This window comes from Sulfurihydrogenibium sp. YO3AOP1 (assembly GCF_000020325.1).
Lineage (GTDB): Bacteria > Aquificota > Aquificia > Aquificales > Hydrogenothermaceae > Sulfurihydrogenibium.
This window is the reverse complement of the sequence record NC_010730.1, coordinates 827,501-1,288,873: the sequence shown is the minus strand read 5'-3', so window position 1 is coordinate 1,288,873 and position 461,373 is coordinate 827,501. Positions and strand designations below refer to the sequence as shown.

Annotated in this window: 462 protein-coding genes, 11 tRNA genes and 16 pseudogenes (2 of these 489 only partly in view); 224 read left to right on the top strand and 265 right to left on the bottom strand. The window is 31.7% G+C overall.

Annotation, left to right across the window (positions count from 1 at the left end):
* The 6 genes in view from SYO3AOP1_RS06400 to hisIE are tightly spaced (at most 40 nt apart) and all read right to left on the bottom strand, a layout consistent with a single transcriptional unit that may run on beyond the window.
* Window positions 1-242: the 5' end (the start) of a 6-carboxytetrahydropterin synthase gene (locus tag SYO3AOP1_RS06400; protein WP_012459915.1), read on the bottom strand. Its footprint begins 244 nt before the window's first position; only the first 242 of its 486 coding nucleotides appear in the window; the start codon lies at window positions 240-242; the stop codon falls past the left edge of the window.
* On the bottom strand, window positions 232-786 hold the full coding sequence (locus SYO3AOP1_RS06395; protein ID WP_281340592.1) for a viral A-type inclusion protein: 555 nt from the start codon (window positions 784-786) through the stop codon (window positions 232-234). The genes SYO3AOP1_RS06400 and SYO3AOP1_RS06395 overlap by 11 nt, the downstream gene beginning before the upstream one ends.
* A gap of 40 nt (window positions 787-826) precedes the next feature.
* Window positions 827-1,603 (bottom strand): dihydroorotate dehydrogenase electron transfer subunit, encoded by a 777-nt coding sequence (locus tag SYO3AOP1_RS06390; protein ID WP_012459913.1) that lies wholly within the window; start codon window positions 1,601-1,603, stop codon window positions 827-829.
* Window positions 1,600-2,067, bottom strand: coding sequence for a peroxiredoxin (locus SYO3AOP1_RS06385; protein WP_012459912.1), 468 nt, complete (start codon window positions 2,065-2,067; stop codon window positions 1,600-1,602). Before SYO3AOP1_RS06385 ends, SYO3AOP1_RS06390 begins: the two co-directional genes overlap by 4 nt.
* A 2-nt stretch (window positions 2,068-2,069) precedes the next feature.
* Window positions 2,070-2,588, bottom strand: a complete 519-nt coding sequence (locus SYO3AOP1_RS06380; protein ID WP_012459911.1) for a DUF29 domain-containing protein — start codon at window positions 2,586-2,588, stop codon at window positions 2,070-2,072.
* A gap of 12 nt (window positions 2,589-2,600) precedes the next feature.
* Window positions 2,601-3,221, bottom strand: coding sequence for a bifunctional phosphoribosyl-AMP cyclohydrolase/phosphoribosyl-ATP diphosphatase HisIE (hisIE, locus tag SYO3AOP1_RS06375; protein WP_012459910.1), 621 nt, complete (start codon window positions 3,219-3,221; stop codon window positions 2,601-2,603).
* 67 nt (window positions 3,222-3,288) lie between these two features.
* Between hisIE and SYO3AOP1_RS06370 the strand changes: the two genes are divergently transcribed.
* A complete protein-coding gene (locus SYO3AOP1_RS06370) occupies window positions 3,289-4,470 on the top strand; it encodes an anthranilate synthase component I family protein (protein ID WP_012459909.1) in 1,182 nt (393 codons plus the stop codon).
* Between the two features lie 493 nt (window positions 4,471-4,963).
* Here the strand turns inward: SYO3AOP1_RS06370 and SYO3AOP1_RS06365 are convergent, their stop codons facing one another.
* The 7 genes from SYO3AOP1_RS06365 to SYO3AOP1_RS06335 all read right to left on the bottom strand — a co-directional run bounded on the left by SYO3AOP1_RS06365 (window position 4,964) and on the right by SYO3AOP1_RS06335 (window position 11,540).
* Window positions 4,964-6,199 carry a peptidase U32 family protein gene (locus SYO3AOP1_RS06365; protein ID WP_012459908.1) on the bottom strand — a complete coding sequence of 412 codons (1,236 nt, stop codon included), beginning with the start codon at window positions 6,197-6,199 and terminating at the stop codon, window positions 4,964-4,966.
* A 76-nt stretch (window positions 6,200-6,275) separates the two neighbouring features.
* A complete protein-coding gene (locus SYO3AOP1_RS06360) occupies window positions 6,276-8,144 on the bottom strand; it encodes a copper-translocating P-type ATPase (protein WP_012459907.1) in 1,869 nt (622 codons plus the stop codon).
* 68 nt (window positions 8,145-8,212) lie between these two features.
* A complete protein-coding gene (locus tag SYO3AOP1_RS06355) occupies window positions 8,213-8,560 on the bottom strand; it encodes a heavy metal-associated domain-containing protein (protein ID WP_012459906.1) in 348 nt (115 codons plus the stop codon).
* Between the two features lie 3 nt (window positions 8,561-8,563).
* Window positions 8,564-9,115, bottom strand: coding sequence for a YqhA family protein (locus SYO3AOP1_RS06350; protein WP_012459905.1), 552 nt, complete (start codon window positions 9,113-9,115; stop codon window positions 8,564-8,566).
* A gap of 54 nt (window positions 9,116-9,169) precedes the next feature.
* Window positions 9,170-10,027: a hypothetical protein gene (locus tag SYO3AOP1_RS06345; RefSeq protein ID WP_012459904.1), complete on the bottom strand. Its 858-nt coding sequence runs from the start codon at window positions 10,025-10,027 to the stop codon at window positions 9,170-9,172.
* Window positions 10,024-10,635, bottom strand: coding sequence for a hypothetical protein (locus tag SYO3AOP1_RS06340; RefSeq protein WP_012459903.1), 612 nt, complete (start codon window positions 10,633-10,635; stop codon window positions 10,024-10,026). The genes SYO3AOP1_RS06345 and SYO3AOP1_RS06340 overlap by 4 nt, the downstream gene beginning before the upstream one ends.
* Complete coding sequence (locus SYO3AOP1_RS06335) at window positions 10,632-11,540, bottom strand: branched-chain amino acid transaminase (RefSeq protein WP_012459902.1); 909 nt, start codon at window positions 11,538-11,540, stop codon at window positions 10,632-10,634. Before SYO3AOP1_RS06335 ends, SYO3AOP1_RS06340 begins: the two co-directional genes overlap by 4 nt.
* Window positions 11,541-11,659: 119 nt before the next feature.
* On the opposite strand from SYO3AOP1_RS06335, the gene rpsU reads away from it, so the two are divergent.
* Genes rpsU through SYO3AOP1_RS06320 form a run of 3 tightly spaced genes read left to right on the top strand, consistent with a single transcriptional unit; the run spans window position 11,660 to window position 12,781 of the window.
* Window positions 11,660-11,854, top strand: a complete 195-nt coding sequence (gene rpsU, locus SYO3AOP1_RS06330; RefSeq protein WP_012459901.1) for a 30S ribosomal protein S21 — start codon at window positions 11,660-11,662, stop codon at window positions 11,852-11,854.
* A gap of 1 nt (window position 11,855) precedes the next feature.
* Complete coding sequence (locus tag SYO3AOP1_RS06325) at window positions 11,856-12,305, top strand: GatB/YqeY domain-containing protein (RefSeq protein WP_012459900.1); 450 nt, start codon at window positions 11,856-11,858, stop codon at window positions 12,303-12,305.
* Between the two features lie 26 nt (window positions 12,306-12,331).
* The gene (locus SYO3AOP1_RS06320) at window positions 12,332-12,781 is read left to right on the top strand and encodes a CvpA family protein (RefSeq protein WP_012459899.1); all 450 of its coding nucleotides are present in this window, start codon (window positions 12,332-12,334) and stop codon (window positions 12,779-12,781) included.
* 209 nt (window positions 12,782-12,990) lie between these two features.
* Here SYO3AOP1_RS06320 and SYO3AOP1_RS06315 read toward each other — a convergent pair whose 3' ends face one another.
* Window positions 12,991-13,977 carry an IS110 family transposase gene (locus SYO3AOP1_RS06315; protein ID WP_012459880.1) on the bottom strand — a complete coding sequence of 329 codons (987 nt, stop codon included), beginning with the start codon at window positions 13,975-13,977 and terminating at the stop codon, window positions 12,991-12,993.
* A gap of 426 nt (window positions 13,978-14,403) precedes the next feature.
* Here SYO3AOP1_RS06315 and SYO3AOP1_RS06310 point away from each other — a divergent pair, with 426 nt between their 5' ends.
* Complete coding sequence (locus SYO3AOP1_RS06310) at window positions 14,404-15,267, top strand: complex I NDUFA9 subunit family protein (RefSeq protein WP_012459898.1); 864 nt, start codon at window positions 14,404-14,406, stop codon at window positions 15,265-15,267.
* Here SYO3AOP1_RS06310 and SYO3AOP1_RS06305 read toward each other — a convergent pair.
* From SYO3AOP1_RS06305 to SYO3AOP1_RS06295, 4 genes are read right to left on the bottom strand one after another with little or no spacing between them, the layout of a single operon-like run.
* Window positions 15,264-16,352, bottom strand: coding sequence for a bifunctional diguanylate cyclase/phosphodiesterase (locus SYO3AOP1_RS06305; RefSeq protein WP_281340830.1), 1,089 nt, complete (start codon window positions 16,350-16,352; stop codon window positions 15,264-15,266). The genes SYO3AOP1_RS06310 and SYO3AOP1_RS06305 overlap by 4 nt on opposite strands.
* Window positions 16,353-16,387: 35 nt before the next feature.
* Complete coding sequence (locus tag SYO3AOP1_RS09155; RefSeq protein ID WP_012459896.1) at window positions 16,388-17,224, bottom strand: PAS domain-containing protein; 837 nt, start codon at window positions 17,222-17,224, stop codon at window positions 16,388-16,390.
* Window positions 17,224-17,427: a hypothetical protein gene (locus SYO3AOP1_RS06300; protein ID WP_012459895.1), complete on the bottom strand. Its 204-nt coding sequence runs from the start codon at window positions 17,425-17,427 to the stop codon at window positions 17,224-17,226. The genes SYO3AOP1_RS09155 and SYO3AOP1_RS06300 overlap by 1 nt, the downstream gene beginning before the upstream one ends.
* Window position 17,428: 1 nt before the next feature.
* Entirely contained in the window at window positions 17,429-17,656 is a 228-nt protein-coding gene (locus SYO3AOP1_RS06295) for a hypothetical protein (RefSeq protein ID WP_012459894.1), read from the bottom strand.
* 165 nt (window positions 17,657-17,821) lie between these two features.
* Between SYO3AOP1_RS06295 and SYO3AOP1_RS06290 the strand changes: the two genes are divergently transcribed.
* Window positions 17,822-18,922 (top strand): metallophosphoesterase, encoded by a 1,101-nt coding sequence (locus SYO3AOP1_RS06290; RefSeq protein WP_012459893.1) that lies wholly within the window; start codon window positions 17,822-17,824, stop codon window positions 18,920-18,922.
* A gap of 59 nt (window positions 18,923-18,981) precedes the next feature.
* On the opposite strand, the gene SYO3AOP1_RS06285 is transcribed toward SYO3AOP1_RS06290, so the two are convergent.
* Genes SYO3AOP1_RS06285 through SYO3AOP1_RS06260 form a run of 6 tightly spaced genes read right to left on the bottom strand, consistent with a single transcriptional unit; the run spans window position 18,982 to window position 25,715 of the window.
* Window positions 18,982-19,683 (bottom strand): metallophosphoesterase, encoded by a 702-nt coding sequence (locus tag SYO3AOP1_RS06285; RefSeq protein WP_281340829.1) that lies wholly within the window; start codon window positions 19,681-19,683, stop codon window positions 18,982-18,984.
* A 41-nt stretch (window positions 19,684-19,724) separates the two neighbouring features.
* A complete protein-coding gene (locus tag SYO3AOP1_RS06280) occupies window positions 19,725-20,561 on the bottom strand; it encodes a metal ABC transporter substrate-binding protein (RefSeq protein ID WP_012459891.1) in 837 nt (278 codons plus the stop codon).
* Window positions 20,558-21,913, bottom strand: a complete 1,356-nt coding sequence (locus SYO3AOP1_RS06275; RefSeq protein WP_012459890.1) for a nicotinate phosphoribosyltransferase — start codon at window positions 21,911-21,913, stop codon at window positions 20,558-20,560. The genes SYO3AOP1_RS06280 and SYO3AOP1_RS06275 overlap by 4 nt, the downstream gene beginning before the upstream one ends.
* Before the next feature lie 2 nt (window positions 21,914-21,915).
* Window positions 21,916-23,280, bottom strand: a complete 1,365-nt coding sequence (murC, locus tag SYO3AOP1_RS06270) for a UDP-N-acetylmuramate--L-alanine ligase (RefSeq protein ID WP_012459889.1) — start codon at window positions 23,278-23,280, stop codon at window positions 21,916-21,918.
* Window positions 23,273-24,766, bottom strand: coding sequence for a UDP-N-acetylmuramoyl-L-alanyl-D-glutamate--2,6-diaminopimelate ligase (locus tag SYO3AOP1_RS06265; RefSeq protein ID WP_012459888.1), 1,494 nt, complete (start codon window positions 24,764-24,766; stop codon window positions 23,273-23,275). The genes murC and SYO3AOP1_RS06265 overlap by 8 nt, the downstream gene beginning before the upstream one ends.
* Before the next feature lie 28 nt (window positions 24,767-24,794).
* The gene (locus tag SYO3AOP1_RS06260; protein WP_012459887.1) at window positions 24,795-25,715 is read right to left on the bottom strand and encodes a histone deacetylase; all 921 of its coding nucleotides are present in this window, start codon (window positions 25,713-25,715) and stop codon (window positions 24,795-24,797) included.
* A gap of 79 nt (window positions 25,716-25,794) precedes the next feature.
* Between SYO3AOP1_RS06260 and upp the strand changes: the two genes are divergently transcribed.
* Window positions 25,795-26,415, top strand: a complete 621-nt coding sequence (gene upp, locus SYO3AOP1_RS06255) for a uracil phosphoribosyltransferase (RefSeq protein ID WP_012459886.1) — start codon at window positions 25,795-25,797, stop codon at window positions 26,413-26,415.
* Window positions 26,416-26,816: 401 nt separating this feature from the next.
* Here upp and SYO3AOP1_RS06250 read toward each other — a convergent pair whose 3' ends face one another.
* The 6 genes from SYO3AOP1_RS06250 to SYO3AOP1_RS06225 all read right to left on the bottom strand — a co-directional run bounded on the left by SYO3AOP1_RS06250 (window position 26,817) and on the right by SYO3AOP1_RS06225 (window position 33,458).
* Window positions 26,817-28,988, bottom strand: coding sequence for a DNA polymerase domain-containing protein (locus SYO3AOP1_RS06250; protein ID WP_012459885.1), 2,172 nt, complete (start codon window positions 28,986-28,988; stop codon window positions 26,817-26,819).
* Window positions 28,966-29,232 carry a hypothetical protein gene (locus SYO3AOP1_RS06245; RefSeq protein WP_012459884.1) on the bottom strand — a complete coding sequence of 89 codons (267 nt, stop codon included), beginning with the start codon at window positions 29,230-29,232 and terminating at the stop codon, window positions 28,966-28,968. The genes SYO3AOP1_RS06250 and SYO3AOP1_RS06245 overlap by 23 nt, the downstream gene beginning before the upstream one ends.
* Entirely contained in the window at window positions 29,199-29,729 is a 531-nt protein-coding gene (locus SYO3AOP1_RS06240) for a hypothetical protein (protein WP_041674570.1), read from the bottom strand. The genes SYO3AOP1_RS06245 and SYO3AOP1_RS06240 overlap by 34 nt, the downstream gene beginning before the upstream one ends.
* Window positions 29,716-30,348, bottom strand: coding sequence for a transcriptional repressor LexA (gene lexA / locus SYO3AOP1_RS06235; protein WP_012459882.1), 633 nt, complete (start codon window positions 30,346-30,348; stop codon window positions 29,716-29,718). The genes SYO3AOP1_RS06240 and lexA overlap by 14 nt, the downstream gene beginning before the upstream one ends.
* A gap of 13 nt (window positions 30,349-30,361) precedes the next feature.
* Window positions 30,362-32,035, bottom strand: a complete 1,674-nt coding sequence (locus SYO3AOP1_RS06230; RefSeq protein WP_012459881.1) for an IS200/IS605 family accessory protein TnpB-related protein — start codon at window positions 32,033-32,035, stop codon at window positions 30,362-30,364.
* Between the two features lie 436 nt (window positions 32,036-32,471).
* Window positions 32,472-33,458, bottom strand: a complete 987-nt coding sequence (locus SYO3AOP1_RS06225; RefSeq protein WP_012459880.1) for an IS110 family transposase — start codon at window positions 33,456-33,458, stop codon at window positions 32,472-32,474.
* A gap of 375 nt (window positions 33,459-33,833) precedes the next feature.
* Here SYO3AOP1_RS06225 and SYO3AOP1_RS06220 point away from each other — a divergent pair, with 375 nt between their 5' ends.
* The 4 genes from SYO3AOP1_RS06220 to SYO3AOP1_RS06205 all read left to right on the top strand — a co-directional run bounded on the left by SYO3AOP1_RS06220 (window position 33,834) and on the right by SYO3AOP1_RS06205 (window position 37,519).
* Complete coding sequence (locus SYO3AOP1_RS06220) at window positions 33,834-34,412, top strand: carbohydrate porin (RefSeq protein WP_012459879.1); 579 nt, start codon at window positions 33,834-33,836, stop codon at window positions 34,410-34,412.
* Window positions 34,413-34,488: 76 nt separating this feature from the next.
* Complete coding sequence (locus tag SYO3AOP1_RS06215) at window positions 34,489-35,334, top strand: RNA polymerase sigma factor RpoD/SigA (RefSeq protein ID WP_012459878.1); 846 nt, start codon at window positions 34,489-34,491, stop codon at window positions 35,332-35,334.
* A 9-nt stretch (window positions 35,335-35,343) separates the two neighbouring features.
* Complete coding sequence (locus tag SYO3AOP1_RS06210) at window positions 35,344-36,471, top strand: citrate synthase (protein ID WP_012459877.1); 1,128 nt, start codon at window positions 35,344-35,346, stop codon at window positions 36,469-36,471.
* Window positions 36,455-37,519 carry a glycosyltransferase family 9 protein gene (locus SYO3AOP1_RS06205; RefSeq protein ID WP_012459876.1) on the top strand — a complete coding sequence of 355 codons (1,065 nt, stop codon included), beginning with the start codon at window positions 36,455-36,457 and terminating at the stop codon, window positions 37,517-37,519. Before SYO3AOP1_RS06210 ends, SYO3AOP1_RS06205 begins: the two co-directional genes overlap by 17 nt.
* 170 nt (window positions 37,520-37,689) lie before the next feature.
* On the opposite strand, the gene SYO3AOP1_RS06200 is transcribed toward SYO3AOP1_RS06205, so the two are convergent.
* The 6 genes from SYO3AOP1_RS06200 to serS form a co-directional block, all read right to left on the bottom strand.
* Window positions 37,690-38,649 carry a glycosyltransferase gene (locus tag SYO3AOP1_RS06200; protein ID WP_012459875.1) on the bottom strand — a complete coding sequence of 320 codons (960 nt, stop codon included), beginning with the start codon at window positions 38,647-38,649 and terminating at the stop codon, window positions 37,690-37,692.
* Window positions 38,642-39,712 (bottom strand): glycosyltransferase, encoded by a 1,071-nt coding sequence (locus SYO3AOP1_RS06195; RefSeq protein ID WP_012459874.1) that lies wholly within the window; start codon window positions 39,710-39,712, stop codon window positions 38,642-38,644. Before SYO3AOP1_RS06195 ends, SYO3AOP1_RS06200 begins: the two co-directional genes overlap by 8 nt.
* A complete protein-coding gene (locus SYO3AOP1_RS06190; protein ID WP_281340828.1) occupies window positions 39,687-41,339 on the bottom strand; it encodes an ABC transporter ATP-binding protein in 1,653 nt (550 codons plus the stop codon). Before SYO3AOP1_RS06190 ends, SYO3AOP1_RS06195 begins: the two co-directional genes overlap by 26 nt.
* A gap of 4 nt (window positions 41,340-41,343) precedes the next feature.
* On the bottom strand, window positions 41,344-42,447 hold the full coding sequence (locus SYO3AOP1_RS06185; protein ID WP_012459872.1) for a glycosyltransferase family 4 protein: 1,104 nt from the start codon (window positions 42,445-42,447) through the stop codon (window positions 41,344-41,346).
* On the bottom strand, window positions 42,429-43,103 hold the full coding sequence (locus SYO3AOP1_RS06180; RefSeq protein ID WP_012459871.1) for a polysaccharide deacetylase family protein: 675 nt from the start codon (window positions 43,101-43,103) through the stop codon (window positions 42,429-42,431). The genes SYO3AOP1_RS06185 and SYO3AOP1_RS06180 overlap by 19 nt, the downstream gene beginning before the upstream one ends.
* Window positions 43,104-43,345: 242 nt before the next feature.
* Entirely contained in the window at window positions 43,346-44,599 is a 1,254-nt protein-coding gene (gene serS / locus SYO3AOP1_RS06175; RefSeq protein WP_012459870.1) for a serine--tRNA ligase, read from the bottom strand.
* Between the two features lie 283 nt (window positions 44,600-44,882).
* Between serS and SYO3AOP1_RS06170 the strand changes: the two genes are divergently transcribed.
* Window positions 44,883-45,443, top strand: a complete 561-nt coding sequence (locus SYO3AOP1_RS06170) for a hypothetical protein (protein WP_012459869.1) — start codon at window positions 44,883-44,885, stop codon at window positions 45,441-45,443.
* Window positions 45,444-45,448: 5 nt separating this feature from the next.
* Window positions 45,449-46,096 carry a class I SAM-dependent methyltransferase gene (locus tag SYO3AOP1_RS06165; RefSeq protein ID WP_012459868.1) on the top strand — a complete coding sequence of 216 codons (648 nt, stop codon included), beginning with the start codon at window positions 45,449-45,451 and terminating at the stop codon, window positions 46,094-46,096.
* 104 nt (window positions 46,097-46,200) lie between these two features.
* On the opposite strand, the gene SYO3AOP1_RS06160 is transcribed toward SYO3AOP1_RS06165, so the two are convergent.
* Together SYO3AOP1_RS06160 and SYO3AOP1_RS06155 are read right to left on the bottom strand one after the other, a co-directional pair.
* Window positions 46,201-46,500, bottom strand: coding sequence for a LapA family protein (locus tag SYO3AOP1_RS06160; RefSeq protein WP_012459867.1), 300 nt, complete (start codon window positions 46,498-46,500; stop codon window positions 46,201-46,203).
* On the bottom strand, window positions 46,490-46,978 hold the full coding sequence (locus SYO3AOP1_RS06155) for an HIT domain-containing protein (RefSeq protein WP_012459866.1): 489 nt from the start codon (window positions 46,976-46,978) through the stop codon (window positions 46,490-46,492). Before SYO3AOP1_RS06155 ends, SYO3AOP1_RS06160 begins: the two co-directional genes overlap by 11 nt.
* 281 nt (window positions 46,979-47,259) lie before the next feature.
* Here SYO3AOP1_RS06155 and SYO3AOP1_RS06150 point away from each other — a divergent pair, with 281 nt between their 5' ends.
* From SYO3AOP1_RS06150 to folK, 4 genes are read left to right on the top strand one after another with little or no spacing between them, the layout of a single operon-like run.
* On the top strand, window positions 47,260-47,829 hold the full coding sequence (locus SYO3AOP1_RS06150) for a UbiX family flavin prenyltransferase (protein ID WP_012459865.1): 570 nt from the start codon (window positions 47,260-47,262) through the stop codon (window positions 47,827-47,829).
* The gene (locus tag SYO3AOP1_RS06145; protein WP_012459864.1) at window positions 47,826-48,719 is read left to right on the top strand and encodes a tyrosine-type recombinase/integrase; all 894 of its coding nucleotides are present in this window, start codon (window positions 47,826-47,828) and stop codon (window positions 48,717-48,719) included. Before SYO3AOP1_RS06150 ends, SYO3AOP1_RS06145 begins: the two co-directional genes overlap by 4 nt.
* Before the next feature lie 10 nt (window positions 48,720-48,729).
* On the top strand, window positions 48,730-48,969 hold the full coding sequence (locus tag SYO3AOP1_RS06140) for a hypothetical protein (protein WP_012459863.1): 240 nt from the start codon (window positions 48,730-48,732) through the stop codon (window positions 48,967-48,969).
* On the top strand, window positions 48,962-49,435 hold the full coding sequence (gene folK, locus SYO3AOP1_RS06135; protein ID WP_012459862.1) for a 2-amino-4-hydroxy-6-hydroxymethyldihydropteridine diphosphokinase: 474 nt from the start codon (window positions 48,962-48,964) through the stop codon (window positions 49,433-49,435). Before SYO3AOP1_RS06140 ends, folK begins: the two co-directional genes overlap by 8 nt.
* Before the next feature lie 5 nt (window positions 49,436-49,440).
* Here folK and SYO3AOP1_RS06130 read toward each other — a convergent pair.
* From SYO3AOP1_RS06130 to SYO3AOP1_RS06110, 5 genes are all read right to left on the bottom strand, one after another.
* Window positions 49,441-49,513 (bottom strand) — tRNA-Phe (locus tag SYO3AOP1_RS06130).
* Window positions 49,514-49,887: 374 nt separating this feature from the next.
* Window positions 49,888-50,682 (bottom strand): IclR family transcriptional regulator, encoded by a 795-nt coding sequence (locus SYO3AOP1_RS06125; RefSeq protein ID WP_012459861.1) that lies wholly within the window; start codon window positions 50,680-50,682, stop codon window positions 49,888-49,890.
* Between the two features lie 24 nt (window positions 50,683-50,706).
* A tRNA-Asp gene (locus tag SYO3AOP1_RS06120) sits at window positions 50,707-50,782 on the bottom strand.
* 13 nt (window positions 50,783-50,795) lie between these two features.
* A tRNA-Val gene (locus SYO3AOP1_RS06115) sits at window positions 50,796-50,869 on the bottom strand.
* A gap of 39 nt (window positions 50,870-50,908) precedes the next feature.
* The gene (locus SYO3AOP1_RS06110) at window positions 50,909-51,580 is read right to left on the bottom strand and encodes a DDE-type integrase/transposase/recombinase (protein ID WP_281340576.1); all 672 of its coding nucleotides are present in this window, start codon (window positions 51,578-51,580) and stop codon (window positions 50,909-50,911) included.
* A gap of 112 nt (window positions 51,581-51,692) precedes the next feature.
* On the opposite strand from SYO3AOP1_RS06110, the gene SYO3AOP1_RS06105 reads away from it, so the two are divergent.
* Window positions 51,693-52,931 (top strand): IS256 family transposase, encoded by a 1,239-nt coding sequence (locus SYO3AOP1_RS06105; RefSeq protein WP_012459860.1) that lies wholly within the window; start codon window positions 51,693-51,695, stop codon window positions 52,929-52,931.
* On the opposite strand, the gene SYO3AOP1_RS06100 is transcribed toward SYO3AOP1_RS06105, so the two are convergent.
* Window positions 52,925-53,338 carry a helix-turn-helix domain-containing protein gene (locus SYO3AOP1_RS06100; RefSeq protein WP_281340573.1) on the bottom strand — a complete coding sequence of 138 codons (414 nt, stop codon included), beginning with the start codon at window positions 53,336-53,338 and terminating at the stop codon, window positions 52,925-52,927. The genes SYO3AOP1_RS06105 and SYO3AOP1_RS06100 overlap by 7 nt on opposite strands.
* Before the next feature lie 20 nt (window positions 53,339-53,358).
* On the opposite strand from SYO3AOP1_RS06100, the pseudogene SYO3AOP1_RS09265 reads away from it, so the two are divergent.
* A pseudogene (locus tag SYO3AOP1_RS09265) lies at window positions 53,359-53,793 on the top strand (hypothetical protein); the annotation flags it as partial.
* A gap of 299 nt (window positions 53,794-54,092) precedes the next feature.
* Here the strand turns inward: SYO3AOP1_RS09265 and SYO3AOP1_RS06095 are convergent.
* The 13 genes from SYO3AOP1_RS06095 to SYO3AOP1_RS06040 form a co-directional block, all read right to left on the bottom strand.
* Window positions 54,093-55,184: a 4Fe-4S binding protein gene (locus tag SYO3AOP1_RS06095; RefSeq protein ID WP_012459859.1), complete on the bottom strand. Its 1,092-nt coding sequence runs from the start codon at window positions 55,182-55,184 to the stop codon at window positions 54,093-54,095.
* Window positions 55,171-55,815, bottom strand: a complete 645-nt coding sequence (locus tag SYO3AOP1_RS06090; protein ID WP_012459858.1) for a molecular chaperone TorD family protein — start codon at window positions 55,813-55,815, stop codon at window positions 55,171-55,173. The genes SYO3AOP1_RS06095 and SYO3AOP1_RS06090 overlap by 14 nt, the downstream gene beginning before the upstream one ends.
* Before the next feature lie 290 nt (window positions 55,816-56,105).
* The gene (locus tag SYO3AOP1_RS06085) at window positions 56,106-59,327 is read right to left on the bottom strand and encodes a molybdopterin-dependent oxidoreductase (protein WP_012459857.1); all 3,222 of its coding nucleotides are present in this window, start codon (window positions 59,325-59,327) and stop codon (window positions 56,106-56,108) included.
* A gap of 22 nt (window positions 59,328-59,349) precedes the next feature.
* Window positions 59,350-60,231, bottom strand: a complete 882-nt coding sequence (nrfD, locus tag SYO3AOP1_RS06080) for an NrfD/PsrC family molybdoenzyme membrane anchor subunit (RefSeq protein ID WP_012459856.1) — start codon at window positions 60,229-60,231, stop codon at window positions 59,350-59,352.
* A 2-nt stretch (window positions 60,232-60,233) separates the two neighbouring features.
* Window positions 60,234-60,869: a 4Fe-4S dicluster domain-containing protein gene (locus SYO3AOP1_RS06075; protein WP_012459855.1), complete on the bottom strand. Its 636-nt coding sequence runs from the start codon at window positions 60,867-60,869 to the stop codon at window positions 60,234-60,236.
* A 474-nt stretch (window positions 60,870-61,343) separates the two neighbouring features.
* On the bottom strand, window positions 61,344-61,745 hold the full coding sequence (locus SYO3AOP1_RS06070) for a hypothetical protein (protein ID WP_012459854.1): 402 nt from the start codon (window positions 61,743-61,745) through the stop codon (window positions 61,344-61,346).
* 16 nt (window positions 61,746-61,761) lie between these two features.
* Window positions 61,762-62,895, bottom strand: a complete 1,134-nt coding sequence (locus SYO3AOP1_RS06065; protein ID WP_012459853.1) for a c-type cytochrome — start codon at window positions 62,893-62,895, stop codon at window positions 61,762-61,764.
* A gap of 27 nt (window positions 62,896-62,922) precedes the next feature.
* Complete coding sequence (locus SYO3AOP1_RS06060) at window positions 62,923-64,071, bottom strand: 4Fe-4S dicluster domain-containing protein (RefSeq protein WP_012459852.1); 1,149 nt, start codon at window positions 64,069-64,071, stop codon at window positions 62,923-62,925.
* Between the two features lie 13 nt (window positions 64,072-64,084).
* Window positions 64,085-66,973, bottom strand: a complete 2,889-nt coding sequence (locus SYO3AOP1_RS06055; RefSeq protein WP_012459851.1) for a molybdopterin-dependent oxidoreductase — start codon at window positions 66,971-66,973, stop codon at window positions 64,085-64,087.
* A gap of 22 nt (window positions 66,974-66,995) precedes the next feature.
* On the bottom strand, window positions 66,996-67,487 hold the full coding sequence (locus SYO3AOP1_RS06050; protein WP_012459850.1) for a rhodanese-like domain-containing protein: 492 nt from the start codon (window positions 67,485-67,487) through the stop codon (window positions 66,996-66,998).
* Complete coding sequence (locus SYO3AOP1_RS09440) at window positions 67,484-67,633, bottom strand: hypothetical protein (RefSeq protein ID WP_007547309.1); 150 nt, start codon at window positions 67,631-67,633, stop codon at window positions 67,484-67,486. The genes SYO3AOP1_RS06050 and SYO3AOP1_RS09440 overlap by 4 nt, the downstream gene beginning before the upstream one ends.
* Window positions 67,634-67,645: 12 nt before the next feature.
* The gene (locus SYO3AOP1_RS06045) at window positions 67,646-68,767 is read right to left on the bottom strand and encodes a YeeE/YedE thiosulfate transporter family protein (protein ID WP_012459849.1); all 1,122 of its coding nucleotides are present in this window, start codon (window positions 68,765-68,767) and stop codon (window positions 67,646-67,648) included.
* 58 nt (window positions 68,768-68,825) lie between these two features.
* Entirely contained in the window at window positions 68,826-69,743 is a 918-nt protein-coding gene (locus SYO3AOP1_RS06040; protein WP_012459848.1) for a sulfurtransferase, read from the bottom strand.
* 698 nt (window positions 69,744-70,441) lie between these two features.
* On the opposite strand from SYO3AOP1_RS06040, the gene SYO3AOP1_RS06035 reads away from it, so the two are divergent.
* Window positions 70,442-72,823, top strand: coding sequence for a DNA topoisomerase (ATP-hydrolyzing) (locus SYO3AOP1_RS06035; RefSeq protein ID WP_012459847.1), 2,382 nt, complete (start codon window positions 70,442-70,444; stop codon window positions 72,821-72,823).
* On the top strand, window positions 72,820-73,047 hold the full coding sequence (locus SYO3AOP1_RS06030; protein ID WP_012459846.1) for a hypothetical protein: 228 nt from the start codon (window positions 72,820-72,822) through the stop codon (window positions 73,045-73,047). Before SYO3AOP1_RS06035 ends, SYO3AOP1_RS06030 begins: the two co-directional genes overlap by 4 nt.
* Window positions 73,048-73,251: 204 nt before the next feature.
* On the opposite strand, the gene SYO3AOP1_RS06025 is transcribed toward SYO3AOP1_RS06030, so the two are convergent.
* The 5 genes from SYO3AOP1_RS06025 to SYO3AOP1_RS06005 all read right to left on the bottom strand — a co-directional run bounded on the left by SYO3AOP1_RS06025 (window position 73,252) and on the right by SYO3AOP1_RS06005 (window position 77,368).
* Window positions 73,252-73,491 carry a KH domain-containing protein gene (locus SYO3AOP1_RS06025; protein WP_012459845.1) on the bottom strand — a complete coding sequence of 80 codons (240 nt, stop codon included), beginning with the start codon at window positions 73,489-73,491 and terminating at the stop codon, window positions 73,252-73,254.
* Window positions 73,492-73,502: 11 nt separating this feature from the next.
* On the bottom strand, window positions 73,503-73,745 hold the full coding sequence (gene rpsP, locus SYO3AOP1_RS06020; RefSeq protein ID WP_012459844.1) for a 30S ribosomal protein S16: 243 nt from the start codon (window positions 73,743-73,745) through the stop codon (window positions 73,503-73,505).
* Window positions 73,746-74,118: 373 nt separating this feature from the next.
* On the bottom strand, window positions 74,119-75,498 hold the full coding sequence (locus SYO3AOP1_RS06015; RefSeq protein ID WP_012459843.1) for a sigma-54 dependent transcriptional regulator: 1,380 nt from the start codon (window positions 75,496-75,498) through the stop codon (window positions 74,119-74,121).
* Between the two features lie 6 nt (window positions 75,499-75,504).
* Window positions 75,505-76,467, bottom strand: a complete 963-nt coding sequence (locus SYO3AOP1_RS06010; protein WP_012459842.1) for an ATP-binding protein — start codon at window positions 76,465-76,467, stop codon at window positions 75,505-75,507.
* Window positions 76,460-77,368 (bottom strand): folate-binding protein, encoded by a 909-nt coding sequence (locus SYO3AOP1_RS06005; RefSeq protein ID WP_012459841.1) that lies wholly within the window; start codon window positions 77,366-77,368, stop codon window positions 76,460-76,462. The genes SYO3AOP1_RS06010 and SYO3AOP1_RS06005 overlap by 8 nt, the downstream gene beginning before the upstream one ends.
* Before the next feature lie 170 nt (window positions 77,369-77,538).
* On the opposite strand from SYO3AOP1_RS06005, the gene SYO3AOP1_RS06000 reads away from it, so the two are divergent.
* Entirely contained in the window at window positions 77,539-78,960 is a 1,422-nt protein-coding gene (locus tag SYO3AOP1_RS06000) for an FAD-dependent oxidoreductase (RefSeq protein ID WP_012459840.1), read from the top strand.
* A gap of 26 nt (window positions 78,961-78,986) precedes the next feature.
* Window positions 78,987-79,130, top strand: a complete 144-nt coding sequence (locus tag SYO3AOP1_RS09435; protein WP_012459839.1) for a hypothetical protein — start codon at window positions 78,987-78,989, stop codon at window positions 79,128-79,130.
* A gap of 342 nt (window positions 79,131-79,472) precedes the next feature.
* Here SYO3AOP1_RS09435 and nadD read toward each other — a convergent pair whose 3' ends face one another.
* From nadD to SYO3AOP1_RS05985, 3 genes are all read right to left on the bottom strand, one after another.
* Complete coding sequence (gene nadD, locus SYO3AOP1_RS05995; RefSeq protein WP_012459838.1) at window positions 79,473-80,096, bottom strand: nicotinate (nicotinamide) nucleotide adenylyltransferase; 624 nt, start codon at window positions 80,094-80,096, stop codon at window positions 79,473-79,475.
* The gene (locus tag SYO3AOP1_RS05990) at window positions 80,093-81,559 is read right to left on the bottom strand and encodes a Do family serine endopeptidase (RefSeq protein ID WP_281340566.1); all 1,467 of its coding nucleotides are present in this window, start codon (window positions 81,557-81,559) and stop codon (window positions 80,093-80,095) included. Before SYO3AOP1_RS05990 ends, nadD begins: the two co-directional genes overlap by 4 nt.
* Before the next feature lie 307 nt (window positions 81,560-81,866).
* Entirely contained in the window at window positions 81,867-82,313 is a 447-nt protein-coding gene (locus SYO3AOP1_RS05985) for an Hsp20/alpha crystallin family protein (protein WP_012459836.1), read from the bottom strand.
* Window positions 82,314-82,505: 192 nt separating this feature from the next.
* On the opposite strand from SYO3AOP1_RS05985, the gene fabD reads away from it, so the two are divergent.
* Genes fabD through SYO3AOP1_RS05970 form a run of 3 tightly spaced genes read left to right on the top strand, consistent with a single transcriptional unit; the run spans window position 82,506 to window position 84,776 of the window.
* On the top strand, window positions 82,506-83,411 hold the full coding sequence (gene fabD / locus SYO3AOP1_RS05980; protein ID WP_012459835.1) for an ACP S-malonyltransferase: 906 nt from the start codon (window positions 82,506-82,508) through the stop codon (window positions 83,409-83,411).
* Complete coding sequence (gene bioD / locus SYO3AOP1_RS05975; RefSeq protein WP_012459834.1) at window positions 83,404-84,057, top strand: dethiobiotin synthase; 654 nt, start codon at window positions 83,404-83,406, stop codon at window positions 84,055-84,057. The genes fabD and bioD overlap by 8 nt, the downstream gene beginning before the upstream one ends.
* On the top strand, window positions 84,054-84,776 hold the full coding sequence (locus SYO3AOP1_RS05970) for a DUF72 domain-containing protein (RefSeq protein ID WP_012459833.1): 723 nt from the start codon (window positions 84,054-84,056) through the stop codon (window positions 84,774-84,776). Before bioD ends, SYO3AOP1_RS05970 begins: the two co-directional genes overlap by 4 nt.
* Here the strand turns inward: SYO3AOP1_RS05970 and SYO3AOP1_RS05965 are convergent.
* The 19 genes from SYO3AOP1_RS05965 to SYO3AOP1_RS05880 form a co-directional block, all read right to left on the bottom strand.
* On the bottom strand, window positions 84,756-86,000 hold the full coding sequence (locus SYO3AOP1_RS05965) for an MgtC/SapB family protein (protein WP_012459832.1): 1,245 nt from the start codon (window positions 85,998-86,000) through the stop codon (window positions 84,756-84,758). The two genes, SYO3AOP1_RS05970 and SYO3AOP1_RS05965, sit on opposite strands and share 21 nt — an antisense overlap.
* Window positions 86,000-86,293, bottom strand: a complete 294-nt coding sequence (gene secG / locus SYO3AOP1_RS05960) for a preprotein translocase subunit SecG (protein ID WP_012459831.1) — start codon at window positions 86,291-86,293, stop codon at window positions 86,000-86,002. Before secG ends, SYO3AOP1_RS05965 begins: the two co-directional genes overlap by 1 nt.
* A gap of 3 nt (window positions 86,294-86,296) precedes the next feature.
* Window positions 86,297-87,049 (bottom strand): triose-phosphate isomerase, encoded by a 753-nt coding sequence (tpiA, locus tag SYO3AOP1_RS05955; RefSeq protein ID WP_012459830.1) that lies wholly within the window; start codon window positions 87,047-87,049, stop codon window positions 86,297-86,299.
* Window positions 87,046-87,651, bottom strand: a complete 606-nt coding sequence (locus tag SYO3AOP1_RS05950; protein ID WP_012459829.1) for a 2,3-bisphosphoglycerate-dependent phosphoglycerate mutase — start codon at window positions 87,649-87,651, stop codon at window positions 87,046-87,048. The genes tpiA and SYO3AOP1_RS05950 overlap by 4 nt, the downstream gene beginning before the upstream one ends.
* A gap of 439 nt (window positions 87,652-88,090) precedes the next feature.
* Window positions 88,091-89,035, bottom strand: coding sequence for an acetyl-CoA carboxylase carboxyltransferase subunit alpha (locus SYO3AOP1_RS05945; RefSeq protein ID WP_012459828.1), 945 nt, complete (start codon window positions 89,033-89,035; stop codon window positions 88,091-88,093).
* Window position 89,036: 1 nt separating this feature from the next.
* Window positions 89,037-90,038 (bottom strand): sodium:calcium antiporter, encoded by a 1,002-nt coding sequence (locus SYO3AOP1_RS05940; RefSeq protein ID WP_012459827.1) that lies wholly within the window; start codon window positions 90,036-90,038, stop codon window positions 89,037-89,039.
* Entirely contained in the window at window positions 90,038-91,735 is a 1,698-nt protein-coding gene (locus SYO3AOP1_RS05935; RefSeq protein WP_012459826.1) for a S1 RNA-binding domain-containing protein, read from the bottom strand. The genes SYO3AOP1_RS05940 and SYO3AOP1_RS05935 overlap by 1 nt, the downstream gene beginning before the upstream one ends.
* Complete coding sequence (gene ispH, locus SYO3AOP1_RS05930) at window positions 91,728-92,594, bottom strand: 4-hydroxy-3-methylbut-2-enyl diphosphate reductase (protein WP_012459825.1); 867 nt, start codon at window positions 92,592-92,594, stop codon at window positions 91,728-91,730. Before ispH ends, SYO3AOP1_RS05935 begins: the two co-directional genes overlap by 8 nt.
* On the bottom strand, window positions 92,587-93,216 hold the full coding sequence (locus tag SYO3AOP1_RS05925; protein ID WP_012459824.1) for a lysophospholipid acyltransferase family protein: 630 nt from the start codon (window positions 93,214-93,216) through the stop codon (window positions 92,587-92,589). The genes ispH and SYO3AOP1_RS05925 overlap by 8 nt, the downstream gene beginning before the upstream one ends.
* Before the next feature lie 25 nt (window positions 93,217-93,241).
* Window positions 93,242-93,790, bottom strand: coding sequence for a DUF507 family protein (locus SYO3AOP1_RS05920; RefSeq protein WP_012459823.1), 549 nt, complete (start codon window positions 93,788-93,790; stop codon window positions 93,242-93,244).
* Window positions 93,791-93,913: 123 nt separating this feature from the next.
* Entirely contained in the window at window positions 93,914-95,035 is a 1,122-nt protein-coding gene (locus SYO3AOP1_RS05915) for a glycosyltransferase (RefSeq protein ID WP_012459822.1), read from the bottom strand.
* Window positions 95,032-95,268 carry a hypothetical protein gene (locus SYO3AOP1_RS05910; protein WP_007546269.1) on the bottom strand — a complete coding sequence of 79 codons (237 nt, stop codon included), beginning with the start codon at window positions 95,266-95,268 and terminating at the stop codon, window positions 95,032-95,034. The genes SYO3AOP1_RS05915 and SYO3AOP1_RS05910 overlap by 4 nt, the downstream gene beginning before the upstream one ends.
* Window positions 95,265-97,049 (bottom strand): glycosyltransferase, encoded by a 1,785-nt coding sequence (locus tag SYO3AOP1_RS05905; protein ID WP_281340559.1) that lies wholly within the window; start codon window positions 97,047-97,049, stop codon window positions 95,265-95,267. Before SYO3AOP1_RS05905 ends, SYO3AOP1_RS05910 begins: the two co-directional genes overlap by 4 nt.
* A complete protein-coding gene (locus SYO3AOP1_RS09745; RefSeq protein ID WP_281340558.1) occupies window positions 97,021-97,578 on the bottom strand; it encodes a hypothetical protein in 558 nt (185 codons plus the stop codon). The genes SYO3AOP1_RS05905 and SYO3AOP1_RS09745 overlap by 29 nt, the downstream gene beginning before the upstream one ends.
* 68 nt (window positions 97,579-97,646) lie before the next feature.
* The gene (locus SYO3AOP1_RS09430; RefSeq protein WP_012459821.1) at window positions 97,647-97,925 is read right to left on the bottom strand and encodes a HEAT repeat domain-containing protein; all 279 of its coding nucleotides are present in this window, start codon (window positions 97,923-97,925) and stop codon (window positions 97,647-97,649) included.
* A 129-nt stretch (window positions 97,926-98,054) separates the two neighbouring features.
* Window positions 98,055-98,744 (bottom strand): polysaccharide deacetylase family protein, encoded by a 690-nt coding sequence (locus SYO3AOP1_RS05895; RefSeq protein ID WP_012459820.1) that lies wholly within the window; start codon window positions 98,742-98,744, stop codon window positions 98,055-98,057.
* Window positions 98,729-99,505 (bottom strand): lysophospholipid acyltransferase family protein, encoded by a 777-nt coding sequence (locus SYO3AOP1_RS05890; RefSeq protein WP_012459819.1) that lies wholly within the window; start codon window positions 99,503-99,505, stop codon window positions 98,729-98,731. The genes SYO3AOP1_RS05895 and SYO3AOP1_RS05890 overlap by 16 nt, the downstream gene beginning before the upstream one ends.
* Window positions 99,502-100,344 (bottom strand): GNAT family N-acetyltransferase, encoded by an 843-nt coding sequence (locus SYO3AOP1_RS05885; RefSeq protein WP_012459818.1) that lies wholly within the window; start codon window positions 100,342-100,344, stop codon window positions 99,502-99,504. The genes SYO3AOP1_RS05890 and SYO3AOP1_RS05885 overlap by 4 nt, the downstream gene beginning before the upstream one ends.
* 513 nt (window positions 100,345-100,857) lie before the next feature.
* On the bottom strand, window positions 100,858-101,772 hold the full coding sequence (locus SYO3AOP1_RS05880; protein ID WP_012459817.1) for a lytic transglycosylase domain-containing protein: 915 nt from the start codon (window positions 101,770-101,772) through the stop codon (window positions 100,858-100,860).
* A gap of 94 nt (window positions 101,773-101,866) precedes the next feature.
* Between SYO3AOP1_RS05880 and SYO3AOP1_RS05875 the strand changes: the two genes are divergently transcribed.
* From SYO3AOP1_RS05875 to mtnP, 3 genes are all read left to right on the top strand, one after another.
* Window positions 101,867-101,940: transfer RNA gene (locus SYO3AOP1_RS05875), tRNA-Ile, on the top strand.
* A gap of 27 nt (window positions 101,941-101,967) precedes the next feature.
* Window positions 101,968-102,678 carry a C4-type zinc ribbon domain-containing protein gene (locus tag SYO3AOP1_RS05870; protein ID WP_012459816.1) on the top strand — a complete coding sequence of 237 codons (711 nt, stop codon included), beginning with the start codon at window positions 101,968-101,970 and terminating at the stop codon, window positions 102,676-102,678.
* Window positions 102,679-102,687: 9 nt separating this feature from the next.
* Window positions 102,688-103,527, top strand: a complete 840-nt coding sequence (mtnP, locus tag SYO3AOP1_RS05865) for an S-methyl-5'-thioadenosine phosphorylase (protein ID WP_012459815.1) — start codon at window positions 102,688-102,690, stop codon at window positions 103,525-103,527.
* Here mtnP and SYO3AOP1_RS05860 read toward each other — a convergent pair.
* Window positions 103,520-104,449 carry a ferritin-like domain-containing protein gene (locus SYO3AOP1_RS05860; RefSeq protein ID WP_012459814.1) on the bottom strand — a complete coding sequence of 310 codons (930 nt, stop codon included), beginning with the start codon at window positions 104,447-104,449 and terminating at the stop codon, window positions 103,520-103,522. The two genes, mtnP and SYO3AOP1_RS05860, sit on opposite strands and share 8 nt — an antisense overlap.
* Before the next feature lie 383 nt (window positions 104,450-104,832).
* Between SYO3AOP1_RS05860 and SYO3AOP1_RS05855 the strand changes: the two genes are divergently transcribed.
* The 3 genes from SYO3AOP1_RS05855 to SYO3AOP1_RS05845 are packed head-to-tail and all read left to right on the top strand — an operon-like array spanning window position 104,833 to window position 110,184.
* Window positions 104,833-106,008 (top strand): efflux RND transporter periplasmic adaptor subunit, encoded by a 1,176-nt coding sequence (locus SYO3AOP1_RS05855; RefSeq protein WP_012459813.1) that lies wholly within the window; start codon window positions 104,833-104,835, stop codon window positions 106,006-106,008.
* Window positions 106,008-109,112 carry an efflux RND transporter permease subunit gene (locus SYO3AOP1_RS05850; protein WP_012459812.1) on the top strand — a complete coding sequence of 1,035 codons (3,105 nt, stop codon included), beginning with the start codon at window positions 106,008-106,010 and terminating at the stop codon, window positions 109,110-109,112. Before SYO3AOP1_RS05855 ends, SYO3AOP1_RS05850 begins: the two co-directional genes overlap by 1 nt.
* Entirely contained in the window at window positions 109,090-110,184 is a 1,095-nt protein-coding gene (locus SYO3AOP1_RS05845) for a TolC family protein (RefSeq protein WP_012459811.1), read from the top strand. Before SYO3AOP1_RS05850 ends, SYO3AOP1_RS05845 begins: the two co-directional genes overlap by 23 nt.
* Here the strand turns inward: SYO3AOP1_RS05845 and SYO3AOP1_RS05840 are convergent.
* Window positions 110,161-111,400 (bottom strand): annotated as a pseudogene (locus tag SYO3AOP1_RS05840) (IS256 family transposase). The gene SYO3AOP1_RS05845 and the pseudogene SYO3AOP1_RS05840 overlap by 24 nt on opposite strands.
* A 64-nt stretch (window positions 111,401-111,464) precedes the next feature.
* Here SYO3AOP1_RS05840 and SYO3AOP1_RS09360 point away from each other — a divergent pair.
* The 7 genes and pseudogenes from SYO3AOP1_RS09360 to SYO3AOP1_RS05820 form a co-directional block, all read left to right on the top strand.
* Window positions 111,465-111,623, top strand: a pseudogene (locus SYO3AOP1_RS09360) (TolC family protein); the annotation flags it as partial.
* 36 nt (window positions 111,624-111,659) lie between these two features.
* The gene (locus SYO3AOP1_RS05835; protein ID WP_012459810.1) at window positions 111,660-112,031 is read left to right on the top strand and encodes a carboxymuconolactone decarboxylase family protein; all 372 of its coding nucleotides are present in this window, start codon (window positions 111,660-111,662) and stop codon (window positions 112,029-112,031) included.
* Between the two features lie 113 nt (window positions 112,032-112,144).
* Complete coding sequence (locus SYO3AOP1_RS09260) at window positions 112,145-112,315, top strand: DUF2934 domain-containing protein (protein WP_012459809.1); 171 nt, start codon at window positions 112,145-112,147, stop codon at window positions 112,313-112,315.
* A 258-nt stretch (window positions 112,316-112,573) separates the two neighbouring features.
* Window positions 112,574-113,035, top strand: coding sequence for a chromate transporter (locus SYO3AOP1_RS09150; protein ID WP_012459808.1), 462 nt, complete (start codon window positions 112,574-112,576; stop codon window positions 113,033-113,035).
* A gap of 125 nt (window positions 113,036-113,160) precedes the next feature.
* Complete coding sequence (locus SYO3AOP1_RS09145; protein ID WP_012459807.1) at window positions 113,161-113,712, top strand: chromate transporter; 552 nt, start codon at window positions 113,161-113,163, stop codon at window positions 113,710-113,712.
* A gap of 74 nt (window positions 113,713-113,786) precedes the next feature.
* Complete coding sequence (gene hisD, locus SYO3AOP1_RS05825) at window positions 113,787-115,073, top strand: histidinol dehydrogenase (RefSeq protein WP_012459806.1); 1,287 nt, start codon at window positions 113,787-113,789, stop codon at window positions 115,071-115,073.
* A complete protein-coding gene (locus tag SYO3AOP1_RS05820) occupies window positions 115,066-116,103 on the top strand; it encodes a mechanosensitive ion channel family protein (protein WP_012459805.1) in 1,038 nt (345 codons plus the stop codon). Before hisD ends, SYO3AOP1_RS05820 begins: the two co-directional genes overlap by 8 nt.
* A 42-nt stretch (window positions 116,104-116,145) precedes the next feature.
* Here SYO3AOP1_RS05820 and SYO3AOP1_RS05815 read toward each other — a convergent pair whose 3' ends face one another.
* The gene (locus tag SYO3AOP1_RS05815) at window positions 116,146-117,333 is read right to left on the bottom strand and encodes an RNA-guided endonuclease TnpB family protein (protein WP_012459804.1); all 1,188 of its coding nucleotides are present in this window, start codon (window positions 117,331-117,333) and stop codon (window positions 116,146-116,148) included.
* A 317-nt stretch (window positions 117,334-117,650) separates the two neighbouring features.
* On the opposite strand from SYO3AOP1_RS05815, the gene SYO3AOP1_RS05810 reads away from it, so the two are divergent.
* The 3 genes from SYO3AOP1_RS05810 (at window position 117,651) to SYO3AOP1_RS05800 (ending at window position 121,044) form a co-directional block, all read left to right on the top strand.
* Entirely contained in the window at window positions 117,651-118,886 is a 1,236-nt protein-coding gene (locus SYO3AOP1_RS05810) for an IS256 family transposase (RefSeq protein WP_012459803.1), read from the top strand.
* Between the two features lie 186 nt (window positions 118,887-119,072).
* A complete protein-coding gene (gene coaE / locus SYO3AOP1_RS05805) occupies window positions 119,073-119,669 on the top strand; it encodes a dephospho-CoA kinase (protein WP_012459802.1) in 597 nt (198 codons plus the stop codon).
* 388 nt (window positions 119,670-120,057) lie between these two features.
* A complete protein-coding gene (locus tag SYO3AOP1_RS05800) occupies window positions 120,058-121,044 on the top strand; it encodes an IS110 family transposase (RefSeq protein ID WP_012459801.1) in 987 nt (328 codons plus the stop codon).
* Window positions 121,045-121,312: 268 nt separating this feature from the next.
* Here the strand turns inward: SYO3AOP1_RS05800 and lepB are convergent, their stop codons facing one another.
* The 5 genes from lepB to SYO3AOP1_RS05775 form a co-directional block, all read right to left on the bottom strand.
* On the bottom strand, window positions 121,313-122,035 hold the full coding sequence (lepB, locus tag SYO3AOP1_RS05795; RefSeq protein ID WP_012459800.1) for a signal peptidase I: 723 nt from the start codon (window positions 122,033-122,035) through the stop codon (window positions 121,313-121,315).
* Window positions 122,036-122,038: 3 nt separating this feature from the next.
* Window positions 122,039-122,581 carry a thermonuclease family protein gene (locus tag SYO3AOP1_RS05790; RefSeq protein WP_012459799.1) on the bottom strand — a complete coding sequence of 181 codons (543 nt, stop codon included), beginning with the start codon at window positions 122,579-122,581 and terminating at the stop codon, window positions 122,039-122,041.
* 261 nt (window positions 122,582-122,842) lie between these two features.
* A complete protein-coding gene (gene gltB, locus SYO3AOP1_RS05785) occupies window positions 122,843-127,249 on the bottom strand; it encodes a glutamate synthase large subunit (RefSeq protein WP_012459798.1) in 4,407 nt (1,468 codons plus the stop codon).
* 473 nt (window positions 127,250-127,722) lie between these two features.
* Window positions 127,723-129,264 (bottom strand): apolipoprotein N-acyltransferase, encoded by a 1,542-nt coding sequence (gene lnt, locus SYO3AOP1_RS05780; protein WP_012459797.1) that lies wholly within the window; start codon window positions 129,262-129,264, stop codon window positions 127,723-127,725.
* Window positions 129,265-129,267: 3 nt separating this feature from the next.
* Entirely contained in the window at window positions 129,268-129,939 is a 672-nt protein-coding gene (locus SYO3AOP1_RS05775) for an IclR family transcriptional regulator (protein WP_012459796.1), read from the bottom strand.
* 73 nt (window positions 129,940-130,012) lie between these two features.
* On the opposite strand from SYO3AOP1_RS05775, the gene SYO3AOP1_RS05770 reads away from it, so the two are divergent.
* The 4 genes from SYO3AOP1_RS05770 to SYO3AOP1_RS05755 are packed head-to-tail and all read left to right on the top strand — an operon-like array spanning window position 130,013 to window position 133,011.
* Window positions 130,013-130,378 carry a hypothetical protein gene (locus SYO3AOP1_RS05770; protein ID WP_012459795.1) on the top strand — a complete coding sequence of 122 codons (366 nt, stop codon included), beginning with the start codon at window positions 130,013-130,015 and terminating at the stop codon, window positions 130,376-130,378.
* Between the two features lie 28 nt (window positions 130,379-130,406).
* Window positions 130,407-131,432: a zinc-binding dehydrogenase gene (locus SYO3AOP1_RS05765; RefSeq protein WP_012459794.1), complete on the top strand. Its 1,026-nt coding sequence runs from the start codon at window positions 130,407-130,409 to the stop codon at window positions 131,430-131,432.
* A complete protein-coding gene (locus SYO3AOP1_RS05760; protein WP_012459793.1) occupies window positions 131,429-132,208 on the top strand; it encodes a metal ABC transporter ATP-binding protein in 780 nt (259 codons plus the stop codon). Before SYO3AOP1_RS05765 ends, SYO3AOP1_RS05760 begins: the two co-directional genes overlap by 4 nt.
* Entirely contained in the window at window positions 132,205-133,011 is an 807-nt protein-coding gene (locus SYO3AOP1_RS05755; RefSeq protein ID WP_012459792.1) for a metal ABC transporter permease, read from the top strand. Before SYO3AOP1_RS05760 ends, SYO3AOP1_RS05755 begins: the two co-directional genes overlap by 4 nt.
* Before the next feature lie 358 nt (window positions 133,012-133,369).
* On the opposite strand, the gene SYO3AOP1_RS05750 is transcribed toward SYO3AOP1_RS05755, so the two are convergent.
* Window positions 133,370-133,807 (bottom strand): DUF2203 domain-containing protein, encoded by a 438-nt coding sequence (locus tag SYO3AOP1_RS05750; protein WP_083766934.1) that lies wholly within the window; start codon window positions 133,805-133,807, stop codon window positions 133,370-133,372.
* Between the two features lie 518 nt (window positions 133,808-134,325).
* On the opposite strand from SYO3AOP1_RS05750, the gene SYO3AOP1_RS09735 reads away from it, so the two are divergent.
* The 3 genes from SYO3AOP1_RS09735 to SYO3AOP1_RS09725 are packed head-to-tail and all read left to right on the top strand — an operon-like array spanning window position 134,326 to window position 135,132.
* Window positions 134,326-134,562: a hypothetical protein gene (locus SYO3AOP1_RS09735; protein WP_083766933.1), complete on the top strand. Its 237-nt coding sequence runs from the start codon at window positions 134,326-134,328 to the stop codon at window positions 134,560-134,562.
* Complete coding sequence (locus tag SYO3AOP1_RS09730; RefSeq protein WP_281340549.1) at window positions 134,559-134,933, top strand: transposase; 375 nt, start codon at window positions 134,559-134,561, stop codon at window positions 134,931-134,933. Before SYO3AOP1_RS09735 ends, SYO3AOP1_RS09730 begins: the two co-directional genes overlap by 4 nt.
* On the top strand, window positions 134,920-135,132 hold the full coding sequence (locus SYO3AOP1_RS09725; RefSeq protein ID WP_281340548.1) for a hypothetical protein: 213 nt from the start codon (window positions 134,920-134,922) through the stop codon (window positions 135,130-135,132). The genes SYO3AOP1_RS09730 and SYO3AOP1_RS09725 overlap by 14 nt, the downstream gene beginning before the upstream one ends.
* Before the next feature lie 6 nt (window positions 135,133-135,138).
* Here SYO3AOP1_RS09725 and SYO3AOP1_RS09720 read toward each other — a convergent pair whose 3' ends face one another.
* Window positions 135,139-135,312: a hypothetical protein gene (locus SYO3AOP1_RS09720; RefSeq protein WP_281340546.1), complete on the bottom strand. Its 174-nt coding sequence runs from the start codon at window positions 135,310-135,312 to the stop codon at window positions 135,139-135,141.
* Window positions 135,313-135,740: 428 nt separating this feature from the next.
* On the opposite strand from SYO3AOP1_RS09720, the gene SYO3AOP1_RS05735 reads away from it, so the two are divergent.
* The 11 genes from SYO3AOP1_RS05735 (at window position 135,741) to SYO3AOP1_RS05690 (ending at window position 145,652) form a co-directional block, all read left to right on the top strand.
* A complete protein-coding gene (locus tag SYO3AOP1_RS05735) occupies window positions 135,741-136,583 on the top strand; it encodes an NAD(+)/NADH kinase (protein ID WP_012459790.1) in 843 nt (280 codons plus the stop codon).
* On the top strand, window positions 136,574-137,059 hold the full coding sequence (gene ispF, locus SYO3AOP1_RS05730) for a 2-C-methyl-D-erythritol 2,4-cyclodiphosphate synthase (protein ID WP_012459789.1): 486 nt from the start codon (window positions 136,574-136,576) through the stop codon (window positions 137,057-137,059). The genes SYO3AOP1_RS05735 and ispF overlap by 10 nt, the downstream gene beginning before the upstream one ends.
* A 3-nt stretch (window positions 137,060-137,062) precedes the next feature.
* Window positions 137,063-137,287, top strand: coding sequence for a hypothetical protein (locus tag SYO3AOP1_RS05725; RefSeq protein WP_012459788.1), 225 nt, complete (start codon window positions 137,063-137,065; stop codon window positions 137,285-137,287).
* Window positions 137,262-139,661, top strand: a complete 2,400-nt coding sequence (gene recG / locus SYO3AOP1_RS05720) for an ATP-dependent DNA helicase RecG (RefSeq protein ID WP_012459787.1) — start codon at window positions 137,262-137,264, stop codon at window positions 139,659-139,661. The genes SYO3AOP1_RS05725 and recG overlap by 26 nt, the downstream gene beginning before the upstream one ends.
* A 379-nt stretch (window positions 139,662-140,040) precedes the next feature.
* Window positions 140,041-141,084, top strand: a complete 1,044-nt coding sequence (locus SYO3AOP1_RS05715; RefSeq protein WP_012459786.1) for a PHP domain-containing protein — start codon at window positions 140,041-140,043, stop codon at window positions 141,082-141,084.
* On the top strand, window positions 141,074-141,601 hold the full coding sequence (locus SYO3AOP1_RS05710; protein ID WP_012459785.1) for a phosphatase PAP2 family protein: 528 nt from the start codon (window positions 141,074-141,076) through the stop codon (window positions 141,599-141,601). Before SYO3AOP1_RS05715 ends, SYO3AOP1_RS05710 begins: the two co-directional genes overlap by 11 nt.
* 67 nt (window positions 141,602-141,668) lie before the next feature.
* Window positions 141,669-143,069: an amidophosphoribosyltransferase gene (purF, locus tag SYO3AOP1_RS05705; protein WP_012459784.1), complete on the top strand. Its 1,401-nt coding sequence runs from the start codon at window positions 141,669-141,671 to the stop codon at window positions 143,067-143,069.
* 17 nt (window positions 143,070-143,086) lie between these two features.
* Entirely contained in the window at window positions 143,087-143,635 is a 549-nt protein-coding gene (locus SYO3AOP1_RS05700) for a DJ-1 family glyoxalase III (protein WP_012459783.1), read from the top strand.
* Window position 143,636: 1 nt separating this feature from the next.
* Window positions 143,637-143,819, top strand: a complete 183-nt coding sequence (locus tag SYO3AOP1_RS09715; RefSeq protein WP_281340544.1) for an Rpn family recombination-promoting nuclease/putative transposase — start codon at window positions 143,637-143,639, stop codon at window positions 143,817-143,819.
* Window positions 143,812-144,534: an Rpn family recombination-promoting nuclease/putative transposase gene (locus SYO3AOP1_RS05695; RefSeq protein WP_281340543.1), complete on the top strand. Its 723-nt coding sequence runs from the start codon at window positions 143,812-143,814 to the stop codon at window positions 144,532-144,534. Before SYO3AOP1_RS09715 ends, SYO3AOP1_RS05695 begins: the two co-directional genes overlap by 8 nt.
* A 47-nt stretch (window positions 144,535-144,581) precedes the next feature.
* Window positions 144,582-145,652 (top strand): Xaa-Pro peptidase family protein, encoded by a 1,071-nt coding sequence (locus SYO3AOP1_RS05690; RefSeq protein WP_012459782.1) that lies wholly within the window; start codon window positions 144,582-144,584, stop codon window positions 145,650-145,652.
* 360 nt (window positions 145,653-146,012) lie between these two features.
* Here the strand turns inward: SYO3AOP1_RS05690 and trmFO are convergent, their stop codons facing one another.
* From trmFO to SYO3AOP1_RS05585, 21 genes are all read right to left on the bottom strand, one after another.
* Window positions 146,013-147,329: an FADH(2)-oxidizing methylenetetrahydrofolate--tRNA-(uracil(54)-C(5))-methyltransferase TrmFO gene (gene trmFO, locus SYO3AOP1_RS05685; RefSeq protein ID WP_012459781.1), complete on the bottom strand. Its 1,317-nt coding sequence runs from the start codon at window positions 147,327-147,329 to the stop codon at window positions 146,013-146,015.
* A gap of 4 nt (window positions 147,330-147,333) precedes the next feature.
* Complete coding sequence (locus SYO3AOP1_RS05680) at window positions 147,334-147,750, bottom strand: molybdenum cofactor biosynthesis protein MoaE (RefSeq protein WP_012459780.1); 417 nt, start codon at window positions 147,748-147,750, stop codon at window positions 147,334-147,336.
* Window positions 147,747-148,259 carry a thioredoxin fold domain-containing protein gene (locus SYO3AOP1_RS05675; RefSeq protein ID WP_012459779.1) on the bottom strand — a complete coding sequence of 171 codons (513 nt, stop codon included), beginning with the start codon at window positions 148,257-148,259 and terminating at the stop codon, window positions 147,747-147,749. The genes SYO3AOP1_RS05680 and SYO3AOP1_RS05675 overlap by 4 nt, the downstream gene beginning before the upstream one ends.
* Window positions 148,260-148,802: 543 nt before the next feature.
* The gene (gene rnr / locus SYO3AOP1_RS05670) at window positions 148,803-150,908 is read right to left on the bottom strand and encodes a ribonuclease R (RefSeq protein ID WP_012459778.1); all 2,106 of its coding nucleotides are present in this window, start codon (window positions 150,906-150,908) and stop codon (window positions 148,803-148,805) included.
* Window positions 150,909-152,072, bottom strand: a complete 1,164-nt coding sequence (locus SYO3AOP1_RS05665) for an aspartate aminotransferase family protein (protein WP_012459777.1) — start codon at window positions 152,070-152,072, stop codon at window positions 150,909-150,911.
* A gap of 29 nt (window positions 152,073-152,101) precedes the next feature.
* On the bottom strand, window positions 152,102-153,703 hold the full coding sequence (locus SYO3AOP1_RS05660) for a CTP synthase (protein WP_012459776.1): 1,602 nt from the start codon (window positions 153,701-153,703) through the stop codon (window positions 152,102-152,104).
* A 14-nt stretch (window positions 153,704-153,717) separates the two neighbouring features.
* Window positions 153,718-154,176 (bottom strand): SsrA-binding protein SmpB, encoded by a 459-nt coding sequence (smpB, locus tag SYO3AOP1_RS05655; RefSeq protein WP_012459775.1) that lies wholly within the window; start codon window positions 154,174-154,176, stop codon window positions 153,718-153,720.
* A gap of 96 nt (window positions 154,177-154,272) precedes the next feature.
* Window positions 154,273-154,479 (bottom strand): hypothetical protein, encoded by a 207-nt coding sequence (locus SYO3AOP1_RS09425; protein WP_012459774.1) that lies wholly within the window; start codon window positions 154,477-154,479, stop codon window positions 154,273-154,275.
* Window positions 154,476-155,270 carry a Dam family site-specific DNA-(adenine-N6)-methyltransferase gene (locus SYO3AOP1_RS05645; RefSeq protein WP_012459773.1) on the bottom strand — a complete coding sequence of 265 codons (795 nt, stop codon included), beginning with the start codon at window positions 155,268-155,270 and terminating at the stop codon, window positions 154,476-154,478. Before SYO3AOP1_RS05645 ends, SYO3AOP1_RS09425 begins: the two co-directional genes overlap by 4 nt.
* On the bottom strand, window positions 155,271-156,317 hold the full coding sequence (hemE, locus tag SYO3AOP1_RS05640; RefSeq protein WP_012459772.1) for a uroporphyrinogen decarboxylase: 1,047 nt from the start codon (window positions 156,315-156,317) through the stop codon (window positions 155,271-155,273). It abuts the gene before it with no gap.
* Entirely contained in the window at window positions 156,298-156,597 is a 300-nt protein-coding gene (locus SYO3AOP1_RS05635) for an HU family DNA-binding protein (RefSeq protein ID WP_007547480.1), read from the bottom strand. Before SYO3AOP1_RS05635 ends, hemE begins: the two co-directional genes overlap by 20 nt.
* Window positions 156,594-159,413, bottom strand: a complete 2,820-nt coding sequence (ileS, locus tag SYO3AOP1_RS05630; protein ID WP_012459771.1) for an isoleucine--tRNA ligase — start codon at window positions 159,411-159,413, stop codon at window positions 156,594-156,596. Before ileS ends, SYO3AOP1_RS05635 begins: the two co-directional genes overlap by 4 nt.
* 541 nt (window positions 159,414-159,954) lie before the next feature.
* A complete protein-coding gene (locus SYO3AOP1_RS05625) occupies window positions 159,955-161,121 on the bottom strand; it encodes a class I SAM-dependent rRNA methyltransferase (protein WP_012459770.1) in 1,167 nt (388 codons plus the stop codon).
* 1 nt (window position 161,122) lies between these two features.
* On the bottom strand, window positions 161,123-161,776 hold the full coding sequence (locus SYO3AOP1_RS05620; RefSeq protein WP_012459769.1) for a uracil-DNA glycosylase: 654 nt from the start codon (window positions 161,774-161,776) through the stop codon (window positions 161,123-161,125).
* Window positions 161,773-162,207, bottom strand: a complete 435-nt coding sequence (locus SYO3AOP1_RS05615; protein WP_012459768.1) for a transcriptional repressor — start codon at window positions 162,205-162,207, stop codon at window positions 161,773-161,775. The genes SYO3AOP1_RS05620 and SYO3AOP1_RS05615 overlap by 4 nt, the downstream gene beginning before the upstream one ends.
* Before the next feature lie 3 nt (window positions 162,208-162,210).
* On the bottom strand, window positions 162,211-162,825 hold the full coding sequence (locus SYO3AOP1_RS05610) for a flavin reductase family protein (protein ID WP_012459767.1): 615 nt from the start codon (window positions 162,823-162,825) through the stop codon (window positions 162,211-162,213).
* Window positions 162,825-163,502: a TIGR00730 family Rossman fold protein gene (locus tag SYO3AOP1_RS05605; RefSeq protein WP_012459766.1), complete on the bottom strand. Its 678-nt coding sequence runs from the start codon at window positions 163,500-163,502 to the stop codon at window positions 162,825-162,827. The genes SYO3AOP1_RS05610 and SYO3AOP1_RS05605 overlap by 1 nt, the downstream gene beginning before the upstream one ends.
* Before the next feature lie 297 nt (window positions 163,503-163,799).
* Window positions 163,800-165,608 carry a type II and III secretion system protein gene (locus SYO3AOP1_RS05600; protein WP_012459765.1) on the bottom strand — a complete coding sequence of 603 codons (1,809 nt, stop codon included), beginning with the start codon at window positions 165,606-165,608 and terminating at the stop codon, window positions 163,800-163,802.
* A 61-nt stretch (window positions 165,609-165,669) separates the two neighbouring features.
* Window positions 165,670-166,125 carry a hypothetical protein gene (locus SYO3AOP1_RS05595; RefSeq protein ID WP_012459764.1) on the bottom strand — a complete coding sequence of 152 codons (456 nt, stop codon included), beginning with the start codon at window positions 166,123-166,125 and terminating at the stop codon, window positions 165,670-165,672.
* Window positions 166,118-167,500 (bottom strand): peptidylprolyl isomerase, encoded by a 1,383-nt coding sequence (locus SYO3AOP1_RS05590; RefSeq protein ID WP_012459763.1) that lies wholly within the window; start codon window positions 167,498-167,500, stop codon window positions 166,118-166,120. The genes SYO3AOP1_RS05595 and SYO3AOP1_RS05590 overlap by 8 nt, the downstream gene beginning before the upstream one ends.
* A gap of 399 nt (window positions 167,501-167,899) precedes the next feature.
* Window positions 167,900-168,364, bottom strand: a complete 465-nt coding sequence (locus SYO3AOP1_RS05585) for a NifB/NifX family molybdenum-iron cluster-binding protein (RefSeq protein WP_012459762.1) — start codon at window positions 168,362-168,364, stop codon at window positions 167,900-167,902.
* A 418-nt stretch (window positions 168,365-168,782) separates the two neighbouring features.
* On the opposite strand from SYO3AOP1_RS05585, the gene SYO3AOP1_RS05580 reads away from it, so the two are divergent.
* The 6 genes and pseudogenes from SYO3AOP1_RS05580 to SYO3AOP1_RS09845 form a co-directional block, all read left to right on the top strand.
* On the top strand, window positions 168,783-170,318 hold the full coding sequence (locus tag SYO3AOP1_RS05580) for a cytochrome ubiquinol oxidase subunit I (RefSeq protein ID WP_012459761.1): 1,536 nt from the start codon (window positions 168,783-168,785) through the stop codon (window positions 170,316-170,318).
* A gap of 1 nt (window position 170,319) precedes the next feature.
* Window positions 170,320-171,357 (top strand): cytochrome d ubiquinol oxidase subunit II, encoded by a 1,038-nt coding sequence (gene cydB, locus SYO3AOP1_RS05575; RefSeq protein WP_012459760.1) that lies wholly within the window; start codon window positions 170,320-170,322, stop codon window positions 171,355-171,357.
* A gap of 378 nt (window positions 171,358-171,735) precedes the next feature.
* Window positions 171,736-173,163, top strand: a complete 1,428-nt coding sequence (locus SYO3AOP1_RS05570) for an aldehyde dehydrogenase family protein (RefSeq protein WP_012459759.1) — start codon at window positions 171,736-171,738, stop codon at window positions 173,161-173,163.
* A gap of 292 nt (window positions 173,164-173,455) precedes the next feature.
* A complete protein-coding gene (locus SYO3AOP1_RS05565; protein ID WP_007545779.1) occupies window positions 173,456-173,794 on the top strand; it encodes a P-II family nitrogen regulator in 339 nt (112 codons plus the stop codon).
* A gap of 40 nt (window positions 173,795-173,834) precedes the next feature.
* On the top strand, window positions 173,835-175,262 hold the full coding sequence (glnA, locus tag SYO3AOP1_RS05560; protein ID WP_012459758.1) for a type I glutamate--ammonia ligase: 1,428 nt from the start codon (window positions 173,835-173,837) through the stop codon (window positions 175,260-175,262).
* Window positions 175,263-175,909: 647 nt separating this feature from the next.
* Window positions 175,910-176,389, top strand: a pseudogene (locus tag SYO3AOP1_RS09845) (IS110 family transposase); the annotation flags it as partial.
* Between the two features lie 6 nt (window positions 176,390-176,395).
* Here SYO3AOP1_RS09845 and SYO3AOP1_RS05550 read toward each other — a convergent pair.
* A pseudogene (locus SYO3AOP1_RS05550) lies at window positions 176,396-177,524 on the bottom strand (IS256 family transposase).
* A 51-nt stretch (window positions 177,525-177,575) separates the two neighbouring features.
* Between SYO3AOP1_RS05550 and SYO3AOP1_RS05545 the strand changes: the two are divergent.
* Window positions 177,576-177,986, top strand: a pseudogene (locus SYO3AOP1_RS05545) (IS110 family transposase); the annotation flags it as partial.
* 305 nt (window positions 177,987-178,291) lie between these two features.
* Window positions 178,292-178,828, top strand: a complete 537-nt coding sequence (locus tag SYO3AOP1_RS05540; protein WP_012459755.1) for a hypothetical protein — start codon at window positions 178,292-178,294, stop codon at window positions 178,826-178,828.
* A 277-nt stretch (window positions 178,829-179,105) separates the two neighbouring features.
* Here SYO3AOP1_RS05540 and folD read toward each other — a convergent pair whose 3' ends face one another.
* From folD to efp, 7 genes are all read right to left on the bottom strand, one after another.
* Window positions 179,106-179,963, bottom strand: coding sequence for a bifunctional methylenetetrahydrofolate dehydrogenase/methenyltetrahydrofolate cyclohydrolase FolD (gene folD, locus SYO3AOP1_RS05535; RefSeq protein WP_012459754.1), 858 nt, complete (start codon window positions 179,961-179,963; stop codon window positions 179,106-179,108).
* 12 nt (window positions 179,964-179,975) lie between these two features.
* Window positions 179,976-181,514, bottom strand: coding sequence for a bifunctional phosphoribosylaminoimidazolecarboxamide formyltransferase/IMP cyclohydrolase (purH, locus tag SYO3AOP1_RS05530; protein ID WP_012459753.1), 1,539 nt, complete (start codon window positions 181,512-181,514; stop codon window positions 179,976-179,978).
* A complete protein-coding gene (locus SYO3AOP1_RS05525; protein WP_012459752.1) occupies window positions 181,515-182,753 on the bottom strand; it encodes a glycosyltransferase in 1,239 nt (412 codons plus the stop codon).
* Window positions 182,754-183,018: 265 nt separating this feature from the next.
* Complete coding sequence (gene thrB / locus SYO3AOP1_RS05520; protein ID WP_012459751.1) at window positions 183,019-183,930, bottom strand: homoserine kinase; 912 nt, start codon at window positions 183,928-183,930, stop codon at window positions 183,019-183,021.
* Entirely contained in the window at window positions 183,923-184,861 is a 939-nt protein-coding gene (gene rfaD / locus SYO3AOP1_RS05515) for an ADP-glyceromanno-heptose 6-epimerase (RefSeq protein ID WP_012459750.1), read from the bottom strand. Before rfaD ends, thrB begins: the two co-directional genes overlap by 8 nt.
* Before the next feature lie 4 nt (window positions 184,862-184,865).
* A complete protein-coding gene (accB, locus tag SYO3AOP1_RS05510) occupies window positions 184,866-185,333 on the bottom strand; it encodes an acetyl-CoA carboxylase biotin carboxyl carrier protein (protein WP_012459749.1) in 468 nt (155 codons plus the stop codon).
* 37 nt (window positions 185,334-185,370) lie between these two features.
* Window positions 185,371-185,943: an elongation factor P gene (gene efp, locus SYO3AOP1_RS05505; protein WP_012459748.1), complete on the bottom strand. Its 573-nt coding sequence runs from the start codon at window positions 185,941-185,943 to the stop codon at window positions 185,371-185,373.
* Window positions 185,944-186,211: 268 nt separating this feature from the next.
* On the opposite strand from efp, the gene SYO3AOP1_RS05500 reads away from it, so the two are divergent.
* From SYO3AOP1_RS05500 to SYO3AOP1_RS05475, 6 genes are all read left to right on the top strand, one after another.
* Window positions 186,212-186,583 carry a hypothetical protein gene (locus SYO3AOP1_RS05500; protein ID WP_012459747.1) on the top strand — a complete coding sequence of 124 codons (372 nt, stop codon included), beginning with the start codon at window positions 186,212-186,214 and terminating at the stop codon, window positions 186,581-186,583.
* A gap of 13 nt (window positions 186,584-186,596) precedes the next feature.
* A complete protein-coding gene (locus tag SYO3AOP1_RS05495; RefSeq protein WP_012459746.1) occupies window positions 186,597-187,241 on the top strand; it encodes a YkgJ family cysteine cluster protein in 645 nt (214 codons plus the stop codon).
* A gap of 42 nt (window positions 187,242-187,283) precedes the next feature.
* Entirely contained in the window at window positions 187,284-187,529 is a 246-nt protein-coding gene (locus SYO3AOP1_RS05490; protein ID WP_281340533.1) for a curli assembly protein CsgG, read from the top strand.
* Window positions 187,529-189,253 (top strand): single-stranded-DNA-specific exonuclease RecJ, encoded by a 1,725-nt coding sequence (gene recJ / locus SYO3AOP1_RS05485; RefSeq protein WP_012459744.1) that lies wholly within the window; start codon window positions 187,529-187,531, stop codon window positions 189,251-189,253. The genes SYO3AOP1_RS05490 and recJ overlap by 1 nt, the downstream gene beginning before the upstream one ends.
* A 593-nt stretch (window positions 189,254-189,846) precedes the next feature.
* A complete protein-coding gene (locus SYO3AOP1_RS05480; protein WP_012459743.1) occupies window positions 189,847-191,154 on the top strand; it encodes an ATP citrate lyase citrate-binding domain-containing protein in 1,308 nt (435 codons plus the stop codon).
* A gap of 17 nt (window positions 191,155-191,171) precedes the next feature.
* Window positions 191,172-193,022 (top strand): citrate/2-methylcitrate synthase, encoded by a 1,851-nt coding sequence (locus SYO3AOP1_RS05475; RefSeq protein WP_012459742.1) that lies wholly within the window; start codon window positions 191,172-191,174, stop codon window positions 193,020-193,022.
* Between the two features lie 470 nt (window positions 193,023-193,492).
* On the opposite strand, the gene ppsA is transcribed toward SYO3AOP1_RS05475, so the two are convergent.
* The 3 genes from ppsA to SYO3AOP1_RS05460 are packed head-to-tail and all read right to left on the bottom strand — an operon-like array spanning window position 193,493 to window position 198,838.
* Window positions 193,493-195,922, bottom strand: coding sequence for a phosphoenolpyruvate synthase (ppsA, locus tag SYO3AOP1_RS05470; protein WP_012459741.1), 2,430 nt, complete (start codon window positions 195,920-195,922; stop codon window positions 193,493-193,495).
* 5 nt (window positions 195,923-195,927) lie between these two features.
* Window positions 195,928-197,964 (bottom strand): glycine--tRNA ligase subunit beta, encoded by a 2,037-nt coding sequence (gene glyS, locus SYO3AOP1_RS05465; RefSeq protein ID WP_012459740.1) that lies wholly within the window; start codon window positions 197,962-197,964, stop codon window positions 195,928-195,930.
* Complete coding sequence (locus SYO3AOP1_RS05460) at window positions 197,945-198,838, bottom strand: glycine--tRNA ligase subunit alpha (protein WP_012459739.1); 894 nt, start codon at window positions 198,836-198,838, stop codon at window positions 197,945-197,947. The genes glyS and SYO3AOP1_RS05460 overlap by 20 nt, the downstream gene beginning before the upstream one ends.
* Before the next feature lie 560 nt (window positions 198,839-199,398).
* Here SYO3AOP1_RS05460 and SYO3AOP1_RS05455 point away from each other — a divergent pair.
* The 15 genes from SYO3AOP1_RS05455 to SYO3AOP1_RS05385 all read left to right on the top strand — a co-directional run bounded on the left by SYO3AOP1_RS05455 (window position 199,399) and on the right by SYO3AOP1_RS05385 (window position 215,938).
* Entirely contained in the window at window positions 199,399-200,034 is a 636-nt protein-coding gene (locus SYO3AOP1_RS05455) for a hypothetical protein (protein WP_156769252.1), read from the top strand.
* On the top strand, window positions 200,018-201,334 hold the full coding sequence (mtaB, locus tag SYO3AOP1_RS05450) for a tRNA (N(6)-L-threonylcarbamoyladenosine(37)-C(2))-methylthiotransferase MtaB (protein ID WP_012459737.1): 1,317 nt from the start codon (window positions 200,018-200,020) through the stop codon (window positions 201,332-201,334). Before SYO3AOP1_RS05455 ends, mtaB begins: the two co-directional genes overlap by 17 nt.
* Before the next feature lie 3 nt (window positions 201,335-201,337).
* The gene (locus SYO3AOP1_RS05445; RefSeq protein WP_012459736.1) at window positions 201,338-201,754 is read left to right on the top strand and encodes a CoA-binding protein; all 417 of its coding nucleotides are present in this window, start codon (window positions 201,338-201,340) and stop codon (window positions 201,752-201,754) included.
* 15 nt (window positions 201,755-201,769) lie between these two features.
* The gene (folE, locus tag SYO3AOP1_RS05440) at window positions 201,770-202,333 is read left to right on the top strand and encodes a GTP cyclohydrolase I FolE (RefSeq protein ID WP_012459735.1); all 564 of its coding nucleotides are present in this window, start codon (window positions 201,770-201,772) and stop codon (window positions 202,331-202,333) included.
* A 238-nt stretch (window positions 202,334-202,571) separates the two neighbouring features.
* Entirely contained in the window at window positions 202,572-203,078 is a 507-nt protein-coding gene (locus SYO3AOP1_RS05435; protein WP_012459734.1) for a peroxiredoxin, read from the top strand.
* A gap of 195 nt (window positions 203,079-203,273) precedes the next feature.
* Window positions 203,274-203,708, top strand: a complete 435-nt coding sequence (locus SYO3AOP1_RS05430; RefSeq protein WP_007546092.1) for a hypothetical protein — start codon at window positions 203,274-203,276, stop codon at window positions 203,706-203,708.
* A gap of 2 nt (window positions 203,709-203,710) precedes the next feature.
* Window positions 203,711-205,135: a CCA tRNA nucleotidyltransferase gene (locus SYO3AOP1_RS09690; protein WP_012459733.1), complete on the top strand. Its 1,425-nt coding sequence runs from the start codon at window positions 203,711-203,713 to the stop codon at window positions 205,133-205,135.
* 479 nt (window positions 205,136-205,614) lie between these two features.
* The gene (locus SYO3AOP1_RS05420) at window positions 205,615-206,850 is read left to right on the top strand and encodes an aspartate kinase (protein ID WP_012459732.1); all 1,236 of its coding nucleotides are present in this window, start codon (window positions 205,615-205,617) and stop codon (window positions 206,848-206,850) included.
* A gap of 52 nt (window positions 206,851-206,902) precedes the next feature.
* Window positions 206,903-208,342: an acetyl-CoA carboxylase biotin carboxylase subunit gene (accC, locus tag SYO3AOP1_RS05415; protein WP_156769287.1), complete on the top strand. Its 1,440-nt coding sequence runs from the start codon at window positions 206,903-206,905 to the stop codon at window positions 208,340-208,342.
* A 13-nt stretch (window positions 208,343-208,355) separates the two neighbouring features.
* Window positions 208,356-209,642 carry a phosphopyruvate hydratase gene (gene eno, locus SYO3AOP1_RS05410; protein ID WP_012459730.1) on the top strand — a complete coding sequence of 429 codons (1,287 nt, stop codon included), beginning with the start codon at window positions 208,356-208,358 and terminating at the stop codon, window positions 209,640-209,642.
* Between the two features lie 52 nt (window positions 209,643-209,694).
* Complete coding sequence (locus SYO3AOP1_RS05405) at window positions 209,695-210,024, top strand: septum formation initiator family protein (RefSeq protein WP_281340529.1); 330 nt, start codon at window positions 209,695-209,697, stop codon at window positions 210,022-210,024.
* Window positions 210,021-210,656, top strand: coding sequence for an HAD-IA family hydrolase (locus SYO3AOP1_RS05400; RefSeq protein ID WP_012459728.1), 636 nt, complete (start codon window positions 210,021-210,023; stop codon window positions 210,654-210,656). Before SYO3AOP1_RS05405 ends, SYO3AOP1_RS05400 begins: the two co-directional genes overlap by 4 nt.
* A gap of 226 nt (window positions 210,657-210,882) precedes the next feature.
* On the top strand, window positions 210,883-211,650 hold the full coding sequence (locus SYO3AOP1_RS05395; RefSeq protein ID WP_012459727.1) for a citryl-CoA lyase: 768 nt from the start codon (window positions 210,883-210,885) through the stop codon (window positions 211,648-211,650).
* Window positions 211,647-213,614, top strand: coding sequence for an ATP-binding protein (locus tag SYO3AOP1_RS05390; protein ID WP_012459726.1), 1,968 nt, complete (start codon window positions 211,647-211,649; stop codon window positions 213,612-213,614). The genes SYO3AOP1_RS05395 and SYO3AOP1_RS05390 overlap by 4 nt, the downstream gene beginning before the upstream one ends.
* Window positions 213,614-215,938 carry an ATP-binding protein gene (locus SYO3AOP1_RS05385; protein WP_012459725.1) on the top strand — a complete coding sequence of 775 codons (2,325 nt, stop codon included), beginning with the start codon at window positions 213,614-213,616 and terminating at the stop codon, window positions 215,936-215,938. Before SYO3AOP1_RS05390 ends, SYO3AOP1_RS05385 begins: the two co-directional genes overlap by 1 nt.
* A gap of 226 nt (window positions 215,939-216,164) precedes the next feature.
* On the opposite strand, the gene mraY is transcribed toward SYO3AOP1_RS05385, so the two are convergent.
* The 10 genes from mraY to SYO3AOP1_RS05335 all read right to left on the bottom strand — a co-directional run bounded on the left by mraY (window position 216,165) and on the right by SYO3AOP1_RS05335 (window position 226,251).
* The gene (gene mraY, locus SYO3AOP1_RS05380; RefSeq protein ID WP_012459724.1) at window positions 216,165-217,232 is read right to left on the bottom strand and encodes a phospho-N-acetylmuramoyl-pentapeptide-transferase; all 1,068 of its coding nucleotides are present in this window, start codon (window positions 217,230-217,232) and stop codon (window positions 216,165-216,167) included.
* A gap of 9 nt (window positions 217,233-217,241) precedes the next feature.
* On the bottom strand, window positions 217,242-217,814 hold the full coding sequence (locus SYO3AOP1_RS05375; protein WP_012459723.1) for an RNA methyltransferase: 573 nt from the start codon (window positions 217,812-217,814) through the stop codon (window positions 217,242-217,244).
* Window positions 217,815-217,876: 62 nt separating this feature from the next.
* Window positions 217,877-218,815: an Rpn family recombination-promoting nuclease/putative transposase gene (locus tag SYO3AOP1_RS05370; protein ID WP_012459722.1), complete on the bottom strand. Its 939-nt coding sequence runs from the start codon at window positions 218,813-218,815 to the stop codon at window positions 217,877-217,879.
* Between the two features lie 169 nt (window positions 218,816-218,984).
* Window positions 218,985-220,568, bottom strand: coding sequence for a citramalate synthase (gene cimA, locus SYO3AOP1_RS05365; protein WP_012459721.1), 1,584 nt, complete (start codon window positions 220,566-220,568; stop codon window positions 218,985-218,987).
* A 1-nt stretch (window position 220,569) separates the two neighbouring features.
* Entirely contained in the window at window positions 220,570-221,328 is a 759-nt protein-coding gene (hisF, locus tag SYO3AOP1_RS05360) for an imidazole glycerol phosphate synthase subunit HisF (protein ID WP_012459720.1), read from the bottom strand.
* 487 nt (window positions 221,329-221,815) lie between these two features.
* Window positions 221,816-222,160 (bottom strand): toprim domain-containing protein, encoded by a 345-nt coding sequence (locus tag SYO3AOP1_RS05355; RefSeq protein ID WP_012459719.1) that lies wholly within the window; start codon window positions 222,158-222,160, stop codon window positions 221,816-221,818.
* Between the two features lies 1 nt (window position 222,161).
* Complete coding sequence (locus tag SYO3AOP1_RS05350) at window positions 222,162-222,632, bottom strand: hypothetical protein (protein WP_012459718.1); 471 nt, start codon at window positions 222,630-222,632, stop codon at window positions 222,162-222,164.
* A 13-nt stretch (window positions 222,633-222,645) separates the two neighbouring features.
* Window positions 222,646-223,473 carry an MqnA/MqnD/SBP family protein gene (locus SYO3AOP1_RS05345; RefSeq protein WP_012459717.1) on the bottom strand — a complete coding sequence of 276 codons (828 nt, stop codon included), beginning with the start codon at window positions 223,471-223,473 and terminating at the stop codon, window positions 222,646-222,648.
* A gap of 15 nt (window positions 223,474-223,488) precedes the next feature.
* Window positions 223,489-224,853: an adenosylmethionine--8-amino-7-oxononanoate transaminase gene (bioA, locus tag SYO3AOP1_RS05340; RefSeq protein ID WP_012459716.1), complete on the bottom strand. Its 1,365-nt coding sequence runs from the start codon at window positions 224,851-224,853 to the stop codon at window positions 223,489-223,491.
* A gap of 3 nt (window positions 224,854-224,856) precedes the next feature.
* On the bottom strand, window positions 224,857-226,251 hold the full coding sequence (locus SYO3AOP1_RS05335; protein ID WP_012459715.1) for a L,D-transpeptidase: 1,395 nt from the start codon (window positions 226,249-226,251) through the stop codon (window positions 224,857-224,859).
* 473 nt (window positions 226,252-226,724) lie between these two features.
* On the opposite strand from SYO3AOP1_RS05335, the gene rpiB reads away from it, so the two are divergent.
* The 6 genes from rpiB (at window position 226,725) to SYO3AOP1_RS05305 (ending at window position 230,937) form a co-directional block, all read left to right on the top strand.
* Entirely contained in the window at window positions 226,725-227,171 is a 447-nt protein-coding gene (gene rpiB / locus SYO3AOP1_RS05330) for a ribose 5-phosphate isomerase B (protein ID WP_007547035.1), read from the top strand.
* 15 nt (window positions 227,172-227,186) lie between these two features.
* Window positions 227,187-228,455, top strand: a complete 1,269-nt coding sequence (gene glyA / locus SYO3AOP1_RS05325) for a serine hydroxymethyltransferase (RefSeq protein ID WP_012459714.1) — start codon at window positions 227,187-227,189, stop codon at window positions 228,453-228,455.
* Window positions 228,456-229,298, top strand: a complete 843-nt coding sequence (gene lipA / locus SYO3AOP1_RS05320) for a lipoyl synthase (protein WP_012459713.1) — start codon at window positions 228,456-228,458, stop codon at window positions 229,296-229,298.
* Window positions 229,299-229,611: 313 nt separating this feature from the next.
* Window positions 229,612-229,986: a fluoride efflux transporter CrcB gene (crcB, locus tag SYO3AOP1_RS05315; protein WP_012459712.1), complete on the top strand. Its 375-nt coding sequence runs from the start codon at window positions 229,612-229,614 to the stop codon at window positions 229,984-229,986.
* Between the two features lie 10 nt (window positions 229,987-229,996).
* Complete coding sequence (locus SYO3AOP1_RS05310; RefSeq protein WP_012459711.1) at window positions 229,997-230,335, top strand: DUF190 domain-containing protein; 339 nt, start codon at window positions 229,997-229,999, stop codon at window positions 230,333-230,335.
* Between the two features lie 50 nt (window positions 230,336-230,385).
* The gene (locus tag SYO3AOP1_RS05305) at window positions 230,386-230,937 is read left to right on the top strand and encodes a hypothetical protein (RefSeq protein ID WP_281340526.1); all 552 of its coding nucleotides are present in this window, start codon (window positions 230,386-230,388) and stop codon (window positions 230,935-230,937) included.
* Here the strand turns inward: SYO3AOP1_RS05305 and SYO3AOP1_RS05300 are convergent.
* The gene (locus tag SYO3AOP1_RS05300; protein WP_012459709.1) at window positions 230,917-231,645 is read right to left on the bottom strand and encodes a YdcF family protein; all 729 of its coding nucleotides are present in this window, start codon (window positions 231,643-231,645) and stop codon (window positions 230,917-230,919) included. The genes SYO3AOP1_RS05305 and SYO3AOP1_RS05300 overlap by 21 nt on opposite strands.
* Window positions 231,646-231,720: 75 nt before the next feature.
* On the opposite strand from SYO3AOP1_RS05300, the gene SYO3AOP1_RS09350 reads away from it, so the two are divergent.
* From SYO3AOP1_RS09350 to SYO3AOP1_RS05220, 17 genes are all read left to right on the top strand, one after another.
* On the top strand, window positions 231,721-232,026 hold the full coding sequence (locus SYO3AOP1_RS09350) for a hypothetical protein (RefSeq protein WP_156769249.1): 306 nt from the start codon (window positions 231,721-231,723) through the stop codon (window positions 232,024-232,026).
* A gap of 59 nt (window positions 232,027-232,085) precedes the next feature.
* A complete protein-coding gene (locus SYO3AOP1_RS05295) occupies window positions 232,086-233,027 on the top strand; it encodes a flagellar hook protein (RefSeq protein WP_012459708.1) in 942 nt (313 codons plus the stop codon).
* 270 nt (window positions 233,028-233,297) lie between these two features.
* The gene (locus SYO3AOP1_RS05290; protein WP_012459707.1) at window positions 233,298-233,594 is read left to right on the top strand and encodes a hypothetical protein; all 297 of its coding nucleotides are present in this window, start codon (window positions 233,298-233,300) and stop codon (window positions 233,592-233,594) included.
* Between the two features lie 2 nt (window positions 233,595-233,596).
* A complete protein-coding gene (locus SYO3AOP1_RS05285) occupies window positions 233,597-237,409 on the top strand; it encodes a PilC/PilY family type IV pilus protein (RefSeq protein WP_012459706.1) in 3,813 nt (1,270 codons plus the stop codon).
* A complete protein-coding gene (locus tag SYO3AOP1_RS05280; RefSeq protein ID WP_012459705.1) occupies window positions 237,394-237,885 on the top strand; it encodes a prepilin-type N-terminal cleavage/methylation domain-containing protein in 492 nt (163 codons plus the stop codon). The genes SYO3AOP1_RS05285 and SYO3AOP1_RS05280 overlap by 16 nt, the downstream gene beginning before the upstream one ends.
* Window positions 237,876-238,511, top strand: a complete 636-nt coding sequence (locus tag SYO3AOP1_RS05275; RefSeq protein ID WP_012459704.1) for a prepilin-type N-terminal cleavage/methylation domain-containing protein — start codon at window positions 237,876-237,878, stop codon at window positions 238,509-238,511. Before SYO3AOP1_RS05280 ends, SYO3AOP1_RS05275 begins: the two co-directional genes overlap by 10 nt.
* Window positions 238,508-239,437: a prepilin-type N-terminal cleavage/methylation domain-containing protein gene (locus SYO3AOP1_RS05270; protein WP_012459703.1), complete on the top strand. Its 930-nt coding sequence runs from the start codon at window positions 238,508-238,510 to the stop codon at window positions 239,435-239,437. Before SYO3AOP1_RS05275 ends, SYO3AOP1_RS05270 begins: the two co-directional genes overlap by 4 nt.
* Window positions 239,392-239,895, top strand: a complete 504-nt coding sequence (locus tag SYO3AOP1_RS05265; RefSeq protein ID WP_012459702.1) for a hypothetical protein — start codon at window positions 239,392-239,394, stop codon at window positions 239,893-239,895. The genes SYO3AOP1_RS05270 and SYO3AOP1_RS05265 overlap by 46 nt, the downstream gene beginning before the upstream one ends.
* 114 nt (window positions 239,896-240,009) lie before the next feature.
* Window positions 240,010-240,441 carry a prepilin-type N-terminal cleavage/methylation domain-containing protein gene (locus SYO3AOP1_RS05260; protein WP_041674737.1) on the top strand — a complete coding sequence of 144 codons (432 nt, stop codon included), beginning with the start codon at window positions 240,010-240,012 and terminating at the stop codon, window positions 240,439-240,441.
* 79 nt (window positions 240,442-240,520) lie between these two features.
* Window positions 240,521-240,931 (top strand): prepilin-type N-terminal cleavage/methylation domain-containing protein, encoded by a 411-nt coding sequence (locus SYO3AOP1_RS05255; RefSeq protein ID WP_012459700.1) that lies wholly within the window; start codon window positions 240,521-240,523, stop codon window positions 240,929-240,931.
* The gene (locus SYO3AOP1_RS05250; protein WP_012459699.1) at window positions 240,916-242,820 is read left to right on the top strand and encodes a DUF2723 domain-containing protein; all 1,905 of its coding nucleotides are present in this window, start codon (window positions 240,916-240,918) and stop codon (window positions 242,818-242,820) included. The genes SYO3AOP1_RS05255 and SYO3AOP1_RS05250 overlap by 16 nt, the downstream gene beginning before the upstream one ends.
* A gap of 8 nt (window positions 242,821-242,828) precedes the next feature.
* Window positions 242,829-243,431 carry an ion transporter gene (locus tag SYO3AOP1_RS05245; protein WP_012459698.1) on the top strand — a complete coding sequence of 201 codons (603 nt, stop codon included), beginning with the start codon at window positions 242,829-242,831 and terminating at the stop codon, window positions 243,429-243,431.
* Window positions 243,428-244,489: a glycosyltransferase family 4 protein gene (locus tag SYO3AOP1_RS05240; protein ID WP_012459697.1), complete on the top strand. Its 1,062-nt coding sequence runs from the start codon at window positions 243,428-243,430 to the stop codon at window positions 244,487-244,489. The genes SYO3AOP1_RS05245 and SYO3AOP1_RS05240 overlap by 4 nt, the downstream gene beginning before the upstream one ends.
* The gene (locus SYO3AOP1_RS05235) at window positions 244,486-245,202 is read left to right on the top strand and encodes a polyprenol monophosphomannose synthase (protein WP_012459696.1); all 717 of its coding nucleotides are present in this window, start codon (window positions 244,486-244,488) and stop codon (window positions 245,200-245,202) included. Before SYO3AOP1_RS05240 ends, SYO3AOP1_RS05235 begins: the two co-directional genes overlap by 4 nt.
* Window positions 245,189-245,917, top strand: coding sequence for a class I SAM-dependent methyltransferase (locus SYO3AOP1_RS05230; RefSeq protein ID WP_012459695.1), 729 nt, complete (start codon window positions 245,189-245,191; stop codon window positions 245,915-245,917). The genes SYO3AOP1_RS05235 and SYO3AOP1_RS05230 overlap by 14 nt, the downstream gene beginning before the upstream one ends.
* Complete coding sequence (locus tag SYO3AOP1_RS05225; protein WP_012459694.1) at window positions 245,914-246,987, top strand: glycosyltransferase family 4 protein; 1,074 nt, start codon at window positions 245,914-245,916, stop codon at window positions 246,985-246,987. Before SYO3AOP1_RS05230 ends, SYO3AOP1_RS05225 begins: the two co-directional genes overlap by 4 nt.
* Window positions 246,980-248,161 carry an oligosaccharide flippase family protein gene (locus tag SYO3AOP1_RS05220; protein WP_012459693.1) on the top strand — a complete coding sequence of 394 codons (1,182 nt, stop codon included), beginning with the start codon at window positions 246,980-246,982 and terminating at the stop codon, window positions 248,159-248,161. The genes SYO3AOP1_RS05225 and SYO3AOP1_RS05220 overlap by 8 nt, the downstream gene beginning before the upstream one ends.
* On the opposite strand, the gene SYO3AOP1_RS05215 is transcribed toward SYO3AOP1_RS05220, so the two are convergent.
* The gene (locus SYO3AOP1_RS05215) at window positions 248,112-248,801 is read right to left on the bottom strand and encodes a hypothetical protein (protein ID WP_012459692.1); all 690 of its coding nucleotides are present in this window, start codon (window positions 248,799-248,801) and stop codon (window positions 248,112-248,114) included. The two genes, SYO3AOP1_RS05220 and SYO3AOP1_RS05215, sit on opposite strands and share 50 nt — an antisense overlap.
* Window positions 248,802-248,803: 2 nt before the next feature.
* Window positions 248,804-249,964 (bottom strand): succinyldiaminopimelate transaminase, encoded by a 1,161-nt coding sequence (gene dapC / locus SYO3AOP1_RS05210; RefSeq protein ID WP_012459691.1) that lies wholly within the window; start codon window positions 249,962-249,964, stop codon window positions 248,804-248,806.
* A gap of 290 nt (window positions 249,965-250,254) precedes the next feature.
* On the opposite strand from dapC, the gene SYO3AOP1_RS05205 reads away from it, so the two are divergent.
* From SYO3AOP1_RS05205 to kdsB, 5 genes are read left to right on the top strand one after another with little or no spacing between them, the layout of a single operon-like run.
* Entirely contained in the window at window positions 250,255-252,741 is a 2,487-nt protein-coding gene (locus SYO3AOP1_RS05205) for a sugar phosphate nucleotidyltransferase (protein WP_012459690.1), read from the top strand.
* 3 nt (window positions 252,742-252,744) lie between these two features.
* A complete protein-coding gene (locus tag SYO3AOP1_RS05200; RefSeq protein WP_012459689.1) occupies window positions 252,745-253,668 on the top strand; it encodes an Rpn family recombination-promoting nuclease/putative transposase in 924 nt (307 codons plus the stop codon).
* The gene (locus SYO3AOP1_RS05195) at window positions 253,665-255,689 is read left to right on the top strand and encodes a glycoside hydrolase family 57 protein (RefSeq protein WP_012459688.1); all 2,025 of its coding nucleotides are present in this window, start codon (window positions 253,665-253,667) and stop codon (window positions 255,687-255,689) included. Before SYO3AOP1_RS05200 ends, SYO3AOP1_RS05195 begins: the two co-directional genes overlap by 4 nt.
* Before the next feature lies 1 nt (window position 255,690).
* Window positions 255,691-257,709, top strand: a complete 2,019-nt coding sequence (locus tag SYO3AOP1_RS05190) for an alpha-amylase/4-alpha-glucanotransferase domain-containing protein (protein ID WP_012459687.1) — start codon at window positions 255,691-255,693, stop codon at window positions 257,707-257,709.
* A gap of 1 nt (window position 257,710) precedes the next feature.
* Window positions 257,711-258,451 carry a 3-deoxy-manno-octulosonate cytidylyltransferase gene (gene kdsB / locus SYO3AOP1_RS05185; protein WP_012459686.1) on the top strand — a complete coding sequence of 247 codons (741 nt, stop codon included), beginning with the start codon at window positions 257,711-257,713 and terminating at the stop codon, window positions 258,449-258,451.
* 558 nt (window positions 258,452-259,009) lie between these two features.
* On the opposite strand, the gene SYO3AOP1_RS05180 is transcribed toward kdsB, so the two are convergent.
* The 6 genes from SYO3AOP1_RS05180 to SYO3AOP1_RS05155 all read right to left on the bottom strand — a co-directional run bounded on the left by SYO3AOP1_RS05180 (window position 259,010) and on the right by SYO3AOP1_RS05155 (window position 264,052).
* Window positions 259,010-259,327 carry a hypothetical protein gene (locus SYO3AOP1_RS05180; RefSeq protein ID WP_012459685.1) on the bottom strand — a complete coding sequence of 106 codons (318 nt, stop codon included), beginning with the start codon at window positions 259,325-259,327 and terminating at the stop codon, window positions 259,010-259,012.
* Window positions 259,300-259,665: a flagellar export chaperone FliS gene (gene fliS / locus SYO3AOP1_RS05175; protein WP_012459684.1), complete on the bottom strand. Its 366-nt coding sequence runs from the start codon at window positions 259,663-259,665 to the stop codon at window positions 259,300-259,302. The genes SYO3AOP1_RS05180 and fliS overlap by 28 nt, the downstream gene beginning before the upstream one ends.
* 15 nt (window positions 259,666-259,680) lie before the next feature.
* On the bottom strand, window positions 259,681-260,985 hold the full coding sequence (gene fliD / locus SYO3AOP1_RS05170) for a flagellar filament capping protein FliD (RefSeq protein ID WP_012459683.1): 1,305 nt from the start codon (window positions 260,983-260,985) through the stop codon (window positions 259,681-259,683).
* A 145-nt stretch (window positions 260,986-261,130) separates the two neighbouring features.
* Window positions 261,131-261,535, bottom strand: a complete 405-nt coding sequence (locus SYO3AOP1_RS05165; protein WP_012459682.1) for a flagellar protein FlaG — start codon at window positions 261,533-261,535, stop codon at window positions 261,131-261,133.
* 129 nt (window positions 261,536-261,664) lie between these two features.
* Window positions 261,665-262,522: a flagellin gene (locus SYO3AOP1_RS05160; protein WP_012459681.1), complete on the bottom strand. Its 858-nt coding sequence runs from the start codon at window positions 262,520-262,522 to the stop codon at window positions 261,665-261,667.
* A gap of 48 nt (window positions 262,523-262,570) precedes the next feature.
* Complete coding sequence (locus SYO3AOP1_RS05155; protein ID WP_012459680.1) at window positions 262,571-264,052, bottom strand: TPR domain-containing glycosyltransferase; 1,482 nt, start codon at window positions 264,050-264,052, stop codon at window positions 262,571-262,573.
* Between the two features lie 470 nt (window positions 264,053-264,522).
* Between SYO3AOP1_RS05155 and SYO3AOP1_RS05150 the strand changes: the two are divergent.
* Window positions 264,523-265,011: pseudogene (locus SYO3AOP1_RS05150) on the top strand (transposase); the annotation flags it as partial.
* A gap of 6 nt (window positions 265,012-265,017) precedes the next feature.
* Here SYO3AOP1_RS05150 and SYO3AOP1_RS05145 read toward each other — a convergent pair.
* Window positions 265,018-266,016 (bottom strand): annotated as a pseudogene (locus SYO3AOP1_RS05145) (IS256 family transposase).
* A 285-nt stretch (window positions 266,017-266,301) separates the two neighbouring features.
* Here SYO3AOP1_RS05145 and SYO3AOP1_RS09840 point away from each other — a divergent pair.
* Window positions 266,302-266,406 (top strand): annotated as a pseudogene (locus SYO3AOP1_RS09840) (IS110 family transposase); the annotation flags it as partial.
* Between the two features lie 211 nt (window positions 266,407-266,617).
* On the opposite strand, the gene SYO3AOP1_RS05140 reads toward SYO3AOP1_RS09840, so the two are convergent.
* From SYO3AOP1_RS05140 to SYO3AOP1_RS05040, 22 genes are all read right to left on the bottom strand, one after another.
* Window positions 266,618-267,430: an RluA family pseudouridine synthase gene (locus SYO3AOP1_RS05140; protein WP_012459679.1), complete on the bottom strand. Its 813-nt coding sequence runs from the start codon at window positions 267,428-267,430 to the stop codon at window positions 266,618-266,620.
* 15 nt (window positions 267,431-267,445) lie between these two features.
* Window positions 267,446-268,228 (bottom strand): glutamate racemase, encoded by a 783-nt coding sequence (gene murI / locus SYO3AOP1_RS05135; RefSeq protein ID WP_012459678.1) that lies wholly within the window; start codon window positions 268,226-268,228, stop codon window positions 267,446-267,448.
* Window positions 268,229-268,591, bottom strand: coding sequence for a ribosome silencing factor (gene rsfS, locus SYO3AOP1_RS05130; protein ID WP_012459677.1), 363 nt, complete (start codon window positions 268,589-268,591; stop codon window positions 268,229-268,231).
* Window positions 268,592-268,600: 9 nt separating this feature from the next.
* A complete protein-coding gene (bamD, locus tag SYO3AOP1_RS05125; protein ID WP_012459676.1) occupies window positions 268,601-269,536 on the bottom strand; it encodes an outer membrane protein assembly factor BamD in 936 nt (311 codons plus the stop codon).
* Window positions 269,533-270,945, bottom strand: coding sequence for an Rne/Rng family ribonuclease (locus SYO3AOP1_RS05120; RefSeq protein ID WP_012459675.1), 1,413 nt, complete (start codon window positions 270,943-270,945; stop codon window positions 269,533-269,535). Before SYO3AOP1_RS05120 ends, bamD begins: the two co-directional genes overlap by 4 nt.
* Before the next feature lie 275 nt (window positions 270,946-271,220).
* Window positions 271,221-272,003 carry an ABC transporter ATP-binding protein gene (locus SYO3AOP1_RS05115; RefSeq protein WP_012459674.1) on the bottom strand — a complete coding sequence of 261 codons (783 nt, stop codon included), beginning with the start codon at window positions 272,001-272,003 and terminating at the stop codon, window positions 271,221-271,223.
* Window positions 272,000-272,884, bottom strand: a complete 885-nt coding sequence (locus SYO3AOP1_RS05110; protein ID WP_012459673.1) for a DsbC family protein — start codon at window positions 272,882-272,884, stop codon at window positions 272,000-272,002. Before SYO3AOP1_RS05110 ends, SYO3AOP1_RS05115 begins: the two co-directional genes overlap by 4 nt.
* 273 nt (window positions 272,885-273,157) lie before the next feature.
* A complete protein-coding gene (locus tag SYO3AOP1_RS05105) occupies window positions 273,158-274,375 on the bottom strand; it encodes a DEAD/DEAH box helicase (RefSeq protein WP_012459672.1) in 1,218 nt (405 codons plus the stop codon).
* Window positions 274,376-274,901: 526 nt separating this feature from the next.
* Window positions 274,902-274,975, bottom strand: a tRNA-Arg gene (locus SYO3AOP1_RS05100).
* A 19-nt stretch (window positions 274,976-274,994) separates the two neighbouring features.
* Window positions 274,995-276,077: a peptide chain release factor 1 gene (prfA, locus tag SYO3AOP1_RS05095; protein ID WP_012459671.1), complete on the bottom strand. Its 1,083-nt coding sequence runs from the start codon at window positions 276,075-276,077 to the stop codon at window positions 274,995-274,997.
* A 3-nt stretch (window positions 276,078-276,080) separates the two neighbouring features.
* A complete protein-coding gene (rpmE, locus tag SYO3AOP1_RS05090; protein ID WP_041674561.1) occupies window positions 276,081-276,275 on the bottom strand; it encodes a 50S ribosomal protein L31 in 195 nt (64 codons plus the stop codon).
* A 350-nt stretch (window positions 276,276-276,625) separates the two neighbouring features.
* On the bottom strand, window positions 276,626-277,897 hold the full coding sequence (gene rho / locus SYO3AOP1_RS05085; protein ID WP_012459669.1) for a transcription termination factor Rho: 1,272 nt from the start codon (window positions 277,895-277,897) through the stop codon (window positions 276,626-276,628).
* 22 nt (window positions 277,898-277,919) lie between these two features.
* On the bottom strand, window positions 277,920-279,263 hold the full coding sequence (mnmE, locus tag SYO3AOP1_RS05080; protein ID WP_012459668.1) for a tRNA uridine-5-carboxymethylaminomethyl(34) synthesis GTPase MnmE: 1,344 nt from the start codon (window positions 279,261-279,263) through the stop codon (window positions 277,920-277,922).
* On the bottom strand, window positions 279,260-280,807 hold the full coding sequence (yidC, locus tag SYO3AOP1_RS05075) for a membrane protein insertase YidC (protein WP_012459667.1): 1,548 nt from the start codon (window positions 280,805-280,807) through the stop codon (window positions 279,260-279,262). The genes mnmE and yidC overlap by 4 nt, the downstream gene beginning before the upstream one ends.
* 18 nt (window positions 280,808-280,825) lie before the next feature.
* Window positions 280,826-281,035, bottom strand: coding sequence for a membrane protein insertion efficiency factor YidD (yidD, locus tag SYO3AOP1_RS05070; RefSeq protein ID WP_012459666.1), 210 nt, complete (start codon window positions 281,033-281,035; stop codon window positions 280,826-280,828).
* Window positions 281,028-281,333 (bottom strand): ribonuclease P protein component, encoded by a 306-nt coding sequence (gene rnpA, locus SYO3AOP1_RS05065; RefSeq protein WP_281340825.1) that lies wholly within the window; start codon window positions 281,331-281,333, stop codon window positions 281,028-281,030. The genes yidD and rnpA overlap by 8 nt, the downstream gene beginning before the upstream one ends.
* 23 nt (window positions 281,334-281,356) lie before the next feature.
* Window positions 281,357-281,494, bottom strand: coding sequence for a 50S ribosomal protein L34 (rpmH, locus tag SYO3AOP1_RS05060; protein WP_012459664.1), 138 nt, complete (start codon window positions 281,492-281,494; stop codon window positions 281,357-281,359).
* An 84-nt stretch (window positions 281,495-281,578) separates the two neighbouring features.
* On the bottom strand, window positions 281,579-281,923 hold the full coding sequence (gene atpE / locus SYO3AOP1_RS05055; RefSeq protein ID WP_012459663.1) for an ATP synthase F0 subunit C: 345 nt from the start codon (window positions 281,921-281,923) through the stop codon (window positions 281,579-281,581).
* Between the two features lie 25 nt (window positions 281,924-281,948).
* Window positions 281,949-282,350, bottom strand: coding sequence for a universal stress protein (locus tag SYO3AOP1_RS05050; RefSeq protein ID WP_012459662.1), 402 nt, complete (start codon window positions 282,348-282,350; stop codon window positions 281,949-281,951).
* A 12-nt stretch (window positions 282,351-282,362) separates the two neighbouring features.
* Window positions 282,363-282,986, bottom strand: coding sequence for a F0F1 ATP synthase subunit A (atpB, locus tag SYO3AOP1_RS05045; RefSeq protein ID WP_012459661.1), 624 nt, complete (start codon window positions 282,984-282,986; stop codon window positions 282,363-282,365).
* Between the two features lie 46 nt (window positions 282,987-283,032).
* Window positions 283,033-283,185 carry a hypothetical protein gene (locus SYO3AOP1_RS09685; protein WP_281340520.1) on the bottom strand — a complete coding sequence of 51 codons (153 nt, stop codon included), beginning with the start codon at window positions 283,183-283,185 and terminating at the stop codon, window positions 283,033-283,035.
* Complete coding sequence (locus tag SYO3AOP1_RS05040; RefSeq protein WP_281340519.1) at window positions 283,182-283,712, bottom strand: DDE-type integrase/transposase/recombinase; 531 nt, start codon at window positions 283,710-283,712, stop codon at window positions 283,182-283,184. Before SYO3AOP1_RS05040 ends, SYO3AOP1_RS09685 begins: the two co-directional genes overlap by 4 nt.
* 82 nt (window positions 283,713-283,794) lie before the next feature.
* Here SYO3AOP1_RS05040 and SYO3AOP1_RS09680 point away from each other — a divergent pair, with 82 nt between their 5' ends.
* From SYO3AOP1_RS09680 to SYO3AOP1_RS09670, 3 genes are read left to right on the top strand one after another with little or no spacing between them, the layout of a single operon-like run.
* Window positions 283,795-284,256: a transposase gene (locus SYO3AOP1_RS09680; protein ID WP_281340518.1), complete on the top strand. Its 462-nt coding sequence runs from the start codon at window positions 283,795-283,797 to the stop codon at window positions 284,254-284,256.
* On the top strand, window positions 284,243-284,824 hold the full coding sequence (locus SYO3AOP1_RS09675; protein WP_281340516.1) for a transposase: 582 nt from the start codon (window positions 284,243-284,245) through the stop codon (window positions 284,822-284,824). Before SYO3AOP1_RS09680 ends, SYO3AOP1_RS09675 begins: the two co-directional genes overlap by 14 nt.
* Before the next feature lie 13 nt (window positions 284,825-284,837).
* The gene (locus tag SYO3AOP1_RS09670; RefSeq protein WP_281340514.1) at window positions 284,838-285,032 is read left to right on the top strand and encodes a hypothetical protein; all 195 of its coding nucleotides are present in this window, start codon (window positions 284,838-284,840) and stop codon (window positions 285,030-285,032) included.
* On the opposite strand, the gene SYO3AOP1_RS05030 is transcribed toward SYO3AOP1_RS09670, so the two are convergent.
* The 6 genes from SYO3AOP1_RS05030 to dnaN all read right to left on the bottom strand — a co-directional run bounded on the left by SYO3AOP1_RS05030 (window position 284,995) and on the right by dnaN (window position 292,372).
* Window positions 284,995-285,699, bottom strand: coding sequence for a helix-turn-helix domain-containing protein (locus SYO3AOP1_RS05030; protein WP_281340512.1), 705 nt, complete (start codon window positions 285,697-285,699; stop codon window positions 284,995-284,997). The genes SYO3AOP1_RS09670 and SYO3AOP1_RS05030 overlap by 38 nt on opposite strands.
* 325 nt (window positions 285,700-286,024) lie before the next feature.
* Window positions 286,025-287,530, bottom strand: a complete 1,506-nt coding sequence (murJ, locus tag SYO3AOP1_RS05025; RefSeq protein ID WP_012459660.1) for a murein biosynthesis integral membrane protein MurJ — start codon at window positions 287,528-287,530, stop codon at window positions 286,025-286,027.
* Complete coding sequence (locus SYO3AOP1_RS05020; protein ID WP_012459659.1) at window positions 287,527-288,006, bottom strand: hypothetical protein; 480 nt, start codon at window positions 288,004-288,006, stop codon at window positions 287,527-287,529. The genes murJ and SYO3AOP1_RS05020 overlap by 4 nt, the downstream gene beginning before the upstream one ends.
* Window positions 288,007-288,052: 46 nt before the next feature.
* On the bottom strand, window positions 288,053-288,817 hold the full coding sequence (locus SYO3AOP1_RS05015) for a L,D-transpeptidase family protein (RefSeq protein ID WP_012459658.1): 765 nt from the start codon (window positions 288,815-288,817) through the stop codon (window positions 288,053-288,055).
* A gap of 10 nt (window positions 288,818-288,827) precedes the next feature.
* Window positions 288,828-291,266 carry a DNA topoisomerase (ATP-hydrolyzing) subunit B gene (gene gyrB / locus SYO3AOP1_RS05010; RefSeq protein ID WP_012459657.1) on the bottom strand — a complete coding sequence of 813 codons (2,439 nt, stop codon included), beginning with the start codon at window positions 291,264-291,266 and terminating at the stop codon, window positions 288,828-288,830.
* A 17-nt stretch (window positions 291,267-291,283) separates the two neighbouring features.
* Entirely contained in the window at window positions 291,284-292,372 is a 1,089-nt protein-coding gene (dnaN, locus tag SYO3AOP1_RS05005; protein WP_012459656.1) for a DNA polymerase III subunit beta, read from the bottom strand.
* 546 nt (window positions 292,373-292,918) lie between these two features.
* On the opposite strand from dnaN, the gene SYO3AOP1_RS05000 reads away from it, so the two are divergent.
* From SYO3AOP1_RS05000 to SYO3AOP1_RS04975, 6 genes are all read left to right on the top strand, one after another.
* A complete protein-coding gene (locus tag SYO3AOP1_RS05000) occupies window positions 292,919-293,233 on the top strand; it encodes an MTH1187 family thiamine-binding protein (protein WP_012459655.1) in 315 nt (104 codons plus the stop codon).
* A complete protein-coding gene (locus SYO3AOP1_RS04995; RefSeq protein ID WP_012459654.1) occupies window positions 293,230-295,905 on the top strand; it encodes an AAA family ATPase in 2,676 nt (891 codons plus the stop codon). Before SYO3AOP1_RS05000 ends, SYO3AOP1_RS04995 begins: the two co-directional genes overlap by 4 nt.
* Window positions 295,906-295,987: 82 nt before the next feature.
* Entirely contained in the window at window positions 295,988-296,695 is a 708-nt protein-coding gene (locus SYO3AOP1_RS04990) for a spherulation-specific family 4 protein (RefSeq protein WP_012459653.1), read from the top strand.
* A 331-nt stretch (window positions 296,696-297,026) separates the two neighbouring features.
* Window positions 297,027-297,425, top strand: a complete 399-nt coding sequence (locus tag SYO3AOP1_RS04985; protein WP_007548223.1) for a PA2779 family protein — start codon at window positions 297,027-297,029, stop codon at window positions 297,423-297,425.
* Window positions 297,426-297,433: 8 nt separating this feature from the next.
* Window positions 297,434-297,928, top strand: coding sequence for a C39 family peptidase (locus tag SYO3AOP1_RS04980; protein ID WP_012459652.1), 495 nt, complete (start codon window positions 297,434-297,436; stop codon window positions 297,926-297,928).
* Window positions 297,883-298,368, top strand: a complete 486-nt coding sequence (locus SYO3AOP1_RS04975) for a tetratricopeptide repeat protein (RefSeq protein WP_012459651.1) — start codon at window positions 297,883-297,885, stop codon at window positions 298,366-298,368. The genes SYO3AOP1_RS04980 and SYO3AOP1_RS04975 overlap by 46 nt, the downstream gene beginning before the upstream one ends.
* Window positions 298,369-298,423: 55 nt before the next feature.
* Here SYO3AOP1_RS04975 and SYO3AOP1_RS04970 read toward each other — a convergent pair whose 3' ends face one another.
* The 5 genes from SYO3AOP1_RS04970 to SYO3AOP1_RS04950 form a co-directional block, all read right to left on the bottom strand.
* Window positions 298,424-299,011 carry an L-threonylcarbamoyladenylate synthase gene (locus SYO3AOP1_RS04970; protein WP_012459650.1) on the bottom strand — a complete coding sequence of 196 codons (588 nt, stop codon included), beginning with the start codon at window positions 299,009-299,011 and terminating at the stop codon, window positions 298,424-298,426.
* Window positions 299,001-299,789 (bottom strand): 3-methyl-2-oxobutanoate hydroxymethyltransferase, encoded by a 789-nt coding sequence (gene panB, locus SYO3AOP1_RS04965; RefSeq protein ID WP_012459649.1) that lies wholly within the window; start codon window positions 299,787-299,789, stop codon window positions 299,001-299,003. The genes SYO3AOP1_RS04970 and panB overlap by 11 nt, the downstream gene beginning before the upstream one ends.
* A gap of 14 nt (window positions 299,790-299,803) precedes the next feature.
* Complete coding sequence (locus SYO3AOP1_RS04960; RefSeq protein WP_012459648.1) at window positions 299,804-300,256, bottom strand: hypothetical protein; 453 nt, start codon at window positions 300,254-300,256, stop codon at window positions 299,804-299,806.
* A gap of 67 nt (window positions 300,257-300,323) precedes the next feature.
* Window positions 300,324-301,664: a glutamate-5-semialdehyde dehydrogenase gene (locus SYO3AOP1_RS04955; RefSeq protein WP_012459647.1), complete on the bottom strand. Its 1,341-nt coding sequence runs from the start codon at window positions 301,662-301,664 to the stop codon at window positions 300,324-300,326.
* A gap of 14 nt (window positions 301,665-301,678) precedes the next feature.
* On the bottom strand, window positions 301,679-302,455 hold the full coding sequence (locus SYO3AOP1_RS04950; RefSeq protein ID WP_012459646.1) for a DUF4388 domain-containing protein: 777 nt from the start codon (window positions 302,453-302,455) through the stop codon (window positions 301,679-301,681).
* Window positions 302,456-302,540: 85 nt separating this feature from the next.
* Between SYO3AOP1_RS04950 and moeB the strand changes: the two genes are divergently transcribed.
* Genes moeB through pdxA form a run of 6 tightly spaced genes read left to right on the top strand, consistent with a single transcriptional unit; the run spans window position 302,541 to window position 305,462 of the window.
* Window positions 302,541-303,359: a molybdopterin-synthase adenylyltransferase MoeB gene (gene moeB / locus SYO3AOP1_RS04945; RefSeq protein ID WP_012459645.1), complete on the top strand. Its 819-nt coding sequence runs from the start codon at window positions 302,541-302,543 to the stop codon at window positions 303,357-303,359.
* A 9-nt stretch (window positions 303,360-303,368) separates the two neighbouring features.
* Window positions 303,369-303,602, top strand: a complete 234-nt coding sequence (locus SYO3AOP1_RS04940) for a sulfurtransferase TusA family protein (protein ID WP_012459644.1) — start codon at window positions 303,369-303,371, stop codon at window positions 303,600-303,602.
* The gene (locus SYO3AOP1_RS04935; RefSeq protein WP_012459643.1) at window positions 303,599-303,901 is read left to right on the top strand and encodes a DsrE family protein; all 303 of its coding nucleotides are present in this window, start codon (window positions 303,599-303,601) and stop codon (window positions 303,899-303,901) included. The genes SYO3AOP1_RS04940 and SYO3AOP1_RS04935 overlap by 4 nt, the downstream gene beginning before the upstream one ends.
* Before the next feature lie 9 nt (window positions 303,902-303,910).
* Window positions 303,911-304,264, top strand: a complete 354-nt coding sequence (locus SYO3AOP1_RS04930) for a DsrE family protein (protein WP_012459642.1) — start codon at window positions 303,911-303,913, stop codon at window positions 304,262-304,264.
* A complete protein-coding gene (locus SYO3AOP1_RS04925) occupies window positions 304,258-304,500 on the top strand; it encodes a DsrH/TusB family sulfur metabolism protein (RefSeq protein WP_012459641.1) in 243 nt (80 codons plus the stop codon). Before SYO3AOP1_RS04930 ends, SYO3AOP1_RS04925 begins: the two co-directional genes overlap by 7 nt.
* The gene (gene pdxA / locus SYO3AOP1_RS04920; RefSeq protein ID WP_012459640.1) at window positions 304,494-305,462 is read left to right on the top strand and encodes a 4-hydroxythreonine-4-phosphate dehydrogenase PdxA; all 969 of its coding nucleotides are present in this window, start codon (window positions 304,494-304,496) and stop codon (window positions 305,460-305,462) included. Before SYO3AOP1_RS04925 ends, pdxA begins: the two co-directional genes overlap by 7 nt.
* Before the next feature lie 198 nt (window positions 305,463-305,660).
* On the opposite strand, the gene ribD is transcribed toward pdxA, so the two are convergent.
* Window positions 305,661-306,776, bottom strand: coding sequence for a bifunctional diaminohydroxyphosphoribosylaminopyrimidine deaminase/5-amino-6-(5-phosphoribosylamino)uracil reductase RibD (gene ribD, locus SYO3AOP1_RS04915; protein WP_012459639.1), 1,116 nt, complete (start codon window positions 306,774-306,776; stop codon window positions 305,661-305,663).
* Window positions 306,777-306,837: 61 nt separating this feature from the next.
* Between ribD and SYO3AOP1_RS04910 the strand changes: the two genes are divergently transcribed.
* Both SYO3AOP1_RS04910 and nadA read left to right on the top strand, forming a co-directional pair.
* Window positions 306,838-307,761, top strand: coding sequence for a rhodanese-like domain-containing protein (locus SYO3AOP1_RS04910; protein WP_012459638.1), 924 nt, complete (start codon window positions 306,838-306,840; stop codon window positions 307,759-307,761).
* A 121-nt stretch (window positions 307,762-307,882) separates the two neighbouring features.
* The gene (gene nadA / locus SYO3AOP1_RS04905; RefSeq protein WP_012459637.1) at window positions 307,883-308,809 is read left to right on the top strand and encodes a quinolinate synthase NadA; all 927 of its coding nucleotides are present in this window, start codon (window positions 307,883-307,885) and stop codon (window positions 308,807-308,809) included.
* A gap of 168 nt (window positions 308,810-308,977) precedes the next feature.
* On the opposite strand, the pseudogene SYO3AOP1_RS04900 reads toward nadA, so the two are convergent.
* A pseudogene (locus tag SYO3AOP1_RS04900) lies at window positions 308,978-309,298 on the bottom strand (transposase); the annotation flags it as partial.
* 55 nt (window positions 309,299-309,353) lie between these two features.
* On the opposite strand from SYO3AOP1_RS04900, the gene SYO3AOP1_RS09665 reads away from it, so the two are divergent.
* The 3 genes from SYO3AOP1_RS09665 to SYO3AOP1_RS09655 are packed head-to-tail and all read left to right on the top strand — an operon-like array spanning window position 309,354 to window position 310,589.
* Window positions 309,354-309,566, top strand: coding sequence for a hypothetical protein (locus tag SYO3AOP1_RS09665; RefSeq protein WP_041674545.1), 213 nt, complete (start codon window positions 309,354-309,356; stop codon window positions 309,564-309,566).
* Window positions 309,473-309,814, top strand: a complete 342-nt coding sequence (locus tag SYO3AOP1_RS09660) for a transposase (protein ID WP_281340818.1) — start codon at window positions 309,473-309,475, stop codon at window positions 309,812-309,814. Before SYO3AOP1_RS09665 ends, SYO3AOP1_RS09660 begins: the two co-directional genes overlap by 94 nt.
* The gene (locus tag SYO3AOP1_RS09655) at window positions 309,801-310,589 is read left to right on the top strand and encodes a transposase (RefSeq protein WP_281340508.1); all 789 of its coding nucleotides are present in this window, start codon (window positions 309,801-309,803) and stop codon (window positions 310,587-310,589) included. Before SYO3AOP1_RS09660 ends, SYO3AOP1_RS09655 begins: the two co-directional genes overlap by 14 nt.
* Here SYO3AOP1_RS09655 and SYO3AOP1_RS04885 read toward each other — a convergent pair.
* Complete coding sequence (locus SYO3AOP1_RS04885; protein ID WP_012459636.1) at window positions 310,552-311,256, bottom strand: helix-turn-helix domain-containing protein; 705 nt, start codon at window positions 311,254-311,256, stop codon at window positions 310,552-310,554. The genes SYO3AOP1_RS09655 and SYO3AOP1_RS04885 overlap by 38 nt on opposite strands.
* Window positions 311,257-311,350: 94 nt before the next feature.
* On the opposite strand from SYO3AOP1_RS04885, the pseudogene SYO3AOP1_RS09240 reads away from it, so the two are divergent.
* Window positions 311,351-312,018: pseudogene (locus tag SYO3AOP1_RS09240) on the top strand (transposase); the annotation flags it as partial.
* 6 nt (window positions 312,019-312,024) lie between these two features.
* On the opposite strand, the gene SYO3AOP1_RS09645 reads toward SYO3AOP1_RS09240, so the two are convergent.
* The 3 genes and pseudogenes from SYO3AOP1_RS09645 to SYO3AOP1_RS09635 form a co-directional block, all read right to left on the bottom strand.
* Window positions 312,025-312,219 carry a hypothetical protein gene (locus SYO3AOP1_RS09645; RefSeq protein WP_049751907.1) on the bottom strand — a complete coding sequence of 65 codons (195 nt, stop codon included), beginning with the start codon at window positions 312,217-312,219 and terminating at the stop codon, window positions 312,025-312,027.
* Window positions 312,220-312,232: 13 nt separating this feature from the next.
* Window positions 312,233-313,024, bottom strand: a pseudogene (locus SYO3AOP1_RS09640) (transposase).
* 39 nt (window positions 313,025-313,063) lie between these two features.
* On the bottom strand, window positions 313,064-313,246 hold the full coding sequence (locus SYO3AOP1_RS09635) for a hypothetical protein (RefSeq protein WP_041674553.1): 183 nt from the start codon (window positions 313,244-313,246) through the stop codon (window positions 313,064-313,066).
* 69 nt (window positions 313,247-313,315) lie between these two features.
* Here SYO3AOP1_RS09635 and SYO3AOP1_RS09235 point away from each other — a divergent pair.
* The 7 genes and pseudogenes from SYO3AOP1_RS09235 to SYO3AOP1_RS04835 form a co-directional block, all read left to right on the top strand.
* Window positions 313,316-313,651 (top strand): annotated as a pseudogene (locus SYO3AOP1_RS09235) (transposase); the annotation flags it as partial.
* 417 nt (window positions 313,652-314,068) lie between these two features.
* Window positions 314,069-316,816 carry a DEAD/DEAH box helicase gene (locus tag SYO3AOP1_RS04860; protein WP_281340502.1) on the top strand — a complete coding sequence of 916 codons (2,748 nt, stop codon included), beginning with the start codon at window positions 314,069-314,071 and terminating at the stop codon, window positions 316,814-316,816.
* 295 nt (window positions 316,817-317,111) lie between these two features.
* A complete protein-coding gene (locus tag SYO3AOP1_RS04855; protein ID WP_041674550.1) occupies window positions 317,112-317,438 on the top strand; it encodes a metalloregulator ArsR/SmtB family transcription factor in 327 nt (108 codons plus the stop codon).
* On the top strand, window positions 317,435-317,680 hold the full coding sequence (locus SYO3AOP1_RS04850; protein ID WP_012459633.1) for a thioredoxin family protein: 246 nt from the start codon (window positions 317,435-317,437) through the stop codon (window positions 317,678-317,680). Before SYO3AOP1_RS04855 ends, SYO3AOP1_RS04850 begins: the two co-directional genes overlap by 4 nt.
* Before the next feature lies 1 nt (window position 317,681).
* Complete coding sequence (locus tag SYO3AOP1_RS04845) at window positions 317,682-318,641, top strand: permease (RefSeq protein WP_012459632.1); 960 nt, start codon at window positions 317,682-317,684, stop codon at window positions 318,639-318,641.
* Window positions 318,638-319,063, top strand: coding sequence for an arsenate reductase ArsC (locus SYO3AOP1_RS04840; protein WP_012459631.1), 426 nt, complete (start codon window positions 318,638-318,640; stop codon window positions 319,061-319,063). The genes SYO3AOP1_RS04845 and SYO3AOP1_RS04840 overlap by 4 nt, the downstream gene beginning before the upstream one ends.
* 5 nt (window positions 319,064-319,068) lie before the next feature.
* Window positions 319,069-320,367, top strand: coding sequence for an arsenic transporter (locus SYO3AOP1_RS04835; RefSeq protein WP_012459630.1), 1,299 nt, complete (start codon window positions 319,069-319,071; stop codon window positions 320,365-320,367).
* A 3-nt stretch (window positions 320,368-320,370) separates the two neighbouring features.
* Here SYO3AOP1_RS04835 and SYO3AOP1_RS04830 read toward each other — a convergent pair.
* Window positions 320,371-320,461 (bottom strand) — tRNA-Ser (locus tag SYO3AOP1_RS04830).
* Between the two features lie 941 nt (window positions 320,462-321,402).
* Here SYO3AOP1_RS04830 and SYO3AOP1_RS04825 point away from each other — a divergent pair.
* From SYO3AOP1_RS04825 to SYO3AOP1_RS04805, 5 genes are all read left to right on the top strand, one after another.
* A tRNA-Asn gene (locus tag SYO3AOP1_RS04825) sits at window positions 321,403-321,475 on the top strand.
* 39 nt (window positions 321,476-321,514) lie between these two features.
* Window positions 321,515-322,042, top strand: a complete 528-nt coding sequence (ppa, locus tag SYO3AOP1_RS04820; RefSeq protein WP_012459629.1) for an inorganic diphosphatase — start codon at window positions 321,515-321,517, stop codon at window positions 322,040-322,042.
* Between the two features lie 41 nt (window positions 322,043-322,083).
* A tRNA-Pro gene (locus tag SYO3AOP1_RS04815) sits at window positions 322,084-322,156 on the top strand.
* 27 nt (window positions 322,157-322,183) lie between these two features.
* Window positions 322,184-322,257 (top strand) — tRNA-Arg (locus SYO3AOP1_RS04810).
* 6 nt (window positions 322,258-322,263) lie between these two features.
* A tRNA-Met gene (locus tag SYO3AOP1_RS04805) sits at window positions 322,264-322,340 on the top strand.
* A gap of 673 nt (window positions 322,341-323,013) precedes the next feature.
* Here SYO3AOP1_RS04805 and SYO3AOP1_RS04800 read toward each other — a convergent pair.
* From SYO3AOP1_RS04800 to SYO3AOP1_RS04750, 12 genes and pseudogenes are all read right to left on the bottom strand, one after another.
* Window positions 323,014-323,406 carry a chemotaxis response regulator CheY gene (locus tag SYO3AOP1_RS04800; protein WP_012459628.1) on the bottom strand — a complete coding sequence of 131 codons (393 nt, stop codon included), beginning with the start codon at window positions 323,404-323,406 and terminating at the stop codon, window positions 323,014-323,016.
* 13 nt (window positions 323,407-323,419) lie between these two features.
* Window positions 323,420-323,980, bottom strand: a complete 561-nt coding sequence (locus SYO3AOP1_RS04795; RefSeq protein ID WP_012459627.1) for a protein phosphatase CheZ — start codon at window positions 323,978-323,980, stop codon at window positions 323,420-323,422.
* Window position 323,981: 1 nt separating this feature from the next.
* The gene (locus SYO3AOP1_RS09420) at window positions 323,982-324,452 is read right to left on the bottom strand and encodes a DnaJ domain-containing protein (RefSeq protein ID WP_198001827.1); all 471 of its coding nucleotides are present in this window, start codon (window positions 324,450-324,452) and stop codon (window positions 323,982-323,984) included.
* Window positions 324,453-324,460: 8 nt separating this feature from the next.
* Window positions 324,461-324,934 carry a chemotaxis protein CheW gene (locus tag SYO3AOP1_RS04785; protein WP_012459625.1) on the bottom strand — a complete coding sequence of 158 codons (474 nt, stop codon included), beginning with the start codon at window positions 324,932-324,934 and terminating at the stop codon, window positions 324,461-324,463.
* Between the two features lie 14 nt (window positions 324,935-324,948).
* Window positions 324,949-326,907, bottom strand: coding sequence for a chemotaxis protein CheA (locus SYO3AOP1_RS04780; RefSeq protein ID WP_012459624.1), 1,959 nt, complete (start codon window positions 326,905-326,907; stop codon window positions 324,949-324,951).
* A 152-nt stretch (window positions 326,908-327,059) separates the two neighbouring features.
* On the bottom strand, window positions 327,060-327,416 hold the full coding sequence (locus tag SYO3AOP1_RS04775; protein ID WP_012459623.1) for a four helix bundle protein: 357 nt from the start codon (window positions 327,414-327,416) through the stop codon (window positions 327,060-327,062).
* 112 nt (window positions 327,417-327,528) lie between these two features.
* On the bottom strand, window positions 327,529-328,464 hold the full coding sequence (locus SYO3AOP1_RS04770) for a chemotaxis protein (protein ID WP_012459622.1): 936 nt from the start codon (window positions 328,462-328,464) through the stop codon (window positions 327,529-327,531).
* A gap of 190 nt (window positions 328,465-328,654) precedes the next feature.
* Window positions 328,655-328,912 (bottom strand): methyl-accepting chemotaxis protein, encoded by a 258-nt coding sequence (locus SYO3AOP1_RS04765; RefSeq protein WP_007547964.1) that lies wholly within the window; start codon window positions 328,910-328,912, stop codon window positions 328,655-328,657.
* A gap of 41 nt (window positions 328,913-328,953) precedes the next feature.
* Window positions 328,954-330,441 (bottom strand): methyl-accepting chemotaxis protein, encoded by a 1,488-nt coding sequence (locus tag SYO3AOP1_RS04760; protein ID WP_012459621.1) that lies wholly within the window; start codon window positions 330,439-330,441, stop codon window positions 328,954-328,956.
* 137 nt (window positions 330,442-330,578) lie between these two features.
* Entirely contained in the window at window positions 330,579-330,962 is a 384-nt protein-coding gene (locus SYO3AOP1_RS09630; protein WP_281340820.1) for a CZB domain-containing protein, read from the bottom strand.
* Between the two features lie 3 nt (window positions 330,963-330,965).
* Window positions 330,966-331,541, bottom strand: a pseudogene (locus tag SYO3AOP1_RS09625) (methyl-accepting chemotaxis protein); the annotation flags it as partial.
* 616 nt (window positions 331,542-332,157) lie between these two features.
* A complete protein-coding gene (locus SYO3AOP1_RS04750) occupies window positions 332,158-332,670 on the bottom strand; it encodes a PAS domain-containing protein (protein ID WP_012459619.1) in 513 nt (170 codons plus the stop codon).
* A 296-nt stretch (window positions 332,671-332,966) separates the two neighbouring features.
* On the opposite strand from SYO3AOP1_RS04750, the gene thyX reads away from it, so the two are divergent.
* Genes thyX through mazG form a run of 3 tightly spaced genes read left to right on the top strand, consistent with a single transcriptional unit; the run spans window position 332,967 to window position 336,300 of the window.
* A complete protein-coding gene (gene thyX / locus SYO3AOP1_RS04745) occupies window positions 332,967-333,941 on the top strand; it encodes an FAD-dependent thymidylate synthase (protein WP_012459618.1) in 975 nt (324 codons plus the stop codon).
* 1 nt (window position 333,942) lies between these two features.
* Window positions 333,943-335,523: an AarF/UbiB family protein gene (locus SYO3AOP1_RS04740; RefSeq protein WP_012459617.1), complete on the top strand. Its 1,581-nt coding sequence runs from the start codon at window positions 333,943-333,945 to the stop codon at window positions 335,521-335,523.
* A gap of 12 nt (window positions 335,524-335,535) precedes the next feature.
* Window positions 335,536-336,300, top strand: a complete 765-nt coding sequence (gene mazG / locus SYO3AOP1_RS04735; RefSeq protein WP_012459616.1) for a nucleoside triphosphate pyrophosphohydrolase — start codon at window positions 335,536-335,538, stop codon at window positions 336,298-336,300.
* Between the two features lie 419 nt (window positions 336,301-336,719).
* Here mazG and SYO3AOP1_RS04730 read toward each other — a convergent pair whose 3' ends face one another.
* The 4 genes from SYO3AOP1_RS04730 to SYO3AOP1_RS04720 all read right to left on the bottom strand — a co-directional run bounded on the left by SYO3AOP1_RS04730 (window position 336,720) and on the right by SYO3AOP1_RS04720 (window position 339,498).
* Window positions 336,720-337,787 (bottom strand): AI-2E family transporter, encoded by a 1,068-nt coding sequence (locus SYO3AOP1_RS04730; protein ID WP_012459615.1) that lies wholly within the window; start codon window positions 337,785-337,787, stop codon window positions 336,720-336,722.
* A 177-nt stretch (window positions 337,788-337,964) separates the two neighbouring features.
* Window positions 337,965-338,768: a 2-amino-3,7-dideoxy-D-threo-hept-6-ulosonate synthase gene (locus SYO3AOP1_RS04725; RefSeq protein ID WP_012459613.1), complete on the bottom strand. Its 804-nt coding sequence runs from the start codon at window positions 338,766-338,768 to the stop codon at window positions 337,965-337,967.
* Between the two features lie 59 nt (window positions 338,769-338,827).
* Window positions 338,828-338,971 carry a hypothetical protein gene (locus tag SYO3AOP1_RS09620; protein ID WP_281340499.1) on the bottom strand — a complete coding sequence of 48 codons (144 nt, stop codon included), beginning with the start codon at window positions 338,969-338,971 and terminating at the stop codon, window positions 338,828-338,830.
* Complete coding sequence (locus tag SYO3AOP1_RS04720) at window positions 338,968-339,498, bottom strand: DDE-type integrase/transposase/recombinase (RefSeq protein ID WP_281340498.1); 531 nt, start codon at window positions 339,496-339,498, stop codon at window positions 338,968-338,970. The genes SYO3AOP1_RS09620 and SYO3AOP1_RS04720 overlap by 4 nt, the downstream gene beginning before the upstream one ends.
* Before the next feature lie 104 nt (window positions 339,499-339,602).
* Between SYO3AOP1_RS04720 and SYO3AOP1_RS04715 the strand changes: the two genes are divergently transcribed.
* Window positions 339,603-340,838, top strand: a complete 1,236-nt coding sequence (locus SYO3AOP1_RS04715) for an IS256 family transposase (protein WP_012459106.1) — start codon at window positions 339,603-339,605, stop codon at window positions 340,836-340,838.
* Here the strand turns inward: SYO3AOP1_RS04715 and SYO3AOP1_RS04710 are convergent.
* On the bottom strand, window positions 340,832-341,254 hold the full coding sequence (locus tag SYO3AOP1_RS04710) for a helix-turn-helix domain-containing protein (RefSeq protein ID WP_281340496.1): 423 nt from the start codon (window positions 341,252-341,254) through the stop codon (window positions 340,832-340,834). The two genes, SYO3AOP1_RS04715 and SYO3AOP1_RS04710, sit on opposite strands and share 7 nt — an antisense overlap.
* 147 nt (window positions 341,255-341,401) lie before the next feature.
* On the opposite strand from SYO3AOP1_RS04710, the pseudogene SYO3AOP1_RS09340 reads away from it, so the two are divergent.
* From SYO3AOP1_RS09340 to SYO3AOP1_RS04695, 4 genes and pseudogenes are all read left to right on the top strand, one after another.
* A pseudogene (locus tag SYO3AOP1_RS09340) lies at window positions 341,402-341,670 on the top strand (IS5/IS1182 family transposase); the annotation flags it as partial.
* Window positions 341,671-341,877: 207 nt separating this feature from the next.
* Entirely contained in the window at window positions 341,878-344,487 is a 2,610-nt protein-coding gene (glnD, locus tag SYO3AOP1_RS04705) for a [protein-PII] uridylyltransferase (protein WP_012459612.1), read from the top strand.
* 484 nt (window positions 344,488-344,971) lie between these two features.
* On the top strand, window positions 344,972-345,208 hold the full coding sequence (locus SYO3AOP1_RS04700; RefSeq protein ID WP_281340495.1) for a hypothetical protein: 237 nt from the start codon (window positions 344,972-344,974) through the stop codon (window positions 345,206-345,208).
* 266 nt (window positions 345,209-345,474) lie between these two features.
* On the top strand, window positions 345,475-346,356 hold the full coding sequence (locus SYO3AOP1_RS04695) for an FAD:protein FMN transferase (protein ID WP_012459610.1): 882 nt from the start codon (window positions 345,475-345,477) through the stop codon (window positions 346,354-346,356).
* On the opposite strand, the gene SYO3AOP1_RS04690 is transcribed toward SYO3AOP1_RS04695, so the two are convergent.
* From SYO3AOP1_RS04690 to SYO3AOP1_RS04675, 4 genes are all read right to left on the bottom strand, one after another.
* Complete coding sequence (locus SYO3AOP1_RS04690) at window positions 346,337-347,275, bottom strand: hypothetical protein (RefSeq protein ID WP_012459609.1); 939 nt, start codon at window positions 347,273-347,275, stop codon at window positions 346,337-346,339. The genes SYO3AOP1_RS04695 and SYO3AOP1_RS04690 overlap by 20 nt on opposite strands.
* Window positions 347,272-347,802 carry an FMN-binding protein gene (locus SYO3AOP1_RS04685; RefSeq protein WP_012459608.1) on the bottom strand — a complete coding sequence of 177 codons (531 nt, stop codon included), beginning with the start codon at window positions 347,800-347,802 and terminating at the stop codon, window positions 347,272-347,274. Before SYO3AOP1_RS04685 ends, SYO3AOP1_RS04690 begins: the two co-directional genes overlap by 4 nt.
* A 157-nt stretch (window positions 347,803-347,959) precedes the next feature.
* A complete protein-coding gene (locus SYO3AOP1_RS04680) occupies window positions 347,960-349,480 on the bottom strand; it encodes a hypothetical protein (protein ID WP_281340494.1) in 1,521 nt (506 codons plus the stop codon).
* A gap of 149 nt (window positions 349,481-349,629) precedes the next feature.
* Window positions 349,630-350,985 carry a cell division protein ZapB gene (locus SYO3AOP1_RS04675; RefSeq protein ID WP_012459606.1) on the bottom strand — a complete coding sequence of 452 codons (1,356 nt, stop codon included), beginning with the start codon at window positions 350,983-350,985 and terminating at the stop codon, window positions 349,630-349,632.
* Between the two features lie 171 nt (window positions 350,986-351,156).
* Here SYO3AOP1_RS04675 and SYO3AOP1_RS04670 point away from each other — a divergent pair, with 171 nt between their 5' ends.
* From SYO3AOP1_RS04670 to SYO3AOP1_RS04610, 14 genes are all read left to right on the top strand, one after another.
* Window positions 351,157-351,339 (top strand): hypothetical protein, encoded by a 183-nt coding sequence (locus tag SYO3AOP1_RS04670; RefSeq protein WP_012459605.1) that lies wholly within the window; start codon window positions 351,157-351,159, stop codon window positions 351,337-351,339.
* Window positions 351,336-352,049, top strand: coding sequence for a hypothetical protein (locus SYO3AOP1_RS04665; protein ID WP_012459604.1), 714 nt, complete (start codon window positions 351,336-351,338; stop codon window positions 352,047-352,049). Before SYO3AOP1_RS04670 ends, SYO3AOP1_RS04665 begins: the two co-directional genes overlap by 4 nt.
* 52 nt (window positions 352,050-352,101) lie before the next feature.
* Window positions 352,102-352,332, top strand: coding sequence for a FeoA family protein (locus SYO3AOP1_RS04660; protein WP_007545341.1), 231 nt, complete (start codon window positions 352,102-352,104; stop codon window positions 352,330-352,332).
* Window positions 352,326-354,452 (top strand): ferrous iron transport protein B, encoded by a 2,127-nt coding sequence (feoB, locus tag SYO3AOP1_RS04655; protein WP_012459603.1) that lies wholly within the window; start codon window positions 352,326-352,328, stop codon window positions 354,450-354,452. The genes SYO3AOP1_RS04660 and feoB overlap by 7 nt, the downstream gene beginning before the upstream one ends.
* A 44-nt stretch (window positions 354,453-354,496) precedes the next feature.
* A complete protein-coding gene (locus SYO3AOP1_RS04650; RefSeq protein ID WP_156769248.1) occupies window positions 354,497-355,021 on the top strand; it encodes a hypothetical protein in 525 nt (174 codons plus the stop codon).
* 202 nt (window positions 355,022-355,223) lie between these two features.
* Window positions 355,224-355,826 carry a hypothetical protein gene (locus tag SYO3AOP1_RS04645; protein WP_012459601.1) on the top strand — a complete coding sequence of 201 codons (603 nt, stop codon included), beginning with the start codon at window positions 355,224-355,226 and terminating at the stop codon, window positions 355,824-355,826.
* Window positions 355,827-356,124: 298 nt separating this feature from the next.
* Window positions 356,125-357,504, top strand: a complete 1,380-nt coding sequence (locus tag SYO3AOP1_RS04640) for an NAD(P)/FAD-dependent oxidoreductase (protein WP_012459600.1) — start codon at window positions 356,125-356,127, stop codon at window positions 357,502-357,504.
* A gap of 48 nt (window positions 357,505-357,552) precedes the next feature.
* Window positions 357,553-357,960, top strand: a complete 408-nt coding sequence (gene gcvH / locus SYO3AOP1_RS04635; RefSeq protein WP_012459599.1) for a glycine cleavage system protein GcvH — start codon at window positions 357,553-357,555, stop codon at window positions 357,958-357,960.
* A gap of 2 nt (window positions 357,961-357,962) precedes the next feature.
* The gene (locus SYO3AOP1_RS04630; RefSeq protein WP_012459598.1) at window positions 357,963-358,484 is read left to right on the top strand and encodes an ACT domain-containing protein; all 522 of its coding nucleotides are present in this window, start codon (window positions 357,963-357,965) and stop codon (window positions 358,482-358,484) included.
* Between the two features lies 1 nt (window position 358,485).
* On the top strand, window positions 358,486-358,995 hold the full coding sequence (def, locus tag SYO3AOP1_RS04625; RefSeq protein ID WP_012459597.1) for a peptide deformylase: 510 nt from the start codon (window positions 358,486-358,488) through the stop codon (window positions 358,993-358,995).
* A gap of 10 nt (window positions 358,996-359,005) precedes the next feature.
* Complete coding sequence (locus SYO3AOP1_RS09415; RefSeq protein WP_012459596.1) at window positions 359,006-359,167, top strand: hypothetical protein; 162 nt, start codon at window positions 359,006-359,008, stop codon at window positions 359,165-359,167.
* Window positions 359,168-359,170: 3 nt separating this feature from the next.
* On the top strand, window positions 359,171-359,977 hold the full coding sequence (locus tag SYO3AOP1_RS04620) for a TlyA family RNA methyltransferase (protein ID WP_012459595.1): 807 nt from the start codon (window positions 359,171-359,173) through the stop codon (window positions 359,975-359,977).
* Window positions 359,978-360,388: 411 nt separating this feature from the next.
* Window positions 360,389-361,708: an RIP metalloprotease RseP gene (rseP, locus tag SYO3AOP1_RS04615; protein ID WP_012459594.1), complete on the top strand. Its 1,320-nt coding sequence runs from the start codon at window positions 360,389-360,391 to the stop codon at window positions 361,706-361,708.
* 35 nt (window positions 361,709-361,743) lie between these two features.
* Window positions 361,744-362,223 (top strand): DsrE/DsrF/DrsH-like family protein, encoded by a 480-nt coding sequence (locus SYO3AOP1_RS04610; RefSeq protein WP_012459593.1) that lies wholly within the window; start codon window positions 361,744-361,746, stop codon window positions 362,221-362,223.
* Window positions 362,224-362,838: 615 nt separating this feature from the next.
* Here the strand turns inward: SYO3AOP1_RS04610 and htpX are convergent.
* A complete protein-coding gene (gene htpX / locus SYO3AOP1_RS04605) occupies window positions 362,839-363,729 on the bottom strand; it encodes a zinc metalloprotease HtpX (RefSeq protein ID WP_012459592.1) in 891 nt (296 codons plus the stop codon).
* 107 nt (window positions 363,730-363,836) lie between these two features.
* Window positions 363,837-365,690: a molecular chaperone DnaK gene (dnaK, locus tag SYO3AOP1_RS04600; protein WP_012459591.1), complete on the bottom strand. Its 1,854-nt coding sequence runs from the start codon at window positions 365,688-365,690 to the stop codon at window positions 363,837-363,839.
* A gap of 436 nt (window positions 365,691-366,126) precedes the next feature.
* On the opposite strand from dnaK, the gene SYO3AOP1_RS04595 reads away from it, so the two are divergent.
* From SYO3AOP1_RS04595 to rpoZ, 16 genes are all read left to right on the top strand, one after another.
* Complete coding sequence (locus tag SYO3AOP1_RS04595) at window positions 366,127-366,657, top strand: hypothetical protein (RefSeq protein ID WP_198001826.1); 531 nt, start codon at window positions 366,127-366,129, stop codon at window positions 366,655-366,657.
* Window positions 366,650-368,329 (top strand): DEAD/DEAH box helicase, encoded by a 1,680-nt coding sequence (locus SYO3AOP1_RS04590; RefSeq protein WP_012459589.1) that lies wholly within the window; start codon window positions 366,650-366,652, stop codon window positions 368,327-368,329. Before SYO3AOP1_RS04595 ends, SYO3AOP1_RS04590 begins: the two co-directional genes overlap by 8 nt.
* Window positions 368,330-368,361: 32 nt before the next feature.
* Complete coding sequence (locus SYO3AOP1_RS04585; RefSeq protein ID WP_012459588.1) at window positions 368,362-369,201, top strand: hypothetical protein; 840 nt, start codon at window positions 368,362-368,364, stop codon at window positions 369,199-369,201.
* A complete protein-coding gene (gene rsmI / locus SYO3AOP1_RS04580) occupies window positions 369,201-370,037 on the top strand; it encodes a 16S rRNA (cytidine(1402)-2'-O)-methyltransferase (protein ID WP_012459587.1) in 837 nt (278 codons plus the stop codon). Before SYO3AOP1_RS04585 ends, rsmI begins: the two co-directional genes overlap by 1 nt.
* A 521-nt stretch (window positions 370,038-370,558) precedes the next feature.
* A complete protein-coding gene (gene ndhC, locus SYO3AOP1_RS04575; RefSeq protein ID WP_012459586.1) occupies window positions 370,559-370,930 on the top strand; it encodes an NADH-quinone oxidoreductase subunit A in 372 nt (123 codons plus the stop codon).
* Window positions 370,921-371,436: an NADH-quinone oxidoreductase subunit B gene (locus SYO3AOP1_RS04570; RefSeq protein ID WP_012459585.1), complete on the top strand. Its 516-nt coding sequence runs from the start codon at window positions 370,921-370,923 to the stop codon at window positions 371,434-371,436. The genes ndhC and SYO3AOP1_RS04570 overlap by 10 nt, the downstream gene beginning before the upstream one ends.
* Before the next feature lie 12 nt (window positions 371,437-371,448).
* Complete coding sequence (gene nuoD / locus SYO3AOP1_RS04565; protein ID WP_012459584.1) at window positions 371,449-373,191, top strand: NADH dehydrogenase (quinone) subunit D; 1,743 nt, start codon at window positions 371,449-371,451, stop codon at window positions 373,189-373,191.
* 690 nt (window positions 373,192-373,881) lie between these two features.
* Window positions 373,882-374,892, top strand: a complete 1,011-nt coding sequence (gene nuoH, locus SYO3AOP1_RS04560) for an NADH-quinone oxidoreductase subunit NuoH (RefSeq protein ID WP_012459583.1) — start codon at window positions 373,882-373,884, stop codon at window positions 374,890-374,892.
* 1 nt (window position 374,893) lies between these two features.
* Entirely contained in the window at window positions 374,894-375,496 is a 603-nt protein-coding gene (locus SYO3AOP1_RS04555) for an NADH-quinone oxidoreductase subunit I (protein WP_012459582.1), read from the top strand.
* Window positions 375,487-376,017, top strand: coding sequence for an NADH-quinone oxidoreductase subunit J (locus SYO3AOP1_RS04550; protein WP_012459581.1), 531 nt, complete (start codon window positions 375,487-375,489; stop codon window positions 376,015-376,017). The genes SYO3AOP1_RS04555 and SYO3AOP1_RS04550 overlap by 10 nt, the downstream gene beginning before the upstream one ends.
* On the top strand, window positions 376,017-376,319 hold the full coding sequence (gene nuoK, locus SYO3AOP1_RS04545) for an NADH-quinone oxidoreductase subunit NuoK (RefSeq protein ID WP_012459580.1): 303 nt from the start codon (window positions 376,017-376,019) through the stop codon (window positions 376,317-376,319). The genes SYO3AOP1_RS04550 and nuoK overlap by 1 nt, the downstream gene beginning before the upstream one ends.
* Before the next feature lie 4 nt (window positions 376,320-376,323).
* Window positions 376,324-378,270 (top strand): NADH-quinone oxidoreductase subunit L, encoded by a 1,947-nt coding sequence (gene nuoL, locus SYO3AOP1_RS04540; RefSeq protein WP_012459579.1) that lies wholly within the window; start codon window positions 376,324-376,326, stop codon window positions 378,268-378,270.
* Window positions 378,271-378,283: 13 nt separating this feature from the next.
* Window positions 378,284-379,792 carry an NADH-quinone oxidoreductase subunit M gene (locus SYO3AOP1_RS04535; RefSeq protein ID WP_012459578.1) on the top strand — a complete coding sequence of 503 codons (1,509 nt, stop codon included), beginning with the start codon at window positions 378,284-378,286 and terminating at the stop codon, window positions 379,790-379,792.
* Between the two features lie 5 nt (window positions 379,793-379,797).
* Entirely contained in the window at window positions 379,798-381,267 is a 1,470-nt protein-coding gene (locus SYO3AOP1_RS04530; RefSeq protein WP_012459577.1) for an NADH-quinone oxidoreductase subunit N, read from the top strand.
* Window positions 381,264-381,881, top strand: a complete 618-nt coding sequence (gmk, locus tag SYO3AOP1_RS04525) for a guanylate kinase (protein ID WP_012459576.1) — start codon at window positions 381,264-381,266, stop codon at window positions 381,879-381,881. The genes SYO3AOP1_RS04530 and gmk overlap by 4 nt, the downstream gene beginning before the upstream one ends.
* Before the next feature lie 310 nt (window positions 381,882-382,191).
* Complete coding sequence (rpoZ, locus tag SYO3AOP1_RS04520; protein ID WP_012459575.1) at window positions 382,192-382,404, top strand: DNA-directed RNA polymerase subunit omega; 213 nt, start codon at window positions 382,192-382,194, stop codon at window positions 382,402-382,404.
* On the opposite strand, the gene SYO3AOP1_RS04515 is transcribed toward rpoZ, so the two are convergent.
* The 7 genes from SYO3AOP1_RS04515 to SYO3AOP1_RS04485 form a co-directional block, all read right to left on the bottom strand.
* The gene (locus SYO3AOP1_RS04515; RefSeq protein WP_281340804.1) at window positions 382,385-383,170 is read right to left on the bottom strand and encodes a sensor histidine kinase; all 786 of its coding nucleotides are present in this window, start codon (window positions 383,168-383,170) and stop codon (window positions 382,385-382,387) included. The genes rpoZ and SYO3AOP1_RS04515 overlap by 20 nt on opposite strands.
* Before the next feature lie 56 nt (window positions 383,171-383,226).
* Window positions 383,227-383,871, bottom strand: coding sequence for a response regulator transcription factor (locus tag SYO3AOP1_RS04510; RefSeq protein WP_012459573.1), 645 nt, complete (start codon window positions 383,869-383,871; stop codon window positions 383,227-383,229).
* Window positions 383,846-384,637, bottom strand: coding sequence for a restriction endonuclease (locus SYO3AOP1_RS04505; protein ID WP_012459572.1), 792 nt, complete (start codon window positions 384,635-384,637; stop codon window positions 383,846-383,848). The genes SYO3AOP1_RS04510 and SYO3AOP1_RS04505 overlap by 26 nt, the downstream gene beginning before the upstream one ends.
* A complete protein-coding gene (locus tag SYO3AOP1_RS04500) occupies window positions 384,630-385,202 on the bottom strand; it encodes a macro domain-containing protein (RefSeq protein ID WP_012459571.1) in 573 nt (190 codons plus the stop codon). The genes SYO3AOP1_RS04505 and SYO3AOP1_RS04500 overlap by 8 nt, the downstream gene beginning before the upstream one ends.
* Before the next feature lie 17 nt (window positions 385,203-385,219).
* Complete coding sequence (locus tag SYO3AOP1_RS04495) at window positions 385,220-385,912, bottom strand: bifunctional nuclease family protein (protein ID WP_281340803.1); 693 nt, start codon at window positions 385,910-385,912, stop codon at window positions 385,220-385,222.
* A 636-nt stretch (window positions 385,913-386,548) separates the two neighbouring features.
* A complete protein-coding gene (locus SYO3AOP1_RS04490) occupies window positions 386,549-386,827 on the bottom strand; it encodes an HU family DNA-binding protein (RefSeq protein WP_012459569.1) in 279 nt (92 codons plus the stop codon).
* Between the two features lie 81 nt (window positions 386,828-386,908).
* Window positions 386,909-387,478, bottom strand: coding sequence for a DUF429 domain-containing protein (locus SYO3AOP1_RS04485; RefSeq protein ID WP_012459568.1), 570 nt, complete (start codon window positions 387,476-387,478; stop codon window positions 386,909-386,911).
* A 75-nt stretch (window positions 387,479-387,553) separates the two neighbouring features.
* On the opposite strand from SYO3AOP1_RS04485, the gene SYO3AOP1_RS04480 reads away from it, so the two are divergent.
* Entirely contained in the window at window positions 387,554-388,213 is a 660-nt protein-coding gene (locus SYO3AOP1_RS04480; RefSeq protein ID WP_012459567.1) for a CDGSH iron-sulfur domain-containing protein, read from the top strand.
* A 204-nt stretch (window positions 388,214-388,417) separates the two neighbouring features.
* Here the strand turns inward: SYO3AOP1_RS04480 and fmt are convergent, their stop codons facing one another.
* The 10 genes from fmt to SYO3AOP1_RS04430 all read right to left on the bottom strand — a co-directional run bounded on the left by fmt (window position 388,418) and on the right by SYO3AOP1_RS04430 (window position 394,792).
* Window positions 388,418-389,353 carry a methionyl-tRNA formyltransferase gene (gene fmt / locus SYO3AOP1_RS04475; RefSeq protein WP_012459566.1) on the bottom strand — a complete coding sequence of 312 codons (936 nt, stop codon included), beginning with the start codon at window positions 389,351-389,353 and terminating at the stop codon, window positions 388,418-388,420.
* A complete protein-coding gene (gene obgE, locus SYO3AOP1_RS04470) occupies window positions 389,325-390,365 on the bottom strand; it encodes a GTPase ObgE (protein ID WP_012459565.1) in 1,041 nt (346 codons plus the stop codon). The genes fmt and obgE overlap by 29 nt, the downstream gene beginning before the upstream one ends.
* The gene (locus SYO3AOP1_RS04465) at window positions 390,346-390,603 is read right to left on the bottom strand and encodes a SemiSWEET transporter (protein ID WP_012459564.1); all 258 of its coding nucleotides are present in this window, start codon (window positions 390,601-390,603) and stop codon (window positions 390,346-390,348) included. The genes obgE and SYO3AOP1_RS04465 overlap by 20 nt, the downstream gene beginning before the upstream one ends.
* A 69-nt stretch (window positions 390,604-390,672) precedes the next feature.
* A complete protein-coding gene (rpmB, locus tag SYO3AOP1_RS04460; protein ID WP_012459563.1) occupies window positions 390,673-390,864 on the bottom strand; it encodes a 50S ribosomal protein L28 in 192 nt (63 codons plus the stop codon).
* Window positions 390,865-391,200: 336 nt separating this feature from the next.
* Window positions 391,201-391,488 carry a 30S ribosome-binding factor RbfA gene (gene rbfA / locus SYO3AOP1_RS04455; RefSeq protein WP_281340802.1) on the bottom strand — a complete coding sequence of 96 codons (288 nt, stop codon included), beginning with the start codon at window positions 391,486-391,488 and terminating at the stop codon, window positions 391,201-391,203.
* A 36-nt stretch (window positions 391,489-391,524) separates the two neighbouring features.
* Window positions 391,525-391,806 carry a DUF503 domain-containing protein gene (locus tag SYO3AOP1_RS04450; RefSeq protein ID WP_007546743.1) on the bottom strand — a complete coding sequence of 94 codons (282 nt, stop codon included), beginning with the start codon at window positions 391,804-391,806 and terminating at the stop codon, window positions 391,525-391,527.
* Entirely contained in the window at window positions 391,793-392,569 is a 777-nt protein-coding gene (gene rsmA, locus SYO3AOP1_RS04445; protein ID WP_012459560.1) for a 16S rRNA (adenine(1518)-N(6)/adenine(1519)-N(6))-dimethyltransferase RsmA, read from the bottom strand. The genes SYO3AOP1_RS04450 and rsmA overlap by 14 nt, the downstream gene beginning before the upstream one ends.
* The gene (gene galU, locus SYO3AOP1_RS04440) at window positions 392,556-393,455 is read right to left on the bottom strand and encodes a UTP--glucose-1-phosphate uridylyltransferase GalU (RefSeq protein ID WP_012459559.1); all 900 of its coding nucleotides are present in this window, start codon (window positions 393,453-393,455) and stop codon (window positions 392,556-392,558) included. The genes rsmA and galU overlap by 14 nt, the downstream gene beginning before the upstream one ends.
* A complete protein-coding gene (gene purC, locus SYO3AOP1_RS04435) occupies window positions 393,452-394,150 on the bottom strand; it encodes a phosphoribosylaminoimidazolesuccinocarboxamide synthase (RefSeq protein ID WP_012459558.1) in 699 nt (232 codons plus the stop codon). Before purC ends, galU begins: the two co-directional genes overlap by 4 nt.
* A gap of 9 nt (window positions 394,151-394,159) precedes the next feature.
* Window positions 394,160-394,792, bottom strand: a complete 633-nt coding sequence (locus SYO3AOP1_RS04430; RefSeq protein WP_012459557.1) for a tetratricopeptide repeat protein — start codon at window positions 394,790-394,792, stop codon at window positions 394,160-394,162.
* Window positions 394,793-394,876: 84 nt separating this feature from the next.
* On the opposite strand from SYO3AOP1_RS04430, the gene SYO3AOP1_RS09140 reads away from it, so the two are divergent.
* The 4 genes from SYO3AOP1_RS09140 to SYO3AOP1_RS09835 all read left to right on the top strand — a co-directional run bounded on the left by SYO3AOP1_RS09140 (window position 394,877) and on the right by SYO3AOP1_RS09835 (window position 396,034).
* Window positions 394,877-395,092: a hypothetical protein gene (locus tag SYO3AOP1_RS09140; RefSeq protein WP_049751899.1), complete on the top strand. Its 216-nt coding sequence runs from the start codon at window positions 394,877-394,879 to the stop codon at window positions 395,090-395,092.
* Window positions 395,093-395,157: 65 nt separating this feature from the next.
* Entirely contained in the window at window positions 395,158-395,292 is a 135-nt protein-coding gene (locus tag SYO3AOP1_RS09615) for a hypothetical protein (RefSeq protein WP_281340801.1), read from the top strand.
* A 98-nt stretch (window positions 395,293-395,390) separates the two neighbouring features.
* The gene (locus SYO3AOP1_RS09135) at window positions 395,391-395,693 is read left to right on the top strand and encodes a hypothetical protein (RefSeq protein WP_049751898.1); all 303 of its coding nucleotides are present in this window, start codon (window positions 395,391-395,393) and stop codon (window positions 395,691-395,693) included.
* The gene (locus SYO3AOP1_RS09835; RefSeq protein ID WP_049751897.1) at window positions 395,666-396,034 is read left to right on the top strand and encodes a hypothetical protein; all 369 of its coding nucleotides are present in this window, start codon (window positions 395,666-395,668) and stop codon (window positions 396,032-396,034) included. The genes SYO3AOP1_RS09135 and SYO3AOP1_RS09835 overlap by 28 nt, the downstream gene beginning before the upstream one ends.
* 33 nt (window positions 396,035-396,067) lie before the next feature.
* Here SYO3AOP1_RS09835 and SYO3AOP1_RS04415 read toward each other — a convergent pair whose 3' ends face one another.
* The 3 genes from SYO3AOP1_RS04415 to SYO3AOP1_RS04405 are packed head-to-tail and all read right to left on the bottom strand — an operon-like array spanning window position 396,068 to window position 398,934.
* Window positions 396,068-396,871, bottom strand: coding sequence for a thiazole synthase (locus SYO3AOP1_RS04415; protein ID WP_012459556.1), 804 nt, complete (start codon window positions 396,869-396,871; stop codon window positions 396,068-396,070).
* Window positions 396,872-396,893: 22 nt separating this feature from the next.
* Entirely contained in the window at window positions 396,894-398,288 is a 1,395-nt protein-coding gene (locus SYO3AOP1_RS04410) for an MBL fold metallo-hydrolase (protein WP_012459555.1), read from the bottom strand.
* A gap of 10 nt (window positions 398,289-398,298) precedes the next feature.
* Complete coding sequence (locus SYO3AOP1_RS04405) at window positions 398,299-398,934, bottom strand: sulfite exporter TauE/SafE family protein (protein ID WP_012459554.1); 636 nt, start codon at window positions 398,932-398,934, stop codon at window positions 398,299-398,301.
* A gap of 310 nt (window positions 398,935-399,244) precedes the next feature.
* On the opposite strand from SYO3AOP1_RS04405, the gene SYO3AOP1_RS04400 reads away from it, so the two are divergent.
* Together SYO3AOP1_RS04400 and SYO3AOP1_RS04395 are read left to right on the top strand one after the other, a co-directional pair.
* Window positions 399,245-401,956: a glutamine-synthetase adenylyltransferase gene (locus tag SYO3AOP1_RS04400; RefSeq protein ID WP_012459553.1), complete on the top strand. Its 2,712-nt coding sequence runs from the start codon at window positions 399,245-399,247 to the stop codon at window positions 401,954-401,956.
* Window positions 401,957-402,461: 505 nt separating this feature from the next.
* Window positions 402,462-402,830: pseudogene (locus SYO3AOP1_RS04395) on the top strand (IS110 family transposase); the annotation flags it as partial.
* Window positions 402,831-402,839: 9 nt separating this feature from the next.
* On the opposite strand, the gene SYO3AOP1_RS09605 reads toward SYO3AOP1_RS04395, so the two are convergent.
* The 4 genes from SYO3AOP1_RS09605 to SYO3AOP1_RS09590 are packed head-to-tail and all read right to left on the bottom strand — an operon-like array spanning window position 402,840 to window position 404,076.
* Window positions 402,840-403,034 carry a hypothetical protein gene (locus SYO3AOP1_RS09605; RefSeq protein ID WP_281340799.1) on the bottom strand — a complete coding sequence of 65 codons (195 nt, stop codon included), beginning with the start codon at window positions 403,032-403,034 and terminating at the stop codon, window positions 402,840-402,842.
* A 13-nt stretch (window positions 403,035-403,047) separates the two neighbouring features.
* Entirely contained in the window at window positions 403,048-403,629 is a 582-nt protein-coding gene (locus SYO3AOP1_RS09600) for a transposase (RefSeq protein WP_281340798.1), read from the bottom strand.
* Window positions 403,616-403,957, bottom strand: coding sequence for a transposase (locus tag SYO3AOP1_RS09595; RefSeq protein ID WP_281340818.1), 342 nt, complete (start codon window positions 403,955-403,957; stop codon window positions 403,616-403,618). Before SYO3AOP1_RS09595 ends, SYO3AOP1_RS09600 begins: the two co-directional genes overlap by 14 nt.
* On the bottom strand, window positions 403,864-404,076 hold the full coding sequence (locus SYO3AOP1_RS09590) for a hypothetical protein (RefSeq protein ID WP_041674545.1): 213 nt from the start codon (window positions 404,074-404,076) through the stop codon (window positions 403,864-403,866). Before SYO3AOP1_RS09590 ends, SYO3AOP1_RS09595 begins: the two co-directional genes overlap by 94 nt.
* Before the next feature lie 64 nt (window positions 404,077-404,140).
* Between SYO3AOP1_RS09590 and SYO3AOP1_RS04380 the strand changes: the two genes are divergently transcribed.
* A complete protein-coding gene (locus SYO3AOP1_RS04380; protein ID WP_281340817.1) occupies window positions 404,141-404,605 on the top strand; it encodes an integrase core domain-containing protein in 465 nt (154 codons plus the stop codon).
* Window positions 404,606-404,818: 213 nt separating this feature from the next.
* Here SYO3AOP1_RS04380 and hemH read toward each other — a convergent pair whose 3' ends face one another.
* Together hemH and speD are read right to left on the bottom strand one after the other, a co-directional pair.
* The gene (gene hemH, locus SYO3AOP1_RS04375) at window positions 404,819-405,826 is read right to left on the bottom strand and encodes a ferrochelatase (RefSeq protein ID WP_012459552.1); all 1,008 of its coding nucleotides are present in this window, start codon (window positions 405,824-405,826) and stop codon (window positions 404,819-404,821) included.
* Window positions 405,827-406,483: 657 nt separating this feature from the next.
* Window positions 406,484-406,909 carry an adenosylmethionine decarboxylase gene (gene speD, locus SYO3AOP1_RS04370; protein WP_012459551.1) on the bottom strand — a complete coding sequence of 142 codons (426 nt, stop codon included), beginning with the start codon at window positions 406,907-406,909 and terminating at the stop codon, window positions 406,484-406,486.
* Window positions 406,910-407,114: 205 nt separating this feature from the next.
* Between speD and SYO3AOP1_RS04365 the strand changes: the two genes are divergently transcribed.
* The 6 genes from SYO3AOP1_RS04365 (at window position 407,115) to SYO3AOP1_RS04340 (ending at window position 412,341) form a co-directional block, all read left to right on the top strand.
* Window positions 407,115-408,371, top strand: coding sequence for a (Fe-S)-binding protein (locus tag SYO3AOP1_RS04365; RefSeq protein WP_012459550.1), 1,257 nt, complete (start codon window positions 407,115-407,117; stop codon window positions 408,369-408,371).
* The gene (locus tag SYO3AOP1_RS04360; RefSeq protein WP_012459549.1) at window positions 408,355-408,546 is read left to right on the top strand and encodes a rubredoxin; all 192 of its coding nucleotides are present in this window, start codon (window positions 408,355-408,357) and stop codon (window positions 408,544-408,546) included. The genes SYO3AOP1_RS04365 and SYO3AOP1_RS04360 overlap by 17 nt, the downstream gene beginning before the upstream one ends.
* Before the next feature lie 540 nt (window positions 408,547-409,086).
* Complete coding sequence (locus SYO3AOP1_RS04355) at window positions 409,087-409,950, top strand: polyprenyl synthetase family protein (RefSeq protein ID WP_012459548.1); 864 nt, start codon at window positions 409,087-409,089, stop codon at window positions 409,948-409,950.
* A complete protein-coding gene (gene queF, locus SYO3AOP1_RS04350; protein WP_012459547.1) occupies window positions 409,951-410,322 on the top strand; it encodes a preQ(1) synthase in 372 nt (123 codons plus the stop codon).
* 473 nt (window positions 410,323-410,795) lie between these two features.
* On the top strand, window positions 410,796-411,746 hold the full coding sequence (cysM, locus tag SYO3AOP1_RS04345) for a cysteine synthase B (RefSeq protein ID WP_012459546.1): 951 nt from the start codon (window positions 410,796-410,798) through the stop codon (window positions 411,744-411,746).
* Window positions 411,733-412,341 (top strand): molybdenum cofactor guanylyltransferase, encoded by a 609-nt coding sequence (locus tag SYO3AOP1_RS04340; protein WP_012459545.1) that lies wholly within the window; start codon window positions 411,733-411,735, stop codon window positions 412,339-412,341. Before cysM ends, SYO3AOP1_RS04340 begins: the two co-directional genes overlap by 14 nt.
* A 508-nt stretch (window positions 412,342-412,849) precedes the next feature.
* On the opposite strand, the gene SYO3AOP1_RS04335 is transcribed toward SYO3AOP1_RS04340, so the two are convergent.
* The 11 genes from SYO3AOP1_RS04335 to dcd form a co-directional block, all read right to left on the bottom strand.
* A complete protein-coding gene (locus SYO3AOP1_RS04335) occupies window positions 412,850-413,287 on the bottom strand; it encodes a hypothetical protein (RefSeq protein ID WP_012459544.1) in 438 nt (145 codons plus the stop codon).
* Window positions 413,247-413,663: a hypothetical protein gene (locus SYO3AOP1_RS04330; RefSeq protein WP_012459543.1), complete on the bottom strand. Its 417-nt coding sequence runs from the start codon at window positions 413,661-413,663 to the stop codon at window positions 413,247-413,249. The genes SYO3AOP1_RS04335 and SYO3AOP1_RS04330 overlap by 41 nt, the downstream gene beginning before the upstream one ends.
* Window positions 413,626-414,420, bottom strand: a complete 795-nt coding sequence (locus SYO3AOP1_RS04325) for a flagellar motor protein MotB (protein ID WP_012459542.1) — start codon at window positions 414,418-414,420, stop codon at window positions 413,626-413,628. Before SYO3AOP1_RS04325 ends, SYO3AOP1_RS04330 begins: the two co-directional genes overlap by 38 nt.
* A gap of 3 nt (window positions 414,421-414,423) precedes the next feature.
* Window positions 414,424-415,185, bottom strand: coding sequence for a flagellar motor stator protein MotA (motA, locus tag SYO3AOP1_RS04320; protein WP_012459541.1), 762 nt, complete (start codon window positions 415,183-415,185; stop codon window positions 414,424-414,426).
* 38 nt (window positions 415,186-415,223) lie between these two features.
* A complete protein-coding gene (locus SYO3AOP1_RS04315) occupies window positions 415,224-415,895 on the bottom strand; it encodes an ABC transporter ATP-binding protein (RefSeq protein ID WP_083766929.1) in 672 nt (223 codons plus the stop codon).
* Window positions 415,895-417,148 carry an ABC transporter permease gene (locus tag SYO3AOP1_RS04310; protein WP_012459539.1) on the bottom strand — a complete coding sequence of 418 codons (1,254 nt, stop codon included), beginning with the start codon at window positions 417,146-417,148 and terminating at the stop codon, window positions 415,895-415,897. Before SYO3AOP1_RS04310 ends, SYO3AOP1_RS04315 begins: the two co-directional genes overlap by 1 nt.
* A gap of 1 nt (window position 417,149) precedes the next feature.
* Entirely contained in the window at window positions 417,150-418,268 is a 1,119-nt protein-coding gene (locus SYO3AOP1_RS04305; RefSeq protein WP_012459538.1) for an efflux RND transporter periplasmic adaptor subunit, read from the bottom strand.
* 233 nt (window positions 418,269-418,501) lie between these two features.
* Complete coding sequence (locus SYO3AOP1_RS04300) at window positions 418,502-420,487, bottom strand: primosomal protein N' (protein WP_012459537.1); 1,986 nt, start codon at window positions 420,485-420,487, stop codon at window positions 418,502-418,504.
* The gene (hslV, locus tag SYO3AOP1_RS04295; protein WP_012459536.1) at window positions 420,480-421,016 is read right to left on the bottom strand and encodes an ATP-dependent protease subunit HslV; all 537 of its coding nucleotides are present in this window, start codon (window positions 421,014-421,016) and stop codon (window positions 420,480-420,482) included. The genes SYO3AOP1_RS04300 and hslV overlap by 8 nt, the downstream gene beginning before the upstream one ends.
* A complete protein-coding gene (locus SYO3AOP1_RS04290) occupies window positions 421,003-421,725 on the bottom strand; it encodes a C40 family peptidase (RefSeq protein WP_012459535.1) in 723 nt (240 codons plus the stop codon). The genes hslV and SYO3AOP1_RS04290 overlap by 14 nt, the downstream gene beginning before the upstream one ends.
* 261 nt (window positions 421,726-421,986) lie before the next feature.
* Window positions 421,987-422,529, bottom strand: coding sequence for a dCTP deaminase (gene dcd / locus SYO3AOP1_RS04285; RefSeq protein WP_007547003.1), 543 nt, complete (start codon window positions 422,527-422,529; stop codon window positions 421,987-421,989).
* A 41-nt stretch (window positions 422,530-422,570) separates the two neighbouring features.
* Between dcd and SYO3AOP1_RS04280 the strand changes: the two genes are divergently transcribed.
* The 4 genes from SYO3AOP1_RS04280 to SYO3AOP1_RS04265 are packed head-to-tail and all read left to right on the top strand — an operon-like array spanning window position 422,571 to window position 425,308.
* Window positions 422,571-423,098, top strand: a complete 528-nt coding sequence (locus SYO3AOP1_RS04280) for a DUF177 domain-containing protein (protein ID WP_012459534.1) — start codon at window positions 422,571-422,573, stop codon at window positions 423,096-423,098.
* Window positions 423,099-423,147: 49 nt separating this feature from the next.
* Window positions 423,148-423,324 (top strand): 50S ribosomal protein L32, encoded by a 177-nt coding sequence (gene rpmF, locus SYO3AOP1_RS04275; RefSeq protein WP_012459533.1) that lies wholly within the window; start codon window positions 423,148-423,150, stop codon window positions 423,322-423,324.
* A complete protein-coding gene (plsX, locus tag SYO3AOP1_RS04270) occupies window positions 423,325-424,383 on the top strand; it encodes a phosphate acyltransferase PlsX (RefSeq protein ID WP_012459532.1) in 1,059 nt (352 codons plus the stop codon).
* Window positions 424,376-425,308 carry a beta-ketoacyl-ACP synthase III gene (locus tag SYO3AOP1_RS04265; RefSeq protein WP_012459531.1) on the top strand — a complete coding sequence of 311 codons (933 nt, stop codon included), beginning with the start codon at window positions 424,376-424,378 and terminating at the stop codon, window positions 425,306-425,308. The genes plsX and SYO3AOP1_RS04265 overlap by 8 nt, the downstream gene beginning before the upstream one ends.
* Here the strand turns inward: SYO3AOP1_RS04265 and SYO3AOP1_RS04260 are convergent.
* The 6 genes from SYO3AOP1_RS04260 to SYO3AOP1_RS04235 all read right to left on the bottom strand — a co-directional run bounded on the left by SYO3AOP1_RS04260 (window position 425,298) and on the right by SYO3AOP1_RS04235 (window position 432,458).
* On the bottom strand, window positions 425,298-427,070 hold the full coding sequence (locus SYO3AOP1_RS04260) for a DUF255 domain-containing protein (RefSeq protein WP_012459530.1): 1,773 nt from the start codon (window positions 427,068-427,070) through the stop codon (window positions 425,298-425,300). The genes SYO3AOP1_RS04265 and SYO3AOP1_RS04260 overlap by 11 nt on opposite strands.
* Window positions 427,071-427,150: 80 nt before the next feature.
* Complete coding sequence (locus SYO3AOP1_RS04255; protein ID WP_012459529.1) at window positions 427,151-427,633, bottom strand: bifunctional nuclease family protein; 483 nt, start codon at window positions 427,631-427,633, stop codon at window positions 427,151-427,153.
* A 2-nt stretch (window positions 427,634-427,635) separates the two neighbouring features.
* Window positions 427,636-428,949 carry a tRNA (N6-isopentenyl adenosine(37)-C2)-methylthiotransferase MiaB gene (gene miaB / locus SYO3AOP1_RS04250; protein ID WP_012459528.1) on the bottom strand — a complete coding sequence of 438 codons (1,314 nt, stop codon included), beginning with the start codon at window positions 428,947-428,949 and terminating at the stop codon, window positions 427,636-427,638.
* Between the two features lie 429 nt (window positions 428,950-429,378).
* On the bottom strand, window positions 429,379-430,695 hold the full coding sequence (purB, locus tag SYO3AOP1_RS04245; RefSeq protein WP_012459527.1) for an adenylosuccinate lyase: 1,317 nt from the start codon (window positions 430,693-430,695) through the stop codon (window positions 429,379-429,381).
* Window positions 430,692-432,140, bottom strand: coding sequence for an Asp-tRNA(Asn)/Glu-tRNA(Gln) amidotransferase subunit GatB (gene gatB / locus SYO3AOP1_RS04240; protein WP_012459526.1), 1,449 nt, complete (start codon window positions 432,138-432,140; stop codon window positions 430,692-430,694). The genes purB and gatB overlap by 4 nt, the downstream gene beginning before the upstream one ends.
* 18 nt (window positions 432,141-432,158) lie before the next feature.
* The gene (locus SYO3AOP1_RS04235; RefSeq protein WP_012459525.1) at window positions 432,159-432,458 is read right to left on the bottom strand and encodes a hypothetical protein; all 300 of its coding nucleotides are present in this window, start codon (window positions 432,456-432,458) and stop codon (window positions 432,159-432,161) included.
* An 875-nt stretch (window positions 432,459-433,333) separates the two neighbouring features.
* Between SYO3AOP1_RS04235 and SYO3AOP1_RS04230 the strand changes: the two genes are divergently transcribed.
* From SYO3AOP1_RS04230 to SYO3AOP1_RS04215, 5 genes are all read left to right on the top strand, one after another.
* Complete coding sequence (locus tag SYO3AOP1_RS04230) at window positions 433,334-434,026, top strand: YggS family pyridoxal phosphate-dependent enzyme (RefSeq protein WP_012459524.1); 693 nt, start codon at window positions 433,334-433,336, stop codon at window positions 434,024-434,026.
* Window positions 434,016-434,192: a Trm112 family protein gene (locus SYO3AOP1_RS09225; protein WP_012459523.1), complete on the top strand. Its 177-nt coding sequence runs from the start codon at window positions 434,016-434,018 to the stop codon at window positions 434,190-434,192. The genes SYO3AOP1_RS04230 and SYO3AOP1_RS09225 overlap by 11 nt, the downstream gene beginning before the upstream one ends.
* On the top strand, window positions 434,189-434,968 hold the full coding sequence (locus SYO3AOP1_RS04225; protein ID WP_012459522.1) for a phosphatidate cytidylyltransferase: 780 nt from the start codon (window positions 434,189-434,191) through the stop codon (window positions 434,966-434,968). The genes SYO3AOP1_RS09225 and SYO3AOP1_RS04225 overlap by 4 nt, the downstream gene beginning before the upstream one ends.
* A 63-nt stretch (window positions 434,969-435,031) precedes the next feature.
* On the top strand, window positions 435,032-435,739 hold the full coding sequence (locus tag SYO3AOP1_RS04220; protein WP_012459521.1) for a hypothetical protein: 708 nt from the start codon (window positions 435,032-435,034) through the stop codon (window positions 435,737-435,739).
* A gap of 12 nt (window positions 435,740-435,751) precedes the next feature.
* Complete coding sequence (locus SYO3AOP1_RS04215; protein ID WP_012459520.1) at window positions 435,752-436,027, top strand: cupin domain-containing protein; 276 nt, start codon at window positions 435,752-435,754, stop codon at window positions 436,025-436,027.
* Between the two features lie 332 nt (window positions 436,028-436,359).
* On the opposite strand, the gene uvrB is transcribed toward SYO3AOP1_RS04215, so the two are convergent.
* Genes uvrB through thrC form a run of 6 tightly spaced genes read right to left on the bottom strand, consistent with a single transcriptional unit; the run spans window position 436,360 to window position 441,317 of the window.
* On the bottom strand, window positions 436,360-438,351 hold the full coding sequence (gene uvrB, locus SYO3AOP1_RS04210) for an excinuclease ABC subunit UvrB (RefSeq protein ID WP_012459519.1): 1,992 nt from the start codon (window positions 438,349-438,351) through the stop codon (window positions 436,360-436,362).
* A 14-nt stretch (window positions 438,352-438,365) separates the two neighbouring features.
* Entirely contained in the window at window positions 438,366-439,283 is a 918-nt protein-coding gene (locus SYO3AOP1_RS04205; RefSeq protein WP_012459518.1) for a Ppx/GppA phosphatase family protein, read from the bottom strand.
* The gene (locus tag SYO3AOP1_RS04200) at window positions 439,283-439,525 is read right to left on the bottom strand and encodes an NIL domain-containing protein (protein WP_012459517.1); all 243 of its coding nucleotides are present in this window, start codon (window positions 439,523-439,525) and stop codon (window positions 439,283-439,285) included. The genes SYO3AOP1_RS04205 and SYO3AOP1_RS04200 overlap by 1 nt, the downstream gene beginning before the upstream one ends.
* On the bottom strand, window positions 439,525-439,803 hold the full coding sequence (locus SYO3AOP1_RS04195) for a MoaD/ThiS family protein (protein WP_007546504.1): 279 nt from the start codon (window positions 439,801-439,803) through the stop codon (window positions 439,525-439,527). Before SYO3AOP1_RS04195 ends, SYO3AOP1_RS04200 begins: the two co-directional genes overlap by 1 nt.
* Before the next feature lie 13 nt (window positions 439,804-439,816).
* A complete protein-coding gene (locus SYO3AOP1_RS04190; RefSeq protein WP_012459516.1) occupies window positions 439,817-440,089 on the bottom strand; it encodes a hypothetical protein in 273 nt (90 codons plus the stop codon).
* 1 nt (window position 440,090) lies between these two features.
* Window positions 440,091-441,317 carry a threonine synthase gene (gene thrC, locus SYO3AOP1_RS04185; RefSeq protein WP_012459515.1) on the bottom strand — a complete coding sequence of 409 codons (1,227 nt, stop codon included), beginning with the start codon at window positions 441,315-441,317 and terminating at the stop codon, window positions 440,091-440,093.
* 92 nt (window positions 441,318-441,409) lie between these two features.
* On the opposite strand from thrC, the gene guaB reads away from it, so the two are divergent.
* From guaB to pheA, 5 genes are all read left to right on the top strand, one after another.
* Window positions 441,410-442,876, top strand: coding sequence for an IMP dehydrogenase (gene guaB, locus SYO3AOP1_RS04180; RefSeq protein WP_012459514.1), 1,467 nt, complete (start codon window positions 441,410-441,412; stop codon window positions 442,874-442,876).
* A gap of 15 nt (window positions 442,877-442,891) precedes the next feature.
* Window positions 442,892-443,239: a hypothetical protein gene (locus SYO3AOP1_RS04175; RefSeq protein ID WP_012459513.1), complete on the top strand. Its 348-nt coding sequence runs from the start codon at window positions 442,892-442,894 to the stop codon at window positions 443,237-443,239.
* A gap of 14 nt (window positions 443,240-443,253) precedes the next feature.
* Window positions 443,254-444,450: a phosphoglycerate kinase gene (locus SYO3AOP1_RS04170; RefSeq protein WP_012459512.1), complete on the top strand. Its 1,197-nt coding sequence runs from the start codon at window positions 443,254-443,256 to the stop codon at window positions 444,448-444,450.
* Window positions 444,451-444,726: 276 nt separating this feature from the next.
* Window positions 444,727-445,500, top strand: coding sequence for an inositol monophosphatase family protein (locus SYO3AOP1_RS04165; RefSeq protein ID WP_012459511.1), 774 nt, complete (start codon window positions 444,727-444,729; stop codon window positions 445,498-445,500).
* Window positions 445,501-446,580: a prephenate dehydratase gene (gene pheA, locus SYO3AOP1_RS04160; RefSeq protein ID WP_007546517.1), complete on the top strand. Its 1,080-nt coding sequence runs from the start codon at window positions 445,501-445,503 to the stop codon at window positions 446,578-446,580.
* Window positions 446,581-447,039: 459 nt separating this feature from the next.
* On the opposite strand, the gene tsaD is transcribed toward pheA, so the two are convergent.
* From tsaD to SYO3AOP1_RS04140, 4 genes are all read right to left on the bottom strand, one after another.
* Window positions 447,040-448,053: a tRNA (adenosine(37)-N6)-threonylcarbamoyltransferase complex transferase subunit TsaD gene (gene tsaD, locus SYO3AOP1_RS04155; protein ID WP_012459510.1), complete on the bottom strand. Its 1,014-nt coding sequence runs from the start codon at window positions 448,051-448,053 to the stop codon at window positions 447,040-447,042.
* A gap of 1 nt (window position 448,054) precedes the next feature.
* A complete protein-coding gene (locus tag SYO3AOP1_RS04150; RefSeq protein WP_012459509.1) occupies window positions 448,055-449,287 on the bottom strand; it encodes a S41 family peptidase in 1,233 nt (410 codons plus the stop codon).
* Between the two features lie 309 nt (window positions 449,288-449,596).
* Entirely contained in the window at window positions 449,597-450,613 is a 1,017-nt protein-coding gene (locus SYO3AOP1_RS04145) for an aldo/keto reductase (RefSeq protein WP_012459508.1), read from the bottom strand.
* Window positions 450,614-450,643: 30 nt separating this feature from the next.
* Complete coding sequence (locus SYO3AOP1_RS04140) at window positions 450,644-451,429, bottom strand: TIGR00282 family metallophosphoesterase (RefSeq protein WP_012459507.1); 786 nt, start codon at window positions 451,427-451,429, stop codon at window positions 450,644-450,646.
* Between the two features lie 474 nt (window positions 451,430-451,903).
* Between SYO3AOP1_RS04140 and SYO3AOP1_RS04135 the strand changes: the two genes are divergently transcribed.
* The 3 genes from SYO3AOP1_RS04135 (at window position 451,904) to SYO3AOP1_RS04125 (ending at window position 456,525) form a co-directional block, all read left to right on the top strand.
* Window positions 451,904-453,028: a KamA family radical SAM protein gene (locus SYO3AOP1_RS04135; protein ID WP_012459506.1), complete on the top strand. Its 1,125-nt coding sequence runs from the start codon at window positions 451,904-451,906 to the stop codon at window positions 453,026-453,028.
* A 51-nt stretch (window positions 453,029-453,079) separates the two neighbouring features.
* Window positions 453,080-455,551, top strand: coding sequence for a magnesium-translocating P-type ATPase (gene mgtA / locus SYO3AOP1_RS04130; protein WP_343122256.1), 2,472 nt, complete (start codon window positions 453,080-453,082; stop codon window positions 455,549-455,551).
* Between the two features lie 158 nt (window positions 455,552-455,709).
* Window positions 455,710-456,525, top strand: coding sequence for a 2,3,4,5-tetrahydropyridine-2,6-dicarboxylate N-succinyltransferase (locus SYO3AOP1_RS04125; protein WP_012459504.1), 816 nt, complete (start codon window positions 455,710-455,712; stop codon window positions 456,523-456,525).
* Here SYO3AOP1_RS04125 and SYO3AOP1_RS04120 read toward each other — a convergent pair.
* Together SYO3AOP1_RS04120 and SYO3AOP1_RS04115 are read right to left on the bottom strand one after the other, a co-directional pair.
* Window positions 456,509-456,766: an EscU/YscU/HrcU family type III secretion system export apparatus switch protein gene (locus SYO3AOP1_RS04120; protein WP_281340796.1), complete on the bottom strand. Its 258-nt coding sequence runs from the start codon at window positions 456,764-456,766 to the stop codon at window positions 456,509-456,511. The genes SYO3AOP1_RS04125 and SYO3AOP1_RS04120 overlap by 17 nt on opposite strands.
* Complete coding sequence (locus SYO3AOP1_RS04115) at window positions 456,759-457,967, bottom strand: hypothetical protein (RefSeq protein WP_012459502.1); 1,209 nt, start codon at window positions 457,965-457,967, stop codon at window positions 456,759-456,761. The genes SYO3AOP1_RS04120 and SYO3AOP1_RS04115 overlap by 8 nt, the downstream gene beginning before the upstream one ends.
* A 72-nt stretch (window positions 457,968-458,039) precedes the next feature.
* Between SYO3AOP1_RS04115 and SYO3AOP1_RS04110 the strand changes: the two genes are divergently transcribed.
* From SYO3AOP1_RS04110 to SYO3AOP1_RS04100, 3 genes are all read left to right on the top strand, one after another.
* Window positions 458,040-458,126: transfer RNA gene (locus tag SYO3AOP1_RS04110), tRNA-Leu, on the top strand.
* Between the two features lie 115 nt (window positions 458,127-458,241).
* Window positions 458,242-458,529, top strand: coding sequence for a 30S ribosomal protein S15 (gene rpsO / locus SYO3AOP1_RS04105; protein WP_012459501.1), 288 nt, complete (start codon window positions 458,242-458,244; stop codon window positions 458,527-458,529).
* 11 nt (window positions 458,530-458,540) lie between these two features.
* The gene (locus SYO3AOP1_RS04100) at window positions 458,541-460,652 is read left to right on the top strand and encodes a polyribonucleotide nucleotidyltransferase (protein ID WP_012459500.1); all 2,112 of its coding nucleotides are present in this window, start codon (window positions 458,541-458,543) and stop codon (window positions 460,650-460,652) included.
* A 99-nt stretch (window positions 460,653-460,751) separates the two neighbouring features.
* Here the strand turns inward: SYO3AOP1_RS04100 and SYO3AOP1_RS04095 are convergent, their stop codons facing one another.
* On the bottom strand, window positions 460,752-461,373 hold the 3' portion of the coding sequence (locus tag SYO3AOP1_RS04095; RefSeq protein ID WP_012459499.1) for an IS5-like element ISSulsp1 family transposase. Its footprint extends 287 nt past the window's final position; only the last 622 of its 909 coding nucleotides appear in the window; the start codon falls outside the window, past its right edge — the gene reads right to left on this strand; the stop codon is at window positions 460,752-460,754.

The following is a 461,373-nucleotide window of genomic DNA, read 5'->3' as shown; positions in this document are numbered from 1 at the left end:
TTGTCTACTAAATCTTTCAAAGCATTCTTAATATGATAAAAATCCACCACAACATCCTGCTCGTTTAATGTATCAGAGCCAACGGTTACTTCAAGAATATAGCTGTGTCCGTGTAAATTTCTGCATTTGTTATCTATACAAGCGTATCCTGAAAGGACTGCGGTTTTACCTTCTGCAAGGTTTTGCTTCCAAACTCTATGCCCTGCTTCAAATCTAAAGATTTTTGTTATTTCATATTTCATCTACTTCACCTCTGCTTTTTAAGTATGTTTGTAATATTTCTGCTGCTTTTGGGTCGGTTTTAGCTTTTTCAATAAGAGATAGAACTACTTCAACATCTGACCTTTCTTGAATTTTATCAACTTTTTCGCTAACTTCTTTGATTTCTCTGCCGGTATCTTTCTTGTAGTTATAAAGTAAGATCATAAAAACAACGAATATTCCAAAGGTTACAAATTGAATTAAGTTTAACATAAAAAAAGATTTTTTTGTTTCTTTTTCAAAATTTGTTATTTGATTTTTTAGCTCTTCCTGATTCTTTTTTAGCTCTTCAATTTCTGTTAAAAAATACTCAATTAGTTTTTTATCTGTTTGTGATACATTCTTAAGTTTTTCGATTTGACTTATTTTTTCTTCTAACTGTTTTTGTTTTTGATATAAAGCATTAACTTGTTGATTTACCTTTTGCAAATCTTCGGCTTTTACACCTTTATACTCAATTATTTTTGGTTCAATAGTTGTCTCGGCAAATGAATTAAAAGAGGTGAGAAGTAATAAAAATATCATCCTAAAGCCTGTGAAGAATATTAAGCTTTTTTTGAAATTTTTATAATTCAATCTCATTAGCCTCAAAGACAGGACCTTCATAGCATACTCTTACATATGTATCATTTTTAACATCCTTGACTACACAGCCAACACAGATACCAATTCCGCAAGCCATTCTACTTTCAAGGGATAGATAGCATAATGCATTTTCTTCCTTGGCTATTTTTGCTACAGCTTTCATCATTCCTTTTGGACCGCAAACTATTAATGGTGCATTTGAATTTGATTTTATAATATCTTTTAAATCCTGCGTGACTAATCCTTTTCTTCCAAAGCTTCCATCTTCCGTGTAATATATTGGCTGGATTTGGTTTTCTTCATTCCATTTAATCATTGATAAATCTTCTTTTTTTCTTGCTCCGTAAATTGCTACAAATCTTTTGCTGTGCTTTTTTAACTGCTTTAAAAATAAGCTTAAGCCGGCATAACCAATGCCACCACCTACAACGATATAATTATCATAATCTTCCGGAAATAGTCTGTTTCCAAGTGGTCCAAGGACGTTTATCGTTTCTCCTTCTTTCTTTTGAGAAATTGCCTGGGTTCCTTTTCCATAAACGTCATAGTAAACAACTATAGTGCCATCTTCTACATCGGCTATGGCAAAGGCTCTTCTAAGTAATGGGTCGTAAAAATCTTGAGGTGTTGGCTTTATCATGACAAAATGAGCCGGCTTTACAAAACTTGCAATTTCTGGGGCTTTCAGCTTTAGCATGTAAGTTTTCCCGGAGATAAATCTGTTTTCTAATATTAAAGCTTCAATATCTTTTATCAAGACTTCACTCCAAGAAATTTTAATATTTGTTCAACATGACCTTTAGCTTTTACATTTTTCCAAGCTTTTTTAATACTGCCATCAGGTGAAATTATAAATGTAGACCTAATAACTCCTTCTGTCTCTTTGCCATACATTACTTTTTTGCCATAAGCTCCATACTGTTTCATGACTTCTTTGTTTTTATCAGACAAAAGAATAAAATTCAAACCATACTTTTCTTTAAATTTTTTATGACTTTCAATGCTGTCCGGACTAACTCCAACGACTATAGCGTAATTTTGTAATATATTTAAATTATCTCTAAAATCGCATGCTTCCGTTGTACAACCGGGCGTGTCGTCCTTTGGATAAAAGTAAAGAATAACGTCTTTATCTTTTCCAAGATAATCTTTAAGGCAAAAATTAATCTCATTTCCTTTTTCATCAATTCCTGGCAGGCAGAAATCTATAGCTTTTTCCATCTTTAATCCTCCTTAATCCATGGTTTATATTCAAAAATCTGCTTGTATGTATATGGACAATTTTCTGGAAAATCTTTTTCTGTTGGCAATCTTCCAAAAAACTTTTTAGCTAATTCTTCATTTTCCGGTCTTTGAAACCAATATACTAAATCTATTACTACTCGTTTCCAAGCTTTTTCAATACTTTCAACTGCTTTTTGTTTTAAAGATGGATGCTCTAAAAAAAGTTTTTCTAAGCTCTTTCTTGCATGCAGTACGCTATTAATCCAGCCCTTACCTGAATATTCGTAAATTTTAAAATTATCAATCTTGTAAAGATGTTGTAAGATTACTGCCATGTAGTTTATTGCACTCTCCAAATGCTTCCTTCCCAAATCTTCAATCTCCTCAAGAAGATTTTCCCAATCAACAGAGTCATATTCTCTTTCTTTTAAAAGCTGAAGATTCTCATTTACCCATCTATAATAATCTTTTTCATACAATTCCTTTAAAAAGTCTTTACTTATGCTTTTAGTAGCCATATTGTCAGACCTCTACTTATACCTTTTTAACAATTCTTCTTCTATATCTGATAATTTAACGCCGGCATCAACCAAAGCAATCAGCAGATGAAAAAGTAAATCGGATGTTTCATACACAATTTCATCTTTATTTTTATTTTTTAACGCTATAACCGTTTCTACGGCTTCTTCACCAACTTTTTGAATTATTTTATCGCTTCCTTTTTTAAATAAAGATGCAACGTAAGAGCCTTCTGGCATGGTCTCTTTTCTTTCTTGAATCTTTTCATAGAGTTTATGAAGTATCTCAAAAGGAACCGGCTTGGAATCTTTTTCAAGATTTAGATTTCTATAAAAACAGCTTTCTTCTCCTGTATGGCATGCCGGACCTTCTTCTACAACAAGGTATATAATACTGTCTTCATCACAATCAACTTTTATATCCATGATTTTTTGATAATTTCCAGAAGTTTCACCTTTTTTCCATAAAGCATTTCTTGAACGGGAAAAATAAGTTGCATATCCGGATTTTAATGTTTCTTCAATGGCTTCTTTGTTTGCATATGCTTGCATTAATATTTTTCCGGTATAATAGTTTTGAGTAATAACCGGAATCAATCCATCTTGATTAAACTTTAAATTATCAAGGTTCAAAATTTATCTCCTACTATTTAAGATGGTATAGTAATTATTATATCACTACAACTTTTGGAAGGAGTTAATGAAAGCAGGGCAAACAGTTTTATATACATCTGAAAATGGCTGGTTTGATAAAAAAGGGTTTTATGTATTTGAAAAACCAATATTCAAGGCCGTTTATGACAATGACATTCTTAGGATAAATAAAAATGAAATAAAAACAAAAAGACCTTTACTGATTTTAGAAAAGCTTATAAAAAGACATAATCTTTATGCATTGGGATTTATTGGTTATGACTTTAATAAGCATATTCTAAATTCTAAAAATTTAAAGAAGGATGATTTAGCTTTGCCAAAAATTTTTGTAAATCTATACAAAAAATTTGAGTTTAAAGAGCGTTTAGATTTACCACCCGAAAAATCAATAATCAAGCAGATAAAGTTTAACACAAGCAAATCTGAATTTATCCAAAAAGTAGAGAAAATAAAAGATTACATATCAAAAGGAGATATATATCAAGCCAATCTATCTCATAGAATTGATGTTTATGGAATATTCTATCCTTTTAGCGTCTTTTTAAATCTTGTGAAAACTCAGCCCACGCCTTACATGATGTTTATAAAAGATTTAAATTTTTCTCTTATTTCCGGCTCTATGGAGCTTTTTTTAGAAAAGAAAGGAAGAGAGATAATCACAAAGCCAATAAAAGGTACTATAAAAAGAGGTTTAAATGAGTTGGAAGATGAAGTATTAAAAAATCAGCTTATAAATTCTGAAAAAGAAAGAGCAGAAAATTTAATGATTACAGATTTAATGAGAAATGATTTATCAAAAATAGCCAATAATGTAAAAGTAGAAGAGCTTTTTAAAGTAGATAAGTATTCAACACTATTTCAGATGAGTTCTACTGTGAAAGGGATATTAAAAGAAAAACTATCTTTTGAAGAAGTTATTTTAAATACGTTCCCGCCCGGGTCTGTAACCGGAGCACCAAAAAAAAGATCTATGGAAATTATAGATGAGCTTGAAGACAAAAAAAGGTCTGTTTATTGTGGAGCAACGTTTTTGATAAAACCAAATTTAGACTTTGTTTTGAGCGTGGCTATAAGGCAAATGATTTTTACAAAAGATAGATGTTCAATCTATGTTGGAAGTGGTATTGTTTGGGATTCTGACCCGGTTAAGGAGTATGAAGAGACTTTGATTAAAGCGAAAGCTAATTTAAAGAGTTTGGATTTTGATATAGATTTGGTAAGTAATTAAGTTAGGTAATACTTCGGGATGAGGAGTTTGGTTAAAACAGATGGCTCTTTGTACGGCTATAGATGACTATAATTTACTTCCAAATTCTCATGCTCTTTATTGTCTTTTTAAGTAGTAGACCATTTGGATTTATGTCCTTAAGATGACATAGAAAGGTTGAATGATAAGCATTAGAAAAAATAATCTTTTTATTCATTCTGCAGCCGGCGAAGAATCTCATCTTTTTTCTATTCAAGTCAAAAAAATCAAAAAAGAGACCTTTTCGGACTTACGGACTCGGGATGATAAATAAAGCGGAAAAGTGGAAGAGCAGGGGCGATTCATGAATCGCCATTACAGAAGAGAATGGGAAGTTAATGTTGGAATATTGTCATTTTGCTGCCGGCTAAGAATCTCCACCTTTTACCTCTCATTTTCTCACCTTATCTAAAAGAGGAGATCCTTCGGACTTATGTCCTCAGGATGAGAGAAAAGGTAAACTCATTTTTTTAAATCAACCAACTTTTGCACCATCGCCTTTCTTAAGCAATTCTTCTACGTCTACCTCTTGCATTACATAAACTTTATCGCCCTCTCTAACTCTTTCAACTGTCTTTAAACCTACAACCATTCCTCTTTCTGCAACTTCAATATTTTTTCTATCAACCTGCATAGACTCAACTTTTTGTCTTACAACGCCGGTAGTTTTTCCGATTATATGGATAGTATCTCCTATTTTCATAGGATTGTTTATAATTCTTACTTCAGCAACACTTATTTTTGGATAGTACTTGATTACTTCACCAACGTATACTTTCTTCTCTTTTGCTATACTTTGATTTAAACCAAACAATCCTTGACCAAAGTAAAAACCACTGTCCCATTCTCTATGGTATGCCCTTTCTAATAGGTCCCAAAGGTCTTGGTAGCCTTTTGTCTGCCACTCTCCGTTTATTATTCTATCCCTTGCCTCTCTATAAGCATAGGTTACAAGGTATGCATAATCAGGATTTTTATTCCTTCCTTCAATCTTCCAACTATCAGCCCACATCAACCTATCAACAAAATTAATGGTAACCAAATCTCTTGCAGATAAAACATAATCTGAACCAAGAATAAAATCTGTTCCGGTGTTTTTTGAAGTTATTTTTACTTCAAATTCATGTCTGCAAACTTGATAACATTCTCCTCTGTTGCCGGATGTTTCAAATACATCATGGCTTAAAAAGCATCTTCCAGAAATAGCCATACACATTGCACCGTGGATAAATATTTCAATCTCAAGATTTGTTTTTTCTTTGAGCTGGATTAGCCCATCAAGCTTTACTTCCCTTGCAGGAACTATTCTTTTTACACCAAGTTCTTCATAAAACTTTGCAGCTTGTGAGTTAGAAACAGAAGCCATTGTTGATAAATGTGTAGTGATGCCTCTCTTTATGGCACCGGATAATACTGCCATATCCCAACCTATAACTGCATCAACACCTATCTCTTTCAACTGGTCTAATGTCTCATTTACCCAAGGCAAGTCATCTTCAAACACTATGGAGTTTAAGACTATATACTGCTTTATACTTTTGTCCTGAGTAATCTTTCTAATTTCTTTTACATCGTTTATGTCAAATTCAGACTTTAAAGCCCTTTGATTTAATTTTCCAACACCCATATAAATTGCGTCTGCGCCAGCTTTAATAACAGCTGCAAGTCCTTCATAATGCCCTACCGGAGCTAAAATTTCTGGTTTATTCATAAAATTTCACCTCTTACTTAATCAATATTTTGTTTTTTATAATAATATATGCAAATCAACCCTTATATGATAATTCTCATTCTAAAGAAATCCTTCTAAGTCTCAATGCGTTTAAAACTACTGTAATTGAGCTAAACGCCATAGCCATACCTGCATACATTGGATTCAATAAAATTCCAAAGATTGGATATAGAAAGCCGGCAGCAACAGGAATTCCAATCAAATTATATACATAAGCCCAAAATAGATTCTGCTTTATTATTTTTAGTCCTTTCTCTGCTAATACCACAGCTTTTATTACACCTTTAAGATTAGAATTTAGCAGTATTATATCTCCTGCATCTTTTGTAATATCAGAAGCTGATTCTACTGCTAGGCCAACATCACATTCAGCCATTGCGGGAGCATCATTTATTCCATCTCCTACAAAAACTATACTTTTTTCATAATCTGATTTTAAGTTTTTGATAAATTTATATTTATCTATTGGCGTCAACTGCCAATAAACCTCATCTATGCCAAGAGTTTTAGCTACATTTTTTGCTACCTTCTCGTTATCCCCTGTTAGCAGAACAGTTTTTACACCTTTATTTTTAAACCACTTTACAACTTCAAAAGCTTCTTTTTTTATACTATCTGAAACAGCCAAAGCTAGCACAATCCTATCATCAACAGCACCAAAGATTACAGTGTAGCCGTTTTCTTCATTTTTCTTTAAAAATTCTAAAAATTCATCTGATATGTTTATACCAATCTCTTCAAAAAGCTTTTTATTTCCAATGTACAAATTTTTGTTATCAAAAATGCCAGTTATTCCTCTTCCTGCTAAAATCTGCTTTTGAGAGATATTAACAAAATTAAAGCCGTTTTCTTTCATAAAATTTACGATTGATTGAGAAATAGGATGGTTAATATCTTTCTCCAAAGATAAAATCATTTCTAACTCTTCTTTACTTCCTTTGTACAATGTATCTACAACTTGAAATTTACCTTCTGTTAATGTCCCTGTTTTGTCAAAAATTACAATACCTATATCTTTTAGATTTTCAATTACTTCAGGATTTTTGATTAAAATTTCTTCTTTTGCAGCCCTACCAACGATATTAACTATTGCAATTGGAGTAGCAAGTCCCAAAGCACAAGGACAAGCTATAACAAGAACAGCTAAAGCTGTTGTAAATGCAAAATTTAGTGGATATCCAAGATAGTACCAAATGTTAAACACTATAATAGCAAAGATTAAAACAGATGGCACAAAAACCTGAGATATTCTATCTGCCAACTGACCAATTTTCGGCTTTTTTGATTGTGCATCAAGAAGTAGGTTTATAATCTGATTTAAAACACTATCTTTTGCGTTTTTTGTCGCTTTTATCTTGATTACACCAACTTTATTTATACTTCCCCCTAAAACTTCATCACCTTCCTTTTTATATACAAGGTTAGACTCCCCTGTTAAAAACGACTGTTCAACCTCTGTCTGACCTTCTATGATAATTCCATCAACAGGTATTTTGTCACCAGGTCTAACAATTACAATATCGCCTTTAACTATATTTTCCGCCTTTACATGATATTCTTTCCCATCAACTATGATGGTTGCATAAGTTGGCTTTAAAGATAGTAGATTTTTCATAAAGTCTGTTGCTTTTAATTTTGACTTTTGCTCTAAGTATCTACCAAGTAAAACAAATGTAATGATAGCAGATGACCCTTCAAAATATACATGTCTCATATTTTCTGGAAAAAAAGAAGGAAAAAGTAAGACTAATATAGAATAAAAATAAGCTGAAAAAGTTCCAAGAGAAACAAGCAGATTCATGTCTGCAAGTCTATTTTTTAAAGACATAAATGAAGATTTATAAAATTCATAACCACCATAAAACTGAATTATTGATGCAATGATAAACTGAAAGTATTCATTGTAGGAAAATTTTATAAACATTGATAAAACAAGAAGAGAAAAGAGGGAAAGAGAAACTATTAGCCTATGTCTTAGATTATTTAACTCTTCTAACTTTTTTTTTCAAAATTTTCTAAATCAAAGGAAGCATCGTATCCAAGTTCTTTTATTTTATCCACTATTTGCTGTTTGGTTATTTTAGTTGGGTCAAATGTGAAAACACCTTTTGAAGTAGCAAAGTTTACAGAAGCTTCTTTAACTCCATCAATCATTTTTAACGTTGCTTCTATTCCAGCTGCACAGCCTGCACAATGCATTCCTGAGATATTAAGTTGTATAGTTTCTAACTCATCGGATAAACTTTCATTTTTTTCTTGATTAGACTTCTTTCCAAAAAAGAACCAACTAATACCACCAATTAAAGCTAATGATATACTAAGCATCGTAAAATCTTTCATTTCTCACTCCTCCGAGCTATGTGCTTCTTCGTGATGAGATTTTGCTAAAAAGTAAATAGCCAATGCTATTAAAAGTATTCCTATTGAAAGATAAAGCAAGTTTAAAACTTCTTCATACTTAAAACTAACAGCGTGTTTAAAAAATGTAACAATTAAGACCATAACTATAACTTTAGCAAGCTTATCTTTTAATTGGTCAAGAGAGTGAACAACAAGGATTTTAGAAGATTTTGTTTCTTTTTCCGCATAGTCTATTTTACTTATAAACAATTCATAAAGTCCAATACCAAATATTAAAAGCACTGTTGATATCAAATAAGCATCAATTGCACTTATTATATGGGTAATAGCATCTTTATGAAAGTTTTCATAGGCTTGAGGGTCTGAAAAAGCATGAAACATTTCACTAAAAACAAGATAAATATCATATGATCCTATTATGGTTAAAGTTAAAGCAGCAAGGACTGATGCAACTACTGCAAGAATTACCATCAATCGTGATTCCCATAGCATCCTTTCAAATATCTGTTCAATCAAACCAAAAAACTTATCCACATTATTCCTCTTTTTGTAGAGTTTTTTGATTTTATTTTATCATAATAATAAACTTCACTTAATTATATCTAAGATTTCAGAATCATCTAAAATTGCAGATTTATAGAAGATTAAGATGAGATAATCATTAATCTGTCTAACAATTATAAATTCACAACCAGTTTTTAAATTCAAATCGTCGTTTACATAAGTTTTTGGAATTAAATTATAATCATCCAATATTTCTTCATTAAAATTTAACAATCCTTTTTTTAACTTCTCTTTTGTGTTTATGTTAAACAGGACTAAACCATTACAGTTTAAATTTTCATACAATTCTTTAATAAAGATCTCTTGGTCTAATTTACCGGATTTGAACATTTTTACTGCTGTGCTTAAGTCATAAAATTTCCTATAAAATTCAGATTTATCATTACATTTAAGATTTTCTATATACAGATTTTTTGCAAGACTATTAATCTCTTCCTTTTGTTTTTCAAGTAGGCTCTTATCTGAAAAGTATTTTAAAAGTACCAACCAAAATCCTAAAATTATAAATATATAAGTAAAATCAAAAAATCCAGATAGATATAGAGCTACTCCAAAAATAGATATTGTATAAATGCTCATAAATACAAGGTCTATTAAATTTTCAACAAAGAAAATAAAAGTTATGAAAAATAGAGAAAAATAAATATTTCCGGTTGTATACATGAAATAATTAATAAGCAAAACATCAAATAAAAATAAAAGATGTTTTAAAAATTTATGATTATGTAAAGGATAAAGAACTAACGTTCCAACAAAATAAGCAATGGACAGCAAAGTTAAAGGTGTTTTAAAGTCATAATTATAAAGTTGAACGTAAATTATTATTGATAAAGCTAAGATAAATCTTATTAAAATTTGAAGAAACGCGGCATTATTATTCATTCAAAAATCTTCTTTGAAATCAAATTTATTGTAAAAACTATTTTATTTTTAAAATCTTCAGAAAAAAATTTTTTGTCCAAAATTTTATAAAATTCATTTGGATAGGGTTTTAACCATAATGTGTTAATACCTTCAAATTCAAAATTAAAATCTTTATCTAAGATTAACGATGTATCCAATCCATTATTTTCTATCAATTTCTCCAATCTTTTAATTAAATTTTTATTTATATTATTAACTGCCAATTTTTCATTCCCTACGCCAGCATTGTTTAACAAAAAAAGCAGTAAAATATCATCTTTTTTTAGTTCTTTTAAATTTTTTCTCAAGCATTGAAAATCATTATTAAAATTTATAAAAAATCTGGTACGAAATCCTTTTGGGTAGCCGACTTTCATATATCTATCTAAAATTTCTTTAAAGACGATATATGTTGAAAAATCTGAAAGTTTTTCTAAATCTTTGATGCTTAAATAATATATAAAAAACTTATCACCGTAGCCTATATCAAAAAAGATGCAGCTGTTATCTTTTTCACCTACAACATTTAATTTTAAATCAGGATGCTTCTTTAAATCTTTTTGAATAATCTTTTCTATCTTTTTCAACCTATCTCAATAACCCAGTGTTTATATTTGTCGTTTTTACCTCTTACTGCATCAAAGTATATATCTTTAATCATCTTTGTTATTTTCCCAACTTTACCATCTGCTATCGGCTTACCATCTATCTCAATTACCGGAGAAATTTGCGCTCCTGTTCCACAGAAGAATACTTCATCAGCCACGTAAAGCTCTGTTCTTGAAATGCTTCTTTCTACAACAGGTATATTTAAATCTCTTGCTATTTCCATAACCGCATATCTTGTTATTCCCTCTAAAATATCATCGCTTACCGGCGGGGTTATAAGCTTTCCGTTTCTAACGATGAAAATATTTTCTGCACTACCTTCAGAGACATAACCGTTTTTGTTTAATACGATTGCTTCTTCTGCTCCGGCTAATAATGCTTCTGTTTTTGCCATTGCTGAGTTTACATAAGCACCTGTAACCTTTAATCTTGGTGGAATCATGTTATCATTTAATCTTGTCCAAGAAGAAACCTTAGCTTTAATTCCTTTATCAGTGTCTATGTAATCTCCAAGAGGTAATGTATAAATTGCAATTTTCGCAGTGTATCCGATTAATTTTGGTCCAATTGCTAAATCAGAGAAATACACAATCGGTCTTATATAAACATCTTCTTTATGATTGTTAACTTTAACCAACTGTGCTGTTATGTCTACAAGCTGGTCTATCGTTTCTTCAATACTCATGTTTAATATTTTCATATTTTTAAATAGTCTTTCATAATGTTCTTTAAAAAATAAGCCGTACATTTTATCATTTTCTTTGTTGTAATAAGCCCTGATTCCTTCAAATACTGCTGTTCCATAGTGGAAAGAGTTGGTTTTTATGCTGATTTTTGCTTCTTCTTCCGGGACAAATTTGTTTTCAAAATATACTATTGCCATACATTTCCTCCAATTTTTTATTTAAAAAATTTTATCACTTTATACACAAGCTTGCAATTTAAATAAAAAAAATGATAGAATATTAAAATTAATTTTTATTTTAGGAGGAGAAAAGGTTAATGGCAACGGTAATAGTAGAAGGTGATTTTGAGAAAGCATTAAAAAAATTCAAAAAAATAATCGAGAAAGAAGGTATTCTCACAGAATATAAAAGAAGAGAATTTTATGAAAAACCATCTGTAAAAAGAAAAAGAAAAGAAAGAGCTGCAAGAAAAAGATTAATTAAAGCATTAAAGAAAAAAGGATTATTATAATATGGCTGCAGAGCTTTTTAATAAGCTCCAAGAAGAGATGAAAGCCGCGATGAAAAGCGGCGATAAAGATAAGCTATCAACAATCAGAATGCTAATCTCTGAAATCAAAAAAGTTCAAATCGATTCAAAAAAAGAGCTTTCTGACGAAGAGATAATTTCTATACTGCAAAAATACATAAAGCAAAGAAAAGAAGCATATGCACAGTATGAACAAGCCGGCAGAAAAGATTTAGCAGAAAAAGAGTTAAAAGAAATAGAGATAGTTCAGCAATTTTTACCACCGCCATTATCAGAAGAAGAGCTAATAAAAATAGTTGAAGAGACAATTCAGGAAGTTGGCGCTTCTTCTATAAAAGATATGGGGAAAGTGGTTAAAGCGGTTATGGATAAAGTAAAGGGAAGAGCAGAAGGGTCTTTAATCAGTAAGATAGTTAAAGAAAAGTTAAGTTAAAAACTTCTTTTGACGAAATATTCATTATGGTTGATTTAATTTTATTGCTAACTTTTATTTATTTGACATTTAATGGTCTTTACAGAGGATTTTTTAATATTTTCTTGAAAATTCTTGGATTTGGTTTAGGAGTTTTTTTAGGATATTTGTTCTATAAACCGCTTAGTATCTTCTTTAGTAAAGTTTTCTCAGGAAATATTTTGATTATAGATTTCATGGCTTTTTCTTTCATAGTATTACTTACATTAGGACTGAGCATCATTGTTGATAGTTTACTAAAAAAAAGACTTTATACTATCAAATATGTAAAACTTACAGACAGAATACTTGGCGGATTACTTGCTATTGGTATCTTTAGTTTTTCTTTATTTATAATCTCAGAAGTGAAAAACAAAAATAAAATCTTAAACACTCTCCTTTCAAATTCAAAACTTGTCTCTACAATTGAAAGGTTCAAACAGTCAAATTCTAATTGATTCTATCTTCTTATTGACTTAGATTTATTTTAAAGTCTTTAAGGAGTAGGGATGTTCTAAAATTCTTGCAAGTTGTATAATGTATGCGTAAAATGAGCTTACTTTTGTTCGTTATCCTAAGGACATAAGTCCAAAGGATCTCCTCTTTTGATTTTTTGATTTAAAAAATGAGATTCTTCGCTGACGCTCAGGATGTTCTATGTTAAATGTCAAGTACAAAAATTTTCATCAAATGGTCTTTTATTCTTTAATACACCATATGCCTGCCTTAATAACTTATGTGCTACAGCTACTAATGCTAACTTTTTAGCCTTACCTTTACTTACTAATCTTTCGTATAATTCTCTGCAGTATTTGTTAAACCTTATTGCTGATAATGCTGCCATGTATAATATTTTCCTTGCATATGGATTTCCCATCTTTTTTATCCAGCCACTTTTCTTTACACATGCTGCACTTTCATATGGGCTTGGATTAATTCCTATAAAACTCGATATATCTTTTACACTCTTAAATCTTTCAAAATTTCCATATACTGATATTATCATTCCTATAGTCCTATCACTTATACCAGGTATGCTTTTTAAAAGTTTGTATTCCTCTTGATAATTCTTCTTAGACAATTCTTTTATCTCTTTCTCAAGTTCTTTTATGTTTTTTTCTATTTTTCTAATTAGCTCATCGTAATATTCTAAATTCTCTTTCAATTTTTTCATTGGTACATGACTTAATGATTCTCTTTTGTTTCTTAGCATTGTAAGCTGCTGTTGTAAGTCTTCCAATATCTTTAGTTTTACTTCTATTTCTTTTTCTACATCTGATTTTGGTTTATAAAGCTCTCCATCGAAAAACGTTCTTCCATACTCTGCTATAAAGAATGAATCAGCTTTATCTGTTTTAACTCTTGTCATTTTAGCTTCCATAAATTTCTTTATTGAAAATGGATTTACTACTGCTACTTTATAGTCATTTTCATACAGATAATTAGCAAGCTTTAAATGGTAAACTCCCGTATGCTCCATTATGATAAGCATATCTGACTTTTTAAACTTCTTAAGGTAAGGCTTTACTTTCATTTCAAACTCAACTGGGTCAGATTTAACTTCAAAAGTTTCTTTCTTGTTATCATACAAAACTGTAGCAGTGAATGAGTTTTTAGATACATCAACTCCTATAACAATTTTGTAGCTGTTCATAATAGTACCTCCTTTCATAAAATACTTGACATGAAAGAAACTTCCTGATAACCTATCATCGTAGTTAAATACAGGCTTAAAAGCCTAATGTTCTGATTCAGGTTTTAGGAAGTAGAGGAAGGACAGTCTAAAACATCCTGATCGGTCTTAAAAGACCAATGACAGAAACTTGATCTGTCCTTCTTTTTTTCTCCCATGTCTATAATTATTATAAAACTTATTCTCTTATAGTTTAAAAAATTTTTAGTATATTTAATATACGATGACATCATTAATGTTTTCGTCATCCTGAGGCCGAAGGCCGAAGGCCGAAGGATCTCCTCTTTTATTGTTATTTGAAAGTAAGAGGAGGTAAAAAAGAGATTCTTTGCCGGCTACAGAATGATAATGTTGATTTTGCAAGCAGTTTCTAAAAGGAGTATAGCTATGAATGTAATAATTTATGGATCTTATGGTTTTGTTGGTAGATATATAGTTAGAAATCTGTACAATAAAGTTAATCTTATTTTGCCTGCAAGAAATATAAAAAAAATTCAGGAAGTATTTAAAGATTTATCTTTAATAAATTATGTTCAAATAAACGAGGATAACATTCAAGAGCCTATTTATAAATTTAATCCGGACATGGTAATCAATCTAATCGGAATACTCACAGAAACAAGCAATCAAACATTTGAAAAGGTTCATTTTGAAATAACAAAGAGCTTAGTAGATGCAAGTAAAGCCGTCGGTGTTAAGAAATTTATTCAGATGTCTGCCCTTGGTGCTGATATTAATTCTAAAAGCAGATATCTAAAAACCAAGACAATGGCTGAAGAGTATATTATAAAATCTGGATTGAATTATGTCATTTTTAGACCTTCTATTATAATTGGGAGAGAGCAAAAACTGTTTGAAGATTTTAGATTCTACAGCAAGATAACTCCAATATTTATGGCCCCCTATGACGCAAAAGTGCAGCCTGTAAGCGTTTTAGATGTTGCAGATTGTTTTGAAAAGGCTGTTATTTCTGATATAAAAAATGAGATTTTTGAGCTATGCGGTAATGAAGTTATAAATTATGTTGAACTTTTTAAATTTGCCTTAGATTTTATAGGTGTCAAAAGAGTTGTTATGCCTGTGCCAAAGAAAACATTTAAACTACTTTTACCAATATTCTCTTTTATGCCTAAACCTATCATGACTTTAGATCAGTATTATATGCTTGATAAGGACAATGTTTGCAGTGGAAAATATAAAGGAGTTAAAGACCTATTGGGTTTTATAAGAGATTGGAAAAAGGATTTTTAAGATATATTTGGTTTTGGTTCAGATATATAATATCCTTGTGAATAATCTATTCCCATTTCTACAACTTTATCAAAAACTTCTTTTGAATGAACAAATTCAGCAATAGTTTTAATACCAAGTTTTTTTGCAAAACCAACGATCGTTTCAACAACTATTTGAGAGTTTTTATCTGTATCTAAATTTTTTATTAATGATGCGTCAATTTTTAGATAGTCAACATCTAAGTTTAAAATATGTGCAAAATTAGAATATCCTGAACCAAAGTCATCTATTGCTATTTTGCAACCATACTCTTTAACATTTTTTATAAATTGAGAAACTTCTGCATAGTTTTCTATTCCTTCAGATTCTAAAATTTCAAAAGTTATTTTTAAATTATTATTTTTTAATGTATTAAGTATATGCGAAACAATATCCTCATTTAAAATATCCATTACCGAAATGTTTATGGAAATTTCATGGTCTTTTGCATACTTAATAATTTCAGAAAAAACTTTTTTAGTTATTTCTGGATAAAGTTTAGATTTTTTTGCAACTTCCAAAAAGAAAAAAGGAGAAATGATTTTATCTTCTAATTTTAGTCTGATTAAACTTTCATATTTTTCGATTTTGTTTGTTTGGTTATTAAATATTCCTTGATAATATACTATTAAGTTATCTTGATTTATAGCATCTTTTAGTACATTCAACCAGTATCTATTTTCCTGATATTTCTTTTGAATATTTAAATCTTCTCTATAAAACATGTAAGGCTTTTTTTGTTGCTTTGCATATTTCAAAGCCATGTCTGCTTTTTCAAGAAGATTTTTATAATTTCCTTCTGTACTATCAGCAATTCCTAAGGTTATATCTATTTTTATTGAATAACCATTAATCTCTATTGGATTTGATTCTATATAATAGATTAATCCATTAATAAACATTTCAAAAGCGTTTTGCGGAAAATACCTGTCCACCAAGATTGCGAATTCATCACCAGAAAGTTTATATACCTGTAAGTTATGATTACTTACAAAAGACTTTAATCTTTCAGCCAAAGTTTTAAGTATCTTATCACCAACCTCATATCCATATACATCGTTAATCTCTTTAAATGAGTCTATGTTTATTAATATAAGCTTTACATTTTTTTATCTTTTAAATCTTCAATAAGTTTTAGTCTGTTATATAAACCTGTAAGTTTATCTGTTAAATGGATTTCTTTTTCTTTTGTTATATCTCTCTTAATTCCAACGTAATAAAGAATTTTTCCATTTTCATCTTTTATTGGAAATGCAAATAATTCAATATCCTTTACTTTTCCATCTATGGTTTTACTTTCAACTTCTCCAAAGAATGAGCCTTTATCTTCCATTGTTTTTAATATCTTTTTAAATTCTTCCTCTGACAAATGAATAGCCGGAGTTTTACCTTTTAGCTCTTCAATTGAATAACCTATTAGCTCTTGGTGTGATTTATTTTGTTCTATATAACGTCCTTCTGGATCCAAGATAGCAACAGCATCTTTAATATTTAAGAAAACTTGATATATGAGATTATACCTTTCTTCATATAATCTGCTTAGATTTTCTAACGATTTATTAAGGTGGTCTATGTGTGTTAAATCTCTTGCATTGATTATAAGATATCTTATATTTCCATTCTCATCATATACGGCATTAACGTTTTTTACTACATGAATTAAACTACCATCCTTTTTTCTAAAAACCGTCTCTTGGTCTAAACATTTGCCCATTTCTTTAACGCTAACCATACATGCGTTATATATTTCATCTTCAACAGAGACTATTCTAATACTTTTTCCAATTATTTCATCTCTATTATACCCCAGCAAGTTTACAAAAGCATCATTTACATATAAAACATTGCCATCTAAATCTATTGTAAAGATAATATCAGGAGATTTATCTATTACTTCACATAGAATATCTATATTTGCTTCTTCATTTAAAAACACTACTCTTTTCTCCTATAATAATCATATTTTAGATTTCTAAACCAAATTTTGGCTTCCTCTTCTGTATCAAATGGTTTAGATTTTAAAGGCATAGGATGGTTTGTATAAAATAGCCATATGTATTTACCATCTTCATAAATTAATTTTACTGCAGAAACATTTTCCATCATTACATAATAATTATCGTCAATTTCCTGAAACATTTTAGCCCTCATTTTTCATTACTTTTAGCTCTTTATGTTTTTTAATAAACCATCTTATTGATGATATAGCTATAATCGTTAATGTTATAGAACCTGAAATAAGCTTTGCAGTTGTGATATCCATATCAAAGATTCTAAACAAACTAAACCATATGAAAACATATGCTAAATAAGAACCATAGAGCAAAAGAGCTATAGATAAAGATTCCCAAATTATTTTTCCGACCATAAAAATCTCCTATCTTGAAATTTTATTCTTTATAGTATATTTTAACCTATTTGAAAATATGGAGGTAAGAGTGTTCCAAAATTTTCGTAAGCTTACCTTTCCGTGTCAGCCTACTGCAGAACGACGATGTTGATTTTTGCAAGCAGTCTTATATGGAGGTTTTGAATGTTTTTAGTAGTCTTTTTCAGTATATACGGATTTATGCATCTTTACTTTATTAAAAAGTTAAAATCGGCTTTTAATATCAGGTCTAAATTTTTATATTTAATTCTGATAATGACCTTATCTCCTGCGTTTTATAAGTATTACGATAAGCTTGGATATGATAATTACTATATGTCTCTTTTTATCCTACTTTGGATGGGCTTTATTATGCTTTTTTTCTTGTATTATCTTTTTATAGATATTTATCATTTTATTTTAAAAATTTCGGAAAGAATATTAAAACATAATCCACTGTCCCACATTAGCAGTTTTAAGGGTTTTATATTTATTACTGTTTTGACATTATCTTCAATGGCTTATGGATATTATGAAACTTTGAATTTAAAAGTTTACAAGTTTGAGATTTATTCAGATAAGATTAAAAGAGATGTTAAAATTCTTCATATTTCTGACCTGCATCTAAATCAAGTCATGAGAGAGAATAAAATAAATCTTGTTTTTGATGTTTATAACAAAGAAAAGCCGGATATTGTAATCTCAACCGGTGATTTGGTAGATGGTTATGTTCTTAATAAAGAAAGCTATATAAACCTGTTAAATCAGATGAATCCACCCCTTGGAAAGTATGCTATTCTTGGGAATCATGAATATTATAATGATGTAAACCAAGCGATAGAATTTACTAAAAAAGCCGGGTTTAAGGTTTTGAGAGATGAAATATTTTCTATTCAAGATTTAACTTTTGTTGGAGTTGATGACGAAGAGGCTGAAAGGTTTAAAGTAAGAAAATTAATACCGGAAAAAGAGTTATTTAAAAGCGTTGATGATTCTAAATTTATTATCTTTTTAAAACATCAACCAAAGCTTGACAATGATTTAATTGGTAAATTTGACCTGATGCTTGCGGGTCATACTCATGGAGGCGTTCTTTGGCCTGTAAAATTTATTTTGAGAAAGATTTTTATAACAGATGCAGGATTTTTAAAGATTAATAATAGTTATATCTTTGTAAGTAGAGGAATAGGAACAGGTGGACCACCAATTAGGATTGGATGTCCTCCGGATATGGCTATTTTTTACATTAAAAGCTCCTCCAGATGAAATTATCCACCCGGAGGAGAGGAGGTTAGTATCATGAGAAAAGTATTAAATATTATAAATCAGTCTTCAAATGTAAAGTAAACCTTTTCTGATTTAATAAAGATAAACTCATCTTTTTCCGGGTTGTATGCAGTTAGTTTGTTTCCAAGACATGCACCTGTGTCAATGCCATAACAAAGATTATTTATATAAGGTTCATCAAAAACTACATGACCGTAAACAATTTTAGGTGAGTTTTCCTCAATCTTTCTGTATTTTGTCCAATCTTTTCTCTCTGGAAATCCTTTTTCTGTGTATTTTCCTGTTGTTTCTCCGTATAAAACAAAGCTTTTAACTTGCTTGTCAGTCCTTCCTGTAAACTCATCTTTTATTCCTGCATGCGCAACTACTACGTTATTATTAACGATTATGTAAAGTGGTAATGCTTCGTAATATGAAATTATTTTTTCTCTAAGCTCTTCTTGAAGGTTTTTGTTTAAGGCTAAAAATTCCGATACTGTTTTTTGCATTCCGTAGGATATGTTTACATTGTTTCCTTTTAGCCATCTAACAAATTTATCAAGATGATTACTTTTTACTTCATAGTATTCTTTTTGATAATAAAGGTCTATTGTGTAAAGCAACGTTTTTAAATTGTAATCTCCTCTATCTATTGTATCTCCAACAGAGATAATAATTAAGTCTTTCCCGTACTTTTCTTTGGCCACGCTTATTAATCTTTTAAACTCGTTATAACAACCATGTATATCTCCGACTACTATATATGGTTTTTTAAGTTGTAAATTTAAATAATATTCAATACTTATAAATTAAGTCCTTCATAAACTTTGTCTATATTGTGTCTCATCATATTTAAGTAATCTCCTGTCTCACCCATAGAGTCAAGAAAAATTACTTTTGCTCCTGTTTGAGATATGACGATATTGGCAGTCTTTGGATTGAAAAACTGCTTTGATGTAAAAATTGCTTTTACATTATATTTTTTGATTTTTTGAATCACTTCTATCAAATGTTTTGGTGATGGCTCTCTTCCATGACCCATTTCTATCTCTGCAAGATAGATAAGATTAAATCTTTTTACAAAGTAAGGAAATTCATAGTGATAAGATACAAAGTATTTATTTTTAACTGATGAAAGTTTTGTTTTTCCATAGTTTAAAATTTCATTTACTTTTTTTTCAAATTCTAAATAGTTTGATTTATAAAATTGTGCATTTTGTTTATCTTTGGATATCAAAAAATCCATAACTGCTTTTGCTACTACTTTTACATTTTCCGGGTCTAACCATACTGCCGGATGGATTTCATCATGGTCTTCTTCTTTTAAAAGAAACATTCCTTTGAGGTTTGTTATCTGTATTAATTTTTCTTTTTTAAGATTTTTTGTAAGGCTTGATATGTTTGGCTCTCCATAGCCTATAAATATAAATAAATCGCTTTCATATACTTTTTTTATATCCATCGGCTTGTATTCGTAAGTATGAAAGTTTACGTTTGAAGGGATTATATAAGCCACATTTACTTTATCTTTCCCAACTTCTTTTACTATATCTGCTAAAGGTTTTATAGTGGTTGTGATTTTAACTTCTGCAAATGAAAAACCAAAAAGCAGTAAAACTGATAAAATTATCCTTTTCAATGCTTCAACCTCAACTTTTCTTTTAACTCTTCTGCCGATTTTAATAGCCTATGTGATATTTCCGGTGTAAGGGTCATGTATTGATTTAAAGATTTAAAAGTATTTGGAACTGTTTTAAAGTTAATCAATGCTTTTTCTCTGATTTCTTTTAAAGATGGAAGGTTTCTTGCCAGCTCACCATTTTCAATATAAAGTTTGAGCATTTTAACAGAGTCATCAAAATGTTCATCAAAATGTCCTACAATATCTTTAAAGATAGTGCCATTTTTGTAGATTCTAAAAAGCTGTTTTTTGAAAGGTAATGTCATTTTCTTTCTGCTTAACTTGATTTTTGGCTTTCTTTCATACTCTACCAATTTATAAGCACAATCTAAATATGGTAAATCTGCACTTGTTACAAGCTCTGTTCCAACACCGAAGCCATCAATCGGAGCTTTTTTATCCTGAATCAACTCCTTTATCTTATATTCGTTTATACCACCGCTGACAAAAATAATTGCATCTCTAAAACCGTTTGCATCAAGAAGCTTTCTTGCTTCTCTTGATAAAGTTGCTACATCTCCGCTGTCTAATCTGATGCCTTTTATTCTGATGCCAAGCCTTTTAGCTACTTTTATAGCGTTTTTTACACCTTCTAAGCTGTCGTATGTATCTACTAAAAAAATCGTGTTTTCCGGATAAATCGATGCAAAATCTTCAAAAGCCTTTTCTTCTGTATCGTGAGCCATTATGAAAGAGTGTGCCATTGTTCCATAGATTGGAATTCCGAAAGCCTTGCCTGCTAAAACATTTGATGTTCCCACAAAACCACCAATATAGCTACTTCTTGATGCTATCATTCCTGCGTCTGTGCCATGAGCTCTTCTCAGTCCAAAATCTACAAGTAGAGCTTTTTCAGCAACGCTGTAGCATCTTAAGGCTTTTGTTGCTACAAGGATTGAGATTTGAAGCGTGTTTATTAAAAATGTCTCAATAATTTGGGCTTCTATTAATGGGGCTTCTACTTGGACTATGGGTTCATTGGCAAAGACTATCTCTCCTTCATCTATGGCATATAAATTTCCTGTAAATTTAAAATTTCTAAGATATTCTAAAAACTCTTCTGAAAACCTGCCTGTTTGTCTTAAAAAATCTATATCTTCTTCTGTAAATTTTAAATTTAAGAGATAATCTATTAAAAGTTCAAGCCCTGCGTTTAAAAAATAGTTTCTTTTATTTGTCGGTCTGATAAAGAAATCAAAAACAGCAGTACCATTCATTCCTTTATTAAAATAGACCTGAGCCATTGTAAGCTCATACAGGTCTGTCAAAAGAGACATATTATCTTTATTTACAAATCTATCTACTGCCATTTTTACTCTTTTTCTGATAAATATTTAGCTAAAGTGTCGCTAAGCTGAGTAATGCTTCCTGCTCCGAGGGTTAGTATTACATCACCTTTTTGAATGATATTTTTTAACAGATTTTCTGCCTCTTCCAAATTTGATACATAATAAACATTATTTCCATACTCCCTGATTTTCTCTGCCAATTTTTCGCCTGAAACATTTTCAATTGGACTTTCGCCTGCTGAATAAACTTCCGTTACGATAGTAATATCCGGAATATCAAACGCTTTCGCAAATTCTTCAAATAAGGCATTTAATCTTGAATATCTATGAGGTTGAAATACTGCTATTATTCTTCTGTCTTTAAAATAATCTCTTGCTGCTGATAATGTTGCTTTTAGTTCTGTTGGATGGTGTGCGTAATCGTCAATGACAATGATATCGTTGGAGTATTTTATCTCAAACCTTCTTTTTGCATTTTTAAAGTTTTCTAAGCTTTCTTTTATGACACAAAAAGGAACGCTAAGCTCATTACATATTGCTATTGTAGCAAGGGCATTATAAACATTATGAATGCCTGGAACTGAAAGGTGTATCTCTCCAAAATCATTGACTTTAAATTTGTATCTACCATTTTCTAATCTCACATCATAAGCTCTAATATCTGCATCTTCTGAAAATCCAAATTTTATAACTTTTCTTTCAATGTAAGGCAAAATGCTTTTTACGTTTTCATCATCTATGTTAACAGCTGCTGCTCCATAAAATGGTACTTTATTTGCAAAGGCAACAAAAGCTTTTTTAATGTCTTCTAAGTCTTTATAAAATCCTATATGTTCTAAATCTATATTGTTTATAGAAACAATGGTCGGAGTTAATTTTAAAAAAGAACCATCGCTTTCATCTGATTCTGTGACTAAGAACTCTCCTCTTCCAAGCTTTGCATTACTGCCGTATGCTTCCAACTTACCGCCAATTACAACCGTTGGGTCAAATCCGGTTTTTCCAAGTACGGTTCCTACCATTGATGTTGTTGTTGTTTTTCCGTGACTTCCGGCAATGGCTATCCCATATTTGAATCTCATTAATTCAGCAAGCATCTCCCCTCTTGGTATTGTCGGAATTCCAAGCTGTTTTGCCTTTATCATTTCCGGGTTATCGGGTTTTACAGCTGATGAATACACTACAACATCCGCATCTTTAACATTTTCTTCACTATGCCCTATAAATATTTTTGCTCCAAGATTTCTCAATCTTTCAATCGTTGGAGACTCTTTTAAATCTGAACCTGTTATCGTGTATCCTTGGTTTAGCAATAATTCAGCTATGCCGTTCATTCCAGAACCGCCAATTCCAATAAAATGGATTTTTCTAACTTTACCTCTAAACACCTTTTCCTCCGTCTATAATTTCTTTTACTACTTCTGCATCGTCAAAATGCAATATTTTATCGCCAATTATCTGATAATTTTCATGTCCTTTCCCTGCTATTAAAATTATATCTTTTTCTTTTGCTAAACTGATAGCTTTTTCTATTGCCTGTTTTCTATCTACAATAGTTATTACTTTGTCTTTATCTTTTATTCCATCTAAGATATCTTCTATTATACTTAATGGGTCTTCATTTCTTGGATTATCAGATGTTAGAATTACAATATCAGATAGTTTTTCTGCCGTCTCTCCCATCAATGGTCTTTTTGTCTTGTCTCTGTTGCCACCTGCTCCAAACACTGCTATGATTCTATTTTCTTTGATTTCATTTAACGATTTTAAAATGTTTTCAAGTGCATCCGGTGTATGGGCATAATCTATAACAACTATAAAACCTTGCCCTTCTATTACTTCAAACCTTCCTTTAATCGGCTTTAGATGTAATGCTTTTTCTTCTAAGAATTTCAAATCAAAACCATCTTTTATAAGAAAAGAAACGGCAGCAGATAGATTATAAATATTAAAAACCCCTCTCAATTTTGTTTTGATTTTGCTTAATGTATCTTTATATTTATAGCTAAATTCAGTCTCAAAAAGTGAAAGTCTATAATCAAGAATCTTAAAATCTTCTGATGTTTTTCCGTATGTAATGATTTTGTCATCATTGACTTTTAAATGGTTTTTTAGATAATCTAAGATTCTTCTTCCATACTCATCATCTACATTTATGCTGTAAATTGCTTCTTTATTGAATTCATCAATCTGCTCAAAAATTCTTCTTTTTGCTAAGAAGTAATTTTCCATTGTTTGGTGATAATCAAGATGGTCTTGTGTTAGATTCGTAAAAATTCCACCATGAAACTTTGTTGAATAAACTCTATACTGGTCTGCTGCATGGGAAGAAACTTCTGCAACTACTACATCCGCCCCTTTATCTTTCATTACTTTAAGTGTTTTAAACCATTCTACTGGGTCTGGCGTTGTATGTCCTGAAGATAATATCTCATCTCCAACTCTGTAATTGATTGTCCCGATTACACCAACTTTATACCCGGCCATTTCATAATACTGGGCAAGTAAGTTTGATGTTGTAGTCTTTCCATTTGTTCCAGTAATTGCTATCACTTTTAACTTTTCAGATGGATTATCATAAAACCTGTTTGAAGCCAAAGCTAAAGACTTTCTGCCGTTATCTGTCAAAACAACAGTTATATTTTTTCCTTTTAAACTTTCAACATACTTTTCATCTTCTATAAAAATTACAGATGCACCATTTTTTATAGCTTCGTCAATAAAGTTATGACCATCTACCGATGTGCCTTTAATGGCAAAAAATGCGTAATTCTTCTCGACTTTTTTGCTGTTATTTGTAATTCCTTCTATAACTGTCTCTTGATTTCCATAAATTATTTTTTCATCTGTTAATATCTCTTTTAGTAATTTCATCAATGCTCCTTAAGGATAACAATTAAGGTTAGATGTAAAGCATTTTTTCAATTGTTAATCTTACACTTTCACCTAAAGCATTTAGATTATACCCACCTTCAAGCATGAAGACATAAGGAACATCTGCTGACTTTAAAATATTTTCTACTATCGTTCCAATTCCTTCTGTTGATACTTCTAAGTAAGTTAATGGGTCATCTTGATGTAAGTCATAACCGGCAGAAACAAGAATTATGTCTGGATTAAAAGACTTTACAAGCTCTGGCAGGGTTTGACTGTAAATTTCTGTATAGACTTCATCACCTGTACCGGCGGGCAGTGGAACATTATAAGTATATCCGTAGCCTTTTCCAACTCCTTTTTCATTTTTTGAACCGGTTCCCGGATAAAAGGGATATTCATGGGTTGAAAAGTAAAACACAGTGTCATCATCGTAGAAAGCTTTTTGTGTACCGTTTCCATGGTGGGCATCAAAATCTATTATAAAAACTTTATTAAAGCCTTTTTGCTGTACATATCTTGCTGTTATAGCAATATTATTAAAGATACAAAATCCCATTGCTTTATCTTTTTCTGCATGATGACCCGGTGGTCTTACAGCACAAAATGCCCTTTCTATCTTTCCATTAACGATATTATCGATTGCTTCAAGACCCGCACCTACTGCCATCACAGCAGCTTCATACGAATACTCTCCAACGTGTGTATCCGGGTCTAAATATCCACCACCGGCAGCACAAAAATCCATTATTTCTTGTGGATAGTAAATATCATGTATCAACGTTATTTCCTTAGCAGATGCTCTTCTTGGCTTTAGATGGATTAATTTATCCTTTATAGGTTCTAAATATTTATTTATGTAAATAAGTCTTTCCGGAGATTCTGGATGACCTATTCCTGTATCATGTTCTAAATATATATCATCATAAAAATAACCAACTTTCTTCACGATATTACCTCACAAATTGAATAATGATAAAATTATACAATACTTTAGGCATATTTTATTAACTCTTAAAGGAGAAAAAATGGAAAATATAAAAATAGTTGATAATATGGTGTTAAAAAATGCTTTAACAAAATTAAGAGATAAAAATTTAAAGTCTTCTCAAGTTAGAAAACAGATAGAGATAATAGCAAAGATTTTATTAATAGAAGCTTTAAAGAATGAAAATCCGATATACGCGGAAGTAGAAACACCCCTTGCTAAAGGTTCATTTGAAGCATTGGAAGAAGATAAATACGTTATTGTACCGATCTTAAGAGCCGGTTTGCCGATGTTGAATGGATGCTTAGAAGTTTTACCTGAGGCAAAAGCCGGATTTTTAGCAATAAAAAGAGATGAAGAAACATTAAAAAGTACATTATTTTATGAAAGACTTCCTGATTTAAACGGTAAAACTGTGATAATAGTCGACCCAATGGTTGCAACAGGTGGTTCTTTAGAGTATGCAATAAGTGTGATTAAAAAACATAATCCGGAGAAAATTATTTCATTAAATATAGTTGCATCTCCGGAAGGAATCAGAAATATAAGTAAATTTAAAGATGTTTTATTTTACATAGGTCAGATTGATAAAGAATTAAACGACAAAGGTTATATAATCCCAGGTATTGGCGATGCTGGAGATAGGGCTTTTAATACATAAAATGCAAGATGTTAAACATAAAATTGCAAAATGAAGTGTTGATAAGATATTAATGTACCGCATCTAATTACATATTGAAAGATAGTTCGTGATTTACTACAGGAAGGTCTATTCAGCCTAAATCGAGCTAAGCTGTATGAGTAATGAAAAGATGTAAATTTATAATGATACTATTTTTATAGTTGATGATAAAAGTTATTCAACTATGCCATTCTGCAATTACAGCGAGGAATTTCCACCTTTTGTCTCTCACTTATTCATTTTCTCACCATCTTTGAAAAAGAAGTTCCCTCGGCTTTGAAGTCTTAGAATGAAGGTTAATAGTATTAATACATCGTTCCAAAACCATACGAAAAATCTCAATAATTCTATTTGAAATCTATTATGCTTGTTCCCATTTTTTACCTTAATACATTACCAAAAAGCTTTTTTGGTAATAATCCAATTTTAGATTCTTCAAGCATTTTTAAGTATTTTTCTATGTTTATTGGCTTTGGATTTGTCAGATAGATTTCAAGCGGCATAGCTTTTATATATTTATCAAGAATATAAATGATATTAACACTTTCACCCGGATTTAGATTAAAGCCTTCTTTTAGCAAAGTTCCGGCTACTTCTGATAAATCTGTCCTTTTCTGATATGAACTTGAATCCTTGGAAACTTTCTTTTTTATTATTAAGTCCTTTAATGAAAAATCTCCTTCCATTAATTTTTGTTTGTGTTTGTCGAATATCTCATCTATATCTTTTATTAACTTTAAGAATTCTGTTTTGTTTTTTGCTTTGCCTAAATGCTCAAAAACTTCTAATTGAAAATTTTTAATAAATTCTGGAACATCTCTTCTTCTTAAATCTATTCCTCTAAATTTAAACTCACCATTGCTAAACTTTCCAAAATAACGGTTAGAAACACCAACGGAATTAGATTTTGAAGGTAAAAAAACTATCCAATCATAAACACCTTCCAGTAAAATCTTAAATGGTATTCCGTCAGGATTCACCGGAATAAATTTTTCGTTGATTCTTTTATTCAAATATTCTTCCATCTTTTTATAATCATCTATCGTATAATCATGTTTGTAAACCCAGATAGAATCGGTAAGAATATGAATTACTCTAAAGCCTTTTGCTTCTAAAATCTCTTTTACAAAAGTAATAAGCTGTCTTCCGATTGATGTTGTTGCTTCGTGTGATTCTATTCTTCCAAAAACTGCGTTTTTATATCCAAGATAACCAAAGCTAACTACTAAAAGCCATTTTAAAGCTTTTTGTCTATTATCATAAATCTGATTTTTTTCTTTTTTAAGTAATTGCTTATATTTAAGCCTTCTTTCAAGAAGCCATTTTAATGTTTGTGGAACAATGCCTATCTTTTTTGTACAGATTCTATAATTTGTATAAGGTAAGGTTTTTTTACATTCTGGATGCTTACAGTTAATAGTTTCATAAGAAAGATTATAATTTGTTATGATTGATGGATACATAGAGAAAAAATCGTATTCTGCCACATTTTCAAATAGTCCTACTAAAGGTTTTAATGTCAAACCACCTTTGTCTATCTTTATTAGCTGCTCAAGAGTTTTAAAATCTTCCGGCTGGTTTTTTTTGTACGGTATGAGAAAGTTATTTTCATAAGCATTTTTCATTTCCATATAAGTAATTGGCGTTCCGATGGTTGTTCTTGCTACCGCTTGCATTCCTAAGGAAGATATTCTTGATAATTCAATTATTCCATCTAAGCCTACTTCTTTATAAAAGAATGAGTTTCTTGAGTCTATATGTATTCTTCCAAGAAGTAAGCTCATGTCAGCAGTGTAAACAGTTTGACCATAAGATACAAAACTTTTACCTTCTTTTTTTATTACCGGTAAATTATTTCTGTTTAAAAATTTTAGTCCTTTTTCAAAAAGATTTGGTATTAATATATCATCTCCATAATTTGCTATGATTATATCCGGGTCTTTTTTTATTAAAAGTTCTTGTAGATATTCAAGATCATTATCTATCACAATTGATTTTTCATCTTCGTTAAATCTGATAGTTAATGTAGGGATGTGTCTTAAAAATCTTAAGTTTTCTTTTCCTATCCCGAGCTCAAAATCAATATACATTATCCGCAGTGGAAGGATTTCATAATCAAGTAAATCTAAATCATCTATTTTTTTAAAAGAACAGCGACCATTTTTTTCTGTTTTTTCTAATTTACAAAATGGATATATTTTTTTCTCAAACATAAAAAGCGTTTCTGGGCTTAGTTGTATGTTGTAAAAATCTGTCTCTGTGAAAATGTCTGAGTATTTTATAAAACTGATTATTTTATTATAAGTAAGTGGATTTTGTGTGATGACTTTATAAACTTCTATTTCTCCATCTATCAGGTCTATTTTTATATCTTTTACAATCTTGATATTTTTAAATTTTTTCTGCAGTAAACGTTTAACTGACTCATTCTTTCTAAAATAGAAAAAAGGTTGGTATGGCTTTTTTATATGAATTCTTTCTTTTTCATTGTAAAGCCATATGTTAATTCCATTTTGGTCAGAGTATACATCAAGGATTTGATATATTTTCATTTTTTTCTATCTGTGCTTTCAATCTATCAATCTCTTTTTGCATCTCTATCAACATGCTTAAGATTATGCTTTCCATTGGGAAAAACTGATTAGAACAGCCAATCGCTGGAGAATGAAATTTAGCATAAGCAAAAAGTTTATCCAAGACTTCTTTATCTTCTTTTCTCAATGCTTTTCTAAACTCTGAATACTCTTTTTGCTTTAAGCTCACTATCCCAGTTGCGGAAGGGATTGTTTTTCCCATAGCTCCATCTCCTTGCTAAGCTTATAGTATACTTTTTTATTAAAAGTGATAAACACAGATGCTTTAGTTTTTTTAATTTTTTTAAAGGCTGATTTTATTGTAGCTACTTTCTCCTGGTTTGAGATGCTTTCGTCAGACAAAATTTTATCAAGCTCTGTGATGAGGAAAATTTTAGGATTTTTACTTATAACTTTAGAAACTGCACTATCAAGCTGAAAAACAGTAAACACTCTTGATATCTTTATTTTGTTTAAAATCGTGAAAGGATCTCTGCTATCAAATTTTGCTAATAAAGATATTCCATACGGATTTAAAGAATTTCCACAGTCTATTACATAAACTTCATCAAACTTTTTTGCAAAGGTATAGCATAACTTATGATAAAAAAGTACAGTATCAGATATCGAAAGCTTTTTCCATTCTTTTTCTAAAGTCAAAGCTAAGTCCAAAATATGAATTTTGTCTAAATTGCTTTTCTTTAAATTACTCTTCATCATACAACGCCCCCTTTTTTAAACCTTTAAAGCTTCTTACAATGCCCTTCAAAACACCTTGTATTTCTACTCTATCAGCTTCATAAATCATAGGCTCATAGTCTGGATTTGCAGGAACAAGCTTAATATAGCCATTTCCTAAGTTATAAAATTTTTTCAAGGTCGTCTCCTCTCCATCAATAACCGCCACAACTATTTCACCGTTTAGTGCTTCTTTTCTGTTTTCAACGATGATGATATCATCATTTAAAATAAACTCACCTATCATGGAATTACCTTTTACTCTTAAAGCGTAGCAGTTTTCACATCTTAAAATGTCAGACAAATCTATATACTCAAAAGTTTGGTTTTCTATAGCTATAGGCTTACCTGCTGAGATTGTTCCATAGTATGGAAAAATAAACGAATTTTCATTTTTTGGAGACTTCTCAACTATCTCAATTTTTCCCTTACCGGATCTTTTTATATATCCCTCTTGCTCTAACTTTTGGAGATGTTCATGAATTGTGGATACAGCAGAAAGATTAAAATGTTTTGCAATTTCCATCAAAGTAGGATAATATCCATTTTTCTGATAATACTCAATGATAAAGTCTAAGATTTCTTTCTGTCTCTTTGTCATCTTTATCACCTGGTCAACCAAACTGTATAAAACTACAGCTTGGGTTGGGGTATTTGTATTCCGCCATTTCAGACACTTCCGACCCCAACAGGCGGTATTTGGGAAGTGTCATAGTCCCTGCACCAAGTACAGGAGCTAACCTATTAGCCACTACTGTCCAATCCTTTGAAACGATTACACGATTCAAAGGAGAAAGATCTCTATACGATCTTTCAAAACAGCAGAAGGCTAAGGCTATGGAAAGAACTTGCCAGCTTTTATGTCTACCTGTAGGCAGACCCCTCACCTGTTCCTTCCGTTGGTTGACAGGATGTTGGGTAGCTGTCTTGCTCTTTCCACTTTCTGAACGTGAAACGGGAGACGTGAAACGTGAGACGTGGTTTTGTAGTGTTTTTAGGTTTTTTCTTAGTTTTGCTAATTTGCTTTTAATTTTGCTTCTCTTATATTCATTTTTCTCTTCTTTTATCTTTTGTTTTAATTTTGTAATACTATCTTCAATTCTTGCGATGGTGTATGACAGAAAATCAATATCATTTAACAGTTCTTTATAATTTTTTGGTAATTTTTCTTTATATCCTAATCCTCTTCTTGCTATTACGTAAGCTCCTGCTATGTCTTTGTCTATGTTGTATTGTGGCGAGTATTTTAGCTTTCCAATTACTGATGTATATGCAGGATTGACTTTTCTTATTTCTATCCCGTTTCTTTTTGCTAATATTTCTATTTTGTCTAATAATCTTTTATAGCTCCATTTCTGTAATTTACTTCTTAGCTTTGCAAATCCATCTCCTCTTTTACCTTTTGGTAGTTTATTTAAATTTTCGATAGCGATAGCTTTATTCTCTTTTTTTGCTATCTTTATTATCTTATGTGCTATTAGCCATTCTAAGTACTGTCTTTTTTCTGAGTTTGCTTCTAATAATTCATTTAAATTAATGCTTTGATATTTCTCTAAATTTCCATCTTTACTTGTAAAAGATAGTGCAAGATGAAATGGATATGCGTTTACATCTATGCCTATAATACCATTGTCTCTTTTGATTGTAATAGGTGGTAGTTTTTCTTCTATGGATATAAAAGCGTATATTTTGCTGTTTTTTGTTTTTAATCTAACACTATACGCAAACCATTCATCTGTCTGATATGCATTTTCTAACATAAACACAAAATCTATCCATTTATTTTTTTCCCTTTTAACGCTTCTAATTACTCTTGCGTAGATATATTGTCTATCTCCTGTGTTTATTCTCAAGTAAAGCTCATTATTAATCCGATGAAATCTTAAATTTAGATTTCCTTGCTTAGATTTATCTCCTCTTGAATACAAATTCCCTTGTCTGCTTTCTTTCCATTTTGCTTTTAACTCTTTTCTTCTTTTTCCTGTTAAATGATTTTTCTTTAGTTGCTCAAATAATTTCCTTGAACCAAAGATAACTTTTTTTGGATTTTGCTGTCTTTCTTTGTATAACAAAATTATTGACTGTGCTAAGAATATAGCATCATCTGAATATCTTGTATTTATATTAAACAATCTTGATAACTGCTTTTTTAAATCTTTTCTTTTTTTGCCTTCTAATAATCTTTGATATGCGTATCTACTTGCTGATGAGAATCTACGCATTAAATCTAATATAATCTCTTTATCTTGCCTATTTTCAAACTCAAGTTGGCATTGCAAGGTTATCATATTTTTGCCTCTTTTCTACTTACAATTCTACATTTTCTTGTTTCCGTATCATCATGCACACTTTTTTACAGAAAATGGCAACTGTTATTAAACTCCTTTAGTATATAATTATACCGAAAAAAAACCGAAAATCAAGAGAAAAGAAAAACAGATTTATCAGCAGTTTTAACATGACATCTTTTAATAGTCTTATAGAACCTATGCGAAATGGTTAATGCGAGATGTAAAATAAATTGAACTGTTTTTAAAGTGTAAATCATGAGAATGCTTGCAAAAATCAACATCGTCATTCTGCAGCAGGCAAAGAATCTCCGTCTTCTTACCCTCTAATTTATTCACTGTATAGGCAATTCATGAATTGCCTCTATTCACTTTCTCACTTTTTGAAAGAGGAGATCCTTCGGACTTGCGTCCTCAGGATGTTCTATGTTAAATGTCAAGTACAAAAATTTTCATCAAATGGTCTTTTATTCTTTAATACACCATATGCCTGCCTTAATAACTTATGTGCTACAGCTACTAATGCTAACTTTTTAGCCTTACCTTTACTTACTAATCTTTCGTATAATTCTCTGCAGTATTTGTTAAACCTTATTGCTGATAATGCTGCCATGTATAATATCTTTCTTGCATATGGATTTCCCATCTTTTTTATCCAGCCACTTTTCTTTACACATGCTGCACTTTCATATGGGCTTGGATTAATTCCTATAAAACTCGATATATCTTTTACACTCTTAAATCTTTCAAAATTTCCATATACTGATATTATCATTCCTATAGTCCTATCACTTATACCAGGTATACTTTTTAAAAGTTTGTATTCCTCTTGATAATTCTTCTTAGACAATTCTTTTATCTCTTTCTCAAGTTCTTTTATGTTTTTTTCTATTTTTCTAATTAGCTCATCGTAATATTCTAAATTCTCTTTCAATTTTTTCATTGGTACATGACTTAATGATTCTCTTTTGTTTCTTAGCATTGTAAGCTGCTGTTGTAAGTCTTCCAATATCTTTAGTTTTACTTCTATTTCTTTTTCTACATCTGATTTTGGTTTATAAAGCTCTCCATCGAAAAACGTTCTTCCATACTCTGCTATAAAGAATGAATCAGCTTTATCTGTTTTAACTCTTGTCATTTTAGCTTCCATAAATTTCTTTATTGAAAATGGATTTACTACTGCTACTTTATAGTCATTTTCATACAGATAATTAGCAAGCTTTAAATGGTAAACTCCCGTATGCTCCATTATGATAAGCATATCTGACTTTTTAAACTTCTTAAGGTAAGGCTTTACTTTCATTTCAAACTCAACTGGGTCAGATTTAACTTCAAAAGTTTCTTTCTTGTTATCATACAAAACTGTAGCAGTGAATGAGTTTTTAGATACATCAACTCCTATAACAATTTTGTAGCTGTTCATAATAGTACCTCCTTTCATAAAATACTTGACATGAAAGAAACTTCCTGATAACCTATCATCGTAGTTAAATACAGGCTTAAAAGCCTAATGTTCTGATTCAGGTTTTAGGAAGTAGAGGAAGGACAGTCTAAAACATCCTGATCGGTCTTAAAAGACCAATGACAGAAACTTGATCTGTCCTTCTTTTTTTCTCCCATGTCTATAATTATTATAAAACTTATTCTCTTATAGTTTAAAAAATTTTTAGTATATTTAATATACGATGACAAAAAATGTAAGCTTACGAGAATTTTGGAACACTCTTTAACATATGAGATAAGATACTAAAATATGATATACTTATCTTTAAAACCTATTTCAAAACGGAGAAAGACAATGAAAAAAGCAACTGCCATCTTTTTAAGCGTCTTAACAGTAGCATATTTTTCAACAGCTAACAGCTTAGAAGATAGGGTAAATCAACTTGAACAAAAAGTTAAACAGCTCGAAGACAGACTTAACCAGTTGGAAGGCAGACCTATCATTCAAAATAAACAAAAAGAATCTATACTTCTAAATGAAAATAAGCCGGCAGTTGAATATGTTTTATTAGAAAAAAAATTCCATAAAGGCGAGAATAAACTTTATGATAGAGACGATAAGATACTGTTTGTTTTTAACATTACAAGCAATTTTAAAAAAGATGTAGATGTGATTTATGGAAACCTTATTGTTTATGATAAAAATGGAAACGAGCTGTTAGTTCAACCTATAAAAGTTTATAAACCATTAGATATACTAAAAACCAACAAAATTAGACCGGGAGAAACCTTTAGAAAGACATTAGAAATTATCTATGAAGATGATAAGCCAAATTTAAGATATGTTAAAGATGCAAGCTTAAACGAAATTAAAGTAGAGCTTAAGTTTAATAAAGTTGAATTTTCTGATGGTAGTATAGAATTTTTAAACTGAATTTGAGAAAAATCATTGATAAATTTTATTTTAAGGTGAATAATTAGGCAAACTGTAAACTTAGAGGTAAATACCTATGGCTGAACAAGATGAATTGACAACATTACAATTATATATGCAACAGATGGGAAAGCATCCTATGCTTTCTCCTGAAGAAGAAAAAGAGCTTGCCATAAGAGCTAAACAAGGGGATAAAGAAGCTTTAAAGAAACTTGTTGAAGGAAATTTAAGATTTGTTGTGAGCATAGCTAAAAACTTTATGGGTTGGGGTGTACCTTTAACTGACTTAATAGCTGCAGGCAACTTAGGATTGATTGAAGCTGCAAAAAGATTTGACCCGGATAAAAATGTTAAATTTATATCTTACGCTGTTTGGTGGATCAGGCAAGCAATAATGCAAACAATATTCCAACAAACAGGAGCAGTTAGAATACCGGTTAAAGAGTCATTATTTATAGCAAAAGTTAAAGAAACTTATGAAAAATTAAAAGAAGAGCTTGGAAGAGAACCTACGGAAGAAGAAATCGCAAAAAGATTAAATACGTCTGTTAAAAAAGTAAAAAATGCACTATCAATAGTTAGATTACCAATTTCGCTTGATATGCCACTTGGTGAAGGTGGTGAAGAAGATTTTACTTTATTAGATGTTTTGTCTAAAAAAGGAACAGAAGATATCGAGAAAGAGTTGATAGAAGAGACAATTCATAAAGAATTGGAAAGTATGTTAGATGTTTTAGATGAAAGGGAAAAAGAAATTATAAAAATGAGATACGGATTAGATGGGGAAGAGCCAAAGACTTTGGAAGAAGTAGGAGAAAAGCTCGGAATATCAAGAGAAAGAGTCAGACAGTTAGAACAAAGAGCATTAAAAAAGTTGAAAGCTGTCGCTTTAAAAAAGCATTTAAAAGATTTCTTATCATAAGGCTTAGTTATGGATATAATACCCGGATTGGCAGATGTACCTGTAGCTTATACAAAAATTTGCTTGCTTGATGGAAAAAATGGAAAGCTTATATACAGAGGATATGATGTAGAAGAATTATTCGAAAAATCAAAATATTTAGAAACTGTCTATCTTTTAATTTTTGGAGATTTACCATCTAAAGCCGAGTATGAAAATTTTAAAAAAGATATTAAACTTCACAGCAGATTAAAATTTCGGATTATTGATGTGATGAAAAACTTTCCAGAAAAGGCACATCCGATAGAAGTCTTGCAATCTGTCGTATCTTGTCTTGGAATGTTTTATAAAAAAGAAAATGTCTTAAATGAAGATTATCAATATCTATCCATCGTAAAGCTTTTAGCAAAAATCCCTTTGATAATAGCAAATTGGAATAGAATTAGAAACGGCGATAATCCATTAGAACCAAATCCGGATTTTGATTATGTAGAAAATTTTCTATACATGTATTTTGGACAAAAACCAACTAAGGAAAAGGTTGAAATTCTTGAAAAATGCTTAATTCTTCATGCAGAGCATAGCATGAACGCATCCACTTTTGCAGCCATTGTTGTTGGCTCTACCTTGGCTGACCCATTTACTGTTATATCTTCTGCTATCGGTGCTTTGTCAGGACCATTACACGGTGGAGCAAATGAAGACGTTATAAAAATGTTTAAAGAAATAGAAAGCTTACAAAACGTCAAAAAATATATAGATGAAAAACTTGAAAGCAAGAAAAAAATTCCCGGCTTTGGGCACAGAATTTATAAAACCTACGACCCAAGAGCAAAACTTCTTAAAAAAATATTAGAAAATTTAGAAATCAAAGATGAAGAGCTAAGAAATCTATACTCCATCGCCCAAGAAGTTGAAAAGTATGTTTTAGAAAAACTATCACATAAAGGTGTGTATCCAAACGTAGATTTTTATTCAGGCTTAGTATATAAATATCTTGGATTTGGCGAAGATATGTACACTTCATTGTTTGCATTAGCAAGAGTAAGCGGATGGCTTGCCCATTGGAAGGAATATATAACAGACAACAAACTTATAAGACCGACAGAGATATACATCGGAGAAATAGATAAAAAATACAATGATAGAAAAGTTTAAAAACATTCTACTTTTAAAGTCCCATAGCGCCGGAATAGGAGATATTTTAAGAAGTTCAGCAGCTTGGAAAGCTATAAAAAATAAAAGTCCTGATGCAAACCTTCATTTATTATTTATCACAAACCACCCAGGCTATCCTTCAGAAGAGCTTATAAAAAAACATCATTTATTATCAAGCTTTCACACTATAAACAAAGAGTACTTTAATAGTGTTAAATATTTTAAAAAGGCGATAAAATTAGCAGATGAAATTATAAGCGATGTTAAACCTGACTTTATCATAGACTTTGAACCTTATGGTTTAGAGACAACGATAGTTTCATTGATTGGAAGGTTAAAATACAAAATTCCTACCTTAGGAATAAATGAAGTTTTTCCAAGAGGTCTTTTATACACCTATCATGCAGACTCTGTAAAGAAATTTATGAAAAAGCATAACATGAGTGTTTTAAATTATACTAATAGAGATTTTGTTGTTTTGGATAGACTTGGTATAGAAAGAGGGGATATTCAAATAGAAATTAAAGAGACAGAAGAAGCTATAAAATTTAGAGAAAATTTGAGAAAAAGCTTAGGATTGTCTGAAAATCAAGAAATTTTGATTGTAAATATAGGTTGCGGTACTGAAGATGCTATCCCAAAAAGACCGGATTTTAGCATTTATGAATTTTTAATATTAAAAGCTTATGAAAAGTACGGTTTAATCCCTGTTTTAATCGGTGCAAAATTTGAGAAAGACATAAATCAAGATTTTATAAAAAAATTTAGTTTAAAACATAAAGAAATTACTATTTTTGATATAGCAGGAGAGACAACGATAACAGAGTCTGTCGGGGCAATAAATGCAGGAAGGATTGTTATATCAAGCGATAGCGGACCATATCATATAGCGGTAGCTTTAAAAAAACCAAACTTAGCTTTGTTTAACTTTGAAAATACTCCACACTATCATCATAACCCTTGGACCATTTGCAGATTAGTCAATCCACCAGACTTTAATCAGTTAGAAAAGGATTTAGATTATTTGTATAGTTTAAATATGGGATAATCTACGCCATCTTATAACTTGTAAAATCTTTTGTTAAGTGATACTGCTTGCAAAAATCCACATCGCCATTCTGCAGCCGGTGAAGAATCTCATTTTTCTTTTCAAATTAAAAAAATCAAAAGATGAGATCCTTCGGACTAAAGTCCTCAGGATGACACAGGAAGGTAAGCTTACGAGAATTTTGGAACACTCTTTCTTAAACGCCATTTTATAAAATCTTTCGATAAATTGTATTCTGTTAGAATTTTTACTTTTTCTTTAAGACTTATTTTTGCTCTTTTCAAGTATTTAAAAAGATTAATTTCTAAGTCTTTTATATAACCATTTTCTTTACAGTATTCATACTCATTTAGTATTAGATATAAAACTTCAATATTTGAATCTTTTGCTCTTGTTGTACTTGTATTTTTCTTATGAATTCTGAAATAAGCTAACTGATTATCTAAAAAATAAAATTTTGATACCTTTGATAATTTTAGCCACATAGGATAGTCTTCGTTAATGAACTTTAATTTTTTATCTTTGTAGTAAAGAAATTCACTCCACCCGTTTACTTTTTCAAGCCATCTTTTTCTAAAAAAATTTCCCATTGCAGGAATAAAATTTCCCCGTATTAAAAACCTATAGCGGCAAATATCTTTACTGTTTAACCAAGGATAGTGGTATCTCATCAATTTCATCCAAGTATCAAACTTTTTTCCTTCTGATATATAATAAGTTAGACTATCTTCCTCGTCTATAAAAAACACATCGGAAAATATAAAAGAGTAATCATCACTGAGCTTTTTAAACGTTTCTACGCTTAAATAAATTTTATCTTTATGCATAACATCGTCAGATTGAATATAAGTAAAATACTTTCCTTTTGCCAAGTATAAACCTTTGTTTAAAGAGTCTGTTAGTCCTAAATTAGTATCCTTAAAAATAAATTGATAGTTGTCAAACCTGTTTTTTATGTCAGATTCCAAGGATTTAATAATATCAATGGAATTATCAGAAGATTTATCATCTATAACTATAAGCTCAATATTTTCATATGTCTGATTCATTACGCTTTTGATAGTTTTATCTATATACTTTCCATGATTGAAAGATGGCACTACAATGCTTACCAATTCTTTTTCATACATTCTCCACTTTAAACCTCTCTATTAAATTTTTGTATTCTCTACACATGCTATCAATAGAAAGCTCTTTTGCTGTCTCATGGGCATTTTTAGATAAAAACTCTCTTAGCTTTTCATTAGATAAAAGTGTATCTATATGATTTGCAAGTGTAGTATAATCCTTTGGCTTAAAAACAAGGCTATTAAAATTATCCTTTACAAATGGAACAACATTTGTACTAATAACAGGCTTTCCTAAAGCCATTGCTTCTAAAGTTGACATAGAAAATGATTCTCTTATAGATGATGTGATATATATATCGCAATTTTTAATATAAGGAAATGGATTTTCTATAAAGCCAACTAAAAAAACTTTATCTTTTAATTTTAAGCTTTTGATTAGATTTTCTAAATCCTTTCTTTTACTTCCTTCTCCAAGTATATATAAAAAAGGTTTTGTATTTAAATGACATACACCTTTTATTAAAGTTTCAAAATCTTTATCTATGCTTAACCTTCCAGCTGATACTATACAAGGCTTGTCTAATGTAGTTTGAAATGCATTAGATAATTTGACAACTGATTCTATATCAACGCCGTTATAAATCACTTGGATTTTGTTTGGCTCTAAATTAAAGTATTCTATCAAATCATCTCTAACCTTATCTGAAACTGCTACTATTAAATCAGCGTATTTATAATACTTTTTTATAATCCTTTTCTCTTTTTCTGAATATAATTCCGCAGGAACATGCTCAACAATTATCAATTTAGGTTTTAATAAATTTTTTGATTTTAGATAAGACAATCTTGTGTTCATATCTCTTAGATGTGAAATTACCACATCAAAATCTTTTAAGACTTCTTTTAGCTTGTATAACAATAGCTTTTCATATAGAAATGATGGAAGTAGTGGCTTTTTGTTGAAAATTATCGTTGGTTTAAAATTTACGTTTAATTTAACTATGTTTTTAGCTATGATAAATTCATTTTTATATTTCTCTTTTAGACAGTTATAAACGCTAACTGCTACCCTTTCTGCTCCCCCGCCGGATAAAGTGTTAACTACATGTGCTATCCTTAGCATTTAAACTATCCCTTATCTCCTTCACTTTTCCATTTTCAAACACTATAAACACATCACATTTTTCTAAAGTCTTTAATCTATGTGCTATTATCAAGATTGTTTTATCATGAAAATGAGAGTAAATCTCTTCCATTACATACTTCTCTGTCTCCTCATCTAATGCGGAAGTGCCTTCGTCTATGATAATAATATCAGGATTTTTTAGAAAGATTCTTGCTATTGCAAGCCTTTGTCTTTCTCCCCCTGATAGACTGCTTCCTCTTTCGCCTATTACCGTCTTTACTGTATCTTTTAATCTAAAAACAAAATCTGCTTTAGCTTTCTTCAGAGCGTTTATTATTTCTTCTTCTGTTGCATCAGGTTTTGTAATTTTTAAATTGTTCTCTATCGTGTCATTAAAAATAAACACATCTTGGGTAATGACCGCAATTTTATCTCTTACTGTTTTAATGTTATACTCTTTCAAATCTGTATCATCTAAAAGTATCTTTCCTTCGTAATTTCTAAAAACTCCGTATAAAAGCTTTACAAAACTACTTTTTCCAGAACCTGTTTGACCAATAATCCCAACTTTTTGACCTTTCCTTATCAATACATTTACATCTTCAAGTATTTTATTTTCGTTTATTTTTAAGCTAACATTTTTATACTCTATCTTTTCTTTTAAACCTTTAAATTCTATACCATCTTCTTTTTCCTGTGGCATATCAAGTAAAAATTTTATTCTTTCTATAACAGGATTCACCGCTTTTATCTGTATCAATCCTCTTTGTAGAATTTGAGAAGAGTTTACCAAAATCAGCAAAGCAGATAAAAATGAGAAAAGGCCTCCTGTTGTTAGCTCTCCGTTTATTATTCTTACTCCACCGTAGAATATAATCCCGCCAGCTGCTAAGTATGAAGCTATCTCTATAGATGATAAGAAAAATACATCATAGAGTGCGTTTTTTCTTTGATTTTTAAAAAATCTTTCATTTATAGATTCAAAAACTGATAATATTTTCTCTTTGCTAAAAAGTTTTATTGTCTCAAGACCATACAAAAGCTGATTTATAAACTGTGTGTACTCTCCTGCTGATTCTTGAACTCTTTGAGAGTATTTTTTTCTTTTTTCTCCAAAGTAGTTAAATGAAATTGCAAAAAGTGGTGTTGCAAATAAAAAGATTAAAAATAGCTTCCAATCTCTATAAATCAAAACTCCAACCATTGCAATCACTGTAAATAGTTGAGTGAAAAAATCTACGCCGATTAAAATCATTGCAGATTTAAAAGCTTCTATATCATTTGTGGTCCTACTTAGTATTTCTCCATACTGCTTTCCAAAGAAAAAAGACATATCTGCATTTAAGATTTTTTTAAAGATATTTTCCCGAAGATTTTTCATCACTTTATAAAGTGCCAGTGGATACATGTACTCTTTAAAGATAAATCCAATCTGTTTGATGATTACTAGCAGTAAAAGTACAAGAATGATTAGTTTAAGTTTGTTTAAATCTTTTTCTATAAAGACTTTATCTATAACATCTTTGACTATGAAGGTTAAGCCCGCTAAAGCTCCAGCTTCTACAATACTTCCGATGAGTGCTAAAAAAAGAAGTAGCTTATACTTTTTAAAGTTTTCATATATAAACTTAACTGCTAAAATTTTGTAACTCCTTTAAAAATTTTTCTAAAATTATCTTTTTTGTGTATTTGTTTTTAAACTCGTTATAACCATTTTCAACAATTGTTTTATACAAATTCTCATCTGATAAAACTTTGTCTAATTTATCAAATACTTGTTTATAATTTCCTATTTCTGCTACCAAACCAGTTTTAAAATCTTCCACTAAATATTTTAAATTTTCTACATCATAAACGACGACCAAGCTCTTGACTGCAAAGCCTTCTACAACAGTCCTTCCAAAGCTTTCTTCTCCTTTTGATAATACAAGTACAAAATCAGAAGCTTTTAAAAAATACTCAGGTTTGTTTGTATATCCTGTTATTATGTATTTATCGGACAGTCCATACTCTTTTATCATCTCTTTTGCTATTGGAAGCTCTTTTCCATCTCCAATTATCAAAAATTTTAAATTATCATACTTTTTGGCAAGAAGCTTAGACACTTCTATAAAGTCAAAAATACCTTTACCCTCAGCGACCTTTCCAATAAATGTTATAACTTTTTCATTTGGACTTATCATTAGCTGCTGTCTAACTTGCTGTTTTTCAAATTCCGAGTAGTAAAACTTTTCTTCGTCAATAAAGTTGTATAAAACCGTGATTTTATTTTCTGCTATTCCATCTTTCATAAGTCTTAATTTACTTGCATGACTGACTGCAAAAATCTTATCTACCTTTGGAAGTATAAACTTTTTTATGAAAAACGGCTGATAGTTTAGCATATGTCTAAAAAGGATAATTTTACTTCCGGAGAGTTTTCCGGCTAAAAAAGTGTTTATATATTCATTGCCGTTGTTTCCAATCACAAAGTCAGGCTTTAATTTTTTTGCTAATCTTATTAGTTTTATCGTGTTTATTGGTGAAAATTCAGACTTTAAAGTTATGTAGAATTTATTTTTATCTGATGTATTTTTGTCTACAAAGCTTCCTTTTGCAACCGCTTTATAGATTGTAAGATTGTCTATCTTTTCTAATGCATTAATAAAGTCAATAGAATGCTGCTCTGTTCCACCGGGATTTGGATTTGGATTTGCATTAATCCATAGAATTTTTATATTATTGTTTTCCATAGAACCTTTGGCAATGAGTAAAATCCTGAAATCATTATTCGTTTTATCTCATAAAAATTATCGCTTTGTTCTAAACTTCCTTCTTTTGTTGTAAAAGCATATTTATAACCTGCTTCTATAACTAAATCTCTAATAGTCTCGTTATAGTCTCCGTATGGATAGCAAAAACATGTTATCTCTGTTGATAGCATATCTTCTAACATTTTCTTTGAGTCTTGAATCTCTATTTTTGCCATTTCTTTTGGTATTTTTGTCAAAAATGGATGCGTCAATGTGTGAGAGCCTATTTCAATGCCTTCTTTATGAATTATTTTTATCTCTTCCCAGTTCATTAATTTTTTTCTTACGTTTAACTTTTCGTAATCCCATTGGTTAAAAGTGTCTACCAATCCAGCAGGGACAAAAACAATAGCATTAGCGTTGTATTTTTTAATTATTGGAAAAGCATTATCGTAAAAATCCTTAAAACCATCATCAAATGTTAGTAAAATAGATTTTTTTGGATAGTTTTCAAGGTCTTCTGTTTTCACAAAGTTGTATCCAAATTTTTTTAAGACTTTTAACTGTGTTTCAAATTTGTTTGGTTTAACATATAATGATTTTAATTTAGCCTCTTTTGGTGGTATGTCTATGTTGTGATACATAAAGATTTTCATAAAAATTACTCCGATACTAAATCAATTGTAATAAGACCTTCAAAAAATTCAAGAAAGTAAGAGATTCTTTGCTTAGAGTAGTGAATTATTACCTTATCTGTCGTCCTGAAGCTGTAAAACCGAAGGATTTCCTGTTTTAAAAAGTGAAAAAAGAGATTCTTCGCCGGCTGCAGAATGAAACCACTTATAAATTTTTTATCATCATGAGAACAAAGTGTAAAATTTAACACCTGACACATAGTTTATAAGTAATCCTTCAAAACTTTCGGAATTTCAAAGGTTCCGTCAGGTTTTTGGTAGTTTTCCATTATGGCTATTAACGTTCTTCCGACTGCTAAACCTGAACCGTTTAATGTATGTACATAGTGATTTTTTCCGTCTTTATCTTTGTACCTAATCTTAGCCCTTCTTGCTTGAAAATCTTCTGTGTTGGAACAGGAAGATATCTCTCTGTATCTATTTTGAGATGGTATCCAAACTTCAATATCATAGGTCTTTGCAGCAGAAAAACCCATGTCTCCCGTGCATAATAAAACAACCCTGTAAGGTATTTCTAACAGTTGGAGAATTTTTTCTGCTTCATTTACAAGTTTTTCAAGCTCATTATAAGAGTCCTCGGGCTTAACGATTTTCACAAGCTCAACTTTATCAAACTGATGCTGTCTGAGAATTCCTTTTACATCTTTTCCATGAGAACCTGCTTCTTTTCTAAAACATGGAGTATATGCTGTGTAATACTTTGGTAAATCTTCTTCGTTTAGTATTTCATCTGCATGAAGATTTGTCAATGTAACCTCTGCTGTTGGTATTAGATATAAATCTTCATCTTCTATTTTGTATAAATCATCTTTAAATTTTGGAAGTTGTCCTGTTCCAAATAAGATTTCCGGTTTTACCAATGCAGGAGTCCATACTTCTGTATATCCATGCTGTTTTGTGTGAACATCAAGCATAAAGTTTATTAAAGCTCTTTCTAATCTTGCAGCTTCTTTAAACATTACTGTAAATCTTGAACCTGAAAGCTTAGCTCCCCTTTCAAAATCTAAAATACCAAGCCTTTCTCCAATCTCATAATGAGATAACGGCTCAAAATCAAACTTTCTTGGCTTTCCCCATCTTCTTATTTCAACATTATCATTTTCGTCTTTTCCAATAGGAACATCAGGTGCAGGTAAGTTTGGAATGTAGTAAAGGATATTATTAAACTCATTTTCAATTTCTTGAAGTTTATCTTCTAAATTCTTTATTATCTCTCCAATCTGTTTTACTCTTTGCTGTATTTCTGTTGTGTCTTTACCTTCCTTCTTTAAGATCGGAAAAAGCTTAGATTTTTCATTTCTTTCAGCTCTTAAACTTTCTATTTCTTTTATTATTTTTCTCCTTTCTTCATCTATTTCTAAAAGTCTATCTATAAGTTTTAGATAACTTTCATCTCTTGTTTTTAATCTTTCTTTTACAAAATCAGGATTTTCTCTAAGAAGTTTTATATCAATCATTACTTCCTCCGGCTTTACTTTGTGATTTAAAAGTATATATTATAACTCTAAATCTCGGTGAGAAATTGGGAATTTCATAGAATTTAAAGAGGAGATCCTTCGGACTTACGTCCTCAGGATGAAAAATAAAGTGGAAAAGTGGAAGAGTAGGGGCGATTCATGAATCGCCCTTACGAAAGTAAAGTTGTCATTCTGAGCGAAGCGAAGAATCTCCTACTTTTATTGAATTTCTCACCGACGTGTTTGTATTAAAATAGTTTACAAGTTTTTTAAGGAGTATTGCATGAGTAAATATCAAATTTTAGAAGATATGCTAAAAAGATCAGTTGTAGAAGACATTATTAATCAATTAAAAACAAAAGACTCTATTTATTTTGACCAAGTAGATATAGAATATAAAGTATTTATAAACGATGATTATAATTTGGATATAGAAATCGCTGAAGTAAAAACTCCAAAAGAATATTTACTAATAGATTTAATTGCAAATGAAGTGAAAAATAAGATGAAGAAGGAACTTGAACATTTAACAGCATTAATGAACGAATCTTACTGTTTAAATGAATTTTTTATTAAGTTAGAAATATATTCTTATGAAATCCAATCTTTTGGAGATAGTTTTTACAGAGATAGCTACATAAAAGTAAAAGTTCAAGACTGTGAAGCAGAGAAAGAGGAAGTTAATGTGTTAAGGAACGCCATAGATAGATTAAGTAAGAAGATGTACCATATAATCAATCAAAGCACCGGAATAGTTTTATCTGATGCTTTTAATTTTGTAGACAACGACGATATAGATTTTGAGTCTCTTGATGATATTGATGATGAAGATATTTCTTTTTAATAAATATGGAAAATTATTCACAAATACAAGAAGTTTTTAATAAGCATATTAAAAATTATGATAAATGGTATGAAAAAAACAAATATGTCTATCTTTCTGAAATAGAAGCTCTTAAGAAAGCTATTCCTCAAGGTAAGAAAGGACTTGAAATAGGAGTAGGATCGGGCAGATTTGCTGCGGTTTTAGGCATTGAGTATGGAATAGACCCATCGGAAGAAATGTTAAAAATTGCTCAAAAAAGAGGAATTAAAACATTTTTAGGTTATGGTGAAAAATTACCGTTTAATGATGAGGAATTTGATTTTGTAGCCATTATCATAACAATTTGCTTTGTAAGAAATCCTGAAAAAGTTATAAAAGAAGCTAAAAGAGTATTAAAAATTGGCGGAAAACTAATTATTGGAATCATAGATAAAAATAGCCGTTTAGGTCAGTTTTATCTTGAAAAGAAAAAGCAAGGACATTTATTTTATAAATACGCTAATTTTTATTCTGTTGATGAAATTGTCAAAATGTTAGAAAAATATGGTTTTGGAAATTTTAAATTTTATCAAACGATTTTTAAGCCAAAAGAAGAATTTAAAGAAGTAGAAATGCCAAAAGAAGGATATGGCGAAGGAAGTTTTGTTGTTATATCTGCTGAGAGGTTATAACTTATCACTTTCTCACCTTCTGAAGCCGACGAAGAATCTCTTTTTTTCTTAAATTCCTTACCCACAGCTTATACACTTCCCTGTACTTCTTTTGACTTATACAATTACTCAGACTCTTTTGAAGAATTCATTTTTAAGCTTTCTTTTTCTTTTTCACAAATTTCAAGCTGTTTTTTTAATCTTGAAATTTCAATCTTAAATCTAATCCAATCTCCAAATGCTATTAAAATAGCAAGTATAGCTCCAACAATAATACTCATAAGAATAATTATAGACAAAGGAAGTGGTACTGTTTGATAACCTGGAAGTAAATTAACAGTAACAGAGATATTATTCATTGCTACAAAGTATCCTGTTAATAACAGAATAAATAACCATAAAATGAGTCTAATTTTACTTAACATCTTTTAATCCTTCTTTTAATTTATAATATTTTTCTTTTAAATCTTGAGAGATAACTCTTACCTCTCCCAAAACAGGCATAAAATTTGTGTCTCCAACCCATCTTGGAACTATATGATTATGAATATGAGTTTCAAGACCTGCTCCTGCTGCCCTTCCAAGATTGTAGCCAATATTAAATCCATCTGGTTTTAAAACTTTTTTCAAAAGTTTAACCATATCCTTTGTTAATAAAGAAATTTCATACAGAGTTTTATCATCTAAAACAGTAAAATCTCCAATATGTTCATTAGGACATACCATTAAATGACCTGCATTGTATGGAAATAGATTTAATATAACAAAAGCCCTTTCACCTCTATACAGTAAAAGATTTTTCTCGTCATTATTTTCTTGATAGGCTTTACACAAAAAACAACCTTCTGACTTTTCAAGACCCTCTATATATTGAGACCTCCAAGGTGAGTATAACCTTTCCATTTTAATCCTCCTTTGTACCTTAAAATATTATATATAAGTCATGTTAGTTTAGGTAATGTGTGATATATAACGGTGATTCACTAATCGCTTCTAGTTACTCTTCACTTATTATGTCCGTGCAATTCATGAATTGCTCAAGAATCCATTATCTTCTCGTCAACTATTATTTCTAACATTTTAGCTGAGCAAAGAATCTTAATTTATATTTCTAAATCTATCATCTATTTTTCAATACTTTTTGACCTATACATATTTTACATCAGTTATGATAAAATCAGATTATGAAAAAATTCATAGTTGGAATAACTGGAGCAAGTGGCTTTATATACGGGAAAAGATTAGTGGAAGAACTGGCTAAAGAAAATTATGTTTACTTGATAGTTTCTGAATCTGCTTTTATAGTCATGGAAAAGGAAGAAGGAATAACTAAATCAGAGTTTGTAGAGAAGCTTCCAAAAAATGTTGAAATTTTTGATAATAAAAATATTGCAGCACCAATATCAAGCGGCTCTCAACTTGTAAAAACAGAAGGTGTTATAATAGCTCCATGTTCTATGGATACGTTGGCAGCAGTTGCAAATGGCATTAGTACAAATCTTATTCAAAGGGTCTGTGATGTTGCTCTAAAAGAAAGAAAAAGGCTTTATTTACTTGTAAGAGAAATGCCATTTTCTTTAATTCATGTTGAAAATATGAAAAAAGTAATGTTAGCCGGCGGGATTGTTGCTTCAGCGTCTCCGGGATTTTATCATAAGCCAAAAACCTTGGATGACATGATTAACTTTGTGGTTGGTAAAATATTAGATAGTTTTGATATAAGGCATAATCTTTTTAAAAGGTGGACTGAATGAAAGTCTCTGAATGTTGTAATTTATTTTTATCTTACATGGCAGACAAATCGCCAAATACTGTAAAAAATTACAGAGTTGATTTTAATCAATTTATTAAAATAGTTGGAGATAAAAATATAAATGAAATCACAAAAGCAGATATTGCTAAATTTAGAATGACTTTACAGATGCAAAATAGAAAATCTTCAACCATAGCAAGAAAACTTGCTTCTATTAATTCATTATTTCAATATTTAATGGATCTAGAATTGGTTAGCTCTTCGCCTATAACCAAATCCCACAGACCAAAAGTTTCTCAAAAAATTCCGTCTGCTTTGTCAAACGAAGAAGTAAAAAAATTAATAGATGCTTTAGACAGTATCCAAGATAAGGCTATCGTAGTTTTATTTTTGACCACAGGTTTAAGGTCTTCTGAACTTTTAAGCATTAAAAAATCTAATATTATCGTTGAAAGAAACGGTCAAACATTTTCTATTGACAGACTAATAGAAGGTGAAGTCAAAGAGGGAGATATTGCATACATAAGAGTGGTCGGTAAAGGAGATAAGGAAAGGGAAGTTCCTATAACCGGCAAACCTTTAGAAATTTTAGTCCAATATTTAAAAAGTATCAATGAGTTTTTAGATGATAATGAATATATTTTCCCGATTTCTTACCATCTTCTTTGGAGAAAGATTAAAAATATAGGTAAAAAATTGGCTATTACATTACATCCACACAAGCTAAGGCATACAGCTGCAACAATGGCATTATCTTCCGGAGCAGAACTTAGAGTTATACAAGAACTTTTAGGTCATGCTTCACCTGTAACAACTGCAAGATACGCAAAAGTTGGTCAAAAGCAGCTTTTAAAAGCAACTAAAGCCTTATCAGAAAATATAGATTTGTGAGGTCTATAAAATGGAAAAATTCTTTTTAAAATTTTTAGCTGAAGAAAAAAATCCGTTAGATATCTCAGATTTAAAACAGTGCGACCCGTACTCATCTTTTGGTGTATTTTGTAATACCAACTCAATCGTTGAAGGATTAATAGTTATTGTAGGTGTTATTCTTATGACTGCTGGAGCTCTATGGTTTGTTAAGAAAAATCAAGAACAAGTTCAAAGAGAAAAAGAAGGCTTTAAAGAGAATAATGAATGAAGTTTATTTAGGACTTGGAAGTAATGTAGGAGATAGACTCTTAAATCTAAACAAAGCTATAGAATTATTATCTGAAAAAATTCAAATCTTAAAAAAATCTAAAATTTACATATCAAAAGCTGTAGGTTATACTGACCAACCTGATTTTTATAATATGGTTTTATATGGAAAAACCGATTTAAGCCCGGAAGAATTATTTAATTTTATAAAAGATGTTGAGAAAAACGCAGGAAGAGTATACAGATTCCATTGGGGTCCAAGAGAAATTGATATAGATATACTTTTTTATAACGATTTAGTCTTTAAAAGTGATAAGTTAAACATACCCCATCCAAGACTTCATGAAAGAGATTTTGTTTTATTACCATTGATAGAATTAAATCCAAAACTTTTTCATCCTGTTTTAAATAAGAGAGTTTCTGATTTAAAAGAGTTTATGGAAAATTCTGTAATTGGAGTTTTATAAAGAAGTGGCCAAGGGCGGAATCGAACCGCCGACACTGCGGTTTTCAGCCGCATGCTCTACCGACTGAGCTACCTGGCCAACTCAGAGATAAAAATTATATATCAATTTTAAATTTTTTGCAAGAGGGTTGTATAGGTTACATTAATTCGGGGAAGTTTAAAAATTATAAATTATTAGATCCTTATCTTAGATACAGGATGACAGAATAAGGTTAGGCTATTCTAAAAATCCACACTGTCGTTCTGCAGCCGGTGAAGAATCACCTCTTTTTCTTTTCAAGTCAAAAAATCAAAAAAGAGATCCTTCGGACTTACATCCTCAGGATGACGAGGAAAGGCGAACTTACAAAAATATTGAAACATCCTTGAATAAGGTTGACAGAAATCCTTCAGATTAAAGTCCTGGGGCTAACAATAAAAAAGAACATCATTTCGAGCAATTAGATAAAGTTTCTAAAGTTGAATTTCTTTTGAATATCCAAGCTTTTCCGATAGCTCTTGAGAAGCCTGTTTAAAACTATCCTTCATTTTTCCATGAACTAAATTAAAAGGCATTCTAAACGCAGGAGCAGATAACGTTATTGCTGCCACAACATCACCAGTATAATCCCTGACTGGAACAGAGATGCATCTAACTTCTTTTTCCCACTCTTCATTATCTATGGCATACCCATTTCTTCTAACTTCTTCTAATTCTTTTAATAGAAGGTTTTTATCTGTTATTGTATTTTCAGTAAATTTCTCTAATTTTACTTCTCTAAAAAATTCTTCTATATCTTCTTTATCCATAAATGCAAGATGTACTTTTCCAGAAGCTGATGCGTACATTGGGAGCAATCTTCCAACCCTTGATTTAACTACTACACTTCTTGGAATTTCGTAAGAATCTATATATACAATTTCATATCCGCTACGTGTTGCAAGATATACGTTTTCTTGAAACTCTTCAGACAATTTTTGTAAAAAAGGTCTTGCTTGTTTTCTAATTTCAGTGTGAGAAATATATGAATGACCGAGTTCAAAGTTTTTTATTCCTAAAGAATATATTTTCTTTCTTTTATTGTAATCTAAATAACCACGGATTATAAGGACTTCTAAGATTTTTTCAAGATTTGTGTAATTTGTTTGAAATTTTTCCTCTAAATCTTTAAGTTTTGTATATTGCCTTCTGGCTATGTAAAATAAAATATCAAAGGCTAAATCTACGTTTTGAACTATATAGTCTGATTTTTCCCTCTTGCGATGCATTTTATACCTTCTTTTGTATTAAAGCGGAGCCGATGGGATTCGAACCCACGACCTCCTGCGTGACAGGCAGGCGTTCTAGGCCAGGCTGAACTACGGCTCCGTTCACTTTTTAATGGGCGGTAGAGGAGTCGAACCTCTGACCCCCTCCTTGTAAGGGAGGTGCTCTGGCCATCTGAGCTAACCGCCCAACATTGAGATAATATTATATATAATTTTTTTATTCTTGTCAACTGCTTGTATAGGTCATACCAGTTTGGGAAAATTCCGATTTTCTTGAATTTATAATATCACAAAAGTATGCAATAGGTGATTTTTTGTTTAAACTATGATGAGGTCTTTCTATGTTATACCATAGCATATACTCCATCATTTTTTTATTAAACTCATAAACATCTTTTAATTCATAATCTTCGTAGTACATGATAAATTCATCCTGTAATGTCCTATTCATTCTCTCTACATATGCTTGTCCTTTTGGATATCTTGGATAGTTAAAATAATGTTTTATATCTTTTTTCTTTAATGCTTTTGTAAACTCGCCTAAGAATTCACTGCCATTATCTGTTTGTATACCTTTTATCTCAAATGGTATTGCTTTTATTAATTTCTCTAAAAAGTCCTTTGCGTTTTTACTGTTTAGCCTGTCATATGCAAAAGTAAAAGAGATTCTTGTTTTTACATCCTTGGCTACAAATATATAAACTTTTCTACCATTTATATATTCATGCTTTGTATCTATTTGTACCAATTCTCCTGGTTTTGTTGGTTTTTTGTCTTTATATCTATCTTTCTTTGTTTTCTTTTTATCTTCTTTCACTATTAGCTTTCCAGTTCTTCCGTTGATTGAGATTCTTTGCCTGGCGTACTCATGATTTAACTTCCTTTCCTCTTTAAGCATTTTTATTATATTTCCAATTGAACTTGCAGATATCGTAGGAATATTGTGCTGCTTACAGAGTTGGGAGTTAAAATAATGTTGTGTCTAAATAAAATTATAAGGAGGAGTAGTAATGGATAAGAAAGAATACTTTGAAAAAATATTAGACAGATCTACCGAAGAATTAGTAAAAGAACTTTTTCCAAACGGTATAACAACTCAAGAAGAAAAGATAGGTATAAGAAAGCTTTTAGAATCTGTTGTGGAACTAATTATGAATCAGGAAAGAAATTTCTTCCTTGAAAATGATGAAGACAACAAAGCAAACGGATATTATGAAAGAAGCCTAAATACTGGTTCTTTCAAGCTTAACATAAATGTCCCAAGAGATAGAAAGGGTAGATTTAGACCACAAATATTACCTGACCCTTACAAAAGAGTTAATGAAGATTACATAAACCTTCTTATGAGTTTAGTATCCAATGGATACTCAGAAAGCAAGATAGATTCTACATTAAAAAGCTTGGGCTTAAACTACTCAAAACAACATATGGATAAAATCAAAAAAGAGCTTATAGAAAGACTTAATGATTTTAAAACAAGAGAGCTTCCATCGGATGCATTTGTACTGTATATAGACGCATATCACTGTGATATAAAAGAGAAAAACAAAATCAGAAAGGCTTCTGTCTATGTAGTTCTTGGAATAGATTTACAAGGAAATAAAGATATATTTGGATTTTACACATTTTTCAGTAGTGAAAACAAAGCAGACTGGATAAAAGTATTCAATGATTTAATAGATAGAGGACTAAAAAGGGTAATGCTTATAGTAAGTGATGATTTTCCTGGGATAACAAAAGCCATAGAAACACTGTTTCCTTTTACAGACCATCAGCTATGTTTAGTCCATTTACAAAGAAACGTTAGAAATCAGATGGATAAAGAAGATTCACAAGTATTTAACAAAGAACTGAAAAACATAAAAGAAAACAGCTTAGATTATGAAGATGGATTAGAAAAATTAGATGATTTATGCGGTAGATTTAAGTCTAAATATCCAAGCTTTATAAAACATATTCAATCTAACAAAGAGAGATACTTATGTTTTTTAAAATATCCAGAAAATCTAAGAAAGCACATATACACAACAAATCCAGTTGAAAGTGTTAATAGCATGATAGAAAAGGTAAGAATAAATTTAGGTGGATATTTTCAATCTGTGGACATTCTTGAGATAAATCTGCTTATACAAAGAGACAATTTAAAGAATGGAAAATGGAAAAAGCCTATACCTGCTTTTAAAGGAGTCTCTTATGAAATTTTACAATTGTTTAATAAAAAGTTTTCAATCCAGACACAAAATTATTGACAAGTCTCACAGAGTTTATCAAGTAAAACCTTTATTTTTTCTTTCCCAAGCTTAGGATGTTTCTTTCTTATTTCTAAAACTAATTGTTTATGTTTTTCTGTTATTTTTTGTAATTTTTCTAATTTCATTCCTTTTTTTGATATATAACGATTTTTAAGAGATACAGGATTGTTATTACTGCTTTCATACTCTTTAATCCATCTGTATATGGTAGATTTTGATACACCAAAAGCTTCAACTGCAACCTTCACTGAATGTTTTAAAGCAAATTCTACTACTTGCAATCTAAAGATTATTTCTGGATGTTTTTCCATAACATCATCTAATTCTTTTACTTGTTTTAAAAGCTTTCTTTCAAGTGTATTAATTCTCTGAATGTAGGTAGATGTTCCTATTCTCTTTTTCATCTTTATCCCCCGATTTTCATAAGGTTATTATAGCAGTAGATAATAAGGTAAAGCGTTAACTTTAGGGTGTGAAACAGGTAAAGCCTATGCAAGTGAAATAAAGATGTTAAATCAGATATTAAACAAAGTAGATTTTATCAAAGGATTATCTTTTATAGCTGATAAGGGTTTAGACTTTAATAAGCATAATACAAAAAATCTTAGACATTGGACTTATTCCTGCTATAAAGATAAAGGAAACATTTAGAATGAAAATAAAGCATTCATTGAGACAGTTATCAAAGGATATGGCTAAGAAGTTAGCTATTGCTTGGACTATTCTTTGGAATTTCTACACGATTTTAACTTATGTATTTTTGTTTATTTTATCAGAATTCTTAATTTTGAGAAGAAGTTTTTTTGATTTTTGGAACAGTCTCTATAAAATATTTGACATGAGAGAAAACTTCCTGTAACTTATCATCGTGTTTTAATACAAGCTTTAAAAGCCTAATGTTCTTATTTAGGTTGTAGGAAGTAGAGGAAGGGCAGTTAAAACATCCTACAGCGGTCTTAAAAGACCAATGACAATAACTTGATCTGTCCTTCCTTTTTTTCTCCCATGCCTGTAGTTATTATAAAATCTTATTCTCTTATAGTTAAAAAAAATTTTTGGTATATTTAATATACGATGACGAGAAAAAGTAAAGTTATATTTACATATACATTCTATAATTCACAAAAATTTCAGAACACTCTCACTTTATCACTTTACCTAATCTCCAATTTTTAGTAAATCTCTAAGTTCATCTTCAAGCTGTCTGCATCTTGGACAGACTGTTGTATCACCTTTATATGAGAAAGGGACTAAACATTCACTGCACGGAATCATCACATGCTCTGCTAACACTTTATATTTTCCTGAAATAAAGTCTTCTAAGTATAGTTTTTCTTCTAAATGGATACATTTTTCCGGGCATACATCGTGACAAATTCTGCATTTAATACATAAAGTAGGACTAAACAAAACTTTTAATTTGCTATCATCAGGTGTTAAAGCTCCTGTTGGACAAACGTTATAACAAATTGAACAGTTTGTACATTTAGAGTTATCAATCCATTTATCTGATGAAAATTCAATTTTTTCTACTTCAAAGCATTTGTCTGTTGGGCCTATCTTTGATAGAGTTGTGTATAAAATCTTTCTTTTTTCTGGGATGACTTTCTCGCTTACAATGTTTTTGTAAGGTTTTTCTTCCTCTTCTTCTGTATTTTCAACTATCTGCTCTAATTTATCTTCAACAGCCCAGAAAGCTAAGGCTGCCGTCTGTTTTGCAAACATCTTTAAAAAAGACCTTCTTTTATTTTCTTGCTTTTCTTCTTTCTCAAATTTTATATCTTCTAATTTTACTCTATAATCTAAACCTGCTTGCTCTAATATATAGTTTGCTTTTTCTGTATTGTGTTTAATTATATCTAACTGTTTTCCTATCTGACATTGACCGCAATGTCCGATATCAAGAATTAAATCTGAATTTTTATCTATACAAATAGAGAATAGATAGTTTTCGTCAAGTGCTGACAAGCATGGTAAATCTACTTTACATGATATGAATTTTTTATCTGAATCTGTAAACTTAACATAAAAATCTACTAAGTCAAAGCCATTTAGTTTATAACTTTCGGTTGGACAGTTTCCAACGCAGGCTCCACATTCAACACAGTTTTCAAAATTTACTTTAACTTTGTCATTTTCAATATTTACAGCCTGAGTTGGACATACATTGACACATTTATTACAGTCTGCGTATCTGTAATAAACTCTAACGCAGGAATATATATCAAAGTTTAATCTACTTGCCGACATTTTCAGCCTCTAATTGTTCTAAGATGTATTCATAGTCTGTCATGATAAAATCTAAAGCCATTTGACAAACATCATAATAAAAAGGAGTTTCGCTCATATCTCTTGCAGCCATAAGATATATTGGTGCCCATTGAAGTATATGATTTTCCATAAACTCTTTTTGAAGATTAAGCGCCTTTTTTTCTCCTTCTTGGTCGTTCATTGAATATGCTTTTAGTTGCTCTTGGATTAAAGTTATCATAAATTCAAGCTCAACTGCTATATGGTCTGGAGATAGTACTCTGGTTTTGTTTAAATCTATCTCATACCCATGTTCAAGGTAAAATTGTAATGTTGGATTTGTTGGCGTTGGGTTGATATGTCCTTCGTCATTCATGAATACAGATTCATAAGGATAGGCATTTAGTATGAAAACCGTCGTATAATCAACGCTTAAATCTTCATCTATTAATTCTTTTGTAGATTTTGTTTTAAAACCTTCCCATTCTTTTGTGTTTGGAAAAAGTTCTAACAAATCAGGATTGTTTTTTATTTTTTCAAGAAGGTTTTCGTCAACTTCTTCTATTAAAAGTCTTGATATAAAAGCGTACATATTTATTCTGCCTTGATTTTCTTGAATTTTATCGTCCATACTTACCTCACAGGATTTTTTGATATTAAATTATAGTATTAAATTATAGAGAGTGTTTCAAAAATCAATTAACCTTTTGATCGTCATTCTGCAGCCGGCGAAGAATCTCCTCTCTTTCTTGCCTCTCACTTATTCATTTACTCACTTTCTACTTTTAAAAAAGAGATCCTTCGGACTAACGTCCTCAGGATGACAAAAAGGTAAACTTACAAAAATTTTGGAGTATCCTATTAAATTATAACAAGATAAGGACAGCCTCTTTAAGACTGTCCCTGTGTATGGTTAGTATATTAAGATTCAGACCCTGGCATTTTCCAAGCTTCATCTGCTATTGGGAACCATGGTCTTGGCATCCATTTTGGTCTTCTAAGTCCGCCCGGTCCTGGTGCTGGTCTTGTTAATTGATCTCTCCAAGCTTTGTAAACTTCAAATGTTTTTTGAATATCCACAAATACATCACCTATTCTATCCTCTGGACCTGCTTTTTCTATTAATACCTTTTTGTGCCAGCAGTGCATACCGCTTATTGGGTCTGGATTCGCAGGGAATACAGCGTTTTGGAATACTCCCGTTGTTCCTTTCCACCAGATTAATTCTGTATCTTTGTTAAATTCTGGAAACTGCCATGATTCAAATGGTTTTACACCCTCTTTTGTTCTTACAAAATATTTAGAGCCTTCATTTTTAATATCAACAAGCACAGAACCTAATCTCATTACACCGAGCGGATGTTTAAATCCATCTATTTTTACTTCGTTTACGAGTCTCCATCTTCCGTTGTGGTGAGAACATGCAACAACACCAGGTCTTGTTGCTTGAGTTAGTGTTGCCATTGCTACAAAGTATCCTGTTTTAATGCCTGTTAATGTATCCACAACCCAAACTTTTACAGCATCTCCTCTGTTGATTCCAAGTCTTTTAGCATCTTTTTCATAAATCCATAATGGGTTATGGTTTTGTCCTATTTCCATCAACCACTTTGCGTTAATACTTCTTGTGTGGATTAAGTATGGAAGTCTGTAAATTGGGTTTAATACAAATGCATTCTCTTCTGTAATGTAGTCATGGTGCACGTGGGTAACGATATGAATCATCTTTTGTCTTTGTTCTTTATTTTTTGGATAGTATAAAACTGCATACTCTGGCCATTTCCAATCTTTTAGCGTTGGTGAGTAAAATTCTATGTGTCCGGAAGGAGTATGGAATCCTTGGAGAATTTTTCCATCCTTGTATACGCCGATTGTATGCTTCTTACCTTCTTCCTCTGCATAAACAATACCAAGCTCTTCATCTATCTTAATAGCAGATTTTGGAATTTCTTTCCCTGCATATTTGTAAACACCTTTTTCTTGGTCATAAGGCAACGGTCTTTCCATCACATAGTAGATGTTTGTCTCTTCCGTCCAAGCTCCTCTATCTCTCATATATTCATATGGAGTTATGCCAAGCTGTTTGCAAACTTCAGAAAGCTTAGGAAGTTTTGAGAACGCTGCATTGTAATACTCTTCAATTGTAACCGGCTTTCCTGGATTTTGTTTTGATTCCCAGTATTTTCTTATTCCAAGGCTTCCGTCTGGGTCTATTGCAAAGGCAAGATTGATGAAAAATTCATTTTCTTCCCAAATTTCACCAAGTCCTACTTTTTTGTGTGCTTCTAATGTAGCTTTCGCCGGGTCGTTTGGCTTCCATCCCATTTTCATTAGCGCAACTCTTAAAACCGGCTGTCTAAATCCTGTCCATCTTTCAGGTTTTGTTTCTGAGGAATGCTGGTCATGTCTTTCTCCGGCTAATCCCATTGGAAGTATATAATCACAGTAGAATGCTGTTTCAGCCCAGGTTGGAGACATATAAACTGTTAAACCAAATTTATTTTCATCTTTTAATGCTTCTACCCATCTAAACCCATCTGGGTTAATCCATACAGCGTTATAGATTCTTCCAAACCATACTTCTACCTTATCTGGTATCTTTAATCCTTTTTCTTGCCATTTCTTTCTCCACTCATCATCCATCAAAAGATGTGGATATATAAAGCTAAGCTCATAAGCAGACAACGGCCATTCTGGCGGCCAGTGTAATTCATTCCAAGCTTTAACTGGGTCTGGTTTGTCTGCCATGCATGCATCACCGCCTTTATCACCGACATCTATAAGATGCCAGTGGTGCCATCCTGTACCACCAACAGACCCAATAGAACCGGTAAACGTTAAAAGCATATTCATAGCTCTACCTACAACCCAACCACCTCTGTTTCCAGCCGCAGGACCTCTCCATTGGTAATTTGTAATAGCATTTCCAGCGTAAACTACCATTTCATAGAGTTTATCAATCATTTCAACAGGTATTCTACATTCTTGTGAAGCCCATTCAAACGTGTAATCTTTATACATATCTTTTAAAAGCTCTATAAAATCATCGAAGGTTTCGCCTTTTGGAAGTTCGGAAATGTATCCATTTTCTTTAAGATAATTTAGATACTCTTTATCTTTCATTAACTGTTTCCAGTTTGTCCATCTTTCTACAAATTTTCTATCGAATTTATCTTCCTGGATTAGTCTGTTTAAAATTGCTAAGTATAATGCTGCTTCTGTACCAGGCCATGCAGGAATCCAAAGGTCAGCCATTCCGGCAGAGTTAGAAAGCCTTGGGTCAACAACTACCAACTTAGCTCCTTTAGCTCTTGCATCTGCTATGTATCCGGCATGCTGTTGGTAATAGTGTCCCGCATCTGCTGCGTGAGATGAGTTTAATAGAACTAATTTAGAATTAGCAAAATCTGGCGATGTTCTGTCATCACCTACGCAAATAATACCACCAAATCTTCCGTTAGCAGAGCATACATTTGTGTGGGAATTTCTGCCATCAACACCCCAAGACCAAACAACCCTTTTGACGTTAAAACTCACTTCGTTAGGTCTTCCAACCTGATAGTTGATCTGCTTTTTAGAAATCTCATCACCTTTTAGTAAGACTTCTCTCATCTTTTTGCCGATTGTTTCAAGAGCTTCTTCCCAAGTTGTTCTTACCCATTTGTTTTCTCCTCTTTTACTACCAGGAGCTCTTTTTAACGGGAATGGTATTCTGTCTGGGTCGTACATCTGAGCTAATGCAGCATAACCTTTTGCACAGTTTCTACCTCTTGAACCTGAATGGAATGGATTACCCATAAATTTTCTTACTACCATGGATTCTTTATCTATCCAGGCTGTTAAACCACAAGCAGCTTCACAGTTATTACAAACAGTAGGAACTATCATATAATCAATAAGCTTAACACCATCTCTTAACGCACCGCCTTCTTTTTTCCAGTAATCACCTGCTGGCTCTTTCCAGCTGTTCCATTTTTCAAACGGTGGGTAGTAATCTAAATGCATAGGCTCAAATGTTAGTGCTTCATTGTTTGCAACTTTATTATCTGCATCTACTTTTTGAAAGATACCTTTTGTTAAAGCTACTCCACCAACTGCTGCCGCTGTTCCTTTTATAAAATTTCTTCTTGATAATTTCATCATTTCTTAATCCCTCCGTAATTTATTAGCTTAAAGGAAGCATTTGAGGAGCTAAAAGCCAGCTATGCTTTATAAGCCAAAGTCCTATCAAAGCTAAAATTGAGCCTAAGGTTAGGTACTCATACTTTCTCTTTTCTGTAGCTACTCCTACTAATATTATTGGAATGATAAACGTAAGGAACATTCCAAGCCAGAACATAGGAGCAAGTTCACCAAAAGCTAAAATCTCAACCGCTCTATGAGAAAATTCTGAGTGCATTCTTGCAAATAAAAGCTCTCCAATATATCCTGCCGAAGATAAAAACGCTGAGCCTATAAAAATAAAGCTTAATTCTCTCTTAATATCTTCCATTTGGACGTTGAATATTTGCATAAGGAGTAGATAAGCTGCAGAGCCGGCTAAAACAGCAGATAATAGCATTTGGAACAACTCTACAGGAAATACCCAAAGCTCTCTTGCTGTTGCTTCTCCCATAATTCCGGCTGTGTAAATAGTTGAGAAAAAGGCAAGGATAAATCCCGGTATTGCGATTTTATCAAACAATTTTCTGTTTCCTGTAATCCATGACCAGAAAGATAAAAGTAAAACTATAACAAACGCAGAAACCACCCAAGCACCAAGTGTAACTGCTGATGTAAAATGGGCAAATACAAAGATTTTCCAGAATCTAAACATGTGGTGTAAGTCTAAAACCGTTACTAAAAGTGTTATCGCTATGAATATTAATCCAAGAATTGGTAGCCATTTTCTAAAAAATGCATCTTTTTCTGGATATTTTCTAATGAAGTATAATCCTACTAAAAAAGAGCCTGTTGCTATACTTTTAGCCCACATATTGGTTGAAACAAGCCATCCCCAAACAACCTTTGGTAATGCAACATCAAAAGTTACTTCTGCTCCCAACATGATTAATGCCCTCCTATATGGTCTAAGAATTTAACTTCTGTAAATAAAGTGTACCCTTCAGGTCTTTCAGAAGCTAATGGGTCAAGTGCAACAGTTGAACCTCTAACGTAGAAATGTTTTGGTTTTGTGTTTAACTCCGGCTTTCTTACCATTACATCTCTGTGTTCTTTTAGGTACTTAGAGATTTCACTTTCTGGGTCGTCAAGGTCTCCAAAGATATTTGCATGAGTTGGACATGCAACTACGCAAGCAGGCATCATGCCAACTTCTATTCTATGGGCGCAGTATGTACATTTATCAGCTGAGTTTGTTATTGGATCTATATATATAGCGTTGTAAGGACATGCCATCATACAAGAAGCACAACCGATACATCTGTTATGGTCTACGTTAACTATACCGTTTGGTAAATAGTGTAAAGCACTAACAGGGCAGATTCTTTCACATGGAGCGTTTTCGCAGTGATTACATCTTAGAGGTACGAAATGTCTTTTTACATAAGGAAATTCGCCTTGGTCAATGTATTTAACTCTTAGTCTCCAGCTGTGAAGTGGAACATCATTTTCAGCTTTACAAGAGACCGCACACGCCATGCATCCCATACATCTGCTTAAATCAACTAAAAATCCAAGTCTCATAACAGACCTCCATTTTGATTTGCTTTTATTTTATTACCCTTACTTATTATTTTGCAAATACATATTAAAATTTGAATATTCTAATATTATAAGTCTGGTGAGAAATTTAATAAAAGCAGGAGATTCTTCGCTATTACTCAGAATGACACTGCCGGATGTTTACTTGTCATCCTGAAGCCGAAGGCTGAAGGATCTCCTCCTTAAATGTTTTTTTAAAAGAAAAAACAGGAGATTCTTCGCTTACGCTCAGAATGACATCTTAGGTTATCTTTCCTTTAACGTTTATCAATCACCCTTTCGCTGTCATCCTGAGGACTTTAGTCCGAAGGATCTCCTTTTTAAATTCTATAAAAACCGCTAGTTTCTCACCAAAAGTATTAAATTCTCTTATATCTGCAAATTTATTCCCTTAATTATCCATCCTCTCACTTATTCACTTTAAAAAACCCCGGGAGTATCCCGGGATTGAAAACTTTATAAACAACCTTTAAAGAATCCAGGTTTTGGTTTAGGAGAGATTTTATACTCTTGAACTTCTAAGACTGGCAAATCACCTTCTTTAGAAACAATTTTTCCCTTTGCGTCAATGTTTCCACCAAAACCTTCGTCCAATTCAAAGTAGTAAACGTTCTTTGGAGCAATTGCATAAAACGTGTTTTCTGTTACGTCATAAATAACATATCCAGATTGAGCAGCCTCTGCTGGTGGACAGCTTGATAAAAGCTCAAAGCTGCCTGTTTGTTTTGCTTTTTCTGCACAAGATTTTGCAGTAATAACAGCACTTGAAAGGTCTACATCTTCGCCTACTTCTTCCGCATTAACAATTCCAAAAGACAATATGCCAGCTGATAATATTGATAAAATCATCTTTTTCATAATACAACCTCCTAAATCACTTTAAAGTCTTTAAATAAGCAACGATGTCGGCAACATCTTTCTCAGACAGATGTGCAAATGGAGGCATTTTAGACTGTAATTTTCCTTTATCGCCCTTGATATACCATGTGTACATGTCGTTGTTAGGATATGCTCCATTTTTATCTCTTTCAGCTGATTTGTTGTAATGTCTGTTTATGTTTAGATTTTTAATCACAACATCATTAGGGTTTATTATTGATTCTTTCAAGTATGCAGGGTTTGAATATCCGCCAATCTTAGATAAGTTTGGTGCTAAGCCTTCCGGTGCTGTTTTTTGGTCTGCATATCTATGACAACCATTACAGCCATTTTGAGCCATCAACTCTTTTCCTCTTGCTGGGTCTCCAATTTCTCCATATCCCCATGAAATGTATTTTACATAACTTGGGTCAGCTTTAAACTTATCAATCTTTATAAACTTCCAAGAAGAAATTTTCTTATTTCCATCCCTGTTTAAACTGTTTCCATCATAAACTGCAAAAGCAGCAGGAACCATGCCGGATGCAAGGTTTAAATCTGGAGTTTTTAATGGTTTTACGATTACAGCAGTCCATTCTTTTTTAGAATCATCATACTGCATTGTAAAGTTGTAGCCTTTTTCTTCGATTTCCGTCATTGTTCCAAAACCTTCTGAGATGAAGGACTTTTTATATTCCTTTCCTTCAACAGCTTTCTTTAAATAAACCATTACAGGGTGGTTAGCATCTCCCATACCTACATAAGCCAAAGTTTTACCTTTACCATAAACGGTTGGAAATTCAACAGCCACACCGTCGCCGTATTTGTTAGTAGCTAAAGCAGGTTGAACAGATTTAGTCTCATCCTTCCATCTAATTAATATTCCTATTTCGTTTTGATTATAACCTACTGCAACTTCCGCTTCTACAGGTTGCTCTTTTTCAACTATTCCATTAGCATTTTTATCATTTAAGCGAACTGAGTACTGTGGATATAAAATAACTCTCTTTGCTGGAGCAGAAGATAAAGTCTGAACGTCTAATTTTGATAGCTGCTTAGCCTCTAAAACATCATCATTAAAGTTGTCCGTCCCAGCGTTTGAAGATAGAACAAGTGCTGATATAGCAAACAATGTTAGCTTCTTTTTCATCAGTTTCCTCCTTCTTTATTTTAAGCGTTAATGTCCATGACCACCTTCTCTTGGAGGTAAAGGCAATACTTTTTCATGGAAAGTGTAATCTTTTATCTCAACTTTCTTAGTATTAGCACCTTGTAAGTATCTTTGGTCAATGACTTTAAAGAACTCTGTAGCTTTTAACTTTTTGTCAGCTGTTTGTTGATAGTAATTATTATCAAGTCTGAACATATCTCTATGTGAGTATGCGATAAGAATATCCATAAGCTCTGACTCTTCTCCTCTTGCTCTCTTTTCCATTTCTTTTCTTAGTGTTTCAAGAGCTTGATGAACTTCTTTTCCAAATAGTAATTCTAAGTATTCAATTGGTACTCTTCTTGAATTATCTATTGGAGCCATGTTGTCATCAAGTTTTGGAGGGTCAAACAATGGCGGAACGTAGTAAACGTTTGGCTGTGTTCCAAAGTCTGGTCTAAGAGGTAAAGCAACTTTATACTTATGAACAAGTTTATAAACTTGTCCTTCTTCGTCATCCAAAAAGCCTACAAATCTTATTCTACCTACGCATTGATGTGCACATGCTGGAGGTAAGCCTTTTTCAACCCTCGGGAAGCAGAATATACATTTTTCAGATTTAGATATCTTAGGGTTAAAATAAATCTTTTTATAAGGACAGCCTGCAATACAGTATCTGTATCCTTGACATCTTTCTAAGTCTACTAAAACAATACCGTCTTGCTCTCTTTTAAAAATTGCCTCTCTTGGACATGCAGCTAAACAGCCTGGATTAGAGCAGTGGTTACAAATTCTTGGAATGTAGAAGAAGTAAGAGTTGGGATACTCTCCACCGCCAACGTCTTCATCCCAGTTTGGTCCCCATTCTGGAGCTGTGTTAGGTTTTAGTAAATCACCATTGAAAAGTTCGTCGTGGTTGTAATCCCATGGTACGCCATAATCTAATACCATATCCGGGATAATTCCATCTCTTAAATTTCCTTCCTCGTCAAAACCACCGCCAGCTTCCATCCAGTTTCTTGGGTAGCCTGTACCAGGGTGTGTTTCAACGTTGTTCCAGTACATGTATTCTCTTCCATTTCTGTTTGTCCACTGTGTCTTACATGCTACTGTACAAGTTTGGCAACCAATACATTTATTTAAATCCATTACCATTGCAAGTTGTCTTTTTGACATCTATTTTACCTCCTTAAGCTTTTTCAACATCTACTGAAGTCTCATACGCATGTTGGTTTCCATCCCAGTTTCCACCAAACTTCAAGTGTCCCCAACCATCAGAAAGTTCAAGTAAGTTAAGCGGAGATGCTACTGTTTCGTTGTGCCCTTTTCTTCCTTTGTAGAAGAATGGTTCCCAACCATGCTCCAATATAATTGCATCTTTTGGACATGATGGATATACTTTTGCCATAGCATAAAACTCACCAAGGGAGTTAAACACTCTAACTTCATCACCATCTTTGATGCCTTTCTTCTTAGCAATCTCAGGATTTATCATTACATAAGGCTTTCCTCTTTGTAATCTAAGCAGTAAAGTAGATGTCTTATAAGTTGAGTGGATTGACCATCTTGCGTGTGGTGTCATGAGAACAAATGGGAATCTTCTTGGTCTGATAGGTTCTTTAGCGGTTGGAACGTTTGCTCCTTGCTGTATCCATAAATCATCATCTACGTAGTATGTAATTCTTCCGGACAATGTTTCAAATCTTTCATATAAGAAAAGGTTGTTTTCAAATACGTTGTATGGCTTATCTGGATAGAGTGGTGAAGATTTTCCAGCTTTTTCATTTAATACTAAATAACCGCCTCTTTTGAACATAGATTCAATAGTATTAGGCTTAAACTGGTCAGTATTTTCTAATGCTAACTCTACAGCATCTCTGTCGTTTCTTAACTGACCACCGATTGTGTATTCTTCAACTAATGTGTCAAGGTCTCTGTATCCTGTTTTAGAAAGTTGTGGGTCTGGAATTTTAATATATTTTTGGTCGCCTGTTTCTTTGTATTTTTTAGTCGCTATTTCTTGAATTTTCTCAACAATCATAGTACAAATTTCCCATTCAGACTTAGCTTCGCCAACTGGTTTTAAGTTTGCTGGAGGATGGGCAAGGTTTGCAAATCTATGATAACCTGGGTTTGTTCTTAGGTCCCAAACTTCATAGTGAGACTTTGCAGGAAGTAAAATGTCTGCATAGTTTGCAAAATCAGACATTCTAAAATCTACATAAGCAATAAATTTAGCCTTTTCAAAGAATGCCTTTTTATAAGAAGAACCTTTATTTCTTCTAAATCTGGCATCTGCAAAAAGTAAGAACGTTTCTACATCATTCCAGTAAGATTTACCATGTCCGATTCCTTTGTCGCCTTCAGACTTAGAAAGCATTTCATTCACTTGCTTTTTATACTCTTCCTTAGACATTCCCATAGATTCTTTGAATGTATCCTCTTCATAGAGCTTATCAAAGTCCTGCATCATATTTCCAAGAACAAATTCGCTTACAAAACCGGATGCGAATCTTTCTTTATACTTTCCTGCAAAACCAGAGATCTTAGCTAAACCAGATATAGACCACTCATTTTCCGAGTTAAATCCACCATAAGGTCCAAGCCTTCCACATAAAGGAGTAATAGAAGCAATAGCCCTTTGGGTTAACATACCATTAAAGTATTTACCGATTGTAAATCCCATAGATATAAACGCTACTTTTGGAAGAGCTATATCTCTTGCAAGCTGTTGAACGATTTTTGGATGAACGTTTGTTAATTTAAATGTTTTCTCAGCCGGGAATTTAGCTGCTTCTGCTTTAACCAATTCAAATACAGGTGTAACTTTTACCTTTGAACCGTCTTTTAACTTAACTTCATATACACCTTCTAACGCTGGGTCAATATCCCAACCTAAATCTTTTAGTCTCAATGTTTTAACTGGGTTTCCTTCAGAACCCGGCATGATTGTAAATTTACCGTTTTTAAGGTTATAAGCTAAGAAAACAGCATCTGCTTCAAATTCTTTTCCATGTGCTTTTTCTTCCATAACATGGAAGACTTCTTTATCAAACATTGGGTCGTTTGTGTCAATATCAGAAAGTCTTAATAGTTTTTTGTTATCTAATCTTACTAAGAATGGTAGATCTGTGAACACTTTTATAAAGTTTGGTTTGTAAAGCTTTTGTTGAATAATTTCGTTGATGATAGACATTGCTAAGAAACCATCGTATCCGGCTCTAACCGGCACCCATAAATCAGCTCCTTTTGCAGTAGCGTTAAAGTCTGGAGTGATAACGATTACTTTTCCACCGTTGTATTTTCCTTCCCATACCCAGTGAGCATCCGGAATTCTTGTTTTGTTAGGGTCCATACCCCACCAGATTTGAACGTTTGCAGTGTATACAAAATCGTAAGAAAATCCAATGTTTCCTTCGCCGTATACTAAGGAAACGCCAGGGAACATATCACCAACGTAAGAAGCTATGTAAGGTCTAACAGCACCAAGAAGTGTTCCAAGTCTTTTACCAGAAGCTGCTCTTGCCTCTGTAAGCATACCAGCACCAACGTGGATGTAGTTTCCAGCTGGTCCTTTTGTAAGCATAGTTTCATAAATTCTTGTTGCAACTTCTGTTATTGCTTCATCCCAAGATATTCTTTTCCACTTACCTTCTCCTCTCGCTCCGACTCTTTTCATTGGATAGAGAATTCTGTCTTTTTCATACATTACTTGAGAGTGTTGAACGCCTTTGTTACATCCCCTTGGGTTAGCATCAGGAATTTTTGGGTTGATTTGTGGATAGTTAGCAGCTTGGTTTTCTCTTGTAACTATACCGTTTTGAACCCATACATCCCAAGCACAGTTTCCTTGACAGTTTACGCAGTGATAAGCAGTACCATGCTCTTCTTTCTTTCCATAAGTATATGCAAACTCTCTTCTGTACATATTTTCAACAAAAGAGCCGTTTGGATAAGATGCTCTTGGGTCATCTACTACAACAGCTTTAGCTTTAGCAAAAGCCTCGCTTGACCCAAGACCTAAAGCTCCACCTGTTGCTGACATTACTTTTAAAAAGTCCCTTCTTGAGATCGCCATCTAAAAACCTCCTATGGTATTTTTATAAACAACCGCCACCGCCACCTGCTTTTGGTGGAGTGTATTCGCCAGATTCATCCGGTAATCCAGCATCCTGCCATGCCTTCATACCGCCGGCAAGATTTTGAACGTTTGTAAATTTAGATGCACATTTTTTAAATATCTCCTGATTTCCATCTGTAGAAACGATCACAGTGTAAACATACGGATTAATTCTTTTTAATGCTTCTTTTAGGTTTTCAGTTGTCATTTTAGATTCATCACAGTTTGGAAATGGTAATGCACCTGGTATTCTTGAGTCTTCATAGCCACCAACTTCATCGCTTGAAGTTAACTCTCTCACGTCTATAATTTGTACCTTAATTTTTGGATTTGAAAGTTTTTTATAAAGCTCTTCTGCGGTTATAGGTATTTGCTTTTTAAGTTCAACTTCTTTCTTACCAAGTGTAAAAAGAACGAATGCTAAAACTAAGATGACTACTATATATACGCTTCTTTCAATTTTAGGGTTCATTGCTGGTTGCCTCCGTTAGCAGGTTGTTGCTGACTTACTTGAGAAAGCTGTTTTTCTAAGTTATCAACTTTTCCTTTAACTCCAAAGGTTGCAACTATTAAAACTATAATTGCAATCCAAAATAAAAGTCTTTCTGTCATACTCATCTTTCTCACCTCTTAGTCGTATACTTCTTCTGATGCTTTTTTAGCTTCAATAAATCTTGACCATCTTCCCATGTAAATAAGGTTTGCTGTTAAGACTCCAACTATAAAGTAGGTTCCAGACATAACCATACTACCGATAGATAATGTAGGATATGCTGCTAAGAATGCTCCCGTTGTACATCCACCGCCGATTAACGCACCAATCGCCAAGAACATTCCAGCAAAGAAAACAAGGATCATTCTTACCCATGGCATAGGGGCAACTTGAGCAAAAGCTGGTGGAACCGGGTCAAACTTAAATTTACCGGAGATGATTGCAGCTAAAAATGCTCCTGGTAATACACCAATGATTAAACCTGCGTGCCAAATAATACCTTCTGTTACCTTAGGAACAACGTTTGATAATGGATGTCCAAGGGAATCTGCAACCCATCCAACTAAAGCAAGTAAAGCACCAGAAAATCCAAGATATTCGCCCTGAGCTGTAGCCCATGCAATTATAGAACCAGCCGCAACTCCACCTAATGCCCAATGCCACTCATCTTTTATAAGATTTAGACTAAATTTTTCTTGATAAAACTTTTTAGCCGGGTCTACATAATCAGCTATTAATGCAAAAATTAAGAATAACACACCCCATACAACAGCTAAAGGTCCATAAGATACACCTGAAACACCATATAATGTAAGGTCTTGTTTGTTTCCGAGAATACCAGCTTCAACCAATGATGGTTGTATTGCGTTGTAGATTAAAACGCCGATAATCAACCCGATGACACCCGCCGCAGATATAAACTTACCAGCTCCTACCCTCGCAACACAAGTTCCAGGACAAAAACCAGCAGAAGCCATAGCTATTCCAAACATAATACCACCGATAATATGAGCAACACCCATATATGGCATTATTCTTGGAATTAAATTTGTACTTTCTGCAAATCCAAGAATATCAGCTAATCCGTAAATGATAGAAGCGGTCGCTATCCCTGTAAAGGCAAACTTCATTATTTTTAAATCTCTAAGTAAAAGCATACCTTCAACTCTTGAATATCTAACCGCTCCTACTTTGAATAAAACGATACCAAAAAGCATTCCTGTTATTATTCCCATGATTAAATGATTTGAATGTTCCATGATACTAACCTCCTTGAAAAATATGTGAAGCCGGCGTAAAGCCGGCTTGATTGACTAATTATTGTTCGATTGGTAAAAATTTATCGTTACCCCATTCGTCCCAAGAACCAACGTAAACCTTAGCTTTTGGATATCCAGCTAATTTTAAAGCGGCATACACGAACGAACCTCTACCTAAACCTACGTGACAGTAAGAAATAACAGTTTTATCTGGAGTAATTCCAGCTCTTTCAAGTTGTTTTTTAATTTGGTCAACTGGCTTGAATAATGGTTTGTCAGGTTCACCGTTAGGGTTTCCTGCAACTTTTTTCCATTCGAAGAACTTAGCTCCAGGTATATGACCACCTCTTTCAACTTGTTTATGTTTTCCAGGGGCTTCTAATGCCTCTAACAATGTTTTTCCAGTGTATTCTTCAAATCTTCTTGCATCTAAAATAACGTAATTTGGGTCTTTTGAAGCTTTTAAAACTTCATCTTTTGTAGCAAGAATTTCTTTTCTTACTTTAACAGTAAACTTTCCAGGAGCTGGTTTTTTAGCTGGCCCTGTTTCTACTGGTAAGCCTTTTGCTTTCCAAGTAGCAAATCCACCATCTAACATTTGAACGTTGTCTACGCCGTATAAGTATAAGAAAAACCATACACCAGAAGCGTTTGGACCTTTACCATCGTCATAAGCTATAACGTGAGAGCTATTGCTGATACCAAGTTCGCTGATAACCTTTTGTGCATTTTTCTCGCACATTGGAAGACCACCACACTTTTTAATATCATCCAAGTAGTGAAGGTCGTGAGCAAATGCGTTAACAGACCCAGGAATATGACCCTGTGCGAATACTTTTGGGTCATCTCCGTTTACAAATACTGCCTTTCCAACCAAGTCTTTTGCTTGGTCTACAGAGATAAGTAAGTCAGCCGCTTTTGATGATGCTGACACTGCAAGTAAACCTGCTGCTGCGAGTGTTAAAACTTTTTTCATCTGAAAACCTCCTATAAAAATTAATAGTATTCAAATATTAATATCTCATTATTAGTGCTTGGTTGTCAAATACTAACCAAAACCTATTCTTTTGAAGTCTTGTTTATTATATAATCAAAAATCGTGCCAATTGTTAAGAAATTTTAATATTTAAATGCATAATCTTTCGTTTAATTAGTAAGTATTAACTTATTCAATTATTTGAATATAAGCATATTTAAAAATGAAAAATAACATTTCAAAATGAAATACACTCTTTTCTTTTATTAATACAAAATAAAACATTGTTTGAAAAATTTAGCTATAAGTTATGTAAGTTCGGTGAGTAAGTGAGAAAGTGAAAAAGTGAGAGTTGAGATTTTGACAAATTAATTAATATTCTTCGTTAAGATATCTAATAGGTCGGAGTGAGAAATTCAATAAAAAGGAGATTCTTCGCATAGCTTCAGATTGACGTTAATTTTTTCTCTGTCATCCAACAGCGAAGTGAAGGATCTCATGTTTTAAAAAAGTGAGGAAATGAGATTCTTCGCTATCGCTCAGAATGACAAATAAGGCTATCTTTTCTCTGATACTTATCATTCAACCTTTCGCTGTTATCCTGAGGACATAAGTCTTAAATTTCTCACCCAAGGTATTGTGAAAATGTTATAATAAATAAATTATTAGAGATTTAAAACAAAGGAGTTTTTACAGGAATGGAAGATATTAAAAAAGTTCCGATAGAAGAGGAAGTTAAAAGTGCTTATATAGATTATGCAATGTCGGTTATTGCTGGTAGGGCCATTCCGGATGTTAGAGATGGCTTAAAACCAGTTCAAAGAAGAATTTTATACTCTATGTATGAGCTGGGTTTACTTCCAAACAAACCATATAAAAAGTCTGCAAGAGTTGTAGGGGAAACACTTGGTAAATTCCATCCACATGGTGATGCGTCTGTTTATGATGCACTTGTAAGAATGGCACAAGATTTTACAATGAGATATCCGTTAATAGAAGGTCAAGGGAACTTTGGTTCAATAGACGGCGACCCGCCTGCTGCAATGCGTTATACAGAAGCAAGGTTAACAAAATTGGCTGTTGAAATGCTTGAAGATATAGATAAAAACACCGTTGATATGATGCCTAACTTTGATGCTTCATTAGAAGAGCCTACGGTATTACCTTCAAAATTTCCAAATTTAATATGTAATGGAACAACAGGTATTGCAGTAGGGCTTGCTACAAGCATTCCACCCCATAACTTTACAGAAGTGGCAGAAGCTTTAAAATACTTGGCAGAATTTCCGGATGCTACCATAGAAGAGCTGTTTAACTTTATAAAAGGACCGGATTTTCCAACAGGTGGAGTAATCACAAACACCAAAGAAGAGCTAATTGATATATACAAATCATCAAGAGGTTCAATAACAATAAAAGGTAAAGCAAGAATAGAAAAGCTGCCGGGGAACAGACAAAGGATAGTTATCTATGAAATTCCATACCAAGTTAACAAAGTTGAACTTATCAAAAAAATAGCGGAGCTTGTTAGAACAGGAAAAGAAAAAGGAATATCAGACCTAAGAGATGAATCAGACAGAACAGGAATTAGAATTGTAATAGAGTTAAAAAGAGATGCAGACGCTGAAAAAGTCTTGAAGAAACTATACAAAAGCACGCCTCTTGAAAAGAACTTTCCTGTAAATTTAACAGTGTTAGTAGATAAACAGCCAAGAGTATTGAATTTAAAAGAATTGCTTCAAGAATTTATAAAACACAGAATAGAAATTATAACAAGAAGGACGTTATTTGAATTAGAAAAAGCAGAAAACAGACTACATATTGTAGAAGGGCTGATTACAGCCTTAGAAAATGCAGATAAAGTTATTGAAATAGTTCGTTCATCCAAGGATACAGCACAAGCAAGACAGCTGCTTACATCACAATTTAACCTATCTGAAACACAGGCAAACGCTATTCTTGACATGAGATTATCAAGATTTACATCCTTAGAAACTCAAAAATTAAAAGATGAAAGCATAGAGTTAAAACAAAAAATAGAAAGATATAAACAAATTCTTTCAAGCGATAATGAGAAAATCAAAGTATTCATCGAAGAGACTGATGAGTTAGTTAGAAAATATGGAGACCAAAGAAAAACAACCATCGCAACAGAAAAAGAGCTTACATTTAAAGAACATTTCATGTTTGCCATTTTAAATACAGGAAGAATTGTTAATTATAAAGTAGAAGATGAAACTTCAAAAGCTGACATTTTACAAAGAATTATCAATAGCCTGTCAATATCTTTAACGGAAGGAGAAAAGATAGTCTCTATTCAAGAAGTAGAAGGGTCTAAACCGATTGCTTTCTTTACAAAAGATGGAAAAGCTTATTGGAGCTTAGTTATAGACCTTCCAAAGGGCGAAGATAAGCTAAATATTGAAGGTGAAATCGTTGGAACAGCTTATCAAGGAGAGGGTGAAGAAAACAGAGTATTTTTAATAACAAAGAAAGGTATTATCAAAAGAATGTCTGATGAAGATATATTCTATAAGTCACAAGGACACACGGTAATGCCGTTAAACGAAGGTGATGAGCTTGTAGTGGCAGTTGCAGATAGACATCCTTCCTACATTGGAATTTACACAAAAAATGCAGATTTACTCTTATTTGAAAGAAATGAAGTAAGAATTACAGGAGATAAGGCAAAAGGCGTAGAAGCTATTGATTTAGATGAAAATGATGAAGTAGCCGGAGCATTTTTCTTAAATGGTCATGAATATCTACTCATATCTACTTCTTTTGGTTATATGAAGCTTGTAGAAAAAACAGAGTTTCCAATCAAGAAAAGAGCACAAAAAGGTCTTTTGGCAGTAAAATTAAACAAAGACGATTATGTAGTCTCAATATTACCTGTTAATAAATCTGATGAAGTGTTGATTAATACAAAACATGGCAAACTCTTAAAGTTAAAAATTGATAAAGAAACAATACCTGTTGAAAAGAGAACATCCTTGGGTAAAAATTTATTTAAATTTGAAGCCGATAGAATTGTGAATGTGTTAAAACTTCCACTTTTTGAAGAAAGCAAAGAATGATAAGAGTTTTATATATACTTGGCATAATAATAGGACTTTATGCAATTTTTAACAATTTGCCATACATTTTTAACGTTAATTTTTCGGATCCGGGACTGGCTATTGCAAAAATTTTAGTTTCTCTATTTCCTGTAATAGCTGGCGGTGTTATTGTTTACGTTTCCGGATATAATCTGTATTTGAGTTTTAATAAGAAAGATGAAAGTGAAAAGGATGTGAAGTAAGAAGTTGATAAAATTTCTCATCGGTCACTAATCACTTTTCTCGTCATCGCGAACAAGGTATATTTTATAGGAAACTAATAGATAATAATACTTCTCGGTCCTTTTGGAATGGCATAATTTGAATCTTGCATTATTTAAGGATATTAGGAATATTACAAAGATATCTAAAACTATAGAGGGTCCTTTTAGACCCTCAAACTTTTTTTATTCTAAAATTTCAAGGACAGCTTTTTTATTTTCTTTTCTTGCAACTGAGGCTAAGATTACTCTCATCGCTCTTGCTGTTCTACCTTGTTTTCCGATAACTTTTCCAAGGTCTTCCGGAGCAACTTTTAATTCAATAACTGTTACTTTTTCCCCTTCAATTTCTTTTACTTCAACTTTTTCTGGATGGTCAACGATAGCTTTTGCCATCTGCTCAACGATTTCCGTAAGTTTGCTCATCTACATCCTCCTTATGCATTAGTATTTAATCCAAAAGCTTTGAGAATTTTTAGCGCTCTTTCAGAAGGCTGTGCACCTTTATTTATCCATTCCATAGCCTTTTTTACATTAATATTTCCAGTTTTTAATATTGGATCATAGGTCCCAATATACTCGATTGCTTTAGTTTCTCTTGGTTTTTTACTATCTACCACAATCATTCTGTAAACTGGATGCTTTTTTCTACCTGCTCTTGATAATCTTATTCTAACCAAAAAATAAACCTCCTTTTATAAGAATTTTAGTTAAAAATTATATCATATATTTCTACTTTAAATGAAAATTTCATTTTAAAGTAAACAAGGGCTGTAAAAATAAACTACTATTTGACATTTAACATGAACATTTTGCAGCTAAAGTAAAGAATCTCAGTATTTTCGGAACTTTTCAGTCGACATATAATCTGAGAGTGCTGCGAAAATTTTTGCAAGTTTACCTTTTCTTGTCCATCCTGAGGCTGTAAAGCCGAAGGATCTCCTCTTATGAAAAGGTGAAAAAGTGAGTAAGTGAATAAGTGAGAGAAAAAAGAAGAGATTCTTCGCTCAGAATGACGATTTTAATTTTTGCAAGCATTCCCATATAATCTTATTACTCTTCGTAAATATCTATTTCTAAATCTTTAATCTTCTTGGAGATTGTGTTTCTGTGAAGCCCCAAATATTTAGATGCTAAAGATATATTCCCCTCTGTAAACTTTAATGTTTCTTTTATCAATATATACTCTGCTTCTTCTATTAGTTTTATATAAATGTTTTTTCTTTTTCTTGTGAGTAGTTTTCTTACTTCAGTTAAAAATCCGCTTCTCCAATCTCCTGTTTGCTCTTCTTCTCCTTTTATGTTTGCCGGCAGTAGGTCTGGTGTGATTGGTCTTTCTCTGTACATTGCAATAAGCTTAAATACAAGATTTTTTAATTCCCTAACATTACCAGGCCAAGAGTAGTTTACTAAAAATTTGATTGATTCTTGCGTAAATCCACCAGATTTTAGGTTATATCTTTCTAATGCTTGTTTGGTAAAAAGCTCAACGAGTTCTGGTATATCTTCCTTCCTTTCTCTAAGTGGTGGAAGTTTAATCTCAATTACAGAAAGTCTATAAAATAAGTCTTCTCTAAATTTTCCTTCTGCTACAAGTTTAATTAAATCTTTGTTGGTTGCCGCAATTACTCTGACATCAATTTTATAAGATTTTTTACTTCCTATTGGCGTAATTTCCATCTCTTGTAATACTCTTAAAAGCTTAGCTTGTGCTTCTAATGGCATCTCTCCGATTTCATCTAAAAAGATTGTTCCGCCGTTTGCCTGCAGGAATTTTCCTTCTTTGCTTTTATCAGCTCCTGTGAAAGCTCCTTTTTCGTAGCCAAACAGTTCACTTTCTATAAGTCCTATTGGAATAGATGCCATGTTTAAAGCTATAAAAGATTTGTCAGCTCTGTTTGAATGTTTATGAATAAGATTTGCTATTACTTCTTTACCTGTTCCACTTTCTCCGCTTATTATTACCGGGTCGTTAGAAACAGCAGCTCTACCAACAAGCTTAAAAATTTCTCTCATTGCAGGACTTTTTCCGACAATCTCTTGTGATGGAACTTCTGAAACTACTTTTGCTTTTAAACACTCTTTTATCTCATTTATTACCTGCTTTATCCTTTCTATATCAAACGGTTTTGTGATGTAGTCATAGGCTCCATGCTTCATTGCTTCAATTAAATATTTATACTCGGAATGACCGGAGATGATTACAACGTACGGATGGTCTTCTAACGTGCTTATTTTTTTCAGCAGCTCAAGTCCATTAGAACCTTTTAAACCAATATCTAAAAATATAAAATCTGGTTTATACTGTGATATTACGTTTAAATCTTTTGGTGCTTCTTCAAATTCGTATGCTTCGACGTTTTCTTTATGTAAGATTCTTTTTAGTACATTTCTTGTGGTTTTTTCATCTTCAAAGATTAAAGCTTTTAGCATTTTTCCTCACTCAATGGGTAAGATTATTTCAAAGGTTGAATTGCCTATATATCTTAATATACCTTTATGCTGTTTTACAATTTTGTATGACCTTGCAAGTCCAACACCTGTTCCAAACTCTTTGGTTGTATAAAATGGAATAAAAAGTTTATCTAACATATCTTCAGGAATTCCTTGACCTGAGTCTTTTATCTTTATAAATATTTTATTCCTTTTTGGTGAGTAAATCTCATCAAAAGAAATTCCAGTCTCTACTTCTACCTTTCCTTCAAAATTGATAGCTTCAATAGCATTTTTTATAAGATTTTCTATAACATTTAACATTTGATTTTTATCTATTTTTATATCTGGCAAACTTGGGTCGTATGTTCTCACAAACTCAACTCGTGGATAAATTTTGCTAAATTTTGCTATTACATTATCTATCAGCTTATGTATGTTTTCTTTTGAGAGGTTTAGCTTTTCTGGTTTGTTTAAGTATGCTATTTGATTTATAAACTCTTCAATTCTTTTTATTTCATACAATATATCATCTAATAACTCCGTTTCTCCCGGATTGTCTTTTAGGTATTGGGTTGCTGCTTTTATTCCGGTGACAGGTCCTTTCATATCATGAAAAAGTTCTGAAAGCATTTTAGAAAAAGCGTATAAAGTTCCTTCTCTTTTTGATTCTTCTTCAAGCTTGTAAAATCTTGTAATATCTCTTAATAATAGTATGACTTTATCATTTTCATATGGAAAGATGTCAATCAAAAATTTGTACTCATCTATCTCTTTATATAGATTTTTAACCGGAATGCCTTCTTTTACATATTTTAAGTTGATAATATCTGATAAAAGCTTATTTAGCCTTCTGCCAAGAATAGACCGATAGTTTTCAAACTCTTGATTTGAGTATAAAATCTTTCCGCTAAAATCCAAAACTGTTATTGGCTCTAAGATGCTTTCTAAAATTTCCTTTTCAAACATTTAGCTCCTGGCATATATTTAAAATTTTAAGCACTGACTGACTGCTTTTTAACTCTTTGCCAGATTCTGCTATATTTCTTAATATAAAACCGATTGCTGTTTTATCTTTAATATTAACAGAAGTTATAAATCCAACCGGTTTGTCGTTTAGAAGTACTTTTTCATTTTCATTTAATATATTATCAAAGCTAAATTTTACCATAACTCTTGGTGGCTTACCTCTAAAATATACTCTCGCTATAGCTTCCTGTCCTACATAACATCCTTTGTTTAAGCTTATGGCATATTTCCAAATGTTAGTTTCAAGGGTAAGAACTTTTTCTATTAACTCTTTTCCAATTTTTGGAATACAGTTGTTTATTCTCAAATTTTCAAACTCTTCTTCATCTATTTTTAAATCTGTTGGTAGATTTGATTTAATAGATTCAAGATTTCCGAATATATCAAAGCCTTTTTGTCCTAATCTTAAAGGATTATTTGCTATGTAGATATCTCCTGATTTTAGATATTTAAATTTCTCTGGTGCTTCTTTAAATGTTTGTTGTATAAACTTTTCACTATCTTCTCCAAATATGTAGATATGTTCAAACTCTAAAACTTCAAAAAAGACTTGATAAGAAAGTTTTAGCTGTTTTAACTTGTTTAATACTTCATCTCTATCAAACTCAAAGTCAAGAATGTAGTTTTCGTTATCTTTAAAAACATAAAAATCCCAAATAGGAGAACCTTTATGGTCTAACATGAGGTTGTAATTGAATTCTTTGTCATTAAGCTGGGCTACATTGTTTGTTAAAATACCCTGTAAAAAAGCTGTATGCTCTTCTTTAATACCTTTAAGATTTAGTTTTGACTGTTTACCTTTAACCAAAATTTTGTTTCTTTTTAGCTTTATCCAATTCATATTTTTTCTCCTTTTTTGATATTATTCATTTAATATTGATGATAATCAATGATTTTTCTTATTATTTGTTTTTAAACTTACTTATGATTTATCTCGGTTAGTTGTTGCTAACCAATGTTTATAGGTGTATGATAAAATTATTAAATTTTTTAAAAAATTTGGAGGTTGTCATGGCAAAAATTGTAATTGCAGGAAGTGGATTTGCAGGACACTATGCAGCACTGATTTTAGCAGACAGACTAAAGGGTAATCACGAAATAACAGTGGTTACACCTAACGAAACATTCAATTACATTCCATCTCTAATTTGGGTTGGTGTTGGCCAAATGCCAGTTGAGAAAACACAATTTCCATTAAAGCCAGTTTACGACAAATTTGGAATTAAGTATGAAAGAGCATTTCTAACAGAAGTTCATCCAGATGATAACTATGTTATGATAAAGCCAGTTGGCTCTGAGCAAGAAAAAAAATTAAATTACGATTATCTTCTTGTTGCAACAGGTCCTAAGCTAAACTTTGATGCTACTCCAGGACTTGGTCCAGAAAAAGGCTATACATATTCTGTTTGTACACCTCCTCACGCTGTAGAAACTGCTAAAGCTTATTTAGAACTTGTAAAAAGATTAGAAAAAGGTGATAAAGCTAAAATCGTTATCGGAACAGGGCATGGCGGTTGTACTTGTCAGGGTGCAGGATTTGAGTTTATCACTAACGTTCATAATGACCTTGTTGATAGAGGATTAAGAGATAAAGTTGAACTAACATGGCTTTCTAATGAACCAAAGCTTGGAGACTTTGGAATTGACGGACTTGAAGCTAAAAAGGGTTCATTGATCTTTACTTCAGAAATGATGGCAGAAGGTATATTCTACGATTATGGAATCAAATACGAAATCAGAAGTCACGTTCATAAAGTTGATGAAAAGAAAATATACATTGAAAACTTAGACGGAGAGTTTAAAGAATTAGAATATGACTTTGCAATGCTCCTTCCACCATTTGCAGGACAGCCAATTAAATGGATAGATAAAGATGGTAATGATATAAAAGATAAGATGTGTAACCCGGCAGGATTTGTAAAAGTTGATGCTGTGTACGGAAAACCTTACGAAGAATTAGATGGTCCGGATTGGCCTAAAACATATCAAAATCCTATCTATAAAAACATTTTTGCAGCCGGTATTGCTTTCGCACCACCTGGACCTTTATCAAAACCAGGTAAATCCCCAAATGGAACAATAATAGCACCGGCTCCACCAAGAACAGGTTATACTGCGGAGTTATCCGGAAAAGCAGCAGCGTTAAACATTGTTGATATGATTGAAGGAAGAGAACCTCAAAATACAGCTTCAATGGCAGAAACACCGGGATTATGCGTTGCCTCTATGAAAAATGGAATCTTTGATGGCATGGCAGGAACGATTGCAATCTTTCCAGTTGCAAGAAATAGAGCTAAATACGGCGAATACGGTAGAGATTTAGATTTATGTGTTGCAGAACCAGGAAAAGCTGGAGCATGGTTTAAACTTGGCTTACATTATGCATTTTTATGGAAATTGCAAGGTAAGGCTTTCTGGAAATTAATACCTTAAAAAATCTTAAAAGGAGGAATTAAAAAATGGCTCAAGCAAAATTTAGATTTTCAGATTCAGATAGAAGAAAAATGCACTCTTTAATATCTCAGTTTTTTAGAGCTATAAGCTTAGCATTTCATTTTTTAAAGTTAGTTAAAGAAGCAGAGAAAGGATATAAAACTCACTAATAAATTTTGCCCCCATTTCAAATGGGGGCTTTTATATACTTACATCTAATCACTTATAAGACTTACATAATGTAAAAGTCCATCTTAAAATCTTTTGCAAATTGTGTATAGTCAATTCTTGAATTGTATATGTATGGTCGGTCTATAAACCGCTACAATACTCAACGCTTTTATTTACCTTACATACTTTTTTCTTATTACATAACTTCATAATGTTATTCACTAACTTTCTCACATATTCACTTTCTTTCTGAGAGTGTTCCAAATTTTAACAAAGTTGTGTATACATATACATTCTGCAACTTGCAAAAATTTTAGAACAGCCTACTTTCTAAATAACTTCTATCTATACAATCCTTTTGCATAAATATACTCTTCAACTTCTGGCAATACTAAGTATTTAATAGATTGACCAGTTTTTACTCTATTTCTGATTTCTGTTGATGAAATTTCTAATTGTCTTGATTTAAAAAAATAAATTTTTGTTTCACTTGAATTTAAGTTATTATCTACACACAATCTGTTATACGAAAATTTTACAAGTAAAAATTCTTTTATTTTTTCAAAATCTGTATTATCTCTGCTTACAACAATAAAGTTTGTGTTTTCTAATAAGTTAACAGGTTCTTTCCATTTATCTAAAGTCAAAAAAGCATCAGAACCTACTATAAAAAATGGATTATATCCAAGCTTTTCTTTAAAGAATTTAATAGTATCAATAGTATAAGATTTTTCTTTTTTGTTTATTTCAAAATCCGAGATTTCAAAAAAAGGATTATTTTTTATGGATAAATCTAACATCCTAAGCCTATCTTCTGGGTTTGAAAAATGAGATTCTTTTAATGGAGAATGATAGGCTGGGATGAAAATAATTTTAGAAAAATTGTAATATTCCCTTATATCTTCAGCAATACGAAGATGACCCAGGTGAACTGGGTCAAAACTTCCTCCAAATAGTGCGATCATCTTAAAGGTAATGTTAGATATATTCTATTATCTCCTTTTTGTAAATAAAGAAGAACATTATCTTTTCCTTCTTTTTTAGCTTTTGATATTATAGACCAAAATTCGGAAGCAGATTTTACAGGAATATTATTCACAGAAAGGATAATATCTCCAGCTTGTAAACCTGCATCTTCTGCAGCACTGCCTTCTTTAACGCCATATACCAAAACTCCATTAGACACCTTAGGCAATCCATATTTTTGTATCAATCCTGGTGTTAAATCTTTTACTATTAATCCTATGCTGTTTTCTATTGAAGACAAACTTTCATCAGTAGTTTGCTCTTGTGTATCACTACCTTCTAATGGAACGGTAATTACTGTAAATGTCAGCTCTTTACCATTTCTTATAACTTTTAGATTAATTTTTGTTCCCGGCGGGTTTTTCATTATCTGATTTTGTAAATCTTGAACTTCAGAAATTTTTTTGCCATTTACTTCTACTATAATATCTCCTGCTCTAATACCAGCTTTGTCTGCCGGTCCTCCTGGTTGCACATTAGAAACAAGTACTCCTTCGTTTACTCCAAAGTGTTCTGCAAGCTCCGGAGTTAAAGGTTGAACGATTACACCAATTTTACTTCTTTTTACTTTTCCATATTTTAATATTTGATCCATAACCCATTTTGCTTGATTTATTGGAATTGCAAAACCAAGACCTTGTGCTCCGGCAATTATAGCAGTATTGATTCCTACAACTTCACCTTTGATGTTGATCAGTGGGCCGCCGGAGTTTCCTGGATTAATTGCTGCGTCTGTTTGAATAAATCCTTCTCCCGGTCTATCTTCTATCTGTCTGTTTTTGGCTGATACAATTCCTATTGTAACTGTATCTGAAAGTCCAAGGGGGCTTCCGATTGCAATAACTGTTGCACCTACTTTTAGCTGGTCAGAATCTCCAAGTTTTAAAACATGCTTAGATGCAAAATCTTCTATTCCTTTTTTAAATGGAACTTCTATTAATGCAACATCGCTTAATTTATCGCCACCAACAACTCTTCCTTTTAGTACAACTTTGTTTTTAAAAGCAACTTGAATATCTTTTGCATTTTCTATTACGTGATTGTTTGTTAGAAGAAACACAACTTTTTTATTATAATCTACATCTACAATAAAAGCAGAACCAAGACCTTGTCTTTTTTGTTTAAATTCTGGTGTGTTTGGAATGCCAAAAAAATCACCAAAAGGAATATCACTAAAAGGATTAGGAATTTTAACTTCTTGAGTGGTAAATACGGTTGCAACACCTGGAGAAACCATTTCAATAAGCTTTATCCTTTCATTTTCTATAGCTTCGAGATTTGGAAGTGATAAAGTTTGACCTTTTATACTTTGATTATAACTTTCTTGCTGTTTTCCAAGCTGAGCAAAAACAACATATGCAACTGCTAAAATTAAAGCAATTGGTAAAACTACCTTTTTCATAATTTTTATAACCTCCGCTTTTATATTCATGAGATCCTCTCAATCATCGTTATTAATTATTATAAATCTAAAACCTCTAATCAATGTTAACAATATTTAAATGTTTTGTAAACTATTTTTGAATTTAGTTCATGAAAGTTTTATATTTGATTTTGAAAGTAGATTTTACATTATGATTCTGTCGGTGGAAAAATTAGACATTGATACAAGACTGAGACTTAAAATCCCCCAACTATTATAGAAAAACAAAAAAAGTCCCCGTTAAGGGGACTTCAATGTTATTTATATATTCTTAATTTTAATTTTTTTACTTAATTTCTATCTTGACTTCTTTTTCTTGAACAGATTTTGGTATTATTAATTTTAAAATACCATCTTGATACTCTGCTTTCGCTTCTTCAATTTTTACGTCTGCTGGTAATGGGATTACTCTTTCAAACTTTCCATAGAATCTTTCTCTTCTGTAATAATTTTCTTCTTTTTTCTCTTCTTCTTTTTTAACTTCTCCTCTAACAACAACTGCATTGTCTTTTACTTTTACTTCAATATCTTCTTTTTTAGCACCAGGTATTTCTGCTTCAATTACAACGTTGTTGTCCTTTTCATACACATCAACTCTTGGGGACCAAACTACCACTTCTGCTGTTTGTTCAGCCGGAACCAATTCTTTAAAAATTCTGTTAATCTCATTTTCTAATCTTGCCAACTCTCTTAAAGGTGAAATTGCAAATGCTGGAATTAATCTTCTGTCCATTTTCATTACCTCCTTGCTTTATTATTACTATTAATATATAACCTAATATTAATTTTGTCAATAGATTTTATAATTGTTAACTAAATTTGATAAAATGCTTTTTATATTATAAATTTAAACTTTAAAATTTAATAATGCAAAAAATTAATAAGTTATAATAATTACAAACAGAAAAAGGAGGTTAATAGAGTAATGATAGCTTTTGTTTTTCCAGGACAAGGTTCTCAGTATGTTGGTATGGGAAAAGATATTTATGATAGCTTTGAAGAAGTTAGAGAGATTCACAATAAAGTTAATGAAAAACTTGGATTTAATTTGACAGAAATTATATTCAACGATGAAGAAAAACTTAATCTTACACAGTACACACAACCGGCTATTTTACTTACTTCTTATTTGATTTACAAAATTTTTAACGATAAAAAGAATATAACTCCCTCGTTTTTGGCTGGGCATTCCTTAGGAGAGTTTACAGCTTTAACCGTTGCAGGAAGTTTATCCATAGAAGATGCTGTTTATCTCACTTATATAAGGGGAAGCTTGATGCAAAGCGCAGTTCCGGAAGGAAAAGGCTTAATGGCTGCAATAATTGGCTTAGATGCAAATAAAATAGAAGAGGTCTTAAAAACGATCGATGGTGTTGTTGAGATTGCAAACTACAATTCTTATGAACAAACCGTTATTTCCGGTGAAACAGAAGCGGTAAAAAAAGCGATGGAAGTTTTAAAATCGCAAGGTGCTAAAAAGGTTGTACCATTAGCTGTATCAGTTCCTGCTCATTCATCACTTTTAAAAGAAAAAGCAAAGGAATTTGCCAAGTATATTGAAGATACACCTTTTAACGATGCAAAAATTCCTGTTATATCAAACATCACTGCAACCCCAATAACAAAGGTTCAAGAGATAAAAGAAGAGTTAAAAGCTCATTTTTATTCACCGGTTAGATGGGTTCAAACTGTAGAGTTTTTAGCAAATAACGGCGTTAAAACAGTTTATGAGATTGGTCCAAAGAAAGTTTTAACTGGTCTCATGAAAAGAATCAACGGCAATTTAGAGCTTAAAAATATAGAAACTTTACAAGACATAGAGAATGCTTAAATCTTTATTTATCACAGCAACAGATACAGGTGTAGGAAAAACAACCATTTCCTATGCCTTAGCTAAAACACTGATAGAAAAAGGATTAAAAGTAGCATACTTTAAGCCTATTGAAACCGGTGCAAACCCAATTCCGGAAGATGCTACTTTATTATCAAAACTGACATGTCAGCCGATTGACGAAGTAGTTTTATATACTTTCAAAAATCCTGTAGCTCCATACGTAGCAACTTTAATGGAAGGTGGAGATATAGATTTGGATAAAATAATAAAACATTATGAATATCTTGTTCAAAAATATGATTTTGTAATAGTGGAAGGAGCCGGCGGTGTTTTGGTTCCGATTAAAGAAAATTACACATACAGAGAACTAATTAGAGACTTAAATATACCCATTCTTTTAGTATCAAGAGCAAGTCTTGGAACGATAAATCACACACTGCTTACTTTGGAAGCTTTGAAAGATGCTAATATCTTAGGTATTATCATGAATGGTTTTACTGGCAATGATATATCAGAAGAAAAAAATCCTGAAGTAATAGAAAAGTTTTCTAAAGTAAAAGTAATAGCAAAATGTAATAAATCTGAAAATCCAATCAGCGAATGTTGTGAAAAATTGAAAAATGCGGCAGGATTAATCTTTTGAAAGATTACATAGGATGCTCCGGATTTTTCTATTATGGATGGAAAGGAAGATTTTATCCCCCTGATTTAAAGCCAAATCAATGGTTTACTTACTATGCTACAAAATTTAAAACTGTGGAAATAAATTCTACTTTTTATAACTTTCCAAAAAAGAGCTCCATAAAAAGATTTTATAAAATATCTCCAGAAGATTTTAAATTTTCTGTTAAAGTCAATAAAGCAATCACACATATAAAAAGGTTTAAAGACGTACAAAAAGACTTGAACGAATTTTATGAAATAGTTTCTCAAAATCTTGAAGAAAAATTAGGAGTATTTCTATTTCAACTGCCACCATCATTTAAGTATTCAGAGGATAATTTAGAAAGAATTTTAGGTCAAATTGATAAAAGATATAAAAATGCTATTGAATTTAGACATAAAAGTTGGTGGAATCAAGAAGTTTATGATGCTTTTAGAAAGGAAAATTTAATCTTTTGTAGTATTTCTGGTCCAAACCTTCCTGAAGAGTTAATCCAGACTTCAACAGATTTATACATAAGATTTCATGGAAAAGTATGGTACAACTATCAATATTCTAAGGATGAACTGATTAGTTGGGCAGAAAAAATTAAAAATTTAGAATACGAAAATTCTTTTATTTACTTTAATAATGATTATAATGCTTATGCTCCAAAAAATGCTTTAGAATTGATTGAGTTATTGAATAAAACTAAATAGGATAAAAAATATGATTGGAACAACAGTGAATAAAGTCATTTTAAACATCTCTCTTTTTAAGTAATTATCTGCAAAGATAAAAACATAAATATATTTGAATATAGTGTTAGAAAGTACAGCTAAAAGAATCATTACTGCTCCAAAAATTAGTTCAACACTTCCCGATTTTGTTAGGTTTGATGCAGAAATTGTTATAGCATCAACGTCAATCACACCCGAGATAAAACTTATAAAGTACATACCAATTAAGCCATAATAATATTTCAATGCTTTTATAAGAAATACAACAGCAGCATAAATAAAAGCAAATTGAAGTATATTAAGGATGCTAAAAGCCTCTTGAAACTGATTAGCATTTTCTTCTTCAATTTGGGAATTTAAATATTTGTAGTACTTTTTAGCAAAAGCTAACTGAACCGCTATAATTATTAGAAAACCGGGCAAAATTAGAGTCAGAAGATCTATATTAAAAATTCCAACCAAAATCATTATTCTTAAATTCATAATTATCCAAGCAATTATGGTGCCAAGAACTAGTATTTCCTTTTTTTCTAATTTTTTAGAAAGAATTGAGAAATTGTAAGTAACTGCGGTACTTGAAACCAAACCACCAAAAAATCCAACTAAAACCAAGGATTTAGTACCTTTCCATCTTAGTAGAAAATATCCAATAAAATCTATTACAGAAATAATAATTACAACTTTCCATATTTCTTTTGGGTTAAAAGCATCAAAAGGGCCATAACTTTTATCCGGTAAAATTGGATAAATGACAGCTGTTAAAAAAGCAAATTTTAAAATTGTCATTACATCTTGAAAGTAAAGACTTTTAGCGAAATTTTCTAAAGGCTTTTTCAATGCAAGGATTAATGTAGTTAATAAGGCAATAAATAAAGCTGTGTAATATTGATTATGGTATGTTAATACTCCAATTAAGAAAGTAATCAATACAGAAATCTCTGTCGTAACGCCTTTATCCTTAGTGTATTCTAAGAAAAAATTGACTAAGCTAAATCCTATGATTGCAAGAAATGAGATTAAAAGTGCTTCATTCCAAAATTTATCACTTATAAATGCAGATAATAAACCAAGAAGAGATATAAGGGGAAATGTTCTGACACCTGCAAATACTTCTTCTTTAACCTTGTATTCTCTTTCAAGACCAATTAAAAATCCAAGAACAAGAGAAAATAGGATTTTATAGAGAATATCATAATTTTCCATTATTTCTTTTGTGTTTGCTCTGCCGGTATGCTTTCAATAACAGATTTTGATTTTGCAATATGGATGCTTAAATATGATAGTATTAGAACTAATGTTAAGAATATTGCTCCAAGCCAGTAGGTTATTTTTGTTAAAATCGTTGCTGCAGAAGCTCCAAGGACAGCCTTTGCCGCACCAGACCCAAAAACAGCTCCAATCTCTGCACCTTTTGTTTTTTGCATTAAAACAAGAATTATTAAAAGAACAGAAACAATTATTAAAACTACAGATAAAACTCCAAACAAAAATTCCACTTTCTACACCTCCAAAGAATGGGTAATGATTTTATAAAATTTTACAGGGTCTAAGCTTGCTGTACCAACCAAAAATCCATCAACATTTTTTTGACTTATCAAATCTTTTGCGTTATTTTCGTTAACACTACCACCGTATAAAATCCTTGTAGTCTCATCATTTCCTTTAGACAGTTCATTTATAAGAGTTCTAATAAAATGATGAACTTCTTGGGCTTGCTCTTTTGTTGCATTCTTCCCTGTTCCAATAGCCCAGACGGGTTCATAAGCTATATCACAAAGACCAATCTCAGGATAAACACCAGCAAAAGCCATTTTTATCTGTCTTTCTACAACGTTTAATGTTATTCCAAGCTCTCTTTCTTCCAATGTCTCTCCAACGCAAACTATCGGTCTTATTCCATATTCTAATGCAGATATAACTTTTTTATTTATAAGCTCGTCCTTTTCTCCAAAAATATATCTTCTTTCAGAATGTCCAAGGATTACATACTCAACGTTTAACTCTTTCAACATTATTGGCGATATCTCACCAGTAAAAGCCCCTCTATCTACATGATACATATTTTGAGCACCAAGTTTTATATTTGTCTTGCTAAGCTCTAAAGAAGCTGAAGATAAAGCTGTAAAAGATGGGGCTATCATAATATCAACTTGATGGATATCTTCAACCATAGGTTTGAATTTTTCTATGTACTCTACGGATTCTGCAACTGTTTTGTTCATCTTCCAGTTTGCAGCTATAAGATATCTCATTTTCTAACCTCTTTGCTTATGATATTTCCTTCTTGGTCTAACTCGTAGACAACTGCAGCACCTGTATCAAGCTCAACTTTTATAATCTCTTCCGGTGTTAGTTTTTCAAGATACATGATGATAGACCTTAAAGAGTTTCCATGGGCAACAACTAACACATCATTTCCTTCATAGATATCGCCAAGAATTGCTCTTTCTAAGAATGGAATTGTTCTTGCAGCAGTGTCCTTTAAAGATTCTCCTTCCGGTGGTGCAATATCATAGCTTCTTCTCCAAAGATGAACTATTTCAGCTCCATATTTTTGTCTTGCCCTGTCTTTGTTTAAACCTTGCAATCCTCCATAGTGTCTTTCGTTTAATGCTTGGTCTTTTATAATTGGGATTTGTAGACCAATAACTTCAAGAATGATTTTTAATGTTTCTTGAGCTCTTGTTAATGCAGATGTGTATGCAACTTTGAACCTAATATCTTTCAAAAGCTCCCCTGCTTTAAATGCTTCCTCTTTTCCTTTTTCTGTGAGTGGAACATCTACCCATCCGGTAAATCTATTTTGTAAGTTCCAAAAAGATTGTCCATGTCTTACTAAGACTAATTTAGGCATAGAAACCTCCAAAGTTTTTAAAAATTATTATATCATTAAGTAAGTAATGGTGATTGGTATTAGTTTGTGAAAGTTTAAAGATTTAATAATTATGAGATACATTTGGGTGGGAAATCCAATAAAAATATGAGATTCTTCGCTTCGCTCAGAATGACACCATTGGCGGTTTTTGTCATCCAGCAGCGAAGTGAAGGATCTCCTCTTTTAATATCTTTTAAAATGAAGAGAAACAAAAGGAGATTCTTCGTCGGCTGCAGAATGAAAATCAAATTAATTTTTAGACTTAGTTAAAATTTTAAAGCACTCCTCTTAATATTAGTTTATGAAAATTTAAAGATTTAATAATTATAAAATTCTTCAATTTGCTTCTTCAGACAAAGAAAAAACATCATGCTGAAGCCGACAGAAATTTTCATATTCTTTTAAATTTCTTACCTCACTACTTCTCAGTAAACCTTCCCATTGAATAAAATTTTCTATGCCTTAACTCAACCAGTTCATCTAAGTCAATATTTATTATTTCTTTTAAAGAGTTTCTCAAAGCTCTTCTTAATAATCTATACATTTTCTTTGGCTGTAAATGAGCTCCGCCGAGTGGTTCTCTTACTATACAGTCAATGATACCAAGTTCTTTTAAATCTTGTGCTGTAATTTTTAAACTTTCTGCTGCGATAGGGGCTGATTCTGCTGATTTAAAAAGTATGGCAGCACAACCTTCAGGTGATATGACAGAATATATAGCATTTTCAAGCATAAGTATTTTGTCTGCAACGCCAAGAGCTAATGCTCCACCACTACCACCTTCACCTATAACTGTCGCAATAATAGGAGTTTTTAAGCTACCCATTACCATTAGACTTTCTGCTATAGCTTGAGATTGACCTCTTTCTTCTGCACCGATGCCCGGATAAGCTCCCGGAGTATCTATAAATGTAAAAATTGGTCTTTTAAATTTTTCTGCTAATTTCATTACTCTGATGGCTTTTCTGTATCCCTCCGGGTGCGGCATTCCAAAGTTTCTTTCTATCTTTTCTTTTGTATCCCTTCCTTTTTCATGACCGATTACGCAAACAGGCTTTCCTTCAAAGTTTGCAAATCCTGCTATTATTGCTTTATCATCTGCAAACCTTCTATCTCCGTGAAGTTCTATGAAATCAGTGAATAAATTATTTATATAGTCTATTGTGTGTGGTCTTTTTGGGTGTCTGGCAAGCTGAACCCTGTCCCATGCTGTCAAGCTTGCCATCTTTTCCTTAGATAGTTTTTTAAATTTTCTTCTTAATTTTGCAAGCTCATTAATTAAATGATGCTCACCTTTTTTTACTCTTTCTCTTAATATCTCAATCTGGTCTTGTAAAGATTGCAATTCTTGATTTATATCCATCTTATCCTGCTCCATTTGTTAAAACTAAGTATATATAGGCTATGAAAAATAATATACCGGATGTAAATCCATAAGCAAAATATTTTCTATTGATGTAAGAGAATGTTAAAGCTATAAAAGCTGAAATTATTGCAAATATTCCGGACACTAATGCAAGTCCTGTGATGTTCCATTCTGTAAATAAGACACCAATGCTAACAGGAATTGTGCTTTGAAACACCATTGCGCCGGCAACGTTTCCAACTGCTAACGTATCTTTCTTTTCTAAAATCCATTTTACGCTGTTAATTTTTTCAGGTAATTCTGTAGCTATTGGAGCGATAATAAGAGAAAAAATCAATGGGTCTAATCCAAAAGCTAAACTTATTTTTTCTATTCCATGAACGAAGAAATGTGCTCCACCAACCATTATTATAAGAGAGATGATTACTTGAGTAATTATTAAAAATATATGCGGATGTGGATTTTTAGGAGCAAAAAACAGGTGTTCAGGTGTTTCCATATCTTCACTTTCGCCTTTTAATGTTTGAAATACATACAGAACATAAAGACTAAGTAGAAAGATAGCAGTCATAACTCTCAGTGTATAACCTTCAAAAGGGACGATAAATAAAGCTACGGAATAGGCAAATAAAAAGAATGTTAAATCTCTTCTAAGTCCTGTGGTTTCTGCATGTAATGTAATCCCGCGTTTTTTCAATAAATGACCAATGATCACTGTTAATCCAATAAGTGGAAATGCTACAGTTGAAAGCATAAAAGGAGCACCAAGGATTGCTCCAACGCCAATATCATGACCTTTATTCCCTGCAAAAAAAACTATTGCAATTATTGGTATTAAAGTTTCTGGTAAAGCAGTTCCTACGGCAGCCAGTACACTACCTGTAAAATTTTTAGATACGTTTAATCTATGTCCAAGAGCTTCTATACCGTTTGTAAACAGCTCGGCTGCTGCTAAAACAAAAAGTATACCAACTACTAATAAAACAAAATCAAGAACCATTAACCTTTCTCCAGTAGCTTTTTCTTAAGAATATCTCCCAGGGTACCTAAGCTTTCCCCTTCTGGTTGTTTTGTTTCTTCTTTTTTACTCTCTAATTTTTCTAAAAGCTTTCTTTTTGCCTCTTCTTCAGCTTTTCTTTTCTCTTCTTCTTTTTTTCTTTTCTCTTCATCTAATAAAATTTGTTTAATGCTTAATGTTATTTTCTTGTTTTCTGGGTCTATTTTTATTATTTTAGCCTCGACTTCTTGATGAAGCTCTAACTTATCGCTTGGAATGTTTATTCTTTCTAATGCTATTTCAGAAACTGGTATAAAGCCTTCTATATTTTCTCCCAAATCAACAATTGCACCTTTTTCTATAAGTTTCTTGACCTTTCCTTTAACAACATCGCCAACTTTGTATTTAGAGATAAACTCATTCCAATCTTCTTCTAAGAGCTGTTTTATTCCAAGTAAGATTTTGTCTTTTTCCACACCAAGGACTTTAAATTTATAAACTTTATCTTCCTTTAGTACTGATGAGATAGACTTAATATTTTTATTATCTGTAGCATCTTCAAGTTTTACGATTCCCTCTATTTCACCAAGGTCTATAAATGCAACTTTTTGCTTAGCATCTTTAACTTTTGCCTCAATTACACTACCAACAGGATTTTCTTTTAAGAATTTTTCTACTGGATTTTCTTGTAATGCTTTTATGCTTAATTTTAATTTTCTGTTTTCTTTATCAAGCTCTATAATTTTTGCCTTAACTTTATTACCAACTTTTAAATTTTTCTTAGCTTTCATATAATCAAAATGTGAAATTTCTCTGTTATGGATAAAACCATCAACTCCATCTACATCAACAATTACACCAAATTTATTGATTTCTTTAACAGTAGCTTCTACAACATCCTCAACATCTTTATCAAACTTATCCCATGGATTTGGCTCTAAAGCTTTTAAAGAAAATATGGGCTTTTTATCTTTAATTTCTTTTATTACTAATTCTATGCTATCTCCTACTTTTAAAACATCTTCAAACTTTTTGTTTTTATCCCAAGAAAGTTCACTCTTTGGCAGGATTCCATAAACTACATTATCAATAGAGATTACAGCAACTTTATCGGTGATTTTTTCTACCTTGCCGATAACTTTTTGACCTTGCTGTAAAACTGATAAGTATTTTTCTTTTTCTGCGTTTACTTCTTCTTTTAATGCTTCTTTTCTTGATATTACAACGTTAGGACTGCCTTTTCTTTCTTCAAACTTAACAATGTATCCTTCAAACGTATAACCTTCAGGCAAAGTTTCATCTCTTTTGGTGCCGGACTCTGAAAATGGCATAAATCCTTTAATGCCTTCTATATCAACAATATATCCTTTTTCTCCTTTACTAACTACCATAACTTTTACTTTTTGTTTATTTTCAAAAGCCTCTTTAAGCTTCTTTACCTTATCTTTCATGACAAAGCCTTTTCTTGACAGGATAAAGTATCCGTCTTTATCTCTTTTGCCAATAAATACTGCCTCTATCTCATCACCTTCTTTGTAGCCTTCTGCTTCTTGTTTTCTTAAAACAGCTTCTACTTTTTGTCCAATATCTACATAGACTTTATCATCTGTTATTTTTACGATTTTTCCTTTTACTTTTTGATTTTTTGAGTAACGAGATGCTTCTACAGCTTGCTCCATCATTTTTTCAAACTCATTCATGGCTAACTCCTTTTATTTCTTTGATTTTATTTACAACTTCTTGAATTATCCAGTCAGGTGTGGATGCACCGGCTGATATACCTATATTTTCTTTATTTTCAAACCACTGATTTTGTAGCTCGTCTGCTGTTTCTATATGATAAGTATTTGGATTTAATGCTTTTGAAATCTGATAAAGTCTTTGTGTGTTTCCGCTGTGTTTTCCACCGATGATTATCATCACATCAACTTCTGGTGCTATTTTTTTAACCTCTTCTTGTCTTACAGAAGTAGCATCGCAAATTGTATTAAAAACTTTTAACTCTTCTGTATTTTCTGCCAAATATCCTACCGCTTCTCTGAAGAAGTCTTCACTTTGGGTTGTTTGTGCTACTACTCCGATTCTATTTCTTTTTGGAACTTTTTTGACTAAATCTTCAAAATTTTCAACAACAACGCCTTTTCCGCCAACTTCTTCAAGGTGTCCAAGCGTTCCTATCACTTCCGGATGCCCTTCTTCACCTATTATTACTACAAAGTACCCTTCTTCAACAAGTTGCTTGACTTTATCATGAACTTTTTTTACAAACGGACATGTAGCATCAAGAACGTTTATATTCAACTCTTTTAACATTCTTTCTGTTTTGGGTGGTACACCATGTGACCTTATAATTACAGTATCGCCGGGTTTTAGTTGTGAATAGTCCTGCATCTCTTCAACACCAATAGATTTGAGATAATTAACAACTTGCTTGTTATGGATTATTGGACCATTTGTATATGCATGTCCGAGTTTTTCTCCGGCTTGCTTTGCCATATCTACAGCTATTCTTACACCAAAACAAAATCCTGCTGTTTGTGCAACTATTATATTAGCCATCTCTTTTTACCTCTTTTAACTTTTTGATTTCATGCATTACTTTTTCTGCCACATGCTCGTAAGATGATATTCCTTCAAAATTTATAGGTTTTCCAATAATTACATCAATATTATACTTGAATAATTTAGGAAATTTTGATTTTACTGGTAGTATTTTATCTGTACCTTCAATAAGAATTGGTATCACTGGAACTTTTGCTTTTTCTATAAGATAGCCAACTCCTGGTTGTGGTTTTCTAAACTCTCCCGGTCTTGCTCTTGTTCCTTCCGGAAAAATTCCTATTACATAACCTTCCTTAAGTAAAGAGATGGCTTTTTTTATTGTGCTTAAATCTCTATTGTCTCTTTTTACAGGAATAGCCCCAGCCTTTCTAATTATCCAACCAAGGATTGGCACTTCAAAAAGCTCTTTTTTTGCTAAGAAGATTATTGGTCTTGGAGATATGATGTTTAAAACTGGTGGGTCTAAATGGCTTCTGTGATTGGCAGCTAAGATACAGCCACCGGTCAATGGTATATTTTCAAGCCCTACGACATTTATTTTTAATAGCTTTTTTAACGCCGGTCTGACTTTATAAAAAACTTTATAACCAAATTCTGAGTATGGGGCTTTTTTCTCCAAAAATTATCTCCAAAAGAGAGATTTTTTATAGCCAACCTCTCCTTTTTAAAGCATCTTCATATATTCTATTGTAGAGAATTCTCCATTCAGGAGTCCCTTCAACGATTTTTCTTGAGTAAGACCTGATTCTTTGTCTAACTTCTTTATCTATCTCTCTTTGTTCTCTTACCAATCTTTTTAAAAGTTCTAAGACTATTCTTCTTATTTTGTTTGGATGTTCAAATATTTCTACCGAATCTTCTGTTTCAATGTATCTTTTTATTCTGTTTGCAATTTGATTTAATCTCTCTTCTGGGTCAAGATGAATGTTTCGTTCCTCGGCTAATTTTTCCATTACTTTTAAAACAGCTGTTCTAAATCTTATATCTTCATGCTCAAACTGTTTTATATGTTGTTCAACAAGCTTTTCTGCTTCTTCTTCAAGTTCTTTCTCTTCTTCTACAGCTTTTTTGATTATTTCAAGAATGTCATGTCTAAATTTTTGTTCATCATCTGCTTCAACAATATGCTCATTTATAAGCTTATCTGCAATGCTTTGAGATACTATCTCCACCAGCTTTGCTGGTAGTTTCATAAATATCCTCCAATTTTAAGATAGTAAAACATTATAACATTATGATTTTTTGTTTGCAAATTGATGTAAGAACTGTAAAAAGATAGCAGCGCGAATTAATACAAACTTTTTATGATACTAACCCTATAGCTCTCTATAAATCCTAAAAAGCTTGTCGAAATTCTTATTTAAATCAAACTCATTTCTTATAAAATTTTTCATTAAATTTCTATCAAGATTGTTTAAGCTATTGCTTAACTTTAAAGCCTTAGATGCAAAGTCCAAAACATCCGTCGCGAGATACTTTTTATAAAATACTATCTCCGGAAAGGAAGTCTTGTTGTAAGCTAAAACCGGAAGTCCGCAGGCTTGGGCTTCAACCAAAGATAGTCCAAAAGTATCAGTTTTAGATGCTGTAATAAAAATATCTGACATTTTAAGCATTTTAACTAAATATTCCCTATCGCTGATATAATCAAGAATTAAAGAATTACTATTTAAACTGCTTAAAGCATAATCTTTTAACGGTCCGGCTCCTATGAGTAAAAAGAAAAATCTATTTGGTTGGATTTGTAAAAGCAATTTTATAATTTTTATCAGCTCATCAAAATTTTTGTCTTCCGAAAACCTTCCAACATAAATAAAAACTATTTTGTTAACAGGAATATTGAATTTTTGTCTAAGGTCTTCCTCTGGCTGAATTTTATCAAAAAAATCAACATCTATACCATGATAGATAACTTCAACATTTTGCACACCAATATCTAAAAGATAGTTTTTAACGTAGTAAGATGGAGCAATAACAAGGTCTAAATTTGAGTAAGTTTTATATGTGTAGGACCTTGCAATTTTTTTAACTATAATTTTTCCTTTAATTTTGTTTATATTTTCAACGACACTTTCTAAGTTTGAATGAAAAAAACCTACGGTTTTATATTTTAGACTTTCTTTTTTTGAATTTACAACTGTTGGAATTAAAAAAGGAGAGCCTATTTCTACTACATCCGGTTTTTCTTGCTTTAATATGTTTGAAAGTTTAACAGGATTAATCAAAAGTCTATAGTGGTTATTAAATGGAAAGTAGGGAGATTTGATTTTAATTATTTTGGTTCTTTTTAAAAAAAGTTCCCCATCCTCTTCCCCTGGAATTATTAATGTGTGCTGAATATCTTCTTTATCTTTTAGGTATTCTATCTTGTTTTGAATGTATGTTTTAATCCCTCCCCCTTTTTCAGAGTAGAAATGTGTTATATCTAATAGTCTCATAATTCATTAATAATTAAATCAACAAGTTTTTTGTGATACAGTTTAAATCCAAAGCTTGTTTTTTTGCTAAGATTATACTTATTGGCTGTTCTTCCAATGTATACAAGGCTTACATATTTATTTTTTCTCTTTATAATCTCACTTTGGATATCTTTAGCTATCCACCAGTCATTGTCTCTCATTTTGACTGTTGGAGTTATGTCTATTGGGTAGTAGGATTTTCTTGACCTCATACATAAACCTCCTCAAGCTGTTTTTTTGAAAGATAATCTAAGCTAAATTTTTCAACCATCTCAAGCAATAGATTTCTTTCACCAAGATTTGAGACTAATTTTAAAATGTTATTTCTTATTTTTTGTGATAAAACTGGATTTTCTATCAATCTTTCAAGGATTAATTTGTATTCTTTTGGGTCGTTATTGGAAATAACAAACCCTGTGATGTCTTCAACAATATTTTCCTTGGATGCTCCTTTGTGTGACACAAGAGGAATTAAACCGCTTGCCATAGCTTCAAGCACTACATTTCCAAATGTTTCTGTTGTGCTTGGAAATAGGAAAAAGTCAGCAGATGCAAAGGCTTTAGATAACTCTTCTCCTTCAAGAAATCCTGTGAATATTATCTTTCCTTCGTAAGTTTGTTTTAACTCTTTTAAATACGGACCATCTCCTACGATCGCAAACTTAACCTTTGGATTGTTTTTCATCAGTTCATAAACTTCTATAAAAACATCTAAATCCTTCTCTTTTGCAACTCTTCCAACGTATAATACAACTTGTTCAAAATTGTACTTAGGGTCGTATTTTTTCCAAAAGTTTTTATCCCTAAACGATGGATTGAATTTTTCTTGATTTACTCCTCTTTTGAAAACTTCCATCTTTTCTGGTTCAACACCCATTTCAGCAAGCTTTTGAAAGTAATATCTTGATGGAACTAACACTTTCTCACTATTGTTGTAGACAAATTTCAATCCTTGGGCTACAAATTCTTTTAATGCTGGCTCGCTTGTGTATCTGTAAACATACTCTGGAAAATCTGTATGGAATGTAGTAACAAATGGTATGCCAAGGATTTTGGATATAGCAAATCCCATCAAGCCAACAGGTCCCGGAGTTGGAGCGTAGATTACGTCAAAGTTATTTTGCTCTATGTAATCTAAAAGTTCTAAAAAGTTTGGAATGTTTATCGGAATTTCTTCATACTCAGGAAGGTTGAACGTAAACATCGGCTTAAAGTTTATTAGATGTTCATCTTCTTCTATACTTTTGTCGTATGAAATGATAAATTTAATGTCTAAATTTTCTTCTTTTGCTAAGTTTAGTAGTTTTTGGGTTGTTCTTGATACTCCGTTAATCTCAAAAAATGTATCTGTAAGATATGCTATTTTTCCTTTCACATGACCATTATCGAAAAATTCTTTATAGATTTTTTTAGAAAAATTCTTTTCATCTGCCCTTTGTTTGTAAACTGAAACGTAAAATAAGTAAGAAGACGAGAATATAAAAATTTTTCCTAAGTACATGCTTAATTTGTCAAAATCTAAATTTTTTTGATTTCTTATGTTTGAGATGTAGTAGGGTATTAGATTTATAAAAAATCTGTGTATATTCTCATGATTGTCTTGTGAAACTTCTCCTTTGTGCTTGATTACTGTTTCAATAAAGTTTAAAATGCTATTTCTACCAAGGATTTGGTCTAAAATGTAGGTTGATTGTTGCCTTGGTTCAAAAAGATAATCTAAAAGCACTCCAAAATTTCCAAGGTTGTACTGTCTTTTTAAGCCTTCTTTTGCGATGTTCATAACCATATGGGTCAATCTTTTTGGATTTCCGTATATCCCATCGTAACGAGTTTTTCCTTCATTGATTGCATTTTTTAAGTCCTCAACTGTCTCTCCCTCTGCAATTGTGTAACCTGTGCCTAAATCAAGTCCTCCATGGTCGTCAGAACCACCTGTAAAGGATATAAAGCCTCTTCTTCTTTTGTTAAAAATACTTATTTGACAATCTTTCAATTACATCTTTTTGACTAAAATAATTTGCAATTTTTTCTGTAATCTGAGAAGAAGTCTTAGACCTTGTGCCGTTTAAAATTTCCCAGTTGTCAAATAAAAGTCCTAACTTTTCAATGTGCGATTTTGTAAGCTTTCCGTCCATGTTATACAGGGGATGGGCAAGTATATGAGTGATATTATTTTTTTGTAAGTAATCAACAAGCTCGTATATATTTCCTCTAACTTTTTGAATATCTTGGTGAATTTTTTCGTTTATATCTATGACAATTACGTGGATTTTTGCTCTATCTTCTGGAAAGTAAGTTGTGATCTCTTCTGATATAAATACATTTGGCAAGTGTGCGATTTCTAAGCAGCCATCTATTGTGTCGTGGTCTGTAATTGTAAATAAGCTCATTCCTCTTTCTTTTAATTTTTCATAAACTTTTTTCGGCTTAACATAGCTTTCACTTATTTTAAGTTTATTAGAAAGATAACCACCGGGCTTATTTGAAGCTTCTGAGTGTAAATGTAGGTCAACTTTAATCATTTTTTGCCCCCTTATCAGAGATTGATTAAAGGATACATTAAAAGTGTTAGAGAATTATTAAGGTTTTGTTAAATTTTGATAATTTGATCTAAGAACTTTTCTAAGATTATATTATCTTGAATTTTCTTTCTTTCCTTTAAACATTCTAAAACTTCATCTGTTCCAATGTTCTGCAAGGCTTTGGCTATCTCTATAAGCTCATAAGTATCTCTCTTATCAAAAAGCATTTTACAAAGCTTAGAAACAGCTTTCTTGGTTTTTCTTTTGCCAAGGATTTCTATAACAACCATTCTGTTTTGTGTTATTGGATTATTAAGTGCAAGAATAAGTTTATCATCGTAGTCCAATTGAGTAAAAAAAGCTTACATCTGCTTTACAATAAGGACAGATTTTGTCGTTTTCTTGAATTTCTTTCCAGCAGTAAGGACAAAACCAATGTATCATTTTAGAACGTAAGTTATGAGATGTTTTTTCTTTTATTTTATCAAATCTTGAAGATGCATATATTTAAAATCTTTGCCTTTCAATGTCTTGACGATTAATTTTATTTTGTCTTCATCTATGGCATCTACCGGGTGTAGAGCAATTCTTATGACGTTTATTTTGGAAAGTCTTAATGCATAAAAATAAGCTTTAAAAGATAATTTAGATACAACCTCAACTATTCCCCTACTGCCAAAGCTTAAAACCGGTGATAAGATTTTTTTATCTTTTTGTAAGTCATAAATATACAATCGGTCTTCTGTAAATCTAAATCCATACTGTTTTAGTACTTTATAGTCTTCTTTTCTCATCAACCATGCAGGTGGTATAAAGCCTTTTGGGTGTATGCTAAGTTTATTTAGAATCTCTAAACCCTTTTTTAGTCTGTCTTCCAAGTCTTGGTAGTATAAAAACTCGCCTTCACAGTTTGTAAATAAACTTTTCAGTCCTTTAAAACAGCCGGATTTGTGGCTATAACCGTGTAATACAAACTCTCCATTAACTTTAAAGTTTTCTAAGTCTTCTTTTATCTCTAACAGATTTTCTTTTTCATGATAGTATGGTATCAATAGATATGTGATTTTACTAACACCTAAGTCTTCTAAGATGTCTTTGAGATAGTAAACTTTTTCAAGGTTTGATTTAGTAACATCGTGTATAGAGATGTTTAACTTTTGTAGCATTTTTCTATTTTTGAATGTAAGTATTTTGAAAGCTCTTTTCTATCTTTAAAATTTTCTGGGTCTTCTGGCTTTAAAAACTTAACTTCTATAAACACACTTTTTACATTCTTTAAAAAAGTAAAAAAATGACTGAAAAATTCCATATCACCATAGTAGTAAAGTAAATCTCTGTTTTTCTCATTTACAGGTCCATCATTAACTTTTGTATACTTTATACAGCATGGAGCTACAAGAGCATCAACCAGGAAAGCAAGTTCTAAAAATGAAGATTTAAAAGGTAAAACACATTCGCCATTAGATGTAGTCCCTTCCGGAAAGATAACAACGTTAAAACCATTATGCAATAAATCTTTAATCATTTCTATCTCTTCTTTTATACCGTTTTTATTTTTTCTGTCTATAAAAACACTTCCTCCATACTGTGCAAGCTTTCCAATCAAAAAAGATTCTCTAACTTCTGTGGTTGAGACAAAGGCATTTTTATTGTTATACATCAAAGCTATAATGTCTAAGTAGGAAAGATGGTTTGAAAGAATAAGATAGTTTTTATCCAATTTATGGATTGAAGCGTTGTCTATCAAGACATTTATTTTGTAAAGTCTGCAGGCTATATCTCTGAAAATTCCTGCATTTTTTAAAAACAATCTCTTTTTTTTGTACTGGCTTCGTACAGTCAAATCTATTGATAAAGAAATCAGTAAAAATAAAATCAGTAAAACAATAAAAATGTTAAGCCTGTAAAAGAGTCTTAGATAGCTCATTCCTTCTTGTATTTCTTTTCAAACGTTTTAGTTAAATTTTCTGTGTCTAAGATTGTTACAAAGTCAATACATCTAAATTTTTTATCCAATGCTGGCTCACTACAAACCTTTGCACCTGCTTTTAAATATCCTTCAAGGAGTGGCGGAATATAATTTGATGCTTTTTCGTAGTTTGGTTCTATGTATTCTAAAAATTCTGTATACTTCTTCAAGCTTAAAATTTTGTAGTTAAACTTTGGGTAAGCTTCTAACTCTGACAGGTAGTATTTTGATTTTAGATACATGTAAATAAATGCTACTTTTTCTATATCTATTTGAAAAATGCTTGAACATCCAAAGAGATACTTATATCCACCTGTGTAAACATACTGGCTGATACCTCTCCAAAGCAGTGACAATGCTATTCCATTTCTGTGATTGCTATCTATACATGCCCTTCCCATTTCAAGTATTGGGTCTTTTATGCTTTTAATCTTATCAATAAAAAATTCAGATTCTGTATAAAACTCCTTAGAGAAGTTTGACCCAATCAAACGATATGTTCCAACCACTTCTTTTGAATTTTTATCTATTAGCAGTAGATGGTCTGCTATCATATCGAATTTATCACTGTCTAATTTGACTATTTTCTTTGTCTTTTCAAAAAATACTCTATGCCTTAATTTTAAAGCTTTTAACAGCTCTGTATGAGATTCTGCTGTTTTAACAATGTATTTACTTGTTTCAAACTGTAATTTTATTTTAGGTCTAAAGTTTTTGAGCTTGTACTTGTAAATGTCTGTTGGATTTACAGGAATTTTAAAAGATTTAAAGTTTTTTAACTTTTCTACGCCTATCATAGCAATCCTCCAAAATTGGATTTATGAGATTATAGAGGTTTATTTTTAAATTTTGATTAAGATTTGATTACGTCATTTTAAGAAAATTTAAGAGTATATTAAGAAAGTTTAAGGGTTGTTTGATAAATTAACAAAATTTGACAAGCCTAAAAAGCAATCAATCTCTTAATTGTCATTCTAAAGCTACAGCGAAGAATCTCCTTTTGTTTCTCTTCTTTTTAAAAGACATTACAAAGAGGAGGTCCTTCACTTCGCTGCTGGATGACGTAAAACCACCATTCGTGTCATTCTGAGCGTTAGCGAAGAATCTTCTCTCCCCATTCTCACTTCTTATTTTCTCGCTTTTAAAAGAGGAGATCCTTTGTACTTAGGTCCTCAGGATGACGAGGAAGGTACAGTTATATCTATATTTATATTCTACAGCTTACAAAAATTTTAAAATAATCTCCATAATGATATAAGATAAATATTATTTACTTCTTCCATCAAACTCATTCACTCTGAATCACGAATTTAAACACTATCATCAAGTAGAGCTTTTACAAGGTTTCCATAACCTTTTGGTACATATAGATTGTATTCTTCTCCATCATTAGGTATTCTTTTTTTCAATAAGTGAGGATTTAATGTATCTAAAGTTTCTCTTTTAATATAAGTTAATTTTGATATTTCTTCAAAAGTGAATCCTTTATTTACTTTTACAATATCAAAGTTGGTATCTTCTTTATCTAATCTTTTTTTCTTAATTATCTCTGTTGTTGCTTCAGCAATTGCGATAAACTTTAAAACGTATTCTTTTGTTTGTTTTGGTAAGAAATTTTTGATGCTACTAAATGAATTTCCATGATAGCTAACTTTTGTTATTATCTTGTTATGCCCAGCATTATAACTTGCAAGAACTAAATGCCAATCTCCAAAAACAGAATAAAGTTTTTTAAAATATTTCACTGCTGCAAGAGTAGATTTTATAGGATCTAACCTTTCATCAACTTCTTTGTTTACTTTTAGTCCAAAATTTCTTGCAGTTTCAGGCATAAATTGCCATAAGCCTGCAGCACCTTTTGGTGATTTTACCATAATTCTGTAATGGCTCTCTATTACAGGAATTGCTAAAAGTTCTGGTGGCAGATTATGTTTTATAAAAATGCTGTAAATTAAAGGAATAACATTTTTCCCATTTTCAATGTAAGATTCTAACTCTCTTCTATGCTTTGAAATATAATCTTTTTTCTTCTTCTCAATCTCAACCTTAACCAATTCCTCTTCTGATTTGTTTAAATAATCTTCTAAAGCTTTAACGTCTTGAGAGTTTTCAAGCTTATCTTCAACAGCCGAACTTACATTTTTCGGCTCCAAAGTTTCTGCCTTTAAAACGTTTAATCCTATTAGTAAAACCATAAAATATGCGTATATCAATACCTTCATCATCGCATTACCTCCTTAAGTATAGGTTATTATAAACTAATTTTTTCTAATTGACAACCCCTTGAAAATGTATTATATTATTTACTCCAAAAGCAAAGGGCCCGTAGCTCAGTTGGTTAGAGCAGACGGCTCATAACCGTCCGGCCGGGGGTTCGAGTCCCTCCGGGCCCATAAATCTAAAATTACATCGGAGAAAGAATGGATAGTGTTACAGCATCAAAATTATTAAACCTCCAAGAACTTGATAATCAAATAGAAAACATAAATTCAGAATTAGAAAAAATTCCGGCAGAAATAGAAAAACTCCAAAAAGAAATTGAATCTTTAAAAATTAAACATGACCAAATTATCCATAGAAAGAAAGAGTTAGAGCTTCAAAAAAAAGAAAAAGAATTAGACATTCAAACATTTCAAGATAGAATAGCAAAGCTTGAAATAGCTTTAAATAAAGTAAAAAGTAATGAAGAGTATAAAGCTCTGCTGAGAGAAAAAGCTCAAGCTGAAGAAAATATCATTCATTTAGAAGATGAGATTCTTCAATTAATGGAAGAGATAGAAAATTTAGCAAAAGAGATTAAAGAATTTGAAAAGATTAAAGAAGAAAAAATTAAAGAATTAGAAAATGAAATTCAGACTCTAAATTCCAAAAAAACTCAATTAGAAGAAGAGCTTAATAAACTCATCACACAAAGACAAGAATTAGTCAATACCATAAAACCACAAGCTTTAAGTCAGTACGAAAGTATCAAGAAAAGAGTAAAAAATAAAGTCATAGCAATAGTTGAAGACCAAGTATGTACCGGCTGTTATATGGTAATTCCGCCAAAAATATTTACAGAACTTTTAAAGTCAGAAAAATTATTTACTTGCCCTAACTGTGGCAGATATCTATTTTACGAGTCTAAATAAGGAGTTATTATGTTAGGGGTAATAGGTGGTAGCGGACTATATCAAATTGATGGAATTGAAATCTTAGATGAGATAGCAATAAAAACGCCTTTTGGAGAGCCGTCAGATAAATATATCTTTACTCAGTACAAAGGTAGAAAAGTAGTTTTTTTGCCAAGACATGGAAAAGGTCATAAATACCCGCCACATTTGATAAATTTTAGAGCTAATATATGGGGGTTTAGAAAGCTGGGAGTGGATAAAATTTTATCCATCTCTGCGGTTGGTGGAATTAATCCAAATTTAAACCCAGGGGATTTTGTAATATCTAACCAATTTATTGATTTTACTAAGTCAAGAGTTCAAACTTTTTATGAAGGCATTTACTCAAAAAATGATGATACTGAAATAAAGGACGAGGTTTCTGAATTTTTAAATAGTAAAAGAGTTGTTCATATAGATGTAACAGACCCTTTTTGCCCGGAAATGAGAGATGTTTTGATAAAAGTGTGTGATAAAAATAACTTTCCTTTTCATCAAAAAGGTGTTTATGCAGCCACAGAAGGACCAAGACTTGAAACATCAGCTGAAATAAAATTTTTAAGATTAATTGGTGCTGATATAGTAGGGATGACCCTTGTGCCGGAGATTGTTCTTGCAAGAGAGTTAAAAATGCATTTTGCTTCTATCAGCGTTGTGACAAACCTTGCAGCAGGTATATCACAAAATAGATTAACATCTGATGAAGTTGTAGAAATGATGAAAGAAAAAAATGAGCAGATAAAAACTGTTATACTAACTTTTATAGAAAATCTTCCAGAAAGATTTAATTGTGAATGTGAAAATGTGCTAAAAGGAGCTGCTATTTAGCTCCTTTTTTAAATAAACTGCCAACAGTAAAAGCTGATATTATCTTAGAATGTTCTTTTTCTGTAAGGTCGCTTCTTTCTAAGAAGGCTTTTAAATCTTTGTAATGTATTTCTCTTTTTGAGATCCTTTCTAAAATCCATTTTAAACTTTCTTCTTTGGTTTTTTCTGAAAGTTCTTTAAACTCCTGTGAAGATATATTTTCTTCTTGGACATTGTATTCTACTATTTGATTAATTTGATTTATTTTTTCAACTTTTGGTAAAGATACGTCAATTTCTAATCCATTCTCTGTTAGCTCTTCGGCTATCCAGCCAAAGTGTTTCATTTTATCTATCGCTTTTTGTTCTAATTCGTCGCTTAAGTGTGGATTCTTAAATCTTGTTATGAATGATTGGTAAAGCTCTTCTAAAATCTTTTTGTATTGTTTTTGTAGTACTGTATTTAATAACTGTGCTATTTCCATTCTTTCTTGCTCGGCTTGTGAAGAAGATGATTTGATTAATTGTTTTAAATTCTCTTTCATTTTCATAAAAATATGACTGTGTGCTGTTTCATCATTTATGACTCTTGAAAGAATTCTTTTGTTTGGTTCATCATTTATATCATTTAATTGGTTTGAATATTCTTTAATAGCCATTAGTTCTGCATCAATGTTAAGCTGCATTAGTTCTTCTAAGGTTGGTGCATGTAAAAATACTGCTGCTCTTTCAGAAATTGCAGGGTCTCCACCAAGTTCAACAACTTTATGAGCAAACATTCTTAGATGTCTCATCTCTTCTCTTGCTATTTCTTCAATTTCATTTTCCGTTTCAGCCTCTCCAATTGTGTAGGCATGAAATAAATACTGAATGATTGCACTATGCTCTAAGGCTATATTGTAGTTAAAGTAATTTATTATTTTTTCTCTTTCTATGTCTTTCATTTTTTATCTCCTGTTTTTGTTTTTTTCTTTCTAATAATAATATTTGAATTTAAAAATGTCAATTCAAAAAGAGAATGCTTGCAAAAATCAACATCGTCATTTCTGAAGCTACAGTGAAAAATCTCCGTCCTTTAACTTCTCACTTTCTCACTTACTCACCTTTTTTAAAAGAGGAGATCCTTCGGCTTACAGCCTCAGGATGACAAGAAAAAGTAAACTCATTTTACATGTACATTATACAACTTACAGGAATTTTAGAACGCCTTCATTCAAAATAACGTAAAAGAGCTACTTTTATGATTTAAGTCATATATTCAACCTTCGAATTATTTAAAAATGTTTATATAAAAAATTTTTTATAAATTAAGAATATGGAGACTAAGATGGGTAAAAGTAAAAAGATTTTTATTTTTGTAGTTTTGATAGTCATCTTAATTGCTGTTTTTTCTGTCATTAGAAAGAAACGAGAGTTGGCAAGCTTTGAAAAACCTAAAAGCTATCCGTTGGTAGTAAATACATCTAACGTAAAACAAGGAGAGCTTGAATCTTATCAAAAATTCTTAGGTGAGTTTAGACCAGAAAATGATGCTCTTGTAAGTTCAAAGTTTAGTGCAACGGTTTTATATGTTGCAAATGAAGGGACAAAGGTTAAAAAAGGAGATTTGGTTTTTAAGTTGGATTCCAGTGATATAGAATCAAACATATCAGCTTTGACGTACTCTCAAAAAGCTATTTTAGACCAAATAGATAGTGCAAAAGCTCAGATTGAAGCATCAAATACACAGTATATAAATGCCAAAAAAGAGTATGAAAGATATAAAGGGCTTTATGAAAAAGAGCTTATTTCTAAAGAACAGTTAGAAAATATGGAAAATCTATATAAACAAGCTTTGGCCAATAAAGAAAATGCTTTAAGTAAAGTAAAACAGTTAGAAGACCAAGCTAAATCTGTAGCCGGTCAAATAGAGTCTTTAAAATCTAATCTAAATTACACAGAATACAGAGCTCCTTTTGATGGAGTTGTGGCAAGTAAATTTGTTAATGTTGGAGATGTGGCTTTGGCTGGTAAGCCGGTAGTTGAGATTGTAGGAAGTGGGAAATACTTAGTTTATGTCAACGTGCCAACTGAATTAGCTTTAAAAGTAAAGAAAGGAGATGTAGAGAAAGTTAGCTATAACGGCCAGTCTGTCGATGTTGTTGTGGAAGATGTTTTACAATCTGCTCAAAATAATCTATCAATCCTAAAACTTTCTGTTTCAAATAATCCTTTCAATCTGCCTGCTCATACATTCGTTGACGTTTTTATTAAAGAAGGTAGATGTGATGGCTTTATAGTCCATGCTAATTCTGTAGTAAAAAAAATAGATGGTTATTATGTGATAGGAATAAAAGACTCAAAGGCTCATTTAGTTCCTGTTGTAGTGAAAGCTAAAACATTAACTGAGGCATGCGTTGATGGTAATTTAAGCACAATAGATAAAGTAGTTGTCGGAGATGAGTCTTTGCTACAAAGAATTTATGAAGGTCAAAAGCTTATTGAGTTTAGAGGTGAAAACTGATGCTAAAATGGTATATATCTAAACCTCACCTTATATTTTCAATTTTAATTGCTTTTGCTTTTATGGGAATTATCGGATTTTTTTCTATGCCAAGGGATTTATTTCCACCGGCTGATAGACCTCAAATAGCAGTAGTAGTTCAAGAGCCGGGAGCAACTGCAAAATACATAGCAGACCATACAGCATCTATTATTGAAAGGCAGCTTTATACTATAAGCGGTATAAGAAGAGTATATTCAACATCAAACGATGGATTTTGTACAGTTATAGCAGAATTTCATTATTCTAAGCCATTAGCAGAGGCAAAAACAGACGTAGCCAATGCTCTTAGCAAAGTCCAAAACTTACTTCCAAAGGATATATTGCCACCACAGATTTATGAAATAACATCTTACACACCACCTGTAATGGTTTTAATTGTAAGTCCTAAGAAAGATTCGCACCCGTCTTTGGAAGATGTAAGGTATATAGCAGAAAATCAGATTAAAAATGAAATACTTAGAACAAATGCAGTAGCAAATGTAGATGTTTTTGGAGGCTATACAAAAGAAGTACATATTCAAATAGACAATGCTAAGTTAAGCTCTTATGGATTATCTCCTCAGGATATAATCAATGCTATCCAAAAATCAAACAATGATATGCCACTTGGAATAATGATTAACAAAGATACACAAAACACGTTTATCTTAAAAACAGAGGCAAAAAGCTTAGATGAACTAAAAAACATTCAGATAACAAAAGATGTTAAGCTTAGCGATGTTGCAAAAGTAGAGTTTGGTATCAAACCACCTACTGCAATGTATCAAGGAAATGGAAAAGAAGGAATAGCTCTTGCAATTCAAAGACCTTACGGTGGAGCTGTTTTAAGTACAATTTCAGCAGTTGAAGAGGTTCTGCCAAAAATAAAAGCTCAATTTCCACAGTTAAATATAGATATATCAGATACACAAAAAGAGTTGGTTAAACAAAGTAATGAAAATATGCTTGAGGCTTTAAGAGATGCAATAATCTTTACATCTTTGGTAATCTTTTTATTCTTGGCAAATCTAAGAATGACTATAATCGCAGGTTTATCAATACCTTTTGTTTATTTGGCCACCATAGCCTTTATGTGGCTTTTTGGTATAGGATTTAACACAGTTTCTTTGACAGGTGTAATCTTAGCTCTTGGTATGCTTGTTGATGATGCGATAGTTATTTTAGAGAATATAGAAAGACATCTATTTGAATTAAAAAAATCGCCTGTTGAAGCTGCAATAGATGGAACAAAAGAAGTTATGCTTGTTGTTTTTGGTGGCACTGTTGCAACTGCTGCTGTCATATTTCCGATGTTATTTGTTGGAGACTTTCCAGAAAAAATATTTAGACCATTGGCAGGTACACTTTTAATTGCTATCCTTGTATCTTACGTTGTTTCAATCACTTTAATTCCAATTTTAGCAATCAAGTTTTTGAAAAATGCAGATAAAAAATCAGCTTGGGAGCTTAAAATCAATCAACTTATGCTAGCATGGCTAAATCCTTTAAAAAATATTTACACAGATTGGATAAAAACGTTGATTCACAAAAAGAAAATAAGACCTCTTGCCGTTTTACCTCTTACAGTGCTGTTTGTTATAAGTTTAAAACTTATTCCTTTTACAGGAAGAGATTTAATGCCACCGATGGATACAGGAATTGTTAAGGCAAACGTTGTTTTTAACAGTAATACATCTATTTGGCAGGTAAATCAGGAAGTTAAAAAAATTCAAGATTATATTTACTCTCTTGGAAATGTAAAAAGAGTTTCTGTCGCAATAGGAACTGAACCGGGAGTCTTAACAATCAGCGGTGGAACACCTCAAACCGCATCATTTACAATAACATTTGTCAATAGATTTGAAAGAAAAGAAACAATATGGCAGCTTGAAGACAAAATAAGGGATTATATTCACACTTTACCTAACGTAAAGTATACTGATGTCTATGACTACGGAGCAACAGCTTTATCATCAATAAAAGCAAATCTTGATACAACTTTATACTCAGATAATCTCGAAGCTTTAAATAAAACAGGAAACACAATTTTAGAGATAGCAAACAATACACCGGGGCTAAAATCAGCATCTAAAAGCTGGGACATGGATAAGATTGAGTATGAGTTTAAAATAGATAAACAAAAAACAGCTCTTTATAATACAACTCCTTACGATGTAGCTGTTCAAGTAAGTGCTGGCTTGCAAGGTCAGATCTCATCTGTTTTAACCATTCCAAATGAAACAGGATTTTTAATCAGAGTGATTCTTTCGCAAGAACAAAGAAGCTATATAGACCAGTTTAAAAGCTACTTGATAAAAACTCCAAAAGGGTTTGTACCGTTAGAAGCTCTTGGAGAGTTTACTCAAAAAGCAGAGCCGACAATAATCACAAGACAAGCTTTAGATTATACACAGGACGTTTACGGATACAGAGGCACAAATGCTATATCTCACATAATGGAAAACTTCCAGAAAGAGTTTGAAAAGTATGCAAAAACTCATCCAGGTTTTCCACTGCCTAACATAAAGATAGAGCAAACCGGAGATATCCAGCAGATGATGGATTCTATGGGAAGAATGTTTAAAGCTATTTTGATTGGATTGGTAATTTTATATTTAGTTTTAGCAGCAGTGTTTAAATCTTGGAAAGACCCTGTGGCAATTATGTTAGCAATTCCTCTTTCTGTAATAGGTGGTTCATGGTCATTACTGATTGCAGATAAACATATGTGTTTACCGGCTATTATGGGATTTATTCTCCTTGCTGGAATCATAGTTAAAAATTCAATTCTGATTATAGAGTTTATAAAAACATACAGAGAAAAAGGTTACTCTAAGGAAGAGGCTATTTTAGAAAGTGTTAACATAAGAACAAGACCAGTTATGATGACTGCATTCGGGACAGCTGTTGGTATGATACCAATTGCATTAGAATGGGCTATAGGACTTGAAAGACTTTCACCTCTTGCAGTGGTTGCTATAGGTGGTCTAATCGTTGGAACATTTTTAAGCTTAGTGTACGTGCCATTTTTCTATTACTTAATTGATAGAGGTGAAAAAAATGAAAAAACAGCTAATACTTAGTCTAATAGCAGCACCATTAATAAACGCATACAGCATAACCTTAGAAGAAACCCTCAACATTGCTGAAAAAAACGCTACAAAAATAAGGCTATCAGATAAAGATATAGAAAAAGTAGAAGCACAAATAAAAGAAGCAAAAAGTAATGTACTGCCACAAGCATCCATTACAGGCTCATACACAAGATGGGATCCAAACTATATAACAGGATTTACACCAAAAAACCAATACTCAGCAAAAGCAGGACTAACTCAAAAAATATTTGACTACCAAGTCTTTAATCTCATAAAAGTAGCAGAAAGTAATTCAGAACTACAAAAAGTAATAAAAGAAGATATAAAACAGCAAGTAAAAGACACAGCAAGAAGACTATTTCTTACATCCTTAACATACAAAGAAATAATGAAAATAAAAGAAGAAAATCTAAAATATTGGCAGGAAAACTATAAATACGTAGAAGCAAAGTACAACGTAGGACTACTTGCAAAATACGACTTTATGAGAGCATCATCACAGCTACAATCAGCAATCGCAGACTATGAAAACGCAAAAGCAAACTACGAAAAATCCATAGAAGACCTAAAAAGATTTCTAATGACAGAAAACATAACACCACCAGAAGGAAATTTAGAAAAACTAACATATAACAAAGAAATAAACATAGAAAACAACACAGCAGTAAAAGTAATAAACCAGCAAATAAAAGTAGCACAACAGCAAGTAGAATACCAAAAATCAGCAAACTATCCATCACTTTCAGCATTTTTAAACTACCAAACAAACAACCAAGTAAAATATCCATCTACATCAGAAGTATGGAAAAAAGGCTACAACCTTGGATTATCACTAAATTGGACGCTGTTTGACGGTTTTGCAAAAGATAGCAGAGTACTGCAAGCAAAGATAGATAAAACAAAAAATGAGATAACCTACCAAGATAAAATCACAGAATTAAAAACAACATTAAACAAAATATTGGCAGATATAAAAGCATTAGAACATCAGCTAAAAGCAAATGAAGAAAACTTAAAAGTAGCAAAAGGAGACTTGTCAATAATTTTGTGTCTGGATTGAAAACTTTTTATTAAACAATTGTAAAATTTCATAAGAAGCTCCTTTAAAAGCAGGTATAGGTTTTTTCCATTTTCCATTCTTTAAATTATCTCTCTGTATAAGCAGATTTATCTCAAGAATGTCTACAGATTGAAAATATCCGCCTAAATTTATTCTTACCTTTTCTATCATGCTATTAACACTTTCAACTGGATTTGTTGTGTATATGTGTTTTCTTAGATTTTCTGGATATTTTTAAAAAACATAAGTATCTCTCTTTGTTAGATTGAATATGTTTTATAAAGCTTGGATATTTAGACTTAAATCTACCGCATAAATCATCTAATTTTTCTAATCCATCTTCATAATCTAAGCTGTTTTCTTTTATGTTTTTCAGTTCTTTGTTAAATACTTGTGAATCTTCTTTATCCATCTGATTTCTAACGTTTCTTTGTAAATGGACTAAACATAGCTGATGGTCTGTATAAGGAAATAGTGTTTCTATGGCTTTTGTTATCCCAGGAAAATCATCACTTACTATAAGCATTACCCTTTTTAGTCCTCTATCTATTAAATCATTGAATACTTTTATCCAGTCTGCTTTATTTTCACTACTGAAAAATGTATAAAATCCAAATATATCTTTATTTCCTTGTAAATCTATTCCAAGAACTACATAGACAGAAGCCTTTCTGATTTTGTTTTTCTCTTTTATATCACAGTGATATGCGTCTATATACAGTACAAATGCATCCGATGGAAGCTCTCTTGTTTTAAAATCATTAAGTCTTTCTATAAGCTCTTTTTTGATTTTATCCATATGTTGTTTTGAGTAGTTTAAGCCCAAGCTTTTTAATGTAGAATCTATCTTGCTTTCTGAGTATCCATTGGATACTAAACTCATAAGAAGGTTTATGTAATCTTCATTAACTCTTTTGTAAGGGTCAGGTAATATTTGTGGTCTAAATCTACCCTTTCTATCTCTTGGGACATTTATGTTAAGCTTGAAAGAACCAGTATTTAGGCTTCTTTCATAATATCCGTTTGCTTTGTTGTCTTCATCATTTTCAAGGAAGAAATTTCTTTCCTGATTCATAATCAGTTCCACAACAGATTCTAAAAGCTTTCTTATACCTATCTTTTCTTCTTGAGTTGTTATACCGTTTGGAAAAAGTTCTTTTACTAATTCTTCGGTAGATCTGTCTAATATTTTTTCAAAGTATTCTTTCTTATCCATTACTACTCCTCCTTATAATTTTATTTAGACACAACATTATTTTAACTCCCAGCAAAAAGAAGCACTTAGATTATCAACAGAAAGATTTAAAACAAACATAGCAAACACATTAGAAGTATTAGAATCAGAAAATAACTACCAATCAGCACAGTTAACCTATCTAAACACGCTTTATAACTATAATTTAAAAATCTTTGATTTGATGAATCTTAATGGTGAGTGATAATTTATTTAAACTTTAATAAAAGGAGGAAAGAAAATGCAAAAGCCAACCGTTGACGAAATCTTAGGACTTATGGCAAAAAAATTAGGCGGTGAAGAAAAAATACCAAAAGCAATACAGTATGCAAAAACTGTTGCTCCAGAACTTGTTTACGATGTAGCTTCCAGCTCAAAAAGTAGTGTAGGTGATCCAAACTTACCTTTTGATGCTAAAACAAGTACTTTAATCTTTTTGGCTGTAGCATTAGCTATGAAAGACACAGAATGTATAAAGACACAGTTAAACGCAGCTTTAAATATGGGAGCAACAAAAGAAGAGCTTATTACTATAATCAAGATAGTAAAACATGCTGCACACTCAAGTGTTATAGGCTATGCAGAACCTATATTGGAAGCTCTATCGAAGTAAACTAAAACTGGAGTTTTCGTTTGGTCATACTCCTACAGCAACATTTAATATTTGATATTTTTAAAGTGGAAACTTAGGTTATCTATAAAAGTTTGATGATGGAGGATAAAACAATGAACAAAGAAGAATTGATTAGACAAATAGCTTATAGGATTTATCTCATAACCGGAAAAAACGATACAAGAACACTGCAAAATTGGTTAGATGCTGAAGAGATTGTTAATTTGTTTTTTGATTTTTGTAAAAAGCATAAAGAGCATTGTAATAAACAAAAAGATGAATAGTTGTAAATAGCTTTTTTCAAAAAAAATGTAGGATTGGAATATCTTAAATATACGTTGGGTGAGAAATTGGCAAAGAAATATAATTTAATTAAGAGATCCTTGAGTTCGTCTTCGGGATAACAAAAAAGTTAATTGTTAAATATTAGAGAAAATTATCTTTCTTTGTCATTCTAATCGAATCAAGAATCTCATATTTTTTTCGTTTTTTTTTCACTTAATGTATATATAATTATTACAAATAGTAAAATAAAGGATACTATGCAAGAGAAAGTCAAATTAACAACTTTATTTTTTTCTTTTTTTAAGCTTGGATTAACTGCTTATGGCGGTCCTGCTATGGTGGCGTATATTCGTAATCTTGCTGTAGAAAAAAAATGGCTTGATAATGAAGCCTTTCAAGAAAGTCTTGCTATCGTACAAACTATTCCTGGAGCAACTGCCATACAAGTTGCAGGTTTCGTTGGTCTTATTACAAGAGGAATTTTAGGAGGAATTATCAGTTTTATAGCTTTTGGATTACCGGCATTTTTTCTTATGCTTCTTTTATCATACATCTATGTAAGTATTCATAACCTTCCAGAGATTAAAACTGTTTTTTCTTTTCTTCAAGTAGTGGTCATTTCTATCGTGATTAATGCTTTAATAAGCTTCGCTAAACCTTTAATTAAATCAAAAGCAGAGACGTTTTTAGCCTTTTTTCTTTTACTCTCTATCTGTTAAAAGTAAATCCATTTTTTATAATTATTTCTTGTTTTTTACTCTCTCAAATAGTTTTTAAAGATATTTCTACTTCAAAAAGTTATGTTTCAAAAAAATTTAATGTTATTGGTATTTTAAGTATTCTTTTGGTAGTAGCTGGTGGATTACTTGTCCTTTATTTTTTAGATAAATTTTTATTTGAACTTTCTATAGTAATGATGAAAATAGACCTTTTTGCTTTTGGAGGTGGGTATGCCTCTTTGCCTTTAATGTTGCACGAAGTTGTAGATAGATTACACTGGATTGATACTAAAACTATGATGGTTGGGATTGCTTTAGGACAGCTTACACCCGGACCTATCGTTATTACAGCAACATTTATAGGCTATTTATTAAAAGGTTTCTTGGGTGCTCTTATAGCTACAATTTCAGTTTTTACTCCATCTTTTGTAATGTTAGTTTTAGCTTTTGAAATTTCTGAAAAAATTAAGAATTTACAAGTCTTTTTAAGGGCAAAAAGAGGACTTATTGCTTCTTTTTCAGGACTGCTTCTATTTACAAGTTTAAATTTTGCCAATTCTGTAGATTGGAGCTTTTTTAAACTGATTTTTGCCTTAATAAGCTTTATCGCAATATACAAAGGAGTAAACATCTTATATATTCTGATTTTTACAGTTTTAATTTCTTTTGCTTTTTAAAAGCGGTCTGTTAAATAATTTACCATCTATAACTGATATAATATTTTTCATTACATCTGTACAAGGAGAAGTTAATGAAAATCGTTGATTTGAGAGGGAGATATTTTAAAGAGGATGAAAGTCTGGAATTTCTAATAAAAAGAGGAGATATAGAGACAGAAAAATACGAACCTATTGTAAAAACTATCATAAAAGAAGTAAAAGAAAGAGGAGATGAGGCTCTTGTAGAATTTACAGAAAAGTTTGATAAAGTTAAGTTAAATCCGGAAGACCTTGTAATTCCATATGAAGAGCTTGAAAAAGCATATAATGAGATAGAAGATGATGTTAGATGGGCTTACGAAGTAGCTTATGAGAGAATTTATGAATTTCATGAAAATCAGAAAGAGAAATCTTTCTTTAAAGAAGAAGAGGGAATGATTCTTGGTCAGAAAATAACACCTTTGGAAGTAGTTGGACTATACGTTCCAGGTGGCAAGGCAGCTTATCCTTCAAGTGTAATCATGAATGCAGCTCCTGCAAGGGTAGCCGGCATTAAAGAGATTGTTATGTGTTCTCCAAATCCAAATAAATACACATTGGCAGCTGCTTTTGTATGTGGTATAGATACTGTTTATAGAATCGGTGGTGCTCAAGCAGTTGCTGCAATGGCTTATGGAACAGAAACAGTTAGAAAAGTTGATAAAATCGTTGGTCCGGGTAATATATACGTAGCTTTAGCTAAAAAGAATTTATATGGAATAGTTGACATAGACATGATAGCAGGACCTTCAGAAATTCTTGTGATAGCAGATGAAACTGCAAATTACAAATGGGTTGCAGCAGATTTACTATCTCAAGCAGAACACGACGAGCTGGCAGCATCCATACTTGTTACAACGTCAGAAGACCTTGCAAAGAAAGTAAAAGAGTATTTATATACAGAACTATTAAAAGATTTTCCAAGAAAAGAAATAGCAGAAAAATCTTTAAATGTATATGGACATGCTTTTATTGTAGAAGATTTAGATACTGCTTGCGAAGTTTCAAACTATATTGCCCCTGAACACTTAGAAATCATAACAAAAAATCCGTTTGATTTACTTAACAAAATATATCATGCTGGAGCAATATTCCTTGGAGAGTATGCAACAGAACCACTTGGGGACTACATCCTTGGACCAAATCACGTATTACCTACTTCAAGAGCAGCAAGATTTTCATCTCCCCTTGGAGTTTATGACTTTATAAAAAGAAGCTCTGTAATATATGTATCAAAAGAAGGCTTTGACAGAGTAGCAAAACATGCTATTAATATGGCTAAGTCCGAGGGTCTTGAAGCTCACAAATTAAGTGTTGAGATAAGAAAAAATAATGAATAATTTATTGAACGATTATAAAGAGCTGATATTATTCGTTGGCTCTTTTGTTGTTTTATACATTTTAAGGCTTACAGCTTTAAGATTTTTAAAGGCATTTAGAAATAGATTTGAAGGTCTATCGTATAATATTTTAAATACTATCTATAAAAGCATAAAAATTCCATCCTTAATTTGGGTAATTTTACTTTCTGCACATGCAACGGTCTATCTCTCAAGATTGCCCCAAAATCAGATAAATCTAATAACAAAAGTAATAGACGTGTTATTGATATTCTCAATTACAATACTGATTGCGAACCTTTCCACAAGAATCGTTAAACTTTATTTACAAAATAAAAATCTTCCAGAGACAGGGCTAATATTTATCCTACTTCAAGTTTTTATCTATTTGATTGGAATATTAATGATGCTGTCTTATTTTGGTATCTCTATAATGCCAATTATTACAACGCTTGGAATAGGTGGTCTTGCAATAGGTTTAGCTCTAAAAGATACACTATCAAACATTTTTTCAGGTCTTTATATACTGCTTGAGAAAAATATAAAGGTTGGTGATTTTATAGAGCTTGAAAATGGTAAAAAAGGTTATGTTATGAACATTAACTGGCGAACTACAACAATAAAAACTTTATCTAACGATGTTGTAATCCTTCCTAACGAAAAGCTTGCTCAAAGCATCATTGTTAATTTTGCAAAGCCTGTAGAACTTACAAGAGTAGCTATAGAGATTCCTGTTAGTTATTATACAGATATAGAAAAGTTTGAAAAAATAGTAATGGAAGAAGTTTATAACTTAGCAAAAGAAAATGATAAATTGTTACTTGACCCTGTTCCAGTACTTAGATTTATTCCTGGCTTTAAAGATAGTTCTTTAAACTTTACGCTTTATTTTTATGCAGCAAATTATGAAGATAGTTTTTTAGTTCAAAGCGAGCTTAGAAAGAGAATATTTAAAAGATTAAAAAAGGAAGGTATAGAAATTCCATATCCACAATTAGACGTGCATATTAAAGAGTTCCCCTCTGTATAGACAAATATTCCATGTATGGAAAAAATATTTGTTTATACACACCTAACTTGGCGTTAGGTTCTGACAAGGGTTTAAAATGCTATCAAGATAATCCTTAAAGTATGGATTACCTTTGATAACATCCAAGGGAGGACTCTTACACCCTTTGTGTCTCTCAAGATACCTTTCTATCAGTATCTTGAGGACTTGCTTTTTTGTCAGATATAAACTCCCAAGAGAACTTCTCTTGAGAATATTCTTAGCTCCATTTACTTGTGCATTTGTTTTATTTCCACATACTTTACATTCAAATTCTTGAGTATCTTTTCTATTCTTTTTATCTATATATCCACAAGAGCTACATTCTTGACTTGTATAAGCTGGATTTATTTCTATTATTTCAATTCCATAAAGCTGTTGCAATCTCTCTAATTTTTGTTTTATATATCTCTTTCCAAAATTTTGTATCATTCTGTTTAGTCTCTTAGAAAGCTCAGGGCTTCTAAAATCTAATCTCTCTATAATGATTCTTTTTGGCTTATAAGTTTCTACAATAACGTTTATCAGTCTATTTATCTCATTTTTCAGATAATCTCTTAAGTTATCTCTATATTTTCTGTATTTCTTATCATCTCTTGGTTTTATCTTTCTCTTTTGCAAACTTGCCATTCTTTTTGTTATTTTCTTATCAAAAGCTTTCAAAGTATCAAAGAAATTTCTACCAAATAAATCTCCCTTATCTGTTGCAAATAACGGTCTTAATCCTAAGTCAATTGCTATCTCATCTGTAGCAGGTATGTATTCTTTTTTCTTTAACTGTTTTATTATTCTAAATTCTATCTTTCCATCATTTTCAACTACTTGACAGTAATTTAAAAATTTTCCTTCTAACTTTTCTGCATATGTATTTGCTTTAAGTGGTATGCATACCGGTTTTCCTTTCTCTAATGTAGATATCTTTAACCAATAATCAAAACTCTTAGCACCATCTTTTTCCTTTTTACTTATTTCTGTTACTTTACCGTCCAAATGCATTGAAATATTATCAAATCTTGGTCTTCTATTTTTACCAAGCAGATGTTTAAATATTTTCTTTGCTAATTTTCTATGAAACTCTGAAACTTTAACCTTTCTCTTCTTGTCTTTCTCATATACTTCTATCTCATCTTTATCGTATATAAGCCAACCCTTTACATTATTCAATGCAAGCAGTATTAATTTGTCTTCTTTGTTTAAACTTGAATTAAACACAACATTAGCAAACTGATATTGAATATTTGCTATATAGCTACTTAAAACATCGTAAGTCTGCCATAAGCATACATACTTATAACGTTCCGATAGGTAACTTGGAATATGCTTGATGTTTATTTTCTTTTTGTGAGGGAGATTACCTGCTATAAAGAAGATATCCCATAGAAACTTAGATATATCCTTAGCAGTTTTCCTATATTCTTTGAGAGTATTTTTGACTTTCTCTATTTTGCTCTTATTTGCGTAATTTATAAATAGATAAGAGGGAGTTAAAATAATGTTGTGTCTAAATAAAATTATAAGGAGGAGTAGTAATGGATAAGAAAGAATACTTTGAAAAAATATTAGACAGATCTACCGAAGAATTAGTAAAAGAACTTTTCCCAAACGGTATAACAACCAAAGAAAAGATAGGTATAAGAAAGCTTTTAGAATCTGTTGTAGAACTGGTCATGAATCAGGAAAGAAATTTCTTCCTTGAAAATGATGAAGATAACAAAGCAAATGGGTATTATGAAAGAAGCCTAAATACTGGTTCTTTCAAGCTTAACATAAATGTCCCAAGAGATAGAAAGGGTAAATTTAGACCACAAATATTACCTGACCCTTATAAAAGAGTTAATGAAGATTATATAGACCTTCTTATGAGTTTGGTATCCAATGGATACTCAGAAAGCAAGATAGATTCTACATTAAAAAGCTTGGGCTTAAACTACTCAAAACAACATATGGATAAAATCAAAAAAGAGCTTATAGAAAGACTTAATGATTTTAAAACAAGAGAGCTTCCATCGGATGCATTTGTACTGTATATAGACGCATATCACTGTGATATAAAAGAGAAAAACAAAATCAGAAAGGCTTCTGTCTATGTAGTTCTTGGAATAGATTTACAAGGAAATAAAGATATATTTGGATTTTACACATTTTTCAGTAGTGAAAACAAAGCAGACTGGATAAAAGTATTCAATGATTTAATAGATAGAGGACTAAAAAGGGTAATGCTTATAGTAAGTGATGATTTTCCTGGGATAACAAAAGCCATAGAAACACTATTTCCTTATACAGACCATCAGCTATGTTTAGTCCATTTACAAAGAAACGTTAGAAATCAGATGGATAAAGAAGATTCACAAGTATTTAACAAAGAATTAAAAAACATAAAAGAAAACAGCTTAGATTATGAAGATGGATTAGAAAAATTAGATGATTTATGTAGTAGATTTAAATCTAAATATCCAAGCTTTATAAAACATATTCAATCTAACAAAGAGAGATACTTATGTTTTTTAAAATATCCAGAAAATCTAAGAAAGCACATATACACAACAAATCCAGTTGAAAGTGTTAATAGCATGATAGAGAAAGTAAGAATAAATTTAGGCGGATATTTTCAATCTGTAGACATTCTTGAGATAAATCTGCTTATACAGAGAGATAATTTAAAGAATGGAAAATGGAAAAAACCTATACCTGCTTTTAAAGGAGCTTCTTATGAAATTTTACAATTGTTTAATAAAAAGTTTTCAATCCAGACACAAAATTATTGATAAGTCTCAGATAAGAGCCAAATATTCTATCTTCTGATGTTTTTTCTTTTATTTTACCACTCATTTCTTGATTACCGTGATAGCTTTATGGTAATATTATAAAACAAAAGTATAAATTTGCCAGTAGAAAAATATAAAAGAGTATTGAGTTAGAGACTGGTTAATAGACATAAAAAAGGATTCTCTATGAAAGTAATAGGTCTTACAGGTGGAATAGCAACAGGTAAATCAACTGTAGAAAGAATCTTAGAAAATCTTGGTGCAAAGGTAATAGATGCAGACAAAGTTGTTCATAAACTGTTAAATGATGAGAATGTTAAAAACGAGATTAGGCAATATTTTCCTGATGCTTTTGATAATGAAGGAAACATAGATAGAAAAAAGTTGGCAGGTATTGTGTTTAATGATTATGAAAAAAAGAAAATTCTTGAAAATATACTACATCCAAAAGTTAATCAAGAGATTGATAGGTGGATAGAAATCAATAAAAAAGAAAATTCAGATGAAGTTTTATTCGTATCTGTACCGCTTATGATAGAAACAGGAAGTTATAAAAAGTATGATAAGGTTGTTTTAGTCTATGCACCAAGAGAACTTCAAATAAAAAGATTAATAGAAAATAAAGGCTATTCTTACGAAGAAGCTTTAGCAAGAATCAACGCACAGATGGATATAGAAGAAAAAAGAAAGTATGCAGACTACATAATAGAAAATACTGGCACCACCCAAGAACTTGAAGAAAAAGTAAAACAGCTGTATGAGATTTTATTAAAAGATTGTTGATTTTGAATGATAATTTATACGTCGGTTGAGAAATTCAACAAAAGTAAGAGATTCTTCGCTCCGGCTCAGAATGACAAATAAGGTTACCCTTTCTATGATGCCTATCAATCAAGCTTTAGCTGTCATCGTATATTAAATATACCAAAAATTTTTTAAACTATAAGAGAATAAGTTTTATAATAATTATAGACATGGGAGAAAAAAAGAAGGACAGATCAAGTTTCTGTCATTGGTCTTTTAAGACCGATCAGGATGTTTTAGACTGTCCTTCCTCTACTTCCTAAAACCTGAATCAGAACATTAGGCTTTTAAGCCTGTATTTAACTACGATGATAGGTTATCAGGAAGTTTCTTTCATGTCAAGTATTTTATGAAAGGAGGTACTATTATGAACAGCTACAAAATTGTTATAGGAGTTGATGTATCTAAAAACTCATTCACTGCTACAGTTTTGTATGATAACAAGAAAGAAACTTTTGAAGTTAAATCTGACCCGGTAGAGTTTGAAATGAAAGTAAAGCCTTACCTTAAGAAGTTTAAAAAGTCAGATATGCTTATCATAATGGAACATACGGGAGTTTACCATTTAAAGCTTGCTAATTATCTGTATGAAAATGGTTATAAAGTAGCAGTAGTAAATCCATTTTCAATAAAGAAATTTATGGAAGCTAAAATGACAAGAGTTAAAACAGATAAAGCTGATTCATTCTTTATTGCAGAATATGGAAGAACGTTTTTCGATGGAGAGCTTTATAAACCAAAATCAGATGTAGAAAAAGAAATAGAAGTAAAACTAAAGATATTGGAAGACCTACAACAGCAGCTTACAATGCTAAGAAACAAAAGAGAATCATTAACCTATGTACCAATGAAAAAATTGAAAGAGAATTTAGAATATTACGATGAGCTAATTAGAAAAATAGAAAAAAACATAAAAGAACTTGAGAAAGAGATAAAAGAATTGTCTAAGAAGAATTATCAAGAGGAATACAAACTTTTAAAAAGCATACCTGGTATAAGTGATAGGACTATAGGAATGATAATATCAGTATATGGAAATTTTGAAAGATTTAAGAGTGTAAAAGATGCATCAAGTTTTATAGGAATTAATCCAAGCCCATATGAAAGTGCAGCATGTGTAAAGAAAAGTGTCCGGATAAAAAAGATGGGAAATCCATATGCAAGAAAGATATTATACATGGCAGCATTATCAGCAATAAGGTTTAACAAATACTGCAGAGAATTATACGAAAGATTAGTAAGTAAAGGTAAGGCTAAAAAGTTAGCATTAGTGGCTGTAGCACATAAGTTATTAAGGCAAGCATATGGTGTATTAAAAAGCAGAAGACCATTTGATGAAAATTTTTGCACTTGACATTTAACATAGAACATCCTGAGGACGTAAGTCCGAAGGATCTCCTATTTTAAAGAAGATGAGAAAGTGAATAAGTGAGAAGTTCAAAGGACTGAAATTCTTTGTTGTAGCTGCAGAATAACAAAGTAGGATCATAAAAGAACGGAGATTCTTCACCGGCTGCAGAATGACGATAAAAAAGATTAATTAATTTTTAGACTTGGTTAAAATTTTAAAGCATCCTAAAATAAAATATGGTTTTTATACTACTAAACCTTCACTAAACCTTCTAATAAATAACCTTTCCTAATCTATCAAATCTTATAGTTGGCTTCTTTAAATCTATAGAGAAGTAAATCACAAAAGCTTGACCTATTACATAATCATCCGGTACGAAGCCCCAAAATCTACTGTCTTTTGAGTTATCTCTATTATCTCCCATTACAAAATAACTGTTTGGTGGCACTTGAATAGGTCCAAAATCTGGTCCTATACCGTCTTCTATTTCCATAATAGTATACGAGTATGGTTTACCATTACTTCTATAAGTTGTCTCTATGTATTTTTTTACTTTTTCATTTTCTTCTTCATAAAATCCAGCCGGCTCTCTTTTTAAAGGCTTTCCATTTAAATAAACGATATCATTCTTAACTTCTACTATATCGCCCGGAAGTGCAATTACTCTTTTTATAAAGTCTATAGAAGGGTCTTCTGGATATTTAAATACAATAACATCTCCCCTATCTATCTTTGCAAGTCTATTGTTGTGATGGTAAAAAGTAATATTAGTAAACGGAATTCCAATATCCCAGTTACCATAGACTAATTTATTAACCAGAATAAAGTCTCCTATGAGCAAACTTGGTTTCATTGAGCCGGAAGGAATATTAAAAGCCTGAACAAGAAAAACTCTAACAAGTGATACAACAACGAATATAAAAACTATAGTTTCGATAAAGTGTTTTATAGATTGTTTTTTTTGAGTATTATCTAATTTTTTATCCTGCTGCACCATTCACTCCTTCCACAAGCCTAATCCTTTTTCTCTTGCCTCTTGATAGCATTTTTTGAATTCTTCTTGATATTTAACATTTGGCGGTACAGTTAATGGCATAGCATAACCATTGCATATAATTTCTTTATTTAACATCCTTCCATCTCTTAAGTATACATATGCAAGCAACCTGCCATATTTATCTCTTTGCTGAACATCAAACTCTAAATAAACTTTATCTCCTGGTTTTACTAACGACTTTGTAAACTCCTTTGCTTTTTGACCAAGCTCTATAACTTTTTCAGCATCGCCCAAATTTCTTTCTTGAATTTCAACCCTATGGTTCATCCTACTTTCCGGTGTATCAATTCCGATTAATCTCACATGCCCTTTTTGACCGTTAAATATTACTACAATTGTATCGCCATCTATCACATGATTAACAGTAGCCTCCGGAAGGTTTAAAGTTTTAGAGTTATCTTTTCTATTAGAACCTCCACAAGAAAACTGAAAACTTATTAACAATGCTAAGAGTAAAACTAAATAATGCTTAGCTAATTTCATTAACTCCTCCATTCTTTAAATAAAACAAATACGTCGGATGAGAAACTGGGTAAAATTAGGAGATTCTTCGCTTCGCTCAGAATGACAAATAAGGCTACCCTTTCTTTGATGTTTATCAACAAACCTTTCTCTGTCATCCTGAGGACGCAAGTCCGAAGGATCTCCTTTACAAACTCTATAAAAACCACTAATTTCTCACCCCAAGGTATATTTTAAAATTTTAAAATGAACCAAGCAAGTAAGATAAAAACTCATTATCTCTCACTTTCCTACAACTGCTTCATCTGTGTCTAATGCAGGTTTTTTAGATTCTAACGCTACAACTTTAACAAAGTTATTAATTTCTTCTTTAAAATTGTCTAATATATATTTAGCTATTTTGCTTTCTGTATAGGCAACATGTTTTAATAGGAGTTTGTTTATCTCTTCTATGTCTTCCTCTTCGAGTGCTTCAGTTTTTACATATGATTTATTGATTTTTCTATCTACTTCACCTTCTGGATCGTAGATGTAAGCTGTTCCGCCGGTCATACCAGCTCCAAAGTTTATGCCTATTTTCCCAAGTATTAAAACTGTTCCTTCTGTCATGTATTCGCAGCCATGGTCTCCAACACCTTCAACTACTGCCGTAGCTCCGCTGTTTCTTACTGCAAATCTTTCTCCGACCATTCCGGAGATATAAACTTGACCGCCTGTAGCTCCATAAAGTATTGTGTTGCCGGCAATTACATTTTTATGACTTTCGCCTTTGAATTCTTTTGGTGGCTTGATTATGATTACTCCACCGGCCATTCCTTTACCTACATAATCGTTTGCCTGTCCTGTTAAAAACAAAATCATTCCTGGAACGCAGAATGCACCAAAGCTTTGCCCTGCAGTTCCTCTTAAATTAAGCTCTAATTTACCTGTTCTTAATCCTCTATCTCCGTATCTCTTTACGATTTCATGGGCTATTCTTGTTCCAAATGACCTGTAAGTATTTCTCAAAACATAAAAACCTGAGAAGTTTTCATCTTTTTCAATCGCAGGAAGTATATCTTTCAATACTTCTAAGTCAAATGGTTGTTTTGACTGTGGTATTGGATTAGAGTCTTGAATACACTTGATTGGTTTGGAAAAGTCTGGTTTTTGTAATACATAATCTAATTTCAATTTTTTAGCTTTATAATGGTCTGTTGGTATAGCTGGTTTTAACAGGTCTACTCTTCCGATGATTTCGTCTAAGCTTTTATATCCCATATCTGCAAGATACTGTCTAACTTCTTGTGCAACAAATTTTAAGTAGTTGATAATATGCTCTGGCTTTCCTGGGAATTTTTCTCTAAGTCTTTTATCCTGCGTTGTTATTCCAACAGGACATGTATTTAAATGACATTGTCTTGCCATTACGCATCCTTCAGCTATCATTAAAGCGGTTCCAAATCCAAATTCTTCCGCTCCAAGTAATGCTCCTATGATAATATCTCTACCTGTTTTGATTCCACCGTCTACTCTTAACTTGACCCTTCCTCTTAAATCATTATCTATTAAGGCTCTATGGACTTCCGGAAGTCCGAGTTCCCAAATTGTTCCAGCATGCTTTATGGATACTAACGGAGATGCTCCAGTTCCACCATCATGTCCGGAGATATGGATAATATCAGCAAATGCTTTTGCTACTCCGGAACCTACAACACCAATTCCACTTTCTGATACCAGTTTTACGATTATCTTAGCTCTTGGATTTATCATTTTTAAGTCATAAATTAGCTGTGCTAAATCTTCTATTGAGTAAATATCATGATGTGGTGGTGGAGATATTAGAGTTGTTCCGGGTCTTGCATGTCTTAAAAATGCAATGTATACATCAACCTTTTTACCCGGTAGCTGTCCGCCTTCTCCCGGTTTTGCACCTTGGGCTATTTTTATTTCTATCTCTTCAGCTGAATTTAAATATTCTGGTGTTACTCCAAACCTTCCTGATGCAACCTGTTTGATTTTACTATTTTTTATAGTTCCATACCTTGCTGGGTCTTCACCACCTTCACCGGAGTTTGATTTACCACCAATAGAGTTTAAAGCTTCTGCTATGGTTTCGTGAGCTTCTCTACTTAAAGCTCCGACAGACATTCCAGCACCGATAAATCTTTTCATTATACTTTCTATTGGTTCTACTTCTTCTATCGGAATTGGTGGTCTATCTGATGTTATTTCAAGTAAATCTCTTAGCTCTACCGGTTTTTCTGCATAAGCATATTCTGTAAATGCTTTATATTCATCAAGCTTAATCTGTCTTACTGCCCTATGTAGAGAAGTTAAAGCTTTTGGATTCCAAGAGTGGAACTCTCCACCTTCTCTTCTATGTCTGTATTCTCCACCTACTGGAAGTTCTGTAAGCTCTCCTGAGAATGCTTTATTAAATCTTGCTAAGGTTTCCCTTGCTATCTCTACAAATCCTATTCCATCAAGCTTAGAAATTGTTCCCGGAAAACATTTATCTATGACTTCCTGAGAAATACCAAGAGCTTCAAATAAACCAGCAGACCTATAACTTTTTATTGTAGCAATTCCCATTTTAGACATTATCTTTAAAAGACCTTCATTAACAGCTTTTTTATAATTCTTTACCGCTTCTTCAAAAGATATTTCAAGCTTACTATCTTCTTCAACAAGATTTCTTATTACCTGTACAGCCATGTATGGATTTACAAGAGTAGCACCATATCCTATTAAGAAAGCTATGCTGTGAGTATCTCTAACCTCTCCTGAATCTGCTATTATGCTAAATTTACTTCTTTTACCTTTTCTTGACATATAAGCATTAACAGCTCCAACAGCAAGACCCATAGGAATTGGAGCACCTTCAATAGATACATCTCTATCTGATAAGATTATAATTTCCTTTCCATTATCTACCGCTTCTTCAACTCTTTGGCAAATCTCATCTAAAGCTGGTTCTAACGCAGTATCGTAAGGTGGGAATATAGTTGGAATTATTTGGATTTTTTCTGGATATGTCTGTATAAGCTCTTGCATTTCGTTGTCAAAAATAATTGGTGAATCAAAAACAATCTGTTTTGCATGCTGTGGTGTCTCAAGTAAAAAGTTTTCTTTTTTTCCTACGTATGTCTTTAAAGACATAACGGCTTTTTCTCTGATTGGGTCTATCGGTGGGTTTGTAACCTGTGCAAATCTTTGTTTAAAGTAAGAGGCAAGCATTTTAGGTCTTCTTGATAAAACAGATATAGGCGTGTCATTACCCATTGAGTAGATAGGCTCTGTTCCTTTAAGAGCCATTTCTTTAACAACCATGTTTATCTCATCTTTATCATATCCAAAAGTAATTAACTCTTTTAATACATCTTTTCTTTCTACTTCCGGACCATCCTTAGCCGGTATAAACGGAGTAATATTTTCTTCCACCCATTCTTTGTATTTTTTATTTTTTACAAGTAGGTCTATAATCTCTTCTGAGAAATAGATCTTTCCTGATTCTAAATCAAGAGCTATTTTATCTCCCGGACCTAATCTTCCTTTTAATTTTACTTCTTCTTCCGGAAATTCTATAACTCCAACTTCAGAAGCCATAAGTATAGTGTCTTCTGTAATTATGTACCTTGCCGGTCTTAGACCGTTTCTGTCTAACTTTCCACCTATGATTTTTCCATCTGTAAATGCTATAGCTGCAGGACCATCCCAGCTTTCAAAAATACATGCAAAATATTCATAGAATGCTCTTTCTTCCGGTGTTAATCTTGTATCGTTTTCCCATGCTCTTGGAACTAATACATTAATTGCAGTCAAAATGTCTTTTCCAGAATGGACTAAAAATTCTACTGCATTGTCAAGAGATGCAGAGTCGCTGTCAGTATCGTTTGTAATTGGCAAAATATACTCGGCAAGGTCTCCCCATACTTCTCTAATGTCTTGATATTTAGCTTTTAGCCAGTTTCTGTTTGCTGAAATAGTGTTTATTTCCCCATTATGGGCAAGTATTCTGAAAGGATGAGCAAGCTTCCAGTTAGGAAATGTGTTAGTTGAATATCTTTGATGGAATATTGCAAAAGCTGTTTCGTAATCTTCATCTTGTAAATCATAGTAAAAATCTCTCAATTTTGGAGCTGTGATAAGTCCTTTATAAACTATTGTTCTTGAAGATAGAGAAGGAATATAAAAATCTTTGTAATCGGGATTATCAGCAAGCTTTTCAAGTTTTTTTCTTAAAATAAATAATTCCCTTTCAAAATTATCAACTTTTATACCTTCTTTTGATATAAAAGCTTGATAGATTGTTGGCTGCGTTCTCTTTGCAATCTCTCCGATTTCAGCTTCGTTTATTGGAACTTCTCTCCAAGTCAAAAACTTAAATCTTTGATTTATTATATCCTCAATTTCTTTCTTTATAGATTCTTCTTTACCCTTTGGCAAGAAAAACATACCAACTGCCAAATCTTCAACCGATGGAGCTTTTATATTTAATTTTAATAATTGTTTTTCAAAAAACTTATATGGAATCTGTGTTAAAATTCCTGCTCCGTCTCCTGTTTTACCATCGGCACTTACAGCACCTCTATGGTCTAAATTCGCAAGAGATTCAAGAGCATTATGAAGAATTTTATGAGATTTTATACCTTTGATATTTGCGATAAATCCAACTCCGCAAGCGTCTTTTTCTAAAATTTCAGACAATTCTACCACCTCTAAGTTTTCTGGTAAATAAATATTTTATTATAAAATTCAAAACTTTGCTTGATAAATTCAATGTGAGATGTGAAAAGGTAAGAAAGTGAGATTGATGGATGTTGGGGCAATTCATGAATTGCCCGTACTTAAAAAAATATGAGGTGTGAAAGATTATTGTTAAGATGTCTATTTAATTTTTACCCATTACTGTTCAAACATTATGAGAATTTAAATCTGAAATATTTCCTTTTTAAATTTTATAAAATATGTCGGGTGAAGAATTTAATAAAAGTAGGAGATTTTTCGCTTGGCTACAGAATGACATCTAAGGTTATCCTTCCTTTAATGCTTATCATTCAACCTTTTGTTGTCATCCTGAGGACGTAAGTCCGAAGGATCTTAATTTTAAATTCTATAAAAATCACTAATTTCTCGCCAAGGCATTTTGATAATTAATATAAGCTAAAAATATTAACTTCTTATTTTTCACTTCTTGCCTTATAAAACTCTAACAATCCTAAAACTAAGCCAAACAAAACCATATATCCAATTAAAATAAAAATCCTATTTTGATTGAAAAAAGACCTACCATCTGTAAGATAAACATAATCAGTAAGCACACCTTCAGTGTTTAGGTTTAACTTACTTTTTATCTTTCCAACAGGATTTATTACCGCACTAATACCGGTGTTAGCAGCTCTAATAAGATAAACATTATTTTCAATAGCCCTAATTCTTGCCATTTCAAAATGCTGGTAAGGGGCAGAAGTCTTTCCAAACCATCCGTCATTTGTAATATTTACAATTACATTCCCACCTTTATTTACAAAACTTGAAACATATTCAGGAAAGATAGACTCAAAGCAAATGAGAGATACTATCTTCATTGGTTTTTTATTATTCTTTTGAAAAGTAAGCAATTTTTGACCCTCGCCCGGAGAAAAATCAATTCCTTTCATATACTCAAAAATCTCTTCAAGAAATTTAAATCTGATTGGTGAATATTCAGCAAAGGGTACTATCTTTATCTTTGAATAATAATCTACATACTTTCCGTTTTCATCTACTAAGAATAATGAATTGTAAACTTTTTCTATCTCTAAGTTTTTATTAAGAATCACGTTATCAAAACCAGAAAGAAATGGAATCCTAATTTTTTCAAACTCTTTAAAAAAATACTCTTTTTTATCATTGTCAATAAATGGAAAGAAAGGTAGCGCAGATTCTGGAAGAATGACTAAATCTGGGTTGTCTTTTTTTGCTTTTTCAAATAAATATATATATTTATTTAAAACGACCATGTCATTTTCTGTATTTCTTTCAATCTTTAGCGTCTCGTCTATATTACCTTGTAAGATTGATACTTTATAAGACTCTCCTTTGTCAGCATAGCTTTCAATTCTGCTTTGCCCCCAATGAAATATAGAAATGAATAATGCTATATTTAGTAAATTTAATATGATCCATCTAAAATGTTGATTTGAAAACATCATGTAGAAAGAAACAGAAAAATACAATACTAAAAAAGAAAGTCCATAGATGCTAAAAAGTGACGATATTTGTGCAATTTGATTTATGTATGAAAGCATGTATCCGTTTAAATTCCAAGGAAAGCCTGTAAATGGAAAATACTCCCGGACTACTTCTAAAAGTACTATTAGAAATGGTGATATAAAAAAGCCTTTGTAATTGTATCTTTTATAAAACAGTTTTAACAAGATAGAAAAAAGAACAAAAGCATATAAGCTGTAAGCAGTGATAAATAATAAGAACAGTCCGGAAGAAAGGTATAAATTAATCTTTCCGTAATAATGAATGGCGTATATTATCCAGTAAAAAGAAATTCCAGAAAAAACAAGTCCTGCGATAAACGAGTATAGAATTAGTCTTTTGGTATCATTTTTTTCTATCAAATAAAACAAAAGTCCATAGCCAACCAAAAAAGCAAATGGAATATAATAATTTGGCAAGGATATTGCTAAAGTTAAACCAGATATAACTGATAAAACAATATAAAGCATTTTTTAAGGCAAATCTATTTTATACAAATTTGTTATTTCTTTTGCTGTTTGTAGTAATTCATGTTTAAACAGTCCGCCATAATTTGATTTATTAAGTCTTGAAATTGGTGCAACTATAGAAAGTGCGGCAACTGGATAATCACTTTCATCTCTTATAACTGTGGCTATCTCTGATACCTCCGGCTCTAAGCCTTCGAAATCATACTCAAAAATATCACCAAGCTCTTTTTTTGCCCTTAAAATAGCTCTACCCGGTGCAGTTTCAATAGCAGGATATCTTTTAGCAATTCTTGAATTGACTAAAACAGAAGATTTACTATCCTTAGAGTAAAAATAGACAATATCATTTTGATGCATCAATGACAAGTAAACTGTTTCATTTGTTTTATTCCTTAGCTGTTTAACAAACTGTTTTGCCTGGTTTAAAATTGTTAAATTTTTTATAAATGAATATTCTAAAAGTAAAGTTTTTACTCCAAGTCTGTAATGTCCTGTTTCTGGGTCTTGCTCTATTAAACCTTTTACTTCTAAAGTTGCAAGGAGTCTAAAAACGTTATTTTTATTTAATCCAAGAATATTACTAAGTTCAGTAACGCCTAAATTGTCTTTTTCCTTCAAAGCTTCTAATAAATCTAAAGCTTTTTCAATAGATTTCTTCGCACCCTTTTTCTGCATTCTGTTATCTTTCTCCGTTTCTTATGTTAGAATGATTATAACACAATTTGATTTTATTATACAGGTGCCAAAAATGGATAAAATAGAAAAAATCTTAGAAAATTTAATAAACTTGCTTGAAAAAGAAAATAAGCTTTTAATAAACGCTATTAATGATGACAAAGCACCTGAAGAAATAATGAAAATCGTTGAAGAAAAGCAGTCTTTACTATCAGAGCTTGCGAATTTTGAAGTAAAAGATTTTGAAAATCTATCCCCAACATTAAAAGAAAAAATAAATAAAATTAAAGAACTTACAGCTATCAATCAAACAATAGCATCTTCTAATTTAAATTTAATAGAAGAAATTTTTCAAGCTGTTTTTCAATCTGCTACTACATACTCATCAGAAGGTGAATCAAAAAAATCTTCAGGCAGTTTACTAAATAAGAAAATTTAAAAATTAAGGAATAAATAGGAGGAATTAAATGAAAGCTGCTTACTATGACAAATTAGAAGGGTATAAAGCAATCAAAATTGGAGATTTTCCTATACCGGAGATAAACGATGATGAAGTTTTAGTCAATATAAAAGCGTTTTCTTTAAACCATTTAGATGTTTGGGTTATGGAAGGTAAGTATCCTATGCCTATTCCTCTGCCGCATATCTTTGCATCTGATGGTGCGGGTATAGTAGCAAAAACTGGTAAAAATGTTAAGAATGTAAAAGAAGGTGATAGGGTCGTTATTTTCTCCGGTCTTTCTTGTGGATACTGTGAAAAATGTTTATCCGGAAGAGACAATGAATGTAATCAGTTTAGACCTTTAGGGGTATTAGAAGATGGTGTTTCTGCTGAGTATGTAAAAGTTCCGGCTGTAAATGTTTTTAAAATTCCGGATGATTTCTCTTTTGAAGAAGCTTCATGTTTACCAATTACATACATTACGATGTGGCATTCTTTAATCACAAGAACAAAAATAAAAGCCGGTGATATAGTCTTAATTCATGGTGGGGCAAGTGGTGTAGGAACGGCTGGAATACAACTTGCAAAATTATTTGGTGCTACTGTTATCACAACCGTTGGTGATGATTGGAAGGTAGAAAAATGCAAAAATCTTGGTGCTGATTATGTGATTAACTATAAAAATGAAGATTTTGTAGAAAAGGTTAAAGAAATTACAAGTAACAATCTTTGTGATGTGGTTATAGACCATATAGGAGCTGAAACATTTAATAAGTCTCTATCCTGTGCTAAAAAAGGTGGAAATGTTATAACCTTTGGTTCAACAACAGGAGCTGAAGTCAACATAAATTTAAGATATGTATTTGGAAAAAATCTAACCATACACGGTGTATACATGGGAACAAAAGGCGAGTTCTCACATGTCTTAAAACTCATTCCAAATAAAATCAGACCAGTCATTGACTCTGTATTTGAATTAGAAGATATTCAAAAAGCTTATGAAAAATTGCTAAGCAGACAGTTTTTTGGAAAGATTGTAGTTAAGATATGAGCTTTATAGAGATTAAAAACCTTACCGTAAAAATAGAAGATAGCGTCATTCTTGAAGATATTAACATTGAAGTAAATCAAGGAGAGATTGTTTCTATAGTTGGACCAAACGGTGGTGGAAAAACTACATTAATCAAAGTCTTACTTGGATTATTAAAACCAACTTCTGGAACAGTTTTAATAGATGGTAAAGATCCTTACTATGCAATAAAAAATCATATGATTGGATATGTGCCACAAAAAAGTAAACAAGAATTAGATTTTCCGGTTAGTGCTTTGGATGTTGTTTTGTTTGGTTTAATTGGTAAGAATCTATCAAAAAAGGAGAAATTAGATTTAGCTTTAAGATACATTGAATACGTTGGTATGAAAGGGTTTGAAAATAAAATTTTCGGACGGTTATCCGGTGGTCAACAGCAGAGAATCATGATAGCTCGGTCGTTAGTATCAGACCCAAAAATTTTGATACTTGATGAACCGTCCACAGGAGTTGATGTAGTGGCTCAAGAAAGTTTTTATGAATTTATAAAACGTTTAAATCAAGAAAGAAAGATGACCATCATAATGGTAAGCCATGATATAGGTGCAGTTGTAAGCTTTTCACATAAAATAGCCGGCTTAAATAAGAGGCTTCACTACTTTGGTTCTGCTAAAGACTTTTTAACAAAAGAAAATCTGCAAAAACTATATTCAGCAGATGTTAGTCTGCTAATTCATTCTGATGAGTGTTTGACCTGTCAACATTTTAATCCCAAGATGTTGGAGATACGACATTGAGTTTTTTAGATATTTTCACAGTTCCATTTATGCTTAATGCGTTTATTGGTGGTCTACTGGTAAGTGTTTTACTTTCTGTTTTGTCATTTTTTATCTATGTTAAAAAATGGTCGTTTATAAATGTTGGTATTTCTCATGCTGCATTTGGTGGGCTTGCAATTGGCTTTTTTGCCGGAATCAATCCAACATTAACAGGTAGTATTTTTGCTGTTTTGGTGGGTGTGTTGATAGGATACATTAGCAAAAAAGGAAAAATTCATGAAGATTTGACAATAGGAATTTTGCTTTCTTTTTCAATGGCTTTTGGTGTAGTTTTAATCTCCTTTTCTAATAATTATAATTCTGATTTATTTGCATTTTTGTTTGGAAATATCTTAACAATCACAAAAGAAGATTTAATTTACATTTCTATCTTTACAGTTTTTACCATTGGATTTTTACTTAAATACTTTGACGAAATTCTTTACTGCTGTTTTGATGAAGACCTTGCTTATATTGGCGCAGTTAATACAAACTTTTTATACTACAGCGTGATAACGTTGATAGCAATAGCAACTGTTTTATCTATAAAGCTTGTAGGGTCTATTTTATCAGCTGCGATGATAATCTTGCCAGCTGCTGTCTCTTCTCAACTTACATGGCATTATAAAAAGATTATTACTCTTTCTATTATATTTAGTCTAATAATTGTAAGTGCCGGAATAATTCTTTCATTTTATTTTAACCTTCCATCCGGCTCAACGATAGTTATACTTTATTCTATCGTGTTTTTTGTGATAGTGATAGGGAAAAGGCTATTTTAAGTTATAAGCACCGTGAGGTATTCCAAATTTTAACTAAGTCTAAGAATTAATTAGCTTTTTAATCGTCATTCTGCAGATGGTGAAGAATCTCTGTCTTTTGCCTCTCACTTATTCACTTACTCACTTTCTCGCGTTCTTTGAAAGGAGGAGATCCTTCGGACTAAAGTCCTCAGGGTGACAGGAAAAGGTTCAATGGTAAGCATCAGGAATAACCTTAGATGTCATTCTGAGCGAAGCGAAGAATCTCAAACTTTTATTGAATTTCTCACCCCGATATATGTATACATTCTATAGCTTAAGAAAAAAAAAATTTAGAATACTCTCTACGTACCATTCACTATAGAAACACTCTTTACTTTCAAAGTCCAAAATTAAACGGGCTTCTTTTATCCGGTTTTAACATTGATATTGGCTTTCTTCCTCTAAATCCCTCATACAAGCCATGCCAATACATTATTTCATCTTCATCTTCCTTCCAGCAAAGAAGTATCTCTTCCTCTCCGTTTTTTGCCGGAAAATCAATTAAAACGGGATCAACACCTTTTACCATTACTCCAAAATTTTGAATAGTATCAACAAGCTCTTTAATTTCATCATCTAAAATTTGAATTTTGCTTTTTGCATATATATATTCAAGCTCTTCTAAGTCGCTTTTTTCTGATAACTCTTTTAATTCTTCATATTTACCAACTAAACTATAAATCTCTTCTCTTTTTTCTATAATTTCTTCAACTAAAACTTTTATTTGAGGTAATATAGCATTAGCCTCTTTTACTGTAAAATATCTCATTATCATTATACATACTCCTACGATTAACTTTTTCCGTTTAAATTATATCAAAAAATCCTGTCATCAACTATGATCAAACTGCTTGTAAAACCCTACTTTATCGTAGGAACGCCCCACCAGCCTGAAACGGGGCTAACCTTCTTGTCATCCTATCCCACGTCCCTGAAATCATTAATGACTTCAGGGAGGAATAGTCTCTTACAAAAGACTTTCCAAGGATAGGAAAGACAAGGGCTACCTTCAAAACTTGCAAGTCTTTTTATTCTGTTTGGATTTCCTTCCATCGGCTATCTCGCAGAAACTTGGCTCACTTTGAAGGCTTTGGATGTTTTTTATACTTTTTTCTATTTCTTTTAATTCTTTTTTTTATTGGACTTTGTTAATAAATGTTTTTCTCTTGTTTTAATTTCTCTTTTAACTTTTGTTTCGGGAGTTAAAATAATGTTGTGTCTAAATAAAATTTAAAGGAGGAATAATAATGGATAAAAAAAGAATACTTTGAAAAAGTATTAAACAGATCCACAGTGGAATTAGTAAAAGAATTTTTTCCAGACGGTATAGCAAACCAAAAAAAGATTAGACCACAAATACTACCTGACCCTTACAAAAGAGTTAACGAAGATTATATAGACCTTCTTGTGAGTTTAGTATCCAATGGATACTCAGAAAGTAAAATAGATTCTACATTAAAAAGCTTAGGTTTAAACTACTTAAAAACAACATATGGATGCAATCAAAAAACAACTTATAGAAAGACTTGAGTGTCTTCAAAACAAGAGAGCTTTCATTAGATGTATTTGTACTGTATATAGACGTATACCACTGTGAAAACAAAGCAGACTGGATAAAAGTATTCAATGATTTAATAGATAGAGGACTAAAAAGAGTAATGCTTATAGTAAGTGATGATTTTCCTGGGATAACAAAAGCCATAGAAACACTATTTCCTTATACAGACCATCAGCTATGTTTAGCCCATTTACAAAGAAACGTTAGAAATCAGATGGATAAAGAAGATTCACAAGTATTTAACAAAGAATTAAAAAACATAAAAGAAAACAGCTTAGATTATGAAGATGGATTAGAAAAATTAGATGACTTATGTAGCAAAAAATACAGTGGAAAGTGTTAATAGTACGATAGAGAAAGTAAGAATAAATTTAGGTGGATATTTTCAATCTGTGGATATACTTGAGATAAATCTGCTTATACAAAGAGATAATTTAAAGAATAGAAAATGGAAAAAACCTATGCCTGCTTTTAAAGGAACTTCTTATGATATTCTACAATTGTTTAATAAAAAGTTTTCAATCCAGACACAAAATTATTGACAAGTCTTAGCTTTCATCCATTTCTACTTCTCCTGATAAAAGCTGGTCATCTTTTGAGACAAATTTGAATATACACTGTCTAAGTTTTGTGTAGATTTTGTGTGTAGTATTATAAGCTAAATCAAGCTCTTTATGTGCTTTATGAGCAGCGGCTTCAAGAATGAATAGTTTTACAGCCAATATAAATTTAGAAAATGGAATTTTTAAATCTTCAAGGATACTGTCTTTTCTAACACTCCATTCTTTTTTACATTTATAGCATTTGTAGAAGTTTCTTCTAATTCTACCAATGTTTTTGGCATGACAGAAAGGACAACTATCAAACGTTTTAAGTATGCCTTTTTCTCTTAAAAATTCCTCTGCTTTTTCTTCCGACGATGCTATTTGTAGTAATTCTACTAAATTTATGTTTTACCTCCTATACTATTATAGTATAGGTGGATTATTTTGAGTAATTACCTTTTGTTATTTTTAAGCATTAATCCATACAATCTCTTGCAAAACCATTTTTTTGATAAAATATTTCTTTAAGATGATTGTAAGCATGTAAAAAATATCAAGTAGCATTAACTTAATAAAAACTATATAACGCTAAATCAAGGAGAGATATGGCAATCTTACCGTTTTATAAAAAAGTTGATATATTTACAAAGCAATCAGAAGAAGCTAAGGAGTTTTCAAAAGAATTAAAAGCATGGTTTGAAAGTAAAAACATAGAAAGCAATATTTTTGAAAATTTATCAGACCTTGAAAAAGAAGAAAATTTAAAAGGCATAGATTTATTAGTTGTTGTTGGTGGGGATGGTTCTTTATTGATAACTGCAAGAAGAGTTGCAAAATTTCAAATTCCAATAATCGGAATCAATCTTGGAAGACTTGGATTTTTAACAGAAATTAGTAAAGATGATGCTTTTAAAGAGCTTGAAACCATACTATCTAAGCCACTTTGTATATCAAAGCGTATGATGTTAAGAGTAAGTCTTTTTAGAGAAGGAAATAAAATATTAGAAGCTGATGTATTAAATGATGTAGTTATCAATAAAGCAGTTCTTGCAAGAATTGTTGATGTTTCAGTTTATGTTGGAGATAGATATATAACTACTTACAACGGAGATGGAGTTATCGTATCAACACCAAACGGTTCTACCGCCTACGCTTTATCAGCAGGTGGTCCGATTGTGTATCCAATGATGGAAGTATTTGTTTTAGTTCCTATCTGTCCCCATACTCTAACAGACAGACCTATAATTTTGCCAACCTTAGAACCAATCACCATTAAAATGATTTCTAAAGAAAAAGACGCATGGCTAACCTTAGACGGGCAAGAAGGTACTCAAATTTTTTATGGTGATGAGATTGTTGTAAAACAATCTCCATATTATGCGCATATCGTAAGAACTCCATATAAAAATTACTTTGATATTTTGAGGGAAAAGTTAAATTGGAAGTAAGAGTTGGTATCGGATACGATATTCATAAATTAGAAAGTGGTAAAAAGTTAATCATTGGTGGTGTGGAAATACCATCTGAAAAAGGTTTTTTAGCTCATTCTGATGGTGATATCTTCTTTCATGCTTTAACCGATGCACTTCTTGGAGCTGTAGGATACGCAGATATTGGAGAACTATTCCCAGACTCAAACCCAGAATATAAAAACAAACCAAGTGAATACTTTCTCTTTTATGCTAAAAAAATAGTAGATGATAAAAAATATAAAATCTCAAACATAGATGGCGTTATAATAATAGAAAAACCTAAGCTTTTACCTTACAGAAGGCAAATTATACAAAACACAGCCAGAATTCTTGGAATAAGCGAAGACAGAATTTTTATAAAAGCTAAAACCAATGAAAAATTAGACAGCATAGGCAAACAAGAAGCAGCATCTTGTTATGTTGTAGTTCTACTGACAAAAACGGAGGATTAAATCATGAAAGAAATAAATTTAAATACAACGGTAGAACAAGTATTGAGAAAGTATCCATTTACAAGAAGATTTTTTGAATCTAAAAATATGTACTGCAATGTTTGTGCTTGCAAACCCCATGAAAGATTACAGATTGCAGCCATTAACTACGGACATGACCCAAATCAATTTGTAGAGGAGCTAAAGCAGTTTATAGCAGATTATGGAAAAAATCAACAAAACACTTGAAATTATTAGAACCGTTTTATCTTACAACGATAAACTTTTAGAAAGAGTAAAAGTATCCCAAGCAATACTTGAAAACGTAGGCGATATTCTTACTCCCGGACTAAAAGAAGACTTAAAATCCATTGATAGCATAAACGTCAATAAAAAAAGAGAATTTTTAAAGATAGTTTTAAACTTTTTAGAAGAAGTAAAATCAAAGTATGAAAAACAAACTACACAAAAACAAGAAGAAGCTAAGTTTGATTTAGTCCAGCTTACAAAGTTAAGCATTGAAAAACTCCAATCCTTATTAGCCACAGAAAAGAAAGCCTTTAAAAAAATCCAAGTTTGCAATGTAAGAGATGCTCTTTTTAACCTTCCAAACAGATATGAAGACAGAAGAATAAAGAAAATCCTAAAAGTCAAAGACGGAGAAACAGGAACATTTATCGCAGAAGTTGAGGATATAAAAAAAGTCAACAAAGGAAAGTTAAAAGTAGAGGTCATTTTAAAACAAGATAATGTAAGATTTTCGGCGTTTTTCACCCATGATAGCCCTTATCTTTTTATAGCATTTAGAAAAGGTAAAAAAGTAAAAATATTTGGAAAAGTTAGCTTTTTTAATAAAAATATATCAATCATTCAGCCGGAGATTTTAGAGCCGGTAGAAGATATTATAGATAGAATAGCACCTGTTTACTCTTTAAGAGGAGATAGTTCTGTAAAAACGACAGGACAGACTTTGAACCATCTAAGAAGAGGAATGTATAAGATTGTAGAAAAATTCTCATCTGTTAAAGATTATATGCCTGATGATATATTAAGTAAGTATAACTTTCCGCCTCTTTCAAAGGCTATAAAAAATGTTCATTTCCCAGAAGATAGCTTTGATATAGATTTATTAAATAACTTCCAAGATATACATCAAAAGCGTTTAATTTTTGATGAGCTTTTTTTATTACAGCTTGCCCAAAAATACAGAAGATATTTACTACAGAAACACCCAAGCTATAAAATCAGTGTAGATCCAAACTTTTTAACAAATTTTCAAAAAAATCTACCTTTTGAATTAACTCAAGTTCAGATTAGAACCATAAAAGAGATTTTAGCGGATATACAAAAAGAAATCCCGATGAACAGAATGGTTCAAGGAGATGTTGGAAGTGGTAAGACGGTAGTAGCAGCGACTGCATCTTTGGCAGTGGCTTTAAACGGCTACCAAGCTGCAGTAATGGCACCAACAGAAATTCTTGCATGGCAACATTACCATAATTTTAAAAACTTTCTCAAAAATTATCTAAAAGATTATGAAATAGCTATTTTAACAGGAAGTATGAAGACTTCAGAAAAGAAGCAGGTATACAAAGCGGTAGAACTTGGAGAGATAAAAATCTTAATCGGAACTCATGCATTACTAGAAGAAAAACTAAAATTCAAAAACTTAGCTTTGGCAGTGGTTGACGAACAGCATAGATTTGGAGTTGAGCAAAGAAAAGCATTGATCGAACGTTCAGACAAAATGCCCCATGTATTAGTGATGACAGCAACACCAATTCCAAGAACCTTAGCATTGGCAAACTACGGAGACTTAGATATATCTAAATTGGACCAGCTTCCAAAAGGCAGAAAACCCGTAAAAACAGTCTTGCTTTTTGATGACGAAAGAGAAAAAATGTATGAAATCATAAAACAAGAGCTTAACAAAGGAAGACAAGCTTTTGTAGTTTATCCATTAATCCAAGAATCTGAAAAATCAGACCTAAAATCTGCTGAAGAAGGCTATAAACATTGGCAGGAAAGATTTCCGGATAAAAAAGTTTTACTACTTCATGGAAAAATGAGCCAAGAAGAAAAAGATGAGATAATGAAACAGTTTAAAGAAGGAAAAGCTCATATTCTTGTATCAACAACGGTTATAGAAGTTGGTGTAGATGTTCCAAATGCAACGGTGATGGTAATAGAAGAGGCTCATAGATTTGGACTTTCTCAAATTCATCAGCTAAGAGGTAGAATTGGAAGAGGTCAGTATGAAGGCTACTGCTTTTTAGTAGTCCCGGCTAATCTAAAATATCCACTAAAAGATAGTACAAAAGAAAAATCAAGATTAAAAACCTTAGAAAGACTAAAAATTCTTGTAAAAACAACAGATGGTTTTGAGATTGCAGAAAAAGACTTAGAGCTTAGAGGAACAGGAGAAATTACAGGAACAAGACAATCCGGCGAAAGCGATTTTTCTATTGCCGACTTAACAAGAGATAAAGAAATCTTAGAATTAGCTACAAAAGAAGCTGAAGAATTGATAAAAAAAGACCCAGAGCTTGAAAATCATAGAGATTTAAAGCAGATATTATTTGAAAAGTACGGTCAAAGATTTGATTTAGTTAACATTGCTTGATAGTGAGAAGTAAGAATATGATGAGCATAGCCAATAGTAAAATTTAAAGAAGTTATATATATGTCGGATGAGAAATTCAAAAAAGTATGAGATTCTTCGCTTCGCTCAGAATGACACTGTAGCGGCATAAAGTATGAGATTTTTCACATGACTTCAAAATGACAAATAAGGTTGTCCTTCTTTTAATGCTTATCAGTCAACCTTTAGCTGTCATCCTGAGGACGTAAGTCCGAAGGATCTCTTTTTTAATCATCGTAAATGATACTAAATTTTAATCCTAACAAACCTGTAATGATTTATATTTCCGATTTGCTAAAATATTAAAACCACTTTTTGAGTAAAGGAGTTTTAAACGATAGAATTTTTAATCATTCTTATTTTGCTTATTCTATACTTAGAGTTTAGACCATTTAAAGTATTAAAATTAGATGAAACAAAAGAAGAGGCTATACCTTCTCATAATCTATATACATACAACGTTATAGTCCATGTTCATACGCAGTTTTCATTTGATTCACTTGGCAAACCATCAGACATAAAGAAAGCTATGGAAATTAATAATATTGATTATGTTTTCATCACAGACCATGATAATCTTGATTACAAATATTTTGAAGATGGTAAAGTATTTGCGGGTATAGAAAAAAACACACCAGATGGTAGATTACTGCTTCTTGGAAATCAGCTACCCGTAATATCTCACCCACATAACTTTGATTTTGACCACTACAGATGGAAAGGAGAGTTTAGAAAAGGCTATCTGTATGAATTTATTGACATAAAAGATATTATCGTATGGAACAAATTTTTTACAGGCATCTGTCTTATAAAAAACCTGTTAATCCTGCCAATTTCAAGAAATTTGATTCACAAATGGAACTGTCTTATTCCTATTGATAAATGGAGAGAACTTTATTTTACAAGAGCAAAAGGATTAAACATTATTGGTGGTTTGGATTTGCATGTAAAAGTTGTTTACCAAGAAAAAACCCACGGGGTATTAATTCCTTCTTACAAGTCAGGCTTTAAATGGCTTATCAATAAAGTTTACTCAAAAGAACCTTTAAATTCAAAAGAAGATGTTTTAAAGTCTCTTTCAGATGGCAATCTTTATTTAAGCATAAATCAAAATTTTGTTGATATATTTGCCATAGACAAGGAAGGTATTAAAATTCTCGGCGAGAGAGTTTGTAAAGATGGTAAAATTTACTTTTCCTTTGATAAAAGCAAGAGAGTTAAAATCTTATTTAAAGATGGTAAAAAAGTTTTCATAACAGATAAAAAACATTTTTCTTATAAACTTAAAGAAGGAGGCATTTATCATTTAGAAGTTTATGAGTATGATTTTAGAATTTTTAATCTTTACTTTGGATTTAGACCCGTTGTAATAACTAACTTTTTTGAGGTTGTCAGTGAGGAATGATTGGGAAGTTAGCATTAAATGGAATGTCAAATTATTTTATTTTATAAATTCAAGAAGAAATAGCTTTCTTGATAAGTTTTACAAGTATTTCTTTTACATGGGAAAATCTTACTCAACTCCTGTCTATATTATGATTTTTTATACCTTTTTAAAAGATTTTAGCTTTCTAAAACATTTGATAGTAAGTTTACTAATAACAGGAATAATTATGCCGACTTTAAAGTATTCATTTAGACATAAACGACCTTCAGCTTTACTTGAAAATGTAAACCTTCTTGAACCTGTATCTTTAAAGAGCTTTCCGTCTGCTGATAGTGGCTACGTTTTTACAATTTTTACTGTCTCTTTATTTTATGGAAATATATATTTATCTTTAATTCTTTTGATTATAGCTTTAATAATTGGTTATGGAAGGGTCTATATGGGAGCACACTTCCCACTGGATGTATTAGTTGGTTATTTTTTTGGTTTCTTGGCAGGAATTCTTGAAAATTATTTAATTAAATTTATACCTTAATTTGTAGTCCATTCTCTTTTATTGTATAATTTAAAATGAGGTATATTTTTTAAAGAGGTGATTTAATATGTGTGGTGTTTTTGGAGTTTATAATAATAAATCTGCTGCCGAGCTTACATATTTAGGATTACATGCTTTGCAGCATAGAGGACAGGAATCTGCCGGGATAGCTGTATCTGACGGTTATGACATAAATCTAAAACTTGGACAAGGTCTTGTTAATGTAGCAATAAAGGAAGAAGACCTTAAAGAGTTAAAAGGAGATTTGGCAATAGGTCATGTAAGGTATTCAACAGCTGGCGGTTCTAATCCAAAAAATATTCAACCTTTCTTTGCTCACTTTTACGGTGGAAGTTTTGCAATCGCCCATAATGGAAATCTTGTCAATGCATTGAGATTAAGGCATGAACTTGAAATAGAAGGTGCAATTTTTAGGTCTACATCAGACACAGAAGTATTTATACATCTTATAGCAAGGTCTAAACAACCCGCTCCACCACATATAAACCTTCATAAAAATGATGAAGACTTTTTGCCACATGTTTTTGAAGCAATGAGAAAGGTAAAAGGTGCATATTCTCTGCTAATTTTAAGAGAAAAACAACTTATAGCCATAAGGGACCCATACGGATTTAGACCATTAGCTCTCGGAAAAAATAGGTTTGGAAGTTATTTTGTCGCATCAGAAAGCTGTGCATTTGATATTGTAGATGCTGAATATTTAAGAGATATAAATCCGGGTGAGGTACTTGTCATAGACGATGCTGGAATAAGGTCATACTATCCGTTTGAACATACAGAAAATCCAAAAAAATGTATCTTTGAGTTTGTATACTTTGCAAGACCAGATAGCAAAATTTTTAGAGATTGGGTGTATGAAATTAGAAAAGAGATGGGAAGAAGGCTTGCAAGAGAGTATCCAATGGATGCAGATTGTGTAATTCCTGTTTTAGATTCTGGTTTACTTGCAGCAATGGGATACAGTGAGGAAAGTAAAATTCCATTTGAAATTGGTCTTATAAGAAATCATTATGTTGGTAGAACTTTTATACAGCCACTTCAAGAAATCAGAGATTTATCAGTAAGATTAAAACTAAATCCAGTTAGAGAGGCAATAGAAGGAAAAAGAGTTATCGTTGTAGATGATTCAATCGTTAGAGGAACGACAAGCAAAAAAATAGTAAACATGCTCAGAAAAGCCGGTGCTAAGGAAGTTCACATGCTTATAAGCTCACCGCCTGTAATTAGTCCTTGTTATTACGGTATAGATACACCGACAAAAGAAGAGCTCTTAGCATCTCAGATGACCGTAGAAGAAATAAGAAAATTCATAGGTGCAGATAGTCTTCATTATCTTTCATTAGAAGGAATGGTAGAGGCTGCAAAATCTAAAGGCTACTGCACAGCATGCTTTACAGGAATTTATCCAGTGTTAGATGAAATTTTTACAGAAGTAGAAATATCTTGAATAGGAGAGGTGGAAACATGGCAAGAGTAGTAGTACCTTTAGCGGACGGTTTTGAAGAAATAGAGGCAATGAGTATTATAGATATTTTAAGAAGAGCTGGGATAGAAACTGTAATAGCAGGACTTCATGAAGGACCAATTACAAGTGCAAGAGGTGTAAAAGTTTTGCCGGATACTACCATAGATACTATAAAAGCTGAAGATTTTGATATGATTGTCTTACCCGGTGGTCAGCCAGGAACAGATAACCTTAATGCAGACGAGAGGGTTAAAAAGTTAATACAAGATTTTTACAACAAAGGGAAGCTTACAGGTGCAATTTGTGCAGCTCCATACGTTCTTGCAAATGCAGGAGTTCTTGAAGGAAAAAAAGCCACATCATATCCAACTTATAAAGAAAAACTTGGAAATGTTAATTACTTAGAAGATACAGTCGTTGAAGATTCAAATGTATTGACATCAAGGGGACCAGGAACAGCTGCATGCTTTGCTTTCAAAATAGTAAAAAAATTAGCTGGCAAAGAGAAGGCAGACCAGCTGAAACAGGCAATGTTATTTAACTGTTAGTATGAAAAAAGAAGATTTACAGCCACATGATTGGTTTTTTAAGATTGTTTTTTCAAATTCAAAAAGTGTAAAAACCCTTCTTGATATTTTTCTGCCAAAATTATCTAAAAAGATTGAAATAGATAGCCTAAAACTTGTCAATATTGAAAAGCTTTCAAAGAAAAAGAAAAAAATTTATGCTTGATTTACTTTACTCTTTTAAGATTAAAAATCATGATATTTTATTGAGATTGGTTTTTGAACACAAATCATATGTAGACTTAAACTTACCAATACAGCTGAAATACTATGAAGCTGTTTTATGGGAAGAATCTTTAAAAGAAAATAAAAAATATCCACCTATCATTAACATTGTTTTATACCATGGAAAAGAAAGGTGGAATATTCCAACAAAACTGCCCGAAAATTTAGATAAGACATTAGAAGAGCTTACATCAAACCTTAACTATACACTTATAGACTTAAGCAAAGTTGATGATGGAAAGCTGATATCTTATGAAGACTATTGTACCGTTTTGAGCCTTTTGACCATGAAATATATTTTTGAAAACGAAGAAAATTTGGATATAATTTTTAAAAGATTAGCCTTATATAAAGATGCAGAATGTATATATCTTATTCTCGATTATATAGTATCAGTAAAAGAAGATACAGAAAAGATAGAACAGATACTCAAAGAAGCCTTTGGAGGTGAAAAAGAAATGATGACTTTAACAGGAAAATGGAAAATGGAAGGTAAAATTGAGGGGATAAAAGAGGAGATAAAAGAAGGAATCAAAGAAAGTTTAATAGAGCTGATAGAAACTAAATTCGGTGATAACGGCTCTAAATTTGTAGATATAATAAATAAAGTTGAAGAAGTTGATAAGTTAAAGCAATTATTAAAGGTAGTTGCTTAGCTACAAACATTGAAGAAGTTGAAGAAAAAATTAGAGAGTTAGTATAAATGTTTGAAAAAATTTTTGAGAAAATCAAAAGAGAAAATTTAGATGGATTTTTATTTTCTTCGTACTCTAATGTTTTTTATCTGTCAAAGTTTAGTTCATCAAATGCTTTTGTAATTTTAACCGACAAAGGTAAATACTTTATTACAGATTCAAGATATTATGATAATGCTAAAGAAAAACTTAAAGACTTTAATGTTATCAAGCTTGGAGAAGGAAATAAAAAAGGTTTAAACCATTTAAAAGAGATTTTAGAGAGTTTAAATCTTAAAAATGTTGGATTTGAGAAAGATAAAATAACTTTATCTTTTTATGAAAAACTTACAAAAGATATAAGTATGAATTTTATTGGCTTTGAAGGATTTTTAAATGAATTTAGAATGGTCAAATCTGAAGAAGAAATAAAGATTATTACTCAAGCCGTTAGAAAGACAGACAGAGTATACAAAAGAGTTTTAGAAGATATTCCAAGTTTAATAGGAAAACCTGAGAGCTCTATAAGACAAAAAATTGTAAACTATATTTTTGAAGAAGGCGGGACAGGAGAAAGCTTTCCGGCTATAGTTGCATCAGGTAAACATTCTGCCATACCCCACTGGGAAACATCTAGCCACAAGATAAAAAATAATGCACCACTGCTTATAGATATGGGAATGAAATATAAAGGATATTGTAGCGACTTTACAAGAACTATTTTCTTAGGAAAATCAAATCCAAAGTTTGAAAAAATTTACAACATTGTAAAAGAAGCTCATTTAAAAGCTTTATCTGTTGTAAAAGCCGGAATTCCTATAAAAGAAATAGATTTAGCAGCAAGAAAAGTTATAGAAAAATACGGATATGGTGAATATTTTACTCATTCAACAGGTCATGGAGTAGGAATAGACATTCATGAAGAACCAAGAATATATAAAGATAACAAAGGGATTCTTCAAGAGAATACAGTTTTTACGATAGAACCAGGGATTTATATTCCCGGGCTTGGTGGCGTAAGACTTGAAAATATTGTAGTAGCAAGAAAAGATAAAGGAGAAGTATTAAGTAAAGTAGGGTTAGATTTGATTTATTTATAAATATTTAGATAAAACGGAAAAGCAGCTGTATTGATGGTAGTGATGAAGTGAATAAAAGTGAAAGGCTATATGTGAAGTGTGATATGACAAGAACCTTATTTAAATCAAATTTTTAGTGAGAGTGCTTTAAAATTTTAACCAAATCTAAAAATTAATTCTTTTGATCATCATTCTGAACGAATTGAAGAATCTCCGTCCTTTTACCTCTCACTTGTTCACTTGCTCACTTTCTCACCTTTTTAAAAGAGGAGATCATTCGGACTAAAATCCTCAGGATGACGAGGAAGGTAAAATAGAGCATCCTTGCTTAACCACTCGACCAACTACAATGTCGCGATTACTTGCACGTAGCAACTTAGGTTAGATAAAAACAGCCGATTCTATCTCTTTTGTCCATTCTTTTATGTCTTTCAGTGCAATTTCTGCTTTTTTTAACTTTCTTTCTTCCTTTCCTTTTATCTTTTCTTCAAGCTCCGGAAGAAGTGCATAGTTTGGACCCATTGGTTGAAGTTCATTTTTTGCTGTTGTTATGTAGTTTATAAGCCCACCTATCATTGTGGTTTTTGGTGGAACTACTGGCTCTTTACCTTCCAACATTCTTGCTACATTTATACCAGCAATAATGCCAGTTGCAGCGGATGCCATATATCCTTCTACTCCTGTAATCTGCCCGGCAAACAATATGTTAGGTTTTTTTCTAAGCTGTAGAGTTGGTTTTAACAATTTTTGAGATTGGATAAATGTATTTCTGTGAATAGAACCAAGTTTAACAAATTCAGCATCTTTTAATGCAGGTATTAAGCTAAAAATTCTCTTTTGCTCTGGATATTTTAGCTTTGTTTGAAAACCTACTAAAGAAAGGAGAGTTCCTTCTATGTTTTCCTTTCTTAGTTGAACCACTGCATAAGGCCTTTTACCTGTTTTTGGGTCTATCAATCCAACAGGTTTCATTGGACCATATAAAAGGGTTTCTTTTCCCCTTCGTGCTATTTCCTCTATTGGAAGACAACCTTCAAAATATACAGCTCTTTCAAAATCTTTTAATGGTACTTGTTCACCTTTTAAAAGCTCTTGATAAAAAATTTCATACTCTTGTTCAGATAATACACAGTTAAAATAATCTCCTGTTCCTTTTCCGTACCTATCAGCCCAAAATCCTTTTGAAAAATCAACCGTTGAAGCATCAACTACAGGAGCTATTGCATCGTAGAAGTATAAATACTCACTTCCTGTAATTTTTTGAATCTCCTTAGAAAACTCTTCTGATGTAAGGGGTCCGGTTGCAATTACGATTATATCTGCATCCGGCAAGGTTTTAACTTCCTGTCTTATTACATTTATGTTTGGATGGTTTTCTAAAATTTCTGTCAATTTTTTAGAGAATTTTTCTCTATCCACTGCAAATGCCTGACCGGCGGGAACTTTAAATTCTTTTGCAACATCTAAAATAATAGAGCCTAAAACTTCCATCTCTTTTTTTAATAAACCTGCTCCGGATGTTAAAGATTCACTACCAAAAGAGTTGCTACATACGATTTCAGCAAAGTAGGGGGTTTTATGTGCTGGAGTTTGTTTTTCTGGTCGCATTTCATAAAGGTCTACTTTATATCCTGCTTGGGCTATTTTATATGCTGCTTCTGAACCGGCTAATCCTGCACCTATAACTGCCACTTTCATTTATTTATTGTTCCTTCCATTGAGATTGTCCTGTATTGAACACTTCTTTTTTCCAAATTGGAGCTCTAGCTTTAACGTTATCAACAATATACCTACATCCACTAAAAGCCTCCTGTCTATGTCCTGCCCATACAACTACCAAAAATGATGGAACGCCGACCGAAACAACACCTGTTCTATGATGTACTACTGCATGATGTATTTTAAACTTTTCTTTAGCCTCTTCTATGATTTCTTTTATAACTTTTTCAGCCATTGAAATATAAGCTTCGTAATGAAGTTCTTTTACATCTCCATCCTCGGGCGCCGACCTTGCAACCCCGATAAATATATCTACTCCGCCACATTCAGGATTGGAATAGCTTTTAAAAACTTCATCTAAAGCAAACCAATTTTCTCCAATATATATTTGTGGGATCAACATTTTCCTCCATTTTCTACATACTTTTGGAAGTTATCAATTTTTTGATAACACTTTGAACCAATAAAATCTGCAAGCATTATGAAATAATCTTTTGGAATAAATCCTGGAATTACTCCGTAAAGCTCATAATTTTTATCCGGTAAAAATACCGCTATTGTCGGATATCCTGTCACTCTATAAATTCCCGCTAATGTTTGCTCGTCAACTTCTTTTTTTCCTTCCGGGTCTAAGACTTTTCTTTTACCGTCAACGTTAACGATAGCTATCTCCACATTGTTTTTTATTAAGCTTTGCTTGACTTCCATATCTTTTAAAACTTCTCTGTTTAATTTATCACAATACTGACATGTTTCTGATTCAAAGATTACTATAAGATTTTTCTTATTTTCCATAGCCTGCTTAATCACAGGATTTGGGTCAATTGTAAATTTTGGCTCAGATTGTTTGTTGCATGAGTAAAATAAAAATATAATTGGTAGAAGTAGTGAAATAAATATTTTCTTCATTTTTTAATAAAACCTCCAAGTTTTCTTTTGCTAAACAATAATATAAACTTTTAGTGTAAGAAATTCAATGCCAAGATTTAACAAAATGATCTCTCGGCAGAATTTTTGCTTAGCTACGAAATGATAACATTTGAAGCATCGTCTGTAATTCGTAAAGAAAACAAAATGATATAATAAGTCTTTTATTTTTGCCGCTTGATATCAAGCCTTATTTTTTCTAAGGCTATAATACCGAAAAAACGCATATTCAATTTTAAAAATTTTGCCAATTTCTCAAAACAATAATATATAATCAAACTGCAAATAAATCAAATAGCAAAAAAATGTTCCAAAATTTTTGTAAGCTTACTTTTCCGTGTCATCTGAGGACGAAGGCCAAAGGATCTCATCTTTTGATTTTTTGATTAAAAAGAAAAACAGGAAATTCTTCGCCGGCTGTAGAATGAGGATGCAAATTTTTGCAAGCAGTCTCACTATCAAAGAATTAAGAAAGTGAGAAAATAGAATTATTTAACTTCTTGTATCTCACCACCACCTTCTTAACTATAACTTTTCCACCAACTTTAAATCTATCCTTTTAGTATCTTCATCAACTTTTACAATTTCAACTAAAACTTTATCCCCAAGTCTAAACTTCATCTTATCGCCTATAAGTTGATGGTTTTTTTCATCGTATTTGAATTTACCGGGCAGAGAGTCTATCGGAACTAAACCTTCAATTATATATCTTTCTATTTCTATAAATAAACCAACAGCCATAACGCCTGTAATGATACCTTCAAACTTTTCTCCAACTTTATCTTTGAGAATTCTTAATTTTAAGATGTCTAAGGCATCTCTTTCTGCATCATCTGCTACCCTTTCTCTTTCTGAGCATTGTTTTGCAATTATATCTAACTTCTTAGGCAATTCTTCCATATCTTTCTTTGTAAATTTCTTTTTGATTGCTTTTTTAAGAAGTCTATGAACCCACACGTCAGCATATCTTCGTATCGGAGATGTAAAATGAGTATAACATTCTGAAGCAAGGCCAAAGTGTCCTATATTTTCTGGTGAGTATCTTGCCTGCTTCATCGTTCTCAGAGCCAAGAATCTAACCAATGACTCTTCCGGAGTTCCTACTGCCATTTCTATAATTTTTTGAATAAATTTAGAGTCTACATCTTTTTTTGGATACTCTACTTTGTAGCCAAGACCTGCTATTAAATCTACAAATGCCATAACTTTTTCTAATTTTGGTTTTTCATGAACCCTATAGATAAATGGATATCCGTTTTTTTCCATATGTTTAGCGACTGTTTCGTTTGCTATTATCATAAACTCTTCTATGATTCTGTTGGCTAAATGTCTTTCGTAAGGTACAACATCATAAGGATTACCGTATTGGTCAAACAGTATTTGAGACTCCGGCATGTCAAAGTCTATACTTCCTCTTTTTTCTTTGGCTTTCATTAAAATTTCTGCAAGCTCTTTCATATGTTTAAGTGGCTTGACTAAGTATGGAAAGGCTTTTTCAAGCTCTGGCTGTCCAAGGATTATTCCAAGTGCTTGGTCGTATGTAAGCTTTGCTTTGCTTTCTATAACGCTTTCATATATATCATACTCAACCACGTTCCCTTTTTTGTCTATAAGCATCTCGCATGTGAATGCATACCTTTTTTCGCGAGGTTTTAAACTACAAAGCTGGCTTGCAAGCCTTTCCGGTAGCATATGAAGCGCTCTTTCCGGAAGGTAGTAGGTATTTCCTCTTTGGAATGCTTCTTTATCTATGACAGAACCTTCTTTAACGTAGTGGGAGACATCAGCAATGTGAACATATAGTCTATATTTGTCTCCTTCTTTTTCTATCGCTACTGCGTCGTCATGGTCTCTTGCACTTTCCGGGTCTATGGTAAAACATATCTGTTTTGTTAGGTCTTTTCTATTTTTTGTAATTTTTACAACAGAAGGAAGTTTTTCTGCTTCTTTTAAGGCCTCCGGAGAGTGGGTAAGTGGTAAGTCATACTTTCTTGCTACTATTTCTGCGACAGTTTGGGTGTTTTTGACTTTTCCAAGGTCTTTTATTATTCTTCCTTTTGCTTCTACTTTTGGCTCTGGATATCTTAAAATTTCAACTACTACGTAGTTATCAAGTTCATATTTTTTTGCTTCTTTTTTATCAACGTATATTTTATGCGGTATTACAAAGTCAAGCAGATAAACAAAATATCTATTACCTTCTTGCTTTAATTTTCCGACCGCTGTTTTTACTCTTCTTTCTAAGACTTTTACAATTTTTGCCTCTTTTTTTCCTCTGTAAATCTTCTCTTCTGCTAAAACAATATCTCCATCAAATAAATACTTCATTTCAATAGGTGGAATAAAAAGGTCTGGTTCTCCATCTTCTCTGATTAAAAATCCAAAACCGCTTTCGTGTGCTTCTACTTTTCCTTTTATAAGATTTTCTTTTTCTTGAATTTCTCTTTTTAAGATATAACCACCGTTTTTATAAAGAACAATTTTATTTTTTTGAAGTTTTCTAAGCAGTCTTCTGACTAATTTTTTATCTTCTTTTTTGTCTAAATTAAAGGCTTTTAAAATTTGTTTAAGATAGACAGGTTTTTTTTGATTTTTAAGAAAATCTACGATGGCGGCTTGTGTTATTTCCACTTACTTCTCCCCCAAAACTTTTTCTAAAATATTTACTGCTAAATCTATGTCATCTTTTCGAATTATCAATGGTGGAACAAATCTTAGTGTATTTTTTCCTGCTGTTCCAATTATCAATCCATTTTCTAATGCTTTTTTCATTATCTCTTTTGCTGAAATTTCTTCCGGTAAATCCATGCCTATCATAAGACCTAACCCTTTTACCGGATAGCCAAAAGTTTTTAATCCCTCTTTTAAATATTCTCCATTTTTAATAACTTTATCCAAAAATCCATCAGATAATATCTCTTCTAACACAACCTTAGCAGCAGCTGTTGCTAAATAGTTTCCGCCAAAGGTTGATGCATGGGTACCTGGAACAAATGATTTTGCTATTTCGTCTTTTGCAATGACGGCACCTATAGGAACGCCTCCGCCAAGACCTTTAGCTAATGATATTATATCCGGTTCTATATCGTAATGCTGGTATGCAAAAAGCTTTCCTGTCCTTCCTATTCCTGTTTGGACCTCATCTACTGTAAATAATATTCCATTTTCTCTGCATATAGAGTAAAGCTCTTTTATAAACTTTTTATCTGCCGGATTTACGCCACCTTCTCCTTGAACAAGTTCTATTAATACTGCTGCTGTTTTATCGTTTATTAATTGTTTTACAGAGTCTATATCGTTAAACTTTGCATATTTAAACCCTTCTGGTAATGGCTGGAATCCTTCTTGGTATTTTGGCTGAGCTGTTGCTGTAATCGTTGCTAAGGTTCTTCCGTGAAAGCTTCCTTCAAAAGTGATTATCTCATATCTGTTTTCTTTTTTATCGTAAAAGTATCTTCTAATGAGTTTTATCAGTGCTTCGTTTGCTTCAGCTCCTGAATTACAGAAAAAAACTTTATCACCGCAGGAGTTTTCAACCAAAATTTTTGCCACTTCATACTGTGGCTTAATGTAAAAAAGGTTTGATATATGAATTATTTCTTTTGCTTGTCTGCAGATACTTTCAGTCAATTTTGGATGATTATATCCAAGCTGATTTACCGCAATACCTGAAAGCATATCAAGATATTTTTTACCATTTTCGTCATGCAAATAACATCCTTCACCTTTTACAAAAGAGTAAGGAAGTCTTGCATAATTTGGAAATAAATATTTATCTGCTTCTTCAAAGTTCATTTTTATTTTAAACCTCCATTAATTTACCATTATGCCCCTTGCTTGTTTTTATAAGCTGCTTCAACAAATGAAACAAAAAGCGGATGGGGTGCAAATGGTTTGCTTTTAAACTCCGGATGGAACTGGCAAGCAATAAACCATTTATGGGTTGGAAGTTCTATTATTTCTGGCAGGTTTTTAGCTTTGTAAATACCTGAAACAACAAGACCTTTTTCTTCTAAGATTGGTACATACTTTGGATTAAATTCATATCTATGTCTGTGTCTCTCATAGATTTCTTCCTGCTTGTAGATTTCATAAGCTTTTGTTCCCTTTTTTATGTGACATTTGTAGGCTCCAAGTCTCATAGTTCCGCCTTTTTTATCTACATGTTTTTGGTCTGGCATAATATCTATTACCGGGTGTGGTGTAAATGGATTAAACTCTGTTGAATTGGCACCTTCAAGCCCTGCTACACTTCTTGCAAATTCAATAACCGCAATCTGCATACCAAGACATATTCCAAAATATGGGATGTTGTTTTCTCTTGCATATTTGGCTGTTAATATTTTACCTTCTATACCTCTATCACCAAATCCACCGGGTACGAGAATTCCGTCTAAACCTTTTAAAACTTCTTGGTAATTTTCTTGATTTATCTTTTCAGAGTTTATCCAATGGATATTTACTTTTACTTTGTTTGGTATTTGAGCGTGTATCAACGCTTCGTGAATGCTTTTGTATGCATCTTTTAAATCTACATATTTTCCAATTATTCCTATATCTACAGTTTCTTCAAGCTTTGATAAAACGGTAACAATCTTTTTCCACTTTGATAAGTCTGGTTCTTTGTATTCAAGGTTTAAATGCTTTGCTATTGCTCTATCAAGCCCTTCTTTTTTAAAGTAAAGTGGTATTTCATAGATTATATTCAGGTCTGGAGCAGAGAATACTGAATCTTCATCAACGTTTGTAAATAGTGATAACTTTTTCTTTATTTCTTTTGGAAGTGGTGTTTCAGCCCTGCCAATTAATATATCCGGCTGGATACCTATCGCTCTAAGCTCTTTTACTGAGTGTTGACTTGGCTTTGTTTTTAATTCTCCTGCTACTTTGATATAAGGAACATATGTTAAATGAATATAAATAACATCTTCTTTTTTGTTTTCTATTCCCATTTGTCTTATAGCTTCTAAAAATGGTTGACTTTCAATATCTCCAACTGTACCGCCAATCTCAACCAATGTAATATCATGATTTTCTGCTACTTTTTCAATTGATTTTTTTATTTCGTTTGTAAAGTGTGGAATTACTTGAACTGTTGCGCCAAGAAAAGCTCCTCTTCTTTCTTTTTCCAATAGATTAAAGTAAAGCCTTCCTGATGTTGTATTGTTATTTTTTGTCATAACTGCATTTGTAAATCTTTCATAGTGGCCTAAATCAAGATCTGTTTCTGCCCCATCTTCTGTAACAAAAACTTCTCCATGTTGGTATGGGTTCATAGTCCCCGGGTCTATGTTTAAGTATGGGTCTAATTTCATCAATGTAATTTTGTATCCCATAGATTCTAAGATTGAACCTATGGCAGCAGAAGTTACTCCTTTACCAAGAGAAGATAAAACTCCACCTGTTATGAATATATACTTCTTCAATCTATCACCTCTTTTTATAGTTTTATTTTTCCTTTGAAAGACTTTTCTATTTCTCTCTTCATGTCTTTTTCTTTCATCGCTTCTCTTTTTTCATACTTAACTTTACCTTTTGCAAGCGCTATTTCAACTTTCGCTTTTCCATTTTTAAAGTAAACTCTAAGTGGAACGATTGTTAACCCTTTTTCCTTGACTTTTCCCATAAGCTTTAAAATCTCTTTTTTATGAAGAAGTAATTTTCTTTTTCTTGTTGGGTCATGACCAAATTTTGCCGCGGGTTTGTATGGTGCAATATAGCAATTATACAGCCATGCTTCCCCGTCTTCAATCATAACAAAGCTGTCTTTTAAATTACATGCTCCTTCTCTTAAAGATTTCACTTCTGAACCTGTTAGCACTATACCCGCTTCATACTTTTCAAGTATGGCATAGTCATGAAAGGCTTTTTTATTTGTTGCAACTACTTTTTCTGACATATTTTCACCTTCAAAACATTTTTAACCAATTCTTAAATTTACATTCTATACGTTGAGTGAGAAATTCAATAAAAATAGGAGATTCTTCGCTTACGCTCAGAATGACACCATTGGGTCGTTCTTTGTCATCCTGAGGCCGTAAGGCCGAAGGATCTTATTTTTAAATTCTACAATAATCGCCAATTTCTCACTCAAGGCATTTTTAAGCAATTCTTTATACTTACATTTTATTTCTAAGAATTTTCCATTTCTGCGTAAAACTATGTAATCTTTCACTGCATCTCTAAAAGTATTTCCATTCATTTTATTACCGCTAAAATCTCTTTTACTTTTTCTCTTGACTTACAAGATATTATCCTTCTTACATCTAAAGTCTCAAAATCTTCAAAGTGGTCTATTATAAGATTGTTATAATGATTGCTTAATACCGACGGAATCCCCTTTTTTGCCAAATCTTTTAAAATTTGAATGAGCTTCAGCTGGTCTAAGATTGTAAATTTTTCTTGATAATACTGGGTAAAGTTTGAAGTCTTTGAAATAGGTATGTAGGGCGGGTCGCAGTATATCACATCTCCATAAAAAACATCTTTTAAAGTTTCTTCATAGCTTGAAACTCTTAACTCTACATCAGTTTTTTTAAGCTTGTTATAAAATAGTTGCATTTCTTCTTCGGGAAAATAAGGCTTCTGGTATCTTCCAAAAGGTGTATTAAACTCTCCTTTTTGATTGTATCTAATCAGTCCGTTATAACAATGTCTATTAAGATATACAAATAATGCAGACTTTAAAACTTTGTCGTTTGTAGTGTTAAATACATCCCTTAGCTCCATGTATCTTTCTTTTGTGTTGTTTTCTGGCGTAAAAAACGTTTTTGTAAAGCTTATAAAATCTTTGCCATAATCTCCCAATGTACGATAAAGGTTTATCAGGTCTTCATTAATGTCTGCAAGAAGATAAGATTTATAATCAGCGTTAAGAAAAACAGCGCCAGAGCCTACAAAAGGCTCTATAAGTCTATTGCCGACCGGTAATAGCCTTTTTATATCTTCTACAATCTTATATTTATTGCCTGCCCACTTTAAAAAAGGTCTCATCTACCGCCTTCTAACTGAAATTTCTTTTACAGTATCAACTAAAAATTTAACTTTACTTGCGTCCATATCCGGCATCAAACCATGACCAAGGTTAAATATATGTCCTGTATCCTCTCCCCATGATTTAATTATATACTCTGCTTCTTTTTTTATAATGTCTTTGTCAGCATACAACACCATAGGGTCTAAATTTCCTTGAACAGATGCCTTTGGATAGATTAAATCTTTTGCTTTTTTGATGTCTATCATCCAATCTATACTGTATACATCAGCATTAGAATCGAGAATAAAGTCCATAAATCCACAAACGCCTTTTGTAAAGTGTATGATTGGTTTGTTGTAATGTTTAAGATTTTCTATTACTTTCTTAACTGACGGCAGTACAAACTCTTTATAATCTTTAGGTGAAAGATGACCGGCCCAGCTGTCAAAGATTTGAACAGCATCAGCTCCGGACTCTATCTGAAAGCTTAAATACTTTATAGTCATATCTGCGATTTTATCAAGAAGTATTTTAAAATCTTCTTGGTTGTTATACATAAAAGATTTTGTTTTTTTAAAGTCCTTTGAACCTCTGCCTTCTATCATGTATGCTGCTATCGTAAAAGGCGCTCCAGCAAACCCAATCACCGGAATTTCTCTGTTGATAGTTTGATTAACACCTTTTATGATTTCTCCAACAAAATAAACATCCTCAGCGTTAAACTCTTTTAGGCTTTGGATGTCTTCTTTGCCTTTGATAGGATTTTCAAAAACCGGTCCTTCTCCTTCTTTAAAATCAAATTTCATTCCGATTGATTCAAGTGGTGTAAGTATATCAGAAAAAATGATTATTGCATCAACACCAAGCAAAGTGTACGGTAAAATAGAAGCTTTTACAGCTAAATCTACATTTTTATAATAATTCTTAAAGCTTCCTGCTATTTCCCTTAACTGTCTGTATTCTTTCATGTATCTGCCGGCTTGACGCATTAGCCAGATTGGTGTTCTTTCTACTTTTTGTCTTCTGCAAGCTCTTAAAAATAAATCATTTTTTGGATTTTGCATTTTTTTCACCTTCTAAGGATACACTTTTTAATGCTCTTTTTAATACTTTACCCGGCTTGAAATGAACAGTTTTCGAATAACTAACTCTCTTTCTTCCTTTGAGTGGTTTCTTTCTTTTTAAAACTCTAAAAGAACCTATCTTTCTAATTTCTATCTTTTCACCCTTTGCTAAAGCTTCTGCCATCACTTCAAAGATTTCATCAACAACATCTTTTATACTTTTTAAATCCATTTCAGGATGTTTTTCTTTTATATATTTAACAATATCCGGTTTTTTCATGCTAATTCCTCCAATTTGATATTCATAATTTCAAGCTGAATTTTACATCTATCACAAACAGGTTGTCCATTCCTACCAACAGATTCATCATAGATCCAGCATCTTGGACATTTCTCACCTTTTGCTTTGCTAACAGCTATAACAGAGTCTTTTACAGATTCGCCATTAATTACTACATCGCCTTCAGGATTATCTGAAAGCTCTACTTGGCTAACAGTAAAGAAAAACTTAATCCAATCTAATCTTTTTTCTACAATTTCTTTATACTCTTTCGGTAGTTTTAAAATTACTCTTGCTTCGTATGGATGCCTTACTAAGTCTTGTTTTCTTGCCTCTTCTATCGCTTTTAGTATATCGTCTCTTACCTCTAAAAGTTTTTCGTAGGTTTCTTCTAAATTTTTATCTATAAATTTTTCATTTACAACAGGCATAATTTCAAGATGAATGCTTTCTTTTATATTTGAATCGATTTTTCTTACATACTGCCAAACTTCTTCTGCTGTGAATGAGATGATAGGTGCAAGGATTTTGTTTAATGATAAAAGTAATTCCCACAATACAGTTTGTGCCGACTTTCTTTCTAAGCTTTTTGGTGCGTAAACATAGAGTCTATCTTTCAAAATATCAAGATATATTGCTGAAAGGTCTACTATTACAAAGTTTTTAATCGTGTGATAGATTTTATGAAACTTGCCTTCTTCATAAGATTTGTCGGCTATTTGTATGATATTTTGAAGTTTAGAAAGCATCCACCTGTCTATTTCTAATAGATTTTCGTAAGGAACATAGTCCTGGTTTGGATTGAAGTCGTAAAGATTTCCAAGGAAGTATCTAAATGTATTTCTTATTTTTCTGTAATCTTCTGCAATTCTTTTTATAAGATTAAAACCTATCTTTATGTCTTCTGTATAATCCTCTGTAACAACCCAAAGTCTTAGTATGTCAGCTCCATACTCTTTTATAACCTTTTCCGGTGCTACTACATTTCCGGCAGATTTAGACATTTTTCTGCCTTTTTCGTCAAGTGTAAATCCATGTGTCAAAACTGTGTCATAAGGTGCTCTGTTATAAGATGCTACCGATTCAAGAAGTGAAGACTGGAACCAACCTCTATGCTGGTCTGAACCCTCTAAATACATATCGGCAGGCCATCTTAACTCTTCCCATTCTCCGTACTTTAAAACTGCTGCATGGGACACGCCAGAATCAAACCAGACATCGAGTATATCCTCTTCTTTTTTAAACTCTTGCCCGCCGCATTTTTTACATTTATAACCCTCCGGAAGCAATTCTTTTACTAATTTTTCAAACCATATATCAGCCCCAAACTCATCATTTTTAATTAGATTAGCTACATGCTCAAAAACTTCCATATCTTTAACGATTTCACCGCAGTTTTCACAGTAAAATACAGTTATCGGAACACCCCAGCTTCTCTGTCTTGAAATACACCAATCCGGCCTGTTTTCTACCATGCTTTTTATTCTGTTTTGTCCGTAATAGGGTATCCATTTTACCCTTTCAATCTCTTTTAATGCTGCTTCTCTCAAAGTTTGATTTTCATTAACTTTTGCTTCCATAGATATAAACCACTGGGGAGTTGCTCTAAAAATTACCGGATTTTTACATCTCCAACAGTGGGGATAAGAGTGGCTTATCACTTCTTTATATATCAACGCGTCTACTTCTTGTAATTTTTCAATGATTAAATCATTTGCATCAAAAACCCTTATTCCTTTAAGCCAATCGGGTGCTTCTTGTATAAACCTTCCTTCATCATCAACAGGCGCAAAGGCATCTACACCATATCTTTGACCGATGATATAGTCTTCTTGACCATGTCCTGGTGCCATATGGACCAATCCTGTACCGGTGCCAAGCTCAACAAACTCAGAGAGATAAACCTTTGAAACTCTATCTATAAATGGATGATAATACTCTTTAAACTCTAAATCTTTTCCTTTAACCTGCTTTATTACTTCTCCATTTAATCCGGTCTTTTCTTTAAAGTTTTCAAGTAATTCTTTGGCAACTATCAAAGTTCCTTTACCTGTTTTGAAATAAACATAATCAAACTCTGGATGAACCATTACACCAAGGTTTGCAGGCAACGTCCAAGGAGTAGTAGTCCAAATTACAAGATAGGTATCATCAGAATCTTTCATTTTAAACTTTACATAGATAGATGGGTCTTTTTTGTCGTAATATTCAATTTCCGCTTCTGCTTCTGCTGTTTTGTCATAGATACACCAATAAACAGGCTTTTTACCTCTATATGCAACACCTTTGTTAAACACTCTTCCAAGCTCTAAAACTTCCTGTGCTTGATAGGATGGTCTCATTGTAAGATAAGGTTTTTCCCAATTTCCAATAATACCAAGTCTTTTAAACTCTTCTTTTTGAATGTTTACAAACTTTAAAGCGTATTCTCTGCATAGCTTTCTAAACTCAGATTTAGAAAGGTCTTCTTTTTTGATTTTCTTCTCTTTTAACTCTTTTTCTACCTGTTGTTCTATCGGAAGCCCATGACAATCCCAGCCTGGAACAAAAGGTGCATCTTTTCCTTTCATGGATTGATATTTAACTAAAATATCTTTTAAAATTTTGTTTAAAGCATGTCCGATGTGTATATGTCCGTTTGCATATGGCGGTCCGTCATGAAGAATATATTTATCTTTTCCTTTTCTATCTTCTCTAAGTTTCTGATAAAGATTTATTTTCTCCCAAAAAGATAATATTTCAGGCTCTTTATTTGGTAGATTACCTTTCATAGGAAACTCAGTTTGAGGCAGATTCAATGTATCTTTAAATTCCAATTTTGAGACACCTCCGGCAAAATTTTAAAAATATTATTATATCATTTGTTTAAGTCTGTTTTTGATAGAATTAGAGGCTGTTTATAAGATTTAATTTAATAAGGTGAGTAAGTGAGAGGCAATAAGAACGAAAATTCTTTGCTTTGCTCAGAAAATGATACTGTAGAGGTGCAAAGTATGAGATTTTTCGCATAACTTCAAAATGACGAATAAGGAGGGTTATCCTTACTCCAATGCTTATCAATCAATCTTTAGCTATCATCCTGAAGCCGAAGGCTAAAGTATCATTTTTTGTTATTATTTGAAAGGAAGGGGGCAAAAATAAGATTCTTAGTAGGCTGCAGAATAACGATGTAAGAGTGTTCCAAAATTCTCGTAAGTTTACCTTTCCGTGTCATCCTGAGGACATAAGTCCGAAGGATCTCCTTTTTTGATTTTTTAATTTGAAAAGAAAAACAGTAGATTCTTCGTAGGCAACAGAATGACGATATTGATTTTTGTAAGCATTATAATTACAATTACTATTTTACTTTTCAATTTCTTACACCTTTCTAATCATCAAACCTTTCAAATAAAAAGATGTTGGAATGTTTAAGATGTATGGATGGTCTTTGTCTTGAGTAAAGAACAAAGCAAATTCTGCCATATTTTTAGTATCTTTTAAACTGTCGTATGTAGTGTTTATCAAATCTTCTAATGTAATATTTTGTGAACAAGAGAAAATGGCAAGATATCCATTTTGATTTAACAGTTTTAAGCTGTTTAAGATTAAATATTTAAAACCTCTAAGTGCATCATGTTTTTCATTTTTACTCTTTGCAAAAGGCGGTGGGTCAAGGATTATCAAATCATATTTATCTTTTTCTTTCTTTAAAAAATCAAACACATCATCTTTTACTATCTCGTAATTCTTTAAATTGTTTAACCTTGCGTTTTCTTCGACTTGTGATAAAGCAAAGCTTGAAATATCTACAAATTTTATAAATTCAGCTCCTTTTTTACCACCATGAATCCCAAATCCTCCTGCATTACAAAATAAGTCTAATACTTTAAATCCTTCTTTTACATATTCAGAAGTTAACTTTCTGTTAGCTCTTTGGTCTAAATAAAAACCTGTTTTTTGACTTTCTTGTAAAGAAACTAAAAATTTAACATCATACTCAAAAATCAAAATCTTTTCTAGTACTTCTCCAAAAAGTACTTTCTTTTCCGTTTGCAGACCTTCTTTTTCTCTTGCTTTTTCATCAGACTTTTCTATTATTCCTTTAGGCTTAATTATATCAATCAAAGACTTTAGAATATTTTCTCTTAACCTTTCCATTCCGTATGTATTAATCTGCAATGATAAATAACCATCATAATAATCAACTATCAAGCCGGGCAATCCATCTGCTTCTGCATGAATTAATCTAATCGCATTTGTTATTTTTAACAGCTCTTTTCTTTTATCAAAAGCTTTTTCAATCTTTTCTTTTATAAAATCTTCATTTACTTGAACATCTTCAAAGGATAAAATTCTTATAGTTATCTTGCTCTTTGGATTTATGTATCCAACTCCGCAGAAAGTGTTTTTAAAATAAACCTTTACTAATTCTCCGGGCGTAATCTCTTTTGGTATTTTTTTGATTTCTTTGTTGTATATCAAAGGATTTTTAGATAGTATTTTTTCATAACCTTCTTTTGTTATTTCCACCTTTTTATATGTCAAATTATTCTCCCGCTAATTTAAAAACATTTTTTATATCTTGACAGAAAGTTTCTTCTTCCTTTGGATTTCTAAGAACATAAGCCGGATGGTATGTTATATAAACCTTTTTGCCCATAAACTCTAATATACTTCCCCTTTCTTTTGTAATTTTTGCTTCCTTCTTAAAAATTCCTCTGTATGCAGTAGCTCCAAGTAAGCATAAAACTTTTGGATTGATTATTTCTATCTGTCTTAATAAAAAAGGAATGCAAGCTTCCTGCTCTTCTATGGTTGGTGTTCTATTGTTAGGTGGTCTACATTTATTGATGTTAGCAATATAAACCTCTTCTCTTATATGCCCTGCATTTTCTATGCATTTTGTAAGTAGTTTTCCTGCTCTTCCAACAAAAGGTCTTCCTTGCTTATCTTCTTCCTCTCCGGGAGCTTCTCCGATGAACATAATTTTAGCATTAATATTGCCTTCACCCAAAACAGGATTTGTTCTACTTTTATGTAAATCACATTTTGTGCAAACTTTAATCTCTTCATAAATCTTGTTTAACTCTTCTATTTTATCTATTTGATTACTTGATTTTTGATTTAAGATGGGTTTATCTAAAATAATTTCTTCAAAACCAAGCTCTTTTAAAACTTTAAGATAATTTTTATCTATCATACTTTTTCCTTTTTCTGACAATCCTCACAAATTCCAAAGATTTCTAATCTGTGATAAACCGGTTTAAAGTTGTATTTTTTACATACTTCATTTTGAATAGATTCTATTTTTTCATCGTGAAATTCTATAATCTTTCCACAGCTTAGACAGATTAAATGATCATGATGTTCTTTGTTTGCAACTTCGTAAAATGTTTTATTGTTAAGCTTAATTACTTCTTCAATGTATCCCAAATCTTTCAGTATGGCTAATGTTCTATAGATGGTCGAACGTGATACTTTAAGATTTTTTTCTCTTGATTTGAAAACTAAATCTTCTATTTCAAAATGACCATTAAAATTTAATATCTCATCAATTATTTCTAATCTTTGCTTCGTAAGTTTAAAATTTTTTAGCTTTAGCTTTTTTATAAGCTCTTCTTTGTTAATCAAGATTTACCTCTTTTTTAAATCCGGTCTGATAAGATTAAATATATTACTTTCATCAACCAAACAATAATCAGCTCCACCGAGTCTTCCAACTACTTTTAACTTTTTATTATCTACGTATCCTTTTTCGTTAAGTAGCTGGTCTTTTATATGAAATTTCAAAATCTCTCCAAAAATTAGTCCCATATCTGCAATTTCTAAAATCATAAACTTTTTACATTCTATATTAATAGGTGATTCAGCAATTCTCGGGGAATTTACTAAATCAGATTTTATAGGTGTAAGATTTGCTTCTTTAAATTCATCTATATTTTCATCAAACGGTGATGCGGTAATGTTCATTCTTTCGACAAGGTCATAGGTCACTATGTTTATGACAAAATCTCCCACTTCTTCAATGTTTTTCCAAGTGTCTTTTTTTCTGTCATCATCTTTTTTCCCAATAGAGATTGCAATAAGAGGTGGGCTTGAAGATATTCCCATATAAAAGCTAAAAGGTGCTATATTAAATATTCCATCTTTTGATACAGTGGAAACCCAAGCAATAGGTCTTGGAACAATAGTACTTATCATAAGTTTATATATTTGAGTTTCGTTTAAATTTTTAACATCAAATTCCATTAATCATTTTCTCCTATCAATTTTGTACTATTTTTAATATACCACTGGTCAATATAATCAACAATTTCATCAATGTCATCCATCTGTTTGAATAGCTCCGTATCTTCTTTATCAATATATCCATCTTTTACTACCACATCGTTAAGCCATTGTACAAATCCATTCCAATATTCATTTCCGTATAGTATAACTGGAAAAGGTTTAAGCTTCTTTGTTTGTATTAAAGTTAATGTTTCCGTTATCTCATCAAGGGTTCCAAACCCTCCTGGAAATAGGACAAATGCTGTTGCATACTTTACTAACATAACCTTTCTTGCAAAAAAATAATTAAAATTTAAGATTTCTGTAAGGTATTTGTTTGGTTTTTGCTCTTTTGGAAGTTTTATGTTTAAACCGATCGAATTTCCGTCTGCTTCAAATGCTCCTCTGTTTGCAGCTTCCATAATTCCCGGTCCACCGCCGGTTACAATCGAAAATCCTTTTTTAGAAAGTTTAAAAGCTAACTCTCTTGCAGCTTCATAGTATTTGTTTCCTTCCTCTACCCTTGCAGAACCAAAAATAGTAACAGAAGGTAGATAATTTGGCATAACTTCAAATCCATCGATAAAATCTCCAATTATTTTAAATAACCTCCAAGATTCTTCTTTTTTCATTTCATTGATAATATAGCTGTTCATTTACAAAGGCTCCTAAGAGATTTTGATTAATATTTTATACCAAGTTATTTTTTAAAAATTAAATTGCTTTGTTTAAGAATAAACTCTATTGATGAAATACTTTAAAAAACAAAGCTTATACTTAACTTTAAAGTGATAATATGATTACTGATTTTATCATTTGAACATAGAACAAAAAGTTTACCTTTAATTTAAAGAGAGTTTTTATTAAGAAAATAACATTGGATGATCTATTAAAAATAAAAAGGTGGCACTTAAGCCACCCATAAAAAATTTTCTTTAAATGGCAAAAGTTAATTATTCATATACTATTCTTGGTGATAAAAAGATTAAAAGTTCATTTGTTTTTTCTTGTTTGTAGTTTTCTTTAAATAAATATCCAAGGATAGGGATATTCATTAAACCTGGTACTCCACTGTCTTTTAAATCTTCCGTTTTTTCTAAAATTCCCCCGATTGCAATAACAGAACCATCTTTAGCAACTACCTTACTTGTCACAGTTTTTGTTTGAATAGGCGGGTTACCTAAAATTAAATTTTTAAAGTCTGGTATATCCTGAGTAATTATTATATCCATGATAATATTTCCATCAGCAGTAGTTCTTGGTGTCACATTTAATTTTAATACAGCTTTTTTAAATGAAACTGAAGATACAGTACCACCGCCAGCTGCCACAGCAGTTGTATATGGAACCTCGTATCCTTGAGAAATTTCTGCTGTTTCGCCATCTATTGTTACGATTTGTGGTTTAGAAAGTATTTTAGACCTTCCTATACTTTGCAATGCCGATAATCTTACATCAAGAAAATTCTGCAATCCTCCAAAAACAAAACCAATAGCAAATCCACCCGGAAACGTTGCGGAACTTGAAGGAAAATCAACTGCATATCTTCCACCGCTAATTACACTTGTAGATCCACCGCCTGTAATTATTTTTGTATTATTATTATCGATATTAGTTGCGCTGCCTCCCCATTGAATACCCAAGTCTTTTAAATTACTCGTACTTACCTGAACTATTCTTGCTTCTATGGCTATTTGATAAGGTCTATCAAGCAGGTAATCTGCATATTTATATTTAATCTTTTCTATAACCTTAGGTGTATCTGTAATACATATTTTAGGAAGATTAGTTATTATAGTTGCTGGTGTAGAAGATGATTTTGTAATACCAGCTGTGGTACCAACTGGAGATGATTGGCCAGTTGTTGAAATTTCTCTGGTTTCAGTACCTCCTGTTTGAATTGTTTCTTTAGATTTGAATACTATTGTCCCATTTTCAGAAAGCTCTTTTTCTTTAATATTTTCTATTAATTCACCTGGATCTAATCCTCTTGCATAAAAACATTTTGTCTCTATTTTCTCTTGGGTTGCTTCACCTACTATTCTTGATATTTTTGTTATATTTTCTTTTGTATCAAAAACAATTAATTTTTCTTTTGATTTATCGTAATCATATTTTCCATACATTCCTAAGTTTTCAGCAATCTTATCTTCAATGGTTTTAAAAGTTTCATATGAAATACTAAATTCCTTTTTTATAAATTGACCTTCTTTTTCTTGAATTTTTGCAAGATATTCAGACTGTTTCTTAATAGAGTCTAAATAAGAAGTGATAACATTCTTCAATCTATTTATATTATCTTTATCATCTTTAACAATGATTGTATAAGTTGTATTATCTATTTTTATCGATGCAGCTGGGGATGTATACTTTTTAACCTGTGTAACAAGACCATCAAACATATCTTTTCCAAATGCTTTTATTATTTCTGGTGGAACTGATACAAAATACTCATCAGCAACTTTAATTCTATAAATCCCTCCCTCTTTAACCGGAATAAGGCCATTTTCAAGCAAAGCTAAATTAAAAAGATTTTCAGCCTCTATAGGTTTTCTTATAGCAAGAGATACTAATTTATCTTTTTGTCCAATAGCATCCTTATCCCAGATAACATTAAAATTAGAAATTTGAGATAAAGCATCAACAACTGTTGACAATTTAGCATTTGTAAATTCCGCAGATAATCTTTCTGCATAGCCTATATTAACACTTATAGTTAAGCCTACCATTGATGCTACAATTAACTTTTTTTTCTTCCTCATCTTATACTCCATAAAACGAATTATTTTAATAATTATCATTTCGTCAAAATTTAATTAAAGATTAAAAAGTTTTATTACTTTCCCTTATTTTAACTCTTTCGTCAATTTTTATTATTTCATCAAACAAAAAGTACTCTATTTTTGGCTTTTGACGGTTCTTTTTATAAAGAATTTCTGCTATTTCTGGATAATCTTTAACATTTTTGTAAAAAAATGGTCTTCCTACTGCATCTCTAAATCCAGATAAAATTATAGCAGATAATAATAGATCTATGTCTATTGTTGGATAATTATCATAAATACAAAGTGCCAACGAGCCTGTTGATGCAACTCTTTCAAGAACTCCATGTTTATAATTTCTTGATTTTTTATCTTTGGCTATTAAAAACTTTTCATAAAGTTTATTGTTTTCAAACATTTCTTTTATTAGTTCTTTGTATTTGGGTTTTCTAATATTACTTTTTATCAGCTCTAACTGGTGAAGTAAAAAATCTAATGCGTACGGACTTTTATCCATTTTCTAATACTGTTTTATTAATTTTTATTTTTGCTTTTTTCTTTAAGCTATCAACGTACATTTGATATACATCGTTGAATTTTTGAGATTTTATGAAAGGAAGAATTGTTCTTTTCGTTTCATCAACCTGAGATTTATCCGGTTCTTTTATTTCAGTTAGTTTAAATATTAAAATTCCATTTTCTGTCGAGATTGGTTTGGATATCTCCCCGACTTTTAAGTTAGCAAGTTTATTTAAATCTTCTCTTTTTATTCCAAATTTGACAACCAATTCTTGAATTGTGTTATCAGAAATAGTTTGTTTTTCTGTTTTATTTTGCTTTAATAGCTGTGTTATATCAGTGGTTTTTTGCATATCTTGTAAAGCTTTTTGTGATAACTCTCTTTCTAATTTTTGTTTAATTTCATTTTTAACCTGTTCGTAAGGTATTGATTTTAAAGATTCTCCATTAAATACCGAAATGTAATACTCGTTTTGTGTTTTAGTGAATGAAACTTTTTTGTCTTTATTTAAGGAATTCACATCTTCCTGAATTTCTTTTGGTAAGTTTTGAATTTCTTGGTTAGAAAAAACATCTCCTTCAAAAACTTTCTCAACTTCTGCCGGGACAGACTGCAAATTTCCACTTTTTGCTTGCGTAAATAGCTGTTTTGCTAACTGCTGTGCTTTATCATCACCTAATTTTTGGATATCTATTTTATAAACTGTTATATTTTTCCCTGTTTGTGCTAAATAATCTTTTTTATGCTCTTCGTAAAACTTTTTTATCATTTCTTCTGTAATTTCTGGAGTATTTGGTTTTATTATAGTAGCTTCACCGCTCACTCTTGTAAGTTGTTTTTTAGTAAAGGTTTCAATCTCTTCATCACTAACATAGATTGTAGACAGTAAAATTGTTTTCAAGTTATTGACCGATAGTTCTTTTCTTAAAATATTTTCAAAAGCATCAGGGGTTAACCCAAAAGAGTTTATAATTTGTAAGTATGTTTGTTTATCAAATTTACCATTGACTTGAAATGCAGAAATTTTTAAAATCTCATTTTTTACCTGCTCTGAAGTTGCTGTTATTCCTTCCTTTTCCGCTTCTTGATATAAAAGTTCTTTTTCTATCAAATCATTTACAACTTCTTTCTTTATTTGGTCTTTTAAATTAGAAATATCAAGATTTTGCATTTGCATATTTCTTGCTGTCATTTCGTATGCATAATTAAATTCATAAAATGGAATTTCTTTACCGTTTACTTCTGCCACACCATTAATTTCTCCACTTAATTTGTAAACAATTATAGCTACTATAGACGTAGCTACAAATGCAAACACTGTTATAAATAAAACAATATTCTTCCATTTAGATTGAGAAATCTTATCAAACAATTTTCAAGCTCCTGCAAAGTTTTATGTTTCTTAAATATTATATACCATACCCTTAGGGTGAGAAATTGAAAATTATTGGATTTTCAACTTACGTTCATAATGAAAAAGAGATAGAGAATTATTCATTGATATTTAAATATGTCGAGTTAGAAATTCATAAAAGCAGGAGATTCTTCGCTAACGCTCAGAATAACGATGCAGATTTTTGGAACAGCCTCAGTGAGAACTTCAAAAAAAAGCATGAAATTTCTCCCATTTGCTAGGATGGCTAAGTAGATTATCCCTCATCTAATGCTTGATAATCAAAATCTGTTTGTTATCTATAAATGGCAACGAATTCCCTTATTCTGAACTTCTTATATTCTGAATTTCTTATTTGGTGTGCTTAATCATTAAAAATCAATCATGGTGATGGTCATGATGTTCATGGTGGTGATGGTCATGACTGCCACAACCAAATTGTGATAAAAGTTCAAAATTCTCTTCTGTAATTAATGGAAGTTGATTTGATTCAAATTTAGCTATCACTTCATCTAAAGTTTGTTTATCATCTTTAGCAAAATAGATTTTCATCCCACAAGCCAAAGCTATATTGTATGCACCTTTTCCCATATGAAGGGTAATTAATTCTTTTATACCAAGGCTGTTTAGAAATCTAACCACTTCACCGCCATTATCTGCTGGATTTTCTACAATTTCAATTTTCTTTGAGTTTTTGTCGTATAATGCAAAAAATTTAACTTTTCCAAATGCTGGAGAAATCTTGATTGGTTGGTTTTCTCGTGGAGCTTTAATAGGGATTGCCACATAACCATTGTATTTTCCTTGGTTTTCTTTGCTTTGGTTTAAGTCTAATGCTATCATTTTTCTCTCCTTCAAAAATAGGTTAATAAATACTAACTTTATTATATTCATACGTCAGGTGAGAAATTCAGTAAAAGTAGGAGATTCTTCGCTTCGCTCAGAATGACATCTTATGTTATCCTTCCTTTAATGTTTATCAATCAGTCTTTCGCTGTCATCCTGAGGACGTAAGTCCGAAGGATCTCCTTTTTAAATTCTATAAAAACCACTAATTTCTCACCCAAGGTATAGGTTAATAAATACTAACTTATTACATCCATTTCTTTTTAAAAATGATTTACGTCATAATTACATTTCAAAGTTAGTAAATGCTTACTTACTAAATAATCCTTCAATTTCAATGATTTTTATCATAGTGTTTTATTGAGAAAAGTTAATAAATATTAACTAACTTATATATTAATAGGAGGTTTTAGCTATGGACTTGTTAGCTTTGTCCAGATTTCAGTTTGCGTTCACAGCCTTCGTGCACTTCATCTTCGTTCCATTAACGCTCGGTTTGTCTGTGTTCATCGCCATCATCAAAACTCTTTATCTAAAAACCAAAAATCCATTGTATGACGAGCTCTCTATGTTCTTGATGAAGCTTTTTGCTATCAACTTTGCCGCGGGTGTAGCAACTGGTTTAACGATGGAATTTGAATTTGGTACTAACTGGTTCCAGTATTCAAAATTTGTGGGTGATATCTTTGGTTCACCATTGGCTATTGAAGGTTTGATGGCATTCTTCTTAGAATCTACATTTATGGGTATTTTCTTATTCGGTAGAGGAAGAATATCGGAAGCTATGCACACATTTTCAGCATGGATGGTAGCTCTTGGTAGCAATCTTTCTGGATTATGGATTTTAATTGCTAACTCTTGGATGCAAACACCTGCTGGTTATAAAATCGTTGAAACTCAACAAGGAATTAGAGCAGAGCTTACAGATTTCTGGGCTGCAGTTTTAAATCACACAACAATAATAAGATTTCTTCACACAGTTAACGGCGGTCAAATTACAGCAGGATTTTTTGTCTTGGGTGTATTGGCATACTTCTTACTCAAAAGAAAACATGTTGAGATGGCAAAATTAGGTATGAAAGCAGCTTTAATCTATACTTCAATAGTATCAGTGTTAGCTATCATATTTGGTGATATTCATGGTTATTATGTAGCAAAATATCAACCATTAAAGCTTGCTATGGCAGAGGGTATTTGGAATACTGAAAAAGGAGCTCCTGTTATACCTATCGGTTGGGTGGATCAAAAAGAACAAAAAACTTATGCACCTATAGCTATTCCAGGTATGGCTTCATTCTTATCATACCATGATTTCAACGCAGAAGTAAAAGGAATTAACGACCTTGTTAAAGAATATCAGCAAAAAGCAAAAGATTATGAATCAAAAGTAGCAGAGTTAGAAAAACAATATGCTGTAAATCCAACTCCAGAGTTAAAGCAACAGTTAGCAGAATACAAAGCATATACAAAGGCTTATAATATTTCTCATGCAGATTTACCAAGTGTTAACGTAGTGTTCCAATCTTTCCACTTTATGATTGGTTTAGGCTTCTTATTTGTGTTTATCTCTCTATGGGGTCTATACTTGCTCAAAAAAGGAACTATTTATCAAAATACAGCATTCTTAAAAACAGTTCTTTACTCAATACCACTTCCATTTATAGCATCAGAGCTTGGTTGGTTTACAGCTGAAGTCGGTCGTCAGCCATGGTTAGTTCAAGGAATGTTAAAAACAGCTGATGGTGTAACTTACTTTAATACTTCTGCTAATGTGTTGTTCTCAGTAATTACATTTATCTTAATTTATACAGGCATTGTTATTGTCTATGTAAAAGCTATGAAAAAATCAGTTCAAGAGTATGCTGAAAAAGACATTGTAGTTGATTATGAAACTGGACCAAGTACTGTTCAAGTAGGAATGTATTCAAAAGATACAAAAGGAGGTGTTTAATATGCTACCAATGGAGCTTTTTACACTTCAAGGCTTATGGTTTGTTTTAGGAGGTATATTTTTGATAGGGTATGCAGTTACCGATGGTTTTGACCTTGGGACAGGCTTTCCTATGATTTTTATGAAAAATGAAGAAGATAGAAACGTTTTATACAACGTAATTGCACCTGTTTGGGATGGTAATGAAGTATGGCTTATAGCCGGTGGAGGTATGCTTTTTGCAGCATTTCCAGCTGTTTATGCTGCTTCTTTTTCCGGCTTCTATATTGCAATTTTATTGGTTCTTTGGGCTTTAATTGGTAGAGCCATTGCATTTGAATACAGAAACAAATCCGAATCTTTAACTTGGAGAAGGACTTTTGATTTTATCTACTGGATTGGCAATGTTCTTCCGGCCATTCTTTTTGGTGTTGCGGTAGGTAATGCAGTTGTAGGCGTTCCTATTGATAAAGATGGTGCATACTTAGGAGATTTTTTCACACTTTTAAGACCTGTACCACTTGCAATGGGACTTGTTGGTTTATTTATGTTTGCAATGCATGGAGCTGCATATTTACTTAGAAAAACAGAAGGCTCAGTTTTTGAAATGGCTAAAAAATATGCTGTTATAAGTGCCTTTGGATACCTGGCTGCAGTTATCTTAACAAACGTATTAGCTTTAATCCAAGCTCCATATTTGTATGAAAACTATTTAAAATATCCAATCTTCTTTATCGTTCCTGCTATAATGTTAATTTCATGGATTGTGTACTTAAAATTTTTAAAATCTGGTAAGTATGAAAAGATGGTTTTTGTATCAAGCGTGTTAAGTGGAGCTACAGTTTTAAACGTTGCTCTTGCATCATTCCCGGTATTTATAAGGTCAACAATCAATCCTGAATATAGCTTAACTGTGTTTAATTCTTCATCTTCAGAATTAACATTAAAAGTTATGTTAATCGTCACAATTATCTTTATGCCATTGGTTATTTACTACACAAGATATGCATATAAAGTTTTTGCTGGAAAAGTAAAAGGAGACACAAGCTACTATCATTAATATCTAAATCCCTGCCAGTTTTAAGCTGGTGGGGGTTCCTCTTGAAATACAAACTATTTCTAAATGATATTGCATATGTCGGATGAGAAATTCAATAAAAGTAGGAGATTCTTCGCCGGCTTCAGAATGATAACTTCACTTTCGTAAGGGCGATTCATGAATCGCCCCCTACTCTTCCGCTTCTCCACTTTATTTTTCATCCTGAGGACTTTAGTCCGAAGGATCTCCTTTTTAAACTCTATAAAAATCACTAATTTCTCACCTGCGTATTATTTTCAGCTATTACATATTTCCGAAAATAAAATAGCTTACACAATCATTCTCTCAAATCTTACTATTATGTTAAAATTCTTTTTAATTATATTCGGAGGTGTATCTATGATTAAGCTACCGATGATAATTGGCGGCAAGGAGGTTTGGAAGGATGAGATTATCGATGTAATTTTTCCTTACAACCAAGAAAAAATAGGTGAGGCTGTAAAGGGTTCTCCTGAAGATGTTTATCAGGCTATAGAAAAAGCTAAAATAGGTCTTGAAAAACTAAAAAAACTTACAGCTTATGAAAAATATAAAATTTTGTTAAAAATAGCCAATCTTTTAGAAAGTAAAAAAGAAGAGTTTGCAAGAACTATAACCTTAGAAACAGGAAAAACTATCCGAGAAGCAAGAATAGAAGTAGATAGGGCTATAAATACAATTACTTTTTCAGCAGAAGAGGCAAAAAGAATTCATGGCGAGTATGTGCATTTTGATGCATCTCCAAACGGTAGAGGAAAGAAAGGATTTTATTACAGAGTCCCGGCCGGAATAGTTTCTGCAATTACTCCTTTTAACTTTCCTGTAAATCTTACTGCACATAAAATAGCACCATCTATTGCAGCAGGTTGTCCGTTTATATTAAAACCAAGTGAAAGAACTCCACTATCTCCAATAATGCTTTGTCAACTTTTCCTTGAAGCAGGTGTTCCGGAAGAGGCTGTTTCTGTTATACCGGGATTTGCAGATGTAGGTCAAGCAATGACTACACATCCAGATGTTAGAGTCGTCTCTTTTACAGGAAGCTTAAAAGTTGGAGAAATAATAGCAAAACAAGCAGGGTTGAAAAAAATAGTAATGGAGCTTGGGTCAAACTCAGCTGTAATTGTTGATAAAACAGCAAATTTAGAAATTGCAGCTAAAAAATCAGTTCTTGGAGGGTTTGCGTTAGCAGGTCAGGTTTGTATATCAGTTCAAAGGGTATTTGTTCATGAAAGTGTAGCTGATGAATTTGAACATCTTTTAAAAGTAGAAGCTTCAAAGTTAAAATATGGAAATCCTTTAGAAGAAGATACAGACGTAGGTCCTGTAATCTCTATAAGTGAAGTTGATAGAATTGAAACTTGGATTAATGAAGCAGTTATGAAAGGCGGTAAAATATCACTTGGAGGAATACAATCAAAAGATAAACCAATAATTCCACCAACAATAGTTTCAGAAGTGCCGGAAGAGTCTAAACTTTTCTATGAAGAAGCCTTTGCTCCTGTTGTTGCAGTAAGAAGGTTTAAAGATATAGATGAAGCTATAAAGCTTGTCAATAAAACAAATTATGGCTTACAAGTTGGAGTGTTTACAAACGACCTAAAAAATGCTTGGAAAGTGATAGAAAATGCAGATGTTGGTGGAGTGATTATAAACGATATTCCAACGTTTAGAGCTGATAATATGCCATATGGTGGAGTTAAAGGAAGCGGTATAGGTAGGGAAGGTCCAAAGTTTGCAATAGAAGATTATACAGAAATAAAGGTTGTAGCTTTTGATTTGGGTTAACTGTTTATTTATTGCACAATAAATATGCAAAATAAAATATGAGTTGCACTTAAAATATGCAATATATTAGAGGTTTGAAAATAGTGATATTCCTCAGATAACGTTTTTAGTTGTTTGTCATCCTGAGGACTTTAGTCCGAAGGATCATATTTTTAAATTTATTAATAATAAATTGCACTGAAAATATGCAATATCTATAGATTTTAAAAATGTTAAAATATTTAAGTATTAGTAAAATCAAGAAATAAAGATTTGGCATGAAATTTTCTTATAATAAAAATGGAGGTATGTTATGAAAAAAATTGAAGCAATTATTAAACCTTTCAAGCTTGATGAAGTTAAAGATGCACTGACGAACATTGGAATCTATGGTATGACTGTTACAGAAGCAAAAGGATTTGGAAGACAAAAAGGTCATACTGAGTTATACAGAGGAGCAGAGTATGTAATAGATTTCCTTCCTAAGTTAAAAATAGAAGTTGTTGTAGATGATGCACAGGTTGAAAAAGTAGTAGAAGCTATAATGCAGGCTGCAAGAACCGGAAGAATTGGAGATGGAAAAATTTTTATAATTCCAATAGAAGATGTAATAAGAATAAGAACAGGAGAAAGAGGTCCAGAAGCAGTTTAATCTAAAAACAATTAATTTTTTATAAAGGAGGTTTTTTAAAATGGCAATGATTCAATGTCAAACACCAGATGATGTGATGCGTGTAATTTCAGAAAAAGGTATTGCCTTTATTGATTTTAAGTTTTCAGACCCATTTGGTCAGTGGCAACATTTAACAATCCCAACTCATGAGTTTGGTCTCCATTCATTTGAAAACGGAATTCCGTTTGATGGTTCATCAATAAGAGGTTGGAAAGGTATTCAAGAATCAGATATGTTATTAATTCCAGACCCAAAAACAGCATTCATCGACCCATTCATAGAAGAACCAACTTTATCTTTAATCTGCGATGTTGTTGACCCAATAACTAAAGAGCCATACTCAAGAGACACAAGACAAATTGCTAAAAAAGCTCTTGAATTTTTGAGATCTTCAGGTATTGGTGATATAGCCTACTTTGGTCCAGAAGCAGAATTCTTTATTTTTGATGATATTAGATTCAGCTCAGGACCTAACCATGCTTACTACCAAGTAGATTCTGAAGAAGCATGGTGGAATACTGCAAGAGAAGAAAACCCAAATCTTGGATATAAAATACCTTATAAAAGAGGATACTTCCCAGTTTCTCCATTGGACAAAACTCATCATATAAGAATGGATATGGTTAAAACACTTGAAGAAGTAGGTATTACAGTAGAAAGAGAACACCATGAAGTAGCAACAGCAGGACAAGGAGAAATCAACTTCAGATTTTCAGATATCATTGGTTCAGGTGATAACATATTAAAATACAAATATGTACTTAGAAACGTTGGATACAGATATGGAAAATTCGTAACATTTATGCCAAAACCATTAGCAGGCGATAATGGTAGCGGTATGCACTGCCACTTCTCAATCTGGAACAACGGACAAAACCTGTTTGCTGGTAATGGATACGGTGGATTATCAGAAATAGCTCTCTATGCTATTGGTGGAATCATTAAACATGCAAAAGCTATTTGTGCATTCTCTAACCCAACTACAAACTCTTACCATAGATTAGTACCTGGATTTGAAGCTCCTGTAAGACTTGCATACTCTGCAAGAAACAGGTCTGCTGCGATCAGAATTCCTGTTGGTGAAGCATCTCCAAAGGCTAAAAGAATTGAAGTAAGATTCCCGGATGCATCTTCTAACCCATACTTAACGTTTACAGCTTTATTGATGGCTGCTATTGATGGTATTGAAAATAAAATCCATCCAGGCGAACCTCTTGATAAAGATATCTACTCATTACCACCAGAAGAGCTTGCAAACGTTCCACAAACTCCAGGATCTCTCCAAGAAGCTATCGATGCATTAAAAGAAGACAACGAGTTTTTACTCAAAGGTGGCGTAATGGATAAAGACTTTATCAATATGTGGATTGAAACAAAACAAGCAGAGCAAGATGCAATCAGATTAGTTCCACATCCAAAAGAATTTGAACTTTACTTTGACGTTTAATTAATTATAATGCCCTCCTAATGGGAGGGTTTTTTGATTTTAAAAGATGTAAGAAAGTTAGAGCGTAAAGGGTATTTTAAAATCTCTTAAACATCATATATTACTTGCCACATTTTTAATTTCTATATTACTCATAATCTTGTTCATCATAAGTCAATATGCCTGTGAGGGTATTCTAAAACTTTTGTAAGCTGTAGAGTGTATATGTAAATATAACTTTACCTTTGCCCGCCATCCTTAAGCAGAAGGCTGAAGGAACCCTTACTTAAGTGTTTTGAAAAGAAAAACAGGAGATTCTTCGCTTACGCTCAGAATGACACCATTGGTAGGTTTTTTGTCATACCGAGTATGAAAGTCCGAGGAATATTGTTTCTTCCTGGTCATCGTATATTAAATATACTAAAAATTTTTTTAAACTATAAGAGAATAAGTTTTATAATAATTATAGACATGGGAGAAAAATGGAAGGACAGATCAAGTGACTGTCATTTGTCTTTTAAGACCGATCAGAATGTTTTAGACTGTCCTTCCTCTACTTCCTAAAACCTGCAGTAAGAACATTAGGCTTTTAAGCCTGTATTTAACCACGATGATAGGTTATCAGGAAGTTCTTTCATGTCAAGTATTTTAAAAAAGGAGGTGCTCATATGAATAACTACAAAATTGTTATAGGAGTTGATGTATCTAAAAACTCATTCACTGCTACAGTTTTGTATGATAACAAGAAAGAAAATTTTGAAGTTAAATCAGACCCGGTAGAGTTTGAAATGAAAATAAAGCCATTTTTGAAGAAGTTTAAGCAGTCAGATATGCTTATCATAATGGAACATGCGGGAGTAAAAACAGATAAAGCTGATTCATACTACAACAGCAGAATATGGAAGAATGTTTTTTGATGGAGAGCTTTATAAACCAAAATCAGATGTAGAAAAAGAAATAGAAGTAAAACTAAAGATATTGGAAGACCTACAAAAACAGCTTACAATGCTAAGAAATCAAAGAGAATCATTAAGTCATGTACCATGAAAAAATTGAAAGAGAACTTGGAATATTATGATGAGATAATCAGAAAAATAGAAAAGAACATAAAAGAACTTGAGAAAGAGATAAAAGAATTGTCTAAGAGAGACTTGTCAATAATTTTGTGTCTGGATTGAAAACTTTTTATTAAACAATTGTAAAATTTCATAAGAGACTCCTTTAAAAGCAGGTATAGGCTTTTTCCATTTTCCATTCTTTAAATTGTCTCTTTGTATAAGCAGATTTATCTCAAGAATGTCCACAGATTGAAAATATCCACCTAAATTTATTCTTACTTTCTCTATCGTACTATTAACACTTTCCACTGTATTTTTTGCTACATAAGTCATCTAATTTTTCTAATCCATCTTCATAATCTAAGCTGTTTTCTTTTATGTTTTTTAATTCTTTGTTAAATACTTGTGAATCTTCTTTATCCATCTGATTTCTAACGTTTCTTTGTAAATGGGCTAAACATAGCTGATGGTCTGTATAAGGAAATAGTGTTTCTATGGCTTTTGTTATCCCAGGAAAATCATCACTTACTATAAGCATTACTCTTTTTAGTCCTCTATCTATTAAATCATTGAATACTTTTATCCAGTCTGCTTTGTTTTCACTACTGAAAAATGTATAAAATCCAAATATATCTTTATTTCCTTGTAAGTCCACTCCAAGAACTACATAGACAGAAGCTTTTCTGATTTTGTTTTTCTCTTTTATATCACAGTGGTATGCATCTATATACAGTACAAATGCATCCGATGGAAGCTCTCTTGTTTTAAAATCATTAAGTCTTTCTATAAGCTCTTTTTTGATTTTATCCATATGTTGTTTTGAGTAGTTTAAGCCCAAGCTTTTTAATGTAGAATCTATCTTGCTTTCTGAGTATCCATTGGATACCAAACTCATAAGAAGGTCTATATAATCTTCATCAACTCTTTTGTAAGGGTCAGGTAATATTTGTGGTCTAAATTTACCCTTTCTATCTCTTGAAACATTTATGTTAAGCTTGAAAGAACCAGTATTTAGGCTTCTTTCATAATATCCATTTGCTTTGTTGTCTTTATCATTTTCAAGGAAGAAATTTCTTTCCTGATTCATAATCAGTTCCACAACAGATTCTAAAAGTTTTCTTATACCTATCTTTTCTTGAGTTGTTATACCGTTTGGGAAAAGTTCTTTTACTAATTCTTCAGTTGATCTGTCTAACACTTTTTCAAAGTATTCTTTTTTATTCATTACTACTCCTCCTTATAATTTTATTTAGACACAACATTATTTTAACTCCCGTCTAAGAAGAATTATCAAGAAGAGTATAAACTTTTAAAAAGTATACCCGGTATAAGTGATAGGACTATAGGAATGATAATATCAGTATATGGAAATTTTGAAAGATTTAAGAGTGTAAAAGATGCATCAAGTTTTATAGGAATCAGTCCGGGTATACATGAAAGTGGAACGAGTGTAAAGAAAAGTGGCTGGATAAAGAAGATGGGAAGTCCATATACAAGGAAGATACTATACATGGCAGCATTATCAGCAATAAGGTTTAACAAATACTGCAGAGAATTATACGAGAGGTTAGTAAGTAAAGGTAAGGCTAAAAAGTTAGCATTAGTAGCTGTAGCACATAAGTTATTAAGGCAAGCATATGGTGTATTAAAAAGCAGAAGACCATTTGATGAAAATTTTTGTACTTGACATTTAACATAGAACATTCTGAGGCTGCAAAGCCGAAGGATCTCTTTTTTAATGTTATTTGTTTGAAAGAAATAATAGAGAAAACAGGAGATTCTTCGCTTCGCTCAGAATGACACCGTTGAGGAGCTTTGTCAGTAAGCAACAAACTGAAAAGTCTCATAGTTTTCTTCATTTTTTTAATTTTCCCAAACTGCTATAACTTATACATTATCTTGATAATATAGTAATTTGGGTTTAATATATTTTCTAATTTTTCTATAATTTATATGTATATAATTATTATGAATAATTTTTGGGGGATTAACATGGCAGAGATAAAAGGTGAGATAAATCAGGAAGTTATTAATACTTTGATAGATCTGACCAAAGCGATCATTGGAGAAAAGGCTGTAGATAATATAGTGAAATCTGTTATGGAGAAAAACAAAGAAAACTGTACTGGAAGAGATATTGTTTTTGCTTTTGCAGATGAAGTTCAAAACATGTTTGGTCAGAAAGGTGGATATGCAATAATTAGACAGCTTGGAAGGGAAGTTGCCAAATCTCTAATGGAAAAGCATCCAAAGGAAGAGTGGGAAGATTTACTTGAAAAATCTTTAAATGCTTTTGGCTTTGCGTATAAAATAGAAAGAAATAGTAATGAAGCTTATATTTGTAATTGTGTATTTTATGAGGGAGCTTTAAAACCAAGAGGACTTGGACCAATTGAGCATTGTGTATGCTGGTGTGGATGGGGATTTATAGAGGCTTTTGTAAGAGGTTTAGAGGAAGGGGTAAAAGGTATTAAGTGGGAAGAAAGAGATTATGAAAATCAAAAATGTAAATTTGTATTTTTGAGATAATACAGTGAGCGAGAAATTCAAAAAATATGAGATTCTTCGCTGGCTGCAGAATAATAAATAAAGCCACTCTTTAACTGATACCTATCATTCAACCTTTTCCCGTTATCCTGAGGACGTAAGTCTGAAGGATCTTTTCTTTTAAAAAGCGAGGAAATAAGAAGTGAAAAGTAAGAGGTAAAAAAGCAGAAAATTCTTTACTTTATTCAGAATGGCTGAACAAAAGGTTAATTATTTTTAGGCTTAGTCAAAATTTTAAATCACCATCACCTCTTACATCTCATATTTCAATTAATTTTCTTTTATAAATTTCTAGTGTATTATATAAAAGCATAGCGACGGTCATTGGACCAACGCCGCCGGGGACTGGAGTAATTGCGTAGGCTTTTTTCTTTACGTTTTCAAAATCTACATCACCAACGATTTTACCATCAACTCTATTGATTCCTACATCAATAACAACAGCACCTTCTTTAACCATATCCTCAGTGATTAATTTCGGCTTTCCTACTGCTACGACTAATATGTCTGCTTTAAGTGTATGAGACTTTAAGTCTTTTGTATTTTTATGGCATATTGTTACAGTTGATTTTTCATCTTTTAAAAATAATAAAGACATTGGTTTTCCTACTATGTTGCTTGCTCCCACAACTACAACATCTTTTCCAAAATGGTCAATATTGTACTCGTGTAAAAGTTTCATTATTCCATAGGGTGTACATGGAAGTATTGCATCATTTCTTCCTGTTGCAAGCTTTCCAACGTTTATTGGGTGAAATCCGTCAACATCTTTGTATGGGTTTATAGCTTCTATTATTTCAAGCGTGTTTATATGAGATGGTAGGGGAAGCTGGACTAAAATTCCATCAACCTCTTCATCTCCGTTTAGGTCTCCAATAAGCTCTAAAAGCTCCGTTTGGGTTATATTTTCAGGTAAGAAAAACGGTTTTGATTTAATTCCTACCGATGCACAATCTTTAATTTTTTTATTTACATAAATCTGACTTGCTGGGTTTTCTCCGACAAGAATCACAGATAAAACAGGTTGTCTATAGCCTTTTTGTGTTAACTGGTCTATTTCTTGTTTTATTTGATTTTTTATCTTCTCTGCTAAGGATTTTCCGTCTAATAAAATCAAGCCTTCTACTCCTTAATGTTTAAAGTGTCTCATGTTTGTAAATATCATAGCAATTCCATGCTCATTACATGCATCTATTACCTCTTGGTCTCTGATTGAACCACCTGGTTGTATAACAGCTTTTATTCCTTCTTTTGCTGCTGTATCAATGCTATCTCTAAATGGGAAAAATGCTTCTGATGCAAGAACGCTTCCTTCTAATGGTAGATTAAATTCTTTTGCTTTTTTGATTGCAGTTTCTAAACTATCTACTCTTGAAGTTTGTCCTACTCCAATGCCAACAGTTCTTTTGTCTTTTGCTATCACAACCGCATTAGATTTTACATGCTTAACAACTTTTAAAGCAAATATTAAATCTTCCAACTCTTTTTCTGTTGGCTGTCTATCTGTAACTACTTTTAACTCTGTATAGAGACCTAAATTTCTGTCTTGGAGTAGATAACCGCCCGAGATTCTTTTTATATCTTTTCCTTCTAATTTTTTATCAAAGTTTTTAACTTTTACAACTCTTAAATTCTTCTTAGTTTTTAATACTTCCAACGCTGAATCTGAAAATGAAGGTGCAACTACAACCTCTAAAAATAATTTTGTAAGTTCTTTTGCTGTATCTTCATCAACTTCTTTATTAAATGCTACAATTCCGCCGAATGCTGATTTTGGGTCTGTTTCAAGGGCAAAGGTGTAAGCCTGTTTTATATTTTCTGCAACTGCAACACCGCAAGGGTTGTTATGCTTCACTATAACGCAGGCTGGTTCTTCAAACTCTTTAACCAAAAGCACAGCAGAATCAACGTCGTAGTAGTTGTTAAAAGACATTTCTTTACCTTGTAATATCTCACTATCTGCAACAGAAATGCCATTTTCAAGTGGGTTTATGTAAAGAGATGCTTTTTGATGTGGATTTTCTCCATATCTTAGCCCGGATTTTAGTCTCATTGGAATGGTTAAACTTTCTGGAAAATCTTCGTTTATTTCAAATTTTTCATTTAAAACTTGTGAAATTATACTGTCATAAAAGGCTGTATGTCTAAATGCTTTTAATGAAAGTTTTTTCTTTGTATTTATGCTTATTTCTCCGTATTCTTTAAGCTCGTTGATTATATCGCTATAATCTTTTGGGTCTGTTATTATGGCAACGTATTTATAATTTTTAGCAGATGCTCTTACCATTGCAGGACCGCCAATGTCTATATTCTCTATAATCTCATCTAAATCAGCACCTTTTTTAACTGTGTTTTCAAATGGATATAAATTTATAGCTACAATATCTATTGGTTTAATATCATTTTCTTGAAGCTGTTTCATATGGTCTTGGTTGTCTCTGATGGCTAAAATTCCGCCATGAATTTTTGGGTGTAGTGTTTTTACTCTACCATCAAGTATTTCTGGAAATCCTGTTATTTGTGAAACTTCTATAACATCTATGCCATTTTCTTTTAAATATTTTGCAGTTCCTGAAGAGGATATAATCTCATATCCAAGATTTTTAAGCTCTTTTGCAAATTCTAATACACCTGTTTTATCAGAAACAGATATCAAAGCTCTTTTCAATTATTTTTCCTCCGGTTTTTTTTCTTCTTGAATAGATTGTCTGATTATGTCTTCCATAATGTTGGCTAAGATTTCGCCTCTTGAGTAGATTGTATGCTCTTTTAATGCTTTTTCTCTTCCTGCCTTTCCTATCTCTTCTCTTTCATCCAGAGCTTCTTCAAGATAATAAGCAATTTTTCCTTCTATTTCTATAAAATCTATTGGATGGTATGTAATTATCTCTTTTTCTGGTTCAAAGAAAGATTTTGAAGCAAGTCTTTCTTCAACAAGTGTTAAAGTTCCTGTTGCGACACTGTCAAACACTGTAAACCCAAGACTTGATGGGATGAATGGTGGTTGACTTAGTAATGATATTTTTGATTTAGAGATAAAATCTATCACATCTTTTTGAGTATAAATTTCTTCAAAAACTACTACATTATCTTTAACTTCTCCGTTTACCGGACCAAGAATGTTAACTTCATAATTTTCTATTGAATCAACTATATTCCATCTTCTTAGATGCATAGCATACAGGCCAATTTCTATAAGAAGATTTGAAAATTCTTCTTCGTTTTCTTGCTGGAACTGTATTAATGCAGATTGAAATTCTGGGCTTAATTGAGATAATAAATATCCCGATGCAAATCTAATTGGCATGTCTGGGTTTCTGTAAATAAGCCTTCCAAGTTCAACAGCAAAGCCAAATAAATTTGGGTCAAATCTTTGTTGCCAATCATTTTCTATAAGGATTGGGTCTGTCAGGGGTCCAACAAATGCCACTTCAAACTCTTTTTCTTTTGGTGGTGGAATTTTAGCTGGATTAGTGCCTGCTGGTATTAATGCAACATTTTTTCCAAGAGTTCTAAGCCATTGAAGATGTTCTATATCAATGGTTGCATAAAGTATTTGATTTGACTGAATAACTGGTTTTAATTTTGTAAAATGGATCAATGGATCATCTATAAACCATGTGATATGAATGTTTCCAAGCAGGTCGCAGAATGGTTGTTTTTGTCCTTCATTTTCTGCATAAATCATACCGTCCAAGTTTATATCAAATGTAAATAATGGCTTAAATTCAACTATTTGATTGATAACTTCTTGTAGATTGTCTGCGTTGATTTCTACAACTTTTGTTTCAAAATTTCTTGCAGAAACAGACTTACTCAATCCATCTATGATATTCTCAACCATATTTTTTGGGTCTGGAGTTTTTAAAAATACAACTCTTGGTTTGGTGATTTTATTTTCTTCCATGTAATACTCCTTTTTTAAGTTTTTTCTTGCCTTCTTCCATCATCCCGAGGACTTTAGTCCAAAGGGTCTCCTTTCTTAAAAAGGAAGGAGATTCTTCGCCGGCTTCAGAATAATAATTTAACTATCCTGATTTTTAATTCCTCACCTATTCAATTTCTAATGATTCACCTACTTTCAGTATCTTATTATTGAGGGCGATTCATGAATCGCCCTTACATCTTTTCTTATTTTTAATTCTCACTTGCTGGTAACTCTTCAATTAGACCTACTTCTCCACTATCTCAACCTTTGCACCTTCCGTATCTACGTCCAAAACAAGATATTTCGCATTTATGCCCGCTTCTGAAAAGGCTGATACCATTGCCTGACCAATTTTGTCAAAATTATCCAAGGCAAGAGCTAACATTGTACTACCTGCACCGCTTAAGGATGCACCAACTGCTCCTGAGTCGTAAGCATACTGTATAACCTTATCAAAGTTTGGAATTAGGCTTTTTCTGTATGGTTGATGCAATCTATCTTCCATTGCTACTTTTAATAAATCAAATCTTTTTTCTTGCAATGCTCTTATAAATAATGATGCTCTTTGAATATTAAATACTGCATCTTTTAATGGTATTTCTTTTGGTAGTACTGACCTTGCAAGCTCTGTTGATAGCTCAAAATCAGGTATTACAACAACTGCTTTTAACTCTTGTGGAAAATCTATTTTACTGTAATATGTTTTATCTTCTGTTTTTAATGCTGTGATAAAGCCACCTTTCCAAGCTGGTAAAAGGTTGTCTGGATGTGGTTCAAATAGATATGCTACTTTAAAAAATTCTTCATCTGTCAGCGGTTTTTTATGGACTGCAAAACCTGTTAAGATGCCTGCAACTATTGCTGTTGCACTACTACCAAGTCCTCTTGCTACTGGTATATTGACAGTCTGTTTTAACTTTGCACCGTGAAATGTCTTTCCTTCTGCTTCACATAAATACTTTACTACTTTTATAAAAAGGTTATTCTCAGGATTTTTCAAAAATTCATTTTCTGGATAAGATTCTATAAATACATCATCTGCTTCTTCTACTTCAAACTCATTGTAAAGTGTTAAAGCAAGACCGAATGTATCAAAGCCTGCACCTAAGTTTGCCGTCGTAGCCGGAACTCTTACTTTGACAATTTTCTTAGTCATTTATTCTTCCTTCTAAAATATCAACATACTCTTTGATGCCTCTTTGTATGCTATATCTTGGCACAAATCCAAGCTCTTCTTTAATCTTAGTCATATCTGCTTGGGTGTACTCTTGATAAAAATCGTAAGGACAGTCAAAATATTCTGGCTCTAAATTTGTTCCAAGTGCTTGATTTAAATATTTAATTACATCGTTAAAAGATGTTGCCTCTCCACTTCCGACGTTATAAACAGTAGATTTTGGAGCTTTTGCTGCTAAAATAGTAGCATCTACTGCATCTTTAACATATACAAAGTCTCTTTTTTGTTCACCCCATTTGAAAATTCTTGGTCTGTTTCCTTGTTTCATCTGTAAATAAAGCTGATAAATCATGCTTGCAAACTTTCCTTTGTGGGCTTCCCTTGGACCATAAACGTTAAAGTATCTAACGCCTACGATTTTTAGTCCTGTTTTATCGCTAAACTCTTGTGCAAGGTTATCCATGATGTATTTAGAAAAAGCGTACACATTTTCAGGAGATTTTTCTCTATCCTCCTTTAATGGTACATGCTCCTTTACATTTCCATACACAGAAGCAGATGATGCATACACTACAATGCATTCATTATCGTAAGCAAACTCTAATATATTCTTAAAACCGTCAACATTTCTTCTCATCATATACTCTTGGTCAGTTACTGTTGTATCTGTGATAGATGCAAGATGAAAAATTACATCTGGCTTAAAATCTTCCACCTTAAAAAAAAGCTCATCTGTTGATACATCACAGGAATAAACTATTCCTTTAAAACCTTTTAAATTTTTAAAATTAGCACTTGAAAAATCATCTAAAACTAAGATTTTGCTGTTTGGATAATCTTTTTGTAGTTTTAAAGCAAGGTTAGAGCCAATAAATCCTGCACCACCTGTAATAAGTATGTTTTGATACATTCGATTACACCTCAATGTAAAAGAGTTCTTGTCCGTATTCTACGGGCTGACCATTTTCAACTAAAATTTTAGCAACTCTACCATCTACATCAGACTCTATTTCATTCATAACTTTTAAAGCTTCTATGATACATAAAATCTGACCTTTTGATACCATATCTCCTTCTTCAACAAACGGAGGAGCTCCTGGAGATGGAGACCTGTAAAATGTTCCAACAAGTGGCGATTTTATAACATGATATTTTTGTTTTTGTTCTTCTTTAATTTCAGATTTTTTAACTTCTTCTTTCACTTCTACAACTGGATTAGCTGGAATGTTAACAATCTGAGAAGCAGGAGATTGAGATATAACTTCTTTTGGTCCTAAATACTGCTTGATATAAACACTGTATTCTTCTGTAGAAAGCTCTATTTCTTCAATCTTAGTGTCTTTAATTTTTTCAATTAATTGAAAAATAAATTCTTTATCCATGATTCCTCCAATCTTCTAAAGCGAAGAAGGTAAAAGTTTATTTATTTACTCTTTCTATGTACGTTCCTTTTTCTGTATCTACTTTAATTCTATCTCCAACGTTTATAAATAATGGCACTTGAACTGTTGCACCTGTTTCTATTTTCGCAGGTTTTAATGTGTTAGTAGCTGTATCACCTTTAAATCCTGGCTCTGTTTCTATTACTTCATAAACTTCATGCTTTGGAAGTTCTATGCCGATTGGGTTTCCTCTATCTAAAAATACAACTACCTGCATTCCTTCTTTTAAAAACTGTGCTTCATGCTCCATAGCTTCAGCAGGAACAGCAAACGTTTCATATGTGTTTGTATCTAAGAAATAGTAGTAGGTACCATCTGTGTAAGAGTAGTTCATAAATCTTTGCTCAAAGTCCGCAAGCTCAATTGAGTCGGAAGATTTAAAAGTAAATTCTGTAACGTTTCCTGTTCTCATGTTTTTTGCTTTCACTCTAACAAATGCTTGACCTTTACCTGGTTTTACGTGTTCATAGCTAACTACTTTATAAGGTTGATTATCAACTAAGATAAACTGGTCTCTTGCTATTCTGTTGATATCAATTTTAACGCCCATTAAATCCTCCATATAAAAATTTTTTAAAATATTATTATAACATGTAGCCAAAAAGTGAGATTTAGATGTAAAAATTTTTAAAGATTTATAAATCGTAATATAATAATTTCACAAAACCTTGTAAAAAATTTTCGGAGTTTTATATGGATTTGTTTGGAATAGATAAGTCTTTGAAGGAAATATTATATAAGTTAGTGGATGAGAGAACAGAACAAAAGAGATTAAAGATAAAGATAAAGCTGATAAAACTGCTGAGGTCATATTAAATTTGAGAGAAGATTTATCAAACACAAGAAGTCAATTATCAAATGAAATATTAAAAGTATGGAATAGATTGACCGACACAAAAAATGAGCTTACATTTGAAATAGTAAAGCTAAGAGAAGATTTATTAAAGAATAGAGAAGAAATTTCGTTAGCAAGAGAGGAAGTATCAAAAGAGTTTTCGCAAGTAAGAAATGAAGTCTATCAAAAAGACTTGATTAAAAACTTTGAAAGTAAAATTGGAAGCAATGAGGATATTCTGCTGCAAAAAAGATTAAACATAATTATGTTAGACAAATTAGAATCAATCGTATCAGAGATTAAGGAAATTAGGGAAAAAGTGGATAAACAAAATGAAGCCGGTATCGTGAAATAGAAGACAGTAAACAATGAAAGAAGATTTATTGTTAGCATTTATTTTGATATACAAAAATCCAGAGCTTTTTGAAGAGGTCATTGAATTTCAGAGGGATTTAAATCAACACATAGATAATAAACTAAAAATAGATACAAAAATAGCCTGTGAAAAAGGATGTAGTTATTGTTGTTATGGCTGGGAAGTTAAACTAACTTTTTCAGAATTGTTGGATTTTATAAAATCTTTAAACAATTTATCAGATGATGAAAAAATCAAAACAGCTAAAAGATTGGAAGATTATAAAAGACTTAAAGATATAACTAACCAACCATGCCCATTTTTAGACAACAATCTTTGTGTAGTATATCTATCAAGACCTTTTGTATGTAGAACTTTTTCATCTTACGATAAAAATCTTTGCAAAACAAAAACACCCTTTGAATTTCCGCCGATTCTTGATCAAATCATCGAAGATATTAAAGAAAAGATAAATATTCTCTCAGATGAATTTATTTCGCTTTTTAACACAAAAACATCTATAAAAAATATTAGTTTTAATCACAAAGATAACAACTTTTTTGTAAATTTATTTGATACCTTTATTCTTACGTCTGAAAATGGAAACTTAAAACTAAAACCTCACAAGCTTGCTGAAAAGTTTATCTCTAAAATATGATATTCTATTATATGCAAAATCCTTGAGAGGTATCATCTCGTGATGAAAAAAATTCTTGCAGTACTCATTTTAGCTTTTTCTGTAAACGCTGAAGAATGTAAGCCAAATCTAAGTGTATCTAAGGTTGAAGGTATTGCAAGTCCATACGTTGGAACTATACATTCTGTAAAATTAAGCAAATCAAGAAAAGGTGAGTGTTATTTTAAAGTTTACGGAGATAAAGGATACGCAACTATTGACGCAAATAATGGAGAACTTTTGAAATTTACAAAAAAGAGAGATAATTAATGGAAATAGGAATTTCAGGCTATCAGTGGATAGATTTATCAAAAACAAACCCAGCACCGGACTTTTTAGTAAAAAAGTATGGAGAAATATTTGCACAGGTTTTATACAATAGGAGAGATCTATTTGATAAAGATTTTTCTCAAGATTACATCTTTCCAGAATTAAAAAATCTTGTAAATCCTTCTTACTTTCACAGCCTTGAAGAGGCAGCTATAAAACTTGCAGAGCATATCAAAAGAAAAACCCCAATCGTTGTATATGGAGATTATGATGCAGACGGTATTACAAGCACATCATTACTTATAAACTTTTTCAAAGATTTGGGCGTAAATGCAAAATACTATATTCCAAGCAGATTTTCTGAAGGCTATGGACTAAATAAAGAAGCTATTAAAAAGCTGTCCGAGCATGGTAAGGTATTAATCGTATGTGATAGTGGAACCAATGCTTTTGATGAACTCTTTTATGCAAAAAGCTTAGGGCTTGAAGTGTTTGTTTTAGACCATCACGAACCTTCCTATCTTTGGCAAAACTACACACCACCATTTTTAAGTGAAAAAATAAATATCATAAATCCAAAATTTTATTCAGATGAACAAATAAATCCACTTTTTAAACATTTAGCAACGGTAGGAATAGCATTTTACTTAATAGCGATTACAAGAAGACTTTTAAATATTGATATAAAGCTTAGAGATTATTTAGATATTGTGGCAATTGGAACTGTAGCAGACGTTGTTCCTATGTCTTTTATAAATAGAGTTATGGTAAAAATCGGTCTTGAAGAGTTAAACAAGCAAAAAAGAGCTGGAATTAAAGAGCTTTTAAACGTTGCACGAGTAAAAAAAGAGTTAACATCTCAGGATATAGGCTTTATAATTGGACCAAGGATTAATGCATCGGGAAGATTGGCAGATGCGAGAAATTCTGTAAAGCTTTTAGTCACAAGAGACCAATCAAGAGCAAATGTATTGGCAATAGAGCTTGAAAATCTAAATAAAAAAAGACAAAAACTTACAGACAATGTAATATCTGAAGCAGAAAAAGAACTGCTGAAGCAAGATTTAAAAAATGTGATAGTAATAGGAAAGGAAGGTTGGCATAGTGGAGTAGTTGGAATAGCGGCAGGAAGATTAACAGAAAAGTATAAATTACCTTCTGTGATTTTATCTGTAAACAACGGAAAAGCAGTAGGTTCAGCAAGAAGCGTTTCAAAAGTAAATATATATAAAGCCTTGGATAAATGTAGAGATTTATTTGATAAATTTGGTGGACATTCAATGGCAGCAGGAATGTCTTTAAAAACAAATTTGATACCAGAATTAAAAGAAAGATTAAACCAAGCAGTTGAAGAGGTTGCAGAAGAAAAACCATGGGCAGTTAAAGAGATAGACATGGAAGTTGAACTATCCTATTGGACTACTGAAAAAGTTAAAGAAATTTATAACTTACAACCATTTGGAGAGAAAAACCCCATACCGAAATTCTTAGCAAGAAATTTAAAGATTGAGTTCTTTACAAATCCGGCTAAGAATTTGCTAATTCTAAACTTAAAAGATGAAAATAAAAATATCTATAATGCCAAAAGTTGGAAAGCTAAGGAATTATTGGATAAATTAAGCGTTGGTATGATAATAGATATCGTCTATACTCCAGAGATTAATTATTATAAAGGTTTTGAAAATTTAGATTTTGTGGTAGATGATTTAAAGATTGTTAAGTAAATTTTTACACTGTATAAGTTAAAAGAAGTAGAGAGAGTGTTGTAAAAATTTTTGTAGGTTTACTTTTTGTGCCATTCTGAGGAGTTTAGTCCGACGGATCTCTTCTTTTAAAAAACAAGAAAGTAAAGGCAATTAATGAATTGCCCGTACATTGAATAAGTGAGAGTTAAAAGGATGGAGATTATTCGTCGGTTGCAGAATGATGATGTGGATTTTTTGGAACAGTTTCGAAGAAGTAGGGAACATGTATAATACATTTTTAATAAAGAATTATTGAGATTCTTTGCTGTAGCTTTGGAAGAATGATATTTTATTAATTTTCTCTGTTATCCTGAGACTTCAAAACTAAAGGATCTTCTTTTTTAATTTTCTCAAATTGGTATGACTTTTACACAAATCAAGTGATGAGTTATATGTGATATGGAAAAAACTTTAAAATACTTTTCACTTAAAAATAAAACACTGTTTGATTTTCTATTTAAAACTATGTTATAATTAAAATCATAATTACCGCCTGCTGGGGTGTTTTTTATTTTGGCGGAATACAAATATCCCAGCCTGTAGCAAAAAAAGCTACAGATGGAAGGTTAGAAATGGCACAAAGGGGAATTAGAGAATACGATGGTAAAAGAATCATCGCGCAAAACTGGAAGGATTACTTTGGTGATGCTTTTAATTATGAGTTTAAATCTGTTCTCGTTACACCAGAAACAGATTTCGACAAACTTCCAGAGCAATATCCATGGTTAAAAGAAACTCCATTAGTAGCAAAGCCGGATATGCTATTTGGTAAGAGAGGAAAGCTTGGATTAGTCCTTTACAAAATTGAAAAACCAGGTGATGTTAAATACGAAGATGCGGTTAAATGGATAAAACAAAAAATGCAAGAAGAAGTGGAAATTAATGGAGTTAAAGGACATTTAACACACTTTTTAATAGAGCCATTTGTTCCACATAAACCGGAGGAAGAGTACTATGTCTCATTCTCAATGGGCGACGATTACGATACTGTTTACATGTCCGCTTTTGGTGGTATAGATGTAGAAGAAAACTGGGATAAAGTAGTAGAAGTTCACATCCCACCAACAGCTTCTGACGAAGAGATTGAAAAACTAATAAAAGCTAATGTTCCAAAAGAGATTAAAGATAGAGAAAAATATGGAGATTTTGTTGTTAGAGCTTATAAAATGTTTAGAGATTTGCACTTTGTATATTTTGAAATAAACCCACTCGTAATGGTTGACAATAACGTTTACTTATTAGACTTTGTTGGAAAGGTTGATGATACAGCCGGTTTTGTTGTTGGTAAAAAATGGGGAGAATTAGAGTTTCCATCAGGATTTGGAAGAGATTTAACACCGGAAGAAAAATACATTAAAGAATTGGATGAGAAGTCTGGCTCATCATTAAAATTAACAATACTTAATCCAGAAGGTAGAATTTGGACTCTTGTTGCCGGTGGTGGTGCTTCTGTTGTATATGCAGATACGGTTGCAGATATGGGATATGTAAATGATCTTGCAAACTACGGTGAATACTCAGGAAATCCAACAAGAACAGAAACAAGAGAGTATGTTAAAACAGTCCTTGACTTAATGACAAGAAGCAAACATCCTTCCGGAAAGCCAAAAATACTTTTGATCGGTGGAGCAATTGCTAACTTTACTGACGTAGCTAAAACATTTGACGGAATAATTGATGCATTTAAAGAATACGCTGATAAAATGAGACAAGTAGGTGTAAGAATATATGTCAGAAGAGGTGGACCAAACTATGAAGTTGGATTGAAAAGAATAAAGCAAGCTGCAGAAGAGCTTGGACTACCGATTGAAGTTTATGGACCAGAATTACACATGACAGATATAGTTAGAAAAGCTTTAGAAGAAGAAAAAGCTGCATAAAATAAGGAGGATATAAGATGAGCAAACCAGAATATTTATTATTTGACAAAAATACAAAAGCAATTTTCTGGAACTTAAACACAAGTGCAATTCAAAGAATGTTAGATTATGATTATGTAGTAGGAAGGTCTCCAAGTATTGCTGCAATCGTTGCACCAACTTCTGAAAGAAGCTTTGAAAAATTTTTCTATGGAACAAAAGAAATAATAATTCCTATTTATAAATCTACAAAAGATGCTGCAAAATTTCACCCAGAAGCTGATGTGCTTTTAAACTTTGCATCTTTCAGAACAGCATATCTAGTAACATTAGAAGCCTTTGAAATTCCACAAATCAGAACCATAGTTATCACTGCTGAAGGTATTCCTGAAAGATATGCAAGAGATATGAGAATTAAAGCAAAACAACTTGGAAAATGGATAATCGGACCTGCAACAGTTGGTGGTATTGTACCGGGAGCTTTTAGAATAGCAAATACTGGTGGAACAATTGAAAATATCATTGCTTCTAAACTTCACAGACCTGGTTCTGTTGGGTTAGTCACAAGGTCCGGTGGATTATTTAATGAGCTTTCTAACATAATCGCAAGAAATGCCGATGGTGTTGCAGAAGGTATAGCGATAGGTGGTGATAGATTCCCGGGTTCGGATTTCTTGGACCACATGTTAAGATTTGAAAAAAATCCACAAGTTAAGTTTATGATTTTACTTGGTGAAGTTGGTGGAGAAGCGGAGTATAAAGTTGTAGAAGCTGTAAAAAATGGCTTAATCACTAAACCAGTCATTGGTTGGTGTATTGGTACAATTTCTAAATTCTTTGGTGGAGAAGTTCAGTTTGGACATGCCGGCGCAAAAGCAGGGACAGATAGAGAGACAGCAGATGCTAAAAATAGGGCAATGAAAGAGGTTGGTATTCATGTTCCAAACAACTTTAACGAGCTTCCTCATGTAATAAAAGGTATTTATGAAATGCTAAGAGGTGAGGGTAAAATTCAGCCTATCGTTGAGCCAGAAGTTCCACCTATTCCAGAGGACTTATCTAAAGCAATAAGAGAAGGAAAAGTAAGAAAACCAACAAACTTTATCTGTACAATCTCTGATGATAGAGGAGAAGAAGCTACATATTGCGGCGTTCCTATAAGTGAAGTTATTGAAAAAAATCTATCAATCGCAGATGTTATAGGATTGCTTTGGTTTAAACAAAAATTCCCAGATTGGGCATCTAAATTTATAGATATGGTTATCAGAGTTGTTGCAGACCACGGACCAGCAGTTGCAGGTGCTCATAATGTTAAAGTTACAGCAAGAGCCGGAAAGGATTTAATGTCTGCTCTTACTACTGGTATTCTTGCAATTGGTCCAAGATTTGGTGGTGCGATTGATGGGGCAGCTAAATACTTTAAAATGGCATATGAGAAAAATATGTCTCCAAATGAATTTGTTGAATATATGAAAAATGTTGAGAAAATACCAATTCCTGGTATTGGACATAGAATTAAATCAACCAAAAACCCGGATAAAAGAGTTGAACTACTTAAGGACTTCGCAAGAAGAAACTTTCCTAAGGTTGAACTTTTAGATTATGCTTTAGAAGTAGAAAAAGTTACAACTTCTAAGAAAGAAAACTTAATCTTAAACGTTGATGGAACCATTGGAGTTTTACTTGTTGACCTGTTTAAGCAAATAGGCTACTCAAACGAAGATATAGACAAATTAATTGAAGCTGGCGCATTTAACTCATTTTTCGTTCTTGGAAGGTCTATCGGATTTATCGGTCATTACTTAGATGAAAAACGTTTAGATATGCCATTATACAGACATCCAACAGACGATATACTCTACGACGTTAAAAGACCAGAAGGTATATAACATATAAATCTCTGGGGCAGGATTAATCCTGCCCTGTCTTGTTTAAATTCAGATTAAAAGTATAAAACTGTTTTAAAATTTTTGTAAGTTTACATTTACCAGTCATCGTGAGGACTTTAGTGCGAAGTTAGAATTTGGAAGTCGTTCCAAAAACCAACATCGTCGTCATTCTGAGCGAAGCGAAGAATCTCCACCTTTACCTCTCATTTTCTCACTTACTTACCTTCTCGCCTTATTTAAAAGAGGAGATCCTCTGGCTTGCAAGCCTCAGGATGATACAGAAAGGTAAGCTTACGAGAATTTTGAGACACTCTTGTTAGAATTTGAGACAATCTTTGTTAAAGTCTTAGATAATTCTTTTGCTTTTCTTCTGATGATTTCATTAGCTTAGGTGGATTATTTTATGCAATTGTTAATTTTGAAATTATTAAAAAAAATGGAGACCGTTTAGGTCTCCGTGTCATTTATAGTTAATTTAAGCCGAGTTTTTTCTCTATTTCGTAGATTGCTTTCGTTGTTTTGATAATAGAGTCGGGATTAATTGAAATTGTATCTATTCCTTGTTCTACTAAGAACTGTGCAAAGTCTGGGAAGTCAGAAGGACCTTGACCGCAGATTCCGATTTTCTTTCCTTTTTCTTTTGCTGTTTTAATTACTTGAGAAATCATTCTTTTTACAGCTTCATTCCTTTCATCGTATAAGTGTGCAACAAGTGAAGAGTCTCTATCTAATCCAAGTGTGAGTTGTGTTAAGTCGTTTGAACCGATAGAAAATCCATCAAAGTATTCAGCAAACTGGTCAGCCAAGATTACGTTTGATGGTAATTCACACATTACATAAACTTGTAATCCGTTTTCACCTTTTTTAAGTCCGTACTCTTCCATGACTTCTAAAACTTTCTTAGCTTCTTCCGGTGTTCTACAGAATGGAACCATTACGATGACGTTTTTAAGACCCATTTTGTTTCTTACTCTTAAAATTGCTTTACATTCAAGTCCAAATGCCGGTTTGAAAAATTCGGAATAATATCTTGAAGCTCCTCTGAATCCAATCATTGGGTTTTCTTCTTCTGGTTCAAAGTATTTTCCACCTATAAGGTTTGCATATTCGTTTGATTTAAAGTCAGAGAACCTAACAATAACCGGCTTAGGATAGAAAGCAGCAGCAATCTTAGCTATACCATAGGAAAGTTTTTTAACATAGTACTCTTCTTTGTTTTCATATCCAAATGTTTTATCTTCAATAATTTCAGCTAATTCCGGGTCTTTCTGCTTGATTTCATCAAATTTTATTAAAGCTAATGGGTGGATTGAGATGTAGTTATTGATAATAAACTCTTCTCTTGCAAGACCAACGCCTGCGTTTGGCAAGAATGAAAGGTCAAACGCTCCTTCCGGTGATGCCACGTTCATCATTATCGGAGTCTTAGTTTTTGGTAAATCTTTTAAGTCAAACTCTTCTACTTCAAACTCTATTTTTCCTTCGTATACATAGCCTCTTTCACCTTCTGCACAAGAAACAGTAACTTCTCTTCCGTTTTCAAGTACTTCTGTTGCATTTCCTGTTCCAACTACTGCCGGAACGCCAAGCTCTCTCGCTACAATTGCTGCGTGGCAAGTTCTTCCGCCTTTATTTGTTACTATTGCAGCCGCTTTTTTCATGATTGGTTCCCAGTCCGGGTCTGTCATATCTGTAACAAGAACCTCTCCTGCTTGAAACTCTTTTGCATCTTCTAAATCATGTAATATTCTTACTTTTCCAAAGGCTACTTTATCACCTACCGCTATACCTTCTAAGATTCTTTTCTTAATTCTTTCCTCGTAGGGTTCTGTTATTTTATATGTGATTATCTTAGAATGGTCTTTTCTTGAATGGATTGTCTCCGGTCTTGCCTGAACTACAAACAACTCATTTAACTCTCCATCTTTTGCCCATTCTACGTCCATAGGTGTCCATTTTCCATATTTGTTTGTATAGTACTCTTCTATTGACGTTACCCATTTTGCAAGCTTTAAAACTTCATGGTCTTCAAGGCAGAATTTAGCCTGTTCTTCTTTAGAAACTGCTACAATTTTTGTTCTTTCATCTGGGTCTGTTCCATAAACCATTTTGTGTGTCTTTCTTCCAAGTTTTTTCTCTATAATTGCTTCGTATCCCTCTTTTAGAGTTGGTTTAAATACTAAGAATTCGTCCGGAGTAACTGCACCTTGTACTACCATCTCACCAAGTCCGTAAGATGCATTTATTAAAACTACATCTTTAAATCCACTGTCAGAGTCTATGGAGAATGAAACACCGGATGCTGCAAGGTCAGACCTAACCATCTTTTGTACGCCTACAGCAAGCCCTATTGCAAAATGGTCAAATTTAAATGCCTCTCTGTAAGAAATAGCTCTATCTGTAAATAAAGAAGCAAAACAGCTTCTTATAGCTGATAGTAATGTCTCATCGCCTTTGATATTTAAGTATGTATCTTGCTGACCCGCAAAGGATGCATTTGGTAAGTCTTCAGCAGTAGAAGAAGACCTTACAGCAACGTCAACTCTAAACTGACCATACATTTTGCTTAATTCTTCATACGCTTTTAGTATCTCATTTTTTAAATCTTCCGGAAAACGTCCACCTTTAATTAGTTCTCTTATTGTTAAACCTCTTCTTGATAAGTCTTCAATGTTATTTGGGTCTAAACCTGCTAAAATTTCACGAATTTTGTCTCTTAGATTGTTGTAATCAATAAAGTAATGATAAGCTTTAGATGTTACAACAAACCCCATTGGAATTTTTACACCGATAGATGAAAGTCCTTTTATCATCTCACCAAGAGATGCATTTTTACCACCTACTAACTCTATGTCCTCCATACCCACTTCGTTAAGCCACATTACAAGCTTTTCAGCCATATTGATTAACCTCCAATTAATTTTGTAAAATCTGCTATATTTCTAAATAAATCGTTGATTTCTTTCAGCAGACTTAGTCTGTTATTTTTAAGTTTTTCATCTTCTACCATTATCATAACATTGTCAAAAAATCTGTCTATGTATGGCTTTAATTCAAGCAATAATCCTAAGGCTTTATCGTAATCTTTGTTTTCAATAAACCGTTTAAATTTATCTTTAATTTCTATAAATTTTTTGTAAAGTTCTTTTTCTGGCTGTGATACTAATAAGTTTACATCAACGTTTGAAAATTTAAAATCTTCTGGAATGATATTTCCAACTCTTTTAAATACCATTATCACGTTTTCATAGTCCGGTAGGTTTCTTAGCTGTGATAATGCCTTTACTTTTAGATAATTTCTGTATATATTTCCATCTTTTAGAGATAGTACAGCATTTATGATGTCAGTCTTGTAGCCTTTTGACTGAAGATAGCTTTCTAATCTTGACAGTATAAAATCTAAAATACTTTCATCATCTATGACTTTCCTTAAATCTAAATCTATCTCTTTCTCAACTAAAAGCCTTACTATTCCTATTGCGTTTCTTCTTATTCCAAATGGGTCGGCTGATGGTTTTGGAAGCTCTCCAATTTTTATGAAAGAAATTACAGTATCAAGTTTGTCTGCTAATGCAAGAAGCGTTCCAAGGTTTGTTTCTGGAATGTTGTCTTCTGCTGTTTTTGGAAGGTAGTGCTCATAGATTGATTTTGATATTTCTTCCTCTTCTCCTTGTTTTTGGCTGTAATACATTCCCATTATGCCTTGTAGCTCGTCAAACTCTTTTACCATTTCTGTAAGTAAATCAGCCTTAGAAAGCATAACTGCTCTTTTTATTTTTTCAGCATCTTTGTATCCGGTTAAATCAGCTAATTTTAAAGCAAGTTCTAAGTTTCTCAATACTTTGTCATACATAGAGCCAAGCTTTTCATGGAACTGAATACCTTTAAGCTTTTCTATATTATCATCAAGTTTTTTCTTTAAGTCTTCTTTGTAGAAGAATAAAGCATCTTCTAATCTTGCTCTTAAAACTTTTTCATAGCCATTTTTTACTATATCCCTATCTTTTACTGCATTGTTTGAAAAAGCAAGGAATTTTGGAATTAGCTTTCCATCTTTTTCAAAGTTTAGATATCTTTGGTGGTGCTTGCAAACTGTAATGATAACTTCTTTTGGAAGTGTAAGATATTCAGGTGAAAAATCTCCTACTATGCCAACCGGGAACTCTGTTAAACATGTTATTTCATCGATAAGCTCATCATCTTCTATAATGCTTGCGTTTAACTGTCTTGCAAAGCCTTCGTACTGGGTTTTAATTGAGTGTTTTCTGTCTTCAAAGTTTGCTATTATGTATCCAAGCTTTGTGATTTCTTCATAGTCATTTGCATGGTTTATATCTTTTCTTTCTCCTCTTCCAATTGGCTTTGTCATAAATCTGTGAAGATGTGTAAACCTATCTGTTTTTACTGATGCAACTTCAAATTCTATAACTTTATCATCTAGCAAAGACACTATCCATCTTATTGGTCTTGGAAATCTATAATCTGAGTTGTTCCATTTCATAGATTTAAGCTGTGGAAATTGATTAAACAGCTGTGGGATTTTGTGTTTGATAAATAATTCTAAGCTTTCTCCTTCTTTTTCTATGGTGGCTCCTAAGTACTCGCCTTTTTCTGTTGTGATTTTTTCAAGCTTTTCAAGCGGTATATTGTTTTTTTCTGCAAAAGATAATGCTGCTTTTGTAAATTTACCTTCGCTGTCAACGGCTACCTTGTATGGAGGTCCAATTAATGTAATTTTTTGATTATCTTGCTTTTTTTTGAGATTTTTTATTAAGACTGCTAATCTTCTTGGCGTTGCGTATATTTTTATGTTTTCTGGAGAATTGTAAATAAAAAAGTCTTTAAATGTCTGGTGTGCGTATTCTTTTAAAAATTCTTTGTACGTTAATATAGCTTTTGGTGGAAGCTCTTCGCACCCTATTTCAAGTAGATAAGACTTCATCATCTCTCCTTTTTATTAACGGATATCCAAGCTCTTCTCTGTGTTTTACAAATGCTTTTGCACATTCTCTTGCAAGATTTCTTACTCTCGCAATATATCTTGCCCTCTCGTTAACAGATAATGCACCTCTTGCATCAAGCAAGTTAAATGTATGTGAACATTTTAAAGCATAATCATAAGCCGGGATAGGTAGGTTTAAAGATATAAGTTTATATCCTTCCTGTTCATACATATCAAAGGTTTTAATAAGAAAATCTACATCTACAACTTCAAAGTTGTGAATAGACCATTGTCTTTCTGCTTCTTTATAGATATCTCCGTATGTTAAACCTTCTGCCCAAACTATGTCATAAACACTATCTTTGCCTTGTAAATAGGTTGCTATTCTTTCAAGTCCGTAGGTAATTTCTACGCTAATTTCTGGTAAATCTAAGCTTCCTGCTTGCTGGAAGTATGTGAATTGAGTTATTTCCATACCATCAAGCCAAACTTCCCAACCAAGCCCCCAAGCTCCAAGTGTCGGACTTTCCCAATCATCTTCAACAAATCTAATATCATGCATTGTAAGGTCTATACCAAGAGCTTGCAAACTTTCAAGGTATAACTCATGTGGATTTTCCGGCGTTGGTTTTAGTATTACTTGAAATTGATAGTAATGTTGAAGTCTGTTTGGATTTTCTCCGTATCTTCCGTCTTTTGGTCTTCTTGATGGTTCAACGTAGCAAACATTCCAAGGCTCAGGTCCAAGAACTCTTAAAAAGGTTGCCGGATTCATCGTTCCAGCACCAACTTCTATGTCATAAGGCTGCCATAAAATACAGCCTTTTTCTACCCAGAATTTTTGGAGAGTCATAATTATATCTTGAAATGTCATTTAGTATCTCCATTTTGATAATTAAGGTTAAAATATTTTAACATAGTTTAATGATGAGAGGATGTTCTAAAATTTAAATAACCTTTTGATCGGTCATTCTGAGCGAAGCGAAGAATCTCCGTCCTTTTACCTCTCACTTACTCACTTTTTCACCTTTTAAAAAGAGGAGATCCTTCGGACTAAAGTCCTCAGGATGACAGCCAAAGGTGAAGTTTTCATATACATTCTACGACATTAAAAAATTTTAGAACATACTCTTATTGGTAGTAAGTGAGAAGTGAGTTGAGATGAAAGTTTCAAGATTTAAAAGTCTTTTTATCTTTATGCGAGGGTGTTCCAAATTTCAACTAAGTCCAAAAATTAATTAACCTTTTATCTGTCATTCTGAACGAAGTAAAGAATCTCCATCCTTTTACCTCTCACTTATTCGCTTACTCACTTTCTCACCTCTTCTAAAAGATGAGATCTTTCGGACTATAGTCTTTTCCTTATGCTGTAAAACATAAAAATAAACTCTTAATTTCTTTAAAATAATCAAATATTCTATCATGGAGGTTTGTTTGAAACTTATAGAAACAGAGCTTTATTTTTACTTTGATACAAATCCAGATGTTAAATTTGGATACGTTTTTAAAGAAGGATTGGCAAAAGGTGAATCTGATTTTTTTGTTGCATCAAAAGAAATAGTCAAAGACAAACCAGACTGTCTTAAACATTTAAAAAATCTTAAATGGCAGATATTTAACAAAGCTTTAAATCCAGTATCAGATAGTTTTGATTGGATATACACAAAAGGAATTGTTAAAAATCAATCTCCTTATTATTTGGCTTTAAAAGATGGAATGGAAGCTCTATACACATTAGAAGGTAAAAAGACAGATGATTTTGAAAAGATAAGAGATAGAGGAGCTTTGACAGGAGAAAGTAAATACTTTTGGGGCAAGAAGAACGGCAAATATGCAATCTATGATGTAGAGACAGGAGAAAAGCTTACAGAAGATTTTAAATCATCGGTCATTGCAGGCGTTATAATTGGAAGAGGAACCTACTTCGTTGGAAGCTTTGGAAATGAGATCTTTTATATCTTTGACCTAAAAACAGGTGAAAGATTGACAAAAGAATTTGATGAACATAAACTAATTGAAATACTAAAACATGGAGATTTAGAAAAGGCAGTAGATGAAATTGGAAAATAAAGGTTTGAAGGTAGCTTTTGCAACCCTTGGTTGTAGAATGAACCAATTTGAAACATCTGCATTGGAAGAACAATTTCAAGTAAAAGGTTATAGTATTACAGACTTTGAAGATGTAGCAGATATATATGTAATAAATACATGCACTGTCACGAACGATGCAGATAGAACTTCAAGAAAAATTATAAGACAGGCAAAAAGAAGAAATCCTAATGCAGTTGTAGTTGCTACAGGTTGTTATGCCCAGGTATCTCCAGAAGAGCTTGCAAAGATGGAAGAGATAGACTTGGTTATAGGCAATTCTCATAAAACCGCTGTTTTTGAGATAGTAGAAAATTATATAAATGAAAAATTTGAAAACAAAGTTTTTATAGAAAACATATTTAGAGAAAATCAGTTTAAAACCTTTCAAATCAGTACCTTTTTTGAAGGAGCAAGACCTATAATCAAAGTCCAGGAAGGTTGTAATAGCTTTTGTAGTTTTTGCATCATTCCATTTGCAAGAGGAAAGGTAAGAAGTGCAAAAATAGATGAGATAGTAAATCAAGTTAAAATATTAGTAGACAAAGGATTTAAAGAGATTGTTCTAACAGGAACGCAGCTATCTCAATACGGATACGACCATAAAGAAGGAACCCTTTATGACCTTTTAAAAAATCTTGTCAAGATAGAAAATCTATACAGGATTAGACTTTCATCTATGGGAATAAATGAGCTTGATGATAAATTTATAGACTTTTTAACATCAGAAGAAAAAATAGCACCACACTTTCACCTATCCATCCAGTCAGCAGATGACAAAGTTTTAAGAGATATGAAAAGAAACTATACAGTAAAAGAGTATATGGAAAAAGTAGAAAAGATAATATCAAAAAGACCAGAAACAGCAATTGGAACGGATATAATAACAGGATTTCCAACAGAAGATAAAACGGCATTTTTAAACACTGTAAAGACAATAAATAATATTCCTTTTGCATACATACATGTGTTTACATATTCTCAGAGAGATGGAACAACAGCTGTAAAATTTGGAGATAAAGTCCTTCCAGAAGAAAAGAAAGAAAGGACAAGAATACTCAGAGAGATAAGCTATCAGAAAAACTATGAATTTAGAAAGAGATTTATAAACAAAGATTTGGAATTTTTAATTATCTCTGAAAGAGATGACTATAAAATAGCAGTTACAGGAAATTACATTCATGCAAAAATAAAGACAGAAAAGGCTATCAACACAATAATTAAAGCAAACCTAACAGAAATAGGAAAAGAAAGAGAAGAAAATACAGCAGTAGAGGTATAAGCTATGCCATTGTTGACAACCGACGAAGAGATAAGAAATGTTTTAAAATCAAGTAAAACAGTTGCGGTAATTGGTATTTCACCAGAACCACATAAACCAAGCTATTTTGTGACAGAAGTTGTGAAATCCTACGGATTTAAAATTTATTTAGTAAATCCAAAATATGAAGGTCAGATAATACTTGGTGAAAAGGTTTATAAATCTATATTAGATATTCCGGATGAGATTGATATTGTAGATGTTTTTAGAAGACCGGCAGATGTTGGATATTCAGCAGAAGAGGCTATAAAGAAAGGTTTTAAAACATTTTGGTTTCAGCCTCAAACCTATAATGAAGAAGTAGCTAAAATGCTTATAGAAAAAGGTTTTAACGTAGTTGCAAACAAATGTATGAAAGTAGAATGTCAAAGATTACTATAAAAAGGAGAAAAAATAATGGTAATAGACAAAAATAAGATTGAACAGGCAATAAGATTATTTTTAGAAGGTATTGGAGAAGACCCAAACAGAGAAGGTTTAAGAGACACGCCAAAAAGAGTTGCTAAAATGTGGGAAGAGTTTGAAAGTTATAGAGAAATGAACATGACCATCTTTGAAGAAGTAGGAAGCTACGATGAGATGGTAGTTGTAAGAGATATTCAATTTTATTCTTTATGCGAACATCATTTACTTCCTTTTTTTGGAAAAGCGCACGTAGCATACATTCCGGATAAAAAAGTATGCGGATTGTCTAAAATTGTTAGAGTTGTAAACAAATTTTCCTACAGACCGCAAGTTCAAGAAAGATTGACGGCGGAAATTGCTGAATATCTTGAAAAAGAATTACAGCCAAAAGGTGTAGCCGTTGTAATGGAGGCAGTTCACCTTTGTATGGCAATGAGAGGAGTAAGAAATCCAGAATCTATCACAGTAACAAGCAAGCTTACAGGAAGATTCTTAGAGTGTCAAAAAACAAGAGAGGAATTTTTGAATTTGATAAATTCTCACAAAAAGATGTGAGAATGAGGATTAGAGAGTCCCAAAATTTTTATAAGTTTGCCTTTCCTCGTCATCCTGAGGACGTAAGTCCGAAGGTTCTCCTCTTTCAAAAAGCAAGAAAGAAAGTAGAGGCAATTCATGAATTGCCCATACAATAAATGAGTGAGATGTAAAATGATAGAGATTCTTTATAGAGATTCTTTGTATGACTTTAGAATGACGATATTGATTTTTGGAACTCTAAAGTAAGGAGTAAAAAATGAAAAATTTTTTAGTAAAGATTTTAATTTTGCTTGGAATTGTAAAATCAGGAATGGCAATTGAAGAAGGACAGCCAGCTTATAATTTCAAGCTTTATAATGAATCTAACAGGTTGATTCAGCTTTCTGATTACAAAGGAAGATGGGTAATTTTATACTTCTATCCAAAAGCAGGCACTCCAGGTTGTACCACACAAGGCAAAGAATATTCAAAGTTATACGATAAATTTGTTTCATTAAATGCAGTTGTATTTGGCATAAGTACTGACGATATAGAATCAATAAAAAAATTTAAAGAAAAATATGGCTTTAAACACAGCTTACTATCAGACCCAAAAGGAGAAGTAGTTAAAGCTTATGGTGTTAAAACATTCTTTGGACTATGCTCAAGAGATACAATTCTTATAAATCCAGAGGGTAAAGTTGAAAAAATATATAGAGGCGTAGACCCAGCATCTGACCCGCACAAAGTTTTAGAGTATATAAATGAAAAAGTAAAAAAGTGAGTAGTCGAGATAGTGAGAAGTGATGATTTTTTAAGTTTTATACATTTTGAAGGATATGCGTCATCTATACTTGACACTTAGCAGTGAAGAATTACAGTTCAGATTTCTAAATTCTAAATACTACATATTTAACTCTTTACTTTTTACTTCTCACTTCTGTTATAATACTTAAAATTCTATATAAAGAGGTTAGAAATGTTTAATAAAGATGATCTGATGAGAAATCCATTTATGACCAATACAAAATTCGAACAACAGTATGATTTTCTCAAAGAAGAAGGTGAGTTTGACAGAATATTAAAAATTCTCACAGTTCCAGCAAAAAGTGGCATATATCTTTCAAGATTTGATATAAGAAGTATTGCATTAGCTCTTGGTGTAGATGTTAATGTAAGAGAAAGAAAAGAGATGCTGAAAGATTTATTCTTCTATGCAAAACAATTAAACAAAATGAAAGAGTATTTAGACTTGTTAATTCAATTTACACAGCACAAAATAGACCAGTACAAACAACTCCAAGAAGAATATCCAAAATCGGCATGGATTATTCAAAATTGGATAGATAAAGCTCAAAAACTAATCACATTTATAGAAAATCTTAAAAAAGAAGTGGATATATATAAGGTTTAATTATGTTTGGGATAGACAAACTATTAAATAAAATTTTTAACAAACAAAAAGATGAGAAGTTAGAAGATTTAGAAATAAAAGAAAATTACATTCATGGGCTGATATTTTACAACTCTTATTTTGACTATGTAGCAAAAGCTCTTCCAAAAGGTTCATTTTGTTTTCTTGTAGGTGGATGGGTGAGGGATAGGATCATAAACAGACCAATCGGTGAGAATATAGATATAGATTTTATTATCACAGCAGACCCACTCCAAGTTGTAAACAATTTAAAAAAATTTATCAAAGGTGATATCTTCCAATTTGAAAAAGAGAAAAAAGTAGCGACATTTTTGTTTAAAGAAAATAATTATAACTACAGATTTGATTTCTCCTATCTTGATATTTCTGATATACTTTCAAATCCGGATATAGACTTTTATCAAAAAGAAGAGCTAATTTTAGAAAGACTTATAAAAGATTTATTAGAAAGAGATTTTACAATAAACGCAATAGCAGTAAATTTTGATGATACATCAAGCTTAAGTGCCTCAACAACTGTTTTAATAGACCCGTCAAACGGATTTAAAGACCTTCAAGATGGCATCATTAGACCAATATCTATTGAAAATATCATAAAAGACCCGGTAAGAATTTTAAGAGGTTATAGACTTGCTTTAGAGCTTGATTTTACAATAGATAAAGAATTTGAGAAGTTTGTAAAAAATAATCCCAATCTAATAGAAAAATCTCCAAAAGAAAGAATCAGAGATGAGCTTTTAAAGATAATTTCTAATGAGAATTCGAAAGACACATTAAACAAGCTTCTTGAAAACAAAATTCTGAAAAAAGTTATTTCAAAAAATCTAAAAGATTTAAAACTCTATGAAAGCTTGGAAGAAAACATAAAAAAAAAACTTAAATTTGTAGACGTTCAAAAACTAAAAGAAATAAAACTTTATCAAAATTTCAGTAGTATCACTTTTTTAAAACTTGCTGCGATTTTGTACACACTTAAAGATTATAAGGAAATTTTAGAAGAAAAGTTATTACTTCCTGTAAAAATTTCAAAGTTTATAGAGGATATAATCCAAGCAACAGAGTATTTACTATCAATCTCAAAAAATAACCCATCTGATTTTGAGCTTAATTGGTTTTGGTATAAGTTTAAAAATGCAAGTGATTACTGCTTTTTACTTTCTTATAGCATTAATAAAAACTTAGAAGATTTCATTTTGAGATTGATAAATCACTATGAAAACAATTATAAAAATAACATTGTTGAAGAGCCGTTGTTAAGCGGTGAGGAGATAATGAAATTACTAAATCTCAAGCCTTCTAAGGAAGTTGGAATTATAAAAGACAGTTTGATTAAAGCCCAGATTAGTGGAAAAGTAAAGACCAAAGCAGAAGCTACCAAGTTTGTCAAAGAGTTTAAGGGTAAGTGAAAGTGTTCTAAAATTTTATTGCTTATCTTTCCTCATCATCCCAAGGTTTTTAGTCTGAAAGATCCCTTGCTTTAACTTTTTGAGAACAAAAAAGGAGATCCTTCGCTAACGCTCAGAATGGCACTTTTGAAAATTCTCTGTCATCCAGCAGCGAAGTGAAGGATCTCCTCTTTTAAAAAAGTAAGAAAGTGAGATGTGAGAGAGTGAGAAGAGGAGATTCTTTGCACGACTGTAGAATGACAATTAAAAAGATTGATCAATTTTTAAACTCAGCTAAAGTTTACATAACTCTTATGAAAAATTATCTAAATTTGTAAAATGAGATTTTAGCCTTAGATTTTGAATGATAGACAGATGTTTATTATCAAGCATATGGGGAATTATAAATCTACCCATTTTCTCATCATTTATAATTAAGCAAAAAAATAATGCTTTTGTTATAATAAACTAAACATTTTTATGTATGGAGGTCTCTTTAATTGCCTTTAATAGTTCAAAAGTATGGCGGAACATCTGTTGGGAATATAGAAAGAATTAAAAATGTTGCAAAAAAAATAAAAAAGGCAGTAGATGCCGGGAATAAAGTCGTAGTTGTCTCTTCTGCTATGAGTGGAGAGACAGATAGACTGCTTGGTTTAACAAGAGAGTTATCATCAAGACCTGACCCAAGAGAACAAGACATGGTAGTCTCCACAGGTGAGCAGGTAGCAATAGGATTGGTAGCTATTGCATTAAAAGAGCTTGGAATAGATGCTGTTAGTTTAACAGGTTGGCAAGTTCCGATAATTACCGATGATGTACATACAAAGGCGAGAATTAAAAAAATAGATACACATAGAATAAGAAAACATTTAGATGAGGGAAAGGTTGTTATAGTTGCAGGATTTCAAGGTGTTACAGAAGGGGGAGACATTACAACTCTTGGTAGAGGTGGTTCTGATACTTCTGCCGTTGCTTTAGCTGCAGCTTTAAAAGCTGATGTATGTGAAATTTATACAGATGTACCGGGTGTTTTTACAGCAGACCCAAGAATTGTTGAAAATGCAAGAAAAATACCGGTTATATCATATGAAGAGATGATGGAGATGGCTTCTCTTGGTTCAAAAGTTATGCAAATTAGGTCTGTAGAATTTGGGGCAAAGTATGGTGTTAAAATACATGTAAGGTCATCTTTTAACGACGAAGAAGGAACTTGGATAGTGGAGGAGAATGAAGAAATGGAAAAAATGATTGTTAGAGGAATTTCTCACGAATTAAAAGAATCAAGAATTACTGTAGTAAGAGTCCCCGACAAGCCAGGCGTTGCAGCTAAGTTATTCAAAGCCCTTGGAGATAGAAACATTGTTGTTGATATGATAGTTCAAAACGTTTCACACAAAGGTTTTACTGATATATCATTTACAGTAAACAAAACAGATGCGGATGTAGCAGAAGAAATAGCAAAAGAAGTAGCACAAGAAATAGGAGCTGAAGAAGTTGAAAGAAATGATAAAATTGCAAAAGTTTCTATCGTTGGTCTTGGAATGAAAACCCATGCAGGAACAGCAGCAAAAATGTTTGAAGTTTTATCTAGAGAAGGTATAAATATATATGCAATCTCAACATCAGAGATAAAAATATCAGTTTTAATAGATGAAAAGTATGCAGAGCTTGCAGTAAGGTCTTTACATGAAGCATTTATAGAAAACATGGAAGGTGATATTCAATATGAGTAAAGATAATCCACTTTACAAATCAGTTAAAAAAATTTCTTCAAAGAAAGAATACATGAAGGTAATGCCAAGAGAGATTAAAAAAGTCCTTGTTGCAAACAGAGGAGAGATAGCAACGAGAATAATTAGAGCATGTAAAGAGCTTGGAATAAAGACGGTAGCAATCTATTCAGAAGCAGATGCAAAAAGTATCTATGTTAAAAAAGCTGACGAAGCTTATCTGATTCCAGGAGACCCAATCCAAGCTTATTTAAACTATTTTAGAATAGTAGATTTAGCAAAACAAACTAAGTGCGATGCAATTCATCCAGGATACGGATTTTTATCAGAAAACCCAGAGTTTGCAGAGTACTGTGTAAGACAAGGAATTATATTTATTGGTCCAAAGCCGGAACATATTGCGCTCTTTGGCGACAAGATGGCAGCAAAGAAAAAGATGAGGGAGCTTGGTGTTCCAATCCTGCCAGGTAGCGATGAACCAATATCTGATATGAAAAAAGCCAAAGAAATAGCAAATGAGATAGGATATCCGGTTATTCTTAAAGCTGCCTATGGTGGTGGCGGAAGGGGTATGAGAATCGTAAGGTCTGAATCTGAATTTGAGACCTTATTCCAGTCTGCTTACAATGAAGCTAAAAAATTTTTTGGAAAAGGTGATGTCTTTATAGAGAAATACGTTGAAAATCCAAGACACATAGAAATTCAGATAATGGCTGATAAGTATGGAAACGTAGTTCATCTTGGAGAAAGAGACTGTTCTATACAAAGAAGACATCAAAAAATAGTAGAAATAGCAAGGTCTCCATCGTTAGATGAAGAAGTAAAGAAAGAGCTTTACAGAACTTCTGTTAAAGCAATGTTTAAAGTTGGGTATGAAAACGTTGGAACGATTGAATACTTAGTAGATGAAAACAATAATTTTTATTTTATTGAGATGAATACAAGACTTCAGGTTGAGCATACAGTTACAGAAATGGTAACAGGAATAGATATTGTCCAAAAAATGATAGAAATTGCTGAAGGTAAAAAGCTACCTTTCTTACAAGAAGATATATCCATGAGAGGATACGCAATAGAGTTTAGAGTAAACGCAGAAGACCCGGCTAAAAACTTTGCACCATCGGTTGGACTTATTACATCTTACCACTCTCCAGGTGGACCGGGTGTTAGAGTAGATGCGGCAGTTTATAAGGATTACGTAATTCCACCATACTATGATTCTATGATAGCTAAGCTATCTGTTTGGGCTTTAACATGGCAAGATGTGGTAAATAGAGCAAGAAGAGCATTAGATGAGTTTATCGTTAGAGGTGTGCCAACAAACCTTCCACTTCTTAGAGCAATCGTCAGAGACGAAGATTTTATAAATGGTAAATTTACAACAAAATACATAGATGAAAAATTACCAACTTTTAACTTAAAAGAGCAAGAGAGAAATATTGAAGATTTAGTTGCAGCAATAGCAGGAGCATTAGCAGCATATCATAGACTATAAAAGGAGGTCTTAAATGTCAACAATTATAGACATTATCGGAAGAGAAGTTTTAGATTCAAGGGGAAATCCAACAGTAGAAGCTACTGCTGTTCTTGAAAGCGGTGTTGTTGCATCTGCAATAGTTCCAAGTGGAGCATCAACAGGAGCTAATGAAGCATTGGAGCTTAGAGATGGAGATAAAAAAAGATTTCTTGGAAAAGGTGTTTTAAAAGCAGTTGAAAACATTAACACAAAAATTGCTGACCTTTTAATAGGTGAAGAATCAGAAGACCAAGTCAGAATAGATAGACTTATGATAGAAGCAGACGGAACAGAGAATAAATCAAATCTTGGAGCTAATGCAATATTAGCGGTTTCTTTGGCAGTCGCGAGAGCTACGGCAATAGAAAAGGAAATGCCATTATACAGATACTTAGGCGGAGTTAATGCTAAGGTTTTACCTGTTCCACTCATGAACGTAATCAATGGCGGAGCACACGCAGACAACGAATTGGATTTTCAAGAGTTTATGATTGTTCCGGTTTGCGGTGGTTCATTTAAAGAAGCTTTAAGAGCAGGCGTTGAAACATTTCATGTTCTCAAATCTGTATTAAAAGAAAAAGGCTACTCAACAAACGTAGGAGATGAAGGCGGATTTGCACCTGCTTTAAGAGAGACAAAAGAAGCATTAGACATGTTAATGCTTGCAATAGATAAAGCAGGCTATACACCCGGCGAAGATATCTTTATTGCCTTAGATGCTGCATCTTCTGAATTTTATAAAGATGGAAAATACTTATTTGAAAAAAGAGAATTAACATCTGATGACATGATAATCTTATACGAAGAAATCGTAGGAACGTACCCGGTAATATCTATAGAAGATGGATTGGCTGAAAACGATTGGGAAGGATGGAAAAACTTAACACAAGCGCTTGGAAACAAAGTTCAACTTGTTGGAGATGACCTTTTTACAACAAATCCAAAAATTATAAAAGAAGGAATTAAAAATAACATAGCAAACTCAGTTTTAATAAAATTAAACCAAATCGGTACTTTAACCGAAACGTTAGATGCTATAGAAATGGCAAGAATCAATAACTATACAGCAATTATTTCTCACAGGTCAGGAGAAAGTGAAGATACATTTATTGCAGATTTAGCGGTAGCAACCAATGCAGGACAGATTAAAACAGGTTCTGCATCAAGAACAGATAGAGTAGCAAAATATAATCAATTAATTAGGATAGAGGAAGAGCTTGGTGAGAACGCAATCTTCAAAGGAAAACAAGCATTTAAGAAATTCCAATTTGAGGAATGAACATAAAGTTTTAGACCGTGGGCTTAAGCTCACGGTTTTATTTACATTACTTTTGGCAATATATACAATTCTTTTTGGAGAGAACAATATCTTTAAATACTTTGACAAAGTTAAGACAAGAAATGAGCTTTTAAGTCAAGTTGAATCACTTAAATCAGAAAATAAAAAACTTCAAAGAACTATAGACTACTTGCAAAACGACCCATTTTACATAGAAAAGAAAGCAAGAGAAAATTTAGGTCTTATTAAAGAAGATGAAGAAGTTTATGTGTTAGTAAATTACAAAAAGCCACAAACTAAGGATGAAGAGCCTGAACCACCAAATCAAATGAAATGGATTGATAAAATCAAAGAAAAATATCAAGAATTTAAGATTCAATGAAACACTTAGAGTTATGCATTTTTGACCTTGATGGGACACTTCTCGATTCAGGAAAAGATATAGCCTTAGCAGCAAACTACGCATTTGAAAAGTTGAATCTTAAAACATTTTCAGAGGAAGAGATAATCTCAAAGGTTGGGTACGGAGCAAAAAAGCTTATAGAAGACTTAATTCCAGAATATCCACAAGAAATTAAAGATAAAGCATTGGAATACTTTAAAGAGTTTTACTATTCAAATCCTGTAATATATTCAAAACTTTATGATGGAGCTGAAGAGACATTAAAAAAATTGAAAGAGCTTTCAAAAAAAGTTGCAGTTGTAACAAACAAATATGAAGCCTTATCTATTGAAATCTTAAAAAAATTAAATGTTATTGATTATATTGACTTAGTAGTAGGAGCTGATACAACATCAGAAAAAAAGCCTCATCCATTGCCGGTTTTTTACACATTGGAAAAGCTAAAATCCGATAAAGATAAAAGTATAATCATAGGTGATAGTGAAACTGATGTTTTAACAGGAAAAAATGCAGGAATAAAAACGGCATTAGTTTTACAAGGTTATGGAAATAAAGAGCTTGCATTATCTTTAAATCCGGATTATGTATTAGATAGTTTAAAGTTTATATAACAATTTTGACAGGAAATTGGCAATTTTTGTAGAATAAAAGAGGAGATCTTTCGGCCTAAAGTCCTCAGGATGACAGAGAAAGGTTGAATGATAAGCATCAGAAAAGGAATAATCTTATTCCGTTGTTCTGAGCAAAGCGAAGAATCTCATGTTTTTATTGAATTTCTCACTCAACATATGAATATAAATTATACAAATAAAGATTAAAGTCAAAAAGGAGCTAACCATGGCGAAAAAATGGCAAACTAAAATTACATTAAACACAAAAGAAGAGACCTATATTAGAGGCTATCCGTTAACTCAGATGATTGGAAAGCTTACTTTTTCAGAAAGCATTTATCTTTTGTTAAAAGGAGAACTTCCAACAGAAAATGAAAGAATGATGTTTGATGCAATCTTTACATCTGTAATAGACCATGGAGTAGCACCACCATCTGTTGTAGCACTTAGAAATGTAATCTCCGGTGGAAATCAACTTCACGTTGGTGTTGCAGCAGGTGTTTTAGCTTTCGGAGAGTATCATGGTGGAGCTTTAGAAGATGCCATGAAATTCTTTCAAGAATACGCAAAAGATGAAGAAGATATTTATGGACTTGCAGAAAGAATAGCTAAAAAAGCTGTAGAAGAAAAATGGAGAATCTCCGGCTATGGACATAAGTATTACAAAGATTTTGACCCAAGAAGCAAAAAATTATTAGATTTGGCAAAAGAACTTGGATTTTATGGTAAACTTTGTGAGTTTGCTGTAGCCTTAGAAGATGCAATAGAAAAAATAAAAGGAAAAAAGCTTGTTTTAAACGTAGATGGAGCAATTGCAGCCATTACATCAGATATGGGTTTTGATTACAAACTTGGAAAAGGATTTTTTATAATCGGAAGAATACCCGGTTTAGTTGCACACGCATTTGAAGAGCTAACAGAAGGAGTTATTTTTAGAAGACTTGATGAAGAAACGGAAATAGAATACTTAGGAAACCCACCAAGAGAGCTTTGACTGAAAGAGAAAATCTAAAAAGAAACTTAATAATATTTTCAGCTTCTTTATTTCTTTTTATAGCAGGCAATTACTATATTTTTGGAAAGCTTGAAAAGGTCAAAGACGTTTTAAATCCATATGTCTTTCTTTTCATACTAAATCTTGACCTAATCTTTTTTATCATCATTTTTGCGTATACTCTAAGATATCTTATAAAAATACTGTTTGAAGAAGGAATTAAAGGAAAGTTAAAAATAAAACTTACACTGATTTTAATCTCGTTTGTCGTTATACCTTCATTAATACTTTTTACAGTGTCGGTATCAATAATTTCAAGTGCAACAAACTTATGGTTTGCCGGAAAAGTTGGCAATGCCCTTGGGAAGTTAGATGAGATAATAAGCCAAAACATTCAATCCAATCAAGATTGGCTTTACAGAGTTTATAGACTAATTGATGAGAATAAAATAGACCCAAAAGATGCAGTTGATATCTTTAATCTAAGAACATTAACCATCTATGACACCGGCGGAAGATTGATTCAATTTTATGGAAAGCCTTACGATAAAGAAGTTTTTGATGCATTGTACAAAGAAGGTTTTAGCGTTTATGAAAATAAAATAGTTTTCAATGGTAAACTAAAAACAAATCAGAAAATAATCCTTGTTTATGAATTTCCAAAAGAGCTTTTATTGTCAAAAGAAGACACAGCTTTAATTTTGCAGATTTATAATGACCTAAAAAACTACAAAACACCAATAAGAATAAGCTACATTTTAATTTTACTTACAATTACAATGGCTGTAATTTTTGCCACTGTTTGGTTTAGTAGGTTTATTGTCAATAACATCACAAAACCTGTTGAAGCATTGGTAGAAGGAGCAAAAAGACTTTCAGAAGGAGATTTAAACGTAAAAATAAATCTTAAGTCTCAAGATGAGTTTGGCATCTTGATTGAAGAATTCAATAGAATGGTTGAAAGATTAAATCTACTGTATAAAAAACTTGAAGAAAGGAACGCTGTCTTAAGGAAGAATAAAGAATATTTAGAAACAATTTTAAATAACATTAGCACCGGAGTAATATACTCATCAGAAGATGGCAAAGTTGAAAATATAAACAATGCAGCAACCATTATTTTAGGTCAAGATGTTTTAAATTTTAGAAAAAGTGATATTCAGGAATTTGCAAAGTTTTTAAATGTAAATCTTGATAGTAAAAAAGAGCAGATAATAGAAAAAGGCGGCAGAACGCTTATAGTTAAGGTTAGCAACATAAGAGATAAAGGTTATGTTATAGTTTTTGATGATATTACAGATATAATCGCAGCACAAAAGCTAAGTATGTGGAAAGATGTGGCACAAAGAATAGCCCATGAGATCAAAAATCCATTGACCCCAATAAAGCTATCAGCAGAAAGAATACTAAGAAGCTGGAAAAAACAAAATCCAAACTTTGACGAAATCGTTGAAAATTCGGTAAAAATAATCAATCAAGAGACAGACTATTTATCAAATCTTGTAAGAGAGTTTAATCAGTTTGGAAATTCTTTGTCTGGATTAAACCTTCAAGAAATTGATTTATGCAACCTTCTAAGAGAGATTACGGAAAGCTATAAAGATGAAAAATTTAGTATTTCTATTGAGTGTGAGGATAATTTTAAGACAAAAGGAGATTTAAAGCTTTTAAAACAAGCGTTTATAAATATCGTCCAAAATAGCTATGAAGAGGCAAGCAGTTTAAGAATCTCTGTTTATAAAGAAGACAACAAGATTAAAATTATCTTCAAAGACAATGGAAAAGGTATTGGCAAAGAAGATGCTGACAAAATATTCTTACCTTACTACTCTAAAAAACCAAAAGGAAGTGGACTTGGACTATCAATAGCAAAAGAAGTTGTAGAAAAACACAAAGGTAAAATCTATGCAGTACCATCTTCTGAAGGTGGTATATTTGTAATAGAGTTAAATATGGAGGTATGATGAACATAACAAAAGTAAAGGCTGAAGACCTAATAATAAATATAAAATTTGATAAATCAACAAAAGAATATAGCCCAAAACCGATATTTTTCTCACAAGAGAGAGTAGAAAAAGCATTTGAAACCGGACTTAAAGTAAATAAAGAGGGATACAACATTTATGTCTCAGGAGAAGATGGCATAGGAAGAACAACTTACACAAAAATGAAGCTTGAAGAACATTCAAAAAACCTTCCTGTTCCTGAAGACATTATCTATTATCATAACTTTGAAGACCCTTACAAACCAAGAGTTTTGATAGTAAAATCTGGTCTGGGTAAAAAATTAGAATCAAGCATCAATGAAATAATTGAAAAGCTTAAGAAAGAAGTTTATAAAGTCTTTGAAAGCAAAGAGTATGAAGAAGAAAAATTAAAACTAATCAAAGATGCAGAAGAAAAAAGAGAAAAAATCTTAGAAAAACTTAAAACTGACGCTAATAAGCATAATCTTGGAGTTTTATTTACATCTTACGGAATAGAATTAGTTCCTATTATAAATGGAAAAATCATTACAAATTTAAATATATTGACTGACAAGCAATATAAGGAATATCAAGAAAATCTTAATAAATTTGATGATAAATTCTTAGATTATGTTCAACAATTAAGGGAAATTGATGAATATCTTGATGGTGTGTTAAAGGATTTAAAATTAAAGATTTCAAAATTTAAACTTGATAGCTTGTACTATAAGCATGAAAAAGAATTTAAAGAGCATAAAGAAATATTAGAGTTTTTAAGATATCATAAAGAGAATGTTTTAATTAATATAGACCTTTTCATTGAGCTTAGATTTGCTGAAAAAAACTCATTATTTTATAGAAGTTTGGAGCAGGGGATAAAGAAATTTAAAATAAACATATTTGTTGATAACTCTAATCTTAATCATGCTCCGGTTATATTTGAAACCAATCCAAGTTTTAAAAATCTATTTGGTGGAATAAATTTTGAAGCTGAAATGGGGATATTATTTACAAGCCACACTAACATTTTTGCGGGAAGCTTTCATAAAGCAAGAGGCGGGTTTTTAGTTTTATATATAAAAGATTTACTTAAAGATATTTTGCTTTGGGAATTATTAAAAAAATCAATTGTCAATAAAGAAATTTATATTAATGGAACGGATATTTTAGGAATTTTCTCATTATCGGTAGGATTAACACCAAGTCCAGTTCCGGGTATTGTAAAGGTTATACTTATTGGAGATGAATATACATACAATTTACTTTCTGAGTTTGACAATGATTTTAAAAAAATCTTTAAAGTCAAAGCAGAGTTTAATAATATTGCTAAAATAAATCAAGATGTAATAAATAATTTTCCAATTTTGGTAAAAAATATAATTGAATCGGAAAATCTTAAAGATGTATCTTCCGATGGTTTGGAAGAATTGTTTAGATATATGGTCGAACTATCTGAAAATAAGAATAAAATCTATCTTAATTTTAGCTATCTGACAGATGTTCTTAGAGAGGCTGAAATAAAGGCAAATAGTGACTTGATAACAAAGAGAGAAATAAAGGAAGTTATCAATGAACAAATATTTAGAGAAAACTTAATAGATGAAAAAATTACAGAGCTTATAGATGAAGGGAAAATAATAGTTGAAATAGAAGGTGGCAGAATTGGTCAAGTAAATGGGTTATCTGTATATGAGGTAGGAGAGTATTCTTTTGGAAAACCAAGCAGAATTACCGCTTCGGCTTATATTGGAGAAAAAGGAATTATAAATATAGAAAGAGAAGTAGAACTAAGCGGACCATTTCATGATAAAGGCGTTTTAATTATTTCTGGATATCTCGGGAGAAAATATGGAACAGATTTTCCATTATCTTTGTCTTGTAGTATAACCTTTGAGCAGTCTTATGGAGAAGTTGAAGGGGATAGCGCATCCTTAGCTGAGCTTATAGCTGTTTTATCAGAAATAGGACAAATTCCAGTGAAGCAAAGTATTGCAATAACAGGTTCTGTTGACCAGCATGGAAACGTTCAGCCAGTAGGTGGAATTAAGGAAAAGGTAAGTGGATTTTTCAAAATTTGCAAGATAAAAGGCTTAAATGGATCTCACGGAGTAATTGTACCAAAAAGAAATTATGACAATATTATTTTAGACGAAGAAGTAATTGAAGCAATAGAAAAAAATCTTTTCCATATATACTTAGTTGATAATGTAGATGAAGCAATTTATATTTTGACAGGTATGGACCCATTGGAATTTCATAGAGAAGTAAAGGTAAGACTTGAAGATTTTTATAAAAATTCTATTAAAGGATTAAAAAAATAGATTTTAAATTATCTGTTGTATACAAAAGCATAGGTTATGATAACTTGAAAAGATTTTAATAAATCGAGATTTTGGATTTTTTGCTACCCCGCTTTATGACAAAGAACTGAGAGTTTTAAGTAATATATAAAACTAACACTTCTCACGTGGTAATTTTAAACCCAAGATAGGTATTTGTAAATTAAGTTAAAGCACTGTTTCTATCCCGCTTACTCACAAATCTAACCTATCTTATCTTTAGTGTTGATAGTGCTATAATTGATAATAGTAAAGAAATTATCCATACTCTAACAACTATTTTTGGTTCTGGAAGTCCTGCCAATTCAAAATGATGATGAATTGGAGCCATTTTAAACAGTCTTTTACCACCTGTTAATCTAAAATATGCTACCTGTGTAATTACCGATAAAGTTTCTATTACAAAGATACCTCCTACGACTGCAAGAATTAGTTCTTGTTTTGTAATTATAGATGCTAATCCTAAAACTGCTCCAATTGATAATGACCCACCATCTCCCATAAACATTTCAGCCGGAAAAGAATTAAACCACAGAAAACCAAGACCACCGCCCAACAAAGCCATTAAGAAAACCGTTATCTCTCCACTACCATCTATGTAAGGTATAAACAAATATTTTGATAAAACCGCGTTACCGGTTATGTATGCAAAGATTGAAAACGTTGCAACAGATATCAAAGAAGGACCTATTGCCAAGCCATCAAGACCATCTGTTAAATTTACCGCGTTGGACGTTCCAACGATTATAAAAATCATCCAAAATAGATAAAACACTCCTAAATCAATAGATAAATTCTTAAAAAATGGAACATATAAAATTGTATTAAATTTTGGATAAGTATAAAGAATAAAAGCTACAATAGAAGCCGCCGAAAGTTGCATGAAAAACTTGGCTTTTGAAGATAGTCCTTTTTTGTCTTTTATCTTTTTATAATCATCGATAAATCCAATCAGTCCAAATGATAAAAATGTTAAGATTAAAAGCCATACATATAGATTATCCAATCTACACCATAATAAAGATGTTAAACTTACAACAATCAAAATCATCACACCGCCCATTGTTGGTGTGTGCTTTTTCATCTGATGCCAGTCTGGCGTATCTTCTCTTACATAACCACCTTGCTTATTTTGAAAAATTTTTAATTTATTAATTACATAAGGACCAATGAGCAATGAAATAAAAAATGCAGTAATTAACGCATAAAAACCTCTAAATGTTATGTATTTAAACAGATTAATATCAAAGTGTTCATAAAATAAATGATAAAACATGACCTCTCCTTAGCATCTATTTATTGAAAATAATCTATCTAATATTATTGCGGCGGCGTTTCTTACAGAAAGATGATTATAATCTCCCGGACCTAAAATAGGTTCTAATACATAATCACAGCTTGAAACTAACTCCTCAGGCATTCCCCAACCTGTGCCAAGAAGTATTAAAAATATTTCATCTTTATTTTTTAAAATTTCTCTCATCTCACCATAACTTACAGTTTGTGGATATTTTTTTGCTGATGTAGCTATTAACTTTGGATATTTTCCTTTTTCTTTTTTTATTTCTTCAAGCATCTGTGTAATAGATGAGACAACTCTTACCATACTACCAGCCATAGACCTTTTTGGATTAAATTCAGAGCCAAATCCTTCTGTCCAGTATTTAAGCTGTTCTTTGATGATAAACTGCTGAGCTTCTAATGGTTGGACTATGTAATATGCTTGGAGTTCATATGTTCTTGCGGGTCTTGCTACATCATGAAAGTCTAATGTTGTAAAAGATGTACATATCCATCTTCCTTCTTTATTCTTTGCCGGATAATGAACAACAGAAATGTAAACATTATCGTTTGTCAATTTGTCCTCCATTTATTTTTCATATTGCTTTGAGCTATTTTTGACTTTTCAATTCTAATCATTTATAAACTATTTAGCTTTTCTCCTACTTCATCCAAGCTTTGACTTTTTCCAACTATTCTTAAAATTTGCTTTAGAGTTTCTATATTATCTATTTGATTAACTTTTTCTGTTATAGATTTATCAACTACTCCAAACTTTACATCTATCAAATCTATTATATTCTCTCTTAAAATTTCTATCTTTCCTTCCATTTTTCCTTCCATTTTTAATTTATCAGTGAATAACATCATTTTTTCTTCACCTCCTATTATCTCTTTAAAAACTTCTTTGACTTTTTCATAATCTTTTTTTACTAATACAAGATAATTAAGAATTATAACAAAACAATCTTCTGAACATTCATCTATTACATCTTTGAGTAAAGTTTTTATCCTTTCTAACCTATCGTGAATGTGCTTCATTATCAACATTTCCATGATTAAATCAACATTTTTCTTTAAGTACCTTTTTAGATTTTCATCTTCTATTTCGTTTAGGTCTATGAGGATATAGTTGAGTTTTTGGATGTATTTGTCTAACTCTTCATCTTCTATATCTGGAATGGTTGTCGGAAAGTTCCATTTTGCCTGTCCATGATAAAAGACTATGTTTATGATTGGTGGATAGTAATCTTTTTCTTTTAATGCTTCTTCCCAAATAACGGCGTTGTACTGCATAAGTTGAAGTGGTAGTTTTTTGTCTACGTATGATTTATGTTCAAATATTAATCTTATATATGCTTCTTTGTCGTTTAGTTTACATTTGTAAAGCAGGTCAAGAAAATGTTTTTTTTGATTGTTTGAGAATTTTTCTGATGGCACTAACTCTAAGGAGCTTAGCTGTATTTTTTGAGATAGGTCAGATAAGAATATACTAAGAAAGTCTTGGACGTTTTTTGAGTTTGAGAATACTTGCTTAAAAAACCAATTGTGAGGTTGTATACTTTCTTTGTTTTTCACTCTAACTCCTATCCTGTTTGTCGTTTTGAGTTTTTCATTCTTTTACACAAAAATTAACAAGCCCAATGCCTTATATGTTTTGCCTAAGCCTCCAATTTTAATACCTTTAGAAATGAAAAAATTAAAACAAATCTCATCACGAAAACTAAAAATCTCTCATTTTACTTTTTCATGCTGGTTGTATGTTATCCCTGACCAATTTATAAATAAAGCTATCTACAACAGCCTGCCAAGATGCTTCTATAATGTTATCCGAAACTCCAACAGTACCCCATTTTTTTGTTTTATCTCTACTTTCGATCAACACTCTTATTTTTGCTGCTGTTCCACCACTTTCATTCACGATCCTAACTTTGTAGTCTATAAGCTCAACCTCTGCTAAAGATGGATACTTAGATATTAAAGCTTTTTTTAAAGCATTATCAAGTGCGTTAACCGGTCCATGTCCAAGAGATGCCGTATGCTCATAATGATTTTCTATTTTTATTCTTACAGTAGCTTCGGATATAGGTGTTTTGTCTGTATATCTGCGTGCTATTAAAACTCTATAAGCATCAAGGTCGAAATACTTTGGTAGCGTTCCAAGATGTTTTCTTATAAGTAATTCTAAGGATGCTTCTGCTGCCTCAAAATGATATCCTTGATTCTCAAGCTCTTTTATTTCTTGAACAAGAGAAGCTAATCTTTCATCTTTTTCATCTATTTCTATACCTATTTCTCTTGCTTTATAAATAATGTTGCTCTTACCTGCCAAGTCTGAAACAAGAACTTTTCTTCTGTTTCCAACTTCTTCCGGTAAAATATGCTCATAACTTCTTGGATTTTTAAGAACAGCTGATGCATGGACACCGCCTTTGTGAGCAAACGCACTATCTCCTACATACGGCATATTCTTAGGGACAGGCATGTTTACAATATCAGAAACAAAGTTTGAAATTTCTTTTAATCTTCTAAGATTTTCTCTTGGTATTGCCTCATATCCAAGTTTTAACATAAGGTTTGGTATGATAGAACAAAGGTTTGCATTTCCGCATCTTTCACCAATACCGTTTATAGTTCCATGAATTTGAATAGCTCCATTTAAGACTGCAACTATAGAGTTCCAAACAGCTGTGTCTGAGTCATTATGAGCATGAATTCCAAGTTTTGCAGTGATTCCGGCATCCTTTACGACTTTAAAAGCTTTTTCTATATCTGTTGGAAGGCTTCCACCGTTTGTATCACAAAGTATTAAATAATCTGCTCCTGCTTCTTGTGCTGTTTTTAAAACTTTAATTGCATACTCAGGATTTTCTTTAAATCCATCAAAAAAGTGTTCAGCATCAAATATTACTTCGTTAGTGTATTTTTTTAAATAGACAATAGAATCGTAAATCATTTCAAGATTTTTTTCTAAGGTTGTTTTAAGTGCTTCAGTAACATGTAGATCCCATGATTTTCCAAAAATTGTAATAGCAGGTGTTTCTGCCTTTATCAGGTCTTGAATCTGCGGATCATCTTCGACCTTTAAGTTTGTTCTTCTTGTAGAACCAAATGCTGTTAGCTTTGTGTTTTTAAGATTTAGCTTCTTTGCCTCTTTAAAAAATGCCATATCTTTTGGATTAGAGCCTGGCCATCCGCCTTCTATATAATGAACACCAAAATCTGCAAGTTTTTCTGCTATTCTTAATTTATCTTCAACAGAAACACTAACACCTTCAGCTTGGGTCCCATCTCGCAGCGTTGTATCGTATATTAAAACTTTCTTTTCCATTTTACAACCTCACATTTATACCTTTGTTTTTTAGATAGTTTTTAAGCTCAGAAATCTCTATTTCTTTAAAATGAAATAAAGATGCAGCAAGACATGCATCGGCCTTTCCATATTCAAATGCTTCATAAAAATGCTGAACGTTGCCGGCCCCACCGGATGCGATAACAGGTATTTTAACAGCCTCTGAAACGGCTTTTGTAAGTTCTATATCATATCCGCTTTTTGTTCCATCTTTGTCCATAGAAGTAAGAAGTATTTCACCAGCTCCAAGGCTCTCTACCGCTTTAGCCCACTCTATCGCATCTATTCCTGTAGGAGTCCTTCCACCATGAATGTAAACTTCCCATTTGTTTTCTCCTACTTTTTTAGCATCTATCGCCACTACAATAGTTGAAGAGCCAAATCTAATTGCTGCATTTTCTACGAGAGATGGATTTTTTACAGCTGCTGTATTGATAGAAACTTTATCTGCGCCATTTTCAAGAAGCTTTCTGATATCTTCTAACGACCTAACACCGCCACCAACGGTTAAAGGCATAAAAACAGTTTCCGCTGTCTTTTTAACAACATCTAAAATTATATTTCTATCTTCAGATGATGCGGTTATATCAAGAAATACAAGCTCATCTGCACCTTCTTTATCATATACAGATGCTATTTCCACAGGATCTCCTGCATCTATAAGATTTACAAAATTAACACCTTTTACAACTCTTCCTTTATCAACATCAAGACATGGTATAATTCTTTTGGCTAACAACTCTTAACTCCTATTATAATAAATAGTTATTTTAACATATTAAAAAATACCTTGGATGAGAAATTCAAAAGATTACAAGATTCTACACTCGGTCATAGGATGTTAAAAGTGAGAAAGTGAGAGGTTGATGGATATTGGGCAATTCATGAATTGCCCGTATGTAAGAGGAGGGAGACGTCTATTTAATTTATTATCCATCACTCCCGCTCATTCCGAGAATAGTATAGAATCTCCGTTTTTTACTCTTTACTTTTTCAAAAAACTCATAACAGAAAGTCCTTCACTTTGCTGCCGCATGGCAAAAATCGTCAATACTGTCATTCTGCGGCCGAGCGAAGAATCTCATCCCTTTCTTACCTTTTACTTCTCACTTTTTAAAAGAGGAGACCCTTCGGACCAAAGTCCCAGGATGACGTGATGAAAGTAAAGTTATATCTACATATACATTCTACAACTTACAAAAATTTTGCACCACTCTCAATATTATTTACGGTAAATTTTCTATTTCTTCAACATTTAAACCTTTTAAAAACTCTCTAAAAGATAAATCTACTTCTATACCTTCATTTTCAAGAATCTTTTTAAACTGCTGAACCATTTTATTCCCATGTTTGTCTAAATCAAAAAGTATTATTACTTTATTGTACTTTTCTAAGATTTCCTCGGCAACATCATAAAATCTCTGACCTTTCAGAACGATTATATTTTGTATTCCATAGTTTGATAATTTTCTTAAATCGTTAATTCCTTCTACCAAAACGCATACGTCCGATTTTAAAGACTCTTCTCTGAGCTTTTCTTTCCAATTTTCAAAGTCTTGGAACTCACTCAACTTACTTTTTTCCAAATAATTTTTTAATAAGCTCTATGATCTTTAATAAAATAGATTTATCTTTTTTAGCTTCATGAAGAATTTGTTTGACTACTTCCTCGCCTTTTGTATCTTTTAATTTATTTGTAATTACTAAAAACACTTCTAAAGGATTAAAAGGTATTTCAAAAACTTCAGCTACACCCATTGCTTTGTAATAATCTATATCGTCTTTTGTTATATTCTCAATTATTATAATGAATGGAATATCTTTTAATGATTCATCTCTTTTCATAAATGCCAAAACTTGAAGCGAAGGAATGTTATCAATCTTTGGATGTGCTATTACTCCATGAAAATTTTTATCTTTTGCCAAAATATCTAATGCTTCCTTTATTGATTCTATTTTTATTACTTCTGATTGGCTAAGTGAAGCTACTTCATTTAGTATTATATATATTTCCTCATCCTCACCTAAATATAATATTCTCATGACCAATACCTCTTTATATGAAAGTAATTTCTGGTAAAACTGGAATTAATTTTTTCTCATAAGCTTCTTTTAAAAATAGTTCTATTGCTTTTTTTCCTCTCTCTCCATAGTCTACTGTTAAATCATTAACGTACATTCCTATGAATTTATCTGCTTTGTCTTTTGTCATTCCTCTTGCGTATTTTAATGCATATTCAACTGCTCCATCTCTATGGGCTAAGGAGTACTTTATACTTTCCCTTAATATTTCGGAAATTTCTTTCATTGCTTCAATTCCAAGGTCTTTTCTGATTACGTTGCCACCAAGTGGAAGTGGAAGACCGCCTGTTTTTTCATACCACCATTTTCCTAAATCAACTATACATTTTAAACCTTCATCTTGGTAAGTTAGCTGTCCTTCGTGAATGATTAGCCCAGCGTCAACCTTTCCTTCCTTTACAGCATTTATAATTTGGTCAAATGGAAGTACGACATAATTTATATCCGGCTCAAAAAGTTTTAAGGCTAAAAACGCAGACGTTAACGTGCCGGGAACAGCTATTGTTTTGTTCTTTAATTCATCAACCGGAAACTCTTCTTTTGCTACCACCATAGGTCCGTAATTATCTCCCATGCTTGCTCCGGATGATAACAAAGCATACCTATCTGCAACGTATGGAAAAGCATGTATTGATATTGCTGAAACTTCATAGGTTCCTTTTAATGCTTCTTTGTTTAATGTTTCTATGTCTGAAAGTATATCTATAAATTCATAGCCTTTAGTATCAATCTTTTTTGTATTGATTGCATAAAACATAAATGCATCATCAGAATCTGGACTGTGAGCAACTCTTATTATCATTTTATCCTCCATTTATTAATTTCCACAGACTTCAATAATACTTTCTTTTAAACTATCTAAGAAATAATCAAGCTCCTCTTCCGTTGTTGATAATGGTGGCATGATTACCATTACATCACCAAGTGGTCTTACCCATATTCCTCTTTTAAGCATTGCTTTTGCCACTTTAAATCCTGTCCTTTCTCCGTATGGATAAGGCTGTTTTTTTTCTTTATCTTTTACAAGCTCAACACCGGCCATAAATCCATACTGTCTTACATCAATAACATGATTTAACTCTAAGAATTCTTTTAGTCTTTCTTCTAATAATTTAATCTTTGGTTGTAATTTTTCTAATGTTTTTTCTTCTTCAAAAAGCTGAATGTTTGCTAATGCTACGTTGCAAGCCACCGGATTCCCTGTGTACGTATGTCCATGATAAAAATGTTTAGCTTCTCCAAATTCTCCAAGAAATTCATTAAAAATTTCATCTGTTGTTAAAGTTGCTGCCAATGGTAAATATCCTCCTGTTATTCCCTTTCCAAGAGCCATTATGTCTGGTTTAACATCTTCTTTTATACATGCAAACATCTTTCCAGACCTACCGAATCCTGTTGCAACTTCATCAACAATCATTAAAATGTTGTATTCTCTACAAATTCTTTCTATTTCTTTTAAATATCCTTTTGGAAATGGTAAAATACCGGCTGCACCTTGAACGCCGGCCTCTAAAACAAATCCTGCAACTGTTTGATGATGCCTAAAAACAAACTCTTCTACTTCTTCTATTAATTTTTTTGTAGTTTCCTCCATTAAAGCTTTTTCTCTACCGGCTAATTTTACGGCTTGTAAATAAGGAGAAGGTAGTTTATAAATATCAAAAAGAAGAGGTCTGTATTTTTCATGGAAAATATTAATGCCGCCAACGCTAACACTGCCTATTGTATCGCCGTGATAAGCTTCACTCAGTGTTATAAACTTGTTTTTTTCTTTCATTCCTTTATTATGCCAATAATGATAGGCTATTTTTATAGCAATTTCCATTGCTTCAGAACCATCTTCACTGTAAAAAACCTTATTTAAACCTTCTGGAGTGATATCTACAAGCTTTTTAGCAAGTTTTATGGCTGGTATATTTGATGCTCCAAGGGTTGTAAAATGAGATATTTTATTTACTTGCTCACAGATAGCTTGATTTAATTTTGGATGATTATGTCCATGAACATTACACCATAAGGAAGAAACGCCATCAAAGTATTTATTTCCATAAATATCAATTATATAATTTCCTTCTCCTCTTTCAACAATAACATTATCCTCTTCTCTATAAACTTTCATCTGTGTGAAAGGATGCCAAAAATATTCCTTATCCCATTGCTTTAAAATCTCTTTATCTTCCATTTTTCACCATGCCTTTATAGCAAAACTTTTTCCAAATAAATCTGTTTTATAAAATTCCAAAAACCTTTTGCTAACAATATTACTCTTTTCAAGCTCCTTTATTGCATCATCATCAAAGGCCTCAACAGCCTTCTCTGAATTTACAAATATTTTATAAGGAATTTCTCTACTTACGATCGGTGTACCGATGTCCACAACTTCAAAAAGTTTTTCAACATCTTCGTTATACATTCTTATACATCCATGACTGACTTTCATTCCAATTCCATACTCTTTGTTTGTTCCATGCATTAAAAATGAAGTATTTCCAAGCCTCATCGCTCTTGTACCAAGTGGATTATCCGGTCCGGGTGGAAAAACCGGAGGCAAATCAGGCTGTTCCTTTCTTATGCTTTCAGGTGGATACCAAGCAGGATCTTTTCTTTTTTGAGAAATTTTAAATTCACCTATTGGAGATTGCGCCTCGTCTGCTCCTATACCTATTGGATAAGTAATTACATAACTTTCATCATTAATTTTTATTGGATAATAAAGTCTTTTTTCATAAATATTAATATAAATCATTCCATATTTGAAATCTTTAACGGGTAAAATTCTTTTTAGCGGTACAACTACAATTTGATTTTTTCTTATATCAAAAGGGTCCAGCAGCGGATTGGCATTTTTTAGTTCGTAGTATCCAAGGTCAAGAGTTTTTGCCAGCTCGAACATTGTTTGGTCTTTTTCAGCTATATAAATGCTTAGCTCACCAATAACAGGTACTGCTGGGTCTAGTTTAAAAATATCTTTATTAAAGATAAAATCTACCCCTTTGTAATTTATAAGCTTCGTATTTTCACCAAAAAATTTTATATCTTTTGAATAAACTAACTTTTTAACTTTTTCTTTCTTATTGCCCGTCTTCTTTAGGATAATTTCTTGAATTTCATCGCTTTCATTTTCTTGAGCTAAGGATTTAAAGCCATTGTTTAAAATTCCCAATTTTTCAAGTATATAATCTTGACCTTCTTTATACTTCCTTTCTAAGAATAAAAGCATTGCAACTTGATAGATTCTATATTTACCGTATTGAGAAATTTTATCAAAGTTGACATTTTTTACATATTCAAGCATTTTTTCTTCTTGTCTGTTTTTATACAAGGAATGTACTAAAATAAAGTTAACAAGCTCATAGTTTAAATCGTCCAAGGTTTCATTGTTTAATAAATTTGAAGCTGTATCTATTGCCTTTGAGTATAATCCATCATTATAAAACTTTAATGCAGAGCTGATACTCTTTTCTGTAGTTTTTGATGATGCTCTTATCTTTGCGATCTTAAACAAATCTTCTTCTGAATATGAAAGTTTAAATAAAGATAGAATAAGTATTAACAATAAGGATATCTTTTTATTTTTCATTGTTTCAAACACTTACCTCTGGTCATCATTAAATTTTGAATATTCTAATTTTATCATATAATTGATGGTAGGAAATTAATGGTTTTTATTATGAAATTGATAATTAGATCCTTTGGACTTATGTCCTTAGGATGACAGCGAAAGGCTGATTAATAAGCATTAAAGGAAGGATAACCTTGGATGTCATTCTGCAGCCGGTGAAAAATCTCCTGTTGAAGCTACTTGCAAAAATCAACATTGTCATTCTGAGCGAAGAATCTCCTCCTTTTACCTCTCACTTACTCACCTTCTCACTTTATTTAAAAGAGGATATCCTTCGGCTTACAGCCTCAGGATAACACGGAAAGGTAAGCTTACGAGAATTTTGTAACAATCAAGGACATAAGTTTATTTAATTATTTCGTATAACTCATCACTCTGTCATATTCAATTATGATAAAATTAAAAATATTATTTTTTCAGGAGGATGATTTTTGAAAATAGCAATCGGTAGCGATCATGGTGGTTTTTTCTACAAAGAAAAAATAAAAGAATATCTAAAATCAAAAAAATATGAAGTTATAGACAAAGGAACTTATTCTCCTGAACCTGTTGATTATCCTTACTTTGGTGAAGAAGTTGGTAAAAGCGTTCAATCTGGCGAAGCTGATAGAGGAATAATCATCTGTGGAACCGGAATAGGAATATCTATTGCAGCTAATAAAATTAAAGGGGTAAGAGCGGCTCTTTGCACAAACGAATTTATGGCAAGAATGGCAAGGTCTCATAACGATGCTAACGTTTTAGCCCTTGGTCAAAGAGTAATAGGTTTAGACCATGCTCTTGCAATCATAGATGTATTTTTAGAAACACCTTTTGAAGGCGGAAGACATGAAAGAAGAGTTAAATTAATTTTAGATATTGAAAAAGGAATAATCTAAGTAGGAGGTTTTAAATTGTTAAATCATCTAAAAAATGTAGACCCTGAAGTTTACAGTGCAATCTCAAAAGAGTTTAAAAGACAAGAAGAACATTTAGAGATGATAGCTTCTGAAAATTATACATCTCAGGCTGTAATGGAAGCTCAAGGAAGCGTGCTTACAAACAAATACGCAGAGGGTTTGCCCCATAAAAGATACTACGGTGGATGTGAGTATGTTGATATAGTTGAAGACCTTGCAATAGAAAGACTTAAAAAGTTGTTTGGAGCAGAGTATGCAAACGTTCAGCCACACTCTGGCTCACAGGCAAACCAAGCTGTGTTTTTCTCTCAGCTCCAACCGGGCGACACAATTCTTGGAATGAGATTAGACCATGGCGGACACCTTACACACGGAGCTAAGGTAAACGTCTCTGGAATTGTTTTTAACTCTGTTCAGTATGGATTAAATCCACAAACAGAACTTATTGATTATGATGAAGTCTACCGCCTTGCAAAAGAGTATAAACCAAAAATGATTGTAGCAGGTGCGTCAGCATACTCAAGAGTTATTGACTTTGCAAAATTTAGAGAGATAGCCGATGAAGTTGGCGCATTGCTAATGGTTGATATGGCTCACTACGCAGGATTAATAGCCGGTGGAGTATATCCTAATCCTGTCCCGTATGCTCAGTTTGTAACATCCACAACCCATAAAACATTAAGAGGACCAAGAGGTGGAGTAATTCTTTGTAAATCAGAGTATGCAAAAGATATAGATAAATGGGTATTCCCAAGATTACAAGGTGGACCACTTATGCATGTGATCGCTGCAAAGGCTGTAGCATTTGGTGAAGCTTTAACAGAAGATTTTAAAAAGTATGCAGAGCAGGTAGTAAAAAATGCCAGAGCATTGGCAGAAGAGCTAATGGCAGAAGGTTTAAGAATCGTATCCGGTGGAACGGACAGTCATATGATGCTTGTTGATTTAAGACCATTAAACGTAAAAGGAAACCAAGCAGAAGAAGCTCTTGGAAAGGCTAACATAACAGTTAATAAAAACGCAATACCATTTGACCCGGAAAAACCAACAGTAACATCCGGAATAAGACTTGGAACAGCAGCACTAACAACCAGAGGAATGAAAGAAAACGACATGAGAAGAATTGCAAAAAATATTGTTAAGGTATTGAAAAATCTTGATAATGAAAAAGTTATCCAAGAAGCAAGAGATGATGTTTTATCCTTATGCTCAAGCTATCCATTGTATCCAGATTGGTTTAAGGATTATGGCTACGGTGAATAAGTGAAGCCAAAAGTAAAGTCTCCACTTTTACCGAAAGTATTTAAAATCAAAAAGCTTCTTCGCAGACTGAACCTACACACAGTTTGCGAGGAGGCTAATTGTCCAAACATTGGCAACTGCTTTTCAAGAAAAACAGCTACTTTTATGATTATGGGTGATGTCTGCACTAGAAACTGCCCATACTGTAATGTATCTCACGGAAAACCACAAGCTTTAGACCCACAAGAGCCTGGGAATGTAGCAAATGCTGTAAAAACACTTGGGTTAAAACATGTTGTAATTACATCAGTTGATAGAGATGACCTTCCGGACGGCGGAGCGTCTCACTTTGCAAACGTTATAAAAAAAGTAAGAGAAATAAATCCGGGTATAACAATAGAAGTCTTGATACCAGACTTTAAAGGAAGTATAGAATCTTTAAAAACGGTATTAGATGCAAATCCGGAGGTTGTAAATCACAATATAGAGACCGTAAAAGAGCTTTATAAAATTATAAGACCACAGGGAAATTATGAGAAATCGTTAAAAATATTAAGATCAATAAAAGAAATAAGTCCAAAAACTATATCAAAATCCGGCTTTATGGTAGGGTTTGGAGAGACGAAAGAACAGATAATAAATTTAATGGAAGATTTGTATAAAAATAACGTAGAAATACTAACAATCGGTCAATATTTACAGCCATCAAAAAACCATTTACCTGTATACAGATATTATTCAGAAGAAGAGTTTAAAGAGTTTGAAGAAATAGGCTATAAGATAGGTTTTAAGTATGTATTTTCTGGCATATTGGTAAGAAGTTCTTTTAATGCACAAGAGCAGTTTATGGCAATGAATAAGTAAGGCATGCTTATATACTCAATGAAAGTGCTGAGGCTGCTTGCAAAAACCAACACGTCATTCTGCAGCCGGCGAAGAATCTCCTCCTTTTACCTCTCACTTACTCGCCTTCTCACTTTATTTAAAAGAGGAGATCCTTCGGCTTACAGCCTCAGGATGACACGTAAAGGTAAGTTTACAAGAATTTTGGAGCAGTCTCTATGTACGCCTTGCAACTTACAAAAAATTTAAGAAGACTCTCTATGCTTAATTAAATTTTTATTTAACGTATGGTAAAATTTTACTATCCTAAAATACCATAACTTGGAGTAAGTAATTGGAGAAGTATTTAGTTATTGCAGTAGGTGGAAGCATTGGAGCAATTCTTAGATACTTAACAGGTGTATACTCTGCAAAATTTTTTGGAACATGGCTACCATACGGAACGCTTATAGTTAATGTTGTTGGTTCATTTATTCTCTCATTTTTTATGATACTGTTTTTAGAAAAACTGTCTTTAGACCCACTTTGGAGACTGTTTGTAGCAGTTGGTTTTTGTGGAAGTTATACTACGTTATCATCCATAACCTACGAAACCTTATCAATAGTAATGGATGGAGATTATGTAAGAGCTTTACTAAATATTGCTTTAAACTTTGGACTATCCTTTTTGTCAGCATTTGCAGGAATAGTATTAGCAAGGATGTTATAGGAGGTGTATCATGAAAATCGAAACAGAAGCTGTTTTACTTAGAATACATATAGGCGAGGCAGATAGATACGAAGGAAAACCTTTATACAAAAAAATTGTTGAAATTCTTAGAGAAAATCATATAGCCGGAGCAACAGTTTTAAGAGGCATACTTGGATTTGGTAAATCTACAAGAATTCATGCAGCATCAATATTGGATTTATCTGAGGATTTACCAATAATTGTTGAAGTTGTAGAAAATGAAGATAAAATAAAAGCAGTTTTGCCGAAAATTGAGCCTTTGATAGAAAATGGTTTGATTACGATGGAAAAAGTTAAAGTTTTAAAATACTCTGCAAAAGGAGACTAATGTTGTTTGCTGGCATAGAGTGTGTTGATAATATATTTTTAGTTAGCCTCATGGATGAAAATAAAACAGTTAAAGCGATTTTTAAATTTTATAAAGAAGGTCTTTTATGGTTTATCGACCATTATAATCCAAATATCATTGCTGTAAGTTATGACTTTCCAGTAAGGTCAAAAATAGCTTTAACAAATAAGGCATCTTCAAATTTATATAAATCGATCATCGAGCAATTCGAATACACAGAAGTTGATAGAAAGTCTTTTAAAGAAAAGGAAAAAAGAACCTTAAAATCCGACCTTGAGGAGTTTTGGAAGAAAATCATAAGAAAAGAAATTCTTCCAGCCGAAACACCGGAAGGCTTAGAACAAAGATTGTATAACTTACCTAAAACAGGCATTAGATTGAATAAAAGATTGCTATCTCAAAACAAAAAGCTTATTGCAAAAGAGATAGATGCGGTAATACTATCTTTTGCCGGATACAGCTTTTATAACAATAGATTTGAAAATGAAGAAACAGAAAACGGCATTATAATCATTCCAAAATACATTTATATAATGAAAAAAGACAGACAAGAAACTGTATCATCTGAAGGAGAATCTTAAATAGTAAGCAAAAAGTCCTATATACTCTCTGATTGCTTTTGTTGAATCTTGAAGAACGTTCATTTTCGGAAAGTAGCTATAAACTGTATACTTTTTATCCATCTTAAAATCTGTTGGATATGGAATTACATTCAATCCTGCCTGCTTAAAAGTCATGTAAGACCTTGGCATATGATAAGCAGAAGTAACTAAAATAACAGTCTTGTATCCATACTTTTTACAGATTTTCTTTGTAAAAAATGCATTTTCTAATGTATCTCTGCTTTGAACATCTGTAAAAATCATTTTTTTATCAATTCCAAGCTCTGCTAATAAAGATTTCATAGCTTCTGATTCTGGTAAGTTTGTAATGGCAGACCCACCGGATAAGATAATTGGAACGTTTAATCTTTTATGAAGAACAAAACCTGTAAGAACTCTTTTTAAAGAGTCTTCTGTTAGAATTCCAGTATTATAACTACCACCACCCAAAACAACTATAACATCTCCACTTATATTTTTTGGCTGTTGAAATTTTGCCTCAAGAGGTTTTAGAAGAAAATCTTTAACAGGTTCTATTGAGATTAAATAAATTGAAATAGCTGAAGCTAACGAGATGGTCAAAACTCTTTTATTATTTCTTGAAAAATAAGCGATGATTAGAAATATAAGAACAAACAATCCGGGTGGTATAATAAAAAAAGTAATTAGCTTCTTTATAAAAAACATAGACTATCCTGCTTTTGTATGATTTTTTAAATATTTTAACATTTATATCTTAGGTATATGCAAGTCATACCAGTTTTGGAAAATTTAAAATCTATTAAGACAAAATTCCACTACGCTGTAGATGACAGCCAAAGGTTAAAAGATAAGCATCAGAGAAAGGATAACCTTATTTGTTATTCTGCAGCCGGCGAAGAATCTCATACTTTTATTGAATTTCTCACTGTAGGTCATACCAGCTTGGGAAAATTTAAAAATTTAATAAAGATGAAATTCTTCACTACGCTGTTGGATGACAAAAAGTATGATGTATTTGAAATTTTTGAAATATCACCTTCTCATTTTCTCACCTCTCACTTTCTCACTTCTATTTCTTCCAACTAAAAAATATTTTAAAATATTCGATAATAAATTTAACAAACATTAACGTATAAGGTGATGTCATGAGAATTACGGATTTGATTAAATATGACAATTACATAAAGAATGACCAAATTAGACAAAATGAGATAGAAAAATACAGCAAGCAGATAGCAACAGGAAAAAAATTACTTTCTCCATCTGATGACACTGTTGCAACTGTTGCATCATTAAGATTAAAAACAATCAATCAAAACATAGACACTTACTTAAGAAATATGGATTTTGTATCAAACGTTTTAGACCAAGCAGAAAGTACTTTAAGTAATATATCAAAAGCAGGACAAGAGTTGAGAGTTGAGATTATTAGATTATTAAATACAGGTGTTTTAGATAAAGAAGATGCGAAAGTTTTAAGAGATTATTTTGTCAACATGAAAGATTATATTATAAAGCAAGCTAACTACTCTATTGGTGATACGAGAATTTTTGGTGGAGTAAAAAGCCAGACAGACCCATTTGCTCCTGACGGCACATATCAAGGAGAAACTACAGAAACCAAAGTTCCTGTTGCTCCTGGGGTGGAGCTTAACACAACCTTTAATGGGAAAGTTTATCTTGGAGTTAATAATGATTCAAACAAAATGATTATGGCAGAAGCTATCGATAAGATAGTTAGTATAATAGATAACGCTATCGCAGGAACAGGAAGCTTAGGAGATTTAAATACTGCTACCATTTCTGTGAATGGACAAAATTTAAAAATCCTTGAAGCTTTTGATGTAGGATTGAACAATGTTTTACAATACACATCTATCATAGGAACGCAAGTTAAAATTATCAATGATTTAAAATCTGGCTTTGAGAAAAATAAAGTCTTTAACAATAATTTAATATCTAATCTTCAAGATGTAGATACTGCAGAAGCTATAACGAATCTTCAAAAAGCCCAAACAGCATATCAAGCATTAATAGCGACATACAATCAAAACAGACAATTGTCTTTGCTTGAGTTTTTTAAGTAATAAAAATTAACATTTCCTTTTAAAAACAATCAGAGGTTAATAATAGTACTGCTAAAAAATTCTTATTTGCATACTAACATTTTGCATTTGTGATAAGAATGCTATTTTTGCTTTTTTGTCATTCTTAAGCTACAGATCTCATACTTTTTGAATTTCTCACTAACCATTAATAAAGCTTAATCTACTTTTTGTCTCAAATTTCTAAATAATCATGATTTTTTCACGAAAAGGGAGTATATTTAAAATACCATGCTAAAATGGAGGAAAAATATGAAACTTTTTAGATATTTTATTTTATTTTTAATGATAACATTTAATTTATCATTTGCTATTGATGAATTAATGCTTTATGGTAAAGTAAAAGATTATAATCCAAAAACAAAAGAAATAGTAATATCGGTTGAAAATAATTCATGTGAAGGTGAGAAGGTTTTTATAATCAATTCAAGCAAAAATTTACAAAGAGAAAGAATAATTAATAAGAAATTAAACTTTATTATAGATAGTTCAGAATGTATAAAAAATGAAAAGCATAAGATTATAGAATATTTCATGGTGGAGGATTAAAAATGTTCAATTTTAAAAATTTTATATTATTTTTACTTTTAATATTTTTCTATAATAATACAAAAGCTGCTAATATGAGTGATTATTGCTATACTCCACCAACAATTGCTACATCTGTGTCTCCAAACGTAATGTTGAATATTGACGTAAGCGGTTCAATGTCATGGTGTGCATACAACCCCGATAGCTCAAAAAGTGGATGTTGTAATTCTTCAAGCGGATGTGGATGGACGTATAAAGGAACTGAAGAGGGTTATTTTATACCTGACAAAGTTTATAAATACAACTCATCACAAGGTTACTGGGAAGAAACTACAGGAACGCCACAAAGTTGCCCAAAAAGAAAATCTGATATCAATACTGCTAAATTATATCAAGGCAGTTGTTTAAATTTCCTTTATATGACACGTATAGATTTGATTAGATGGGCTTTAACAGGTGGAAAGCCGAATAGTTGTAATAATAATCAAATTCAAAAATGCGATCCGGAAGTATATCCAAATACACAGTTAACTTGCGACAGTTATGGTTGTATATTATGGTCTGATTCTGGTGCAAAAGTAAAAGTTCCATGGAATAGAATAACTGGAACTGAAGGTGGTTTACTTTTTCAATTAAAGACTCTTTCATTAAAGCCACGATTTGGAGTTATGTTTTTTTCTGGGTCAGGAGTAAGAAATAACAGTGTTTATATAGGTGATTTTGTAGGCTCGGCTAACTATGACGGAGTGAATCCATACAAAAATACAATTACAGCTATAAATTATGAATCTCCATCAGGATCTACTCCTACTGCATTGGCTCTATGGGATACATACAATTATTTTGCTCAAAATGCGCCACAATATGGTGGATTACAACCACAAACAGGACAAAACGTATGGAAAAATCCACTTTATCAATGTTTTGACGAGAATAACGATGGAAACTGTCAAGGTAATGAGCTTAAACCGGTACCTTGTGCTAAAAACTTTGTAATTCTATTGACAGATGGTCAATGGAATACTGGTAGAAATGGAATTGCCTGCTCAATCGATAACAATTTTGAGAATGCTTCAGCAGATCCAGTTGTTCCAGCTTACTGGCTACATAAAAAAGGTTTTACAAATCCAGTTGATAATAGACAATCTACTTTTTACGTTGAGGCTTTATATGGAATTGGATTATGGCTTGGTGGTACAGGAGAGAAGTCATTAAAAAATGTAGCTATGTATGGTTCTTTTGATAGATATAAAAATTGGCCTGATAATTTATCCGATTATCCTAAAGCTACATGCGGTCCTATAGACGATTGTTGTAATACTTCTAATTGTGGAAAAGGTAGTTCATGTGCAAACTTACCACCTTCTTCTCCAGATTGGGATAAAGATGGAGATGGAAACCCAGATACATTTTTTGCTGCGTCAGATGCAAAAGAAATAAAAGATGTCATGTATAAGGCGATTTTAGACATCCTTAAACGTGCTTCTGCTGGTTCAACAGTTGCTACATTATCAACTAAAACAGCAATTTCTTCTGTATTAGTTCAGCCTTTCTTCTATCCAACTTATACAGACTCTCAAGGAAACACAGTAAACTGGCCAGGATTTTTAAGATCATTCTGGGTTGACCCAAAAAATGATTTAAGAGAAGATACAAACCAAAATAAAGTACTAAATTTAAGCGTTGATAAAATATTCCAAACATTCTATGATTTAACTAATAACGAAACCAAAGCAGCTCTTCTTTCTGATACAAGCACATGTAGTATGGATTCTATTGTTAATATGAAAGACCTTAAACCTGTTTTTGATAGCGGTTGCTGGCTTGGAAATTGTGATCCTAACAATAGAAATATTTACTATTCTGCTGGCACTAACATAAAAGAATTTAAAACTACCAATGTAAACGATTTGAAAAATATATGGGATTTAGTAGATGATAGCACATCAAATAATTCAATTAGCTCAACTCTTGCATCGTGTATAATTAGATATATAAGAGGTGAAGACGTATCAAATGATTCAAACTGTAATTTTGATTATGTAAAAAGAAATTTAAAAATTAATATTTCAGAATTCTGTCCTGGTTCTACGGGCATAAAAACATGGAAGCTTGGAGATATAATCCATTCTACACCAGCAGTAGTTGGAAATGAACCAATAAACAATTTCCATTTAAGATATTCTGATAGTACATACTATGATTATATAAATTCTGCGTCATACAAAAACAGAGCGTCAAGAATTATCGTTGGAGCAAACGATGGTATGCTCCATTTCTTCAGACTTGGATACATAAAAGACCAGTCCTCAACAGATCCTGATAATCCATCTGTACTCCAAAATTCACCGAACAATACAGGAACAGATTTAATAGCTAAAGAAGAATTTGCTTTTATACCGAAAAATGCGATTCCATACTTATTATGGTATGGTCATAAAGACTATTGCCATATTCCAACAGTTGATAGTAGAGTTTTAATTTTTGATGCTTCTATAAACGGTAATCCAACAGACGATAAGACATCAAATTCTTGGAGAACTATATTAGTTGGTGTTATGGGATTTGGTGGAAAATCATTATCTGCCGGTACTACTACATATAGCTCGTCTATATTTGCATTAGACCTTACTGATTGGCTAAATGGCACGGCAACAACACCAACATTATTATGGGAACAAACTTTGTCTGATAATACACTAACAATGTCCTTCCCATCGGTCGTAAGAAGAGGAGATGCAAATAAAAACGGAAATTGGTATTTAGTAATTGGTTCAGGACCAAAAGCTCCAAATCCATCGTCTAGCAACGATTATACAAGCTCTCCAAAAGTATATTTCTTTGATTTAAAGACAGGGAATTTAGTAAAAACTACACAAATATCGCTACCTAATAACACTGTTGCAGCTGTAGCTGATACATTCCCAATAGACGCTGACGATGATTATAATGATGATGCTATTTATTTTGGATTATATGGATTACAAAAACAAGGTAATAGCTGGAATAATTGGGGTAATTTTTATAGACTTGTTTTAAATGATTCTCTTTCAAATACTCCATCTGTTGCGGTTGATCTATCAAGCTTTGTAAATAACGGTCAAACACCACCAGTTACTGCTGCACCAACTTTCTCAAAAGATGAAAAGGGTAATTTGTGGGTATTTTTCGGAACAGGAAGATTTTTAAGCGAAGGAGACAAGGTTTTAAATTATAATAACTATTTTATAGGATTTAAAGACCCGTGCTGGAATGGTTCTTGTTCAACTACCTTTGTAAAAGGTGATTTTATTAATCAAACAAATATAACAGTAACAGCTACAGTAACAAACACTCAGCAACTCTGTATCTGTGATAGTAGCGGATGTAGTAATAAGACTGTTGTAACAGGAACTACAAATTACACTCAACCAGTTGAAGTAGATAAAGGGTGGTATCAAGAGTTAACAAACGAAGCTGTTACATCTCAAGGTATAGTTTTTGGAGGAATTGTTGATTTCATAACCTATGTTCCACCAAATGATATCTGTGCTTTTGAAGGAAATTCTAAACTATATGCTTTGTACTATAAATCAGGAACTGCTTATCCTGTTCCATCAATTTTATCTCCTAAGGCTACAAGTGGAACAAGTGGACAAGTAACTATATACAAATCCATCGACCTTGGAAGAGGTGCACCACCTGTTGGTAATCCATTCCAAGTTAGCGTTAGCCAAAGCTCAACAAATAGATATGAAAAATTCATTCAAGTTTCAACAGGTGTCGTTATTAAACAAACTCAACAACCAACACCTTCTGCTCAACCGAGGTTTATACTATGGATAGAAAAATAAAAGGATACAATATTTTTGAGATTTTGGTAGTTTTAGTTATAATAGGAATCCTTATGGCTTTAGTCATAAGGCCTATTCTTGTTTTTGTTGCAAATCAAAGACTAAACGAAGCAGTCAATATGGTTGTTTCAGATTTAAACGAAGCTAAAATATATTCAATTTCTAAAAGTAGTCTAATGGGCATAACAGCGAATAGTAATACAAATAATTATATTATTTTTCAAAACAACGACGGTAATTGCTCATACAATAATGGTTCAGATACCGTTGTTAAAGCAATAGTATTGCCATCGGGCATAACATTTATAAATGATGTTTTTTTTCTTTTTGATAGAAAGGGATTACCAAGAAATGCTTCATGTGGGCTTGGAATGGCTAATATAAAACTTCAAAATACATTCGGAAACATTAAAACAATTTGCGTTGACAGGTATGGAAGGATTAGAGTTTTAAATGGAGATGTGCCATGCAATTAAAAAATAATAAAGCTTTTACAATCATAGAAGTTCTAATTGCTGCATTTATAATAATGATAGTAACAATTGGATTTCTGAGAGGTGTTTTATTTTTTATGCAGTATTCTCTTGCTAATAAAATGAAGGATAAAGCATCTGAATACAATCTGATGGTAGCAAAATTTTATCAAACTATTGATTATAGCAAGATTAATTATTTTCCGAAATGGCAAAATGAAACCTGCGACACTACAAATAGTACATGTTCATTTCTTCAAACAGATTCAGATGGAGATAACATACCAGATTTTTATGACCCATATAACGGAAATAATGATACTTTTAAAACAAATCCGTTAAGTACTGCCAATTGGCTATCAGTTAAACCAAATAACGACGGAACTTGTGATTATTCCAATCTTCCTCAAATAAACAGCCTAACTTCTAAACCAAATTGTATTATATCGTTTAAAGATAATATAAATATACAAAAATTTAGAATTTATACAACCATAACAACAGCAAAAATAATGAATGGACCATTAGAATCTGGCATAGCGATAGGAGTTATTACTTGGTACTTTGATCCTAACACAAATAAATACAAATCTGTACATACTATAGTGTTCAAGGAGAAAACCCAATGAAAAATAGAGGATATACAATATTTGAACTTCTTGTTGTCATAGCAATTTCATTGATAATTGGGGCTGCTTTTTATACTTTTTATAATACTGTTATTAAAGAAAATATCAGTAAAAGCACTATAGCTAAACAAGAGCAGGACGCTTTTATTCTTGCAAATCAAATTGTTAAAGATTTATCTACAATTGGTTTTGGCGTTGATGCAGATAGATTGAAAATAAATGGTGGTACGGCTTGTGATTTAGATGATACAAACAATCCATTTTTAACATACTGCTCTACACAAAAACAATTAGCTTATTTAAGCTTAGCAGGTTCTGAAGATCAATATGCTGGATGCTGGGGTTTTATTGATAGTACAGGTGCGTTAAAGATGACTGTGGATAACAAAAATCTTTCATATAGCTATTTAAATAAACTATGTCAGCCAATTGCTGGTAAATATATTAGACTTAATACATCAAAATACTTATTAGAAACCTTTACATATGATCCTAACAATCCTGATTCTTCAAAAAGCAATTCCTATGCATTTTATGTAGGAAATAATACATATCCAAATGATTTCAAAATAATTTATAATCTAAACAATACAAATTTACCAAGAGAATGTGCCCAAGGAACTTCTAATTTACAGAAAACTATAGGGACAAGCTCATCTCCAGTAATATCATGTGTATTAGATTTTCAAGTTAAATATGTAAAAACAGATAACACAGTAGCAACTTCAATAACTAACTTAAATGAATTATCAGCAATAAAACTATGTATGATAGTCCAGGTTGGTGGAAGACAGTCTGTACCAGATAATCCACCTAACTATTCACAAGCTGGTGGTTGTGATCAATTTAACTATTCAAACAATGATTGGAGGTATTACAGATGGGCGGTAATAGAGCAAGTAATCCCATTAATGAATATAAGATAAATAAAGAAAAAGGTGCAACGTTAATATTTGCTATCGCAGTTGCAATTATAGTCTTGATCGTTTTAGGTGGGATATACTATATGCTAACAAGGGCTTTTCAAACCTCGCAGGATATTAAAACCTACACAAGCGTAAAAGAAGCAGCAGAATCGGCTGTAAAATATGGGGTTGTTTTAATAAATCAAAATAAGCCTTACAATGATGGAGCAGGCATGCCGGGTAAATGTACTGCTAATCCATATACTATGAAGTACAAACTTTTTGGAAGTAATGATATATATACAGCAAGTATTCAAATTTGTCTTCTCGGCTATGAATCTCGTCCAGGATTTGAAGCTCAAGGTGTTGCTTATTCTAAAACTATTGCTGGTAGTAAAGGAGAAATTTACTCAATAGTTTCAGAAGCCTATGGGCCAAACAATACAAAGGTTAGAATTGAAGCATCGTATGTAAGATAAAAAAAATGTGAAAAAGTATTGCTTTTTTAAAAATTTTTCATTATAATTAGTATTAGAAAAATTTATCTGGAGGTAATAGTCATGGAAAGAATTTTTAAGTCAATTGCAGAAGCAATGTCTCTCACAGCAAAAATTGAAGGTGAGAGAAGAAAGGAAAAAGGTTTTACACTCATTGAGTTGCTCATCGTTATCGCTATCATTGCGATCCTTGCATCTATCGCTATTCCACAGTACATGAAGTACCAAAGGAAAGCTAAAGTTAGCTCTTACGCAGAACCAATAGCAAGGGCATGTTTGATGGACTTAGCTGCTTATTGCGTTGAGAATCCAAGTGCAACTTTGTCAATTGATTCTACAATAGCTAAAAATTGTACAACAACAACAGTTACACCAGGGGGAACAGTCAATCTTAATGGTGGCGGGTTTGTGTGTGATAATACAGGATCTATTACAGCAGGTAGCGTTACTGCAACACTTGGAAATATAAGTGATTATACTGCATCATGTACTGTAATAAATAACGGATTTAAGTGTACAGTTCAATAATAATATATTAAATATATTAAGGGTGGGTTAAAATTTCTGCCCATCCTATTTTCTTAAAATTGCTGGGGAAAAGGCTTAAATGAATACATCAACAATAAAAGCTTTTACAATAGTAGAGTTAATAGTTGTTATCGCTATAATCTCTTTATTAGCCTCTATCTCGATACCTATATATATGAAATATCAAAATAAAGCAAAAGTAACTTCATATGCTTTACCAATGGTTAAAGCATGCGCATACGATGCGGCAGGTCTATGTCAAGAGATAAATATTTCATCATCTACTACTTTATCATTAAATGGATTAAAAAATTGTGAAAGTACAATTGTTCCTGGTGGAAGTTTAACAATAAACATAAGTGGCTCAGTTACATGTGATAGTAGTGGATACGTTTCCGATGGAACAATAAGTGGCAAACTTGATAGTATTGAAGAATATAAAGCATCATGTTATTTAAACGCAAAAGGTATTGAATGTTCAGTAAAATAAAATTAATTCATTTAATTCTCATTTTCTTTTCATTTATTTATTTAATATCTCTTTATCCTGTATTCTCTACTGGTGACGGAGGAGGCTTAACTGTTTCTGCATATATGCTTGGTATAGCCCATCCACCAGGATATCCTTTCTATATAGAGTTAGGTAAATTATTTTCCTTTATACCAGTAGGAAATATAGGGTCAAGAATTGCATTAATATCTGTTTTATTCTCAATACTCTCTCTTTATATGGTTTATTTAATAACAAAAATTCTTATAATAAAAATAACTAATGATGAACAGTACATTGAGATTTTTTCTGTAATTCCTGTAGTCTTTCTTGCTGTTTCTTATTCTTATTATTTTAACTCTGTTGTTATAAAGTTTTATACATTAAACTTATTTCTTATCTTAGTTTTATTTTACATAGGTCTTAAATCTTTAATAGAAAGAAATTTAAATTATAAGTATGTGCTAACAGCATCATTTCTTTTAGGTTTAGGTGCTTCAATACACCATACAAGTCTATTGATATCTCTATCTTTGTTATTTGTAGGTTTTATTTATTTTAAAAATTTCATCAAGTGGCTTCTTCCTGCTGTTTCATTCTTTGCTCTTGGATTCCTTGTAAATTTACATCTTTACATAAGAAGTCAAGTTGATACTTTCACAGCAGCACATAAGGCTGAAAATTTTGAAAAATTTGTTGCTATGATTTTAAGGAAATTTTATGGCTCTGGCTCTTCCTTAGATGCACCTGTTTCAGCATTGGGCACAGGAGAGGGTTTATATTATTCATTAAAAAATATTCTTTATCTATTTAATATAAACTTTTCTTTTGCATTTATCTTTTTTTTACTTTTAGGATTCATCGCTCTTTTTAGAAAGAGTAAAAAAATATTTCTATATACTTTAATAGCATTTATAATGTACTCTTTAATCTTGGCAAAAATAACATTATCTGGACCATTTACAATAGGTATACTCTATGTCGCTGCTAATCAATATTTTTTACCAGCTCTGGCATTTTTTTCAATTATCTCAGGCTTGGGAATTTACTATGGTTTTATTTTTATAAAAAATCAAAAAATGGAGTTTACATATAAATTTGTTCCTAAAATTTTAGTTGTTTTTCCTTTAGTTTTATTAATTGGCAGGCTAAATGAAACTAATAACTTTAACAACTGGGTTCCTTATTATCATGGAAAGGATTTATTAGCAATAACTCCAATCTCTTCAATATTTTCAACATATGGAGATAATCATACTTTTGAATTATGGTATGTTAAAATTTTAGGAAGGTTTAGAGATGATATCTGTCATTTAACATCGCATTATTATAATAATACAAATTGGAGAATAGAAGGATGCAAACCAAAAGATATTTATAAAAGTGATATTCCTGAATTTTTTGAAGGTAATGTACAATCCATTATGGAGAAGAAAAGATTTTTATCAAGTGTTAACTTAGCTCCAGAGCATCCGTTTTATAATTTTGTTAAAATTAAACCTTTATTGTATGCATTCTTTTGGTTAAAGAAAGATGATAATACACAGGAAGAATGGTTTGATAATCTAAATATTTCTAAGTTTAAATTTTTAACTCCTAAAGTTTGTCTAAACCACAATACAGATGATATTTTTACTTTTGAAATGTGTAAATTCTTTTCAAATTCTTATTTAGTCATGGCAAGTTCTATCAAACCTACCATAAGACTAAATGAGCTTGTAGTTGATGCAGATATTAGTTATGGAAGCTTTAAAGCACCTTTTAAATTAACGATTTATGTTTCACCACAAAATCAAAGTTTCTTAGAAATGTTTAAAGCTATACGAGCCTATAATGATTATTCACAAAGCTATTTAATACCTGAAGAATTAGAAAAAAATGTTAAATGAGGTTTTTTATGAAAAAGTTAGTTATATTACTTATTGTCATATTTTTATTTTTTATCATCAAAAACCTGATCTACCAATATAAACATTATAATTCTGCAAAACAGCAAGACGGGATAGCAAAAGTCAAAGCATATGAAAAAGTAATTTTATCTTATGTACCATTTAGTCCGCTTGGCTCAAAAGCTGTAGAAGAATTATACCTATACTGCCATACATTTAAAAAAGATGATGAAAGATTATACTGCTTAGAAACTCTTAGAACAAGTATATACCAAATACAAAACCCAATCACAAGACCATATACAGAGTATTTAGAAAAGATTAATCCTGAAATTGCAAAGTTAAGAGCTTTAGAATCTATCAATTGGGAGTTTAACAACTACACAATGGCAGACTATAAAAAACTATACAATGCACAAATGCAGGTATTAAATTATGATAATAAGCCTTCAGATTTTTGGAGTTTAATAGTTGTTTTATCTTTGATAGGCTGGATTTCTTCAGTGCTATTGTTTATCTGGAAAGCAAACAACAAAAAGCAGATTTTATTATACTCTCTAATATTTATAGTATTTTTCTCACTTTGGATTGTAAGTTTATATAAAGCATGAAAGTTTTAATTTTAAACAGAAGATGTATAAAACATCCTGAAAAGGGCGGAGCTGAAAATTATACATACCATATCGCAAGAGGCTTAATAGAAGCTGGATACAGCGTTGAGTGGTTTTCTTCAAAGACAAAAGAATTAAAAAATGAGGAAGTAATTGATGGTATAAAGTTTATTCGTAAAGGAAACGAGCTTACAACTCATTTTTATGGATTTATGTATATGCTAAACAAAAATCAAGATTGGCTAATCATAGATGAGTTTAACGGCGTAGGATATTTTACATTCTTCAAGAAAAACTCAATATTGCTTATACATCAGCTGTATGAAGAGTTTTGGAACACAGAGCTTGGATTTATTGGCTACATCCCAAGATTTTTAGAAAAGATATTTTTAAGATTGTACAAAAACAAAAAAACTATCACGGTCTCACCATCAACCCAATTAGATTTAAAAAACCTTGGATTTAAGGATATACAAATAGTTTATAACGGCTTAGAATATCAACCATTAGAAGAGGTGCCAAAGAAAAATGAAAATCTAACATTGCTGTATCTTGGAAGGCTGAAAAAAACAAAAAATCCAGAATCTGCAATCAAAAAATATTTAAAAGTGAAAGAGCGTATAAAAGATGCAAATCTTTTTGTTGCCGGTACAGGTCCTTTGTTGGATTATTTAAAAGATAAGTATTCAAATATTGAAGGAATAAAATTTTTAGGTTATGTCTCGGAAGAAGAAAAGATAAATTTAATAAAACAGTCTCACTTTTTGATTGTTCCAAGTATTCGGGAGGGGTGGGGGCAGGTTGTAATACAGGCTAACGCTTTTGGAACGCCGGCAGTTGGCTATAGGGTTCATGGTCTTGTTGATAGCATAAAAGACAATGAAACAGGTTTTTTAGTAAATTCTGAAGATGAAGCTGTGAAAAAGATTATAGACATTTGGAATAATAAACAAGAGTATAGTAAGCTATGCCAAAATGCTTTAAATTGGGCTAAAAACTTTTCTTGGGATAAAACAAAGGAAGAATTTATAAAAGCTATAAAGGAATTTGAAAAATGAAATCATTAGTGGTTTTACCAACTTATAACGAGGCTGAGAATATAGATAAAATCTTAGAAAGATTAACAAAGTATGATTTTTTAGATTTTTTAGATATTTTAGTAGTTGATGATAACGGGGCAGATGGAACAAGAGAAAAAGTTTATCAGTGGATAAAAAATAATCCAAAGATACATATTTTAGAAAGACCGGGAAAGCTTGGACTTGGTACAGCTTACGTAGACGGTTTTAAATGGGGATTAAAAAGAGATTATGAAGCATTTTTTGAAATGGATGCAGATTTATCACATAATCCTGACGATATTCCAAGGTTTATAGAAGCTTTAAAAAATGGCTGTGATGTTGTGATTGGCTCAAGATATATGAATAATACTATAAGCGTTGTTGGGTGGGATTTTAAAAGACTTTTACTTTCTAAGTTTGCCAATTGGTATGCTACTACAATTCTTGGACTGAAACATCTTACAGATATAACAAGTGGATATAGAGTTTATAGTAGAAAATGCTTAGAAGCTGTAGGTTTAGATAAGATTAAATCTAATGGATACGCTTTTCAAATTGAGATGGTTTACAGATGTTTTAAAAAAGGTTGTAAGATTGGAGAAATTCCGATCATCTTTTATGAAAGAAATGGTGGGTCTTCTAAAATGAGCAAAAAAATAGCATTAGAGGCTGCTATCATGGTATGGAGGCTGAAGTTTGGGAAAGTATAAAGGATATCAAGATTATTTAACCAAAGAAAAAGAAAGAGGTTTAAAAAAGTACGTTAAAAGTTTTGCACTTAAAAATGACTTTCTTTATAAATTATTTATGAGACTAACAAATATACCGGTAAAAAAGTTATCTTCTGTTCCAAACATAAAAAATGCAGATAAAATTTTAGATGTAGGCTGCGGTACAGGCAATATTATTGATTATATAAGTAGATTCTTAAACCCTAAAGCAAAATTCTACTGCTTAGATTTAGATAAAAATCCTTTACTTTCTGAGAAAATAGAATTTTTAAGATGTGATGTGGATATTGAGACTTTTCCTTTTAGTGATAATGAGTTTGATGTCGTTATATCTTCTTTTGTTATAGAGCATTTAAAAAATCCACAAAATCTTTTTTCAGAGACTTTTAGAACATTAAAAAGTGGCGGTTATTTTTATTGTGTTACTGAGTATTATACATCTGTTTTTTGCCCTGATGGCTATAATTTTTATCAGGATCCAACTCATGTAAGACCTTGGACCAAAAAAAGTTTATCTACTTTAGCAGAAATGAGTGGATTTGAGGTTCATGAAGTTGGAATTATTAGATGGTGGGAATATTTACCTTTGTTGCCAATTTTTCCTATTCTTAATTTACTGACTCCAAGCAATTTTTCTTTTATTCCCTGTGAAATCTTAGGAAAAATAGTCTATATAATAGCTAAAAAACCATGAAAATTCTTCATTTTGCTTATGATCATATTAATAATTATTGGTTTGGTGGTGGAGTAGCAGTTAGAGCTTTTGAGATTTATAAAAGGCTTTCTGAAAAGGGACATAAAGTTACTGTTATATGCGGAAACTATCCTGGCGCAACAGATTATAAAGTGAATGAAAATTTTGAATTTAAGTTTTTAGGTTCTTCTAAAAATTATGTTTTAAGCATATTTTCATATGCTTATGAGGGGAATAAATTTTTAAGAAAATATTTCAACGATTATGATATAGTTGTTGAAGATTTTGTTCCTTGGTATCCTATATTCTCATATAGATTCCAAGCTGAAAAACCTATTGTCCTACAGCTTCAAGTTTTTCTAGGATCTTATATTTTGAAAAAATACAATATATTGGGCGTCCCATTTTTTCTTTTAGAAAAAAAATATCCACGCAAATTTAAAAATATAATTACCGTGTCTGAAAGCTTGAATGAAAAGTTTGGGCTCAAGGGAAAGGTGATCTCAAATGGAGTAGATTTTGTTGATGAAGAATTAAAAATAGGTCAATATGTATTATTTTTAGGAAGATTAGATATAAATCAAAAGGGTATTGATTTGATTATAGAAGTATTTAAAAGATTAGAAAATATAAAACTTGTAGTGGCTGGAGATGGCAAAGATAAAGATAACTTTTTAAGAATGATACAAAATATTTCTAATATTGAATACATTGGTAGAGTTGCAGGAAAAACAAAGTTAGATTTGATAAAAAATGCTAAATTTTTAATAATGCCTTCTCGGTTTGAAGGACAGGGAATTGTTGCATTAGAATCTGCATCTATGGGAAAGTCTGTGATAGTCTCAGACATCCCAGAGCTTAGATATGTTGTAGAAAATGGATTTGGAATAAGCTTTAAAAATGAAGATATAGAAGACTTTAAAGAAAAAATAGACTATCTTTGGAATAATGAAGATTTAATTTTAAAAATGGGAAAAAAAGGTATAGAATATGCTAAAAAGTTTACATGGGACAAAATAGCCTCTGAGTTTGAAGATTATTTACTTAGAGTTTTAAGCTATCATGCTTAAACATTTTAGCTATTTATCTTTGATGTTTTTCTACGTAAACATTCTTGGCTACATATTCCATTTTATTGCAAGTAGAAAGCTTGGTCCGGAGCTATATGGCGAGTTTATGGTTTTATACTCCCTCATGCTTACAGTTGGTTTTCTATCTAATATCTATCCAACTTTAACCATAAAAGCCGTTTTAGAAAATAAAGAACAAAAGTATGAGATTTTAAGATTTATCAGAATTATAGCCGGTTTAACAGGGTTAATATTCTTCATTGGATTAATAATATCTTTACCCTTTATACAATCTTTTTTTAAAATAACTCATAAGCTTGCAATCATAATAGTTGGGTTGGTTTGGTTAGTTGTTTTTATTTTAAGTGTAGAAAAGGGCTTTTTGCAAGCTCAAGAAAAGTTTAAAGAATATTCATTTTTAAATGCATTTGGATTAACATTTCGCCTAATAATAGCTGTTTTTTTAATAGAAATAGGATTAAATATTTACGGTGCTGTTGGTTCGTCATTGTTTGCTGAATTGTTAGTGCTTATAATTGTGTTGTTTATCAATAAAAATTTGTTTGGAAAGATAAAAAAAATTCCAATTAAAGATATTTTTAAAACATCTTTCTTGTCCGTTCCGGTTGGACTGTTTGTTTATGCGGATGACCTTTTTATCAAAAGAGTTTTTGACCCGACAACTGCTGGTTTGTATGCATCTGCATCCATACTTGGAAAAGCTTTAATCTGGTTTTGTATGACTTTATTTTCAGTAATCTTTGTTAAGCTGACAGAAGACAAAACTAACTATAGAAAGTATCTACTTTACTCACTTGGATTATTCTTAGCTATAAATCTGATAGCTTTTGTTGGAACTTTGATTTTAGGAAAACCTATTTTTCTTATGCTTTTTGGGAGTAAATTTTTAGATGCTTACCAATATTTACCCTTTTATATATTAGCTATCGTACCTTTAATATTTAACTTAGTAATCTTTACATCAAACATAACTTTGGAAAGATTTAAAGCTTTAGTAATTGTAAATTTGGTTTTATACTACGTTGGATTTATTCTGATAAACTTTCACGATGTTTATCAATACATTCTATACATATTTTTGTTCCACTTTATCTCTTTCATGATTAATCTTTATTTCTTTTTAAAGAAATACCAAGATACTCAAAAGATATAAATGTTGCAATGACAAAAAATGTTATCAAAAATAATCCAAAAATTTTAAATATAAAACCAATTTCAGAATTATTAATGAAATAAAAACCGATTATCGGAAGTAGAAGAATAGATAAAATGTTTAGTTTCAAACCATAAATTTTTACATTAAACAACCTGCCGACTAATGTAGATTGGAAAATATCCAAAAGACCTCTAAAATATAGAAAAGAGAACGCCAATTTTAATAATGTTGTCAAAAATATAGAAAGCTTAGTAATGTTGATAATACCATTGATTAAACTTTCCATGGATAGGCTTTTGAAGATAATTTCAATAACGACTAACAAAATAAAAACATCTAAAGTAGCTATCGTAAAAAAAGCATAGGGGCTATTTATATCTGAAGGTACAGACTCTGGTTGTTTAAACTCTTGTATATTATCTTTAATCTTATGTTCTTCTATTTCCAAATATGCTAATTCTTCAAGTTTATTTTTTATGTCTTCAATTGTAGAAACATCTAAATAAAATTCAAAATAATTTTTCTCTTTAAGGTCTTTAAAAAAGTTGGCTGTATTTACGTTAAAATTTTTCAAAATCAAAAAGATATCATTTAAATTTTCAGCTTTTTTTGGTTTAATCTTTACTAAAACTCTCATTTTTATATACTCTCCCAAATTTTTAACGCTTCTTTACATTCTTCAATGGTTGGAACTAATGCAATTCTAAAATATTGACTTTCGCAGGTTCCTTCGTTTATCTCTGTGCTACTACAGAAATTTTCTCCGATAGAAACTATAATACCATTTTCTAACAAAATCTTTGCATAATCTTTTGAAGAGATTCCGTTTGGAGCTTTAATCCAAATATAAAAAGTGGCTTTTGGATACAGATATTCAAAACCTTTTTTATTTAAGAATTCTAAAAATAAATCTCTCTTCTCTCTAAAAATTTTGTTTCTTTCAATTACATGGCTTTCGTCTTCCCATGCTGTCTTAGCTGCCATTTGAATAAAATCTGGACTTGCAACGCCAAAATTTGCCCTTTCTTTTTTATAAAAGCTTATAATCTTTTCATCTCCGGCAACAAACCCAGACCTGTAACCAGTCATACCACTTCTTTTTGATAAAGAATGAAAAACTACAACATTATCCATGCCAAATTGTAAAGCTGAATGTGGTTTTTCTTCAAAATATATTTCTGTATAACATTCATCAGAACATAAAATAATATTATATTCTTGACAAATTTTTATAGTTTCTTCAAAATAGCTTGCAGGTGCTACTGCTCCGGTTGGGTTGTGTGGATAGTTTATCCATACAATCTTTGTCTCTTTTAGTATTTCTTTATCAATTTTATCAAGTCTGAGTAAAAAACCGTCTTCTTCTTTTAGTTTTATAGGCGTTGGAATCCCTCCTGCATACAACGTTCCTCTTTCGTATACTGGATATGCCGGCGTTCCAAAGATGACTCTTTTTTTATCTTCCTCCGGGTCTATAAAAACCAACGGAAAATGAAAAATTGCTTCCTTGGAGCCTGCCGATGGTATTATTTGCGTATCTGAATTTAGTTTTACAGAAAATCTATTTTCAAACCATTTTGAAATTGTATCTCTTAGTTCTTTTCTTCCGGCAACTGATGGATACTGGCTAACTTCCGGAATTGCATTTTTAATTGCATTTCTTATTATTTCTGGCGTTGGTTCTTTTGGGTCACCTGTTCCAAAATCATAAATTTTTATTCCTCTTTCTTTTAGCGATGCTTTAATTTTATTTAACTCTTCCATAGGATAATTTTTAAGATTTTTTATTGCCTTGTTCATTCAATACTCCTTATACTTTTTTATATTAAAATCCACTATATACGTCGGGTGAGAAATTCAGTAAAAAGAGGAGATTCTTCACTTCGCTCAGAATGACAAATAAGGTTATCCTTCCTTTAATGCGTGTCATTCAACCTTTTGCTGTCATCCTGAGGACGTAAGTCCGAAGGATCTCCTTTTTAAATTCTATAAATTCCTAATTTCTCACCCAGAGTTTACTTTTAGTATTATTTTAGCATACCTGAATAATGCTATAATTATTTAACCTTTTTGAGATAGGGGGAGAGAATATGAAAGCAGTTGTTATGGCAGGTGGATTTGGTACAAGAATACAACCATTAACAAACAGCATTCCAAAACCGATGCTTCCAATCCTTAACAAACCAATGATGGAGCATATTATCAAAAAACTCAAATCTGTTGGCATCACTGAAATCGTTGTCTTATTATACTTTAAGCCAGAAGTTATCCAGAACTACTTTAAAGATGGCTCTGACTTTGGAATTAAAATAAACTATGTGCTGCCGGATGATGATTACGGAACAGCTGGGGCTGTAAAAAAAGCCCAAAAGTATCTTGATGAAAGGTTTATCGTAGTAAGTGGGGATTTAGTTACAGATTTTGATTTTAAAGAAATAATCGGATTTCATGATGCTGTTAACTCTAAATTAACAATCACTTTAACATCTGTTGAAGACCCGCTGCAGTTTGGAGTAGTAATTACAGATAAAGATGGAAAAATTCTTAGATTTTTAGAAAAGCCAGGATGGGGAGAGGTTTTTAGCGACACGATAAACACCGGTATTTATGTAATTGAACCAGAGATATTAGATTATATTCCGGATAATATTCCGTTTGATTTTAGTAAAGACCTATTTCCTAAGCTTATGAAAGAAGGAATCACACTTTACGGATATAATGCGAAAGGCTATTGGAGAGATGTTGGAAATCCGGAGAGTTATAGAGAAGTAAATAAAGATATTTTAAAAGAAAAGGTAAAGATAGATTTTGAAGGCGAAAAACTCGTTTATCCATCCGGTGTTTTATATACAAAAACAAAAGATTTACCGGCAAGTTTAGAAATCGTTGGTAAAGTTGTATTAGATGAAAATGTAAAATTAGAAGAAAATATCATACTTGAAAATGTAGTCGTTGGCAAAAACTGTCATATAGGAAAAAATACATACATTAAAGACAGTGTTTTATGGTGGGATGTTAAAATTGGCAGTAACTGCAAATTTTTAAACTCTGTTATCTGTAATAATAACATTATAGAAAACAATGTAAGAGCCGAGCATGGAGTCATCATAGCAGAAGGTTGTGAGATAAAAGATAATGTAGCATTTGAGAAAGATGTTATTATTTGGCCAAACAAACTCATTGAAGAAGGCGCTATTATTAGTAGCAATCTTATTTGGGGTGATAAATGGAAATCTTCATTGTTTGAAGGTGGTAAAGTCTCCGGAAGAACCAATATTGAGCTTTCTAATGAAATGGCAGCCAAGCTTGCTGCAAGCTTTGGGTCTATATTACCACTTGGAAAGACAATTTTAATGTCAAGAGATTATCATAGGGCTTCAAGAATGTTAAAAAGGTCTTTCCTTGGTGGACTGCTTGGTTCAGGTTTAAACGTTATAGATTTAAAACTTATGCCACTTCCAGTTATGAGATTTTTACTATCAAATACCGATGCGATCGGTGGAGTACATTTCAGACAATCTCCAGAAAATCCAACAATCACAGAGATTTTATTCTACGACAACGACGGGCTTTTGATAGACACAAATACAGAAAAATTCATAGAAAGAATATTCTTTAGAGAAAGTTTTAGAAGAGTAAATTATAATGAAATAGGAGAAATCAAAGATGAACCACTGCCATTAAAATCCTACAAAGAAAAATTTTTATCATTGATAGACCAAGAGAGCATTAAAAGTCATAAATTTAAAATCATTACAGACCTGCTAAATGGTTCTACTTCCATTATATATCCAGATATAGTAAATACAATCGGAATAGAAAACATTATTCTAAATGCTTATTTTGATGAGAAAAAATTGTCTCAAATCTCAACTCTTCATAAAAAATCCGCTGAAGAAATCTCGAAAATGGTCAATGTATTATCTGCTGATATAGGATTTGTAATGTATCCAAACGGTCAAAGAGTAGTAATCATATCAGATAATGGTGAAATTTTAGACAATGAAACAGCTATTTTGATAATACTCTATTTGATAGATAAAACAGTCAATAGACAAGTTAAAGTTTACTTACCTGTCTACGTTCCTGAAGTTATGGATGAGATGTTTGAAAATATAATCGTAGAAAGGGGTAAAACTATCGGTCTAAAATCTAACTTTTTAAAAGATTATTACTTCTTTGGAAATCTTGAAGGAAATTATACATTTACAGAAATGTCTTATAGCTTTGATGGTATGTTTGCATCTATTAAAATTCTTGAGATGTTAAGCAAGACAAAACAAAAAATATCAGATATACAGAAAATTATTCCAAACCATTATTTTGAGCATAAAGTTGTATCTTGTCCTATTAATCTAAAAGGAAAGATGATGAGAAAATTCACAGAAGAAGCGATAGGAAAAGATGCATCTTTTGTTGATGGTGTTAAAATCTTTATAGATAAGAAAACTTGGATATTAATGCTTCCAGACCAGTATGCAGATAGTTTACATCTATATGTCAATTCTGACAAAGAAGAGAAAGCAAAAGCTGTTTTAAATGAGTATATCGACAAGATAAACAAATGGATGGAATAGAAAATGGAAAATATCCAGCCACATGATTGGTTTTTTAAGCAAATATTTTCCAATCCAAAAAGCGTGAAAACTGTTTTAGATATATTTGCTCCAGATTTAGCAGAAGAAGTACAGCAGCTTAACATAGTAAACACAGAAAAATTTTCTAAAAAATCTAAAAAGTTTATGCTTGATTTGTTATACACATGTAAAGTTAAAGACCAAGAAGCATTTATTAGACTGATTTTTGAGCATAAATCTTACATAGATTATGACTTACCATCTCAATTATTGCACTACAACGCAGTAATATGGCAAGAAACAGCAAAAGAAAAACAATACTACCCACCAATCATTAACATAGTTTTCTATCACGGAGAAAGAAAATGGAATATATCTACAAGTCTGCCTGTTTTAAGCAGTAAAAATTTAGAAAAATACAGCTTGAAGTTAAACTACCTGCTTATAGATTTAAATCAAATATCAGATGAAGATTTGAAAAACAGACTATATCAAGATGTATGCACAATTTCAGCATTACTTGTTATGAAGCATATCTTTAAGGATATCCAAAACTTTAAACCGATTTTTAAGTTAATGATTGAATATAAATCAGATTGTCTGTATTTAGCTTTTGACTACATTGTATTAGTAAAAAAGGATATTGAAAAAGTAGAAGAAGTTTTAAAAGAAGTAGCCGGAGGTGATGAAAAAATGATGACTTTAACAGAAAAATGGAAAATGGAAGGAAAATTAGAAGGAAAATTGGAAGGTAAATTAGAAGCTAAAATGGAAGATTTAATAAAATTAACTCAACTAAAATTTGGAGTTATTCCAGAGAGTTTAGAAAAAATAATAAAACAGTGTAAAGAGATAGAAGAGTTAGACAAAATTTTTACAAAAGTAGCTTTAGCTAAAAGTATTGAGGAGTTAGAAAATATTAAATGAAAAAACTATACCTCTGTTTTTTATGGCATATGCACCAACCTTGGTATATAGACCCATTTACCCAAGAATTTGAAATGCCATGGGTGTTTTTACACGCAATAAAAGACTACTACGAAATGCCATGGCTTGTTTCAAGATACAAAAAAATAAAAGCAACGTTTAACTTAGTTCCTTCTTTAATAAAACAACTTCAAATATATTCAGAAAATCCTTCAAGCTGTAAATTCTTAAACTTATTGAAGAAGGATGCAAATAAGATTTCTAATACTGAAAAAGATTATCTTCTAACAATACTTTTCAATACAAATCTTACCACTATGATAAAGCCAATTCCAAGATACTTTCAGATTCATCAAAAGTATATGACTACTCAAAACTTAACCAATCAAGATTTTTTAGATTTGCAAGTTCTTTTTTTGCTATCTTGGACAGGTAATTATCTTAGAGAAAATAATCATTATATAAAAACTCTTTTAGAAAAAGGAAAAAATTTTACTCAAGCAGAAAAAGAAAAGCTTACAAATGTTCTATTAGACTTTTTAAAAGAAATCATTCCATATTACAAAAAACTCGAAAGCGAAGGAAAGATTGAGATTACCACAACGCCGTATTACCATCCAATCTTACCTTTACTTTTAAACATAGAATCAGCCAAAGAATCTAAACCTGACATCTCTCTACCTAAGATTACAGCAAACTTTAAAGAAGATGCAGTTTATCACCTCAACGCAGCTTTAGATGAGTATCAAAGTATTTTTGATAAAAAACCAAATGGACTTTGGCCGGCCGAAGGTTCTTTATCAAATCAAACATTAGATTTATTTATAGAGCATAAAATAAAATGGACAGCAACAGATGAAGATGTGCTTTACAACGTGGCAGGAAAAAGAGATAAGTATAAAATTTACAAGTATAAAGATATTTACATTTTTTTTAGAGATAAATATTTAAGTGATAGCATAGGATTTAGATATCAAAACATGAACGAAAAAAATGCGGTGGATGATTTTATATCTCATTTAAGGTCAATCTATAATTCTTCTCAGCACTGTCAAGTTGTAAGTGTGATTCTTGATGGAGAAAATGCTTGGGAGTTTTATAAAAACAATGGTAAAGATTTCTTCAATAGATTGTACTTTGAAATTTCCCACCAAAAGTGGATAGAATGTATTACATTTTCAGAAGTCTTAGAGAAAAATGTAGAAATTGAAAATTTAGAATCAATAAAAGCCGGTAGTTGGATATACGGAAATTTTACAACATGGGTAGGACACCCGGAGAAAAACACAGCATGGGAGTACCTATCAGAAACAAGAAACTTTTTAGAATCAGAAAAAGAAAATGATTTATATAAAAAGGCAATAGAATATATCTACATAGCAGAAGGGAGCGATTGGTTTTGGTGGTATGGAGATGACCATTTTACCATCTACGCAGACAAATTTGACCTTTTATTTAGGTCTAATCTAATGAAAGTTTATGATGTTCTTGGTAAAAAGCCACCGGCTAAGCTAAGCAAACCTATAAAACAAACATTCAAACAACCTATTATAAAAAAGCCGAAAAACTACATCACACCGACAATTGATGGAAAGATTACAAACTATTTTGAATGGTTGTTTTCAGGAGAGATAGACCTAACCTTTGATTTATCATCTATGAACACAGAGATTTTATTAAATAAACTTTACTATGGCTATGATAAAGAAAACTTTTATCTTAGATTTGATGGCAGTGTTAATCAGATAAAAAATGATATATTAAGACTAAATTTCATCACAGATAAAGAAATTTCATTTTCCATCCCGATTTCAAATGAAAAGTATACAGATGAAAACGGCGTTGAAGCTGCATGCGAAAAAATAATTGAAATTAAAATACCTTTAAATCTTTTAAACGAGAAAAAGTTTGAGTTTTATATAGAAATCTTGAAAGATTCTCGGCTTTTACAGAAGCTGCCTGTTTACAGTATAATTATGTTAGATATATCAGAAAATTTTGATTATGATTGGATGGTGTAAGATGATTAAATTACTATTTGGAATACACTGTCATCAACCGGTTGAAAACTTTTATGAAGTAGTCGATGAAGCTATAGAAAAGGCTTATAAACCTTTTTTAAAAACAGCTAAAAAATATCCAAAATTTAAGTTTGCAGTTCACTACTCAGGATGGCTTTTAGAGTATATAAAAAATTATAGTAAAGAAACGTTCAAACTTCTTCAAGATTTAGCACTTAACGGTCAGATAGAATTTTTCAGTGGTGGATACTACGAGCCAATCCTTGCAGCCATCCCATCAGATGATAGAAAATATCAAATTGAGAAGTTAAATAAATTTATCAAAGAAAACTTTGACCAGACACCAAAAGGATTATGGCTTACAGAAAGGGTTTGGGACAGTGGCATCATACCAGATATTACAAATCTTGGAATTGAGTATGTGATTGTAGATGATTATCATTTCTTATCAGCAGGATTTAAAAAAGAAAATCTTTATGGATATTACATTACAGAGTCAAACGGCTACAAAGTAAAGCTTTTTCCAATAAATAAAAATCTTAGATATTTAATTCCGTTTAAAACAGTTGATAAAATAAAAGAATATCTGTATACTTTGCCAAATATTGAAAATCCAGCAGGAATAATTTTTGACGATGGAGAAAAGTTTGGAATTTGGCCAAAAACTTACCAGTGGGTTTATCAGCAAGGTTGGTTAGAAAACTTTTTAAGCGAAATTTCAAATTCAAAGAACATTGAATTTATCCACTACCAAGAATATTCAGAAAATCAAAAACCACTTGGAATAGCTTACCTTCCTATCACTTCATACCATGAAATGGGAGAATGGAGTTTATTTGCAGAAGATTTTGAAGAGTTTGAAAGATTAAAAGAATTTTTAGAAAAAAACAACATGAGTCAAGAGTTTGAAAAGTTTGTAAAAGGCAACATATGGCACAACTTTTTGGTAAAGTATCCAGAATCAAACAGGATACATAAAAGATTTTTAGATTTATCAATCTCTTACAGAGATTATAAGAAAAATCAAACTTTTTTAGACAATCTTTTAAAATCTCAATGTAATGATGTTTTATGGCATGGAATTTTTGGCGGTCTTTACCTTCCAAACTTAAGAAATAACGCTTACAGATTTATCATAAAAGCAGAAAAAGAGATTGAAAAAATAACAAAAAAGCATAAAAAAGTTGAAGTTAAAGATATAAATTACGATGGATACGAAGAGGTAAAAGTTCATACAGATAATTTGATATTAATTTTTGATAGCAAAGAAGCAGGTCAACTAATAGAACTTTCAATTAAAGATAAAGAGTTTAACTTTCAAAACACACTAACAAGAAGAAAAGAAGGATATCACTATAAGCTACTTCAAACAAATCAATCAAACAATCATGACGATGAGGGTATCTCAACAATTCACGAGATACAAACGACGATAGACCCAGAAAAATCAAAAGATTTACTTATTTACGATTGGTATAACAAAAACTCATTTATAGACCATGTTACAGATGAGAGCTTTAATTTGGACAGTTTTTATAGGTGTAATTTTAGAGAGTTTTCAGATTTTGCAAACCAGTCATTTAATATTGAATATATAAATGAAGAAATCATTTTTAAACGAGAAGGTGGTATTTACTTAGACAAAAAATATGATTCAACTCTTATTAAAAAATACTTTATTAAAGGCACTGTATTAGAATATATTGTAAACCTTACAACAAAATACGAAAAGCCTTTAAAATACTTATTAGAATTTAACTTCCATTTTGCCAATTTAGAAGAAAGGCTCAGACAACCAATCTATCATGGAAAAAGCAATAAATTTTCTATATTTGATGAGTTTACAAATAAAACCATAGTTTTAGAATCTGTAAAGGATTGTGATATTTTTAGCTATCCAATCAACACAATCAGCCAATCGGAAAAAGGTGTTGATATTACAAACCAAGGCTTAACAATTGGATTTTTAACAGATTTTCAAAAAGATCTATACATAAAGTTTAAATTATCTGTATTGTAAAATGAGAAAAGCCATCGTTATACCGGCAAGGAAAGGTTCTACAAGATTAAAAGATAAGCTACTTTTGCCAGTAAATGGAAAGCCTATAATTGCCTGGACTGTTGAAAACTGTCTTAAAACGGACATTCCTGTAATAGTTGCCTGCGATAGTCAAGAATTTGTAGAAATTTTAAAAGATTATCCAATTGAAATTATTCTTACACCATCTGACCTAAAAAGTGGCTCAGACAGGATAGCTTACGCAGTAAAAGATAAAGATTTAGACTATATAGTCAACGTTCAAGGAGACGAGCCATTAATTGAGCCAAGAGATATTGTCAAACTGTTTGATCTGTTAAAAAATTCTCCTGTTGCAACATTGTATTATCCGATAGAAAAAGAAGATGATTATTTAAATCCAAACATAGTCAAAGTTATTTCCGATAAAGATGATTTTGCTATTTACTTTTCAAGAAGTCCAGTTCCATTTTATAGAGATTTAGATTTTAATCAGATGTTAAAAATACTTACTCCAAAAAAACACTTAGGTATTTATGGCTATCATAAAAAAGCATTGATAGATTTTTCATACAATCTCAAACCTGCACCAATAGAAGAAGTAGAAAAGTTAGAACAGCTAAGATTTTTATACAATGGCTACAAAATAAAACTTGCCAAAGTTTCTAAGGATACCGTCGGCATTGATACAAAAGAAGATTATGAAAAGTTTTGTAGTTTGGTAGAGAAAGAGATTGAAAGGTAAATATTTTGTTATAAATCAAGACTGTTCTAAAAATCTACACAGTCATTCTGCGGCCGGTGAAGAATCTTTTGTTTTTGTTTCCTTCCTTTTAAACGCATTAGAACATGAGATCCTTCGGCCTTCGGCCTCAGGATGACAAAGAACGACCCAATAGTGTCATTTCAAAAAATCAAAAGATGAGATCCTTCGGGCTAAAATCATCAAGATGACAAAAAGGTAAACTTGCAAAAATTTTGGAACAGTCTCTGTTGTTAATCATGTCGGATGAGAAAATCAAAGGAGACTGTTCTAAAAAAGTTTTTGATAAAAGTATTACCTTGTCTATCATTCTGAGCGAAGCGAAGAATCTCATTCTTACTCAATTTTAAATGAAGAGATTCCTCGGCTTTACAGCATCAGGATGATAAGAAAAGATAAGCTTACAAAAATTTTGGAAAACACTTATAAAGGTGGAGGCTTCTTGCCGGCTTTTAAAGGCAAATAAGGCAACTACTAACGTGCGATGTTTGCTCTTTCACTTTCTTTGTCATCTTGAAGACTTTAGTCCGGTACCGTCAATCATTCAAGCAACATTTTCTTAGCATTATACAAGTATTCTAATTCTTTATTTTTATCGTTTAATTTATTTATAATTAAATCCATTTTTTCTCTCAAACTATTTGATATTATGTCTACCTTCTCCTGCAGTAGCGATATTTTTTTTTCCTGTTTTACAAGTGATGTACTATTTTGACTTAAAAAATCATTAATGTCTTTAATTAAACTTTCCAAATAATTATAAATATTTGAATCAAAATCGTTTGAATTAAGAAGAATGACTAACCTTTCAGATTCAGCTAACAAATCGTCTAAACTTTTGATGATAACTCCTCCCATCCTTCTCTAACTGTATTTAAAATATCAATAACTTCATTTAAAGTATTTTCATCATTTTTTAAATTTCCAAGCATGATTTGTTTCTCACAAAAGTTATAAATTTCATATAAATTCTGAGCTATCTCTCCACCTTTTTCAATATCAAGACCTGTTTTTAAAGTTAAAAGGATATCTAATGCTTTATTTATGTGATTAATTTTTGATTTTAAATCATTATTTTTTATACTTTCTATTGCAGCTTTTAGTTCTAATATAATCCTTTCATATCCCATAGAAATAAGCTTTGGAAGGTTTGCTGTTTCCAAGCCTGTTTTTAAATAGCTTTCATATGGATTCACTTATTAATCTCCTTCTTATTTTGAGCTTTGATTGCCAAATGTTGCCTGAATTCTTGCACTAATATCGTTCATTTGAGCCTGTAGCATTTGCATTTGTATGAATTGATTTTTTAAAGTTTCAATTTCAATTTGAACTCTTTTTGTCTGTAAATCTATTAAGTTTTGAATATTTTGAATTTGACTATCATAAGATTTATTGTATTGGTCTAATATGCCATTAAATTGAGTATATGGATTTAGATAGGTTGTTAAATTATTTTTAATATTATTTAAAGTATTTTGAAGATCTGCCCCATTATTAGTCAAAGCATCATTTAGCTTTGATGTATTTAAAGAAATATGTCCGGATGTTCTGTCGAAGTTTATAATATCTGCAGTAAAAAGAGGTTGTAATTGGCTAAATATTCCGTTAACAATTTGATTTAAACCGTACTCACCGCTTAATTTCCCACCTTTGCCTGTTTCTTTGTTAACAGTATCTACAAGCTGGTTATAATAATTAACAATTGCCTGAAGAGTATCGGTTATTGGCTTATTATCTTTTTGAATTTGTAAAACAGTAGAACCAGTCTGAAATGCTGTAAAAGATAAACCAGGTATGTTTGTAAATGTATTAGTGTCGCTTTGTACCTGTAATCCATTTACTGTTGCTGCCCCATTTTGAGCATTTTGAATGTTTGTTAAACCTAATACAGAAACAGCATTTCCTGTATCAGATATCGTAAATGAGTTATCAGCTCCTGTTTTAGTCCCAGATATTACTAACTTATACTTTGGATTGCTTGATGTACCAACGTTTATAATAGAGGCTCTAAAGTTACCACTATTGGCACTTGCAGTATTATTAATTTTGTCAGCTAAAGATTGTAGTGAATCTGTGTTATCATAGTTAATATTATAGCTATTACCATTCATTGAAATTGTCAAAGTACCTGGATTTAAACCCAAGGATGCGTTTTTGTCAGAAAAAGAATTATTTGAAGCATAAACTTGATTTGTAGCTAATTGAGATATGTTTATATTATAAATTCCTTCTGATACATTAGTAGGGTCTGTTATAGATGCAGTTAATACATTAGGATTAGATACATTCACAGATTTTGCATTAACTGTAGAAGGGTCAGAAATGTTATTGATAGAACTTTGTAAATTTTTAAGAATACTTTGAATGTTTGAAATAACAGTTTTTTTATCAGAAATCTGCTGCTGTTGCCCCTGTAGCATAAGAATTTGCTGACTTTTTATCGCTTGAATTTGTTGCAATATAGAATTCATATCAAAACCATTAACTAAGCCTGTAACATTAAGTTCTCCAGCCATGATTGCCTCCTTTCAGTCGGAAGTGAGGAAGTGAGACAGTGAATAAGTGAATAAGTGAAATTAGTTTAACATATTTTTATTTTTCAATAATGTATAAAACCACATCCACCTACTCACTTATTCACCCACTCACTTATTCACTTTTTTATACTTTTTCGTTTACCAATGCACCAAGCATCTTGTTAATATTTTTAATTATATTTATTACATAATCAGGTGGAATTTGTCTGATTACCTCGTTGCTGGTAATATCTATTATTTTTACAACAGGCTCCTTTATTTCTTCATTTAATTCTATCTTAAGAGATTTATTTAAATAACTAATCTTATTTTGTAGCTCTTGTAGAATTTTCTTTAATTCTTCTGCATTTTTTATAGAATCTTTTAACTGATTTTCAAGCTGATTTTGATCTGTATTTGCAGCCTTTTGTATATTGATAGCAGTTGAAGTTTGAGAATTATCAATATTTTCAGGTCTTCTATCTTGATTTATAGGCTGAACATTCTGATTTATATCATTCAAAAAAGGATTAATGTTATTAACATTCATGTCTGACCACCTCCTTATTAACCAGCCCAAGTTCCAAAGCATAAGTATTTTTATACTTATCTTTTGGAACCCAGAACTTTAAAAAAATAAAAACCTGGGGCAAAACCCCAGGTTTAATATTATAAATTATTATCTTAATAATTGTAATACTAATTGATTTTTAGCGTTAGCTTGAGCGAGCATTGCAGTGCCAGATTGCATTAAGATTTGAAGTTTTGTAAAGTTAGCCATTTCATTAGCCATATCTACGTTTCTGATTCTGCTTTCAGCTTCTGATGTGTTAACTCTTGCTGTTTCGTTGTTAGATATGATTTTTTCAAGCTCTATTTGGTATGAACCAAATTTAGCTGCCATATCGTCTACTGCTTTAATTAAAGCATCTACAGTTGATACTGACGCGTTAGCATTTGCTTGAGTAGTTACGTCAATTGCAAAAGTAGTTCCACCAATTGCAACTGTAGATGGAGCATTTGTTGCTGTGCCAACTTGTACTGTAGCAGAAGCTGTTGTCATTACTAATTCTTGGTTTGTTCTTCCACCATAATGGATTGTGAAAGTAGTTGGTCCTGCTCCACTAAACAAGTTTAATCCATTAAATTCCGTATCTTTGAATATTTTACCTATAGCATCTGCTAAGCTGTTAATATCCTGTTGGATTTGTCCTCTTGAAGTATCATCAGATGTATTAGATGCCTGAATGACTTTACTTTTAATATCAACTAAGATATTGTAAACTTCTTTCAATGCTCCTTGTCCAATTTGGGCTAAGCTGATTCCATCGTTAGCGTTTCTTGTTCCTTGTTGCAATGATGCTGCATATTGTTTTAATTGGTTAGCTATGAAGTAACCTGCTGCATCGTCTGCTGCTCTGTTAATTCTAAATCCTGTAGATAATCTTTCTAAGGATTTGTTTTGCTGTGCTTCTGTTTGGTTAAGATTAACCAATGTGAAGTCTGCTGAGTAGTTGTAGTTAATTCTTAGTGCCATGATTTTTACCTCCTAAAAATTTATTTTCAATTTTATTATCGTGAGTTTTTAAAAATTTTTTAGTCTTTCTTTTAACTTTTTTGAAAATTCGGAAAAACCTAATTTATCGGATATTTCTATTAAATTTGGAAGATAATTTGCATCTTTTGAATACAAAACATAATTTTTAAGATACTCAAAAGCTTTATTTAAATTGTTCTCTCTAATTGAAATCTCATACAAATACTTATTGGCTTGAGTGTTAAACGGATTTATATCTAAGGCTTTTATAAAATACTCTTTTGCTTTTTCAAGTTCATTATTTTCTAAAGCCAATAATCCAATATCCGCATATGCTTGGTCTGAATTGTATAAAATTGCAGATTTTAAAATTATTTTTTCTGCTTCTTTTTTGTTTTTGTCCTTTATTAAGTAAAACAAGAGTCTGCTAATGTATAAACCTCTATGTTTTTTGTATATTTCTTTTATTTTTTGGATTATTTCCTCTTTACTTTCTTCTAAATTAATCATATTTACCAATTCATTTAAAACATTATCTTTCATAAATACATAGTCTGTAATAACTTTATTTCCATATCTATCAACACTTTGTAAAAATTTAATTCCCTCTTCTATTGCTTTTTCCATTTCCTTTTTCTCTTTATAGATTTCATACTTTAAATAATGAAAGTCAGGATAAAGCTCTTTTAATTTAAGCCCCTCATCTATTAGCTCTAAGGCTTTATCTGTTTCATTCAATCGTTTATATATTTGTGATGCGTAAGAATAAAAATGTATTTTAAAAGTACTGTCATTTTCAATAATATCTTTATTTTCTAAAAACTTGTTTATATATCTCAGACTTTTTCTTAGATATTTTTTTCCATTTTCATCAGCAGAAAGAATAAGATAGGATTGTACAACATAAAAAATATTTAAGTAGTACTCTTTTTGATTAGATTTTGACCTTCTTAATTCTTCAAAGATGAGTTTTAAATTTCTTTTGGCTTTACAAAGCTGTGTTTTTAAATCTGCATATCCATGATGTAAAACGTAAACGGAAAATGGTGGAATAATTATTGTTCCGGTGTTTTTGTTCACAACTCTTTCATGAATTTTACCTTCCCATACAAGCTCTGGTTTTTTTCTATGAATATGAACAGTACTTGAATATCCTTTTACTTGTCCGTTTATGTCTATATTTTTATAAATAACACCAATTCCTTCTATTACAGGATTCTCATGAACTAACAACAATATTCTTTTGAATCTCTCATATTCATCTTCTTCAAGCTCACAATCTGCATCAAAAAACCAAATCCATTCTCCGGTTGCTTTTTCTACTGCATATTGCCTTGCATCTGCAAATCCATTCCATTCTCTATAAAATACTTTTGCTCCATAACTTTTTGCAATCTCTACAGTTTTATCAGTTGAACCTGTATCTACTAAAACTATTTCATCAAATTTCCCTTTTATACTTTCAAGCAACCTGGGCAAATTATTCTCTTCATTTTTGGCTATAATACAAGCTGATACTTTTGCTATCATTCTATTCCCTCAATTTGTTTATGATATTTGGGATTATTATAACTTATGCCAAATCTTGAGCGAGAAAGTTAAAAGTAAAGAGGGATAAATAAGTATTTTATACGTCGGGTGAAAAATTCATTAAAAACAGGAGATTCTTCGCTTCGCTCAGAATGACATATAAGGTTATCCTTCCTTTAATGCGTATCATTCAACCTTTCGCTGTCATCGTATATTAAATATACTAAAAATTTTTTAAACTATAAGAGAATAAGTTTTATAATAATTATAGACATGGGAGAAAAAAAGAAGGACAGATCAAGTGTTTGTCATTGGTCTTTTAAGACCGATCAGGATGTTTTAGACTGTCCTTCCTCTACTTCCTAAAACCTGAATCAGAACATTAGGCTTTTAAGCCTGTATTTAACTACGATGATAGGTTATCAGGAAGTTTCTTTCATGTCAAGTATTTTATGAAAGGAGGTACTATTATGAACAGCTACAAAATTGTTATAGGAGTTGATGTATCTAAAAACTCATTCACTGCTACAGTTTTGTATGATAACAAGAAAGAAACTTTTGAAGTTAAATCTGACCCGGTAGAGTTTGAAATGAAAGTAAAGCCTTACCTTAAGAAGTTTAAAAAGTCAGATATGCTTATCATAATGGAACATACGGGAGTTTACCATTTAAAGCTTGCTAATTATCTGTATGAAAATGACTATAATGTAGCAGTAATAAATCCATTTTCAATAAAGAAATTTATGGAAGCTAAAATGACAAGAGTTAAAACAGATAAAGCTGATTCATTCTTTATAGCAGAATATGGAAGAACGTTTTTCGATGGAGAGCTTTATAAACCAAAATCAGATGTAGAAAAAGAAATAGAAGTAAAACTAAAGATATTGGAAGACTTACAACAGCAGCTTACAATGTTAAAAAACAAAAGAGAATCATTAAGTCATGTACCAATGAAAAGAGACTTGTCAATAATTTTGTGTCTGGATTGAAAACTTTTTATTAAACAATTGTAAAATTTCATAAGAGACTCCTTTAAAAGCAGGTATAGGCTTTTTCCATTTTCCATTCTTTAAATTGTCTCTTTGTATAAGCAGATTTATCTCAAGAATGTCCACAGATTGAAAATATCCACCTAAATTTATTCTTACCTTTTCTATCATGCTATTAACACTTTCAACTGGATTTGTTGTGTATATGTGTTTTCTTAGACTCTCTGGATATTTTAAAAAACATAAGTATCTCTCTTTGTTAGATTGAATATGTTTTATAAAGCTTGGATATTTAGATTTAAATCTACTACATAAATCATCTAATTTTTCTAATCCATCTTCATAATCTAAGCTGTTTTCTTTTATGTTTTTCAGCTCTTTGTTAAATGTTTGCGAATCTTCCTTACCCATTTGACTTTTGACATTTCTTTGTAAATGGACTAAACATAGCTGATGGTCTGTAAAAGGAAATAGTGTTTCTATGGCTTTTGATATTCCAGGAAAATCATCACTTACTATAAGCATTACCCTTTTTAGTCCTCTATCTATTAAATCATTGAATACTTTTATCCAGTCTGCTTTATTTTCACTACTGAAAAATGTATAAAATCCAAATATATCCTTATTTCCTTGTAAATCTATTCCAAGAACTACATAGACAGAAGCTTTTCTTATTTTGTTTTTTTCTTTTATATCACAGCGGTATGCGTCTATATACAGTACAAATACATCTGATGGAAGCTCTCTTGTTTTGAAATCACTCAAGTCTTTCTATAAGCTGTTTTTTAATTATATCCATATGTTGTTTGAATAGCTTAAGCCTAAGCTTTTTAATGTAGAATCTATCTTGCTTTCTGAGTATCCATTGGATACTAAACTCATAAGAAGGTCTAAATAATCTTCATTAACTCTTTTGTATGGGCCAGGTAATATTTGTGGTCTAAATTTACCTTTTCTATCTCTTGGAACATTTATGTTAAGCTTGAAAGAACCTGTATTTAGACTTCTTTCATATTATCCGTTTGCTTTGTTGTCTTTATCATTTTCAAGAAAGAAATTTCTTTCCTGATTCATAATCAGTTCCACAACAGATTCTAAAAGTTTTCTTATGCCTATCTTTTCTTGAGTTGTTATACCGTTTGGGAAAAGTTCTTTTACTAATCCTTCAGTTGATCTGTCTAATATTTTTTAAAGTATTCTTTTTTATTCATTACCACTACTCCTTATAATTTTATTTAGACACAACATTATTTTAACTTCCAGGCTAAAAAGTTAGCATTAGTGGCTGTAGCACATAAGTTATTAAGGCAGGCATATGGTGTATTAAAAAGCAGAAGACCATTTGATGAAAATTTTTGTACTTGACATTTAACATAGAACATCCTGAGCGTAAGCGAAGAATCTCCTGTTTTTCTTTTCAAAAAACATTAAAAAATGAGATCCTTCACTACGTTCAGGGTGACAGGAAAAGGTTGAATGATAAACATTAAAGGAAGGATAACCTTATTCCGTCATTCTGTAGCCGTTCAAATAATCCCCTTTTTCTTTTAAAAAACATTCAAGGAAGGATTCCTTCTCATCTCTCATTCAAATAATTCAAAACATTCTTAAAATCTGATGGAAGTGGTGCGGTTATTTCTATTTTTTTATTTAAATAAGGGTGTGTCAACACTAATTTGTATGAATGGAGCATCTGTCTTGTTACTCTTTTTACTAAATTATTCTCAAACTTTTTAATACTGTAAATTTTATCTCCAACGATAGGATGTCTTATACTTGCAAGATGTTTTCTTATCTGATGTTTTCTTCCAGTTTCTATTCTTACTTGAAAGTATGTAAAACCATTTCCTTTGTTTAAAACTTTTAAATGAGTAATAGCCTGTTTTCCATCTATATCTTGATTGATTGTAAAGTCTTTAAAGTTTGCTTCGTTATGAGATATAGCTAAGTAAATTTTTAAAACGTTTTTATCTTCCCATATCTCTTTAAACTTTTCAAAGATTTTATAATCTTTTGCAAAAAGTAAAACACCGGATGTTTCCTTATCAAGTCTATGAATTGCTTTTATTTTATCGTTTTTTAATTTCTTTCTAAGTATATCTTCTGCAGATGAACTTTCTTTATCACTTACGATTGTTGGTGGCTTATCAATTGCAATGATATAATCATCTTCATATAGTATTTTTAAATCATTTTTTAACTCACTTTGAACTATCTCAACTACATCTCCCGGTTTTAGATTATGTGATGCTATCCAAACTCTTTTGTTGTTTACAATAACATTTCTACTGTCGATAATATCTTTTGCTTGATTTTTTGAAATTTTTAAGCTTTCAGCTATAAAATCTTTTAATGTTTTTGGTGAGTTTACTGTGTATCTTTTAAGCATTTTTTCTCCTTGAATTTAGAGAGAGCATAGGTCTGAAAGTTCTATTTTTTCTGTCTTAATATCTCCAACAAGCATATTTTTCAACTTATCAAAAGCATGAGACTCATCGGTTATAAAAATCTTTCTTTTTCCTGTCTCTTCAATATTTAGTTTTATGTTTTTTAGATGTTCAACTATCGCGACAGACGAATCAACTATATTTAAATGTGGATACAAACCTTTTATTGTGTTTTTCAAAAGTGGATAATGGGTACATCCAAGTATAAGCGTATCAATTCCTGTTTTAACAAGGTCGTCAAGATACTCTTTAACTGTTAACTTTGCTACTTCATTATCTATCCAGCCTTCTTCTACCAGCGGAACAAACAACGGACAAGCTTTTTGATAGATTTCTAAATCCTTATCTAAGCTTTTTAAAGTCTCAAAGTAAGAATTGCTCTTTATAGTTGCTGATGTACCTATCACACCAATTTTTTTATTTTTACTTACTTTTACTGCCGATTCTGCTCCCGGCTGAACTACGCCTATTACAGGAATCGGTAATATTTCTCTCAATGTATCAAGTGCATATGAAGAGGCTGTATTACAGGCTATTACTATCGCATCTACATTATAGTTATGATACAGATAACTAGCACATTCTACAGAATATCTGATAATCGTCGTTTTTGATTTGTTTCCATATGGAACTCTTGCTGTATCTCCAAGATAGTATAAATCTACCTTTGGAAAGCTTGCAGCTATCTCTTTAAATACGGTAAGTCCACCTATCCCTGAATCAAATATACCAATTGGCATTTATTGTTTTATTCCTTCTGCTGTATATTCTACCCGTGGAGCATCAGACCATAACCACTCAAGCTTATAATAATCTCTAAGCTCAGGCAGAAATATGTTAATCATAATATCTCCGTAATCTACGGCAATCCATCTTCCTTCTGTATATCCTTCCAAATGGTGAGGTATTACTCCGTATTCTTTTAAACCACCTATAATATTATCTGCAATTGCTCTCGTATGTATCGGTACTGTCCCTGTTATAATAATCATGTAATCTGCAATGATAGGATTGATCTTTCCTATCTCAAGAGCTACAATATCTTCGCCTTTTTTCTCTTCAGCTTTTTCAATTATCTTTTTTACAATCTCTAATGTTTCCATCTCACCTCTTTAATTAAAGATATCTATTTTTCTTAATAATTTTTGCAAATTACTACTTTTTTCAAGGTTTTTGACTTCTGCTAAGTACTTAGAATCTGGAAATGCTTTTGGAAAGTTTTCTATAATCTCTTTTGCTCTCTGCTTTGATTCTTCTATTCTTGTTAGATATACATTTAGTTCTTGCTCAAGAATCGCTTTTCTGTTTATAAGTATGTTTTTAGATTCTAAATCTTTCTCTTCATTGATTTTTTTATCTAATTCTTTTATTTTTTGTCTTAGCTCGTTTATTTCTCCTACATACTGATTTTCTGCATTGATTAAATTATATGCAAGTTTGTATGCTACATAGTCTTTTTCTATGTAATCTTTATAGTTTGTATAAGCTTCCTGATAGTATACAGAAGCTGAGTATGGCTTTCCATACTTTTCATATGTTTCTGCAATATACAAGGTATGTTTAGCTTTTATTTCATTTATTTTCTTTAAAATCTCTTTTGCTGCTTTAACATACTTACTGTCTGGATAGCTTGAAATTATCTCTTCCGCTTTTTCTTGTGCTTTGTTAACATAGGTCATATCCCTTTTATAGTCCGGGGATACAAAAAGGTAAGACATGGCAAGTTTATATAAAGCTTCTGGCATTCTTGGAGATGTTGGAAATAGTGCTATAAACTCCTCAAATTCTACTATTGCATCTATGTATTCTTCTCTGTTGTAGTAAGAATCTGCTAATGCAAATCTTGCTTCCATGATTTGAGCAGGTGTTAAACCTTGAGATTTAAAGATTGCATTTTTAAGCTCTTCTTTTGCCTTTTTATACTCACCTTTTTTATAAAGTTCAAGACCTTTACTTAGTTTTTCCTGCCCTTCATAGAGTTTTTGCCCTTTATCTGCACAAGAAATTATTACCAATCCTGAAATTAAAAATACAACAAATCTTTTCATAATACTTTTTCAACCTCAAATTTATCTAACTGCATTTTATTATTATACTCTATCTCTACAAGTTCTTTTAGCTTTAAATTTTCCAATAAATTATCTACAGCTTTGGAAAGCTTTGGATTGATAATAATTTTCATTTTTGCAAATGGTTTTAGTTTATTAATTGTCTTTTCAAGCTCAAATATCACTACATCTTGAGATTTTATATATCCTCTTCCATAACAATGCTGACAGTAATCTGAAAGCTGTTTTATAAGACTTTCTTCAAGCTTCTTTCTTGAGAGTTCTAAAAGTCCAAGCTGTGTTAATCCTTTAATCTTTACAGGTCTTTTATCTTTTTTAAATTCTTCTTTAAGTCTTTCCACAATTGCTTCTTTATGCTCTTGATTTATCATATCAATAAAATCTATTACAACTATTCCGCTTAAATCTCTAAGTCTTATCTGCCTGACAATTTCTGGAATTGCTTCTAAGTTTATTCTAAATGCTGTCTCTTCTAAATTTTTCTGTTTATGACAGCTTCCGCTGTTTACATCAATAACTACTAACGCTTCTGTTTCTTGAATTACAAGATAGGAACCACTTTTTAGATATGCATATGGCGATAGGATTTTATTTATCAGCTTGTCTAACTCATATTCATAGAATAACGACTCTTTTCTTTTTCTGTAAGGAGTCATTTTAATGTTTGCATTTGTAAAATTTTCCAAGACGAACTTTTTAATCAGCTTTAAAATAGACACATCATCTGAGATTATTTCAGAAAATGAGCCTGCATAATCTCTTAAAATTGCAAAGGCTTTGAATGGTTCTTCATATATTACAGATGGAGCTTTTTTCTTATTATAATCTTTTTGGATTTGGTTCCATAATTCTATCAGAAATTTAAAATCTTCTAAAATTGCTTCATCCGGTGCATCCTTTGCAGCGGTTCTAATGATTAATCCAAAATTTTCTTGATTTATTTCATGCAATAGATTCTTTATTCTTTCTTTAATTTCATTCCTTTCATCATTATCTTCATATTTTGATGAAATAGAAATTTTGCCTTTGCTTTGGGGAAGTAATACCAAATATTTACCCGGAAGAGAAATTTTACAGGAAAGTTTTGCTCCTTTTGTACTAACCGGAGACCTTTTTACCTGTACCAAGATCGAAGAGCCTTTATCTATATTCTTACAAACTTCTTCGCAAATATCTTTTTTTGGCAGGAAAGCTTCTTTATCCTCTCCGATATCAACAAAAAAAGCTTCCATCGCTTGACTATATCTTAAAACCTTACCTTTATAAATACTTCCAGTTTGCTTAGATATCTCAATATCTTCTATCTTAAGTTCAACGGGTATGTTGTCTTCTAAAATAAGATAAAATGTATTTTTAAAGCCTTTAGTGACGATTAGCTTTCTATCCAAAAAATACCTCATTACTACTTATTTTTGAAATATAATTATAACACTTCAAGATTTTCTTCAGACATTTAAAGATGAAACGTAAGCCGTGAGATGTTATAGATACTGAGTAATCTCTTACTTTTACCTCTCACTTATTCACTGTACGGGCAATTCATGAATTGCCTCTACTCACTTTCTGACTTTTTAAAAGAGGAGATCCTTCGGACTTAGGTCTTCAGGATGACAGGAAAAGGCAAAGTTATATTTACAGATGCATTTTACAACTTACAAAAATTTTAGGACACTCCCAAAAAAATTCTTGATGATAAAAGTTTTTTGGTATATGGATGCTGAGGGTTGTCAAAAATTTCAAAAGCTTTACCTTCCTCTAACAGCTCTCCTTTATACATAACTATGACTCTATCAGCAACCTGGGCTACAACTCCTAAATCATGAGTAATAAGAAGAATTCCCATGTTTAAAGTTTCTTTTAACTCATTGAATAAATTTAATATCTGTAAAGAAATTGTAACATCAAGTGCAGTCGTTGGCTCATCTGCTAGAAGATAATCAGGATTATTTACAACGGCAATAGCTATTACAGCTCTTTGTTTTAGTCCACCGGAAAGTTCGTGAGGATATTGGTTAAACCTTTGTTTTGGATTTGGCATCTTTACTTTTTCCATAGCACTTAAAGCTAATTCTTTTGCTTCATTTTTCGATACGTTTTTATGAGCCAAAATCGTCTCTACTATTTGCTCACCAATTGTCATTAAAGGATTTAGTACCGCAGATGGCTCTTGAAATACCATTGATATTTTATTTCCTCTAAGTTGTCTTTTTTCTTCATTGGATAAAGAATCTAAATCCTTATTATCAACGATGATTTTACCTTCTTTTTTAGCATAACTTGGAAGAATATCCATGATAGCCTGACATGTAACACTCTTACCGGAACCAGATTCTCCAACAATTGCTACAATTTCACCTTTATTTAAAGAAAAAGAGACTCCTTTCAGAGCCTCTATAACTTGATTTTCTATCTGAAAGGAAACTTTTAAATTTTTAACCTCTATCACTTTAAAATATCTATCAATTTATTTAATTTATCAGCAGGTAATGCACCGGATATTGCCACACCCTTAGGGAAGATTATCGTTGGTGTTCCGTTAATTCCATTAGCTTGACCGTATTTTAGATTGTTATCTACAGCTTGCTTTCCAGCATTACAAGGTTTTTCAAGAGATGCCAGCCCATTTTCATCATTTTTTAAAGTATAAGAAAATGCAGCATCAAGTGTTTTTTGCTTTGCTGTATTATCGTTTTGACAAATAATATTTTGAGCCACTCCAGATGCGTGTTTATGGAACGGCAATGGATACATAATCATTTCAAACGAAACATCTTTTCTTTGAGCCAAGACTTTTTTAATTTCTTCATGCAGTTTTGCACAGAATGGACATTGAGGGTCTGTTATAACATAGATTTTAATATTTCCATTTCCATAGCTTACGTTAGGTTTTGGCAAATTCTTTAAATCTACTATATTAACAGATTCTAATAAACCTTCTTTTTTTAACATTTCAACTTTATCTTTACCTAAAATCTTAGTAAGTCTTGTTTCTTTTTCTGAGTTTGCTTGTGATTGCAGTGCCTGAAACCTTTCTCTTGTCAAGCTAACTTTTTTATTAATATCTATTATTTCACCATTCACCAAGTATTTTAAATTGCAATCAATATAGATTGGTACTTTTCTTCCACCACTTTCGATAACAACTTCATATAAACCGCTAATTGGAGCATTTGAAACACTTACAACCTTTGCATTACCAAGTATACCTGATAGTGCTTTTTGAACTTCTGATGTACTTACTTTAGAACCACCACCTAAACAACTTTCTGCTGCCATTACTAATGATGCTGCAGACATTAATCCTGCAAAAAATAACTTTAATTTCATGTACTTCTCCTTTTAATTTTTTTTATCTTTAAATAATTATATAATAACTTGAGTATTAGATTTGTAAATAAATTGTGAACAACAGAAATATCTAGAGTTAATCATTTAAATGTGAGAAATAAAACGCATTATTTGAAGCGAATCACAAACCCCTTTGATGTATGGTGTATGGGCAGCTTTTGAACTGCCCAATATATCATTCTTCATTAATCACTTATTCGCTTCCTCACTCTAAATATATACCAGATGCGTATTACGAGCCTCTATCTATTTTTAACTTCTCTGTCTTCTTCTTGTTTGATTTCTTGAAGACCTTTCTTTTTGAGAAGATTTATCTTTTTGTGCTGAAGAAAGTTTCTTTTCTTGTGCTTCATTTATGACTTCTATATTCGCTTTTGTTTTCTTTTGAATATTTTGAAGTTGTTTGTCTTCAGAAGGAGTCATTATAGAAATAGCTGTCCCTTCTCTTCCTGCTCTTCCGGTTCTGCCTATTCTATGGATATAACTTTCTGCATCTCTTGGTAAACCATAATTTATAACAAGGTCAACACCTTTTATATCAAGTCCTCTTGCTGCAACATCCGTAGCTACAAGAATTTTTAATTTGCCTGTTCTAAAATTATGTAAAACAGTTTCTCTTTTCTTTTGAGAAAAATCACCATGAATAGCACTTGCATTAAAGCCTTCTTCATTCAATCTTTCTGCAAGCTCGTCAGCTTCGATTTTAGTTTGTGTAAAAATAATTACTTTTTCTGCCTCATTTTGAGATAAAACTTCTGTTAATTTCTTAAACTTATCTCTTGGATTTACTCTGTAAATGATTTGTTTTATCTTTTCAACAGTCACTTCATCTGGCTTAACTCTTATTGTTTCATAATTCTCATTTAAAAACTCTTCAGCTAAATCTAAAATCTCTTTTGGCATAGTTGCTGAGAATAATAAATTTTGTCTATCTTCTGGAAGGTAAGACATAATCTCTTCAATATCGTCTATAAATCCCATTTCAAGCATTCTATCTGCTTCGTCTAAAACAAACATTTTTACATTATCAAGATTTAAAACGCCTCTTTCTAATAAATCTCTAACTCTTCCTGGTGTACCAACTACTACCACATCCGAACCTTTCTTTAAAAAGTTTATTTGATGGCTAATAGATTTACCGCCGTAAACTGCTAAGGTATAAACTTTTTTGTTTTTTCCAAGTTCTTTAATTTCCTTAGCTACTTGAATTGCTAACTCTCTTGTAGGAACCAAGATTAATGCTTGAACTTTCTTTTGTTTTGGATTTACTTTTTCAACAATCGGTACTCCAAAAGCTGCAGTTTTTCCTGTACCTGTTTGTGCTTGTGCTACCAAATCCTTTCCGGTCATAACTGCCGGAATTGCTTTTTCTTGAATTTCTGTAGGTTTAGAATAACCTAATTCGTCTAAGGATTTTAAAGTCTCCTTTGATAGATTTAAATCCTTGAATGTTTTACCTTGATTTGACATAAAAATGCCTCCTTAAAAAATTTTTTTAAAGAGGAAAAGAAATGCTCTGATTTTAAGGATTTTAGTAAGGACTTAGAAGTGTGGGATTTGGAAAGATTTTATAATATTTTATATTTTAAGCTCCGAAATCCCGACTCCCGGGTTCCATAATATTTTCCTATTTTTAGAGGATTCCTTTCCTCTTTTCACTCTATATAGTATACACTATATTTTGAATATTGCAAGTGAATGTAGAGAATGTTCTAAAATTTTGGTAAGTTGTAGAATGTATATGTTAACTTACTTTTTCTCATCATCCTGAGGACGTAAGTCCGAAGGATCACTTTTTTGATTTTTTGAAGAGAAAAACAGGAGATTCTTCACTTCGTTCAGAATGACACTGTAGAGGCATAAGCGGAGATTCTTTACACGGCTTTATAATAATGATCAAAAGGTTAATCAATTTTTAGACTTAGTTAAAATTTTAAAGCACCCTCAGTGAATGTATAAAGTCATATTAGTTTAGGAAATATTACACTGTAATAAGTGCGCCCAGAGGGACTCGAACCCCCAACCTTGTGATCCGTAGTCACATGCTCTATCCAATTGAGCTATGGGCGCATGTATTTAAAAATTTATTTTAAATTTCTAAATTTGCTAATTTTTCTTCGTTTTCTTTTGCGATCAACACATCTATAATTTCGTCTAAATCCCCATCCATAATATCGTTGATTCTATAAGAAGTATAGTTTACTCTATGGTCAGTAACTCTGTTTTGTGGAAAGTTGTAAGTTCTTATCTTTTCACTTCTTTCACCGGTTCCAACCTGTTCTTTTCTTTCCTTTGCAATCTTTTCTTTTTCAAGCCTTTCATAATAATCTTTAAGTCTTGCTCTTAAAATCTGCATAGCCTTCATTTTATTTTGAAGCTGAGACCTTTCATCTTGGCATGTAACTACCATTCCTGTGGGAATGTGTGTAATTCTAACAGCTGAATCGGTAGTGTTTACATGTTGACCACCAGCTCCGCCAGCTCTCATAGTCTCTATCTTCAACTCTTCTGGTTTTATTTCTATATCAACCTCTTCAGCTTCTGGCAAAACAGCCACTGTAACAGTCGAAGTATGAATTCTACCAGAAGATTCAGTTTCTGGCACCCTTTGAACCCTATGAACACCGCTTTCATACTTTAATCTTGAGTATGCACCTTTACCTTTAATTAAGGCTATAACTTCTTTTATACCGCCTTTTTCTGTTGGATGTAAGCTTAAAATTTCTGTTTTCCAGCCGTGTCTTTCAGCGTATCTTTGATACATTCTAAAAAGCTCAGCAGCAAATAAAGATGCTTCGTCTCCACCTGCCCCTTGTCTTATTTCTAAGATAACGTTTTTTTCATCGTTAGGGTCTTTTGGTAGAAGTGCTATCTCTATTTTTTTCTCTAAATCTTCCTGCTGTTTTTTTAAAGATTCTAACTCTTCTTCTGCCAATTCGCGTAAATCATCATCAGGAGTAGAGTTTAGAAGTTGTTTTACTTCTTCTATTTGTCTACTTACTTTTTTATATTCATTATAAAGATTTAAAATTTCTGATAGTTCTTTGTGTTCTTTTGCTATAGACTGAATTTTAGACTGATCCTTTAAAACTTCCGGATCAGCCATCAACTCTTCAAGCTTTTTTACTTTTTCTTCTATGCTTTCTAATTGGACTAAAAACTTTTTATCCATCTATTATTTTTCTGAAGCTTGCCCTTGAAGTTCTAAGAATTTTGGCTTGATTCTTAATTTTCCAGCATAGAAAGGATGGCAATTATTACATACTTCCAAATGTATAGTTCCACCTTTTACAGTATAAATCTCAAACTCATTTCCACAACCACAAACAAATTTAGTTAATTTTAATTCTGGGTGAATTCCTTGTTTCAATTTTATACCTCCTAAATTTTTAAAAAATTTTGAATTAAATATTATATCAAATTTATATGTTGCGCAAGAAGTAAGTAGTAAGACTATTCCAAAAATCAATATCGTCATTCTGCAGCCGGCGAAGAATCTCCGTCCTTTACATTTCACTTATTTACTGTATGGACAATTCATGAATTGCCTCTACTTTCTTGTTTTTAAAAGAGAAGATCCTTCGGACTAAAGTCCTCAGGATGACAGACAAAAACAAACTCATTTTACGCATACATTATACAACTAACTGGAATTTTAGAACACTTCCAGTAAGTAAACGAGATGGTCAGACATCAATAATTTTTATACTGTATTCATTCTCAAGCATTCATAGACCTTAAAAACTCGTCATTTGTCTTAAATTTGGAAAGTTTGCTTAACAAAAATTCCATTGCTTCAACTTCATCCATTGTAGATAAGAATTTACGCAATACCCATAATCTTTGCAGTTGCCAGTCTTCCAGTAAAAGTTCCTCTTTTCTTGTTCCAGACTTACTTATATTTATTGCTGGAAAAATTCTTCTTTCCATTAATCTTCTGTCTAAGTAAAGCTCCATATTGCCAGTTCCTTTAAATTCTTCAAATATTACATCGTCCATTCTTGAACCAGTTTCCACAAGAGCTGTTGAGAGAATTGTAAGACTTCCGCCGTTTTCTATATTACGAGCTGCCCCAAAGAATTTTTTAGGTCTTTGTAATGCCGTTGCTTCAATACCACCGGATAAAACTCTACCGGATGGTGGTGTAACAGCGTTTGAAGCTCTTGCAAGCCTTGTCATTGAGTCAAGTAAGATCACAACATCTCTACCTTCCTCTACTATCCTTTTTGCTTTTTCAATTACAAGCTCAGAGATTTGTATGTGTCTTTCTGGTGGTTCATCAAACGTAGATGCTACTACTTCTGCCCCGGAGCCTACTATTCTTCTCATTTCTGTAACTTCTTCAGGCCTTTCATCTATAAGAAGGATTATTAAATGAATTTCTGGATGGTTCTTTATTATAGCTTTTGCTATTCTTTGGATTAAAACTGTTTTACCGGCTTTAGGCGGTGCAACTATCAATCCTCTTTGGCCTTTACCAATAGGTGCTACAAGGCTAACAACCCTAGTTGATAAATCAGATGGGTCGTATTCTAAATTCAATCTTTCTGTTGGATGGTATGGGATAAGCTTATCAAAAGATGGTCTTTTCTTTAACTCTTCTACCGGAAGACTTCCAACTCTATCTATTCTGACTAATGCTCTGTATTTTTCACCTTCCTTTGGATTCCTTGCTACTCCGATAATTGTATCTCCGGTTTTAAGTCCAAATCTTTTTATCTGAGAAGGTGAAACATATATATCTTGTGGACTTGGTGCGTAATTGTTTTCAAGAAATCTAATAAATCCAAAACCTTCAGGAAGGATTTCTAAAACACCATTTATCTTGACTAAACCTTCTTTTTCTTCCTTTTTCTCTATGATTTTTTCTATAAGCTCATCTTTTTTTAGTCCTGTTATTTTTTCTACACCGATCTCTTCAGCTAATTTTTTTAATTCTGCCAATGTTTTTTCTTTCAATGATTCAGGTGTGATGGTTGATAAGTCTACCATGAGACCTCCTTTAATTAGTTGATTATTTACCTATGCAGAATTTACTAAAGATATTATCTAAAACATCTTCTGTTGATATAGCCCCTACGACTTCATCTAAGTAATTTAAAGCCTCTTGAATGTAAATCATTAATATTTCTTTATTATTGATTAAATAGTTAATATGATTTTCTATCTCCTCTATTTTTTCTTTTGCTTGCTTTAGTAAAGTCGATTGTCTTAGGTTTATGAAGAGATCATCTTCTTTTTCTATGATTCCTAAGGATGTTATGATTTTTTCTTCTAACTCTTTTATTCCTTGATTGTTTATAATACTTGTATATACAATGTTATCATATTTTTCAAAAAAATCAATAGGTTTGTTGTTTAAATCAGATTTATTTACTACAATTATATGTGGCTTATCTTTAATTTTATCATAAATTTTTTTATCTTCTTCTGTAAAACCAGAGGATGCATCTATCACAAATAAGATAATATCAGCTTCATTTATTTTCTCTTGTGCTTTTTCTATGCCTATTTTTTCTATTTTATCTTCTGTATCTCTAAGCCCCGCTGTATCAAGTAAAATAACTGGAATATCTTTTATTTTAAGGCTTTCTTCTATAAAATCTCTTGTAGTTCCTTGTATTTCAGAAACTATTGCTCTTTCATAGCCAACAAGTGCATTAAATAAAGAGGATTTTCCAACATTTGGTCTTCCAACGATTGCAAGCTTAATACCTTCTTTTATAAGATTTCCTTTTTTATAGCTTGCTAAAAGTTTATCTATTTGAGATTTTACCTCTTCTAACTGAGAAATAATAAGACTACTGTCTATCTCTTCAACATCTTCAGGAAAATTGATCTCAGCTTCTATTAAAGATATAAGATTTATCAGCTTTTCTCTTAAAATGTTTATCTGTTTAGATAATTTTCCTTCCAGTATAGAGACTGCAATTTTTGCTGCTCTTTCAGATTTTGCATTGATTAGGTCTGCTATAGCTTCTGCTTGTAATAGATCAATTTTTCCATTTAAAAAAGCTCTTTCTGTAAATTCACCCGGTCTTGCTAATCTTGCACCATACATAAAACAAGCTTCTAATATGCTTTTTACAACAGGAACGCTTCCGTGGGGGTAAATCTCTACAAGGTCTTCACCAGTAAAGCTTTTTGGCTTTTGAAAGTATACGAATAAACCTTCGTCAATAATTTCACCTTTATTGTTAAAAATTTTACCAAAATAAACTTTTCTTGGAGTTATGTTTTCCGGCAGAGAGAATATTTTTCTACCTATTTCTAAAGCTTTATCCCCACTAATCCTAACTATTGAAATTGCTGATGGAATTAGTGGGGTTGCATTTGCTACGATTGTATCTTTGTTCATTTTTTCATTGATTTGTTAATAATAACACTTTGAATTAATCCTAATATATTATTCGTTAGCCAGTATAAAACAAGTCCTGATGGAAAATTCATAAACATAAATGTAAACACACCAGCCATAATATACATGATCATTCTTTGATTTTTATCAGAGCTTGGAGTTATAAACTGCTGAGCAACCATTGATAGTCCCATTAAGATTGGTAAAACATAGTAAGGGTCTTTATCTGAAAGGTCTTTTATCCAAAGCATAAACGGAGCATTTTTTAACTCAACTGTTACCATTAAAACATTGTATAATGCTATGAATATAGGGATTTGAGCAAGAATTGGCAAGCATCCACTCATTGGATTTGCTCCAGCTTCTGCGTACAGCTTCATAATTTCTTCTTGTAGTTTTTGTGGGTCTTTTGCATATTTTTTCTTAAGTTTTTCCATTTCTGGAGCAAGGTCTGCCATTTTTTTCATTGCTTTTAGAGATTTGTGATTAAGCGGGAATAACACAAGTCTTAATAATACAGTTAAGACAATGATTGCCAACCCCCAGTTATGGACAAAGTCATATATAAAATGAAGCAGTAGGAATAAAGGTTTTCCAAGAATACCAAAGAAGCCAAAATCAACAGAACTTCTTAAATTTAAATCTACATTCCAAAGCTTTTGATACTTATCTGTAATTTCTCCAAGAAGTGAGTAGAGTTTTGGACCTAAATAATTAAATCCTTCAAAAGATGCTGGGATTTCAGATAAAACAACGGTAGTATCTTTTGCAACCGGAACTATATAAACAGTGTTTATGCCACCTTTAATCGACAGAATCTGCATAAAATATTTATTTTCTTGACCAGCCCAAAGTATTTTATCTCTGATTGTTTGAATAGTATTAATATCGTTGTTTATTTTTATAATTTCCTTGTCAGTCTTAATGATAGGTCCATTGTGTCCAAAAGTTCCCTCAGATTTTAAAGTTATACCTGTTAAATATGCTAATCCTACATTTTCAAGACCTTTGGTTTTAATGTCAACTGTTATAGTATTATCATCGTTAATTGTATAAGTTTTTTCAACTTCTACATTTTCATTTTTCAAGTAAAATAAGATTTTATTATCTTGAATTTTTGATTCATATTTTGAAAAGTTTAAAAGTTTTGTAGTATTTATATCTGTGGTTATAATTTCTCCAGGAAAAACTTTATTAGATTTAGAAAATTCAGGAATAATATCAACATTATATCTGTTATCAAAAGCTGATACTATTCTACCGCCGATATTACTAAACTCTATATAGCCTTCCTTTGTTTTAATTCTAACCAAATCTTTTAAATTATCAGTATTTACTCTTTCGCCAGTTAAGACAAGGTCATAACTTCCGCTAATTTGTTTAATAGGAGCCGCAACCTCTCTTTGAGTCTGCTGAGTTTGATTTTTTTGATTTTGAGTACTGTCTTTAAAAAAATATTGACTGATTAGAGAAAAAGATATTAGAAGCAGTGCAACTGCTCCAAAAAATATCATAAACCTCTTTTGCATATCTTGTTGTTCCATCTTTTCACCTCTAATGTTTTAAGGATAATCAACGCCACCCTTTGAAAAAGGATTACATCTAAGTATTCTCCAGATAGCTTTTAATGAGCCTTTTATAATTCCATACTTTTCAATAGATAAAACTGCATACTCTGAGCAAGTCGGATGAAATCTGCAACTCTGCCCTTTAATAGGTGAGATGTATTTTTGATAAAATCTTATTACGTTAATAAATAACCTTTTAATCATTATTTTTTAGCTTTCCTATTACTGTGTTAAGTTGAGATAGGATATCATAAATTTTTTTATTTAAAATACTTTTTTTTGCTATAAAAATCATATCATATTTAAGATTATCTAATAAGTTAAGACGAAGCCTTACGGCTTCTCTTAGTAGTCTTTTTGCTCTATTTCTATCTACGGATTTTTTAAAGTTTTTTTTTGAAGCTACAAAAGCATACCTTGATTTTTCTTGATCGTTTTTCAGGTAAACCACTAAAAAATCTTCATTATCTACAATTTGTTTATTAGAAAAAACATTTTGTATGTCTTTTTTTTTAATGTGATCATTTACTTGATAGCGATGCGTTTTCTTCCTTTTGCTCTTCTTCTTGCTAAGATTTTTCTTCCGGCTTTAGTTTTCATTCTTGCAAGAAATCCAGAAGCTCTCTTTCTTTTCTTATTTGATAAATGAGATTTTGCTTTCATATTTGCCATTTCTATACACCTCCTATAAAATAAAATAAGGCAGCCTTTTATGGCTGCCAACAAATTTTTAAGCTAAAATTTATCTTAGAAGCCTGCTTTTGAATCGAAAATACCAGTAAAGATAAATATAATTGCGATAAGTAATGCATAGAGAACGAACGTTTCTATTAATGCCATACCAATGAACATAGTTGTTAATAATTTTGGACCCATGTTAGGGTTTCTTGCCATTCCTTCAAGAACACCTCTGATTGCATTTCCAAGACCAGCAGCACCACCACCTGCAGCTGCACCGATAGCAACGCCAGCGCCGATAGCTAACGCACCGTAAAATACAGCTCTTGCCATTGGGTCACCTTCTGCAGCAAACGCAGCAGAAACCGTTCCTGCTAAAACCATCAACATCAACACTTTTGAGAACTTAACCATTATTAATACAACCTCCTATAAGTAATTATTTTTTTACAATAAAGACATTTGATTCTATTTTTTTAGCTAAGTATTCGTAATCTTCCGTTATTATAACCAGATCTGGGCTTTCCTCTTTAACAAATTTTGGAAGTGAATTTTTTACACTGTCTGATATATCGACTATTATTTTAACATCCTTAGAAAAATCGGTTAATAAATCTTCTATCCTATTTTTAGCAGAGGTTTTATTTTTTTCTTCAATATCCGGTGGAACAGGCAATCCAAAGCTTACTGCAAATTTTTTCATCATATACACATCTTCTATTTCATGGAAAATGACAAGCTGACTGTTATATTTATTAGCTAAGTCTTTTGCAATTTCTAAGGCTTTTAAAGAGATGTTGTTAAACTGAAAGTTTATAAAAATCTTTTTTATTTCAACCATTATTATCCTCCATTAATGTTCAGCATGAGTAATAGCACCAGCGATGTAAACAGTTGTCAAGACTACAAAAACGTATGTTTGCAAGAATACAGCTATTAAGTGAATTAGCATAACTGGCATTGGAATTAGGAATGGAACAAGCATGATTAAAACAACGCTTATAAGCTCACCACCTGTCATGTTTGCAAAAAGACGAAGAGCCAATGTTACTGGTCTGCTAAGATGGCTAAGAAGTTCTATGATAACAAATACCGGAGCCATTGCAGGAACAGGACCTAAAAAGTGTTTAAAATAGCCAATACCATTTTCTCTAATGCCTTCAAAGTTGTATATAAAGAACACTAAAAGAGCAAGAGCCATTGTTGTGTTTAAGTTTGCTGTTGGAGATTCTAAACCTGGTATAATTCCAAGCAAGTTTCCAAAGAATACAAACAATCCAATTGATGCTATCAATGGAAAGTATTTTCTACCTTTTTCACCCATATTTTCTTTTATAAGATTATCTATAAATTCTATGTATATCTCAAATACGTTTTGAATAGGTGTCGGTATTAATGATGGCTTTTTTGCAAAAATAGTAAATATAACCGGAACCACTATTAACACTGTAAGAGCCATTATAACATGCTGTTCCATTTGCTCCTCCATTATATTTAATTCTGTAATATTATACAGGATTTTTTTAAGCTTGTAAATTTATTGTATAGGTCATACCAGTTTGGGAAAATTCCGATTTTCTTGAATTTATAATATCACAAAAGTATGCAATAGGTGATTTTTTGTTTAAACTATGATGAGGTCTTTCTATGTTATACCATAGCATATACTCCATCATTTTTTATTAAACTCATAAACATCTTTTAATTCATAATCTTCGTAGTACATGATAAATTCATCCTGTAATGTCCTATTCATTCTCTCTACATATGCTTGTCCTTTTGGATATCTTGGATAGTTAAAATAATGTTTTATTTCTTTTTTCTCTGCTGCTTTGCTAAACTCGCCTAAGAATTCACTGCCATTATCTGTTTGTATACCTTTTATCTCAAATGGTATTGCTTTTATTAATTTCTCTAAAAAGTCCTTTGCGTTTTTACTGTTTAGCCTGTCATATGCAAAAGTAAAAGAGATTCTTGTTTTTACATCCTTGGCTACAAATATATAAACTTTTCTACCATTTACATATTCATGCTTTGTATCTATTTGTACCAATTCTCCTGGTTTTGTTGGTTTTTTGTCTTTATATCTATCTTTCTTTGTTTTCTTTTTATCTTCTTTCACTATTAGCTTTCCAGTTCTTCCGTTGATTGAGATTCTTTGCCTGGCGTACTCATGATTTAACTTCCTTTCCTCTTTAAGCATTTTTATTATATTTCCAATTGAACTTTTGCAGAGGGAGTTAAAATAATGTTGTGTCTAAATAAAATTATAAGGAGGAATAGTAATGGATAAGAAAGAATACTTTGAAAAAATATTAGACAGATCTACCGAAGAATTAGTAAAAGAACTTTTCCCAAACGGTATAACAACTCAAGAAAAGATAGGTATAAGAAAACTTTTAGAATCTGTTGTGGAACTGATTATGAATCAGGAAAGAAATTTCTTCCTTGAAAATGACGATGATAACAAAGCAAATGGGTATTATGAAAGAAGCCTAAATACTGGTTCTTTCAAGCTTAACATAAATGTCCCAAGAGATAGAAAGGGTAAATTTAGACCACAAATATTACCTGACCCTTATAAAAGAGTTAATGAAGATTATATAGACCTTCTTATGAGTTTGGTATCCAATGGATACTCAGAAAGCAAGATAGATTCTACATTAAAAAGCTTGGGCTTAAACTACTCAAAACAACATATGGATGCAATCAAAAAACAGCTTATAGAAAGACTTGAGTGGCTTTAAAACAAGAGAGCTTCCATCGGATGCATTTGTACTGTATATAGATGCATATCACTGTGATATAAAAGAAAAAAACAAAATTAGGAAAGCTTCTGTTTATGTAGTTCTTGGAATAGATTTACAAGGAAATAAAGATATATTTGGATTTTACACATTTTTCAGTAGTGAAAACAAAGCAGACTGGATAAAAGTATTCAATGATTTAATAGATAGAGGACTAAAAAGGATAATGCTTATAGTAAGTGATGATTTTCCTGGGATATCAAAAGCCATAGAAACACTGTTTCCTTTTACAGACCATCAGCTATGTTTAGTCCATTTACAAAGAAACGTTAGAAATCAGATGGATAAAGAAGATTCACAAGTATTTAACAAAGAATTAAAAAACATAAAAGAAAACAGCTTAGATTATGAAGATGGATTAGAAAAATTAGATGATTTATGTAGTAGATTTAAATCTAAATATCCAAGCTTTATAAAACATATTCAATCTAACAAAGAGAGATACTTATGTTTTTTAAAAATATCCAGAAAATCTAAGAAAACACATATACACAACAAATCCAGTTGAAAGTGTTAATAGCATGATAGAGAAGGTAAGAATAAATTTAGGTGGATATTTTCAATCTGTAGACATTCTTGAGATAAATCTGCTTATACAGAGAGATAATTTAAAGAATGGAAAATGGAAAAAACCTATACCTGCTTTTAAAGGAGCTTCTTATGAAATTTTACAATTGTTTAATAAAAAGTTTTCAGTCCAGACACAAAATTATTGACAAGTCTCAAGATATAAACTTTTCTACCATTTACATATTCATGCTTTGTATCTATTTGTACCAATTCTCCTGGTTTTGTTGGTTTTTTGTCTTTATATCTATCTTTCTTTGTTTTCTTTCTACTTTCTTTTATTGTTAGCTTTCCAGTTCTTCCGTTGATTGAGATTCTTTGCCTGGCGTACTCATGATTTAACTTCCTTTCCTCTTTAAGCATTTTTATTATATTTCCAATTGAACTTGCAGATATCGTAGGAATATTGTGCTGCTTGCAGAGTTTATCAAGTAAAACCTTTATTTTTTCTTTCCCAAGCTTAGGATGTTTCTTTCTTATTTCTAAAACTAATTGTTTATGTTTTTCTGTTATTTTTTGTAATTTTTCTAATTTCATTCCTTTTTTTGATATATAACGATTTTTAAGAGATACGAGATTGTTATTACTGCTTTTATACTCTTTAATCCATCTGTATATGGTAGATTTTGATACACCAAAAGCTTCAACTGCAATCTTCACTGAATGTTTTAAAGCAAACTCTACAACTTGCAATCTAAAGATTATTTCTGGATGTTTTTCCATAACATCATCTAATTCTTTTACTTGTTTTAAAAGCTTTCTTTCAAGTGTATTAATTCTCTGAATGTAGGTAGATGCTCCTATTCTCTTTCTCATCTTTATCCCCCGATTTTCATAATTTTAAATTCTTATATTATATTTTCCCATATTTCTTTTAGCTTATACAATTGTGTATGAGGCTGTTTTAAAAAATTTTTTGCTATATCTTATCATGTATATCACACTCAAATATCTTGTGTGAAAAATTGAGGATTTTTATAAAACTTAAGAAGAAGATCCTTCGGCTAAAGTCCTCAGGAATATACGATGACAAAAGTTAATAATGTATCATTCTAAAGCTACAGCGAAGAATCTCAATAATTCTTTTTGAAATCTATCATAAATATTCCCATATCTATTTTAACTTAAACAAAATTTAAATTTACAACTTTCTCTTAACAATATTAACAAACAAAATCGTTGTATCTTCTTTCAATAAATAATTAACAAACAAATATACAATGCTACTTATTAAAATCCCAACAAATACAACTATAAACGTATTAAAAACAAAAAACTTTAAAGCCTCTATAAAGAGAATCATAATAAAGCCGGCAATGGATACTTTTATAAATGTCTTAAAAATTTCTTTTAAATCTATCTTCATTTTAAAATGCTTGTAAAGATAGATTGTGTTTATATATCCACCGAGAGATGAAGCAAAGGCAAGACCAAAAACGCCAAAGTTTAAGATAAATGTTAAAACAATAGCAGAGATAATACTTCCCATAATCCCAATCATGGTTGAGTAAAGGGGTGTTTTAGTGTCTCCCATTGCAAAAAAGGCACTTTTGAATGGTCTTGTTAAAGAGTATCCAAGAAGTCCAAGACCATAACCAATCAAAGCGTAGTATGTTAGCTGAGCATCTTTTTCGTTAAAAGCACCTCTTACTAATAAAACATCTATGATTTCTTTGCCAAGAAAAATCATTCCAATGGTTGCTGGCATTGAGATAAAGATAGAAAATTTCAGGCTCAAGGTAAGGTCTTTTCTAAAAGTTTCAAAATCTTTATTTGCATAATTTTTTGAGAGAGACACTAAGAGAGCATTTCCGAGTCCAATGATAAAAACGCCAAGTGGAAGCTGAAATATTCTATTTCCATAATACAGATAAGTAACCGCTCCGGCCATTAAAAAAGATGCTAAAACTGTATCTATTACAAAGGCAAATTGGCTTACTCCAAAGGATAAAAACGCCGGCCCAAGTTTTTTTAGTGTTGTTTTAATTTCAGGGTGGATTGTAAAGGTTGGTTTTACGATTAACCCTTCCTTGATTGCAAGAGGAAATTGTATTATTAGCTGTAAAAATCCACCAAGTAAAGCCCCAGCTGCCAATGAGTATATTCCCATCGAGTATGACAAAAATACTGAGGTAATCACAAAGGCAAGATTTAGCAGTGCCGGTGCTACTGCCGGAATAAAAAATCTATCCTTAGTGTTTAATAAAGCCATATAGAATGATGTCCAACCTATCAAAATTAGATAAGGAAAAATCCATCTTACAAGCTCAACAGTAAGGTCAAAATTTCCTTTGTTGGCAAATCCGGGAGCTATGATTTTTACAAAGTAAGGAGCAAAAATTATGACTAATAAAGTCAGTACTATCAAAACTATCGTGTAATATGTAAACAATGATGATGCATACCATTTTGCATTTTCGGAAGATTTTGAGTACTCTTGAGTATAGATTGGAATAAATGCAGCGTTGAAGCTTCCTTCAGCTACAAGCTGTCTGAGGGTGTTTGGAAGCCTCCAAGCAACGTAGAAAGCATCTGTAGCCGGATTTGCTCCAAAGTAGTAAGCTACAACCGCATCCCTCAAATATCCTAAAACTCTACTGATTAGTGTGGCTATAGAAAATATAAAAGTGTTTTTTAGAAATTTCATTTAAGCTTGATAGTAAAATCTGCCTTTAGAAAGCTTACTTTTCCTGATTTATCAAAAATTGTTAATCTAACAAAATAATCTCCCGACGAAACTTCTTTTCCTTCTATATCTTTTTGATCCCAGCACCATTTTTTAACTTCCTTTGGTTTTAAAGGTGTTATAACTTGGGCTGATACAGGAGAGTAAATAGCAACTTCCGGCTTTTCTTTATTAAAAATTGCATAAGGTGCTAAAGATGGAAGTATGTACTCTGCTTGAGATTGATTTTCTAATGTAAAACAAACTTGCTCTGCTTTTGAGTAAACCTGTTTATCTGTTTTAAATATCAATCCTGGTATATTTACTATTTCTTTTACTTCAGCATTTTGATTTTTGGAAGGTTTGACATCTGTACTTTGCTTTTTTTCAGACATGGCAAATCCTATATTTATGAAAATAGTTAAAAATAGCACGTAAATTAAAGTTTTTTTTCTCATTTACAACTCCTTTTATAAATTTTATAATATTTTATAAACAAACTTTTCACTCAAATATGATAACCTTTGTGTTTAAATCTACTAAATCATATAATCTTTCTATATCTTTATTTCTCATGACTATACATCCGTAAGAGATTTTCATGCCTACACCTTTTTCACTTCTTTTACTTGTTCCATGAATCATGTAGGAACTTTCGTTTAATCTTAAAGCTCTGGTTCCAAGACCATTTTCCGGACTTCCAAAAGGTACAACCGGTGGCAATTTTGGATTATTAGCCCTTGCACTTGGTGGAACTATCCAATCAGGATTGATTTTTTTCTCTGTTATAGCAAACTCACCGGTTGGAGTTGGATATTCTTCGTCTCCTGTGCCAACAGGAAAAGTTATTACATAATCACCATCTTCCAATTTTATTGGATAATACAACCTTTTATCTTTTAAAGACACGTAAACAGTATTATAGTTAAAATTCTCCGGAAGTTTTTTCTTTAAAGGAATCGTGATCACCGTTCCTTTTTCTACTTTGAAAGGATCGACAGATTTGTTAGCTTCTTTTAATTCATAATAGCTAACTTTTAATTTATAAGCCAAATCAACAAAATTAGTATCCTCTTCTACTTTGTATATATAATTTTCTCCAAACTCTCCATTTTCTCTAGGCTTAAAAACCTCTTGGTTAAGTAGATAGTAATGGTCTTTTATTTTTATTACTTTAAAATCCCAGCCATAATATTTAGGCTCCTGTGAAAAACTTTTATCAAAAAAGAAAACCCCAAGCAACAAGACTATTAAAAACTTTAATCTCAACTATAACCTCTTAGATATCTAAGTTTCTAACTTCTTTTGCATATTTCATGATAAACTCTTTTCTTGGTTCTACCTTTTCACCCATTAATATTGAGAATATTTCATCTGCTAATGCCGCATCTTCTATGTTTACTTGTAATAATCTTCTTGTTTTTGGGTTCATGGTTGTTTCCCAAAGCTGCTCCGGGTTCATTTCCCCTAATCCTTTGTATCTTTGAATCTCACAACCAGTCATACCAGCTTCATAAATAACATCATACAGTTTGTCTAAATCTTCTACCGTTATTGATTTATCTTTATAGTTAACAATAATCGGCAGCGTGCCAAGCTTTTCTAATAAAATTCTCTCTACTTCTTTAACTCTTACGTAAGCATAAGAAGATAAAAGCTCTACATCTATTTTGTTAACAGTTTTTGAAAATCTTTCTTTTCTTTCAACAAAAATATCATAGTCTGCCTCTTCCGGGTCATACTTATAATATACTTCGTATTCTTTTAGAACTTCCTTAAGTTTTTCTACAATTTCTTTTACCTTTTCTTCCGACCTTAAATCTTCTTCTGTTAAACTAAGCTTCAATATCTCATCTATTACTTTTTTATCTTTTCTTTTATAGATGCTTTGTTTTAAATCTTTGTATTCTCTGCTTAATTTTGCCACCTCTTTTATTTCAAGCTTGTTTAAATTTTTACCTTCTATACTAACTTCGTCAGATGCATACTCAATAACGATTTTTGCTAATTCTTCATCGTCTTTAACATATATTTCAGACCTGCCTTTTTTGAGTTTGTAAAGTGGCGGTTGTGCCAAATATAAGTGTCCGTTTTCAATAATTTGTGGGAAGTATCTATAAAATAATGTAAGTAAAAGAGTTGTAATATGAGAACCATCTACGTCAGCATCCGCCATAAGGATTATTTTATGATATCTTAACTTAGATAAATCAAATCCTTCTTCTGTTTTATTCTCTTCATCTTCTGATTTAATCGGCAGTCCTATTCCAGTTCCTATTGCGTTTACGATTGCTCTTATTTCTTCGTTTGATAAGATTTTATCTATCCTTGCTTTTTCTACGTTCAGTATTTTACCTTTAAGCGGCAGGATTGCCTGAGTTCTTCTGTCTCTTCCTTGCTTTGCAGAACCACCAGCTGATTCTCCTTCTACTATAAAAAGCTCACAAATCTCCGGATTATCTTCAGAACAGTCAGCTAGCTTTCCCGGTAATGAACTATCTTCTAAGAATGATTTTCTTCTTGAAATTTCTTTAGCCTTTCTTGCCGCTTCTCTTGCAATTGCTGCCTCTATAGCCTTTTCTGCTATTTTTAAGGCTATATCTTTATTTTTATCGAAGAAATCTATCAGATAATCACCTACTACCGATTCAACGATTCTTTTAACATCTTGGTTTCCAAGCTTTGTTTTAGTTTGTCCTTCAAACTGTGGCTCTGGAACTTTTACCGATATTACAGCCGTTAAACCTTCTCTTAAATCATCTCCGCTTACACCACTTTTTAACTCTTTTGGAAGTTTCATTCCGGCTAAGGTTTTGTTCATTGATTTTGTCAACGCAGCCCTAAAACCCGATACATGAGTACCACCTTCTACTGTTTTAATGTTGTTTACAAAGCTTTCCAAGGTTTCATTGTAGCTTGTGTTATATTGAAATGCTACCTCTACTAAAACTCCGTCTTTTTCTCCTTTTATGTAAATGACATCTGGGAATAATGGGTCTTTGGCTTGGTTTAAAACTCTTACAAAGTCTATAATACCGTTCTCATAATAAAACTCTTCTTTTATATCCTTCCTTTCATCAATTACTGTGAATTTTACCCCTGGATTTAAGAATGCTAACTCTCTAATTCTTTTTGCTATTGTGTCATATTTAAAGGTTGTTGTCTCAAAAATACTATCATCCGGTTTAAATGTTACTTTTGTTCCTCTTTTTGTTGTTGTTCCAATTTCTTTTAATGGATGAGCTGGTTTTCCGTATGAATATTCTTGTCTATAAATCTTTCCGTTTCTGTACACTTCAACAACAAGCCATTTAGATAAGGCGTTTACTACCGACGCACCAACACCATGAAGACCACCGGAGTATTGATATGCTTTCTTAGAAAACTTACCACCTGCTCCAAGGATAGTAAATACCATTTCAACAGCTGGAATTTTAAACTCCGGATGAATATCTACTGGAATACCTCTACCATCATCTTCCACAGTTACAGAACCATCTTGATGGAGTATTACAGATATATTTTTTGCATAGCCTGCCATTGCTTCGTCAACAGCGTTATCTACGATTTCCCAAACTAAGTGATGTAGACCTCTCTCACCTATATCTCCAATATACATAGCAGGTCTTGCTCTAACGTGGTCAAGACCAGTTACAGCCTGAATAGCTTCAGCTGAATATTCTATATTGTTTTGTATATTATCTTTTCTTTCTTCCAATCTTCATAACCTCCAAGTTAAATCGTCATTGGCATTACTACTGCTAAATATCTCTCTTCTGGATTTTCAGGAATAATAACAGTTTGAGAGTCTTTATTTATAAATTTTGCAACTATGTTTTTATCTTCTATCTCATCTACAGCTTCAAGAATGTATTTTCCATTAAAGCCAATCTCAAACTCCTCGCCATCATAATTTACTTCTATTTCATCTTCTGCGTAAGTATCGCTTGTTGGCGGTGTAGATATAATCAGTTTATTATCAAGTAATTTCAACTTTATAGGCTTATTTTCATTTTCTTCTGCAATGATAACTCTCTTTATAGAGTCTATCAATTCCGATTTAGATAAGACTATTTCAATATTAAAGCTATTTGGAATAACTTGAGTATAGTCTGGGAAAACACCTTCAAGCAATCTTGCAGATAAAACATAATTTGAACCTTTAAAGAATATACTACTTCCGGAGACTGCCACTTCTACATCTTCAACATCACTTACAAGTTTTTTAATCTCATTTAACGCTTTTTGTGGAACGATATACTTACCTTCAAGTCCTTTTCCAGTAATTTCAGTAGAGTATAAAGCAAGCCTATGACCATCAGTTGCTACAAAATCAAGCTTTCCTTTAATAAAGGAAAAACAAACACCATTTAAAGCAAATCTACTTTCATCCTTTGAAACAGCATAAATCGTTTTAGATATTCCTTTTAAAAGTTCTTTACCACTTATTGATACTGCTAAATCAGATGGAAAGGCTTCAGGCAATGGAAAATCATCAGCTTCAAAGGTTGGTAGGCTATATTTTGTTTTTCCTGATGTGATTTTTAAAGTTTCTCCATCTGTATAAAGCAAGGCTTCATTTTGTGCTAAAACTTTTGATATATCTGATATCTTTTTTGAGTTTACACAAAGAGAACCTTCTTCTTCAACATCTGCAGGTATCCAGTATGAAGTATATACTTCCAAGTCTGTTCCGTAAACTGTTAGTTTTCCATCTTCAGCTTTTAATAAGAAATTTGTTAAGATAGGAAGTGCTGTTTTCTTTTCTGATATAACTTTCTTAAACGCTTCCTGCAGGTCTTTTTTATAGGCTTTTAATTTCATCGTTAAACCTCTGAAAAAATAATTTAATATATTTATTTTACCATTTTTAAGGGTAGGGCTTTAAAGATGATTCTAATATAAATCCCAGTATTCTACACCAAATTCTTCGCAAACGTTGGGTATTGGAATTTTCTTTTATATATCACGAGAATGCTTGCAAAAATCAATATCGTCATTTTGGCACAGAGAGTAGAATCTTTGCCTTTTAGTCTTTCGCTTTCTCAACTTTTTAAAGAGGAAGTCCATCAGAAAGTCCTCGGGATGCCAAACAAAAGTAAGCTTGCTTTACACATACATTTCTTAATCTATCTTAAAAATTGTTATAATAATATCTTAACACCTTGGATGAGAAATTAGTGATTTTTATATAATTTTATAAAAGGAGATCCTTCGGACTTACGTCCTCAGGATGACGGAGAAAACGAAAGCATGTTAATAATTACCTTATTTGTCATTCTGAGCAAAGCGAAGAATCTCATGTTTTTGTTGAATTTCTCACTCGACGTATTGTTATAATAATAAAATCTTAATTTAGAGGAAAAAGCCATGTCGTTTTTAGTAGAGTTTTCAATGTTTCCAACAGATAAAGGAGAAAGCGTAAGTCCTTATGTTAGCAGAATAATTAAAATGATAGATGAATCAGGTATACCTTACAGACTTACTCCAATGGGAACAGTTTTTGAGACCAACACTATGGAAGAAGCCCTTGAAGTTATACATAAAGCATACAAACAGCTTGAGCCAGATTGCAATAGAGTTTATACTGTTATCAAAATGGATATTAGAAAGAATCCACAAAATAGAATAGAAGGAAAAATTAAATCAGTGGAAGAAAAACTTGGCAAAGAAGTTAAGAAATGATATTGAAAAAGATTGTTCTAAAAAACTTTTTAATACATGAAGATACTCAATTAGAATTTTCTCCAAATGGTATAACTGCAATTATTGGTGAAAATGGGTCAGGGAAAAGTTCAATCATTGAAGCTATTCAATTTGCGTTTTTTGGAGATTCAGATAAAGGAAATCTTAAAGACTTAATTAAATGGGGAAGAAGACAGGCAAAGGTAGAGCTTGAATTTGAAACAAAAGATGGACTTTATAAAGTAATAAAAGAGATAAATAAAACAGGAAAAAATGTAAATACAAATTCAGAAATTTTTATATATGAAAATGGCAGATTTAGACCGTATTATCAAAAAGAGGTAAATAAAATTCTTCCAAAAATAACAAGACTGACTAAAAAAACATTTTTTACATCGGTCTTAATAAAACAAGGTGAAATAGAAGGGATTCTTAGAGAAAAGCCATCTGAAAGAAAAAAAATCATAGAAGACCTTTTAAACATAAATCTTTACAGAAAAATTCAAGAACAGTTTAAAGAAAATCAAAAAAGAGTAAAAACAAGGTTAGATATCTTGCAGGAAGATATTTTAAAAACTGACAAAATTCAGATTCAGCAATATCTTGAAGAATTAAACAATCAATTAGAGATTTTATTAAAAAATTACGAAGGCCTAAACCAAAAGCTAAATAATATCAAGCAAAAATTAAAAGAAATAGAAGACCAAGAAAAACAAGCTTCATACTTACAATCAGAAATTGGAAAGTTAGAAGAAAGTATAAAAAACATAAAAGCAAATATTGAAAATTATGAAAATCAGCTGAAAGAGATTGAAAGTTTAAAGGCTAAGTTTTCAGAATTAGAAAGTAAATTTAACCAACTTGAAAATCTTGAAAAGAAAAGTCAGATTCTAAGCCAAATAGAAAAGTTAATCATTACAAAAGAAAGCAAAGAAGAATCAATCAAACAGCTTGAAGAAGATTTAAAATTTTTAGAAAGCTATAAAGACAAAGCTAAAGAGTTTGAAGAGAAACAAAACTCTTTAAAGCAAATTGAATCAAAATTGGCTGAAATAAACCAAATTAAAGGTGAAATCTCACAGCTAAACAAACAAATTGAGAAGATAAATTCAGATATCCAAAAAAAGAAACAAGAATATATGGCAATTGTAGATGACCTGACTAAGATATATCAAAAATTCCAGACTCTAAAACTAAATCCTTTAATGATAAAAGAATATAAAGAAGCTAATAAATTAAAACTTCAGCAGTTAGAAAAAGAGATAAAAGAGTTGGAAGATAAATTAAGCCAAGTTAGAACTGAAGGTAAGGCTTTAAGAGAAAGTTTAGAAAGTATCCAGAAGCTGGAAGGAAAATGTCCAACCTGTCTAAGACCAATCGAAGAACATCAAAAAGAAGAGCTAATTAAAGAGCTTGAACAAGCAATTGAAATAAAAAGAAAAGAGTATAAAGAGTTAGACGAAAAACTAAAATCTTCAAAAGAAGAAAAGGAAAAGCAAGATAAAATAAAAGAGTTATTAACCGAATTAGAGCCAATTTATAAATCAATAAAAGAAAAAGAAGACGAATTAAAGCAAGCAAGAGAAAAATTTAACATTTTTACTCATAAGCTAAAAAATGAAGAAAATTTGAGGAAACAGAAAGAAGAAATTGACCAGTTTATAAAAGAACATCAAAAAGATTATGGATTTTTTAAAAATCTACAATCAAAAAATATTCAAAAAAGCTATGAAAACCTAAATAAAGAAATTAAAGAACTTTCAGAGAAGATAAACAACCTATTAAAACAAATAGATTTTTCTGCATCGTCAAAAGAAGAGATTGAAATTAAGCTAAGAGAAACAAAAGAGAAAATTGAAGAATTAAAGCCGTATAGAGAAGAGTATTTAAAAGCAAAGCAAGAAATTGAAGAAGAGAGTAAAATTAAAGAAAACATAAAAAAATTTGAAGCAGAGCTTGAAAATAAAAATAAAAAACTCTTAGAACTAAGAGAAAAGTTAGATAAAATAGAGTTAGACAAGCTATTAAAAGAAAAAGAATTTCTTAAAGAAAAAGAAGATAATTATCAAAAAGAGCTTTTAGAACTATCCGGAAAAATAGGTAGCTTGAAGAATGAAATTAATAATTATGAAAAATCTATCGAAGAGCTAAAAAATAAAGAGCAAGAGATAGAAACTTTGAAAATAAAGCTTGAGAAATACAGCAAAGCTATAGAATCTATAGATTATGTATGCAAAGTGCTTGAAGAAAAGGCATTATACTTACTACCTAAGTATACAGAAGAGCTTTTTGAAAAGTTTGGATTTACTCAATTTTCAAGACTAAGATTTACAGAAAAATATGATATTATCTTTGATGCTTTAGAGGTCGGAGCAAGTAATATAGAGGTTTCCAGTGAAGCTTTAAGCGGTGGACAAAGAATAGCACTTGCAATAGCGTTAAGATTGGCAATAGCAAGACTTTTTAATGAAAAGACAGACTTTTTAATCTTAGATGAGCCAACAATTCATTTAGACCAAGAAAGAAAGAGGGAGCTTATAGATTTACTTGGAGACTTTAAAGAAAAAAATTTTTTAAAACAGCTAATAGTTATAACTCACGATGAGGAGGTAGAAGATAGAGCTGATTTAATATATAAAGTTAATAAAGGTAGAGTGGAGGTGGTAGAATGAAAAAGGTTTTTTTAATGGTGATTTTTGTTTTTTTGGTATCATGTGGTGGCGAAGGGGGAATTTCATCATCTGGCAGTAGTATATGCCAACAGACACTAAATTGTTTTCAAACAGCATTAATCTAACTGACCTAACGTCTTATGTAATTCCAATGTACTCCTATCCGGTTGGACAATATCAATCTGAGTGGGACAAGCTTTATAATCTAAGTACATCTAAAATTGTCTATGTAATAATTAATCCAAATAATGGTCCAGGGAATTCGGTAGATGCTAACTATATAGATGCAATCAATAAGTTGAAAGCAAAAGGCTTTTATGTTATTGGATATGTTTATACAAGATATGGGAAAAGAAGTCTTTCCAGTGTTACAAGCGACATAAATAAATGGCTTTCATTATACGGAACTGACAAGATAGACGGATTTTTTATCGATGAGGTTTCTAACAACATTAAAAAATATTCTTACTATAACAGTATTTATACATATGTTAATTCAAAAGGTAAGCTTGTAATACTAAATCCTGGCACTAACGTAGATTCAAGGTTTTTTAACATAAGCGATAAAATAGTAGTTTTTGAAAGCAACGAAACCGATTTTGAAGCTTTTCAATATAATAACTACAGCTCTATAAATTCCGATAGAGTTTGTAGTATAGTTTTAAGCACTCCTGCTAATAAACTGTCTTTTGTAAAAGACAAAATGCTTAAAAATAATAGTAGTTGTGGATATATACACGATAAAAGTGGAAATGGTGTATATTTTTATTTAAGCCCTTATCTTAATTGAGAGTTGAAATTTAAGACTTATTGCACATTTCATATACCTTGGGCGAGAAATTAGGGATTTTTATAAAATCTAAAAAGGAGATCCTTCGGACTTAAGTCCTCAGAATGACAGCGAAAGGTTGAATGATAAGCATAAAGGAAGGGTAATCTTATTCGTCATTCTGAGCGAAGCGAAGAATCTCCTACTTTTATTGAATTTTTCACCTGACGTATTTAAGACTTATTACATATTACATATGAATAATGAGCTTATATAGCTAAACCTGTGCATTTTACCTATAACTTTTATATTTTGCTATAATACTACTAATAAAAAATTAGGAGGTAAAAATATGTTAATTAAGTTAAAAAAATCAGGAATAGCGATTGCATTAGCAGGTTATATGACTTTATTATCAACCTCTTCAGCTCCGGCTGCAATGGTTGATAGTATTTTCTCAGAAAATCAAAATCAAGTTATAAACCAAAGAGAAGAAGAAATTAACAAAATTCAAAAGGCATTAGAGAATAAGCTTGTTAAAGAAAAACTGAAAGCATATGGATTGACAGATGAAGAAGTTAAAGAAAAATTGTCAAAAATGTCTGACAATCAAATCCATATGTTAGCTCAGGCTTCCGATAAGGTTTTAGCCGGCGGTGATGCAATTGGAGCAGCAATAGGGGTTCTTATTATTGTTTTATTAGTAATTGTTATATTGAAACTTTTAAACAAAGAGATAATTATAAGATAATCTTATGAATGATTAAAAAATTTTTGTTTATTTCTTTTTTACTCTTCTCCCTCTCTTACGGGGGAGAGGTTTTAAATGTACCTTTTGAAAGACAAAAAAGTGAATTTTGTGGTCCAGCTTCTTTATCATCAGTATTAAAATATTATGGACAAAATATATCTCAAGAAGAAATTGCAAAATCAGTATATGCAAGAAATCTAAAAGGTGCACTAATCACAGATTTAGAAAATTTTGCTAAAGAAAAAGGATTTAAGACTATTCTTAAAAAATCAGATATAGATGAAATCAAGAAATTTATAGACGAAAGAAAGCCGGTAATTGCATTGTTGGATTATGGTTATTTGTTTATTACAAAGCCCCATTATGTTGTTATAATAGGTTATAATGACAATGGATTTATAATAAATGATGGATATGAAGAGAGAAAAAATATGTCTTATGGAGAATTCTTAGATAAATGGGGAAAATTAGGAAAGGTGATTTTAGTAGTTTACCAAGAATAATATTGTTTAGTGTCTCGTGCTTTTTGCTTTCTTCGTGTTCACTTCCAAAAATTATAGTATACGATGACCCATTATCAGCTAAAGAACATAACGACCTTGGAGTTGTTTATTACAAAAAAGGAGAATACGATTTAGCAGAAAAAGAATTTTTAAAAGCTTTAAAGAAAGATAAAAATTTTTATTTAGCATACTTTAACCTTGGCAATCTTTATTACAAGAAAGGTGATGTAGAAAAATCTATAGAATTTTTTAAAAAAGCTTTAGAGATAAATAAAAATGACGATGTTTTAAATAACTTAGGATACGTATTTTTAGAAATAAAGGATTGTAAAAATGCGAAATATTATTTAAACCAGATTAAAAATATAGAAAACAAACCTGAATATAAAGATACCTATGAAAAATTTTTAAAAATTTGCAATAGTAATCAAGATGAGTGATAATTGATTAGTTAAGGTTGATGTAAAAAAACATCTACCAATCTCTCGCTTCTCACTATAAATCTATCTGTTTCGAACCTTGCCTTAAAATTTTTATTTTTGAGTTTTCAACCTTAACTATTGTTGATGGGATATTTGTCTCAGACTTTCCTCTGTCTATATATAAATCTACTTTGTCTTTAAAGTACTCTATTGCTTTATTTATATCTTCAGCCGGTTTTAGACCAGATGGATTTGCGCTTGGTGCTACTATTGGAGTATCTAATTTGTTTAAAAAGCTTAGAAACTCTGGATCATCCGGAATTCTAAATGCTAAGGTTTTTGTTCCTCTGTGTAGATATTCAAGCTCGTTATTTGGATCATTAACATCAAAAATTACAGTGATTCCTTTAAGATTTAAAATTTTTTCAGCTTGTGGATTTTCCTTAACTTTGATTTTTTTTAAAAATTTAGTATTTGGAATTAAAATTATAAATGGCTTATCTTTTTCTCTTTCTTTGATTAAATAAACCTTTTCTACAGCTTCTTTATCTAAAGCATTAGCAAGAATTCCGTAGATAGTATCTGTTTTAGTAATTACTATTCCACCGTGTTTTATTACATCAATAGCATCATCTAATTTTGTTGAAATGTTAATATTCATGTTCTTTGCTTGGAAAATCTTCCTTTAAGACTTCATCTTTAAACTGTGAAAGTGCTTGTTTTATCAGATTTCCAGCTTCTAAATATCTTTTTACAAATTTTGGAGTTTTTGGAAAGATTCCTATCAAATCATGAAAAACTAAAACTTGCCCATCTGTAAACTTTCCGGCTCCTATTCCAATGGTTGGAATTTTTAAACTTTCTGTTATTTCTTTAGCAAGGTCTGCGGGTACAGCTTCTAAAACTATCGAAAAACATCCAGCTTCTTGAAGAATTTTAGCATCTTTTTTTATTTTTTCTCTACTATCTTGACTTTTTCCTTGAACTTTATAACCGCCAAGGATATTTACAAACTGTGGAGTAAGTCCAAGATGTCCCATTACAGGAATTCCAAGAGATGTTAACCTTTCTACGGCTTTTGCTATCTGCTCTCCACCTTCAAGTTTGACTGCGTTAGCTCCTGTTTCTTTTAATACCCTTCCTGCATTTTTAACAGCTTCTTCGACGGTTGTATGATAGGTTAAAAACGGCATATCAACTATAATAAACGTATTAGGTGCTCCTCTTCTTACGGCTTTTGTATGATAAATCATCTCATCTAAGCTAACAGGTAAGGTGGAATCATTCCCTTGAACTACCATAGATAAAGAGTCTCCAACAAGAATAGCATCTATTCCAGCCTCTTCGCATAATTTGGCAGACCAATAGTCGTAAGTTGAAATAACAGTTATTTTCTTATTTTCTTCCTTGGCTTTAAAAAACTCATTTATTGATTTCATAAAAGCTCCAGTCTTTATAATTTTGCTTTAAACTCTTCTAAACTCTCAGATTTTACAGCTTCTAAAAGTAAAGCTTCCAATTTATTTAGATCGTTTATTTTCTTGATTTTACTGTTAATTGTTTTATTTAATTTTCCAAATTTTGTCTCTAAGACTTTAATTATATCTTCTTGTTTTGCTTTAACGAGGCCTTCTTGTAGACCTTTCTGCAATCCTTCTTTAATTCCTTTCTGCATACCTTTTTGTAAACCTTCTTTTAAACCTTTTTTTAAACCTTTCTTTAAACCTTTCTTAACCCCCTTCTCAATAGCTTCTCTTTCAGCTTCTCTTAGTAGCTCTCCTATTACTGGCAAATCTTCTATTAAATCTCTTCTTATTCTTATGGTTATTGGTATTTTTATTTCCTCCTTATCTATCAATCTTTGAAATTCTTTTTTCAATTTAGGTCTTAATCCAAGAATTAGCAATATCCCTCTTATCCAATCAGCTCTTTTGATACATCTCTAACTGTTATATCAAATATCTGTTTTGACATTACAAACTACATGCATTTGTATCTATCTTTATTTCACTTTCATCTTTTGGTATTCCTACATTTTCTCTAAGTTGGCCATTTCCAAACACTATAAATTTAGGAATAGTTAACTCTTTTAATGCCATTGGTCCTCTTGCATGAATTTTGTCAGTTGAAATTCCCATCTCTGCACCAAGCCCAAACTCATTTCCATCTGTAAATCTTGTAGATGCATTAATATAAACAGCCGCACTGTCTACATCTTGGATAAACTTCATTCCTTTTGTATAGTTTTCTGTAACTATTGCGTCTGAATGGTGAGAACCATACTTTTCTATAAAGTCTATTGCTTCATCTAAGCTATCTACTACTTTTACAGCAATTATCAAGTCTAAAAACTCTTCATAATAATCCTCTTCTTTTGCCGGAACTATTTCTGTATCTTTTGCTTTTGGATGGTTTATTAGCAGATTGTAGCTGTATTCATCACATCTCATTTCAACGCCTGCTTTTCCGAAGTAGTAGGCAATCTCCGGTAGGAATTTATCTGCAATTTTTTTATGAACTACAAGATTTTCTATAGCATTACATACAGATGGTCTTTGTACTTTTGCATTGTAGGCAATATTTAAAGCTTTTTCCATGTCTGCTTCATCATCAACATAAAGATTACAAACACCTTTATAATGCTTGATTACTGGAATTTTTGAATTTTCTGCCACTGCTCTGATTAAGCTTTCACCACCTCTTGGAATTGCCACATCTATTAATCCTTCAAGCTTCAATAAATGGTTTACAACTTCCCTATCTGTTGTATCTACAAACTGAACTGCTTCTTCTGGAAAACAAGTCTCTCTGCAAGCTTGTTTGATTATGTCAACCAATATCCTGTTTGAATTAATTGTCTCACTTCCACCTTTTAAAATCACTGCGTTTGAAGATTTCATACACAGAGATGCAGCTTCTATTGTAACGTTTGGTCTTGCTTCGTATATAATCAAAATCACTCCAAGTGGTACTCTCATTTGACCAACTTTTAAGCCGTTTGGTCTTGTCCACATGTTGATTATCTCGCCTACCGGGTCTGGCAATGCTGCAACATCTTTTAAAACCTGAACCATCTGATTTATTCTTTTATCATCTAAAGCAAGTCTATCAAGCAGAGCTTTTGAATATCCTTTCTTTTCAGCAAGCTCTAAATCTTTTTTATTTTCTTCTATGATTTGACTTTTTCTTTCTAATAGCAATTCTGCTGTCCTTAGTAAAGCATCATTTTTTGTTTTTGTAGTTAATGATGATAATTTTCTTACCGTATTTTTCGCTTTTTTTGCAATATTCTCTGCATACTGTCTGCTGTCCATCTTTCTACTCCTTTTTAGATTTCTTTTAAACTTTCTTTAATAGGTTTTGATTCTATATAAGATAGAATTCTTTCTATTATAGATTCTGGTTTTTTAATGTTTCTTAATTTTCTTATTATACCGCTTGCCAAAAATCCATATAATGCTCTTTTTACTAACAGCTCGCTGTCTTCATACAGCTTTTTAACATGTTCTTCGTCATTTATATTTAAGATATTTTCATCTTTCAAGATTCTATTAAAATGAATTTTAGCGATAATATCGCTTACTTTATTTTTTCCATCTACAAGAACTAATATTTCTCTTTCTTGACTGCTAAGGTCTGCTAATTCTGACAGTTCTTGAGCTTTTTCTGTTTTTTCAAAAATCAGTTCAAGGTCTGTAATTTTTCTGTTTACTTCTTCTAAGCTTAAATTTCTTGAAAGGAGAATGATGAGCTTTTCTGTATTGATTAATGGCTTTATGTCTTCAGAGTATTTTATAAAACCTGATGTTATAGAAAACTTGCCTTCTTTAAATTTTAAGATTATGGGCAGTAAGGCTGCGAAATTTTTAAAAATATCTTGCTTTGAAATTTTGTCTCTTTTTAAAACAGATTCAAAATCTAAATCCATGTAAAGGAAAAAGCTTCGTTTAACTTTTCTTACATAGACCGGATCGCCACCTTTAAAGTATATTCCATATACATTGTCGTTATTTTCGATGGCTAAAATACAGTTCTTTTCGCCTTCTTTGATAATTTGGAGTATATCTATGAGACTAAATGTTTTTAGATCACCGCTGTTAATCATACTATAACTCCAATATATTGGATATAATAAATTATATCAAAAGTGGTATAATTATTTAATTGTAATTTAGAGAGGTGAGACTAAAATGTCTTTTCAGTTTACAGAAGAGCAGATTAAGAGATACAGTAGACATATAATACTTCCGGAAGTTGGTGGTGTAGGTCAAAAGAAGCTTTTAGATGCTAAGGTGCTTGTTATCGGTGCCGGTGGACTTGGTTCTCCATCTTTATACTATTTAGCAGCTGCAGGGGTTGGAACAATCGGAATAGTTGATTTTGATGTTGTAGATTTTTCTAACTTACAAAGACAGATATTACACAACACTTCAAGAGTCGGTATTCCAAAGGTAGAATCTGCAAAGATGACAATAGAGGCATTAAACCCTGACGTAAAAGTAATTCCTTACAATCAAAAGATTGATAAATCAAATGTTTTAGATATCATAAAAGATTATGATATTGTTTTAGATGGTTCGGATAACTTTCCAACAAGATTTTTGGTTAACGATGCATGTTATATGCTTGGAAAACCTTTGGTATCTGCTGCAATACTTAGATTTGAAGGTCAGCTTACAACCTTTGATTACAGAAATAAAGAAACTTCACCATGTTATAGATGTCTATTTCCTGAGCCACCACCACCGGGTTTAGTACCAAGTTGTCAAGAGGCTGGCTTGCTTGGTGTAGTAGGTGGAATCATGGGAACTCTTCAGGCAAATGAAGCATTAAAGCTTATTCTTGGAATTGGTGAGCCTTTGGTTGGCAAGCTGTTGGTATTTGATGCTTTAACAACAGAGTTTAGAACCGTAAAATTAAGAAAAGATAAAAAGTGTAATCTATGCGGAGAAAATCCGACGATAAAAGAGCTTATAGAGTACGACCAAGCTTGTGAAGTTCATTTTTAGAGGTGAGATATGCAGATAGATAGAGAACTTGACTTAAAAGGTGAGGTTTGCCCGTTTACCTTTGTAAAAAGTAAGCTCATTATTGAACAGATGGATAAAGGTCAAGTTTTAAGAGTTATTTTAGATTACAAGCCATCGGTTGAAAATGTGCCAAAAAGCATGGAAATGGAAGGTCAAGAAGTTTTAGCTGTAAATCAAATCGGTGAAAACCTCTGGGAAGTATTGGTGAGAAAGGTAAAATGAAATTACTTTTAATAATGGCAAGCAATCCTTATTCAGCAGATTTTAATACCTTAGTAAAATTTGCAAGAGCTGGATTAAAAAGAAACGATAAAGTGAGCATATTTTTTATGGCAAATGGAACCTACTGTTTACTTCACGATGATGTTAAAAAGTTGGCAGAAGAGGGAGCAAAGATATACTACTGTGCCCATAATGCTAACCAAAGAAAGATTGAGCCACAATCTTGGGCTGAAAGTAGCAGTATGTATGGACTTTCTAAGCTCATTTCTGAAAGTGAAAAAGTCATAAGCTTATCTTAGGATGTAAAAATGGCAAAGAAAAAAGCTGTAAGCTTGATAAAATCAAACCCGTTTAGTTGGAAAACTTTTGAGGCGTTAAGGCAAGCTGTCGGAATGGCTATGGACCATAAAGTTTATGTAATCTTCATAAAAGATGGCGTGTTTGCTCTGACAGATTGGAAGTCAGAAATGATTGGCGTTCCCTCTTCTGATAAATCTATAGAAGCTCTTGGCATGCTAAATGCAACCATCATAGCTGAAAAAGAGTCTTTAAGCGAAAGAGGAATCATAAAGCTAAAAGAATTTCCTGTAGAAATACAGATAAAAACAAAAGATGAGATTTGTCAAATTCTTAAATCTGCAGAGGTAGTGCTAACATGGTAGATACAGTATTCTTAATAAAAAAACCTGCAGATTTTCCAATCTTAGACATTATCGGAGATAATGACGTTTTAATCTTAATCCAAGATGGCGTTCTTAGACAACCTTCCATTGATAATTGGTATGCTTGCAAAGAAGATGTAATAGCAAGAGGAATTAAGATTCAAGAAAGTAAACTCCTTGATTATGAAGAGATATTAAATCTCATAGAAAAATCAAACAAGGTGGTTGTTTGGTAAAACTTGCTATCACTCTTGGTGACCCATCAGGAATAAATTCAGAAATTCTTCTTAAAGCTTTAAATAAACTTCCAAAAAGAAACATTTCATATGTCATCTACGGCTCAAAAAAAGCTTTAGAAAAGGCAAAAAAACTAACAGGCGTAGATTTAAACATAAAAGAGATAAAATCTATAAATGACGTTGTAAAATCCGGAATATATCTTATAAATCTTTATGATTTAGATGTTGAATTTGGAAGCTCTTCTAAAGAAACCGGAAAAGCTTCTGTTGTTTATCTTGAAAATGCAGTTAAAGATGTTTTAGAAAAGAAAGCAGATGCTTTGATTACTCTTCCTATTTCCAAGCAATGGATTATGGAAAGTGGTTTTCCTTATGCAGGACACACAGATTATTTAGCAGAAGTAAGCGGTGCTAAAGAGTATGCAATGGTCTTAATGTGTAAAAAGTTAAAAGTAGCCCTCATTACAACCCATATTCCACTAAAAGATGTTCCAAGTCAAATTACCAAGGAAAAGATAATTTCAAAAGTAAGACTTATAAACAGAGAGTTTAAAGAAAAGTTTGGCATTTCTAAGCCAAAAATTGCAATTCTTGGGCTAAATCCCCATGCATCTGACAATGGAAATATAGGCAATGAAGAGCAAAATATAATTCTTCCGGCTGTAAAAACATTGAGAGAAGATGGTATTGAGATAACAGACCCGTTATCTCCCGATACTGCGTTTAATAGATACAAAGATTTTGATATTTATGTTGCAATGTATCACGACCAAGGACTGATTCCTTTAAAACTTCTTTGTTTTAGAAAAGCTGTAAATATAACTCTTGGACTTCCTTTTATAAGAACATCTCCTGACCATGGAACAGGTTATGATATTGCAGGCAAAAACATAGCAGACCCATCATCTACAATAGAAGCTGTTGAGCTGGCTATTTTGTTGAAGAGAGTGAGAAAGTGAGTAGGTGAGATAGTGAGAAGTTAGAGATAATACGTTGATAAAGTTTTTCTACACATCACACATCCCTCATCACCCGTCACATTTCCGTTTTGTCTATGAGAAGTTGAAACTTTCTAAAATTAGCAAAGAATAGACAGTGGTCAAACGGTCAAGTAAAAGTTAGTATTTCAAAATCTTAAACCTATCATTCATCAATCATTAAAAGCTTACTGGATAACACTCAAAATAAAAATCCTTGTCTAAAACCTTAAAATCTTCAACCTTGAGCTTTAAGCTGTCTTGAATTTTTTCAATTCCAAGATAGCCAAGCCAAGAGATTCCATCATCACCTATCAATATAGGTGCTGTAAAAATTGAGATTTTATCAAACTTTCTTTCTTTTATTAAGTCTGTTATTACTCCTCTACCACCTTCAACCAAAAGATGAACTATTTCTCTCGCGTATAGCGTTTTAAGAATATCATCAATCTTAAAATTCTCATTTTCATCTAAATCTAAAAACACAATTTCAACATTTTCTTTTTCTGATAATCTTTTAAGATTTTCTTGACTGGCTAATTTAGAAGTTATCACAATGGTTTTAGCTTCATTGTTATAAATGTTATAAGTTGGCGGGACTTTTAATCTTTTGTCTATCAAAATTCTTACTGGTTGTTTTTCTGTTTCTACGTGTCTAACTGTTAAGGCTGGATTATCTTTTAAAGCTGTATTTGTGCCAACGAGAATGGCTGATGCTTCTTTTCTTAGCTGATGGGCAAATTGTCTTGATTTTTCAGATGTTATCCATTTAGAATCACCTGTTTTTGTGGCTATTTTTCCATCAAAGCTTTGAGCTACTTTTAGATGGACAAATGGTCTTTTTTCTTTTATGTATGTAAAAAAATCTTCATTTATCTTCTCGCATTCTTTTTCTAAAACACCTGTAATTACTTTAATACCATGAGATTTTAGTATATTTACTCCTTGACCTTTTACTACCGGATTTTGGTCTAATACTCCGATTACAATCTCTGAGATACCCTCTTCAATGATTGCGTTTGTGCAGGGGGGCGTCCTTCCATAATGACAGCATGGTTCAAGGGTTACAAACATAGTAGAACCTTTTAAATCATATCCTTTTTCTTTTGCGTCTTTTATTGCTTCTCTTTCTGCATGGGGCATGCCTGCTTTGGTATGATAGCCTTTACCTATTATTTTTCCATCTTTTACAATAACAGCTCCAACGGTTGGGTTAGGATGGGTTAATCCTTTTCTAATTTTTGCCAAATCTAAAGCAATTTTCATATAACTTTCTAAATCTTTGATGTTAGTCATGTTTTTACAGTTCCTTTTAAACTAAATTTTATTGTCAACAATTTTGCTTAGGAGTTTCAGGATGTTAAAAATAGTATATATGATTTTGTTAGTTTTTAGCTTTTCTTACGCACAAAACAGACTTCCTTTAATCTCTCCACAAGATGCCTACAAACTACTAAATGATAAAAACACAGTATTTATAGATACAGAAGATAATCAAACCTACATGAATGAACATATTCCCGGTTCAGTCAATATTGATGTTTTGGCAGTTCAAGATGTAGCAATAAAAAATAATGAAAAGCAAAAGTGTAAATACTTACCACTTTGTCCAAAAACTGCTGAAAAGCTGTTTTCTGAAAATGGGATTAGCAACAATGATAAAGTTATAATCTACTACTCAAAAAATCTTCCAAATAAAGCATCTTACATGTGGTTTTTGCTTTACAGCATGGGTCATGATGAAAACAAACTTTTAATTCTTGATGGTGGTCTTGAAAACTGGAAAAAAGAGAATCTGCCTATCTCAAATCAAGATGATGCAATCAAGAAAAAAGCTAAATACACTGCAAAGCCAAGGTATGAAGTTGTAGCTTCAAAAGAAGAAGTATTGCAATATGTAAAGAACTATATTAACGGGGTTGATGACAACACAATCTTGGTAGATACAAGAACATTTTTAGAATTTACAGGAAGACAGGAAATGAATGAGATTAAAAGGTCTGGTCATATACCGGGGGCTAAGTTTGTCTATTGGAGATGGTTTGAGGGTAAAGGTTCAACCTACAAGCCTATAGAAATTCTTGAAAAGGATATAAAGAAGATAAACTTAGATTTAAATAAAAAAATCATTCTTTACTGTACCATTGGCAATAGGTCTTCATTCGTCTTTATCCCCCTTAAATATTTAGGAGCTAAAAATCTAAAAATCTATACAGGAAGCTGGTATGAATGGGGTAATGATGAAAGCTTACCATTAGAAGCAGAAAAATACAGAAGGTGATAGATGTCATCTATCGTATAATATTAGCGATAGTGCTTGAAAATTTTTTACTTTTAGCTTAAATTATTATGCAATTTTATAACACTGTTTGATTTTTTATAAACAACAAGGAGGTTTGTTTGTGAACAATAACGAACTCATTGAAAAAATAAATAAACTTAGAAAAGAAAAAAACGCAATAATCCTTGCTCATTATTATCAAAGACCGGAGATACAAGATATAGCTGATTTTATCGGTGATTCCTTAGAATTATCAAGAATAGCTCAAAAATCAGATGCTGATATTATTGTTTTCTGCGGTGTTAGATTCATGGCAGAGACCGCAAAAATACTAAATCCGACTAAAAAAGTTTTACATCCAAATCCAGAAAGTGGCTGTCCTATGGCAGACATGGCAACCTTAGAAGGCGTTAAAAAATTAAAACAAGAGCATCCGGATGCTGTTGTAGTGTCTTATATAAATACAAACGCTGATGTAAAAACAGTTTCTGACGTTATCGTAACCTCAAGAAATGCTGTTAAAGTTGTAAAATCTCTTGATGCGAAAAAAATAATCTTTGTTCCTGACCAATTTCTCGGAAGTTATATTGCAAGACAAGTACCGGAAAAAGAGTTTATTTTATGGAAAGGATTTTGCCCTCCACATTTTAATTTATCAAAAGAAACATTACTTGAATTAAAACAAAGATATCCGGAGGCAAAAATTGCTGTTCATCCAGAGTGTAATACGGATACAGTAGAAATTGCTGACTTTGTAGGTAGCACAACACAAATTATAGAATATGCAACAACTTGCGATGCTGACACTGTTATAATTGGTACAGAAGTCGGAATACTACACGCACTTAAAAAGAAAAATCCAAACAAAAATTATGTATTCCCTCAGTCTGCTGATTATTGTGGAACGGTTCACTGTTGCGATATGAAAAAGAATACACTTGATAAAGTCTTAGAAGTTCTTGAAAAAGAAACAAACGAAATTATTCTACCATCGGAAATCATACAGAAAGCTGTTATTCCTCTTGAAAGAATGTTGGCAGTAGCTTAAGTGAGATGAATTGCGAAAATTAAAGATGTTTCAAGGGTTTTGTAAGTTTACCTTTCCTTGCCATCTCGAGGCTTCAAAGCTAAAGGATCTCTTTATTTTTATGACAGTTGAAAAATAAAGAGAAAAAAGGAGATTCTTCGCTTCGCTCAGAATGTTCTATGTTAAATGTCAAGTACAAAAATTTTCATCAAATGGTCTTTTATTCTTTAATACACCATATGCCTGCCTTAATAACTTATGTGCTACAGCTACTAATGCTAACTTTTTAGCCTTACCTTTACTTACTAATCTTTCATATAATTCCTTACAGTATTTATTAAACCTTATTGCTGATAATGCTGCCATGTATAATATTTTCCTTGCATATGGATTTCCCATCTTTTTTATTGAACCACTTTTCTTTACACATGCTGCACTTTCATATGGACTTGGATTGATTCCTATAAAACTTGATGCATCTTTTACACTCTTAAGTCTTTCAAAATTTCCTATACGGGAGTTAAAATAATGTTGTGTCTAAATAAAATTATAAGGAGGAATAGTAATGGATAAGAAAGAATACTTTGAAAAAATATTAGACAGATCTACCGAAGAATTAGTAAAAGAACTTTTCCCAAACGGTATAACAACTCAAGAAAAGATAGGTATAAGAAAACTTTTAGAATCTGTTGTGGAACTGATTATGAACCAAGAAAGAAATTTCTTCTTGAAAATGACGATGATAACAAAGCAAACGGGTATTATGAAAGAAGCCTAAATACTGGTTCTTTCAAGCTTAACATAAATGTTCCAAGAGATAGAAAGGGTAAATTTAGACCACAAATATTACCTGACCCTTACAAAAGAGTTGATGAAGATTATATAGACCTTCTTATGAGTTTGGTATCCAATGGATACTCAGAAAGCAAGATAGATTCTACATTAAAAAGCTTGGGCTTAAACTACTCAAAACAACATATGGATGCAATCAAAAAACAGCTTATAGAAAGACTTGAGTGGCTTTAAAACAAGAGAGCTTCCATCGGATGCATTTGTACTGTATATAGATGCATACCACTGTGATATAAAAGAGAAAAACAAAATCAGAAAAGCTTCTGTCTATGTAGTTCTTGGAATAGATTTACAAGGAAATAAAGATATATTTGGATTTTACACATTTTTCAGTAGTGAAAACAAAGCAGACTGGATAAAAGTATTCAATGATTTAATAGATAGAGGACTAAAAAGGATAATGCTTATAGTAAGTGATGATTTTCCTGGAATATCAAAAGCCATAGAAACACTGTTTCCTTATACAGACCATCAGCTATGTTTAGTCCATTTACAAAGAAACGTTAGAAATCAGATGGATAAAGAAGATTCACAAGTATTTAACAAAGAATTAAAAAACATAAAAGAAAACAGCTTAGATTATGAAGATGGATTAGAAAAATTAGATGATTTATGTAGTAGATTTAAATCTAAATATCCAAGCTTTATAAAACATATTCAATCTAACAAAGAGAGATACTTATGTTTTTTAAAATATCCAGAAAATCTAAGAAAGCACATATACACAACAAATCCAGTTGAAAGTGTTAATAGCATGATAGAGAAAGTAAGAATAAATTTAGGCGGATATTTTCAATCTGTAGACATTCTTGAGATAAATCTGCTTATACAGAGAGATAATTTAAAGAATGGAAAATGGAAAAAACCTATACCTGCTTTTAAAGGAGCTTCTTATGAAATTTTACAATTGTTTAATAAAAAGTTTTCAGTCCAGACACAAAATTATTGACAAGTCTCAAGATATAAACTTTTCTACCATTTACATATTCATGCTTTGTATCTATTTGTACCAATTCTCCTGGTTTTGTTGGTTTTTTGTCTTTATATCTATCTTTCTTTGTTTTCTTTCTACTTTCTTTTATTGTTAGCTTTCCAGTTCTTCCGTTGATTGTGATTCTTTGCCTGGCGTACTCATGATTTAACTTCCTTTCCTCTTTAAGCATTTTTATTATATTTCCAATTGAACTTGCAGATATCGTAGGAATATTGTGCTGCTTGCAGAGTTTATCAAGTAAAACCTTTATTTTTTCTTTCCCAAGCTTAGGATGTTTCTTTCTTATTTCTAAAACTAATTGTTTATGTTTTTCTGTTATTTTTTGTAATTTTTCTAATTTCATTCCTTTTTTTGATATATAACGATTTTTAAGAGATACGAGATTGTTATTACTGCTTTTATACTCTTTAATCCATCTGTATATGGTAGATTTTGATACACCAAAAGCTTCAACTGCAATCTTCACTGAATGTTTTAAAGCAAACTCTACAACTTGCAATCTAAAGATTATTTCTGGATGTTTTTCCATAACATCATCTAATTCTTTTACTTGTTTTAAAAGCTTTCTTTCAAGTGTATTAATTCTCTGAATGTAGGTAGATGTTCCTATTCTCTTTCTCATCTTTATCCCCCGATTTTCATAATTTTAAATTCTTATATTATGTTTTCCCATATTTCTTTTAGCTTATACAGTATTTATAAAAGGAAGTACTATTATGAACAGCTACAAAATTGTTATAGGAGTTGATGTATCTAAAAACTCATTCACTGCTACAGTTTTGTATGATAACAAAAAGAAAATTTTGAAGTTAAATCTGACCCGGTTGAGTTTGAAATGAAAATAAAGCCATTTTTGAAGAAGTTTAAAAAGTCAGATATGCTTATCATAATGGAGCATACGGGAGTTTACCATTTAAAGCTTGCTAATTATCTGTATGAAAATGACTATAATGTAGCAGTAATAAATCCATTTTCAATAAAGAAATTTATGGAAGCTAAAATGACAAGAGTTAAAACAGATAAAGCTGATTCATTCTTTATAGCAGAATATGGAAGAACGTTTTTCGATGGAGAGCTTTATAAACCAAAATCAGAGGTAGAAAAAGAAATAGAAGTAAAACTAAAGATATTAGAAGACTTACAACAGCAGCTTACAATGTTAAAAAACAAAAGAGAATCATTAAGTCATGTACCAATGAAAAAACTGAAAGAGAATTTAGAATATTACGATGAGCTAATTAGAAAAATAGAAAAGAGTATAAAAGAACTTGAGAAAGAGATAAAAGAATTGTCTAAGAAGAATTATCAAGAGGAATACAAACTTTTAAAAAGTATACCTGGTATAAGTGATAGGACTATAGGAATGATAATATCAGTATATGGAGACTTGTCAATAATTTTGTGTCTGGATTGAAAACTTTTTATTAAACAATTGTAAAATTTCATAAGAAGCTCCTTTAAAAGCAGGTATAGACTTATTCAATTTTCCATTCTTTAAATTATCTTTCTGGATAAGCAGATTTACCTCAAGAATGTCCACAGATTGAAAATATCCACCTAAATTTATTCTTACCTTCTCTATCATGCTATTAACACTTTCAACTGGATTTGTTGTGTATATGTGTTTTCTTAGATTTTCTGGATATTTTTAAAAAACATAAGTATCTCTCTTTGTTAGATTGAATATGTTTTATAAAGCTTGGATATTTAGATTTAAATCTACTACATAAATCATCTAATTTTTCTAATCCATCTTCATAATCTAAGCTGTTTTCTTTTATGTTTTTCAGCTCTTTGTTAAATGTTTGCGAATCTTCCTTACCCATTTGACTTTTGACATTTCTTTGTAAATGGACTAAACATAGCTGATGGTCTGTAAAAGGAAATAGTGTTTCTATGGCTTTTGATATTCCAGGAAAATCATCACTTACTATAAGCATTACCCTTTTTAGTCCTCTATCTATTAAATCATTGAATACTTTTATCCAGTCTGCTTTATTTTCACTACTGAAAAATGTATAAAATCCAAATATATCCTTATTTCCTTGTAAATCTATTCCAAGAACTACATAGACAGAAGCTTTTCTTATTTTGTTTTTTTCTTTTATATCACAGCGGTATGCGTCTATATACAGTACAAATACATCTGATGGAAGCTCTCTTGTTTTGAAATCACTCAAGTCTTTCTATAAGCTGTTTTTTAATTATATCCATATGTTGTTTGAATAGCTTAAGCCTAAGCTTTTTAATGTAGAATCTATCTTGCTTTCTGAGTATCCATTGGATACTAAACTCATAAGAAGGTCTAAATAATCTTCATTAACTCTTTTGTATGGGCCAGGTAATATTTGTGGTCTAAATCTACCCTTTCTATCTCTTGGGACATTTATGTTAAGCTTGAAAGAACCTGTATTTAGACTTCTTTCATATTATCCGTTTGCTTTGTTGTCTTTATCATTTTCAAGAAAGAAATTTCTTTCCTGATTCATAATCAGTTCCACAACAGATTCTAAAAGCTTTCTTATACCTATCTTTTCTTCTTGAGTTGTTATACCGTTTGGGAAAAGTTCTTTTACTAATTCTTCGGTAGATCTGTCTAATATTTTTTTCAAAGTATTCTTTCTTATCCATTACTACTCCTCCTTATAATTTTATTTAGACACAACATTATTTTAACTCCCATAATATCAGTATGTGGAAATTTTGAAAGATTCAAGAGTGTAAAAGATATATCGAGTTTTATAGGAATCAGTCCAAGCCCATATGAAAGTGCAGCATGTGTAAAGAAAAGTGGCTGGATAAAGAAGATGGGAAATCCATATGTAAGAAAGATATTATACATGGCAGCATTATCAGCAATAAGGTTTAACAAATACTGCAGAGAATTATACGAAAGATTAGTAAGTAAAGGTAAGGCTAAAAAGTTAGCATTAGTGGCTGTAGCACATAAGTTATTAAGGCAAGCATATGGTGTATTAAAAAGCAGAAGACCATTTGATGAAAATTTTTGTACTTGACATTTAACATAGAACATCCTGAGGACGTAAGTTCGAAGGATCACATTTTTAAATTCTATAAAAACCACTAATTTCTTACCCAAGGTATGTAAATTTTTGATAAAATGCTTATATTAATTTAATGTATAATTTAACATACTATACGTCGGGTGAGAAATTCAACAAAAACAGGAGATTCTTCGCTTCGCTCAGAATGACGGAATAGGTTATCCTTCCTTTAATGTTTATCATTCAACCTTTTCCTGTCATCCTGAGGGCGTAAGTCCGAAGGATCTCCTTTTTAAATTTTATAAAAATCCCTAATTTCTCACCCAAGGTATATTAATTTAATGTATAAAATAGCATACTATGAAAGTATACACAGGCAACAGTTCATATTGTGAATATTTACTTATTCAAAAAGAGAAGCCTTTATTTTTGATAACAGACTCTGAAAAGTCTGCAAAAGAAAGCTTTTTAAATCTTAAGGCTTATAAAGATTTCTTTAAAAAAGACCTTGAAATTATTCATTTTCCATCTTCTCAAGAAAAACTTGACCTTTTAAGTCAGATTGAGAGAAATTATGCTATCTATAAAATCTTAGCAGGAAAAAATTGGATTTTAGTATTTTCCAAAGATGCTTTAAATGTAAAGGTTAGAACAAAAGAAAATTTCTTAAAAGACATTATCAATATAAAGAAAAGCGGGGAGTTAAACAGAGAATTTTTGATAGAAAAACTTTATAAACTTGGATACATAAGAGAAGAATTTCCAGAAAATGAAGGAGAATTTTCTGTAAGAGGTGGCTTTTTATCTATCAACATTCCAAAGGTAGGCATAGTAGATATAGATTTTTTCGGTGATACAATAGAAAACATCTTTTTAAAATCAAAAATCTTAACAAGAAAAGAAATAGAAGAAATATCCATTCTGCCACTTTATGACTTTAACATCAAATCACAAACGCCACTTATTTTTGAAGATGAAGAAAGTACCTTTTTTAGAGATTATTTAAAAAACGATATTTACACCTTAGATATCTATGAAGACTTAAATTTACCTATCAAGGGTCAATTTTTCTCAAAATTTTCTAATCCTGAGGTTGGAACTATAAAAGATATTACACAAGAGTTTGCTGTCTATAAAATTCCATTAAAAAAAGAACTTGTACTACTTAATGAAAAAACGGCTTTCCTGCTAGAGGTTGAAGAAAAGTTAGAGTTAGATGTTGAGCCTTTAAAGGAAGGTGATTATATAATTCATGAAGATTTTGGAATAGGTATCTACAGAGGGATAGAGACAAGAGAGATTAGAGGAAAAGTTTATGATTTTATGATTCTTGAGTATTCAGGCGGTGAGAAGGTTTATGTATCATATCTTCATTTTGATAAAATTCATAAATACAAAACCGATTCTATCATTCAGATTGATAAAATCGGCGGTACTTCTTGGAGAAATCTAAAGAAAAAAGTTAAAGAGTCTTTAAAAAATATTGCAAAAAATCTGTTAGAGATCTATTCAAAAAGACAAAATATATACAGACCACCATTAAAAACAGATGATGAGCTAATAAGCAAGTTTGAAAGAGAGTTTCCATTTGTAGAAACACCAGACCAGATAAAAGCCATAAAAGACATAAAAAGCGATTTTTTAAAGCCAAAGCCAATGGAAAGGCTAATATGTGGAGATGTTGGCTTTGGTAAAACCGAAGTAGCCATCAGAGGTATTTTTATATCTGTAATAAATGGATACCAAGCTCTGCTTTTGGTTCCAACTACTGTCCTTGCTTATCAGCATTATAAAAAATTAAAAGAAAGGCTTGAACCTTATGGAATAATCGTAAAAAATCTTTCAAGATTAAAATCAAAAAAGGAAAATGATAATACAATAAAAGCTTTTGAAGAAGGAAAAATAGACGTTTTGGTAGCAACTCATAAAATCTTACATACTAACCTATCTTTTAATAAGCTTGAGCTCCTTGTGATTGATGAAGAGCATAGATTTGGAGTAAAAGCAAAAGAAAAAATAAGACAGATAAGAGAAAGTGTAGATACTTTATACTTAACTGCAACGCCAATTCCAAGAACATTAAACATGGCACTTTCAGGACTAAAAGATATATCAGTTTTAAACACACCACCGGAGGGAAGGTATGAGATAAAAACATATGTTTCAAATTTTGATGAAGAGCTTATAAAAAAAGCCATTGAATTTGAAATAGACAGAAACGGACAGGTTTTTTATCTACATAACAGAATAGAGACAATCAAAGAAACAGCAGATTTTTTAAAAAACTTAGTCAAAAAGGCAAAAGTAGACTTTATACATGGTAAAATGAAGCCTTCCGAGATTGAAAAAAAGATTATTGATTTCTTAGAAGGGAAAACAAACGTTTTAATTTCTACTTCTATTATTGAAACAGGAATAGATATTCCAACAGCCAATACTTTAATCGTAGATAGAGCTGATTTGTTTGGACTTGCACAGCTTTATCATTTAAGAGGAAGGGTCGGAAGAGGTAATATTCAAGCTTACTGCTATTTGATAGTTCCAAAAGAAATAACAAAAGATGCAAAAAGAAGAATAGATACACTTTTAAAACTAACAAGGCCGGGCTCAGGCTTAAAAGTATCTATTGAAGATATGCAAATAAGAGGACCAGGGAATATTCTCGGGGTTGAGCAAAGCGGTTTTATAAAATCCTTAGGCTTTGATTACTACGTTAAACTTTTAAAAGAAGCTATCAACGAAGAAAGGGGAGAGAAAGAGTTTGAAGCCGAAATAGAGATAGATTTTGATTATTACATTCCACAAGATTTTATTAAAGACCCGACTGAAAGGTTAAATATATACATGGCTGTGTCAAAAGCAGAAGATTATGAAGAGATAGAAAAATTAAGAAAATACTTAAAAGAATTTTACAATGATTTACCAAAAGCATTTGATTTATACTTAGTTATCTCAGAGATAAAAAAGTTACTATCCCGGTTAAAAATAAAAAAACTTCATATGAAATCAGATTTAGCTTACTTACAACTATCAGACCAAACAAATCCAGAAGTAATATTAAAGCTTATAGAAAATCTAAATCCAGTCAAAATTGAAAAAGAAAAAATCATTTTCCAGGTAGAAAGCTTAGAAGAGCTAAAAGAGAAAATATTGGAAGGCGTAAAGAGTCAAAAGTGATAGATACCATACTGCAGCTAAGCGAAGAATCTGAGACTGTTTAAAAAAACCAACATAGTCATTCTGAGCGAAGCGAAGAATCTCCTTCTTTCTCAATTTTTAAAAGATAAGATCCTTCAGCCTTTGGCTTCAGGATGACGGACAAGTTAAACTTATAAAAATTTTGGAACACTCTCACATCTTCATTCTGTAGCAAGCGAAGAATCTCCTACTTTTATTGAATTTCTCAACTGACGTATTTTTATATGATATAAATCATTATTTATATAAAAAATTTTTTATACAATATTAAATTATGAAAGAGAAAGAGTTGAAACAGTTTTTTCATAGCTTATCAGATGAAAGCAGATTAAAGATAGTCAGAATGCTTATGGATAATTCCGAGCTTTGTGTTTGCGATTTCATGAGATTGTTAAATCTGTCTCAACCCCATGTATCTTTCCATATCAGAGTTTTAAAAGAAGCTAATGTTATTACCTGTAAAAAGGTTGGTAGATGGGTTCATTGTTCACTAAACAGAGAAAATCCGCTTTTAAACGCTGTCTTAGAATTTATAAAAGAGATAAAGTTAGATAAAGAAGAAATAGGATGCTGTATTATAAATCAGGAGGAGAAACAATGAAAAAAATTCAAATAATCAGTGCTTCTAACTGCAATAACTGTGAGCTTCTTTATAATGTAGTAAGTACAATAGTAAAATCCAAAAATATTCCAGCAGAGGTTGAAAAAATTATAGATGTTAGAGAGTTGGCTAAATATAAAACTATGAAAACACCTGTCTTAGTAGTTGATGGCAAAGTAAAACATATTGGAACGCCAATCCCTGCACCACAAATAATTGAAGAATTAGTCACAGGTGATTAAGATGTTTGAAATTTACGACAGCATAGCTAATTTTATAACAAAAAACATTTTAAATCTAAGTGATAAATCATACGAAGTAGCACACTTTTTTATTTATGATACTTTAAAAATCTTTACACTTTTAACGCTAATAATCTTTGTAGTATCTTTTATCAGAAGTTATTTTCCACTTGAAAAAACAAGGAAGATTTTATCTAAGCATAAAGCTATTGCAATTCCATTGGCTGCCATTCTTGGTATTTTTACACCTTTTTGTTCTTGTTCTGCTGTTCCAATGTTTATTGGGTTTGTAGAAGCAGGAATTCCGCTTGGAGCTGCGTTTGCGTTTTTAGTATCTTCTCCAATGGTTAATGAAGTTGCACTTGGATTGTTGTTTGCATCTTTTGGTTTTCAAGTTGCTTTGGCTTATGTTGTGTTTGGTGTAGCAGTTGCTATAATAAGCGGGTTTTTTATTGAAAAATTAAACCCAAGACATCTTATAGAAGATTATGTTTTTGAACTTTCTTTTGGAGAAACAGAAGAAAAACCGATGACTTTTAAAGAAAGGATAGAGTTTGCAAAAAATAATGTAAAAGATATTCTAAGAAAAATCTCAATTTACATAATCGTTGCAATAGGAATAGGTAGCTTTATCCATGGATATGTACCAGAAGAAGCAATAAAAAGCATTATGAATTCAGCCGGGTTTTTATCTGTGCCATTAGCTGTAATCATAGGCGTTCCTCTATATTCTAACTCTGCCGGTATTTTGCCGGTTATTCAAGCATTAATAGATAAAGGTGTGCCAATAGGTACTGCATTAGCCTTTATGATGGCTACCACAGCTTTATCATTTCCAGAATTTGTAATCTTAAAACAGATAATGAAGCCAAAACTTATTGCTATATTTGCAGGCATTGTTTCTGTATCCATCATTATAGCCGGATATTTATTTAATATCATATTTGGGGGTTTAAGATGAAAAAGATAGCTTTTATCTGCACAGGAAACTCTGCAAGGTCTCAAATGGCAGAAGGGTATGGAAAATATTTTGCTAAGCTGTATGGAAAAGATGTCGAAATCTACTCAGCAGGTTCTAATCCATCAGGCTATGTTCATCCATTGGCAATAAAGGTAATGGCTGAAGATGGCATTGATATATCACAGCAGTACTCTAAACATATTAATGAAATTCCTATAAATGAAGTTGATTATGTTATTACACTCTGCGGAGATGCTGCAGAAACTTGTCCGGTTGTACCGGGAGCAAAAACTGAGCATTGGGGACTACCAGACCCAGCAAGAGTAATCGGACCAACTGAAGACGCTAAGCTCCAAGCATTTAGAAAAATAAAAGACCAAATCAAAGAAAAAGTTGAAAAGCTTATAAAAGAGATTGAGTGAAAGAAATGAGTAATCTAATCTCTTATCTTTTATTCTTCATTGTATTATTTTTTATCATAAAAAAGCCATTTAATATAGGCATTGGGTGGACTGCAACGGTTGGGGCAATTTTAGCATTAATTCTTGGTGTAGTATCAATAAAGGATGTTTACAGGGTTGTAGAGATAGTTTGGGACCCAACCTTAGCATTCTTGGGAATCATTTTTATATCAATCATTCTTGATAAAATTGGATTTTTTGAATGGGCTGCACTGCATATGATAGAGCTTTCAAAGGGCGATGGAAGAGTTTTATTTATATATCTTTTACTTCTTGGAGCTTCAATCTCTGCATTCTTTGCAAACGATGGAGCAGCATTAATTCTAACACCAATTGTTTATCAAAAGATAAAACATCTTGGACTAAGTCAAAAATATATGCTTCCATACATAATGGGAAGTGGATTTGTAGCAGATACAACAAGCCTACCGTTTGTAATTTCTAATCTTGTAAACATACTTACAGCAGACTTTTTTAAGATAGGATTTTTTGAATATGCTTCTGTAATGGTTTTTGTAAATATCTTTTCTTTTGTTGCAACCATAATTTTTACCTATCTATTTTTCAGAAAAGATTTAATAAAGAAAATTGATTTAGAAGCCATGGAAGACAAACCACCAAAATACGCCATAAAAGACAAATTTCTATTTAAGCTTACATGGATTATCTCTGCATTTTTATTAGTTGCTTTCTTTGTAGGAGAACATTATAAAATTCCGACTTCCGTTATAATCGGACTTGGAGCTGTAATTTTTGCCATCGCTTCATTAAAAGAAAGAGTTATTGATTTAAAGTTTGTTTTAACAAAAGAGACACCATGGCATATTGTTGTTTTCTCGGTTGGAATGTATGTTGTAGTCTATGGTCTAAAAAATGCAGATTTTACCAATATCTTAGCTGAAATTATAGCCAAGTCAGCAGAGTATGGAAATTTTGCAAGTATTTTTACAACCGGATTTTTAGCAGCGTTTTTATCTTCTGTGATGAACAATTTACCATCCGTAATGCTTGTTAACCTTGCCATAGAAGAAGCAAACTTACCTATACAAACAGCAAAAATATTGGCTTATTCAAACATTATTGGGTGTGATTTAGGACCAAAAATAACACCGATAGGTTCTTTGGCTACTCTTTTGTGGTTGTATGTACTTAATAATAAAGGAATAAATATTTCATGGGGATATTATTTTAAAGTTGGTATAATTCTGACAATTCCAACGTTGATTTTTACTTTATTTGGACTTTGGTTAGTGATAAATCTTTAAGAGCGGAGAGGGCGGGATTCGAACCCGCGGTCGGGGTTTTACCCCCGACAACTTCTTAGCAGGAAGCCGCTTTCGACCACTCAGCCACCTCTCCAAGACATTATAATATTATAGCACAGTTTAAAACATTCTCAAGATAATTAAGAGGCTGCTTGCAAAAATCCACATCGTCATTCTGAAACCGGCGAAGAATCTTATACTTTCCTTTTCAAGTCAAAAAATCAAAAAAGGAGATCCTTCGACTTACAGCCTCAGGATGACACTGAAAGGAAGCTTGCGAGAATTTTGGAACACTCTTAGATAATTAAGAGGCTTAGCTTATGTTAAATATACCTTGAGTAAGAAATTTGGAGTTTTGCTAAAACTAAAGCCTTCAGAATAAATGAAGAGTGATGATAACAAATTAAATAGACGCTTCACTTCTTACCTTTCACCTTTACGTAAGGGCAATTCATGAATTGCCCCAACGTCCATCAACCCCATACCTTGGGGTGAGAAATCAAAAAGATTACAAGATTCTTAGTTGTAGCTGTAGAATGTTAAAAGTGAAAAGGTATGAGGCTGTTCCAAAAAAATTTTTTGATAAAGATATTATCTTGCCTATCATTCTGCAGCCGGCGAAGAATCTCCTTCCTTTCTCACTTTTTAAGATAGAAGATCTTTCAGACTAAAGTCATAAGGATGACAAGAAAAGGTAAGCTTACAAGAATTTTGGAACACTATGCAAGGTATTACTTAGTAAATTAGGTTATGTTATAATATTTATTCATTTTACTGATTCTAAATCTTAAACCTTGGCAATTGAATAAGCAAAAGTTAAAAGAGTTTGTGAGAAGCATTTTATTTTTACTTATTTGTCATTCTGAGCGTAAGCGAAGAATCTCTGTTCATTCACCTTCTTTAAAAAAGGAGATTCTTCGAATAAAGTCCTTAAGATGATGCGATAAAGGTAAACTTACAAAAATTTTAAAGCATCCTCCAAAAAAACAGTTGCATTTATGTTAAAAATTTATTATAATATTTATATCTTTTTATTCCCGAGTAGCTCAGCAGGCAGAGCAGCCGGCTGTTAACCGGCTGGTCGGGGGTTCGAATCCCTCCTCGGGAGCTTTTCATTTTTTCGTTTATAAAACTAATGGAGGACTAAATGAATCTCTCATTAATACCAGCAGGTAAAAATCCACCGGAAGATATTTATGTAGTTATTGAAATTCCACAAGGAAGCGGTATTAAATACGAAGTTGACAAAAAAAGTGGAGCTATATTTGTAGATAGATTTTTATTTACAGCAATGTATTATCCATTTAATTATGGATTTATTCCAAACACTTTAGCAGATGATGGAGACCCAACTGACGTATTGGTAATTTCAAGAGAACCGGTTGTTCCCGGTAGTGTTATAAGATGCAGACCTATTGGTATGCTTGAAATGGAAGATGAAGAAGGTATTGATACAAAAATTATTGCAGTTCCAGTTTCTAAGTTAGACCCAACGTTTGACAGTATAAAAGAAGTAAAGGATTTACCAGAGGCAACATTAAATAAAATTAAACATTTCTTTGAACACTATAAAGAGTTAGAATCTGGAAAATGGGTGAAAGTTAAATCTTTCAAAGATTCTAACGAAGCTAAGGCTGATATTATTAAATCAATTGAAAACTTCAAAAGGGCTTGAAATTTTTTCTAAAAAGTGATATAATATTTATCTCTTTAAAACGGAGTGTAGCTCAGGTGGGAGAGCACGTGCCTTGGGAGCACGGGGTCGCAGGTTCAAGTCCTGCCACTCCGACTATCAAAAAATCAGATTATGGTAAGTGCGCCCGTAGCTCAGCTGGATAGAGCAACGGACTTCTAATCCGTAGGTCGCACGTTCGAATCGTGCCGGGCGCATAACATCGCGGGGTGGAGCAGCTTGGTAGCTCGCCGGGCTCATAACCCGGAGGTCGCAGGTTCAAATCCTGCCCCCGCAACCAAAAATGAAAAAATAAACTCAATTCAAATCTTCCTAAGAATTCTCAAATTCATCTTTCTATTCTAAAAGTCAAAAAGCTAACTAATCCAATGGTGAGAAATGAGGATGTTATAAATTTTTTAATGTAATAGAATGTAATTGTAGATATAACTTTAACTTTGGCTGTTACCCGAGGGTGTAAGTCCTAAGGATCTCTTCTTTTGATTTTTTGGAAAAAACAGGAGATTCTTCACTCCTTCAGAATGACACCGATAGGAGACTCTTTGCCTGCTTCAAAGTAACAATCAAAAGATTAATTAATTTTTAGACTTAGTTAAAATTCGGAACAGTCTGTTGGTGAGAAATTAAGAAATTTTATAAAGCTTAAAAAATAGATCCTTCACTTCTATCAGGATGACAAAGAAAGTTAATGATGCGTTATTCTGAAGGCGGCGAAGGATCTCCGCCTTTTTACCTCTCACTTATTTACTGTATAGGCAATTCATGAATTGCCTCTACTCACTTACTCACCTTCTTTAAAAGAGAAGCTTCTTTGGACTAAAGTCTTCAGGATGACGAATAAAGTAGTTTAAAGCGAGATGTGTTATGAAAAAGTGATGTGTGACGCATGAAGCGTTAAAATCTTTTATTAAGACACGTTCACCACTCATCACTATACCACACCCTTCACTACTTTAACCATTTATCTGTTGCCATACTTTTTCTAATTTTTCTTTTAGTGTTTCAGCTGTAAAAGGCTTAACTATATAGTTATTAGCTCCTGATTGTATAGCTATTAGTACGTTTTCCTTTTTTGCTTCTGCTGTTACCATTATTACTGGAATATCTTTTAGATGCGTGTCTTTTCTTATTTCTTGTAGAAGTGTTATCCCATCCATTTCTGGCATGTTCCAATCAAGTAAAACAAGGTCATATTTACTTTGTTTTAATTTTGCTAAAGCCTCTTTACCATTTTCTGCTTCATCTATATTTGTATAACCAAGTTGATTTAATAAACTCTTTATAATTTTTCTCATTGTTGCCATATCATCAACTGTTAAAATTCTTGATGCCACTGGAAATCCCATTATATACCTCCTTTTATAGTCCTAACTCTTCTAATAATTTATCAACTTCTTCTTGGAAAATTCTATCTCCAGTTAGAAATTCATGCACCTTACCTGATATTACCTCTTTCTGTTCTTTAGAAAGCTCCCCTGATGCCTCTATTGATGCCACAGCTATTCCTAATAAGTGTTTTTTGGTTTCTTCGAGAATATTTATAACTTCTTTAATTTGTTGTGAAGATAAATCTTGGAAAGAGAAAAGCTCATAAACTTTAATTAATATATTGATATTTTCTGTATTTTTTTCTTTGATTGTGCTGAGTTTTTCTTTTATACTGTTTATAGGATTTAATGCTAAAAGTTCTGATACTTCTTTATCAATAATTTTACAATTTTCTTCAACTTTATCAATTTCTGAGATAATCTTATTGGAGCTTTCTTCTGTAAATTTAATAACCTCTTTTAAGCTTTCTGTTGCTGATGGTTCTACTATCTGTGTAATTTCTCGAGCCTTTCTTGTTGTTTCATCTATCTTCTCTTCTAAAGTTTTGACTTCTTCAAGGATTGTTCTTATCACTTGCTTTAAATCTTCCATCTTAGCCTCCCAGTTTTTCTATATATGTTTTTAAAATTTGATAATAATGGTTTATCTCAATCGTTTTCATCGTTCCTTCTTTTTTATCTGGATAAACATCGGGATGGTATTTTTTTACCATTTCTCTATATACCTTTTTTAACTCTTTCATATTCAATTCTTTTAAACCAAAATAATCCATCGCTTCTTTTACATAATAAGGCTTAGAATTTGGATTATTGCAAAACGCCCAGTATGCTTTTACATAGCTTTTTAAAACATTTTTATTTTTTTGGAAAAACAAATCTAAATCTTCTTTAAAAAAATCTTCTTTAAAAAATCTTTTAAGAGTTATGTAAGTGTATTTTTCAAACCAATCTTCAATAAACTTTTCCGAATCCCTATCATATTTTTCATACAAGTTGTAAAACATGCTTTGAAATAGTTCCATTCTCTTGTCATTTATAAATTCTAACAATTTATATAAAAACAAGCTTCTCACTATCCTTCTACTGCAGGAAATAATTTATCTAAATCTATTATACTAATAAATCCATGTTTTGTTTGAGCAACGTTGGAAATATAATCGCTGTATATGCTGGTCATAGGATTTGGTTCAAGTACATCTTCACTAATTCTAACAACTCCATAAACTTCATCAACCATAACAGCCAATTTATCTAAATTTGTTTCTAAAATTATCAATCTTGTTGATTGTTTTTTTTCTGGTATTCCTATCATCTCTTTTATAGATACGACTGGCAAAATCTCACCTCTAAGATTTATGACCCCTTTTATATACTGAGGAGATAATGGAACTGGAAATATCTCTAAAATTTTTGATATTTCAAGAACATGTTTTAAAGATATTCCTATAAATTCATCTTCAATTTTGACGCCTAAAAATTCAAGTATTTTGATTTGCTGGCCACCATATACAGCTGGTTTTACACTTCCTGCTTTTACCAATTCCATAATAAATCCTCCGTTTACATCCTTAAATTTTTATTCTTCAATAATTCCACAATATCAAGAATCAACACAATCTTTCCATCTCCTGTTATAGTTGCTCCAGAGATACCGTGTAAGTCTCCAAAAATCTTTCCAAGAGGTTTTACAACTATTTCTTCATCGCCAAATAAATCTTCAACTGTAAAGGCTACCCTTTGATTTCCGATTAGACAAACGATTACATAGCCAACGTTGGATTGTGGTATTTTTAGCATTTCATATAGATTTATAAGTGGAAGTGCTTTTTCTCTAAGAATTAAGACGTCTTTGCCTGATAATCTTTTGATGTCTACATTTTCTGCTGATATAATCTCGGTCACTAAGAAAATTGGTATCGCAAACCTTCTTCCACTTACGCTCACAAGTAAAGACCTTATAATTCCAACTGTTAATGGAAATGCCATACTTATTTTTGTTCCTTTACCTTTCTCACTCCAAATATCAATCGTTCCTCTGAAGTTTAAAACTGTATTCATAACTGCATCCATACCTACGCCTCTACCTGATATCTCAGACACTTGGTCTTTGGTTGAAAATCCTGGTATGAATACGAGTTGAAGTATTTCTTTTTCTGTCATTTTTTCAAGCTGTTCTTTTGTGATTAATCCTTTTTCTAATGCTTTTTGTGCCACCTTTTGCGGGTCTATACCTCTTCCGTCATCTTCAATTTCAATATATACCCTATCTCCTTGATAATATGCTTTTAATATAATTTTACCTACACGTGGTTTGCCAAGTATTTTTCTTTCTTCTGGTGGTTCAATACCATGGTCTAATGCATTTCTGATGATGTGAACCAAAGGTTCTTCTAACTTTTCTAAAATAGATTTGTCCATTTCTGTATCTTCGCCAATAATAATCAGCTCAACTTCCTTTCCTACAACCTTTGACAGGTCTCTTACAACTCTTGTAAATTTCTGGAATAGTCTTTTTACAGGTTGCATTCTTGTTTTCATTACGGCAAGTTGTAGGTCTCCGACAATTTTATCTATTGACGATGCAACACTTTCAAGCTCTTCTGTGTATTTGTTAGGTTGCATATTTTGAGTTATTTCTCCAACCACTCTCATCAATCTATTTCTATCAAGAACAAGCTCCCCAACAAGCTTCATCAAGTCTTCTATTTTTTGAACGTCTATTCTTAATACTCTTTCTTCTTCCTCTTTCTTTGCTGGTGCTTTTCTTTGCTCTTGTGGTTTTGTTTCTGCATTAATAGTCTGGCCTTCCTGGCTTACTTCCTTTTTGGTATCTGGAGGGTTATTTTGAGCCTCTGGTGTTATTTCTTTTTCTATCATTTCAAGCATTCTTTCTGTTGCTTCTTCTTCTAAAATCGGTAAGATAGATGATGTATCTTCTTCCTCTACAATCTCACCCGACAGTATTTTATCTATATAATCTACAATTTCTTGCGGTCTTTTACTTGGTGGCAGCAGCACCAACTCTTCTAAAATCTCTTCTACTGGCTTACCAATGAGATGATGCAAGTTGTACTTTTTTAATAATTTATCTAGAGTCGTTTCTTTGCCACTTTCTACATAGCCTTTTGACTTTTTGCCTTCCAGAATTGCTTCTAACTCTTCTATCAAATATGGATCTGGTTCTACTGACTCTCCATCTTCATAAAACCTAAGAGCTTCTTTAATAAAATCAACTGCTTTTAGTAGAACATCTCCTATTTCAGGAGAGAATTTCATTTTCCCTTCTTTTAATTTACCAAGAATATCCTCAGCTTTATGTGCTGTTTCAACTATTGCAGTTAGTCCAAGGAATCCTGCACCACCTTTTAGTGTATGCATGCTTCTAAAAGCTGCATTCAAAAGCTCTGGATTATCTGGGTCTTTTTCTAACTCTAAAAGTTTATTCTCTAAATTTTCAAGATGCTCTCTTGCTTCAACAAGAAACTCATCAAATAATTCTCTTAGTTCATTGGGTATCATCTTTTCCTCCTTCGGAGAAGTGAATAAGTGAATAAGTGAGTAAGTGAATAAGTGAATAAGTGGAAGTGGTTGGATACATATTTTATTTTTTATTAATGTAAAAACCACACCCACCCACTCACCTACTCACCTACTCGCTTACTCACTTCCAATTATTCGCCTATTTTATTTTTTAATGATTTTATCAGGTTTACAAGCTGAACTTTTATTTTCTCTAAGTCTTTAAATACACTCAAGTCTTTTAGATAGCCAAGGTCTTTTGATATTAATAACTGCGTCTCTAATTCTGCAGTAGAACCTAATGCAAAATAAAGAAATTGTATAAACTCCCTTGTGCTATTCCTTGCTGAACCTTCTGCTATATTGCTTGGAATAGATATAGCACTTCTTCTTATTTGCGATGTTAAACCATACATCTCTTCTTTTGGAAAATCTGAAGTAGCTACATATATTTTCTTAACCAATTCTACCCCATTTTTCCATACATCTAAATCTTTATGCGTTCTCATTTTATCCTCCTTCGGAGAAGTGAGTAAGTGAGACGTGAGTAGGTGAGTAAGTGGAAGTGGTTTTTTTATATTTCATATTATTTTTTACCTATTCACTTACTCACTTATTCACTTACTCACTTACCTTATCCACTAACTCAATAAGATGAGATGCATCAAATTTAACAAGATAATCATCAGCTCCAACTGAAAAAGCTTTCTGTTTGTTTGCTTCATCGGATAAAGTTGTGTTTACAATTACTGGTAAATTTAAAAATCCTGCTGTATGCTTTATCAAGTTTGTTAAAGTCAAACCGTCCATCTCTGGCATTTCAATATCAGTTAGTACTAAGTCAATGTAATCTCTAACACTTTTTCCCTCTGCTTTAGCTTTTTCAAAAATTTCGTTTAACTTTTCCCATGCTTGCTTTCCACTTTCTGTCATTATTACTTCATGCCCTGCACTCTCTAAAATATCTTTTATTATTTTTCTTGCTACGGCAGAGTCTTCAGCAACAAGTATTCTTAATTTCTTTTTGGCTTTTCTTTCTTGGTCTGGCCCTACGTTAAACACTGTAAGTAAGTTCATATCATTCAAGATACCTTCAAAGTCTAATATTAATAATAATCCTTCTTCAGTATCTACTACTCCTGTAATTCTCCCATTTAACCTTGTATTTAAAATATCAGGTGCTTTTTTTATATCAGACCACTGAATTCTTCTTATTCTTTTTGCTGCGTGAATTATCACTCCTACCTTTTCCCTCAAAAACTCCATAAAAAGCAAGTATTTTTTAAACTCTTCTTCTTCTGGAATCTTCATCCATTTTGCCAAACTAACAACGGGAATAAGCTCTCCTCTGATTTCTGCCATTCCTTCAATCTCTGGTGGCATATTAGGAACTTTTGTAAGCTTTGGCATTCTTAAAACTTCCCTAACTTTAGCAACGTTAACCCCAAGTATCCATTGGTATATACTGCCGTCTTCTTTTCTCTCAAATATTCTAAAATCTATAATCTCTAATTCGTTCTGTCCTGTCTTAAGGGTTTCTGGTAATCCGTATTCCATTTTAACCTCCTTTTTTAAAGTGAGTAAGTGAGATGTGAGTAAGCGAGTAAGTGGAAGTGGTTTTTTAAAAAGTGAATAAGTGAATAAGTGAGAAAGTGAGATAGTGAAATTGGTTTTAACATATTTTTAAAAAATCCTTATCCACCTACTCATTTTCTCACTTCACTTACTTACTCACCTACTCACTTCCTCACCTACTCACGTTTTTAAGTTCTTCTTCCAAATTAGATATTAATATTGCTATTTCTGTTGCTATTTTATTGGTGTCATCTGCTAACTTTCTAAATTCACTTGCTACAACGGAGAATCCTTTACCCATCTCTCCAACTCTTGCAGCTTCTATAGCTGCATTTAGTGCAAGCAAGTTGCTTTGCTTAGCTATCTTCTTTATTGTATCTACCATTCTCTTTATATCTTCTACGTTTTTATTAATTTCTTGGTTTTCCATTTCTTTACCTCCATTTTTTTTAACGTTTAACGTTTAACGTTTCACGTTCTAATACAGCTTTCACCCAATCTTACTAAATCATTGATTATATTTTGGCTATCTTCTAACATTTTGCTAAGCAGTTGTATAAGCTCGTCCATGTTTCCTCTTTTCATTGCTTCCATAACTTGTCTGCCTATATCGTGTAAATTTTTGTGTGGAGCTTCAATATCTCTAAATAACCTTTCTCCTTCTGCTCCGCATATTGTTATTTCTTTTGAACCAACAGAGTAATACCATTTACCTAAATCACATTCATGATGAGATACAACGTTGATAATTTCTTTTCTTTCAACTGCTTCAGCTATGTTAAGCATAAACTTAGCATGGTCTATGATTTTTTCGATTAAATATATATAAAGCTTTAGATTTTCATTTTTTGTTGTTTCTTTCAACTCTCTGAATACATTCCATGAATCTAAAAGCTCGTTGAATGTTTTTTTTGAAGAATTTTCTATTTCTGTTGCATATCTTTTTAAATCATTGGAAGATGTTTCAAAGTTTTCTGAATTTTTTAGTATTCTGGCTACTGCTTTGTCTACAAGGTTTGCTGTTTGAGATACTTCTGATATTACAGCCGAGATTATTTTTCTAACATCTTCTGTAGATTTTCCTGTTCTTTCTGCAAGCTTTCTAACTTCATCAGCAACTACTGCAAAACCTCTTCCCATCTCTCCAGCTCTTGCCGCTTCAATCGCTGCGTTTAATGATAACAAGTTTGTCTGTTCAGAAATCTCCAAAATAAGATTTAAAACATTTTCAGAATCTTTTATCTTTTTCTGAGTTGCTGCTGTAGTCTCTTTTAAAGATTCTACTTCTTTAACAATACCGTGTGTTTCATTCAGTAAGCTTTGAAGCTGGTTTTGAATATAGATGTCTAAAATGATTTGATTAATAAGTGTTTTTACAGAGTTGTATACTGCTAACGCTGTATTTTTTGCGTTTAAAGGTATAATTTTTTGTTCTATCAATCTTTCGGCTGTCACATCTTTCATTGATGTCATGTAGTATTTTACATTTCCATTTTTATCAGCAATCACTGACCTGTCTGATTGAATAATAGTGTTTCCTACTTTTATATCTGCATTTCTTTTTACTTCTCCGGGCTTTAAAGCTTTTAAAAGCTGTTTTATCCTTTCTGGGTCTTTGTGAAAGATATGTATAGATTTCCCAATAATGTTGTTTGAATTGATTTCTATCCCAAAATTAGACCTGATATCTTGCGACATTTTGTCTATAATCTCTTTTCCTTTTCTATTGACATAAACAATCTCATTGCCCGCTTTTCCTTCTCTAAACTCTGCTGTTGCAAAAAATACAGCCTCTTCAGATAGATTGTCTAAAGCCTGCTTAAACTCAAGATACTTTTCCTCGTACTCATCACTGCCTTTTTCTAACTTAGATAATTCTTGTAGCTGTTTTTGGCATTCAGCAAGCTGTGCTTCAAGCTGTCTTTCTCTTTCTTTGTTTGATCCGCCAAATAAACCCATTGCTTACCTCCTTCGGAGTAGTGAATAAGTGAGTAAGTGAGACGTGAGTAAGTGAGACGGTGGATAAGGTTTTAACATAAAAAAATTATCTAACCAATTCCACTTACTCACTTGTTCACCTATTCACTTACTCACTTCTAAAATTGTATTCCAAGCCTTCTCGCTTTCTCTTCAGCAACTTTATCCATTTCTTTAAACAGTTCTTGAGATTCTTTTTCAGCAGTTTCAAAAGATTTAAATATCAGTTCTTTATGTTTTAATATATCTTTATTATTTTCTATTATTTCGACGATATTGTATAAAGCATTGTGGAAGTTTGCATGATATTTTTCAATCTCTTTAAATGATGTTATTCCATCAAATTCCTTAACACCATCGCCGTAATACCATTTGCCAAACGCACAATTATAATGGTCTGTAAATTTAAATGTCATTTTTTCTTGGGTTACGCTTGAGTAAACATTGTTTTTAAATATTATATGGTCTAATTTTTTAGAAGATAGGAATGCCTGAGTTGCCATGATTTCTGTTAATTTTTCGTTGTTTAATGCTGTATCTTGGAAAGCTTTTAAGATATCTGTCATACCTGTGATTGATTTAGCTGAAGCTTGGGTTATTTCTACCATTTTTTCTGATTTGGCTAATGTATTCTTGCTTTCTTCTTGAAGTACAGCTATTGCTTGTGTTACTTCTTCTGTTGCCTTTTGGGTTCTTTCTGCAAGCTTTCTAACTTCGTCTGCAACTACTGCAAAGCCTCTTCCCATCTCTCCAGCTCTTGCCACTTCTATTGCTGCGTTTAAAGCGAGCAAGTTTGTTTGGTCTGCTATATCTTTAATCAATGAAACAACAACGCTAATATCTTCTGTTTTCTTAGCTAAATTTTGTATTACTCTGTTTGACTCTTCAATATTTTTTATTACCTGCGACAAGTCGTTAACTATCTTTTCTATCTCTTTATTTCCTTCTACTGCTATATCTACAGTTTTTTTACTTTCTTCTTTAATTAAAGAAAGTTTGCTTACAAGTTTATTTAAATCTTCTGAAATAACTTTTAAATTACCCTGTATGCCACCACCTAAATGAGAAAGCTCTTCTATCATCTTTGTTTTTTCTATAAATCTGTCATTATTTTCTATGGCTTTCAAAGGAACATTTAGCTTTTCAGCCACTGATTTAAACGTACCTGTAAAGCCATCAGTTATAACCTTTCTCCAGTATTTTCTCTTGGATGCATACTCTAATGGACTCTGAACTTCTCTTAAAAATGCATCCACTTGGTCTAACAAATAATTCACATCATAAGCAAGTTTTAAAAGCTCACCGCCTTCTTTTTCTTTTACTAATCTTGACTCAAGGTCCCCCCTTTCTGCTTTGCTTACAACATTACTTATCCTACTTACAAACCCTTGAACTTTTTTAATGTTAACAAATATATACCAAGCAGTTAAGAAGTTGATAATATTAAGGATTCTAATAAAATCAAATCCATGCTTGTAAACTTCAATTACAAGAGCAAATGTAAATATCCCTATTGACAGCATATTGGCATACTGTATTTTAGTTAACGAAGAAACTTTGTGTGTTGTCATTGTTTACCTCCTTTTGTGAAGTGAGTAAGCGAGAAAGTGAATAAGTGGAAGTGGTTAAAAACTTTTCTTAATAATGTAAATACATCTTTCACTTTCTCACCTACTTACGTCTCACTTACTCACTTTTTTAATAGTTTTTAAAAATGAATTCTTCATAAGACATTCCAGCTTTATTAAGCGTTTCTTCAAGCTTTCTCATTCCTGCATCCAGTCCATTTTGCTCTTCTTTTTTTAGCTCTTGGTATAATGGAATTATAACACCATTTAAAAACTCTCTATTTCTAACAGGTCTTCTGTCTGATTGATAACCAATGATCTTTCCTGAGCTGTCAAAGGTTGGAGTCACGTGTCCAAACACCCAGTAATAACTGCCATCTTTCGCCATGTTTTTTACATATGCAAAAATTTCATCTCCTTTCTGTATAGTATCCCAAAGAAGCTTAAAAACAGTCCTTGGCATATCTGGATGTCTAACAATGTTATGATTTGCACCGATTAACTCATCCTCTGTGTATCCAGAAATTTCAATAAATATTGGATTTGCATAAGTGATAATGCCTTTTGTATCTGTCTTAGATACAAGAAACTTGTCAGACGGGACAGGCTTTTCAATTGGTTTAGGTTCAATCTTTGGTCGCATTAAATATTCCCTCCGTAAAGATTTTTACCTCTTTTTCGTCAATTTAATATAATAGTTTAGCAAAATTTTATACGTCAGGTGAGAAATTCAATAAAAGTATGAGATTCTTCGCCGGCTGTAGGATGACAAGGAAGGCTATCTCTGATGCTTATCATTCAACCTTGGCTGTCATCCTGAGGACGTAAGTCCGAAGGATCTCCTCCTCTTTAAATTCTATGAAAATCATTAATTTCTCACCTAAGGTATAAGTTTAAGTTAAAATATATACAATATAAACACATCATTGGAGATAAAAAATGCTGCTTAATTTCTTTTCTATAGAAGACTTTAAAGACAGTTTTCCATTTACAGCTCTTGGGGCAAGGGTTTGTTATAACAGTGGAGATTTAAATTCTCTTTTAAACGACCCAAGGGTAGTAGAAAAACAAAAAAGAGCAGAGTTTTTATCTAAGCTTGGAAATTATAAGCATTTTTCTGTTTTTGCCCATTCTTTTGTGTATAAAAAAGTAGGAGAGGAAAACGCTTTAAGGATTGGTGCTACCTATTTTAAAACCCACTACAACCCAAAATATCCGGATGTGATTGGAGTATCTTTAAGACACTATTTAGAAGAACTTTTAAAAATTAATGAAAGTGAATATTTTAAAGCTTTTGAAAAGCTTGCAGAATATGATACACCTGTTGACCCCATAGAGATTCGTACAGAAGGCGATCTAACAGTTTCTCTTATAGGGTTAAAAAAAGAGTATGACGGCTACGCCGTGTTTTTTATTGATGGAGTTAGTAGAGCTATGACCCATCAGTTAGTTCGCCATACCGCATTAAATTTCTCACAAAGAAGTCAAAGATATGTAAGAGAAGATGAAAACTATACAGTCTTGCCACCATCTATTTTAGAATCTCAAGAAGAGATAGAAGTAGATGTTTCCGGAATGAATCAAACAATGGCTGAAATTTATGAAGTTTTAAAAAATCTTAAAGAAGAAATCCCTGAGCCTAAATTTTTAGAATTAAAGTCAAAAATTAGAGCCTATGAGCTAGCAAAACTACACGATGAACTATCACAGTATATATATGATTTGCTTGTGTATGGGTATAAAATAAAAAGAGAGGATGCAAGATTTTTCTTGCCGACAGGAAGGAGAACAACAATCGTAGTTTCAGGAACGTTAAGTTGGATCAAAGACTTTATAGAAAAAAGAAATACACCCCATGCCCAGTGGGAAATTAGAAATGTTGCTAAATTGATGAAAGAAATCTTGGATTCTTAAGGTGCTTAATAAAAAGCTAAAGCTTTATAAAAGATTTAAAGATATAACCTTAGAGTTATCAAAGCTTGGAATATACAATATTTATGATTATTTTAAAGCACTTTTTGGCATAGAAACAGACCCATCCCTTGGACCACAAAGAATTAGAGAAACCTTAGAAAAACTTGGTCCATCATTCATAAAGCTTGGTCAAGTGCTAAGCATAAGACCGGATATAGTCCCCCAATCTGTAATCCTTGAACTTATAAAACTTCAAGACAACGTCAAACCTGTTGATTTTGAAATAATAAAAAACATCATTGAAAAAGAACTTAATCAAAAAATAGAAGAGGTTTTTACTTATGTAGACCCAAATCCTATTGGCTCTGCATCAATAGCACAAGTTTATAAAGGTATTTTAAAAACAGGCGAAATAGTAGCAATAAAAGTAAAAAGACCAAACTTAGAAGAGCTGATATCCTTAGATGCGGAAGTATTTTACAAAGTCATATCTTTTTTAGAAAGGCATTCTAAAACTGTCAAAGACCTAAACCTAAAATCTGTCATCTATCAATATAAGTTTACAACCTTAAGAGAAGCAGATTTTGAGATAGAAGCATCTAACATACAGACATTTAGAAAAAACTTTGAAAATTTCAATGAAAAGTTTTACATACCAAAGTATTATCCGCAGTATTCAACAAAAAATATATTAGTTTTAGAGTTTATAGAAGGTAAAAAGATAAATCAGATACAACTGACAACATCAGAAAAACAGGATATAGCAAGACTTATTACAGATGCTTACTATAAGATGGTTTTTTATGACGGCTTTTACCATGCAGACCCTCACCCAGGAAATCTGCTAATAAAAGAAGACAAAACCTTGGTCCTTTTAGATTTTGGAATGGTAGGAACGTTATCGGAAGAGAAAAAGAGATTACTTTACGAGCATATATTTGCGGTTGTCAACAAAAACAAAACCTTAGCTATGAACTTTTACGAAGGCATGGGCATGATTAGCCCAAAATCAGACATTGAGAAGCTTGAAAGCTTAGTAGAAGTCTTTATTGACAGATACTACAACAAGACACTTCAAAACATAAATCTAAAAGATATGGTTTTAGAAATCATTGAACTTGTAAGAGAATGTAATCTTTACCTTCCTACAACCTTAGCATATCTTGGAAAGGCATCTATTGGACTTGATGGACTAATCCGATACTTAGACCCTAACTTTAACCCAACAGAAAGACTTACGAAATTCTTAACAAAATCAACAAAAGACTATATAAAAGAAAAGTTTGAAGAAGCTATGGATATAGCTAACTTTTATTACAACCTTTCATTTAAATTAGACAGAATAATAAAAACGCTTAACATAGAAAGACTTACTTTTAGAGTAATTTTTAAAGACATAGAAGAACTTCAAGAATTTTATAAAAATCAGATAAATAAAATTGTTTTGGCTATAATCTTTTTTGCATTTTTAGTTTCATCTGCACTTTTTCATCTGTCAAATCAGCCTTTTATGGCAAACTTAATGTTATATATTTCAATTTTTATGTTTGTTATACTTTTATACAAGATCGTGAGACAGTGAGAGGAGTTAACAATGGAATGTAAAGAGGAAGGAAAGAAGTTTCAAGAGCTTGTCGAGATAGTTCAAAGATTAAGAAAAGAATGTCCGTGGGATAAAGAGCAAACAAATCAATCTATTAAAAATAATCTCATAGAAGAAGCTTATGAGCTATTAGAAGCAATTGAAGAAAACGATGATGAAAAGATGATAGAAGAGCTTGGAGATGTTTTATTACAGGTTGTTTTCCATAGCCAAATCAAAAAAGATGAAGGTAAGTTTGATATAGTTGCTGTAATAGATAGACTAATAAAAAAGCTTATAAAAAGACATCCGCATGTTTTTGGAGAGTCAGAGGCTAAAAATGCCGAAGAAGTTTTAAAACAGTGGCACCAAATAAAACAAGAAGAAAAAAGCTCTATTTTAAAGGGAATTCCAAAAAGAATGCCGGCACTTTTGCGTTCTTATAAAGTTCAAGATAGGATGGCAAAGGTTGGATTTGAATGGGAAAACATAAACGATGTATGGGAAAAAGTCTTTGAAGAGATACAAGAGTTAAAAGAAGCCAAAACATACGAAGAAAAAGTCCATGAATTCGGAGATATTCTAACTGCACTTGTCAATCTTGCAAGATTTTTAAAAATAGACCCAGAAGAAGCACTTCATTTAGCAACAGACAGAAGCATAAGAAGATTTAATTACATTGAGCAGAAAGTAAAACAGCAAGGTAAAAAGTTAGAAGAGATGAGTTTAGAAGAGATGGATAAATATTGGAATGAATCAAAAGGTGTTGTGGGATAGATTTTGTTATCTTTAAGAAACACCTCAGACTGCTTGCAAAAATCAACGTTGTCATTTCTAAGTAGGCGAAGAATCTCCTCTTTCCTGAGGCTGCTTGTAAAAATCCACACTGTCATTCTGCAGCCGGCGAAGAATCTCATGTTTCTCTTTTTAAAAAGCATTAAAACATGAGATCCTTCAGCTTTACAGCTTCAGGATGACAGAGAACGTTATAATGGTGTCATTCTGAGCGTAAGCGAAGAATCTCTTTTTTTTTCTTTTTAAAAAACATTAAAAAACAAGATCCTTCACTACGTTCAGGATGACAAGGAAAATAAAAATCTGTCATTCTAAAGCCGTGCGAAGAATCTCATACTTTTATTGAATTTCTCACCTGACGTTTAGATTTTGTTATTTAAATGATTTACTCATTACTCATTTTACTCATTTTCTATTCCATATCTCTTCTTATAAAGCATAATAAAAGCATCTATCAATGCAACGATTACAGGAGCAATAAAGATGCCAAGAAATCCAAAGGTACTTAATCCACCAATAATAGCAAAAAACATTATCATTGGGTGCATGTCAATTTTAGTTCCAACAACTATAGGTCTGATAATATTATCCACAGTACTAATTACAAAAGTTCCATAAACAGCAAAAAGAATTCCTACTAAAAGACCTTTGCTGACCATAAGATAAATAGCTACCGGAACCCATACTAAGGACGCACCGCCAAAAGGAATAAATGCAGCAAAAAATGTCAGAAAAGTAAGAACAAGACTGTATTCTACGTCAGCAACCAAAAATCCAATTAAAGATGCTATAGCTTGAGCAATTGCTACAAATACAGAACCAAGAATTACAGCTTGAACCGCGGCATAAGAATTACTAAATAAGTAATCTTTTTCTTCTTTTTCTAAAGGAATTATTGAATAAACCAAATTGTACAACTTATATCCATCTTTAAAAAGAAAGAAAATGGTTATAGCCATAATAAAAATAGCAATAAAAATCAAAATAACATTTGATAAAAATGTCTTTGCAAAATTAAACATAACTGCTGTAAATTGTTTAAGATAATTAATTATTGAATCATGGAAGTTACTATCAAGCTTGTTTAGATAAAATTCTTGAAGTTTAAGATAGAGTTTATATAGATAAGGACTTTCTTTTAATTTTTCAACAATCAAATTAGGATTTGTTATATAATCTGCTATCAGTGGATACAGTTCTATGATTTCCTTTGTCAGAAAAAACAAAATCAAGCTAAATGGTAGTAATAGCGTAGTCAGTATTATAAATGTTGAGATTAGAGAATTTAAAACAGAGTTTTTCACAATTTTTGAAATTTTTTGATGTATTGGATAAAAAATTACAACAAGCAAAATTGAAACTGTAATTATACCTATAAACGGAGAAAAAATTACATATCCTAAAAAAAGAAAAAGAAGAAAGGAAATAATAAAAAATATATTTCCTAACTTCTTGATATCATCTAACAATTAAAATCCTTAAATATTTTTATTCTTCGCCTCTTTTTAGCATACCACCTACAAACACAATAACTCCTGTTAAAATTGTGAAAGCTGTCATGATAATAAACGCTAACCATGCTTCCATATCACACACCTCCTTATTTTTATAAAAGTAATTTTATAACATAATTTTTAAAAAAGCAATTAATTTTTATTCAAAAACTTTAATGCTTCTTCTACAAAAATACCTTCATTTACTATCTTTGATAAAACAGATGTAATTAAAGCCACATCTCTATGTTGGAAAATATTTCTTCCAATTGACAATCCAGCACCACCAGCTACTACAACAGCATCATAGACCATTTTCAATAATGCCTCGTCGGAATCTACTTTTGGACCTCCAGCAATGACTACTGGAACAGGACATCCTTCCACCACTTTTTTAAAGCTTTCTGGGTCTCCAGTATATGGAACCTTTACAATGTCAGCTCCAAGCTCCGCAGCAATTCTTGCAATATGTGCGATGGCTTTTGGGTCGTATGGATTTTTTACTTCAGGACCTCTGTAATACATCATAGCAAGAAGTGGCATTTGCCATTCTAAGCATTTTTTAGATACTTCTCCAAAATCTTTTAGCATCTGTTTTTCATCTTCAGCACCTATGTTAACATGAATAGAAACACCATCAGCTCCAAGTTTTATAGCCTCTTCAACTGTGCAAACAAGAACTTTATCATTTTTTCTAAGTGATAAATCTGTAGAAGCAGACATATGAATTATTAATCCAACATCCTTACCTTTTCCTCTGTGTCCTGCTTCTACCATTCCTTTATGTAAAATTATTGCATTAGCTCCACCTTCTGCTATTTTCTGAACAGTTTCTTTTAAGTTGACAATTCCTTCCATAGGACCTGAGCTGACACCATGGTCCATGGGAACTAAAACAGTTTTACCTGTTTCTCTATTAATCAATCTTTCAAGTCTAACTCTTTTTCCAATTGACAAATTATGAAACCTCCATTTATAAATCTTTTCTCAAATTTTATCATATTTATGGCTTTTGTTCAAATTGTTGTATAGGTCATACCAGTTTGGGAAAATTCCGATTTTCTTGAATTTATAATATCACAAAAGTATGCAATAGGTGATTTTTTGTTTAAACTATGATGAGGTCTTTCTATGTTATACCATAGCATATACTCCATCATTTTTTATTAAACTCATAAACATCTTTTAATTCATAATCTTCGTAGTACATGATAAATTCATCCTGTAATGTCCTATTCATTCTCTCTACATATGCTTGTCCTTTTGGATATCTTGGATAGTTAAAATAATGTTTTATATCTTTTTTCTTTAATGCCTTGCTAAACTCACCCAAGAATTCACTGCCATTATCTGTTTGTATACCTTTTATCTCAAATGGTATTGCTTTTATTAATTTCTCTAAAAAGTCCTTTGCGTTTTTACTGTTTAGCCTGTCATATGCAAAAGTAAAAGAGATTCTTGTTTTTACATCCTTGGCTACAAATATATAAACTTTTCTACCATTTACATATTCATGCTTTGTATCTATTTGTACCAATTCTCCTGGTTTTGTTGGTTTTTTGTCTTTATATCTATCTTTCTTTGTTTTCTTTTTATCTTCTTTCACTATTAGCTTTCCAGTTCTTCCGTTGATTGAGATTCTTTGCCTGGCGTACTCATGATTTAACTTCCTTTCCTCTTTAAGCATTTTTATTATATTTCCAATTGAACTTGCAGATATCGTAGGAATATTGTGCTGCTGGGAGTTAAAATAATGTTGTGTCTAAATTAAATTTATAAGGAGGAATGATAATGGATAAAAAAGAATACTTTGAAAAAGTATTAAACAGATCCACAGAGGAATTAGTAAAAGAATTTTTCCCAAACGGTATAACAACCAAAGAAAAGATAGGTATAAGAAAGCTTTTAGAATCTGTTGTAGAACTGGTCATGAATCAGGAAAGAAATTTCTTCCTTGAAAATGATGAAGATAACAAAGCAAATGGATACTACGAAAGAAACCTAAATACTGGTTCTTTCAAGCTTAACATAAATGTCCCAAGAGATAGAAAGGGTAAATTTAGACCACAAATATTACCTGACCCTTACAAAAGAGTTGATGAAGATTATATAGACCTTCTTATGAGTTTGGTATCCAATGGATACTCAGAAAGCAAGATAGATTCTACATTAAAAAGCTTAGGCTTAAACTATTCAAAACAACATATGGATAAAATCAAAAAAGAGCTTATAGAAAGACTTAATGATTTTAAAACAAGAGAGCTTCCATCGGATGCATTTGTACTGTATATAGACGCATATCACTGTGATATAAAAGAGAAAAACAAAATCAGAAAGGCTTCTGTCTATGTAGTTCTTGGAATAGATTTACAAGGAAATAAAGATATATTTGGATTTTACACATTTTTCAGTAGTGAAAACAAAGCAGACTGGATAAAAGTATTCAATGATTTAATAGATAGAGGACTAAAAAGGGTAATGCTTATAGTAAGTGATGATTTTCCTGGGATAACAAAAGCCATAGAAACACTATTTCCTTATACAGACCATCAGCTATGTTTAGTCCATTTACAAAGAAACGTTAGAAATCAGATGGATAAAGAAGATTCACAAGTATTTAACAAAGAATTAAAAAACATAAAAGAAAACAGCTTAGATTATGAAGATGGATTAGAAAAATTAGATGATTTATGTAGTAGATTTAAATCTAAATATCCAAGCTTTATAAAACATATTCAATCTAACAAAGAGAGATACTTATGTTTTTTAAAATATCCAGAAAATCTAAGAAAGCACATATACACAACAAATCCAGTTGAAAGTGTTAATAGCATGATAGAGAAAGTAAGAATAAATTTAGGCGGATATTTTCAATCTGTAGACATTCTTGAGATAAATCTGCTTATACAGAGAGATAATTTAAAGAATGGAAAATGGAAAAAACCTATACCTGCTTTTAAAGGAGCTTCTTATGAAATTTTACAATTGTTTAATAAAAAGTTTTCAATCCAGACACAAAATTATTGATAAGTCTCGTGCTGCTTACAGAGTTTATCAAGTAAAACCTTTATTTTTTCTTTCCCAAGCTTAGGATGTTTCTTTCTTATTTCTAAAACTAATTGTTTATGTTTTTCTGTTATTTTTTGTAATTTTTCTAATTTCATTCCTTTTTTTGATATATAACGATTTTTAAGAGATACAGGATTGTTATTACTGCTTTCATACTCTTTAATCCATCTGTATATGGTAGATTTTGATACACCAAAAGCTTCAACTGCAACCTTCACTGAATGTTTTAAAGCAAATTCTACTACTTGCAATCTAAAGATTATTTCTGGATGTTTTTCCATAACATCATCTAATTCTTTTACTTGTTTTAAAAGCTTTCTTTCAAGTGTATTAATTCTCTGAATGTAGGTAGATGCTCCTACTTTCTTTCTCATCTTTATCCCCCGATTTTCATAATTTTAAATTCTTATATTATATTTTCCCATATTTCTTTTAGCTTATACAGGGGGGTTGGGAGACTGTTCCAAAATTATTTTATTAGTTAAAATTAAATACGCAAAATCAAAAAATAAAATGTTTGCATGAGAAAAACAGGAATATCTTTTAAATAAAATAATAAATCTATAAACTTACAAAAAGATTTTTTAAAAAGATTAAATATAAGGAAAAGAAAAATAGTCAAAGAGGTAGACCAAGAAAGTACAAAGATGAATTTATAATAGCTATATTTCTATATCAAACACTAAAACAATATTCTTATAGAGAAGTTCTTCAAGAGCTTAAATATCTTGGCTTTAAAATTCCTTCTCTGAATGACTATCATTATAGGATTAAACAGCTTAATGAAAACATTTTCGTCCTGACAATCTCTGAACTCTTTGTATAAGCTTTTATCTTAGATTAATGCGATATACTAAAATTAATAAGATTCCTTCATGATTTACCTCCTACAGAAATTTAATTTAATATCTATTTTCTGTAAGAGATTTTTTATATAATTTATTAGCAGCGATTTAGATTGCTTATGTAATCAACTTATTCTAAAAGGAGCTGAAAAATGGAAACGGCATTAGAAGTAAATAAAAAACAACATATTTTAGATAACTACAATAAAACGAAAAAAGAGCTTATAGCAAAACATTATGCTGGAGAAAGTGCACTAACAATTGTTAAAGAGTTATCAGATTTAACAGACCAAACAATCAAAGAGTTTGCGAGAATTTCTTTTCCAAATCTTAATGAGATATCAATTATAGTCCTTGGTGGCTATGGAAGAAGAGAGTTATGTTTTAAATCTGATATAGATATCTCGATAGTTTATAACACAGAAGATATAGAAAGTCTAAAAATTGGCATAGAAAATTTTTACTATTGTTTGCTGGATTTAAAATGCGACATTGGATTTTCTCCCAGAAATATTAAAACTTTTTTAGATTTGTCAAAAGAAGATTTAACAGTAGCAACAGCACTACTTCAAGGCAGATTTCTATGTGGAAATGAAGATATATATAAAACATTATCAGAAAAATTTAAAAAACTAATAAGGTCTAAAAGAAAAGCATACATAGAAGCTACGCTAAAAGCAAGGAAGGTTAGATACAGCAACACAGGAAGTAGCATTTATCTGATGGAGCCGCATGTTAAAGAGGGTGAAGGTGGTCTTAGGGATTTTCATGAAGTATTTTGGATAGCGAAAGTTTTAGATGATGTTAACGATTATAGATACTTTGTAGAAAAAAACATAATCCTTGAAGAAGAATATATAGAATTGATGAATGCTTATGATTTTCTTTTAAGAATAAGAAATCAGATGCATCTATTATGCAATAAAAAATGTGATGTTTTAACCTTTGCATTACAGGAAGAAGTGGCTAAAAGGCTTGGCTATGCTCCTGAAAATGCAGATTATGAAACCTTAAGAGACAGCGTTGAAAGAATGATGAAACTTTACTATTTGAACGCAAGGTCGATCAATAACATAACAAACAGAATACTAAAAAATCTTACAGAGTCAGAAAGTCCATACGAAGAATATATTCCAATTGATGATGTATTTATAAGAACATCTTCTGAAATAGATGTTTTAAACTCTAAAAAGTTTGAAAAAGAGCCGGAGAAAAACATTTTAAAGGCTTTTAAATACTTTAAAAAATACGGCTTAAATTTTTCTTCTAACCTTGAATATTTGCTTAGAAAAAATGAAAGATTTTTAAAAGGTAAAAAACTATCTGATGACTTAAAAGATATTGTTAGAGAAATATTTTCTTCGATAAACAACCTTCCAAAAACGCTAAAAAGAATGCAAGATTTTTATGTCCTTGATGATTTAATTCCTGAGTTTGGATTTCAAAGATGTCATTTCCAATACGACCATTATCATAAGTATACAACCGATGCCCATGCTATCAAAGCTTTAGAAGAGTTAGAAAACCTTCCTAAGATTGACAGCTTTCAAAAAATAAAAATCTTTGAGATTTACAAAGAAATACAAAGAAAAGATTTATTAATCTGGGCAATATTTTTACATGATATCGGAAAAGGACATAAGGCAGACCATAGCGTCCTTGGTGCAGAAATGGCAAGAGATATTTTAGATAGATTTGGATATCCTTTAAAAGATATAGAAACTGTAAGCTTTTTAGTAAGACATCACTTAGATATGGCTCACATCTCACAAAGGAGAAACCTACACGAACCAAGAGTTATTGAAGATTTCGTTAAAGTTATCAAAAACAAAGAACTTTTAAACATGCTAACAGTTTTAACATGGTGTGATGCAAACGCTGTAGGCTCTGGAGCTTGGAACGACTGGAAGTTTGCATTATTGATGGACCTTTACAACAAAGCTTCTGAATACTTAGAAAGCAGTAGCATCGAAGATTTAGAAGTACAAATTCAAAAGAGATTTGAAGATAAAAAGCGAAAACTCCTTGAACTTTTATCTTTAGAGCTTTCTAAAGAAAAAGCAGAATTTCATTTAAACAGACTTTCGGATTACTATATCTTATCAACACCACTACAAGATATAGTAAAACATATAAAATTAGAAGATAAGCTTATAGAAGAAAATCTTACACTTACTACCACCTTTGAGAAAAACATAGGAGCAGGATATTCTGATGTTGTAATAGCCGTTAAAAACATAGAAAATCCACTGCTAATAATCACTGGAATTTTGACTTACTTAAACATTAACATTCTTACTGTATACAGCTTTGAAAGGAAAGATGGAATATACCTTATAGAATCTCAAATTTCAACCTCAAGCTTAGAAGCTATTGATGAACAAAAATTTGAGAAATTCTTAAACTTACTTTTAAAAGTAATTAACGGAGAAGAAAAGTTTGAGAATCTGATAAGAAAAAGAGATAGAGGATTTAGAGCTTCTACTGTTCCACCGCCTACATTTGTAAAAATAGACAATGAAATGTCAGAAAATTACACAATCTTTGATATTTCTGGAGAAGATAGAGTTGGACTACTTTTTGATATAATCAAAATATTCTCAAAGTATGATTTATATGTTCATATGGTAAAAGCTTCAACGCAGGGTTTGAGAGTTAGAGATGCTTTTTATATTAGAACAAAAAATAAAGAGAAAGTTTATGACAAGGAGCTTCTGGAAAAAGTTCAAAATGAGATATTGGAGCTGTTAAAAAATGGGTAAATCTTGATAACATAAATTTGAAATGTAAGACGTAGAATAATATTATTTTATCAACTTAAATAAAACCTGTATGGAGCGTGCTTTAAAATTTTAACTAAGACTAAAAATTAATTGACATACCTTGGGTGAGAAATTAAGAATTTTTACAAAATTTAGATAAGGAGATCCTTCGGGCTAAAGCCCTCAGGATGACAGTCAAAGGTTGGTTGATAAATATCAGAGAAAAGTAACCTTATTTGTCGTTCTGAAGCAGGCGAAGAATCTCTACCTTTGCCCAATTTCTCAGTCAACGCATATTTACATACACACTCTACAACTTACAAAAATTTTGCAGCATCTTTAAACTTATATGTTTTGTTTCAAATAGTAAACTTTCCACCTCTAACGTCCCACATTAAAATGCAAAAGATTTATCTTTAAACTTCACATCCAATATATGATTTTTATCATATTAACAGCATGATCCTTTCTTATTTAAATCATATTGAGATTAAATCTCAATTGCTACAATATTAGAAACTTTAAAATAGGAAGAGTTAAAATGTACTCAAAAGAATTAATTGAAAGAGTAGAAGAGCTGGCGAAAGTTTATTCAAAAGTTATTGTTTCATTAGACTCCAAAGAAAGGAAAATTGAGATGTTTGAATCTTATTATAAGATACTGAGAACTTTGCAAGATATACAGAGTTCAGAAACTCTTGAAAAAAGTTTTTATGATTGAAAATTATTCAATGTAAGTTGATTGAAAAAATATCAGCTTTTTTCTTTGTTTAAAAGTATCAAAATACCGAAGAAATTAAATCGGAAGTATTTTAAATATGTTGGAAGAGAAATTCGAAAGATTAATTATGAGATTCTTTGCCTGCTATTTTTTCATCATAAGGACATTAGTCCGAGAATTCCCTCTTTAAGTTTTTTAAATTTCTAACTTCTAACAAATGATATCTTATTACATACTTAAAACTAAGTTTATAAGTAGGTGTAAACATGGTTTATTTAATTGTAATTTTAACATTATTCCTAAGTTCAAAAGTTTATTGTGAAGAAAAAGTTTTTAACCTTATGGGTACTTATGCAATAGTAGAGATAGATGGAGAATTAGAATATGAAGTTTACAGATTTTTAAAAAATTTAGAAGACAAATTGTCTGATTATATAAAAGACTCTGAAATTTCTGCAATAAATAAATTTGCAGGAATAAAACCCGTTAAAGTTAGTCCGGAAACTTTTGAGGTAATTAAAAAATCAGTAGAGATATCAGAGCTTACAGATGGAGCTTTTGATATAACCGTTGGTGCTATAACAATTAGATATAAAAGAGACAAGGAAATAGACCTTAAACAAGCAAAAAAACTTGTAAATTATAAAGATATTGTATTAGACGAGAAAAATATGACTGTCTTCTTGAAAAAGAAAGGAATGGCTATAGACTTGGGTGGGATTGGAAAGGGTTATGCTATACAAAAAGCATACGAATTTATTAAAAAGGATAAAGGTTTTATAGCAATTGCCGGAGATTTAAAATCATGGGGTCATGAGAGAAATATAGGAATTTTCAATCCTATTACAAAAAAAATATTAACAGAAGGGATTGCAAAAAAAGATATATGTGTATCTACGTCAGGAAACTATTTTCAAAAACATATAATTGGACAAAAAACAGACTTATTACAAGTTAGCGTAGTGTATAACGAATGCACATTTACTGATGCTTTATCAACTGCAATCTTTGCAATGGATAAAAACAAAAGAGAAAAATTCTTAAAAAATGCAAAGTTTGGATATTTATTAATGTTTGAAAATGGCAATATAGAGTTTAATAAAAATTTCTTAGATTTCTTTGAAGAAATTAAGTTTTTTCCGTTTTAAATGATATAATTATATCCAAGATAATATAAATTATGGCAAAAAGAGAAAATAGCTCGAAGATTATAAAAAAGATCATTTTTAAATAAACAAAGGATTCATTAAAAAATCTTATAAACAGACCAGAAAGATTATCTAAAAAGCTTGATACAAATAAGATTAAACCTATTGTTAGACTAATAACTTTCTTTAATTCTGTAAAAAGTAATAAATGGGCAACAGTAAAAGAATACAACGCCATACTCAGCAAGTGGGGATAAAAGATTTTAAACAGTCCTTCTGAGGTTTTTGGCTTTGTATATCTTTCTGGATTTCCTAAGTAGTAGTCTTTTATGCTTTCTGATGTAAGTCCGAATTTGATGTAAAAGATAAAAAAGTTAAAAACAATAAATACTAAAGTAAAAAAGCTAAAAAATATAATTATAAATTTAATTGCTTTTATGGATGGTTTTATGTTTTTTTTTAATAAGTAAAAGGTTGAGAGGATAAGCATTATAAATGCTAAAGCAATAAATGTTAAAAATGATAATGGTTTAATATACAAGAAGCTGTCAAAATAATACACTATCAGATCAGAAAAAGAATACAAAACACTGCTTATAAAGAAAGCAATGATAAGAAACATTTTTAATCTTAGAGTAAAGTTAAATACATTAAAAATTGAGGATACTATTATAAAGAGAAACATATTTAAAAATAGATTGATATGTACATTTTCAACTACTTGTTTTACAGAGACCTTTTCTGGAAATTCTGGGTCTGTAAAAAAGTATTTATACAAACTTTCATAGCTAAATCCATACGTAATGTTGTACTGGAAGATGGAAGCTATAATAAACAGGAAAGAAAATATATTAAAGAATAGCACTATATAAAAAATGTTTTTTTTAAGCTTAATATCGTTTGTAATCAAAAATCTCATTTTTTTTCACCAAACAAGGTTTTTATGATTGCAACCGCAAGCCTTGCTCTGTCCGTGATTGCCCTTGAAGTTAAAGTTGCACCGGAAACATTAGGAATATTAGCCCTTAATTTAAGACCATCATTATCTAAACCTTTTCCCTTAAAATTTTCAAACCAGTTTTTCTCTGGAAGATATTCCAAGGGTTCTCCAAAATGTAATACTTCTATAACATCAATTTTAAAATCAGGAGTTATTGTGTATAAAACAACCTCCGGCTTTGTTCTTACTACATGTGTATCTACATAGCCATAAGCTACTATATTTTGTCCTTTCTTTACAATATATATAGAGACTAACTTAGAATCAAATTTAACTCCTGAAAGTTTTTGAATTGATTCTAACTGTTGAGAATTTAGAACTAAATTTTTTATTTCAACATTAGAGCCTAGATAAATCCTTTTTAAAACATCTTCTGGCTTTTTAGATTCATTAGCATAAGAAAAAGTAAATATAAGGATTAGAGTGTATATAGCATATTTAAACATAAACACCTCCACAATTGAGAATTTTATAAATATAGTCTCAAAACCGGGATTTAGTCCCAATGAATTTTATCATATCATATAAAAAACCGGCAGCATAAACTACCGGCTAAATAATAGGAGGTCTGAGATGAAGAAGTTATAAAATTTAACTCGTATATTACTTTAAATGAAGTAGGGTTTTTATAATAGCCCATAATCCGGACTCTTTTACGCCTGTACTATCTAAGTTAGAGAGTTTTTCAAGGGAATTACCTCCTGAAGATATACCAAAAGGTCTATCAAAAACATCTCTTCCAAAGATGAACCCTTGAGCTTTTACTATTCTTATGTACTGTTTATCTATACTGTATGCGCGTTCAGGCGAAGGAAGAAAAAGTTCAGGTTTTATGTAGTCTTCATTATCCAGATAGTTTATAAGGCTTGGGTTTGTGATAATGTTGTCCTGCGGCGAAAGTATAAACGATATCTTGTTAACATCTTTACTTATCCTTGAGCGTATCTCTTCGTTGCTTCTAAAGTGATCTCCCCCGTTAGTCATGGAGAAATACAGCTGGTATTCACCTTTTATTAAAGCTTCAATTTTAGCAAGTTCGGTACCAAGATTTCCTTCAAAACTTTCATAGTTCCAATCTTTTATGTTTTTAATGGTTAAATTATAATCTTGTTCCATCCAACCATCTGCACCGGGAACTTTTCGCCAATATGTAAAGGTGGCATCAACAGTTCCCCCTATGCCCCCATGACATGCTACACAAAACTTCATCTCCTGAGCACTTTGAGGTCTCAACCTTCCATCCTTATCTTCTATAAACCCTGCCATTATCCAGTTCTTACTATCATTAAACACAAGCCCTTTGTCCCAAAAAAAACTTTTCTCTTCCTCTTCCTCTTCACCACCTTTTTGGACACCTATATAAGCCAACTTTTTCATATACCGCATTTCCTTTATACGGAGAGATTTGTAAGATATTGTGTTTGAGGGGTCCAAGTAATAGAGAGGATGGGCAAATTCAGTGCCCGGTGGATACTGGTATGTTATCACCGGTACACCACTTGCATCCCCTTCATAGTGTTCTGGCATTGTAAAGTCTCCTACTTCTGTGCCTCTGCAAACTTCACCGGGCTTTACTCCTTTTACTGCACACTCCGCTATGGCTAAGTTTTTCTTGTAAACCTCCTTGTTGAATATTCCTCTACTTTCTCTGAAGGGTCTGTCAAGTCTTATTAAGGTTGAGTCGATTCTACCGTTTGTAGGGAAAAAACCTGGGAAGGGTTTCCACTTAAAAACCCTCCAACCAGTGTATTTTCCAGTTTCAGGGTCTAATACAAAACCCTCCATATCAATATTTGCCAAGTTATACCCTCCACCTGTGTATGAGTACAGTGGTGGCACGTCAGGAAAGTATTTAAGGTCTCCGCTACCTCTATTCCTGTAAGCAAAACTCCAGTTATCTTGCCTTATATAACTTTGCACCTCTGCGTCAGAAGGAGCATCTACACCTACCAAGGTCAAGTCTGGTCTTATTGCGTTGAGCCAAGGATTTCCTATCTTTAGTATCTTCTCAGGAAAAGAGTAGTTAAGGGTTAGATTCATATCTGATTTTTCGTTGGCATAAGGGGTGTTGGCTTGCGTGTGGCATACGTAACAAGGGTTTGCTATCGCCTTTCCGTATCTCACGATGCCTGTGTCAGTATAGCATTCAAGGGGTATGTTAGGCTCAGGGTTAACAAAGCTTTCTCCTTTTTTTTCTTTTACTCCTCCCCCCTCCACCACATGAATAAAGGAATATCACGGATAATAGCACAAGTCTTCTCATATTCACCCTCCTAAAACATCCATCCGATAGCAAATCTATAAAGATTTTGTTTTTTTGCATCATGCGGTGAAAAGCGAACATAATCAGCTTTTAATGCTACTAAAGGATGCGGCTTGTATGAGAGTCCTATATTATATACTTCCACTTTATGTCCTTCTGGTTTTTCAAAGCCCTCTGGGACGCTGGCATGGGTATCGTAGTTTTCATAGATGCCAAATAAATTTAGTTGCTGGTCAGATACTTTGAAAAACTTTAACACATCGTATGCTACCTGTGTATAAAATCCGTAAAACTTTTTAGGAAATGTGGTACACTGGGTGGTATCGCCAAGTTGACATACAGGGTTTGTGCTTATCCCCTGGGATATCTTATCTGCTCCAGAAGTAGTTCCGTATGCTCCTACCAATCTAAGATCCCATCCCCTGTACTGCCACCAAAGGTGGGGAAATAAAAGATTAATACTACCTAATTTATTCCCCTCATCATCCTGTACGCCTCCAAAGAAACCACTAATACCTACTTTTAAATTAATCGGCAAATTATAGTCAAGCCTACCAGTAAAAGCTATCTGGTCAGAAGCCGCCTTAAAACCATTTTGTCTAAATCCTTTTAGAATTTCCCCTTTTTCCACTTTCTCACCTGCTTCCTCGTTAGGTTTTAGTCCATTTGTTATGTAGGCTTTATACTCTAAATTTCCCAGTTTTCCATATGCACCAAAACCAAGTTCACGCCATGTGGAAGGAATTATGTTTCTTTCAAGATATGGCCTATCAACGCTTGGGAAAGTAGGTGGTTCATGATATTCATTAACAATACCTACAGGTATAAGAAGTAATCCTCCTCTTAATCCTAACTTTTGACTAAAGTTGTAATCTATAAAAGCAAACTCTACTGCAGTCTCTCCGCTTTCCTCTTTTCCTTCTACGAATGCATGCTCCCATTCAATCTCTGAGTTGAATTTTAGCTTTTCATTGAAGGCATAACCAAAGTAGAGGATTAGTCTTTTGGCATCTATGGTGTTTTTTGGTTTTTTATCCGGGTTATGAACAAAGTGGATTTCTCCGTATCCACCAATAGATACACCTTTCTGATTAAACATCGCCTTAGATGCAGCGGGACCCATTCCATAGTAAGATTTAACTTCAAGCTCTGGCATAGCTATCTCTATTTTTAACTTTCTAAGCTCTTCTTTTATAGATTCATTCTCCTCTTTTACTTCTTTAACGGAAGCTTGTTCTTGTTTTAGTTTTTGTACTTCTTCTTGAAGAAGTTTTATCTGGTCTTCAAGTATTTTAATTTTATCTTCCGAAGCATGAGCTAACGCTACAGAAGATAATAAAGCCATAGATAATAATGTTTTCCTCATAATGATTACCTCCTAAAATTTTTTCGTAAATTATTTTAAAATTTGAGATTGAATTTCAATATGACTAATTCACCTTTAAATCATAAAATATTTGTGATTAAAATCATTTTCTCTTTTAAAATTTTAATTGAGAATAAATCTCAATTTCTAATAATTTTTGGAGGTTTGGCAATGCATTCAAAAGAATTGATTGAAAGAGTAGAAGAGTTGGCAAAAGTTTATTCAAAAGTTATTGCTTCCTTAGACTCCAAAGAAAGAAAAATTGAGATCTTTGAATCTTATTATAAGATACTGACGACTTTACAAAATATGCAAACTTCAGAAACTATACAAAGAGGAGGTTTTCGTAAATGAAGAAGTATTTAATTTATTCACTATCATTATTGATTATCCCAAGCTTTGCATTTGCTGGTAAAAAGGCTCTTATATGGGATGATACAGAAACGCTTGGAACAGGAAATTCTCAAAATGAAAATTACTTTTTTTACACAAAAAACACAGAAGATAGAGAAGGCAGTTATATTTTTAACTTTACGTATGGATATAACGATAAAACAGACATAGCTTTAAACATTCCTTTTGGATACTTAAAAAATTATGAAAACACTTACTCAGATATATCAGACCCTTTTGTTGAAGTAAAGTATAGATTTTTTGAGAGAGAAAATTTAAAGTTTGCTATAAAGCCATTTCTTGGAATACCTGTAAAGAGAGATAGCGATTTTAGCGAACGTCATTTAAGCTATGGAATTACTTTGATTTCTCAGTTAGAAGTTGATAAATTTACTTTTTATGCAAACTCATCTTTCATGGTTCATAAAAATAGAATAGTTGGACAAAATGAAATTTTTCAGTCTGTTTCCGGGGAGTATAACATTAACGATAATTTCAGTGTAATAACAAGCTTTTATCTTTCTAATTACAGTAGCCAAACAGAAAAAGGTGGATTGATTGGTGTAGGATATTCTAAGGGTAAAATAGAGATAGGTATTGGAATAGGTAAAAACTTTACTGGAGAAAATGATTATTCTTTCTATGGCGGTTTGACATACAGATTCTTTTGATTTAGCATATAATAAATATTATTGAGATTAAATCTTAATTTAAAGGAAGAAGATGAAAAGACTATTAGATATAAAGGAAGGTTGTAAGGCTGTTGTGAAAGATGTGGATATGGATGAGGCTTTGAAGCTAAAACTTTTTGAACTTGGCATACTACCCGGAACGGAATTAGAACTTATACAAGTAGCACCTTTTGGTGGACCTATAAAAATAAAACTTCATGATTATTGTCTTGCACTACGAAGAACAGAAGCTTATAAAATCTTGGTGGAAGAAAAATGTTAAAAGAAATAAAAGTTGCTTTAATAGGAAACCCAAACGTTGGAAAAACCGCTCTACTTAATGAAATTGCCGGAACTGATTTAAAAGTTGGCAACTGGCCGGGCGTTACGATAGAAAAAAAAGAAGCAACTATTACTTATAAAGATTATATCATCAGATTTGTTGACTTACCGGGTATTTACAGCCTAAGAAATCAAACAGCAGAAGAAAAAATAACGGTTGATTATCTATTAAATGAAAAACCGGATGTGATTTTAAATATCTTAGACTCTACAAATCTAAAAAGAAATTTATATCTAACAACTCAGTTATTAGAGTTTGAGATTCCGATCTTAGTAGTATTAAATATATGGGATGAGGCGGTAGAAAAAGGAATATCTGTTGACTTTAAAAAGCTTGAAAATCTTTTATGCAGTCCTGTAATTCCTGCATCAGCTAAAAAAAGGCTTGGAATTGATGAGATTTTAGATAAAATCATACAAGTATATGAAAATAAAAAGTTTGTCCAATGTGAGCATTTTGAAGTAGAATTTGAGAAGTATTTAAAAGAAGTTTTAAAACTTGTAGAGATTTATCAACCTGTTCTTTTGAACTTGTATCCTAAACGCTATTTAGCAGTATCTCTTTTAGAAGGAAGTCTAAAAGATAATCTTTCCGATGCACTTGCGCAAGAGTTAGAAAAATTAAGAGAAAAAATTAAAAGCATCTATGGAAAAGACGTTAAGACTTTGATTATTGAAGAAAGATACGGGATAGTGTTAGGCATCTACGAGCAAACTGTAAAAAAAGAGCCGGTTAATACAGTAGAAGGTTCATTATTTTTAGATAAAATCTTTTTACATAAATACTTTGGCATTCCAATATTTTTATTTTTGGTTTGGCTTTCTTTTGAGATTACCTTTAAATTTTCTTCTCCTTACGTTGATTTTCTAAACAAAGTTTTGGAAGTGATTGGTATCTGGGCTTTACAGATTTTAGAGTCTTTAAATGCGTCGGAGTTTATTAAATCTTTTGTGGCAGATGCTGTAATAGGTGGAGTTGGATTTGTTATTACTTTTGTTCCGGTGCTTTTTGTGCTGTATATAGTCATTTCTTTTTTAGAAGGAAGTGGGTATATATCCCGTGCAGCGTTTTTGATGGATAGGTTTATGAGTAGCTTTGGATTGAGCGGAAAATCTTTTATTCCACTGCTTCTTGGTTTTGGTTGTAACGTTCCTGCTGTTTATGCAACAAGGACGATTGAAAGCCAAAAAGAAAAAATCCTTACAGCTTTAATGATTCCTTTTATGTCTTGTGGAGCAAGATTAACAGTTTTTGCATTTTTTGTAAGCGTTTTCTTTGAAAATCAAAAAGGTTTAGTTATATTCTCTCTTTATCTGATTGGGATTTTAGTTGCTGTAATTGTAGCGACACTGCTTAATAAGTTTTATTTTAAAACAAAGTCTGAAGTTTTCATTTTAGAGCTACCACCTTACAGAATGCCAACGCTTAAATACATTCTAAACAATGCTTGGGTACGTGTAAAATCTTTTATTGTTGAAGCTGGAACGTTTATTTTTGCAACCTCAATCATAGTTTGGTTTTTAACAAACATTCCTTTTGGAGCTAAAAAAGATGAGTCTTTACTTGCTCAGGTTTCTCAAAAAGTATCGGTAATTTTTGAGCCTATTGGATTTGGAACTTGGCAAGCGACAGCTTCATTATTTTCTGGTTTTGTAGCTAAGGAAGTAGTACTATCAACAATGAGTAATATTTATGTTGGAGAAGAGCTGAAGGAAGAAAAGAAAAGTTTATCCTTTCAAGAAGGGTTAAATGAGATTTTTAGCGGCTTTATAGATGCTAATGTAAGTCTTTTTAAAGATTTGGCTTCTACTTTTGGGCTTGTAAAAACAGAAAAAGAAGAGGATGAGTTTAAAGGTCTTGGCTCTGTATTGAAAGAAAGTTTTACACCTGCTCAAGCTTACTCTTTTTTAGCTTTCTTGCTTTTATACACTCCATGTCTTGCAACAGTTTTTGCAATAAAACAAGAACTAAACAGTTATAGATGGATGTTTATATCTATTTTGATAAACTTTACATCTGCTTGGATTGTTAGCTTTGTGATTTACACTTTGATTAGGTGAGAAGACTTAAAGTATAATATCTCATAGATAAAAAAGTGTTTATATTGGGGGTAAAACTTAATATGAGATGGTTTAGAAAGTCTTGGGTAATACCAATTTTTATATTAATTGTTTTGCAGGGGCAAAGTTGGAGTGAGGATATTAAGCAAAACTATACAGTTCAAACAGATTTTAGTTGTGGAGGGGTTGATGTTAAGGTAATTACACACTGTATTTATCGTGAAGCTTTACCGCCTTTTTGTGTAGCTGATAATCAATATATCATTATAGGGAAAAAGAAAATAAATTCTACCTCGCCTAAAATTAAAAGTGAAAGATTTCTTCTATTAAATATAGATCCAAAAACAAGGAAGTTAATAAAAGGGGAAAGAATATTGCCTTACGTTATAACACATATAACTTGTTACAAAAGTCCTACTGGTAAATGGTTTGTAATGTTCGACTATTATCGTGGAGGAAATTGTCCAGAGTGTGAATATTTTGAAGTCTATGATATGAATGGGAAAAAATATAATATAGGAGTGCTAGAAAATTCAATAGAAATAGATGAAAAACACATAGAATACTGAAAAAAGAGGTGTAAGTAATTTAAGTTTTGATTTATGCAGAAAATAAAAAAATTATGATTATCTATACTACTATTTTCCGAGCAGGGAAAAAGAATTATTTACAAAATATCATAGCAAATAAAAGACGTATCTGTATTAAAGTCAAAAATGATTGCTCTAATATTTAATTTTAATTAAAATTTTTCAAAAAGGAGGAGTGCATATGAGAAGACTCAAAATTTTCCGGATTTTATTAGTTTTTATATTGTTTATCTTGCCAAAGCATGGGTTTAGTGAGGAGAAAGAAAAGATAGAAACTTTAAAGCAAAGTATAACTTGGTCAACCGTTATTTCTAATGGACTAAATTATCTTGATTTAGATGGGGACGGAGAAAAAGATATTATTGTAAAAGGTTATAGAAACAATATCTCTGCTCATACGTTTTCTGTAATTTCCTTTTATTTATCAAGGAAGATAGATAGTCAAGAGAAATCAAATATCAAGAGATTGGATATAATTTCAATCGGTCAACTGCCTGACAAAGAAGAATATCAATTATTTACTCATGAAGGAGCTGATTGTATATTAAGAGATTTTAGATTAGTTAAAATAAAAAACAGTAAAAAAGTCTACTTAATTAAAGCTGAACGCTACTTATCAGGAGAAAAAACGTATGCCGATAAAGATACTGTTAAATTCACTATTTATGAGCTTCAATATGACGATACTGATGATAGATTTTCCTTCAATAAAATTAATGAATTTAGAGCTACAAGAAAATACTGCGATGTAAACGAAGCCTTTAAACAGGAGCTTGGGATATAAAGTTTATAAAATAGGAAAAAGAGAATAAGTTGAATGCTGGAAAAGAGGATATGGTAAACTAATCATTTGATGAAAATTTTTGTACTTGACATTTAACATAGAACATCCTGAGGACTTTATTCCGAAGTATCTCCTCTTCTAAAAATTGAGAAAAAAGAAATTCTTCGCTTCACTCAGAATTACAGGCAAGATTATATCTTTATCAAAAACTTTTTTGGAGCAGCCTAATCTTTTGAATTTCTCGCCCGACGTATTTAAGTTATAATTATAAAAACAACTTATATTTGAGGTTTTGACCATGTACGATTTGATAATCATCGGAACCGGACCGGGGGGTTATGAGGCTATTCTTACAGCACTGAGAAAAAATTTAAACATTGCCGTCGTTGAAAAAGACAAACTTGGCGGAAACTGTCTTAATAGAGCCTGCATTCCTACAAAATATTTAAGAAGCGGAGCTTATCAGATAGAAAAGTTGTCAAAATTGAAAGAGTATGGAATAGATATAAAAGATTTTAGTCTTAACTATTCAAAAGCCTTTGAAAGCAAAAATTCATCCATCAGCTTTTTAAGAAACTCTTTAGCACAGCTTTTAAAATCAAAAAAAGTTCCTGTTTATAAAGGTGTTGGTAAAATTGTAGACAAAAACAAAGTACAGATTGTAAAAGAGGATTCAACCTTTGAAATAATAGAAGGAAAGAATATTATTATTGCTACTGGTTCTGTTCCTGCATCTGTTGGAAATTTAGTGCCAGATGGCAATTATATAATCACTACGGAAGATTACATGGAAAGATTAAATATACTTCCAAAAAGTATGCTTATTGTTGGTGGTGGCGTAGCTGGGTGTGAGATTGGATACATTGCAAAAATATACGGCTGTGATGTTTATTTAACAGAGCTTCAAGATAGATTATTACCATCAAACATAATTTCTCAGGAGATTTCAAAGTATTTATTGAGAAAATTCAAATCCCTTGGAATTAAAACTTACTTCCAGGCAACGGTTGAAAGCTATCAGATAAAAGATAATTCTATTGACGTTAAACTTTCTAACGGTGAAGTTGTAAACGTTGAAAAGATTCTTCTGACAGTTGGAAGAAAGCCAAACACTTTAGATATAGACACCATAGGCATAGAAAAAGACAGTAAAAGATTTATCAAAGTAAATGAATATTTACAGACAAACTATGAAAATATTTACGCTATAGGAGATGTTATAAATTCTCCAATGCTTGCTCATGTTGCCGGATACGAAGCAAAAATAGCTTTACATAACATAACATCACAAGAAAAAGAATCTCCAAACTACGATTTAGTTCCTTGGGCTATTTTCTCAGCTTACGAGATAGGACATATTGGCTTAAACGAAGAGCTTGCAAAAGAAAAAGGAGTTGAGCTTATTTCAGGATATTATACATACAGATTTAACGAAAAGGCGGTAGACGAACTTGAGCCAGAGGGCTACGTAAGATTGTATTTTGAAAAAGACTCTGAAATAATTGTTGGAGCGGATGTTGTCGGCAGTGGTGCATCAGAGTTAATTCATACAATATCAACCTTTATCAAAGAAAAATACACGGCTAAACAAGTTCATGACTTTATTTACTTCCATCCATCATTAACAGAAATATTTGCTTATGCTTCCTATGATGTTGCTATTGGTAAGCTTTTCTAAATTAATTTCTGATATAATCTAATTAGAAAAAAATAAAGGAGGAAAACTTTGAGAGAGTATAAGATATTAGATGAATTGTATTACACAAAAGAACATATATGGGTAAAGATAGAGAATGATGTTGCAACTATTGGCATTACAGACTATGCACAAAGTCAGCTTGGCGACGTTGTTTTTATTGAGCTGCCGGAAGTAGGAAGAGAGGTTGAATCCGGAGAAGTTATTGCGACGGTAGAATCTATAAAAGCAGTATCTGAAATATACTCACCGTTAACAGGAAGGATAATCTCCATAAACGAAGATTTAGTAAATGAGCCATCTTTTATTAACTCAGACCCGTACGGTGATGGTTGGATATGTGATATTCAAATGAAAGACCTAACAGAAATAGAAGATTTAATGACAGCGGATGATTATAGAGCTTATTTAGAGGCAATTACAGAAGAAGAGGAATAATTATGAATCATTTTATTATTGTAGCAATTGGAGAAGATAGGCCAGGAATAGTTGCAAAAGTTACTGAAATCCTATTTAAAAACGGTTTTAACATTGAAGATTCATCAATGACAAGATTAAACAATGAGTTTACAATAATGCTGATTGTGAAAGGAGATAAAAGCTTAGAACATCTTAAACAAGAATTCAGCCAGCTTGAAAAAGAAGGCTTAACTATCATCATAAAAGAAGTATCTGAGGATGTTATAAACAAACCAAGAAAAAAATTACCAATTTTCAATATAGCAGTTTACGGCTCTGATAAGCCAGGCATAGTTTATAAAGTATCAAAACTACTTGCAGACAAAGGAATAAATATCTCAGATTTAAGAACAGAAAAGGTAAATAGTCTTTATATTATGTTTATAGAATCAGAATTTCCGGAAGAAGTGAATATTTTAGAGTTTAATAGAGAGATAGAAAAGCTAAAACAAGAGTTAGATGTTGACATAGAAATAGAAAACGTAGAAACGGCAGAGTTATAAAGTGGAAAAACTCGAGATTCTTAAATATCCGGATGAAAGATTAAAAAGAAAATCTATCGAAGTCGTAGATTTTGGAAAAGAGTTTAAAGAATTTATAGAAAAATTAACTTATACAATGTATAATTCACCAGGCGGTGTTGGAATAGCCGCACCACAGGTGAACAATCCTATAAGAACAATAATCGTAGACACATCAAAATCTACACATAAAACAAATAAAGTTTCCCATGGTTTGATGGTTTTATCTAATCCAAAGATTGTTCATGCGGAAGGTGAAATAATTTTCAGAGAAGGTTGTATGTCAGTTCCGGACTATACTGGAAATGTAAAAAGATTTTACTATATTAAAGTAGAAGCTCAGGATATAAACGGAAATTTAATAACATTTGATACAGAAGGCTTCGAAGCTGTTGTTATTCAGCATGAAATAGATCATTTAGAAGGAAAAGTTTTTATAGAAAAAGTAGTTTCTCCAAAAGATATCTTTAGAAGAAAAGTTTATAAAGAGTGAGGTTTTAACAATGCAGGTAGACCCAGTAGACCAATTTCAAGTTGAGCTTTTTAAACAAGTTCTTGAGATGATGAAGCAGTTAAATTATCAGATAATACAGCAAACACAAAATGTAAATCAAGCTAAAAAACCTCCAGAAAATCAAAACGGTAGCATCTCTATCTACGCATAAAAATTGAAAGTTCAGAAAGAAAGAATAGATAAGTTATTGGTAGATAAAGGTTTAGTTGAAAGCAGAGAGAAAGCACAAGCTCTTATTATGTCTGGCGTTGTTTTTGTGAACAATCAGAAAATAGACAAACCGGGCACAAAAGTTCCAACAGATGCAAACATCTACATCAAAGAAAAAATGCCTTATGTTTCAAGAGGTGGATTTAAGTTAGAAAAAGGTTTAAAAATTTTTAATCTTGATGTAAAAGATAAGATTTGTCTTGATATAGGCTCTTCAACTGGTGGATTTACCGACTGTTTACTTCAAAATGGAGCTAAAAAAGTTTATGCCGTTGACGTTGGAAAAAATCAACTTCATGAAAAATTAAGAGCTGACAGTAGAGTTATTTCAATAGAAGAGTTTAACGCAAGGTATTTAACTGAAAATGAAATTCCGGAAAAGATTGATATATTGGTTTGCGATGTATCTTTTATATCCATTACAAAAATACTTCCAAACATATGTAATTTGTTAAAGGAAGATTTTAAAGGAATAATTTTAATCAAGCCACAGTTTGAATTATCAAAAAAGGAAGTAAAAGACGGCGTTGTTAGAGATAAAGAACTGCATTTTAAAGCCATAAAGTCTGTAATTGAAAGTTTAAAACAGTCCTGCTACTGTATAAAAGATTTAGACTTTTCTCCAATAAAAGGACCGGAAGGTAACATAGAATTCTTAGCATTGATAGAAAGAAAATCAGAAGATTGTAAAACATTGCCTGATGAGTACATTAAAAACATAATAGATAAGGCACATGAGGGTTTAAGGTAAAAAGTGAATAGGTCAAAAGAGGATGTTTTAATGTGTATGTAAATATAATGTTGCTTTCTTTTTCATCCTGAGGACGTAAGTCTAAAGGACTTCCTCTTTTAAAGAAGGTGAGAAAGTAAGTAGAGGCAATTCATGAATTGCCCATACAATGAATATGTGAGAGTAAAAGTAGGAAAGTCTTCACTCGTCTACAGAATTACGATAAAAAGGTTAATTAATTTTTAGATTTAGTTAAAATTTTAAAGCATTCTTACAGGTAAATCAGATTAAATAACTTGGAATGATATTATCCGGTAGCCAAATAATGGCTATCAAATCCTTGACTTTCTAATAGAGTGTATTTAAACATATTTTACCACTGCAATTTGGATTAAAATATTTAATAATTTTTTAGATAGGAGGTAAAAAGTTTTGACAATTTTAGCTTTTTTAATAATGCTTGGAGTATTGATTACGATACATGAATTTGGACATTTTCTTTTTGCGAGAATGTTTGGCGTAAAAGTAGAAACATTCTCCATAGGCTTTGGACCACCAATATTTAGATGGAAAGGAAAAGAAACAGAGTACCAAATAGCACTTATTCCCCTTGGTGGATACGTAAAAATGTATGGCGAAGATTCAATGACAGAACCAGTACAAGGTGAAGTTAATAAAGAAGCCTACAACGACCCAAGGTCTTTTCATTCAAAAGCAAGATGGCAAAAAATGTTAATAGCATTTGCCGGACCACTTTTTAACATAATCCTTGCAATAGTTTTATTTATAGCTGTTTACGCAATAGGTATAAAAGAACCAGCGTATTTAACACAGCCACCGGAAATAGGATATGTTGAGAAAAACTCTATTGCTGAAAAAATAGGACTACAGCCGTTTGACAAGATTTTAAAAGTAAATGGCGAAGAAGTTAAAAATTGGAAAGATTTAACAATTAAATTAGCAATGAAATCTGGTAAAAATATAGATATAGAGTTTTTAAGAAATGGTAATGTCTATAAAGTATCCGCTACGCTTCCAGAAGATATGACAAAAGATTCTTTCGGCATTTCTCCAATAATAGAGCCAAAGGTTGGTAAAGTTTTACCAAATACACCGGCAGAAGAAGCAGGTTTAAAAGAAGGCGATATTATTATTGCTGTAAATGGAAAGCCAATAAGGACATGGTTTGAATTTGTAGATTTTATGTCCAACCTGAACGAAAAAAGAGACATTAACCTTCTTGTTAAAAGGGATGGAAAAGTTATTTCTTTAACAATAACACCAGAATACAATCAAGAACTTAAAAAATATACAGTAGGAATATCTCCAAAATTTGAAGTAAAGACCATTCAGTATCCTATAGACCAAGCAATAGTAAAAGCATTTGATAAAACAAAAGAGTTAACAGCATCAATATATAAGGTAGTAGCGGGTTTATTTACAGGTGAAGTATCATTTAAAACCCTTGGTGGTCCTATCTCTATTGCTAAATTCTCGGGAGAAGCATTAGAAACTGGAATTGCAACATTCTTATTTGCAATGGCTTTTATGTCTTTACAGCTTGGATATTTAAACCTACTTCCTATTCCAGTTCTTGATGGCGGATTAATATTTATTCTTTTAATAGAAAGTATTATCAGAAGACCACTTCCAGAAAAGGCAAAAGAATATTTAGCATACATAGGCTTTGCGCTTCTTGGTAGTTTAATGATATACGTCATTTTTAATGATATATTAAGAGCTATACAATAAATATAGAAAATATATTTTTATATATGGAGTAAAAAATGGCTACAAGAGTTGGAATTATCGTTTTAAGTGGAACCTTAGATAAAGTAATGCCTGCTTTTATAATTGGGACTACAGCTGCGGCTATGGGTTTAGAAGTAGGAATGTTTTTTAGCTTTTATGGATTAAATGCAATTCATAAAGAAAAACATAAAAATTTAAAAGTTTCTCCGGTAGGAAATCCAGCAATGCCTATGCCTGTTCCTGTGCCACAGATACTAACAATAATGCCGGGCATGATGGATTTTGCAACATCTATGATGAAAGGAATGATGGAAAAACATAAAGTCCCATCTTTAGAGCAACTAATCCAGCAAGCAAAAGATTTAGAGATAAAATTATATCCATGCCAGACAGCAATGACTCTTTTTGGCTATACGGTCGATGATTTAATAGAAGGTGTAGAAAAACCAGCTGGAGCTGCAACTTTTTTAAGCTTTGTAAATGCGGGTGATAAATCGATAGTTTTGAATTTTTAATTATATATCGGGCGAAAAGTTCAATAAAATATAAGATTCTTCGCACGGCTGCAGAGTGACAAATAAGGCAATTGCTAACGTATTTTCACTTTCTTTGTCATCCTAAGGGCTTTAGCCCGAAGGATCTCTTTTTTGATTTTTTGACTTGAAAAGAAAAAACATGAGATTCTTCGCCGGCTGCAGAATGGCAGATTTGGATGGCTTTATCATTCTAAGAACGTAAGTCCGAAGGATCTTGAATCCACCAATTTCTCACTCAAGGTATTTTATGTATATGCATTTGAATAAAACTGTTGTAAAATTTCTGTTTTACTCAGGAACGCCTCGTCGGACTGACTTTCTTGTCATCCTATTTTACGTTTCTGAAATTGTTGATGATTTCACAGAGAAATAAGGAAAACAAGGGCTACTTCAAAACTTGCCAACCAAAATTCCTTCCGTCGGCTTCCTAACATAGACTTGGCTTGTTTTAAAGGTTTTCATCAGACTAAGTATAACCTTCCTTGTAATAATTAACCAAGCAATGAATTAAGAAATTATCATGATATTTTGGATTAAAAATTGAATCGGGGCTTATCCCCCGAGTTAGGAATTATTTAGATATTTAAATCCATATTAAAATCCATATCCTGGCTGCATTTTTCTTGCAAGTTCTTCTAATCTTCTGATTCTCTCTTCCGTTGGTGGATGTGTTGAAAATAATTTCATTATAAAATCACCACTAAGTGGATTGACAATCATCATATGAGCAGTTCCTGGATTGATTTCTTGTGATGCTATCTCTTGTATCTGTGGATTATGTGCTATTTCTTCCAACCTTCTTAAAGCATTAGCTAAGCATAAAGGACATCCAGAGATTTTTGCTCCTGCTTCATCTGCTACAAATTCTCTTGAGCGAGATATTGCCATTTGTATTAAAGTTGCTGCTAAAGGAGCAACTATAAATAAGATTATAGAACCTATTATTGATGCAATTGGATTGTTATTTTCTCTATCATTTCCGCCAAGGAATGCAGTGTAATAAGCCATATTGGCAAGCATAGAGATTGCTCCACCAATAGTTGCAGCTATTGAAGAAATAAGTATATCTCTATTTTTAACATGTCCAAGTTCGTGAGCTAAAACACCTCTTAGTTCATCCTTGTCTAAAATTTGTAAAATACCGGAGGTTACAGCTACAGCTGCATGGTTAGGGTCTCTTCCTGTTGCAAAAGCATTTGGAACAGCTATAGGTGCTAAATAGATTTTTGGTTTTGGAATGCCGGCTCTCTTTGCTAAATCTTCTACCATTTCGTGAAGCCAAGGTGCTTCTTCATACATAATCTCTCTTGCTCCATACATAGCCAAAGCAACTTTATCAGAAAAGAAATAGCTGAAAAAGTTCATAAATAAAGCTACTACAAACGCAATTATCATACCTTGCTTCCCAGCCACTAAATGACCAATAGCAAGAAATAAACCTGTTAAAACTCCTAAAAGTAAAACTGTTTTCAGCTGATTTGCCATTCTTTAAAACCCCCTATTTCTAAAATGCTATATAAATAATAAAACCGAGGCAGATATTTTTCAACCCACCTCGGTCATATTTTTAAAAGTTTTTTCTCTATTAGTTATTAATGAACTTCTGGATTTATTACATCTCCGCCAGATTCACTACCACCTTGTCCGTAAAGTTTTTGTGCCAATCTGTTAGCAACATTTTGTAATTTATCTAATGCAGTTTGAATTTGTGTTCTATCGTTAGATTCAATAGCTTTTTTAGCTTCAGATATTGTATTCTCTGCTTCTGAAATCTCTTCTGGTGTAAATTTAGCTTTGTTTTCATTGAATGCCTTTTCAAAGCTGTATACTAAAGCATCAAGTTGGTTTCTTAATTCAATTGTTTCTTTAAACTTCTTGTCTTCCTCTTCATGTTTTTTAGCTTCTTCGATTAGTTTTTCGATATCTTCCTTAGTTAATCCGCTTGATGGTGTAACTGTTATAGATTGTGCTCTACCTGTTGCCTTATCTGTAGCTGTAACATGTAGTATACCATCTGCGTCTATATCAAAGCACACTTCTATTTGAGGAACTCCTCTTGGTGCTGGAGGAATATCAGTTAATCTAAAGCTACCAAGCAATTTATTTTCTCTGGCGATGCTTCTTTCACCTTGGTATACTGCAATTTCAACAGTTGTTTGGTTGTCAACTGCTGTTGTAAACATTTCACATTTTTTAGTTGGTATAGGGGTGTTTCTTGGTATTAAAACTGTCATTACACCACCAAGTGTTTCTATACCAAGAGATAGTGGTGTTACGTCAATTAATAATACATCTTTAACTTCTCCGGTTAATACTGCACCTTGGATTGATGCACCTACAGCAACAACTTCATCAGGGTTAACTGATTTGTTTGGTTCTTTTCCAAAGAATTCTCTAATTTTTTGTTGTACCAATGGTATTCTTGTTGAACCACCAACTAATACAACTTCATCTATATCTGATGGAGTTAATTTTGCCGCTTCAAGAGTTCTTTTTACAATTTCCATAGTTCTATCAACAAGGTCCTTTATCATTTCTTCAAGTCTTGCTCTTGTTAGTTTCTTTTGTAGGTGTAAAGGTTGGTTGTTGTTTGGGTCTATTGTAATAAATGGTAAGTTGATTTCTGTTTCCATTTTGAAAGATAACTCTTTCTTAGCTTGCTCAGCTGCTTCTTTTAATCTTTGGAATGCTGTTTTATCATTTCTTAAATCAATACCATGCTCTTTTTTAAACTCGTCTACTAGCCAATTTATGATTCTTGCATCAATGTCAGAACCACCAAGGTGAGTATCACCATCTGATGCTTTTACTTCAATAACACCATCTCCGCCTTCAAGGATAGAAACGTCAAATGTACCACCACCAAAGTCATAAACAAGAATTTTAATATCTGATTTTTTATCAAGACCATACGCAAGTGCCGCTGCTGTTGGCTCGTTGATGATTCTTTTAACTTCCAATCCGGCAATTTTGCCCGCGTCTTTTGTTGCCTGTCTTTGTCTTTCGTTAAAGTAGGCAGGTACTGTGATTACAGCTTCTGTCACTTTTTCTCCAAGATATGCCTCAGCCGCCTCTTTTAATTTTTTAAGAACCTGTGCTCCTACTTCTTCCGGTCTTACAATTCTACCGGCGTTAGGAACGTTAAATGCAGCATCACCTTTATCATCCGCAACTACCTTATAAGGAACGTTTTTTATCTCATTTAATACTTCATCATACTTTCTTCCAATAAATCTTTTAGATTCATAAATTGTGTTTTCGGGGTCTAATACCGCTCTTCTTTTTGCAGGCTCTCCTACTAAAATCTCCCCTTCTTTTGTCCAAGATACAATAGATGGAGTTGTTCTAAATCCTTCTTGGTTTGCAATAACAACTGGTTCGCCACCAATAACTACAGAAACAACAGAGTTAGTTGTTCCAAGGTCTATTCCTATTACTTTTCCCATTTTAATACCTCCAATATTTTTGATATATTAATATAATAATACTTTAGTAACCTTTTGTCAAGTTTTTTTATATTAATAAAGTCAATTTTAGCTTTTATTCAATATCGTTTGATTTAATTAAATAACGATTTTTAAAATTAAAAATAAAAACTTTTATTTCGATCAAGGATTCAGAATTTAGGAATATTAGGATTTATACTTTCATATGTCTTAAATGGCATTATCAGAAGACTCTTTTTCTTTCAACTTCTAAAATTACTAAATTAACTTAACTTGTTAAGATAGGTAAGTAAGTGATATAGGGTAGAACATTTGTTCTTTGTTTAACAAAAGTCCAACATCTTACTTCTCAGGCCTTACCTTATTTCATAAGCTTTTTTAAAAAATGTAAATTATTACTTTTTTAATTGGTATAATTTTGTTATACTTTAAACTCATGGTAGGAGAAAAATTGAATTTTTGCTATCTAAATTTAAAAAATGAAGATAATTATATAAGGGCTGGTGGATTAATTGTTGATGAAAGGACAAAGCCGGTTGAGTTTAGGATAACTTCCAAGGTTGAAGTTAATGATTTACAAAAAATTCTTTATGGAGAAACTTTCAAAGAAGGTGTAATAATAGATAAGGTTTTGCTTGAATTATTAAATAGTTTAGAATCAGATTTTACTGCAATTTTTATTTTAGATAAGAATCTTCTATCTATTAGGAAAGATCTAAAAAAACCTGTTTTCCTTTTTGAAAAGCATGATGAGTTTAGACCAAAAGAAAAGTATGCTATTAAAATTCAAAATTTAACTGGTAAGTTTCCGGCTTTAAATCTAAAGTTTTTTCCCGAAGATGAGAATATAGCAAATCAAATTGGCAGAGTTTTAAATGATATATATAAAAACATTGATATATTAGAACCATTCTCAAGAATAATAAAAGCTATTGAATATATTGAATCAGAAGGATTAAATGATTAAGAAAGTAGATTTTGAGATAAGAACTCCTTCTGTTTTTAATATAGATAATTTTGATAAAAGAGTTTCAATAAGTGATAATCTTTTTAAAGATATTCCATCTATAAAAGATTCTGGCAAAATTTATGACTTAAAAAAAGGAAGTTTTATTTATAATCTGCCAAGACAGTCTGAAAATAAAAAGAATGTTTCAAACAGTACTAAATATAAAACTTTATCATTGTTTGATTATATAAAACCTATACTTATGCCGGAGATAGATGTCGATTTATATTCAGAATTACATTTTCCCTCCCCGCTTTTTAATTACCAGATACAAGGGATAAAATTTTTACTGTCTAACAAATCAGCACTCCTTGCAGACCAAATGGGAACGGGAAAAACAGTAATGACAACCACGGCTATCAGGATTCTTTTTATAAAGGGCTTAATAAAAAAAGCTATGGTAGTTGTTCCTTCAAACCTTATAAATGTATGGCAGTCTCATCTTAAAAATTGGGCTCCAGAACTTCAGTTTTTAACTATCAACGATACAAAAGATATGAGAAATATTCTTTGGCAGATAAGAGCCCATGTTTATATAATTAGCTATGATACTTTAAAAAACGATTATAAAGAAAAATCAGTGTTATTAAAAGATTTTTCAAAAAATCTTGATTTAATAGTCTTAGATGAAGCTCATAACATAAAAAATAAGGATACATTCAAAGCAAAAGCCGTTAAAAGTATTTCTAAGAATGCCCATTATAGATGGGCATTATCAGGAACTCCACTTCAAAACAACATAAAAGAACTTGTATCTTTGCTGGAATTTCTTATACCAAATCAAAAGTTTGATAATCTTACAATTGAAGAGCTAAAAGAGATTTTAAAATCTATTATGCTAAGAAGATTGAAAAAAGATGTTCTTTCACAGCTTCCGGAAAAGCTACCGCCAGAAATAGAAAAATTTGAGTTAAGTCCAATACAAAAACAGTACTACGAAAACTATTTAAACTATGAAAGAAGTAGGCTTTTAAATCTCTATGAAAGAATTAAGTATGAAAAAAACTTTAATTATATGATGAAGCAAAATTTAATCTTTTCACTCCAAAAACTTAGACAGATTTGTAATTTCCCGCCAGAATCAATCCACAGTCCAAAGGTAGAAAGGTTGAAAGAAATAGTAAAAGAATTAGCTGACCAAAAAGAAAAAGTTGTTATTTTTACAAACTTTGTGAATGAAGGTGTTGATAAAATAATTAAAAATATAAAAACAATATTACAACCCCAGCAGATAGTAAGTTATCATGGTTCTTTAAAACCGGATGAGAAAAATTTAGCCGTTAAAAAGTTTGTAGAAGATGAAAAATGTTTAGTTTTTGTAGGAACAATTAATGCAGCAGGAGAAGGATTGACACTAACATCAAGTAGCTATGTAATATTTTTTGATTTACATTGGAATCCGGCCAAAATGTGGCAGGCAGAAGACAGAGTTCATAGAATAGGTCAAAAAAACAAAGTCAATATTTACACATTCATAACTCAAAATACAGTAGAAGAAAAGATAATGCAAAAGCTTGAAGAAAAACGAAGCATGATAAACAATGTTATTGATGATGTATCTTCAGACATAGAGTCAGTATCACTGTCAGATTTATTAGATTTTATAGGTCTTTCTCCATCTGTTATATAATATTTTTTACCAAAATCAATAAAGGAGTTTAAATGTTTAAGAAAGTCAGTGCTATAATTTTATTTTTATTTAGCTTTTCATTTGCAGACAGTTTGATAGTAAATAAAAAGGGTTCATCTACTTATATTCAGTATTCACAGTTTTTATTAGCACAGGGCGAAACGATTATTGGACCAATTCAGCTTTTACCAATGGCTAACACTAATGATTTGGTTATAAAGCCTTCAGATAGCAGTGTAAAAATATCTGGATACATGATAGAACCAACAAAAGAAAACTTTATAGAAAATCTTATTGGGAAGACTATATCTATTGAAGGAGACGGAAGATTAATACGTGGAACAGTCATATCTGTAAAAGACAATTTTATAACCTTGGATACAAAAAACGGTGTAGTAGTAACAACTTTACCAACATTTCCTAACAGACTCTCATCTTCTTTAAAGTGGCAAGATATTCAAGCACCAAGAGTAACAATAAAGCTAAACTCGGATAAACCTGTTTCAGCCGGAATTAATTTGATTTATCCGATAAATGGATTTAGCTGGGATGTAGTTTATACTGCTGATATATCAAATAATAAAGTTGTTTTAAATGGCTTTTACAAAATAGTAAACAACACGCCAATAAGATTAAATGATGTAGCTTTATACATTAAAGAAAACGAGAGAGTAGTGAAATTGTACGATAAGACAGTTATTGAACCTTATACATCAAAGCTGATAAATATTGACAGATTAGAGCTTCCTTATTCTAAAGTAAATACCATAAACTCTAAAAAATACTTTCCGGATGGTAAGGTTGCTGTATATAAAAATAATGTCTTTGTAGGTTATGGTAGTATTCAAAATAATACATTAAGATTACCTTAATGGCTGTTTTGTATGTTGTTGCCACACCTATCGGAAATCTTAAAGATATCTCGTTTAGAGCCTTAGATACACTTAAAAAGGTTAAATACATAGCTTGCGAAGACACAAGACAAACAAAAAAACTGCTAAATTTCTATGGGATAGAAGATAAGCATCTGATTAGCTATCACGAGCATAACGAAGAAGAAGCTTCGGAAAAGATATTAAAGATTTTAGAAAAAGAAGATATAGCATTGGTTTCCGATGCTGGAACTCCATGTATTTCAGACCCTGGTTATAGAGTTGTAAAAAAGGCAAGAGAAAATAATATAAAAGTTGTGCCAATTCCTGGTCCATTTGCAGGAGCTGTGGCACTATCTGCCTCAGGATTACCATCAGATAAATTTCTTTTCTTAGGATTTCTTCCACAAAAAAGGTCTCACAAAGAAAAGGTTTTGAAAAAATATATAGAGTTAGATACAACCTTAATACTTTATGAAAGTCCAAATAGAGTTATAGATACTGTCAATCTTATAAAAGACCTTGATGAAAAAGCTAATATCGTTGTTGCAAAGGAGCTTACAAAGATTCATGAAGAGTTTATCATTGGTAATCCTTTTGAAATTTTAGATTTTTTTGAAAAAAATCTAGACAAGATAAAAGGTGAGTTTGTTATTCTTGTCCATCCATCAGAAAAGAAAGCTACTATAGACGAAGATGAAATAAAAAGAAGAGTAATAGAGTTAAAAAATCAAAACTTAAAGTCAAAAGAGATAGCAAAGATTATAGCTGATGAGTATAATTTGCCTAAGAATCAAGCATACAAGATGACATTAGAGAGTGGTAATGAAGGCTGAGAAATGTTATGAGACCGTTCAAAAAACCAACATCGTCATTCTGCAGCCGGCGAAGAATCTCCGCCTTTGTCCCTCTTTCTATCAAACAACAATAAAAGAGGAGATCCTTCGGCTTTACAGCCTCGGGATGACAGGAAAAGACAAACTTACAAAAATTTTGGAACAGTCTCACTCACTTCTTACCTTTAACACTTCGCTCTTAACTTCTTGCGTAAGGGTAGTTCATGAATTACTCAATATCCGTCTTTGACTATTTACACTCTGCAGTTGGCAAAAAATCTCCTAATCTTATTAAATCTCTCATACGACGTATCTTTTAATATAATAGAAAAGAAGTTTCTTAAGAGAATATTTATTCTTTTAAATCAATTTTCAATATCTGCTTCATTAAATTAAGATCGATTTTTCATTTTCTTAACAATATTTCGTCAGAAAAAATTCAAACTGTGTTATAAAACTCTTGCAAACTTTCTTATTTTGAGTTATCCTAATTTAAGAAATTTTATAGAGGAGAGCCGATAATGACCACAGGTTATTTAGGACTAACAATTTTCTTTATACTGGCTACCGCAATTGGAGTAGTTCTATTAGTTATAAACAGACTTCTTGCACCAAAAACACCTGAACCTTATGAAGGCTATCCTTATGAATGTGGTGTTCCCCTTTACGATAAAACAACATGGACAACAATAGACCAAAAATATTATCTTCTTGGATTACTTCTTGTTCTTTTTGACCTTGAATCAGCTTTTGTATTTCCTTGGGCAGCTATTTTTAGAGAAGTTGCACAGGTTGCACCCGGTTTTATACTTACTGAAATGTTTTTCTTCTTAGGTATATTGATTCTTGGTTATATCTATGCTTGGAAAAAAGGAGCGTTAAAATGGCAATGACAAGTAGCGGAATAATTTTAACAACAGTTGAAGAAGTTTTAAGCTGGGGAAGAAGAAACTCTTTATGGCCTGTATCTGTTGGTTTAGCATGCTGTGCTATTGAGATGATGCACACAGCAGCTTCAAGATTTGATACAGACAGGCTTGGAATCATATTTAGAGGTTCTCCAAGACAATCGGACGTTTTAATCGTAGCCGGAACGGTAGTGAATAAAGTTGCTCCTATGCTTAGACTTATATATGAGCAAATGCCAGACCCAAAATGGGTTATATCTATGGGCGGTTGCGCATCTGCTGGTGGCCCATTTCCTACATATCCAACATTACAAGGAGTAGATAGAATAATTCCTGTAGATGTTTATATTCCAGGCTGTCCGCCAACACCACAGGCTTTACTTTGGGGAATATTAGAACTTCAGAAAAAGATAAAAGCAAAAAAAGAAGGAAAAGAGCTTATAGAAATTCCTATAAAAGTTCCTCAAGAATCAAAGCCTATCTCTAAATAGCAGGGAATTATTTTGACATGGATAACTTTAGATAAAGCTAAAAGGATAAATTCTGTTTTTAATGTTAAAATTGAAAGTTATAAAGATATTGTCTGGGTAGAGATAGAAAAAGATAATTTAATCGATCTTTTGAAATTTCTAAAAGAGGAGCCGGACTTTTCCTTTAAGATGTTTATTGACTTTACAGTCGTAGATTATCCATATCACAACCCAAGATTTCAAGCAGTTTATATTCTTTACTCTCCAGAATACAACGAAAGAATTATAGTCAAAACTTGGACTGATGATACTCTGCCATCTTTAATTAATCTTTGGAAAGGTGCCAAATGGGCTGAACGAGAAGCCTATGATATGTTTGGCATCAAGTTTGATGGCCATGACAATTTGGTAAGGATGTTTTTATGGGAGACTTATCCATACTATCCACTTAGAAAAGATTTTCCAAAAGAAGGATTTAAAGATACATATCTACCATCTTTAAATGAAGGAAAAAATATTCCCAGTCATGATTATGACCCATACCATACCGCTATACCAACACTTGAAGACTTAGAAATAACAGAAAGGAAAAGAATCAGTAAAAAAAATCAAATAGTTTTAAACTGGGGACCACTTCATCCCGGAACGCACGGAACAATTTGGTTTTTATTTGATTTAGAAGGTGAGACAATAAGAGAATGTGATATCATTCTTGGACAACTTCACAGAGGAATTGAAAAACTTTCAGAAGACCTTACATACACTCAGATAATACCATATACAGACAGAATGGACTATATCTCGGCTTTATGTTCAAATATAGCTTATGTTAATGCAATTGAAAAACTTTTTGGAGTTCAGCCGCCGGAGAAAGCTAAATGGATTAGAACTATGCTGGCTGAACTTCAAAGAATCAATAGCCATCTGCTTTGGCTTGGCACAACCGCCCTTGACCTTGGTGCTTTGACAATGTTTTTATATACATTTAGAGAAAGAGAAAAATTAATGGATATTATAGAAGGAATAGCAGGCATAAGGTTAAACTCTTCCTTTTTAAGGATAGGTGGCATTAGATATGACCTACCAGAAGGTGCATTAGATGTAATCAAGCATTTTATTAAAGATTTCCCATCAAGAGTTAAAGATTATGAAGACCTTCTAACTAAAAATAGAATTTGGATAAGAAGGAATAAAGATGTTGGAATAGTAAGCAAGGAAGATGTTTACCAGTATGGACTTACTGGTGTAATGGCAAGAAGTGCCGGCGTTCCTTACGATATTAGGTATATTCAACCAACAGATGCATACGCTGATGTCGATTTTGAAATTCCTCTTGGAACAGTTGGTGATGCTTATGATAGATATTTAATCAGAATGGAAGAGATGAAGCAAAGTTTAAGGATAGTTCAGCAGTGTGTAGAGAAATTAGAAAAACTAAAGAATGATAAATATGTAGCAACAGAGAATCCTTATGTACTTCCAACGTTGAATGAAGTTTATGGGTCTATAGAGTCTATGGTTAAAGATTTTACATTGAGAATTTATGGAGAAAAAGCACCGGTTGGAGAGGTTTATGTTTCTGGAGAAAATCCAAGAGGTGAGCTTGGTTTTTATATCGTAAGCAAAGGTGAAGGCAAACCTTACAGATTAAGAATAAGGTCGGGCGCATTTTATAATCTTCAAATCTTTCCAGAGCTTATAAAAGGAAGGACGGTAGCTGATGCAGTTGCTCTTCTTGGAAGTATAGACCCGGTTGTTGGTGAAACAGATAGGTAATAACATAAAAAGCTTTTTTAAGGTTAAAATATGTCAAGTGAGAAATTGGTAGTTTTTATAAAATTTAAAAAGGAAATCTTTCGGACTAAAGTCCTTAGGATGACAGTCAAAAATTAGCTGATAAATATCAAAAAAGGGTAACTTTATCTGTTATTCTTAGTGAAGCGAAGAATCTCCAATTTTTCTTTTCAAGTCAAAAAAATCAAAAGAGAAGATCCTTCGGACTTACTCTGGATAACAAAAAAGGTAAACTTACAAAAATTTTGGAGCAGTTTCGTTTTCATCCTTTTACTCAAAAAAAAAATTTATGAACCGCTCCCCAACAATATCTACCTCTAAATTTTAACATTCCGTGCTAAAGTCCTAAGGGTAGTAATCAAAGGTTGAACTAAAAGCTTTAGAAAAAGGGTAAAATTATTTTACAAGTTAAGAGAAACAAAGAGTTTGGTAATCAAACTATCCAAACCGGTACGTGTGGAATATTTAAATCAATAATAACAACCTTCTCTTACAGCTCTCAAAAGTCTTAAAAAACCAAATAAGTAAACAATTCAACATCTTAACAAAGATTAAAAATATTTATCAAAACCTTAAATAAATTTTTGACTTTTTAAAATAAAACAGTGTTTAATTTTATGTAGTAATGTGTTAATATAATTTAACAAAATTACAAGGAAGAGGTTTTGCATTATGGAGATGCTTGGAACGATAATAGGTCTAACGATTAAATCTCTTGTCTTTGTTGTTGGGATGTTTTTAGCAGCAGCATATTTAACTCTTATTGAAAGAAAGTTTGCAGGTCATGTTCAGCAAAGACCGGGACCTCTCCATGTAGGATTTCATGGACTTCTTCAGCCAATAGCAGATGCTCTTAAAGTTTTAACAAAAGAAGATTTAGTTCCAAATAATGTCGATAAAGTTTTATTTTACCTTGCTTCACTTCTTGCATTCGTTCCAGCTATCATGATACTTGCTGTTATTCCATTTGGCGAGCCTATACAGATCTTTGGATTTGAAATAAAGCCATATATTACAGACCTAAATATTGGATTAATCCTTGCCCTTGCATTTGGTAGCATAAGCATTTATGGAGTTATCTTTGCTGGTTGGGCTTCAAACAGTAAATATCCAATGATAGGTGGTCTTAGAAAGGCTGCTGTTTTAATAGGTTATGAGGTTGCCCTTGGATTTGCTATGGTTGGACCAATTATGTTAGCTGGTTCTTTTTCTCTTAAAGAGATAGTATACGCTCAAGATGGATTTTTTGGTGCGTTTATCTGGTATCAGCCAATTGCGTTTATTGTTATTCTTTTTGCCATATTGGCGGAGACAGGAAGAACACCGTTTGACGTTCAAGAAGCAGAAGCAGAGCTAGTATCGGGATACAACACAGAATATTCAGGAATGAAGTTTGGTCTATTCCCATTGGCAGAATGGTATATAGGTACTTTTGTACTTAGTGCCATAGCTGTAATTCTATTCTTTGGTGGCTGGAAAGGTCCTGAAATCTTTGGACCAATATCACCATTTATATGGTTCTTCTTAAAAGTATTTATGATGTTTATGTTCTTCCTATGGGTGCATTGGACGCTTCCAAGATACAGAGTAGACCAAATTACTGAAATTGCTTGGAAAGTAATGCTTCCATTGTCATTATTAAATATTTTTATCACTGCGATAATAATTTTAATCAAGGGCTAAAATGGTTAAGCTAAAATATTTAGAAAGACCAAGCTTAAGCATATGGGAAAAAATATTTTTCATTGATTTTATGAAAGGTTTAAAAGTGACTTTTAAAAACTTATTGCAAAAAACAATTACAACTAAATATCCTTTTGAGAAATTAACTCCTCCAAAAAGATTTAGAGGTGTGCATGCTCATAGAGTAAAAGATGGAAATGAACCGCCATCTTTTAGCGTATTAGAAAAATTTATGGATATTGAAACAGGCGAAAGCAGATGTGTTGCCTGTTATATGTGTCAGCAAGCATGCCCGATGCCTTCATTGTTTGTTATAGAGGCAGAGCAACTTCCTAACGGAAAGAAAAAAGTTAAAAAGTTTGAAATGAATTTATTAAACTGTCTGTACTGTGGATTGTGTGTTGATGCATGTCCGGTAAACTGTTTGATTATGACAGATATATATGAAATGGCACAGTATCAAAGAAAAAATTGCGTAATTCATATGGAAGATATGAGCGAAAGAGGAAAAGATTTTGATAGAAGAAGATTAAAAGAACCAGATAGAATATGGATTAATGACTCAGAAAGAATTAAGTTATGGGGGCAGGTCAAATGGAGTTAAGTGCAGTAGCTTTTTGGGTTTTATCTACAATAGCGGTTATATCAGCCATAGGTGTTGTTTTCTTTAGAAATATTGTTTATGCCGTCTTGTCGCTAATCTCAACATTGATAGCGATTTCAGGACTGTTTTTTAACCTCGGGGCAGAGCTTGTAGGAGCACTACAGATCTTAATCTATGCGGTAGCGATAGTTGTTTTCTATGTTCTTGTGATATCAACAGTACCACAGTACAAAGGTCAAGCTATAGACCCAAAATATACTTTACTTTCTCTTCCATTCGGATTTATTTTATTCTTAGAGCTTGCCTATGTATCTATTTATGGTTTATGGGCATCTAATAAAGGTATATTCTCTCCTGATATTTTTACAAAAATATCCAATGCAAAAGCTGTAGCATCACTTTTATTTACAAAATATCTTTTCCCATTTGAAGTTGCCTCTTTAATTCTTCTCGTTGCAATGATTGGTGCTATATTACTTGGAAGAAAAGATATAGTTGAAGATGAAGAAGGAGGGCAGTAATGGTACCATTTGAATACTACGTAGCTTTAAGCGGACTTCTTATGGTTCTTGGTTTTATTGGTGTAATAATTAGGAAAAATATTATTGCGATGCTACTATCAACAGAGCTTATGCTAAACGCAGTAAATATAGCATTTGTTGCCTTTGATATGAAACTTCATGACGTGGTAGGTCAAGTATTTGTATTTTTTATCTTAACTATAGCAGCTGCGGAAGCGGCGATAGGTCTTGGCTTAATAATAGCAATCTACAGAATGAAAAAAGATGTTGATGTAGAAAAACTAACAGAGTTAAAGGGGTAGTAGCATGGAGTACTTATGGATTATACCGTTTTCACCACTTATAGCATTTGTAATCATAGGGCTTTTTGGTTATAAGCTTTTAAAAGAGCCATTATCTGGAATCGTTGCTGTTATAGGGGTTGCAATCTCAGCAATAGCATCAGTAAAAGGTTTTATTGATGTTGCTGAATCTGGAAAGTATTATGATTTAAAGCTTTTTAATTGGCTTACTATAGGCGACTACTCAATATCTGTTAGTATATTTTGGGATCCACTTTCGGCTTTAATGACCTGTGTCGTTACATGTGTATCAACGTTCATTTTTATATTCGCAACCGGTTATATGAAAGGTGATGAATCTTATCCAAGATTCTTTGCATATTTATCATTATTCGTGTTTATGATGCTTATGCTTACACTTTCTGACAATTTGGTTCAGCTTTTCTTTGGATGGGAAGGTGTTGGTTTAGCATCATACCTATTGATTGGTTTTTGGCACTATAAAAAATCCGCGGCGAATGCTGCTATGGAAGCATTTGTAGTTAACAGGGTTGGTGATTGGCTATTCTTACTTGGAATATTGCTTGCATTTACAACTTTTGGAACCTTAGACTACCTACAAATTTTCAACAAATTACACGGAATGGACTACATAATCGTCACTTTTATAGCGTTGTTATTATTTGGTGGTGCTGTTGGTAAATCAGCACAGATTCCATTGCATATATGGCTTCCAAATGCGATGGAAGGTCCAACTCCGGTTTCTGCATTAATTCACGCCGCTACGATGGTTGCAGCCGGTGTTTACATGGTTGCAAGACTAATGCCGGTCTTTGCATCTTCAGAAATTGCATTAGATACAGTTTTATTCATAGGTACGATGTCTGCATTCCTTGCAGCTACTATGGGGCTTGTTCAAAACGATATTAAAAGAATCATTGCATACTCAACATTATCACAGCTTGGTTATATGTTTGCTGCTGAAGGCTTAGGATTATTCAGTGAAGGTATGTTCCATCTTACATCCCACGCGGTATTCAAAGCATTACTTTTCTTAGGTTCAGGTAGCGTTTTAATAGCTCTTCACCACTTGTTAGATGTTCAAAAAATGGGTCAAATTGGAAGATTGATGCCTATTACAATGGGAACATTTTTAATTGGTTCTCTTGCATTGGCAGGTATACCTCCATTTGTAGGATTTTTCAGTAAAGACCCTATCATTGAAGGTGCTTACGAAATTAACACTTTTGCGTTTACGTTCTTGTGGCTTGGAGCATTCTTGACCGCATTCTACATATTTAGATTATTCTTCCTTACTTTCTTTGACGGAGATAGATTAGACCATCATATTAGAGAGCATGTTCATGAATCACCGCCAAATATGACAATTCCATTGATCGTGTTAGCAACAGCAACAGTTATTCTTGGTTTCTTTAGAGAGTTCTTTATAAACTTCTTAAAACCATCATTAGACCCTGCATATATGTCTTTCTTATCACCAGAGGTAAAAGCATTGGTTAATGAAGGATTGAGCAGGTCTCATCATGTCCATATAGAAGCAAATGCTTTTGAATTTTTAGGACATTCTTTAACATCTTTATTAGGAATACTTCTATTGGCAACTGCCTTGGCCGGTATATTTACTGCATATACAATTTATCAAATTAGAAAAATTGACCCAGTTAAAGTTGGAGATATGTTTAAACCTTTATACATCCTTTTCTACAACAGATGGTTCTTTGACAAGATTTACTATGCAATCTTTGTGTATGGATACTATAAACTTTCTAAGGTGATGTGGTTTATTGGTGATAAAATTATCATTGACGGAATTGTTGATGGTTCTGGAAAAACTTCACTTTTTGCAAGTGATATATTTAGAAAAACACAGATGGGAAGAATTAGTGGGTACGTAATTCAAATGTTAATCGGCGTAGTAATCTTTTTATCCCTATTCTTGTTTTTGAAGTAGGAGGAGGTAGAAAATGACAGTAGAGTTTGTAAGGGCTGACATTCCACTAATAAGCATCAGTATAATCATTCCAATTTTAGCCTCGTTTATAGTATTTTTTGCAAACGAAAAACTCGCTAAGCCGATTAGTATCATAACGTCTATAATAGTTTTTATAATATCTTCTTATATGCTTTTAACATACGACCCAACAGGTTATAAAATTCAATTTTATGAAAAGTATGCATGGATTCCACAGTTTGGAATAAGCTACGAAGTTGGGGTTGATGCTCTAAGTTTAACTCTCGTTTGGCTAACAGCTTTATCTTTTGTTGCTGCTTTTGTATGGAGTACTAACATAGAGAAAAGAATAAAAGAATACTTTATAGCATTTTTAATTCTTGAAGCAGCTTGTATTGGCGTATTCGTTGCATTTGACCTTGTTGCGTTTTATGTTTTTTGGGAAGTTATGTTAATTCCAATGTTTTTAATCATCGGTGTTTGGGGTTATGCTGAAAGGATTTATGCAGCAACTAAATTCTTTATATACACATTCTTTGGCTCTCTTTTCCTTCTAATTGGCGTAATTGGAATGTATATTTACAACTACATGGAAAACAATATACTTTCTACAAGCTATTTTGATTTATTAAAATTACACTTGCCTTTTAACCTTGAATTAATCTTTTTCTTACTTCTTGCTCTTGGTTTTGCTATCAAAGTTCCTATGTGGCCATTCCATACATGGCTTCCGGCTGCACACGTTCAAGCTCCAACATCAGGCTCTGTAATACTTGCAGCAGTTTTGTTAAAAATGGGTACTTATGGGTTTGTAAGATTTAGTCTTCCATGGTTCCCGGAAGCATCTAAATATTTTGTTCCGGTAATCTTTGCTTTAAGTGTAATAGCTATTATTTATACTGCAATGATGGCAATAGCTCAAACACATATAAAAAGGCTTATTGCATACTCTTCTGTATCGCACATGGGATTTGTGACAATGGGTACATTTGCATTAAATCCTGAGGGTGTAAACGGTGCCATAATCACTATGATTTCTCACGGTTTAACATCAGGGGCGCTATTCTTGGCAGCAGGATTTATTTATGAAAGACTTCATAGTTATGAAATGAAAGACCTTGGCGGAATGGCAAAATTTGTTCCAGTTTTTGCAACATTATTTATGATATCAGCTATGGCTTCAGCAGGGCTGCCAGGATTGTCTGGGTTTGTAGGTGAGTTTTTATCACTGGTTGGAACATTCAAAGTTAGCATCTTAACCGCTGTTTTAGCCGGTCTCAGCTTAGTAGTAGGTGCTGCATACACACTATGGCTATACAAGAAAACAATGTTTGAAGAAGAGCTGTTATCTGAAGAAAAAATAATAGAGTACTCAAAACTAAAAGACTTAAACACAGCAGAACTTTGGTCTTTCTTGCCATTTGTGATATTTATGTTCGTAATTGGTATATACCCTAATTGGTGGATTAATCTAATTAATAACACTACCCAATTTGTTTTACACAAGATAGTAGGAGGGTAAGCAAAATGACTATCGTTCAGCAAATCGTGTCAGGTTTTGGAGTTCCAAATTTTAATGTTTTACTTCCCGAAATGATTGTTTTAGCAACTGCTATATTAGTTTTTGTTTTAGAATTATTTACAAAAAATAGAAACATTCTTCTTATAACTTCAGTATTAGGTCTTTCCTTAGCAACTTTATCTACGCTGACCATTACAGAAGGCGCAGTCACTCTTTATGGATTATATATTGTAGACAGTTTTTCATTAGTATTTAAATTTTTCTTACTGATTTCAACCATTTTGATTGTCATCAACCTACAATCTTATGTCGATAGTAAGAAAACATCTTACGGTGAATACTATTACCTAATTCTATTTTCACTACTTGGAATAATGATAATGGTTTCTTCTCCAAACCTTGTAAGCTTCTATATTGGTTTAGAGTTAATGTCTGTCTCTATATACATTTTAGTTGGTCTTTGGAGGAAGGATTATAAATCTAAGGAAGGTGCATTCAAATATTTAATCATTGGTGGTGCAGGTACTGCTGTAATTAGTTATGCAATTGCACTTTTATATGGAAAAACCGGAAGTTTTGATTTTGCAAGAATATTTAATGAAGTTCAGGATAAAGCTGATATAGGTTTAACAGCTGGTTTAGTACTTTTAATTTTAGGTCTTGCATTAAAAGCATCTGCTGTACCACTTCATTTCTGGACGCCTGACGCTTACGAAGCTGCACCAACGCCAATTACTGCATTTCTTGCAAGTATTTCAAAAGTTGCAACGTATGCATTAATTTTAAGAGTTATGGTGGAAGCTTTTCCGCTTGTTAACAGTATATGGTCTTATGCATGGGCAATTTTAGCTGCAGCTTCAATGATCGTTGGAAATATCATCGCTTTAAGACAGAAAAATGTTAAAAGAATGCTTGCATATTCTTCCATTGCACATACGGGGTACATCTTAGCTGCCTTAGCTTCCCCAAATGGAATGGGCTTTACAGCTTTAATATTTTATTCTTTAGTGTATATGTTCATGGCAATTGGTGGATTTATATTCTTGTCAGCTTTTGAAAAAGACAGCAGATGGACTAATGACATTGATAATTTTAAAGGTCTTGCAAAAAAACATCCAATAATGGCGTTATTCATGCTTATTTATATGTTTTCTATGCTTGGAATTCCACCAACAGTTGGTTTTATGGGTAAATTTGGTGTATTTATGGCTTTAATATCATCAAATGTTTGGTGGCTTGCGGTAGTTCTTGTTATTACAAGCGTAATATCAGCTGGATATTACTTAAGAGTTGTTGCTTATATGTATATGTATGAACCTGTAATAGAAGGGAGATTTAATTTAACGGTTTCTGAGAAGTTCACTGTTGGATTTCTCGCAATAGTTGTTCTAATGCTTGGAATTTATCCAACAGTATTTTGGGAAATTTCTAATATATTAACATCAATACTTGTTATGAATGTGGGAGTTAGATGATAAAAGGTGAGCTTTTTATAATCTCATCTCCTGCTGGGGCCGGAAAAACCACTTTAACAAATCTTTTGCTTGAAGAAAATGAAAAATTAAAGAGAGTTATTACTTATACAACAAGGAAAAAAAGAAAAAATGAAATAGATGGTGTTGATTATGTATTTGTTGCTAAAGAAGTTTTTGAATTAATGATCAAAGAGAATGCTTTTTTAGAGTATGCAATTGTTCATGGAAATTATTACGGCACACCAAAAAAAGAGACGTTTGAACTTCTAAACCAAGGTTATGATGTAATTTTAGTGATAGATGTTCAAGGAATGAAACAGATAAAATCAGTTATTCCTGAAGCCATTACAATATTTATCCTTCCTCCATCTTTAAAAGAGCTTGAAAGTAGAATGAGAATAAGAGGAGAAGGTGAAGAAGAAATACAAAAAAGATTAGAAACAGCCAAAAGAGAAATTCCTCACTGGAAAGAGTATGACTACATAATAATTAATGAGAACTTACTTGAATCTAAAGAAAATTTGAGCCATATCATTAAATCTCAAAGATTTAAAAGACAACGATTTGATTTGTCTTTAATAAAGGATGATGAGTTAAGGTCTCTTATGTTATAGTTATTTAATATATAAAGTTAGAAATGATAATGTTCCAAAAATTTTTTAAAATTTGATATACTAAAATTTTGCATTTGTGATAAGAATACGATTTTTGCGTTTCTTGTCATTCAATAACCGTGCGAAGAATATCCGCTTTAATTCATACTCTCCTATTCTGTCACTCTGAGTGAAGCGAAGAATCTCCTTTTGCTCCTATTCCTTTCAAATAACAATAAAAGAGGAGATCCTTCGGACTAAAGTCCTAAGGATGACAAAGAAGAGGTTAATTATGGTATAATATATTTTCTATAATGACAGGAGGTATAAAATGAACAGAAGACCTTTAATAGAAGAAGCATTAAAAAAAGTAAAAAGCAGATATGAGTTAGTTCATGCAGCATCTAAGCTTGCAATAGAATTGTATGAAACAGGTCTTGAAACATACATCACTGAGGAAGGAATTCCACTTAAAAAAACCGTTATTGCAATAGATAAAATAGCTAAAGGAGAAGCTTCTATAGTTAAAAAGCAAGACAAATAGTAAAATATTTCCCTTTCACTCTTTTTATAACTTTTAAGTTATTTAATTTTGATAGTCCTTCAACTATAAGTAAGCCTAATCCACTTCCACTTTCTATTTCATTTTTAATGTCGTTTTTGATTATTAAATTTGTTTTGTAAATCTTTATGTATACCTTATTTTCTGAATATTTAAAAGCATTTTCTAATATTATTTGAATAATAGCCTCTATGTCAGATTTATTCTTAAAACTTTTCAAAGGTTTTAATCTTACGAAAACTTTATTCTCAAAAGGCTTAAATTCTTCAAGGAGCTTTAAAACTAATTCGTCAACTCTAAATTTTTCTTCTTCTTTTCTTTCAAATTGAATTTTTTTGAGTGTGCTTAAAAGAGTTTTTAGGTCTTCATTTAAAGAAATTAAAGATTTTTCTAATCTATCGACAGCTTGATTATTACAGTTTGATTTTATTAATTCTAAATTTATGTTAAGACTTGAAATCTTATTTCCAAGCTTATGACTGATGGATAAAATCATAAGTTGTAGAAACTGTTTATATCTTTCTTCTTTTTTTAAGTATATAGATGTCAAATAATAAATTAAAATTATAGAACCAAAAACTAAAAAAGTTTCCCAAAGTATTACCATCTTACTATATTCACTTTTATAAGATTTTAGGTTATCTTGAAATACTACAGGGAGCTGATTTTGCTGTTTCAATATATTTTGGAGCTGCTGGTATTTTTCTATTAAGTCATTAATATAGTAAAGATTAATAAAATTGATCATAGAAAGGCTTATTATAAAAATAAGAGATATGAGAATAAATATTTTCGTTTCAAGCTTCAATTTAATTTATATCCTCTTCCTTTAAATGTCTCAATGCTTCCATCAGGAAGAATCTTTCTAAGTTCTTTTATGTAAGCTCTTATTACTTCATCTCCTACAGCTTTATCATGCCAAACGTAGTTTAAAATGTTTTCATTGCTTACAACTTTTCCTCTATTTTTTATAAGATAATACAGCAAAGTCCATGCTGTTTTGGTTAGTTTTACTTCTTTTCCATCTTTTAAAACAATTTGATTTTCTAAATCTATCTCAACATCCCCTATTTTTATTTTTTCTGGAAGGTGAGCTCTTTTGCTTAAAGCTTTTATTCTAAGTAAAAACTCCTTTGGGTCGAAAGGTTTTATTATGTAATCATCAGCACCTAAGTTAAAACATGTTTCTTTATCTTTAATAGAGTTTTTGGCTGTCATTATTAAAATTGGAGTTTTTACATTTTTATTTCTAAGATTTCTTAGTATATCCTCACCTTTTGAATACCTGAGTATCAAATCAAGAACGATTACATCAAATTCTGAAAGGCTTAAAGCTTCTTCTAATTTTCTTTCATTGCTAATCCATAAACATTCTATACCGTTATTTTCAAGATAATCTTTAAGACTTTCTCCAAGTAGTAAATCATCCTCTATTATAAGTACTCTCATTTTTCTTTTCCAACGCTTTTATTAATTGTTCTTCTACCTCTGAAAGCCAATGTTCTCTTCTTATAACTTCATCAAAAGCTTCTTTATGTAATATTTCGTAATTATGAAAACTTCCCTTTAATTCTTCGTATCTATAAAAGAAATTTAAAGAAGGAATAAATCTTACAATCTGGTCAATCTCAAAGAAGTTAATATCATTTTCTATTAAAAATTTTTTTATATTATCATCTAAATAACCATTTGTTATTATCAAAAGCTTGCCGCATTCATATTTTTCTTTGCCTTGAAGTAAATCTTCTACATATTTTTCATTTAACTTTTTTATTTCTGTATGATCTAAAAAATCAACCGCTATATATTCTGTTTTGTTGTTATCTTCATACTTTATAATTAAGTCAAGGTTATGGTCTTTATAAAAAGGTAAATCTATTGTAATAAACCCAAGCATTTGGAAAGCTGTGGTTAAATAATATTCGAATTCTGAGCCTTTCATGGTTTTTAGATATTTGATTTGAGATTCTGTCCATGGGTATTCATGATATTTGTTTTTTAAATTTTCTATCTCTTTTTTGACTTCTTCCATTTTATCTATAAGTTCTTGAGATCTTTTGATAAAGTTTTTTTTCTCTTCTAAAAATTTCTCTTTATAGGATTCAAGTTTTGGAATTAATAATTTTTCTTCTTTGTGTTTTTCTTCTCTATATCTATAATAAGCATACAGCATCACTATTAAAGCGATTACAGATATAAGAATAAAATCAATCATTGATATTTGCATTAAGGATTTCCTCAAGAGATGTTTTATAAACCTGATAAATTTCTGGAGTAAATAGGACAAAAGCGACTAAATCTAATTTATTTGGGTTTTGTTTTAAAAAATCTATCACCGCTTTGAGTGCTATTTTTGATGCTACTTTTACATCACAGCGGTATGCTCCAGTGCTAATGGACGGGAAAGATATAGATTTTATATTCTTTTCTAAAGCTAATTTAAGACTATTTTGATAAGCATTTTTTAGGATTTGTTTTTGATGCTTTGTCAAAGGACCATTACATATAGGACCTACTGTATGAATAACATACTTGGCTTTTAAATTTCCGCCTGTTGTTATTACTGCTTCTCCGGGAGGAAGACCATCTGGGTATAGGGTTTTCCTAATTTTAATACATTCTTGAAGTATTTGAGGACCACCTTTTGAATGGATGGCACCATCTACACCGGCACCACCCATACAGGTAGAATTAGCTGCATTGACTATACTTTCTGTTTCACTTTCTGTTATATCACCTATTGTTAAAATAAGCTTCGTACTTCCAATTTTGACTTCCACATAATATATTTTATCATTTACTTAGTTAAAAAATCCTCAGGTTTTATGTTTTCAAGCATTTCTCTAAACTTTTCTAAATCTTCATCTTTTATACTAATTTCTTCTGTTTTTTCTAAATCTAATTTTGGAGTTTCTGTCTGTCTTTCAAGGTCTTCGACTGTTTGTATTTCTTCATCTTTTTCTTGAGATTTCAATTCCTCTACATTTAGTTTTTTGACAACCTGTTCATTTAGATAAATTGGACTATTAAATCTTAAAGCTAAATTAATTGCATCGCTTGGTCTTGAATCTATGATTATTTCTCTATCTCCTTGTTGAATTACTATGTTTGCAATGTATGCGTTATTTACCATATCAATAATTCTTACTTCCTTTACTTTTCCATCAATAGCCTCTATGACGTTTTTAAATAAATCATAAGTCAAAGGTCTGGGTGGAATAAACCCACTTTGGTTTACAACTATACCCTCTGCCTCAGCTATTCCTATCCATATTGGATATACATCATTTTGATTTTCCTCATTAGCTAAAAGTACTATTGGACTTCCTGTCAATGAATCTATCGCTATTGATTTTACGATAACCTTTACCATATCTATCACCTCTATTATAAAACTATCTGTCATTAATATACTAAAATTTTGAATTTTTGCAAGTGGAGATAGGCGAGACTGTTCCAAAATTTTTGTAAGTTTGTCTTTCCTTGTCATCTTGAGGGCTTTAGTCCGAAGGATCTCCTATTAATTTTTTGATTTGAAAAAACAGGAGATTCTTCGTCGGCTTCAGAATGACAGTGTGGATTTTTAGAACACTCTCGTGGAGATAGGTTGATATTTTTAACATAACATGTTAAGAAAAGTTGAAAAATCCATGTTAAGAATAAGTGGTGATTTTAGACCAAATTAACCGATATTTACTTAAATCAATGTCTTCTTGATTAAGAATAATAAAGATTCAAGACTTAAAATGGTAAAAGGATTTTTGAGATTTTTTCAAAATTTAGTTGTTCTATGATAATCCACGTTACTATTTTTAATCAAATGTAAGTCCTAATCCACTTACGTCAGTCATATGTTTCAACCAAAAGACTTACATATTAGCCTTACTTGTCTGTTATATTATGAAAGACAAATAAGTTTGCCCATATATAAAAAAACTTAGTCCAATACTCCTTTACTTATCTTAAGTCTAAGAAAGTGGCAACTTGCTTTATAATATAAAAGCTTTAATTATGTTATAAAATAATTAAATTTTTTAGTTTAAAAGATAATTTTTGTGTTTTTCTTTAAAATAAACAAAGGGTTGAGATTAATTAGATATCCCAACCCTTTTCTGCAAAATTGGCATTACTTTTTATTCAGTCCTTCTTTCAAAGACTTAGCTGCTGTAAATGCAACTACTTTTCTTGCCGGAATTGTAATTTCTTTTCCAGTTCTTGGATTTCTTCCTTTTCTTGCTTTTCTTTGTTTAACATTAAAAACCCCCAGACCTGGAATAGCTACTCTTTCACCTTTTGAGAGAGCACCAACTACTGCTTCAATAGCAGCATTAACAGCTCTTTCAGCAGCTGCCTTTGTAATTCCAGCTTTTTCAGCTGTTTTTGAGATTAATTCAGACTTTGTCATATCTATCCCTCCTTGTGAAGTATTTACATATGTAATAATACATAATAATTATATTTTTGTCAATAACTTTTTAACTTCAAATTACTTTTTTCTTGGCAAGATGATAGACCCATCTATGCCTTCTAAAATTAAACTTTCCTCTTTTTCATGCATCAAGCCAGTTAACAAACAAGCTATTGCATCAAGTTCATCTTGGATAAATTCTTTATCTTCAAGTTCAAATCCTAAGTCTTTGTAAAATTTTATGATTTCTTCTTTATCTTTACGACTTAATTTCATAATATCATAAAATCCGCCAGGAAAAACTTCAAAAACTTTTTTGTTTTGTTCTTCGAGTATTGCTTTTAGTTTCATTGCTCTTTTTGTCAGTTTTCTCATAGGTCCAAGTGTAAGTGGGAAAAATTTTATTTTAAGTTCTCTAAGCTTTATATCACATTCTCTAAAATGTATACCATTGTTTACTTCTAATGAATCTCTTCCCTTCGGTAATGAAAGGGGGGCATCTATAAAAATTTTAGAAAAGTTTTTAGCTATTTTTAGAATTTCTTCATCATTGTATACGACTTTAGTTAATATTCTATTATTTTCAAAATAAGCTATACCTGTTGGTCTTTTTTCAGACCCTGCTAAATCAATACCGAGTATATTCATGATTTCCTCTAATTTGCAAATTTCTTTTTCTTCATAATATTTATTATATCTATTCCTTTTGTGAGGTTTTTTAAAATGAAGATAAAAATTGTTCCTAATGGTCCTTACTTAGTATCCGGAAATATTCCTTTGTATAAAGAAACTAATGAAAAGTATAAGATGTCTATTCCCTTGAAATGGATAAAGGTTAAGAAGTATGAAACTAAAGAGAATTATGCCCTATGCAGGTGTGGATTATCTAAGAATAAACCTTTTTGTGATGGTTCACATAGAAATGACTTTAAAGATGACAAATTAATAACTAAAGAGGATTTAGATAATCTTGAAGCTGTTAAATATGAAGGTCTAGAATATGATTTATTGGATATTAAACCTCTATGTTCTTCTGCTAGGTTTTGTTTAAGAGATGGTGGAATTTGGAAGTTATTGAATAAAGAAGGTAAGGAAGAGATAATTAAAGAGATAGCATTTAATTGTCCATCAGGGAGGTTGGTTATTTTTGATAAAAATGGTAATGAAATAGAGCCTGATTTTGAGCCCGAAATTAGTATTTTGGAAGATACTGTAATAGGTTTAAGTGGTCCTATTTGGGTTAAAGGTGGAGTACCTATAGAATATGAAGAAAATAAGTTTTATAAGATTAGAAATAGAGTAACTCTTTGTAGATGTGGATTGTCTAAAAACAAACCATTTTGCGATGGCACGCATGTTAAAGCTAAGTTTAAAGATGAATAAAAGCTATATGATAAAGTGAGTACGTGTTTGATGAGAAATTCCAAAAAAGTATAAGATTATTCGCTGTAGCTTCAGAATGTTCTATGGAGAATGTCAAGTATAAAAATTTTCATCAAATGGTATGTTGAATATTTTAAATCATAAGAAAAAAGTTTTATAAGAGTTTAGACATAAAAATAGCCATTTTACCAATCACTTTTAAATTTACTCAAATCTTTCTCCGGCTTTTATCTTATATCCTCTGATTGCGTCTTGGGTTGTTATTGGCTTTGAGTTTGGAAATTGTATTATTTTTAATAAAAGACATCCATCACCTGTTTTTACCACTATTCCCTCTTTCTCATCAGCTTTTATTATTTCTCCCGGTAAAGCGTTTAAATTACATTCAACAATTTTTGCGTCTAAGATTTTGACTTCTTCATCTCTAAATTTAGCATAGGCTTTTGGCCATACTTTTAAAGCTCTGATTTGATTAAAGATTTCTTTTGCTGACCTGCTAAAATCTATTTTTCCTTCTGATTTTTCTATCGGTTTTGCGTAGGTTGCCTTTTCATGGTCTTGTGGTTTTTTATCTATTTCTCCTTTTTCTATTTTATCTAACACTTTAATAAGTAATCTTGCTCCTTCTTCTGCCAATTTATCATGAAGGCTTATAATATCATCATCTTCTGTAATTTCAACTTCTCTGCATGCGTAAACATCCCCCGCATCAAGTTCTTTTATTATCTCCATTATACAAACACCTGTTTTATCTTTACCTTCCATTATTGCTCTTTGAATTGGTGCTGCTCCTCTGTATTCTGGCAAAAGTGATGCATGAACGTTTATTGTTTTATACTTTGGTATGTTTATTATCTCTTCTGGTAAAATCTTTCCATAAGCAACGACTACTGAAATATCTGGATTTAGTTTTTTAATCGTTTCTAAAATTTCTTGGTTGTTTTTTATTTTTTCCGGTTGGAATACTGGTATGTTATGTTTTAAGGCTTCCTCTTTTACCGGTGTTGGCTGGATTTTTTGTCCTCTTCCTCTCGGTTTATCAGGCTGAGTAATAACTCCAACGACTTGATGATTGGATTCTATTAACGCTTTTAAACTTTTAACTGCAAAATCAGGCGTTCCCCAAAATAACACTTTCATTGACTTCCTCTTTCTTCATTTTATCTCTTGTTTCTCTAATCAAATTAATAAGCTTATCTATATTTTCTCTTGTAATCAAAGATACTGCAACAAAAGGATAACCTCTTTCAGAAAAATACTTTTCAAGATTATCTAATAAGCTTTTATCAGATAAAGCATCTATTTTATTTGCAACTACTATTTGAGGTTTTTTTATCAAGTCAGGAGAATATTTTTCAAGCTCTTTGTTAATTATGTTAAAAGCATCAATAGGGTCCCTTTCTCTAAAATCTGACACATCTATTAGATGAATTAGAAATTTTGTTCTTTCAATGTGTCTTAAAAACTCATGACCTAAGCCAAGTCCTTCTGAAGCACCTTCTATGAGTCCTGGAATATCTGCCAAAACTATATAGTCATTAACATCAAGCTGTAAAACTCCAAGAACGGGTGTAAGAGTTGTAAATGGATAATCTGCTATTTTTGGTCTTGCTTTGGATAGAATAGATATTAAAGTTGATTTTCCTGCGTTAGGAAATCCAATAATCCCAACATCTGCCAAAAGCTTAAGCTCGAGTTCTATCCATCTTTCTTCACCGAGCTCTCCTTTTTCCGCAACCATTGGTGCTTGGTTTGTTGGAGACTTAAACGCTGCATTTCCTCTTCCACCTTTTCCACCTTTCGCAACCACAACAGATTGACCTTTCTTTACTAAATCAGCTATAATCTCTCCCGTCTCTGCATCTTTTACAACAGTTCCGATAGGTACTTTTAAGATTAAGTCTTCTCCGTCTTTACCTTTTTTATTTCCACCTTGACCGTGCTGACCTCTTTCTGCTTTATAGTGTCTCTTATACTTAAAATCCATCAATGTTTGAAGACTGCTATCTGCAATTAAAATTATATCTCCACCTTTTCCACCATCACCACCAGCCGGTCCACCAAAAGGAACATACTTCTCCCTTAAAAATGCAACACAGCCATTACCACCATCACCTGCTTTTACATAAATTTTAGCTTTGTCTATAAACATACTTTATCACACCTATTATTGTTAAACTTATTATTGAAATTCCATTTGCTAAAATTAATGGAAGATTATTTATTCTTAGCCCATAAATAAACCATAAAAATATGCCAATCCACATAAAAATCAACCATATCCAAGAGAAATCTTTGGCTGATTTGGTTTTGACTGCTTTGTAAGTTTGAGGAAGATATGCAGAAGTTGTAAGAATTGCTGCTATTAAGCCTAAGGTTTGATTATCCATTACGATAACAACAGACAAGGGATTAGGAGTTTAACTGTAAAGAAATTTCTCCCAATCCCAAATGTGAAATCATACTGCTTTTTTAACTTTTCCAGCTTTTAAACACTTAGCACATACATAAATTCTTTTTGTAGAACCATCTTCAAGAACTACTCTAACTCTTCTAAGGTTAGGCTTCCAAGTTCTTCTTTCTGTTGTAGCTGAGTGTGCTACAGTATTTCCAAAAACAGTTTTTTTACCACATATTTGACAAACAGCCATCTTATAATCCTCCTTACAAAAATTAGAAAGAATATTATATCATAATATTGATATTGTATAACGTCGTGTATAAGTCATATCCGGTGTGGGAAAGTAGACTCTTTAATTTATTGCTTTCCGGTAAAAGCTCCTAAACAGTATCATTCTATAGCCGTGCGAAGAAACTTTACTTATTTACTGTCGGGCAATTCATGAATTGCCTCTACTCCTTTTATTGCCTTCTTTAATATAGGAGATCCTTCGGCTTTACGGCCTCAAAATGACAAAAGTAATAATGTATCATTCCAAAGCCGAAAGAAGAAATCTCGATAATTGTTTTTGAAATCTATTATACATTTACAAAGATATATTTAATTCAAAAATATCTTTTTTAAACAATAGCTTCGGTGTTTTCTTGATTCTAATTCTTTTACCAAGAACGTATCTTATGTGTCCACTTTGTTTATTTAAAACTTCTAAAATTTCTTCCTCATCTTTTAAAGCAGAAATAAAAACTTGAGCTTCGCTTAAGTCTGCTGTAGTGTCTACAAAATTCACTGTTATAAAATTATCCTTTGGCAATGCTATCTCTTCAGATATAATTTCAGATAGCTCTTTTTTTAACATAGAATTTACTTTTTCCATTCTGTGTGACTTTTCTCTCATTTTAAACTCACCTTTTTAAATTATTTCTTTATGTATATTTATATGCAAATGTGGGAAGTTTGCATCTATAAAACCAACGATAGAACCTAAAACCTTTTCTAACTGAAGTTTATCAGGTGCTACAGTTACAACAGCAATCACTGCAGATTGCCATAAATCTTGTTTATCTACTTCAGAAACAGCAACATTAAATTTACTTCTTAGCTTTTCTTTTATAGACCTTACAACCATTCTTTTTTCTTTGAGATTTGATGAGTCAGGTATATGAATTTCTAAAACTAAACTACCTATCATCATTTTCTACTACCCCAAAGATTCTTATAAAATCTTCCACCGATAGCTCTTCTGCTCTTAAATTTGGGCTAATTCCTGCTTTATTCAACATTTCTTCTTCAATTTTAGACTTTATCATCTTTCTTCTATTTTGGAACAGATGAGATATAAAATTTTTATATTTTTTTACATTATTAATTGCTATGTTTTGTTTAGGTGTGAGTTTTACTACTGCAGATGTTACTTTTGGCGGCGGGTTAAAAAACCTTGCCGGGACACTCATTACATATTTTATATCAAAAAATGTCTGAATAAATACAGATAAAAATGTATAATCTTTTGTCTTTGGTTTTGCTATCAACTTTTCTGCCACTTCTTTTTGAATCATAAAAACACAAAATTCTAAAATATCAAGCTTAAACGCGCAGTCAATAATCATTAAAGATGCAACATTATATGGCAGATTTCCTACAAGCTTTATTTTTTCTTCATCAGAAATCAATTCATAAAGATTCACATCAAAAAAATCCGATTTTATAAGCTTAAAATTTGAATATATACTAAACTTTTCTTCTAAAACCGGATGAACTGACGTGTCAATTTCTATGGCGTACAAAATCTTTGGATTTCTTAATAAAATTTCTTCAGTTAAAGCACCTGTGCCTGGTCCTATCTCAACGATAATGTCTTCCTTAGAAATATTTATCTCATCTACAATTTTTTCTATAACATTTTTTGAAATTAAAAAATGCTGTCCTAAACGTTTTTTTGGTTTAATTTTGTTCAACTGAATCCTTTTCCATCTCCTTATATTTTTCTTTTATCATTTTAAAGACTTCATCTTTCAAATCTTGTCTATCAAGTGCAAAATCTATGATTGCTTCTATATATCCAAGCTTATTGCCTGTGTCGTGCCTAATTCCTTCTATATCTTTTGCATAAATTACTTCTTTCTCTCTAAGCTTTGATAATCCATCTGTTAATTGAATTTCTCCACCTCTTCCTATTGGTGTTTCTCTTAATGCATCAAATACGTTCGGTGTTAGGACATATCTTCCTATTATTGCGGTAGTTGATGGTGCTTCTTCTACCGATGGTTTTTCAATCAATGATTCAATAATCTTTATTCCATTTATGACTTCTTTTCCCGCTACTATCCCATACTTACTAACATCTTCTTTTGGTACTTCCATCGTGCCTATTACTGATTTTCCAAACTGATAGTAAATATCTATAAGCTGTTTTATTCCTGGCTTTTCATCGTTTTTAATAATCTCATCTCCAAGTAAAACCGCAAATGGTTCATTGCCGACTAAATTTGCTGCAGTTAATACTGCATGCCCCAGTCCAAGCTGCTGTTTTTGTCTGATAAATACAAATTCTGCCATATTACTTATTTGTCTAAGCATTTCAATTTCTTTTTCTTTTCCACTTTTATTTAAAACCTGTTCTAACTCTGGATAGTAATCAAAGTAATCTTCTATTGCTCTTTTATGTCTTCCTGTAACAAAAATTATAGTTTCTATTCCAGAGTTTACAGCTTCTTCTACAATGTAATGAATAATTGGCTTGTCTATTAATGGCATCATTTCTTTTGGTGTGGATTTTGTAGCTGGTAAAAATCTTGTTCCAAAGCCTGCAACTGGTATTACAGCTTTTCTGACTTTTTTCATTTTTCTATCCTTTCTAGAACTTCTTGATAAAATTTAGCCAAATCTCCTAAATTAAGTCTAAATCTATCTTTGTCCATTCTTTCACCGGTTTTTGCATCCCAAAATCTGCATGTATCCGGAGATATCTCATCTGCTACAACGATTGTTCCATCATATAACTTTCCAAACTCTAACTTAAAATCAACCAGAATAATGTCATGCTTTATAAGAAAATCTCTTAATATTTGATTAACTTTTAATGCCATTTCTTTGATAGTTTTAACGTCTTCTTCTGTTGCAAGTTTCATAACTAAAACATGTTCATAGCATATGATTGGGTCTCCAAGTGCATCGTTTTTATAGTAAAACTCTATCAACGGTGGATTAAATTCTGTCTTTTCCGGAATTCCAAGCCTTTTAACAATGCTTCCCGTTGCTAAGTTTCTGACTACCACTTCTATCGGAATGATTTTTGTTTTGTATGCAAGCATTTCTCTGTCTGAAATCTGTTTTATAAAATGCGTCTTAACTCCTGCTTGATTTAAAAGCGTAAAAAAGATTGATGATATTTTATTATTTAAAATCCCTTTTCCTTCAATTACATCTTTCTTTTGAGCGTTAAAAGCTGTTGCTTCATCTTTAAAGTAGATGATAACATGATTTGGACTTTCAGATTGATATACTATCTTTGCTTTTCCTTCATATAATTTTTCCATGACAAACTCCTATAAATTTTCTTTTGCTAATAAAGAAAAGTATCTATAATTTTGATTATTTTTTATAGTTTCAAAGATTTTTTGAGCTTCTTGGAAATTACCTTCTTTCTTTAAAATTAAAGCGTAAAGAGTTTGTGCTGATATGTAGTTATACTTTTTTGAATCTATGGATTTTAATATTTCTTTTGCTTCTTTAGAATTACCTTCTTTATTTTTTAGGTATGCAAGATATTCATTAACACCTGATGATAGATCGGTTTTAAGTTCATTCTTTAACTTTTCTGCAGGTTCTTTATTTTCTTTATTTTCTTCTTTGTTTATCAATATTTCGTAAGCAAGAGCTACTTTATAAAACTCTGTATTTCCATACTGTTTTTTAAAGTTTTCAAGCTCTTTCCTTGCATCTTCTAATTTGTTTTCAGACAATAAGTCTGTAATTTTTGATAGATATAAAGATGCTTTTTCTCTGTTTTGTTTGTCTACCTGATTTTTGTAATATAAACCACCACTTATTATAATTAATAGTAGGAGAAATGCTAAAACAAATTTAAAATGTTTTTTTAGAAAATCATAGATTCTATAAACTTTGTACTCAAATTCTAAATCTACATCTTTTTCTATTGGTAGTTTTTCTTTTTCCATAGACTTCCTTCTATGTGATTTTTGCTGTATATTCTATCATAGTGCAGAGACTATTCTAAAAATTTTTTGCTATAATATCATATCATGTACACCACACTTAAATTTAAACTTATAACAGAAAAGAAAGAAGATTTAGAAGCTCTAAAGGACTTAATGAGACTTCAATCGTCTGCTGTCAGATCTGCATATAACAGACTAAAAGAAAACTATTCAAATAAAGATATCTACCATTTAATCAGAAAGACATCTCCAAACCTACCATCAAGATATATAACGCATGCAATTATTAAAGCATCTTAATCAGCCAAGAATATGATGCCATCTTTGGTGGTAAAGATATCTTTGAAAAACTATGTAAAAATCACTTGCAAGGTAAACAAAAAGAAACACTAAAAAATCAATGGAGAGAAAACAGACAGTTTAATCTTGTTAGCATTGGAACGGGAAATAATATAGAAAAAGGCAATCTACTTTTAAGATTCGTAGATATAAATGGATAATTATATCTAAGAGTTAACGTTAAACCTTATAAATGGATATACTTAAAAGTAAAAAGACAAGTTAATAACAAAAAGATAAATGGATAGATTTTATCTCTATGCTTGTTAATGCTTGGCAGTATGAAGAATACTTTCCTTATACAGTTGAGATAAAAATAATAGATAATCAGATTTACGGCTATGTATCCTTTGAACTGCCAACACCAAATATAACAATCACAAAATCAAACGGAGCAATAGGAATAGACACAAATGTGAGTCGGCTTCATTTAGCAATTGCAGAAGTATTAAATGATGGAAACCTGATAAGCTACCTAAAAATAAATCTACATGATTTTCTATTTTACGACAAAAACAGAAAAGAATATGAAGAATGGATATTAGGACACAAGAGCTTATAAATGGTAAAGTGTATATAAATGTTATTGAAGGATTTTGGGGTTATGTAAAGGAGAGGTTGCTAAAATTTCATGGTGTAAGTAAGGATAATTTTATCTACTATCTAAAAGAGCATGAATTTAGGAATAATTTTAAGGATAATATTGATGATAGCTTATGTAAATGTTTAGGTGGAATAAATAGAGGAATTACAATAATTTTAATCTTACAAGTAGATGGAGAAAAGTTAAAACTTTTATCGCTTATCTATATGCATATACTATTGGTTATAACTTTTTTAGAAAAAATAAACTATGGAGATAATTTCTCGCCCAAGGTATTATTTTTGATACATAAAATATGATCCCTCGGCTTTTTCAGCCTCGGGATGGAAACTTTAATTTCTTCCTATAACACCTTCCATTGGAGAAGATGCTGAAGCATACATTTTCTTTGGAATTCTTCCTGCTAAATATGCAAGTCTTCCTGCTATTACTGCGTGCTTCATTGCAACAGCCATTTTGATAGGGTCCTTAGCCTGAGCGATGGCTGTATTCATTAAAACTCCATCAACTCCAAGCTCCATAACTATTGCAGCATCTGATGCAGTTCCAATTCCAGCATCAACGATTACAGGTATTTTAACCGCTTCTTTGATAAAAAGAATGTTATAAGGATTTTGAAGTCCAAGTCCTGAGCCTATTGGAGCTGCTAGTGGCATAACCGCTGCACATCCTATATCTTCAAATCTTTTGGCCATTACAGGGTCGTCTGTTATGTATGGTAAAACTGTAAAACCTTCTTTAACAAGGATTTCTGCCGCTTTAAGTGTTTCTATCATATCCGGATATAAAGTTTTTTGGTCTCCGATAACTTCAAGTTTTACAAATCCATGTCCCAGAGCTTCTCTTGCAAGTTTAGCTGTTAAAATAGCCTCCTCTGCTGTATAACATCCAGCAGTGTTTGGAAGAATCATTATTTTTGATGTATCTATGTAGTTTAAAAGGTTGTCTTGGTTTGGGTCTGTAATGTTTACTCTTCTAACTGCTACCGTTATCATTTCTGCACCGGATGCTTCCGTTGCTTCCTTTGTCTGCTGAAAATCTTTGTACTTTCCAGAGCCTACTATAAGTCTTGATTTAAACTCTTTTCCGCCAATTACAAGCTTGTCATTCTCTAAAAACTTTTCTAAATCAAACATACTTTACCTCCAAAAAATTTGTTTAAACAATATAAACATTTTCATGTCTTTTTACAATATGAGTTGGCAGGTTTAATGTTTCTTTTATCTTTTCTTTGAAAATTTCTTGAATTTTTGGTTCACCGTGAATAAGAAAGACAGTCTCAACACCTTTTGTTTGCTTGATAAAATCTAATAAATTTTCTTGGTCAGCATGGGCAGAAAATCCATTTATAGTATAAATTTTAGCTTTAACTGCTATTTCTTCACCATAAATCTTAACATATTTAGCTCCATCTATTATCTGTCTTCCAAGAGTTCCTTCTGCTTGGTAGCCAACAAAAATCACTGAAGAGTTTTCTCTCCAAAGATTGTGTTTTAAATGATGTTTAATTCTTCCGCCGGTACACATTCCACTTCCAGCCAATATGATTGCACCAGATTCTATCTCATTTATCTTTCTTGATTCCTCAACAGATTCTGTAAAATAAACCCATGGAAAAACAAAAGGATTTTTATTTTGTTTTAAAAGTTTTAAGACTTCACCATTTAACTGGTTTGGAAATTGTAAAAATAGCTTTGTTGCAGCTATTGTAAGTGGGCTATCTAAAAAGATTTTACAAGGCGGAAGTTCACCATTATCATACATCGTTCGTAAGATAAATAAAATCTCTTGGGCTCTTTCTAGTGCAAATGTTGGAATTACTACATTCCCACCATCTTTGAAACTTTCTATAATAGCTGTTTTAAACTCGTTTATAGTTTCGGGAAGTGGTCTATGTTTTCTATCTCCATAAGTTGATTCAATAAAGATAAAGTCTGCATCTTGGGGATAATTTATCTCTCTTATAACCAATTTATTATTTGTTCCTAAGTCTCCAGAAAAGATTACTTTTTTACTTCTTCCTTCATCGTTAACCAAAAGTTCAACGTAAGCAGAGCCAAGAATATGTCCAGCATTTCTAAATGTGATAGTTACATCCTTAGACAGTTTGTATGACTCATCATATTCTAAGAATATTTTGAAATGTTCCATTGCTTGGAATACATCGTCTTCATCATATAAAACCGGCTTTACTTCTTCAGGCTTTCCTCTTCTTAAAGCTTTTTTATAGTTAACTTTATACTCTTCAGACATTACTTTAACAGCATCAAGAAGCATAATTCTTGCTAAAGCATAAGTTGCCCGGGTTGAGATAATTTTGCCTTTAAATCCTTGTTTTACTAATAAGGGTACTCTTCCTATATGGTCAATATGTGCATGGGTTAAGATTAGATAATCAATCTTTGCAGGATTAAAACCAAATGGTTCATAATTTTTATCCTCATCTATACCTTGAAACATTCCACAATCTATTAAAAAATTTAGATGTCCAACATTAACAAGATGACAAGAGCCAGTAACACCTTCTACACCGCCAAAAGATTTTACTATCATTTTTTCCTCCTTAATGATGATAACCTATTCCAAAACCTCTTAGAATTGTAAGTATGCCAAAAATAATAACAATAATTCCGGCAATTTTAACTAAACTTTTTCTTGAAGTTGGAGAAATCATATTTATGATTTTTGAAGAAAAAAGCATAGCCGGAACTGTTCCAATTCCAAAAAATAACATCGTCAGCATTCCATCCAACGGATTTTTATCTAAAACAGCCTTCATTAAAAATGCATACACTAATGGGCATGGCAAAAAGCCGTTAAACATTCCAAGAATAAACGGAGATTGTCTAAAATTTGATAACAAATCAGAGATTGCCTCAAACACAACATCTAAAAACGGTACGCCTTTTTCTTTAATATTGCCTGTAATTTGAAGACCAAAAAGAATCATCAAAACCCCAACAAAGATAGAAAGACCTTTTTGAATAAGCTGAAACTCAAATTTATGAAAATACATACCAAGCATTCCAGCCAAAAAGCCAAGAAAGGAGTAAGTAAAAATTCTTCCCATATTGTAAAGAATGTTTCCAATCCAGAAGTTTTTATAAGAGATGATAGAAGGAATAGCACCACACATTCCAATACAGTGATAGGAACCTAAAAAACCTGCTAAGGTTATCATTAAATACTCTAAAATCATTAAAAAACCTGCTTTTAAGATATGTTAAAATTAGTTTAACACAAAGATGCCAATGATGGATATCAATCATGAATAACTTAGAACATATAAGGAAATCCTTTGGATAAAATCCTCAGTATGAAAAATAAAATGGAAAAGTGAAAGAGTAGGGGCGATTCATGAATCGCCCCTACAGAAGAGGATGAGAAGTTAATGTTAAAATATTGTCATTCTGCAGCCGGCGAAGAATCTCTTATTTTTACCCAAAGTATTAGAGAATTTTTATAATAGTATTAAGATTTTGATAAACAGATAAAAAGGAGCAACCACCATGTCAAACCTATTTAAATTTGAAACACTTAAAAAAGATTTTTTAATTAGTCTAAATCCAAGCCAGTATAAACTTTTAGAAAATCTTTCTTTCTACTCTTCATGCATCACAGATTTTATATTCAGACATCCAGAAGAGCTGTTTTATGTGTATGAAAGTCTTGATAAACCATTACTTGGAAGAGAAAATCTAATTAAAGAAGCATTAGAGCTTTTAAACATAGAAAAGGAAGATGAATTCATTACAAAATTAACATTTTTTAAAATGAAACACTTTGCCAGAATAGTAGCAAAAGATATATATAAAAAACATCATCTTATCCAACTTACAGAAGAATACTCATATTTAGCCGATGCCTGCTTTGAAGTCGCATATCAAAAAGCCTATTCAAAATACTTACAAAGATTTGGAACGCCAATAGATGAGCTTACAGGCAAACCAGCAAGTGGAAGTGTTATAGCTCTTGGAAAGCATGGAGGAACGGATTTAAACTACTACTCAGACGTTGATGTGATGTACATCTGTTCAGGAGAAGGAACTACCGAAAAAGGCATTTCAAACAGAGAATTTTTTACAAAAGTATTTACAGATACAACGCTTTACTTAACAAAAAGAAACGCTGAAACAGTGGCTTGGAATGTAGATTTAGATCTAAGACCAGAGGGAAGAAAAGGTTTATTAACCTACAGCATTCCATTTTTAGAAAATTATTATTGGTCTGTTGGCAGGACTTGGGAAAGACATATGCTTATAAAAGCAAGACACGCAGCAGGTGATGAAAACACTACTAAAGAGTTTTTAGCCATCATCACTCCTTTTGTTTACAGGAAAAGTTTAAGCAAAGAAATTATAGATGACATACTAAATATGAAAAAAATGATAGAGAAACATTCTAAGCCAAAAAATCCGGATGAGATAGATGTTAAAAAATCAGAAGGTGGAATTAGAGAGATAGAGTTTATAGTTCAAGTATTTCAACTACTTCATGGTGGTCATGACCCAAGCCTTAGAGAAAGAGAAACAGTAAGAGCTTTAAGAAAGATTGTTGAAAAAGGATTGCTGTCAGAAGAAAAAGGTAAATTCTTAGAAGATGCTTACGTATTTTTAAGAAATTTAGAGCATGTAATACAGCTAAAAAACTGCGTTCAAACACAAATTTTAAATCTAAAAAATGCATCAGAATATGCTAAAAAACTTGGCTTTGATTCAGAAGAAAAATTTTTAGAAAAGCTTGAATATGTTAGAAAAAATGTTAAAAGAATATTTGAAAGTCTTGGGGGAGAAGAAAAAAAAGAACTTACTTCTATACAAGCCTACATCATTACAAAAGAAAATGAAGAAATTGTATCAGAATATCTAAAATCTCTCGGTTTTAAGGACCCAAAATGGGCGCTGAACTTGATTACTTCAATCTTTGAAGACGAAGAGTATCTTCTCTTATCGGAAAAGTATAAAAATCTTTTAATAGACTTCTTGCCAAAATTAGAAGAATATCTTAAAGAAAGTAAAGCAAAAGAAAGCTTGCTTGTAAATCTGAATAAATTTTTTACAGAAGGGAAGATTTACAGACTTTTTACAACAGCTTTAGAAAGCAAATCAAAGCTTGTTGATTTTATCATTGAAGTTGTAAAAACAACAGACTATGCAACAAACCTTATGATAAAAGATAAAGAACTTATAGAATTAGCATTTATCACGTCAAGACCTTTATCCAGCAAAGAAGATTTTGAAAAAGAGCTTGAAATTATAAAGATTGAAGATAAAGTTGAAAGCCTTAAGAAATTAAAGAAAATTAGCGAAGTATTAGCAACCTTGGAATACCTTCATAAAATAAAAACCCATAGCCCGATAGCAAGACTAAAGAAGCTTAACAATACAATCACAAACCTTGCTGATTTTATTCTTGAAAGTTTATACAAGATTAACGAAGGAAGTAAATTCGCAATTTATGGACTTGGAAAGCTTGGCAGTAGAGAGATGAACATCGGCTCAGACATTGACTTAGTTTTTGTTTTCAAAGACGAAGAAAGTAAATTTTCATTAAGTAAAGTTCCACAAAAGATAATAAAAGATTTGACTACATACACAAAAGAAGGACAGCTTTATCAATTAGATTTAAGATTAAGACCCTACGGAAAAGCAGGAGAGCTTTCACCATCTCTTGATTTTTATAAGAAATACTTCCAAAACGAAGCAAGACCTTGGGAATTCTTAGCATGGACAAAAGCAAGATTTATTACAGGAGATGAATCTGTTAAACAAAAGTTTGAAGAGATTATAAAAGAAGAAATCTTCAGCAGAGAAATAAAAAAAGACATAAAAATAGACCTATTAGAGATGAGATTAAAATTAGAAGGATTGACAAAAGAAACAGAAAGTGAAATGGACATAAAACTTGGAAAAGGCGGCATCACAGATATAGAGTTTATGGTTCAGCTGTACTATCTTGAGACAAAGCAAAGAAAAACAAGCATTTTAGAAGGACTTCTTGATTTAAATCCTGACATAGTTGATTATTATGTATTTTTAAGAGAAGTAGAGACAAGGTTAAGATTGGTAAAAGGTAGCAGTAGTTCAAAAATCTCTAAGTCTGACTTGCAAACAGAGAGAATAGTTGACACGTTCAACATGAGCTTTGAAGAGTTTTTTAAAGAAGTGAAAAATGCAAAAGATATTATAAGAAAAGAGTTTTATAAGTATTTTAGAAAGTGAGATGTAAAACAGTGAAATACCATACCTTGTAGAAAGGGGTGTTTCCTGCTTGTATAAGTCATACCAGCCACTTATGCGCTGTATGGGTAATTCATGAATTGCCTCTACTTAGTTTCTTACCTTTTTAAAAGAGGAGATCCTTCGGACTAAAGTCTTCAGGATGACAGACAAGATAATAATCCATCATTCTAAAACCGTGCGAAGAATCCCCGCTTCCATAATCTTCCATAATATTCCGTCATCGTATATTAAATATACCAAAAATTTTTAAACTATAAGAGAATAAGATTTTATAATAATTATAGACATGGGAGAAAAAAGGAAGGACAGATCAAGTGTTTGTCATTGGTCTTTTAAGACCGCTGTAGAATGTTTTAGACTGTCCTTCCTCTACTTCCTAAAACCTGAATCAGAACATTAGGCTTTTAAGCCTGTATTTAACTACGATGATAGGTTATCAGGAAGTTTCTTTCATGTCAAGTATTTTATGAAAGGAGGTATTCTTATGAATGGCTACAAAATAGTCATAGGAATTGATGTATCTAAAAACTCATTCACTGCTACAGTTTTATATGATAACAAGAAAGAAAATTTTGAAGTTAAATCAGACCCAGTTGAGTTTGAAATGAAAATAAAGCCTTACCTTAAGAAGTTTAAAAAGTCATATATGCTTATCATAATGGAACATGCGGGAGTAAAAACAGATAAAGCTGATTCATTCTTTATTGCAGAATATGGAAGAACGTTTTTCGATGGAGAGCTTTATAAACCAAAATCAGATGTAGAAAAAGAAATAGAAGTAAAACTAAAGATATTGGAAGACCTACAACAGCAGCTTACAATGCTAAGAAACAAAAGAGAATCGTTAACCTATGGAGACTTATCAATAATTTTGTGTCTGGATTGAAAACTTTTTATTAAACAATTGCAAAATTTCATAAGAAGATCCTTTAAAAGCAGGTATAGGTTTTTTCCATTTTCCATTCTTTAAATTATCTCTCTGTATAAGCAGATTTATCTCAAGAATGTCTACAGATTGAAAATATCCACCTAAATTTATTCTTACCTTCTCTATCATGCTATTAACACTTTCAACTGGATTTGTTGTGTATATGTGTTTTCTTAGATTTTCTGGATATTTTTAAAAAACATAAGTATCTCTCTTTGTTAGATTGAATATGTTTTATAAAGCTTGGATATTTAGATTTAAATCTACTACATAAATCATCTAATTTTTCTAATCCATCTTCATAATCTAAGCTGTTTTCTTTTATGTTTTTTAATTCTTTGTTAAATACTTGTGAATCTTCTTTATCCATCTGATTTCTAACGTTTCTTTGTAAATGGACTAAACATAGCTGATGGTCTGTATAAGGAAACAGTGTTTCTATGGCTTTTGATATTCCAGGAAAATCATCACTTACTATAAGCATTATCCTTTTTAGTCCTCTATCTATTAAATCATTGAATACTTTTATCCAGTCTGCTTTGTTTTCACTACTGAAAAATGTGTAAAATCCAAATATATCTTTATTTCCTTGTAAATCTATTCCAAGAACTACATAGACAGAAGCTTTTCTGATTTTGTTTTTCTCTTTTATATCACAGTGGTATGCATCTATATACAGTACAAATGCATCCGATGGAAGCTCTCTTGTTTTAAAGCCACTCAAGTCTTTCTATAAGCTGTTTTTTGATTGCATCCATATGTTGTTTTGAGTAGTTTAAGCCCAAGCTTTTTAATGTAGAATCTATCTTGCTTTCTGAGTATCCATTGGATACCAAACTCATAAGAAGGTCTATATAATCTTCATCAACTCTTTTGTAAGGGTCAGGTAATATTTGTGGTCTAAATTTACCCTTTCTATCTCTTGGAACATTTATGTTAAGCTTGAAAGAACCAGTATTTAGGCTTCTTTCATAATACCCGTTTGCTTTGTTATCATCGTCATTTTCAAGAAGAAATTTCTTTCTTGGTTCATAATCAGTTCCACAACAGATTCTAAAAGTTTTCTTATACCTATCTTTTCTTGAGTTGTTATACCGTTTGGGAAAAGTTCTTTTACTAATTCTTCGGTAGATCTGTCTAATATTTTTTCAAAGTATTCTTTCTTATCCATTACTATTCCTCCTTATAATTTTATTTAGACACAACATTATTTTAACTCCCGGTAGAAAGTTTATATATTTGTAGCCAAGGATGTAAAAACAAGAATCTCTTTTACTTTTGCATATGGCAGGCTAAACAGTAAAAACGCAAAGGACTTTTTAGAGAAATTAATAAAAGCAATACCATTTGAGATAAAAGGTATACAAACAGATAATGGCAGTGAATTCTTAGGCGAGTTTAGCAAAGCATTAAAGAAAAAAGATATAAAACATTATTTTAACTATCCAAGATATCCAAAAGGACAAGCATATGTAGAGAGAATGAATAGGACATTACAGGATGAATTTATCATGTACTACGAAGATTATGAATTAAAAGATGTTTATGAGTTTAATAAAAAAATGATGGAGTATATGCTATGGTATAACATAGAAAGACCTCATCATAGTTTAAACAAAAAATCACCTATTGCATACTTTTGTGATATTATAAATTCAAGAAAATCGGAATTTTCCCAAACTGGTATGACCTATACATGATTCAGGTTTTAGGAAGTAGAGGAAGGACGGTCTAAAACATCCTGATTGGTCTTAAAAGACCAATGACAGTGACTTGATCTGTCCTTCCTTTTTTCTCCCATGTCTATAATTATTATAAAATCTTATTCTCTTATAGTTTAAAAATTTTTGGTATATTTAATATACGATGACAAGGAAAGGTAAATTCGCAAAAATTTTGAAACACTCTCACCCCTAAGAGTTTTTAATCACAAGCTCTTTTAGTGTTTCTATAAACATTGGATGACTTTTTAAAGTTGGTATTCTGATATAACTTTCAGCTCCAAGCTCTTTTGCTATGTTGCCATACAGATAATCAAGCTCGTAAAGTGTTTCTGAATGTTCTGAGACAAAGCTAACAGGTATAACTATTAGCTTTTTATATCCTTCTTTTATTAATCTTTCAATTTCTTGGTCTGTAAAAGGTTCTAACCACTTCACAGGTCCAACTTTTGATTGATAAGCTAAGGAATATTTAACATTTGGAAAATGCTCCATTATTAGTTTAACCGTTGTTTCTGTTTGTTTTTTGTATGGGTCGCCGTCAAGAATGATTTTTTCTGGCAAGCTATGGGCTGTAAATAAGAAATAATAATCTTTATAATCTTCTGGCAGGTTTTCTTTAATGTTTTCTACCATTGCTTTTATGTACAAAGGATTGTCAAAGTAGCAGTTTATTTTTGCGATGGGAATGTTTGAAAAATAATAGTATGGGTCTTTTGTCCCTTTTAGTGTAGATAGTACAGCAAATTTACCGGGGTTAATGTATCGTTTAACTCTTCTGTCAAATTCATTGAAAGATGATCCTGTGGTTGTTCTGCTGTACTGTGGATATAGCGGTAGCAAGATTATTTTTTTTATTTTTTCTTGGAAAAGCTGGTTTAAAGCTTCTTCTGTGAATGGATGCCAATATCTCATTGCAACGACAACTTTATAATCTTCCTCAAGTTTTTCTTGGAGTTTTTGGGCTTGCTGAAGCGTTTGTTCTTTTTGTGGAGATTTTCCACCCATTATTTCGTAGTATTTTTTTGTTTTTTTGGCTCTAAGTCTTGAAATTAAGAATGCTACTGGTTTTTGAATAGGTTTTGGAATTTGTATGATGTCATGGTCAGAAAATAAGTTGTATAAAAATGGCTGAATCGCATCTAAGGAGTCAGGACCACCCATATTTAAAAGTACAACGCCAATTTTTTCTTTTGTCATTGATTTCTCCTGTGTTTTGTAAGTTTAAATTATACTGGCTATTTTTACTTTGTTCAAGATGAAATTAAATTAGTTAGGTGTGAAATGAAAGATTAGGAATGTATAAGGTTTAAAAGAGATGCTTAACATTGTGAAAGTTATTAACCGCCTATAGTAAGACAAGTGCCTATATGTTTTGTCTGGCTTAATAAATGCTTTGCATTTTACGCTTTACCGCTAACATTAAAGTTCATACTTTTATTTGGGTAAGTAATTAGTGATTTTTATAAAATTTTAAAAGGGGATCCTTCGGCATTCGGCTTCAGGATGACAGTCAAAGGTTGAATGACAAATACTATAGAAAGGTGATCTTATTTGTCATTCTGAACGAAGTGAAGAATCTCTGCCTTTTACCTATCAATTTCTCAACTTTTTAAAAGAGAAGACACTTAGGCTTTACAGCTGCAGGATGGCTAAGGAAAGTTAATTTTAATATGCATCAATTTTATAGATCCTTTGGGCTTGTGTCCTAAGAATAACAGAGAAAATGAAAGTAGAGGCAATTCATGAATTGCCATTACAGAAGTTAGAAGTAAAGCATAGACGTTATTTTATAGTTGTGCGGAAAATCTCCTAGTCATTTTTAAAAACGCCAGCCGTTAGGCCGGCGTATGTTTATTAATATAATCTTCTTCTTTGCGAAGCTGTAATTGCTCCAGCCATGCCAATATCTCTTGGAAACTCGGTCCCTCTTGAAGTTGTTTGAACTTCAAGGTCTTCTGTACCAAAGAAAGATTTAATTATTTCTAAAGCTGCTGGAATATCAAAATCCTTACAAGAGAATATATCTATTGAAAAGTATCCTTTCTCCGGAAATGTATGGATGCTTATGTGGCTCTCTGCTATGATTACAAACCCTGAAACTCCCCAGTCTTCTGGTTTATCTCCGCCATCATACTTAAACACATACGGAGGCATAATTTTTGTCATTCCGATTTCAGCCGGCAAAGTATCTAAAAAGTTAGTAACAGCCTCTACGCTTGCCAAAGCTTCAAAATTTCCGTTGTAACCATCGACCATTAAATGGGGTCCAAATCCTATCAACTCTTGTTTTCCTCCTTTCAAATTAAAATTTGTGGTATAAAAGATATATTAAATTTTAAAGATTGTAAATATATTGTTGCATATTTTTTGTGCAATTTTAAACTTTATTAATATTTTGGCTTTAAAAAAACATGATTTTCATTATTGTTAATGTTTATTAACCAATATAAATTTTATATACCTTTAAAATTTAAGGAGACAATCAATGAGTGAACTAATAGAGCCAAAATTAACCATAGAATTGGCACATCAATGTGTTAAATGTTCCGCATGCAGACAGGTTTGCCCTACATATAGCGTCGTAAAAGAAGAGCGTTCTTCTCCAAGAGGTAGGCTTGCATTGGCTGAAGCTGTTGTAGATGGAATCTTACCACTTACTGAAGAAGTTGCAGCCCAGTGGAATCAATGTGCAATGTGTCGCCGTTGTGAGTGGATATGTCCTAACGAAGTTGAATATAAAGAGATTATGTTTAGAGCAAGAAATATGGCAAAGGAAAAATCAAAAAAAGATTACTTTAAGACAGTGGTTTTCAAAGGTCTTGGAATGATGGGAAATCCACTTACAAAAATAGGTATGAAGTTTGCACCAACCTTGATGGAAGCTTACGGAAAGCTTGCAGGTAAAGAAGTTCCTGAATACAATGCTGTTTATATAGATGTTGGTATTCCAAAATATGCTAAACTAATGCCTAAGCCATCTGCAAAACCTTTTGGATTGAGAGGCAAAGAAGTAAAAGCTGAAAAATCTAAAGGAAGATTGCTATTCTTTACAGGCTGTATGATAGATGCTTTTCAAGGTAAGGTAGGAGAGAGTGTTTTAAAACTTATGGAAAAAGCCGGTTATGATGTTGTAGTTCCAAAAGATATAAGATGCTGTGGAGCACCACATCTTTACAGTGGAGAGATAGACGCATTCAATAAACTTATGAAGCATAATAAGAACGAAATAGATAAATACAAGTTTGATTATATCGTAGTTGCATGTCCAACATGTGGCGGGGCTCTAAAAGAAGAGTATAAATATCCAGTTAAAGATTTTGCAGAAATACTTAGAGAAGAAGGATTTTTAGTATTTAAAGGCAGCGGTGAAAAAGTTAGCTTTCATTTTCCTTGCCATTCTTACACTGCAATGAAAACAGACCCTAACGTATTTAGAGATGTATTAAAAAATGTGAAAGACGCACAATACGTTGAAGGTGAAGAAGCTATGATGTGTTGCGGTTTTGCCGGATACTTCTCTGTGGCTAACTATGAAGTAGCTTCTGAGCTTCAAAAAAGAAAAATAGAAGATTTAAGAAAAACTCAGGCAACTTACGTTTTAAGTGATTGTCCGGGATGTGTACTAAATTTAGCAGATGGTATGTATAAGCACGGTCATTATAAAGAAGTTAAAGTTATGCACTTAGCAGAATACTTGGCAGAAAGACTTGTAGAGGAAGAAAAAAATGAAGGTAAATCTTAAAGAAGAAAAAAATCTCAAATACAGATGCAGAGTTTGTGGCTATGTATACGACCCGGAAAAAGGAGATGAGATTAATCTTATCTCTCCGGGCGTTGAGTTTGTAGATTTACCAGACACTTGGAGATGTCCAGTCTGTAATTACTCTAAAAAAGAGTTTAGAGCTGTTAAAATTTAGAAATATACTTCTGAGAGAAAAATGTATTAAGAAAAAGTGGGTGAGTGAACAAGGATAGCGGAACAAAAGTAAACGCTGGAGCGATTCATGAATAGCCCATAAATGATTTAATTGTAGGACTAAACCTGTGTATTTCCCCCAAATTTATAAGAATTTCATGTTTCACATCTTATGTTAATTCTTAAGTCTTAAATATATAAGCTTGTTTTTTGGTCTATACCTACGTTTGCCATTATAACAAGGATTACGGATGGCAACTTGAGTTGTTATTGTTTATTATGTTTATGTTTAAACAGTCAAGTCGGGTGAGAAATTCAGTAAAAATATCAGATTTTTTGCCGGCTTCAGAAATGACAAAAATAACTTTTCACTTCTAACTTTCTCACCTTTTTCTGTACGGGCAATTCATGAATTGCCTCTTTTAGTTTCTTTGTCATCCGCCTAAGGTCTTTAATCCGAAAGATCTCCTTGTCTAAATTTTATAAAAATCGCTAATTTCTCCCCCCAAAGCATATCTTAACCTGTTATATAATATTTACTATGGAGTTTAAAAATATCTTAAAAGAAAAAGCAAGCTTTATAAATAAGCAATTAGATAGATTCGTTCCCAGATGCATTCCTGAAGAATTATCTAACGCAATGAGATATTCTTTAGAAGCGGGTGGAAAAAGAATCAGACCTATCTTAGTTATTGAATGTGCAAAGGCTGTCAAAGAAGATGTAAATGTTGAAGATTTTATAGATATAGCTATTTCAACAGAATTTATTCATACTTACTCTTTAATTCATGATGATTTACCTGCCATGGATGATGATGATTTAAGAAGAGGAAAGCCAACCTGTCATAAAGTGTTTGGTGAAGCTATCGCAATTCTTGCCGGTGATGGACTTTTAACATTTGCTTTTGAGCTTATTTCAAACAATAAAAAATTATCAGCTGAAAAAATTGTAAAAGTAATTAATATTTTGTCTCATAATGTTGGAATTTATGGAATGGTGGGAGGTCAAGCAGCTGATATATTGCCAAATTTTAAAGATGTTGAATTTATTCATTTAAATAAAACTGCAAAATTTTTATCTGCATGCTGTCAAATTGGTTGTGTGTTAGCTGATGCTACAGAAGAAGAGATACTAAAATTAAAAAATTATGGAATAAATATCGGTCTTGCTTTTCAGATATGGGATGATATTTTAGATGAAATCGGAGATGAAGAAAAAACAGGAAAAAGATTACACAAAGATAAAGATAAAAATAAGATTACCTATCCATCTTTGTATGGATTAGAAAAGTCAATACAGATTGCAAAAGATTATGTTGAAAAGGCAAAAAATGAGATAAAAGACTTGAAAAACTCTGAATTTTTGATTAAATTAGCTGATTATATTATTAGCAGAGAGGTTTAGATGAAATACGGAGAGAAAGAAATACTTGAAGCAAAATTAGAGCCATGGCCTAATCCATATCCGGAGAGAAATTATACTATTGATATAACTTTTCCTGAATTTTCTTGTCTTTGTCCAAGGTCAGGATATCCAGATTATGCAACAATAAAAATAATCTACATTCCGGACCAATACATTGTAGAATTAAAATCTTTAAAGCTTTATCTAAACAAATACAGAAATCAGTATATATCCCATGAAGAGGCTACCAATAAAATTTATGAAGATTTGTACAATCTTTTAAAACCAAGAAAACTTGAAGTTATTGGAGATTGGAATCCAAGAGGAAACGTAAAAACAATAATAAAAGTAAGCAGTGAAGATAATAAGTAGTTTATCAAAACCATTTTATTTCAATCAGATTAGGATTATCTTATCGCAATTAAAATAAATTCTATTGCATTAGATAGGAAATTAGGGATCTTTATAAACTTAAGAAAGAGATGCTTTGGCTCACAGCCTCAGGATGAGAACCAAAAGTTGGCTGATAAGCATCAGAGAAAGGGCAACATTATATGTCATTCTGAGCGAAGCGAAGAATCTCCTATTTTTCTTTTCAAAAAACATTAAAAAATCAGATCCTTCACTTCGCTGCTGGACGACAAGGAAAAATAAAAATCTGTCATTCTGCACCCGGCGAAGAATCCCATACTTTTAAAATGATTTTTTGCCCGATGTATAATTATTGCAATTATAAAATACATTTTAATAACCTTCTTTAGTTTTACAATTAATATTCAAATGTTAGTTATTTCTAACCTGAGTCTTAACTGATATAATAATTACAAAAAAACCAAGAGGCTTTTATGTGGATATTTGGACAGCATGATGAAGGCTATAGAAAAACAAGAAAATCAATATTAGAGCTTGTTGGAAACACTCCATTAGTAGAACTCAGCAGGTCATTGCCTGAAGATATAAAAAAGAAGAATGTAAAAATTTATGCAAAGTTAGAATCTTATAATCCCGGTGGTTCTGTAAAAGACAGACCGGCAACAAGAATGATAGTTGAAGCAATTAATTCCGGAAAACTAACTAAAGATAAAGTTATCATAGACGCAACATCCGGAAATACCGGAATTGCTCTTGCAATGGTTGGAACTGCTCTTGGATATCAAGTTGAGCTTGCGATGCCAGCCAATGTTAGCGAAGAAAGGAAAAGAATCATAAAAGCGTTTGGAGCTAAAATCCATTTTACAAATCCACTTGAAAGCACAGATGGAGCAATTATATACGTCAGAAAGCTTGTTGAAAAGTATCCAGAAAAATATTATTACATAGACCAATATAATAATGATGCAAACTGGAAAGCACATTTTGATTCTACCGCAGTGGAAATTTGGAATCAAACAGAAGGAAAGATTACTCACTTTGTTGCCGGAATAGGAACAGGTGGTACCGTGATGGGAACTGGCAGAAGGTTAAAAATCTTTAATCCGGATATTCAAGTTATAGGCGTTCAGCCAGATAGTCCATTTCATGGCATAGAAGGATTAAAATATATAGAAACTTCAATAAAGCCGGGTATTTTTGATGAAAACAGGCTTGACAGAACTATCTTTATTGGAACTGATATTGCATATCAAAGAGCGAGAGAGCTGTCAAGATTGGAAGGAATATTTGTAGGACAATCGTCCGGTGCTGCTTATGAGGCAGCAATAAAAGTAGCAAGAGAAATTGATGAAGGTGTTATAGTTTTTATATGTCCTGACGGTGGAGAAAAATATTTAACAACGGCTTTATATGACTACGAATAAAATATCTTGCATTCTACTTGCTGGCGGTCAAAGCAAGAGAATGGGAGAAGATAAAGCATTTTTAAAACTTGATGGACAAACATTTTTAAAAATAATTGTTAAAAAACTCTATGAAAAATGCGATGAAATTACCCTTTCAATAAATAAAGATGAAGAAATTTATCAAAAAGAACTTAATGAATTTCTTAATAAGATAACTTTTATTAAAGACAAAAATCCTTACGATGGTCCATTAAACGCCGTTGTATCAGTAGCAGATAGTATTAATAATCCATATGTGTTTATAGCTACTGTAGATACTCCACTTTTAAATCCAGAATTAATTGATTTTTATAAAGAAAAAATTTCAGATTATGATTGCATTCTTCCTATAATCAATGGAAAGTATCAACCTTTAAATACGCTTTACAAAAAAGATATTTTAGAAAAAGCAAAGCAAATATATAATTCAAGCAAGTCCTTAATGTCTTGGATTAATAAGCTAAATTGCCTAAAATTGTATGAAGATGAAATATCTAAGATAGATGAGAGTTTTTTTAGTTATTGGAGTATTAACACAAAAGATGAGTATGAAAGATTGAAGAATATAAAATAAATGAGAAAGTAAGATTACAATACCTTAGCTGAGATATTAGTGGTTTTAAAAAGGAGGCTCTTCAAACTTACGTCCTTGGGATGACAACGTAAAGTAAAGTAGGGGGCAATTCATGAATTGCCATTACATATTGTATGTTAACGGTTACTTATATATCATTCTGCAGCCGGCGAAGAATCTCCCTCCTACTTTTCTTACCTGTTATCTCTCACTTTTTAAAAAGGAGAGCCTTAAGATTAAAGTCCTCAAATGACGCAATGAAGACAAACTTACAAAAATTTTAGAAAAGCCTCAGTTTTGGAGGCTTTAATTGTATTAAATCGTTGTTTTATTTTTCCTTAAAGTCCCTATATCTCATGTTATTTCAGGGATATCGGATAGGATAATATATAGTAGCAATTCATGAATCGCCAATACTAAACATCGTTTCAGACTTACGGAACATTTCTGTATTAAAACAGGAAACTTACAATCAGTCTTGTCTATCTTGCTGTTTGCTGCTAATCATTCAATTTTTGATATTACTTTCTTCTTTCAATCTTGTTAAAATTTTTACGATTTTACTAACCATTATTGGGTCGGTATTATCAAGTACAGCTGCTGCTTTTTTTTCATTCATATTAAAAATAATATATGCAGCATCTTCAGCTGACTCCATTTTAGACAGTTTCTGGCCTGCCATCTCTGGGTCCATTTTTTCAAATACTTTTGCAAGCTTTTTATATCTTTCATCTTGAATTTTTTTCTTACTTTCTTCTATCTCTTTCTTCAAAAGCTCTAAAGCTTGTTTTTCTTTTTTTATTTGTTCTAATAAAGCTTCGTTTTTTTGATATGTTGCTTTTATTTCATCTCTTATCTGTTTTAATTTTTCAGCTTCTTTTTTTAGCTCTTCAACTTGTGCAAAGCTACTGCTTATTAAAAATAGAATTCCTATTAAAAATCTCATTTGACTCCACCATTTCTTTAAAATTGTCTAAAATCTGTTTTTTGTTTACTTTTAAAGTAAAATATTTATCAATAGCTTTTTTCTCTGCATTTAGTAATGCTATCTTTTCTTTAATTTGCTCTTTTTCTCTCTCTAAGGATTTTATCTCTTCTTCTATCTTTTTTAATTTTTCTTTTTGATAATTGATAAATTCATATTTTTGTCCCATCGAAAAGATATCGTTAATATTAAGCTCTAATACTAACTTTATTTCATTTTCAATGGCGGATTTTTTATTATAAAATGTCTCTAAGGTCTCATCAATATTTTTCAGCTTTTCTTTTTCAGCGTTTAAATAATTATCTTTTACTTTCAGTAGTTGTTTTTTGTTTTTCATTTTTCTCTTCAGAATTTTCTTTATATATAAAATCTGCTTTTTCTTTTAATTCTGCTTCTTTATCAGTACCTGTAATAAGATTTATTTCGATTCTTCTATTTAACTTTCTTCCTAGTTCAGAATTATTTGGAGAGATTGGTTTTGTGTCAGCATAACCTACTGCACTAAATAGGTATGGCGGTAAATTCCCGGCAGTTATTAAATATCTTACAACTGCAGCAGCTCTGGATGCAGAAAGCTCCCAGTTTGATGGATAAATACAGGTTGGTCCGGGTGGGATATCATCTGTATGTCCTTCAACTTCTACCGGCAGTTTGGCTTCTTTTATAACTTCAGCAATCCCATTTAATAATTCTTTATATTCTTGATTGATTTCTGTGCTACATGGAGGAAACAATATATAATCTAATATTCTAATTCTTACACCCATAGGAATTACTTCAACGCTAACTTTTCCTTCAAGATTTAGTTTTTTAATAATCTGCTCAACTCTTTCTTTTATTTTTTTCTTCGCATCTTCTCTCTTTTGTTTTACCCCCACACCTTCAATTATTGATGTAGGGGCAGACGAAGATATTGGTTTAAAGCTAAATGCAGCAGATATAGCTTCAACAAATGACGCTAATTTTTTCTTATCTATTGTAGAAATAGCAAAAAGTGCGATAAAGAGAGCTAAAAGTAATGATAGAAAGTCTGCGTATGGTACAGCCCACCTTTCCCCTGCACCGTGTTCTTCATGTTTTTTCTTTCTTGCCATATTTTAAGCCTCTTTAGCTTCAGATTTTCCTGTGTAAATCATAAGCTGTTCTCTAAGCATTTTTGGATTTTTAGATAATGCTATTCCAATTATACCTTCTAATATCATTTCTCTAGTTTTAATTATATCTTTAGCTTTAGCTTTCATTTTGTGTCCCCATGGACCAAAAAGGAGATAGGAAGATACGATACCTGTAACAGTTGCAGTAAAAGCACCCGCTATACCTTCTGCCATTTCTACCGGATTTTCAAGTCTTTTTAATGCAAGGATTAATCCCATAACTGCACCGACAAGACCAAAAACCGGCGTAGTTTCTCCTGCCGTAATCCAGTATTTTGCAGCACCTTCGTAATACTCTTCTATCTCTCCAATCTCCAACTCCATTCTTTCTCTAATTACCTCAGGCTCTAATCCATCTACAAGCATCTGCAGACCTTTTCTAAAAAATGGATCATCTATATTACCTATATCAGATTCTATTGCTAAAATTCCTTCTTTCCTTGCCTTTTCAGCTATTTTTATAATTTGTTCTAAAGTCTCTTCTGGATTTAATTGAGGATTACCAAATACGATTTTAAGTTCTTTGTAAGCAGCTGCAACATATTTTTGTTTTGTTGCTACAGCAGCAGCTGATAATGTTGTAGGTACGACTATTATAATAGAAGATATATGAACAAGTCCGGCCGGGTTTCCACCTTCCATTATATCACCTACAGCAAACAAAACTAAGGCAGCGATTATCCCACCGATTGTGGTAATATCCATTATTTTTTATGCCTCCCTTTTTTAGAAATTATTATAACTCAAATTTTCTTTAAATCTTCTATAATTTCACCATCTTTTAATTTTATGATTCTTTGAGTTCTTTCTGCTAAATCAATTTCGTGAGTTACCATGATTATAGTTCTTCCTTCTTTGTTTAGATTTTCAAATATTTCCATGACTATTTCGGTATTTTTTGAGTCAAGATTCCCCGTTGGTTCGTCTGCAATAATTACCAATGGATTGTTTGATAAAGCTCTTGCAATAGATACTCTCTGCTGTTCGCCACCTGATAACTCGTAAGGTCTTCTGTCTTGCTTTTTTTCAAGTTCAAGCTTTTCGAGATTTTTTATTGCCTTATCCGCTGCCGCAGATTTTTCTACTCCACTTTTTAACATTGGAACCATAACATTTTCTAAAGCTGTAAGTTCATTTATCAGATAATGAAACTGAAACACGAATCCAAATTTCTTGTTTCTTATTTCTGAAATTCTTTTTTTATCCTTAAAATTTATTTCTTGATTTTCAACAAAAACTTTTCCATCTGTTGGCTGGTCTAAAAGTCCAAGTATGTATAGTAATGTACTTTTTCCTGAACCGGATGGACCTATAATACTTACAAACTCTCCTTGTTTTACTGAAAGATTAATATTTTTTAAAATATGCTCATTAGCAATAAACTTGTTTATATTTTCTACTTTTATAATTTCCATCATCCACCACTTCTAAAAATATCAACAGGATTTAGCTTAGATGCTTTGTAAGATGGATAAAAAGATGCCAATATGGAGAAAAACATTGAAAAAACAAAGCCATAAACAAAGTAAAGAATACTTCTGTCAAGAATAAAGCCTTTTGCTCTTATTAAGCCTTCAACGTCTATTCTTAAGCTTGATAGCCATTCTTGGATAGAATAGCCAAGTATTGCTCCTATTATGTAGCCAAAAAAGCCAATGATTATACCTTGAAATGTAAAGATTTTTATTATTTCATCATCTTCATATCCAACGGTCTTTAAAATTGCTATATCTTTTTTCTTTTCCATAACTGTCATCATTATGATGTTAAAAATTCCAAAAGCTGATACTACCAAAATAGCAAATACTATCATGTACGTGATGTAGTTTTGAATTTTAAAAAGCTGTAAAAAGTTTTTGTATGCAAATTGCCAGCTTTCAGTGTAATAACCGGTCTCTTGCGAGATTAATCTTGCTAACCTTTCTGCTTTATTTACGTCTTTTATTTTAAATATTAGCTCATTAACTTCATTTGGTCTTTGAAGCATGGTCTGAAGCGTTCTAAGGTTTAGATAAACTCTTGTTTGGTCTAAGTTTGTAATTCCTGAGTTAAAAAAATCAACAACTTTAAACAGATGTGTGTTTCCGTTTGGCGTTGTTAGTATTACTTTTTTTCCCGTTTCGTATATTCCAAGGTCTTTGGCAAGAAGTTTACCGATAATTATGCTGTTTTCGTCTGCTAATAAAACATCTAATCGTTTATTTTCTATAAATTTATCAATTACCGATGCTTTTCTTTCCAAATTTGGGTCTATACCAATCAATGACCCAGACTTTTCAACCGTTCCATATTTTAATATACCTTGACTTACAAGATGTGGTGCTACTCCAAGAATATCAGGATTGTTTGAGTACTTTTCTATTATAAATTTGTAATCTGTGATTTTATCCTTCTTTTCAGGCGGTTTAGACCCAAGAATTACCGGAATAATTTTATCACCATAGTAAATTTTTAAAATTCTATCCGGTATATCTTCCGGTTTTGTCTTAAGTGTAATGTGTGCGTTTAAGTCTATTGCTTGCTCTACAAAGTATTTTTGAAATCCATTCATCAATGAAGCCATAACTATAAAAGCTGCAACACCGATTCCAACACCAACAATTGAGACAAAAGTCTGTCTTTTTCTTTCAACTAAAAACTTTAAAGCTAAAAAAAGTATATGATACATCTTATTTACCAATAACTATGATTTGACCTTCGTTTAAACCACTTAAAGCTTTTAGATAACCATTATATTTTTCTTTATCAACTTCTACTTTAACATTCTTGATTTCTCCATTTTCTAACAATTTGACATAGCCATTTTTATAAGCATTTTCTGGAATAAACAAGCCAGAAACCTTTCCTAAAATTATATTAGATTCTACCGTCATGTTTAACAATACAGGTCTGTCATAGTTAACATCTGCTTTAACTTTGACCGTCCTTGAATTTTTGTCAGATTGAGACTCTATCGTTTTGATTTTTCCGGTGAAAACTTTATCCGGATAAGAATCAAGCTTTACGAGAACTTCCATTCCTTCTTTAAGCAGTGGTGCATACTCTTCATCTACCAATAAAACCGTCTCTCTCTTATCTAAACTTCCAATAGCAAAAAGCTGATTATTTTGAGAGATATTGTTTATATAGTCTCCTTCATTTACAAATTTTCTTAAAACTTTGCCATCTGTCGGAGATTTTATATAGTATTTATCAATCTCTTTGGCTACTTCCGCCTTTTTAGCTTCAAAGCTTTTTAGCTGATAAGACAACTCTTTTAAACTATCTTGATAGCTTGCAACCGCTTTCTCATAATCTCTCTTGGCTACTTCTAAATTTTTAGCTACCTCATCAAACTGCTCTTTTGGGATCAACCCTTTTTCAAATAGATTTTTTCTTCTCTCGTAAACCTTTAAAAGATTTTCATAGTTTGCTTTTTTCATTTCTATATTTTCGATAAACTGCTTTCTAAAATCTGAATTTTCAGAAAGTTTTTGTTTGACAAGCTGTGCTTGAAACTCTATATCTTTTAGATTTTCATAAAGTGTAGGATTTGATATTTTCGCAATGATTTGACCTTTCTTTACTTGGTCGTTTTCCTTTACATATATTTTTTCAACGTAGCCAGAAACTTCTGATTTAACTATTACGCTATTTTCACTATCTATATATCCGGAAGCATAAATAGATTTAACAACCTCTTTTTTCTCAAGCTTATAAGTTTCATATCCGTTTTTGTTTTTGTTATAGAAGTAAAGTAAAGCTGTTGATACAAAAAAAATCGCAAAAATTAAGAATATTTTTTTCATAAATTAACCTCTGTTTTAGGAAGATGCTATATTTTATTAGTATATATAAATAATATACGTCAGGTGAAAAATTCAACAAAAGTAGGAGATTCTTCGCCGGCTGCAGAATGACAAATGAGGTTACCCTTTCTCAGATATTTATCAACCAACCTTTGACCGTTATCCTGAGGACCTAAATCCGAAGCTTCTCCTTTTTAAATTTTATAAAAACCACTAATTTCCCACCCAAGGTATTAAAAACTCTTAGGGTCGACTTCTATAATTACATCCACACCCTTTTTTAACAGTTTTTCAGCTAAAACCTTTATCATTTCCTTTTCTTTTTCTGATTTATACTCAAAATAATAATTAAAACTATTTGATTTTTGAGAGAAAGAATATACTTTCAAGCTTGAGATTTCTCTCAATACCTTTTCAACATACTCTTTTTGAGTTGGTTTAAACACAATTTTAAATCTTACAAGCTTTAAAAACGGTGGTAGCTTGTTTTTCTTTCTATAGATAGTTTCTTTTTTATAAAAATTTTCTAAAATTTGATTTACATCCAAGGATTTAGCTCCAATGTTTTCCGCAAGCCAACTCTCCAGTGTATTAGAAAAAATGATATAATTATCCTTAGCTACTGTTAACGGAGATATTACAGACCTTAAAAATTTTTCATTTGACCTATAATCAGGTAAATCTAAAATAAAATCAGGATAAAGATTTATAACCATATCAAAGCTTTCAAACTGCAATATATCCTTTAAACTTGATTCTACAATGATTTTATTAGAATCCAGTAGCTTTCTAAGTTTATCACTTTTTTTAAGAAATTCAAAAACAAACTCTTTTCCAAATCCAGTCTCCTTTAGCTTAAAATCACATTCAGGACAGGTTTTAAAGTATTCAAACCTTTTTTTACAAGATGGACATCTGAAAATTTTAGTGTTATTTTGAATGTAAGTTTTTAGCGGAACATCACAGGTTGGACAAACTGCTTCCCATCCACATCTTGGACAGTAAATGAACCCGGAGTAATAGCTTTTATTAGTTAAAATCAGAGTTCTTCCTTTCTTTGAAATCAAGCTTTGGAGTTTATTTAAAGTTTTATTGATAGACTTAAAAGGATTGATTTCTACATAAGATTTTATAACATCTTTATCTTTTTTTAGATTTGTAGCATTAATCAAGTAGCTTTCGATGGATAAGATAGAAGATGCTAAGATGATTGGAATATTTTTTTCTTTATGAATGTAATATAAAACCCTTTTTGTCTCAAATCTTGGAGACCTTAAAACTTTGTAAGCTGATGAATGTTCTTGCTCAAGAATTAAGAGATTTAAGTCTTTTATAGGAATAAGCAAAGAAGATACTGTTCCGATCACAATAGATGGATTATTTGTTATCTCTTTAAAAATTTCAAACTGAAGCTTTGGACTAATTCCATCATGATAAAAATATACATTTTCAAACTTTTGAGATAAATCTTTATAAAGTATATTTCCAAAGGCAATGCTTGGAACGACAATCAACACACTTTTATTTGTTTTAACATATTTTTTTATAAGCGATGTGTAAGCTTTTAACCTATTTTTGAAATAAAATCTATCATAAACATACATCTGACTTTCTAATAGTTTTGGAGTATAGTCAGCCGTTTTTGGCTGTCTAAAGACAGGAGTTTTTATTTTTATACTACTTTCAACAGGAATAAGAATACCTTTATCAAGCAAACTCTTAATACTTTTTTTAGAAAATCCAAGTGATAATAAATCTTCATAAGATACTTCCTGATTTTCTTGAATGATTTGAATAATTTTTTTAGCTGTTTCTGAGATTTTTTTAAGCTCTACATTTTCATTAATGTTAAAAACTTTAAAAGCAAGCGGGTCTTTTATGGCTTTTTCTCTTAAGATATTTGGAATGAAAAAATCTATCGTCAAACCTATCGGAGATAGATAATAATCTGAAATTTTTTTAATGATGTTTATTTCTTTTTCTGTAAATACTTGAAAATCATCGATTTTTATGATATCTTTTAGTTTGCTTCTATATTCTGCCGGAACGTTTTTGATAGAATTAGATATTCCAATGACTAATCCATAGGATTTAGTACTCTTAAATGAAACAATTACTCTTCTGCCTACAAAATTTTCTAAGGACTCAGTTTGAAACCTGTACCAAAAAGTTTGGTAAAGTGGTACAGGAACAGCTACTTCAAGAAAGATTTCATTCAATTTCTTCTATTACAAAGTTTTGGTTGGTGTAAATGCAGATTTCCCCGGCTATCTTCATCGCCTCTTCTACGATTTTGCGAGCATCAAGATCTGTATTTCTATAGAGCGCCAACGCAGCAGACCTTGCATAATCTCCACCAGAACCTATAGCCAAAACAGGCTCATCAGGTTCTATCACATCACCATTTCCAGAGAGTAAAAGCATATTATTTTTATCTGCAGCTATCATTACAGCTTCTAATCTTCTTAGATATTTATCTAATCTCCAGTCTTTTGCCAGCTCTACTGCAGATTTGACTAAATTTCCTTTATACTTGTTTAGTTTTTCTTCTAACCTTTCCATCAATGCGAGACCATCTGCAGCACTGCCTGCAAAACCAACTATAACTTTACCTTCATTTAAAACTCTTATCTTTTTTGCTGTATGCTTAACAACAGCAGACCCAAGAGTTACTTGACCATCTCCGGCTATAACTGTTTTTCCGTTTCTTCTAACAGCTAATATTGTTGTACTTTTAATTTTTTCCATTCTTTTCCTGTATTATCTTTGCTATTGGGTCGTTTTCTTTACTCTTTTCAGATGTATTGTCGTTCATATACTGCTCCATAGAGTCAATATCTTCAACTTCTTTCAAGTCTTTAATATTAGCCGGAATTCTTTTAGCAAATAAAAATCTTCTCACATAATAATCTTCATTAATATTTGCTAATTCAACTCTTCCACCTTTAGAAGAGGCATGAATCATTTTACCATCGCCAATATAAATCCCTACGTGGGAAGGAAAGCTTGCATAAGTTGCAAAGAATAATAAGTCTCCCGGTTTTAAGCTTTCTCTTCTAACAAAATATCCATATCTTGCTTGTTCTCTTGCGGTTCTTGGAAGTTTAAATCCTGCAAGCTCAAAAACGTGTTGAACAAAAGATGAACAATCTATCCCGTTTATAGAGTTTCCGCCAAAAGTGTACTTTGTACCAAGTAATCCTACTGCATACTTGTAAATATCCCTATTAGGCTCAAGGTAATCACCATACACTCTTGGACCGTAAGAGTAAGAAACCTTAGTTATCTTTATATGTTTATGGCTTTTTTTTGCATGGCTTGATTTTTTAGATACTTTTGTTGCATGATGGTTTGCTTTTTTACTTGAATGACCTTTAGTTTTAGCTTCTGCTATATTTGGTAGAATAAAAATTGACAAACTTAAAAACGTACCTATAATTTTCTTGGATAGTTTCATATTCATCCCCCTATTCTTATAAAACTAATTTAAATTATAACAGTAAAAAAATTTTTTGTAAACTTTTTTATGAGGATGTTCTAAAATTCCTGTAAGTTGTAATGTATGTGTAAAATGAATTTACCTTTTCTTGTCATCCTGAGGCTGTAAGCCGAAGGATCTCCTCTTTTGATGTTTTTTGAAAAGAAAAAAACAGGATATTCTTCGTTGACGCTCAGAATGACATCATTGTATAACCTTCGTCTTGTATCAACAAAAACCTTAATCCCTATCTAAAAATATTCTTGATGCTGTTGTTCCTCTTTGACCTTGATACTTACCTCTATATGGTTTTTCTGACCTATCTTCCATTTTTGCGAAAACAAGCTGACAGATTCTCATTCCAGGATAAATTTTTATTGGAATACTGTTTGCATTGTAAAACTCTAAGGTTATATTACCTTCAAATCCAGCATCCACCCACCCGGCATTTTCAATAAATAAGCCAAGCCTTCCTAAGGAAGACCTTCCTTCTACAAATGCAGTCAAAAAGTCTGGAAGTTTTATATACTCTATCGTCGTAGCAAGTACAAACTGTTTTGGTTTGATAATAAATCCTTCTTCTGTGGCTATCTCTTTTATAAGTCTATTAGAAAAATATGGGTCTCTTACATCTATTATTTCTATGTCTTCTGGATAAATCAAAAACTCATTTCCAAGCCTTAAATCAACAGAAGAGGGCTGAATTTGGATGTCATCAAGAGGATTTATCTCAAGTAAACCTTCGCTTATATATTTTCTGATTGTCTTGTCATTTAAAATCATTGTACTATATTATAACAAAATTTTTTTATGAGGTAGTTAAATTGAAAATATATTTAAACCTAAAAGAAGAGCTTAAAAAAGAGCCTTTTAAAGAGCTTGAATTTGATATTCCAATGAATGAGTTAGATTTACCAGAAGAGTACATCGTAAAAGATGGGCAAAGTGTATCTGTAAAATTACATTTACTTAAAGACAAAGATGGCTATGTTATCACAGCTATCTTCAACACGTCTATTTTAATGCACTGTGATAGATGTTTAACTGAGTTTTCTCAAAAGTTTAATATTAGCGAAAGTATTTTATTTACAAAAAAACACCTAAAACATCAGGAACTTTCAGAGGCTGAGCTATATTCTGAGTACTTAGAAGATGAAGAAAAATTTGATGTGTATGATTTTATCAGAGAAGAAATCATTGTAAATACTCCGATGAAACTTCTTTGTAATGAAGATTGTAAAGGTTTATGTCCTTACTGTGGAGCGGATAAGAACGTTGAGCAGTGTGATTGTGAAGAGAAAATGAGAAGAAAGCTGTCCCCTTTTGCTAAATTAGAGTCTCTTAAATCTTAAATTTTTGATATAATATATCCTTTAAAATTGAAAAAAGGAGGCTTTTAATATGGCAGTACCTAAGAGGAAAAAATCTAAAGCAAAAACAGCTATGAGAAGAGCACAATGGAAATTAAAAATGCCCGGACTTTCTATCTGTCCTGAGTGCGGTCAGCCAAAAGCTCCTCACAGAGTTTGCTCTAACTGTGGATATTACAAAAACAAAGAGGTTATTGAGGTCGTATAAGTGTTTATAGCTTTAGATGCAATGGGAGGAGATTATGCTCCTCTCTGTAATATTAAAGGTGCAATAGAGTTTGCAAAAGAGTATAAAATAGGTGTATATTTAGTAGGAAAGAAGGAAGTATTAGAAGAGGAAATAAAAAAAAATAATCTTTCGATAGAAAATCTTCCGATTCAGATCATAGATGCTCCTGAAGTCATTGAAATGCACGAATCCCCATCCATAGCTCTAAGAAAAAAAAGAAACTCTTCTATGCATATTGCAGGTAAATTAGTCAGAGAAGGTAAAGCTCAGGCTTTTGTGTCTGCCGGAAATACCGGTGCTGCAATGAGCATAGGAAAGTTTATCATTGGAGCTGCAGAAGGAATAGAGAGACCGGGTATAGCAGTAGCATTTCCAAACAAAAAAGGAACAAGAACTGTACTGATTGATGTTGGTGCTAATGTAGACAGCAGACCAAGACATCTTTTATACTTTGCAGTAATGGGTCATACTTATGTCAAAGAAATCCTTCAAACATCTGATAATCCAAAAGTGGGGATTTTAAGCATCGGAGAGGAAGAAGGAAAAGGTAACGAGCTTGTAAAAGATACCTATCCACTACTTAAAATGACCAAACTAAATTTTATTGGGAACGCAGAAGGTAGAGATATTTTCACCGGTGATTTTGATGTTATTGTTTGTGATGGGTTTGTTGGGAATGTTGTATTAAAAACTAGTGAAAGTCTTGGAATGATTATTCTTGAAATGATAAAAGAAGAAGTAGAAAAAAGCTTTGTATCCAAAATCGGTGCAGCTTTAATGTTGCCTGCTTTAAAAAGATTTAAGAAAAAAGCAGATTTTACAGAATACGGCGGTGCTCCTTTGCTTGGCACTAAGGGAACATGTATAATAACTCATGGAAGAGCTGATGAAAAAGCTATAAAAAACGCATTGAGATTTGCTTCTGAATTTGTAAATCACGATTTTAACAAAAAACTCCTTGAAAATATTAACACTCTAATTCCTCAAGAGCTGATAAAAGGAAAAGAAGAAGAAGTTTACGGAGAAAACAATGTCTAGTGAAATAAAAGGCATAGGAATGTATGTTCCCGAAAGGGTTTTAACTAACCATGATTTAGAAAAAATCCTTGATACATCGGATGAATGGATTACAACAAGAACTGGAATAAAAGAAAGAAGAATAGCAGATGAATGGGTTAAGGCAAGCGACCTTGCTTTTCACGCATCAAAAGAAGCTATTGAAAATGCAGGATTAACTCCAAAGGACATAGACATCGTAATTGTAGCAACGTCTACTCCGGATAATGTATTTCCTTCTACAGCTTGTATATTAGCTGATAAACTCGGATGTAAAAATCCAATGGCTTTTGATTTTTCAGCTGCTTGTAGCGGCTTTATATATGGTATTACAATAGCGGATAGTTTTATAAAATCCGGGAAAGCTGAAAATATTCTTGTAGTTGGAAGTGAAGTTTTTTCAAAAATAATCGATTGGACTGACAGAACAACTGCAGTACTATTTGGAGATGGTGCCGGTGCTGTCGTGATTTCTAAATCTAACTCTTCAAGTGATATTTTATCAACAGTGATGAAGTCTGATGGTTCTTATGGTCATCTTTTACACTGTCAGGTTGGCGAGAAGCTGAGAATGCAAGGAAGAGAAACTTTTAAACAGGCTGTTAAATCCATGGAAACTGCTTGCTTAAAAGCATTACAAAAAGCCGGGATAAATAAAGAAGATATTAAGTTAGTAATTCCTCATCAAGCCAACATACGAATCATTCAAGCGTTGGCTGAAAAATTAGAATTACCGTTAGAAAAGGTTTACAGCAATATTCACGAATACGGAAATACAAGTGCTGCATCCATTCCAATTGCTATATACGAAGCCTACAAAGAAGGAAGGTTTAACAAAGGGGATTACATTCTTTTAACTGCTTTTGGTGGTGGATTAACCTGGGGTGCAGCAGTAATTAGATTTTAAAGTATTTTTCAAAAACATTTTTTATACTATCATTTGATAGTTTTGATTTTTCAATTTTTTCAAAACATAGTTTCAAAGAGCAAACATAGACAACATCAATTCCTTCGTAAGGATAACCTATTTTAGAGAGTAATTTATCTTCAGAAGAAAAAGACATAGATATATTCCAATAAGGAAAAAATGAAAATAAAACTTTATCTATTTCTCTGTTTTTGGCTACAGATACAGTGAATAATGGCGGTTTTGTGTAGAGATATATAGATAGTCCGGCTTCTACCGTGTCAAAGTTGATCAATCTCTTTAATATATTATTTTTTATATTCTCCAACTCTTTATTGTTATCTAAGAGTTGATAAGAGTAAATGATTTTTGCAAGTTTAAAATTTAAAGAAACAAGACTGTCTACATAACTTATTCTGTTTAGGTTTAGACCGGTATCCTCGTAATCTGTGTACAATCCAATTTCTTTAGAATAGTAATTTTTTAATATTATAAAAAGTAAATCTTTGAAATTTTTAAGATAATAGCTATCTCCGGTTATTTGGTAAAGCAGGAATAATGATTCTAAAGTGTTTACTTGTGTATCTAAAAAGTACTTTTCAACAGAATAAGTATGAATGATTCCTTTATCTTTAAGTCCATCTTTTATTATTTTTCTCATAAGATTTTCAGCGTTTTTTAAATCTTGATTATCATTATTAAATATATACGAGTATAACAAAGCCTTTACCATCAAAGCATTTTCTGAAAAGTAAAAAGTTTTATCCAGCGACAATTTTCTTCTATAAACATTTTCTATAAATTCCCTATCCTGTTTGTTTTTAGAAAAGTACACTTCTCCTGAGACTAAAATTTTTCCTTCATCGTCAACTATATCCGCACCTTGGCTTGCATAAAAATATCCTTTGTTTTTGTCATAGAGCTTGTTTTTTGCAAAGTTTAATATCATGTTTGCATCTTCAAGTAATTTTTTATCTTGTAATAAAGAGTATGCATTGAAAAAGGCTACCGAAATAAGAGCTTGGTCTCTCAAGAGTTTTTCATAATGAGGAGATGTCCAGTCTTTTTGCGTTGCATATCTAAAAATACCACCTTCTTGGTCGTCTATCAATTTTTCATAACCGTTTAAGGTTTTAATAAGCAGATTTTTATCTTCCTTATTCTCCAAATATCTTAAAATTAAAAAATAAACAATGTTATCTATTGGAAATTTAACTTCATCATAATAACCACCATATTCTTTGTCTATTAATGACAAAGTTCTTGATTTTACAAGTTTAATCGTAGGTTCGTCAATTTCTTTTTCTTGAATTTTTATTTTTGGTAGCAAAGCTAAATTTTTCTGACGTTTTAGATTTTCTAAATCTTCCTTAGAAAGGTTTATAAAGTACAATAATATTTTTTTCATATCTTCAGGTGGAAGATACAAATTTCCATAAAGGATTTGACCATCAGAAGTTAGGATAGCGGTCGTTGGCAGTCCTCCTTGATTATATTTTTTGTTTATGTCCTTTCTTAAATCTGCATCTACTTTAATAGGTATGTAATATTGATTGATTATTTTTATTATCTCTGGGTTGGAGTAGGTTGTTGTTTCCATAAGATTACAGTAATGACACCACTTTGCTGAGATATCTAATAGAATTAGTTTATTTTCTTGTTTTGCTTTTTTTAAGCCTTCTTCAAAGTCATACCATTTTATCTCTTTGCCGGAAGTACAAGAAAATATAAAGATTGAAATAATAAAAAGAAATACTCGCATTATAAATCTCTTTAAATATGATTTTAAATACAGTGAATTTAGGTAAGATATCTTATAAAAAATTTTGCTTTATTAAAATCTTAGAATTCTATATTTTTCTCAAAATCCTCTGGCTTTAGTGATTCTATCCATTCTTTTAGGTCTTCTTCATCAATTTTTTCTTTTTTGCCATTATTAGCTTCAGCTAAAACTTCTTCTGAAACCAATATTGGACATCTAGACCTTAGAGCAATGTTTATAGCATCACTTGGACGTGCATCTATTTCAACAGTTCTACCTTCCTTGTCTCTTAAGATGATTGAAGCATAATAAGTATTATCTTTTAAAGTATGGATTATTATGTTTTCAACGGATGTTGAGAGCGAGTTTAGGATGTTTGTAAATAAGTCATAGGTTAGCGGTCTTGGATAGGTCATTGATTCTAAATACATAGCAATTGAGTTTGCTTCAAATACTCCGATCCAAATCGTTAGAATTTCATCATTTTCTTTGCCTTTTAATAACAACACAGGCATGTTTGTTATTGGGTCTAATGTAATACCTTGGACTTCCATCTCAACCATAATTAATCGCCTCCAATTATACTTCCTTCTAAGGAAAATCTATTTACTTTTTCAATTTTTACATTTACTAATTTTCCTAAATACTCTGGACTTCCTTCTGCATAAACAAGTTTATTAGTCCTTGTTCTGCCTACCAACTTATTCTCTTGGTTTATCTCTTCTACCAAGATTTCAACTATTTTATCTTGATATTCAAGATTCTTTTTAAAAGTTATATCTTTTTGTAAATTTATCAAGTCATTTAAACGTTTTGAAAGCTCTTCCGGCGACTCTGTCATTGGTAAATCTGCTGCTGGAGTTCCTGGTCTTGGTGAATATTTAAATGCAAACACTTGGTCATACTCTACTTCTTTTATAACTTTAACTGTTTCTAAGTAATCTTCGTAAGTTTCTCCCGGAAATCCAACTATGATATCAGTAGACAATGCTATATTTGGAATGTACTTTTTAAGCAGCTCTATTTTTTGCAGGTACTCTTTTTGAGTATATCCTCTATCCATTGCTTGCAGTATTCTGTCTGAACCTGCCTGGATTGGTAGATGTAAGGCTTCACAGATTTGCGGCAGGTCTGCCATAACTTTTATAGTATCTTCATCTAAATCTCTTGGATGCCCTGTTGTAAATCTAATTCTTTCTACTCCATCAACCTCTGCCACAGCTTTTAAAAGCTCCCAAAACTTCACATCTCCAAAATCTTTTCCGTAAGCAGTAACATTTTGACCTATTAAATGGATTTCTTTAACACCATCTTCAACTAAGTATTGAACTTCTCTTAGAATATCGCCGATTCTTCTACTTCTTTCTCTACCTCTTGTTGTTGGAACTATGCAGTAAGTACATTTTTTATCACATCCTCTAATTACAGTAACGAATGCTGTATATTTATTTTCTCTTACAGTTGGGAACTGGTCTAAAAGATTTTCGTTCTCGTCTATTTCTTCTAAAATTTCTATAGCTTTATTTCCGCTTTTTGCTTCTTCTAAAAGATTTGGAAGATGGTGGATATTAGTCGTTCCAAAAACTATATCTATAAATGGTGCTTTTTGATAAATTTCGTATCCTGCCCTTTGTGCTAAGCAACCGCAAACGCCAATGACTGCATTTGGATTATGTTTTTTTACTTTTTTAAACTCACCAAGTGCTGATAAAACTTTTTGGTCTGGTTTTTCTCTTACTGAACATGTATTTACGAGTATAACATCTGCTTCTTCCCAATTTTCAGTAGGTGTATATCCAAGAGTTTGTAAAATACCTGCCATTTTTTCTGAGTCATTTACATTCATCTGACATCCAAAAGTTTTTATGTAAAACTTCATATTTTACCTCTGTTAATTTTTTTATATTTATTTTACATAAACTTAAAATAATATAGAATGTTTTTAAACATATTCAAGATTTGTAAGAGAGTGTTGTAAGAATTTTTGTAAGATTACCTTTCCTTGTCATCCTGAGGCTGTAAGCCGAAGGATCTCATCTTTTAAAAAAATAGTAGAAATGAGATTCTTCGCTGACGCTCAGAATGACAAAATAGGGACAAAAAGGCTGAGATCCTCTGCACAGTTGCAGAATGACACAGCTTTACTTCCAACTTTTTAGCTTATTCTGTAAGGGCGATTCATGAATCGCCCAAACTGTTTCACTTTTCTTTTCATCCTGAGGCCGTAAGGCCGAAGGATCACTTATTAAATTTTATAAATTTTTCAATAAATACTCTTAAAAATACTTAAGAATTGTGCGCAATTTATTTAACTATACTCTCTGCCAAACACTCTATTGTAGATATAATCTATGTTTTTTAAAAACTCGTTTACATCAAATATTTTGTCTAATTCTTCTTTTGACAAATATGACATAACTTCTGGGTCTTGTAGTAAAGCCTCTTTAAACATTAAGTTTTCTGTATCCCATGCTTTCATTGCGTTTCTTTGAACTATATCATAAGCTTGGTCTCTTGATAATCCTTTTTCTACAAGTGCTACTAAAACCTTAGAAGAGAAGTATAAACCTTTTGATTTATCCATGTTCTTTTTCATATTCTCCGGATATACAACCAAATCTTTTAATACGTTGATAGTTAGATTTAAGATATAATCAAGAGCTATTGAACTGTCAGGCAGTATTACTCTTTCAACCGATGAATGGGATATATCCCTTTCATGCCATAGTGTTATATCTTCCATAGCAGGTAGGCTGTTTGACCTTATTACTCTTGCAAGTCCTGTAATTCTCTCGCAAGTGATTGGATTTTTTTTATGCGGCATTGCTGATGAGCCACGCTGTCCTTTTTTAAATGGTTCTTGTGCTTCCAAAACCTCTGTTCTCTGTAGGTGTCTTATTTCAACGGCAATTTTTTCTAAAGATGATGCTGTTATTGCTAAAGCCGTCATATACTCTGCATGTCTGTCTCTTTGGATAACTTGGTTTGCTACTGGTTCTGGTTTTAGATTAAGCTCTTTTAATGTAAGCTCTTCGAGCTCTGGCGGAATGTTAGAATAGGTTCCCACTGCTCCTGATATTGTTCCAACAGATATAACTTCTCTTGCATTTTCTAATCTTTTTTTGTTTCTTTTAAACTCTTCATACCATAATGCAAATTTAAGCCCAAAGGTCATAGGCTCTGCATGGACTCCGTGAGTTCTTCCCATCATTACTGTATTTTTATACTTAAATGCATTTTCTTTTAAAACTTCTAAAAGTTTTTCAACATCTTTTATAAGCAAGTCTAAGCTTTCTCTCATGATTAATGCTAAAGCTGTATCAATAACATCAGAAGATGTAAGTCCTAAGTGTATGTATCTTCCATTTTCTCCCACCTGCTCAGCCACTGCACTAACAAAAGCAAGGACATCATGATTATAAACTTTATCAAGCTCGTTAATTCTCTCTACTGTTTCATCATCTATATGTGTTTTTTCTATGATTTCTTTTAACGCTTCATCGGGTATTTTCCCGAGTTTATTCCAAGCTTTACAAACCGCTATTTCTACATCTAACCATTTTTGAAATTTGTTTTTTTCACTCCATATATTTCCCATCTCTGGAAGGGTATATCTTTTTATCATTGTAGCTCCTCTTTTATGATTTTATTTACAAGCTGAGGGTTTGCTTTTCCTTTTGTTTCTTTCATTATCTGTCCGACTAAAAATCCGAGAATTTTTTCATTTCCTGATTTATATTTTTCTACTTCTGCCGGGAATTTAGCAAGAATGTCTTTTACTATTTTTCTTATTTCATCTTCGTTTGAAATTTGTTTTAATCCTTTTTCTTCCACTATCTGTTTTGGTGATTTTTGTGTCTCAAATGCTATTTCAAACACATCTTTTGCAATCTTTCCTGAGATTGTGCCATCAGTAATTAACGATAAAAGCTCTGCCAAAGAGTTTGGAGAAATAGGAGAATTTTCTATTTCTAATCCTTTTTCGTTTAGCTTTCCGAGAAGCTCGTTTAGTATCCAATTTGCTACAAGCTTTGGATTTTGTGGAAAGATTTCTATTACTTTTTCAAAATAGTTTGCTAAGGCTTTATCGGATGTTAACACTTCTGCGTCATATTCAGGAAGTCCAAGCTTTTCGATGTATCTGTGATATTTTTGGTCTGGAAGTTCTGGAAGTGAGTTTTTAATCTGCTGGATTTCTTCATCTTTTATTACTACCGGGAGTAAATCTGGGTCTGGGAAGTATCTGTAATCGTGTGCTTCTTCTTTTGTTCTCATGGTGTAGGTTTTTCCGGTATTTGGGTCAAACAATCTTGTCTCTTGAACTATTTTTTCTCCTTTTTTGAGAAGTTTAGACTGTCTTTCTATCTCATACTCTATTGCTTTTACGATAAATCTAAATGAGTTAATATTTTTAAGCTCTACCTTTGTGCCAAGCTTTTCAGAACCTTTTGGTTTTAAGGATATATTTACATCACATCTAAGCTGTCCTTTTTCCATGTCTGCATCAGATACACCAAGATATCTCATGATGTTTCTTAATTTTTCTAAGTATTTTCTTGCTTCTTCTGCAGAGGATATATCCGGCTCAGTGACGATTTCCATCAGTGGAGTACCTGCTCTGTTTAAATCTACATAAGAAAAACTCCCCTCGTGTATTGTTTTTCCTGCGTCTTCTTCTATGTGTAATCTATGAATTCTTATTTTTTTAAATCCGTTTTCTGTTTTGATTTCTATGTATCCATCTGTTGCAAGTGGTTTGTCATACTGGGAAATCTGATAACCTTTTGGAAGGTCTGGATAAAAATAATTTTTTCTTGCCATGATAGAAAGGTTATGAACTTTGCAGTTTAACGCCAAAGCTGCTTTTATGGCAAACTCTATGGCTCTTTTGTTTATCACCGGCAGCGTCCCTGGATGTGCTAAGCAAACTGGGCATACGTTAGTGTTAGGCTCAGCCCCAAACTCAACTTTACATCCACAAAACATTTTTGTTTGAGTGTTCATTTGAACATGGGTTTCAAGCCCTATAACAACGTCAAACTCTTTATCAATCAATACTGCTGACTCCATCTTTTCAGCTCCTTATTTTTATTTTTTACCTGTCAATGGTGCTTTGATATTTTTTATAGCTCTATCTGCTGCAAATTTGTATCTTATGTCTTGTTTTGCTAATTTTTCTATTTCAGCTTTTATCTGCTTTTCAGCCTCATCTGATGCATTTTTATATCCAAGAACGTATGCAACAATGGCAACAAATGAAAATCCTATAAATTCAACTATTTTTCCTATGACCGGCAAAGTTTGCTGTAAAAATAAACCTCCAACAGCAAAAACAATTCCAACTCCAAGTATAATTTTCCAATACTTTAATAAGATATCTCCAAGCATTTCTTACTCCTAAGTGTTTTTTAGATAGCATATTATTATAGCATTCTTAAAGTAAAGGTATTAGTCATACTGTTTTCTGAAAATCTTTTGAATGAGAAATTAGAGACTTTTACAAGATTTAAAGTTGTTTTTTCATGAAGATTTTCTATTCTTTCTCGATTTTAAATAAATAGTTTGGGACATTTTCAGGGATTTTTTTCCTATTGATAGATGTTAGAAATCTTTGAGATGCTAATTTTTAGCGTCTTGCTTTTTCAATTCCTCATAGGTAGGCTAATAACTGGCAGGATTTTTGGGCGAGTTTAAGATGGACGATTTGTTTAATTCCTCATAGGTAGGCTACAAACCATAATGGACAGAATAGGATACTTTTTGAAGATATATCAATTCCTCATAGGTAGGCTAATAACATAAAGAGCCAGCTAAGATTGAAGTCTATAATGATTTGTTTCAATCCCTCATAGGTAAGCTAATAATCCGTTAAAATTTTTCTTACTCAATTGCCAATGTATAAAACATTATACCAAATTTTTAAAAAATCCGCAAGTTGATAAACAAATTTCTAACGTCCCACATCTCACGTTTCACGTTCTCATGTAAATTAAGCTTGTGTGAGTTTACCTATTCAATTGCCAAGGTTCAGTTATAAAATTAAAAGTTAACATAAATATACAAAAAAATTTTAAACCTGTCAAGTAAAAATTGAAAGCTATCTTAATAAGCCTTCTGCTATAATATAGCATATTTATAATGCACAAATTTAAGCTTATCCTATAAAAGAAAAAACATCTAAAGTTTTCTTAGCAAGGTTTGAAGATAGCTCTTGTCTTTCCTATTCTTGAAAAGTTTTAGAACTCTAAATTAGAGAGGTTAAAATGAGCATAAAAGAAAATGTGTTAAAAATTGAAGAAAGGATACAAAAAGCTTGTGATAAAGTTGGAAGAAAGAGAGAAGAAGTCATTCTTCTTGCAGCATCTAAGACACAGCCGGTAGAAAAAATTATAGAAGCTTACGAGTCAGGTATTAGATACTTTGGAGAGAATAAAGTACAAGAAGGCATTGAAAAAATAGAAAAACTTAAAGAATATGCAGATATACATTGGCATCTAATAGGTGGTCTTCAAACCAATAAAGTTAAGTATGCTGTAAAATACTATGAATTGATTCATTCAGTTGATAGACAAGCTCTTGTTGATGAGATTGAAAAAAGAGGAGAAAAACTAAACAAAGTTATAGATGGACTTATTGAAGTTAACTTTGGAGAAGAGTCAAAATTTGGCGTTAAAAAAGATAATTTAAAAGAATTATTCGAGTATATTCTTACAAAAAAATATATAAAAATTCATGGATTAATGGCTATTCCACCATACTTTGAAAATCCTGAAGATGTTAGACCATATTTTATCAAACTACGGACATTGAGAGACAATCTTGAAAAAGAGTATAATGTAAAACTGTCTCATCTTTCTATGGGAATGTCTCATGATTTTGAAGTTGCAATAGAGGAAGGTGCTACAATAGTTAGAATAGGAACAGCAATATTTGGAGAGAGAAATTATGCTAAATAAAGAACTTTTAGACATTTTAGCCTGTCCGGTTTGTAAAGGAGATTTAATATTAATACAAAAAGATAAAGAAGAGTTTTTAAAATGTGAAAATTGTAAATTACTATATCCAATAAAAGAAGATATACCTATCATCTTAGAAGACGAAGCAATAAAGGAAGAAAATTGAGCGAATTAATAAAAAGAGTAATATCTGCCGTAGTCTTAGCATCTATTACAATCGGCGGGATCATTTATCTACCTGCACAAGCTTTAAAGATAGTCATAACTTTATTAACAGTTGTAGTAAGTTATGAAGCCTTTAATCTCATTGGAAAGAAATATCCGGAGTTAAAGCATCCAATAGTATTTATAATGGCTTTTTTATCATCTTTATCTTTACTTTTCATTGATACATATTTATCTATATTAATTATATTTCTGTTTAGCTTTTATGTAGCATCTAAAAAATGGGATTTAAATTATTTAGCAATTACTATTTTTGGACTGTCTTACAGTGTATTTTTTGTTTCATCCCTTGGTTTGTTAGTCGATTATAATAAGTATTTGTTATTTTTACTTTTTGCCGTTGTTTGGACCGGTGATACACTTGCATACTTTGTTGGAAAAAATTTTGGAAAGCACAAACTTTCACCAAGAATATCTCCCAAGAAAACTGTAGAAGGTGCTGTTGGCAGTTTTTTAGGCTCTTTGCTTGGAGGTTATTTGGTTATTAAGTATCTTGGTTTTGACATAAAATTTATGATTCCTGTGATAATTTCTGCTGTTATTCTTCAGATTGGAGACTTATTTGAAAGCTTCATCAAAAGGCAGGTTAACGAAAAAGATTCTTCTAATTTAATTCCGGGTCATGGGGGAGTTTTAGACAGGATAGACTCTCTTATATTTGCATCGGTTGTATTTTTAATTTGGATAAAGGTTATACATGCGTTTAATTTAGGTTAATCTTTTGCTATAATCTTAAAAAATTAGTGCTAAAAATTTTTAAACTTACCACAGAGGGTAAATATGAATAAAAAAGCTTTCATCATCTCTGCTGTCTTTACTTTACTACCTATGATAAATGCTTTTTCAGATGAATGTAAAGAATGCACATACATAAAAACTATTATTCAAGACAAGAAAGAAATTGAACCGGATATTTTGGCTGTCAGTGTTGATATAAGCGTTAAAGGGTCTAAAGAGTCTGAATTAATAAATATACTTGGTGAAGTTGATAAATCAATTAGAGACCTTGGTTTTGAGTATAAAGGAGGTAAATTTTCTGTTTACAAAAACTGTTGGTGGGAAAATAATAAAACTAAATGTGAAGGTTTTAAAGGAAGCTCTTTTTATGTATTTGAGCTAAAAAATCCTACAGACCAAAACAAAATATATGAAAAATTGAGTTATTTCAGTGGTAAATACAAAGATAAACTTGATTATAGCGTATCACAACCTGAATGGACAGCTTCAAAAGAAAAAACAGAACAGATTGAATATCAATTAAAATTAAGTGTAATTGATAAAGCATTATCTTTTACTCAGCAAGTTTCTAAGAAATTGAATAAATCATGCAATATAAAAAGTTTAGATTACGAATCTGACCAAGTTTATCCAATGCCAATTTACAGGACTATGCTTATGAAAACTGCAGAGTCTGTATCAGCACCGGAACCAAAGAATAATATTAATTTCATAGATATTAAAGTCAAAACTGAAATTATTTGTAAATAAACGGAGTAGACCATGATTGATATAAATGAGGCAAAGAAAAAGCTTATAGACTTAGGCTATAGCGATTTATATGTTTGGCAAGATTCTCCCGGAACATATTATGATTGGCATACACATAGCGAAGATGAAGTTAGATATATTTTAGAAGGGTCTATGGTTATTGGAACAAAAGATAAAGTTTATCATCTGAAGGCAGGAGATATTTTGGAAGTTCCGGCTGGGACGAAGCATTGGGCTAAGACTGAAGAAGGCGTAAAGTACTTATGCGGAAGTAAGAGACATATTTAACTGAGAGTGTTATAAAATTTTCATAAGCTTACTTTTCCATTTTTTGTTTGTTAAAAAGATAACAAGGATAGGACATTCTTCTCACGGCTGTAGAATGACGAACAAAGAAGAGTGTTCTAAAATTCTCGTAAGCTTACCTTTCTGTGTCATCCTGAGGACGTAAGTCCGAAGGATCTCCTTTTTTGATTTTTTGATTTGAAAAGAAAAACAGGATATTCTTCGCACGGCTGCAAAATGACAGGCAAGATGACACCTTTATTAAAAATCTTTTTGGAATAATCTCATCGTAGCTAATGTTCTAAAATTTTTAATCGCATATAAACCTGTTTTATTCATCCAATCACTGTTGCTAATTTTTTTAATTTTTCAAGTTGGTCTCTAATTTCTGCTGCTTTTTCAAACTCCCAATTTTTAGCATAGTCCCACATCTGTTTTTCAAGCTGCTCGATCTTTTTCATTAGATCTTCTTCTGAGTTTATATCGTCCGGTAGCTGGTTATATATTTCAAGTATTCCAAGCTCTTCTAAGGAGATTAAGTCTTTTACCTCTTTTGATATAGTTTTTGGAATTATTCCATGTTTTTTATTGTACTCTTCTTGAATTTTTCTTCTTCTGTTTGTCTCTTCTATTGTCTCTATCATTGCCGGTGTTAGTTTATCAGCGTATAAAATAGCTTTTCCATTTACGTTTCTTGCTGCTCTTCCGATAGTTTGAATTAATGCTGTCTTGGACCTTAAAAATCCCTGCTTATCTGCATCAAGCACTGCAACTAAAGATACTTCCGGCATATCAAGACCTTCTCTTAATAAGTTTACACCAACAATTACATCATACTTTCCCTCTCTAAATTCTTTTATTATCTTTACCCTCTCTATCGTGTCTATTTCTGAATGTAGGTATATTGCCTTTATTTCTCTTTCTGTCAGATAATCTGCTAAATGTTCTGCCATTTTTTTGGTTAGCGTTATTACAATGACTCTTTCATCCCTTTCTTTGACTTTCCATATTTCATTGATTAAATCATCTATTTGACCTTCGGTTTTTTTAACTTCTATTACTGGGTCAAGCAAGCCTGTTGGTCTGATTATCTGCTCAACTATTACACCTTTTGACCTTTTGATTTCCCAATCTGCCGGTGTTGCCGATACGTAAATCGCTTTTTGTATTTTTTGCACAAATTCTTCAAATTTTAAAGGTCTGTTATCGTAGGCTGATTTCATTCTCCAGCCATATTTAACAAGGTTTTCTTTTCTTGAAAAGTCTCCGTTATACATTGCTTTTATCTGTGGAATTGTAACGTGAGACTCATCTACTATAAGTAAAAAATCTTCCGGAAAGTAATCAATAAGAGTGTAAGGTGGTTCTCCTGGCTTTCTGCCGTCAAAGTATCTTGAATAGTTTTCTATCCCTTTACACGTTCCAAGTTCAAGCATCATTTCTATATCGTAATTTGTCCTTTGCCAAAGCCTGTTTGCTTCTATCTCTTTTCCTGCTCTTCTAAACTCTTCTACTTCTATCTCTAAATCTTTTTGTATCTGTTTTATAGCCTCTAACATATCCGGTCTTGGTATAACATAGTGGCTCGCCGGAAAGATAACAGTTCTATCAAGTTTTCTTTTTACATCTCTATTAAAAATATCTATTTCTGATATACTTTCTATTTCATCGCCAAAAAACTCAACTCTTACAATAATGTCTTCTGTGTATGCCGGCAAGATTTCAACTGTATCACCTTTTACTTTAAACGTTCCTCTTTTTAACGAAAAGTCATCCCTTTGATATTGAAGTTCTACCAATTTTCTCAAAAGTGTTTGTCTGTCTATTTCCATTCCAACGTAAAGTTGTAATCTTAACTTTTCATAAAATTCTGGCGTTCCAAGTCCGTATATGCAGGATACAGAAGCTACTACAATCGTATCCGGTCTTTCTATCAGACTTCTTGTTGCTGAATGTCTTAGCCTGTCTATTGCATCATTGATTGCACTGTCTTTTTCTATGTATAGGTCTTTTTGTGGAATGTAGGCTTCCGGTTGGTAATAATCATAATAAGACACAAAGTATTCAACGGCATTGTCAGGAAACAGCTCTTTTATTTCTCTGTAAAGCTGTGCTGCTAAAGTTTTGTTATGGGACAATATCAAGGTTGGTCTTCCGTATTTTTCAATAAGGTTGGCTATGGTAAAGGTCTTACCTGTTCCTGTTGCACCAAGCAAGACCTGCTGGTTTACACCTGAAATAAGATTTTCATAAAGCTGTTTTATAGCTTTTGGCTGGTCTCCGGTAGGTTTAAAGTTTGATTTTAGATTGAATATTTTTTTACTCATACAAATAATTTATGCTAATTTTGTATTAATTCCAACAGTAAACCGTGTCTTACTCCCCACTCGCTAACTGTGATCTCATCTTTTTGGAAAACTTCCATAGCTGTTTGAAATATGACAATTCCGGGTACTATAGCTTCGGCTCTTTTATCTTCTATCATAGGAATTGCTTTTCTTTGGTTTACTGTCATACTTGCAAGTTTATTTAGCCATTTTGTAACTGCTTCATAGGTAAGTTTTGAACCATGAACTTTTTTAGAATCGTATGGATAGATGTTATACTCTAAGGCTACAACCGTAGTAATTGTTCCACCAAGCCCAACTAAAATTTCTGTATCTTTCATCTTCTCATAGGCTATAGGCAATTGTTGTTTTAGAAAGTCTTTTATTTGCATAATCTCTTCTGGCTTTGGTGGGTCTGATTTTATATATTTTTCTGTAAAATTGACAATTCCAAATGGAAATGATATAGATACTATTAGGTTTGATTTTTCTCCATACGAAAATTCAGTACTCCCGCCACCTTGGTCTATTACTGTAAATTTTCCCTCGATGTTTAAAGCTTTTGCTGTTGCTATAAAAGCTAATCTTGCTTCCTCTTCTCCTGTAATAACTCTTACATCAATTCCAAGCTCTTTTACTTTTGAGATAAATTCATCTGCGTTTTTTGCTTCTCTGCAAGCTTGCGTTGCCACTGCCAATATTTTTTCCGGTTTATACTGGCTTGCTATCTGAACATACTCCTTTAAAACAGCCAAAGTCTCTTCCATTGCTTCTTTTTGCAAATAGCCAGTCTCTTTTAATTTTCTTCCAAGTGCTGTAATTCTTCCTACGCTTAATATCTCATCAAACCGTCCGTCAGAATGGACAGCAACTATTAACATACGCGTTGAATATGTTCCAATATCTAGTAATGCTATAATTTTTGGCTTCATTATTCTATAAAAACCTGACCTTCTATTGGTTGGACTTCTACGCCATTTTCTACCAAGAAGTTTATAGCTTTTTCTATTTCTTCATCATTTCCGATGAATTCAAGTTCCAACCAGCCCATCTTTTCTTGAACGTTTGCCTTTCTTATGTTTATGTCAATATTAAAATTTTTACAAACTTTACTTAAAAGCGGTTCTTTTATTTTCTCTTCCGGATAGATAAGCTTTAGCTTCATCGAATTCATTATTTTCCTCCAGCTATTGCCGGTATTATAGCTACCACATCTCCATCTTTTAATTGTGTATCCTTTCCTTGTAAAAATCTTATATCTTCATCATTTACAAAAAAGTTAACAAACTTTCTAATCTCTCCGTTTTCATCAACAAGTCTTTCTTTGATGCCCGGGAATTCTTTTTCTAAATTTTCTATCAACTCTCCGATTGTAGAAGCCGATATCTGAACTTCTCCTTGTCCTTGAGTAATTCTTCTTAAAGCTGTTGGTATTCTCACAGTTATTGCCATTTATCTAACCTCCTTAAAGTTTTAATAATTTTTCAATAATACTTAAAAAAGCCGGATTGAATAACGTTAAAGCTAATAAAACGAGTATAATTAGAATATTTAGTTTCAGTTCCAATCTCTTAAATTTCTCATCAACTACTTTAAATTTTTCATCAATTGAATTAAATCTTTCATTAATAACTTTAAACCTTTCTTCAAACAGGTCACGGGTTACAAGCTCATTTTCTTTGCTTCCAAGCGCCTCTTCTAATATGTTATATAAACTTCTTGGCAGTGTATACGCCATTTTATCCACCTATAACTTTGCTTTTAAACTCTGCCAATGATGGTTTTATATGTATAGGTTTTTCAAGCTTTCCTTCAAGAACTTCCATTGTTTTATAACCATTTCCTGTAATGTAAGCAACTACCACCTCGTCTTTATCTATCATTCCCATCTCTACATACTTTTTCAATACTGCGATTGTTGTTCCGCCGGCTGTTTCTGTAAAGATTCCTTCTGTTTTTGCAAGCAATTTGATACCTTCTATAACTTCTTCATCTGTTGCTATTTGGATATCACCTTTACTTTCCTTTGCTACTTTAATAGCATATGGTCCGTCAGCTGGGTTTCCTATAGCTATAGATTTTGCTATTGTATTAGGTTTTACTGGTTTTATAAAATCTCTTCCTTCTTTAAGTGCTTGGTATATAGGACTGCATCCTTCTGCTTGTGCTCCAAGCATTCTTGGAAGGTCTCCTTCTACTAAACCAACTTCTTTTAACTCATTAAAACCTTTCCAAATCTTTGTATAAAGAGAACCTGATGCAAGAGGTGCAACTACTACGTTTGGTATTTTCCAACCAAGTTGCTCTGCAACTTCAAATGCTAAGGTTTTTGAACCTTCAGAGTAGAAAGGTCTAACGTTTATATTAACAAATGCCCATCCAAACTCATTTGCAATTTCAGAAGAAAGCCTGTTAACATCGTCATAATTTCCATCAACTGCTACAACAACAGGATTGAAAACCAAGCTACCAATGATTTTGTTTGTTTCTAAGTTTGCCGGTATAAATACATAACATTTCATTCCTGCAGATGCTGCATGAGCTGCAACAGAGTTAGCAAGGTTTCCCGTAGAAGCACAAGCAGCAGTATCAAAACCAAACTCTTTTGCCTTAGAAAGAGCAACTGCAACAACTCTATCTTTAAATGATAATGTTGGATGGTTAACTGAGTCATCTTTTATATAAAGATTGTTTAATCCTAAAAGCTTACCAAGATTTTCTGCTTTTACAAGTGGTGTAAATCCGGCAGATAGACCAACGGTTGGATTTTCTACCGGTAGTAAATCAATATATCTCCAAAGACTTTTTGGACCTTTTTCTATTTTTTCTCTTGATATATTCTTTTTAATCTCATCATAATCGTATACAATCTCCAATGGACCAAAACAAAATTCACATACATGAATTGGTTCTACAGGATACTCAGCTCCACACTCTTTGCATTTTAAAGCCTTTACTTTTGCCAATTAATCCTTCCTCCATCAAGAAAAATAATAGAAATTTTACCATATTTTTATGCTAAAATATTAATTTATATCATCCTTAGGAGGTTTTTATCTTGCTTACATTTCCAATAGAAGAAGCTCTAACATTTGATGATGTCTTATTGCTTCCACAAAAATCGGATGTTTTACCCCATGAAACAGATGTTTCATCATATCTTACACCAAACATAAAAGTTAATATTCCGTTAGTATCAGCCGCAATGGACACAGTTACTGAACATAGATTAGCTATAGCTTTAGCAAGGGAAGGTGGAATTGGAATCATCCACAGAAACATGTCTATTGAGGACCAGATGAGAGAGGTTGAAAAAGTAAAAAAAGCTGAAAGTGGAATGATTACAGACCCAGTAACAATTAGACCAAATCAATCAGTTAAAGAAGCTCTTGAAATAATGTCTATTTATAAAATATCCGGCGTTCCAGTTGTAGATGATGAAAAAAAGCTTGTTGGTATTTTAACAAATAGAGATTTAAGATTTATCCATAAAAAAGATTACGAAAAACCGGTTTATGAGTTTATGACAAAAGCTCCTTTAGTAACTGCAAAAGAAGGTATTTCATTAGATGAAGCTATAGATATTCTTCAAAAGCATAAAGTAGAAAAACTTCCAGTCGTAGATGATAAAGGAAGGCTTAAGGGTTTAATTACAATCAAAGATATTGTAAAAAGAAAAAGATATCCAAACGCTTGTAAAGATTCAGCAGGGAGACTAAGGGTTGGTGCAGCTGTTGGTGTTGGTCCGGATACAATGGAAAGGGTAAAAGCCTTAATATCTGCAAAAGTAGATGTGATAGTTGTTGATACTGCCCATGGACATTCTGTTAGAGTTTTAGAAACTGTTGAAAAAATTAAGGGAGAATTTCCAGAGGTCGATGTTATTGGCGGAAACATAGCAACGGCAGAAGCGGCAGGGGATTTAATCAAAGCCGGTGCGGACGGAGTAAAAGTTGGAATAGGACCGGGTTCTATTTGTACAACAAGGGTAGTTGCAGGTATAGGCGTTCCTCAGATTACAGCAATTTCTAAATGTGCAGAAGTTACTAAAAAATATGGAAAAACATTGATTGCAGATGGTGGTATCAGATACTCTGGAGATATAGTCAAAGCTATTGCTGCCGGTGCTGATACTGTAATGCTTGGAAGCCTATTTGCAGGAACAGAAGAAGCTCCAGGAGATAGAATTTTCTATCAAGGAAGGTCTTATAAAGTTTATAGAGGAATGGGTTCTCTTGGTGCTATGAAAGCAAGATTTAGCAGTGATAGATACTCTCAAGAAAACGTCGAAAAATTTGTTCCAGAAGGTATTGAAGGAAGAATTCCATTTAAAGGACCACTTTCAGATGTTGTTTATCAGCTTGTGGGTGGATTAAGGTCTGGTATGGGATATACTGGTTCTAAAACCATAAAAGACCTTCAAGAAAAAACCAAATTTATTAAAATAACAAATGCAGGCTTAAGAGAAAGCCATGCTCACGATATTTACATAACTCAGGAAGCACCAAATTATTGGATAGATTAAAAAAGGAGCCAAAAGATGGAAAAACCAACAGATTTTGAATTACTTTTAGCTCAAGAAATTACAAATTTAGATAGATTTATCATCAAAAGCCCTCTTGGAACAAACGAATTTTGGAGTGAGTGGCAAAGGAAAGCCGGTGAAATAGTTATCACAAAAGCTGCTATAAAGAAGGCTATTAAGATTTATGAGAAAAAATTACCACCAGAACAGTTATTAAAACTGTCTGCAATGCTTGAATCTTACAGAGAAATCGCATCATATCTTGAATTACTTAGAGAGACCGCATTAAAGATAAAAGGAATTGACATAGAAGGATTTACTTTATTTGACAGTATGGAAGGAGATAACGAAGAGGAATTTTAATAAAGGAGGGTTTAATGTTTGACAATTACCTAACTTTAAAAGATGTTGACGTAGCGGGAAAAAGAGTTTTTGTTAGAGTTGATTACAACGTGCCAATTGATGAAAACGGAAACATTGAAGATGATGTAAGAATAAGAGAAACTGTTCCGACTATAAATTATCTTCTTGATAGAAATGCAAAAATAATTCTTGCATCACATCTTGGAAGACCAAAAGGAAAACCAGACCCTAAATATTCTTTATACCCAGTGGCTAAAAGATTAGAAAGATTGGTAGGAAAAGAAGTTAAATTTTTACCCGACTGTATAGGTGATGATGTAGAAAAAACAGTTTTAAATATGAAAGAAGGTGAAATAGTTCTACTGGAAAATTTAAGATTTCATAAAGAAGAAGAAAATAATGATCCAGAATTTGCAAAAGCATTAGCAAAGCTTGCTGAAATTTATGTAATAGATGCATTTGGAACATGTCATAGAAAACACGCTTCAATGTATGGAATAAAAGACTACGTCCAACCTGTTGTAATGGGATTTTTGCTTGAGAAAGAAATAGAATACTTTAAAAAAGCATTATTAAATCCACAAAGACCTGTAGTTGCATTTCTTGGAGGGTCTAAGGTTTCATCTAAGCTTGGAGTTATAGAGTTTTTACTTGACAAGGTGGATAAAATATTTATCGGCGGTGCAATGGCTTTTACTTTTATAAAAGCTCTTGGCTACAAAGTAGGTTCATCTCTTGTTGAAGAGGAAATGATTAATAAAGCATTGGAAATAATAGAAAAAGCTAAAGAAAAGGACGTTAAATTTTATCTACCGGTAGACTTTATCTGTGGTCAAGCTGTTTCTGACCAAACACCGGTTATTGAAGTTGCATGGCAAGAAATACCATCTGGCTGGCTTGGTCTTGATATAGGACATGCATCGGTAGTTTTAATAAAAGAAATCATAAAAGATGCACAAACTATAGTTTGGAACGGACCTATGGGAGTTTTTGAGATAGATAAATTCAAAATGGGAACCTTTGAACTTGCTCATGCAATAGCAGAATCACCGGCATTGTCAATCGCAGGCGGTGGCGATACAGACTACGCAATCCATAAAGCCGGTGTAGTAGACAAAATAAGCTATCTATCAACAGGTGGCGGTGCATTCTTAGAACTTCTTGAAGGAAAACAGCTACCTTGCTTAGAGGCAATCACAAGAAAGGGTTAAGTTTGGATTATTTTGGGGTGAGAAGTTATTAATCTTTATAAATTTAATAGGTGTTCCTTCGGGCTTACGTCCTCTGGATGACAGTGAAAGGTTGACTGAAAAGCATTAGAGAAAGGATAATCTTATATGTCATTCTGAGCGTAAGCGAGGAATCTCTTTTTTTACTTTTTAAAAGAGGAGATCCTTCGGGCTTACGTCCTCAGGATGACAAAAAGGTAAGTTTATAAAAATTTTAGAAAACTATCATTTAAAAACCAAGATTAAAAGGAGCTGAACTTGAGTAAATTCTTAGAAGTAGCAAAAGAAGCGGCTTTTATTGGTGGGGGAATTTTAAAAGAAAATTTTAAAAAAGTAAAAAAATCTGATATAGAGAATAAAGGAATAAAAGACTTTGTAACATATGTTGATAAATTATCAGAAGAAAGGATAAGAAATCACATACTTAAAAACTTTCCTGACCATGCTTTTCTTGGTGAAGAGGACGGAAGGTTTGGCGAAAGCGAATTTACTTGGGTGGTTGACCCATTAGATGGGACGAAAAACTACATATGTGGCTTTGAGATTTTTGCTGTATCGGTTGCACTTCTTCAAAACAATGAGCCGATAGTTGGCGTTATCTACGTTCCTATGTTAGATAAAATTTACTGGGCGGAAAAAGGAGCAGGTAGCTATTTAAACGGAGAAAAGATAAAAGTATCCAACAGACCAATCGAGCAGGCAGTTGTGTCAACAGGCTTTCCATTTAGATATGTAGCAGAGCTTGATAATTATCTTAACATGCTAAAAAAAGCAATGATTACATTTTCAGGAGTTAGAAGACCCGGAGCCGCAGCAGTTGATTTAGCATTAGTAGCAGAGGGTGTTTTTGATGGATTTTTTGAGATGAAGCTTTCAATTTGGGATATAGCAGCAGGTGTATTACTCATTCAAGAAGCAGGCGGCATATACTCAAATTTTGAAGGGGGAAAAGATCTATCCTCCGGAGATGTAATTGCAGGGGGAAAAGAGATTTACGATGTTTTATATGATATAGTCAGGAGTAGTAAATAAATGGATTATCAAGAAAAGCTAAAAGCTTTGCGGCAAGAAATTGACAGTATAGACAATCAGATTTTAGAGCTTATAAATAAAAGAGCAACCTTAGCTAAAGAAGTTGGAGAGATTAAAAAAGCAAACAACCTTCCAATCTTCGTTCCAAGCAGAGAGAAGGAAATTTTTGATAGATTAGAAAAACTCAACAAAGGACCACTTCCAACGGATATTGTAAAGCATATATTTAGAGAGATAATTTCAGCTTGTAGAAGCATAGAAGAGAATATTAAAGTCGTTTATCTTGGACCAAAGGCAACGTTTACCCATCAAGCAAGCCTAAAATACTTTGGACATTCTGTAGAGCATATACCCGTATCAACAATAAAAGATGTATTTGAAGAGATAGTCAAGAAAAAAGCAGACTTTGGCGTAGTTCCGGTAGAGAATACAATAGAGGGAGTTGTTAACTATACTCTCGATATGTTTTTAGAGTATGATTTAAAAATCATAGGTGAAGTTATTTTAGAAATTTCTTTACATCTAATGAGTATAAATCCAAACATTAATGAAATTCAAAGAATTTACAGTCATAAATTTGCAATAGCAGAATGTAGAGATTGGATACTAAAAAATATGCCACATGTTCAGCTTATAGAAGTTGAAAGTACAGCAAAAGCTGCAGAAATGGCAAAAGATGATTATGAATCTGCAGCAATAGCCAGCGAATCAGCGGCAGAAGTTTATGGATTATACATTTTAGAAAGAAAGATAGATAAGCATCTTTATAACTATACAAGATTTTTAATCATTGGAAATGAAATACCAAGCAAAACAGGAAATGACAAAACAACGTTTATTTTTTCTGTAAAAAACGAAGTTGGTGCGTTATATAAAGCCTTAGAGCCATTTTATAGAAATGGTATAAATATGACTAAAATAGAATCAAGACCATCTAAAAAAGAGGCTTGGGATTACATTTTCTTTACGGATATTGAGGGTCATATTGATGACGAAGTAGTAAAGAATACTCTTGAAGAATTAAAATCCAACGTTCCATTTTTCAAGATTTTAGGCTCATATCCTAAGGCGGTTGATTAGGTTTTTTTAAATAAGTAGGAAACTTTAGGGTATTTTTTTGCAGTTTTAAATTTTAAAAATTAATTTGGCAATTTATTAGGAAGAGTGTTCTAAAATTTTTGTAAGCTGTAAAATGTATATGTAAATATAACTTTACCTTTGCTCGTCATCTTGAAGACTTTAGTCCGAAGGATCTCCTCATTTTAAAGAAAGTGAGTAAGTGAGAGGTAAAAGAACGGAGATTCTTCGCCGGCTGCAGAATGACAGGCAAGATAATATCTTTATCAAAAATTTTTTGCAGCACCCTCAGCAAAAATTGAAATTGAATTTAAAGATAGTCAACAAAGCTCACATACTTCTCATCATTTTATAAGAATTTGTTATAATTTAGATAAAACAAAAATATCGGAGATGATTTGAATGGAACTTATATTAGCAGTTATGTTTGTCTTTTTTGCAGTGGTTATTTTTGCAGGAATCTTAGGCATGAAAGCTTCTAAGTAATTGCGGGAATTTATCTATTCTGCATCTTGCCTTTGCCTCAAAATCAAGAGATACTGATATACCTTTTTCTTTAAACCTTTTGTATCCAGTGTATGCCACCATTGCTCCATTGTCAGTGCATAGGTGCATAGGCGGAAAATGAACTTCTAAATCTTTGATATTTAAAAATTCTTCTCTTAACTGAGAGTTTGCAGATACACCTCCAGCCACAACAACTCTATTTATTCCAAACTCTTTACATGCTAAAACTGTTTTCTTGACTAAAACATCAACAACAGCATTTTGAAAAGATTTTGTGATATCTTCTTTTTTATAGATACCTTTATTAATCTCTCTAATCACAGCAGATTTTAATCCGCTAAAAGAAAAATTATACTTATTTTCTTCATCATTTAATAAAGGTCTTGGAAATTTTATGGCTTCCTTTCCTTCTTTTGCTAACTTATCAATTAATGGACCGCCGGGAAATCCAAGACCTAAAGCCCTTGCTACTTTATCATAGACTTCACCGACTGCGTCATCTAAGGTTCCGCCAAGATAGATATAATCTTCAAATTCTTTAACTAAAATTAGTTCCGTATGACCACCAGAAACTACGAGAGCTAAAAACGGATATTCAATTTCTTTTGTTATAAAGTTTGCAAATATATGAGCTTCTATATGATGAACCGGGATTAATGGTTTTTTTAAAGAAAAAGACAAAGTTTTTGCACCGGAAACACCTGCAACAAGAGAAACTATAAGACCGGGCATAAAAGTGGTAGCGATAGCATCTATATCGGATAAGGTTATACTTGCATCTCTTAGGGCTTTATCTAATACTGGTAAAAAGTTTTTTGTATGTTCCCTTGCTGCGATTTCTGGATAAACACCGCCAAATTGAGCATGAATAAGTTGTGACGTTACAACATTAGACGGTATACCTTTTTCACTGTCGTATACCGCTATTGAAGTATCATCACAGGATGTTTCTATTCCAAGAACTACCATATTAATTCATTTTTTTAGCAAAGTTTAGAATTTTAATTGCATTAACTGCAGCTTCCAATTGTGGGTCTTTTACTTCTGTCTCATCTTTTCCATTTATTTTTGCTTCTCTTTCTGCTTTAGCTTTTGCCATCTCTTCTTCTTCCGTCATTTTAACAATAATATCCGGAGTAATTCCTTTGTTCATTATTAGATTTCCATTAGGTGTGTAATAGTGAGCAACGGTAAGCTTTATACCAGAACCATCTTGTAAAGGTATTAATGTTTGAACTGAAGCTTTTCCAAAGGTTGTATCTCCTACGATTATAGCTCTTTTATGGTCTTTTAATGCACCTGTCAAGATTTCTGAAGCAGAAGCAGAACCTTTATTAACAAGGATAGCAATAGGAACGTCTTTTGGAATTATTGGGTCTGATTCTGAGTAAAACTCTTCTTTATTCTTAGGGTCTCTTCCTTGTGTGTATACGATAAGTTTGCCTTTTGGAATAAGCATGCTTGCTATAGAAACAGCAGATGTCAATAAACCACCGGGATTATTTCTTAAGTCTATTATTATGCCTTCTTTGTTTTTAAATTGCTTTAAGGCTTTTTCAAACTCATCAGCTGAGTTTTCTTGAAATTGGGTTAATCTAATATAGCCAATCTTTCCACTTTCAAGCTCTTTTGTTTTAACGCTTTTTACTTTGATTATATCTCTTACTATTTCAACTTTAAAAGGCTTATCTACTCCTTTTCTGAAAATAGTCAATGTAACTTTTGTTCCAGGCTGTCCTCTCATTTTTTTGACTGCTTGAAACATCGTCATTTTATCTGTAGGCTCGCCGTCAATTTCTATTATCCAGTCTCCGGGCTTTATTCCAGCTTTGTATGCAGGAGTGTCTTCTATAGGAGAAACAACGATAAGTTTATTATTTTCCATTGTTATTTCTATACCAAGACCGCCAAACTCTCCTTGAGTCTCTGATGTAAACTCTTTAAACTCTTCTGGTGTGAAGAAGGTTGAGTACGGGTCTAAGGATGACAACATACCTCTTAATGAGCCATACAATAAATCCTTTGATTTTGGCTGTTCTACATAATTATCTTCAACGATTTTTAATACATCTGTATAGGTTCTTATTATTTGAACTTCATCTGAGTAGTCTGTTTTAGGTTGGTTTTTTGAGTTTAGTCCAAAACTCATGCCGGCGATAAAAATTAACATTACTCCTACTGCGAGTGAAATCTTGCTCTTCATCTTTGCTCCTTTATTAAAATTTTCATTAAATTTTAGTATATCATAGAAAGGTGAGAAGTAAGAGTAAAAGGTTAAGATATTAAGCATTTATAAAGAGTGTTCTAAAATTTTTGTAAGTTTGCCTTTTCTTGTCATCCTAAGGACTTTCGTCCGAAGGATCTCCTCTTTTGATTTTTTGAATTGAAAAGAAAAACAGGAGATTCTTCGCTTACGCTCAGAATGACGACTTAATTTTTAAACTTAGTTAAAATTTGGAACACTCTCAATATTTATATCACGTCTCACATCTCACGTTTCACGTCTTACGTCTCACTTCTCGATAATATTTAAAATTTCGCTTTCTTCAAGCTTTGGATAATTTTCTATCTCTATATTTTCCAATAGATGCTCTACTTTACTCATACCAATTAAAACAGTTCCAACGTATGGGGTACTTCTTACAAATTGAATAGGAATATGAACATCCTTTTTTACTTTAAACATCTCTTTTACATTTTCCGGGAAGTTTCTTAAAACCCTTTTTTGAAGTAAAGGAGCACTAATGTATGTGTAAATTCCAAGCTTTTTGGCAAGTTCTAAGGTTGAGTAATATTTTCCTTCGTAAGGCTGATTTTTTGGTTTAAACGCTTCAAGCATTGCAATATTATATGGTAGCTGAATAAATCTAAAATGATGGTTTTCTCCGCCAACTTCTCTTGCTATCTTGAAAATTTCATACAGATTTAGATGCTGTGGATGGTTTTCTTCTACTCTAAAGCCGTTCCATGTTGCAAGACCGTAATATCTTAACTTACCTTCTTTAACTTTTCCTTCTAACAATCTAAAAACTGTCCATATTTTTTGATAGAACTTTTCTTTTGAAACAATTTGGAGCTGGTCTTCTGGGTTGTGAAGAAAATAAACGTCAATATAGCTTGTTTTTAGGTTTTCTAAGCTTTTTTCAAACGACCAATCTATATATTTTGGAGTAAGTATATTGCCATATGGTGTGATATCATCTTTTGTAATAATGCCTTTGTCTATAAATTCTTCCTTTAAGTATTTTGTAATATTGTCAATTTTAAGCTTGTTGTCTCGTGGAAAGTATCCGCCTTTTGTAGAGATTATGACTTTACTTCTGTCTACTTCCTGCAATACCTCTGAGATCACCCTTTCACTTTCCATATCTCTATAATTTATAGCAGTGTCTACAACATTTATGCCAAGCTCTATCCCTTTTTTGATGGTATTTTTGTAGCTTTCATTGGTTATCGGGTCAGGATTTCCTAAATATGTTCCAATTCCTATTTCTGAAAGTTGTAAATCTAAAAAGTTTTTATAATTCATGCTCTCACCTTTATTTTTATTCTCAATTCTTCACCCCTTACCTTCTTTCCCGACCTCTTCCTTTATCTGCATTCTTTTTAAATTCCTGTCTTTAAGATTAACATAAAGTGCATTAAAAATAAACTGACCTTCAGCAGGTTCATACTTTTGTGGAATTCCTGAGATAAATTTTTTTATGATTTCATCTTTCTTAACGCCAATAACAGAGTCTAAAGCTCCCGTCATTCCTACATCTGATATAAAAGCGGTACCACCGGGTAAAAATCTTTCATCTGCTGTTGGTACATGGGTATGGGTTCCAAAAACTATATCAGCTCTTGAATCTACATAATAGCCAAATGCTTGTTTTTCTGATGTTGCTTCAGCATGAAAATCTACGATAATGTAATCTACCTTATCTTTGATAATCTCATAAATTTCATCAAACTTTCTAAACGGACAATCTAAGACCATTCCCATAAAAGCTCTACCCATTAGGTTTATAACAGCCACTTTATAGCCATTTTTTTCATATACATTAAATCCTTTTCCCGGTGCAGATGGCGGTAAATTTGCAGGTCTTAAAAGTCTTTCATCATCAATGATTTCAAAAACTTCCTTTTTATCAAAGGTATGATTTCCTGATGTGATAACATCAACCTTTACTTCTATCATTTCTTGAAAAACTGATTTTGTGATGCCGTTTCCATGCGCTAAATTTTCACCATTTAAAACAACAAAGTCAATGTTTAGTTCTTCAATCAAATTAGGAAGGACTGACTTAACAGCCCTCCTGCCAGTTCTACCGATTACATCACCTATAAGCAAAACATTCATTTATAAAACTCCTATTGTTTGACAGTTTAACCAATTTTTTTATTTTATCAAAAAAACTAAGATTCTTCAGACTAATGTATGAGGCTGTTCTAAAATTTTTGTAAGTTGTAGAATGTATATGTAAATATAACTTTACCTTTGCTCGTCATCCTGAGGACGTATGTCCGAAGGATCTTCTCTCTTAAAAAAGGTGAGTAAGTGAATAAGTGAGAGGTAATGGGCAAGAAAGGGCGGAGATTCTTCGCTTACCCTCAGAATGACGCTTTAGAGTCATAAAGACGGAGATTCTTCGAAGGACTGGAGAATGACATCGAAAGGTTAATTAATTTTAGACTTGGTTAAAATTTTAAAGCACTCTCAACTAATGTGTAAATACTAATGTGTAAATAAAATCAAGGACTAAGACTATACACTCTATTATCTAACCTATGATAAAATAAACTTTTTATAAATACCTCTTAAAACGGAGCAAAGTTGCAAAATTTAGAAGAAAATTTCTGGCAAAAGATACATCTTTATAAAGATATCTCAAAGGAGCAGTGGCAAGACTGGAAGTGGCAAATAGCTAATAGAACTACTTCTTTAAATGAGTTAAAACAAATAATACCGATTAAAAACGAAGAAGATTTCTTGAAAATATCTGAAATATTTCATTTTGGAACCACTCCTTACTATATATCACTAATCAATCCAAATGATGAGAATGACCCAATATTAAAGCAAATTCTACCGGACATAAAAGAGATAGATGAAAAATATCAAGAAGGAGCTTTTTTAGACCCATTTTTAGAAGATGTTAAATCTCCTGTACCCGGTTTAACCCATAGATACCCTGACAGAGTTTTATTTAGAGCTACAAACTTTTGTAGTGTTTACTGCAGACACTGTATGAGAAAGAGAATGTTCTTAGAAGATGAAAGAGCAAGGACAAAAGAAGAATATGATGCTATGTTTGAATACATAAGAAATAATAAATCTATAAAAGAAGTCTTGATATCCGGCGGAGACCCCCTAACCCTCCCAAATAAAAAGATAGAATATATTCTCAAAAATCTTTATGAGATATCACATATTGATGTTATAAGAATCGGAAGCAGAGAGCTTGTTGCAAATCCTTACAGATTCTACGATGAAAAACTATTACAACTATTTGAAAAATACGATAAAGTTTGGCTTATTACACATTTTAATCATCCAAATGAAATAACATCAGAAACAAAGAAAGCTGTAAAAAACATTCTATCAACAGGAACACCTGTTTTAAATCAAACCGTTTTACTAAAAGGAATCAACGATAGTAAAGAAACAATAGAAAATCTTATGAGAGATTTACTTAAAGCAAAAATAAAACCATACTATCTTTTTCAATGCGACCCAACGAAAGGAGTGTATCATTTTAGAACACCGTTAGAAGTCGGTTTAGAAATCATGGAGTATTTAAGAGGAAGATTGTCAGGACTTGGAATACCAACCTTTGCCGTTGACCTTTTAGGTGGACTTGGTAAAGTCCCTGTCCTTCCAAATTATATAATTGAAAAAAATGAGGATTATATAGTTTTTAGAAACTATGAAAATAAAACTGTAAAAGTTAAAATTTGATTAGTTTGTGTTCTTGTCCCCACTTTAACCTAATCTAAAAATTCTTCTGATATAATAACCAATCAAAATATAAAAAATCCGGAAAACATTATGAAAGCTAACACTCAAAAAATAATAGGACTGTCTTCTAAAGAAGCTGAAGAAAGACTTAAAAAATATGGTTTAAATAAAGTTGGTAAAGAAAAAAGATTTACAGATTTAGAATTATTCTTAAATCAATTTAAAAGTCCATACATCTTATTACTTTTGTTTACCGCCATACTTTCAGCCATTTTAGGAGAAACAATAGATGCTTTAGTTATCATAACGATTGTTTTGCTTGGTAGCATATTAGATTTTTGGCAGGAAAGAGGCGCACATAGAACAGTTGAAAAGCTTCTTTCTATGATTAAGACATATGTTAATGTAATTAGAGATGGGAAAGAGACAGAAATACCTATTGAGTATGTTGTGCCAGATGATATTATTGTTTTAAGAGCTGGTGATATGGTGCCGGCTGACGGAGTTTTATTAGAAGCAAAAGACATTTTTATCAATGAATCTCTTCTTACAGGAGAGCCATATCCGGTTGAAAAATTCGCCAACGATAATGTATTTATGGGAACTCATGTTGTTAGCGGTTTTGGAATTATGAAGACTGTCAAAACAGCCAAAGATACAGAATACGGAAAAATTGCTGATAAATTAAGACTTGGTAAAGCAGAAACAGATTTTGAAAGAGGCTTAAGAAGATTTGGATATACACTATTACAAGTTGCAACGATTTTAATTATCGTTGTTTTTGCTGTAAATACTTACTATCACAGAGGTGTTATAGATTCTCTATTATTTGCACTTTCCCTTGGAATTGGTATAACTCCTGTTCTTTTGCCTGCTGTTGTTAGCGTTGGATTGTCTTATGGTGCAAGATTTATGGCTAATAAAGGTGCGATAGTTAAAAGATTAGCATCGATAGAAAACTTTGGAAGTATGAATGTTTTTTGCTGTGATAAAACCGGAACTTTAACAGAAGGAAAAATGAAAATTTTCGCATTCAAAAATATAAAAGATCAAGATGATAATAAGGTTGCAATTTTTTCATGTGTTAACTCATGTCTACAAACAGGTTATAAAAATCCAATTGACGATGCTATAAAAGAAAGTCATAAAGATTTAGATATTTCAGATTATAAAAAGTTAGATGAAATTCCTTATGATTTTAACCGAAAAAGATTGTCTATCTTAGTAAAAAAAGATGACAAAAACATTTTAATAACAAAAGGTGCATATTCTCACATCATAGAAGTTTGCACATATGCCGAGATAGATGGAAAGATTTTAGATTTAAAAGATATAATTCAAGATATTGAAAAACTTTATACTTTGTATAGTAGTCAAGGCTATAAACTTATTGCTGTTTCTTATAAATACATAGACAAGGAAAGAATAGATTTTAACGACGAGTCTGGTGAGATTTTTATCGGCTTTGTTATACTTCACGACCCACTCAAACCTGATGCAAAAGATTTAGTCAACAAGCTAAAAGATTTAGGAATAGAACTTAGGATAATTACAGGAGATAACAAGTTGGTTGCTCAGCATATAGCTCAAAGCTTGGGACTTGATGGAAAGGTGCTAAGCGGTGAAGATATAAGACATCTATCGGAAGATGCTCTTATTAATAAGGTTAAAGATACTTTTGTGTTTGCAGAGCTTACACCACTTCAAAAAGATTTGGTAGTTAGTGCCTTAAAAGACGCCGGCTATGTGGTAGGATATATGGGTGATGGAATAAACGATATTGCAGCTATGAGAGAGGCAGATGTTGCAATCTCTGTCGATAACGCAGTAGACATAGCGAAAGAAACAGCAGATATAGTTTTATTAAAAGCAGACTTACAAACTATAATTGACGCAGTCGTTGAAGGAAGAAAAACATTCTTAAATACTATGAAATATCTTTTTATGCAAGTAAGCTCTAATTTTGGAAATGTATTTTCTATGACAGGTGCATCTTTTATAATTCCTTTCTTGCCAATGCTACCAAAACAAGTTTTATCTCAAAATTTAATGTCAGATGTTGCTGTAATGTCAATTCCAACAGACAACGTAGACAAAGATTGGATCAAGACTCCAAAAAAATGGAATATTGAGTTTATAAAAAGATTTATGATAGTCTTTGGATTAATAAGCTCTGTTTATGATTTTGTAACGTACTTCTCTCTGATATATGTATTTAATGCAAGCCAAGAACTTTTCCGTTCTGCTTGGTTTCTTGAAGGTCTATTGACAGAAGTAGCCATTTTATTAGTTTTAAGAACAAGAGAATTTTTCCTAAAAAGCAGACCATCTAACTTTTTAATCTTAACTGTAAGTTCAATATTTATATCCGGATTTATAATTCCATTTACTCCAATTGGAAAATTATTAGAACTGCAGCCTTTAACTTTAAGTCTTTATTTATTTGTGATAATTGTGATAATTCTTTATATACTGACTGTAGAAATAGGTAAAAAATTCTTTTACAAAAAGTATGATTTATAGTCTTTAATACGTCTGGTAATAAATTCAATAAAAGTTGTGAGATTAAAAATAAAAGACTCTTCGCCGACTGTGTGGAATGACAACATTGATTTTTGAAACAGTCTCTATAGTATATTTTTGATATAATAAACTCCAATATTTAATTACAGGAGGTTTAGATGGAAGAACTTAAAAAACTTATTTTAGAAGCATGGGAAAACAGAGAGTTTTTAAAAGAAAATAAATACAAAGAAGCAGTAAGAGAAACCATTGACTTATTAGACAATGGAAAAATAAGAGTAGCAGAGAAGATAAATGGCGAATGGATAGTCAATGAATGGATAAAGCAAGCTATTTTATTATACTTTCCTATTCAAGAGATGCAGGTTATGGAAGTTGGACCTTTTGAATATTACGATAAAATTCCTTTAAAGAAAAATTATAAAGAAAGAGGCGTTAGAGTTGTTCCGCCAGCAACAGCAAGATATGGAAGTTATATAGAGCCGGGAGCGATTCTTATGCCATCTTATGTAAATATTGGTGCTTACGTTGGAAGCGGAACAATGGTTGATACATGGGCAACGGTTGGTTCTTGTGCCCAAGTTGGAAAAAACGTTCACCTTTCAGGTGGAGTAGGTTTAGGTGGAGTCTTAGAACCACCTTCAGCAAGACCTGTAATAATAGAAGATAACTGCTTTATAGGTTCCAGATGTATTATCGTAGAAGGTGTAATAGTAGAAGAAGAGGCTGTTTTAGGAGCTAACGTTGTAATAACAGCTTCTACAAGAATTATAGACGTTTCTGGTGATGAACCTGTAGAGTACAGAGGAAGAGTTCCTGCAAGAAGCGTTGTAGTGCCAGGAACAATCACGAAGAAATTCCCGGCTGGTGAGTATGGCGTACAATGTGCTTTAATTATCGGAAAAAGAAAAGAGTCAACAGATAAAAAAACTTCTTTAAACGATGCGTTGAGAGAGTTTAACGTTTCTGTTTAGCTTGGTAGATTAATACAAAAATTTCAGCAATTACTTTATAAAGTTCTTCAGGAATTTCTTCATAAAGTTCAAGACCCGACAAAACCTCAACCAACGTCGGGTCTTCTTTGAGATAAACTCCGTGTTGTTTTGCTACCTCTATAATTCTTTCTGCAATTATACCTTTACCTTTAGCTACAACCTTTGGAGCAGAATCTCTATACCTTTCATATCTCAAAGCTACTGCTTTTTTCTCATCCATAGACATCAAAACTCACCACGTTTATATTGCTATCCTTTAACCTTTCTATAGCTATTTTTTTAAGTTCTTTTAGATTTTCAACAAGATTTTTATCATTGCTCTTAATCGTAATATAATAACCGTCGTAAAACTTAGCAATTATATAGGATACAAAAGTATCATCGTTAAATTCTATATCACCTTTAAAATAAATTATATTTCCATTTTCATTGAATTTCTTTTTAATCTCGTACTTAGAAATTTTAATACCATTTAACACAAAAGGGAAAACTCCAAAAATGCTATCAGATAATAAACTTAGTTGTTGATAACTTTTTATCAAGCTGTTTACATTTTCATCTTTTATGTTAATTTTTGCATCTGGGTAGATAGACCCCAAACTATTTTTTATACTTTCTAGAATTTCTTTCAGTTGTTGTCTTTCCGAAATTAGTCTTTCTAATTTTTCTAAAACATGCTCCTTTACAACTAATACATCTTTGAAAGTTTGCAAATTCAATTGCTTTAAGATATCTTTATCCTTAACTTCAACGCCGGAATGTAAATCTTTCTTTATACTTTCCAAAGATTCTTTTAACTGATTGTTTTCTAAAATCATCTTATCTATATTTTCTAATATATTTTCCTTGCCGTCAAAAATTTCTTTATAAGCTTGCAAGTCCATCTGTTTTAAATTCTCAATTTGATTAATCAATTTAGCCAATTTATTTTCAAAAAAACTGCCAGAGTTTTGTATTGCTTCTTTTATTGTTTTTTCATCAATTTGATAAACATCTTTAACCGGTAAATTAAGTCTATTCTCTTCAAGCTTTGTTATATTGTTAATTAAATTTTGAATAAATTGAGATTTGATATTTTCTGGAAGTTTATCTAAATTTTTTAATGCTAACTCTATAGGAATTTCTTTTAAGAAAACTTCATTAACAGGTTTTTTATCAGAAACTGAAATTAATTGAAATTGAAGTTTGTCATCCTTTGGGGGAAGAACCTTAAGTAATAACTGATTGTCTTTGCTTAAAGGAATTTCTGTATTGACTGTTATATAACTGTTTTTTATTCTAAGGACAGCTGCACCGGAAGGCAGGACATCAATAACTTCAGCATTAACATTTTCACCAGCTTTTAGAGATATAGAGCTTCCAAGATTTTTTAATATTGTTATGACTTCATTTTGTATTTGCATAGGCTTGAAATTTATCATCTCAATCTCCAAGTAAAAAAACACTTGCATAAGATATAAAAATATGATATATTATATTTCCACAATTTGAAAGGGAAAGTGGCGGAACTGGCAGACGCGAGGGACTTAAAATCCCTTGGCCGAAAGGCCGTGAGGGTTCGATTCCCTCCTTTCCCACCATCTAAATTTATCAAACGTAAATATCAACTATAATCTTTAATAACTAAGACCTACTTTTTCTAAAGTATGTTATAATATAAATTCAAAAATTTTAAATTAGTTATAGGAGGTATAAATGTCAATTACTGCTGAGAAAAAGCAAGAGCTTATTAAAAAGTTTGCATTACATGAAAATGATACTGGTTCTCCAGAGGTCCAAATTGCTGTTTTAACTGAAAGAATCAGAAATCTTACAGAGCATATAAAAGCAAACAAAAAAGACCTTCACTCAAGAAGAGGTCTTATCGGAATGGTTAACAAAAGAAGAAAGCTTTTAAACTATCTCAAAAGAGAGAGCGAAGAAAGATATAGAAAAATTATTGAAGCATTAAACATCAGAGAAACATCTAACGAAAGCAAATAATAGGGGTATTAATGGAAGAGATTAAAATAGAAACTGTAGTCAACGGAGCACCATATAGCATAGAAACAGGATACTTTGCAAAGCAGGCAAACGGTGCCGTAATCGTAAGACAAGGAGATACAGCAGTTTTAGTTGCTGCAGTTATGTCTGAAGAGCCTCAAGCTGATATAGATTTTCTTCCATTAACGGTTGAATACAGAGAAAAATATTATGCTTATGGTAAGATCCCGGGTGGATTTGTTAAAAGGGAAGGAAAACCTTCAGAGAGAGAAATTTTAGTTGCAAGAAATATAGATAGACCTATCAGACCTTTATTCCCAAAAGGTTTTTATAATGATGTAATCATCACAGCTTATACATTATCCGCAGATGATCAGTATGACCCAGATGTTTTAGGTATAGTTGGAGCTTCTGCTGCTTTGCATATCTCAGACATCCCATTTGAAGGGCCAATTGCTGGTGTTAGAGTTTGTAGAGTAGATGGTCAATTTATAGTTAATCCAACTTATCAACAAAAAGCAAAATCGGATTTAGAAATTGTTGTTGCTGGTTCTAAAGACGCCATCGTTATGGTAGAGGGTGGGGCTAAGGAAGTTCCAGAAGAGGTTATTCTTGAAGCTATGCTTTTTGGTCATCAGGAAATTAAAAAATTAATAGAATTACAAGAAGAGCTTAGGGCAAAATACGGAAAAGAAAAAATTGAAATACCAATAGATGAAGAAGAAATTTTACTGAAAGAGAAATTTAAAGAATTAGCCTATGTAAGAATTAAAGAAGCATTTAATATTTCAGATAAAAAAGAAAGAAATAAACAGATAAATGCTATTTTTGAAGAAATTAAAACTACATTAGAAATTCCTGAAGAAAAAGTAAAAAAAGCTTCTTTTGTCTATAAAGATGTTGTTAGTAATGTTATGAGAGACCTTGTACTTTATGAAAATATAAGAATTGATGGAAGAAAACCAGAAGAAATTAGACCTATTTGGATAAAAGTTGGAGTTTTCCCAAGAAATCATGGTTCAGCTATCTTTACAAGAGGGCAGACTCAAGCTTTCGTAACTGTAACACTTGGTTCACCTTCTGAAGGACAGATAGAAGAGAGTATAGAAGCCGGTGAGACTCTAAAAAGATTTATGCTACATTATAACTTCCCACCATTCTCAACAGGAGAAGCAAAGCCTCCAAGACCGGTATCAAGAAGAGAGATTGGTCATGGAAATCTTGCAGAGAGGGCATTGGAACCTTTAATTCCATCGGAAGAGGAATTTCCATATGTTATAAGAGTAGTATCTGATATTTTAGAATCTAACGGCTCAACATCTATGGCAACAGTTTGCGGCGGTTCATTGGCATTATTCGATGCTGGCGTTCCAATGAAAAAACATGTTGCCGGAATAGCAATGGGTTTAATAAAAAGTGAAGATAAATTTGTAGTATTATCTGATATTCTTGGAGATGAAGATCATCTTGGCGATATGGACTTTAAAGTTGCCGGAACAAGAGATGGTGTAACTTCTATACAAATGGATATTAAAGTTAAAGGTTTAACAAGGGAAATTTTACAGAAAGCATTAGAGCAAGCAAGAGAAGGCAGAAACTATATACTTGACCTTATGTATCAAGCTATACCAGAGCCACGAAAAGAGTTATCTCCATATGCACCAACAGTAACAACTCTTAGAGTACTTCCAGAAAAAATAAGCGTGATTATAGGTCCAGCAGGTAAAAATATTAAGAAGATAATAGAAGAAACAGGCGTTAAGATTGACTTAGATCCAACTGGTTTAGTAAAGATATATGCAACAAGTAAAATAGCTGCAGAAAAAGCTATCGATATGATAAATCAGCTTATAATGGATATAGAGCTTGGAGAAGTATACTTAGGTAAAGTTACAAGAGTTGAAGATTATGGTGCATTTGTAGAATTAATGCCTGGTAAATTATCATTATTACATGTATCACAAATCTCTTCAGAAAGATTAAAATCTGCTAAGGATGTAGTTAAAGTAGGAGATGTTTTAAAAGTTAAAGTTTCAGAAATTGATGACCAAGGTAGAATAAAAGTTTCTCTAAAAGACGTTCCAGAAAATGTAGAAGCTAAAAATAAATTTTTATTTGAATAAACACTATTCCATCTCTTAATAGAGATGGGTTGTTTTTTCAATTGAAAGTTATATAAATTTTAAGGTACCACTTATATCCCCTGAGCCCTGTTCCAAAAATCAAAAAAAACTTCTTCTAAAAATTAAGACTGATAGGATAAACAAAAATACATAAATTAAAATCATGTAGAAATTCCAAAGAATAGCCCAAGCAATAGCTAACTTCTTAGCTATATCTTCTCTTTTAACTCTAAACACTGAATTTGCTTTGTTCTTTATATTACCAAATAAAGATTCTATTCTATATCTTTTCTTTCCATACTTTAACCAATTTTCCTTTGATAACTGTCTCAATGGATGCTTTATTTTTATTCTAAATGTTTCCTTTATCTTTATAGCAGGAATAAGTCCAATGTCTAAGATTTTTTGTATTACACTTATTGAATCATAACCTTTATCAGCTATAAAAGGTAGTCCTTTGATAAAATCTACTTTGTCTAATATCTGATTTAACATCTTTATCTCACTTGCATAGGCTTTACCTGTTTCACATCCCAAAATTACCACTTTATCTTCGTTATCTACTGCCATAATAACCTCAAGTCTTATATGGGATTTTATCTGTTTTACCTCTATCCCTCTTCTCCATTTAAGGCTATAAATATCTCCATAGGCAAAACCTGTAGCATCTGCTATGTAGCACTGTATTTCATCTTTGATTTTTTCAATAAAATACTGTCCT

Excerpts from the sequence above, each read along its gene's own strand:
- SYO3AOP1_RS04985 (WP_007548223.1), top strand. The coding sequence starts at position 297,027 with ATGTTAATTAAGTTAAAAAAATCAGGAATAGCGATTGCATTAGCAGGT.
- SYO3AOP1_RS05665 (WP_012459777.1), bottom strand. The coding sequence starts at position 152,072 with ATGAACTTTGAAGAAGCAGATAAATATTTATTTCCAAATTATGCAAGA.
- upp (WP_012459886.1), top strand. The coding sequence starts at position 25,795 with ATGGAAAATATAAAAATAGTTGATAATATGGTGTTAAAAAATGCTTTA.
- SYO3AOP1_RS09225 (WP_012459523.1), top strand. The coding sequence starts at position 434,016 with ATGCTAAATAAAGAACTTTTAGACATTTTAGCCTGTCCGGTTTGTAAA.
- SYO3AOP1_RS09645 (WP_049751907.1), bottom strand. The coding sequence starts at position 312,219 with ATGATAGAGAAGGTAAGAATAAATTTAGGTGGATATTTTCAATCTGTG.
- SYO3AOP1_RS06250 (WP_012459885.1), bottom strand. The coding sequence starts at position 28,988 with ATGAAAATATATCAAATCCTTGATGTATACTCTGACCAAAATGGAATT.
- hisD (WP_012459806.1), top strand. The coding sequence starts at position 113,787 with ATGAAAATCGTTGATTTGAGAGGGAGATATTTTAAAGAGGATGAAAGT.
- SYO3AOP1_RS05165 (WP_012459682.1), bottom strand. The coding sequence starts at position 261,535 with ATGAATGTTAATAACATTAATCCTTTTTTGAATGATATAAATCAGAAT.
- SYO3AOP1_RS06220 (WP_012459879.1), top strand. The coding sequence starts at position 33,834 with ATGAAAAAAGCAACTGCCATCTTTTTAAGCGTCTTAACAGTAGCATAT.
- SYO3AOP1_RS04200 (WP_012459517.1), bottom strand. The coding sequence starts at position 439,525 with ATGAATTCGATGAAGCTAAAGCTTATCTATCCGGAAGAGAAAATAAAA.
- SYO3AOP1_RS04995 (WP_012459654.1), top strand. The coding sequence starts at position 293,230 with ATGATATTGAAAAAGATTGTTCTAAAAAACTTTTTAATACATGAAGAT.
- SYO3AOP1_RS05300 (WP_012459709.1), bottom strand. The coding sequence starts at position 231,645 with ATGTTTTTTATAAAGAAGCTAATTACTTTTTTTATTATACCACCCGGA.
- folK (WP_012459862.1), top strand. The coding sequence starts at position 48,962 with ATGAATGAAGTTTATTTAGGACTTGGAAGTAATGTAGGAGATAGACTC.
- SYO3AOP1_RS04935 (WP_012459643.1), top strand. The coding sequence starts at position 303,599 with ATGAAATTACTTTTAATAATGGCAAGCAATCCTTATTCAGCAGATTTT.
- SYO3AOP1_RS04290 (WP_012459535.1), bottom strand. The coding sequence starts at position 421,725 with ATGAAACTATCCAAGAAAATTATAGGTACGTTTTTAAGTTTGTCAATT.
- SYO3AOP1_RS06160 (WP_012459867.1), bottom strand. The coding sequence starts at position 46,500 with ATGTTAAGTAAAATTAGACTCATTTTATGGTTATTTATTCTGTTATTA.
- SYO3AOP1_RS09440 (WP_007547309.1), bottom strand. The coding sequence starts at position 67,633 with ATGAGTATGACAGAAAGACTTTTATTTTGGATTGCAATTATAGTTTTA.
- SYO3AOP1_RS04550 (WP_012459581.1), top strand. The coding sequence starts at position 375,487 with ATGGAGTTAAGTGCAGTAGCTTTTTGGGTTTTATCTACAATAGCGGTT.
- SYO3AOP1_RS05345 (WP_012459717.1), bottom strand. The coding sequence starts at position 223,473 with ATGATAATAAGAGTTGCTCACAGTCCAGATTCTGATGATGCATTTATG.
- SYO3AOP1_RS04585 (WP_012459588.1), top strand. The coding sequence starts at position 368,362 with ATGTTTAAGAAAGTCAGTGCTATAATTTTATTTTTATTTAGCTTTTCA.
- tpiA (WP_012459830.1), bottom strand. The coding sequence starts at position 87,049 with ATGAGATATCTTATAGCTGCAAACTGGAAGATGAACAAAACAGTTGCA.
- SYO3AOP1_RS04140 (WP_012459507.1), bottom strand. The coding sequence starts at position 451,429 with ATGAATGTTTTGCTTATAGGTGATGTAATCGGTAGAACTGGCAGGAGG.
- SYO3AOP1_RS04930 (WP_012459642.1), top strand. The coding sequence starts at position 303,911 with ATGGCAAAGAAAAAAGCTGTAAGCTTGATAAAATCAAACCCGTTTAGT.
- SYO3AOP1_RS04410 (WP_012459555.1), bottom strand. The coding sequence starts at position 398,288 with ATGATAGTAAAATCTTTTGGCGGTGTAGAAGGTGTTACTGGCTCTTGT.
- SYO3AOP1_RS04430 (WP_012459557.1), bottom strand. The coding sequence starts at position 394,792 with ATGGAAAAAGAAAAACTACCAATAGAAAAAGATGTAGATTTAGAATTT.
- SYO3AOP1_RS05700 (WP_012459783.1), top strand. The coding sequence starts at position 143,087 with ATGGCAAGAGTAGTAGTACCTTTAGCGGACGGTTTTGAAGAAATAGAG.
- folE (WP_012459735.1), top strand. The coding sequence starts at position 201,770 with ATGGTAATAGACAAAAATAAGATTGAACAGGCAATAAGATTATTTTTA.
- kdsB (WP_012459686.1), top strand. The coding sequence starts at position 257,711 with ATGAGAAAAGCCATCGTTATACCGGCAAGGAAAGGTTCTACAAGATTA.
- eno (WP_012459730.1), top strand. The coding sequence starts at position 208,356 with ATGTCAACAATTATAGACATTATCGGAAGAGAAGTTTTAGATTCAAGG.
- SYO3AOP1_RS06385 (WP_012459912.1), bottom strand. The coding sequence starts at position 2,067 with ATGGAAAAAGCTATAGATTTCTGCCTGCCAGGAATTGATGAAAAAGGA.
- hemH (WP_012459552.1), bottom strand. The coding sequence starts at position 405,826 with ATGACAAAAGAAAAAATTGGCGTTGTACTTTTAAATATGGGTGGTCCT.
- SYO3AOP1_RS06300 (WP_012459895.1), bottom strand. The coding sequence starts at position 17,427 with ATGTTTCAGGAAATTGACGATAATTATTATGTAATGATGGAAAATGTT.
- SYO3AOP1_RS09150 (WP_012459808.1), top strand. The coding sequence starts at position 112,574 with ATGCAAGAGAAAGTCAAATTAACAACTTTATTTTTTTCTTTTTTTAAG.
- tsaD (WP_012459510.1), bottom strand. The coding sequence starts at position 448,053 with ATGGTAGTTCTTGGAATAGAAACATCCTGTGATGATACTTCAATAGCG.
- SYO3AOP1_RS05435 (WP_012459734.1), top strand. The coding sequence starts at position 202,572 with ATGAAAAATTTTTTAGTAAAGATTTTAATTTTGCTTGGAATTGTAAAA.
- SYO3AOP1_RS05860 (WP_012459814.1), bottom strand. The coding sequence starts at position 104,449 with ATGAAAGACATAGAAAGAGAAAAAATAATAAATTACTTTAACTACAAT.
- bamD (WP_012459676.1), bottom strand. The coding sequence starts at position 269,536 with ATGAAAAGATTTGTTGTATTTTTAATTTCAGGATTGGTAATAATTTCT.
- rpsO (WP_012459501.1), top strand. The coding sequence starts at position 458,242 with ATGTCAATTACTGCTGAGAAAAAGCAAGAGCTTATTAAAAAGTTTGCA.
- SYO3AOP1_RS05140 (WP_012459679.1), bottom strand. The coding sequence starts at position 267,430 with ATGCTTAAAAGATACACAGTAAACTCACCAAAAACATTAAAAGATTTT.
- SYO3AOP1_RS06035 (WP_012459847.1), top strand. The coding sequence starts at position 70,442 with ATGGAAGATATTAAAAAAGTTCCGATAGAAGAGGAAGTTAAAAGTGCT.
- SYO3AOP1_RS06025 (WP_012459845.1), bottom strand. The coding sequence starts at position 73,491 with ATGAGCAAACTTACGGAAATCGTTGAGCAGATGGCAAAAGCTATCGTT.
- SYO3AOP1_RS05350 (WP_012459718.1), bottom strand. The coding sequence starts at position 222,632 with ATGAGAATATTATATTTAGGTGAGGATGAGGAAATATATATAATACTA.
- SYO3AOP1_RS06225 (WP_012459880.1), bottom strand. The coding sequence starts at position 33,458 with ATGAACAGCTACAAAATTGTTATAGGAGTTGATGTATCTAAAAACTCA.
- SYO3AOP1_RS05935 (WP_012459826.1), bottom strand. The coding sequence starts at position 91,735 with ATGAATGAGTTTGAAAAAATGATGGAGCAAGCTGTAGAAGCATCTCGT.
- SYO3AOP1_RS06165 (WP_012459868.1), top strand. The coding sequence starts at position 45,449 with ATGGAAAATTATTCACAAATACAAGAAGTTTTTAATAAGCATATTAAA.
- SYO3AOP1_RS05270 (WP_012459703.1), top strand. The coding sequence starts at position 238,508 with ATGAAAAATAGAGGATATACAATATTTGAACTTCTTGTTGTCATAGCA.
- SYO3AOP1_RS06015 (WP_012459843.1), bottom strand. The coding sequence starts at position 75,498 with ATGCTAAAAGCTTTAATCTTTGAAGATGAAAAAACCACAAGAAATGTA.
- SYO3AOP1_RS06105 (WP_012459860.1), top strand. The coding sequence starts at position 51,693 with ATGGATAAGAAAGAATACTTTGAAAAAATATTAGACAGATCTACCGAA.
- fliD (WP_012459683.1), bottom strand. The coding sequence starts at position 260,985 with ATGGCTGGAGAACTTAATGTTACAGGCTTAGTTAATGGTTTTGATATG.
- SYO3AOP1_RS04355 (WP_012459548.1), top strand. The coding sequence starts at position 409,087 with ATGGAGTTTAAAAATATCTTAAAAGAAAAAGCAAGCTTTATAAATAAG.
- SYO3AOP1_RS04465 (WP_012459564.1), bottom strand. The coding sequence starts at position 390,603 with ATGGATAATCAAACCTTAGGCTTAATAGCAGCAATTCTTACAACTTCT.
- SYO3AOP1_RS05310 (WP_012459711.1), top strand. The coding sequence starts at position 229,997 with ATGAAAATCGAAACAGAAGCTGTTTTACTTAGAATACATATAGGCGAG.
- SYO3AOP1_RS06295 (WP_012459894.1), bottom strand. The coding sequence starts at position 17,656 with ATGGTCGGAAAAATAATTTGGGAATCTTTATCTATAGCTCTTTTGCTC.
- SYO3AOP1_RS05445 (WP_012459736.1), top strand. The coding sequence starts at position 201,338 with ATGCCATTGTTGACAACCGACGAAGAGATAAGAAATGTTTTAAAATCA.
- SYO3AOP1_RS04640 (WP_012459600.1), top strand. The coding sequence starts at position 356,125 with ATGTACGATTTGATAATCATCGGAACCGGACCGGGGGGTTATGAGGCT.
- murJ (WP_012459660.1), bottom strand. The coding sequence starts at position 287,530 with ATGAAATTTCTAAAAAACACTTTTATATTTTCTATAGCCACACTAATC.
- SYO3AOP1_RS05915 (WP_012459822.1), bottom strand. The coding sequence starts at position 95,035 with ATGAGACTATTAGATATAACACATTTCTACTCTGAAAAAGGGGGAGGG.
- SYO3AOP1_RS05600 (WP_012459765.1), bottom strand. The coding sequence starts at position 165,608 with ATGAGGAAGAAAAAAAAGTTAATTGTAGCATCAATGGTAGGCTTAACT.
- SYO3AOP1_RS05580 (WP_012459761.1), top strand. The coding sequence starts at position 168,783 with ATGGACTTGTTAGCTTTGTCCAGATTTCAGTTTGCGTTCACAGCCTTC.
- SYO3AOP1_RS04800 (WP_012459628.1), bottom strand. The coding sequence starts at position 323,406 with ATGGGATTTCCAGTGGCATCAAGAATTTTAACAGTTGATGATATGGCA.
- SYO3AOP1_RS06355 (WP_012459906.1), bottom strand. The coding sequence starts at position 8,560 with ATGAAAGATTTTACGATGCTTAGTATATCATTAGCTTTAATTGGTGGT.
- SYO3AOP1_RS05215 (WP_012459692.1), bottom strand. The coding sequence starts at position 248,801 with ATGAGAGTTTTAGTAAAGATTAAACCAAAAAAAGCTGAAAATTTAAAT.
- nrfD (WP_012459856.1), bottom strand. The coding sequence starts at position 60,231 with ATGTTGGGAGCAGAAGTAACTTTTGATGTTGCATTACCAAAGGTTGTT.
- SYO3AOP1_RS06275 (WP_012459890.1), bottom strand. The coding sequence starts at position 21,913 with ATGGCAGTAGATAGATTTGTAAATAAAGATAATATGTCTCTTTTGACA.
- SYO3AOP1_RS04335 (WP_012459544.1), bottom strand. The coding sequence starts at position 413,287 with ATGAGATTTTTAATAGGAATTCTATTTTTAATAAGCAGTAGCTTTGCA.
- SYO3AOP1_RS05880 (WP_012459817.1), bottom strand. The coding sequence starts at position 101,772 with ATGATGAAGGTATTGATATACGCATATTTTATGGTTTTACTAATAGGA.
- atpB (WP_012459661.1), bottom strand. The coding sequence starts at position 282,986 with ATGGAACAGCATGTTATAATGGCTCTTACAGTGTTAATAGTGGTTCCG.
- moeB (WP_012459645.1), top strand. The coding sequence starts at position 302,541 with ATGTCTTTTCAGTTTACAGAAGAGCAGATTAAGAGATACAGTAGACAT.
- SYO3AOP1_RS04950 (WP_012459646.1), bottom strand. The coding sequence starts at position 302,455 with ATGATTAACAGCGGTGATCTAAAAACATTTAGTCTCATAGATATACTC.
- SYO3AOP1_RS04975 (WP_012459651.1), top strand. The coding sequence starts at position 297,883 with ATGGGGAAAATTAGGAAAGGTGATTTTAGTAGTTTACCAAGAATAATA.
- SYO3AOP1_RS05810 (WP_012459803.1), top strand. The coding sequence starts at position 117,651 with ATGGATAAGAAAGAATACTTTGAAAAAATATTAGACAGATCTACCGAA.
- SYO3AOP1_RS05940 (WP_012459827.1), bottom strand. The coding sequence starts at position 90,038 with ATGGTTCTTGATTTTGTTTTATTAGTAGTTGGTATACTTTTTGTTTTA.
- SYO3AOP1_RS04980 (WP_012459652.1), top strand. The coding sequence starts at position 297,434 with ATGATTAAAAAATTTTTGTTTATTTCTTTTTTACTCTTCTCCCTCTCT.
- SYO3AOP1_RS04260 (WP_012459530.1), bottom strand. The coding sequence starts at position 427,070 with ATGCGAGTATTTCTTTTTATTATTTCAATCTTTATATTTTCTTGTACT.
- SYO3AOP1_RS05155 (WP_012459680.1), bottom strand. The coding sequence starts at position 264,052 with ATGATAGCAAAAGTATCAGCTTGTATTATAGCCAAAAATGAAGAGAAT.
- SYO3AOP1_RS05220 (WP_012459693.1), top strand. The coding sequence starts at position 246,980 with ATGCTTAAACATTTTAGCTATTTATCTTTGATGTTTTTCTACGTAAAC.
- SYO3AOP1_RS06150 (WP_012459865.1), top strand. The coding sequence starts at position 47,260 with ATGAAAAAATTCATAGTTGGAATAACTGGAGCAAGTGGCTTTATATAC.
- mtaB (WP_012459737.1), top strand. The coding sequence starts at position 200,018 with ATGAAATTGGAAAATAAAGGTTTGAAGGTAGCTTTTGCAACCCTTGGT.
- rpmH (WP_012459664.1), bottom strand. The coding sequence starts at position 281,494 with ATGAAAGCAAAATCTCATTTATCAAATAAGAAAAGAAAGAGAGCTTCT.
- SYO3AOP1_RS06310 (WP_012459898.1), top strand. The coding sequence starts at position 14,404 with ATGAATGTAATAATTTATGGATCTTATGGTTTTGTTGGTAGATATATA.
- motA (WP_012459541.1), bottom strand. The coding sequence starts at position 415,185 with ATGGATATTACCACAATCGGTGGGATAATCGCTGCCTTAGTTTTGTTT.
- rbfA (WP_281340802.1), bottom strand. The coding sequence starts at position 391,488 with ATGGAAAAAGTAAATTCTATGTTAAAAAAAGAGCTATCTGAAATTATA.
- SYO3AOP1_RS05565 (WP_007545779.1), top strand. The coding sequence starts at position 173,456 with ATGAAAAAAATTGAAGCAATTATTAAACCTTTCAAGCTTGATGAAGTT.
- rpmB (WP_012459563.1), bottom strand. The coding sequence starts at position 390,864 with ATGGCTGTTTGTCAAATATGTGGTAAAAAAACTGTTTTTGGAAATACT.
- pheA (WP_007546517.1), top strand. The coding sequence starts at position 445,501 with ATGGATTATCAAGAAAAGCTAAAAGCTTTGCGGCAAGAAATTGACAGT.
- SYO3AOP1_RS05690 (WP_012459782.1), top strand. The coding sequence starts at position 144,582 with ATGTTTGAAAAAATTTTTGAGAAAATCAAAAGAGAAAATTTAGATGGA.
- SYO3AOP1_RS05985 (WP_012459836.1), bottom strand. The coding sequence starts at position 82,313 with ATGGACAGAAGATTAATTCCAGCATTTGCAATTTCACCTTTAAGAGAG.
- SYO3AOP1_RS05800 (WP_012459801.1), top strand. The coding sequence starts at position 120,058 with ATGAACAGCTACAAAATTGTTATAGGAGTTGATGTATCTAAAAACTCA.
- SYO3AOP1_RS06055 (WP_012459851.1), bottom strand. The coding sequence starts at position 66,973 with ATGGCGATCTCAAGAAGGGACTTTTTAAAAGTAATGTCAGCAACAGGT.
- SYO3AOP1_RS05750 (WP_083766934.1), bottom strand. The coding sequence starts at position 133,807 with ATGATAATGAGATATTTTACAGTAAAAGAGGCTAATGCTATATTACCT.
- bioA (WP_012459716.1), bottom strand. The coding sequence starts at position 224,853 with ATGGAAGATAAAGAGATTTTAAAGCAATGGGATAAGGAATATTTTTGG.
- SYO3AOP1_RS06290 (WP_012459893.1), top strand. The coding sequence starts at position 17,822 with ATGTTTTTAGTAGTCTTTTTCAGTATATACGGATTTATGCATCTTTAC.
- SYO3AOP1_RS06155 (WP_012459866.1), bottom strand. The coding sequence starts at position 46,978 with ATGGAAAGGTTATACTCACCTTGGAGGTCTCAATATATAGAGGGTCTT.
- SYO3AOP1_RS06065 (WP_012459853.1), bottom strand. The coding sequence starts at position 62,895 with ATGAAAAAGAAGCTAACATTGTTTGCTATATCAGCACTTGTTCTATCT.
- ispH (WP_012459825.1), bottom strand. The coding sequence starts at position 92,594 with ATGGCTAATATAATAGTTGCACAAACAGCAGGATTTTGTTTTGGTGTA.
- SYO3AOP1_RS09425 (WP_012459774.1), bottom strand. The coding sequence starts at position 154,479 with ATGAATGGAAATACTTTTAGAGATGCAGTGAAAGATTACATAGTTTTA.
- SYO3AOP1_RS05265 (WP_012459702.1), top strand. The coding sequence starts at position 239,392 with ATGGGCGGTAATAGAGCAAGTAATCCCATTAATGAATATAAGATAAAT.
- SYO3AOP1_RS04535 (WP_012459578.1), top strand. The coding sequence starts at position 378,284 with ATGACAGTAGAGTTTGTAAGGGCTGACATTCCACTAATAAGCATCAGT.
- SYO3AOP1_RS05430 (WP_007546092.1), top strand. The coding sequence starts at position 203,274 with ATGTTTAATAAAGATGATCTGATGAGAAATCCATTTATGACCAATACA.
- dnaK (WP_012459591.1), bottom strand. The coding sequence starts at position 365,690 with ATGGGAAAAGTAATAGGAATAGACCTTGGAACAACTAACTCTGTTGTT.
- SYO3AOP1_RS04780 (WP_012459624.1), bottom strand. The coding sequence starts at position 326,907 with ATGATACCCAATGAACTAAGAGAATTATTTGATGAGTTTCTTGTTGAA.
- SYO3AOP1_RS04685 (WP_012459608.1), bottom strand. The coding sequence starts at position 347,802 with ATGTTTAAATATGCTATATACACTCTAATCCTTATATTTACTTTTTCT.
- SYO3AOP1_RS04340 (WP_012459545.1), top strand. The coding sequence starts at position 411,733 with ATGACTACGAATAAAATATCTTGCATTCTACTTGCTGGCGGTCAAAGC.
- htpX (WP_012459592.1), bottom strand. The coding sequence starts at position 363,729 with ATGGCAAATCAGCTGAAAACAGTTTTACTTTTAGGAGTTTTAACAGGT.
- SYO3AOP1_RS04325 (WP_012459542.1), bottom strand. The coding sequence starts at position 414,420 with ATGGCAAGAAAGAAAAAACATGAAGAACACGGTGCAGGGGAAAGGTGG.
- SYO3AOP1_RS05990 (WP_281340566.1), bottom strand. The coding sequence starts at position 81,559 with ATGAAAAAGGTAGTTTTACCAATTGCTTTAATTTTAGCAGTTGCATAT.
- SYO3AOP1_RS05870 (WP_012459816.1), top strand. The coding sequence starts at position 101,968 with ATGGATAGTGTTACAGCATCAAAATTATTAAACCTCCAAGAACTTGAT.
- SYO3AOP1_RS05195 (WP_012459688.1), top strand. The coding sequence starts at position 253,665 with ATGAAAAAACTATACCTCTGTTTTTTATGGCATATGCACCAACCTTGG.
- SYO3AOP1_RS05585 (WP_012459762.1), bottom strand. The coding sequence starts at position 168,364 with ATGATAGCATTAGACTTAAACCAAAGCAAAGAAAACCAAGGAAAATAC.
- SYO3AOP1_RS04480 (WP_012459567.1), top strand. The coding sequence starts at position 387,554 with ATGAAGATAAAAATTGTTCCTAATGGTCCTTACTTAGTATCCGGAAAT.
- mnmE (WP_012459668.1), bottom strand. The coding sequence starts at position 279,263 with ATGAACAAAGATACAATCGTAGCAAATGCAACCCCACTAATTCCATCA.
- accC (WP_156769287.1), top strand. The coding sequence starts at position 206,903 with ATGAAGGTAATGCCAAGAGAGATTAAAAAAGTCCTTGTTGCAAACAGA.
- SYO3AOP1_RS05040 (WP_281340519.1), bottom strand. The coding sequence starts at position 283,712 with ATGCTTAAAGAGGAAAGGAAGTTAAATCATGAGTACGCCAGGCAAAGA.
- SYO3AOP1_RS04925 (WP_012459641.1), top strand. The coding sequence starts at position 304,258 with ATGGTAGATACAGTATTCTTAATAAAAAAACCTGCAGATTTTCCAATC.
- SYO3AOP1_RS05475 (WP_012459742.1), top strand. The coding sequence starts at position 191,172 with ATGAGCAAACCAGAATATTTATTATTTGACAAAAATACAAAAGCAATT.
- SYO3AOP1_RS05395 (WP_012459727.1), top strand. The coding sequence starts at position 210,883 with ATGGCGAAAAAATGGCAAACTAAAATTACATTAAACACAAAAGAAGAG.
- SYO3AOP1_RS06060 (WP_012459852.1), bottom strand. The coding sequence starts at position 64,071 with ATGTCAAAAAGACAACTTGCAATGGTAATGGATTTAAATAAATGTATT.
- SYO3AOP1_RS06215 (WP_012459878.1), top strand. The coding sequence starts at position 34,489 with ATGGCTGAACAAGATGAATTGACAACATTACAATTATATATGCAACAG.
- nuoL (WP_012459579.1), top strand. The coding sequence starts at position 376,324 with ATGGAGTACTTATGGATTATACCGTTTTCACCACTTATAGCATTTGTA.
- SYO3AOP1_RS04940 (WP_012459644.1), top strand. The coding sequence starts at position 303,369 with ATGCAGATAGATAGAGAACTTGACTTAAAAGGTGAGGTTTGCCCGTTT.
- nuoH (WP_012459583.1), top strand. The coding sequence starts at position 373,882 with ATGGAGATGCTTGGAACGATAATAGGTCTAACGATTAAATCTCTTGTC.
- mraY (WP_012459724.1), bottom strand. The coding sequence starts at position 217,232 with ATGTTTTATCATTTATTTTATGAACACTTTGATATTAATCTGTTTAAA.
- SYO3AOP1_RS05400 (WP_012459728.1), top strand. The coding sequence starts at position 210,021 with ATGAAACACTTAGAGTTATGCATTTTTGACCTTGATGGGACACTTCTC.
- SYO3AOP1_RS05890 (WP_012459819.1), bottom strand. The coding sequence starts at position 99,505 with ATGAGCTATCTAAGACTCTTTTACAGGCTTAACATTTTTATTGTTTTA.
- SYO3AOP1_RS05620 (WP_012459769.1), bottom strand. The coding sequence starts at position 161,776 with ATGATAGATAAAAATTATCTTAAAGTTTTAAAAGAGCTTGGTTTTGAA.
- SYO3AOP1_RS06345 (WP_012459904.1), bottom strand. The coding sequence starts at position 10,027 with ATGAATAATAATGCCGCGTTTCTTCAAATTTTAATAAGATTTATCTTA.
- cydB (WP_012459760.1), top strand. The coding sequence starts at position 170,320 with ATGCTACCAATGGAGCTTTTTACACTTCAAGGCTTATGGTTTGTTTTA.
- SYO3AOP1_RS04570 (WP_012459585.1), top strand. The coding sequence starts at position 370,921 with ATGGCAATGACAAGTAGCGGAATAATTTTAACAACAGTTGAAGAAGTT.
- SYO3AOP1_RS04630 (WP_012459598.1), top strand. The coding sequence starts at position 357,963 with ATGAATCATTTTATTATTGTAGCAATTGGAGAAGATAGGCCAGGAATA.
- feoB (WP_012459603.1), top strand. The coding sequence starts at position 352,326 with ATGTTAAAAGAAATAAAAGTTGCTTTAATAGGAAACCCAAACGTTGGA.
- obgE (WP_012459565.1), bottom strand. The coding sequence starts at position 390,365 with ATGTTTATAGACAAAGCTAAAATTTATGTAAAAGCAGGTGATGGTGGT.
- SYO3AOP1_RS06185 (WP_012459872.1), bottom strand. The coding sequence starts at position 42,447 with ATGGAAAACAATAATATAAAAATTCTATGGATTAATGCAAATCCAAAT.
- SYO3AOP1_RS04720 (WP_281340498.1), bottom strand. The coding sequence starts at position 339,498 with ATGCTTAAAGAGGAAAGGAAGTTAAATCATGAGTACGCCAGGCAAAGA.
- SYO3AOP1_RS09630 (WP_281340820.1), bottom strand. The coding sequence starts at position 330,962 with ATGGCAACTCAGGCATTCCTATCTTCTAAAAAATTAGACCATATAATA.
- SYO3AOP1_RS04360 (WP_012459549.1), top strand. The coding sequence starts at position 408,355 with ATGAAGGTAAATCTTAAAGAAGAAAAAAATCTCAAATACAGATGCAGA.
- SYO3AOP1_RS04970 (WP_012459650.1), bottom strand. The coding sequence starts at position 299,011 with ATGAATATTAACATTTCAACAAAATTAGATGATGCTATTGATGTAATA.
- SYO3AOP1_RS05480 (WP_012459743.1), top strand. The coding sequence starts at position 189,847 with ATGGCACAAAGGGGAATTAGAGAATACGATGGTAAAAGAATCATCGCG.
- rpsU (WP_012459901.1), top strand. The coding sequence starts at position 11,660 with ATGGCAACGGTAATAGTAGAAGGTGATTTTGAGAAAGCATTAAAAAAA.
- purF (WP_012459784.1), top strand. The coding sequence starts at position 141,669 with ATGTGTGGTGTTTTTGGAGTTTATAATAATAAATCTGCTGCCGAGCTT.
- SYO3AOP1_RS09670 (WP_281340514.1), top strand. The coding sequence starts at position 284,838 with ATGATAGAGAAGGTAAGAATAAATTTAGGTGGATATTTTCAATCTGTA.
- SYO3AOP1_RS06090 (WP_012459858.1), bottom strand. The coding sequence starts at position 55,815 with ATGGACGATAAAATTCAAGAAAATCAAGGCAGAATAAATATGTACGCT.
- uvrB (WP_012459519.1), bottom strand. The coding sequence starts at position 438,351 with ATGAGTAAAAAAATATTCAATCTAAAATCAAACTTTAAACCTACCGGA.
- SYO3AOP1_RS04990 (WP_012459653.1), top strand. The coding sequence starts at position 295,988 with ATGCCAACAGACACTAAATTGTTTTCAAACAGCATTAATCTAACTGAC.
- SYO3AOP1_RS05595 (WP_012459764.1), bottom strand. The coding sequence starts at position 166,125 with ATGGATAAAAGTCCGTACGCATTAGATTTTTTACTTCACCAGTTAGAG.
- SYO3AOP1_RS06265 (WP_012459888.1), bottom strand. The coding sequence starts at position 24,766 with ATGAAATTACTAAAAGAGATATTAACAGATGAAAAAATAATTTATGGA.
- SYO3AOP1_RS09620 (WP_281340499.1), bottom strand. The coding sequence starts at position 338,971 with ATGATGGAGTATATGCTATGGTATAACATAGAAAGACCTCATCATAGT.
- SYO3AOP1_RS04850 (WP_012459633.1), top strand. The coding sequence starts at position 317,435 with ATGAAAAAAATTCAAATAATCAGTGCTTCTAACTGCAATAACTGTGAG.
- SYO3AOP1_RS09135 (WP_049751898.1), top strand. The coding sequence starts at position 395,391 with ATGCTTGTTAATGCTTGGCAGTATGAAGAATACTTTCCTTATACAGTT.
- lexA (WP_012459882.1), bottom strand. The coding sequence starts at position 30,348 with ATGACAAAGAGACAGAAAGAAATCTTAGACTTTATCATTGAGTATTAT.
- rsmI (WP_012459587.1), top strand. The coding sequence starts at position 369,201 with ATGGCTGTTTTGTATGTTGTTGCCACACCTATCGGAAATCTTAAAGAT.
- SYO3AOP1_RS04675 (WP_012459606.1), bottom strand. The coding sequence starts at position 350,985 with ATGAGGAAAACATTATTATCTATGGCTTTATTATCTTCTGTAGCGTTA.
- SYO3AOP1_RS04555 (WP_012459582.1), top strand. The coding sequence starts at position 374,894 with ATGGTTAAGCTAAAATATTTAGAAAGACCAAGCTTAAGCATATGGGAA.
- SYO3AOP1_RS04710 (WP_281340496.1), bottom strand. The coding sequence starts at position 341,254 with ATGAGAAAGAAAGTAGGAGCATCTACCTACATTCAGAGAATTAATACA.
- SYO3AOP1_RS06240 (WP_041674570.1), bottom strand. The coding sequence starts at position 29,729 with ATGATGAAGAGTAATTTAAAGAAAAGCAATTTAGACAAAATTCATATT.
- cimA (WP_012459721.1), bottom strand. The coding sequence starts at position 220,568 with ATGGAAAAGAAAGTTTTAATATACGATACAACGCTGCGAGATGGGACC.
- SYO3AOP1_RS04310 (WP_012459539.1), bottom strand. The coding sequence starts at position 417,148 with ATGTATCATATACTTTTTTTAGCTTTAAAGTTTTTAGTTGAAAGAAAA.
- atpE (WP_012459663.1), bottom strand. The coding sequence starts at position 281,923 with ATGGTTAAGTTCTCAAAAGTGTTGATGTTGATGGTTTTAGCAGGAACG.
- SYO3AOP1_RS09685 (WP_281340520.1), bottom strand. The coding sequence starts at position 283,185 with ATGATGGAGTATATGCTATGGTATAACATAGAAAGACCTCATCATAGT.
- SYO3AOP1_RS04195 (WP_007546504.1), bottom strand. The coding sequence starts at position 439,803 with ATGGCAATAACTGTGAGAATACCAACAGCTTTAAGAAGAATTACTCAA.
- SYO3AOP1_RS05030 (WP_281340512.1), bottom strand. The coding sequence starts at position 285,699 with ATGAGAAAGAGAATAGGAGCATCTACCTACATTCAGAGAATTAATACA.
- dnaN (WP_012459656.1), bottom strand. The coding sequence starts at position 292,372 with ATGAAATTAAAAGCCTATAAAAAAGACCTGCAGGAAGCGTTTAAGAAA.
- fabD (WP_012459835.1), top strand. The coding sequence starts at position 82,506 with ATGATAGCTTTTGTTTTTCCAGGACAAGGTTCTCAGTATGTTGGTATG.
- SYO3AOP1_RS05845 (WP_012459811.1), top strand. The coding sequence starts at position 109,090 with ATGAAAAAACAGCTAATACTTAGTCTAATAGCAGCACCATTAATAAAC.
- nuoK (WP_012459580.1), top strand. The coding sequence starts at position 376,017 with ATGGTACCATTTGAATACTACGTAGCTTTAAGCGGACTTCTTATGGTT.
- rpmF (WP_012459533.1), top strand. The coding sequence starts at position 423,148 with ATGGCAGTACCTAAGAGGAAAAAATCTAAAGCAAAAACAGCTATGAGA.
- SYO3AOP1_RS09690 (WP_012459733.1), top strand. The coding sequence starts at position 203,711 with ATGTTTGGGATAGACAAACTATTAAATAAAATTTTTAACAAACAAAAA.
- SYO3AOP1_RS06045 (WP_012459849.1), bottom strand. The coding sequence starts at position 68,767 with ATGGAACATTCAAATCATTTAATCATGGGAATAATAACAGGAATGCTT.
- SYO3AOP1_RS04255 (WP_012459529.1), bottom strand. The coding sequence starts at position 427,633 with ATGGTTGAGATGGAAGTCCAAGGTATTACATTAGACCCAATAACAAAC.
- SYO3AOP1_RS04365 (WP_012459550.1), top strand. The coding sequence starts at position 407,115 with ATGAGTGAACTAATAGAGCCAAAATTAACCATAGAATTGGCACATCAA.
- SYO3AOP1_RS04190 (WP_012459516.1), bottom strand. The coding sequence starts at position 440,089 with ATGGCGTATACACTGCCAAGAAGTTTATATAACATATTAGAAGAGGCG.
- SYO3AOP1_RS04400 (WP_012459553.1), top strand. The coding sequence starts at position 399,245 with ATGTCAAACCTATTTAAATTTGAAACACTTAAAAAAGATTTTTTAATT.
- SYO3AOP1_RS04220 (WP_012459521.1), top strand. The coding sequence starts at position 435,032 with ATGAATAAAAAAGCTTTCATCATCTCTGCTGTCTTTACTTTACTACCT.
- yidC (WP_012459667.1), bottom strand. The coding sequence starts at position 280,807 with ATGGAACAACAAGATATGCAAAAGAGGTTTATGATATTTTTTGGAGCA.
- ribD (WP_012459639.1), bottom strand. The coding sequence starts at position 306,776 with ATGACTAACATCAAAGATTTAGAAAGTTATATGAAAATTGCTTTAGAT.
- mtnP (WP_012459815.1), top strand. The coding sequence starts at position 102,688 with ATGTTAGGGGTAATAGGTGGTAGCGGACTATATCAAATTGATGGAATT.
- dcd (WP_007547003.1), bottom strand. The coding sequence starts at position 422,529 with ATGATTTTAAATGACAAGACAATCAGAAAATATATAAGCGAAGGTTTA.
- coaE (WP_012459802.1), top strand. The coding sequence starts at position 119,073 with ATGAAAGTAATAGGTCTTACAGGTGGAATAGCAACAGGTAAATCAACT.
- SYO3AOP1_RS06380 (WP_012459911.1), bottom strand. The coding sequence starts at position 2,588 with ATGGCTACTAAAAGCATAAGTAAAGACTTTTTAAAGGAATTGTATGAA.
- SYO3AOP1_RS09745 (WP_281340558.1), bottom strand. The coding sequence starts at position 97,578 with ATGATTAAAGTTGACCTACATTTACACTCAGAAGCTTCAAATAAGCCC.
- SYO3AOP1_RS05205 (WP_012459690.1), top strand. The coding sequence starts at position 250,255 with ATGAAAGCAGTTGTTATGGCAGGTGGATTTGGTACAAGAATACAACCA.
- SYO3AOP1_RS05895 (WP_012459820.1), bottom strand. The coding sequence starts at position 98,744 with ATGCTACAAAAGTTAAACATCTCTATACACGATGTTACTAAATCAAAC.
- SYO3AOP1_RS04840 (WP_012459631.1), top strand. The coding sequence starts at position 318,638 with ATGAAAAAGATAGCTTTTATCTGCACAGGAAACTCTGCAAGGTCTCAA.
- SYO3AOP1_RS05820 (WP_012459805.1), top strand. The coding sequence starts at position 115,066 with ATGAATAATTTATTGAACGATTATAAAGAGCTGATATTATTCGTTGGC.
- SYO3AOP1_RS04855 (WP_041674550.1), top strand. The coding sequence starts at position 317,112 with ATGAAAGAGAAAGAGTTGAAACAGTTTTTTCATAGCTTATCAGATGAA.
- recG (WP_012459787.1), top strand. The coding sequence starts at position 137,262 with ATGGAAAAAATCAACAAAACACTTGAAATTATTAGAACCGTTTTATCT.
- SYO3AOP1_RS04175 (WP_012459513.1), top strand. The coding sequence starts at position 442,892 with ATGGAAAAACCAACAGATTTTGAATTACTTTTAGCTCAAGAAATTACA.
- SYO3AOP1_RS06335 (WP_012459902.1), bottom strand. The coding sequence starts at position 11,540 with ATGGCAATAGTATATTTTGAAAACAAATTTGTCCCGGAAGAAGAAGCA.
- purC (WP_012459558.1), bottom strand. The coding sequence starts at position 394,150 with ATGGAAAAATTATATGAAGGAAAAGCAAAGATAGTATATCAATCTGAA.
- SYO3AOP1_RS04485 (WP_012459568.1), bottom strand. The coding sequence starts at position 387,478 with ATGAATATACTCGGTATTGATTTAGCAGGGTCTGAAAAAAGACCAACA.
- SYO3AOP1_RS05965 (WP_012459832.1), bottom strand. The coding sequence starts at position 86,000 with ATGGAAAATTATGATATTCTCTATAAAATCCTATTTTCTCTTGTTCTT.
- SYO3AOP1_RS05885 (WP_012459818.1), bottom strand. The coding sequence starts at position 100,344 with ATGATAGGCGTAGAAAAGTTAAAAAACTTTAAATCTTTTAAAATTCCT.
- SYO3AOP1_RS04230 (WP_012459524.1), top strand. The coding sequence starts at position 433,334 with ATGAGCATAAAAGAAAATGTGTTAAAAATTGAAGAAAGGATACAAAAA.
- SYO3AOP1_RS09835 (WP_049751897.1), top strand. The coding sequence starts at position 395,666 with ATGGATATTAGGACACAAGAGCTTATAAATGGTAAAGTGTATATAAAT.
- SYO3AOP1_RS04235 (WP_012459525.1), bottom strand. The coding sequence starts at position 432,458 with ATGCTTGGAGATATCTTATTAAAGTATTGGAAAATTATACTTGGAGTT.
- thrB (WP_012459751.1), bottom strand. The coding sequence starts at position 183,930 with ATGACTAAGAAAATTGTCAAAGTAAGAGTTCCGGCTACGACGGCAAAC.
- SYO3AOP1_RS06050 (WP_012459850.1), bottom strand. The coding sequence starts at position 67,487 with ATGAACCCTAAAATTGAAAGAAGCGTATATATAGTAGTCATCTTAGTT.
- SYO3AOP1_RS06075 (WP_012459855.1), bottom strand. The coding sequence starts at position 60,869 with ATGAGACTTGGATTTTTAGTTGATTTAAGCAGATGTATGGGATGCATG.
- SYO3AOP1_RS04955 (WP_012459647.1), bottom strand. The coding sequence starts at position 301,664 with ATGGACAGCAGACAGTATGCAGAGAATATTGCAAAAAAAGCGAAAAAT.
- SYO3AOP1_RS04910 (WP_012459638.1), top strand. The coding sequence starts at position 306,838 with ATGTTAAAAATAGTATATATGATTTTGTTAGTTTTTAGCTTTTCTTAC.
- SYO3AOP1_RS09605 (WP_281340799.1), bottom strand. The coding sequence starts at position 403,034 with ATGATAGAGAAGGTAAGAATAAATTTAGGTGGATATTTTCAATCTGTA.
- SYO3AOP1_RS09435 (WP_012459839.1), top strand. The coding sequence starts at position 78,987 with ATGGCTCAAGCAAAATTTAGATTTTCAGATTCAGATAGAAGAAAAATG.
- SYO3AOP1_RS05945 (WP_012459828.1), bottom strand. The coding sequence starts at position 89,035 with ATGGATATAAATCAAGAATTGCAATCTTTACAAGACCAGATTGAGATA.
- SYO3AOP1_RS06315 (WP_012459880.1), bottom strand. The coding sequence starts at position 13,977 with ATGAACAGCTACAAAATTGTTATAGGAGTTGATGTATCTAAAAACTCA.
- SYO3AOP1_RS06145 (WP_012459864.1), top strand. The coding sequence starts at position 47,826 with ATGAAAGTCTCTGAATGTTGTAATTTATTTTTATCTTACATGGCAGAC.
- serS (WP_012459870.1), bottom strand. The coding sequence starts at position 44,599 with ATGATTGATATAAAACTTCTTAGAGAAAATCCTGATTTTGTAAAAGAA.
- SYO3AOP1_RS05050 (WP_012459662.1), bottom strand. The coding sequence starts at position 282,350 with ATGGTTGAAATAAAAAAGATTTTTATAAACTTTCAGTTTAACAACATC.
- SYO3AOP1_RS06005 (WP_012459841.1), bottom strand. The coding sequence starts at position 77,368 with ATGAATTGGATAAAGCTAAAAAGAAACAAAATTTTGGTTAAAGGTAAA.
- SYO3AOP1_RS05235 (WP_012459696.1), top strand. The coding sequence starts at position 244,486 with ATGAAATCATTAGTGGTTTTACCAACTTATAACGAGGCTGAGAATATA.
- SYO3AOP1_RS05850 (WP_012459812.1), top strand. The coding sequence starts at position 106,008 with ATGCTAAAATGGTATATATCTAAACCTCACCTTATATTTTCAATTTTA.
- SYO3AOP1_RS05285 (WP_012459706.1), top strand. The coding sequence starts at position 233,597 with ATGTTCAATTTTAAAAATTTTATATTATTTTTACTTTTAATATTTTTC.
- SYO3AOP1_RS04645 (WP_012459601.1), top strand. The coding sequence starts at position 355,224 with ATGAGAAGACTCAAAATTTTCCGGATTTTATTAGTTTTTATATTGTTT.
- hslV (WP_012459536.1), bottom strand. The coding sequence starts at position 421,016 with ATGGAAAAAATTAAAAGTACAACAATATTAGCTGTTAGAAGAAACGGA.
- thyX (WP_012459618.1), top strand. The coding sequence starts at position 332,967 with ATGCTGCTTAATTTCTTTTCTATAGAAGACTTTAAAGACAGTTTTCCA.
- SYO3AOP1_RS05525 (WP_012459752.1), bottom strand. The coding sequence starts at position 182,753 with ATGGAAGAAAATAAAATCACCAAACCAAGAGTTGTATTTTTAAAAACT.
- SYO3AOP1_RS05770 (WP_012459795.1), top strand. The coding sequence starts at position 130,013 with ATGGATAAAATAGAAAAAATCTTAGAAAATTTAATAAACTTGCTTGAA.
- SYO3AOP1_RS04670 (WP_012459605.1), top strand. The coding sequence starts at position 351,157 with ATGCATTCAAAAGAATTGATTGAAAGAGTAGAAGAGTTGGCAAAAGTT.
- SYO3AOP1_RS05775 (WP_012459796.1), bottom strand. The coding sequence starts at position 129,939 with ATGCAGAAAAAGGGTGCGAAGAAATCTATTGAAAAAGCTTTAGATTTA.
- SYO3AOP1_RS05920 (WP_012459823.1), bottom strand. The coding sequence starts at position 93,790 with ATGAAACTACCAGCAAAGCTGGTGGAGATAGTATCTCAAAGCATTGCA.
- accB (WP_012459749.1), bottom strand. The coding sequence starts at position 185,333 with ATGGATAAAGAATTTATTTTTCAATTAATTGAAAAAATTAAAGACACT.
- SYO3AOP1_RS05570 (WP_012459759.1), top strand. The coding sequence starts at position 171,736 with ATGATTAAGCTACCGATGATAATTGGCGGCAAGGAGGTTTGGAAGGAT.
- cysM (WP_012459546.1), top strand. The coding sequence starts at position 410,796 with ATGTGGATATTTGGACAGCATGATGAAGGCTATAGAAAAACAAGAAAA.
- SYO3AOP1_RS05835 (WP_012459810.1), top strand. The coding sequence starts at position 111,660 with ATGCAAAAGCCAACCGTTGACGAAATCTTAGGACTTATGGCAAAAAAA.
- queF (WP_012459547.1), top strand. The coding sequence starts at position 409,951 with ATGAAATACGGAGAGAAAGAAATACTTGAAGCAAAATTAGAGCCATGG.
- SYO3AOP1_RS06170 (WP_012459869.1), top strand. The coding sequence starts at position 44,883 with ATGAGTAAATATCAAATTTTAGAAGATATGCTAAAAAGATCAGTTGTA.
- SYO3AOP1_RS05735 (WP_012459790.1), top strand. The coding sequence starts at position 135,741 with ATGGCAATCTTACCGTTTTATAAAAAAGTTGATATATTTACAAAGCAA.
- dapC (WP_012459691.1), bottom strand. The coding sequence starts at position 249,964 with ATGAACAAGGCAATAAAAAATCTTAAAAATTATCCTATGGAAGAGTTA.
- SYO3AOP1_RS05635 (WP_007547480.1), bottom strand. The coding sequence starts at position 156,597 with ATGAAAAAACCGGATATTGTTAAATATATAAAAGAAAAACATCCTGAA.
- recJ (WP_012459744.1), top strand. The coding sequence starts at position 187,529 with ATGGAAATAGGAATTTCAGGCTATCAGTGGATAGATTTATCAAAAACA.
- SYO3AOP1_RS04495 (WP_281340803.1), bottom strand. The coding sequence starts at position 385,912 with ATGACAAGGAAAGACAAACTTACAAAAATTTTGGAACAGTCTCGCCTA.
- SYO3AOP1_RS05240 (WP_012459697.1), top strand. The coding sequence starts at position 243,428 with ATGAAAGTTTTAATTTTAAACAGAAGATGTATAAAACATCCTGAAAAG.
- hemE (WP_012459772.1), bottom strand. The coding sequence starts at position 156,317 with ATGCAAAATCCAAAAAATGATTTATTTTTAAGAGCTTGCAGAAGACAA.
- SYO3AOP1_RS04785 (WP_012459625.1), bottom strand. The coding sequence starts at position 324,934 with ATGGAATTGGTAAAAGCAGGAAGTGTAAAACCAGCTGTATATGGTGGC.
- SYO3AOP1_RS04330 (WP_012459543.1), bottom strand. The coding sequence starts at position 413,663 with ATGAAAAACAAAAAACAACTACTGAAAGTAAAAGATAATTATTTAAAC.
- bioD (WP_012459834.1), top strand. The coding sequence starts at position 83,404 with ATGCTTAAATCTTTATTTATCACAGCAACAGATACAGGTGTAGGAAAA.
- SYO3AOP1_RS04750 (WP_012459619.1), bottom strand. The coding sequence starts at position 332,670 with ATGCGACCAAAGATTGAACCTAAACCAATTGAAAAGCCTGTCCCGTCT.
- SYO3AOP1_RS06070 (WP_012459854.1), bottom strand. The coding sequence starts at position 61,745 with ATGAAAAAGATGATTTTATCAATATTATCAGCTGGCATATTGTCTTTT.
- SYO3AOP1_RS06140 (WP_012459863.1), top strand. The coding sequence starts at position 48,730 with ATGGAAAAATTCTTTTTAAAATTTTTAGCTGAAGAAAAAAATCCGTTA.
- SYO3AOP1_RS05495 (WP_012459746.1), top strand. The coding sequence starts at position 186,597 with ATGAAAGAAGATTTATTGTTAGCATTTATTTTGATATACAAAAATCCA.
- ppa (WP_012459629.1), top strand. The coding sequence starts at position 321,515 with ATGAATCTCTCATTAATACCAGCAGGTAAAAATCCACCGGAAGATATT.
- SYO3AOP1_RS05275 (WP_012459704.1), top strand. The coding sequence starts at position 237,876 with ATGCAATTAAAAAATAATAAAGCTTTTACAATCATAGAAGTTCTAATT.
- SYO3AOP1_RS06110 (WP_281340576.1), bottom strand. The coding sequence starts at position 51,580 with ATGCTTAAAGAGGAAAGGAAGTTAAATCATGAGTACGCCAGGCAAAGA.
- SYO3AOP1_RS06230 (WP_012459881.1), bottom strand. The coding sequence starts at position 32,035 with ATGATAACCTTGCAATGCCAACTTGAGTTTGAAAATAGGCAAGATAAA.
- SYO3AOP1_RS04450 (WP_007546743.1), bottom strand. The coding sequence starts at position 391,806 with ATGATGATAGGTAGTTTAGTTTTAGAAATTCATATACCTGACTCATCA.
- SYO3AOP1_RS04145 (WP_012459508.1), bottom strand. The coding sequence starts at position 450,613 with ATGAATTATAAAAACTTTTTAGATTTACAACTTTCAGAAATAGGAATT.
- SYO3AOP1_RS04215 (WP_012459520.1), top strand. The coding sequence starts at position 435,752 with ATGATTGATATAAATGAGGCAAAGAAAAAGCTTATAGACTTAGGCTAT.
- yidD (WP_012459666.1), bottom strand. The coding sequence starts at position 281,035 with ATGATTAAAAGGTTATTTATTAACGTAATAAGATTTTATCAAAAATAC.
- SYO3AOP1_RS05110 (WP_012459673.1), bottom strand. The coding sequence starts at position 272,884 with ATGAAATTAAAGTTATTTTTTGCAGGATTAATGTCTGCAGCATCATTA.
- panB (WP_012459649.1), bottom strand. The coding sequence starts at position 299,789 with ATGAAATCAATAAATGAGTTTTTTAAAGCCAAGGAAGAAAATAAGAAA.
- SYO3AOP1_RS05105 (WP_012459672.1), bottom strand. The coding sequence starts at position 274,375 with ATGTCAAATCAAGGTAAAACATTCAAGGATTTAAATCTATCAAAGGAG.
- SYO3AOP1_RS06100 (WP_281340573.1), bottom strand. The coding sequence starts at position 53,338 with ATGAAAAAGAGAATAGGAACATCTACCTACATTCAGAGAATTAATACA.
- SYO3AOP1_RS05305 (WP_281340526.1), top strand. The coding sequence starts at position 230,386 with ATGGATGAAAATAAAACAGTTAAAGCGATTTTTAAATTTTATAAAGAA.
- SYO3AOP1_RS05295 (WP_012459708.1), top strand. The coding sequence starts at position 232,086 with ATGAGAATTACGGATTTGATTAAATATGACAATTACATAAAGAATGAC.
- SYO3AOP1_RS04120 (WP_281340796.1), bottom strand. The coding sequence starts at position 456,766 with ATGGATGAGAAAAAAGCAGTAGCTTTGAGATATGAAAGGTATAGAGAT.
- SYO3AOP1_RS09140 (WP_049751899.1), top strand. The coding sequence starts at position 394,877 with ATGTACACCACACTTAAATTTAAACTTATAACAGAAAAGAAAGAAGAT.
- SYO3AOP1_RS06095 (WP_012459859.1), bottom strand. The coding sequence starts at position 55,184 with ATGTCGGCAAGTAGATTAAACTTTGATATATATTCCTGCGTTAGAGTT.
- SYO3AOP1_RS04315 (WP_083766929.1), bottom strand. The coding sequence starts at position 415,895 with ATGGAAATTATAAAAGTAGAAAATATAAACAAGTTTATTGCTAATGAG.
- SYO3AOP1_RS04405 (WP_012459554.1), bottom strand. The coding sequence starts at position 398,934 with ATGATTTTAGAGTATTTAATGATAACCTTAGCAGGTTTTTTAGGTTCC.
- SYO3AOP1_RS04115 (WP_012459502.1), bottom strand. The coding sequence starts at position 457,967 with ATGATAAATTTCAAGCCTATGCAAATACAAAATGAAGTCATAACAATA.
- ppsA (WP_012459741.1), bottom strand. The coding sequence starts at position 195,922 with ATGGCTGAAAAGCTTGTAATGTGGCTTAACGAAGTGGGTATGGAGGAC.
- SYO3AOP1_RS04885 (WP_012459636.1), bottom strand. The coding sequence starts at position 311,256 with ATGAGAAAGAGAATAGGAACATCTACCTACATTCAGAGAATTAATACA.
- trmFO (WP_012459781.1), bottom strand. The coding sequence starts at position 147,329 with ATGAAAGTGGCAGTTATAGGTGCAGGATTAGCCGGTTCAGAAGCAGCA.
- SYO3AOP1_RS09680 (WP_281340518.1), top strand. The coding sequence starts at position 283,795 with ATGGATAAGAAAGAATACTTTGAAAAAATATTAGACAGATCTACCGAA.
- SYO3AOP1_RS06180 (WP_012459871.1), bottom strand. The coding sequence starts at position 43,103 with ATGAAAATCTTTATGTATCACAACATAGACATACCACCAAAAGAGGCT.
- SYO3AOP1_RS05675 (WP_012459779.1), bottom strand. The coding sequence starts at position 148,259 with ATGAAGAAAATATTTATTTCACTACTTCTACCAATTATATTTTTATTT.
- glnA (WP_012459758.1), top strand. The coding sequence starts at position 173,835 with ATGGCAATGATTCAATGTCAAACACCAGATGATGTGATGCGTGTAATT.
- SYO3AOP1_RS04665 (WP_012459604.1), top strand. The coding sequence starts at position 351,336 with ATGAAGAAGTATTTAATTTATTCACTATCATTATTGATTATCCCAAGC.
- glyS (WP_012459740.1), bottom strand. The coding sequence starts at position 197,964 with ATGAAGTCTTATCTACTTGAAATAGGGTGCGAAGAGCTTCCACCAAAA.
- SYO3AOP1_RS04690 (WP_012459609.1), bottom strand. The coding sequence starts at position 347,275 with ATGAGATTTTTGATTACAAACGATATTAAGCTTAAAAAAAACATTTTT.
- fmt (WP_012459566.1), bottom strand. The coding sequence starts at position 389,353 with ATGAAAGTGTTATTTTGGGGAACGCCTGATTTTGCAGTTAAAAGTTTA.
- SYO3AOP1_RS05255 (WP_012459700.1), top strand. The coding sequence starts at position 240,521 with ATGAATACATCAACAATAAAAGCTTTTACAATAGTAGAGTTAATAGTT.
- murI (WP_012459678.1), bottom strand. The coding sequence starts at position 268,228 with ATGCCAATTGGTATATTTGATTCAGGGATAGGTGGACTTACCGTATTT.
- mazG (WP_012459616.1), top strand. The coding sequence starts at position 335,536 with ATGGAATGTAAAGAGGAAGGAAAGAAGTTTCAAGAGCTTGTCGAGATA.
- SYO3AOP1_RS04205 (WP_012459518.1), bottom strand. The coding sequence starts at position 439,283 with ATGAAGCCAAAAATTATAGCATTACTAGATATTGGAACATATTCAACG.
- SYO3AOP1_RS05490 (WP_281340533.1), top strand. The coding sequence starts at position 187,284 with ATGAAAAAAATTCTTGCAGTACTCATTTTAGCTTTTTCTGTAAACGCT.
- SYO3AOP1_RS04845 (WP_012459632.1), top strand. The coding sequence starts at position 317,682 with ATGTTTGAAATTTACGACAGCATAGCTAATTTTATAACAAAAAACATT.
- ndhC (WP_012459586.1), top strand. The coding sequence starts at position 370,559 with ATGACCACAGGTTATTTAGGACTAACAATTTTCTTTATACTGGCTACC.
- SYO3AOP1_RS05290 (WP_012459707.1), top strand. The coding sequence starts at position 233,298 with ATGAAACTTTTTAGATATTTTATTTTATTTTTAATGATAACATTTAAT.
- SYO3AOP1_RS04150 (WP_012459509.1), bottom strand. The coding sequence starts at position 449,287 with ATGAAGAGCAAGATTTCACTCGCAGTAGGAGTAATGTTAATTTTTATC.
- SYO3AOP1_RS05280 (WP_012459705.1), top strand. The coding sequence starts at position 237,394 with ATGGATAGAAAAATAAAAGGATACAATATTTTTGAGATTTTGGTAGTT.
- SYO3AOP1_RS04415 (WP_012459556.1), bottom strand. The coding sequence starts at position 396,871 with ATGTTTGATTTAGAAAAGTTTTTAGAGAATGACAAGCTTGTAATTGGC.
- SYO3AOP1_RS05190 (WP_012459687.1), top strand. The coding sequence starts at position 255,691 with ATGATTAAATTACTATTTGGAATACACTGTCATCAACCGGTTGAAAAC.
- SYO3AOP1_RS06195 (WP_012459874.1), bottom strand. The coding sequence starts at position 39,712 with ATGCTAAGGATAGCACATGTAGTTAACACTTTATCCGGCGGGGGAGCA.
- efp (WP_012459748.1), bottom strand. The coding sequence starts at position 185,943 with ATGGGCGTTAAAATTGATATCAACAGAATAGCAAGAGACCAGTTTATC.
- nadD (WP_012459838.1), bottom strand. The coding sequence starts at position 80,096 with ATGATCGCACTATTTGGAGGAAGTTTTGACCCAGTTCACCTGGGTCAT.
- lnt (WP_012459797.1), bottom strand. The coding sequence starts at position 129,264 with ATGCTTTATATTGTTTTATCAGTTATATCTGGTTTAACTTTAGCAATA.
- SYO3AOP1_RS06395 (WP_281340592.1), bottom strand. The coding sequence starts at position 786 with ATGATATTTTTATTACTTCTCACCTCTTTTAATTCATTTGCCGAGACA.
- SYO3AOP1_RS05610 (WP_012459767.1), bottom strand. The coding sequence starts at position 162,825 with ATGGAATTTGATGTTAAAAATTTAAACGAAACTCAAATATATAAACTT.
- SYO3AOP1_RS06360 (WP_012459907.1), bottom strand. The coding sequence starts at position 8,144 with ATGTTTATAAAATTTTCCTACAATGAATACTTTCAGTTTATCATTGCA.
- SYO3AOP1_RS05645 (WP_012459773.1), bottom strand. The coding sequence starts at position 155,270 with ATGAGACCTTTTTTAAAGTGGGCAGGCAATAAATATAAGATTGTAGAA.
- SYO3AOP1_RS04660 (WP_007545341.1), top strand. The coding sequence starts at position 352,102 with ATGAAAAGACTATTAGATATAAAGGAAGGTTGTAAGGCTGTTGTGAAA.
- SYO3AOP1_RS05200 (WP_012459689.1), top strand. The coding sequence starts at position 252,745 with ATGGAAAATATCCAGCCACATGATTGGTTTTTTAAGCAAATATTTTCC.
- SYO3AOP1_RS06200 (WP_012459875.1), bottom strand. The coding sequence starts at position 38,649 with ATGTATGAAAAAGAATTGGTAAGCATTGTAGTGCCATCTTTCAATCAT.
- SYO3AOP1_RS05385 (WP_012459725.1), top strand. The coding sequence starts at position 213,614 with ATGAACATAACAAAAGTAAAGGCTGAAGACCTAATAATAAATATAAAA.
- SYO3AOP1_RS05910 (WP_007546269.1), bottom strand. The coding sequence starts at position 95,268 with ATGAGGTCAAGAAAATCCTACTACCCAATAGACATAACTCCAACAGTC.
- rsfS (WP_012459677.1), bottom strand. The coding sequence starts at position 268,591 with ATGGAAACATTAGAGATTGTAAAAAAGATAATTGAAAAAGCTGAAGAG.
- SYO3AOP1_RS04595 (WP_198001826.1), top strand. The coding sequence starts at position 366,127 with ATGGTAGGAGAAAAATTGAATTTTTGCTATCTAAATTTAAAAAATGAA.
- SYO3AOP1_RS06245 (WP_012459884.1), bottom strand. The coding sequence starts at position 29,232 with ATGGGAAAAACAATCCCTTCCGCAACTGGGATAGTGAGCTTAAAGCAA.
- gatB (WP_012459526.1), bottom strand. The coding sequence starts at position 432,140 with ATGGAGTCAGCAGTATTGATTGATAAAGAGTTTGACGTTGTTATAGGG.
- SYO3AOP1_RS04510 (WP_012459573.1), bottom strand. The coding sequence starts at position 383,871 with ATGAGAGTACTTATAATAGAGGATGATTTACTACTTGGAGAAAGTCTT.
- SYO3AOP1_RS04795 (WP_012459627.1), bottom strand. The coding sequence starts at position 323,980 with ATGGAAGATTTAAAGCAAGTGATAAGAACAATCCTTGAAGAAGTCAAA.
- SYO3AOP1_RS04170 (WP_012459512.1), top strand. The coding sequence starts at position 443,254 with ATGTTTGACAATTACCTAACTTTAAAAGATGTTGACGTAGCGGGAAAA.
- SYO3AOP1_RS05605 (WP_012459766.1), bottom strand. The coding sequence starts at position 163,502 with ATGAACAGCTATATTATCAATGAAATGAAAAAAGAAGAATCTTGGAGG.
- SYO3AOP1_RS04100 (WP_012459500.1), top strand. The coding sequence starts at position 458,541 with ATGGAAGAGATTAAAATAGAAACTGTAGTCAACGGAGCACCATATAGC.
- SYO3AOP1_RS04695 (WP_012459610.1), top strand. The coding sequence starts at position 345,475 with ATGGTTTATTTAATTGTAATTTTAACATTATTCCTAAGTTCAAAAGTT.
- SYO3AOP1_RS06205 (WP_012459876.1), top strand. The coding sequence starts at position 36,455 with ATGATAGAAAAGTTTAAAAACATTCTACTTTTAAAGTCCCATAGCGCC.
- rpoZ (WP_012459575.1), top strand. The coding sequence starts at position 382,192 with ATGAACAGAAGACCTTTAATAGAAGAAGCATTAAAAAAAGTAAAAAGC.
- SYO3AOP1_RS05695 (WP_281340543.1), top strand. The coding sequence starts at position 143,812 with ATGCTTGATTTACTTTACTCTTTTAAGATTAAAAATCATGATATTTTA.
- SYO3AOP1_RS05855 (WP_012459813.1), top strand. The coding sequence starts at position 104,833 with ATGGGTAAAAGTAAAAAGATTTTTATTTTTGTAGTTTTGATAGTCATC.
- SYO3AOP1_RS04265 (WP_012459531.1), top strand. The coding sequence starts at position 424,376 with ATGTCTAGTGAAATAAAAGGCATAGGAATGTATGTTCCCGAAAGGGTT.
- SYO3AOP1_RS05460 (WP_012459739.1), bottom strand. The coding sequence starts at position 198,838 with ATGACATTTCAAGATATAATTATGACTCTCCAAAAATTCTGGGTAGAA.
- SYO3AOP1_RS09260 (WP_012459809.1), top strand. The coding sequence starts at position 112,145 with ATGAACAAAGAAGAATTGATTAGACAAATAGCTTATAGGATTTATCTC.
- SYO3AOP1_RS04530 (WP_012459577.1), top strand. The coding sequence starts at position 379,798 with ATGACTATCGTTCAGCAAATCGTGTCAGGTTTTGGAGTTCCAAATTTT.
- glnD (WP_012459612.1), top strand. The coding sequence starts at position 341,878 with ATGGAAACGGCATTAGAAGTAAATAAAAAACAACATATTTTAGATAAC.
- SYO3AOP1_RS05760 (WP_012459793.1), top strand. The coding sequence starts at position 131,429 with ATGAGCTTTATAGAGATTAAAAACCTTACCGTAAAAATAGAAGATAGC.
- SYO3AOP1_RS06040 (WP_012459848.1), bottom strand. The coding sequence starts at position 69,743 with ATGAAAAAAGTTTTAACACTCGCAGCAGCAGGTTTACTTGCAGTGTCA.
- SYO3AOP1_RS06030 (WP_012459846.1), top strand. The coding sequence starts at position 72,820 with ATGATAAGAGTTTTATATATACTTGGCATAATAATAGGACTTTATGCA.
- SYO3AOP1_RS04765 (WP_007547964.1), bottom strand. The coding sequence starts at position 328,912 with ATGGAAAACCAAGAAATTAATAAAAACGTAGAAGATATAAAGAGAATG.
- SYO3AOP1_RS04770 (WP_012459622.1), bottom strand. The coding sequence starts at position 328,464 with ATGGAATACGGATTACCAGAAACCCTTAAGACAGGACAGAACGAATTA.
- purB (WP_012459527.1), bottom strand. The coding sequence starts at position 430,695 with ATGATAAAAAGATATACCCTTCCAGAGATGGGAAATATATGGAGTGAA.
- SYO3AOP1_RS05725 (WP_012459788.1), top strand. The coding sequence starts at position 137,063 with ATGAAAGAAATAAATTTAAATACAACGGTAGAACAAGTATTGAGAAAG.
- galU (WP_012459559.1), bottom strand. The coding sequence starts at position 393,455 with ATGAAAAAAGTCAGAAAAGCTGTAATACCAGTTGCAGGCTTTGGAACA.
- prfA (WP_012459671.1), bottom strand. The coding sequence starts at position 276,077 with ATGGATAAAAAGTTTTTAGTCCAATTAGAAAGCATAGAAGAAAAAGTA.
- SYO3AOP1_RS05245 (WP_012459698.1), top strand. The coding sequence starts at position 242,829 with ATGAAAAAGTTAGTTATATTACTTATTGTCATATTTTTATTTTTTATC.
- miaB (WP_012459528.1), bottom strand. The coding sequence starts at position 428,949 with ATGAAGTTTTACATAAAAACTTTTGGATGTCAGATGAATGTAAATGAC.
- SYO3AOP1_RS06000 (WP_012459840.1), top strand. The coding sequence starts at position 77,539 with ATGGCAAAAATTGTAATTGCAGGAAGTGGATTTGCAGGACACTATGCA.
- SYO3AOP1_RS06085 (WP_012459857.1), bottom strand. The coding sequence starts at position 59,327 with ATGATGAAATTATCAAGAAGAAATTTTATAAAAGGAACAGCGGCAGCA.
- SYO3AOP1_RS09665 (WP_041674545.1), top strand. The coding sequence starts at position 309,354 with ATGGATAAGAAAGAATACTTTGAAAAAATATTAGACAGATCTACCGAA.
- SYO3AOP1_RS06365 (WP_012459908.1), bottom strand. The coding sequence starts at position 6,199 with ATGAATAAACCAGAAATTTTAGCTCCGGTAGGGCATTATGAAGGACTT.
- SYO3AOP1_RS04590 (WP_012459589.1), top strand. The coding sequence starts at position 366,650 with ATGATTAAGAAAGTAGATTTTGAGATAAGAACTCCTTCTGTTTTTAAT.
- SYO3AOP1_RS09415 (WP_012459596.1), top strand. The coding sequence starts at position 359,006 with ATGCAGGTAGACCCAGTAGACCAATTTCAAGTTGAGCTTTTTAAACAA.
- gmk (WP_012459576.1), top strand. The coding sequence starts at position 381,264 with ATGATAAAAGGTGAGCTTTTTATAATCTCATCTCCTGCTGGGGCCGGA.
- SYO3AOP1_RS05000 (WP_012459655.1), top strand. The coding sequence starts at position 292,919 with ATGTCGTTTTTAGTAGAGTTTTCAATGTTTCCAACAGATAAAGGAGAA.
- SYO3AOP1_RS06010 (WP_012459842.1), bottom strand. The coding sequence starts at position 76,467 with ATGTTTGAAAAGGAAATTTTAGAAAGCATCTTAGAGCCAATAACAGTT.
- SYO3AOP1_RS09715 (WP_281340544.1), top strand. The coding sequence starts at position 143,637 with ATGAAAAAAGAAGATTTACAGCCACATGATTGGTTTTTTAAGATTGTT.
- SYO3AOP1_RS04835 (WP_012459630.1), top strand. The coding sequence starts at position 319,069 with ATGAGTAATCTAATCTCTTATCTTTTATTCTTCATTGTATTATTTTTT.
- SYO3AOP1_RS06370 (WP_012459909.1), top strand. The coding sequence starts at position 3,289 with ATGAAAGCAGGGCAAACAGTTTTATATACATCTGAAAATGGCTGGTTT.
- SYO3AOP1_RS05160 (WP_012459681.1), bottom strand. The coding sequence starts at position 262,522 with ATGGCACTAAGAATTAACTACAACTACTCAGCAGACTTCACATTGGTT.
- SYO3AOP1_RS06125 (WP_012459861.1), bottom strand. The coding sequence starts at position 50,682 with ATGCATCGCAAGAGGGAAAAATCAGACTATATAGTTCAAAACGTAGAT.
- SYO3AOP1_RS04505 (WP_012459572.1), bottom strand. The coding sequence starts at position 384,637 with ATGATTGATTTTATTCTTATATCTGTAATCGCTTTAATAGTGATGCTG.
- SYO3AOP1_RS04515 (WP_281340804.1), bottom strand. The coding sequence starts at position 383,170 with ATGATCAATTTTATTAATCTTTACTATATTAATGACTTAATAGAAAAA.
- SYO3AOP1_RS05225 (WP_012459694.1), top strand. The coding sequence starts at position 245,914 with ATGAAAATTCTTCATTTTGCTTATGATCATATTAATAATTATTGGTTT.
- SYO3AOP1_RS05790 (WP_012459799.1), bottom strand. The coding sequence starts at position 122,581 with ATGAAATTAGCTAAGCATTATTTAGTTTTACTCTTAGCATTGTTAATA.
- SYO3AOP1_RS04760 (WP_012459621.1), bottom strand. The coding sequence starts at position 330,441 with ATGGGTTTATTTGGCGGATCAAACAAAGAAAGAGAAAGACAGCTTGAA.
- SYO3AOP1_RS04125 (WP_012459504.1), top strand. The coding sequence starts at position 455,710 with ATGGAAGAACTTAAAAAACTTATTTTAGAAGCATGGGAAAACAGAGAG.
- SYO3AOP1_RS05260 (WP_041674737.1), top strand. The coding sequence starts at position 240,010 with ATGTCTCTCACAGCAAAAATTGAAGGTGAGAGAAGAAAGGAAAAAGGT.
- SYO3AOP1_RS06325 (WP_012459900.1), top strand. The coding sequence starts at position 11,856 with ATGGCTGCAGAGCTTTTTAATAAGCTCCAAGAAGAGATGAAAGCCGCG.
- SYO3AOP1_RS05335 (WP_012459715.1), bottom strand. The coding sequence starts at position 226,251 with ATGAAAAATAAAAAGATATCCTTATTGTTAATACTTATTCTATCTTTA.
- SYO3AOP1_RS04305 (WP_012459538.1), bottom strand. The coding sequence starts at position 418,268 with ATGAAAAAAATATTCTTAATTTTTGCGATTTTTTTTGTATCAACAGCT.
- SYO3AOP1_RS04490 (WP_012459569.1), bottom strand. The coding sequence starts at position 386,827 with ATGACAAAGTCTGAATTAATCTCAAAAACAGCTGAAAAAGCTGGAATT.
- SYO3AOP1_RS05765 (WP_012459794.1), top strand. The coding sequence starts at position 130,407 with ATGAAAGCTGCTTACTATGACAAATTAGAAGGGTATAAAGCAATCAAA.
- SYO3AOP1_RS05540 (WP_012459755.1), top strand. The coding sequence starts at position 178,292 with ATGGCAGAGATAAAAGGTGAGATAAATCAGGAAGTTATTAATACTTTG.
- SYO3AOP1_RS09590 (WP_041674545.1), bottom strand. The coding sequence starts at position 404,076 with ATGGATAAGAAAGAATACTTTGAAAAAATATTAGACAGATCTACCGAA.
- SYO3AOP1_RS05250 (WP_012459699.1), top strand. The coding sequence starts at position 240,916 with ATGTTCAGTAAAATAAAATTAATTCATTTAATTCTCATTTTCTTTTCA.
- rho (WP_012459669.1), bottom strand. The coding sequence starts at position 277,897 with ATGGTAGACTTATCAACCATCACACCTGAATCATTGAAAGAAAAAACA.
- SYO3AOP1_RS05180 (WP_012459685.1), bottom strand. The coding sequence starts at position 259,327 with ATGGGAGGAGTTATCATCAAAAGTTTAGACGATTTGTTAGCTGAATCT.
- smpB (WP_012459775.1), bottom strand. The coding sequence starts at position 154,176 with ATGTCAGAAAAAGTAGTTGCAACAAATAAAAAAGCCTTTCATGACTAT.
- SYO3AOP1_RS06320 (WP_012459899.1), top strand. The coding sequence starts at position 12,332 with ATGGTTGATTTAATTTTATTGCTAACTTTTATTTATTTGACATTTAAT.
- SYO3AOP1_RS06210 (WP_012459877.1), top strand. The coding sequence starts at position 35,344 with ATGGATATAATACCCGGATTGGCAGATGTACCTGTAGCTTATACAAAA.
- SYO3AOP1_RS04715 (WP_012459106.1), top strand. The coding sequence starts at position 339,603 with ATGGATAAAAAAGAATACTTTGAAAAAGTATTAAACAGATCCACAGAG.
- SYO3AOP1_RS05020 (WP_012459659.1), bottom strand. The coding sequence starts at position 288,006 with ATGAGAAAAAAAACTTTAATTTACGTGCTATTTTTAACTATTTTCATA.
- rfaD (WP_012459750.1), bottom strand. The coding sequence starts at position 184,861 with ATGTATCAAAACATACTTATTACAGGTGGTGCAGGATTTATTGGCTCT.
- SYO3AOP1_RS05950 (WP_012459829.1), bottom strand. The coding sequence starts at position 87,651 with ATGCCTAAATTAGTCTTAGTAAGACATGGACAATCTTTTTGGAACTTA.
- SYO3AOP1_RS04610 (WP_012459593.1), top strand. The coding sequence starts at position 361,744 with ATGGCTACAAGAGTTGGAATTATCGTTTTAAGTGGAACCTTAGATAAA.
- SYO3AOP1_RS04775 (WP_012459623.1), bottom strand. The coding sequence starts at position 327,416 with ATGAGAACGCATAAAGATTTAGATGTATGGAAAAATGGGGTAGAATTG.